Origin of the sequence: Nonlabens ulvanivorans (assembly GCF_032922765.1) — a bacterium.
GTDB classification, from domain to species: domain Bacteria; phylum Bacteroidota; class Bacteroidia; order Flavobacteriales; family Flavobacteriaceae; genus Nonlabens; species Nonlabens ulvanivorans.
The window spans coordinates 57,672-519,044 of sequence record NZ_CP136694.1; the positions used below are offsets into that span (position 1 = coordinate 57,672).

Consider the following 461,373-nt stretch of genomic DNA (forward strand, 5'->3'; position numbering starts at 1 on the left):
CTGTGGCTGAGGCTACAATTACTTCATGGCTTAAAAATGTAGGTGACACGATAGAGGCTGATGAGGCCATTCTTGAAATCGCAACAGATAAGGTAGATAGTGAAGTCCCTAGTGAAGTGGATGGAACGCTTGTAGAGGTACTCTTTCAAGTAGATGATGTAGTTCAAGTAGGCCAGACGATAGCTATTATTGAGACAGATGGCGATAACGCATCTGCACCAGCACCAGCTGCAACAGAAACTACTGCACCAGCAGCGACAACTGTTGAGACAGCGAGTGCACAGGTAGAAAAAGGTATGGAAACTGCTGCACCAGTAGATTATACTGATTCAGATAGTTTTTACTCTCCATTAGTAAAAAACATTGCCAAAGAAGAAAATATTTCTCTGCAAGAACTAGAGTCTATAAAAGGTACGGGTAGTAATGGTCGTGTTACTAAAAATGATATACTTAGTTACGTAGCAGATAAGAAAGCTAGTAAAACAACTACCGCTGCTGCACCACAAGCTAAAACAACTGCACCAGCCAATGCGGCAGTTCAAAAACCAGCGGCGCCGGTTAGTGTAAACGGTGGTGATGAGATAATTGAAATGACGCGTATGGGAAAACTTATTTCTCATCACATGATTGCATCAGTTCAAACTAGTGCTCATGTTCAAAGTTTTATTGAATGTGATGTTACTAATATCTGGAACTGGAGAAAGAAACATAAAGACGCCTTTGCAAAAAGAGAAGGAGAAAACCTGACGTTCACGCCTATTTTTATGGAAGCCGTTGCTAAGGCTCTTAAAGAATTCCCGATGATGAACATTGCGGTAGATGGTGATAACATTATCAAGCGCAAGAATATTAATCTAGGTATGGCAGCTGCTCTACCAGATGGTAATTTAATTGTACCAGTTATTAAAAATGCTGATCAATTAAATCTTATGGGAATGGCAAAGGCTGTAAATGACCTGGCTAGAAGGTCTAGAGATGGTAAGTTAAAGCCAGACGATACTCAAGGTGGAACTTATACAGTTACTAATGTTGGTACTTTTGGATCTGTTTTAGGAACTCCTATTATCAATCAACCGCAAGTTGGTATTCTTGCGCTAGGAGCAATCAGAAAAGTTCCTGCGGTTGTAGAAACACCACAAGGTGATTTTATAGGAATACGTATGAAGATGTTCTTGTCACACAGTTATGATCACAGAGTAGTCAATGGAGCGCTAGGTGGACAGTTTGTTCAACGAGTAGCGCAATTATTAGAAGGATTTGATGATAAACGTGAAATCTAGAATTAAATAATTACTTTATCATATTTTTATAGAAAAACCGCTTCAGTATTCTGAAGCGGTTTTTCAATTTACTTAGGTTTCATAACTCATGATTCATAAACAATTACTTAAAAACACCTTACCTTTGTCACATGGAAAAAGATATCTACTTACAGCAAATCGATTACTTTAAAGGTGCTAGGGTACTGCATTATTTTGAGTTTGTAGAGCCACAAGAAGTGAAGGACGAATATTTCAATATTCATGAAATTCACGCTGTTGTTATCTGTGATTATGAAGGCGAAGAAACTATGTTGTTCTATCTAGATGATGGTCTAGAAGTGGTCTTAGAATTCGAATTTATGATTCCTAAACAGGCAAAAGAACAAGCTGCGACAGATTTCAATGGTATCGATATCCAGTGGAAGAATAGATAATCCACTTATTTTTGGATTTCTTTTTTAAGCAATATATAAAGCCTGATACTTTCTAGCAATGTCAATGGCGTTATGATGTCTCTCTATAAATTCTCTAGCTTCTCTACCTAATTTAAAAATTTCATCAGGATGATCGATGAGGTTAGATAGTTCTTGCACTAGATAATCAACATCTGGTTTTGCATCTATAAGTGGAGCCTTTTCAAGTTCATAAGCCTTTAAAAATGGCGTCCCAGCTCCTGCAAAAACAACTTTACCTTGTGCCATAGCTTCTAGCGCATTATAACCTTGATCATAACTAAGGGCTTGATCTAGTAAGATGTGACTTTTTCGATAGGATTTGATATATTCATCATAAGGCAAATTTTCGGCAATAGTGATGTTTACTTTTTGGCCATATTTAGATTTTAAAATATCAAGAGCTTTTTCAAAATAAGGAATCCCTTTTTTAAAATAGTTACCTCTATTAATTCCCATAAAAATTTCTATAGGTTGCGCGATATGATTTTGATGCAATTCAAGTTGCTCCATAATTATTGCACTGGGAATCATATCAGCACATTTAGACTCGTCACTTAATGCCATTTGAAAATCAGTATGAGATGGTATGATGGCTTTGCACTTGCTTAATAATCTATTATAATTCTCTCGATATCCTTTTTTAAGGTATTTAAAAGTATGGAGATATTGGTTTTTTAGAGAAGTGTCTTCTAGATATGGGGTCAGTATACTGTAGCCTTGATGTTTTTCGGTTAGAAACTGTGCATATGGATAGTCATCTCCACAAGCTACTAAAAAAGCTTTGTTATTATTTTTGAGAAGGTAATCAATCATTTGCCACTCGATCGGTGGTTCACAACCCAACGCGTTTGAATTGATAAATTGAACGATATCATAACCTTTCATAAGATGCTCGCTTTCGCGGAAGCGTGCTAAACGGATATTGTCCTCTAGATTATGACCGGTGAGTTTCCACCAGGCTACTTTAACTTTTTCTCTTAACCAGTCTCTTCTAAAGTAATCGCTGCCTACCTCTATGTCTACGGGAAATTTTTTAAAACCATCACCATCGCCCACAAGGGTTACCTCGTGACCTAATTGTTGAAGTCCATATTTAAGAGAATTGTGAAAACCACTGTACTCGCCTATGAGCAAAATGCGCATAAAAGTTATCTTTGACGTAAAGATACACTGTTGAATTCATACACTAATCAAGATTTACAAATCCTTATCGCAACGATGAATAGGAGCGATCTATCTTTTCTTGAGGCTATGTTTCAATGTAGGGTAAGTGAGATTAAGTATCGTCTTATTATTGTTAATCAGTCTAAAACGACAAACCTTACCTCAGAATACGACAATATTGAGGTTTTTAATGATCAAAATTTTGGTCTTTCTCGCAGTCGCAACCTTGCTATTGAAAAAGCTTCTACTGCTATTTGTTGGATATTAGATGATGATTGTATTATTATGGATAATGCTGTTGACAAAGTTATTGCAGCTCATAACCATTGTGAACAAGAGATAATTACTTTTCAGACAGCGATTGAGAAAGGTTTGCTTTTTAGAAATTATGGTGTTGTTGAAGAAACGCTTTCGCGTAAGCGTGTAAGAGAAGTGCTTTCTCCAGAAATAACCTTTAAAAAAGAATCTATTCATGCCAGTTCAATTCAATTTGACACGAGGTTTGGATTAGGTGCCCAGTTTGGAGATAGTGAGAATTATGTATTCTTGACTGATACTATTGATAAGAATCTAAAAGTTCAATTTGTGCCGGAAACCATTGTTAAACATGATGCTCATACTAGCAGTGATGAGCCAGCAAATAATCGAGTGATTTATGCACGTGGTGCACTAGCGGCTAGAGAAAATCTATGGACAGCACAAATGAAGCAGTTTAAATATGTATTTTTCTTGTGGCGTAAAGGTTATGTAAAAGGCTGGCGCAATTTATATGATAAATACATGGTATTTAATCTCGGCATCAATGATTACCTGACTGGTTTTGAAGGTCATCGTATTGGTCATCCAGACTTATAGTTATATTTACCACATGCACGCAAAAATTATAGATGTTCCTAAAATTACGGACCCAAGAGGAAATCTTGCGGTTATAGAAGGTGATACCATTCCTTTTAAAATGGAACGCGTCTACTATTTATACGATGTTCCTAGCACCTCACAACGTGGTGGTCATGCGCATAAAGAGTTGAGACAGCTTATTATAGCGTTAAGTGGTAGCTTTGATGTGGTCCTAGATGATGGTAAAGAACAAAAAACCATCACACTTAATAAGCCAGATAAAGGTCTGTTAATACCTACCATGGTTTGGCGCGAATTAGAGAATTTCTCTAGTGGCTCTGTATGTATGGTTGTCGCTTCTATGGAGTTTAGTGAAGATGACTACATCAGAGACTATAATGAATTTAAAGACTTAGCCAGTTCTTAAATCTAACCCAATTACTTCAAGAATTTTTTTGGTCTTGTGAAGCGCTTTAAGTTGCAAACGACTCATTTTTAATAACTGTTGCTGTTTACTTGATAGATGGTCTAAGTCAATTTTTCTTTGATAATATACAGCTCTTTCAATAAGGCCGTACATTCTATAATTTACTGCTATTGAGAACCTATTAATGTCTAGATATTTTTTTAATCCTTCAATGTCTTTATATTTTTCTTCATAACAGTCAAAGTTGGTTACCGTTCTTTTAAGAATGTGTACAGCATCAGATCTGTTATCTGCTTGTTTGTCAATAATTACAGTAGCTTTATTATTAAAAGCAACAGTTTTTGTTAACCCGACTTTTATTAAAAAGTCAGTGTCCTCAGTATGCGTCAGTTCTTCGTTATAATAAATAGGGTCGTTTCCTATTAAACGCATGCAGTAGCTAGAAGAGCTTAAAATAGAGTTGAGGTAGTTTGCCTTAAAAAAAGGTTTCACTATTTGAGATTCTTGATCTTTAAGGTTGCTGAATTTAGTTCGGTTCCATCGCGATTCACCTATTTTAAGGTGATAGTTATTTGCAAATACAGAAGCTTCTGGAAATTTTTCAATCAGCTGTTCTATTTGCTCCATGTGATTGTCTAACCAGTAATCGTCAGCGTCTAGAAATGCTACATATTCATAACCTTTTTTAAGAGCAGTTTTAATTCCTCTATTTCTAGTAAAACTCACACCATGATTAGGCTGTGATATATAGGATAGTCTAGGATTATCAACTTTTTCAACAACTGAAGCGCTATAGTCTTTAGAACCGTCATCTATAACTAGTAAATCACAAGAAACAGTTTGTGCTAAAACTGAATTTATAGCACGTTCAATAGTCGCCTGTTTATTGTATACAGGTATAATAACAAGTATGTTAGGGTTACTCATCGAGTTATTCTTGAAAACAATCCTTTCGTTATATTAAAAAGAACTTTCAGTTTACTATTTCTATTTATTGTGTTAAGGTAATAAATTGAAAACAAGTCTTTTCTAAAGTAATGATCTTTTGTTCGAGAGCTGTAATCACCATCTGCATAATGCGCAATAACTCTGTTGAAATACTGATTTATTTTAAAAGGATTAAAGTTAGTGGATTTTATGAGCCTTAAAAATTATAGTTTTCGCATTTATGATGTATCAGAAACAATGCGTCAGAAGCATTTGTTAAATAAATGAATAAGACGCTACGTAATTATATAAATAGTTTCAACATCAAATAAGGACTGTGTGGCTACTGTGGTGTTTGCTTGTTTGCTTGTTTTAATAGGGAATAATGATACAATTTAAGCAAATCTAGACAGATGAGTTTCGGTTTTCTAGATCGTAGATTCTTATCTAACACTGCTTTTGTTTTATCCATTACTTTTATGAATAACTTTATGGCACCTGTTTTTTTGATTTTAAGATAAGCGCGCTGTACAGGTCTAAAATCATCGGGAATCAACCCAACTCGTTCTGAGTGAAACGTAGTATTAATAGCTTCTATCGATTTGTATAAATATACTAATGTAGGTTCAAGGCCTTTGTGAATTATAGGGTTTTCTATATGAGTGATTTGGTAATTTAAAAAATTGATTCGGTAAGAAAACACAATATCATGGCCATAATAATTGCCGCTAATAGCAGTAGATATTTTTAAAAAGGCATCTTTTTTAATCATAAAACCCATAGAAATTAGGTTTTGATAAACGTCTTTTTTGCGTTTTTCTACTGGTCTGGATTCTCGTTTAGAGCCATAAGTCCATCTTAAAAGATAAGCTTGTTCCGGAACGTTTTTACTATACGCCACTCCACCATAGATGATATCGTAACTATTAGAAATACAGCTTTCATAACGTTCTAAGAATTTATTATCTGGTAAATAAACATCGGCATCTAAAAAGATGAGGTTGTCAAATTTTGCTGCAAGTGCTAATTCTTCTCTTGCTTTATTGCGACCTAAATTCTCTGTAGAATTTATTATTGAAACTAGAGTTGACTCGTGTGGTACAAATTCTTTTTTTGAAGCATCATTAAAGACAATGATTTCATAAGGCAAGAACAACTGAGCAGTCTGTTCAATTAATTGCTCCAGTAATGGATTGCAATCATAATTATAAACAGGAATGCATATACTTATCATATCGCTTATAGTGTTTTTTGAACTACTTCAAATACTTCGCCACCATCGCATTTTAAAGTTTTTGACGGATATTTCAATAACAATGCATAATCATGTGTCGCCATAAGAATGGTATTTCCATTTTTATTGATTTGTTGTAACACTTCCATAATCTCGACACTAGTTTGTGGATCCAGGTTTCCTGTAGGCTCGTCTGCAATGATAAGTTCTGGGTCATTTAAAAGCGCTCTTGCAATGGCAATACGTTGTTGTTCTCCACCAGATAGCTCGTGCGGATATTTAAATCCGGTCGTTTTCATGCCTACTTTATCCAGTACTTGATCAATTTTCTCTTCCATCTCTGCCTTTTTCTTCCAGCCAGTGGCCTTTAAAACAAATTTGAGATTGTCCTTAATTGTACGATCAGTTAAGAGTTTAAAATCTTGAAAAACCACACCTAGTTTACGTCTTAAATACGGTATGTCACGCTCTTTTAAGGTCGATAGATTATGTTCTACTATGTTTCCTTCGCCCTTTTTAAGTGGTATATCGCCATAAAGTGTCTTCATTAAAGAACTTTTACCACTACCTGTTTTACCTATAAGATAGACAAATTCCCCTTTCTTAATACTCAAGTTAACGTCCTTAAGTATCAGATTTTCTTGCTGGTAGATGTCTACATGGTTCAATGATAAAACGTGGTCTGACATAAGTATAGGTTTTGCTGTAAAGTTACACAATGCTGTGAATAAGATTATGAATAATTAAACAGACTTTATGACGTTATAGTATCGTAAGATTTTAACTTTACTTTCCTATAAATAACATAACCCGTTATGAAAAAAATCGTGCTTACTCTGTTGCTGGCTGCTACTTCTTTTATAGAGGTTAACGCACAACAGTCCAAAATATTTACAGATGACCTGCGCACTTATAATCAGGCGATTGATTTATATCAAGAGCAGCAATATATTGCAGCGCAACGTTTATTTGAAAAAGTAAAAAATCAGGTAGAAGATGATGCCATTCAAGGTAATGCGGCATATTACATCGCAAATTGTGCCGTGCGTTTGAACCAGCGCAATGCAGACGCGCTTATGGAGTCTTTCGTTGAAGAGTACCCTACTTCTACAAAACGCAATACGGCTTTTATCGATGTGGCAGATTTCTATTTTGACAATGGTAAATACAACCAGGCGGCAAAATGGTATGAAAAGGTTGATGAGAGCACGCTTTCGCGAAAGCAAAAAAGCAGATACAATTTCAATACTGGATATACTCTAGTGCAAAGCAAAAAGTATGAAGAGGCAAAACCTTATCTCAATCGAGTTAGTGATGATCCAGAATATGGCTCACAGGCTAAATATTATCTAGGATACATCGCTTATGAAGGCGACGATTATCAAGAAGCTAGTGATTTATTTGATGAAGCTGGAGAATCACCGGATGAGGATGAAAAGCTTTCTTACTATCAGGCAGACTTAAATTATAAGTTGGGGAATTTTGATAAAGCAATAGCGCTAGCGACTGAGCAATTGCCTAAATCAACTAAAAAAGAACAGTCTGAATTAAATAGAATTATAGGGCAAAGTCTTTTTAATCAAGGTAAATATGATCAGGCACTTCCTTATCTTGAGGAGTATAAAGGTGTACGTGGCAGGTTGAATAATAACGATTACTATCAGCTAGGATATGCTTATTATAAACAAGGCGATTTTGAAAAGGCTGTAGAGACTTTTAATAAAATCGTAGATGGTGAGAACAAAACGGCACAAAATGCATACTACCATCTAGCGCAAAGCTATATTAAACTTAATAAAAGTGAAGATGCATTGAACGCTTTTAAGAAAGCGAGCGAGATGGATTTTGACGCTCAGATCCAGCAAGATGCGAGTTACAACTATGTTAAGATCAGTTATGAATACGGCAATCCATATGATAGTGTGCCTGCTGTAATACTGGCTTATCTAGAAAAATATCCAGACACGGATAAAAATGCAGAGATGAATGAATTCTTAATCGATTCATACTTCTCTTCAAAAAACTATACTGAGGCTTTGCGCCTTATGGAAGATGGACGTATTGCTGGTAATGAAGATGTATATGGTAAAGTGGCGCTTTATGAAGGTTTGAGTCAATTTAAATCAGGAGATTATAAAAAATCTATTGAAAACCTTAATAAAACCATTCAATATGCGCAGTCTGTAGATTTAAAAAAGAAAGCAACTTTTTGGAAGGCAGAAAGTTATTATGAACTCAATGATTTTCCGGCAGCACTTACCGCTTTTAATGCTGTGAAGAATATGAATAATAGTATTGAAGAAGATGAATTATTAAATTATGATCTAGCGTATACACAGTTTAAACTTAAAGATTATGCTAATGCTATCAATACATTCACGTCTTATACAAAGCAATCTGGTATTGATAATGAGCCAGCTAGATTGAATGATGCTTACCTGCGTATAGGTGATGCAAACTTTGTAAGTAAGCAATACTGGCCAGCAATGGAGGCTTATAATAAATCCATTTCAATGAATGGTTTTAATGCAGATTATGCGGCATTTCAAAAAGCTATTTCCTATGGATTTGTAGGTAAGAATGATCGTAAGATTGAAGATCTTAACGGGTTTTTAAATAAATTCAATAAATCTGCTTATCGCGATGACGTGTTGTATGAATTAGGAAATACATACATCAACACAAATAATGTTGATAAAGGTATACAGACCTATGACCGATTAATTAATGAATTTCCACAAAGTAGTTACACCTCGCAAGCGATGATGCGTAAAGGGTTACAGCTTTATAACGATTCAAAACTAGATGATGCATTAGTTGTGTTTAAAGATGTTGTAGCAAAATATCCAGGTACACCACAAGCAAATGAAGCGGTAAGTAGTGCACGATTGATTTATGTGGATCAAAACCGTACTAATGACTATGCCGCATGGGTGCGCACACTGGACTTTGTAGATGTGAGCGATTCTGAGTTGGATGATACGGCTTATGAAAGTGCAGAACAGCCATATCTACAAAATGATATGTCTGGTACAACACGTTCTATGAGAAAATATCTAGAAGAATATCCTAATGGTAAACACGCATTACAAGCACACTTTTATCTAGCACAAGCATTGTTTTCTCAAGATAAAAAACAAGAGTCTATCGCTAGTTATGAATATGTGATTAATAAAGAACGCAGTGAGTTTACAGAACAAGCTTTGGCACGTTTAAGTGAGATTTACTTGGGCGATAAAGCTTATGCAAAAGCGATTCCAGTGCTCACTCAATTAGAACAACTAGCAGATTTTCCTCAAAATGTAATTTATGCACAATCTAACCTGATGAAAGCATATTATGAGCAAGAAAATTATAACCAGTCTGTGAGTTATGCAAATAAGGTGTTGTCAGACCTTACTATAAGTGATAATGTAAGATCAGATGCAAACGTGATTATTGCTCGCTCAAGTTGGAAAACAGGAAATGAAGCTGCTGCAAAATCAGCTTATGAAGCGGTAAGATTGAATGCAAGTGGTACACTAGCGGCAGAGGCTACTTACTTTAAAGCTTATTTTGAACATAAAGCAAGTAATTATGACGCTGCCATCGCTACTGTGCAAAGTCTTACTAAAAACTATGCTGGTTATAAATTATGGACCTCAAAAGGTTTAGTAATTATGGGTAAATGTTATAACGCACAAGGACAAACATTAAATGCAACTACTATACTAGAATATGTCGTTGGTAATTTTGCTCAATACCCAGAAGTAGTCGCTAGCGCTCAAGCAGAATTAGACGCTATAAAAACTAACGCCGCCAAAACAAATTCATCAGTAGTTCCTGCAGGAAATTAATAAGAAGCATTATGAAATTATATCAATCATATATATCAGTTGTCATCGCATTAATAGCTTTTAGCAATGTGCAGGCACAAGTAGAAGAAGAAAGTGAATTGAATGGAGGAACCATTACGGTTGTAAAACCTTATGATCCTACCATTAGTGATGCTTTTAAAGTAAAAAGCACGCCATCAGTAAATGATACTACTAAGGTGAAGAAAAAGCCAGTTACCTATAGCATTTTCTCTGTGCCGGTAGCATCTACTTTTACACCAGACAAAGGAAAATTGTCTAGACGCAAAGCTCCTAAAAGAGCAAAATTCTTTGATAATTATGCACGATTAGGTGTTGGTAATTACGTGAACATCTTAGGAGAGTTTGCAGGTAATTTTGAAATAGATAGAGACTCAGATGTAGGCGTGTTTTTTAATCATAACTCATCGCAAGGTGGTATCGATGACATTGCTTTTGACGATGATTTTTCAGATACGTCTCTAGACATATCTTATGGAAAACGCAACCGCGATTCAAATTGGGGAATTACCGCTGGTGGTAGGTATCAAACCGCAAACTGGTATGGTGTAGCACCAGTAGCGTTATCTAGTGTGCCTATGGGGATTGAGGTAGATGCTGGAACTTCTTATTTAACGATAGGCTTGTCTGGTAAAGCACAGTTCTTTGATTCTGTTTTAGAAAAAGTTGAGGTAGGACTTTCTAATATAAGTTCTGGTAATGATGGTTCAGAAACTCGAGTAAGATTACAACCACAATTAGCATTTGAAGTGCTTGAGGAAGAAATTGCATTAGGAGTTGAGGTAGATTACTTAACCGGTTCTTTTGATACACAAGGATCGCAACCGGCGCCAGACGCATATTCTTATTTAAACATAGGAGCAAATCCTAGTATCAATCTTTATGGCGACAAGTATAAAGTAGAGTTAGGAGCTCGATTAAATTATATCACAGACAGTGAGAATTCTGAAAGTAACTTTTATGTCTATCCAGATATTAATGCCAGCTATATATTGATGGAAGAAAAAGTGATTGCTTATACGGTCATCGGTGGTGGATTAGATATGAATACATTACAAAATTTTGCAGATGAGAACGTATTTATCGCTCCAGCAATAACCGTAGCGCCTACTAATCGTCAAGTAGATGCACAATTAGGGATCAAAGGAAAGCTGTCTTCTAATTTTGGTTACAAGCTTTATGGAGGTTATAGCTTAGAAGAAAACAGATATTTCTATACTAAAGATAATAATGCCATTTTTACAGGAATCGGAGTTGAGCGACCATCCTACAATTATGCAAATACATTTGCGACTCAATATGGTGATTTAAACACATTGACTTTTGGAGGATCTGCAAGTTTAGATTTAAATACTCAATTTAATCTAACTTTAAATACTCAGTTCATGAGTTATGATGTCACTAATGGCGACGATTTTGATAATGTAGCATCGCAGTTACCAACCTTTACGGCAGATATTGTAGGAAACTATGATATCAATGATAAATGGAACATCGGGACAACGCTATACTTCGTCGGAGAACGTGATGTTTTCAGAACCGGTAACACAACGGCAACAGAAACTTTAGATTCTTTTATAGACTTGAACCTAGATATCAATTATAAAATCAATCCTAAGTTGACCGCTTTCTTAAGAGGTCACAATCTTACTGGCGGCAACTACCAGTATTACTTAGATTATCCAGTACAGAATTTACAGATTTTAGGTGGTGCTGTATATAAGTTTGATTTTTAAAATTTCGCTTCGTGAAATAGCAAAGAATAAACCTTTTAAAAAATTAATTTTTTGATTTAATAAAGGTATCAATAGATTTCAATGAGATAAAATCAGTATTCTAAAGTAGGAATAGACAATATATAGAGTCTATATAAAATTAATACTTTATTAAATAGAAATGGCAATTATTGACGCAGGTACAGGGTTTTCAATTGAATTAATTAATTGGCGATTAGAATTAAGAGGAGAATACAAAGGACTTCCTTTATATGAAGCTATAGGAGGACAAGTAACAGCAATTGCTTTGGTAGAGACACCAGCAATTGGACAAAAAGCTAAAGTGGATGAGAAAGATCAAAAACTAGTAGGACCCGTAATGATTCCCGACTTGAAAATGTTTAGAAATCAAGGGGCTAACGGAAAGGAAAATTGCTACTGGTATTTTTCTGCAGAGACGATAGAGAAGCTTCAAAAAAGTTTTGCAGGTAAAATTAAGATTGGACATTAACTAAATAAAACATTTTTTTAGAAAATACAATGTTTTTCGACTCAAGTGGTGTGTCTTATTTAAAACAAATACAATTAAACTTTCACAGCATTTTATATTTCTGTTCGTTTTCTATGGCTTAATTTTCGGTCATGAAAAAAATCTACCTACTCGCACTATCTATTATTTTAATTTCTTGTAATAAGGAGCAGCAAGCAACTGCCGATTTAGTTATTACCAATGCAAAAATTTATACCGTAGATAATGACTTCTCTATGGCAACAGCAATGGCTGTAAAAGATGGTAAAATCCTCGCTACAGGAACTGACGCTGAGATGGAAGTTTATAAAGCTACACAAAACATAGACGCTCAAGGAAAAGCCATTGTTCCTGGATTAATAGACGGGCATTGCCATTTCTATGGATTAGGACAGCAATTACAACGCGTAGATCTAGTAGGAACTAAAAGCTATGATGAGGTGCTAGAAAGAATCTCTAGTTTCCAAAAAGAGAAAAATAAATTTTTTATCATAGGTCGTGGTTGGGATCAAAACGACTGGGAAATTCAAGAATTCCCTTCAAATCAAGAGCTTAATGAAATGTTTCCTGACACACCAGTCGCCATTACTCGTATAGACGGTCACGCCATGATTGCAAATCAGGCCGCACTAGACGCAGCAGGAATAACCACAACTACAGACGCATCTGGCGGAGCTATTGAGATTAAAGATGGCAAACTCACAGGGATTTTAGTCGATAATCCTATGGAATTAGTAGAGGCTGTTTTTCCTAAAGAAACAACTCAAGAATCTATCGCATCGTTAATGGCGGCACAAGACATCAATTTGAGTTATGGATTAACCACGGTAGATGATGCAGGATTATATAGAGAAACTATAGAGTTAATAGACAGTTTACAACAAGCTGGAGATTTAAAAGTTAAGATGTATGTGATGATTAGCAACACGCCAGAGAATCTAGATTATTACCTCAATAAAGGAATCATAAAAACAGATCGTTTAAATGTAAGATCTGTTAAGTTTTATGCAGATGGTGCTCTAGGAAGTCGTGGTGCAGCGATGAAGGAACCTTATTCTGATAGACACGATCATTATGGAGCGCTACTTAGCCCTATAGAAACCATTAAAGAAACAGCGGCTCGTATTGCAGCAACAGAATACCAAATGAACACGCACGCCATAGGTGATAGCGCTAACTACGTGGTTTTAAAAACCTACCAAGAATTATTAAAAGATAAAACAGACAGACGCTGGAGAATTGAACATGCTCAAATCGTTGACTCTGCAGATTTCAATCTTTTTGACGAGCAAAATATTCTGCCATCTGTACAGCCTACACATGCGACCAGTGATATGTACTGGGCACAAGATCGAGTAGGAGCAGACCGAATTAAAGGTGCCTATGCTTATCAAACCTTATTAAAACAATCTAACAGAATAGCTCTTGGAACTGATTATCCTGTAGAACAAGTGAATCCGTTTTTGACATTTTATGCCGCAGTAGCTCGTCAAGACACCAGTGGCTTTCCAGAAGGTGGTTTTTTACCAGAACAAGCCTTGAGTAGAGAAGATGCCTTAAGAGGTATGACTATTTGGGCGGCTTATTTCAATTTTGAAGAAACAGAAAAAGGAAGTCTAGAGCCAGGAAAAGCCGCAGACTTTGTGATATTGAATGATAATATCATGGAGATTCCAGTAACTCAATTACATCAGGCAACTGTAAAGTCAACATTCATAAATGGAGAACTGGTTTATGAGTCTAAGTAGCAAATACCTGACTCATATCCTTGAACGCTTTGAATTCTAATGCATTGCCACTAGGGTCTTTAAAGAACATAGTGGCTTGCTCACCTGGCAATCCTTCAAATCTTATGTATGGTTCTATGATGAACTCGATGCCTTTTTCTTGAACCGCTTTCGCGAAAGCGTGAAAAACATCCCACTCTAGCACCACACCAAAATGAGGAACTGGCACAGCTTTTCCATCTACGGCATTTGTTGCATTTACAGGAGCATTGTCAGAAATATGAATCACTAGTTGATGACCGAAGAAATTAAAATCTACCCAATGGTCTGAACTACGTCCTTCTTCACAACCTAAAGTATCGCGATAAAATGCACGGGTAGTGGTGATTTCCTTAACAGGAATAGCGAGGTGGAAAGGTGTTAATTTCATAATAGCATAAATTTAAAAAGCCACCCTAAATATAAGGTGGCTTTTTAAAATATCTTGAAATGTTTTATTAAACGATGCCATCTACAATACCATATGCAACAGCTTCATCTGCTCCCATCCAGTAATCACGATTAAAGTCTTTCATTACCTTTTCAAATGTTTGGCCACAATTGTCTGCAAGAATGTGAGCGCTTAGTTCTTTAGTTTTAAGAATTTCGGCAGCTGTGATTTCTATATCTGCACTTGTTCCACGTGCTCCACCACTAGGCTGGTGTATCATAACACGACCATGCTTTTGAATAAAACGGCGTCCTTTTTCTCCTCCAGAAAGTAAAAGAGATCCCATAGATGCGGCAAGACCAGAGCATACCGTGCTTACTGGACTTTTAATTTGCTGCATCGTATCATAAATGGAGAAACCTGAAGTCACATAACCACCTGGGCTATTGATGACAAATGTAATTTCTTCATGGCTTACTGAATCTAGATAAAGTAATCTATCTACACAATGCTTTGCAGTTTGATCATTAACCATTCCCCATATAAAAATTTTACGTTGTTCTATATGGACATTATCTATCTTATCTTGAAGTTTAGATGTTTTGCTCATTCAATTTTATTTAAGTGTTAAAAATAAGGAATCTAAAAAAAATAATTACCGATTTAACAAGACTATATGGTCTCACCTTCTTTACCGTATTCGTTTTTATAAATTTTTAGAAGTAGCAAAAATAAGCTAACTAAAAGTGGTCCAAAAATTAAACCTATGAATCCAAATAAAGGCACGCCTACAACGACACCTATTAATGTAACCAAAGGATGTACATCTGCGAGTCTTTTTTGAACAACGAGTCTGAACAGGTTGTCTGTAGAGCCTACCACAATCACGCCGTATATTAATATACCGATTGCCGCTGCAGTTTCTCCTTGAGAAAATAATAAAATAGTCACTGGTAAGATACCCAATGCTGTTCCTACAAAAGGTATCATACTTCCTATAACTGTAATTACAAACCAGAAAAACGGATTTTCAACTCCAAAAATGAAGTAGCCAATCAGTGCGACGATACCTTGTAATAATGCCACTAGCGGTATGCCTATAGCGTTAGATTTTACTAAGTCGATACTTTCTTTTCCAATAATTTTTAAATTCTTTTCTTTTAATGGCATATAAACTAATGCTGCTTCAAGCCATTTTTTACGATCAACCAGCATGAAGTATAATAAGAAAAACATGATCCCTATAGAAATGGAAACGGTAAGACTAGAGTTAGCAAGATTTTGAACATTACTGGATACCCAACTGCTCACTTCTTCAGTATTGATGTTTTCAGACACATTCACTCCTATAAGATTCTCTGTTTCTGCTACTTTTGACTTTATGGTTTCTGTGATTTGAGTACTATTATCAATAGCGGTCTTTACCTTTGAACTCATCATTAAACCTATACCTACTATAGGTAGTAATATGATTACAAAGGAAAATACGATAAGAAGTGAAGAGGCTACAGACGGTTTCCATTTTTTTGCTTCTAACCATTTTTGCACTGGTTCTAATAGCACGTATAAAGTAATCGCACCTAGCAAACCACCTAGGTATGGTGCTAGCTCTTTACCAATAAGGTAAAGGATATACATTATCACAATCAGAATAAATATCTGACGTATTTTAATCGTAGGGATTTGACGAGACATAGGTTAGTTATTACGCAAGGCGTCTATAAGTTCTTGTTTATTCATATTGGACCTACCATCTATGTCTATTTCCTTAGCTTTCTGGTAGAGTTCATCTTTTGTTCTAGACTCATAGTTACTAGCTTTACCGCCTTTTTCACCAGCTTTTTTAGTATTAGCAATGCGAGCCGCTTTTTCTTTAGAGTAACCTTGGTCACGCAAGGCTTCATACTGATCTCTATTCTTAATTGAATCCATTTTTATTTTTAAGATAATTCAATCTCAATAATAACTCTGTTAAAATGACTCTAATTAAGCTTTTGATAAGAAATCAAGAATGTGCTTAGTGTTTTCTTCAGTATGCAAACTATGGCCACCTGTTTGTGTCTCAATATAGGTAGCGTTTTTCATGCGTCCTGCAATAGCTTTACTCGCTGAGCAAGGAACTATTGCGTCTTGTTGAGCATGTAATAATAATGTGTCAGCCTCTATATTTACTGCAAAATCTGCCGCATTAAATTTCTCTATTTCATAACCAAATTTCTCTTTTAGCGTTGCGTTTAACCCATTATAAACACGGTTATTGAAACTGAGTAGCTTTTGATAGTCTTGCATAATTGTCTCTAGTGAGTTAGGGCCACCTAATAAAATTAATTTTTTAAGACTAGGAGAAGGATGGTGGTATTCATTATAAATGGTCGCCATCGCGCCTACACTATGAGAAATGATTATTTCTGGTTCGTACAATTCAATGGTTGATTTGATAACCTTTGAGTACTTAATAGCGGTAAATAATTTACCGCTAGAATTACCATGAGCAGGTCCATCTACAGCAATAATGTTTAAATCTAATTTCTTTAAATCATCAAATAAATATTTCCATCTAAAAGCGTTTGATTCCCATCCATGATTTAATAACACAGTAGGACCATTACCTTTCCAATGATAAAGCATAAAGAGACAATCTTCAGACGTGATGCGCTGTTGACGTGCCGTGTTTAAAAATGTAGCCTGATGTTCTAGAATACGACCTCTACGAGGTGTGCTAAAAACTTTTAGGGCTAGTTGTGCTGCCTTTTTCTTTGAGAATAGGCTTATGAGGTTAAAATAAAAGCCATACAGTTTAGGTATGGCTTTTTGTAATAATTGTTTCATGAAATAATTTTACCAGCTTACAAAAACATATTTAGGCGCGGCTGTATCAGGAATCATTGTTTTTTCAATAGGTGCCGTCATATCAAATCTGATTTCTGGTGGCAACAAGTCTTTACTGATCGTAAAGTAAAAATTTTGATCGTCTATTCTTACGACAGCATCTTTTATCATATTATCAATACTTGATACATTGTATGCAGAACTTATCGTTTTATAATCGCTTTCAATAGTGATGCCTTTTTCTGTAGTATAACGATTATCCCTTATGCGTACATATTCGATTGTAGATGTGCTGTCCTCTTCCACAGGTGTAAGTGTCAACAAATGTTTACCGCCTTTTTCATAAATTTCAATAGCACTTGGTCCATTACTGAATTCATCACCTTTGATGTTTTTTACAATACTATCATTAGAGTATAAGCTGTCTAATTGATAAACCATCATTTCTTTAGTCAGATGTCCTACTCGATCTTTGTTCCATTCAAATGGATTTTGTTTTTTAGTACAGGATGCTACTGCGATGACTAGGATAAGTAATAAGAGAGTCTTTTTCATGCGGTGGGTTTTTTGAAGTTGCAAAACTACTTTTAGTTATGATAACAAACGATTAAAATGATTATAAATTTTACTTGAGAGCTTTTCCTAATATTCCCATGACACCTCTTATGAAACTGGCACTAGTAAGCACTTTAATAATAGGGTTTTGTCTAGTGCTAGTGCGTCTAGAGGAGCTTTTTTTAGCTTTGGCTTTTTCTACTTTAGCCTTTTCTTTTATTTCGTCTTCGTTTGCTTTTTCTATTTTCTCTTGAAGAATTTCTTCAGCGCTTTCACGATTGATTTCTTCATTGTACTTATCAGTCAGTTCAGAGTCTGCGATGAGGTCACTTAACTCTCTGTCGGTTAACACATCCATTCTACTCGCTGGTGCTCTTAAAAGAGTTACCGCAAGTGGACTAGGTCTTCCTTTTTCATCTAGAGCAGATATTAAAGCTTCTCCAATTCCCAAAGAAGTTAATACTTCGGCAGTATCATAAAATTCTGTTTCAGGATAGTTTTGAGCAGTCAGTTTAATAGCTTTACGATCCTTGGCTGTAAATGCACGTAATGCATGTTGAATTTTAAGACCTAACTGACTCAAAACACCTTCAGGTATATCCGTAGGATTTTGAGTTACAAAATAAAGACCTATACCTTTTGACCGTATTAACTTTACAATACTTTCTATTTGATCTAATAATGCACCACTCGCTTGATCAAAAATCAAATGCGCTTCATCAATAAACATGATGAGTTCCGGTTGATCTGCATCACCTTGCTCAGGAAATGTGCTATAAATCTCCGCCAGTAGGCTCAACATAAATGTTGAGAATAATTTAGGTCTATCTTGAATATCTGTCAGACGTATTACATTAACATAACCACGTCCTTCTCTGTCTCTACGTACTAAATCTTTTACTTCAAAACTGCGTTCACCAAAGAATTGATCTGCACCTTGTTGTTCTAGTTCAATAATTTTTCTTAAAATCGCTCCTGTTGAAGAAGTTGATATACGCCCATATTCTGCTTGAAACTCTTCTTTTCCTGTTCCAGTAGCATATTGTAATACTTTTTTAAGATCTTCTAAATCTAATAGTGGTAATTTATTATCGTCACAATATTTAAATACTACTGAAATAATTCCTGCCTGAGTTTCTGTTACGTCTAAAATTCGCGAAAGCAATACTGGCCCAAATTCACTGACCGTTGCTCTCATTCTTATTCCTTCTTGCTCAGAGATGGTCATGATTTCGACAGGAGAGTTGTGTGCGGTATAATCAAGGCCTATTTTTTCATGACGTTCATCAATCTTAGGATGTCCATCACTAGCGGCAGCTATACCCGATAAGTCACCTTTAATATCCATTAATAAAGATGGAATTCCTTTTTGAGAAAGCTGTTCTGCTATGATTTGCAGGGTTTTAGTTTTACCAGTTCCTGTTGCACCAGCGATAAGGCCATGTCTGTTCATGGTCTTAAGTGGGATTTTTACATGTGCACCCGTTAAGGTTTCACCGTTGAGCATGGCTGCACCCATGATGATTGAGTCACCTTTTGGGTTATAACCTTCAGTTATTATTTTATGTAAAGAATCTTTATCTGACATTATAAGTTGATTTAAAATCAAAAATAATCAAATTAAGACGTAACAAAGTTAGCCCGTCTGGGAATTTGTGAATTTATGAGACAATGAACTCTGCAGTTTAATTCAGTTTTACGATACTGATATTACAAAAGTCTAGGTTTTCTGTACTGCCGCTATTTAGCCAAAATTCAACCGTGATGGTCTGATTTGCATTTAATTTAAGTGTTACTGTACCTGATGTACCCCAGTAATCTGAACTAGGTAAAGTTGTATAACCTCTACTTAAATAACCAGATCGAGAGCCGTTTATAAAAGCTGCCAATATATATTTATGAGTTCCAGCGGTCATACTGCGTATAGATATACCGCCAGATATCTGATAGATGCCGTTTTTTAATACGGTAATGCTGCTGTCACCATTTATAGTAAAGTCAGCAGTGTCTGTTTCAGCTATTTCTGATGTTGACGCTCCTATAGGTAAATTGTTGAAGGTGCCATTTGATGGAATTGTTTCAGAGCCAGCAAAGTTTCTGTTAAGTACAACGCTAGAATTATTTTTCTTTGATTCCCAACTTCCATTGTTGAAAATAAAAAGCGCAGATTCTGTCGTGTTGAAAATAATACTGCCCTCGAGTGGTGTAGGTATAGAAAGCATTTGTGAGGTGTTCATTCTGGGAGGTACCAAACCGCCAGTAGTACTTTCTATTTGTAATGCGCTACCATCATCAGGTGTGTCTGTATTAATTCCTACCTGCGCGGCACTCAAAAAACTTATTAATAATAAAATGTGTACCAGTATATTTCTTTTCATTTTGCAAATAAAAGATAAAAGATTTTCAATTAAAATGAAGATCAAAAATTTAACTAGAATATAAATGGTCGCCGATTATATATAAGTCTTATTTTTGCAGTATGTTAGAAAAATCAATTTCTCAAGCAGTTGAAAAGGGTGAAATGCTTCCGCTTATGGAGGAGTTTTATACAATTCAAGGTGAAGGTAGTCATACAGGAAAAGCAGCATACTTCATAAGAGTAGGTGGTTGTGATGTAGGTTGTCACTGGTGTGATGTGAAGGAAAGCTGGGATCCAGAAAAACATCCACCTACAGCGGTTGATGCTATTGTTGCTAATGCGGCAAAATACAGTAAGACTATTGTTGTTACTGGTGGAGAACCTTTAACATGGGATATGGGGCCCTTAACTACAGGGCTTAAAAGTGAAGGAATGCAGGTTCATATTGAGACCAGCGGTGCTTATCCGCTTTCAGGTTCTTGGGATTGGATTTGTCTATCTCCTAAAAAAATGAAAATGCCATTGCCTGAAGTCTATGAGGCAGCTCACGAACTTAAGGTGATAATATTTAATAAGCATGATTTCGCTTTCGCGAAAGCGGAAGCCGAAAAAGTTTCCTCAAACTGTAAGCTTTATTTGCAACCAGAATGGTCTGTACGTGAAAAGATGATTCCTTTAATTACAGAGTTTGTAATGGATAATCCAGAATGGCACGTCTCTTTACAAACACACAAGTATTTAAACATACCTTAAAGTTGGGCAACTTGTATAGGTAAGTTCACTAGCGTGTCATCCCATCCCATAAACAAAATAAGTCCATCTGGATCTTCAACAAAACTGATTGAGAATTCTTCTATGGTTTGCGGTGATGGCATGCTATCCATCGTTACTTTTAAAACATCTTTTTCAGGATCGTGTTTTGTTCCCCATTGATTAGTCTGTGAGTTAAGAATGAATGTCCATTTATCTTCACCAGGGATTGTGTATATAGAGTATGCGCCAGCTTTTACTAAATTTCCGTTTATGGTTACATCATAAAAGAAATCTATTTCTGTAGCTTCATTTGCGCCTGTACGCCATACTTCTCCATATTTTACCAATTCTCCAAAAATAGTGCGATCTCTTTTTGCAGGCCTACTGTAAATCACGCGAGCGATAGCTTGATTGTTGTTATCTCTGTGAATAACCACGTCTAGTGGGCTTTTATCTATTTTAGAAAAAGCTATTTCTTGAGCTTGAGTAGCACTAATTGCCGTGAAAAATGAAAATATAAAAACAAAGTATTTCATGTGGTGATGTTTAAGTGACTGTAAGTTATAAAAATCAACAATTAAAAAGAGATTTGATATTAATAATTTGTTAATAACTTAGGGTCATAAATAAGGCTCAAAAGCCTATAAACCTTGATGGTTCCTTATATTTGTTTGTTACGGAATTTAAGTAAAATTTACACTCAAATTATGAGCGAAGAAAACGATAAAAGTGGATATGGTGCTGATCAGATTCAGGCACTAGAAGGTATGGAGCACGTACGCATGCGTCCATCGATGTATATCGGTGATGTAGGAGTGCGTGGATTGCACCATCTAGTGTATGAGGTGGTAGATAATTCTATTGATGAAGCGCTTGCCGGTCATTGTGATAATATTACAGTGGCAATTAATGAAAATAATAGTATTACCGTTACCGATGATGGTCGTGGTATTCCAGTTGGAATACATAAGAAAGAAGGTGTTTCAGCCCTACAAGTTGTAATGACTAAGATTGGTGCTGGTGGAAAATTTGATAAAGATTCTTATAAAGTTTCTGGTGGATTACACGGTGTAGGTGTTTCTTGTGTGAATGCACTTTCTGATCATTTAAAAGCAACTGTTTACCGTGACGGTAAGATATGGGAGCAAGAGTATGAACGTGGTAAGGCGATGTATCCTGTTAAAGCAATAGGTGATACTGATAAAAGAGGTACCGATGTGACCTTTTTACCAGACAGAAGTATTTTTACACAAACTACTGAATTTAGCTATGAAACTTTAGCAAATCGTTTAAGAGAATTAGCTTTCCTTAATAAAGGTATTAAAATCATTCTTACTGATAAACGTCATAAAGATGAGGAAGGAAACTTTGTTACAGACGTTTTTCAATCTGAAGAAGGATTAAAAGAATTTATACGTTTTCTAGATGACACGCGTCAACCTATCATTGCAGATGTGATCTCTATGGAAGGCGAGAAAAATGGTATCCCTGTAGAAGTAGCTATGATTTATAATGATAGTTATGCAGAGAATCTTCATTCCTATGTAAATAATATTAATACTCATGAAGGTGGAACACATTTAGCAGGTTTTCGTCGTGGATTAACTTCAACACTTAAAAAGTATGCAGATGCGTCTGGTCTTCTTGATAAATTGAAATTTGATATTGCAGGTGATGATTTCCGTGAAGGTTTAACCGCTATTATCTCTGTAAAAGTTCAAGAACCTCAATTTGAAGGTCAAACTAAAACTAAACTAGGTAACCGTGAGGTTACCAGTGCGGTGTCTCAAGCTGTTTCTCAAATGCTTGAAGCATATCTAGAAGAGAATCCTAATGATGCCAAAACGATTGTGCAAAAAGTTATTCTAGCGGCACAGGCACGTCATGCCGCTCGTAAAGCTCGCGAAATGGTGCAGCGCAAGACCGTGATGAGTGGTGGTGGATTGCCAGGAAAGTTATCTGATTGTTCTGAGACTGATCCTACGTTATGTGAGGTGTTCCTTGTTGAGGGAGATTCTGCAGGTGGAACGGCTAAGCAAGGTCGTGACCGTGAATTTCAAGCGATTATGCCGTTGCGTGGTAAGATTCTAAATGTAGAAAAGGCCATGACTCATAAGGTTTTTGAAAATGAAGAAATTAGGAATATTTATACTGCATTAGGTGTAACTATAGGTACAGAAGAGGACTCAAAGGCGCTTAATCTAGAGAAGCTTAGATATCATAAAGTAGTCATCATGTGTGATGCCGATATTGATGGTTCTCACATTGCTACTTTAATATTAACATTCTTCTTCCGCTACATGCGTGAAATGATTGAGAAAGGTTATATATATATTGCTACTCCACCTTTATATTTAGTGAAAAAAGGTGCTAAGAAGCGTTATGCATGGTCTGATAAAGAGCGTGATGAAATCGCAGAGAGTTTTGGTGGTGGAGTGAATATCCAACGCTATAAAGGTCTAGGTGAGATGAATGCTGATCAGTTATGGGATACAACGATGAATCCGGAATTTAGAACTTTAAGACAAGTGACTATAGATAGCCTTCCAGAGGCAGATCGTATATTCTCTATGTTAATGGGTGATGAGGTGCCGCCACGTAGAGAATTTATTGAAAAGAATGCTATCTATGCAAATATTGACGCATAGTAATTGTTAATTCTTATTATTTTAATAAAAAGGGTCCTTTATATTTAAAGGGCCTTTTTCATTAATTGAACCATTAACTCTTTATTTTCGTAATTATTAAACAAAATATGATTGGTGTGAAAAAGTTCTTTTTATTATTAAGTGTTTTATTAGGTTCTATTATTACAACTGCTCAAGACGGATTCTCAGACATACTAGCCGCTGGTGTAGAAGCTGGAGAACGTTATTCAAATTCCTACATGGCACCAGCAGGTGAAGCATTAAGTTTTAACTTAAGTTCTGGATGGTACGATGACGCGCGAGTTTTAAAGCCTGGTAAATTTAAAATTCAGGTTAAAGCCCACGGTACATTTGCGCCTGATAGTAAAAAGAATTTTCTTCTAAATCCTGCTGAATATGAGGCTATTATTCAGGATAGCTATGATAACACTAATAATCCGCCGGCAAATATAGAAGTTAGTTTTGGTGATGGCTCAACAGCGCCACGTTCTATTGCGACTGCTTTAGGAGAAAATGCTATGGAACAACAATTAATAATAAGGAGTAGAGAGGCTACAAGTGGGATTTTATTACAAGAAGATGTTATTAATTTACCAAATGGTTTAGGTAATGAAGGTTTAGATCTTGTTCCTACTGCTTTTTTACAAGCTGGTGTAGGATTAGGTGCTGGACTAGAGTTAAAAGCAAGGTTAGTTCCTAAAATAACCTTTGAGGAGGCAGAAACCAGTTTGTATGGGGTAGGACTACAATGGGAATTTACTAAACTTTTACAACCTAGTGATGATTCAACGCTACCTATAGCGGCATCATTTCTTGCTGGTTATACTCGTTTAGACGCTTCCTATGATTTTGAAGATGGAGTTGTCGTTGATGGAGCAAATCAGTCCATAGAGACACAAATTAGTAGTTTAAACCTATCAGCAATAGTTAGTACTAATTATAAGGTTCTTAATTTTTATGGTGGTTTAAATTATAATAGAGGAACAACTCAAACGGACTTACTAGGTACGTATACATTTGCCTCTAATACAGTTATATTTCCTGTAGCTGCAACTGTTGAAGATCCAATATCAGTAGATACAGATATCAATGGCTTTTTAGGAACCGCAGGTGTAAAGCTTACTCTAGGAGCATTTAACATTAATGCAGGCTATACTTTTGGAGAATATAGTACAGCAACAGCTAGTATATTTTTCAGAATTTAATCTTGTTAATAATTCCTTTTTTCATAAGCTCTAATTCTAATATGTGGTTGCCGTTTTGTATTTTTACAATCTGCTGGAAGTCCAACAGATAGACCATTTAATTTAATAAATTTAAAAAATATAATAATGAAAGTAACCGTAGTAGGAGCAGGCGCAGTAGGCGCAAGTTGTGCAGAGTATATCGCTATTAAAGACTTTGCAAGTGAAGTAGTCATCTTAGATATTAAAGAAGGATTTGCAGAAGGTAAAGCCATGGATTTAATGCAGACGGCTTCTTTGAACGGTTTTGATACTAAAATTACTGGTTCTACTAGTGATTATTCTAAAACTGCAGGTAGTGATATCGCAGTAATTACATCTGGGATTCCTCGCAAGCCAGGTATGACTCGTGAAGAGTTAATAGGTATTAATGCAGGAATTGTTAAGTCGGTAGCGACTAGTTTAGTGGAGAACTCGCCTAATGTAATTCTTATTGTGGTTTCTAACCCTATGGATACCATGACCTATTTAGCTCACAAAGTAACAGGTTTACCTAAACACCGTATCATAGGAATGGGTGGAGCTTTAGATAGCGCTCGTTTTAAGTATCGTCTGGCAGAAGCTCTTGAAGCTCCTATATCAGATGTAGATGGTATGGTAATCGGTGGTCATAGTGATAAAGGTATGGTGCCTTTAACACGTCTAGCTACTCGCAACTCAGTGCCGGCAAGTGAATTTTTAAGTGAAGATAGACTTAATCAAGTTTTAGAAGATACTAAGGTAGGTGGAGCAACATTAACTAAATTATTAGGTACTAGTGCATGGTATGCACCAGGTGCAGCTGTGTCAGGATTAGTGCAAGCAATCGCATGTGACCAGAAAAAAATCTTCCCATGTAGTGTATTGTTGGATGGTGAGTACGGGCTTTCTGACCTTTGTATAGGAGTGCCAGTTGTGTTAGGTCGCAACGGTATTGAAAAAATTGTTGAAATTAACTTGAGTGATGCAGAAAAGGCAAAACTTCAAGAAAGTGCCGAAGGTGTTAAAGTAACTAACGGCCTTATCTAATATTTCCCTTTGGTATAAGCTTAAAACCGCTCTATTTTTAGAGCGGTTTTTTTATGGAAGAAATGTTATTCTTCAGTGGTTACTGGTATTACGCTTTCGCGAAAGCGTGAGTTAAAAGACAGCTTGGTATATCATTATTGTAAGCAGAAGAATTAGCTTTTTGCCCATCATTTCTAGAACTTTCTATTTTGTTATATTTGCCGCATGAGTTTTAAATGGTACATAGGCATATTTATTGGCCTTATTTCAATTTTTGTTGTCCAGCAACAGGAATCTATGGTGCCTAATCAGGAAATTGTATTACACTTTAATAATGATGCGATTTCTACAGAAGACGTTCAGTGTTCTCTCAGTTTATTGAAGAATCAACTTACCGATGTTGGAGTTGTTGATATTAAAACTGAACTACAACCTAGTGGTGGTTACAAAATTAGTTACCATAGCGATCTTAGCGTTACTAGTATTAAAAATCATATCGATGTTGATGCTTTTACTGGCTTTATAAATCAACAATCACCTTTATCTGATGTTCCTGTTCAGGATGATGAAGTGGTGTTGTTAATGGATGTATATGATATCCAGCAAGATGCAGGTGGATTTGCAGATACTGATAATGCACTATTATTTGAAATCAAACAGGATTATTCACGTGGTTCTCAAGTAAGTCACCCATTTTTTTCTGGTGAATTATATCCAAGTTTAGATACTGCATTTATAGATTCTTTGCAGGACACAAATTGTGTTTTAGGTCATGCTATAGCAAATCGTCCATATGCTGTTCCCGCTGTGAGAGCTGGACCCATTTTATCTTAAGAAAGACTATTTCTTTCTGTTTTTTATAACCTTTAACCAAGGTCTATTTCTTTAACTATTTCTTACCGTTAAAGAATACCATTATTTATATCAAAAAAATCACATACAATCCTATGGCTCACTATATATTTGCCGGATTGAAAAATTTTATTAAAAACAATTAATTATGCAAAATAAAGGACTGATCAGAGTTTTTGCGATCGTTTTTGCATTGGTAAGTATTTACCAATTAACCTATACTTTTATTACTAATAAAGTAGAAGGAGATGCAGATACGTATGCAAATACAATTGTAAACGCAGATGATCAAAATGCAGCCACACTAAGAGATGAGGCTACAAAATCTTATCTAGATTCTATTGCGTCTAAAGACGTATGGGGTGGATATACTACCTATGCCGACGCAAAGGAACAGGAGCTTCAAAAAGGACTAGACCTTAAAGGAGGAATTAACGTGATTCTTCAAATTTCTGTAAAGGATCTATTAATAGGTATGGCAGATGGATCTAAAGACCCAGATTTCAGAACAGCTTTAGAGCGAGCAGATGAGCGTATAAAAGATGGTCAGGCAGATTACTTTGACTACTTCTTAGAAGAGTTTAATGCTATCGATGGTGCAAAGCTAGGTTCTCCTGATATTTTCTCTAATCAAGAAATGGATGGAGTAATAGACTTTAATATGTCTAACTCAGAAATTGAGCCTAAATTAAGAGTAAAGCTTAAAGAATATATGGTTAGTGCTTTTGAAGTACTAAGAAAGCGTATTGATAAATTTGGTGTAACTCAACCTAATATTCAACGTTTAGGTGATTCGGGACGTATTTTAATTGAATTGCCAGGTGCAAAAGATATTAAGCGTGTTGAAGATATTTTAACAAGTACGGCTCAATTAGAATTCTGGCATGTGTACAAGGCTTCAGAAGTTTCACAATTTGTGATTGAAGCAGATACTTACTGGGCAGAAAAGTTAGCTGCAAAAAATCAAGAATCTCAAGCAGCTGATTCTACGGAAGCTGACGAGGTGGCTGACGCTGTTGCAGACGCTGTTGCAGATGCTGCAGATGAGGCTGTAGATGCAGTAGGTGATATCTTAGGTAATGATGCTACAGCAGATGTTGAAGGAGATGACGCAGAATTTAATTACGACCAAAATCCAATCTTATCAAGAATGCTTGCGCCAGGTAATGGTACAGGTCCAGTTATCGCAACTTTTAAAGCTTCTGATAAAGATTTAATAGTAGGTTATTTAAATGATGCTCAAGTTCGTTCTAAATTACCAGCAGAATTGCGTAACGTTAAATTTGCGTGGGGTTTACCAGTATTAAATGATGAGTTAGGATATGAAATTACAGACTTATATGCGATACGTTCTAACCGTGAAGGTGAAGCGCCATTAGGTGGAGCTGTAATTACTGATGCACGTCAAGATTTTGAAATGAGTGGTCAGGTAGTAGTAAGTATGTCTATGAACTCAGAAGGAGCAAAAATCTGGGAAGACATGACTACTGAGGCTTATCAAAATGGGTCTCAAATAGCGGTAGTTTTAGATGATACTGTTTATAGTGCACCTGGTATTACTAATGGACCTATTACAGGAGGAAGCAGCCAGATATCTGGAAACTTTACGGTTGCAGATGCTGAAGATTTAGCAAACGTTTTACGAGCTGGTAAATTACCTGCAGGAGCAGAAATTATTCAAAAAGCAGTAGTAGGACCATCTTTAGGTAAAGAGGCTATTAGTAGTGGTTTATGGTCTTTTGGTATTGCATTATTACTAGTATTAGTTTGGATGGTGTTTTATTACGGTAGAGCTGGACTTTATGCAGATATTGCATTAGTAGTGAACATCTTGTTTATTTTTGGTGCACTTGCTTCTCTTAAAGCAGTATTGACCTTACCTGGTATTGCCGGTATCGTATTGACCATAGGTATATCTGTGGATGCAAACGTTCTGATTTTTGAACGTATTAGGGAGGAATTAGCAAAAGGTAAATCTCAAGCAGATAGTATTAAAGATGGTTTTAATAACGCCTTAAGTTCTATTCTTGATGCAAACATTACAACTTTCCTTACTGCATTAATTCTTTTCATTTTTGGTACAGGTCCAATTCAAGGATTTGCAACAACTTTAATGATCGGTATTCTTACTTCATTATTTACGGCAATTTTCATCACTAGATTATTTATTGATGGGTACGGTAAAAATGGTAAGTCACTTGCATTTTCAACACCTATAACTAAGAATTGGTTCAGAAATGTAAATATTGATTTCTTAAAGAAGAGAAAAGTAGCATACATGATATCTCTTGCTTTTGTATTGATTAGTGCTATCTCATTATTTACAAAGAGTTTGAACTTTGGTATTGACTTCTCAGGTGGTCGTACGTATACAGTTCGTTTTGAACAACCAGTTAACGCTACTGAAGTAACTAAAATGTTGTCTGCAGAAGATGTTTTCGGAAGTGCAGAGGCTAAGACTTATGGTTCAGATAATCAATTAAAAATTAGTACAAAGTATGGTATTGATGGAGTAGATGCTGAGGTTACTAAAGAGATTGAAGATAAATTATTTGCAAACTTGAAGCAATATATGCCAGCCGATATGGATATGGCTACGTTTGTTGATGTTAGTAAAGACGATAAGCAATATGGTATTATGTCTAACTTCCAGGTTGGGCCTACAATTGCAGATGATATCTTAACAGGATCGCTATATGCTATTTTTGGTTCTCTAATTGTAGTATTCCTTTATATCTTAATTCGTTTCCGTAAATGGCAGTTCTCTTTAGGAGCGGTTATCGCTGTGTTCCATGATGTATTAATAGTATTAGGTATATTCTCTTTAACTTATGATATTCTACCATTCAATATGGAGATTGATCAAGCTTTTATTGCAGCTATACTAACGGTTATTGGTTACTCACTGAATGATACGGTAGTTGTATTTGATAGAATTCGTGAATTTATTAACGAGAGAACAAACTGGGAATTTGCACGTACGGTAAATGCAGCAATCAGCAGTACTATCTCTAGAACATTGAATACATCGTTAACAACATTAATTGTACTTCTTGCTATTTTTACATTCGGTGGTGAGTCTATTCAAGGATTTATGTTAGCATTAATTATAGGTGTTTTAGTAGGTACGTATTCATCTGTATTTATTGCAACTCCTATCATGTTTGATACTATGGAGAAATCAAATGGTAAATTACTTCCTAAAGAGCCTAAACAGGCTAAGGAAGAATTATAAGAACATTTTCCTCTAAATTTAAAACCGCTGTGATTTTTCACAGCGGTTTTTTTATATCCATTAATAGCTTTTTTTTACTTTTTATCTAACGCAAAAGTTCATTCTTAATAATAAGTTAATAGAATTATTCATGATATAGCTTGGTGTCATACTATTTTATTATTTTGCATGGTGTTTTAGCGAGAGCAAGAACACTCTATTACTAACTGAGATTAAACTCTAACCCATGAAAAAATTATTACTCTTAACTTTAAGCTTGTTGTTTACAGCCACGATAGCAATTGCGCAAGAAATTACTATGAATGATGGTAGAATCTCAACTTGTCAAGCAATATTTACTGATTCAGGAGGTTCCATGGGAGACTATGCTGCAAGTGAAGACTTTACTCTTACTTTTTGTTCTCCTTTTTCTACAGATCAGGTACAAGCAACATTTACTTCATGGAATGTAGGAGCAGGTGCTATATTGCTAGTTTATGATAATGATGCAGCGATTGGTTCTCCTATAGGTGTTTTTAATTCAGCAACTGTTCCAACCGTTATCGCATCTAGTCCAGGGAATACTACAGGATGTTTGACCTTTAGATTTTTGAATCCAGGCGCGAATACTAGTGCAGGGTGGACGGCTGATTTATCATGTGTAGATAACTGTCAATCAATTGTTAATTCAGTGACAATTGTTCCAGCTGTAGATAGTGATGGTATACTCAGAGCATGTCAGGATGAAGTAATTAGTTTTACAGGGACTACTACATTTAGTATTGATGGTGCTGGAGCTATAAACGAGTGGGTTTTTTCTGATGACCCAATGAATCCTGTAGCTGGAACTTCTATCAGTAGGTCTTTTAGTGATCCTGGGATATATACGGTTGATTATATAACTACAGATTCAATGGGTTGTCGTGATCGTATCATAGAAGATCTAGTAATATATATATCTACCACTCCAGATTTTGCCGGAACTCTCGCGATGGATACTTCAATTTGTTTTGGTGAATCTACAATTATTTCTGGTTTAGTTACGACTACTGAATTTGTGTCTGATGTTGCTCCACCTATTTCTGATGTTCAACTTCAGCTAGGTGATGGAAATACGCTCGGTGTTCCGTTTGAGTCTTGTATAAATGTTACCGATTTTCCACCAGGTGCGACTGTGCAAAATGCTAGTGACATTGTTAGTTTTTTCGCTAATATGGAGCACTCTTATCTTGGAGACGTGACTTTAGAGTTGGAGTCACCAAATGGTACTATTATAACTGTGATTCAGTATCCCAACGTAGCAGGTGGAACATATTTAGGCGTTCCTGTTGATGTTGAAGCCACACCTTTAGTTCCTGGAGTAGGTTTTTTATATAACTTTACTGAAGCGCCTAGTGCTACTCAAACATTTAATCAAGCATCTGCTGGACTAGCTACATTGCCAGCAGGAGATTATCGTACTGAGAATCCTTTTTCAGATCTTATCGGTTCTCCACTTAATGGAGACTGGTGTTTAAGGTTTATTGACGACCTAAATTTAGATAATGGTTTTTTGTTCGAATGGGGAATTAATTTTAATCCTGCTATTGTACCTTCTGCTTTAAGATTTAAACCTAATGAAGTGGGGAATTCTTGGACTACAAATTCGGATGTAATAGCTACTAATGGTTCTGATATAACGGTAATGCCTACAATGTCTGGACAAAATTGCTATGATTTTACGCTTACAGACGATTTTGGTTGTACATATACAGAAACAGTTTGTATCGACGTAGCACCAGAAATTACAAGTGTTCAACCAGCAGATATTATTGTTTGTCAAAATACTGGATCTGTTACGGTTGACTTAACGGCCAAAGATGATGAAATCAGAAATGGCTTAGTCGCTACAGATTATGATGTGACCTATTTCAATAGTGATGCAGATGCACAAGCAGACACGAACCCTATTTTAACACCAGATGCTTTTGCGGTTACTACTAGTACTACGGTTTGGGCAAGAGTATTTGATAATGTAAATTCTTGCTTTAAAACAGAACAAGTAAATGTTACTTTCCAAGAAGTGAATTATAATACCGTTGCAGATCTTGAACTTTGTGATGATTTATCTGCAGATCAAGTAGAGACATTTGACTTAACATCTCAAATTGCAGGCATATTAGGTTCACAGTCAGCTGCAGACTTTAATATTGCCTTTTTCAATAGTCAGGCAGATGCAGATGCTAATACAGGAGCGATTACAACTCCTGCAGCATATGATAATGTTTCTAATCCAGAAGCTATATATGTTCGTGTTTCAAACGCTCAAGATCAAGATTGTTATCAGACAGGACAATTTAATATAGAAGTATTAAGTGCTCCATCGATAGGAGCAGTGTCTGACGTGTCTGACTGTGCTACTAATCCTATCACAAATCAATTAGATCTAGTACTTGCAGACTATGACGCCGCAGTATTAAATGGACAGAGCGCAGCAGCCTACACTATTACTTACTACAATAGTGAGGCAAATGCACAAAGTGGAGCAAGTGCATTAAGCTCGCCTTATGCATCAACAGATCAAGAAACAATCTATGCACGTATTACAGACAACGCTACAGGATGTTTTGACTACACCTCATTCAACATTACTGTTGAAGTATGTGAAGTAGTGATACCAGAAGGATTCTCACCTAATAATGACGGAATCAACGACACGTTCTCTATTCCTAATTTACAGCAATATCCTAATTTTGAGCTAACTGTATTCAATAGAAACGGTAGTACTGTTTATGAAACTAAAGCGTCTAATTATGAAGAGTTTGCTGGTGTGCCTAATAAAGGAGCATTAGCAGGCGACGGACTTCTTCCAGTAGGAACCTATTTCTATGTAATTAAGTACAACGATGCCGAAACAGAAGATGTAGCTAGTTGGGTTTATATCAACTATTAATAATGTAGTAATTACGCTTTCGCGAAAGCGTATTACAGACATCTGAATTTTTAAAAAGAGCCTTTCATTTGAGAGGCTCTTTTTATTTCGTATTTTAGATTAAAGAAATTTCATGGGTAAAATGGCGTCTATATTGTTTACTCTCTTAATGCTATTAAGTTGTTCTGAAAAACCTGTGCCATGTGATCGTTTAGATGAAGCTAGTGAGCAGGCAAGAGGTCTAGTTGCTGCTGAAGGTTTAGATGATAATTTAAAATCGCAATTTAATGATAGGCTTAAGTACAGTTTAGAAATTCTGAATGAACAAGAGTCCATAAGTGCTTTTTTGAACGATCAGTTCTGTTTTAAACAACTCGTTTATGTTGTTGAAAGTGGAGAGGTTGTAACTGAGTTTATGTATTACTTTTATGAAAAGGATGAAGAATATCTCGCATTCTTTATTGTGCTGTCGCAGGATTGGGAAGTGAAAGAATTAAGAGCTTTAGAAGAGCCAAAGTTGTTTTTGAAAGCCATTAAAACTCATCGTCAATTAGAATCTATTTGGTCATCTGATTATAGTATGATTATTGATTTGGAAAAAAATAGCGTGGTGGTTTATGAGAATATGTTTTTCTAGTAAGATCTTTTTTCCAAATATTAAACACATACATGTAAGAATTGAAGACCTTGCAGGTTGGGTTTATGGGATGCCACTCTAGTGTCGTTTTCGCGAAATCGTATCACAGACATCTGAATTTAAAAAAAAGAGCTTCTCATTAGAAATGCTCTTTTTGTTTCATACCTCCTAAAAATTATGAAATCGATTACCATAAGAAATGAATTTTTGTAATTAGAAGGTAAACTCAACTTATTAAATTTAGTCCACAAATATATCAAGACACTTATTGGTTAAAAAATAGTTAAACTAGATTTTGCGAGGTAACAAATCATGTCTTTAGTGAACAACTTTCCTTTAAAGTTTGTACTATGATTAAAGCTTATCACCTTATCTACTTAATGTTTTTTCTCTCCTGCTCAGTTAATGCACAAAATTTTCAACAGCCAATTCTTACGTTGGTACCTGAAAAATATGTAGGTGGTTTAGAAAATGGTCTCAGTTTGATTAATTATAATTTGCCCTTGACTATTCAAAATGATTCAATTAAATCAGTGTTTTCGTCAATTCATAACAATAATAACGAAGGGACTTTATTTGTTACTTATCAATACGAAGAAGAAAATAAGGATGTTTCTCTATTCAAATTTTCGCACGGAATGTATGATCTACATGTGAATCCACTGCTAATCACTACAGCAAATGATTTGAACCTTTTTGATGCTCATAAAAGATCAGGTAAAATTATATCTATAATCTACACAGAAAATGGAGTTAATAAGTCTTCTCAATTAGTTATAGATCAGTTGGGGAATAATAATGTTCTGGAATTTCTTTATTATAAAGAAGCGTTAAGTTCTTTTAATCGTAGAAAAGTAGAATCTTATTTATCTATCAAGTCTGGAATTTCATTAGGTAAAGGAGAATCTTATTTAAATAGTAATGGTGACACGATCTGGGACAGTAACATAAATTCTGAGCATAATCATCGTGTTACAGCAATTGGTAAAGATGAAATAGTAGGACTAAATCAAAAGCAATCTAAAAATATTGAAAATGAATTTTTAAGCATTTCATTAGGTAAGCTTAAAAAAAGAAATGATTTAAACTTAGGGGAACAAAAGGATCAATCTTTTCTGTTCTGGTCAGATAATGATGGTGCAATTATATTTAATGAAGATGAAATAGGAAATAATGTCTTGGAAAGAGAATGGTTGATGAGTCCTTACGATTTTGAATCAGATGATGACATAGAAATATTAATCGATCCATCTGCTATGTTTAATACTGACGATTTTAATCCAGATAATCCACAATTATGGATCGCTATCGACCATGTTACGAGAAATGGGTTTAGTTTAGAAAATGCATCTGTAAAAAGATATGATAGATTCGAGAACGGAACTTTTATTTTTAAAATCCCTCAGGAAATTTTTAAAAGTAGATTCTATTTTACTTTAATGAATAATGTATCGCAGACTGAAGATATTATTCAAACTGATGATCTACTGACAAATCAAATTAGTATTTACCCAGTGCCCGTAAATTCTGGTGAAAAATTTAATCTCAGTTTTAATCTTAATAAAAAATCAGACCCATTGGTTGTCATAAGTGATGCAAGTGGTCGCTTAGTAAGTGAGAAGCAATTAAAAGATATTAAAGAAAATGTTTTTTCTTATTCCTTAATGATTCCTGGAGTATATATTATGTCTGTGCATATTAATGGAAATATAACCTCTTTCAAATTATTAGTTCAATAAATAATAGTCACTATCCAACCTGAGAAAAATCAATATGAGTAAGTATATAAAAGCAAAATCATTAGTTCTATTCTTTATAATTTTCCATTATTCTATAGCTGTTCCAGCAACTAAACTAATTAACGACGTTGATAATCTCAATAGCATTATCAATTTCTCCACACTACCATCTAATAATTTAGGCAATAATATTTTATCCATTTTGGAGACTGATTCATTAGAACTTATAAATGAAAACAATTATTCAAAAGGTGCCCATAAATTCTTTGTTCGGGCTGATGTCAGTGAAGGAACAATAGGAGCAAAGTCATTACAAGGGACAGATGATATAAATGATAATATTTTCAAATTTAATTTAAAGAAATTTGATATTGAAAATTATACAGTTGAATTACAGTATGAATTGTTTGGCTTAAAAAGCCTAAGCGGTGTTTCTAGAAGTATCAACGCACAGCCTTCTTATGGAGGATATGAAAGTGCTACAAGTGATTCTTGGTCCTTAATTAAAGAACCCTTGAATAATAATTGGGTTGATAAACGTATCAATACCATTATATTCAATAACTCTAACCAAAACATTTTGAATTTTAAGGTAAAAAATGTAAAACTGGTTTTTACCAAAGCAGAAGTTAAATCAACAACTAATTTGATTATTACTAGTAAAATTATAGATTCTCAAAATCAAATTTATTTTAGAGGATTCTTAATCGATTATACAGAGGAAACTTCCTTAATTTTAAATGATAAGGAGATTAATTTATATGAAGGTGCTTTTGAAACTATCATATCTAACAATATAGAATATCAAGGGTTCATAGACCTTTCGGTTAGAGAAGGGAGCAAATTAAAAAAGAATTATAAAATCTCAATCTCTCAAAGTGATAGGATTGATTCCTCTCTGAAAACAATAGAAAAGTATAGTGTAAAGACTTCTGATGTGCCAATGAAGACTTCTTTTAACATATCAGGTGATGATTATAAATTAATTATAAATGATAGTGCCTTAAGTGAGAACAAAAAAATAGCAGTAAGCAAATTAAGAAAAACAGATTTACCTCCTATGTCACCTGGCCTCATAAATGTAACTAAAGGAGCCACTGCATTCCGATTTTTACCTGATGGAACTAAATTCAATAATCTTATTTCATTGCACCTTGGTTATGATGAGAATTTATTACCAGCAGGTTTTGATGAAAACGATATCACCACTTTTTACTTTGATACAAATGCAAAAAAATGGAAGCCCATAGTCAAGGATTCTGTTATTATAGAGTCAAAAATGATAGTTTCAAGAACAGATCATTTTACAGATTATATAAACGGAGTAATCCAAGCACCAGAAAGTCCAGAAACTGCAGGTTTTACACCTACATCATTGTCTGATATAAAAGCGGTAGATCCATCGGCCCAAATGACTTTGATTAGTCCACCACAAGTGTCTCAGTCAGGAAGTGCCAATGTTTCATTCCCTATAAAAATTCCTTCAGGAAGAAATGGTATGCAACCTCAACTAGCAATTTCTTACAATAGTGATGCAGGAACTGGTTGGTTAGGACAAGGTTGGAGTTTGAGCATGCCTGCGATAACTATAAACTCTTCCTGGGGAACACCCAAGTTTAATTCTGCCAACGAAACTGAAATATATTCAATGAGTGGTGAACAACTCATGTATCCAAAAAGAAATGGTAGCGATTGGATGCCTCATAGGCACGCAGACGTCAATGGAACTACTTATGTGACACCAGATGTGAGCCCTTTACCTAGAACAGCAGATTTAGAATTTACATTGAGAAAACAAGGAAGTTTTACTCAGATAATTAGGAAAGGAAATTCGCCGTCTACCTATTATTGGAAAGTAGTTGCTCCTGATGGAACTATTCATTATTATGGTGGTTCAAACGCTGTTGATCCAGATGCTGTAATTACAGATGTTCAAGGTAACATTGTTCACTGGGCTTTAGTTCAATCTATAGATGTTTATGGGAATACTGTTGCCTATCAATATGATACAGATGAAATCACTGGGTTATCAGGCGATAACCAGAATTTAAATGGTGGTATTTCTCATTTATTAAATAATGTTAAGTATAATGGTTTTAATAATTCAAATTATTCTTATGAGGTAGAACTTGTTAAAAGCACTAGTATTAGAAATGATGCTACTATTGATGCCAGTTTAGGAATTAAAATTGTTGATGTTTATCAATTAAACGAGATTAAAGTCAAAAATTTAAAAGAATCTCAATTAATACGCAGTTATAAAACGGTTTTTGGTCAAGGAAGATTAAGTAAATCGCAACTTAGATCTGTTGCAGAGCATGACGGAAGTGGTAATTTCTTTTATGAGCATACCTTTGATTATTATAATGATTTAGGAGTCGGAAATGAATCTTCATATTTTGATGGTGCTATAACCATTGAAATTTGTGATGAAGTAGATCCATGTATAGATAGCGATGGTGATGGAGTATGTGATGACGACGATCCATGTCCAGACGTTGTGGGGTCAATTTCAAATAATGGTTGTCCAGAAGAAGAGTTAATATGCTATACACTACAATTACCTACAGGAGGAAATTGGGAATCAGAGTGTTATCCTTTAGGTAGTTTTGTTCAATTAGATGGAGTGACATTAAATAACAGTCATGTATACGGACCACAACAAATAACTAACTTATTAGCTAGTAATATAAGTGGAACGGTTTCTCTCAATACAACAACAAATGAAGTAACCATTAACAATACACTTAATGTGTTACAAAATCTGAAATTATATAATGATTTTAGCAATGGGGTTTATTCGACTTGTGTTGAAGATATTCCTTTCGTTCAAGTAAGTTGTGGAGATGGTGCAACTATTCCAGTGGATACTTATACAGTGATCGACGGCGCCATAGATGAAGACTGTCAAGACTTTTTATTTAATTGGGATTTCTTGATTACAGGAAGTACGCCTACATTTAACAGTAATGGTTCTCCATTGGGAAGCAGTAAAACGACAACAAAAGCTGTTGGTTTTTCAATTGGAGCAGGAATTGGTACAGATCCCACTTCAAAAAGTACTTCTATAGCTTTTCAAAAAAATTATTCAGCTAATAAAAGTAAATCGCTCTCTTCATCCATAGATATTGATGGTGACGGCTTAGAAGACTTGGTATACAAGGAACATGATAAAGTTTATTACAAGAAACATGTAGTTGAACGTGTGGTAAATTCACTAGGAATTGTGGTGCCTCAACATAGTTTTGAGCCTAAAAAGCAGGCCATTGGAATTAATGAATTCTATAGAGCCCATGGAACATCAAGAACAGAAAATATACAGGTTACCGCAGGTCAAGGAAATGCAGGTGTTTTTCTTGGAGGTGATCAATCAAGAAGTAAATCAACCAATGATATTTATTTCACTGATGCTAATGGTGATGGATTAATTGATGTTGCAAAAAATGGAGTAATCTACTTCAATCGGCTAAATGCCTCAGGAATTCCAACTTTTGTTCGTGAAAGTGATGGTTCTGAAAATCTAGTGATTACTGCTGCTCCTGCAACAGTAGTTATTCCAGAAGAAATAGACGAGTTTGATTTTCCTAATTTAGATGTGGTAAAAGTATGGGAGGCACCTGAAGATTCAAAAATTAGAATTGATAATGATGCAATATTGTTAGATTTAAATTCAAGCGCTATTTTAACCATCGAAGGAAGGATAGATTTATCAGCAGAAGATCCAAATACAAATGAAGGAGTTATTTGTAATGATAATGTAAGGAATATAGGGTTAATCCATGGAGTAGAGCTCAACTCAAGTCAACCAACTTTTACAGATACTTTAGGAAGTAATTTAAATAATATCTTTGTCAAAAAGGGTGATAAAATCTACTTTAGAATTCATTCTAATGATGGAAGTAATCCTAAAGTTTCTTGGGACCCTAAAGTTACTTTAGCTCCAAACCCTTATTTTAATTATCAAATACAATATGATGCAAATGGAATAACACCTCTAGTTAATCGTTATTCTGAATCATTTGTTTTAAATGATAATAAACCATTAGTTTACCCTAGTTTTCAAGCAGGAACAGCTTCAATAACTTGGGATGCGTATAACGTCACTCCTACGGATGAGATGGTTTTTTCCGTTCATCAAAAGGTGTTAGAAAAAAATTCTAGTAATTCCGATCAATTACCTACAGTAATTAGCGATACAACTTTGTATACCCTAGTTTGTCCTCCTAATGTTACTACGGCTGTTAATGCATTAAATTTAAATAACATTGCAGTAGTTCCTCAATTAATCGGTAATCAGCCTAACCTAGAAAGAGAGACTGTTTTTGAATTCAGAGTAAAAAGCACCTCAAATGTTGATTGGCAAACCTATCAATGGAAGCCTCAGGTAGAGTTTAACTATAACGAGTCTATTAGCACGGATACAGATAGAAACCATGTTGAAGGTGTTCATCAATCAGTTACGACTCATTTCCCTGTTGTTAATCATGATTTGTACCGAATGTTTCCTTGTGGACCTATATTTAGATTTCAAAAGGCTTTAATAAGTAATTATCAAAGTTCCACCTTAGGTTTATCTCCAAATATCAATAATTTATTTTCAAACGGTGACAATGGAATCATTAATTTTATAGTGAAAAGAGGAAATCAATTTGTCGATAAGAGAGTTTTACAAATCACAAATGGAGTGGTTACAAACAGTAATAATAACCCTATTATAATAACAGGTTCTGGTGCGGATGAGTTTGAGGTTATGTTTACAACAAATGATGAGAATAGACCATATACTGATAGTTCTTTACTTCAAAATCTAGCAAACGTTGGAAATACGCAGTCGATTGTAAATATTCAAGAGAATGGAGTGTATAGTGCATTTAGTAATTATTATGTAGCCCTTTATCAGAAAGGTAGTCCTATTCAAGGGGCGTTTTATAGAAGTTGGGGCCAGTTCATGTATGATGCTAGTAAAGTAGTAGACGGAACACCTACCGGATTTGGGGATACTCAGCTCATAGATGAAAAGAAAATAAACATCAATTATATCACTGCAAATATGAGTCAAAGTGATTTGACTGATTTTGAAAATGATCTAGAAAATGTTGATGAAAACACAGACTTAGACGCTTTATATCAATCTTCACTAGCTCTTACTGGAAACTTTGCTTTATATCCAGCAAAGCCACTTAGAAAGGTAATTCCAAGTGGGTTTTTGGAAAAATGGATTGGAGATAGTGAAGAGAATTACAGCAGCGCTCTAGGTGCAAGAGCTTCAAGTGTTGAACAATCTATCGATATACTCGCTGATGAGGATATGTCCATTTATCAAGGTCCTTTATTTACAGGAGCTTATGCGATTGATAGAAAAACGAGATCTAACAGTATTCCTAACATTGCTCTAGGTGGAACTTTTGGAGTTGGTGGTGTAAACGGTACAACTTCCGATAATGGAAGAAGTATAAACCTTTCTGATTACGTGGATCACAATGGAGATCGTTATCCAGATTTAGTGACTATTGATGAGGTGCAGTATACTAATAGTACTGGTGGGTTGATTGCTAAAGTAGATGATTCCAGATCCTTAGGTGATGGGGAAAATAGTGGTGTTGGTTTTAGTGCAAGTGGTTCTTTTGGTAAAAGTGGAGAAAGCGGAGGTGATGCTAATTCAAAAAAATCTACAGCATATATAGACTGGAATAATGGAAGAACAAATAATTCCATGGGGTTCTCTGGTAGTTTTAATACTAGCGAAAATGAAACCAATCACCTATGGTTGGATATAAATGGTGATGGCTTATCTGATGAGATAGAACAAAGTATTAATGGTGCCTCGGTAAGATTAAATTTAGGACCGACAAATCACACCACACAACAAATGCCCACGACTAACTGGGGTACATTGCCACTAATAGATGGTGATGGTAGTTCTGTATCTGGTGGGTTAGGTCTCAATCTAAAGGTTGGAAGTATTGAGATAGGAACTAGTCTATCAACTTCATGGTCAAATTCAGAGAATTTCATGACTGATATAAATGGCGATGGACTCATTGATATCATAGATGCTAAAGATGATCTTGAAGTAAGATTAAATTTAGGTAATAAATTTGAAACAGGAACCTCTACTTGGAGTGATTTTAACATGAAAAAGGAGTCTACCTCTACAAGTAGTTCATTAAATATAGGCGCGACTATCGCTGTTGTAGTTCCTCTAATCTTTATTAACCTTAAAGTACTCGTTTTAAATGCAAATGGTACCCCATATTCCAGTTCCACCAACAAAACTAAAAAAGCTCTAACAGATTATGATGGTGATGGATATTTAGATATTGTTGAGTCGATATCTAACAGCACGGTTAAAGTTCGTCATTCAAGAATAAGAAGAACAGATAAGTTAATGACGGTAAATAATCCACTTGGCGGTAGTTTCACCATTGATTATGAAGTACAACCAGTTACTTATGATAATCCACATGCAAAATGGACGATGAGTGAGGTGATTATTGATGATGGTTATGATACGGTTAACGATGGAGAAGATCAGTATAGCAAGTCATTTACTTATGAAGGTGGAAGATACGACCGTCGTGAGCGTGCATTCTTTGGATTTGCAACGGTAAAGGTTCAAGATTTTAAAGAATTAAGTAATGGAAATAGAGAAATTTACCGCACTACCGTTTCTAATTATCACAACCGAACCTATTTTACAAACGGTTTGTTAGAAAGTAGTTATGTGTTAAAAGGTGATAATTCTAATCAGATTTTTTCTAAGACTTTAAATGAATATACGATTTACGGACTGAATGACACAAATGATCAGTTAATACTTAATGATGTGAAACCATTTGATTTTGATTCTGGTGGATCTGAAGGACGTAGATCTGCAGCGGTATTTTTGACTAAAACAAGAACAGAGCATTATGAATTAAACAATTCACCGCAACTTATTACTGAAAATGTAATGACTTATAATATCAAAGGTGAATTAGCTGTTGTAGATAATAAAGGAGATATTACCACAAATTCAGATAACGTTAAAACTCAAATCTATTATCACAATAATACAAACTTGGCTAGCAGAAACATTCGTAATGTCCCTTATGTCATTCGCGTTAGAAACGCTTCAAATACATTATTAAGAGAACGTAGAGCATTTGTGAACTCAAATACAGGTCATGTAAATAGAATGTGGGCTAAAATCGGTTCTTTATGGGCTTGGACAGATATGAAATATGATCAATTTGGAAACCTCACTAGAATTATTTACCCTGAAAACACCGCAAACCAGCGTATGTCATATACCTATACCTATGATAGCAATTACCATAAATTTATAACAGATATTACAGACTCATTTGGGTACTCTTCTCAATCTGATTATGACGGTAGCTTTGATCACGTAAATGAAGTGACCGATTATGCCGGGAATAAAATGATTTATTCTTATGACACTTTTGGGCGAACCACGTCTGTTCAAGGACCTAAGGAAATAGCTTCTGGACAACCGTACACCATTAAATTTGATTACTATCCATATCAAAGTTTATTGCCACAAAGTGCAAATATGACAGCAGCAGAGTTCGTGCCAGTAGCCATGACCAGTCACTATGACCCAGAATGGCCTAGTAATGATATAGAGACCTATACTTTTATTGATGGAATGTCCAGACCTATCCAGGTGAAAAAAGATATTTCATATAATATAGGTTCTATAAATTCACCTAATATGATTGAAGCACTTTCCATATCAGGTAAATCAACTGCTGATGAGTTTGGTCGTGGAATTGAACAATTCCATCCTACTTGGGAAAGTAAGACTTTTAGCACCAACTTTAAATTGAATGAAACTGCTACCGCTTATAGCTCAACAGTTGAATATGATGAGTTAGATCGTACTGTAAAAACTATAGATCCCGAAGGGAACGAGTCTACTATGTCTTATGACATAGATACAGACGTAGATGGTACTATGGCTTTTAAAACAGTTGCAAACGTAGATCAAAATGGTTCTCAAAATGTAATTACAGAATCCTTTGCAGACGTTTTTGGTCGTACGATCTCTACTAAAAATGTAGATCCAGTTAACGGTGATATTTGGACCAAGTTCTCTTATAATGCGATAAGTGAATTACAATCTTATACTGATGCTGATAACTTGACCACCACTTATAAGTACGATATGTTCGGTCGTAAAACCGAAGTGAACCATCCAGATAATGGAAAAACGACCTATACCTATGATAAAGTGAATTTGACAAAGTTGAGTACAGAAAAACTCTCTGTTGCAAGTCAGTTCATTTCTTATGAGTATGATTATTCTCGATTGTCTAAAGTGATATTCCCAGAGCAATCGCCAGGTGTACCTAATCTTGCAAACGTAGAGTATCAATATGGTGCCACTGGGAATCAAACGGGTAGATTAGTCTATCAAAAAGATGCTACGGGAACTCAAACCATGGAGTACGGTAATTTAGGTGAATTAATATATTCATCACGTACTGTGGTAGGGCCCAATATCCCTACTAGAGTTTATGATACTCACTTTGTGTATGATACCTGGAACAGATTGCAAGAAATGACCTATCCAGATGGTGAGGAAATTGATTTCTACTATGATTTTGGAGGAAACATGAATAAAATGGTCGGTGAACTCAATGGAGCACCATATGAATATGTAGAACGTTTAGAGTATGATCATTTTGAACAACGCACCTATTTAAAATATGGAAATGGTACAGAGACAAACTATGAGTACACACCAGCGTTGCGTAGATTAAACAATCTCAAAGTTCAAGAAGCAAACGGGAACTATATTTTTGATAACGATTATGGTTATGATAAAATAGGAAACGTTACCTCACTAAATAACAGTGCGAGTAGTAGCAGTCATAATAATATGGGAGGTAGTTATACCCATGAGTATGGATATGATGCACTGAATAGATTGATAGAGGCAAACGGTGAGTTCTCTGGTCACTCAAGCCAGTCCTCACAAGGTAACGACTCTAGCGCAGCCTACAGTTTGAGTATGAGTTATAATAAAACACACTCTATAGTCACTAAAAATCAAAACCATAATAAAAATGGCACGGCATTCCAGCCCAATACATTTGAAAACAGTTACGATTTAATCGCAGGAACACATCAGGTAGAAAAAGTGACCGATGGACTTACAGGTGTAGAAACCACGTTAGAATATGACTTAAATGGTAACGTAGTTAATAAGTCTGTGACAGAACTAGATGATACTAACTATTACTGGGATGAGGTAAACCGTTTACGTGTAGTAGCTCAAGGCGAAAACTCAATGCAACACTACATCTATGACGGTACCGGCAACCGTATTCTTAAAGCTGCAACAGACTATGAGGCCGTATATGAAAACGGAACCTTAGTCGATGGCTCTGGTAATATTAATATTATTGGATATAAGAGTTACCCAAGTGCTCATATAGTGGTAGATGAAAATGGTATCTATTCCAAGCATTATTACTTAGGCACACAGCGCATAGTCAGCCGTTTAGGAGATGATAATGCCTCCATATTTGAGGTAGAAGGTGGCGGCGAGAGCGAGTCTTTAAAATCCTTTAAAGGCGATGATGGAGCAGCAACTTTAAATCCCAAAGACTTACAAAACGCTCAAAAGTCAGATTTGGTAAACCTTTTAAAAGAAACCAGCTTCAATAATTTTGTCTATAAAAAATATGAAGGCACAACCATTGAAGAACAAAAGAATCGATACGAGCGATTAGATCAAGGAAAAGATGAAAAAGAAATAGAAAAACGAGCACCAGTAGACGTTCCTATCTACTTTTACCATCCAGACCATTTAGGAACTACAAATGCCTTAACAGACGTAAACGGTAATATGTACCAGTTTTTCCTTAACTTACCCTTTGGAGAAACCATGGCAGAGCAAACATCCATATCATATTACCAGACCGAGTTCAAGTTCAACGGTAAAGAACTGGACAATGAAACAGGTATGTATTATTACGGAGCACGCTATTATGACCCTAGTTTAAGTATATGGATGAGTGTAGATCCACTCGCAGAGCAGTTCCCTAACTTCTCACCTTATAATTATACCATGAACAACCCTATCAATATGATAGATCCGGATGGTAGAGCAGCTGAAGGGCCTGATCGATATGGTCCAGATCCCGATAAGGTAAAGAAAAAGGAAAAACTAATTGCCGCTTTCAAAGCAATAGCCGAGTACATTAAAAAAAGCGACGAAAAGATTGCTGCTCAAAAAGCTGAAGCAGCAAAGGCCGAACAAGAAAGAATGGCTGCTACCCCATGGATGGATACAGCAAGGTCTCAATTAGGAGTGAAAGAGACTAAAAGAAATGGAGGAACCAAAGTAGATAAGTACTTGAAAACAACAGGTCTTCCTACGGATAATCCTTGGTGTGGAGCTTTTGTAAATTGGACTTTGGAACAAAACGATATGGAGACAGTGCCAAATGCTGCGGATCATTCTACACATAAGGCTAGAGCTAAAAGTTATAGAACATTAGGTGTAAGCCTAACTAAACCTGCAATAGGGGCAATTGCTACTAAAAGTAGAAAAGGTGGTGGACATGTAGGTTTTGTGGCAGGTATAACATCGGACGGTAAAATAGTACTTTTAGGAGGTAATCAGAATGATTCAGTAAATTACACTGCATATTCGAAAGACATCTTACAATTTAATTACCCGAATGGATATACTCCAAATTACACATTGCCAGTTTTAACTGTTTCCAAAACTGGAACCATAAAAGAAGATTAATATGATGAAAATATTGTTAGTTTGTACTTTGATTTTTAGTTGTAAAAGTTTGAATCAGGTTGATAATTCCGCTAATCGTGAATATTATAACTGTTTTAATGCAGATGGTTTTCTTGATTTTCAAAATGATATTCTCGAGCCTAGCAAATGGCAAAATTATATAGATTTTGATAATGGAAAGATGCCAGTAGGAGTCTTGCTTTCTTTTAATTCAGAAGAAGAAATAAATTTATATGAATTGAATCTCCAAGATTTTCTAAAGTATCAAAATCTTGTGTTTCCAGAAGATTTCATAAACGGAATCAAATCAATCAATGGAGCTGCTCTTTTTAAAAATGGAGAAACAGAATCTGAGTTGATAAGCAGCGATTTAGATGTGGACAGATTTTACTTTAAAACGACTTATAGTTCTAGTTCTAACGATTTAATTGTAAAGTTGAATTATGAATACATAGAAGATGGCAATAAATATGAATCGACTGTTAATTATTACTTTCATTTTGATAAATGTAAAATGATTCTGGAAAAGGTTTTAGTGGTTAATTAAGCCCTTTATAGTGATAACCCACGTCGCGCGCGTTTGCAACGCGTTCGTTAAAGTCTAGCATTTGTAATGCGATACACAGTCATTATAAAGTAATTATTAAAAAAGGAAAGCTAGAAACAGTTTTCCTTTTTTTATGAATCATAGAAGTTAGTTTAGTGAGTTGTTTAGAATTACTTTTTCGCAATAGCGTACTAAAAAATCTAAAAAAGCTTCTCATTTGAGAAGCTCTTTTTATATACTGTCATTCTGAACTCGTTTCAGAATCTGCTGGTGCTGGAAAACTAAGGGTAATTAAGATGATCATCCATCGTCTCTGTAAAATGAGATGCTGAGATAAACTCAGCATGACAACTTAAAAGAAGATTTTCAGAATCGTTTGAGAGTTTTTAATTGATAAAATCAGAAGCATGTCCGCTCGACCAAGCATCCTTTTTTACCTGTCATTCTGAACTCGTTTCAGAATCTGCTGATCATGAAAAGCTAGAGATTGAGTTGCAAAATAAGTCTTCATCGCTGTAAAATCAGATGCTGAGATAAACTCAGTATGACAGAATATTTCTTAGTAAGACTTGATTATTTCTATTCCCAAACAAAAACATCACCTACATCTAGGCCCCATTTTTCTGCAAGGCCAGCTTTTATTTCTAAGGCATATTGTGCAGGTCCAGCACTAGGTAATAGTGTTTCATCCATAGGTTTTGCGTTCTCGACAAAGCTTACAATAGTACCATCTGCTTTAAGATAGATGATGTCAAGAGCGATTTGCGTATTCTTCATGTAAAAAGAAAGTTCTTGTTCTTCTTTAAAAACAAATAACATCGCTTGATCATTATTCATGCTGGTACGGTACATCAATCCTGTTTGAATATCATAATCTGTATCGGCAATTTCAACCTCTAGAGTTTGTATCGTATCTCGAGTAGCTTTTTTGATCAAGTAACCTGTAGCTTCTTTGGTGAAAGAGATTTCGTTAGTGCTTAGGGAAGCAGATTTTTCATCGCGACAACCTGTAAGTGCTATGGCAGCAATAAGAATAGTAAAGATGGAATTACGCATTGGCTTTAGGTTCTGGGTTTTTGAATAGCCCTTTAGGACTAAACATTAAAAAGAGTCCGATCAGTATAAACGGTATACTTAAGAATTGACCAGTATTTAAACCGTATTCTAAAAGCAGTTCTTGATCTGCGTTTGTTTGCGAAGCTTTGATAAATTCTATAAAGAAACGTACTGTAAATAAGAGAACAAAGAAAAGGCCAAGGATATAACCTAGTTTATGACGTTTCTCTGTTTTCCAATAAACGAGATATAAAATTACAAATACACCGACATAACATATAGCTTCATATAACTGCGCAGGATGTTTAAAAGGTATGGACTCTAGAACCTCAGTAAATTGCGGATTATTTACGACCGTATCTATGGCTTTATCGGTATCAGTATAGCCCGTTTTTTGTAATGCGGCAGCCACATGTGGATCTGACGTATCCCTTACAAATTTAAATCCAGCCCAGAAATCTCCACTTTCCTTTCCGTTAATCTCACTATTGAATAGGTTTCCTAATCGTACAAAAGTTCCTCCTATTGCGGTAGGGATTACAATACGGTCCAATACCCAAAACATATGTTTTTTTAAATGTTTTCTACTATAAAAAAACATGGCTATGATGATTCCTAATGCTGCACCATGACTAGCCATACCAGCAAATCCCGTCCATTCAAATGGGTCTAAAGAAAAAGGTAGTAAAACGTGTAATGGGTCATTAAAAAGTACCTCTGTCTCATAAAAAAGATAATGCCCGATACGCGCACCAGCAAGGCAACCTATAACGGTATACATAAACAAAGGATCTAACTTATCCATTCCTACACCATCGCGCTTAAAAATTGGTTTAATGATATACCAGCCTAGTACAAAGGCAATGACATAAGATAAACTGTAAAAATGAATGGTAAAAAATCCTAGATCAATCCCTTCTAATGGGTTCCAGATAACTTTTAATGAATACATATGCTTTTATTGAGTGGCTAAATTAAGGATTTTAGTTGTGAGGTTTTAGTTTTTGAGTAGCGAGTTTGTCTTGCAATAAGAATGAAAATGTGGGCTAAGATATTTTCGGATTTTAAAGTTGTTATATAATATGATTATTATAAAAGTAAAAGCCGTGTTTGGTTTAGTGACAGTCGATACCTAGATATATTTCTATTTTATGGTATAATAACTTGTAAGTGAGTAAAAGGAAAATCTGTAGCTTTTAAACTTAAACTTAAACTTAAACTTAAACTTAAACTCAAACTCAAATTCAAATTCAAACTTAAATCAGGGAACCGGATCATAACCACTGCCGCCCCATGGATGACAGCTCAGTATTCTTTTAAGGGCTAGCCAGCCACCTTTAAAAGCACCATGTTTTTTTAAGGCACCGACAGCATAATGAGAGCAAGTAGGCGAGTACCGGCAACTCGCTGGTGTGAAAGGAGATATCGCAACTTGATAAAACCTTACAATCCACAATAACGGATATGCCAGTATCGAATACTTCATTTTTATTTTACGGTATAAGTAGTGCCATCTGCACCATCTTTTAATTGAATACCTGCAGCAACTAATTGATCTCTTATCTGGTCACTAGTGGCCCAATCTTTATTAGCTCTTGCTTGCGTTCTTAAATCTATAATTAATTGCATCGCGCCATCCAGGTGTTTAGAGTCTGTAGAGCCCGTTTTTGAACTGGTTTCTAGACCCAACACATCATAGAAAAATGCATTAAATGTTTCCTTAATCAATTCTATGTCAGCAGCTGTAGCCGTTTGTTTACCTTCTTTAACCGCATGAATCATTTTGGTACCTTCAAAAAGCTCGGCGATAAGAATAGGTGAATTAAAGTCGTCATTCATGGCTGCATAACAACGCTCTACCCATGCAGGCACGTCTGTGCTGCTTTCTTTACTTGATGTTAGATCAGCGATAGTTTTAATGGCTTCACTTAATCTATTGAATCCTTTTTCTGCTGCTAGGATCGCATCGTTACTAAAGTCTAAAACACTTCTATAATGCGCTTGCATCATAAAGAAACGTACGACACTAGGTGAAAATGCCTTTTCCATAAAGTCATTATCGCCAGTAAAGAGTTCTTCTGGTAATATAGAATTACCAGTAGATTTAGACATCTTTTTACCGTTAAGCGTTAACATGTTAGCGTGCAGCCAGTAATTTACTGGACTGTGGCCATGCGCTGCCTCACCTTGTGCAATCTCACATTCATGATGTGGGAATTTTAAATCCATACCGCCACCATGTATGTCAAAAGTCTCTCCTAGATATTTTGAACTCATAACAGTACACTCTAGATGCCATCCTGGAAAACCATCGCCCCATGGACTAGGCCATCGCATGATGTGTGCTGGACTTGCTTTTTTCCACAATGCAAAATCCTGTGGATTATCTTTTTCACTCTGCGCATCTAGCGCCCGAGTATTAGCAATCATATCTTCTAACTTACGACCGCTTAGTTTACCATACTCATGGTCCTCATTAAATTTAAGAACATTAAAATAGATAGATCCATTACGTTCGTAAGCATATCCGTTATCAATAATTGTTTTGATAATTTCTATTTGTTCAACGATATGACCAGTTGCTGTAGGTTCAATATTAGGCGGTAGATTGTTGAATTTATTTAGAACGTTATGAAAATCTAGCGTGTATTGCTGTACGATTTCCATAGGTTCTAGTTTTTCTACACGAGCCTTTTTTGATATTTTATCTTCACCTTCATCAGCATCATCAGTTAGGTGACCAGCATCTGTAATATTGCGCACATAACGCACTTTATAACCTAAATGCTGTAAATAACGATAAATCATGTCAAAAGAAATGAACGTACGACAGTTTCCTAAATGTACATTGCTATATACCGTAGGACCGCAGACATACATGCCTACTAGACCTTCGTTTATAGATTTAAAAATTTCTTTTTCTCCCGTAAGAGAGTTGTATAATTGGAGCTTTTGATCTTGATATCGCACCATGATTTATATATTATTTGAAGTAGTTGTAGGTGATTGATTTTTAAAAATACGCTTTCGCGAAAGCATAATATAAAAGCTTTTTACCCAATAAAATTTATGGGGCAAAACTATCTACAAACTTACGATTCTATACTAATTAAAATTTTGTTTCCATTTTAATGTAATCGAGAAATTCTCGACGTACAATAGGATCTTTAAACGCACCGCCAAATTCACCGGTCACCGTACTGCTTTCTATATCACGTATACCGCGACTATTAACGCATAAGTGTTTTGCATCGATAACGCAGGCTACATCTTCTGTATTCATGACCTGTTGCAGTTCACGTACAATCTGTATGTTTAATCGTTCTTGAACCTGTGGACGTTTTGCATAATAATCTACAATACGGTTCATTTTAGAAAGTCCAACGACAGATCCGTTTGAGATATAAGCAACGTGTGCTCTACCTACTATAGGAAGTAAGTGGTGCTCACAGGTAGAATAAAGTACAATGTTCTTTTCTACGAGCATCTCGCCGTATTTATACTTGTTGTCAAAGGTAGATGCACTAGGTTTTGCATCTGGACGTAAACCGCCAAAAATTTCTTTCACAAACATTTTTGCAACACGGTTAGGTGTACCTTTTAAACTATCATCAGTCATGTCCATTCCTAGTGTTTCAAGGATATGGTGGACATCTTTTTTAATGATTTCTATTTTTTCTGCATCACTTTTTTCAAAAGCGTCAGGTCTTAAAGGAGTTTGTTCGTTTGATGATAAATGATCGTGATCATCTACATTATTAATTAAGTCTTCTATTTTCATGTGCACATTTGCTCTAAAAGGAGCCATAAATATTAAAAAGCAAAGGTATGGAATACGGACGTAATACGGGTGTTTTAAGGGATTTAGACTAAAGAAAAGTGTTGTTACGTTAAGATGGTGTTAAGGATTTTCTGCATATTTGTAGAAGCAGATGAAAAAGTGAAAAAAGCAAATTTAAAACGATGAGACATTTATTAACAATTGCGATAATCTTTATAGGGTTATTTGCCACTGGTCAAGGAATTATTAATATGCCCGATAATAACGGTGTTCCTACCAGGTTTGTAACCTGTAGTGGTTCCTTTAATGATGATGGTCAAAATGGAGATTATGGAAATAATATAAATGGTTATGCCGTTTTTTGTCCAGGTATACAGACCGATAGGATGCAGCTTAACTTTATCCAAATGATTATCCAAACCGGAGATGTGTTAACTATCTATGATGGTGATTCTACAGCAGCGCCGCAATTAGGAACTTTTACTAATACGACTACCGCACCAGGAATGTTTCAGGCTAGCGCAGGAAATCCTACGGGTTGTTTAACGGTGACCTTTACTTCTAATGGTAGTGGAACAGGTGCAGGATGGAGAGCTGGGATAAGCTGTTTTGATCCTTGTCAAGCGATAAGCACTACAATTTTAACAACACCAGCACCCGATGCGGATGGGATTGTTCGTATTTGTCAAGGTGATACTGTAAACTTTGATGGGTCTGCAACCTTTAGTGTTGACGGAACTGGAGCTACCTATGAGTGGGATTTAGGTAACGGTGGAGGATTAAATGCTGGAGCAATTCAAAGTGAAACTTATACCACATCTGGTATTTATTTAATAGACTTTGTAGTTACTGATGCAACCGGTTGTTCTGATCGAGAATCTAGAGATGTCGTTGTTCATGTATCTACAGATCCAGATTTTACAGGAACCGCAGCGGTAGATAATACCATCTGTTATGGAGAGTCTACTGATATTAATGGTAATGTAACACCTATAGAATTTGCAATAACGCCATCACCACCTATTACTGGTAGAACATTTTTACCAGATGATAATGGGACAACCAGTTATCAAACTTGTGTGAGTGTTGATTTGTTCCCACCTGGAGCGACTATGACTAACGCATCTGATCTTATAGATATCTTTTTAAATATGGAACATTCCTATTTAGGTGATTTAGATATATCAGTTACTGCACCTAACGGAGCAACTGTTTCTTTACATACCTATGGAAGTGGTGGTGGAGGAACTTTTTTAGGAGTACCTATTGATATTGATACTGATTTAAATCCAGGTACTGGATTTGATTATGTTTTTACAGAAAGTGCAACGCAAACTTGGGCGCAAGCTCAGGCTGGTGTAACTACTTTGCCAGCAGGTGATTATTTGCCAGTTGATCCTTATAGTACCTTTGTAGGTACACCGCTTAATGGACAGTGGTGTATTAACATTACAGATAATTTGTCGTCTGATAATGGTTATATTTTTTACTGGGGACTTAATTTTAATCCAGCAATTATCCCAGCAGACTTATCATTTACACCTAACGCGACCAGTGAGCAATGGCTAGCAGATCCTTCTATAACTAATACGGTAGGTAGTACGATAACAGTAACGCCTACTACTGAAGGTGTGAATTGTTATACTTATGAATTTATTGATAATTTTGGATGTACCTATACTGATACGGTTTGTATTACTGTACTTCCAGAAATAACTAACGGTGTTCCATCTGGATTTGTCATTTGTGATCCTACAGGAACAGCCGCTACAGTAGATTTAACAACTCGTGATGTAGAGATATTAAATGGTCTTGCAGCAACAGATTTTCCTATTACTTATCATTTGACACAGTCAGATGCAGAGAATGGAGTAGGAGCAATAACAACTCCTACGGCATATACAAACACATCAAATCCACAAACTATTTATGCAGCAATCACAGATAGCACAACTATGTGTGTTGTAGTTGAATCATTTGATATCTCTGTGGGTAGTGCAGCTTATAATACAGTTCCAGACATTGACTTATGTGACGATCCTAGTAATGATGGGTTTGAGACTTTTGATTTAACTTCACAAGAGGCTGGTATCTTGGGTAGTCAATCGGCTATGGATTTTACCGTTACTTATCATACTACTCAACTAGATGCTGATGCTGGTATAAATGCTATACCTAATCCTACTAGTTATGTAAATGTGCAGACACCAGCAGAAACAATTTATGCGCGTATAGAAAGTGTTACAGATGCTACATGTAATGATACAGGAAGTTTTGATATCACTGTTTCTCCTACACCAATAGCAAATATTCCTATGGATATAATTGCGTGTGATGATGTGTCTAATGATGGAATAGCTACGTTTATTCTTTCGTCTAGAAATAGTATGGTGTTGGGAGCTCAAAACCCAGCAGATTTTAGTATTTCTTATCACAGTACTCAAGCTGATGCAGATTCAAATACAGCAGCTTTAACTAGTAGTGGTTATATGAATGCAGGTACTGGTCCTGAAACCATTTATGTTCGTATAGAAAGTGTACTTAACGATGCATGCTATAACACAACTTCATTTTTAATTAGAGTTGATCCTCAAGCTGTGTTTAATACGGCTCAAACTATCAATTTGTGCGATGATACTTCTAACGATGGTTTTGAAATTTTTGATATAACAAGCAATGAAACTGATATTTTAGGAACTCAAAATCCAACAAATTTTACGATTACTTATCATAATACTCAGATGGATGCAGATATGAATACGGCGTCCATTCCTAATCCAGGAAGTTATACTAATATTTCAACACCTGTTGAAACCATTTATGTTAGAATTTCTCCTAATGGAAACGTGAATTGTTATGCAACGGGTACCTTTGATATTGAAGTAAGTCCTACAGCTGTTGCAAATCCTGTTACTGATATGACATTGTGTGATGATTCTTCAAATGATGGTACTGAAGTATTTGACTTATCTACACAAACAGCAACGGTATTAGGAACACAATTACCTGCTGATGTTGAGGTGACTTATCATGCGTCACAAGCAGATGCTGATGCGGACACAGGATCTTTAGCCTTAAACTATCCTAATACTTCAAGTCCACAAACAATATATGTTCGTGCAGAAAATGTTAATAATACTGATTGTTATACAACGACAAGTTTTGATTTAATATTAAATCCAGCACCTACTATTGCAGCTGCTGCAGATTTACAATTATGTGATGATCCTAGTGGTGATGGTGTAGAGAATTTTGATTTAACGGTTAATGAAACTGCAATTCTTAATGGTCTAGCACCAGCAGATTTTATGTTTACCTACCATATGAGTCAAGCAAATGCAGATGCTGATGCGCCATCCATTGCAACAGCTTATGATAACACATCCTCGCCAGAAACAATTTATGTAAGAGTAGAAAACATTAATACAGGATGTTATAACACTACTAGTTTTGATTTAATAGTAGATGCTATTCCTGCTATAGCAACCGTTTCTAATCTTGAGGAATGTGATGAAGATGGTGATACGGTTGCGATATTTTCTTTAAGCGATCGAGAGTCCGAAATTATAAACGGCCAGACCGGTGTGACTGTATTATATTATGCTTCTAATGCAGATGCTTTAAATAATACCAATGCATTAGATGAAAACTCTTATTCTAATACCGCAAATCCTCAAACTATAAGTTATAGACTAACTAATGCTTCTGGCTGTTATGCAATAGGGGACTTTATTATTGAAGCAGTTGCGGCACCAATGGTAATTACTCCTATGGATGTAAATAATTGTGACGATGGTACTGGAAATGCTATTGCAGATTTAGCACCAGTTACTACTCAAGTGATCGGTACTCAAACAGGTGTTACTGTGAGTTATCATGAGTCACAAGCCGATGCTGACAATGATTCAAATGTAGTAGCATCCACTTATGCTTACAGTTCAGATACCACTTTATTCATAAGAGTAGAAGATGATAATACAGATTGTGTAAGTTTTACCACTGTTAATTTAATTATCGATTCATTACCACAACCTAGCTTGTTGTCACAATACGTTTTATGTATTGATAATAATGGAGTTTTATTAAATGGTCCAGAGGTTCTGGACACTGGTTTGAACAACATAGATTATACCTTTGAATGGTTTTTAAATGGAGTTGTTATCGCAGGTTCTAACAGTGCTTCACACGATGCAATAGATCCTGGTGACTATGAAGTAATCGTTACTAACATTGCTACTGGATGTGATAATTCAACTACGACCAATGTGAGACAATCAGGTATTCCTACAGCATATAGTGTCGACGTAACAACAGAAACCTATGCAGTAGATCATCAGATAATCGCGACCGCAACAGGACCAGATGAATACTGGTTTAGACTTGATGATGGACCATATGTAAACAATGGAGTGTTTAATAACGTATCACCAGGATTACACAATGTAACGATAGCTGAACGTTCTGGTTGTGGTGAAATAATCGTTGAGGTGTTTGTGTTTGGTTATCCGGACTACTTTACACCTAATAATGATGGTTATCATGATACTTGGAATATCATCGGTGCAGATCGATTACCTATTACAACCCTATACATCTTTGATAGATATGGTAAATTGTTAAAACAACTAGATACCGTAGGACCTGGATGGGACGGGAATTATAATGGACAGCCATTACCTAGCTCAGATTATTGGTTCAAGATAGAGTATGAACAAGATGGAAGAAAAGGTGAGGCAACTGGTCACTTTGCATTGAAACGATAGATTAGTTTGTATTTCGCTTTCGCGAAAGCAAAATCATATTACCAATATGAATCTTTTAATCTTCGTTAACAAAAAAAAGCCTTTGAGAGATTTCTCAAAGGCTTTTTTTGTTATGTCCAATAGTTTCTAGAAATTAAAACCTATGGTAGCGATAATGTTATTTTGAACGTTATTAATTGCAGCGCTAGAAGTTAAGCCAGACTCAAATAGTTGCTGGCTGTAATCTCTTTCTGCACGATCGTAAGAGATGTCTAGCGTAGTTTGTCCCCAAGTGTATCCTAAACCTAAGCTGTATCCAGTTAGATCATCCATGATATCTTTGTTTTTATAAGGAGACTGCTCATTACGGTATCCTGCACGTAATGACCAATTGCTAACTCGGTATTCTCCACCTATACGTAACGTACCAGCATTCGTTAAATCTTGATTGATTTGTCGATTGTTTTCAGCAAAAAGAGGATCGCTGGAAGGCTTAAACTTCAGACTAGAGTAGTTTTTTGAACTGTAATCTATGCTTATTAGACCTTTCTTTCCAAAGATGTAAGCGAGGCTTCCACTGATACTGCCAGGTGTTCTTAAATCGTAAGGTGCAAAGATATTAACTACATTAGGGTCAATAATCTCAGTTATGGTGCCACCACTTCCATCAGCACGTCTTGCAGATACAGATTGTGTGATAGATTCTTCTACATCATACCATGTAGGCGATTCATAAGCAGCACCTATTCTTATGGCGTCTGTTAATTTTGCTATAGCGCCTACTTGAAGAGAGATACCAGAGGCTTGAACATCTATATAATTATTAAATCTTACAGCATCTACTAGTGCTCCATTGTTATTTTGTTCTGAAAATGATGTAGAACGTTGATAGTCTATATAATGAGTGTTTATGTTGAGTCCTAAACTCAATTTGTTTTTAATTTCTAAAGCTCCATTAAAAGATAATTTACTCTGATATCCAGAAGTGTTTTGAGAAAGTTGTTGGTCAAATGTTCCTGTCCCAGTATTAGAAACATAGGCAGTATTAAATTCATCGTTGTTATCAACGGCATCAATGACAAAAGATTGATAACCTAAAAAACCCTGTTGAGCTCCAAATCCTTGATCTTCACCTAAGAATCGATAAAGGCCAGAAACGGTTTCATCAGGCCTTAATTGAAAATTATCGAGTTCGACTCCATTTGCAAAACTTAAAAAATATTCAGAAATAGAGATGTTATTAGTGCCAGCTATAAAAAGATTGTTATCGTAATTACGAGTATCGTCATAATTAAGTCCAAACGAGAACTTTGTTACAGCTGCGTTCTCATTTTGATTTTTATATACTAAAACAGCTCCAGCTTGGTTTAAGGTAAAGTCATTATCGTTATTTTCTGCAAATGAGCTGTTGAAATTACTGTCTGTCTGATTACCGGTATACCCTAGCGAGACACTTGCGTAATGGTTAGCAAATATGACAGATCCTGCAGGGTTGCTTCCTATGGCTGTAAGGTCTCCTCCTAAGGCTCCAAAGGCTCCGCTCATACTACGATAGCGAGCGGTTCCATATGAGCCTTGTTGGCCATATAATAATCCATCAGCTATCGTTTGTCCATAACTGCTTACTGCGCCTAAAAGGCAAGCGCATAATATTATTGATTTTTTCATAATAAAATAATGAGTTTAAAACTATCCTCTACGACCACTAGATCTTGTTCCGCTAGATGATCTTCCAGATGAACTACTAGATGATCTTGTAGAACTTGAAGAGCTTCTGCTACTAGAGCTTGAACGTCCCATAGTGCTGCTTCTAGAAGAGCGACTAGATGAATTGTTTCTTGCTGTTGTATTACTTCTTGACCTCGTAGAACTACGTCTTGATACTCCTGTGCTATTTCTACTAGTACTACGAGAGTTCGTTGCAGTTGTTGAGCGACCTCGACTTACACCGTTAGTACCTCTACCTACGTTACGTCTTGTTGTGTTTCTATTGTTCACCGACGTTGTTCCTCTAGAGTTTCTTGAAGTATTTCCTATGGCATTTCTAGAATAGTAATTTCTATTACCATTTACAAATGCGTAATTGTTTCTATTGTAATAGTTGCCCCAGCGATTACCCCAAGCAAAGCCGTTGTTGTAACCCCAATAATTCCAACCGAATCCGCCGCCCCATCCAAAGCCTTGATTCCAACCCCAATTGTTCCAACCATATCCACCGTGCCATGGGTTTCCCCATCCAAATCCTCGATTCCAACCCCAATTGTTCCAACCGTAACCACCATACCATGAGTTTCCCCAACCGAATCCTCTATTCCAGCCCCAATTATTCCATCCGTTATCGTAATAGTTAATAACTACCGTACTTGGAGTTTCACCAAAACCACTTTCTCCACCGCCATAATTTGAGGTATAGTCTGGATTAGATTGATCATAGCTTTGAGAAGAATAACTGTCTACATCTGTAAACACACTGTCCTGACCAAAGTTTTGTCCATATTGTTCAGCTTTTTCAGCAAATAAATTTTTATAATAGGATCCGCTATTCTCTTCATAGCTCACTTGATCTATTTCTTCGTCATCGTAACTATCGCCGTAAATTCCATCATTATAGGATACCGCATCAAACGAGCCACATGATGTTATAGTTATCATCAGTGCCATTAGGGCATAAATGCTCAATAATTTTGGAAATTTTAAAGTAGATGTTCTCATAGCGTAATAATTTATGATGATAGTATAAAAATAAGTAGTTTTGAGGGCTAAATAAACCTTTTAACAAAACTTAATAATAATCATCAAGTTTTGTGCCAAAATAAAGTACATGGGAAAGAACTTAACCAGTAGAAGTGAAGACTATTCAAAATGGTATAATGAGCTAGTTGTAAAAGCAGATCTAGCAGAAAATAGTGCGGTTAGAGGATGTATGGTCATTAAACCGTATGGCTATGCAATATGGGAAAAGATGCAAGCAGAGTTGGATCGTATGTTTAAGGAAACAGGACATCAAAATGCTTACTTTCCACTTTTTGTTCCTAAAAGCCTTTTTGAAGCTGAAGAGAAAAATGCTGAAGGATTTGCAAAAGAATGTGCTGTTGTAACTCATTATAGGTTACAAAATGATCCTGATAATCCTGGTAAGTTAAGAGTTGATCCTGAGGCAAAACTTGAAGAAGAGTTAGTGGTAAGGCCTACAAGTGAGGCTATAATATGGAATACTTATAAAGGATGGATTCAATCTTATAGAGATTTACCATTACTGATTAATCAATGGGCTAATGTCGTAAGATGGGAAATGCGTACTAGATTATTTTTGCGTACAGCAGAGTTTTTATGGCAAGAAGGGCATACGGCTCATGCAACCAGAGATGAGGCGATTGCTGAAGCAGAGCAGATGAATGATGTTTATGCAGAGTTTGCTCAAAACTTTATGGCGATACCAGTGGTCAAAGGGCTTAAGACTGAGAGTGAGCGTTTTGCTGGGGCAGACGAAACTTATTGTATTGAGGCTTTAATGCAGGATGGTAAAGCATTGCAAGCAGGAACATCACATTTTTTGGGTCAAAATTTTGCTAAGGCTTTTGATGTGAAATTTACTTCGAATGAAGGTAAGCAAGAATATGTGTGGGCAACTTCTTGGGGTGTTTCCACGCGTTTAATGGGTGCGCTTATCATGACTCACAGTGATGATAAAGGATTGGTTTTACCGCCAAACTTAGCGCCTAATCAAGTAGTTATTGTTCCTATTTTTAAAACAGAAGAGCAATTTGATGAGATTACAAATGTGGTAAATGGATTGATAAAATCTTTAAGATCCAAAGGTGTTACTGTGAAGTATGATAAGAGAGACACTTTAAGACCAGGCGCAAAATTTGCTCAGCATGAATTACAAGGTGTTCCGTTAAGAATCGCTATAGGAGCTAGAGATCTTGAGAATGGAACGGTGGAATTAGCGAGGCGAGATACCCTTTCTAAAGAGACAACTGCTATAGATGGTATAGAGGATAAAGTAGTGGGGCTTTTAGAAGAAATACAGTCGTCGTTATATAATCGAGCATTGGAGTATAAAGATACACATACTACCAAAGTGGATACTTTTGAAGAGTTTAAAGATGTGCTTGAGACTAAAGGTGGGTTTATTTCTGCGCATTGGGATGGAACAATTGAAACAGAAGATAAAATAAAAGAAATTACTAAAGCTACAATCAGGTGTGTGCCTTTAGATACTGATAATGAGGAAGGTATTTGTGTTTTTAGCGGTAATAAATCTTTAAAAAGGGTGTTATTTGCAAAGGCTTATTAAAATTTTTTAAAAAAAGTTGCCTTTGATGTTTGCGAGATTGAAAAAAGTACTTATTTTTGCATCCGCTAAACGAGCAAAACATTAATGGCCCGTTCGTCTATCGGCTAGGACGCATGGTTTTCATCCATGTAAGAGGGGTTCGATTCCCCTACGGGCTACAACAAATTAGGTTTTAAAAAACCACATTTAGAAAGTATATGGCAAATCATAAAAGTGCTTTAAAAAGAATTAGAAGAAACGAAGTTGCTAGACTTAGAAATAAGTACCAGCACAAAACAACTCGTAATGCTATTAAAAAATTACGTGAGACTGAAGATAAGTCTGAGGCTCAGAAGCTTTACGTAGAAGTTACTTCTATGGTAGATAAGCTTGCTAAGCGTAATATCATACATGATAACAAGGCTTCTAATATTAAGTCAAAGCTTGCCAAGTTTGTTAATGCGTTATAGTATTTGCTACTTTTAAAATTTAAAGCCTTTCATTTATGAAAGGCTTTTTTGTTTTCTGTTAGTCAGAACGATTTATATGTTTGTTATCAAAGTTGATCCTATTTAAAAAGTAATCCTATTCCTTATATTTTAGAATGTTATTTTTATAAATACTTTTTAATTTTTTATGATAATGGTCTAAATAAAAAAAGGTCATTCTGAACAGAACGACCTTTTTTAAGTTTAAGGAGTGTAAAACTATGTTTAATTATTCCCAGTATTTTTCTTGCGCTCATTCATTAATTGTCTACTTAATTGTTGCTCCTTTTCTAAAGATCTACGTTTATAACTTTCAAGTTCTTCTTCTGCAAGTTTTAAATTGGTCTGTGATACGTTGGTGATTTCATTGCTACTACGATATTTAAATATAAAAATAACGAGTGCTAATAGCAGTATGCCAATTATAGACCATAGTATTAAATTGTAAGTGACTTTGTCAAGCATAATACCGAATAAAGAAATAGAATCTTTTTCTTGGTCTATTTTTTCTAATTCAGCATCTTTTGATGTGATCTGATCTTCTAAAGCTATCGTTTTTTTATCTTTAGTTACTATTTGTTCTTCTAATACCTTTATAGAGTCCTTAAGGCCATCGATGCGCTCTACGGTCTGTTTTTTAAGTTCTTGAAGCTTACTTTGTTTAATTACTTTAAAATCTTGATAGCGATTTGCTTCGTCAATTGTTTGCTCAAATTTCGCTTTGATAGTTGTTGTCTCTTGGATAGGTTCGTTTTCCTGAGCCAAGGCATTTAAACATAATAAAGAACTAAGTATTAATGTGGTGTGTTTCAATTTTTTGATTTTTAGGGTAAAATGCCCTTAAAAATAGTGATTATTTGTTTTTAATATCTAATCTATTAGTACTAATCCATTAGTTTGAAAGTTTACCCTTTTTACAAATCCATAAAAAAAAGAGCTTATTATTTAATAAGCTCTTTTTTAAAAATTTGATTTGTTTATCGTTAGCTATTCATCGTAGCGATAAATTCTTCGTTATTGCGAGTTTGTCTCATTCTTTGAGAAATAAATTCCATGGCTTCAACAGCATTCATGTCAGCAAGATACTTTCTTAGAATCCACATGTGTTTGATAGCTTGTTCATCTAGTAGTAAGTCATCACGTCTTGTAGAAGAGGAAGTTAAGTCTATAGCTGGGAAAATACGTCTGTTTGAGATATTACGATCTAATTGTAATTCCATATTACCTGTTCCTTTGAATTCTTCAAAGATAACCTCGTCCATTTTAGAGCCAGTTTCTGTTAATGCGGTAGCAATAATTGTTAATGATCCGCCGCCTTCAATGTTACGTGCTGCTCCAAAGAATCGTTTTGGCTTGTGTAATGCATTTGCATCTACACCACCAGATAATACTTTACCACTAGCAGGTTGGACAGTGTTATAAGCTCTAGCAAGACGTGTTATCGAGTCTAATAGAATCACAACATCGTGTCCACATTCTACCATACGTTTTGCTTTCTCTAAAACTATGTTTGCCACCTTTACGTGATCATGAGCCTCTTTATCAAATGTGGAAGCAATGACCTCTCCATCAACATTACGTTGCATGTCTGTAACTTCTTCAGGGCGCTCATCAATAAGTAGAACTAGTTGGTAAACCTCTGGATTATTTGCTGCGATTGCATTTGCGATGTCTTTTAGTAACATCGTTTTACCAGTTTTAGGTTGCGCTACAATCATTCCACGTTGACCTTTACCGATAGGTGCAAAAAGATCCATTATTCGTGTTGAAAGGGATGATTGACGTTCTGCAATGTTAAACTTCTCATCAGGAAATAGAGGTGTTAAGTGTTCAAAAGACACGCGATCTCTAACTACACTAGGGTCTAATCCATTAATCTTAATGATTTTGATTAGTGGAAAATATTTTTCTCCTTCTTTAGGAGGACGAACCATTCCTAATACGGTATCACCAGTTTTAAGTCCAAAAAGGCGTACTTGCGATTGTGATACATAAATGTCATCTGGTGAAGCGAGGTAGTTATAGTCACTACTGCGCAAGAATCCATATCCATCAGGCATCATGTCTAAACATCCTTCACTTTCTATAATTCCGTCAAATTCAAAATCAGGATCACGATAGCGATTACGGGTATCTTTATTGCCTTTGGGAACGTTGTTTTGATTATTGTTGCGCTGATTTTTATTACGGCTATTACGATCATTTCTATCGTTGCGGTCGCCGTTTTGATCATTGCGTTTATCGTTTTGAGAATTCTTGGCCTTTTTGTCATTTGAGCGATCAGACTTTTCATTACGATTGTCGTTTTGCTTAGGACGTGGTGTGCGAGCCTCTTTTTTAGGGGAATCTTCCTTTTTATTAGTTTCCTCTTTATTAGAGTTTGTCTTGTTTTCTTTAGGTTCTGTTTTCTTTTCAGCCGTTTTTCTAGGTCTTGGATTGGGCTTGCGCTGTTGCTTAGGAGCTTCTTTTTTCTCAGTAACAGGTGCTTTTTCGACTAGAGCAGGTGTAGCTTCAACATCTAGTTTTTTCACCACATCTGGATTTGCGGCTTGAAGATCTAGTATTTTATATACGAGGTCTAATTTTCTGAGCTGCTTGTATTTAGGTACGTTAAGTCCTTTGGCTATTTCCTGTAATTCAGGTAGCTTTTTTGATTTTAAATCAGCGATTTGAAACATAAATTATAATGTGTGTGATATATCATTCTATAGATGAACCGAAAGAATAAGAAATTATTTTGGGGTTAGTTAACCTAGTAAGAGATGGTTAACCAATCGGTGATACAATAATACATATAAATATTAATATGGGCTATGCTTTTTTAAGGATATATATTATTTTTGGCAATAGTTAAGGAAAGCTAATAGCCTACTTTTATTTTATGATACAACGTATTCAAACCATTTATTTAATACTAGCAGCAGCTGTTTCTGGTGGTCTTATTTTTTTAGTGAGTTTATGGATTGATGGAGAAGGTAATGAAGTTGTGGCCATGGATGAGTCTAGCTATTTTGGTGCCTTTGTTGCTAGTGCGCTGTTATCACTAGTGGCTATATTTATTTACAATAACAGAAAGTTACAAACGGTAATTAACCGTCTTAATATTTTATTGAACCTTATTTTGCTAGGAGTTTTCGTTTATCGATCGCTAACTATGTCTGGAGAAACGGCGGTTTCTGAGAAAGGCATTGGGATGCTTTTACCTATCTTATCTATCGTTTTTTTAGTTCTGGCAAACAGAGCTATTCGTAGGGATGAGCAACTCGTAAAATCTGCAGATCGTTTTCGTTAAACACTGTATCTTAGTTTATTTAGTGAAAAACCTGCGAGGCGCCACCTTGCAGGTTTTTGTTTTTATGCTTTCGCGAAAGCGTCATTATTACCATCTGTACTCTTTCAATTTTAACGATCTTTCTCTATTAATTCTAAATTTGAAATCTTTCCCTCATTAATTTCAAACCGCAACATGGTGCGTTTCTTATGAAATCCATGTATGCCGATAGCTCCGGGATTGATATGTAGACAATTAATTTTTTTATCGTTGATTACTTTAAGAATGTGTGAGTGGCCACAAATAAATAGATCTGGTGGATTATTGTAGATCTCTGGTCTTACTCTCTGGTTGTACCTGCCAGGATAACCACCTATGTGGGTAATCCATACGTCCATACCTTCACATTTAAAGCGATTATGTTCTGGGAACTGCATTCTTGCTTTATCATCATCAATATTTCCCCATACCGCACGTAGCGGTTTGATTGCTGCAATCTGATCAGTGACCTTTAAATCACCGATGTCGCCAGCGTGCCAGACCTCATCTGCTTGTTTTACATACTTAATGATGAAATCATCAATATGACTATGTGTATCTGAAAGAAGTAATATTTTCATAATTCAAAGATAGTGTGAGAATATGTGTTGATAGAGTTTTGTAATGGTTTATACTTCCTGTCATTCTTAGGTCTTTACTAGTTATAAAACTGGTTCATTATTCGGCATATCCACTTATCTTTGTATTGATGCAAGAGAAAAGACGTTATTTTATTGAGCTCGCTTATGATGGAACAGCTTATCATGGATGGCAACGACAACCACAAAGTATTTCTGTGCAAGAAGTCTTAGAAGATGGATTGAATAAAATGCTGAGAGAAAAAATAGCGATTCAAGGTGCTGGTAGGACTGATGCTGGTGTGCACGCGGCATTTATGGTAGCCCATTTTGATTATAAAGGAGAAATAGATCTAGAACATCTAGTTTATAGATTAAATAGGTGGTTGCCTAAAGATATTGCTGTGTACGAAGTGAAACCTGTTGTAGAAAATGCACATGCGCGATTCCATGCTTATAAAAGATCCTATGAATATCATTTTTTATTAAGACCAGATCCTTTTCAGGTAATGCAAGCTTATGTCCTGTTTAGAAAACCTGATTTTAAATTAATGCAGGAAGCTGCAGCCATTTTACCAGAGTATAAAGATTTTGAATGTTTCTCAAGGTCTAATACTGATGTAAAGACTTATATCTGTGATCTGACAGAGGCCTATTTTGAATTTAAAGATCATAAAGTGATTTTTCATATCACCGCAAATAGATTTTTACGTAATATGGTTAGGGCAGTAGTTGGAACTTTATTAGACATTGGGTATGGTAAAAAAACAATTGAAGATTTGCACGAAATAATTGCTTCTAAAAATCGTAGTAATGCTGGCGCAAGTGCTCCTGCAGGAGGATTGTTTCTTACTAAAATTCATTATCCAGAGGAGCTGTTTTTATGAAAGGTAAAATTATATTTCAAGAAAAGCAACGTTTTACGCAGTGGTGGTTGTGGCTGATAATTGCAGGTTTAGTAGTAGTCATAACGTTCCAATTTAATTGGGATGAAGATCTTCTAGGTCAACTCACTATTGATAAAGTTATGCCAAGTGTTATTATAGGTTTTATTTTGGTTTTATTTTTATCACTCACCTTGACAACGACAATAACGGACGATGAAATTACCGTTAGATATATTCCTTTTATTAAAAAGGTGTTTAAATGGTCTGAATTGTCAGAAGCACAAGTGATTGACTATGGTTTTGTAGGTGGATGGGGAATAAGATTATGGACTAATTATGGAACCGTTTACAATGTAACTGGCTCAAAAGGATTGCATATCAAAATGGCTGATCGTCAATATGTAATCGGTACACAAAAAGAAAAAGAATTGCAATCTAGTATTGCACATTTATTATAATAATTATGGCATCTACTACAGGTAATGCATTTAACTTTAAATTGTTTAAGAGGCTGATCTCTTATACAAAACCATATAAGACTACATATTATTTTGTAGCTGTTTCTGCTATTTTACTTTCAGGTCTTGCTATTGCAATGCCATATTTAATTAAAGTTTTAATAGATGACTACATTATCCCACAAGAATTAAGTGGTATTTATATAGTGATTTGTGTAATGATCGCTGCTCTGTTACTTGAGGTGTTATTACAATTTTCATTTATATTTTATGCAAACTGGTTAGGGCAACAGGTGATTAGAGATTTGAGGTTAAAGCTATTTAGTCACATGCTCAGTTTTAAAATGAAGTACTTTGATAAAAGTGCTGTCGGTAAATTGGTAACGAGAGCTGTAAGTGATATAGAGACTATAGCAAGTATTTTTTCACAAGGACTATTTGTGATTATATCTGATTTATTAAAAATGCTTGTAGTTCTTGTTTTTATGGGTATTTCTAGCTGGCAACTAACTTTAGTTTCTCTAATTGTAATGCCTTTTATACTTTATGCAACTCGGGTTTTTCAAAAGGCAATGAAAAAGGCATTTGAAGATGTGCGTAATCAGGTAAGTAATTTAAATTCTTTTGTTCAAGAACGAGTAACTGGAATGAAAATCGTTCAGATTTTCAATCGTGAAAAAGTAGAGTACGACCAGTTTAAAGAAATTAATGATAAGCATCGTAATGCATGGGTTAAAACGGTGTGGTATAATTCTATATTCTTCCCTATTGCCGAAATGGCTTCAAGTATAACGATAGCACTAATTGTGTTTTTAGGTTTTAAGTTGATGGTTTCTAGTGAAACATTAGAAGATGCTAGTTTGCAAATAGGTACGATTGTAATGTTTATACAGCTAGCTCAAATGCTCTTTAGACCACTACGACAGATCGCAGATAAGTTTAACACGCTGCAAATGGGTATGGTGGCAGCAAATAGAGTATTTGGTATATTAGACACAGACTCTACTATTGAAAACACTGGTAATGTGCAGGCTAATCACCTTAAAGGTGAAATTGTTTTTGAAGACGTAAAATTTAGTTATGTTGATGATGAACTTGTACTCAAAGGTATTAGTTTTAAAGTTAATCCTGGAAACACTGTTGCTATTGTTGGGGCTACAGGTGCTGGTAAATCAACAATCATTAATTTGCTATCTAGGTTTTATGAGATAGATGCTGGCGATATTTTAATTGATGGTGTAAATACAAAGGACTATGATTTATACAGCTTACGATCAGAAATTGCTGTGGTCCTTCAAGATGTTTTCCTGTTTGCAGACACGATACTTAATAACATTACACTCAACGATATTAATATAACAGAAGATGACGTTGTAAATGCTGCTAAAGAAATAGGTGTCCATAAATTCATATCGTCATTACCTGGTGGATACCACTATAATGTTAAGGAGCGTGGCGTGATGTTAAGCTCTGGTCAGCGACAGTTAATCGCCTTTTTAAGGGCATATGTGTCTAATCCTAGTATTCTCGTATTAGATGAAGCAACAAGTTCTGTAGATGGTTATAGTGAGCAATTAATACAAGTTGCTACAGAAAAGATTACAAAGAACCGTACTTCAATAGTTATAGCTCATAGGCTGGCTACTATTAAAAAAGCCGATAAGATTATTGTGATGGATTCTGGTCAGATTGTTGAAATAGGATCGCATTTAGAACTTCTTCAAAAGGAAGATGGCTACTACAAGAATCTTTATGAGGTTCAATTTGCTCAAGAAGAGGTCGCATAATTTCAAATACCTTGTTGTGAGTTCGCTTTCGCGAAAGCGTATTTGTAAATCTATTCTTAAGCTGGATTCACATATTTTTTATAAATAACAACAACTATTATAGTAATTATTATACCTGCTAAAAATGAAGTTATTGCAAGAGCAACCGATATCAGAATAGCGATAAGTGCTTTAAGGATAGCTTCTTGCCAGTTTAAATACATGCATTTTTTATAGCAATAAGTATTGTATATGAATAGCATCGGGTATGCCATCATGGACCACACCATTAAAATATCTACATTAATAAAACTTAATAATATTGATATAGGAGTTGTTACAATTACAAAATGACTGTAAGTGTACATATGAAATACCAGATGCTCTGTAAAGTTGTATTTCTTGTTTTTCCAGAACGTAATACGTCCAATAAACGCTAGTATAGGTAAGGTCATGAAAATGATTAAGCCTTGATACTTAGTGACAAAATCAAAAACTTTACCATTCATTACATTGGTTTCGGCTATTCTTTCTTCAGTATAACCTAATGATCTGTAAAATTCATCGTTATTGGCAAGGCCTGCGGTTATGTCGATATTAAAAGTTTTCACAACAAACATATAGATACCACTCATGAAAATAGCGATAAAGACATATCGTATGGCGTCCACATAGTTCATGCGGGCACCTTTTATATATCCATTAATGACGTGGTGTGGTTTAGTGAATAGGTCTATGAAATTACGTCCAAATTTAGTATCTATTCCCAGATACATGTCTGCGACATCAGCACCTACATTGCGCATTGTGATACGTTTTTCAATCCATTTTGCACCACAGTCTGCACAGTATGATTTACCAGCATATACGAGACTTCTACAGTTTTTACAGTTGCGTTCCATTCAATTTGATATTAAGACCTTCTAGTAAATCAGGATAAAAAATAACTATACCTGCAATTATAATCATACCTATGATTAAAGTGATGATGGACTGTACAATAAAGTAGAGGATGGTCATTAAGAAAGTTTTCCAAACCGTTTTCCAAAATGATAATTTAAATATCCTTTTATAGTACCAACCTATTAAAATAAAAGAGAAAATAGATAGAACCGAAGACATCTGAAAATAATTCAGAGATGTAATAATGATTACAGGCGTTAATAATACCGTTATCAGATTTATTAATCCAAAAACATAGCCAAATAGCACAAGATGTTCTACAAAATTATATGATTTTTTATAAAATGTCACCCAGCCAGTTAATGCATAAAAAGGGATGAATAATGAGGTTAATAGCCCCATATAATCATAGAAATAGGAAAGGTATTCCTCTGCGTTTTTTTCATTTGAAGATACTGTGTCAAACCCTAGTAATTCTGGGTAAAAGTTTTTAAGCACAAATATGTGAATTCCGAATAGCGTTAAACTAATAAAGAAGAAATTAATCACATTAACATACTTCTTGCGTTGTCCTGTGATATATCCATTTATAACATCTTCAGGATATCGGAATAGTGTAACACAAGTTTTAATAAAAACATTTTCAGTTCCTAAATAACGTTCAGTAAACTCTGCTGTGATTTTACGAGGTGTAAGTCTGTAGTCCAACCATTGTGCACCGCAATGCGGACAATAATTGAATTTACTAGAGTATCTGGTGGTACAATTTTTACAGGTTTTCACTCGAGATGTTTTTTTATCCTTACAGATAGGTCTTCTAAATTCTCAAAAGTTTCAAATTCAGCATTATTAATTAGAGAAATTTGACCGGTTTCTTCACTTACCGCAATAGCGATGGCATTACTTCTTTCAGTAACGCCTACTGCTGCACGATGACGTAATCCAAAACGTTGAGGGATACTTCTATTATCAGATACCGGTAAAATAACTCGAGTAGCAGTGATACGGTTGCCTTCAATGATCATGGCACCATCATGTAATGGCGAATTTTTAAAAAAGATACTTTTAATAATTGAAGTGTTCACTACGATATCTTGCTCATCACCAGTGTTTTTTACAAAATCTAGTGATCCATCTCTTTTAATTACTATTAATGCACCTGTAAACGTGTTAGACATCTCACCACAGGCCTTTACAATTTGATCTACAGCAGTATGATCTGTATCGATATCATCTTTAAAAAAGTGAAGCTGCTTTAAGAAACCTTTACGAGAAGTAAAATTTGTAGAGCCCAGCATTAATAAAAATTTTCTAATCTCTTGTTGAAATACAACAATCAAAGCAAAAACTCCGGCACCAGTAAAAGCACCTAAAGCACGACTAAGTAATTCCATTTTAAGCGTTTCTGTAATGCTATAAATGATATAGATAATCACTATTCCAATAAAAATGTTTATTGCAGGTGTGCCTTTTACCAGTCTATATAGATAAAAGGTTAGTGCTGCCACTAACAAAATATCTATAACGTCGAGAATTCTTAAATCTGGTAATTCCAATGGTATCGGTTTTTGTAAAAATAGAGTTTAATTTGATTCTAATATATGATATAGTTGAATCACTTCCATGGCTTCTTTAACATCGTGAACGCGTAAGATAGAAGCTTCTTGTTGTAGGCAGATCATATGTAAAGCACTAGTGCCGTTAAGTGCTTGCGATGCTTTAATGTCTAGTGTTTTGTATATCATGGACTTACGGGATATACCTGATAGGATAGGTACATCATGAAATTTTAATAGTCTTTGGTTTTTAAGTAAATGATAATTTTGATCAATTGTTTTTGCAAACCCATAGCCTGGATCAATAATAACATCATTAATACCTGCAGCCCTTGCGGTAGCAATGCGTTGGGAAAAATAAATATTAATATCTTTTATAAGGTTGTCATAATCAGTTAAAGACTTCATAGTTTGTGGTGTGCCACGCATGTGCATCATTATGTAAGGAATTTGATGATGAGCCACCGTTTCTATGACTTTTTCATCTAGCGTTCCAGCACTTATATCATTAACCATATTTGCGCCATGTTGTATTGCTTGGTCCATTACTTTAGCTCTGAAACTATCTATACTTATATTCAGATTATTAAATTCTTTACTCAATACTTCTAGCACTGGAATTACACGGTTCAACTCTTCGTCAACTGATATGTTGACTCCATCGGGTCTAGAACTATAACCACCTATATCTATAAATGTAGCGCCATCAGTTAACATTTTAGTGACCTGATTTAATAGATCTGAGTCTGATTTTAATTTACCGCCATCATAAAAAGAATCTGGTGTCACATTAACAATACCCATCACGCGTGGTGTGGACAGGTCTATTAATCTACCGTTACAGTTGATGGTATGCATTAAATTATGGTTATTTAAAATTTAAAGCCGAAATTTACACAAAATATTATCCGTTTATGTCCCAGACCAGTCAGCAATATGATGCAGTAGTTACAACCTGTAGAGATCTTTTCTCAAAGAAAATGAAAGATTATGGTAGTGCATGGCGCATTTTAAGACTGCCATCGCTTACAGATCAGATTTTTATTAAAGCACAACGCATTAGAGGATTACAAACACTTGCAGAATCTAAAGTTGACGAAGGTCAGGAAAGTGAGTTTATAGGAATTATCAATTATTCTATCATGGCGCTAGTACAGCTAGAAAAAGGTGTGGTAGAGCAGCCTGATTTAACGTTAGAGCAATCTTTAGAATTATACGACCATCATGTAGCAGTTACTAAAAAGTTGATGATGGATAAAAATCATGATTATGGCGAGGCATGGCGAGATATGAGAGTAAGCTCGCTTACAGACTTAATTCTTCAAAAACTTTTAAGAGTAAAACAAATTGAAGATAATAAAGGTAAAACCATTGTCTCTGAAGGACTAGACGCAAATTATCAGGACATGATTAATTACGCCATTTTTGCGATGATTCATTTAGGTCAATAATTCAAAGCCTAAAGTTGCTGTATCAGGTGTCATCAACTTTAAAACGTGCAACCTTAATTAGATCCATTTAATACCACAACCCATACTAGGTTTTTGAACTGTAGGGACTTTTTTATTTCCCATTATGGCATCCATCGCTTCTCTTAAAGAACGTCCCGTTAATGGTATGCCATTTCCAGGTCTAGAATCGTCTAGTTGACCTCTATAAACCAGGAAGTCCTCACTATCAAAAAGATAAAAATCTGGAGTGCACGCCGCATCATATGCTTTTGCAACTTCTTGACTTTGGTCGTATAAATATGGAAAAGTATAATCGTTTTCCATAGCCGTTTTATACATCATATCTGGTGAGTCTTGTGGATATCTTTCAATATCATTACTAGATATCGCTACAAATCCAAAACCAAGGATTCTGTAATCATTTGCCATTCTTACAATTTCCTCATTAACATGAATAACAAATGGACAGTGATTGCATATAAACATGACTACAGTTCCTTTTTTGCCTTTAATTTGATCAAAAGACAACATATCACCACTAATAGTATCCAGTAATTGAAATTGAGGTGCCTTTGTGTTTAAAGGCAGCATGGTAGAAGGAGTTAGAGCCATTTAGTTTTTTATTATTAGTAGTATGAAAATGATTTTTGTTACGCTTTCGCGAAAGCGTAATTATAAAAAATAGCCATAAAAAGATTACTTAAAGTTTTTTTAAACCTGTAAGGATTGGTTTTAATTTTTTTAAATTTAAAATAAAAAGATGAAAAAAGGATACGACACAGTAACAGAAGCAGTAGAGGATTTACAGTCCAAAGGATACACGATAGATTTTGACTTGGTAGAAGATGGCGTGCATTCTAAACATTTAAAAAAAGAATGGAAGGCAGGCGAGATAGAAGTTGTGCAATTTTTTAGATTTGAGGGAATGACTAATCCTGGTGATAATATGATATTGTATGCACTGGAATGTTCAGATGGTGAAAAAGGATTATTGTTAGATGCTTATGGAGCAGATGTTGCTATATCTCGTGAAATGATAGAGAAATTAAGAATGCATTAATGGAGATTTCTTGGAGCGATTTTGAAAAGATAGACATGCGAGTAGGAACTGTGCTTACGGTAAGTGATTTTCCAGAGGCTAGAAATCCTGCTTATCAATTACAAATTGACTTTGGTCCTTTAGGTATTAAAAAAACAAGTGCTCAAATCACAACGCGATATGATAAAAATGAACTGGTAGGAAAACAAGTCGTTGCTGTGATAAATTTCCCCAAAAAACAAATTGCAAATTTCATGAGTGAATGCCTTGTGTTAGGAGTAGTAGGAGATAATAAAGACGTGATACTTTTACAGCCCAGTGCGGCTGCAAACAATGGTGATAGAGTAGGTTAGTGTCGTGAATTAACTAATAGCATTCATAAAAAAAGCAGCTCATTATTAATGAGCTGCTTTTTTATGCTATTTAATGACTTACTAATTCACCGTGTATCGGAAACGTTCTATTTCACCTTTAGAATTTTTCATTTGAATCAATAGCGTTTCATTTGGAACAACATCTCTTAAAACAGCTTGTATATCATCGATATCGGTCACATCAGTATCATTTACTTTTGTAACGATGTAATCACTTAAATTGTAACGTGATAGTTTACCTATCGTTTTTGTGATTTTAACACCATCTTTTACATCAAAAATCTTTTTTTCTTCACCAGTTAAGTTTCGCAATTCCATTTCTATTTGTGGAATAGTTACCGTGTTATTCTTTGAGATAGTAATAGGTATAGTGATCAAGTTATTTTTCCTTATTACTTCGGCATTTACTATATCACCAGGATTTTTTGTTTTTATATAACCAGATAATTCAGAGAACTTACTGATTTTAACACCATCTAGAGAAGTGATTACATCTCCTTTCTGTAAATCACTTTTATCGGCACCGCTATCTTCTACGATTTCTGCTACATATATTCCTTCAGTAGAGTTAAGGCCAAATTCTTTAGAGTTTGTCCCGTTTAGGTCCGTTCCTCTGATACCTAACATACCTTTTTGTACAAAACCAAACTCCATAAAATCCTCGATGATTTTGCGAGCATTATTAGACGGCACTGCAAATGAGTAACCTATATAAGAACCTGTTTGAGATTTAATTGCTGTATTAATTCCTATAAGTTCACCACGTGTATTTACTAGCGCACCACCAGAGTTCCCTGGATTAACTGCTGCGTCTGTTTGAATAAACGATTGGACTTTTGAATCACGAGATTCAAGGTCACGACCTTTTGCGCTTATAATTCCTGCGGTTACTGTACTGGTAAGATTAAAAGGGTTTCCTACTGCTAATACCCATTCTCCAATTTTAGCATTATTAGAATCGCCAAAAGGAACAAACGGTAAATCCTCATCGGTATCAATTTTAATTAATGCGATATCACTTTCTTCATCTGCTCCTATAAGTTCTGCCTTATAAGTTTGATTGTTGTTTAACGTCACTTGTAAATGGTTAGAATTTTTAATCACGTGATTGTTAGTGATTATATAACCATCAGGTGTGATAATAACACCGCTACCTGTTCCTATAGCCTCACGGTATGGAGTGCGTCCTGCCCATACATCTGCCATAGACATAGGTGCTCTAGCGACTGTTTTATTAATTACATGTACCACAGAGTGTACGGTTTTTTCTGCTGCTTCAGTAAAATCTACACCAGCAATAGAGGTGTTGCCTGTGTAAGAAACAGGTGTTACCGGTAAAGGGCTTTCTATGATAGATGATTGAGTGATGGCACCATTAGATTCTTCATTTTGTACCAGTTGGTAACCGCCTAATGCGACTATTCCACCTAGAATAGCCATTCCTAGAGATTTGATAAATGTTTTCATTTGCTTTCTTTTTCTATTATGACTTAATAACTTAAAATTAGTTTAGTGATTGTACAATACAAATTAGTTTAACCTTATTTAACAGTTGAGCATAAGCTTTTTAAGAAATAGATTTCTTTTTTAATTTTATAACAGCTGTATCATCTATTTTCCTCTTTATTATGATCATTAAGAAATTGCGGCCATAAGCGTTAGAAAAAAGTTTTCGCTTTACCTTTGCAATTATGAGCCATATACAATTCTATAAATACCAAGGAACCGGTAACGACTTTGTCATGATTGATAATCGTGATCAATTATTTTCCAAAAACGATACCAAACTCATAGAATTATTATGTGACCGAAAATTTGGCATAGGTGCAGATGGACTTATTTTGTTAGAAAATCATCCTACGGCAGATTTTAAAATGGTTTATTTTAATGCAGATGGCCAGGAAAGTACCATGTGTGGTAATGGAGGAAGATGTCTAGTACGATTTGCTCAATTTCTAGAGATAATAAAAGATACGACAACCTTTGAAGCTATCGATGGTTTGCATCACGCTAGAGTTGTGGATGATATATCTATCAGTTTACAGATGAGTGATGTTACAGATATGCGATTAGAAAACAGCTATGTTTTCACAGATACTGGATCACCACATCATGTTCAACTTACTGAAAATTTGACAGAACTAGATGTTTATAAAGAAGGAAAGTACTTGCGAGATAAGGTATATGGAAAAGCTGGTGCAAATATTAATTTTGTTCAGCTTCAAGATAACAACACCTTTAAAGTACGTACTTATGAGCGTGGAGTAGAGGATGAAACACTAAGTTGCGGTACTGGCGTTACAGCTGTTGCTATTGCTATGCACAAGACTAACCACACAGCGTCTAATGAGGTGACTTTAGAAACACCAGGTGGTGTTTTAAAAGTATCTTTTGAAGCTTGTGATACTGGATATGAAAATATATGGCTCACAGGACCTGCGCTGCAAGTTTTTAAAGGAACCTTTACAGCATGATGCTACAATCTCAATATTGCTTTTTAAGAGCTGTAGATCCTGAAGATATGGAGTTTATCTATAGACTAGAAAATAATTCCGAGTTATGGGAAGTGGGAAATACGTGGACGCCATTTTCAAAATATACGATCAGAGAATATCTAGAAAACGCGCATCGCGATATCTATGAGGTCAAGCAATTGCGACTTGCCATTTGTAATTTAAAAGAAGAAATAATAGGTGTTGTGGATCTTTACGATTTTGATCCTTATCATAAACGTGCTGGTGTAGGAATCGTGATATCTCAACATGCAGATCGTCAAAAGGGTTATGCCTCAGAAGGACTACAATTAATGATTGATTATGCCTTCAAGCATCTTAGGTTACACCAGCTGTATGCTGGTATTACAGAGGATAATAAAGCTAGCAGAAAGTTGTTTGAGAAATTACGCTTTCGCGAAAGCGGAATAAAAAAAGACTGGATTGCCACAGAAACTTCTTATAAAAACGAAATCACCTACCAACTTATTAATGAATAAATATAAAAACGTAATCGTAGGAGTAGCCCTAGTGGGCTTGATCGCAATGTCTTTATTTGCCTATAAAGTTTATAGCACCTTTTTTAGTGCAAATACCAACTTTGAGGCTCAAACTTATGAAGTTTTCATTCCATCGACAGCAGACTATAATGCCGCTTTTATGCTAGTGGCAGACGCTGTTGAAGACCGAGATGCATTTCATGAAACTGCGGTGCGTAAAGGTTACAACTCAAATGTAAAACCTGGACATTATATTCTTAAAAAAGGAATGAGTAATAATGATATTATCAATACCATACGTATTCAGAACCAACCTGTTAAGGTTCGATTTAATAATCAAGAACGATTAGAAAATCTTGCAGGTCGATTAGCACAGCAGGTTGAACCAGATAGTCTCACTCTATTAAAAGTGATGAAAGATTCAGCTTTTTTAAAAAAACATGGGTTTACAGAAGAAACTGCACTGACCATGTATTTGTCCAATTCTTACGATTGTTACTGGAATACTAGTGCCGTAAAACTGAGAGATAAGATGTTAAGTGCTTATAAAAATTTCTGGAATGAAGACAGACTCGCAAAAGCAAAAAAGATAGATCTCACACCTCAAGAAGTTTATACACTTGCCAGTATAGTCCAGAAAGAAACGGCTAAAGCAGAAGAACGTCCTAGAGTTGCAGGTGTTTACATGAATAGATTGAATAGAGGAATTAAACTCGATGCAGACCCAACTGTAATTTATGCTAAAAAGCTAAAGGAAAAAGACTTTAATCAGGTTATCAAACGTGTATTGTATGTTGATTTGACTATCGATTCTCCTTTTAATACTTACAAATATTCTAGTTTACCACCTGGACCTATAGTAACACCAGACCTGAACGCTATCGACGCAGTTCTTAATTATGAGAAGCATGGTTATTATTATTTTGTAGCCAATGTTGAAAATTTTGGGTATCATAAATTTGCTAAGACCTTAAGTCAGCATAATGCAAATGCAGCTGCTTATCGCAGATGGGTGAGTAGGCAAGGAATAAATAGGTAAGTTGTTTCTTCTAGAAAAGTCATTTCATTAACTGGTTTCCATTCAGAATTTATAAAATTATCTTTAGTTAAGTTTTTTAAAATCTATACTAGATACTGTGTATGATTTTGGTTTTCAAATATTTATGAGTCTGTTAGGACTAATTTAACATCTTAAAAATCCACAACCGTTAATTAGTCGTAAATTTGCGCCGCGTTAAAGAAAGGGTGACAGTAACTTTCGAAAACAAAATTTATGAAATCACGTCATGTGTATTTGGTTGTTTTACCATTAGTGTTAATCTTTTGGTCTTTTAGTAATAACCACTTGAAATTAGATTCTGGTGTTTTTAAAACCAGTGTTAATAATATCAATGAAGAGTTCTATGATGCAGATGCTTTTATAGGTCCTGTGACAAGCTCTAATTTATTTGATGTACGCTATTACTCTTTAGCGATTACACCACCAGATTCATTTTTAACCTTTAGAGAAGCTTTAGCTTTTAAAGAATCCCAAGGGAAATTTTGGAAAGTGAATAGTCTAGGTTATATGGGGAAATATCAATTTGGTATGGCCACATTAGAAACTTTAGGTGTTAGAGATTCCTTGCAATTTTTAAGATCTCCTAGATTACAAGAACGCGTGTTTATTAAAAATTTACGTTACAATCATGAAATTTTAGAGCCATATATTAAACAATATGCTGGCAAAAAGATAGGTGGTATTCATGTAACTGAAAGCGGCATTCTTGCTGCAGCACACCTATCAGGTCCTGGTGGTGTAAAACGTTTCTTTAAAACTAAAGGTCGTAAGTCTAATCGTGATGCTTACGGTAGTTCTGTAAAGACGTATATGAAACGTTTTGGAGGTTATGACTTAAGTGAAGTTATTGGTTATTAAGATTTTTTTAAGATTTGATTAAACCTTTACATGAAATTAAAGTCTAACCTGAGAAATAAGACTTTAATCATGAAAAAAACTTTACTACTCTTTTTGCTATTAATTCAAGTAGCAACGGTCTATTCTCAGACTCTTTATGATATGAATACCATCCAAGACATTAGAATTGTCTTTGCGCAAAGTAATTGGGACGCTTTACTAGATGCCGAAAAAGCTGGGGCAGATGGTTATATAGCGGCCACTTCAGTAACTATCAATGGTACCGTATTTAACAATGTAGGTGTGAAATATAAAGGGAACAGTTCTTATAGAGCAAACCAAACTAAAAACCCTTTTCACATCGAGCTAGATACCTATGTTGATCAAGATTATGAAGGCTACACAGATCTTAAACTAGCCAATGTTTATTTTGATCCATCATTTGTTAGAGAAACAGTTTCCTATAATATTGTCAATAAGTACATGGATGCGCCACAAGCAAACTATGCTAATGTATACGTAAATGGAACATTGATTGGGTTGTATACTAATGTAGAGTCAATTTCTAAGAAATTCGTCAATAAGCACTTTAACTCAAATGATAATGCATTCTTTAGTTGTAGTCCACCAGCAGGCGCAGGACCTCAAGGAAATGATTTTCCTAGTTTACAATATCTAGGAACCAATTACACAAGTTATGAAGACGCTTATGAAATAAAGTCAGATGTGACAGGTACTGGATGGGATGATTTAATAGAATTAACTAGAATATTAAATACGGATATAAACAATATTGAAACTGTGCTAGACGTAGATGCTGCGTTATGGATGCTTGCCTTTGATAATGTGATGGTAAATCTAGACAGTTATCTAGGTCAGTTTAAACAAAACTATTATTTATATAAAGATGATAACGGTAGATTTAGACCAGTAGTTTGGGATTTGAACATGTCTTTCGGAACCTTCGGTCAGACTGGATCTGGAGGATCTTTGAATAGTACTACGCAGAAAAGTCAGTTAACTCATTTGTTACATGAAAATGACGCTGCGTGGCCATTGATGAGTAAGTTAATGGCAGTACCACGTTATAAAAAAATGTATCTGGCTCATTTTAAAACGATTTTAACTGAAAATATATCGAACTCTGATTATTTAACTAGCGCAAATGCTTATCAAAATATTATTGACCTTGCCGTACAAGCAGATAATAATAAGTTTTACAGCTACGCACAGTTCAATAGTAATATCAATTCAGATGTAAATGCACAAATGAATACTGCTAGTGGATTAACAAATTTAATGAGTGCGAGAAGTACATATTTATTAGCACAGTCTGACTTTACTGCCATACAGCCTTCTATTACCGCTGTAGCTCCATCTATAGCTACACCAATCATAGGCAATACGATAACTGTTACTGCACAAGTAACTAATACGAATACAGCGGCTGTATATTTAGGATATCGTGAAGGTGATTTTGTACCATTTACTAAGATTTTAATGTATGATGATGGAGCACATAATGATGGGGCTGCTGGTGATAATGTTTATGGTATTGACTTACCGATTACCAATTCATTGACCCAATATTATATTTATGCAGAAAATAACAATATAGGGGCATTTTCACCAGCAAGAGCTGAATATGAGTATCACTCTACAGTAGCAACTTACACAACAATTACTCCTGGAGATTTAGTTATTAATGAAATAATGGCATCTAACAGTACAACTGCTGTAGATGATGATGGTGAGTATGAAGATTGGGTAGAGCTTTATAATAACTCTTCTTCAACTTTGAGTCTAGATAACTTATACCTATCTGATGATACTACCGATCCTTTAATGTGGCAATTTCCTAGTGGAACAACCATAGCGCCAGATAGCTATCTAATTGTATGGTGCGATAAAGATTTAACTCAAACAGGTCTTCATGCCGACTTAAAATTTTCATCAAATGGAGAGGATGCTGTATTGTCATACGATAATGGAACCGTAATAGAGTCCATCACATTTGGTGCACAAACCACTGATATGGGATATGCTCGTGTACCTAATGGTACTGGTAACTTTGTGATTCAAGCACCTACTTTTGGTACTAATAATGAAACATTGAGTAATAGCGACTTTGAACTTAATACAGATTATGCTATTTATCCTAATCCGGTTAACGATGTGATAAACATCAATACTAATAATGGAAGTATTAATCAAATAGCGCTGTATAATTTACAAGGACAACAGTTGATGAGTCTCAAATTTGATGGAGAACAACAAAGTCAATTAGACTTAACAAACTATACTCAAGGAATCTATTTATTGACCATTAATAATCAACAAACGGTTAAGGTGATTAAGCAATAAGTTCATAATTATTTGCAACAAAAAAAACCTGCAAAGCTCGCTTTGCAGGTTTTTTGCGTTTAAATAATTTCTATTTCTTCTCTATACTTTCCAGTTGGATTGATAGTGCTTTAGTAGATAACTGCACCTCTATAAGTGATAGAATAAGTGATATCATTAAAGCCAATAAACTGATTCCAAAAACTAGATTTGCCCAAAAATCCAATTCTATATAAATTAAAAACATCGTGATTACCGCAAGTAAGAAACTTAAAATAGCAACGGCTTGCATATTTTTAATAATGGTCAGTCGCTTTCTTAATTTTTGAACTTGAATACGTACTTTATCTGATGGATTTTCTTCGTACTTAGCATGTAGATTTCTTATTAACGCAGCAATGGCTAGATAACGTGCGTTATAAGCCAGCATGGTTAACGATATGGCTGGGAAGAGTAGGGCTGGTATGCTCAGGGATAATTCCAAAACTTGATTTTTAATTAACTATTGATTTCGTTACAGGGAATTGAAAGTTTTATATCTACAGAAAACGAAGTGTTTAAATAAACACTGTGGTTAAGCTCTACTCCCAAAAATCGCACTACCTATGCGTACCATCGTACTACCTTCTTTCATTGCAATTTCATAATCACCTGTCATTCCCATAGAAAGAGTCTTAAACTCATGAGAATCACTGATTAGGTGATTGTCGTTGATATGGTCTAGTAGTGTTTTGAGACTTTTAAATTCTTTACGTACTTGTTCTTTATTATCTGTAAAAGTGGCCATGCCCATCAGTCCTGTGATGCGCACGTTTTTATAACCTGCAAAGGCATCACTACTCAATAACTCGAGCAGTTCATTTTGATCAAAACCAAATTTTGTTTCTTCTTCAGCAATATGAATTTGTAATAAACAATCGATGACTCTTTCGTTTTTTGCGGCCTGTTTATTAATTTCTTTAAGCAATCTTGGAGAATCGACACTGTGAATCAAATGAACGTAAGGCGCCATGTATTTGACCTTATTCCGCTGTGTGTGACCTATCATGTGCCAGTGAATGTCCTTAGGTAGCGTTTCCCATTTTTCGGTCATTTCCTGAATTTTATTCTCACCAAAGTGTCTTTGTCCAGCATTATAAGCCTCTTGCAGGTCGCTAATAGGTTTGGTTTTGCTTACAGCAACTAGAGTGGCTTTGGGTTCTATGCTTTCGCGAAAGCGTAATAAATGATCTTTTATGCTCATGATTCAAATTCGTAAATGGTAAGTCCGCTAGGTAACTTAGGTCTGATGTAAGTGCTCTTAGGTGGCATGATTAGAGACTCGTCTGCGATGGATTTCATTTGCTCTACTGTGGCAGGGAATAAACCAAAACCAACGGCAAATTCATTTTTATCTACTCGATCTTTAATGCGCAATAAATCTGTCTGTCCATAACTGTAGGCGATACGAGAATCGTTGCGCAAGTCCTCAATGCCCAAGATAGGATTTAAGACCAAATCAAATAACATTTGAGTGTCCAGATCATCGAGTGGCGTTTCAATGTTATAAATGTCTTTACGTAAATACAAACTGTAAAACTCGCCATCTAGATACATAGAGAAATGGTGTTTTTTTGATGGCTTATACATCTCTAGACCACGATTCTGTATACGGAATTTCATATCCAGTTGCATGAGAAAAGCTTCTTTACTCAATCCGTTTAGATCTTTAACGAGTCTGTTAAATTCATAGATGCGCAACTGACTTTGAGCGATGAGGTAACTCATAAAATGATTATAGCTGTCGTGCTTTTCTCCCATCTCACTAGCGAGTAGGGAAGAGCTGGCGCTACGGTGGTGACCATCTGCAATATAGACGTGTGGCATCGCTGCAAATTGCTGTTGCAATGACTGTATATGATGGATGTCTTTTATCACCCATAGTTTATGACAACTGCGATCTGTGGTAACAAAATCATAGACAGGTCTGTGCTTTTTTTCTTGGTCAATTACTTCATCAATGACGTGATCATCTGGATAGGTGAGTAGTACAGGCTCTGCATTAAAGCCTACTGTTTTTAAATAGTCTTTAAATAGTTTTTCTCGTTTTTCTAAGGTGTCTTCATGCTTTTTTATCTTTCCGCTATCATAATCTACAGTGGAAGTTCCGGCAATGATTCCTGTGTAAGAGTGTACCGCATCTGATCTTTCATAGATGTAAAATACAGGCGATTCATCTTGAACAAGGTATTGTTCTTCCTTAAATTCTAGATACCGATTGCGCACTAGATTAAATCGCTCTTCTCCTTTAAGGCTATTACTAAATTTATAACCAGGATTAAGGATGTGCAAAAAGCTAAAGGGATTATATTTTAAAATTGCCTCTAGCTCTGTGTCACTATAATCTTGATATGTGCGCGATATGACGTGTGACGCCATATGCGGTGCTGCTCTTACTCCTTTAAAAGGTTTTATGATGGGCATTTAATCAATTTTAATAGTGAAAAAGCTATTCATAATCTCAGTGTCTTTTTCATTAAAATATTCAAAGTGGATTTCATCAAATTCTTTAATGTTAATTATATCTATTTTAATGATATTATAAAGCTTTTGCGATTCTATCGCTTTGATACTGTCATTGGATATCATTCTATTTCTATAGTCATTAATTGAAATAGTGATAAAATGTATTCTATTTATTTTATCTACCGTATATCCGCAGCTTATTTCTACATCTTCTAAGGATTGTTCTAGAGCTCTACTTAATTTTCTTAAGGTCGATGACTCATCTTTTATATACTTTAAAACCGGTGTGTTATCTTCCTGTTCTGAGTATTCATTCAGTTGAATTGATGAAAAGGTAAATGATAATAACATTAGTAAAGAAATTATCTTCATCATTTCCTATTTAAAACTACCACTCACTTTCTCAGCTTTTCTCGACTCACTATAGTCATAAAAACCTTCTCCAGATTTCACACCTTTTTTACCAGCCATGACCATGTTTACTAATAATGGACATGGAGCATATTTAGGGTTTTTAAATCCATCGTACATGACGTTAAGAATAGAAAGACAAACGTCTAATCCAATAAAGTCTGCTAGTTGTAATGGTCCCATAGGATGTGCCATACCTAACTTCATTACGGTATCAATTTCTTCTACACCAGCAACGCCATTATATAAGGTTTCAATAGCCTCATTAATCATAGGCATCAAGATACGATTTGCTACAAAACCTGGGTAATCATTTACTTCAGTAGGTGTTTTACCTAGTTGTTTTGATAACTCCATGATAGTAGTAGTGACCTCATCACTAGTAGAATAACCTCTTATGATTTCTACCAGTTTCATAATAGGCACCGGATTCATAAAATGCATCCCTATAACTTTTTCTGGACGATTAGTAACCGCAGCGATTTGAGTAATAGAAATAGATGAAGTGTTAGTAGATAGAATACAGTCTGCTGGTGCAAACTCGTCCATTTCACTAAATATTTTTAGTTTAAGATCTACATTTTCTGTAGCTGCTTCTACAACTAAATCTGCTTGAGCCACTCCAGTTTTTAAGTCCAGAAATGTAGTAATGTTTCCTAGAGTAGCTGATTTATCAGCTTCAGTAATACGTTCTTTGGCAATCATGCGGTCTAGATTCTTAGAAATAGTTCCTAAACCTCGATCGATAGCTTCTTGTGTACGTTCTACTAGGGCTACTTTAAATCCTTTTTGAGCAAATGTATGTGCGATACCATTTCCCATGGTTCCTGCTCCTATTACGGTTATATTTTTCATTATTATAGCTGTTTATTTTTTTAATAATTTGTTACCATATTCTTTTAAAATGGAATCGATAGCAATAAAACTATCATAAGCTTCCTGACTATTAAAATCAGTATTTAAAAAGGTGATTTGACCTATACTAGTTTTAGGATTAAAATACATTAAGGTAGAAACGCCTGGATCACCACCAGAGTGACCTATGCCATCTCTTTCATAGGTGATAAACATTCCTTTATTAAAACCTTTCTGAAAGTCGGCTAGCGATTTTTCTGTTTTAAACATTGATTGATTTAGTTGCTTTTTATATAACTGTACATAGGTGGACGTTTTTAATAAAGTTCCCTTACCGTTATAACCATTAATAAGTTCAGTAAGAATTATTCCTAGATCGTTAGGTGTGGTATATAAACCACCATCTGCAAATGTGATTAATCGATACACAGGATAACGCAGTTCTAGTGTGCTGTATAAAGTGCTACGTTGACGCGAGTCTAGGTCTGCAACATTCCAAGAGGTGTTTTTTAAACCTAAAGGATCAATGATATGCTTTTTAGAATATTCTTTAAAAGAAGTTTTAGTGGCTTTTTCAATAATCAATGCTGTAAGTCCAGCACCTATGTTTGAGTATGAATATGCGGTACCAGGTGCAAACTGATGAAAGATATAGGAAGTCTGTGTGGAGTCCACTGTCTGCAAACCTTCTTTTAAATAGGCCTCAAGACATGGAGCCGTTTTCTGAGAATGAAAATAAGCAAGTTCTTCTTGATCAATTTTAGGATTATCTACAGCGTCATCTTCAAGATTGATATAGCTCAAATCATAATAGTCACCGTCTAGAATACTACTTGTATGTGAGGTTAAATGCCTTACTAAAATGGGATCATCTGGAAATTGAGGATTGCGTACGTTAAAATCAAGATAATTGTTAATATCATCATCCAGTTTGATGTGTCCGTCTTCTACTGCTTTAGCAAGAGTTAACCCTAAGATTACTTTTGAGATAGAAGCGATGTTTTGAATAGTGTTTTCTGTATAGTCTGCTCTTATCTTACGATCTAGATATCCAAAACCTTCTTGAAAAACAGGTCCTTTTTCATTAACTATAGAAACACCTATACCATGAAATTGTTTAAGTTGGTGTATGCTATCTAATTTTTTATCCAGTTCTACTTCAACAGCTTTTACAATGATGTTTTCATCAGTAGCGGTAGTATCAGCATTTTTGCAGCTGCTCAAACCACATAAGATTAATAAGCTAACCAGAAGTTTATAATTCATTACAGTGATTTAAATTCCTTAATGATTTTTAAGGCCACATCTAGTGCCGCTGTTCCATCCTCTAGATTTACTACTGGTCTGGTGTCATTTTCTATAGCGTCTGCAAAGGTCTCTAGCTCATCGAGTATGGCATTGTTATCTGCAACATCAGGATTGTCAAAATAGATTTGTTTTTTCTCACCTTCAGCATTTTTAAGAATCATATCAAAATCTCCTGGAACCTCTGGAGCGTCTTTCATACGCACAACTTCTACTGCTTTAGTTAAAAAATCAACAGAAATGTAAGCATCACGCTGGAAAAAACGTGCTTTACGCATTTTCTTAAGACTGATACGACTAGCGGTTAGATTTGCAACACAACCATTTTCAAATTCTATACGAGCGTTAGCAATATCCGGAGTTTTAGAAATTACAGAAACACCACTAGCACTTACAGATTTTACAGGACTTTTTACCACACTTAAAATGGCATCAATGTCGTGTATCATTAAATCCAGCACTACACTTACATCTGTACCACGTGGATTAAACTCTGCCAGGCGATGAGTTTCTATAAACATTGGGTTATCAAATCGATCTACTACAGATCTAAATGCCGGATTGAAACGTTCTACCTGACCTACTTGACCTTTTACATTACGCTTTCGCGAAAGCGCAATTAAATCATTTGCCTCTTCTACAGTAACCGTTATAGGTTTTTCAACAAATAAGTGCTTGCCAGCCTCGAGAACTTTCATTCCACTCTCGTGATGATAAGAAGTAGGAGTGACCACGTCTATCATGTCACAGGCCGCGATAAGTGCGTCGATGTCTGAAAAATATTTGTAACCAAACTCTGCCTCAATGGATGCTGCATACTCGGGATTTGCATCATAAAATCCTATTAATTCATAACGCTCACTTTGTTCAAGAAGTCTTAAGTGAATTTTTCCGAGGTGTCCAGCACCTAGCACGCCAGCTTTAAGCATAGTTTATGGGTTTTCCACAAAAATAAGGATTAGCAAGGAGAAAATTATCTTAAATCTTTTTGATAAAATGTGCTGTGATTTTTAAGTAGTCATTATAAATTAGCGGTATCAAAGATGACTTCATACATAAAGGTAAAAGACGCCAGCTGGTAGAGTTGATGCGTGAGAAAGGAATCAAGGACCAGCGTGTGCTGGATGCCATGAATAAAGTGCCTCGCCATGTATTTTTAGACAGTTCTTTTCTAGAGCATGCTTATCAAAATAAAGCATTTCCTATAGGTGCTGACCAGACCATATCGCATCCTTATACGGTTGCTTTTCAAAGCGAACTTTTACAAGTTAAGCCTAATGATAAGATTTTAGAGATAGGAACTGGTAGTGGTTATCAATGCGCAGTGCTTTTAGAAATGGGCGCACAGGTTTATACTATTGAACGTCAGAATGAATTGTACAAAAAGACCAATCTGATTTTTAGAAAATTAAATTATAGGCCTAAAAGATACTTTTTTGGTGATGGATATAAAGGTATGCCAGAAGATGCACCATTTGATTCTATTATAGTCACATGTGGTGCGCCTCAAATCCCTCAAACTTTATTAAGTCAGCTTAAAATAGGAGGTCGTATGGTCATACCGGTCGGTGATGACCCACAAATCATGACCTTATTGATTAGAGAATCTGCGACACAGTTCTCTAAAGAAACTTTTGGAGAGTTTAGGTTTGTTCCATTTTTAGATGGGAAACAATAAAAAAAGCGATTCAAGTAATTTCTCAAATCGCTTTTAAGTTAATAGACCTATAATTAATCAAATAAATTAGACTCTTTTCTTTTTATAGTGTCTGCCATACCATAATAGAATTCCCGTAATGGGCAAACTAGCGGTAAGGAAACTAATTATAAAGGCAATTATTTTGCCTACAATACCACCTATAGCACCTATATGAATGTCATAATTCATGCGTTGTATCTTATCTGCTACTTTTGCATTTTTATATTTTCCATAAATACTAGGTGTTTCTATTTCTTCTAAAGTATGTTGATCAAAGAATCTAAAGTCAGCATCATAGTAAAGTCCATTGCTATTAGTAACTTCTATATAAATACTTTCTTCTTCAGTTTTAGGATAGTGTAATTCAAATGCTTCTGCCTCTGGATTTTCTTTATGAAGCTTTACTATCAAATAATCCATGGGAATAGTTTTATTATCAAGTGACGTATCACTATTATTTTGCGGTATGATAAATCGAGCTTCTTTATCGCCACCAGTTGATTTATAAACCACATATTTAAGCCAGTTATAAGACATCATAGATCCAGTAAATGCAAGCACTAAGGCAAATGAACATATGTAAAATCCTATCACGGTATGCAAATCAAAATTTTTACGTTTCCATCTTGTGGTTTTTTTCCAATCAAATTGGATGCGTTGTTTTATATTTTTTCTCTTCTTAGGAATCCAAAGTATAAAACCTGAAATGATGATGAACATGAATAGTAATATAGAAACACCGACCACTTGCTCGCCGATATCTTTAGGTAACCACAGGCGCATATGACCTTTTAGAATAAAAGCAAAAAAACCTGATAGATGATCATCTACTTGTATAACCTTACCAGTATAAGGGTTGAGGAATACGCTTTGATAAAATTCTGGTTGTGCGTCATAAAAAATGACCTCAATGGCATCATCTGCTTTTTTAAAAACGGTACCATGTACGGTATTATTAGGGAAAACCGTTTCAGCTATATCTCTGGCTTCAGTAGGCGTTAATATAGGTGCATTGTGTGGTTTAACTTTTTTATAATCATCATATAGACTTTCTATCTCTTCTCTAAATGCCCAGCAACAACCAGTAATGGCTACAATAAAAACAACAATCCCTGTGGCAAGACCCAAGATTTTGTGTAACTGAAATACAAATTTTTTAAATGTCATTTTATTTTATTTTAAAAAGAGCAACTCTACATGGAGCTGCTCTTTTTGACAATTGGCTAATTAAAAACGATAAGAAATGTTAGCTAGTAATGCTCTAGGCATTTGTGGATTAATTGTAGTCCAACCTTTATAATATTCTTTATTAAAGGCGTTATTAAGCTTTAAACCAACTCGATAATGATCTGCTTGATAAAAGACAGATGCGTTTACAATCGTATAACTAGGTAAGATAAAATCACCAGTAGAGGCATAATTTATGGCAAATCGCTCACTGGCTCCATTAAGACCTAGTCCTAGTCCAAAGCCATCTAGATTTCCTTGTTGAAATTCATAATTAGCCCATAGATTATATAAAGTTTCAGGTCCAGCCTCTAGTGGTCTTTTATTTAGTATCTCTGTATTGTCAGACTCAGTTGTCTCACTATCATTTTTACTAAAACCAGCTCTTATATTAAGTCCTTTAATAGGATTTGCATTGATTTCTATTTCAAAACCACTGCTTACAACTTCGCCGCCTTGAATTTTATTGAATGGAGAAGAAGGATCAGTTATTACTCGGTCTTTTACCTTAATGTCATAATAGCTTATGGTGGCATTAAGTCTATTTTTAAAAAGATTTGTTTTGATTCCTACTTCAATCTGATTGGCTTGCTCTGGATCAAAAGTTGCTAAAGTTTGTGCTCCTGCAGATGGATCACCAACCAGTTGAGGTGCTACGTTAGTAAAACCGTTTTGATAATTTGCAAATACTGATAGTTGATCTTTTATAGGTTGATATAATACACCTAACTTAGGTGAAAGTGTCGTCTGATCATAATCATCATCAATCGTTGCAAGGTCGCCTTCATTATTAAAATGATCAATTCGTAAACCAGCCATCACAGACAGGCGATCACTAATATTTAATACATCAGACGCATAGACACTGTAAATTTCATAATTTGATTTTACGTTACTAACACCGATGCCGGCAAGAGCTGCATCAACACCAGAAGTTGATAATGGATATACATCTTCCTCAATAGCAGTCGTAAATGGATTGTCACCGTTTGCACCGCCGTCTGGTGTAATATTGCCATAAAACGCATATCCTGTACTATTATTAGTCTGTGATTCATTAAAATAATCTAGGCCTATCACCATTCTGTTGCGCAGTTTGCCTATTTTAAAGTCACCTATGAAATTTTGTTGAATATCTGTTGTTTGAGTATTTGCATTTTGTTTATTGATGTATCTTGAATAAGTGTCTCCTTCTAGGATTCCAAAATCAAATAGGTAAGAATAATATCCTTTTGTTGATGTGGAACTCTTAGATAACAATGTTTGTGATTGCCAGGTATCAGACAGTTTATAATCCATCTCGATACGGTAGTTTTGTGTTGGGTTTTCTAGAGTTAAATCATTACTTGTAAATGATAATTTGTTGTTGTAGTTCAGTTCTTCTAGATTACGAGCTGCAGTAGGTGCACTTCTATTTAAGAATAAAAAAGTTGGATTGGTTTGTTCTGCTTGAGTTATCTCACCATAAAATGAAAAAGACAATCTGTTATTTACTTTGTAGGATAATGATGGAGCCACAAAAAAAGATTTTCTAAAACCAGCATCTTGAAAACTCTGCTCTGTACTATAAGCTGTATTAATCCTGAAGTATAAATCATCTTCCTTACTTAAAGCTGTATTGTAATCACCTACTATCTGGTTGAGTCCATAGGAACCCGATGTAAAGGATAGCTCACCGCCAGAGCCTGCATATGGTTTTTTGGTCACTACGTTTATTAATCCACCATAAGAGCTTACAGCATTACCAAATAAGGTAGCAGATGGACCTTTTAAAACCTCAATACGTTCTATGTTTGCCGGATTAATCGTTCCGTTAGTTAAACCAGGTAATCCATTTACTAATTGTGGTTGTACAGAAAAACCACGCAAAGAAAAATATCCTGCGCCATCGCCACCACGACCAGTAGAGGTCCATAAGTTTTCTACACCAGTAGCGTTTTTAAGTGCGTCATCAAAATTGGTGACAATCTGTGATTGTAAAAGTTCATTGGTAACCGTGCTGTAAACTTGTGTGTTCTCAATATCCTTAAGTGGTAATTTAGACACATATGCAGTCTTTTTTCTAGAGAATTTATTACGTCTTTCTCCATCAATAACTATTGCACTTAAGATTTCATTTCCCTCATATAGAATGATTGTTTCTACTTTTAAATCTTTTTGATTGATAATAGAAAAAGGGATTTCTCTAGTCTTAAAACCTAATGAAGATAATATAAGTGTGTAATTTCCATCTTTTATTTCCTCAATTTTAAACTGACCATCAACATCTGATTGCACACCTTTCGTGGTGTTTTTTAAAAATATGTTCACTCCTAATAAAGGAGTATTGTTACTGTCTGTTACCTCACCTGTTATCGATGCTTGTTGACATAGCGCTATTTGTACGCTAAAAAATAGTAGTAAAATGGATATTAAAGTTTTCATTATTTTTATTTAGACTTATTATTAATAGATGAATTTTGTGCAAAAGTATATGCCTCTTTTTAAGTAACCAAACTATTTATAATAAATCTAAATAAGAGTTTTATTACCTCTTGATTCTGTGCTGCTTATAACAGTATAAATTTTAATGATGATGTCCGTTTTTATCGTTTCATGCACTTTATGCAGATCGTATTTACGCTTTCGCGAAAGCGAGTTAATAAAAGACCCTACGTTTAAACCTTTTGATTTATTTAAAGTCATAGTGATAAAATTATCTGGACCAATCTTTAATGAAAAGTATCAAATTCTATTACGTGTTTATCATGTTGATTACATTGAGTTGTAAAAATCAAGATTCTGATCGTCAGGTATTTGAATCGAAAGAGTATAGTCACGATACAATCGATATTGTCGATTATAATGGGTTGCAACCTTATCTAGAAACTGAAGATGACCGCATCCATGTAGTTAACTTTTGGGCAATGTGGTGCGCGCCGTGTGTCGCAGAACTACCCTATTTACAACAGGTGGTGCGTCAAAATCCTGATATAGATATGTTACTAGTAAGTATGGATTTTACAAATGATGTTGAGACTAGGTTAAAACCTTTTTTGAAAGATAATAATATCAAGTCACGTGTTATTTTAATGGATGATCCCGATGCTAATTACTGGATTAATCAAATAGATCCCAGTTGGTCTGGTGCTATACCATTTACCATCATTTTTAATAAAAATAAACGCTTATATCTAGAACAGTCCTTTGAAAATGCAGAAGATTTTCAAAATCAAATAAACCAATTTTATAACTAAACAATTTTTGAGATGAAAAAAATATTATTAAGTATTGCAGTAATGTGTTTTACTGCATTAACCATACTTTCTTGTAAGAATGAGGCTAATGAGAATAACAATTTACAAACTGAAAATCATCATAGCGATAAAGATCATTCTCATCACGATGAGGAAAGAAAAGGACCACCACCACATGGTGAGAGAAAAGGACCTCCTAAAGGTGGTAGCCCAGAACAGACCAAAACTCTCGAAGAGATCGGTGGTTATGCCATAGGAGATGTTGCAACAGATTTCAACCTTAAAGATGTAGGTGGTTCTATGGTATCACTTGAGAGTATAGAAAATGCCAAAGGTTATATCGTTACTTTTACTTGTAATGAATGTCCTTTTGCAAAAATGTATGAAGACCGTTTGATAGCGTTGCATAATGCTTATGCACCTAAAGGATATAGCGTAGTTGCCATTAATCCTAACAGTCCAGAAGATGAAAAAGAAGGCTATGCAGCGATGCAGCAAAGAGCAAAAGATAAAAACTTCCCTTTTCCTTATTTAGTTGATGAAGGACAGAAAATTTATCCGCAATATGGAGCAGTGCGCACACCACACGTTTTTCTGCTAGATCAGGACCGTAAAGTGCAATATATAGGTACCATCGATGATAATGCAAAATCTGCCAAGGATGTTAAAGTCAAATATCTAGAAAACGCCATAGATGCGTTAGAAAGAGGTGAAAAGCCAGAACCTAATTTTACAAAGGCAATAGGTTGTCCCGTTAAGGCAAGCAGAGCTTAATTTATTGATATAGCTTGTTAAAGCTGTCTATAAAAAATAGCAAGTTATAGTTTGATTTGAACGCTATTTTTAAGACAGCTTTTTTGTTGTATATACTTGCCAAAAATCGTTTTATAGAGATTATAGCGTTACGCCATTTAGTATTACTTATCAGCAGAAAGACAACCGCTATAGGCTTCTATTATTATGGACTGATTATTAAAATCTATAAGTTTAACATGGCGTGAGTTTAACTTTTCGATTGAGGTATATGGGTTAAAGAAAAGATCCTCAACCTCTTTATTTTCAATAGAATGTTTAAATGTACTTATTTGCCACAATATAAATCCATTAGGGTCAATACCATAAACATTTTCATTAGTACTGGATTGATGATAATCTGTCATTATCACATAAAAGTCGTCATATTCTAGTACTTCCATAACTTGGTCAGGAAATGTAATCATCTGACAATTAACTACAAGGTTTTTATGAAATGTTTTAAAACTCATCTACTGATTAACCATTTATCATTTAAAAAACATTTTTCTAATCCCTATAAAGATCAATACCATCACGGTATAACATAAAAAGAAGGGAAGAATGAAAGCTTTAAATCCTAGAATGAGCATTACTGAAATTATAAGTAATTGAAATCCTAAACCAAAGGTGGATACACTGGTCATAAACCATTTAGGTAATGGTTTGCCATAACCTGCTCTAGGATCTAAAACATATATTGCCTTATCAAAGGCGCCATATAGAAATTTATAAAGCTTAAAGAGCACATCAACATGTTGTTGCTTTTCACCATCTAATGCTATCGGAGTTTTGTTTTCAAACACACGACTGGTTCTATCACCATTAAACTTATTGCGCAGGATGACATAATAGTAATTATATAAGGTACCTTGTAATTGAAGCCCTATAAAAGCGGTGATACATACCCATAAACTAGTGTCTGTGACATACCATATGGTTAAAAAGATGATGGCGTTAAGCAAAATGTCTGCTACAGAATCTAGATAACGACCTGTGTAAGATGGCTTTTGTTTAATTCGAGCCAGCTCACCATCTGCTGCGTCTAATATGGACTTAAGAATAAGAAAGAAACCTGCAATCCAGTAGTAACCTATTAAGATGCAATAAACAGCTATAAGACCAGATATTATAAAACCTATGGTCACATGAACTGGTGTTGCTGCTGTATTTTTTAATGAAGTAGCTATAATTTTTGCTATCGGTCGTCCATAATCGGACAGATCGATAAATTTATGCTCTTGAGGAAGTTTGGACATGTAATGTCATAGAAAGCAGTAATGTGGAATATACCAATTTTAACGGTTGCAAATATACGACCTAAACAGCTTTATAGTACACTACTGTAGGTTACTTCACGTTTCTCTATTTCTACATCTTAATCTCTTACTTGTTGAATAACATCTCATCACTATCTAAATTAACTTACTTTTATATCACGTCATAATTAACTCATGAGGCTTCTTTTTTTCTTTCTACTAGGTTTACTATTTCTTAGCTCTTGTAAAAGTTTACAATATCGATTACCCGATGAGGCTATATATTCCGCTTTCGCGAAAGCAGACATACCAACCAGCATCTCGTATGTTGAGATTGATAGTCTGGATTTAAAGGTCCGTGTGCAAAGTGTCACGCAAGGTTTAGAGGATTACAATCTAGTTTTTTTACATGGATCGCCCAGCTCCTTAACGGCATGGCAGGCTTATTTAAAAGATAGCACGTTGCGTCATACCGTAAAGTTGCACGCTATTGATCGACCTGGTTATGGCTATTCAAATTTTGGAAAACAAATGATCTCTATAGATACACAGACTAAGGTTATAAGTGAGGTTATAAATCAATTGAATCTTAAGAACGTTATAGCCATAGGTACTTCCTATGGTGGTCCAGTAGCTGCTCGATTACCTATAGAAAATGATCATATAAAAGCTGTTGTAATGGTGTCGCCAGCGATTGATCCAGACAATGAAAAAAGAGTCTGGCAATCAGATTTTACACAATGGTGGTTAACACGGTGGCTAGTTCCTACAGGTTATCGAGTGGCTGGAGATGAGAAAACCGTACATGCACAAGAACTGGCTGCTATAGAAAAAGATTGGTCACAGGTTAACGTTCCTGTAATGCATATTCATGGTGATCGTGATGAACTGGTGCCTTTTATTAACGTGGCATATAGCCAATCTGTTTTTTCAAATGTTGAGGTAGTTCCTATCTCAGGTTTGGGACACGAGATTGCCTGGGCAAGACCGGAACTGGTTATACCTTATTTGCTAGAAATGATTAAAAAAATAAAGCAAACCCAGTAGCCGATCGTGGTGTTGCTTTCAACTTAAGGTTTATTTAAGCGAGATTATATTCCCATTTAACACCGCTCAATCGATCGTGGTATTCAATGGCTTCATTGGTGCGTACCTGACCAATTTCTTTTACCAGATGACAACTAGAAGATCGTTGAGATTTCAGTTCATAATCATGAAGCCAATTTGTTAATTCTTGTTGCTGTACGGCTGTCCTGTTTGGGAAAATTACTTTAATCCTTTTTAAATTGATGCGATGCGGTTTAGGTGTTAATCTTGCGCGATAACAATTCTGTTTTCTGCACAACCAGCGGTATAAATGATCTGCGTTAAAATCTCTCATCATGCGCTTTGATTCATAACTCCTAGGATCAAAATCTTTATTAGTTACTAAAACACGATAACCTTTTGCGGTCTCGTATATTCTGAATCCCAGTTGATGATAATCCTTTTTTTGTGCTGTTTTCTCAATCTTGCGCAGCATTAACTGTTTTTGAGAATACGATCTTCTGAAGATAAGGTCACTTACAGAAGATGAGTATTCATCAATATCAATAAACATTAATTTTTTAGAATTTAATACCAGTGCACCATATCTATTTCTGGTAATGATATTATCTTGATTAATTGTTTCTATAATCTCTTCTCTGATGTCTGCTTCATAATCTCTATTTCTGCCTAGCTCGCCATTGATTCTTTTTTGAGCGTTGTTAAGTTTGAGAATAGCATCTTTAATAGCTTCATCTTCAGAGATATTAGAACCTCCATAGGTGGTAGAGAGTTGTTTAATTCCATTTATAGAGAGTTCTCTAGAATATTTCATCCAAAATTTGAAAATTCTCATAACTAAAAATTCAAGTCACCTAATAAATAAGCGAGAAGTAGCGATAACCCAACGATAATTGCTATTCCTACTATTACCGAAACCCAAGACGTGCCACCTTTCTTTATAATAAGTTCTTTTAATGCAGTAGGGTCTTGAAATTGTTCATTCAATTTCTGAATTTCTCTTTCGGCATGTTTGAGGTAAAAGTAATTTGCCGTAAAACCAATGGCTAGTGAATAGAAGATTCTAATTGCTATATCTACCGCACCATTCTCACCAACAAGATTAAAAGTAACCTCGGACTCAACAAGGATGATGGCAAATAAAATACCTGCTTCACGATACATTTTTCTATAAAGTAGCCAAGTGATACCAAATAAAAATGCGTAGAAATTAAAAGATAAAACACTACCGTTTTTTAAGCTTTCCCATTTCTCTAAATAATAAGCTCGATTCTCACCTACAAAGGCGGATAATTCCCAGTTGGTTTCTCTGTCTGTATTTAAAGGGTCGTTCATAATTTTAATCTATTAATTTTATGGATGGTCGTATGATTTGGTTTCAATAATAGTACCTTGCCGATTGTATGTTTTCCAAACACCAGTTTTTTTAAAGTTGGTTTTAGTGCCTTCTTTATATAGGGTGCCGTTTTCATAATACTGTTTGTATACGCCTTCTTCAACACCTATTTTGAATTCTTTCACGCATTGTAGTACGCCAGTGTCATAGTAATGATTCCATAAACCATGGTTCTTACCATTAACCAGTTTTCCGGTACTACTTATTTGACTATTTTTAAAGTATTGTGTTTGCAATCCATGCGCTTGATTGTTGACATGATTTTCAATTAAAGATAATTCACCACTGTCGTAATAACTTTCCCATTTACCAGTACTATTGCCCTTGTTATCAAAATGTTTGAGATACTTAAGCTGTTGACTATCTTTAAAGTAACTTTTCCAAGTGCCAACTTTGACACCTTGCTTAAAATTGCCTTCCATGTAAAGTTCTTGCGAATACAGTATTTTTTGAAAACCATCCAGAACATCATTTTTATAATTTTGAATTGACTTTTCGTCTCCATTTTCAAAATAAGAAATCCATGTACCCGTTTTTTTATCGTGAAGTAATTGCCCTTTTATTTTAATATTTCCTGAAGGATAATAATCAGCAAAAGCTATAGGCGTACTAGTCTCTACTGTTTTTAATTCTTGAGGTTCTTTTAATACTGAATTGGAATCTTTGCACTTTATAAACATTACACATATTAAAACACATTTTAGTATTGATACAAGTCTATTAATAAAGTGCATAGATGAGTGATTGTGGTATTAACTTAATGAATAAATATAAAATTAATTTCTTGCTAATTTACTGTCACTGTTTAAATTAATATTCTTCTTTTAGAGTAAGGTCTTCAAATAATTCAAGATTCAATAATTAAGAAAATTATCTTGCATCTAGTTTTAATAGGTATTCTGTCAATTTAATTTTAGCATCTATTTTTGCTTTAAAATCACCATCACTAGTTCCTCCATAATTGTAAGTATATGTTTTACCGTTAATATTTAATGTCCCTAATCTGTTTTCTGATCTCTGTTCTGGAATATTAGATATTAGATGTCCAGCATTTTTATATTTTACATTTTGCAATTTAAAGTTAAAATGGTGTTTTTTTAATCGCTCCTCAATTCTATGAGCCATTTTAGCAGATGGCCATACCTGATCGTCTAAGCCAGAAAATAGAAGTATAGGTCCATTAATTTGCTCTACTTTAATTGCGGCATTATCTGCTATATCTGATTTTTGTAATCCATCTTCCCAATAGTTTAAAAATGTAATTTGACTAGTGTTATTTCCTTTGATCTTTTTCATAGGAATATAAGGGACGTCAATTCCTTGATAAGTCCAACTAGGTTTAATGGTATCAGAATTATAAGGTAAAACAGTATTGGACCATGATACAGAACTAGGAGCATAAGCAATTACACCGCTAGTAATTTCTGGATATGTAGAGGCAATTAATAAAGCTAATTCTGCATTTCTAGAAGCGCCCATGACTACAATCTTTTCTGGGTTCACAGATTTTTGTTGTGCTAGCCATTGGATTGCTTTTTCAAAATACTCTAATTTAATTTCTTCAGGTAATCGAGGTAAATTCTCTTTACCTGAATAAGGTAATGATAGCCCTACTAGACCTTTTTGAGCAAATTCTTGAGCCCAATAATCTCCCCAAACACCACCACCAATTAGAATTACAGCCGTTTTGTTCTCTATGTTTTCTTTAGTAAAGTAACTTCCTTGAAAACCATTTTCATTTATAGATTTTGATCTTATACCACTGAAAAGTGCATAATCAACTACAAGGTAACACAGTATTAGTGTGATTAAAACTCCAAATAATATAGTAAGTTTTTTCTTCAAAGTGGTTGTATTTTAAATTTATAGAGTTATACCATCTTAAATCGATAGTAAATTTTTCTCTATTAAAATTTAGGTGAAGTTATCATAAAATAATTTGTAAAATAAGGCTCTTAAATTACATCACTGGAAGGTTGGAAACTCAGAATTTGAATAGTTAAAAAACTAGTTTTGTTTGATATGAATCCATCTATCTATTAGATTAATTATATAGTACTAACTAATAATTGTTGATGATAGTTTTCTATTCTACTATGTGCAGTACCATCAATGAGCAATATTACAATCAACATGGCTATAGTCGTAATACTAATGGAGCGCCACATCGTTGAATTAATAAATAATAGTATTAAAGTAGCAGCTATAATTATAAGTGGAATAGCTTTAAAAACTATAGTGTCGTACTCTTTTAATGTTTTTTCAGTTCTATCTAATTCTGATTGAATAAATGCTGTTGCGTTTTCATTATAAGCTTTTTCAAACTGAGTTATTCTAGACTTATTTGTGTAAAATAGACCAATTCCAATAGTTAATAGCATTATACCAGCGACTAGGGTAGGGATGATGTAGGATCTTGCTAAATCGGTTTTTCCTAATTGCCAAAAACCAATACTAGCAATAATAAATAGTAGTCCAAATAATATAAAGAAACGCGTAGAGAAGACTTCAGATTTAGCCCATTCAGTGGCTAGTTTAAGTATATCCATAATTAATTCATTTTATATTTTTCAATGTATTGTGAAGGACTAATCCCTTCTTTCTTTTTAAAGAGTCTGGAGAAGTAGTGCGGATATTCAAACCCTAGTTCATAAGCGACTTCAGCAATTGTCTTATGTGGTTGAAGTAATATGTCCTTAGCCTTGTCTATTAAGTTCAATTGTAAATGTTCTGTCGTGGTTTTACCAGTTTCTTTTTTTAAAGTATCACTTAGATAACGTTGAGAGACGTTCAATTTATCTGCAATTTGTTCTATTGTGGGAATACCGTTTTCTGATAGTTTTCCTGATTCAAAATACATAGCCAATTGAAAATTAAATTTCTCTAATAAATCATTAGACAGTTCTTTTCTGTTTAAAAATTGTCTCTCATAAAAACGGTTAGCATATTTAAGTAAGGTGCTTAATTGAGAAATAATGATTTCCTTGCTGAATTCGTCTTGATTATTTTGATACTCGATTTTGATATTATGAACGATTGACTCAATCTGTTTCTCTTCTTTTGGAGATAGGTGTAGCGATTCATTAACTGAGTAGGAGAAGAAGTTATATTTTTTTATTTGGGTAGCTAATTCTGTACCTTTTAAAAAATCTTCATGAAAATTGATAGAAAATCCTTTCTGTTCAAAAATGACACTACTATCCCATTGTAACACTTGTCTAGGAGCTATAAAAATTAATGCACCATTTGTAAAATCATAGGAGGTTCTTCCATAATTTAAATCACCCTTAACAATTTTCTTTAAGCTAATGGAGTAACAATCATTTGTTATAGGCGGCGAGCTTTCTCTAGGACATGGAAGAAAGGATTCTTCTTGAGCTACGTATATACTAAACATAGGATGCTCTGGAAGTGGTAGTTCCATATATTGTAGAAATGACGAGAGTGTTTTAAAATGTTTCATAATACTAAGTTATAGATTCCATTGAAAATCTGTTGCTTTCTCAGAAATGATCCAAAGTTTTTGCATCACGGCTTTATCTTTTGCATGTGATTCTAAGTCACACTCACCTACAGGTCCGGTCCAGTAGTTGCGACCAGTAGGGCCATAAAAACCGTTTTGATCTAAATTAGGCTCTGTAGCACACATTAGTTCTGGATAAGAACCTTTTTCTGCAGATTGTACAAATGGAGATAATTTCATCATTTGCCAAATGAATCGGGTCATTAAACTTCCGCTGGTTTTAATTAATGAAGTTCTCGACGCACCTGGATGACATGCATAAACCTTAACATTTGATTTTCCGGCATTCTTAAGTCGATCTTGCAACTCATAAACAGACATAATCTGTGCTAGTTTACTTTGACTATAAACAGTATTGGGTTCATAGTTATCGTCCCAATTCATGTCATCAAACTTTATGGTTTTTATTCCCATTTTATATCCTTCACTTCCGACAGTCACGATACGTCCGTTAGATTTATCGATTAAAGGAAAAAGCAATCCTTGTAATAAAAAGTTTCCGTAATGATTAACACCTAACTGACTTTCAAAACCGTCAACAGTAAGTACTTGTTTTGGGACTTGTGCAATAGCAGCATTACAAATCAATGCATCAATATGAGAAATTGTGGAGAGTACCTGTTCAGCAGTTTTTCTTACTGATGCTAATTGTGCTAAATCCATTTGAATATTAGATACTTCAATATGATTACCCAACTCACTTTTGAATTTAGCAATGGTGTCTTGAGCTTTAGCGTCGTTACGATTTAACATAACAACTTTAGCATCCTTAGCAAGTAAAATTTTTGCAGCTTCTAATCCAGTACCACTAGTAGTACCTGTAATTACATATGTTTTACCTTTTAGGGAACCTATAATGTCTGGTGTCCATCCATTTTTGCCAAATTGATTCTTGCTCATAATAGTTTGTTTAATACAATGATATTTACAGTGCAAAATTAGATTAACGATCATCTTTGTGACTTACACACATTTTCGAAATTGATATACTTTTTGGGGCATGATGAGATTGCAATAGGTGACACAGGTCATGTAAAAACATTTGCATTTGTTGATTAAAGCCTATAAAAAAGCTCTAAAATCCTGTGATAGAATTTTAGAGCTTTTTATGCTAAACGAAGTGTAAATAATTAATGATGATTAATCATAAATTCTGATAATTTCGCCATTACCTTTTCCATTAACACTTCTCACGTAACCATTAATTACCTTAGTCATAGGGATCGGATTGTGGCCTGGGAAATAGTCTTTATATTTATCATAAGCATCTTCCACCATTCCAGAGGAAACCACATTTACTCTGATTCCATTTTCTATTTCTAGAGCTACTGCTTTTACGAAACTATGTATACCGCCATTTACCATCGCTGCACTGGTCGTTTTTACTACAGGATCATCTGCAAGAATTCCTGTAGATAAAGTGATAGAGCCATTACTGTTTAAATAATCTTGACCTATACGGACCAGATTGACCTGTCCCATGAGTTTGCTTTTAAGACCTATGTAATAATCATCTTCTGTTAGGTCGTTAAAAGGCGCCCATTTTGCTTCTCCTGCAATACAAATGATGGCATCTAATTTACCCAACTGATCAAACATGGTTTTAATTGATTTTGCATCAGCAATATCGACTGTTATATCACCATTAGTACGACCAGCGATAATGATTTCATTCTCATCTTGAAAATGTGAAACAACTTTTTTTCCTATGGTACCATGACCACCAATAATCAATATTTTCATCTTTTTTTTTAGGTTAGACAATTATTTTTATTGCATTTCTTCTTGTTCTTCTTTTTCATGTTACTAGATCTATAGATCGTTAATGTAGCGATGATACTCCATATTAAATTAGTAGTAAATGGTGGTATTGCACTATAGTAATAGCAATTAGTAGCTATTAAAATTCCACCTACTAAATTTAAATATTTTCCATAATCTAAATACTTCTTATTCTCTATTAAGGTTAGGGCATAAGCCAGAATTATTAATCCTGAACCTGACCAGCCTATAATGTCAATTAAAATTTTCATATTTCGTTATATCTATATATGTCGATGTGTTTGTTTAATTTTTTTTATTTCAGAAATTTGATAAATTTCTCAATAGTGTTTTCATTTCGTTTCAGATAAGACCACTTTCCGTGTCTTGTAGATATAAGTAATCCGCATTTTTCCATATTAGTCAAGTATGTAGAAATAGTGGATTGTGAAAGTCCTGCTTTTTCTTGAATATACGTAACGCAAACACCTTCATTGAAATGTTTAAGTGTCTCATGCGGTGGAAAGTTCTTTTCTGGTTCTTTCAACCATTCCATGATCTGAAATCGAGTCTCATTAGATAAACATTTTCCTATTTCCGTAGCTGTCTTAATATCCATGGCACAAACATATCTATAAATAGCGATATGTCAAAATGTTTTATACTTTATATAACACTTAGTGGCTTTAAGTTCTGATTTTTAATCCTAGTTTTTCAATTCCAGATTTGAATTTTTCTGAAAAGAATATTTTGGTAGAGTCATGATGTTGACCTGTACTTTTTGCTTTGATATTGATATGATGCGTTTTTAAAACCTGTTCTAAACTGTCCGGATTATTGGTGAGTATTGAAAAGTCTCTTGTAGCATGGAATTCTACAACTCCTTTGCCTTGATAATATTCAAATTCATTTCTGAAATTTTGTAATAATGCTTTGTCACTTTCTGCCAGCCATGAAAAAGACAGTGTATTATTTAATCTATTGACTCCTTGTTCCTTCTTGCCGGCTAAAGTTTCTAACATTGCATAATTGATCAATGGATTTAAATCCTGCTGATTAAAAACTACTGGAACTTGGGCCAGGTTCAAGGCTTTTTGATAACTTTCTATTGCTTTTTGACTTTGACCATTGTAGTCATAAAGTCCACCTTCCACATGATAGTAATCTGTTGATTCTCTTTCTTCTTCTGGGATTTGTTTTAAAACTTGAAAGGCTAGGTCTAAAGTATCTTTCTCAATATAAACACCTATTAAATCATATTGTATCGCAGTATTCTTTTGATCAATTTCTAACGCCTTTAGGTAGTTAACTTGTGCTTGATCTAAATGACCATTCATTCTATGGACTTGTGCTTTACGGATCAATTCAGAAACTTGTTTTTTTTCTGTGTCTGATAAGTTACCCTTACAACCGATAACTATTAGAAATAAGAATAATAAGTAAGTAATGTTTTTCATTTCTATAGCAGATCAATGTTTCTGTTAATTCAACTAAAATAGCTTTATATACTTAGTGCTTAAATATTAGATCGTAGAAAATTCTTCTAATCATTGCAAATACTGTTAAATACCAATAAAAAAGACCCATACACAAGTATGAGTCTTTTACTTAGAAGTTAATTATTACCACAAGGTGTTAGCGTCTAACTTTTCGCGCAAGCGGTATGTGTATTATTGTATTATAGGCCAAAGTTAATACCGACCACAAAGGCGCCATAACTGCGACCACTGGTGATACTGTGTACATAGTCCACACGGAACGGTCTGAACTTACCAAATCCAATATTATCAATTCCGGCACTGGCCTCAAAATAAGGTTTGCGGTCTGTAAACAGCGCTTTACCACTTAAAATGAGGTCATAGTTAAGCTTATTTAATCCTGGGATTTTACCTAGTATAAAGCCTTTAAAATCGTGTTGTAAGTGTACTTGTGCATAATCGCTGTTTGTACTGTAGTCATAGTAGTTCAATAGACCAAAACCAAAGGGATTTAAGGCTTGTAACTTATAACGTAACCTATTCCCATTAAAATGCTGGTAGTCTAAAAATGAGATGCCATCTCCATTAATAAAAGTACCACCGTTTACCCAGTAACTACTGCGTCCTACATTACCCATGTCAAATGATTGATAAAGGCTTGCTCTAAACTGGTGATAGTCATAATTGCTGTTGTCTGACGCGAGTGCACCTTCATAGTTAAGTGTAATGGTTGGGTATTTTTCGTTATTAATGTTATACTTCTGATCTGGATAGCTCTGGAATTTCTGTCCTGGTCGTATGGTCAGTCCTAGACCTACTTTTACCATCTCGTGCTCATCGATTAAGGCAAGTCTGCTGTTGTCCAGCTGTAATGGATTATTGCTTGTATAGTCTACGTCTGACTGTGAGAAGAAAACCTGGTCTGTTGTGTTGGTTAACGGCTGGCGTCTTTCATAACCGACATAAGCGTTTGCAAATAGTCCATTGATGAGTTCTTCACTATAGCTAGCTCGGGCATAATCGACTTCATAGAATTTGGCATAATTGCGTTCAAACAGTAAGCTGGATAACGTGTTTTCCATCGTCGATATAGGATTACTGTTATTGATTTGCTGTACAGCGGTACCACCAGACAGTCGCAGGCTACGCCTGTTTGTTCTATTAAATCGATAATAGATGGATGCGTTGTAACGCACGCGATCATCAGAGAATCCGTAGTCTGCATCGACACTGGCATATAGGTATTTGTTATAATCCTCATCATATCCTTTTGAATAAAACAGTCCAGTACCTAGTACATAACCTTGTACTGTATTAAAACCTTTAAAATCTGTGACACCTTTATAACCTATAGAACTGCGGTTATTTGAGTTGCGATAAGTATAACCGGTCAGTATTTCTAGCAGGTCTAATTTATTATTTACGGCATCAACACTGTCCTTATATTTTGGGTCGTTGCGCACGGCAGATATACTGTCCTTCTTAACGTACTCATCAGTCTCGGCAACGGTAAGTGGTGTAGGACGTTTTGCATTCCAATAGGTGCTGTCCTTTTTGTTAGCACCATCTGCAAAGCTCAACACTTCTGGGCCAAAATATTTTTTATCAAATTGTGGTTTAAAGTCATAGTTAGTATAGTTTGCTATAAAACGACCGTAACCTTTAAAGCCAAAAAAGGCAAATTGAAAATCGATAGACTGCGATCTTTTTATCCAGTCACCACTTGCTTCTTCATAGGTGAAAGATTGATTAAAGACCAATTCTTCAATGATAGGAACGTTGATGTTCTCGCCACGAGTGGTTAACTCTACACCATAAATGGTCCAATCATCTTCTACAATATAAATCGTACCGTTAAAGGTGTTGTCCTTAGGTCTGCGAGAGCTCACCTGTATTTTATTGATTAAAAAATTATTATCGTCATAAAAGGTACCTAGCAATTTATATTCATAGTATCCTAGTGCATAGTCTGCGATAGGCGATACGATACGATTGTTTAAATCTATATTATTGTTATAGAAGTCAAAGTTGGCGCTCTCGGCACTGTTAACAGAAAAGCCATTATCATCACCACTGACTTTGCTGGCCACGATACGTTCTTTAAAATTGTCTGGTGCGTCATAAGCGATTTCGCTCACGGTTTCAGATAGATAAACGATACCGCTGCGTGTTAAAGAATCTAGCGATCCGTCTAGATCACCTATCTCTTCACCTAGAAATTTCTCTGGGACATCATCCATATACCAGAAACCACGCGAGTAAAAATCTGCCGTATAGCTCGAGAATTTCTTACGGTTAGCTTCTCTATTGTTAATCGCCTCACGTATGATGCGGTAAGCAGGATCTTCACCATTTGTGATTACCACAGCGTCGAGTGTGGTCAACTCTTCAGTAAGCGTAATATCTTTAGTAACCGCAGCACCGTTAAGCACTATTTCTACTACTTGTGTTTTATAACCTAGCGATTTAAAAACGACATTATAGGTTCCGTTTTCTGGAAATGTAAGTGTGTATTGACCACTATTATTAGTAGTTGTTCCTATGTAAGTACCTTCAACGTATATAGAAGCAAAGGCGATAGGTTCTTTTTGATCATCATATAAAGTACCAGATAATTGCGCTTGCGCGAAAGCAAAACATAAAAGAATTACGGTACATAGAACATTTTTCATAGAAGAGTTAGTTTGGTGGTTCACCTACAAACGAATTTACGGCTCGTTTTGTATATAGACGAAACATTTTTGAAATGGTTGTCTGAAATTTAAAATTGAAGGGTGAGATATATGTGAAATTAGGTCAGTGTATGTTTGTTGAAGATGTTTTTATCAAATAAAAGAATTTACTCATTCCTGTTTTTCTTTTGATAAATTCTTGCTGCAAGTGCGGTTTTCCTTTTTATTCTTTGTCGTAAGTTTCTTGGTTTAAGGACTTCAATCGACTCGCCGAAACCTAGAATTAATCGCTCTAATTCAAAGTTTAAATTTACAAATATTTGAAAAGTCATACTACCATCTTCCTGCAAAGAGATAATTTCTTGAGAATGGTGAAACGGTTTAGTGACAACATAAGGAGCATTTGTCTTATTGACCTTAAAGACTACATGAGCCGTATGATGATGGTCTAAAACGGTAACACCTACTGTATTTTTATAATAATCTTTGGGGTTGATTTGAGCATATTGATAGTCGATTTTTAGATCATAATCTATTTCGATAATTCTGTCTAGAGCTAGCGTTCTAATACCATCCTCATTTTGCACTAGTCCTATGACAAACCATCGGTTATTATATTCTCTTAAGAACTGTGGATGAAAAGTCATATGTTGAGGTTGTCTAGCCTTAAATGATTGATAGGTTAGAATAATGACTACTTCTTTTAAAATCGCCTGGTATAATTCGTCTAGGTAATCCAGACCTTTTAAATTCTCATTTTTTTCTAAATAGATGATGGATGGTTTCTCACTATTCTCAGTGTGAATTTTATCTTGAAGTTTATTTATGATAACTTTTAATTCATCAAAGAATGAAAAATCCTTAAACTGACGCAGCATTTCCATGGTTTCTGTTAATACAGACATGTCAGCTTCTGTAACTGGAATATCTGTAATGGTGTAATTAGGATCACTGTATCTATAATACTTACGGTCATACACCTCAATAGGCGCATTATAACCTAGTTTGTCACTACGCATCATTTGAATATCAAGCTGGACAGTTCTTGTACTTACAGAAACATCTCGCCCTTCATAATCATATAAAGTTTGCGAACAGTATGCTACTAAATCTGCTAGTGTCCATGTGCGATAAGTGTTTTGTAAACATTTATCAATGGTTTTATACCTGAGTAATGCATTTTTATTTACAGCCATGATTTTTTAAAATATTGATTATTAGGCACCTATTAGGTTTTTGAATGTGTCTACATGCAATGATAGATATTTAAATTTTAACTACGCAAAAAGACTGCGCAGTAAGGTGTGCATATTTGTATCATAGTTAAACAAAGGGTATGAACCCGTAATGAGGTGCTGCGTCATACAGAGGATATGGCGCAGCTTATTAAAAGAGAAGATGGAAAAAGAAATTAAAATAACAGGAAAAGAGATAGTTGCATTGGGTTACCCTAGCGCACATTGGTTTAAAGATGCGATAGCTTTTATCAACCAAAATCAATTAAATCAACAAGATATGGAGGCTTATTTAGAGCAATTTAGATTGCCACCAGAGATGGAGTTATTTAAGAAGCCTATTTCTTATAGCTTAAACATTCAAGCCGAAAATGAACAGGAGCAGGATAATGTAGATAAAGTGATAGCAACAATGGATGCTGTAATGAGAACTCCGACAGTAGTTAGTGGTGCCGTCATGCCAGACGCTTGTCCAGCAGGTCCGGTAGGAACGATTCCAGTTGGAGGAATAGTTGCTACTAAAAATGCTATTCACCCAGGTATGCATAGTGCAGATATTTGTTGCTCAGTTATGCTTACGGATTTGGGAGACATAGATCCTAAAATCGTCTTAGATATGGCTCATCAAACTACTCATTTTGGTCCTGGTGGCAGACCTAGAGGAAAACAGTTTGCCTTACCTACAGAATTGAAAGAAGAGTTTAAAAACAATTTCTTTTTACATTCTGAGAGAGGTTTGTCTCTTGCTCAAGAACATCTTGGAACTCAAGGTGATGGTAATCATTTTCTATTTGTTGGTAAAAGTTCATTAACAGGTCATACAATGCTTGTAACTCATCATGGTTCAAGAGCGCCTGGAGCAAGACTTTATTCTCAAGGTATGAAAGTTGCAGAGAAATTCAGGCAACTAATTTCTCCACAAACTTTAAAACAGAACGCGTGGATTCCATTTGAAACTCGTGAAGGCAAAGAATATTGGAAAGCTCTTCAAATAATTAGAAAGTGGACTAAATTAAATCATGAATTAATCCATGATACGATAGCTCAAAAAGCTGGTGCCGTGATTGAGAATAGGTTTTGGAATGAACATAACTTTGTTTTTAAAGATGAAGATATTTTTTATCATGCTAAAGGTGCGACACCGTTGAATCCTAAGTTTATGCCCGATATTACAGGTCCTCGATTGATACCGTTAAATATGTCAGAGCCTATACTAATTGTCGAAGGAGATACTACAGATGATAATTTAGGATTTGCTCCTCATGGTGCAGGTAGAAATATGAGTCGATCACAACATAAAAGAAACTTAGCTCATAAAACGAATGAACAAATTTTTGAAGAGGAGACAGAAGGATTAGACATTAGGTTTTATTCAAATGAAATTGATATTTCTGAATTACCTAGTGCTTATAAAGATGCTGATTCTGTTAGAAGTCAAATGAGTGAATTTGGTTTAGGTAAAGTGATAGAGAAAGTGATGCCGTATGGTTGTATCATGGCAGGCGATGTCGATAAGAATGCCCCATGGAGAGTGAAAAGACGTCGTAAACAAAAAACAAAATAATGTTTGAAAAGAAAGCTCTAACTATGGTTAGAGCTTTTTTAATTCATCTACTTAATACGCATAGTTGATGATTTTAAACTTCTATAAATGGTATTGCCATAGATTCTATAGTTTTTGAAGTATTGTACTTTTATATATTCTTGATTTGAATTTATTGTGAAATTAATTGAAATAGCCTGATAGTCAATTCCCATTATAAGACCGGTGTGAGATAAAGTCGCTATGCATGGTTGATGCTGTTTTGAATTATAACTTATGACATTCAAATCACTGAACCAGTTATCTTCAATAGATATCTTTATGTTACTAGAATTTAGAGGTTTTACATTAAATGATTGTAATTCTTCTTGTTGTTTTTTAGATACTTGGAATATGGTTAGAACTAATATAATAATGCTTAAAGCTTTGTTTCTATGTTCAAACACATTTTTTCTATATTTAATCAATCCACCGATCACATGAATTAAATACCCAAAACAAACCAGATTGAAAATAGCTATTAATACATGTATAATATTGTCTAACATTATTTACTTTTAATTAACCCAGCATCCTAATAGCCCAGCAATCTAAAACTTAAAATAAAACCTACATCTCCTCTGCAAAGAAAATAGCATTCATCAATAGTTTATTTGTTCCATACCAGAAAGCTCTAAACTGTGTGTTGTCAGTAAAACCTATAACATCACCTCGCCCATAATTGTTATGCTGAAAAGGAACCGTGTTTTTCAACGCTTCTAAATTCAGGTCTGAGATATAACCACTCATTAAAGGGTTGTCTGTATAACGTATCGGGTTTCTAAAAGAGTCTGAATGAGGTTCAATAAATAGTCGTGTGTTTCTAAACATAGGTAATTGATCATCTTTAAATCCAAATGCGATAGGATGTGAACGATCTAGTTGAGTTTCAAAAATGGCACCACCTATATTTTGTGCTCCATAAAAATCAGAACGTTGTTCAAAGGTGATGTTGTTTGCTGGATTATCGATACTCTTAAAAGTAAGCGGTAACAATTTAGAACTACTCATCCATCTTAACGCACTGCGATAACCTATTAAAGTTCCACCAGCACGTGTCCATTCTTTAAGTTGATCGACAACCTCATTTTCTGGGCTACCATAGGTTGCTGGAACAATAATGGTGTTGTAGCGCGATAAATCTTTACGATTAATATCATTAACATCTATCTTAGTTACCATCATGTCATAACGCTGGTCTAGTAAGTGCCAAATCTCGCCAGCATCATAAGGATTAACTCCATCGCCTATTAATAAAGCAACTTTAGGTAAGGTTAATGCTCTAAACTGTCGAGAACCTAGATCGATGCCTTTAGTAAGTCCAGATTGAACACCATAAAAGCTTATGCCTTCATGGATGGCAATATCACCTAGACGATCTGCAAACTCAGACGCATCCCATTTTTGATTTTGAACAGGAATTAATATGGTTCCATAGTCATAATCTTTACCTTCAATAGTAAATTCTTTCATTGCCACCTTTGCGCGTATTCCTTCAGAAAGCAAAATATTTAAAATCTTAGGCGTTTTATACTCATTCCACGGCATGAGATAAGCATAGTCAGACGAATTTATTTTACCAATACCGTTCTTATATGCTATTTCATCCATAGCATCATTTAAACTAGCATTCTCATCATAATCCATATCAAAGGCTAGCGGAAAAGTCCACGCACTGATATCATAAAACAAACTGTCTTGAAAAGTGGTGCGTTTTTCAAACATCGCTTTAATCAATCGCGAATTCTTTTGATTTTTTGGAACGATGTAAGCATAGTCCTTTTTATAAGTTTTACCGTTTTTAGTGACATCGTTTTTTAAAGAACGCACTTCTATTTTGTGCCTCATTAAAATATCTGCAAGTGCATCAGTTCTACCAGCATCAGTATAATCTCCGAAAATGATGGCACCACTATTATTTTCTTTACGAGCATCGGCATAAAACTTTTTGTGATAATCTAGGATTTCTTGACGCATACGTACTGCGGCTTTTAGTGTAGAAATGCCTGCCGTAAACTGGTTGCGTATAGTAAATGGAAATGTCAACACTCCATTTTCAGAATTTTGAGCATGTCCACGAGAACTAGCTTGCTCAAAAAGAATTCCTATAGAGCCATTAACGTCTGGGAACGTTGATCCTTTACCATAGTAGAAGTCGTCATAGCTTTCTTCAGTATAATAAAGTGATCCTATTTTATCTAATTCGGCTGCATGAAAATCTCCTATTTTACGAGTCAGCTGTTGATTCATTGCTGGTGTTAAGGGATGTGTGCGTGATGGAATTCCTGGCTGGAAAAAGAAAGTTGCATTAGTTCCCATTTCGTGATGATCTGTTAGAATATTAGGCATCCAATTATGAAAGGTCTCAATTCTTGCTTGAGATTCTGGTAATTGAACAGGTAGCCAGTCACGATTCATATCAAACCAATAGTGATTAGTGCGTCCACCAGGCCATGCCTCGCTATATTCACGGTCATAAGAATCTGGATTTATATTCTCATTTTTATGTTGGTTGACCCAACCAGCAAATCGCTGCAATCCATCTGGATTAAAACTAGGATCAAAAAGTATGACGGTATTATTCAGTAATTCATCCATCTCAGCTCCTTGTCCAGCAGCAAGATGATAGGCGAGAAGAAGAGCAGCATTTGATCCACTGGGCTCATTACCATGTATAGAAAACCCTTGATAAACTACGATAGGCATATTTGCGGTAGATGCATTGCTGCCATCAGTTAATGCTATGTGATCAGCCTGTATCTGTTCAATATTTGCATGGTTTTGAGGCGACGTAATTGTCAGTAGCAACAGTGGTCTGCCTTCATAAGTGTTTCCACGATTTTCTAGTGTAATGCGATCAGATTCTCTAGCTAGTACACGCATGTATTCTGTGAGTTTATCATGCGTTACATGCCATTTTCCCGGTACGTAACCTAGTACTTCTTGTGGTGTAGAAATCTCACTATTATAAGTGGTTGATGGATTTGGTAAATAATAGCTTAATGTAGGATCGACTAGTGTTTGTGCTGTTAACGCTTTCGCGAAAGCGAGACAAGCCACCATCAGTATTGCTTTATACATAGTAGGTTGTTAAAGTTTAAAAATAAAAAAAGCCTTTCAAAATGAAAGGCTTTAAGAAATCTTTGTGATGTAACTTATATGTCATCAAAACTAACGTCTGTGAAGCTTTGTGCTGCTTCAGTAGTTTCTGTTTGTACCGTTTCTGTTGCATGAGCAGCCGGATTATAATCTGCTTGATGTCTTTCTGAAATGACCGTATCACCTTTTTCTTTGATGATGAATTGTGTCATTTCTGCGAGAGTACTTTCAAACTCTGCAAAATCTTCTTTATAAAGATAAATTTTATGTTTTTTAAAGTGAAAACTACCATCGTCATTGGTGAACTTTTTACTTTCAGTGATGGTTAGGTAATAATCATCTGCTTTAGTTGACCTCACGTCAAAGAAATAGGTGCGTCGTCCTGCACGTACTACTTTTGAAAAAATATCTTCTTGATCTTTGTAATCTCTATCGCTCATTATGCTATTTCAAGGTTGTCAATAAGTCCAAAAATATAAAAAAATGTTAAATGGGAAAGAGATTATCGGTTTATTGTGTGAAGTAGTTGATAGTTTGTGGTTTAAAATTCGATTTAAAAAGGTTAAACTATCATGTTTTTTAGAATCGCTAGATTCTAGATTATTTAACGATCGTCTTCCATCATTTGATTTGTATACAGTTCTGCATAATAGCCATTGTTTTTAATTAAAGAGTCATGATTGCCATTTTCGACAACACGACCTTCATCTAACACAATAATTTGATCTGCATTTTTTGCACTACTTACTCGGTGACTAACGATGATAGTGGTAGTGTTTTCAGTCACCTTTTTGAGGTTATTTAGAATTTTTTCTTCAGTTTCTGTGTCTACCGCGCTTAGACAATCGTCAAATAATAAGATTTGTGGTTTTTTGATAATGGCACGAGCGATAGATACACGTTGCTTTTGTCCACCACTTAAGGTTATACCTCGTTCACCTAATACCGTATCATAGTCTTTAGTGAAGTCTATAATGTTTTTGTGAACTACTGCATTTTTTGCAGCTTCAATTATTTCATCCTTACTAGCATCCTTTTTACCGAATGCAATATTATTACCTATTGTATCAGAGAATAGAAACGCATCTTGCGGCACATATCCTATAGCCTGTCGTAATCTATCTAGGTTAAGGTCTTTAATAGGGTAGTCGTCTACTATTATAGTGCCGTCGGTAACATCATATAACCTACCTATTAATTCAAGTACGGTAGATTTACCACTACCGGTTTTACCTAAAATGGCTAATGTTTTACCTGCTTCAATAGTGAAGCTTACATCTTTAAGTGCTTGTATATTAGTATCCTCATAAACAAAATTCACATGGTCAAAAGTGATGTTTCCGGTAACCGGCGTATCTGTTTCAACCAGGTTTTGAATTGCGGGATTGATATCTAGAAATTCGTTGATACGTTTTTGCGATGCGGCGGCTTGTTGTACCATATTAGTCACCCAACCGACAACGGCTACTGGCCAGGTTAACATGTTGACATAAATTAAGAACTCTGGAATGACACCTACTTCAATAATGCCTTCTGCTGCTTGTTTTCCTCCTATATATAAGACAAGAATGTTACTAAGGCCTATAAGTAAGACCATTAAAGGAAAAAACAAGGCTTGAATACGAGCTAGATCTATGTTTTTTTCTTTACTGTCATTTGCAACAACAGTGAACTGCTCATTCATTTGCTGTGATAAATTGTAAGCCTTTATAACAGATATTCCACTAAAAGATTCTTGGGCAATCGTGTTTAAACTAGAGAGTTGTTCTTGAACCAGTTTTGAACGTTTCTGAATCTCGCGGCTAACTAAATATATCGCTACTGATAAAAAGGGAAGTGGTATGATGGTGTAAATCGCTAGAGTAGGAGCCGTGTAAATCATGGCAGGTATCACTACAGCAAATAAGGTAATCATATTAACACTATACATTAAAGCTGGTCCCATGTACATGCGTACTTTTGAGACGTCTTCGCTAATACGATTCATTAGATCACCAGTTCGGTTTTGCTTGTAAAAGCCTAGTGATAATCTTTGATACTGATTATAGATGATGTTTTTGAGATCATATTCTAAATGTCTAGATACCACAATAATTAACTGACGCATTACAAAAGTAAGTCCTGCAGAAAGTAATGTTGTGCCTAGAATAATACCGATGTATAATAACAATTGATCATTGAGAAATGACTCATCTGTGATGTTACCATTACCCCAATCATTAAGTAAGTTGATGATTTTACCTATATATTTAGGTAAGAAGATGGAAAGTACTCGTGCAATTATGGTTACTAGAAATCCTCCTAGCAGTTGCCACTTGTACTTTACAAAAAGTTTATTGAGCTTTTTAAGTTCCTTCATAATAGGTAAAAATCCTTCAAAGAATTTACTTTCTATATTCTAAACGCGAATTTAAGTCAGTGTTATTGTTAAGTTGCTAAAATGACGTTATTTTTGCACGCTTTTTAAGAGTATTTAAAACAGCCATTAAAAAATCATTCATGTCTCAACATACTACATTGGAAAAGATTATTAACCAAGATCCTGTTTTTGGACAGTTGTCTTTTGACGATCACGAACAAGTCGTTTTCTGTAATGACAAAGATACAGGTTTAAAAGCCATCATAGGAATTCACAATACTGTTCTAGGTCCAGCTTTAGGTGGGACACGTATGTGGCAATATGACAATGAATGGGCTGCATTAAATGACGCTTTACGTCTTTCTCGTGGAATGACATTTAAAAGTGCTATTACAGGATTAAATCTAGGTGGAGGAAAGGCCGTTATAATTGGTGATGCCAAAACTCAAAAAACTCCAGAAATGATGCGTCGTTTTGGAGAGTTTGTACATTCTTTAAGTGGAAAGTATATCACTGCCGAGGATGTAGGAATGACTACAGGTGATATGGATACAGTGCGTGAGGTAACGCCATATGTTACCGGTATTTCTCAAGAAAAAGGTGGAGCAGGTAATCCATCTCCTATAACTGCATATGGTGTGTTTATGGGAATGAAAGCGGCTGCAAAATATAAATATGGAAGCGATGTTCTAGAAGATAAAATTGTTTATGTAGAAGGAATAGGTAATGTTGGAGAAACTCTTGTAGAATATCTTACTCAAGAAGGAGCTCAAGTTTATATCGCAGATATTAATCAAGATCGTTTAGAAGAAGTAAGTTCAAAGTACGGAGCAAAAATCTATACAGGCGCTGATCTTCATGCCGAAAAGATGGATATCTATGCACCATGTGCATTAGGTGCCACGGTAAACGATAATACCATCCAGAAATTACAAGCAGATATTGTTGCTGGAGCAGCAAATAATCAACTAGCAGATGAAAGTAAACATGGTATGCTTCTACAGCAACGTGGTATTGTTTACGCACCAGATTTCTTAATCAATGCAGGTGGAATTATTAATGTTTATGCAGAGTTAGAAGGTTATGACCGTTCTGAAATCATGCGTAAAACAGAGAACATATATACTACGACCATCGAGATTTTAAACAAAGCGCAACAAAATGGTGTGACTACTCATACCGCAGCGTTGCAAATTGCACAAGCCCGTATTGATGCTCGTCGTCAGGAAAACCGTGGATAAGTTGCCAGTAAAGTAGTAACTTTGTCCTTTCAATTATGGTCCGTTGGGCCTTATTAATATTTAAATAACGCTTCCGCGAAAGCGTATACTTAAAAAACGTTCTTATGCTTACCCGTCGACAACTACGTATCAAAGTGATGCAAGCCATTTTTGCTTTTCAGAAGCAGGAGAATGCAGAGATTAAAGAATTTGAAACTTTCTTAAATCAAAGCATGACAAAGACCTATTCTTTGTTTTTGTACATGACTCAATTACTTGTAGAAATACACAAATTAGCAGAGGATAAAGTAATTAAAGGACAGCAACGTCATCTGGCAACAGATTCTGATCTTAATCCAACCCGTAATTTTATAGATAATAAAATACTAACGAAACTGCGAGAAAGTCAGGCTCTAGTTGATGCTCTTAAACAGCGTGATCTTAAACCATGGCATCTTAATGTTAGATATGTAGAAAATCTGTATAACCAGATTACAACGAGTAAAACATATGTCATCTATATGAGTGAACCAGATCAGTCGCTTAAAGCAGATCTTAAATTCTTAACTCAAATATATACAGATATAATTGCTCCTAACGATGAAATTCTTGACTTTTTAGAAGATGAGAATATCACATGGACAGACGATTATCCATTAGTAAACTCTGCTATGATAATGTTCTTGCGCAAGATAAAACCTGGAAAGGAAATTAAATTACCAGAGCTTATTAAAGATGAGGATGACGTAAAGTTCACGATGGACCTTTTTAGAAAAACTTTGTTTAATAGAGAAGAGTTTCTAGAACGTATTGAAGGAAAAACACCTAATTGGGAACAAGATCGTATTGCACAAATCGATCTGGTATTAATCATGATGGCGCAATGTGAGTTCCTTAAATTCAATAGCATACCAGTTAAAGTAAGTCTTAATGAATATTTAGAAATATCTAAGGATTATTCTACTCCTAAAAGTAGCTTCTTTATAAACGGTATCTTAGATAACCTGTCTAAAGAATATGAAACAGAAGGTGTTCTTAATAAATCAGGTCGTGGCTTGATGTAAATCGTTCTTTTAGTTACATTTGCAATACTCTAAAAAAGAATTTAAAAATTATATTATGAAAAAATTGGTTTTAATGGTAGCTGCTATAGCTACAATGGCAATTACAGGTTGTAATGAGAAAGCTGCTGCAACGATTGATGAAGCAAACTTAACTGCCGCTGCAGAGCGTGAGTCAGTTGCTGGAGATTTTCCTGCAATGACATTTGAGCAGGTAGAGTATGATTTTGGTACTGTTGATGAAGGTACTGTTGTAGAGCATGAATATAAATTTAAAAATACAGGTAGCGCACCACTTATCGTTGTTAACGCAAAAGGTAGCTGTGGATGTACTGTTCCTACTTGGTCTAAAGAGCCTATCGCTCCAGGTGAAGAAGGATCTATGTTAGTTAAATTTAACACTAACGGAAAACCTAATAACCAGACTAAAACGGTTACAATTAAGGCAAACACTGAATCTGGTACTGAGTCTATTCGTATCAAAGGATTTGTTACTCCTAAGGCTAAGCCTGCTGCTCCTAACGCATAATTGATGAATCAAGATTTGATCATGCAATGGGGACCTATTGCACTTATGGTGGTGATTTTTTATTTCCTCATCTTAAGACCACAGGCCCGACGCAGAAAAGAAGAAAAAGAGTTTGCAGAGACTCTTAAAATAGGTGATAAGGTTATTATGTCCAGTGGGATACACGGAAAAATAAGCCAGATCAATGCAGATAAAGACACTGTTCAAGTTGAAACCGGAGCAGGAAAAATAACTTTTGAGAGATCAGCGATTTCTACTGAGTTATCTAAAAAGCTAACTGCAGCAGCTAAAGAAAATTAAGAAGTTTTACTTCGTAAATAAAAAGCCCTTGAGAAATCAAGGGCTTTTTATATTTAAAATTGTCGCTGGTTATAGGTTGTATTGAAGACTTAAAAGAAAGCTTTGCTAGTTATAAGTGTTTGTCCATACCGGGCAACTCTTTCCATCTACCATCTTCGGCGACCTGTTTGAGTGTCAAATTACGCTGCTCTAATAATTTAGTCATATAGTTTTCTAAGAAAAATTTATCTGCAATTTTACCTAAAAACCACAATGGTGAAGTGTATGAAAATACATCACGCATAAAAGTGTCACCATTTTCCAATTGTTCGAAATGATGCTCGTGTCTGAAACTTTTAAAAGCTCCACTGATCATTTCATCTGCAAAAAAATGATGAGGTTCTACGTCAGTGATATGACTAGTAAGTTTTTGCGTTGTTCCTAGATGTTTAGCTTGCCAGGTTACGGTCTCGTTTTTCTCAACTAGGCCAGTAGTTCTGCCTGCTACCGCTTTTTCATTAGTGTGTTCTAGTGATAGCATGTGTAAATCGATGCTTCTAGCTAGATCAAAAACTATTTCAATAGGTGCTTTTATATAAGTCTTTAAATGTAACTCTGGCATTATGTATTATTTTTTTCTATCGCGATAGCCTCTATAATATATTCTTTAAGTAATTCAATATCTACCATGTCAGATTCACAATAGCGTAATTGTCTTAATAATTGGGTTTTGCCAGGTTGCGCATTTATCAATGCATTTTTATTGTCTTTTAAAAGAGCACCTTTGTGAAACCATACGGCACAATGATTTTTAAAACCTACCATGCCTATTAAGTTTTTACCTTTTAAGGTATAACATGGTGCTCCCCATTTTATGGACTCTTCAAGTTCTGTGTTTTGTAACACATTGTAAATAGTATTGAAATGAGATTTCCATTTTGGAAAAAAGGAGATGTATTCTTGTGTATTCTTTGCCTTAGGATTTGCCATGTTAACTGATATTAAGGGTTGTGGGATAAAAAAAACGAGCCGCTAGGCTCGTTTTAAGTATAAATTTCTAATTAGAATCTCCACCCGAAGTTGACTCCACCACGACCAGTAACGGCTGGTAGTTCATAATCTTGTGGGTCACTCGCAATGCCTAAATTACGACCAACTCCAAAACCTACATCTATTAAAAAACCACTGTCGCTTACCCATTTCCATCCTATACCAACACCGATGGCAGCCTCGGTATAAGACTCAGTCCTGTAGCTTCCAGAACCAAAAATATCATTTTCATAATAACCGTCATCAAAGGTGAAAACTTTTACAAATCCTTCTCCATAAAAGCCTTTAGCACCATAATCTTCTTTTGAAAAAAAGTATTGTCTATAATACGGCGTTAAACTAAATGTTTCTATGTATTCAAAATTATCATCGTTATCAAAAATCCCGATATTAAGATCAACTCCAACACCAGAATACCTTCCTAAAACATACTCATATCTTGGGTTGATGCCTAAACCACCTATAGCTGCGACAACATCAAGACTGACTTCATGTTTTTTAACAGAATTGAAACTTTCCATACGTTCTTGTGAATCTGTTAGTTCTTCTTGTTGCCCCATAGCAATGCTTAATGTACAAAGTGCAATCGCTGTTAAAATTATTTTTTTCATAGTTTAGTTTGTAGTGACTAGATGTAATTATTGAGAAAACGTTGCGTCGATATCTAATTTAAAGTTAACCGTTAGCGTCCATAGCGATTAACTCTGCTATTTTCACAATAACTTCTGTAGCTTTCATCATGCTTTCAACTGGCACGTACTCATAAGGTCCATGAAAGTTATGGCCACCTGCAAATATATTAGGACATGGCAATCCCATATAACTTAATTGAGAGCCGTCTGTTCCGCCGCGAATTGGTTTGATAAGTGGTTCGATACCTAGTTCACGCATAGCTTTCTCTGCCACATCAACAATATGCATTACTGGCTCAACTTTTTCACGCATGTTAAAATACTGATCTTTAATTTCAATGGTTACAGCCTCACGATCATATTGTGCATTTAAATCAGTAACAAGTTTCATCATTACTTCTTTACGGGCTTCAAAATGGCCACGGTCATGATCTCTAATAATATATTGTAGTTCTGTTTTTTCCACTGCACCTTTCATGTTGTGTAAATGAAAAAAGCCTTGATAGTCCTCAGTATGTTCTGGAGTTTCCATTCTAGGAAGTGACTCGATAAACTCTTGGGCGATGTACATTGAGTTAATCATCTTACCTTTTGCATATCCTGGATGTACAATTTTACCATGGAATGTTACCACGGCTCCAGCAGCATTAAAGTTTTCATATTCTAGCTCACCTATCTGACTACCGTCCATTGTATATGCCCAATCTGCTCCAAATTTTTCTACATCAAATTTATGTGCGCCACGTCCTATTTCTTCATCAGGTGTAAAGCCTACTTTAATAGTACCGTGTTTTATAGACGGATTATCAATCATTATCTTCATTGCAGTCATGATTTCTGTGATACCTGCTTTATCATCTGCTGCGAGTAGGGTAGTACCGTCTGTGGTTATTATCGTTTGCCCTTTATATTGAGTTAAAGATTCAAAATAGTCTGGTGTTAAAATAAGGTCACTGCCTTTAAGCGGTATATCTCCACCATCATAATCATGGATGATTTGAGGTTTGATATTTTTTCCTGTAAAGTCTGGCGTGCTGTCAAAATGTGATATGAAACCTATAACCGGAACATCATGATCAACATTAGATGGCAGTGTAGCCATGACATATGCATTCTCATCAATACTCACATCACTCATTCCCATGTCAGTTAGTTCTTGATGAAGCTTACGTGCTAGATCCCATTGCTTTTCGGTACTAGGTGTAGTCTCGCTGTTAGGGTCAGATTCTGTATCAATAGTGATGTAGCTGATAAATCTGTCTGTAATTTCTTGTTTATTGATCATTTAATATCTGTAAATAGGTCTGTATAATTGATTAAAGTAACTCTGTCGTCGCAGTTGTTGAAGCGTGTAGTTTGAATTACTATAGTACGGATTTTGAGCGGTAAGACTCGATGGTCTAGATAAAGTACTTTGTTGTTGTTCCTGCTGTTGCTGTCTTTTACGTTCAAAATGAGCAACTACAAAAGGTATGTATTCTTTCTCTTCTAAATCTTGTTTTTCTCTATAAATAGCCATCATATCTATTCCTTCTCGACCTGGTGTTACAGAGAATGCTCTAGGATCGTTGCGCAGTATTCTACTATCAAAACTTAGTTTGACCTCAATCTGTGCTTGTGGCAATACATATAAATTGAATTGTTCTAGGTTGCTGTCGTTGTCTATTTGTGAGTTAGCGTTCCAACTTATCAAATACAATAGAATAATATATAAAACATTCCTTTTCATAGGTTAAAGATAGCAATTGTGTTCCGCTTTCGCGAAAGCGATACTCTTAAAGTTCTTCTACTTGTGTAAGGCCTAGTTTTATACCTTTTTCAATCATAAAAGCATAGGCTGCATCATGTTCATTAGGGATATCGCCATCGAGGATGGAGTTTTTAATCGCGCTTTTGATCATACCTATCTCTCGACATGGTTGTAAGTTAAAAGCTTTCATGATTTCCTCTCCACTAACTGGTGGCTGAAAATTACGTACATGATCACGTTCTTCAACTTCTATAATTTTATCTCTCACTTTTTGGAAGTTGTTATGGTACTTTTTAAAGCGATATGGATTTTTTGTAGTGATGTCTGCCTCACATAATGTCATTAAGTCTTCAATGTGATCGCCAGCATCATGGACTAGTCTGCGTACAGCACTATCTGTAGCACTTTCATCAATGACTGCTATAGGTCTAGAGGACATGCGCACCATTAATTGCACAAATTTCATTTTATCATTAAGTGGCATCTTTAAACGTTTGAAAAGATGATAGACCATCTTTGCTCCTTTAAATTCGTGACCATGGAAGGTCCAGCCTACTTTTTTACTAAATTTCTTTGTCGGCGCCTTACCTATATCATGTAATAAAGCAGCCCATCGCAACCATAAATTGTCTGTATTGCGAGAGATGTTATCGACTACTTCTAGGGTATGATAAAAGTTGTCTTTATGTTTCTGACCTTCTACTTCTTCTATGCCTTTTAGTGCAGTAAGCTCTGGCAAGAAATAAGATAGCAAACCTGTTTTCTCTAATAAAATAAATCCATGAGATGGCTCATTACACATCATGATTTTATTTAATTCTGTGATAATACGTTCATTTGTGATGATTTTAATGCGACTTGCATTATTCTTTATACTGTGAAATGAATCATCGTTAATCCTAAAGTTTAATTGAGCAGCAAATCTAATGGCTCGCATCATGCGTAATGGGTCATCACTATAAGTAACGTCCGGTGCTAATGGGGTTTTAATAATCTTTTTTTCAAGATCTGCCATTCCATTAAATGGGTCTACTAAAAGTCCGTAGTTTTCTGGGTTTAATGAGAAAGCCATGGCGTTAATGGTAAAGTCTCTACGGTTTTGATCATCTTCTAGAGTACCATCCTCAACGATGGGATTGCGGCTGTCTCTAGTGTAACTTTCTTTGCGAGCACCTACAAATTCAAGTTCAAAATCATCGGTTTTTACCATGGCGGTACCGTAGGTTTTAAAAACAGATACCTTAGTGCTTTGCGGTAACAATTCTGCTACTTTTTGAGCAAGTTCAATACCGCTGCCTACTGCGACGATATCGATATCTTGTTTTGCACCACGTTTGAGAAAATAGTCTCTTACAAATCCACCTATAACATATGCGTCAACTCCTATTGCTGCTGCAGCTTCACTAATGGTTTTGAATACTGGATGTGAGATTGCATCTTTAAATTGCAGTTGCTCCATGATGTTACTTTCTCAATATTTTCATTGTTCCATCATTTGATATTTTAATGATGGATGATGGTGGGACATTAGTTTTGGCAAGTGGTAAATCTAAGATATGATCTATTCTACTTTTCAATTCTTCACTTATATCTATAAATCCTACGGGAGTTTTTTCTCCACTTAAGTTTGCGCTAGTTGAAACGATAGGCTTTCTTAATCCTCTGATCAATGCACGACATACTGGATCGTTAGTCACTCTTATGGCTAGTGTATTATCTGTGGCGATTAGATTCTCTGCAACAGCTTTAGGCCTGTCATAGATTATAGTAAGTGGCTTTTTATTTAATTTTAAAACTTGCCATGCCATCTCTGGCACTTCTTCAATATAACGGTCTAGCATGTCAAAACTATCTACTAAGATAATTAGTGATTTTGCTGGATCTCTTTCTTTAATTTTATAAAGTTCTTCTACAGCATCATAGTTAGTGGCATCACAGCCTATACCATAAATCGTGTCTGTAGGATAAAGAATAATTTTACCTTTCTTTAAAGCAGTAACTGCTTCTCTTACATCTTCCATAGGTAAGTCTACAACTTCTTGCTTTTTCTTGCTTGGAGTACGTCCTCTTACTTGATCTCTTCTGTTTCTATCGCGTTCACTGCGTCGTGGCATAATCTACTGTATTATTAGACTTCTAGGTATTCAAAAGCTCTTTTGGCAAAATTACGATTAAGCTCACGACATTCCTCTAACAATCCGTCCTTTATCGTGGCATTCTTAACTTGTTTAAGAGCGTTGTCAAAATCCGTAAATACAGGATCGTATTTAAAATCGTAAAACTTAGAAGAATTAGGAATAACGGCTACTTTTTTTCCTAATAACATGGACCAATACATAGCATGATAACTATCTGTTATAATGTGTTCACTTCTTCCTATAAAATTTATTAATCCTTCTAGGTCAACAGTATTAGAGGTGCTAGGGTATTCTTTAAATTTTGAAGTTATACTAGGTTGCTGAATCGTTTTTTTATGGAAAATAACACCTATTTCTTGTGTCGTTTTGTATGAATTATCAAATAGTTCATGTAAACAACTCACGCATGGTAACCATTCTCCTGGCCTTTTATAATCTCTTGTTCCGGCCATTCCAAATTTGGTTACATCCACATCATATGAATTGATCTTGCCATAAAGACTGGATTTTTTCTCATTATGACCTATACCCCATAAGACTGTTTTTTTTCCTTGCTGGGCTAGTTTTTCATAAAATTTCATTTGATTAGTAAAACTTCCTCTGTTTAATAAACCACCACCGCCTATAATTAAAGAATTATCAACGATGTCGTTTACTAGCTGATTTCTGTCTTTTTGATCAGTGCGTTTATATAAAAAAATATCAGAGTATTTACCTTCTAGTTCTTTAAAGTATTGATGTGGTGCGCAATAAAGATCACCTACGTTGGACACGTCATAACGATGTATGTTGATAACGCCATCATTTTTTTGATCCATACCTAGAATCTTTTTAAACGTTGCCTTTTTATAATAACTTGATTTTATTTTCTGAATCATCGAGGTCTCTTAGGGTACAAAAATCGGGATTTACTATTTTATGTAGGTATAGATGTAAAGATAAATGAAAACAAAGGATGTGTATTTATCAACTTCTCGTAGTTTTGACACATGAAAAGCGTTTATCAAGATTCATATCAATATTTAAAACCTTCAATAGAAGGAGCGATTACTCGTTTTGACCAGATAGGAAGGTCATTACACGATGGACGTAATGTGGTAAAAGTTATTGATGTAGATGGTGAATCTCTTAATTTTAAGAGATTCAGAAAGCCTAATGCTATTAATAAAATAGTATATAGATTTTTCAGAAAATCAAAAGCACAACGTTCTTTTGAGTATGCTACAATCCTTATGGAAAAAGGAATAGGTACACCAGATCCTATCGCTTATCTAGAACAAAAATCCTTGTTTAATTTTGGTACTAGTTTCTATATTTCAAAGCAATTAAATTGCGATTTTACCTATCGAGAGCTTATTAATGACGACTCGATAGAAGACAAAGAACAAATTTTAAAAGAGTTCACTAGATTTATTTATCATATGCACGAGTCCGGTGTTTATTTTTTAGATAATTCACCAGGAAACACCTTAATCACTAAGGTAGGTGATCATTATGAATTTGCTTTGGTCGATTTGAACCGCATGAAGTTTTATGAGATTCCGTGGGATGACCGTCTTAAAAATTTTGAAAGACTATCACCTCATAAATGGATGTATGAAGTAATGGGAAAGGAATATGCTACGCTTTCGCGAAAGCGTCCTGAGGAAACCATTGCTCAAATGTGGAAGTACACACAGGAATTTCAAGAAGCTTTTCATCGGAAGAAGCGTTTGAAGAAAAAGTTTAAATCTTTAATTAAAGGAAAAAAGTAATTATGAAATTAAACGAAATACCTAATTCTTTAATATCATCTTTAAAGATGAAGTTTAAAAGTCTTAAGGATCTTAGAAAAAGAGAGTCAGACCAAATACCTGTGATAGTAACTCTGACAACTATCCCGAGTAGAATAAGTACATTACATTTAACAATAAGTAGTTTAATTTTACAAGATGCACAACCTGAGAAAATTGTGTTGTGGCTTAATGATGACTTTAAAAATCGAGTCCCTAAAAATTTAAGTAAACTAGTAGGTGATGTATTTGAAATTAGATTCTCTCCTTATCTGTTTTCTCATCGTAAATTGATTCATAGTTTGGATGCCTTTCCGGATAAAATATTAGTCACTTCAGATGATGATTTAATATATCCTAGTGAGACTTTAGGGAATTTATATCAATCACATTTAAAACAACAAGGTCATGTTGTAGCTCATAACTGCCGTGAGATTACTTATGAGAATGGTGAGGCACTACCATACCTGAAATGGCCTTTTACTAGAAAACCTTTAAGGAATGAATTGTTGTTAATGCCAGTAGGTGCATTTCTAGTATTATATCCACCAGGTATTTTAAATAAAGACGCAACAAATATTGATTTATTTACAAAAATATCGCCGCGTAGTGATGATTTATGGTTTAAAACAATGACTATTCTTAACCACAAAAAATCAGTAGCATCGATAATTCCTGCTCCAGAGCCTATTCCTATTTGGGGAACGCAAAAAGTAGCATTAAAGAAGACTAATAATAATTTAGATCAAAAACGTGTTCAATGGGAACAGATAGAGAATCATTATGGCAAAGAGTTATTAGATATTATTAATCCAGACCGCGACGATAAAGCCATAACTTTACATAACGCATAAATATTCCATAGCTTCTCAAGTAAGCGATAGAGAACCCTACAAAACCGTCTAAAAACCCTAGTTGTACAAAGTAATGTTTTGTAAAACCCCACATGGGCTTAATAACGACGTGAAAGGCTGTTATTTTCCCTACTTTTTTATCAAAATCACGAGCTTGTAAACCTGCGTATCGTTGTAACTTATCGACATGATGATCGATGCTTATATACTTGTAGTGTAATAGTTTGTTTTCTAACCAACCTACTTTACCATCGGCCTCAATTTCTGAATGTACATGTTTATCAACATATTTACATTTAGATTTTTTAAAGAGACGTATAACGCGATCATTTTTCCATCCACTATGGCGTATTTGCTTTCCCATGAAGAAGTTGCGACGCTTCATCCAGTAACCTACTTCTTCACGATCATCTATAGTTTCTAGTAGTGTGAGGATTTCTTCTCTTAATGCAGGCGTTACTCGCTCATCTGCATCTACTAATAGAATCCATTCATGTTTTGCTTGCGGGATTGCCCAGTTTTTTTGAGAAGCACTATGTACGTACTCTCTAGTTAATAGTTTTGTTATATGTGGTTGTGCTAGTTCTATAGTATTGTCAGTACTATTACTGTCTACTAAGATAACTTCATCACAAAAATCAACACTCTTTAAAACTTCAACAATATTGTGTGCCTCATTGTATGCAGGTACTATAGCAGATAATGAAACTTTGGACATATGGCAGGTAGGTTCTGGGGTTTACTGAGCAAAAATAAACTTGTAATTCATATAACCGCTTATGAATCACTAAATTTGTCGAAATTTACAGTATTATTCTTTTTTATGATAGAAAATCCGTCTATATCTGTTGTCATTAGTACATATAACTCAGTAGAGTGGTTAGAAAAAACCTTGTGGAGTTATGAGCATCAAATCTTTAGGGAATTTGAAATCGTAATTGCAGATGATGGAAGTGGTCAAGAAACTAAAGATTTTATAGATCATTATAGAACCATTTCTTCAAAACCTATCATTCATGTCTGGCATGAGGATAATGGTTTTCAAAAAAGTGAGATTCTTAACAAAGCATTGATGGCTTGTACTTCTCCATATGTAGTCATGACTGACGGAGACTGTATTGCTAGAGAAGACTTTTTACAGATTCATTACGAGCGCCGTTCGCCAGGATATTTTCTATCTGGTGGTTACTATAAATTACCTCTTGATTTATCTCAATCCATTACTAAGGAAGATATAGCAACGCAAAAGTGTTTTGATTTAAAATGGTTGAAAGAAAATGGGTTGCCATCTTCTTATAAAAACCAAAAGCTTACTTCAGGATTTGTTCAGGCAGGAGTTATGGAACGTTTAACACCTACTAATGCTAGTTGGAATGGTCACAACTCTAGTGGCTGGTTAACCGATTTAAAAGCTGTAAATGGTTTTGACGAGCGTATGCAATATGGCGGACAGGATAGAGAATTAGGAGAACGCTTATTCAATTATGGTATTAAGTCTAAACAGATTAGATATAGTGCTATATGTCTACATTTAGACCATGCGCGTGGTTATAAAAACCAAGAATCAATAGATAAAAATCTAGCCATAAGAAAAGCTACTCGCACTGAAAAGAAGGACTACACGCCTTATGGAATTGTGAAAAAATCTTAATTGAGACGGTAATTTTAATAATTCCCATCCACGAACTTTTTCAAATTTTCAAACATTAACTCAGGCTTAAAATGTTGATATAGTTCTTGCGCTTGTTTTTTAAAAGCACTCGCTTTTTTTGTGCCATAAAGTTCTGGCTTAAAGTCTTTAAGGTGAACAGAAATGTGTTTCTTTCCATCTTCACCAGCGTTCCAAGAACGTTTATTGATCCATGGGCTGAAAATAGCAAAGCTAGGTATATCCAGTGCCTTACCCATATTTATAGCGCCACCTTCATTGCCTATTACAGTAGTACAGTGGTGAAGAACTTTTAGATAGTCACGTAAACTAGGAGTAATCGCGTTTATAAAAATATGTTTTTGTGTTTCAGATAGACAAGCATTGTATATTTCAAAAGCTTGATCTTTTTGCGAAGGCAGGTAATTAAAAAGTACCTGACTACCAGTTTCTTGAACCGTTAGGTCAACAACTTGTGCCATATAAATCAAAGGTAGAGTCTTGTTCATACTAGACCCTAAAGCACTCACCATTGTAATAGGTGAGTTCAAATCAAGCCCGTTTTCTATCAACCAATTCTTACCTTCCTGCTTTTCGGATTCAGAAAGATGAATTTTAGGTAATAAATCCCATTGTACGTTTTGAGTCAATGATGCGGTTAAAAGCAAGCGACTACCTAATGATAATCCTGTTTTATAAATTTCAGGATCAGGACTATTTTTTATAGCGGTTGTGTAAGCCCATGGTGCAAACCACTTTTTATATCCTATTCTTTGAACAGCGCCCACTATTCTAGATAGTAATGCGCTGTTATTTTTTCCATAGGCATCTATGGAAATAGAATAGTTGTTTTTTTTGAGCTTTCGCGCAAGCGTGAACACACCTCTCCAGCTATCAAACTCTTTATTGTCTACACAAATAAATTTATCAATAGCTGTGTTACCTTCTACAACAGCAAGTGCTGTTTTAGAAATCAGATAATGAATTTGAGCGTCTGGATAGATGATTTTTAACTGCTCTGCGATGATAGTACTGGTCAGTACATCACCTATCATTTTATATTGAATGAGCAGTATATTCACTAAACTGCTACATTATACTCACGCAACGCGTCGTTCAAAGAAGTCTTTTTATTAGTACTTTCTTTGCGTTTACCTATGATTAATGCACATGGTACATTATAAGTTCCAGAAGGAAACTCTTTTGAATAACTGCCAGGAATCACTACTGATCTTTCAGGTACACGTCCTTTCATCTCAACTGGCTCATCACCGGTAACATCTATAATCTTTGTACTCATTGTAAGTACAACATTTGCACCTAACACGGCTTCTTTTTCTACATGTACTCCTTCTACAACGATGCATCTAGATCCTATAAAAGCGCCATCTTCTATAATTACTGGTGCGGCTTGTAATGGTTCAAGAACACCACCTATACCTACACCACCACTTAAGTGTACATTTTTTCCAATTTGAGCACAACTACCTACGGTAGCCCAAGTGTCAACCATGGTGCCTTCATCTACATAGGCACCTATGTTGATATAACTAGGCATCATTATGACACCTTTTGAAATATAAGCACCATGTCTAGCAACGGCATGTGGTACAACACGTATTCCTTTATCTGCATATCCAGTTTTAAGTGGAATTTTATCGTGAAATTCTAATGGACCACATTCAATAGTCTCCATTTTCTGTATAGGGAAATAAAGAACTACTGCTTTTTTAACCCATTCATTTACGACCCAACCATCTTCACTAGGTTGTGCCACTCGCAAAGTACCGCGATCTAACATTTCTACAACCTCTCTAATAGCAGTTTGAGTTACTGCATTCTCTAGCTGGGAACGATCATCCCATGCTGCTTCTATAACGTTTTGTAATTGATCCAAAGCTTTTGATTTTTTACAAATATAAATGGAAACATTTATAGGTTTTCATGCCTTGGCTCGATTTTAGCAACTAGTTCACAAATAACCTTATTTTTGCAGTTCTTATGAGTAGAATACTGGCTATAGATTATGGTAAAAAACGAACCGGTATCGCGGTAACAGATCCTATGCAAATTATTGCGTCTGGACTGACTACTGTTGCGACGCATGAATTGTCGGTTTTTATAGAAAAGTATTTAAAGTCTGAAGATGTAGAAACCATTGTCATTGGTGAGCCTAAACAGATGGACTATACAGATAGTGAGTTGGGTAGTGTTATTCACGCTTTCGCGAAAGCGTTACAAGAAAAATATCCTCACATAACTATCGAAAGAGTCGATGAGCGATTTACTTCAAAGATGGCTTTTCAGACTATGATTGATAGTGGATTGAGTAAATCCAAGCGTAGGAATAAGGCGCTAGTAGATGAAATAGCCGCGACTATTATATTGCAAACATTTATGGACAAGAAAAGTCCTTTTTAAATAGAATTATTAAAATTAATCATTCAGAACACATGATTTATCCTATAGTCGCTTATGGCGATCCAGTATTAAGAAAAGTAGCAAAGGATATCACGCCTGATTATCCTAATCTAGATAAAGTTCTAGAAAACATGTGGGAAACCATGTATGGAGCGAGTGGAGTAGGGCTGGCGGCACCACAGGTAGGTATGCCTATTCGTATTTTTTTGGTAGATACATCACCTTTTGGAGATGATCCAGATTTATCACCTGAAGAGCAGAAACAGTTAGGTTCTTTTAAGAAGGCTTTTATAAATGCGCATATCGTAGAAGAGAATGGAGAAGAATGGGCTTTTAATGAAGGTTGTCTAAGTATACCTAATGTAAGAGAAGATGTTTTTAGACCAGAAGAAGTGACTATTAGATACAGTGATGAAAATTTTAATGAAGTAACCGAGACTTATACGGGTTTAATGGCTCGTGTTATTCAACATGAGTATGATCATATTGAAGGAATTCTATTTACTGATAAAATATCTTCCCTAAAAAAGCGATTAATAAAAGGGAAGCTTGCTAATATTTCTAAAGGAAAAGTAAGTATCGATTATCGCATGCGTTTTCCAGAAGTGAAAGGAAGAAAATAATCACCATTTTAAAGATGAGGTTTAATATATTTGCCGTCCTCAGAAAAAGAAGAATATGAGTTTAGAAAACATTTTATCAGTAACAGGTAAGCCAGGTTTATATCAATTAAAGACTAAAACCCGTAATGGTTTTGTAGTCGAATCTTTAATCGATAAGAAAACAGCTATAATAGGAATCAACCATAACGTGAGTGTACTTAAAGATATCTCTATTTATACTTATGAGACTGAAGTACCGCTTAAGGAAGTGTTTCAAAAGATTGCTGAAAAAGAAAATCAAGGTCCTTCAATCAATCACAAAGTAAGTAAGAAAGAACTACAGTCTTATTTTAGTGAGGTGTTACCTAACTATGACGAGGATCGAGTATATGCTAGTGATATTAAAAAGGTAGTGCAATGGTATAACTTACTTCAATCTAATGATTTATTAAATTCTCTTAGTCAAGAAGAAGAATAGAGTTAGATTATGATATAAGAAGATAAAAAAAGCCTTTCTGAATTGAAAGGCTTTTTTTATAAGTGATAGTTTAATGCTTTTATTTCTTAAAAAATGGAATACGGTACATCAGACCATAAGTATAACCTACACCTATTTCACTAGTGTCATAAGTTTTACCAAAGCCTGGTACATACAAGTTGTCAAAATTATCAGGAGTTTTTTCTGTAATCATTCTCTTTAACTGCACGTTTGCCACCATATATAAATTAGGTAGTACTTCAACCTTAATACCTAGTTGTAATTCTAACCATACTGCGGTAAGACCTTTAAACTCTCTGTCTACAACATTAGTGAAAACAGGGAAATAACTATTGTCTTGAGCATAGTCATACCTCAATAAATTCTGTGAAAAATTTGCGGCACCTAGTCGTGCACCAAAATAAATCATGTTATCCATGTCTAGCCAGTTTTGATATAGGTTGTAATCAATACCTGCTTTAAAATATGAACCGCTGGTTTTAAAATCTATTCTGTCAGAATTACGATCTATATTTTCATTACCTAATTCCCCAGCGATGTATAACTTATTTTTTATTCTGTAATCTCCTAAGATTTGAAACCCATTATATTCTGGATCAATACCAGTGCGTATTAAACTGGCTGCATCTATTCCTAACCGCAAACCATAGGTGCGTTTATACTGAACGCTGTCAACTGCAGTTTTCTCTTGCGTTTGTGAAAACGCTACTAAACCTACAAGTAATATTAATATGTTAGTGACGTATCTCAATGTGTATGTCGTTATTTGATGTAACTTCAGGAGTAACTACTTGAATGTTTATAATCCATTCATCACCAGTAGGTTCTGGTAATCTGAATGCGCCTAGTTCATTATAAACAATTTTAAAACCACATGCTCTATTAATGTAAATTTCATCAAGATTATAATTAAAGTCTATGCTATCTATATTAGTGCCGTCATCATCATCTAAGAAAAATTCATAGCTAGTGTTATTGCTATCTGTTCTTAATGGTATTGCAATAGAGTCAACGGCGGTGAGTAAGGTTGAACCTTCACTGTCTAAAGGAGCAAATTCTGTAAAACCTATCTCTCTTATTTGTAATTGTTCTACCTCTTTAGATTCTTCTGGATTACCTATATCAGTGAATTTAATAATTAAACGTGGTGTTACGCTTAATGAAGGGTCGCATAAATCATCTTTTTCACAACTAGATAAACCAGTCATTAAAAGGATAATACTTAGTAATAAAGTGTAGTTATATTTCTTCATTAATTAAGCCTGTAAGAATCTCGGTAGTTTTAGCATAACTAGGTCTGTGAATGTAGTCAGATAAAACGATGTCTCCGTTTTTATTTATAATTGTGTAAGTAGGAAAACCTTCTAAATTTATTTGTTTGAAGATAGGTCTTGATTGATCTTCAGTTAAAAAGTAATGCTTTCCAGCGATTTTGAATTTTGAAATAGAAGGTACATAACCAGCTTCCTTACTTTGGTGACATAAATACACAAATTCAACATCATCCTTAAATTTCTCATGCAATGCTGGTGAGGCATTTTTAAACTCACTTTTACATGGTCCACACCATGTTGCCCAATTATCAATATAGATCACTTTACCATTAGCATTCGTGATAATTTCATCTATGAATTGAGTAGCATCTTCAGATTTAAAAGTTAAAAGCTCTGTATCTACAGGTAATTCTGGGTTATTAAGTAATTTTTTTACTTCGTCATATTTCTGTGACACTGTTGCTAGAATAGGAGTATTATTAAAAACAAGGTCAACTTCATCTTTATGGTTTTCATAAAAAGAAACATTGTTGTCTTCTAACTTATTCATTACCTTACTTTGTAATATTTTCTTTTTTAAATAGTCATTGTTTTCTAACGACATTAAACGGTTCATAAAAGCTTTTTCTCTCGACTCAGTTGTATTTTCTAAAGCATCTACTTCCCATACATAACCTAGATAATTTGCAATCATCGCAGGGTTATTGGTGTTGAGGTCATATTCTTTTTTGTACTCTGGTAAATTATTAAAGCTATTTGTGAATGTACTATCGTTTAACGCAACAGCTCCTTGTGGACTATAAAGAGCATAGGCAAGTTTTTTTGCAGGTATTAAAAATGCCTCTTCAGACATTACATAATCTTGTAAAACTTGCTGGTCATGATTAGCTAGAAAATCCTTATTATAAGATTGAACTTCAATAGATATACTGTCTAGTAATAAAGCATAATCTTGTGGAGATAAGACTTCTTCAGATTCTAATAATTTCTCTGTTGGATTGTTGTCTTTATAGGCAGTAAGTGCTGTGTTGACATCGCCACCTTTCCCATCATACGTTACCTTTTCAAATCTCGCATCTGTAGCAATATGAATAGAATCACCAGGGCTAATCAGTAATTGAACGCCATAATCACCATATATAGATATACTCATAGATCTGTCTACCGGTAGTGTAGATGTAAAAGCACCATCCTTCCCTACTTCAATTTCTATCTGGTCATAATCTGCTTTGGTTTCATTGTATAGATAGGTAACCAATTTTTCTGGAATATCTATTGAGTCAACAGCAGTGATTTTACCTGATATTTGAGCTTCTTTACGTATCGATTCGTTATCTTGTTTATCACCACAGGCTATAAAGCTTGCAATAATTAGAACGATAAAGAGTGATTTTTTCATAATAGAATTATTTTATTATTTCTAAAAGCACAACACTTTCTACATGATGCGTTTGCGGGAACATATCTACTGGTTGATATTTTACCACTTTATATTGTTCTTTTAATAACGCAAGATCTCTAGCTTGTGTTGCACTGTTACAACTTACATAAACGATTCGTGGTGCAGCAAGAGCTAGTAATTGTGCTACAACATCTTTATGCATACCATCACGTGGTGGATCTGTGATAACCACATCTGGTGCGCCATGTTCAGCGATAAAATCTGCAGTAAAAACATCTCTCATATCACCAGCAAAAAATGTGGTATTGTCTATATTATTGTGTGCTGCGTTTGCCTTTGCATCTTCAATCGCTACAGGAACAGATTCGATTCCTACTACATGTTTAGCCTTCTTTGCTACAAATTGTGCAATAGTTCCAGTACCTGTATATAAGTCATAAACTAATTCCTTACCTGTTAATCCTGCAAAATCTCTTGTGATTTTATATAATTCATAGGCTTGCTGTGAGTTAGTCTGATAGAAAGATTTTGCGTTGATTTTAAACTGTAATCCTTCCATTTCTTCAAAGATATGATCACGTCCATCATAACATATAACCTCTTGATCATAAATAGTATCGTTAGCCTTTTCATTTATAATGTACTGCAACGATTTAATTTGAGGAAAAGAAGTTTTCAAGTGCTCCAATAAAGCTATTCTAGCATTTTCATCTTCCTTAAAGAATTGTATCACAACCATCGTTTCTCCTATGGATGACATACGCAGCATTAATGTCCTTAAAACACCAGTTTTTTCTCTAGGATTAAAGTATTCTATATGTTCCGCTTCCGCGAAAGCGTGAACACTCAACCTTATCTGCTCTCCAATGGTAGGATGTAAATGACATTCATCTAGGTGCAATATTTTATCCCACATTCCTGGAATGTGAAAGCCTAACGCTTTTTTATCTTCGATTTGAACATCACTCTGGATTTCTTCTAAGGTCAACCATCTGCTGGCTGAAAAGCTGAATTCCATCTTATTGCGATAGTAATACTGATCTGCAGATCCTGCAATAGGAGTAACCTCTGGTAAGTCTAAATGACCTATTCTGGTAAGGTTTTCAACAACTTCTTTCTGTTTAAAAAACAGCTGGCTATCATAAGCCATATGTTGCCACTTACAACCGCCACAGGTTCCAAAGTGCTTGCAGACCGGCTTTGTACGACGATCTGAAAGGGTATGAAACACAGTCGCTTCTCCTTCATAAAAAGATTTTCTCTTTTTGAAAGTTTTGATGTCTACTACATCACCTGGCACTGCATTTTTTAAAAATATCACGGCGCCATCTTCAGTTTTGGCTACGCTTTTCCCTTTTGCTCCGGCATCTACTACAGGAACATTTTCAAAGGTTTTATTTGCTCGATTTCTTCTTTTTGACATGTGTCCAAATTTAAGAGAATAGACTGAGGTGTAGCTCATAATTTCTATAAAATTTAAGCTATAGCTTCATGTCTTGGACAGCTCTTTTTGTAAATTGCAACTTAGATAAAAAACAACTTATGAGCACAGCGACTAAAAATGGAAGTCAACATTACATAGATCTAGAAGATGAACATGGAGCACATAATTATCATCCACTACCAGTGGTACTTGAGAAAGGTGATGGTGTATATGTATGGGATGTAGAAGGTAAGCGTTACTATGACTTTTTAAGTGCTTACTCTGCAGTAAATCAAGGACATTGTCATCCTGCGATTGTAGATGCTATGAACCAGCAAGCACAAACATTAACCTTAACATCGCGAGCTTTTCATAACGATAAGTTAGGCGTTTATGAAAAATACATGACCGAGTATTTTGGCTTTGATAAAGTACTGCCGATGAATACTGGTGCTGAAGCAGTGGAGACCGCTATCAAAATTGCTCGTAAATGGGCTTATGAGAAAAAAGGTGTTGCAGAGCATGAAGCAAAAATTATAGTTGCCGAGAATAATTTTCACGGTCGTACTACAACCATTATATCATTCTCAAATGATGAAGGTGCACGTAAGAACTTTGGTCCTTATACTCCTGGTTTTATTAAGATTCCTTATGATGATACGGCTGCCCTAGAAGAAGCATTGCAGCAAGATAATGTGGCAGGTTTTCTTGTAGAGCCTATTCAAGGTGAAGCTGGTGTTTATACTCCAGATGATAATTATATGAGAGCATCGCAAGAACTTTGTAAAAAGTACAACGCTCTTTTTATTGCAGATGAAATACAGACAGGTATCGCTAGAACTGGTGCTTTACTTGCGGTATGTGGTAAATGTGATTGTGCTGGACATTGTGAAAAGCAAGCCGCAACTTATGCGCAGCCAGATGTTCTGATATTAGGAAAAGCTTTATCTGGTGGAGCTTATCCCGTAAGTGCAGTACTGTCAAATAATGAAATAATGAATGTCATTAAACCTGGACAGCATGGAAGTACCTTTGGTGGTAATCCAGTAGCAGCGGTAGTAGGTATGGCAGCACTTGATGTTGTAAAGGATGAGAAGTTAGCTCAAAATGCACGTGAATTAGGTAATCACTTTAGATCTCGAATTAATGAATATATAGAGACTACTGATACAGTTACTTTAGTAAGAGGTCGTGGTTTATTAAACGCGATTGTGATTAACGATACTGAAGAAGGTGATACAGCGTGGAACATATGCTTAAAGCTTCGTGATAACGGATTGCTAGCTAAACCTACACATGGTAATATTATTAGATTTGCACCACCATTGGTAATGACTCAAGAGCAACTAGATGAATGTATCGATATCATTATTCATACTCTAAAGAGTTTTGAATAAACCATATTAATTAAAATAAAAAAGGCTCGCAATTGCGAGCCTTTTTTATTTTAAAAGATGTCGTAATATTACCTACATCCTGCTTCTTCCATGGCATCGTATAATGGAGCTAGTTGCTCTTCAGTAACGCCTGGATTATTTAAAGCAAATTCTATATACCATTCATAAAATTCACATTGGTTGAAATAAAACCAAATGATAAACGCTAATCCGATTAGAGAAATAACTAATGATACTATAGCTAGTGTTTTTGCTGTTTTCATTGCTTTTCCATTACTGTAAAGTTCAGGATCTGCATTGTACTTAGCTAGTTCTTTGTTTGCTAGAACTAGTGCTATGATGGCTGCAATAGTACCTATTCCATAGAAACAACAACATAAGAAACCAACAACCGAAAGGATGTATATGGCAGTGGTGTTTAATTTTTGCATGATTTATATTTTGATTAAAACGTAAAAATAATAAAAAAGGGAACGCATTGCGTTCCCTTATAAAATTTATGAAAAGATCGGATTAATATCCAGCGTCTTCCATCATTTCTGGATCCATACCAAATTGTTCTAGCATTTCACGTTGTTGTTGAGCTCTTTCTTCTGGAGTTGTAGAAACAAAGTTGTAAATACTATAAAGAGCCATTAGTCCTGCTATTACAGTAACTACTAATGAAACAGTTTTTGCTGTTTTCATCGCTGGTCCATTAGAGTATGCCTCTGGATTAGCTTCATATTCTTTAACTCCTTTGTTTGCAAGGTAAAAGGCTATTCCGGCTGGTATCACTCCGACACCACTGAAGCAACAGCATATAAAACCTACTACAGATAGTATGTAAACTAGGGTTGTGTTTAATTTTTGCATAATGATTGATTGGTTAAAAGATTAATTTAATGATATAGTTAATTAAAATAGTTCCTATGGTGAGTATAGCGAGTGTAAGCTTGATTTTCTCTCCATGTTTAATTTTAAAGAACCAGTCAAATGTAAGAAAAACAAAAAGAAAAAACATCGGGTAAATTCCCGGATACATAAAGAATGCATCAACAACTTCGCCTTTCATTAAAAAGGAAATGGACCGCTGGATACCACATCCAGGACAGTCCATTCCAGTCATTTTTTTACTCATGCATGGTAGCATCCAGCTATCATCGGCATTTAGTATATTCATATTAATTACTGATACTCACTTTTACAGCAGCTTCTCTTTGGTCCGCAGTAATCACTCTTACGATGTAGATTCCTGTGCTAAAGTTACTTGTTTCAAAAGTATAAGCATTATTAGAAGTTCCTTCCTTACTTGAGATTAGTTCCTTTCCAGCAAGATCAAATAAAGAGATGTTGCTTACCTCGATACCATTAGGATTGAAGATAGTTAATTCTTGACGACTATTGTTTTGTACTATATCAAATTCTTTTTCAGCGTTAACAATTTCATCATTAGAAAGTGTTGTCGGGTCTTGAAAAATAATTTCAAAACGATCATCAATAGTTCCTGCTGATAAAGAAATAGTAGATGTACCATTCTTTAAGTCATAAATCGTATTAGTTTGTTTGTCATGCAACAGAATAAATGGTGTATCAAAGTTTTCTAGTGTTTTGATGCTGAAATCAAATGAACTATTACTAGTAAGATCAAAACTTAATGGCACTTTTTTATCTGTAGAAAAAGGAATAGAATTAATAATTAATCCTTGATTTGCAACTGGCATATATACATCATTTGCTTGTTTGTTTTGTGAAACAGGTGCTTCCCAACCTATATCTCTACCCATCGTAGTTGATGTATGGAATTGAAGTACTAATTCACGAACATATAAATCATTAACCGCGACATTAAATCTTATCTTAGGTAATACATGTGCTGGTGTGCTGTTGATAGGATTGTTATTGTTGCTACCTGGAGCAGCTGCGAAAAATGAAAGGCTACCATCGCTTTCCTTGTAAAATGCGCGTTGTGAATTATTAAATTCTACAGAACCTAAACCGTCTGATACATTAAAACCATCAGGATTTGTTCCACTTACTAGTGATCTTGTAACAACAAAACCTTGACCTATTGGTGCGTATCTTCTACTTAATGTTCCGATAGGTCCTGTAAGACCATCAGTACCACCAGTTGTACTTCCTGATGAAGGTGTTCCATCAGTATTATATCTACTATAGGCAGCTTGAACATAAGTACCGTTGTTGTCATATCCATCTTCTGTTCCTGGATCAAAGCCGTTAGGCACATAAGAACCATAGCCACCTATGTAATCAGTAAGTTGATGACTTGTGCTTTTTGATTCCCAGAAATAAACCACTGCGTCAATCTGTGACATACTAGTGTCAAAATTACCTACCCCATCATAAGCTACATTATCTTCCAAAAAGCTTTTTAAGTCTAATGCAGAAGGGTAAGGATTACCAACTACTGCAACATTATCCACGTTAACATTTACGTTAATCGTTCCGTTATTAGGTCGGCCTCTAAAGTCATAACGCTGCCCAAAGAATGTGCTGTATGTACCTACATTTACTAGGTTAGGACCAGAAGACTGTGCCACACCTTTCATTGTAAAACCGACTCCTGGTTCTACGTCTGTTGAACCTTGAACACTTCTCCATGATCCATAGGAAGCGGTAGCGCCGCTAGTGTCATATTTATACAACCATCTTCCTGAAATTTTTAAAGGATTAGTTACTGGGTCTCCTGGCAATAGACTAGCGTCTTGCGCATCCGTAGTTCCTGTCGCGTCAGATGTGCCAGAAATAGTAGCTATACTAGCATCAATAACTAGATTAGTTCTCAAGTCTGCGTTAGGAGCACTTGAATTAAAAGCTGTTTCCGTAAACCCTTCTTGTAATGTAGGGAAATATAATTGTGAGTTTAAATCAAAATCTTGATTACCGATACTGGTGGCTTGTCCAACAGGCGAACCCCAATAATTATAAGTGTACTCATTTGATGTTCCTTCTTGAAATACAGATAAAACACCAGCTCCTTCATTATCTACATCATCACCTTGAATTAATTGAGCTTCGTTTCTTAAATATAACTTTCCGTTAGTAGAAAGATTTATTTTCCCTTTAGCATATAGATTAGTCCCTTTTGAATAAATAAATCCATCACCTACATATACCTGTGCAGATAATGAACTGATAAATAGAACTGCGAGAATGCTTAAAATAAAATTTTTCATATAAATACTATTAACTAGCGACTACAAAATAAAAGCTTTTCATACCTATACCGTAAAAGTTTTATGTAAATATTAATTATGTACACTTAAATTAGATGTATGGTGTAAATTTGACGATGAATATGATATGTATAAAACAATTTAACGGGATTGCACTCGTCGCAGGGATACTATTTTTCCTGTGCTCTATGTATTTTGAAAAAGGTGTTTTGTTCTTTCAAGTCGCTGGAATAGTTTTACTTATGATTGCTGCTTATCTTTATAGTCGTAATCGAGAAGATGATAATTTTGAAGAAGATGAGTGAATTTCAAATAGGTGATCGAGTATTGGTGTTGGACGATGAGTTTGGTGGAGTGGTCGCTTCCGCGAAAGCGGAACAAATAACGATTATTACTGACGACGATATTGAAATTGAATATAATGAATCAGAGCTTATTTTAGATCAAAGGTTTAAGGTAGACCGTGTTGTTGTTAAGGAAGAAGTACCTATTCAAAAAGGAAAAAAGCGACAGGTTTCTCGTAAAAAATCTAAAGAAATACCTGCCGTTGAGGTGGATTTACACATACATCAATTAGTAAAGAGTGAACGTGGTATGGATGCCTATGATAAGCTTAATACACAAATGGATACTGCTCGATATAAACTAGAATGGGCTCGTAAAGAACGCATTCCTAAGCTCGTTTTTATTCATGGTGTAGGTGAAGGTATACTCAAAAAAGAGCTAGAATTTTTATTTGATCGTTATAGTGATATTACCTACTATGATGCAGATTTTCAGAAATATGGAAGAGGCGCCACAGAAGTATACATCTATCAGAATCCTAAATAAATGTTCTAAGGAACAAAATTAGGTGTAATTGTCTTAGTAATTGTCCTTACAAACGTTCCGAACTCATAAAAAGCTATGATGATTTCCCGACTATCACTAGTTGCTGTTAAATCTTCAATAGTTATTTCTAGACTTGCTGAGCTTGAGTATTCATGTGGTCTAAAAGTGTCGATGGCTGGACTAGCCATTTCTGTAGAATTGATAAGGTAGTAGGGTTGTAAGTCTGTACCGACTAAAAGACGGTCGTTTGCTGGGCTTAGATCACGGTTAAGGTCTTCTTGTATGGTAGGGATACCATCGTCATCGTCGTCATTATCTAGATAATCTGGCGTTCCATCACCATCAGTATCTTGACTTAGCGCAAGGTCGGTAAGGTTAATACCTTCATTAATAGTTAACACATTATCACCATCATCATCTTCATCGATGTAATCTGGTAATCCATCCATATCTGTGTCTTGTAACGTGGCTATTCCTTCGTCCACAGCACTGATTCCATCATTATCTTCTTCTTCAATACTGGTTGTAATATAGACATCGCCATCTTCTCCTATAAAAGTTTGTAATGTAGTAGGGCTCGACGGTGGTATATCATTACAAAAATAATCACTACCTGCTGCGTCACTAAGTTTACGGTATTCTAAATCATTAGTAATTAAAGAATATGGACCATGTGTTGCCTCAGAACTCAAAATATCGTCTATTGTAGATAACTGTAATGATATTGTTTCGGTATCGTTAATCATATAGAATAGATAGTCTGATGTGTCACCATCTTCAGGGATTTCACATGCTTGAACAGTTGCGCCTTCAAAATCTAAATCTTCTAGAATTAAGTCGCCATCATCACAGCCTATTAAAGCTATAGGGATTATTAGGTAAAGCAGTTTTTTCATATCTTCAAAAATAAGGATTACTATTCGAGCTTTAAAGTTAATTTTTAAGGTCATTTCTTTTACTTTTGCCGGCATGAGACAAGTATATTTAGATAGTGCCGCTACCACACAAATGAGAACTGAAGTAATCGACGAGATGACTCGTGTAATGCAGGACGTTTATGGTAACCCTAGCAGCACACATAGTTATGGTCGCAGTGCAAAATCATTAATAGAAAATGCTCGTAAGAACATCGCAGCTCAACTAGGTGTTACAGCAGCAGAAATCATTTTTACATCTGGTGGTACTGAAGCAGATAATCTAGCCATTCACAGTTGTGTTCGTGATCTAGGAGTACAACGTATCATTACCACAAAAATTGAGCACCATGCTGTTCTTTATATTGTAGACTACTGTAAAGAAAAATATGGAACTCATGTTGAATATTTAGATTTACAAGATTGTGGAACGCCTAGTTATGACCACTTACAAGAGTTACTTAAAGATGAGTCTCAAAAAACTCTTGTAAGCTTGATGCATATTAATAATGAGATAGGTAATAAATTAGATATCGATCGAGTAGGGAATATGTGTAAAAAATATAATACACTTTTTCATAGTGATTGTGTGCAATCTATCGGTCATTATGAAATGGATTTCTCTAAACTACCTGTTGATTTTACCGCGGTAAGTGCTCATAAGTTTCATGGTCCTAAAGGTGTTGGATTTGCTTTTATTAGAAAAGGTACCGGTTTAAAACCATTAATTTTAGGTGGTGCACAAGAACGTGGTTACCGCGCTGGTACAGAAAGCGTGCATAATATTGTAGGTATGGATAAGTCTTTATCTATGGCTTATGAAAATCTAGAAAAAGAACGCGAGTATGTTAAAGATCTTAAAGATTATTTTAAAGCTCAGCTTTTAGAAAAAATACCTGGTGTGAAATTTAATGGTAACTGTGGTGATCATGAAAACAGTACGTTTACCTTATTAAACGTCTGTCTTCCTTGTCCTGCAGATAAGGCAGCGATGTTGCTTTTCACAATGGATCTTAAAGGAATTGCTTGTTCTAAAGGTAGTGCTTGCCAGAGTGGTTCTCAAAAAGGCTCTCACGTATTAACTAATGTTTTGGCAGACGAGGATTTAAATAAACCTAGTCTGAGATTTAGCTTCTCTATTTTTAATACCAAAGAAGAGCTGGATTATGTGGTGGATGTTTTAGTAGAGTATTTAGAGTCTATTTAATACGCTTTCGCGAAAGCGTCATTTCAAAGCTATACTTTTACAATCTAGCTACCAATCTTACATTAAATACTCGTGGCGTTAACTCATTAGGTATAGCAAATTGCTGCTGGCTAGAAACGTCTCTTACCCAAATATTAGTGATCGAGTTACTTTCATCAAAGATGTTATAAATCTCTGCACCTATGGTTACTTCTGCAAAATTGCTGAATAATTTACTAGATTTTTTATCGTCTTTCAATACTAAATTAATACCTATATCTGCTCTACGATAATCCTGTAAACGAAACTGAAAATCATATGGGTCTGCATAATTAGGTGATCCACCTGGTAAGCCTGTATTATACACTAAGTTTAAATACATTTTTAAATGCGGCATGTTAGGAACATAGTCTTGAAATAATGCAGCAAATTTTAATCGCTGATCTGTTGGTCTGGCGATGTAGCCTCTATCATTTAAATTCTCTTCTGTCTTTAAATATCCAGCACTGAACCAGCTTTCGGTACCTGGTACAAATTCACCATTAATGCGCAAGTCTACACCATAGGCATATGCAACGGCATCATTATTTGCTCTGTACCTGATGCGTACGTTTTCTAGCGTATAAGTATTTACATCTGTCAGATCTTTGTAATAAACTTCAGTTGTTAATTTAAAAGGTCGTTTTTTACCATCGCTAGATATCCAGTTAAAACTCCAGTCGTTTCCTATTACAGCATGAATGGATTTTTGTGCTTTTACAGCAGGATTTACTGCACCTTGCTGGTCACGTAACTCTCTATAAAATGGTGGTTGGTAATATAGTCCACCAGAAATACGGAAGAGCATATCAGTATTATTCCAGGCTGGTTTTATAGCGAGTTGACCACGTGGCGAGACTACCGTTTGTGTTGTGCTTTCAATTCCATTACCACTTACATTCCAGGTATGAGAACGTATCCCAGCGTTCCAAAAAACTTCTGTGTCTTTGATATAACCACGACTGCTATATTGACCAAATAATTGATAGCGTGTCACCTGTACATCATTATCTGCACTCGTAGATTCAAATGGGATTAGTGGACCTGTAAACGGCTCGTAGGGTTGATCATTACCTAAATCAGGTAATGGTGGTCTTATGTTAAATCCAGCGCTGTCTATTACATTATATTCTCGTACACGATCTCTTATATCTTCTTTAGAGAATTTAATTCCCCAATCGAGGCGATCGTTTTCTTTTTTATCACTTGGGAATTCTAGCGTTCCTCTATGTTCTGCAGTAACAATAAGTGCGTCTAGATCATTACGACCATGCTCTAACTCTGAACCTATAGCTGTGGTAAAATCTACTTGTCCTAAGTCTGCGCCACCTATATCCGTGTTTGGTCTTCCAAGACCATAGTTAGCTAAAATATCATAATGCTCTTGTTCTTGAGTATGATAAACACTAGTAATAAACCTTAGGCTTAAATTTTCGGTAGCGTCATAACTAGCTTTAAGGGCTCCAAAATAGGTTTCATACTGATCATCTTCACGACCTTGATAACGTATCACGATAGCTTGTGGATCTTGTAGTGTTCCAAAATTAGTTTGTCTAAATCGTGGCTCAAATTCATAACTGTTAATCGCAATGTTACCTAAAAAGCCCAGTTCTAACTTTGGATTGATTTTATAAGTCAAGTAGGTCTGTGCGTCAAAGAATCTTGGTATAGCATTAGCTTCGGTTTCTCTAGAATTTACTAATAAACTGTTATCTCTGTAACGCACACCTAGTATTCCTGTAAACGCTTTCGCGAAAGCGTCTCCTTCAACAAACGCATTAACACCTAGTAAACTGGCATCTATTCCTGCACCAAAGGCTGTAGGGCGACGGTAATCAATGTCCAATACAGAACTCAGTTTATCACCATATTTAGATTGAAAACCACCAGCACTAAAGTCTACACTACGCACCATATCTGAATTTACAAAACTCAATCCTTCTTGCTGACCGCTGCGTATTAAGAATGGTCTATAAACTTCAATTTCATTGATGTAGACTAGGTTTTCATCAAAGTTTCCACCGCGAGCACGATATTGTGTGCTTAATTCATTGCTGCCGCTTACACCAGGTAATGATTTTAAAATGTTCTCTACACCAGGCTGTGCTCCAGGGATTTTACGTATCACCTTTGCACTTATGGTTGTAATACCTTCTAGGTCCTCACGTGTGGTAGTGTTTAAAACTACTGTGTCTATAATCTCAATACTTGAAACCATCACAGGATTTAATTCATAAACCTGAAGATTTTTAAGGGTTAATTCCTTTTGTCCACCTTTATAACTTATTGCGGTAAATGTGATGACCACTTTTTGATTTGCAGGCACTTTTAATTGATAGAATCCATTTTCATTAGAGGCTGTTCCAATTGTAGTGCCTTGTATAGATACATTTACATCTTTTACAGGTTCATTAAATTCATCTAGAATAACACCTTGTATAGTGGCTTGTTGAGCCATTGTGATAAGGCTTAAAAGGAATGCAGCGAGGAAAAGGTAGGTCTTCAAATGTCTTAATTAAATCTTGCGGAAAAACGTAGCTTCAAATGTAGTGCTATTTCCAGCATTGTCCGTTACGATTACTTTAAGGTGGTTTTCACTATCTGTAACGACATTATCTGAAAAATCGTGTTTTATGATGCCAGTTTTATAATCGTACTCCATGAGAATGAATTTGCCATTTACTGTTGCTCGATATCCGTCAATGCCACTGTCTTTATCTGCAATAGATAATTTTAATGTTTTATTCTTACTAATCCATTGTTTGTTTTTAAAATTGATGGGTTTAATAGTAGGTTTTTTATCATCCTTAGTAATGGCATAAGTCCCCATTATTTTACTGTAAGCAGTCAGTTTGTTGCCATTGCGTTTTGTGTTAACGTGATAGGCTGCACCCCATGAGGTAATACGTGCAATGTAGTATTGACCCAGATTATCACCAGCTTTTGAGCTTATATCATATTCAAGTATAAAGTTTTTATGCAACGGTACAATGTCTCTATGAATAGTTATGGTGTCTAAGTTTTCTTTGATTTCTAATAGTTGGTCTTCATATAAAGCACCTTTGGGAATTGTGAGGTTAAATTTCCCCATTTTACTATTGAATGTGGTTGAATGACTTACATATTCTAATCCGTCATTATCAGGTGCTAATAATTCCGTAGGCGGTTCATCATTAATGATGTCTACAACAATCTTACTGGTATTGTTTTGGTAATCTTTGATTTCAATATGATAGCTACTATTAGATCCAGGTTCATAAAGGGATAGTTTACCATCATTAATTGAATTGCCGTAAAGGCTTAATGGACTTCCTGGTGGAATAAATAATTTTGAAATACGACTTTTCTTTTCTTTGAAAAACTCATAATCAATCATTTGATTCAAATATCTGGTCTCACTAAATGCATAAGTGTCAAAACAAATTTCAAAATTAGGAGTACCGTTAAAGCTGGTTTTAATTTGATAAACACCATTCTGGTTATTACCACCATTTTGACGGTCACTGGTATTAACGCCTATACCTATCGTACCATATGCATTTAGCTTTTCTGTTTTAAACCCACCAGTTTTTAAAGGTATAAGCCTTAAAAGAGTAGGTTCATTCTTTCCATTTATAGTTGCGTTTTCATCTAGTGGATAGGCCATTACTTGCTTTACTAACGGCTTTTTAGTGTCTGGTACATTAATACCCATCATCATTGGGTTGATAGGTCTTGCAGCACTGTCCCTAATTTCAAAATGTAAGTGAGGACCACCGCTACCGCCACTATTACCACTAAAGGCAACTACCTCACCTTGATCGACTCTCAATTCAAGATCAGTTGGGAAAAGTTGGATTTCATAAGTTTCATTATCGTACTGTCTTTTTTTAAGATACTCTTCTATACGAGGAGATAATTTATCTAGGTGTGCATATACGCTAGTGTATCCGTTAGGATGTGTGATGTAAATAGCTTTACCATAACCATAGCGTTCAATTTTAATACGACTAACATAACCAGGTGCTGTAGCATAAACTTTTAAACCAGTGCGCTGGTTTGTTTTAATATCTAAACCACTATGAAAGTGATTAGAGCGCAATTCTCCAAAAGTTCCAGATAATTTTAATTCAATATCTAGTGGATTCTTGAAATAACCTTCAGGAATATTTTTTTGGTTTTGGCTTGCGCCAAAATTGGACACAACGAGTAAAGAGAAGAAGAAAATTATTTTTTTATGTAACATAGGCTAAATATAATAGGCTTGCGCCAACTTGCAAAGAGATTTCTTACTGGTCTTTCAAACTTTGTTCCAATAATGTTTGATAAGTCTCGCGGTAATCCTAATTTTGTAAGAACAGTATAAAATTTGCTCAAGTGCCAACACTTTCTTCCCAAATTGCAACCATAGAGCTTAAAATCAAAGCTTTAATTGAAGAAAATGTGCGATTAAAAACGCAGAATGAACAGCAAAAGGCTGAAATGTCCTTGCTAGAAGACGATAATAAAGAGCTCGTTGAGGCGTTAAAAGTTAGTGAAGAGAGAATAGTGGCACTTAAAACCGCAAATGCTATGCTGGGTAGTGACGATTATAAAACAAAAACCAAGCTCAAAATAAACGCATTGATTCGTGAACTCGATCAGTGTATAGATCAAATAGCTTCATAGTGGCAGATAAACTAAAAATAAAGATTTCAATTGCAGATCGTGTTTATCCACTAACCATAGATCCTTCTCGTGAAGAAGGTTTGCGTAAAGCAGCAAAAAATATCGAGGCGATGATTAAACAGCTTGAAAGCAGTTATGCCGTAAGAGATAAGCAAGACGTTCTAGCAATGTGTGCTCTTCAATTTGCAGCAAAAGCTGAACAAATAAATATAGATAGTAGTGAAGATGTAGCCCAGGTACAAGAACAGTTAGAAGTCTTGAGCCAGTTATTATCACAACAATTATCTTAGTCGTTCTTTAAACATAAACAGTTACTACCTGCACTTGTTTCATTTTTTGGTGAACTCAACACGTAATTCTTTAAAAAAGGTGAGTCGTGGTTGTAAAAGCAAGCCGAACTTATGAGTCGGATCCTTGATCAACCAGTTAACCTTAAACTTTATTTAAGGAGTTCATTCAAAACCCAACTTGTGCAGGTTTTTTTATATATAATAACCAATGGAAACATCAGCAATGACACCAATCATATATGCTATCGTAGCATTAATAGTAGGTCTAGCAATAGGCTACTTCATAGCAAAATCAATAGTTGAAAAAGGCAAAGCCTCACAACTTATAGCCGATGCACAGAAAGAAGCAAAATCTTTAGTTAAAGAAGCCCAAGTAGAAGGCGAAAAAATTAAAAATGAAAAAACTTTTAAGGCAAAAGAGAAATTTATAGAGCTTAAATCGCAACATGAGAAAGAAATCATGAATCGCGAAAAGAAAATGAGCGATGCTGAAAAGCGTACAAGAGATAAGGAGTCTAAAGTGTCTAGTGAACTTGCAAAAACTAAACAATTAGAGCAAAAATTATCCAATAAAATAAATGACTTAGATTCTAAAAGAGAGTCTATTCTTAAAAAACAAGCCGAAGTTGAAAAAATGCACGTGTCTCAAGTAAAGCAACTTGAGGTAATCAGCGGTATGTCCGGTGAAGATGCTAAAAAACAATTAGTAGAGTCTCTTAAAGATAAGGCAAAGACCGAAGCGATGAGTATAGTGCAAAGTACTATCGAAGAGGCAAAACTTACAGCAACACAAGAAGCACGTAAAGTTATTATTAATACAATACAACGCATAGGTACTGAAGAGGCTGTAGAAAACTGTGTATCTGTATTCAATCTTGAGTCAGATGATGTAAAAGGTCGTATAATAGGACGTGAAGGTCGCAATATTAGAGCTATTGAAGCTGCGACTGGTGTAGAGATTATAGTTGATGACACACCAGACGCAATTATTCTTTCTTGTTTTGACTCAGTACGTAGAGAGGTAGCTCGTTTGTCATTACATAAATTAGTGACAGATGGACGTATTCACCCAGCTAGAATTGAAGAGGTAGTTGCAAAAACTAGAAAACAAATTGATCAAGAAATTGCTGAGGTTGGAAAACGTACTGTGATTGATTTAGGAATACATGGTCTACATCCAGAGTTGATTAAAATGGTAGGTAGAATGAAATATCGTTCTTCTTATGGACAAAACTTGTTACAGCATAGTAGAGAGGTAGCAAAATTATGTGGTACTATGGCAGCAGAGTTAGGGTTGAATCCTAAACTTGCAAAACGCGCTGGATTACTACATGATATAGGTAAGGTGCCAGAAACAGAAGATGAAACTCCTCACGCAATCTTAGGTATGAACCTAGCTGAAAAGCATGGTGAGAAACCAGAAGTTTGTAATGCTATAGGTGCTCACCACGATGAAATTGAAATGACATCATTACTTTCTCCTATCGTACAGGTGTGTGATGCTATAAGCGGTGCACGTCCAGGAGCTAGACGTCAGGTGCTAGACTCGTACATTCAGCGATTAAAAGATCTTGAAGAAATAGCATTTGGTTTCAACGGTGTTGAAAAAGCATATGCCATTCAAGCAGGACGCGAGTTACGTGTGATTGTAGAAAGTGAAAAAGTAAGCGATGATAAGGCAGCACAGTTATCGTTTGAAATTTCACAAAAAATTCAAACAGACATGACTTATCCTGGTCAGGTTAAAGTAACTGTTATAAGAGAAACTAGAGCTGTTAATATAGCAAAGTAATTAAGCTATGTTTTTTTAAACTAAAAAGAGCGCTGCATCATGCAGCGCTCTTTTATTATAAAGTAAAACTCTAGTCGCCCCTACACGTCTAGAGTTTTCTTTTTGATCACCTTTTTACAGGTTTTCATATTCATAATAATTAGTGATGTGATTAAAATAAATCTCTCACAGCTTTTTAATTAATGCGTACTTAAAAAGTTTTGCTTAATTACTACGGTATAAAGTTAAGAAAATCTAGCTCATAAAAAATACCCTTTAAAGGGTATTTTTTATGTAACATGTTTAATTACATTAAATTAAACATTTGTTTATTCGTCATAAATATTCTTATAACCTTTTTCTTCGACTTCAAAAAACTTACCAGTTACATACCTATAATGTTCATCGAGTTGGGCAAGGTTTTTAAGGTCGTCTTTATCTAACTGTAATTGTGCAGACTCAAGATTTTGCTTAATCCTACCTGGATTTGTAGATTTAGGAATCACGGCAGTTCCTCTTTGAGCTGACCAGTTGATTAGAACTTTTGCAGGAGAAACATTATGCTTATTTGCAATATTTTGAACTTCAGTTTTTTCAAACATATTAGGTTCGTTCTCTTGTTTCATTCCTTCAGATCTGTCTCCACTACCTAGTGGTGAATAGCCTGTAAGATGTATTCCTTTATTACTGCAATACTCAAAAAGTTCATTTTGCTGTAATAATGGATGAAGCTCAACTTGATTCATTTCAGGCACTTCATCTGTATTTGCGATAAGTTCTTCTAATTTTTGTTTACTGAAATTAGAAACTCCTATATGTTTTGCCAGACCTTTTCGTTTTAATTCTCCCATGGCGTTCCATGTATCAGTGATAGGCGCCTCCTGTGGTGTTAAATAATCTTCAGGACCTTCTGGCGACTGTACATCGGGTTTAAATGCGACTGGCCAGTGTATTAAATATAAATCTAGATAATCCAGTTGTAAATCCTTGAGCGTTTGTTTCATCGCTGGCTCTACATCTTTAGGTAAGTGAGCATTGTTCCATAGTTTTGATGTAATCCATACATCTTCTCTTTTTATTTCTCCTTTAGAGAATACCTCATTAAATGCTTCTCCTATTTCTTTCTCATTACCATATATAGCGGCGCAGTCTATGTGTTTATAACCGGATTCTAAAGCGCTGATTACAGCATTTTTAACCTCGCCTGGTTTTGATTTCCATGTTCCTAATCCTATAGGGAATAGCTCATCACCATTTTTAAATTTTAAAGATTTCATAAGTTTTAGTTTTTTTATAAAGTTAGCTTTCGCGTAAGCGAGATAAAAGCAATTCTACTACTTTGACATAACTTTAATAGAAAATAACTAAGCCCTAGGATGGTGTTTTTCCATAATTTTAGTGAGGTGAGCACGATCGACGTGCATATATATTTCTGTGGTGGTGATGCTTTCATGTCCCAGCATCATTTGAATAGATCTAAGGTCAGCACCATTTTCTAAGAGGTGCGTGGCAAATGAGTGTCTGAAAGTGTGTGGACTAATTTTTTTTGTAATACCTGCCTTAATTTTAAGCTCTTTTATAATGTGAAAAATCATTGCTCTAGTCAGTCCTGCACCACGTCTATTAAGGAAAAGAGTGTCTGTATGTTGTGGTTTAATAGGTATGTGGCAACGTATCTCATCTCTATAAAGATTGATAACGTTTATAGTAAATTCTCCTATAGGTATAAATCGTTGTTTATCTCCTTTACCAGTTACCTTTATAAAGCCTTCTTCAAAAAATAGGTCACTTATCTTCAGTGTAATGAGTTCACTCACGCGTAGTCCACAACCGTACAATGTTTCTAGTATAGCACGATTGCGCTCGCCTTGTGGTGTAGATCGATCTATGGAATTAATAAGTGTGTCAATCTCACTTGTGCTTAAAGTGTCTGGAAGTTTGCGACCTATTTTAGGCGATTCTATTAATTCTAGTGGGTTGTCTTTTCTATAATCTTCAAGAATTAGGTAATTGAAAAATGCTTTTAAACTGCTTAAAGCTCTTGCTTGGGATCTGGCAGATACGTTTTTTGCGAGTTCATAAATATAATCTCTGATTGTATTTGTGGTAATGTGTGTCGGTGATTGAGATATCTTGTGATCTGTTAACCAAGTCGTAAACTTCTCTAGGTCGCGTTTATAAGCTTTTATGGTATTATCTGCTAGACTGCGTTCCAATCTAGAGTATGTCAAAAAGTCCTTAATGCTGTTTTCCCATTTCATAATTGTAAAGGTAGAAGTATTACCATTTATAAATTAGGATAATGAGGTTGTGTTAATTAAAAATTAATACATCGGTTTAAAATGCTGACAGTTAATAATTGGTATTTTTCAATTAACATCCTTTAAGACTCCTTATATTTTTTTTAATACATACCGGTTTAGGACGCAATTATATTTGCACCGAACTAATAAAAAATCAAAATATTATGAAAAAAATTGCATTAAGTTTAATTTTAGGGGTGTTTGCTTTTGGATTATCATCAGCTCAAGAAATTGATTTTGGAGTTAAAGGTGGTGTTAACTTTGCAAAATTAACAGGCGATAGTGTTGAAGACGCAGATGGTAGAACTGGTTTTCATGTAGGTCTTACAGGTGAATATATGTTCAACGACACTTTTGGATTACAAGGTGAGGTAGTATACTCTACGCAAGGATTACAATCAGAAGATGAGATTTTAGGGCAAAATGTTGAACAAGTATTAAAATTAGACTACATCAATGTACCAGTGTTAGCTAAATTTTATATCGCTGATTCTGGATTCTCTATTGATGCAGGACCACAAATAGGTTTCTTAGTAAGTGATAAGTATGAAGTTAACGGTGAAAATGTTGATGAAGAACTTAATGCAGAAACTATTGATCTAAGTGTAGGTGGTGGACTAGCATATAAATTTAAAGAAGGTACTTCTCTAGAAGGATTTAACGTTAGCGCACGTTATATGATTGGGCTAAGTAATGTGTATAAAGATAATAACACTTTCGGTGATGATATCACTAATTCAAATTTACAGATTTCATTAGGATATAAATTCTAAGGAGATTATAAACGATGATTTAAAAAGCAGCCGCAGGGCTGCTTTTTTTATTTCACGCTTTCGCGAAAGCGTAATTACCAATATCTTTAAACCATGAAAATACACATCATTAATGGTCCTAATTTAAATCTATTAGGGAAGAGAGAGCCAGAAACATATGGTTCTAAAAGTTTTGAAGAATATTTTAGAGAGCTACAATTCGCTTTTAAAGAAATTGAGCTTTCATATTATCAGTCCAATATTGAAGGAGAACTAATTAATGAATTACATGCTGCTCAAGAAAATGGAGTAGATGGTGTAATTTTTAACGCTGGTGGTTACACGCATACCTCTGTAGCGATAGGAGATGCCGTTGCTGGTATAAGCGTTCCTGTAATTGAGGTCCATATCTCTAATGTGATGGATCGGGAAGAATTTAGACATGTCTCCTATATCTCAAAAAATGCTGCTGGGATCATTAGTGGTTTTGGTCTTAAAGGCTATGAACTAGCCATTAAAAGTTTTAAGTTATAAAAAAAGGCCACTAGAAATAGTGGCCTTTTTAATAATGTCGAGAACTGATTTCTACCAGTTGTCAGAAAGTATTTGAATACCATCAACTAGCCACCATATACCTATACCACCTAAAGTGATAATGAAAAGTACATTCCAGTACCATGGGCTACCTAAGTACCATCTGTGAGCAGCAAATCCTCCTAAGAAGAACCATAAAGCAGCTGCAATCCACATTTCTTCATCAAGTGCCGCAGCAGCTGGAGAAGAAAGAGTAACAATTGTAGTAGATTCTTCAACAGTTGTTGCCGTGTCAACTGTAGTAACAACGTTGCGTTCTACTGGGAAAGAAGCAAAACTTAATGTGCTTACCAGCATGAAAATGCTCATAAGAGCTAGAGTCAATTTAGTTTTCATATTAGAAAATTTAGTTAGTTATATTTACCAAATATATAATTTATAATGAATAAGCACCTTCTTTTTGTAGTAATCTTCTTCTCAATATTCTCTAATGCACAAGAACATGAGTACCTAGGTTTTTTGAAATTACCAGACAGTACATTTATATCTTATAAAGTTAATTTTACTGAGAAAGAAGGTTTTATTAAAGGATATTCTTATACAGATATGAATGGAGATCACGAGACTAAATCGTCAATTGTTGGACGATTTAATGATCGTAAGAATACTTTAGAATTTAGAGAGGTTTCAACTATTTATACCAAGTCTGATATTACCGAACTTGATTTTTGTTACGTGTACTTTACTGGTAAAACTAGAAAACTTAACGGTAAGGCTGCAGTAGAAGGAACTTTTAAAAGCTACTATGATGACTTAACGAGTTGCATTGATGGTGAGTTGAGTCTTAACGCTGCTGATAAAATTGAAAAGCGAACTGAACGATTTGAGAGATTAGTCGCAAAGTCTAATAAAATTGCAGATAGTACCAAGCAAAAAATAGACATGAATCAATTCATGAGTCGTTTTGAAGATAATAGGTTGAAAGGTGGCGAAAAGGTAAATATTATATGGAATCAGGATTATTTAAAATTGATGATTTGGGATCCTGGTACTGTAGATGGTGATATCATAAAAATCACTTTAAATGGTAAAGACATTTTGTCTTCCTATAGTACGGTAAAGAAGCAAAAAGAAATAGAACTGCAACTTACAGAAGATGTCAATACAATTATTGTCACAGCTTTAAATGAAGGTAAAGAGGCGCCTAATACCGCAAAAATCAAATTATCTGATGGAAAAGGAGAGACCATCGATTTATTATCAAGTCTTGTTGTAGGTGAAGAAGTTACTCTAGTCTTTTATAAAGAAAAACCACAGATCAATAAAAAATAAAAAAAGCTCTAAAATATTATTTTAGAGCTTTTTTTATTTTTTAAAATGTTTTTAAAGACTAAACACAATTCCTGCATTTATACTACTGCGGCCATTTCTAGCTGCTTCACCGTTATTTTCCTTAAACACATCGTTTAATCCGGATTGTGCATCGTATTCAAAGAATATTTTTGCTTGATCTGAAATAGGAATGCGAACACCTATACCTGTATTAAATCCAAAATCGGTACTACTAAATGCTTCAGAAACATCCGAGTCATTTGCAAGAGCTGTTGCATCATTTAGAAAACCTACATAACCTCCAAAGTGTAAATACCAATTATCACTTCTTCCAAAATGTAAAACACCAGTTACAGGAATTGTCGTGTAGCTGAGTCTGAAGTCTGTTATTAAAGTACCGAATTCATCAGAGATAAAACCATCTGCCCAGCCTTTTTGATCTAGTATAATTTTAGCTTTAATTCCCCATCGATCACTAAAATAATACTCTGCACCTACAGCTGCGTTAAAGTTGAAATCAGATTTAGTATTGTCAAATGCATTAGAGACGTTAGAGATGTTTAATCCTGCACTTCCCATCACTTCAATAAGCCCTTTTTCTTGTGCTTGTCCAGTTAAGCTTAATGATACACAGGTGATTAAAGTTAATATTAGTTTTTTCATGTTATAAATTAGGTTAGTTAAGGCCCTAAAGTATCTAATTTATTAAATAAAAGTTCAATTTATAGGAAAATACTTTGGTTAAGATATTCATTTGTTAATTGGGAGTATTTAACAGTTTGATTAACAAATAATTATATTTTATATGCCGTTATCTTCTGAACTAAAAAACTAAATGATGAAAGACAAACTTTTTGCAGCCATGCTGCTCGCATTTTCTTGTGTCTTACTTACAAACGCGCAAAAAGAGAGATCGACAGATTTATCCTATTTATTCCCAGAACCCAAGTCATGGGATTTTGGATTGCAAGTGAATCAAGGATTAGAGCGAAGTTCTTATTCTAATTTTCAGGGCACAGGTGGTTTTTCTCAAACTGATGGAATTACCAGACTAGCATTTTTTGCACAGTATCAAATCAATAAGAATTCCAATCTTAAAATGGAATTAAGTGCTGGTTTATACTACAGATTAGCTCCTACCATATCTATACAATACGGTTATCAATTTGCGCCTCGTTGGACTGCTTACGGTGGTCTGGCAGTTGAGTATGCTGGCAGTTATAATTTCTATGACGGTAGAGAAAATAATCCTCAATACAGATCCGTAATGCCTAGATTTCAACTAGGTGTCCGGTATCAGGCAAGTAAAAGTATTTTTATAGATTTAAGGTATGAAGGAGATATTCTTAAAAGAACTCAGCTTCAAAATTTATCTACATCTAGAGGTAGGATACATACAGTTACATTAGGTATGGGAATTAAGTTTTAAAAGTTTAATTTCTAAAACAAATTAAAAAAGCCTCAATTTCTTATTGAAATTGAGGCTTTTGATTTATTATCAATCTAAACTTTATAAGTGAATCACTTCTCCATAAGCGTCTGCTACAGCTTCCATTACCGCTTCACTCATTGTAGGGTGTGGATGTATCGCTTTTAATACTTCGTGACCAGTAGTTTCTAGTTTACGACCTAGAACTGCCTCGGCAATCATATCAGTAACACCAGCTCCTATCATGTGACATCCTAACCACTCGCCATATTTAGCATCAAAAATCACTTTTACAAAGCCATCCTTTGCACCAGATGCGCTTGCTTTTCCAGATGCGCTGAATGGGAATTTACCAACCTTTAATTCATAACCAGCTTCTTTAGCTTGTGCTTCTGTCATTCCTACACTTGCAATCTCTGGAGTAGAGTATGTACAGCCAGGTATGTTTCCATAATCAAGTGGTTCCACATGCATATCTGCAATTTTCTCTACACACAAAATACCTTCGGCACTTGCCACGTGAGCTAGAGCTGGACCAGCTGTAATATCACCAATTGCATAATATCCAGGTATGTTAGTTTGATACCAGTCATTAACTAATACCTTACCACGATCTGTAGAGATTCCTACTTCTTCTAGACCTATGTTAGATAAGTTAGTCTCAATTCCTACCGCACTTAATACGATATCAGCTTCAAGAACTTCTTCTCCCTTTTTAGTTTTAACCGTTGCTTTAACTCCATTACCAGATGTATCTACACCAGTAACCTCGCTAGACGTCATAATTTTAATACCTGCTTTTTTAAAGCTGCGTTCCATTTGCTTTGAAACATCAATATCTTCAACAGGTACAATACGATCTACATACTCTACTATAGTAACCTCAGTTCCCATAGAGTTATAGAAATAAGCAAACTCAACACCTATCGCTCCAGATCCTACTACGATCATCTTCTTAGGCTGCTTTTCTAAAGTCATAGCTTCACGGTAACCTATTACTTTTTTACCATCCTGTGGTAAATTAGGAAGTACACGAGACTTTGCACCAGTAGCGATAATGATATGGTTTCCTTCAACAGTTGAAGTAGATCCATCTTCGGCCTTTACTTCGATTTTCTTACCTTTTTTCACGGTACCATAACCCATGATGACATCTATCTTATTCTTTTTTAATAAGAATTGTACACCTTTACTCATTCCGTTAGCAACATCACGAGAACGTTTCACAACCGCGTTAAAATCTTTATCTACACCAGTAACTTTAAGACCATAATCTTCGGCATGGTTGAGGTAATTGAAAACATCAGCACTTTTAATTAGTGCTTTTGTAGGGATACAACCCCAATTCAAACATACTCCACCTAGAGATTCCTTCTCTACAATAGCAGTTTTCAAACCTAATTGAGACGCGCGTATTGCAGTTACATATCCACCAGGTCCACTACCTAAAACGATTACATCATATTTACTCATATCTGTCAATTTTTAAGAGTCACAAAAATATGGAATAAAGTCCAACGGATTGTAAATTTGCACAACCTTATTCTTATGTATAAATCTATAGTACGACCGTTACTTTTCTCCTTTGATCCAGAGGCAGTTCATCATTTTTCTTTTAAAAGCATCAAATTATTGAGCAAAGTGCCTGGTTTTAGTGCGCTTTCGCGAAAGCGTTACAAACAAAATCATCCATCTTTAAAAAGAGAACTCTTTGGTTTACAGTTTGAGAATCCAGTAGGAATGGCAGCAGGATTTGATAAGGATGCTAAAGCATTTAAAGAATTTTCAAATCTTGGTTTTGGATTTATAGAAATAGGAACGCTGACACCAAAGCCGCAAGATGGAAATCCTAAGCAACGATTGTTCAGATTAAAGAAAGACCAAGCGATTGTAAACAGAATGGGATTCAATAACGGTGGAGTAGATGCTGCTGTAGAACGATTGAAAAAAAATCCAAAGCTAGGCCAACCTAATCACGTCTTAATAGGCGGAAATATTGGGAAGAACAAACTCACGCCTAATGAGGATGCGGTAAACGATTATATCATCTGTTTTGAAAAATTATTTGATCACGTTGACTATTTTACTGTAAATGTTAGTTCTCCTAACACACCAGGATTGCGCGAACTTCAAGATAGAAAGCCTTTAACGCACATACTTCAAACACTTCAAGACTTAAATAATAAAAAGGTTAACAGAAAACCTATACTTCTTAAAATTGCTCCAGATTTGACTGATGATCAGTTACTAGATATCATAGGAATAGTAGAAGATACTCAAATTGATGGAGTCATATCTAGTAATACAACCATTTCTAGAGAAGGATTGCAATCAGAAGAAAGTCTAGTAAAACAAGCTGGCGGATTGAGTGGTGCGCCACTTACTCAAAGAGCCACAGAAGTAATTGCCTTTTTACATCAAAAAAGCAATGGCGCGTTTCCTATCATAGGTGTAGGTGGCATCATGACGGCTCAAGACGCCATTGACAAAATGAATGCTGGTGCCAGTCTCGTACAATTGTATACAGGATTTGTATATGAAGGGCCTAAGTTGATTAAAGATATTAATAATGCTATAGTTGCTCAAGGATTGTGATAGAGTCACTGGTATCTTTTGCATTTGCAACCTTACTGCTTGCCATTTCTCCAGGACCAGATAATATTTTTGTCCTTACACAATCGGTAGCTCGTGGTTCTAAATATGGAATTGCCATTGCTAGTGGATTGATTACAGGTTGCATAGTTCATACTTCTGTAGTTGCATTTGGTTTTGCCATTGTCATAAGAGATAACGAGTGGTTGTTATATGCTATAAAAATAGCTGGAGCCATTTACTTACTTTACTTAGCTTACAAAATTGTTAAGTCTGATGCTTCTATAGAATTTGGAGCTGAAAAAGCATCTAATAAAAGTCTATGGAAACTCTACAAAGTCGGCATCACCATGAATTTGCTAAATCCTAAAGTAACCTTATTCTTTCTAGCTTTATTACCACAGTTTGTAATCGCAAACTCTTATCCCGATTGGATTCAAATCTATTTGCTAGGTGGCATTTTTATGCTCGTTTCTTTACTGACTTTTTACACGATTGCTTTGCTTGCCGGTAAAGCAGCAAGTTTCATAAAATCTTCTCGATGGTTTGCCCCAGCTATGAAATGGGTGCAGATCGTAGTTTTTATAGGGATTGCGGTCGCGATATTGATTCCTTAAAAAAGCGATGATAAACAATTTCCACTTTTTAAATTTCTTAATTAGCTATCCTTTAAGGTTTTTGAAAAATTGATGGCAGTTTCTATAAGCGCAAGATGTGAATAGGCCTGTGGAAAGTTTCCTAGTAGCCTTTTGGTTTCAAAATCTATATCCTCACTAAATAATCCCAAGTGATTACTGTACGATAACAACTGGTCAAAATACTTACGAGCTTTCTTGGTTTCTCCTATTTTGTTAAGACTATCTATAAACCAGAATGAGCAAATCGTAAAACTAGAAGACGGCTCACCAAAGTCGTCTTGATTCTTATATCTATACATTAATCCATCACGGCATAATTCTTTTTCTGTTGCTTGTACGGTGCTTATAAAACGAGAATCAGTGGCTTTAATAAATCCATACTGTTCCATTAATAACGTCGAGGCGTCTAAATCTTTTGAACCATAAGATTGGGTGTATGCTTGTACTTCTTCGCTCCAAGAATTTTGGTAAATATCCTCATAAATTTCTGCTCGTAATGTTTTCCAATCTTTCAAAGGTTCATTACGTCCTAATATTTCACCTACTTTAATAGCTCGATCGATGGCGACCCAACAAAGTAATTTTGAAAACGTGAAATGTCTATCTTCTGTACGCAACTCCCATATACCTTTATCTGGTTCTTGCCAGTGCTGTTCTACTATTTTAGTAATTCCTTTAATAATGGTCCACAGTTCTTCGCGGTTTTCTAGAGTGGTTTCAAATTCTACAAACTGGCGATATATAACCTCCATTAGAATCCCATAGATATCATTTTGCTTCTGTATGTAAGCAGCGTTGCCTATGCGCACAGGCTGCGAATTCTGATACCCATCTAGATGGTCTAGAAAACTCTCTGTAAGGTCACGCTCACCATTAATTCCATACATGATTTGAATTTTTTCATCTTTATCAGGTATGGTATTTATAACAAATTGTAAAAATTTACGTGCACTTAATGGATGCCCTAAATCTGCAATGACTTTAATTACCATAGAAGCATCTCGTATCCAACAAAAACGATAATCCCAGTTTCTTACCTCACCGATGGTTTCTGGTAAACTTGTGGTAGCAGCAGCTAGTACAGCTCCAGATTTTTCATAAGAAAGTACTTTGAGAGTAAGAGCACTACGTACAATTTCATTTTGATAAATCGGATAGCGAGTCGTTTTTTCACTCCAGTCCATCCAGTAGGTTTTAGTACGCTGGAATTTAAGATAGCATCTGTCTAGACTTTGCGGACTCAATTTCTCATGATAACTCACTAATAAATAGGCGTTACCAGTCAATGTTATAGTTTGCTGGTTGACAATGTCGCTATAATTGAGATCGCTGTATAAAAACAAAGAATCATATTTACCATCTTTAGTCTGGCTATGGATATACTCTTCTTCAATCGTAGTAAATACTTTACTAGAAGCATATTCTAGACGTGGATCATACTGTACGGAAAATTGGGGTTTTCCTTTTAACAGTCTTATAAACCTTATGATATCTGGCGGCGTATAATAACTACCATCTTCTTGCTGGTAACGTGGCATAAAATCAATTACCTGAAATGCATCGATTCCATTATCGTAAGTGGTGCTTAGGATATTAGTTTGCCATAGATATTCCTGAGATATAGAATAATCATCAGTGATTATAAAACTGAGAGAACCACCTTTTTTGTCATCTAGTAATTTTGCAAACACAGATGCAGAATCAAATATGGGAAGACAGCACCAGTCAATTGAACCTTTTTCAGAAATAAGGGCTGCGCTTTGGCAGTTACCTATAATTCCATAATTTAAATTATTCATAATAATCGTATAATTTTCTTTAGGGCAAACAGATTTTTCCGAAATTTAAGGATTAATCAATAATTCAAACCAAAGGATTTATCTTTATGTTAAAAACATTAATAGTTTCTAATAGATTACCCTTACAATTAAACATTGAAAACGGTAAAGTTTCCTCTTCTCCTAGTGTTGGTGGGCTGGCTACAGGACTTAAATCTGTACATAAAGAGAGTAATGGAATATGGATAGGGTGGAATGGACTTATACAGGAAGATGTTGATTCACAGTTAGAAAGTGCTGTGGAAAAAGCGGTTCAAGAGCAACAATGTGCCTCTGTAGCATTTTCTCAAGAAGACTTAGACGGCTTTTACTATGGATTTAGCAATCATACCATATGGCCCATGTTTCATTATTTTATGGAATATGCAAAATTTAGTAACAAATATTGGGAATCCTATAAAAGGGTAAATGAAAAATTTGCGCAAGTAGTATTAGAAAACTTAGAAGAAGGTGATACCGTCTGGGTGCATGATTATCAACTTATGTTGTTGCCACAACTTATAAAAGAACAACGTCCAGATGTATCTGTTGGTTTCTTTTTACATATTCCATTTCCTTCGTTTGAAGTTTTCAGAACAATTCCATGGCGTGAGCAGATTTTAAATGGACTTTTAGGTGCTGATCTTATTGGGTTTCATACTTATGATTATGAGCGACATTTTTTAAGCTCGGTAAGTAGGATTTTAGGCTATGCGACTAGTTTTAATAGTATCACTCTGGCAGATCGTGTCGTGACAGTAGATTCCTTTCCTATGGGTATTGATTATGAAAAGTTTTCTTCTTTTTCAAAAGCGAACCAACAACAAACAGATATAACGCAGAGTGAACTACAACGCAGATTATATCATCATCAAGAAGAAACTCCTGAGGCTAAAATGATTCTGTCTATTGATAGACTAGATTATACAAAAGGTATCGCAAACCGTATCAAGGCTTATGAGCGGTTCCTAGAGAAATATCCAGATTATATTGAAAAGGTGCGACTAGTCATGTTAGCGGTTCCCAGTCGTTCAAACGTTAAACAATATAAACGATTGAAAAAAGAAATTGACGAGCTAGTAGGACGTATCAATGGAAAATTTGCCACCGTAAGTTGGACGCCTATCTGGTACTTCTATAGGTCTATGCCATTTACCAACTTAATAGATCTTTATACTTCATGTGAGGTGGCTCTTATAACACCTATACGCGACGGAATGAATTTAGTTGCTAAAGAATATATCGCCTGTCGTACTGATCGCACAGGTGTATTGATTTTAAGTGAGATGGCAGGTGCAGCAAAGGAAATGAATGAGGCATTACTCATTAATCCTAATGATCTCGAATTGATTGCAGACACCATAAAGAAAGCTATAGAGATGCCTGTGATTGAGCAAAAAAAACGTAATAAATATATGCAAAGTCGCCTGAAACGCTACAATGTAGAGAAATGGGCAGAAGATTTTATGAACAAGCTTAAATCCGTTAAAAGAAATGAAGAGTTGGTAAAGACTAAATTAATAAACTCTAATTGTAAAGAGGAATTGTTACAACGATATAAAGAATCTCAGAATAGAATCTTCTTTTTAGATTATGATGGGACTTTAAGAGGTTTTGTTAACGACCCTAGCGAAGCACATCCAGATGAAGAAATTTTAAATTTAGTACGCGGTTTAAATGAATTGCCACGTACTGAAGTTGTGATTATCAGTGGCCGCGATGCAGATACTTTGGGAGAATGGTTTAAGGATATTCCAGTGGTTCTTATTGCGGAACATGGAGTGCTTAAAAAGAACCTAAGTGATGAAAAATGGCGTCTAACTGAGACCATGAATACAGACTGGTTTCCGACTATAGAGCCTATTCTTCAAAAATATGTTGATCGTACTCCTGGTACATTCATAGAGAAAAAGAAATATTCCTTAGTATGGCACTATCGTAAGGCAGATCCTGATTTAGGTGAGCAACGAGCTACAGAGCTCTCTAACGTTATTAAAGAGCTAAGCATCAACCGTGGTTTAAGCGTTCTTTATGGTAACAAAGTCATTGAAATAAAAAGTATGAATGTTCACAAAGGTAAAGCGGCAACTAATCATATATTAAGTTCAGAAAAAGATTTTGTTTTTGCTATTGGAGACGACTGGACTGATGAATTTATGTTCCAAGATCTACCAGAAGATGCCGTTACTGTAAAAGTAGGACGTGTAAATACTGCCGCACGATATTATATAGAAAGACAAGAAGATGTTGCAGGTTTGTTGAGTTTGTTTATATCTTAAAAAAGAGTGGTTGTAATCAATTAAGTGGCGTTGTGATAATTATGTGATTCTTATCATTCATATTTGAACTCAGATTTGATAGAAAAGAAATTACAATTGAAAATTAAACTTCCCCTTAATTTTTGCTTGAACCTTAAGGCCTCTTAGTTTTTAAGAGGCTTTTTGCGTTAAAAATAAGAAGTTGAAATCGTTTTCGTAAACCTTAAAACCACATTATCTTTACACTCTGATGGAAAAGGTGAAAATCATAGAATGTCCGCGTGACGCAATGCAAGGAATTAAAGAAATGATTCCTACAGATTTGAAGGTGCAATACCTTCAATCCTTATTGCGATGCGGATTTGATACCATAGATTTTGGGAGTTTTGTATCTCCTAAGGCAATACCACAACTAGTGGATACGGCTGAGGTTCTTTCAAAACTTGACCTTTCTAAAACAGAATCTAAACTGCTTGCCATTATTGCAAATCTACGTGGTGCAAAAGCGGCATGTGAGCATCCAGAGATTCAATATTTGGGTTATCCATTCTCGATTTCAGAGAATTTCCAGATGCGTAATACCCATAAAACTATTGCACAAAGTGTGGAGTTGTTGCAAGAAGTAATTGATCTCGCACAAAAGCATGATAAAGAGTTAGTAGTTTATATCTCGATGGGATTTGGTAATCCTTATGGAGATCCATGGAATGTGGAGATAGTAGGAGAGTGGACAGAGAAATTATACAAGATGGGCGTTAAGATTTTATCGCTTTCTGATACCATAGGTAGTTCAGATCCTGAGACGATTACCTATTTGTTCTCTAACTTGATTCCTAAATATCCTGAAATAGAATTTGGCGCACATTTACATACCACACCTACCACGTGGCATGAAAAAGTAGACGCTGCTTATAAAGCTGGTTGCCGTCGTTTTGATGGTGCGATTCAAGGTTTTGGCGGTTGCCCTATGGCAAAGGATGAACTTACAGGTAATATGCCTACAGAGAAAATGGTAAGTTATTTTAACGCCGTAAAAGCAGATTCAAACGTAAACGCGATGTCCTTTGAAAGCAGTTACAATGAAGCGACAAAAATCTTTACTAAGTATCATTAGGCTATATTTAAACAGTGACATTTCTAGAGTCATTGGGATCGCAATTTAATTTTATTCATATTTAAAATCTTATCAGAATCTTAACCTAGCACAGGTGTTTAAAGGTCTATTTTTGGAATAAACCACTATTTCATGGCACTTTTAGGTCCTATTATTAAGACAGCATTAAATCTTCACGAGACGATTACCGCGACGTCAGACCATGTGGTTGCGCAACGCAAAGTATTGGAGCATTTATTAAAAACGGCAAAGAGCACTTCTTTCGGCTTGTATTATGACTTTAATAGTGTTTTAGAAGGAGATGATATGGAGCACGCTTTCGCGAAAGCGGTACCGTTTTACGACTATCACAAAATGGACGAGCAATGGTGGTCTCGCATGAAAGAAGGAAAGCCTGACATCGCATGGCCAGGCGTACCAAATTTTCTTGCTAGATCTAGTGGTACTACAGGTAAAAAATCTAAAACAATTCCAGTCACAGATGAGATGATTGCGGCGATAAAAGCTGCAGGAACCAGACAGGTAAGCGCATTGACTAATTTCAATTTGCCCACAGATGTATTTGAGAGTGAAGTCCTAGCACTAGGTAGTTCTACAGATTTGAGTGAAGAAAATGGTTTTACGATAGGAGAAATTAGTGGAATATCTGCGAGTAATATTCCAGAGTTTTTAGACTCTTTTTACAGACCAGGAAAAGAAATATCTTCCATAGACGATTGGGATGAGCGCGTTCAAAGAATAGCAGAAGAAGCTAAAAATTGGGATATAGGTATGTTAAGCGGTATTCCATCATGGTTAGAAATGATGCTTAGAAAAGTAATGGATTATCACAAGGTAGATTCTATTCATGAAATATGGCCTAATCTTTCGGTTTATACTTCTGGTGGTGTAGCATTTGAACCTTATCGCTCGAGTTTTGAGAAGTTGTTTTCAAAGCCTGTACAGATAGTAGATACCTATCTAGCTAGTGAAGGTTTTATAGCCTGTCAACAACGTCCAGAATCTAGTTCTATGCAGTTGATTACCGATGGTGGTATTTATTTTGAATTTGTGCCTTTTCAACCAGACTATGTTGAACAAGATGGTAGCATTTCTCATGATGCGCCAGTTCTAACCATGGCTGAGGTAGAACCAGAGGTTGATTACGCTTTAATCATATCGACAGTATCTGGTGCATGGCGTTACTTAATAGGTGATACAATAAAATTTACAGACGTAGAAAAAGCCGAAATTAAAATAACTGGTAGAACTAAGTTTTTCTTAAATGTAGTAGGTAGTCAGTTATCAGTTCTTAAAATGGAAACCGCGATTACAGAATTGCAAGAAAAATTTAATACCAGTATCAAAGAGTTTACAGTAAGTGCCAAAAAGATAGACGGAGAATTTCAGCATGTATGGTATCTAGGTACAGAAACAGAAACTTCAGAAAAAGAACTTGCTGAGGCTCTTGATCAATCGCTACAAGAAGCTAATAAAAACTATAAAGTAGCAAGAACCAAGGCACTAAAAGGTGTGCAAATTCATAAAGTACAACCAGAAACGTTTGCACAATGGAACGATCACAATAAGAAAAAAGGCGGTCAGGTAAAAATGGAAAAAGTAATGGACGAAGTGAAGTTTAAAGCCTGGGAAGAGTTTGTGAGTAGTCTTTGAGTCCTTGAGAAAATAAAGCTGTTGACAATTCACCAATTCACCAATCCAAGACTAATTAGGCGCTAGTTCATCTTGACTAGGCTTTTCTCCAGTTTCCCCATAGCGATTGATCAATTCTAAAATCTCTTCAGGAGATAGGTAGAATTTACGCATGTGTTTTTTATATTTTTCAGATAGACTCGTGTGATTTAAAATAAATTCTTTAGTCTTTAAAATATATTCACCCATACCGTGACGCACGGCATAGTCGTCTGCGGCACGTTCTACTTCTTGAATGTGTGCATGTGAGTATAAGTATTTTAACCCAAAGAAAATCATATCTACAGTAGATCGAGAACGATAATCCATGACATGGCCTAGTTCATGACCCAACCATCCTGTAAGGACATCGCTTGGTATTTCGTTTATAGTAAAGATTTCATTTTCTACTTTAAATTCTTTGCTTATTAAAATAATATAACCGCGATTTTCTTTACTTCTAAAAATACTTTTATAAGTAGGTTGTGCTTGCATGAAATTCTTGCGCACCATATCATTGAACTTAAATTCTATTTCAGTATCCTTTAAAGCAGGATAAAAAGACATCGCTTTTTCGGCTTCTTTTAAAATGGAATCTGGAGCTGTAATATTAGGGTATTGCATATATAGCAATATACGAGAGGTAATGATTTGATGTCGTGAAAATAGCGTTAAAGGTTAATTAACGATACCATAAAATGCATCCTTAAAAAAGGCGCTTGCTTTCCAAACTAACAAGTGTTAGTTTTGTGTGAACTTAACGACCTAATATCTGTGAGCAACTTTCATAACATAACATTATCTCAAGTCTATAAAGAGACAGATGATACTACGGTAATCGCCTTTGACGTTCCACAAGAACTTAAAGAAGAATTTAACTATCGTCCAGGTCAGTTTTTGACCTTGCGCGCTATGATAAATGGTGAAGATGTGCGACGCAGTTATTCATTATGCAGCAGTCCGCTGGATAATGAGTGGAAAGTTGCGGTTAAAGAAATCTTTGAAGGTAAATTTTCAACTTATGTAAATCGCGAGTTAAAGACCGGTGATGTGTTACAGGTATCAGCACCTAGTGGTGATTTTGGAATCGAAGTATCAGAAGAGAATGATGCCAAAAACTATATCGCATTTGCCGCAGGTAGTGGAATTACACCTATGTTGAGTATTATTAAGACACATCTTGCTAGCGAGCCTAATGCAAAATTCAAGTTATTCTACCTCAATAGAACCGTAAAATCAATTATATTTAAGGAAGAGATAGAAGCACTCAAAAACAAGTATTTAAGTCGTTTTGAAGTCTTTTATTTCTTAAGTCGTGAGCATAGAGATATTCCATTGTTTAATGGACGTTTTGATCAAGAAAAATTACAAACGCTTACTAAAACTTTAATAAATGCACCGCATACAGACCATGCTTTTATCTGTGGTCCAGAAGAGATGATTTTCTTAATAAGAGATGAATTAGTCGCTGCAGGAATGAAGAAAGAAAATGTTCATTTTGAACTCTTTGTAAGCGGATTAAGCGATGCAGATAAAGCTCGTGCCGCTGCTGCACTAGAGAAAAAGGTCGATGGTGTAGATGTGACCATTATAGACGGTAGTAAAGAATTCCATTTTGTACTAGGTGATGATTATGATAACGTCCTAGATGGTGCCATAGGAGCTGGAGCAGATTTGCCATATGCCTGTAAAGGTGGTGTGTGCAGTACATGTAAATGTAAAGTGGTAGAAGGAAGTGTGGCCATGAAAGTGAACTATGCACTGACTGATGAAGAAGTTGAGAAAGGATTTGTGCTTAGTTGTGTAAGTGTACCAACGAGTAAGAAACTTGTTGTAGACTACGATGTCTAGAGTATAAAAAAAGTATGTTGTTATATCGCTTTCGCGAAAGCGGAACCGCAACAAGTATATAGAAAGAAAAGTAAGTTCGCATCGCATGCGAACATGAACAAAGTATCATAGACGCATGCGATGCGTCAATAACATATAAACCATGAGTGAAGCAGAAATCAAAAATTTAGAAGCGCAATTTGATGCTAAAATTGCGAGAGATGAAAAGATTGAGCCTAAGGACTGGATGCCTGAGAAGTATCGCAAGACGCACATCAGACAGATATCCCAGCATGCTCATTCTGAAATAGTAGGGATGTTACCAGAAGGGAACTGGATTACTCGTGCGCCGTCATTGCGACGCAAAGTAGCGCTACTGGCAAAGGTGCAGGATGAGGCTGGACATGGACTCTATTTATACAGCGCTTGTGAAACTTTAGGTATCACTCGTGAGCAACTCTATGAAGATTTGCATTCTGGTAAAGCAAAATATTCTTCGATTTTCAATTACCCTACGATGACTTGGGCAGACATGGGAGCGATAGGCTGGCTAGTGGATGGTGCTGCGATTATCAATCAAGTACCGTTGTGTAGTACATCTTTTGGACCTTATGCTCGTGCGATGGTGCGTGTATGTAAAGAAGAAAGTTTTCACCAGCGCCAAGGATATGAAATTATGTTATCCCTATGTAACGGTAGTGAAGAGCAAAAAGAAATGGCACAAGATGCATTGAATCGCTGGTGGTGGCCGTCATTAATGATGTTAGGTCCTACAGATGCGGCAAGTACGCATACCGAGCAATCCATGAAATGGAAGTTGAAGCGTAAGACCAACGATGAGTTACGTCAGCAATTTATAGATCAAACAGTACCACAAGCAGAACTTTTAGGACTTACTATTCCAGATCCAGATTTAAAATGGAATGATGAAAAGGGAAGTTATGATTTTGGCGCAATTGACTGGGACGAATTCTGGCAAGTAGTAAAAGGCCACGGACCGATGAATAAAAAACGCCTAGATGATAGACGTAACGCTTGGAACGATGGCGCTTGGGTGCGTGAAGCAGCTACTGCTTATGCAGCAAAACAAAAAGCACAAACTGCTCAGGCTATTTAATCAGCGTACGGGCAAATTTTTAAACTTAAACTTAAGTTTAAACTTAAATTTAAATATATATGAGTCAAGAAATTCCACTTTGGGAAGTTTTTATAAGATCTAAAAACGGATTAGAACACAGACATTGCGGTAGTTTACATGCTGAAGATGCTGAAATGGCAATGAATAACGCTCGCGACGTTTACACACGCAGGAATGAAGGTGTGAGCATATGGGTAGTAGAATCTAAAAATATAACAGCCAGTAGTCCAGAAGCAAGTGGCGAGTTATTTGAACCGGCAACAGATAAAGTTTACAGACATCCTACTTTTTATGAGTTACCAGAAGAATTAAAACATATGTAAAAAGCAAAGCTTTTTACATATGTTTTAATTCTTAAATCCAAACTTAAGTTGAAATTTAAATTTAAAGGCAATGAGTAAGGCTTATGATTTAGAAGAAAGATTAATCAGCTTTGCTGCTGATGTGGTTTTAGTTTTTGATAAACCAGCAAAGACCTATGCTTCTAAATATTATGCTGAACAATTGATAAGATCCTCAGGTTCTGTATCTCTAAATTTTAGTGAGTTTGCTGGAGCTGGTACTGAAAAGGATAAAATTAATAAATTAAGAATTGCTCTTAAAGAAATAAAAGAGTGTAACAATAATTTGAGAATTCAACTAAGAGCTGGTTTGGGAGATGTTAAGCATTTGAAAAAACTTCAAGATGAAGCTGAACAGATTGTTAGAATTCTAGTTGCTATTATAAATAAACGATAAACCCTTTTAAATTTAAATTTCAGTTTAGATTTAAATTTAATACCACAATATCCATTATGGAAACCATTTCAAATTCAAAAACAAAAGTGATTTCAAATTCTGCAGTGCCTATTAAGGAATTAAACCCACAATTCCTTGAATCAACAGAAAATAAGAAACACCTGATCGACTATCTTTTAGGTGTGGCAGATAACTATTTGATTCTTGGTCAGCGTCTAGGAGAGCTTTGTGGTCACGGACCTAATTTAGAGCCAGATATCGCGCTTACTAATATCTCACTAGATATGCTCGGTCAGGTGCGTAGTTTTTACCAGTATATAGCGCAATTAAGAGGTGATAAGTCTACTGAAGATGATATCGCATTTTTAAGAAAAGAACGTGAGTATAAGAATGTATTACTGGTAGAGCAGCCTAACACAGATTTTGGTTATGTAATTGTACGTCAGTTTTTCTTTGATGTATATAACAGAATGTTTTTAGGAGCATTACAACAAAGTGCAGACGAGACCTTAAGAGCTTTGGCCTTTAAAGGTATCAAAGAAGCGAGCTATCATGAGCGTTTTTCTGGAGATTGGTTAAAACGTTTAGGTGATGGAACTGAGGAAAGTAAAACACGTGTGCAACAAGCTGTAAACGATCTGTGGATTTATACAGATGAGTTGTTTCACACCACCAAGGCAGATGATGCTATGATTGAAGCTGGTGTAGCACCAGATATGTTACAGTTAAAAGAATACTACTATGATAAAGTAGGTGAGTTGCTTTCTACAGCAACACTAGAATTTCCGGAAGTAGAATATTTCCAAAAAGGTGGAAAAGAAGGTTTACACAGTGAACACATGGGTTACATTCTTGCCGATATGCAGTATATGCAGAGAACGTATCCGGATTCGAAATGGTAAACTTTTGAACTCGAATTCGAATTCGAACTCGAATTTTAAATAAAGATTATTAAGAAATGGCTTATCAAGACCTCGCTGACAGATTGGAGAATTTTGCAGCTGAAATTATAAAGCTGTATGAAAAAATGCCTCATTCTTATGCGGCTCAATATCTTGCACAGCAATTGATTCGATCAGCTTGCTCATCAGCTTTGAATTATGGAGAAGCTTTAGGTGCAGGGACTACAAAAGATCGAGTTAATAAGCTACGAATTACATTAAAAGAACTTCGAGAAAGCTTGAGAAACTTAAGAATTCAAAATAAGGCAAATTTGTTAACTTTAGAAAAATCTAAAACTTTACAGTCTGAAAACGATGAACTTATTAGAATAGTAGTAACCTTAATTAAAAACTCAAATGACTAATAATTCAAGTTCAAGTTCGAGTTCAGATTCAAATTCTTCAAGAATGGCAAACGAAATATTTGGTTCTTTACCTAAACCTATAGTAGCCATTCTGGAATCTGTAAAAGATCCTGAAATACCTGTATTAAACGTGGTAGACCTTGGGGTAATCCGAGAAGTTATAGTTGAAGGAAAAGAGATTACTATAAAATTGACACCTACCTATAGTGGCTGTCCAGCGATGGATGTTATAGGTGATGATTTAGAACGAGCATTTGCAGTTCACGGTTATACAACTCACATACAGTTAATTATGAGTCCGCCGTGGACTACAGACTGGATTACCGAGCGTGGTCGTAAAGCACTGGAAGAGTATGGAATCGCCGCACCACTAGAAGAAACCGCCGATAAAGATGTATTGCTCAACGATAAGAAATTAGTAAAATGTACAAATTGTGGTTCACAAAATACGAAGCTGGTCAGCCAGTTTGGATCTACGGCTTGTAAGGCCATGTTCCAGTGTGAGGATTGCTTAGAGCCGTTTGATTATTTTAAGTGTTTGAAATAACCTCGCTTTCGCGAAAGCGTAACAGAAATCAAAAAACTATTTCTTTAGCAACTTCAAACTGATAGTCTGATCATTATTATTCACTTTTAGAATATATAATCCAGCATGGAGATCATTAAATTCTATCCGTCCATTCTCAACATTTCCGTTCCAAATTTCTTTTCCGTCTAGTGAATAAAGCTGTGCTTTACCAGTATTAACCTTATTTAGAAAAAGCGTATTGCCTACAAGTGGAATAGGGTAGACAGCGATTTCATAACTATCATCAATAGAAGCTGGAGCATCAAAGGTAGTGGTCCATGTTTCGGTAACAACTGGTGGATTATAGTCGAAGAATATACTTGCATTTGCCTCTATAACATCGCCCACTGTAAATCCAGGCAACGGCTTGACTCTATACTTTATAAAACCATTACTACCAGCTTCATCCATCGACTCTGGTGGTAATTGGATATTATCAAAGAAAAAATCTAAAGAGTTCTCATCTTTTTGATAAATAAAATTATGACTGGTAGTTATTATCTCAAAAGTCGAATCATCAAGTCTTGAATCAAGATTAGATAATACCCTTACAAACTGCGCACTAGCGGTTCCTAAGTTTTGAAAACGAATCGTATATTCTAAGTAATCAGTATTTGAAAATGTATTTATAGGTATAATTTCGCCTCTAACTTCAGTTACGTCATTAGGGTCATAAGAAGCAACTATATCTACATTCAAAGTAGAGCTGTTATTGGTAGAATTGTTATCTAATGAAGATGGGTTTATAGATCCAGTATGAGTAAACGTATCTCCTATTTGAATTCCTGTTACTGGCGTGGACATGGTAACTGTAAGTCTTTGTTGTCCAAAACTATTTATAGAATAAGGAATCGTAAAACCTCCTGAATTTAAAATAGCGGTTCCATTATTTAACAAGTCTGTACTGTTTGAATCAGTTATTGAGAGAATAGTAGCTCTAGAATCGTTGTTAAACTGTAACGTCCCACTTGCGGCTCCATTTAATGTGTTATCGATAATAATACTTGTCACACTATTAAATCCAGGATTCGGCGGTATATTACTAATCATATTTAATGCAGTATCCCTGTTTGCAGTAGAGTTTTCGGTAACTGCAAATTTTAATTCTGTCGTTGTACCGCTAGAGGTCAAAATGTCATCAAAATTGGAGGTTGTAATCGTATAATAATTATCAAATCTGCCTAGTGAAGCATTGATATCATTTAATTGATTTCCAGGATCGGTATCAGATTTTAAAACTGATATACCGATTCCGTTATTCAAAACAATTCTAGTAGTTAGGTCATTATTTGCAATAAATTCAAAGTTAGTATGAGGAACGTCTATCTCAGCAGCATCCCTTGTTCCATTATTGTTTTCGTCTAGAAAAGCGGTTGCTCTCATCAACCCATAATTAATAGTTCCATCCGTATAACCATGAGAGTAATCAAATGTCATAGCGAGAGGATAAGCAAGAGGAAAAGGCGAGTCTCCATCAACTATTTGATAACCTATTGAAGCTGTGGGAAAAGAATTAAGATCTATAACTCCTACAAAATCTCCAACGGTATTAACCATACTTTGAGGTATATCTGCAAACCACCATCCAGTTTCATTAGTTGATACAGAAAAATTATTCCCATTCTGATCTCCAAAATTGATTACCGCACCTGCAATAGTATTATCTATGCCTAGATCATAGCTGTTATTTAAATCTACATCTATATAGATAACTCCGTAGCGATGCGGTACAGAAGCCTGATAAAAAGAAGCTCCATCTTCAACTCTAAAACCATTAGGCCCTTTACCATCTGATAGTTCTGAAATTGAATTTGTACCACTTAAACCAGTAACCGTTGCTTGAGTAGACCCAAAAATAACTCCTAGAGGTGGAGCACCACCAGCTACAGCAATCCGACCAGTGGTAGTAATGGTGGCCCCAGGTGCTAGTGTTGAAGGGCTCAGTGATAAGCTAGGGATTACAGCTTGTGGATTTGTTATAACAAGATTCGTAATATCGCTAGAAGAAATATTGGTAATAGTGTAGGAGAGTTCCGTATAGCCACCTATTTCACCTCCAGAAGTTACATCCATATCAAAATCAAGTTCGTTTTGGCCGGAGGCAAAAAGAGAAAATAAAGTAAATAGCAGAAAGTGAGATAGTTTCATGGTGGTTATTTCTTATAAAAATACTAATTCGTTTTCGAAAAGCAATTTTTTGCTTGTTAATTGTAATTTTAAATATGATTAATTGTTTTTGTCTCGCTTTCGCGAAAGCGTAACAACCACTATCTTTATAATCAACTTTAAAAGACCAACCTTTTAATCAGATTAAGTCCGTGATTAGGGTTGAAACTATAATAAAATAATATGTCAGATTCTATCCTAATGCAAGTCGATAACGGCGTTGCAACTATAACTTTAAAGAGACCTCAAGTATTCAATTCTTTTAATCGTGAGATGGCGTTTTCGATGCAAGATGCATTAGATAATTGTGCTTCAAATGATGAGGTTAGAGCCGTACTGATTATAGGAGAAGGAAAAGCATTTTGTGCAGGGCAAGACATTCAAGAAATTACCGATCCAGAATTGAACCCAGGTTTTAAAGCCATTCTAGACGATCATTATAATCCGATTGTACTCAAAATCAGAAATCTTGAAAAACCAGTTGTAGCTGCCGTAAATGGTGTTGCCGCTGGTGCAGGAGCAAATATAGCCTTGTGTTGTGATGTAGTAATTGCAACAGAAAGTGCTGCTTTCATTCAAGCGTTCTCTAAGATCGGACTAATTCCAGATAGTGCTGGGACGTTCTTTTTGCCTAGATTAATTGGTTTTGGAAAAGCAAGTGCTGCCATGATGCTGGCAGATAAAATTACAGCACAAGAAGCTGACCAAATGGGAATGATTTATAAAGCTGTTCCTGACGCAGAATTTTTAAATACCGCCCAAAAAACAGCACAAAAGTTAGCCGCATTACCTACAGTAGCTTTAGCCAATACAAAAAAAGCACTGAATCAATCATTTTACAATACGGTAGAAGAGCAACTAACGCTTGAGTCTAAACTACAAATTGAAAGCGCATCTACAGAAGATTATGCTGAAGGTGTGGCTAGTTTTATGGAGAAACGTAAGCCTGTTTTTAAGGGAAAATAGAACCGTTTTTATAATTTAAAATGATTTTTTAAGTATTCAAAGGCCTCTTCTATAGTTTCAAAAGTCTCAGATTCACTTACCAGATCTGGTATGATATCAATCGATTCTAATTTATCTTTAGGTTGTTCTTGTAAACCGGTAAGAACTACCCTTACATCACGTTTTTCTAAATCTAGAACCGCATTTTCTAAAGCATACAAACCAGATTGATCTATGTAAGGAACTCGATCCAGACGAATTATCAACGCTTTTACTTCTGGAGAAAGAGCTTTAATAGTTTCTTGAAAGTGTGAGGTGAAACCGAAGAACAGCGGTCCATAGAGGTGCTTTATATAAATTTGATCCTTAAAAGTATTATATAACTCTTGCTCGTCTTTCCAAGGTTGTTCACCGTCAAATCCTGCAAGAGTTCCTACTTCTAGTCCTTTTTCTCCTAGATCGCTTGCGCGTTTCATAAATAGTAAGGATGCCAGTATAACTCCTATACCTACCGCTTGTATTAGACTACCAAATGTAGTCATCAACAGTACGATAATTAATACTACGGCATCTGCACGTGGTACCGCAAGTAAATGCTTAAGTCCTTTTGTATCTATAATTTTAAAACCGATAGGAATCAAGATTCCGGCAAGAACCGCTAGAGGAATATGCGCTGCAAGACCACTTAAACCTAGCAAAACTGCTGCAAGAAATAATCCATGTAACACACCTGATAAGCGCGTTTTTCCACCAGAATTTATATTTACTACTGTTCCTTTTGTAGCTCCAGCACCTGGAATACCACCAAATATCGCAGCAACCATGTTCCCTATTCCTTGACCTATTAATTCTCTATTGCTATTATGTTTTGTTTTGGTCATATTATCTGCAATGACTGATGTAAGCAAAGAGTCTATAGACCCTAAAACAGCTAGTACTAAGGCATATTCGGCCACAAGTGCATAGGCACTCGAGTCAATATCTAAAATTCCATTCAATTTTAAAGAAGGTAATCCAGATGGGATATCGCCTATGATAGGCACTTGCCACGGTAAGAAATAAGCAACAACAGAAACAACAATCAACGCCACAAGTGCACTAGGTATTGCTTTAGTAATTTTAGGAAATGTATAATAAATGAATACAGTTAACGATCCTAATACTAGTGCTTGCCAATTAAAGCCTTCTATTAATAACGGCATGTCACCTAGAACTTTCAATGTGTTTTTAGGCGATACCATTCCAAAAAGCGGGAATATTTGAAGTAAAATAATGATTAAACCTACACCGCTCATAAAACCAGAAACCACAGGATAAGGGAAGTATTTAATGTATCCAGCTATGTTGATAAAGCCAAAAAGCATTTGAATAATCCCACCAGTTAAAAACGTAAGTATGATTATAGGCATCGCGGCTTCTACGCTGCCGGTAAGTTCAATAGCTTTTACCACTAAAGCAGCAGATACTACCGTCATAGGTCCAGTAGGTCCACTGGCTTGAGTTGCAGTACCACCAAAGATAGCTGCAAAAATCCCAACTGCGATAGCACCATATAGTCCAGCAATAGCTCCTAAACCAGATTGAACACCAAATGCTAGTGCTAGCGGTAGTGCAACAACACCAGCGACTAGACCACCAGTGAGATCACCTTTTAAATTTTTAGTATCATAAAAAGAAGAAAGCATAGTACAATGTTTTTTAGTTGGCAAGTTATAAAAGTAACTTAACGTCTTGAGCTTATAAACAAATCTAGGTCCTATTGCCCAATAGTTCAAAACAATTTATTTGTAAGGGCAAATAATCAACGTGTTTATATTCTGTGTCCGGTCAAGACTTATGAGTTTATTAGATAACTTCACTAACTAACTTATTATATTTGGTGAGCAAAAGAAACTAATAATAGCGAAAAATTAAAGGTGAATTATTAAATCTATGGATATAAATAAAGTAGGAGTCATAGGAGCAGGAACAATGGGAAGTGGTATTGCTCAAGTAGCTGCCACAGCTGGCTGTCAAGTGAAATTGTTTGATGTAAATCAGGCGCAACTGGATAAAGCGCAAGCTGCTCTTGAAAAGATAATGAACCGACTTATTGAGAAAAGTAGAATAGATGTTGCTGAGAAAACTCGCATACAATCTAATATCTCTTATGTCAATACGGTAAAGGATCTAGCGGACTCGGATCTTACTATCGAGGCGATTATTGAAAACCTAGATATTAAGAAAAAGGTATTTCAAGAATTGGAATCTCACGTGTCTGACGACTGCATTATTGCTTCTAATACATCTAGTTTAAGTATAGCGAGTATTGCAGCATCACTCGATAAACCAGAGCGCTGTATAGGAATTCATTTCTTTAATCCAGCGCCATTAATGAAACTCGTTGAGGTAATTCCTGCCGTACAAACTGCTCAAAACGTTACAGATACTTGTGTGGCTACTATCGAGAATTGGAAAAAAGTAGTTGCCGTAGCAAAAGATACTCCTGGCTTTATAGTCAATCGTGTGGCGCGTCCATTTTACAGTGAATCCTTGCGTATTTATGAAGAAGGAATGGCGAGTTTTGCCACTATAGATTATGCCTTGAAAGGACTTGGTTTTAAAATGGGACCTTTTGAATTGATGGATTATATAGGTCACGATGTGAATTATGTGGTGACAGAAACTGTTTTTGCAGCTTTCTACTTTGATCCACGTTACAAGCCGTCGTTAACTCAGAAACGATTGGTTGAGGCTGGCTGGTTAGGCCGTAAGTCTGGAAGAGGTTTTTATGATTATGTGAATGTGGATAGTGAGCACGCTTTCGCGAAAGCGGACCCAATAAAATCTCCTGAACTCATAAAAGAAATTCAAGATCGAGTACTCATAATGCTTATCAATGAGGCGGCAGATGCTTTGTTTTTAAACATCGCAACGGCACAAGGAATAGATAGCGCCATGACCAAAGGTGTGAATTATCCAAAAGGATTGCTCGCCTGGGCAAATGAAAAAGGAATAGAATGGTGTGTAAACGGACTGGACGCGATGTATGATTTATACAGAGAAGATCGATATAGATGCTCACCAATATTACGTAAAATGAAGGCTGCTGGAACTAAATTCTCACTATAATGAGATATGTAGCGCTATTGCGCGGCATTAACGTAGGTGGTAAAAATAAGCTACCTATGGCGTTACTGCGTGATGCTTTAGGAAAGGCCTCTTTTTATGGTGTGACTACTTATATACAGTCTGGAAATATCGTTTTTAATAGTGATTTAAAATCGGCGCAATGTGCTGATATTATTAGCGAACTATTGAAGTCAGAATTTGATTTAGCTATTCCTGTTATGGTAAAGAAACAAGAAGAAGTTTCTGAAATCTTAAAAGCAAGCCCTTTTAAAACGAGAACTATAGAGAATTCAAAGTTCATGAGTTTTGGCTTTTTAAATGAAAGTCCTGTTCAAGAGAAAGTAAACGCTACTGAAGAATTTTCAACTGAATTAGAAACTTTTAAAATAGTAGATGATGTTATTTATTTCTATTGTGGAGTAGGTTTTGGCAAGACTAAAATGACTAACGCTTGGTTTGAAAAGAAACTTGGTGTGACATCAACAATGAGAAACTATAATACGACACTTAAATTGACAGAACTTTAAAAAGATGATAGACGGAAAAAAGATTCCAGCAAAAATGCTTTCACTTGATCCTTATTCTACTTGGTTAGGAATTGAAATCCTGTCGGTTGAAATAGGTTGTGTAAAGTTAGGAATGACCATAAGACCAGAAATGCTCAATAGTATGGGAAAAGCACATGGTGGGATTACATACTCGCTGGCAGATACTGCTTTTGGTTTCTCATCAAACACGCATGGTAAATTTGCCGTATCTATAGAAACAAGTATCAACCACATAGAAGCACTAGAAGAAGGCGACTACATCACAGCAGAATGCACTCTAGATAAAACCAAAACCAAAGTAGGTTTTAACATCGTTGAGGTTAAAAAAGGCGATGAGCTGGTAGCGCTTTTTAAAGGAGTTGTATATCGAACAGGTAAAGACTGGACATAATGGCGAAAAAAATCACTTATTTATTTGGAGCAGGAGCAAGTTATAATGCTGTTCCTATTTTAAATTCTTTGTCCGAGTCTATGAGATCAGTTGCTCATGATCTGGCAATAGAATCATTAAATTACGACAATGTCAAAATTTTTCAAAGGAAATTAATTGAACTGGCTAACATTTCCGAGGAATACGGAACAGTTGATACTTATGCGAAAAAATTATTTCTTAATAGAGAAGCCAAAGAGTTGAAAGAAATGAAATTTCTTTTAAGTATCTTTTTTGCTATCTGGCAAGGATATTATTACAAAATAGAATTTCCTTTGTCTGCTGGAGATTTACTAGCTAATGTTGAAAAGAAAAAATCATATGATCATTTAGATTATAGATATAAAACGTTGTTAAGTAATTACTTAGAGTTTGATAATAGAAGTTCTTCGATTAAACTTGATGATAACATCAATTTTTTGACCTGGAATTACGATTCTCAAATAGAATTAGCCTTCCAATTATTTAATAATGATAAGTGTGAATTAATTGATATAAATAAATATTTTAAATTTTTACCAACTACTAATGATAACTCAAAAAATAGAATTATTCATTTAAATGGTATTTCAAATATTATTAATAATTCAGGAATTTTAAATAATCTTTTTGAATCTTCAGATTTTATTAGTAAAACCATGATGATATTGAAAATTAATAAGGTTTTTGAAGCAAGTTTTATGAGCGTGAATAAAGCTCTTATAGACTATTCTTGGGATGACAATGATGAAATAGTTGATGCTGCGATACAAATAATTAAACAGACCGATATACTTATTGTTATAGGTTATTCGTTCCCGACATTTAATAGAGCTATAGATTCACAGTTGCTAAGTGGTTCTGGAAATTCTTTTGATAAAATTATTTACCAAGATCCAAATGCTTCTGAAGAATTGCTGGAGCTTTTTCATATTAATCTTAGAAATAAGAGTAAAGATGTGAATGGAAATTATGTCAATTATAAAATTTTAAAAGAAAAAGGTCAATTTTATATTCCACCTGAATATTTTCCTCAAGGTGAGGAACAACCGAAATATCACGTATAATAAATATACAAAATGAAAAACACATATATAATAGATGGTGTTCGTACACCGATAGGAAATTATAAAGGAACATTATCCACCATTAGACCAGATGATCTTGCAGCTCATGTAATCAAAACCGTAGTAGAAAGAAACCCTAATATTCCAACAGATGCTTATGCAGACGTGATAATGGGTTGTGCAAATCAGGCTGGAGAAGATAATCGTAATGTCGCTCGTATGGCAGGATTGCTTGCTGGGTTACCAGTTACAGTTCCAGGAGAAACGGTAAACAGATTATGTAGTTCTGGTTTAAGTGCCATAGTTCATGCGCACAGAGCAATACAAACCGGTGATGGAGATGTGTTTATATCTGGAGGAGTAGAGAACATGACTCGTGGACCACTAGTTATTGCAAAACCTAGTAGTGCTTTTGGAACTGATTCAAAGATGTATGATTCTAGTTTTGGATGGCGTTTTGTCAACCATAAAATGGCCGAAATGTATGGTGTAGATGGTATGGGAAACACGGCTGAAAATCTTGTAGAGAAATTTACAATCTCTCGTGAAGATCAAGATGCATTTGCAGCATGGTCACAGCAAAAAGCAACGGCAGCACAGCAATCAGGAAGACTTGCTAAGGAAATTGTAGCTGTAGAAATACTACAACGTAAAAAAGACCCTATCATCTTTAAAGATGATGAGTTCATTAAGCCGACTACTACAAAGGAGGTTCTAGCAAAACTGCGTCCAGCCTTTAAAAAAGAAGGTGGATCTGTAACTGCAGGGAATTCTAGTGGTTTAAATGATGGGGCGGCTGCAACAATTATTGCTAGTGAAGATGCTGTAAAGAAATACAACTTAAAGCCTATGGCTAGAGTGGTAAGTAGTGCTGTGGTAGGAGTAGAGCCTCGTATTATGGGTATAGGTCCTGTTACAGCTAGTAATAAAGCACTTGAAAAAGCAGGTCTAACTCTAGCTGATATGGACGTGATAGAACTTAATGAGGCATTTGCATCGCAAGCACTAGCCTGCACAAGAGCATGGGGACTTGCCGACGATGATGCACGTGTAAATCCTAACGGTGGATCTATCGCGATAGGTCATCCACTAGGTGTTACTGGAACGCGACTTGCTTATAGTGCTGCATTAGAATTACATATGACAGGAAAGAAATACGCGTTGATCACCATGTGTGTAGGTGTAGGACAAGGATATGCTATGGTGATTGAGAATGTTAGCTAAGATGATTTTTTAACTGTTTGATGTTAAGAAAAAAGCCCTCTAAATCTTAATAGATTTAGAGGGCTTTTTAAAAATAGATTAAGATTTTATTAATCTAGTCTTTCAATGAATACAGAAGATGTATTTGAACTTCTCAAATAAACATTGCCTATTTCTTGGGTTCTATTTACGTTAACTGTTATGACGTCATTAGTATTTAAATTTACTATTTCTGTTAACTCAATGCTACCATAATCTGGAGAAGAACTATTTGGTGAGATCATTTCACTACTTCTATAAATACCACCTGTAGCGGTACCGTTAATATTCAGTACAGCTTCTACAGCTAGTAATCGTTCGCTGGAATTATTAGAATATCCTACTAAAGATAGGTTTATAATTATCTTATATCTGCCAGCAGCTCCTATTCTAATAGAATTTGCAGAAATAGACGGATTAATTATTTGATAAATTACGGCATTATCATTAAAATAATTAGCTCCGAAAAGCTGAGCGGTTGTAGATCCATTGTTCAAATTATTTGATGAAGCACCACTAACTGCATTAGTGAATTTGGCCATACCACCTACCGTACCAAAAATAGGTTCCCATCTATTATTTTTAAAGAAGTAATAACCAACTCCAGTTGTAGTATTTGTATTATAAACTATTGTTCCATCTTCTGTTCCTATAGGTAAGGGAGTTACTGTAGATAAGTCATCGATGCTAACCTTTGGAAAAAGAACACCAGATGTTCCTGTAGAATCTTCAATAGTTAAGGCAGCACCTATAGCTGGAGTATCAGTGCCTATTGCCACTTGCGCATTTAAATTACTGTAGACTCCAATTAAAATTATAAAGAGTAGAAAAATATTTTTCATAGTATTTTTAAAAGTTAGTTTTGAATTTATCTTAATTTTTCAATAATAAATGCAGAGTTTCGTTCTGGATGCTCATTTACAGAAACAAGATCTATTCCTTCTAATCCACGGCAAGCAACCGAAATTTTTTCATTTGCATAAATTTCGATTACTTCTGTAAAATACAAAGTCCCATCGTCATCTCTATTACCTCCATTTCGATCCATCTCGGTACTTCTATGTAAACTACCGTCATATCTTATAGTAGGTATTGTAGTTGAATCATCGGTAATCTTCAATCTTCCTTGAATTGCACTCGACCCTGTGTTTTCCTGCTGCTCTAAACTAATAAAAACAGTAATTCGATAACGTCCGTTTTGTTGAATTCTAAGACTATTTACACTTCCAGAAGGATCAGGAATAGGGGTGAATAAGGTCGCGTTATCATTAAAGACGACACCATTCATCAATTCAATGTCAATTTCAGTTGTTGTGTTCAAATCTAAAGTGGAATCTCCATCTACTGATTCATCAAAATCAAACTTGGCTGATATGTTATCGAATAATTGAATAGGTGCCCACACAAAACCATTCCAGTAAAAATATCCTTGACCAGTAAATGTATTTGTATTATAAACCATCATGCCTTCTTCTGTTCCTGAAGGAAGTGGTGCTATAGTGTTTAAATCCACTATATCTGCATCAGGAAGTTTTACACCTTCTGTTCCACTACCATCGTCTACGTGGAGAACAGTTCCTGGAGCTGGATCTGTAGTTCCTATAGCTACCTGAGCATTAGAATTTAATAGAGTAAAGAGTGTGATTATGAGTGTTATATAAGGTTTCAATATAGTGGCTATAAAATTTTGCAACTGCTAAATTAGTTAATAATACTCCTTCAAAAACCTGGATATTAGAAAAGCTCAAATGTTTTCTACCACTAGTTGTTTTTTAAGGACGAAGTGCGGCAAAGTTTCTAGTTTCACTATTTTTCTTTTTTAATTTTTATAGGCTTAATCTACTTTAACTAACAAGTGTTAGTCTATTCGGTTGCTTTTCGTATTTTCGTAGACATATATAAGTGTTACGCTTTCGCGAAAGCGAGATCACAACCATCTATTAAAAAGAATATGATCTTAGAAAGTTACATCAATGGCCAGTGGCAAGCTGGTGAAGAGAAATCTACACGTAATATGTATGACGCCATTACTGGTGACATCATAGGTCTTACAAGTACTGAAGGTTTAGATATTGCTAGTGCGTTACAATATGGTCGCGATCATGGTAAGGTGTTGAGAGATATGACCTTTCAGCAACGTGGTAATATGATTAAGAAATTAGCACTTTATCTCAATAAAAGAAAAAAAGCGTTTTACGACATTAGTTACAAAACTGGTGCTACACGTGCAGATAGTTGGGTAGATATAGAAGGTGGTTTTGGAAATCTATTTGCAAATGCTAGTTTGAGAAAACTCTTTCCAGATCAGAGTTATGCCGTAGAAGGTGATCCTATTGATTTATCGCGTGGTGGTCGTTTTATGGCACATCACATTCTAGTACCTCGCAAAGGTGTCGCCGTGCATATCAATGCATTTAATTTTCCAGTTTGGGGAATGTTAGAAAAATGTGCTGTAAACTGGATGGCTGGTATGCCAGCAGTAGTTTTGCCAGCGCCGCAAACAGCGTTTTTAACGGAAGCTGTAGTGCGCGAAATCATAAATTCAGGAATCCTTCCAGAAGGTTCTTTACAACTCTTAAGTGGTCTTACTACAAGTATTCTAGATACGGTAAACTCGCAAGACGTTGTAACCTTTACAGGTAGTGCGCATACAGGTAGAAAATTAAAAGCACATCCACGATTATTAGAAGAATCAGTTCCATTCACGATGGAGGCAGATTCATTAAATTCATCTGTCTTAGGACCAGATGCTGTTCCTGGAACTCCAGAATTTGACATATTTGTAAAAGAAGTACGTAAAGAGATGACCTCTAAAGCTGGACAAAAATGTACAGCGATTAGAAGAATTCTTGTCCCAGAAAACCTGATGGAAGACGTGCAAATCGCATTAGGAAAACAGCTTTCTAAAACCGTTATAGGAGATCCATTATTGAGAGAAACTCGCATGGGTGCTCTTATTAATAACGATCAAAGAGAGACTACTAAATCACAAATTTCAAAAATTGCTCAGACCGCACAAATGGTTTATGGTAACCTAGATGAGGTAGAAATTTTAGGAGATCGCGCCCAAAAAGGAGCTTTTATGTCACCTATTTTAATGCGAGAAGATCAACCGTTTAAAAATACCGCAGCTCATGAAGTAGAATGTTTTGGTCCTGTGAGTACGTTGATGCCATATAAAAATCTAGATGAGGCGATTGAACTGGCTCATATGGGTAAAGGCTCGTTAGTAAGCAGTGTCGTTACTGGTGATGACGCTTTCGCGAAAGCGTACACCATAAACGCAGCATCTTCACATGGTAGAATATTGACTTTAAATAGAGATAGTGCACCACAATCCACAGGGCATGGCTCTCCATTACCACTGTTAGTACATGGTGGACCAGGACGTGCTGGTGGTGGCGAGGAAATGGGTGGACTGCGAGGTATTAAACACTATATGCAGCGTTGTGCCGTTCAAGGAAGTCCAACTTCGTTAACTGAAATCACTGGAATATATCAGCCTAATGGAGCTTATAAAAAAGCAGAGAATCATCCATTCTCATACCATTATGAAGATATTAAACCAGGAATGAGCCTAGAGACTCATAAAAGAACACTGACTGATAATGATATCCAGAATTTTGCAAACTTAACTTGGGATCATTTCTATGCGCATACAGATATTACCAGTTTAGATGGTAGTATTTTTAAGAAACGTACCGCACACGGTTATTTTATAATCAGTGCAGCAGCAGGATTGTTTGTTTATCCTAATAAAGGACCAGTGAGTGCAAATTATGGTCTAGAAGACATCCGTTTCTTAAGACCGCTGTATCATAATGACACGATTTATGTACGATTGACTTGTAAGGAAAAACGAGAAAGAGACGTTACTGGTCGTGAGCATCCTTCTGGAATTGTAAAATGGTATGTAGAAGTTTTTGATGCAGAGCCAGTAGATTATGAAAATGGTAAGACTGATGAAGAAGCAACAGCACTTGTAGCGGTAGCGACTATTCTTACTATGGTAGAGAAAAAACAAACCGTTTTTCCAGAAATTACGGAAGGTTACATAAAGTCTGCTTTATCAAAACTTAGCGAAGATTCAAAACCACAATGGGGTACAATGACACCACAGCACATGGTAGAACATCTAGAGATGAGTTATAGAATTGCTAGCGGAGAGATCCAAGATTTTGAAGTCGCTACACCAGATGAATATCTAGAAAAAGTAGCAGCGACTTTGTGGAATTATGATAAAATGCCACAAAATCACAAAATGCCATTAATGAAAGATGGCGAGCTAGAAGACTTAAAGCATGAAGACTTAGAAACTGCAAAGCAACAACTTCTAGAAGCTAGAAATGAATATCTAGATTTCTATAAAAAGAATCCAAAAGCAACTACTATGAATGCTGTTTTTGGACCGTTGAGTAAGTATGAGTGGACTTTGTTGGAGAGAAAGCATTTGAGTCACCATTTTGAACAGTTTAATATTTCCGCGCAGGCGGAAATCTTTTAGTACCATCGTAATGAATATTAAATTGTACAATCCATAACAGTGAAAACCTACTATGTTTACATAATGTCTAGTAAAAATAATAGAATACTTTATGTAGGTGCAACTGATGATATCAAAAGAAGAACCTTTGAGCATAGACTAAGAAATATAAAACATCTTTCTCCTCAAAATACAATGTAGATTGGTTAGTTTATTACGAAGTAGTAAAAGGAACTTGGGAAGAAGCGCATAAAAGAGAAAAACAACTAAAAAAATGGAATCGAGCTTGGAAAATAAGAATTATAGAAGAAAAAAATCCAGAGTGGATAGATTTGAGTTCAGATTGGGATTTGAGTTTTGAGATGATGAGAATAAAAATATAAGTTTAACAAGAGTAACTTCTTGGTTTGTGAATTTCATAAACGGTAGTTGCTCAAATAAAGAGACATCCGCCTGCGCGGATGCAGCCTACGGCTATGACTAAGGAATACGTAAAAACAACAACAGAAAATCAAATACAAACCATAGAATTCTTTCACCCAGCGCACAACTCGTTGCCAGGTGATATTCTAGCACAACTTGCGCAAGCTATTACAGATGCTGGTAACGATGACGCTACTAAGGTGATCATCCTAAAATCTGGTGGAGAACGCACTTTTTGTGCAGGAGCTAGCTTTAAAGAATTAATAGCTGTAAACGATGCAAAAACAGGAGAGATATTCTTCTCTGGTTTTGCAAATGTGATTAATGCCATGCGCAAGTGTCCTAAATTTATACTAGGTCGTGTACAAGGTAAAACCGTTGGTGGTGGAGTAGGTATAGCAAGTGCAACGGACTATTGCTTTGCTACTAAATTTGCCAGTATTAAATTAAGCGAACTCAACATAGGAATCGGGCCATTTGTGGTAGGTCCAGCGGTGGAACGTAAATTAGGTTTAACAGGAATGAGTCAGATTGCTATCAACGCAAACGAATTCTACACACCGAAATGGGCAAAAGAAAACGGCCTTTTTGCTGAGGTTTATGATTCTTCAGAAGAAATGGATGCAGGAATAAAAGCATTTGCCGAAAACCTTTGTACTTATAATCCAGATGCCATGGCAGAAATGAAAAAAATGTTCTGGTCTGGTTGTGAAAACTGGGATCAATTACTTTTTGAAAGAGCAAAAATTTCAGGGAGACTTGTTTTGAGTGAGTTTACAAAGGAAACGTTGAAGCGCTTCGCTTAGGTTATAGGTATGTGTGATGAGTTTCAGTTAAAACATTATGAATAGTCAATATCATTTTAAATTTGAAGATTTGTTGGTCTATCAAAAAGCTATGAGTTTTGGTGAGGAAGTAGATCAATTGGTAATTAATTTTCCGCAAAGAGAATTATATGCCTTAAGTTCTCAATTTAGAAGAGCAGCTGACTCTATTGCACTTAATATTGCTGAAGGTTATCCAGGAAGTGATGCACAATTTGTGAAACATATTAATCATGCACTGCATAGTTCAAACGAATGTGTGTCAGCAAATGAGAAAGCTTTAATGCGTGAGTATATCTCCTATGAACAAAGGGAAGAAATTCGTAAACAAATCACTACAATACAGAAAATGTTGACAAGTTTGCGATCTAAAATTCGTCAGCGATTGAGTGAATCATAATTTACCACATACCACATACCACATACCACATACCACATACCACATACCACATACCACATACCACATACCACATACCACATGATCTACTCTTTCAAATCCCAGATTCCAGTAATTCACGAGTCCAGTTTTGTTCATCCACAAGCTACAATTATTGGTAATGTAATCATAGGTAAGAACTGTTACGTAGGTCCTAGTGCTGTGATACGTGGCGATTGGGGCGAGATTATATTAGAAGATGGTGTTAATGTTCAGGAGAACTGTACCGTACATATGTTTCCTGGTAAAAGCATTACACTTAAAGAAAGCGCTCATGTAGGTCACGGCGCTATTATTCATGGTGCAAACCTAGGAAGCAATTGTATGATAGGTATGAATAGTGTGATAATGGATGACGCAACTATAGGAGATGAATGTATAGTTGGAGCTATGGCATTTGTAAAAGCCGAAGCTGTTTTTGAACCACGCAGTCTTATCGTAGGGAATCCAGCCAAAAAAATCAAAGAAGTCTCAGACCAAATGATTGCCTGGAAAACCGCTGGCACAAAATTATATAAGCAATTACCAGCAGATTGTCACGAGACGATGAGAGAAGTAAAGCCGCTGCGTGAAATCCCAGAAAACAGACCGATTCAAGAAGATTTTTATAAGACGCTACAAGAGATAAAAAAGGAGTAGTATCTCGTCTGTTTTTTGTGTTATTTGTAGAGATTACATCATTTGCGTATTGCTTTTTTTGATAAATGAAAATTGTGTAATAAATTAGGTGATTGATAATGAGTAGTTTACTTATTTTTAACCAACTTAAATTTATTTTTATGAAAAAACTATTAGCAGAATTTATTGGAACTTTTTGGCTTGTACTAGGTGGATGTGGAAGTGCAGTACTCGCAGCTGGCATTCCAGATATAGGAATAGGACTCGTAGGTGTTTCTTTAGCTTTTGGACTTACCGTATTAACAGGAGCATATGCATTAGGACATATATCTGGTGGACATTTTAATCCAGCTGTATCCATAGGTTTGTTTATGGGCGGTAGATTTGAAGGCAAAGATCTTCTAGGATATATTGTTTCACAGGTATTAGGTGGCGCTGTAGGTGCTGCGGTACTTTATCTTATTGTAAGTAGCTCTGCAGATTTTACAGGACTAGGGTCTAATCCAGGTGCGTTTGCTACTAATTTTTATGATGCAAATGTTTACGGTGTAAACTTTGGATTAGTGGGAGCATTAGTTATCGAGGTTGTTATGACTTTTATGTTTTTAATAGTGATTTTAGGAGCGACACATAAAAATGCTTCACCAGGATTTGGAGGTATGGCAATTGGTCTTGCTTTAACTTTAATTCATTTAATAAGCATACCAGTAACTAACACATCAGTTAATCCAGCTCGTAGTACAGCCGTGGCTATTTTTGCAGGCGCAGACGCTATGGGGCAATTATGGTTATTCTGGGTAGCACCTATTGTAGGAGCAGCTCTAGCAGGAGTCGTCTATAAATTTATGGCTCCTAATAATAATTAATATTTAACAAGTCATAAGTTATTTAAAAACCAGAGTCAATCGCTCTGGTTTTTTTATACTTGATGATTTACAAAAAAGGTTGTTTATTCTGGTTGACGTAATTCTTCTAATTCTTTTTGAAGCTGTATTCGTTCATTTTTAATCGATCTATTTTTCTATTATCCTGATAATTCCAGACAAAATAAGCGATAGTCATACATGCAGCGTACCATATTGCGATGCATAGTACAGTTCCGAAATATCCAAAATCGCTAAGATCTAACGCCGTAACACTCTTTTTTCTATAAACACCGTCAGCAACACTTGTATAAGTAGGTCCTACAAAGCTGATAAAAACACCAAACAATAAAACATTAATCCAGTTGCGTCCTATCCAATTTTTGGAGCGTTCTGCTTTTTCAATTTTATATTGATTTGCTAGCAGCGCTTTTTCCTTATAATGAATTTGCATTCTTTCTTCTTTAACAACGTGAAAATAAGTAATGATTTTTTGATTTTGAGAATTCCGCTTTCGCGAAAGCGGAATTACAACAAAATTTATGCGACTAACAAGCGTTAGTTTTCTTATTTTTATACCATGGCAAAGACTATGGATTTTTTGCTCCCAAAAATGGGAGAATCAATAACAGAAGGAACAATACTTAACTGGCTAGTTCAAGAAGGAGAAGCTTTTGAAGAAGGTGATATTCTTGTTGAAGTAGGTACAGATAAGGTAGATAATGAAGTGCCAGCACCAGCGGCAGGGATAATGTCTAAGCATTTATGCGCTAACGGTGATGTGGTAGAAATAGGTAGCGTGATTGCTCAATTTGAAGAGTCAGATGGGTCTGTAAAGACGGTTGCCGCTCCAAAATCTGCTGATTCTAATACGGTAGTTAAGAGTGAATCTTCTGTGAGTAAGCAGCCTAAACCAGTAAAGACAACTTCAAAAACTACTTCGGTTTCTAATTCTTATGTGAATCAAGATCTTTTTGTGAGTCCGCTTATTGATAGTATGGCGCGCAAACATCATATGTCTTATGAAGAACTAGCTCGCATACCAGCAACTGGTCATGAAGGTAGATTGAGGAAAAGCGATGTGGTGAACTATCTCAACGAAGGAAGATCTTTTCAATTTGCACAAGCAGTAAATAATGAACCAGATCCTACGGCATATCGTATACCACAATTAAAACTGGATAAAGGAACTGGAACTATTATAAAAATGGACCGCATGCGCTCTATGATTGCAGATCATATGGTGTATTCTAAACATACAAGTCCACATGTGACTGCTTATGTGGAGGCAGATCTTACAGATTTAGTGAACTGGCGTAATAAAAATAAAGCACCTTTTCAAGAAAAATACGGTGAGCGATTAACGTTTACACCGCTTTTTGTAGATGCGGTAGCGAGAGCAATTAAGGAATATCCTAATATCAACGCTAGTGTAGATGGTTCCAATATCATCGTTAAAGAAAATATCAACGTAGGTATGGCGACGGCATTACCATCAGGTAATTTAATAGTACCTGTGGTAAAAAATGCAGACCAAAAATCTCTACAAGACATTGCAGCCGATGTGAATCGCATGGCAAACCTAGCACGTGAGAATAAATTAGGTGGAGACGATATTAAAGGAGGAACATTTACGATATCAAATGTGGGAACTTTTGGTTCATTAATGGGAACACCTATTATTAATCAACCAGAGGTAGCTATTCTAGCAACAGGAATCATTAAAAAACGTGCTGAGGTAATGACACGCGATGGAGTAGATTCTATAGAAATACGTAGTATGATGATGTTATCATTATCATTTGACCATAGAGTAGTAGATGGATTTTTAGGAGGTAGTTTTTTAAAGCAAGTGGCTTTGAATCTAGAGGCAGCGCCTGATAAAGATTATTAATGAAATTGATTTTCCGCGCTCGATGCGGAAACTGCTAGTTTTATCTAATGGCCAGTTACGAGCACAAATATTATGTCTATTTACTTTCTAACAAGAAAGATGGTGTTTTATATGTAGGAATGACCGATGATATAAAACATAGAATAAATCAGCACAAGGAAGAAAAATATAAAAAAGCATTCTCTAAAAGATACCAGACTAAAAAACTGGTCTATTTTGAAGAATTTCAATGGGTTCAAGAGGCACAAGCAAGAGAGAAAAAGCTGAAGAAGTGGAAACGGCAATGGAAAATAGACCTTATTGAAAAGGATAATCCAGAATGGCTAGATCTTGCAGAGGCTTGGTGGGATGATGAGAATTATTAATTAGTATGGAGTAAGTATAATCAGATTCCGCATCAAGTGCGGAAATTCAAGATATTATGAAAATAAGTAAAGAAATTTTAGAATTCGGATATAAAAACCTAACCACTGCCAAAGCTATGGCGGAACTCTACGAAGAGAACTTTAAAACAGTTTCTAAGTATGTGCATGCCACCAGTCGTGGTCATGAGGTGATTCAGACTGCGCTAGGAATGCAGTTGTTACCACAAGATTATGCTTTTCCATATTACCGCGATGACGCGATGTTACTTTCTATAGGGATGAAACCTTATGATCTAATGTTGCAATTGCTGGCTAAAAAAGATGATCCTTTCTCTGGTGGACGTACCTACTACTCACATCCATCGTTGAATGATATCGATAAACCTAAAATACCACATCAATCTAGTGCTACAGGAATGCAGGCTATTCCTGCTACTGGTGTAGCGTTAGGATTTCACTATCGAGAGAGTTTAACTGACGAGCAACGAGCAGCTATTGATTCAAGTTCGAGTTCAAGTTCAAGTTCTGATTCCATTGTAGTTTGTTCTCTAGGTGACGCATCAGTAACAGAAGGAGAGATTGCTGAGGCTTTTCAAATGGCGGCTTTGAAACAGTTGCCTATTCTTTATTTAGTACAAGATAACGGTTGGGATATCAGTGCAAACGCTGCTGAAACTCGTGCACAAAATGCTGCCGAATATGCTGCGGGATTCCACGGTATAGAAGCTATTTCTATCGATGGGACTGATTTTCGAGAAAGTTACAACACCTTAAACGAGGTGATTGAAAAAATAAGAACAGAACGTAGACCGTTTCTGGTTCACGCTACAGTGCCGTTATTAAATCACCACACGAGTGGTGTAAGAATGGAATTTTATCGCGATGATTTGGAAGAGGCGAGAAGCCGTGATCCATATCCGCGTATGAGACAGTTACTTCTCGATAATGGATTTAGTGAGCAGGATTTAGATGGTTATGACGCTTTCGCGAAAGCGGAATCTGAAAAATCTCTTGATCAAGCAATGAAAATGCCCGATCCTGAGCCAGCAGATTTATTCACACATGACTTTGCACCAACGCCAATAACGGAAGAAAAAGGAGAGCGCTCTCCATTAGGTGCGGAGAAAGTCGTGATGGTAGATTGTGCTCTATTTGCCATTGAAGAATTGATGAAAAAACATCCAGAATGCTTGTTATATGGGCAAGATGTAGGTGGTAGATTAGGTGGTGTTTTTAGAGAAGCAGCAACGCTAGCGCAAAAATTTGGCGATAATAGAGTTTTCAACACGCCTATTCAAGAAGCATTTATAGTAGGTAGTACCGTAGGAATGAGTGCCGCAGGTTTAAAACCGATTGTAGAAGTGCAATTTGCAGATTATATCTGGCCTGGATTGAACCAGTTATTTACAGAGGTTTCTCGATCTAATTACTTAAGTAATGGTAAATGGCCAGTGTCAATGATATTGAGAGTACCTATAGGTGCTTACGGTTCTGGTGGTCCTTACCATTCTAGTTCTATGGAAAGTGTGGTTTCTAACATAAGAGGTCTTAAAATCGCCTATCCATCAAATGGTGCCGATTTAAAAGGATTGATGAAAGCTGCTTATTATGATCCTAATCCGGTGGTGATTTTTGAGCATAAAGGATTGTATTGGTCTAAAGTAAAAGGAACTAAAGGCGCTACAAGTGTAGAACCTAGTGAGGACTATGTGTTGCCGTTTGGAAAAGCATGGGTACTACAAGAAATCTGGAAAAAAGAAGAAGAAGAAACCTTGAGTATTATTACTTATGGAATGGGTGTGCACTGGGCAATGAATGCTACAGAAGAACTTGGTTTACAGGATAGAGTAGAAGTAGTGGATTTAAGAACGCTGCATCCACTAGATTATGAAACGGTTTTTGCGAGTGTAAAGAAATGTGGTAAATGCCTGGTAGTTACTGAAGAACCTAGTGAGAATAGTTTCTCACGTGCCTTACAAGGTCGCATTCAAGAAGAATGTTTCAAATACATCGACGCTCCGGTAATGGTCATAGGATCTGAAAATATGCCAGCGATTCCATTAAATTCTGTTCTTGAGGAAACGATGATTCCTAGTACAGAGAAAGTAAAAACTAAGATTGAGGAAATTCTTAATTATTAAAGAGCGAAAATGAAAGTACAAATAGAAAGAAAAAACACAGAATATCTACTAGAGGCAAAAGGTGTTTCTGGAAACACCGTGATGATAGACCATAGCGGTATGGAAACAGTTCAAGGAGTAAGTCCTATGGAGTTACTTCTTATGGGTGTAGGCTCTTGTAGTGCGATAGATATTATCGCGATTTTAAAAAAACAACGCCAGAATATTACTAGTTATAAGGTTGAGGTCACTGGAGAGCGTTATGAGTTAGATGATTCTAAGCCATTTAAATCTATGCATGTTCTTGTGAAATTAGAAGGAGACATCAATCCAGATAAAGCTCAAAAAGCAGCCGATTTAAGTTTTGATAAATACTGCTCTGTTTCAAAGAGTTTTGATAAGTGTGTGGAGATCACATATGAGGTTAAAGTGAATTAATAGATTTAATATTTATAACAATTTAATTTCAAATACATAAAAAGGAATTGTCATAAATATAAAATGAGAATTAACCTTACTGCGGTGGATATTGCATTAAAATTTCTTGAACAATCTTATTGATTCGTTCTGTTTTTTTAACTGGATCATTACTACGTATTGGTGCAGTTCCTACACCTTGCCATATCAATTCTTTTTTCTGTGCATCTATAAAGTCAATATGTAATACACCTTCATTTACTGTATTAACATTATTACCGCCAAAACCGTTATTCCAACCTAATCCGCCCCAGCCCCAACCAAAGCCAGCATTCCAGCCCCAATTATTGTACACATCTACACGCTGTTGAGTTTTAGTAAAGATATTAATCATGACGTCTGGAGTTTGTGATTTTGCCCAGCCGCTTGCTAGCATTTGTTCATCAATTGCTTTTAAAATACGTTTTTTATCTAAGTCGTTAATGTCGGCCTCATCGATACCTTGTTTAAAATATCCGTAGGTCTTAAATTGATTAAAATCAGTTCCTACTGCATAGTCTTGAGAAACTCTCACGGTTTGACATCCTACTAGCAATACGATTGCTGCGATTAGTAAAGTAGCTTTTTTTATCATGGCTTTATAGATTGCGCTTTCGCGAAAGCGTGATTACTAATCAACTTTCTCAAAAGCAATTAAACTTTATTCAATAAATCATCACTCACGCTATGCGGTAAGGTAACTTGCAGCTGTGGATTTAATTCCATAGCTCTTTTAATGGCAAAAACAGCATTGTCATTTCTAGCCCAGTTACGTCTAGCAATACCATTATTAACATCCCAAAAAAGCATAGACTCAAGTCTCGTTTCTGCTTCAATAGTACCATCAATAAACATGCCGAAACCACCGTTAATGACTTCGCCCCAGCCAACGCCACCGCCATTATGTATAGAAACCCAAGTTGCACCTCTAAAACTGTCTCCTATTACATTCTGTATCGCCATATCTGCTGTGAAACGAGAGCCATCATATATATTAGAGGTTTCTCGATAAGGAGAATCTGTTCCAGAGACATCGTGATGATCACGACCCAGAATAACTGGCCCTATGTAACCATCGGCAATGGCTTTGTTAAATGCTCTTGCTATTTCTATACGTCCTTGCGCATCTGCATAAAGGATGCGTGCTTGAGAACCTACTACAAGTTTATTCTCTTGAGCGCCTTTTATCCATTTTATATTATCCTGCATTTGCTGTTGGATACGTTCAGGTGCATCTTGTGATAATTGCTCTAATACATCTGTCGCAATTTGATCTGTTTTCTTAAGATCTTCGGGATCATTAGATGCGCAAACCCATCTAAATGGACCAAAGCCGTAATCAAAACACATCGGTCCCATAATGTCTTGTACATAAGATGGATATCTGAACTCTGTGTCTTCACCAGCGATATCAGCATCTGCACGGCTAGATTCTAGTAAAAATGCGTTACCATAGTCGAAGAAATAGGTGCCTTTTGCAGTATGATTATTTATGGCTTTAACATGCCTGCGCAAAGATCGTTGTACTTCTTTTTTAAATTCATCTGGACGATTACTCATCATCTCATTAGATTCTTCAAATGATAAGTCGACGGGATAATAGCCACCAGCCCACGGATTGTGTAAACTAGTCTGATCGCTTCCTATCGAGACATGAATATTTGTTTCAAAAAGAGTTTCCCATACATGCACTACGTTACCTTCATATGCAATAGAAACAGTTTCTTGATTTACTTGCGCTTTTTGAACTCTGGAAATTAAGTCTGTAGGATTATTAATTACAACATCAACCCAGCCTTGTGAATGTCTTGTGTGAACCGCTTTAGGATTCATCTCTGCACAAATTGTGATACATCCAGCAATATTACCGGCTTTAGGTTGTGCACCACTCATACCACCAAGACCTGAGGTAACAAAAATATTACCAGTAGGTTTTTGTTTAATTTTTCTAAAAGCATTCAATACAGTTATAGTAGTACCGTGCACAATTCCCTGAGGTCCTATGTACATGTATGAACCAGCAGTCATTTGTCCATATTGAGTAACACCTAGTGCATTAAATTTTTCCCAGTCATCAGGTTGAGAATAGTTAGGAATCATCATACCATTAGTTACTACGCAACGTGGTGCGCCTTTATGAGAAGGGAACAGTCCCATGGGATGACCACTGTACATAGCCAGTGTTTGCTCATCTGTCATCTCACTTAGATACTTCATGGTCAGTAGGTACTGTGCCCAATTAGAAAAAACACCACCATTACCACCATAAGTAATCAACTCATGTGGATGTTGTGCTACAGCGTGATCTAAGTTGTTTTGAATCATTAACATTATTGCCGCAGCCTGTTTTGAGCGATGTGGATAATCCTCAATATTACGAGCCTTGATTTCATACTCTGGCATGAAACGATACATATAGATACGCCCATAATCATCAAGTTCTTTCTTAAACTCTGGAAGTAAAATAGCATGATGATGTGGTTCAAAATAGCGTAAGGCATTACGTAGGGCTAGTTCTTCCTCTTCTGTAGAAAGAATCTTTTTACGTTTAGGTGCGTGATTTACATTTTTGTTATAAACATGAGGTGCTGGTAATGTATCAGGAATTCCTTGTTTTATGCTTTCGCGGAAGCGAACTAAGGAATTATCTACGGCTGTTTGCATTATTGTTTTTTTTTAATATTGTCTGATGATTTATCATATCCGTAAGGGCAGTGGCGACAACCACTTTTACAACAATAGCCTCTTTTAAGGTGGTACTGCTCAGTAAAGCATCTGTAACCTTGAGGTGTCAGGTAGTAATCTCCTTCTTCTACGGGAATGATTTTTTTCATTGTATAAAAATACGATTCTGTTGGCGGTCTATAAAGTATTGTAGTAGCAGAATCCTAGAAGTGGTATTTTTGTTCCATGTTTATAAGACGCGTTACATTATTTAAATGGGTAAATGGAATGGTGATATGGCCATTTTTATTAGTTCAAGATAAAAAGTCCATAAAAGATCCAGTTTTTATGAATCATGAGCGCATCCATGCTAGACAACAATTAGAGTTGATATTAATACTTTTTTTTATTTGGTATTTAATAGAGTATTGTGTCTTAAGACTAAAGTATAGTCATGGTAGAGCTTATCGCAATATTGTTTTTGAAAGAGAAGCTTATGCTATGGAATGTGATCTGGATTACTTAAAATTCCGTAATACATGGAGTTTTATAAAGTTTTACTCTCAAAAATATAGGGTATGAAGCTTTTTAATGTAAAAAATGCAGTGAATCAGCGATATCGTGAATTTAATGATGGAGCGATTATAGTGGATATAAAACGCGAAGATTTATTACATACTCAAGTATCTGGAAATAAACTGCGCAAATTGAAATACAATATTCTAGCAGCGCAACGACTAGGTTTAGACACGTTACTCACATATGGTGGTGCTTTTTCCAATCATATAGCAGCAACAGCCGCGGCTGGGAATATTTGTGGATTTAAGACGATAGGTGTTATTAGAGGTGAAGAATTGGGACATGACCTAGAGAAAACACTTGCCGGAAACAAGACTTTAAATGCCGCACAAGCATTAGGCATGCAATTTAAATTTGTCTCTCGTTCTGCTTACAGAGGTAAGTATGAAGATTTTTTTCAATTTGCCTTGAAAAAGGAATTTGATTCATTTTTCAATATTCCTGAAGGTGGAACTAATGATCTCGCAGTTAAAGGAACTGAAGAAATCTTAACAATTAAAGATAAAGATTACTATGATTATATATGTGTTGCCGCAGGAACTGGCGGTACTGCTGCTGGAATTATAAATAGTACTGCACCACACCAGAAAGTGTTGGTGTTTTCTGCATTGAAAGGTGATTTTATGTTTGATGAAATTGCACAGTATACAGATAGAGCGAATTTTATGGTTTTTGATGAGAATAGATTTGGTGGATATGCAAAGTCTAGTGACGGATTGATTAAGTTTATGAATGGACGCTTTCGCGAAAGCGTAACTGAGCAAAATCCTAAGGGAATACCACTTGAACCTATTTATACCGGAAAAATGATGTATCGATTAGAACATCTTGTTAAGACTGGCGTTATATCTGGAGAAACTCGTATTTTAGCCATTCATACTGGTGGTTTACAAAGTGTCGCAGGATACAACGCCATGCTTGAAAAGAAAGGCAAAATTACCTTAGATTATATCAATGAAATTTAAGTCCATACTCTACATCGCACTTATTAGTTTATTTATAGCTTCTTGTGGCTCTAATAAAAAGGTAGTTACTACCAAAAAGCGTGACAAAACATCCAAAACACGTAATGACAACCAAGCTGATGAACCGCAAAAAACGGTTGTTACAAAAGATGAAGAAAAGGTAACAGAAACCATTAAGCCACGTAGTGGTGATAAGGTGGCTAACTATGTCAACGAATTTAAGGGTGTTGCTATGAAAGAAATGCATCTCTATAAAATTCCAGCAAGTATAACTCTAGCCCAAGGGATTTTAGAAAGTGGATCTGGATTTGGTAGATTGTCGGTAGAGGCAAATAACCATTTTGGAATTAAGTGTCACACTGCATGGACAGGTGAGCGTATCTATCACGATGATGATGAAGATCAAGAATGTTTTAGAAAATACGTTTCGCCAGATTATTCATACCGTGATCATTCCTTATTCTTAACACAGCGTAAAAGGTACGCAAGCTTATTTAAGCTAGAAAAAGATGATTATAAGGGTTGGGCCTATGGTTTGCGCAAAGCAGGATATGCCACAGATAAAAAATATCCACAAAAATTAATAAGCCTTATTGAGAGGTATGAGTTATATCAATATGATGCCATTGTTTTAGGGAATCCTGTGAAAACCTATACAGAAACGACCACATCAACAGATAAAACTGAAAATCATATCGTTAAGTCTGGAGATACACTTTATGGTATCGCTAAAAAATATAATATTACTGTAGCACAATTAAAAACTTATAATAGTTTGAAGTCTACAACCTTAAGTATAGGACAAGTCCTAATTGTTAAACCAATTTCTAAAGATTTTTAATGTCATTTAGTTACCAACGTAGTAGTGCGCTTTTTAAAGAAGCGCAAAAAGTAATTCCTGGTGGAGTCAATTCTCCTGTTCGTGCATTTAATGCTGTAGGTGGTTCTCCTGTTTTTGTAGATCATGCTAAAGGCGCATATTTATATGATGTCGATGGCAATAAAATTATTGATTATATCGCCTCATGGGGACCTATGATTTTAGGTCATGCCTTTGATCCTGTTGTAGATGCAGTAAAAGCAGCCGCAGATAAAGGTACCTCGTACGGAATGCCTACAGAATTAGAAACAAAAATTGCAGAGCTTGCCGTTTCTATGGCGCCTAATGTGGATCAAATACGTATGGTTAATTCTGGTACTGAGGCCTGTATGAGTGCAGTAAGACTAGCTCGAGGATTTACAAGGCGAGATAAAATCATCAAATTTGCAGGATGTTATCACGGGCATAGTGATTCATTCTTAATTCAAGCAGGTAGTGGTGCGGTTACCTTTGGTAGTCCTAACAGTCCTGGTGTAACTCAAGGTACTGCAAAGGATACTCTGCTAGCACAGTACAATAATCTCGAACAAGTTGCTGAGATTTTCAAGCAAAATGAAGGGGAAATAGCTTGCGTAATCATAGAGCCTATCGCTGGTAATATGGGATGTATTGTACCGCAAGAAGGTTTTCTAGAAGGTATAAGGTCTTTGTGTGATGAGAACGATTCCTTGTTCATTTTTGATGAGGTAATGACAGGTTTCAGACTTGCTGCAGGTGGCGCGCAAGAAACAACTGGCGTTAAAGCAGATATTGTTACTTATGGAAAAGTGATAGGTGGTGGATTGCCAGTAGGAGCATTTGGTGCGAGACAAGAAATCATGAATCATCTAGCACCTCTAGGTCCAGTATATCAAGCAGGAACCTTGAGTGGAAATCCGCTGGCGATGAGTGCTGGTATAACAATGCTATCTCATTTAAATAACAACCCAGATATTTTTTCAAGTCTAGCCCAAAAAACAGAACGACTTCATAAAGGAATTGATACTGTTTTAAAAGAGAAAGGAATGCCTTATCAAATCAATAGATATGGTTCAATGATGTCCGTGCATTTTACAGATCAGCCTGTAATCGACTTTGCTAGTGCAGCCACTGGAAATAATGAATGGTTTAAGAAATTTTTCCACGGACTTTTAAAGCGTGGTGTTTATTTACCACCGAGTGCATTTGAAAGTTATTTCTTAAACAATGCCTTGAGTAATGAGGATATAGACAATACTATTGAAGCGACTAGAGAAGTAGTAGCAGATTGGTAGTTTGAAGAATTTAAGTATAAAAAAAAGCCGTTTCATTTGAAACGGCTTTTTTTTAAATATGAATTAAAGTTTTACTTAGGACTGATCGCATTTTTTACCATTGCGTATTTTTCTTCTCCTAAGAATGCTTTTAATTTTGTTTCAAATGAATCGCGTATGTCATTAATTTTTGACTGCTTTGCGATATCAGAAAGATTCTCCCTTTTAACACTTAATGTTTGAGTCTCTTTTTCGTGAACTAGCTCAAGTAATTCACCTCTTCTTTTAGCATCTACATTCCCTAATGTCATGATTTGATCTACTTTTTGATCTACAATTGCATTAAGCTTATTGTTCTTTTCTGAGATTACACGACTGTTTTCTAATTGAGCGTCAGTTATTTGAGGTGTTTGTGCATAGCCTAGACCTGCAACTGATACTGCTATAATAAAAAGTAATTTTTTCATGATTGTTGTTTTTCAAGATTTTAAAAATAAGAAATAAAATAGTTAAACAAAATAAAAGCCCTTAACATTCTCATGATAAGGACTTTTAAACCAAACTAAACTAAATCAAACTAATCTCTATTTCTTCTTTTTTTATCGCCTTTACCGCGTTTTTTTGCTCTTTGTTGCATCATTTTCTCCCATTCTGCATACTGGTCGTTGTTAAGAATCTTTTTCATGTTTCTTTTGACGGCTATTTTTTCATCTAGCATTTTTAATCGAGCTTCTTTCTTTTGATCATCAGATAATTTCTCACGATCTTCACGTGAAATTTTATTAGCCTCTCTTTTCTCTGCTTGTTTAAAAAGTACTTGATATACTTCTTTTTCTTGTTGATCAGAAAGGTCTAATGCTAGTGTTAATTTTTTAGATTGAACTGTTGCCATTTCTTGAGGAGTAACATCTTTCTTTTTTTCTCCTTGATCTCCTTTTCTACCTTGTTGTGCTTGAGCAACTGTCATTGCCATTAAGGCAATTAAAACGATTATCTTTTTCATGTTATTTATATTATTTGTTACACTTCTATGACTAGTGTATAGATAAAAAGGTTTAATCACAACTCAAAAAAAAAGTCAAGCACATGGCTTGACTTTTTAATTTTAATAAAGATAAAATATTTGTAATGTCTTATTCTTCAGTTGCTTCTTCGGTTTCTGAAGACGTGTCAGTTGAACTGTTTTTACTTTCGTAAGAAGTGTTTATTTCTTTAATAACAGTTTCAGTTATATTACTAGATTCATTCCCGTAGATTAACCCACCAGATTTATTTTTACCTAAAACGAATGCATAATTGTTCTTTTTTGCATGAGCTGCAATAAATTCCTCTACATGAGTATCGAGTTCTTTCAAATCATTTTCAAGTTGCTCTTGCATGCTTTGTTCTTGAGTTTTGATTTGCGATTCTATCATCTGCCATTTTTTACCAAAAGCTACAATTTCTGGATTTGTTTGCTGTTGTTGTTGACTCAGGTTATTAAATTTGGCTTGAAGAGGTGCGGCTTCCATTTGGTAAGCCATCGCTAGGCTATCTGTTCTCTTTTTAAAGTCCTCTTGTCTTTTAGTTATAGACGCTTCTAAATCTATTTTTTCTTGATATTCTTCATAAACTTTAGCATTATCAATGAAAACAACTTTTTGAGTTTCTTGACAAGATGCCGCAATTATTAAAATGGCAACTAAGGATATAATATTTTTCATGTATATTTTTTTTATATTTTTAAAAACGACTCATTATGTATTAAATAGTCTTGATAATTAAAGATTCATCAGTCTTTTCAACTTTAGTGATCTTTTTTGCGTTCAATCCTTTTACGGCTTTGTCCCATTTTTTATTACTTAAACCAACTTGTCCTTTAAGTTCATTTAAATCCATTTCTGTTTGTTTTTTAAGAATATCAAAAACGGTTTTTTCATCTTCAGTAAGGTCTAGTGCTTTCTTCTCAGGTTTCATTTGAGGGAAGAATAATACTTCTTGTATAGACGGGTTATTGGTTAAGAACATGATTAAACGATCCATTCCTATTCCTAGTCCACTGGTAGGTGGCATACCGTACTCTAGTGCTCTTAAAAAGTCTTGGTCGATGAACATCGCCTCATCATCACCACGGTCTGCTAGTGCAACTTGAGCTTCAAAACGCTCGCGTTGATCAATAGGGTCATTCAACTCAGAGTAAGCGTTTGCAATCTCTTTACCACATACCATAAGTTCAAAACGTTCTGTAAGTTCTGGGTTATCTCTATGTGCTTTACATAACGGTGACATCTCTTTAGGGTAATCTGTGATGAAGGTAGGTTGGATATAGTTTCCTTCACACTTCTCTCCAAAGATTTCATCGATAAGCTTTCCTTTACCCATTGTGGCATCTACGTCTATTCCTTCCGCTTTCGCGAAAGCGTATAACTCAGCCTCACTTTTTCCATCAATATCAAATCCTGTAAAATCAATGATCGATTGACGCATGGTGATTCTAGGATAAGGAGCTTTCCACTCTATTGTTTGATCTCCAAATTGACTATTTGTTTTTCCATTAACAGAAACAGCACAATGTTCTAAAAGACGCTCTGTAAAATCCATCATCCAGTTGTAGTCCTTATATGCTACATAGATCTCCATTGCGGTAAACTCTGGATTATGAGTACGATCCATACCTTCATTACGGAAGTTTTTACTGAACTCATACACACCATCAAAACCACCTACGATTAATCTTTTCAAATACAACTCATTTGCAATACGCATATAAAGCGGTATGTCTAATGAATTGTGATGTGTAATAAAAGGACGTGCAGCAGCTCCACCTGGGATAGGTTGTAGGATAGGAGTTTCTACTTCAAAGTACTCTCGCTCATTAAAGAAGTTGCGCATTGCGTTGAAGAGTTTAGTACGTTTTACAAAAACTTCTTTCACCTGTGGATTCACCACTAGGTCTGCATAACGCTGGCGATAACGCATTTCTGGATCTACAAATCCGTCATGTACTTTACCTTCTGCATCAACTTTAGGTAGTGGTAATGGTTTTAATGCTTTAGTAAGAAGTGTGAATTTTTTAACCATGATGGTCATTTCGCCCACCTGTGTTTTAAATAATTCTCCTTCTATGCCTATAATATCTCCTATATCTAGAAGCTTTTTATAAACATCATTGTATTGTGATTTATCGTCACCAGGACAGATTTCATCACGGTTGAAATAAACTTGAATGCGACCATCACTATCTTGAAGCTCTGCAAATGAGGCTGCTCCAGCGATACGTCTAGACATTAAACGTCCTGCGACGTTTACCTGTTTACCTTCTTTGAAATCTGCTTTTATGGATGTAGATGTGTTATCTACTGGATATAAAGCTGCAGGATAAGGATCAATTCCCATCTCACGCAATTTGCCTAGTTTCTCGCGGCGTATGATTTCTTGTTCAGAAAGTGGATTCATGTCTTAATTTATTAAGCTTGCAAAGATAACTTGCTTACATGGTGTAACAAAATTGTTTTTATAGAGTCCTATTTTTAGTTATGGGACATTTTGTTCCTTAAATCATTTACTATTTAAGTATAGTTTTAATTTTTTTTCCAACTGATTACTGAATAAATATATGAGTTTCTGGCGTGTATTACTTGCAATTATTTTTCCTCCATTATCTGTGATAGGAAAAGGATGTGGTTCTATTTTAATTGTTTTTATACTGACCTGTCTAGGTTGGGTTCCTGGAGTGATTGCTGCACTGATTATTTTAAATAAAAACAACTAGCCTTTTTAAGCAACCTATAAGTTAAACACGCATCTATGATATTGTAAAAGCATTACCTTTTATATAATTGTCCAATTTTATGAAACGTCTTATTGTTTTATTTATCGCTGTAGTTACTATTATTTCTTGTTCGATTGAAGAAGATTATAACACGTTTAATGTAACTAACAACTCTAGTGAAGAGATTTATATCGCCTTTGATTTTGATAATTCTATAATTTCTTCGTTTGAAGATTCTAGTCTTGAATCTTCAAGAATAATTCAATCTATGAGCAGCAATCTGTTTTGTGGATGAAAGTGTCTTTTCCGGGAATAAAGAATTAACGCTTATTATTATCACCAAAGATGTCTATGATACAAATTCATGGCTAGATATTGTGAATGATAATCTATTTGATGAGCGATATGATTTAACCTTGAGTGAATTAAGAGAAATAAATAATGAGATTGTATATAATTAGATAGGTCTTATTACTTTTTTAAGATACTAGTCCGATAGTTTTAAGACTGCAAGTTTTACCTTTGCTATATGAATAAACAAGTGCAGTTTAAAGATTTGGGTCGCAAGGATTATAAAGAAACTTGGGATCATCAAGAACAACTTTTCAAAGATATTATTGATGTAAAAATTAAGAATAGGAGAGAAGATGCAGGTCTAGAAACTGATAATCATTTACTATTTGTAGAGCATGATCACGTATATACATTAGGTAAAAGTGGTGATTTTGAAAATTTACTCGCTAACGAAAGTTTGCTTAAAAACATAGGCGCTACTTTTTATAAAATCAATCGTGGTGGTGATATTACCTACCATGGGCCAGGACAGATTGTAGGTTATCCTATACTAGACCTAGAAAACTTCTTTACAGACATTCATAAATACTTACGTTTCCTAGAAGAAATCTTTATTAAAATCCTTGCTGATTATGGTCTTAAAGGAGAGCGTAGCGATGGAGAAACAGGTGTGTGGCTGGATGTAGGAACACCATTTGCTCGCAAGATTTGTGCAATGGGCGTGCGTGCTAGTCGCTGGGTGACCATGCATGGATTTGCATTTAATGTAAATACAAACTTAGGCTACTTTGATCATATTATCCCATGTGGTATAGAAGACAAAGCAGTCACTTCACTTGCTGCAGAGTTAAAGCGACCAGTGAATGAAGATGAAGTAAAAGAGAAAATCAAACTTTATTTTTCAGAATTATTTGAAGCAGAACTCGTTTAAAAACCTGAGTTTACTACGCTAATTGTTTCAGAATTAGCCTTTTTTTATGTTTTGAAAGTAGGTTTCTGGTCTGTTTTTAAGTCATGACTTTATCACCTGATCAAATAAAAGAATGCCTTACTCAACCAGAAGCAGCGGCTCAACTAGCAAATCTAGTGTATATACATAACGATCATTTAAATATTTACCGCAAAAAGTATGGTAGAGGATTCACTTACTTAATTCATAATAAAGAGCGTCTAGTTGATAAAAAACAGCTTAAAAGAATTAAATCTTTGGTGATTCCACCGGCATGGAGTGAGGTTAGGATTAGTGAACTGCCTAATGGGCATTTACAAGTAGTAGGTCGCGATGATAAAGGTAGAAAAGTCTATTTATATCATGACATGTGGTCGCTATTACGCAATCAAACTAAGTTTTTTAAAATGTCTGCTTTTGCAAAGGTGTTACCTAAAATAAGAAAGAGATTGGAAAATGATCTTGATCAAGATGGAATGCCACAATCTAAGTGTCTCGCCCTAGTTTTAAGCATCATGGATCAAACTTACATAAGAGTAGGTAATCAACACTATGCAGATAAGAATGATACTTATGGCTTATCAACCATGCGCACCAGACATGTTAAGGATACTGATCAAGGTGTACTGTTTTCATTTGTTGGGAAAAAAGGTGTGTCGCAAGAAACCAGTATCGAGGATCCAGATCTGGTAGATCATATCCATCAATGTGAGGAAATACCAGGATGGGAATTATTTCAATACTATGATGAGCATGGACAACATCAATCTATAGATAGTGGAATGATTAATGACTATATTCATGACGTTGCAGGTGATATTTTTAGTGCAAAAGATTTCAGAACTTGGGGCGCGACACGTGAGTTTTTTAAAAGTCTTATAGAATTAGATCTTTATGATGATGAAAAGGGCTGTGAGAAAAATATTCTTAAATCATTGGACGCAGCTGCAGATGCTCTAGGAAACACGAGAACGGTATGTGAAAAGTATTATGTGCATCCGCAATTACCAGAATCTTATAGGAATGGTTCTTTTGAAAAGTATAGGGCTAGGTATCATGCTTCAAAAGATAGTGAGTACTTTGAATCAAGTGAGAAATGCGTTCAAGAAATTATAGCAGATTTTGAAATTGAGTTTGATGTCTAAATCACAATTTACCACTTATAAATAATAATGTCATCACCATCTAGAGTCGTTAGGAGATTACTCTTAGATCTTGCGATAGCAGTATTTTCTTTACCATATACTGGAAACGAGTTCAAAATTGCACCCTTTTTATCAAGTAAGTAAACTTGATTTTCGCCAGAATCTATTAGGTGTATATACTCTTCTCTTAACAGCTTATCAACTTTTATATTGTTGTATGTGCCGTAAGGTAGCTCTATCGACTTTCCATTAATTAATAACTTATTATTGTTTTGAATGATTTCAATACCATCAAGAGCGATATAATACTCGGTTGCAGAAACTGTTTTACCAGAATTTGTAATTTTACCAGTAACTGGATTTAGATAAATCAGTTGATTACCATCTAGCATCTTTATAAGGTTTTTTTGAAAACTCATCGCTCCAGTTAATGATACTTTTTCTTTAACCTTAGTTCTTACCTTACCTGTTCTGTTGAGTAGTGAGATGGTGTTGTCAGCTTTCGCGAAAGCGATGTAATCACGACTTCCTACTCTATAATGCTGTGGCTGGCTTATGATTTCATCTTGCTTCTTATACTTAAATCCTTTTACTACTTTACCATTAATATCATACATGGTAAGTGTTTTACCGTGTGTCACTAGAAAGCGATAATTGCGACTATTATCATAGTCAAATACACTGAGTGGTTGGGTGATGCCACCTTTAATTTGAATAGGATATTTATTGACATCTTTACCATTGCGGTCTAGATAGTAAACGGATTTACTGGTAGAAAAAGCAAGTTGTTTACGACCATTTTTATAACCGTCGACAGCATTTATTTGACCTATTATGATGGCGTCTAACTGCTTACTCCAGTGTTTTTTACCGGTATCTGTTAATAGATGTAATTTAAAATCTTCATCTTGGAAAGCGACATCATGTTTTCCTGTGAGGTGATTGGGAAATAAAAATGGACCTGCAATAATCTTGCGTGGTGATTTATAAGAACCAGTTTGAACGATTCCTGTATTCTGTATGCTGGCATCTATTTGAGGTATGCTGGTGTGGTAATGTGCATAGCCCTTTTCATGAACGTACTGACTGACCATGAAAGGGAAATCTTTACTTGATATTTTATTTATAATTTTAGAATCACCTTTATCTGTTACAGACTCTTGTATAATATTTAAGCTCGTAAAATACATGAGCGTGCTAGAATCGCTTATGTTGTTAGATAAATCTTCCCACCAAGCTTGCTGAGATAGTGCAGATTTATTTTGGTAACTGACGATAAATTCTTCTGGCGCAGTAGCTGTGGTCGATAGAATTAAGTAGTCTTCTATTACTGTTAAGAACTTATAGTTATTGACAGGCAGCAGTGGTTGCATACCTTGAGTTTTAACAGGTTCTCTTAATTCATAAATGGTGAAATTGCGATAATCAAATTTTGCACTGGTGGCGCTGTCCATATCCATGAACAAGGCTTCAAATGGTTTAAGTGAAAATACGAGTGCGTCTGTTTTAGGTAAAGCAACTTGTGCTAGCTCAGTACTGTTGTCCAGTATTAACTGAAGGGTTTTATTGAGTTTTGAGGTAGTGCCATTGTAATGATTGACCTGTCTGTGTAATTTATGTGCATCTTTATAGGTTACAATTACTGCTTGATCCACATTACTAGGAATGATGGCAGGAACCCTATTTTGTTGTGCTTTCAAATCATTAAAAATAGCGTGGAACTGCTGTGAAGAATCTGCATAAGTGAAGATCCCATCAATATTAAATACATGATCTGTTTTACGTGGTTCTAATTGAAACCAGTGGCCTCTAACTTTAGAAGTACGAGAGTTTTGTTTCAGTAAAAAATGCTGTAACCAGTCCTTTTGAGAACCATGGATATATATACTCAAGTCTGATCCTGAGGTACGATCATAAATAGACGCAAATTGAGAATCAAAGATATAATCTTCTACATTGCGACGTATTAAACTTTCAATGACTAAACGTGAGGTACTCGCAATATGAAAGCCATTATGATTAAGATAATAATAAGGAATTTCATGTGTAGTATCTTCGGCATAAGTGATCTGGTCATAGGTATGAACAGACATGCTATCTGCTTTAATGATTTTGCTTTCTAAAATGTCTGTAATTAATGTAATGGCAATATCGTCCTTGCCTTCTGGACTAATTGCGATGATACTTTCCCCTTTTAAATCATAATCAAGTAAAAAAGCGCTCGCTGTTTTTAATTCCTGAATGCGTTCCAATTCTTTAACCTCTTCCATTAATGCGCTAGAGGAAAGAACATCGTTAAGGTTCTTTACATCATTAGTAGCAATGATTATTTTTGAATCTGTAGGGATGCGATTTAAAATCTGTTGATTAACGGTCACATTATCATTACAACCTATTAAAAAAAGACTGATAAAAAGGACGGCAATAAGGCCACGCATAGTTTAAGTATTTGCACAAAAATAGAAAGATAATTTACGATAACATCACAGTTTGCAATAAGTTATAATGTAGATTTTAATTCTTCAGGTAAAAGTTTAAAGGTCATTCTATGGTAATGAGTAGTTCCAAATTCTCTAATTGCTTCTCGATGTTTTTTAGTAGGATATCCTTGATTTTGATTCCAACCATATTCGGGAAATTCTTTAGAAATCTTTTCCATATAATCATCACGATATGTTTTAGCAAGTATAGATGCTGCAGCAATATGTAAATATTTACCATCTCCTTTAATTACTGTAGTGGCATCAATATCAGCATATGGTTTAAATCGGTTTCCATCCACAGCAATATGTTCTGGTCTTGTTTGTAAACCGTCAATGGCTTGATGCATGGCTAGAATACTAGCATTAAGAATATTGATTTTATCAATAGTTTCCATCATAACATGGGATACATGATAAGCGATAGCATGCTCTTCGATTAGACCGCGTAGTTGATATCTACGCTTTCGCGAAAGCTTCTTACTGTCATTCAATAAATCACTTTTAAAATTTGGCGGTAATATTACAGCGGCAGCAGTTACAGGTCCACAAAGACAGCCTCGTCCAGCCTCGTCAGTACCGCATTCAACAATGTTAGGATGTATTTGATTTAAAAGCATATGCTAAAATATGAATTATAGTTATAATCTTTTTAGGAGTACTGTTATGATGGTGCTTTAAAACCGCATCATATGTTTAGTGACAAATTCTATGAATATGAAGTACTGTTAATTTTAAGCCTTACCAGATTGATACAATTACACGGGTTAATCGTTTTTCATAATACGACCACTTTAAAAGCGTTATAATGTTTACTTTTGATGCCTTGAGCAGCTATGCACATGAATAAGAATATTTTACTCTTTTTACTACTACCGCTTTGGGCTTGGGCTCAACTGCCTACCCAAACTACAACAAGTGGTCTCGGTAACAATCGCCCACAATTCGGTAATGAAAAAGATTTAACGGTTGAAGGTGAAAAACCGCCCATTACGGATTATTTAATCATATCGCAAGATCGGGATACGACCTTTGTAGACACAACTCTTACTATGGCCAAGGATTATAAATATAATTACTTGCGTCGTGATGATTTTGAATTAATGCCTTTTCATAACATAGGTAGACCTTATAATAGTTTAGGAAGAAACTTTGATTTTGATTTACTGTCACCACGTATGGGTGCACGGGCAAGACATTTTAATTATATCGATATTGACGATGTTTTAGATTACCACGTCCCGACACCGTTAACTGAATTATACTTCAAAACCGTTGTAAATCAAGGTCAACAACTAGATGCCCTTTTTACAACAAATGTGTCGCCAGGATTGAACTTCTCGCTATCATATAAGGGTTTAAGAAGTGCAGGTAATTATGTAAATACATTGACTAGCACAGGTAACTTTAAGTTTACTACAAATTATGTGTCAAAAAATCAACGTTATAGATTAAGGCTGCATAGTGTTTTTCAAGACAACTCAAATCAAGAAAACGGTGGTCTAGATCTCGAATCATTAGAAGGTTTTGTGACAGGTAATGAAGATTTACAAGATCGCGGTAGGTTAGAACCTAATTTAACAGACGCTACTAGTTTTTTAGAAGGGAAACGTTATTACCTCAATCATGATTATGAGATTATAGGAGATAAAGACTCTACATCTTACTATAGTGCACGCATTTATAATACTGCGTTTTATGAAGATAAACTTTATCGTTTTGAAGAGAGCACCGCTAGTAATAGCTTTTTAGGTGATTCTTATGTGAGTAGCAGTTTAAGAGATCAGACTGATCTGGAGCAAGGCGCTATTGAAGCAGGAATAACTTATGATCATTATATACTAGGTTATTTTAAAGCTGGTATTGTTAGGCAAGAGTATAATTATGGTTACAATAGAACATTAGATTTAGGCTCTGGTAACTTTATTACAAACCGACTAAAAGGTGAGCTGTATCAGTTTAAAGGCGCCTTTGAAAAGCGTATAGGTAAATTTGATATAAATGTAGCTACTGGAATTAATGTTGCAGGTGATCTGGATGGTCAGTACCTCAATGGAAGTGCTAGTTATAAATTTAAAGATGTTGAGGTCAATGCAGGAATAGCAATTAGTTCTAGAGCGCCAGATTTTAATTATCAATTATTTCAGAGTGACTATGTCAATTATAACTGGCAAAATAGTTTTAGTAATATTGAAAAACAACAACTATCATTTAACGTTCAGTCAGAAAAATATCTTGATTTAGATATAAGCTTCACTACTTTACAAGACTATGTATATTTTGAAGAAAATCAAGTGCTAGATACAGATAATGAGGTGACTGGTTATAATGCTAGTCCAGTTCAGGCTTTAGATGATATTACTTATTTAAAAATAAAAGCACATAAGGATATTAGGTTTTTCAGGCATTTTGGGATTGATAACACCGTCATGTTTCAAAGTGTTTCACAAGGATCAGATATTATTAATGTTCCAGAATTTACAACTAGAAACTCGCTGTATTATAAAGATCGTCTTTTTAAAAATGCTCTTTTATTACAAACAGGTATTACGTTGAAATACTTTAGCAGCTATTATATGGACTCTTATGATCCTGTATTAGGTGAATTTACTGTACAGACAGACCAAGAATTGGGAGCATTCCCTATGGTAGATGTTTTTGTAAATGCTAAGGTAAGACAGACTCGAATCTTTTTTAAACTTGAACATCTTAATCAGCTATTTGCTAGTGGTGACGATTACTTCAGTGCACCACGTACACCATATCGAGATTTTACTGTTCGTTTTGGTGTCGTTTGGAATTTCTTCTTATAAAATCACCTTCCTCAGGTTCTAAATGTTTTCTTAAACACTGTTAATTTTTGAATTTTACTTGAGCTATGAATGCAGTAAATTCGTTTAAAGTGTTAAAACCTATTTAAAACCGACAATTAGATAAAACCATAAGAACTGTTCTAGCGTACATATTGTAACTAACATTAAATAGTACAACTATGAAAAAGCAAATTATTGCCATCGCAGTATTAAGTCTTACCATTTTCTCATGTTCTAATGACGATGATAATGGAGGCAACAACACAAAAAGAGCTGAACTTTATGCAACAAGTACAGCAAACGGAGATATTACCGTTTATGATTTTGCTAGTGGTGCAAGCCCTACTACAAGTACACTGACAACGGCATCTACTTCTAATGAAGGTATACAATACAGTGCATCTCAAGACGAGCTTTATGTAGCCTCTAGAAGTTCTTTTAATTTAAATGCCTATTCAAATATTGAGGCTCAACTTATAGTGACTACACCTGCAATTGTAGGTGTGAATGGATCAATCGATTTCACAAGTCCTAGAGCTCTAGCGGTAAATGGAAATTCAGTAGTAGTAGCAGATAATGGAAACAATCAGCTATTTGTATACAAAAGAACTTCTAGTGGTTTATCATTAGCAAATACCTTTGATATTTCATTTCCAGTTTGGGGTGTTGAATTTGTAGGTAATGATCTTTATGTAGTAGTAGATACCACAGGTGATCTTGCTGTATTTAATAATTTTCTTAGCAACTCTACAGATGGAGCGCTTGCAGCATCTAAAAGAATTACAATAGAAGGAATAGTTAGAACACATGGTATCGCTTACGATGCGTCAGATGATTTATTAATCATGACTGATATAGGTGATGCAGGAAGTGACTCAGATGGTGGTTATCATCTTATACAAAATGCAAGTTCACAAATTTCTGGTGTTACTAATGGTGGTACACTAGCAGTAGCTTCTCAAACTAGAATTGCAGGATCTAATACTTTATTAGGTAATCCAGTAGATGTAACATATGATACAGATGCAAATGTGGTTTATATCGCAGAGATTGCTAACGGTGGCGGTAGAATCTTAGGTTTTCCAGTAACAGCATCAGGTGATGCGACACCTAGTGTAAATAATATGTTGACTTCTGCAAGTTCTGTTGACTTTTATAATGAATAGTTGATTGGGTAACACTAATATTATTGAAAAGCTGCTATTTTAATAGTAGCTTTTTTTTTATGCCTTTATTTAGAATTAATTAAGAATTAGTAGTCTATATTTGGGGTTGATGAAATTTAGATTATTCATATCGCGTCTTTTGCTAACCATTTTTGTAATGGTTCAGTTATCGGTATTGCATGAATTGCAGCACGATGATGCATCGCACAATTGCGATATTTGTATGATTTCTCATGATTTTCAATCAGAATCATTTCAATTAGCAACAACAACGACTGTTTCTACAGTTACTCAAATACCTGTTGTTCAAAGAAAAATAGATGTTTATTTCGCTTTCGCGAAAGCGTCTTACACACCTTCACATCTTTCCATTAGGCCACCGCCAGCTGTTTAATCTTATTATTACTCTTACGATTAACAGTTAAATTATTACAATGAAATTACAAACATTGTGGTTGTTTGTGATGCTTATTTCAGCATCATGGGCAACAGCACAAGACTGTACCTATATATTAGAAGGTACTGTTAAAGATTATCACGACAATAGTTCTCTTGAACTAGCTACTATTTATGTTGAGAGCTTACAAAAAACAGTAAGTACTGATGCAAATGGCTATTTCATTTTAAAGGGATTATGTACTGGTACTTATAATTTATCAATAGCTCATATCGATTGTGAGCCTAAGAAAATTACAGTTGACCTGACAGGCTCGCAAAAAATTGAAATATTGCTAGAACATCATGTCGAGGACCTGCAGACCATTCAAGTTATTGCAGATGTACATGATGATCACTCAAATACACAAGCAACAACACGCATTAAGAAAGAGATATTGCAAAACTTTAGTGGAGCAACTTTAGGCGATGCTCTAACTAGTGTTGCTGGAGTCAGTTCATTAAAAACAGGTAATAGTGTCGTTAAGCCTGTGGTGCATGGTCTTTACGGAAGTAGAGTTGCAATTGTGCATGATGGAATCCGTCAACAAGATCAAGAATGGGGAATCGAGCACGCGCCTAATATAGACGTTAATACGGCAAACAGTATACAAGTTATTAAAGGAGCAAGTGCTTTAAGATATGGTGGTGATGCGATAGGTGGAACAATAGTTATAGAACCAGCAAGAATTATTTCAAAAGATACCTTATCAGGATCTATTATTAGTCAATTACAAACAAATGGACGAGGTGGCTCTATTACAGGATCCATCAATAATTATCGTAAATCTGGTTGGTATCAACAAGCTACTGTGACATATAAACGATTAGGCGATTATGATGCGCCAGATTATGTTCTAAGTAATACCGGTAGTGAAACAGCAGCATTTAATTTGGGATTGGGATTCAAGACATTTGAATTTGGAGCAGATTTAAAATATTCTTATTACGAATCGTCTTTAGGAATTTTAAGAGCTTCACATATAGGTAATGCTGCCGATTTAGTGCGCAGCATCAATTCAGGAACTCCTACAGTGATTAATGATTTTACCTATGACATAGATGTGCCTAGACAAGAGGTAGCACATCACAGTTTAAGATTTAGTGCTTTTAAAAGGTTTGCAGGTTTAGGAAAGCTAGAAGCAGATTATTCTTTACAGTTCAATAACCGAAAGGAATATGATATAAGGCGAGGAAGTAATGCTGGTAGAGCATCGCTAGATATGGATTTGATGACACATATCGCCGCAATAAACATGTTGTTTGACTCAAATAAAACTACCACTATTAATGTAGGTCTTGATGGTATGTATCAAGTTAATACTCCAGATTCTAATACTGGTGTGCGACGCTTAATTCCAGATTATGATGCTACTAAAGTAGGAGCTTACATTAGTATTAATCATCAGCTTAAGGATAATTGGATTATTGATGCTGGTTTGAGACTCGATTCCTATAAAATTGATGCTGATAAATTTTATTTTCAAACTCGTTGGGAAAGTTTGGGCTATGATGAGCAATTTCCACAATTTGAAAGAAGGACAGAAGGAAATCAGCTGCTTACAAATCCTGTTTTAGACTACGGTCTGTATGCATTTACAGTTGGGACTAAATATTTCTTTAATGACCATTATGATATCGCGGTTAATTTAAGTTCGGCAAATCGTGCGCCTAATCCTAGTGAGTTATTTAGTGATGGATTGCATCATGCGCTAGCAACGATTGAACTAGGAAGATTGGACCTGGCGAAAGAACAGTCTTATAAACTCAATACTACATTTCATGTCAATCACAAAAATCTAGATCTAGAATTAAATCCTTACTTGAACTTAGTAAATGATTTTATTCAATTAGTACCTACATCTATTGAGACAACAACACGAGGAGCATTTCCTGTTTATCAGTATGAACAGTTGGATGCACGTTTATTAGGAATAGATGTAAGTGCTGGCTACGATGTGTATACTAAAAAAGAAGCTGATGTGACCGAAGAAGGTGGACTAAACCGTAATCAACAAAGGCTTTTAAATTTTAACTCGCAATTTTCATATATACATGGTACAGATGTGGATGCAAATGAGGCACTTATAGATATGCCGCCAGCGCAGTTTAGTAACACAATAACTTGGTTTAATGCTATAAATACTGGATTAGACTTTCATTTGACTAATCAAACCACTCTTGAACAAACACGTTTTCCAGATAATGATTATGAGGTAAATGTTCCGTTAGAAACAGGTGGTTTTGAAATGCGTGAAGTTAATATTTCTCAACCACCATCAGCCTATAGTTTATGGAATGCAGGCGTGAGTTATAGTTTTTTCTCAAAGAAAAATCCCAAGGTTAAAAGGTCCTTATTAAAGTTAAGTGTGTTTAACATATTTAATACTAATTATCGCAACTATCTCAATAGACAACGATTTTATGCCGATGATATAGGTCGTGATATTCAGCTTCAATTCATCTATAATATTTAATAGTCAACCATAATAACAATTAATTAAGCAAGTAAACAATGAAAACAATTAACACAAGTACAATGAGATCAAATGCAATTAAAGTGCTAGGATTACTAGCAGCAACAGCAGTATTTACATCATGTGATAACGACGATGATATTAGCGCTGAAAATGAAGAAGAAGTGATAACCACTGTAGAATACACATTAACTAGTACTACAGATGCTACTAACGTAGTGGTATTTACATCTGTAGACGCAGATGGTGAAGGACCATTAGCTCCTGTAGAAACAGTAACAGGAACTTTAATGGCTAGCACTGTTTATGACGGAAGTATAAAATTCTTAAATGAATTAGAGTCACCTGCAGAAGATATTACTGTGGAAGTAGCAGAAGAAGCTGATGAACACGAAGTTTTTTACATCGATTCTATAACAGATCTTACTGTCGCAAAAGTTGACACAGATGCAAATGGTAATTCACTAGGATTAGATACTACTTTCACAACTGGAGCAGCTGGTACAGGAACTTTAACTATCGTCTTAAGACACGAGCCTTTAAAGCCTAACGATGGTACATTATTAAATGCCGGTGGGGAAACTGATGTGCAAGTTGAATTTGATTTAGATGTTCAATAAGAACCTTTGAATATAGCCTAAGAAAAAAGCCATTCTGTAAAGAATGGCTTTTTGTTTATGATATACAGTACAACTAGTCTACTGCATCTTCTACGTCATCTGCAACGCTTTCAACTGCGTCTTCAACTTTATCTCCAGTGCTTTCTTCACGACAACTAGATATTGATATGGTAAATAAAGCAACTGCTACTAATACGATTGATTTTTTAATCATGATTCTGTTTTTTTAATTAGTGATTAATTATAGTGGTTTCTTACCTGATATAATATTGTAAAGAATTACGATTACCGCGATTACTAGTAAAACGTGAATAAGGTTACCCATTCCCATTCCACCACCTATGCCGGCTAATCCTAAAACCCAAATGATTATACAAATTACTGCTACAAGCCATAAAATACTTCTCATAATTTAAATGTTTAATTGGTTACAAGACTAATTTATAACTATTCTTCTATGAATTTATTAATATAATCAGAATTCACATTAAATTATGTTAATAATTGTAAGGATTTTTAATAACGTCATTTGCTCTTGATTTATGCGCTTCTAATTTCTCAGTATCCATTTTTTTCAACAAATTCATCATCATGGCCATGCGGTGATTTCCTTTAAAGTATTCCTTTTTTTCATCTAGGAAATTCCAGTACAAAGAATTGAATGGACAGGCATTATCCTCAGCATTCTTCTTAGATACTTTGTAATGACATCCTTTACAGTAGTTGCTCATTTTATTAATATAACTACCACTAGAAACATAAGGTTTAGTAGCGACTATTCCGCCATCTGCCCATTGAGACATGCCGCGTGTATTAGTAATTTCTACCCATTCTATAGCGTCTATATAGACGCCTAGATACCATTCGTCTACATAACTAGGCTCAGTCATGGTGAGTAACGCATAATTGCCGGTCACCATTAATCGTTGAATATGATGAGCATATGCATTATCTAGTGAGTTATTAATAGAGTGACTTAAACAGTTCATCTTAGTCTCTCCAGTCCAGTAAAAATCTGGTAGCTTATTATGATTTTCTAGTTGGTTTTGACTTTGATAGCTAGGCATTTCCTTCCAGTATATTCCTCGCATATACTCTCGCCATCCTAGTATTTGTCTTATAAAACCTTCTACTTGTGAAATGTCAATTTTTGGTTTCCCGCTTTCGCGAAAGCGAGACAAAACAGCATCTATGACTTCTCGTGGGCTTAATAGTTTGCAATTCATGGCAAAGCTTAACCTAGAGTGATATAAGTAGTGCTGATCAGTGTGCATCGCATCTTGATAAGTACCAAATTCTATTAAAAGATTCTCACAGAAATAATTTAATACATCAAGTCCATCTTGTCTAGTGGTAGGCCAGTTAAAGTTGTGTTCATCGATGCGTCCCATGGTTTTGACATCTGCTTTATGGAGCAGTTTTACTATAGCAGTAACGTCTTTTCTAAAACCGCGCTCATGTGGTATATCAGTCTCGCCTTTCCACTGGTTGCGATTGCTATGGTCATAATTCCATTTCCCACCTTCAGGTTCTAGATCATCATCAATCATGATTTGATGTTTCTTACGCATGTCTCGATAGAAGTACTCCATTGTCATACGCTTTTTACCTTCAAAAAATTTCTCAACGTCTTTTCTTTTAGTAAAAAAATGTTCGGTATCATAACCTTGCCATTCGATTTCTAGTGATTTACAGAATTCTTTGAGCTGTTGATCAAGTCTGTATTCATCTGGAGCTAAGTATTCAAACTTTTCAATCTTTTGTTCCTTGATGATTTGGTTGAGGTTCTCTACTAGATCTTGGGTATTCTTATCATCATCGAGATGGTAGTAAATACTGTTCCAGCCGCGATCATTAAACCATTCATTAAAACCGCGCATCGCCATAAAAAAGGCAACTACCTTCTGTATATGATGTGTGACATAATCTGTTTCTTGACGCATTTCGGCCATGAAATAAATGATTTTTTCTTGATCATCATCAAACCACGAGTGCTTGTGGTTAAGTTGATCGCCTAGTATGAGTCTTAATGTTTTCATTTTTTAAAATTTCAGATTGGGTCTGTAATGGTTTTTTACCTAAGGATTTGAACTATTATAAGTGAGATTTAAAACAATTCCTCTTGTAACCACATTCTTTGATATGTACCATCACTATCATATCTACTTGCTTGTAATTCTATATTAAAGGTTCTATTTCTAGGGTCATTACCTACACCGCTATTATACATCCAGTTGCCATAATTAGAATGCACGTCATAGTCGATTAAAATATGTTCAAAATATGCAGCGCCTATGCGCCAGTCTTGTTCTTTATGCATCGACCAGTAACTGGCAACGTTCTGTCTACCGCGATTACTCATCCATCCAGTGGTAGCTAGTTCTTTCATGTTTGCATTTACAAAGCGTTCATGTGTTTCACCATTGATCCATTTTGATAATTCACGTTCACTGCTTTTCCACTCATATTCTTTTTGTAGGATACCACCTAATTTGAAGATGTCGTTCCCATTTTTTAGTGAAACATATTTAAAGAAGTCACGCCATATAAGCTCAAAAATTAGCCAATAGGTATCTTGATTTTTTTTCACTTCTTTTTCAAATCGTTGGACTTCCCAATAGATTTCTCGAGCGCTTATGCATCCTATGGACAACCATGTGCTTAACTTGCTACTGTAGTCTATACCTACTAAACCGTTTCTAGTTTTTTTATAATATTGAAGTTTGCCCGTATCCCAGAAATAATGGTTGAGTCTTTCCCATGCTGCAGTTGCGCCACCTTTCCATGGGAAAGCGCTACGATGGTCCTTTTCAAAACTTTCTAAGCCTAAATCTTCAAGTTGTGGAATAGTAGTCACCACAATGCTGGGCGATTCTTGCTGATAATCTTTTATATCAACTAATGTTCTTACGTGAGATTCTTTCTCACATTTTTTACGGAATTGCGTAAAAACGGTTGGGATTTCTTGAAAGTTGGAGTAGGGAACGTCATCTGGATGATAAAGGAACTGATCATAAGTCCGATGTCCTTTAGGTTTTACTTCTAGCAGCTTGAGTGCGTTGCCCAATAGCTTTTCTTGCTCAACTTCATCGCGTGTCCATTCTTTTTGTAGATAGATATTTGTGATGTCGTATTCCTTAATGATGTCTGGAAATACATTTACTGGGGAATCATGATAGACTAATAAAGGAATGCCGTGTTTATCTAATTGTTTGCGTAAATCTTCTATAGCTTCTATAATAAATTGTGCTCTAAATTTTCCCGTTTTACCGAAAGGTAATTCTAGATCGATATCAAGACCAAAATTACTATTCTGATAAAAAATAGGGTCAAAACAGTATACACCTATTACTTTACCGTCATTATCGCATGCTTTTTTAAGGCTATGATTATCAGTTACTCTTAAATCATTTCTAAACCAGACGAGATTATTCATATATCAATTAATGCTATTTATTTGCGCTACACTTTTTACTACAATACTTTACAGTTTCCCAATTCTTTTCCCATTTCTTACGCCAGGTAAATTCTCTATTGCATACCGGACATATTTTAGTAGGTAAGTTGTGTTGATTACGCATCATTGTCAATTGAAAGTTCTTCTAACTCTTTATCAACTTGCGCATAAGACAATCGCTTCTTTGTTTTGGCGATGGCATAACCGTCTAAACCGTTTATAGCAACGCTACCTGCTTTACTTATGTCTAGCCATCCGTCTTTGTGTAAAATATCTGGTTTTATAAAAATGTCAGTGATTTTACAAATGACTAGAATACAGTTATTCTCCTTAATTGGATATTCGTTTACATATTCTGCCGCGACTTGTATGGTCGCTTCATTTACAAATGGTACTTTGAAATTATCGCGACGAAGTAATTCTATATCTAACTCATCAAATTCTGAAATATGTTCAGCATATTTTGCGCTTGATTGATGTGCTCTATCTACTAAGTTCATATTCACATGGTTTAATGTGATTTTACCAGTAGCTTTTAAGTTCTCATAGGTATGCCCGACTCCATGTCCTAGTGGTCGTTGTACAAAACTAAACATGGCTGGATTACTTCCTAAATGGGTGACACTACTAAACATGGCTACGTTGTCTATTTCATCTATGGAACGAGTGGCAAGTAAGTTTGCGCTCTTAAATCCGGTAACACTATTAATAAGGTTGCCGCGATAAAAACGGTCCATAGATTTTATAGCAATGGCATCAATATGCTTCATTTGTTTAATATTTTATCTCAAAGTTAAAACAAATTATTCATGAGCGTCATTTTCAAATGTTTAAACTTTGCTAAATTGCGATATGGATTTACAGGAAGCATTTGAAATAAATAAGAACACTTGGAATCAAAAAACAGCTATACATTTTGAGAGTGAGTTCTATGATAAGGACGCTTTCGCGAAAGCGAAAAATTCACTTAACTCCTACGAGTTAAACGCACTAGGCAATGTAAAAGACAAAAAGTTACTGCATTTACAATGTCATTTTGGTCAAGACTCCTTAAGTTGGGCACATAAAGGTGCTGTGGTTACTGGAGTAGATATAAGTGATGAGGCTATAAAACTTGCCAGAAAATTAAGTGTTGATCTAGGTATACCTGCGCAATTTGTTTGCTGTAATGTGCTAGAAACTTCAAATTATATTAAAGAAAAGTTTGATATCATTTTTACTAGTTATGGTACGATAGGCTGGTTGCCAGATTTAAAGCCATGGGCACAGATGATCAGTGAGCGATTAAATGATAACGGTGTTTTTTATATTGTTGATTTTCATCCTATCGCATGGATGTATGATTATAATGTGACACCACCAGTTATGAAATACCACTATGCTAGAGAAGAAGCTATATATGATGAGTATGAAGGCACCTATGCAAATAATAAATCTAAAATGGTTAGTAAAGAGTATGGTTGGAACCACAGTCTTAGTGAAGTCGTACAGTCACTTATTGATGCTGGTCTCTCTGTAAACTTACTGGCAGAGCATGATGGTAGCCCATACGATGTGTTTCCTAATATGAAATTGAGGGATGATGGGTTGTATTATTTAGACGGTGGATTATATCCGATGCTATTTGAAATTAGTGCTGTAAAGGCATAAAAAAATGCCCTACTTATGAATTAGGGCATTTTAGGGGAAAGCATTTTGAATTAACTTTACAAAACGTTAGCAATTTAGTAAAATAGTTTTCTAGATACAATAGAATAAAATGAAAATATCCTAATTATTAGTAAGAATATTCTAATATATGTAATTTGGGATAGCAGGTATTAAGAATATAATAATATTAAAGATTGTTTTCTCAAATCTTAATCTCTAGAGTTATGTAATAATTACGATTAGGAGAGGTGATAATTCCAGGTCCTGGATAACCAGTTGCTCTTCTTGTAAAATAGGAGTTGTCTAGCACGTTATTAATTCCAGCTTCTAATTTAAACCTGTTGTATTTATATGAGGCCGAAAAGTCTAAAACATCATAAGCTGGTATAGCGCCTATTACACCACTAAGATTCCCATCAGTAGCGTTTGTAGCATCTGTGAATTGTTGCGATAGATATGAGTATTGGATACTAGACATGAAGTTTTTATATCCTAATTGAAAACCTGTTTTAAAATTTAATTCTGGTATAAACTCTACTTTATTTCCTTCAATACCGTTGGCATCAGAATTTGTGTATTCAGAACTTACTAAAGAAGTGTTGAAAAATAGATTGAATTTATAAGCTCGGTTTTTAATGAGTAGCTTTTGTAGATTAAGATCTACTAGACTTTCTAGTCCATAGATAACAGCGTCTCCTACATTACCTCGTTGACTTTTTACACGACCATCATCTGCAACGACTTGTGTAAAACCTATTCGGTCATTATAAAATAATGCAAATGCACTAGCGTCATAAGATATGAAATCGTTAAAATTACCACGAGCACCTATGTCTGCAGTAAAACCTTTCTCGTCGTCAATGTTGGGATCAATTTCAAAAGCAGGATTAATAGTGCTTATATCGGTAAATGTTACAGACCTATAATTTTGTGAGATATTACCGTATAATTCTATCGCATCATTTGCTTTATAACTAGTTCCTAAACCTAGTAAGGCAAAGGTTCTTTCATTAGATCTACTTTCATCAATTAATTCGTTAAAAATAACATTACCAGCAGCGTCAGTTCTTATTTCTCTAGTAAAACCTTCACTTTCTGTTTTGATATACTCTAGTCTAAAACCAGGAGTAAATGAAAGCTTATCGTTTACATAAAAGATGTTCTCACCGAATAGCGAGATATTTAAATTAGGATATACAAAGTCGTTTTGATTTGAGTAATTAGGATATTCATCAAATCGAAAGTCAAAGTCTGCATCGCTACCATCACTTCCAGGACCTTGAGTACTTGTGTTGTTTGCTTTATAAAACTTAGAACCGATTAAGAAAATATTTTTCTTATTTGCAATGTTATAGGTGCTTAAGAATCTCGCCTCGGCACCATAATTATTAAAATCTCCTTTTATTAAATCTCTTTCTGTACCAGGATCAATTTGATCGACACGATTAGTTCTAAAGCCTAGTGCATTACGCTGTGCTTGTAATCCAAAGGCGTTAAAAGTGAATTTTGTGTCTTCAGTAAAATCATGAGAGAAATTAAGATTGTATAAAAACCAATCTACTTCAAACCAGTTACGTTCTCGATTACTTTGAAAAGGATTTTCCTCAAATTGTCGATCATTTAGTCCACCAGCTTGTTGGGCTAGGTAGTTTAGGTAAGTGATTTCTCCTGTGACCTTAGTCTGATCATTAAATTGATATCCTACATGAGCATAAATATTCTTAGATTCAAATTGAGAATTAGGTCTAAAGCCATCACCTTTTTTATAATTAAAAAAAGTATAATAACTCCATTTACCACTAGTACCACTTAGACTTGTGAAATTAGTGTACAATCCATTAGAACCTATAGTGTTTCTGGTAATAAGCTCTAGAGGTTTAGATTGATGAGGTTCTTTCATAACAAAATTCACTAAACCACCGAATTGAGTACCATATTGTAATGATGCTGCACCACGTATTACTTGAATACTCTGTAGACCTTCTGCCGGTGGAGCATAGTAACTTTCGGGATAACCCAACACATCTGCGCTTATATCATACCCATTTTGTCTAGTGTTAAAATTTGCAGTTCTATTTGGGTCTAGTCCACGTCCACCGATGTTTAATTGCAATCCAGCATCATCATTTTGATAGATATTAAGACCAGCAACTTGATTAAAAATTTGACGCGCATTATTTGCAGCTAGATTTGCGGTAGAGTTTTCAATAAGAACCACTTCAGTTTTCTTACCGGCATAAATAGAAGTGCCTTCAACATCTTTTAAACGCTCTAGTTGAAATAGTTTTTCTTTGCGCACTGTTAATTCAATGGCTGTTAACTCTTCACCTAATTGTTGTAATTGTACATTTTTAATAAGGTCATTGTTGATAGTAAGAGATTCTTCTAGAACAACATATTCATAACTGAACCATATTAGGGTTAATTCTTTTTGAGTAGTTTCAAATCGATATTTCCCATTTATATCTGTAATGGCTAGTTGTCCAGCATTTTTATCATAAATAGCAACGTTTTCAATGGCAGTACCAGTAATATTATCAGAAACGGTGCCTGATATTTGATATGACTGCGCATATGATATAGACCATGTCAATATCAATAGTATTAAAATACTATAATCCTTTAATTTCATCTTCTAATGGTAATAGCCAGTCTTTATGCTGGAATGAATCTTTAATTTGATATAAGTTTGCTTTGGGGTCTACTAGTCTGCGACTGGTTCTACCATTCAACGCGGCATAACAGTCTACATAAACTTTTACATCCTTATATCCTTGCGAGCTATAATGGTCTCCTAAAAAGTGTGCGTATTCTAAAATAAAGTCAGGTTGAAAGCTCATTTGCTTCTCTTGAAACGACGTTAGAAAATCATCATTTTGAACATAAAATGACTGTCCAGATCCGTCAACAATTTTAAACTGTGTGTTTCCCATTTTTTCCATCAACATCACACGCCACGAGAATCTATAGCCTTCCTCAGTCCAGAACAATTCTCCAGGATACGCGAGGTATCGCCATGGTAATACTAATTGAATTGTGAAAAATATCACTAGTACTGGTATTATAACTTTCTGATATTTAATTACAAATGGTTTGTTGTTGGTACGCTTTCGCGAAAGCGGACCTAATAAAGTGCTTAAAGGACTTAAAAATCTTCTTAAATAAGCAATAATTTTTTCATGTAGTGAACTGTCAAAAAACACCAATGCACTTACAATCATTATAAAAGGAAACATTCCTATCGGGAATAATACACGAGTTAATACATGGAATATAACCACAGCTATAAATGCCCAAAGCCGCGTTTTTTTATAAAGTAATAAAAAAGGAATGAGCAAATCATAGAGCATACCAGTCCAACTGAATGCATAATGTACCCATTCTTGTTGCATAAGGTTGCCTAGAAAAGGTAAATCATATTTAGAAGGCAACCATATTTTTAAAGGCATGGCTTTTAAAAGCCAGTCGCTATTAATTTTTGCTAATCCAGCATAGAAGTACACGATACTTAATAGCAATTTAATGCTGTCGATACTCCATTGCGGGATTGTTGGTGTCTTTAAGATGAGATCAGTTGCTTTAGGATGATCTATTGAGAAATGCCTATTTGCAGGTAAAAAGATCATTAAAAAACTAAGTAGGCTGATGAAGTAATAATGATTAAGATAGGTGGTTTTATCCATGAATTCTATATAAGTAAAGCTTAAGAAAAATAGAATAATGGACAACCTATACTTAAATCCTATGGCAATGAAAAATGCGGCTATACCGCATATAGTGAATAATAAATAAGTGAAGGACCCTAATGGTTTTACCCAATCAAATCCATAATAAGAGAAATGAAATTGAGGTGTTATATAAAGACTATTGATCCAACCATGTGCAGCAAATCTAATGATGCTATAAAGCATCATCAACCCAAAGCCAATGCGGAAAACCGCTAATGGCGCAGCAGATGCGCTTTTATCTAGATATGATTGTATCGTTTTATTCATAACCTAAAAAAAGGTTGCCTCATACTTTAATGTGAGGACAACCTTTTTTAAAATTTATTGATATGGTTTAATCACCGTCAGCATCAACATAATCTACGCTTATATTAAGTGTTTGCAACATGTCTACTTTTAATAAAACAGTGACGCGCTGTAACTCATCATAAGTCATTAACATAGCTACATTATTATTGTTCACCTGATTATATAGATTATTATCTAATTGATCAAGCTCAGTTCTAGCGGCTTCTATCTGACTGTTTATAGAGGCTGTAAGGTCAGAAGATCCACTATTATCCCTTAAAAGAGTTACATAACTTGCATAACTTATACCAATTGTTGAGTTATTATAAGCTTTACCGTTAAAAAAGTCTTGAACTGCTTGTAGAGCAGTTAGGGCAAGTTCTTTAGAGTAAACTTTACTGTTTAATCCTTCCACTTTATCTGCAAGTGGTGTTGTAGAAAAAACTCCTGCAGGTATGCCTACTTTGTTAGCACGCAATCCCTTTTCATAATAAAAAATGAAATCGTTCACTAGCATATTTACAGAGCTAGATGCTGTGTTTGCCGTACTGCTAACAAAAATATCTCTGTAAGAACTGGTCCAGTCTGTTAATACTGTAGTAGTTAGATTTTCCATCTGGTCTATCACATCGCTGAGGTAATTTTTGTAACCTAGCGCGTTACTGTCAGTGGTATAAAAGTCTATTATGGCACTGTCGTCATTACCTAGACCATATAGTAAGTAATCTAAAGCAGGGAAACCTACGGCATCATTATTATTAGGACTAGTAAGGTCATAAGACCCAGACGCGATATTGTTTTGGATATCTGTCGTGTTAGTCGGATAGATGTTCATCTGAAAACTATATAAAATTTCTTCAGCCTTACCAATGTTAAACATCTCAACGTACTGCCATGTTTTATAAGCTGCTAACCAGTCAGTTCTTAGGTTATCAAGATTTGTTGGATTAGGTGTTGTTATAAAAGTCTCTTTTGAAGCTTTTAAAGCTGTTAAGTCAGAATTCAAATCTTGTAATGCAGGAATGATGATGTTATCTGCTGCATTTTCTAAAAGAGCCTTTCTATCAAAGTTATCAGATGATCCGCTAGTAGAATCATCGTTAGATTCTGTACACGCGGTGATCAGTATGATAGAAAACAGTGCTAATGCTAATTGCTTGATTTTCATTATTAATTTTTTAAAAGTTTGCAAATGTACCGTTGTAGTCGAGAGTATGTCCTATTAACTACATTAAATAAATGATAATTTAATTGCTAGCTTGTGCTGTTGTGAAATTAAATCTAGCCGCAATGTCATCTGATATTTGATCTAAAGTGGTAGGTGTAACATCCCAGAATCCATTACCAGTCATTAATTGACTTAAATAGGTGTCTACTTCAGTTTTGCTAAAATATGGTGCGTCAGTATCAGGATTACGTGTAAATTGAAGGCTATAGATAAATCCATAAGCTTCAGATAATCCATGAAATGCTCTTGCTGGATCTGCTGTTAAATTGTCTTTACCATTTTGTAAATAAAACACCGCTCTTACAGCTGGAATTAAAGAGACGTTCTCTCTTATAATTGCTGCTTGTTCATCTCTAACACTGTAGTTTCTTTCAACTATCGCTGCACGTCCTAATTTGAATGCATCATAAATTGTAGCTGCGATTCCAGCAAAATCTGTATCACCTTCTACACGATCAATGTATTCACTTAAAAAACTATCTTGATCTAGAATAGGCATTGTAGCATCTGGTTCTGCACCGTATAAATAGCCAAAAGCCTCATCCCATTTATGCTCCATGTTGGTATAACTTTTACCTGATACTAATACTTCGTTATCATTATCTGCTCTATTAGTACTTTCATCAAGAACAGACGTGCTTAAATAATTGTTCAAAATTTGATCGGTCATTAAAGCCCCTAAAAGCCCTTTAGCAAACGCTTGGTCATACTCCAGACCTTTTGCGTTTACATATCTAATAGTTCCACCACCAGCTTGTTGAATCTGTCCTGGTACACCAGCGCTAGCTGTATTGTTCCATGCTGGGAAAATATCATTTACTTGAGATGATATATAATTATCAAAATCTGCTCTAATCGCAGCAGCATCTGTTGCGTTGCTAGAAAAATAGTCTGCACTAGCAGCTACTTTACTACGTACACTTTTGTCAGAAGAATTTAAAGCTGCATCACTAAAATCATTTGCTCCTGCTACATGCGCAAACATGTTAGTCAATTGTGTTTCGGTAGTAGATGTTTCTTTAAAAGCGGTCTTGATTTCTTCAGCCATTGCTATACGAGTAGTCTGGCCAGAATAGCTAACGGTGCTTTCTGTTCCTCTATTAAAAGAATATGTTGCTGGTGCTATAACGTTATTAACGGTTAGATCATCATCATTATCACATGAGGTGGTAAAGAAAGTTGCTATAGCGGCAGTGGCGATTAAAGATATTTTTTTTAGAGTCATTTTGGTTTTATTTAGACTTGATATAAATAGTTGAATTGATTTCGGCTGCAAATTTAAGTCCTTATTTAGATTTAATAAAGATAAGGTTGGAAATTCGTTATTGATATTTCTGATACTATATAATATTCGGATTGATTTTCATTATTCATATTGATTCTAAATTGGTAAGTGTTTGAATAGTTAAGTATTGTATTAATCCATATGAATACTCACCAATTAAATAATGTATATTTGCATGCAATAAAATTCTATTGCATGATTTCCCACGATTCCAAATTTCTAGGTGAAGGTTTAACCTATGATGACGTACTACTTGTACCTGCTTACAGTGAGGTGCTGCCTCGAGAAGTAAGTATAAAGACTAAATTTTCAAGAAATATTACTCTTAACGCACCTGTAATCAGTGCTGCTATGGATACCGTTACAGAAAGCCGCATGGCTATTGCTATGGCTCAAGAAGGTGGAATAGGAATCTTGCATAAAAATATGTCTATTGAAGCTCAAGCTCAGAAGGTGAGACGTGTAAAACGAGCTGAAAGTGGTATGATCATCGATCCAGTTACTCTTACTATTGAGGCTACCATAGGTGATGCAAAAGCTAGTATGCGTGAGCACAGTATAGGTGGGATTCCTATAGTGGATGATGCTGGTTATATAAAAGGTATCGTAACTAATAGAGATTTACGATTTGAAAAAGATAATAGTCGCTCAGTTACTGATGTGATGACTTCAGAGAATCTAATCACAGCAAAAGCAGGGACATCTTTACATGATGCAGAAGCGATTTTGCAAGAATATAAAATAGAGAAATTACTAGTTGTTGATGATCAAGATAAATTAGTAGGACTCATAACCTTTAGAGATATCACTAAGCTAACTTTAAAACCTAACGCTAATAAGGATCAGTATGGTCGTTTGCGAGTAGCGGCTGCAATAGGTGTTACAGGTGATGCTGTTGATAGAGCTGGTGCATTAGTGGAAGCTGGTGTAGACGCTGTAGTAATCGATACGGCACATGGTCATACTAAAGGTGTTGTTGATGTTCTTAAAAAAGTGAAGGCCGCTTATCCAGATCTGGACGTTGTGGTTGGAAATGTTGCCACTGCCGAAGCTGCAAAATATCTAGCAGATGCTGGTGCAGACGCTGTAAAAGTAGGAATTGGTCCTGGTTCAATATGTACAACTCGTGTTGTAGCTGGTGTTGGTTTTCCTCAATTAAGTGCTGTAATGGAAGCGTCTCATGCATTAAAAGGTACTGGAGTGCCTGTCATCGCAGATGGAGGAATACGTTACACGGGTGATATACCTAAGGCAATAGCGGCAGGAGCAGACTGTGTAATGCTAGGTTCTATGCTTGCTGGTACTACAGAGTCACCAGGAGAAACCATTATATATGATGGTCGTAAATTTAAATCTTATCGTGGAATGGGATCTGTTGAGGCGATGCAACACGGTTCTAAAGATCGTTATTTTCAAGATGTAGAAGATGATATTAAAAAACTAGTTCCTGAGGGAATTGTAGGTCGTGTACCTTATAAAGGAGATCTAGTAGAAAGCATGACTCAGTTTATAGGTGGATTACGCGCCGGAATGGGTTATTGTGGTGCTGGTGATATTGAATCCCTCAAGAATAATGGCCGTTTTGTAAAAATTACAGCAGCTGGTGTAAATGAAAGTCACCCACATGATGTGACCATTACTAAAGAAGCGCCTAATTATAGCCGTAAATAATTATGAAAATTATTTGCATCGGTCGCAATTATACAGAACATATTGCAGAGCTTCAAAACGAGCGACCTACTGAGCCAGTCGTTTTTTTAAAGCCTGACACTTCTATTTTATTACATAAACAGCCGTTTTTTATACCTGCATTCTCAAATGATGTCCATCACGAGGTAGAAGTTGTAGTGCGTATTAATCGTATCGGTAAGCATATCGATAAAAAATTTGCACACAAGTATTATAATGAAATAGGCCTAGGAATTGATTTTACAGCAAGAGATGTGCAACAACGTTGTAAAGAAAAAGGATTGCCATGGGAGAAAGCAAAATCTTTTGATGGAGCAAGTGTAGTTTCTAGAGAGTTTATCAATAAGGAAGAATTAGGTGATTTAAATAACTTGTCATTTGAATTGTTTAAAAATGATAACTTGCAGCAAAGTGGTGATACCAGTCATATGCTTTGGAAAATAGATGAAATCATAGAGCACGTCTCTCAATTCTTTACACTTAAAATAGGGGATCTTATATTTACGGGAACTCCAGCAGGTGTATCAAGAGTAGAAGAGAATGATGTTTTAAAAGGAACTCTTGCTGGTAAAGAAATGTTCCAGATCAAAGTAAAATGAAGCAAAACCTATACGATCTACAAAAATTAATAGAGCTCTCAGATAATGATGCAGACTTTATTAAGGATATGGTAGAGATGTTTATTACAGAAATACCTAAAGATCTTGAGCATCTTGCGGTCGCCATAATCGATGACGATAGAGCACGTGTTCACGAGTACGCTCATAAAATGAAACCCAGTGTTGATATGTTTGGGTTAGAGTGCTTGTCCGACATATTGATAATTGAGGCATGGGGAAAATCAGATGATGAAATGGAGATTAAAGAACATTTCATGCGTGTTAACCAAGAATTGGATATGGCCTTAATTCAACTTAAAAGAGATTTCTAAATGCAAGCAACTATAATTACTATAGGAGATGAAATCCTTATAGGTCAAATTGTAGATACCAATTCTGCATGGATGGCAAGCGAACTCAATAAGATAGGCGTTAACGTTTATGAGATTATCTCTATTAGTGATGGTCGGGAACATATCCTTTCCGCTTTCGCGAAAGCGAAACAAGAATCAGATATTGTGCTTGTTACAGGTGGTTTAGGTCCAACTAAAGATGATATTACAAAGAAAACGATTTGTGAATTCTTTGATGATCAACTCGTACTGGATCAAGAAGTCTTAGACCACGTGATTATGCTTTTTGAAAAATTTGTAAAAGCACCAATGGTCGATATGAATAAAGACCAAGCGTTAGTCCCTTCTAAAGCACAGGTAATCTCTAATCAGTATGGGACAGCACCTGGATTGTGGATTGAGAGTGAAGGAACTATTTTTGTGTCTATGCCAGGTGTACCATTTGAAATGAAGGCCTTAATGTCTGATGGTGTCATACCTAAAATTCTTAATATAGGTGAATTACCATTTATACATCATCGTACAATTCTTACAGCAGGTCAAGGAGAAAGTACAATAGCTACTCGATTAGAGCAATGGGAAAATGATTTGCCTTCTCATATTAAACTGGCTTATTTACCTAGTTTAGGAACTGTACGTTTAAGATTGTCTTCTCGTGGAATGGATAAAGATCTTATTCTTGAAACGGTAGATGATCAGATTCAGAAATTGTATGCGATTATCGAAGATGTCATTGTAGGTGAAAGTAATGATGAAAGTATAGTGCATGCTGTGGTTCAATTATTGAAAGAGAATAACAAAACGGTCGCCACTGCAGAGAGTTGTACAGGAGGAAAAATAGCTAGCCTTATTACAGAAATTCCAGGAGCGTCTAAAGTTTTTATGGGTAGCACCGTTACTTATGCTACCCAGTCTAAAGTTGACATGCTAGGTGTGGATCCAGCAATTATTGAAAAATATAGTGTAGTAAGTGAGCAGGTAGCTCATGAGATGGCTTATAAGGCACGATTAAAGTTTAAATCAGATTATGCCGTTGCAACTACAGGTAATGCAGGACCTACTCAAGGAGATAGTGATGCTCCTGTAGGAACTGTTTTTATAGGGATATCGACACCAGAAAAGACATATGCGCTACAGTTTATGATGGGTAATCATAGAGATAGAGTGGTTCAAAAAACAATTAATAAATCACTAGAATTATTGCAAAAAGAGTTGATAGCTCAGTAATAATTACTGTTATAATAGAATATTACACGCTGATTTTAATGCTTGAATAGTAGGAAAATAGGCGTTTGAGAAAAAATTATAAAAAAGGGTGCAATTTAGGCTTGTGAGAACGAATAAATAATCGTTATTTTGCAGTCCGATTTTAAACACAGATAATCATGTCACGAGTTTGTGAACTTACAGGTAAGAGAGCGATGTCAGGAAACAATGTTTCCCACGCAATGAATAAGACTAAACGTAGATTCAACGTGAATCTTTTTACTAAGCGTTTCTACCTTCCTGAAGAGGATAAGTGGATTTCACTTAAAGTATCTGCTAAGGCGATAAAAAACATCAATAAATTAGGTATTACTGAGGTAATGAAGCAAGCTCGCGCTAAAGGGCTTCTTACCAAGTAATCTATTAATATACTAGAAGATGGCAAAGAAAGGTAATAGAATTCAAGTGATACTTGAATGTACAGAGCACAAGGAGTCAGGTAAAGCTGGAACTTCTCGTTACATCACGACTAAGAATAAAAAAAATACGCCAGATCGTTTGGAGATTAAAAAATTCAACCCGATCCTTAAGCGTATGACTGTTCATAAAGAAATTAAATAATACGACATGGCAAAGAAATCAGTAGCAACCCTACAAACTGGGTCAAAGAGATTAACGAAAGCCATCAAGATGGTTAAATCACCTAAGTCAGGTGCATATACTTTCGTAAGTGCTATTATGGCACCTGAATTAGTAAACGATTTCTTGAAAAAGAAATAAGTTGGTTAGTTAAGATGATAAAAGACCGCTCTGCTTGCAGAGCGGTCTTTTTTTATGGACCATTTGTCAGTCATATTTCTGTGGCTCGCAAATTGACTACACAATATGATGCTTCTATAGTATCACATATATGATTAACTTTGCAACGACCAGAAACAGCCAAAAATGAGTTTTTTTAAAAAGATATTTTCAAAAGAGAAAAAGGAAACCCTAGATAAAGGACTAGAAAAAACCAAAACAACGTTCTTAGATAAATTAGGTAAAGCCGTTGCCGGTAAATCTAAAGTCGATGCAGATGTGCTTGATGATCTTGAAGACGTTTTAATATCTAGTGATGTAGGTGTGGCTACCACAATTAAAGTCATTGATCGTATTGAAGAACGTGTAGCAAAAGATAAATATTTAGGCACAACAGAGCTCAACGGTATTTTACGTGATGAAATCGCAGGTTTATTAAGCGAGGTTAATAATGGTGACGCTACTGATTTCACCATTCCTCAGCAAGATGGACCTTATGTAGTTATGGTGGTAGGAGTTAATGGAGTAGGTAAAACAACTACCATAGGTAAGCTCGCTCACCAATTTAAGCAAAAAGGTCTTAAGGTCGTGCTAGGTGCTGGAGATACATTTAGAGCAGCAGCTGTAGACCAATTACAAATTTGGGCAGATCGTGTAGGTGTAGAAATTGTTAAACAAGATATGGGTAGTGATCCAGCTAGTGTTGCATTTGATACTTTACAAAGTGCCGTCGCTCAAAATGCAGATGTGGTTCTTCTGGATACTGCAGGTCGTTTACATAATAAGGTCAATTTAATGAATGAACTTACTAAGGTAAAACGTGTGATGCAAAAAATAATTCCTAATGCTCCACATGATGTAATGTTAGTTCTTGATGGCTCTACCGGTCAAAATGCTTTTGAACAAGCAAAACAGTTTACTGCGGCGACAGAAGTGAGTTCGCTAGCAGTTACAAAACTGGATGGTACTGCAAAAGGTGGTGTAGTTATAGGGATTTCTGATCAATTTCAAATACCTGTTCGATATATAGGAGTAGGAGAAGGAGTGGATGATTTACAAGTTTTTAATAAATCAGAATTTGTAGACAGTTTCTTTAATTAGAGTGCTCATTAAACAGTTTATAACTCTTATACCTAGCCTCGGTTAGGTTTAAGAGTTTTTCTATTTTTAAGAAAAATATTTTATGCGTTTTATATTACTTTTTTTAGCGTTCACAGTATGGAGTTGTAACTCTCCTAAAGCTGTAAATGAAGTCTCCCAAACTATTAATCAGGATGATGAGCAATTTAAAGTCTTGGATTCTAGATTTTTGAAAAAAGAAGATGTTATTGCTCCTTTTAAAGATGATTTATCCAGCTTTCGCGAAAGCGAGGAACTAAAATCTTTAATACTAGAAAAAAGCATCCCTGAAATTCAACAAGCTGTATATGATGGTAAGCTTTCTTACCAACAATTAACCTTATTCTATATCAATAGAATTGCAAAGTATGATAGAGAGAACAGGAAATCATTAAATTCTGTAATAGCTCTAAATCCACAGGCAATGGAAGATGCATATGCTTATGATTTGAGAATTGATGAATTCAGACGTGGAGAAGGTAAGTTTAACCCTTATAGTTTAATGGGTATGCCTATTTTGTTAAAAGATAATATCAATGCCGAAGGTATGAAAACAACTGGTGGCGCTGCTGTTTTAAAAGATCTGGAACCTCAAAATGCGCGTATCGTACAGCGATTAATTGAAGCAGATGCTATTATTTTAGGAAAAGCAAATCTAAGTGAATGGGCTTACTTCTTTTGTGGTGATTGTCCTAGTGGTTATAGCGCTATGGGTGGACAGACTTTAAACCCATATGGTCGTAAGGAAATAGATACTGGCGGATCTAGTAGTGGTAGTGGTGTTGCAATAGCAGCTAATTTTGCGGTAGCTGCTGTAGGTTCTGAAACCGCAGGTTCGATATTATCGCCAGCGTCACAAAATAGTGTAGTAGGTTTAAAACCATCAGTAGGTACTTTAAGTGGGATAGGTATTATTCCTATATCAACTTATCTCGATACAGCAGGTCCTATGTCTAAAAATGTTGTGGATAATGTCATTTTAATGCGTGGGATGTTAAGTGATAAACGCATGTTTAGTGATTTATTTATAGCAAATTTGGGGACCTCTACGGTTCAAGGTCGTGTTTTTGGAGTTTTTCCTGGTTATAAGAAGAATCCATTATATGCCAGTGCTGTAGAACAAATTATAGCTTTAGGTGCAACTGTGGTAGAATTAGAAGAAAAACAACCGCAACTAGATGGATTTGTTTCTTTACTTAATGTCGATATGAAAAAGGATTTGCCTGCATATTTCATGGGATTAGGATTGCCTGAGTATCAAGGATGGGATGTGGCTAAGGTGATGGAATTAAATAAAGCAGATTCATTAAATTATATGCCTTATGGTCAACGATTGTTTAAAGGTATATCAGATGAAAAGGATTATTCTCCAGCAGAATCTGCGGCTCTTAAAACTAGATTAACAACTCAAGCACAAGAGTATTTTGATTATTACATTCAGTCTCATAATCTGGATGGTTTCTTATCAGTTAATAATTATAATGCGGCAGAGGCTGCTGTGGCTTTTTATCCTGCTATCACTGTACCTATGGGATATGATGAGAATGGTCAGCCTTTTGGATTAACTTTTATTGCACCTACCGAAGAAGAGAAGATGCTTTATCAATGGGCAGCTGCTTATGAAAAAGCAACCCAACACCGTAAGATGCCTAAAGGTTATAATTAAAATCATCAGTCATTGAAAGATTCAACTCAAAAGCCGTCGTTGCTTAGCTCTAAAAGCCTCGTTATTCTAACGAAGTTTATGGCAATCTATGCAGCCTTTCATATTATAACCGTGTTAGGAAAAACTTATGTAGATTCCCTATCTGAAGAATCAACAATTGTGGATACCTACCAGTTGCCTATATATATAGTCGCTGGTATACATTTTATCATGTTGCTAATTTGTGGTGCGATGCTAATGACTAAAAAGTATTATTGGTTAGTTACCGTGGCCTGCATAGTGATCTCACTGTATACACGATTCTTTTTTGAGGATATTGTAACTTGGGTGAATTAGATTAATGATAACTGATTTACCAAGTTCCTAAACTATAAGATATACCTAGGCTTACTTCTTCATAATTCTTGATATGGTGATATCTCAAATTGATAATCCAATTGTATCTTATTTTGTATTCTCCATTCAATTCAACTTCGTTAATTCCATTCCAGTACGTATATGCCGAGTTAAGGTATAAGCCACTAATTAATCTTTTTCTTAATTCAATTCCTGCTCCTAAATCATGTTCATTTAACTCATTGTTTTGAATTTTAAGCTGGCCTAGTTTAATCTTTAAATACTGAAAAGGATCCCGATTTCTTCCTATGTTTTTTTTTAAAAAACAGTTCATTTTTCTTAAAATTATTAAAGTTAAAATCTGCTTGTTCATGATTTAAACCTACTTTAAAATAAAAAGACTTTACGCTTAATGATCTAGACAAAGAGAATTCAAATTTCTTATTGATATTAAAATCACTGCTTATTGAAGCATTTAAATCTATATATAAAGGGTGCCATATACTTTTATAGATTCCAAGTCCAACTGTGTTGTAATTGAATCCATAGCTTGTAGAAACTTCAAATGTTTTTTGATAATAGTGAACAATCGCATGTACTGTAGTCAAATCTTCTTCAAGAACTACGTGTATAGTATTTTGAGAACCAACTAAAATCTCTTGAGGTTCAAACCCGGCATAAGAAAACACCAGAACATCTTCAATACTTGCAACAATAGAATAATTCCCGTCAAAATCTGATACTGCACCTATAGCAGAGTCCTTAATAGCAATAGTAACTCCTAAAATTGCTTCACCATCTGTATCACTCACAGTCCCAGTAATCGTCCTTTGAGCGATGCAGGTGATACAATAGAGTGATAGAAAAAGAACTAGACTTATTTTCATTAAAATTAGAAGTATTGAGGACGTTTTACAATCGATCAAAATTAGCACGCACTTCTTTCTCTGACGTTAGGTTCTGTTTAGCAGTAGATGGTCCAGTGATAGGAGCAATTTGTGGTTGAGGCATTTTTTCTGCCATTTTAATCATTCCTTCTATCGAGTAATGTAAGGTACTTAATGCATGCATCGGGTGACTGTATTGTTTCCAGTCCATAGCGTTAGTGACAGCCTGCTGTAATTCAATATATTTACGTTGCTGTTTTTGATTAAAACCTACATATCGATCACCTATTATGGGGAGTAATTCTTTATAATGGTTAAGCCAGTCGTTACCGTTATAAATTCCGTAATACATGGCTTTCCAATAAAAATGAACGGTAAAAAATGTATACTGTGGTACAATCGCTGCAGTTTGAATTAATTTCCAATATTCTAATTGTGTAGTGTCAGTACCTGATTTTAGTAAGGAAAGAGCCTCGTGAGCTTCAGACCATGCAGTCTTCATAAAGCTACGTTTCAAACGGAAAAAGGCCAACGGAATAGCAAAAGATACCATCATAAATATATAGCGAGACCAATGCGCTTCTGGGCTCAAACATAAAATGATGCACAAAGCTGTGAATAAAATCCACGTAGGAATAAAAAACAATCTTCCGTTAACACCAAAAGTTGCTGTGAGCATGCAAATCCATGCACATAAATGTGCTTGAAATATAACTGCCATAGGTCGCGCATTCCCTATCTCACAGATGCTGTCATCTATGTTAAATAAGTATAATATAAAATAAATGACACCAAAAAATAAGGCCAATAATAGTCCTTGAAAAAAAGCTGCTCCGTTGAATATTACCATTTGATTTACTTGAGATTGTTGAAAATACTAATTTTTATGAATACGCTTTCGCGAAAGCGTGATCAAAAACAACATTTACATCTAGTTAAGTCGTAAATTTGCAGCCGCTTATGAGAACAAAATCAAGAAAAAAGAATAAGATTAATGTCATCACTCTAGGATGTTCAAAGAACGTCTATGATAGTGAAGTGTTGATGGGACAGTTGAAGGCCAGTGGCAAAGATGTGGTTCATGAAGAAGAAGGGAATATCGTTGTGATAAATACCTGTGGTTTTATCGATAATGCTAAGGAAGAATCTGTAAATACAATCCTAGATTTTGTAGAGCGCAAAAATAACGGAGAAGTAGATCAGGTATTTGTGTCAGGTTGTTTATCAGAGCGTTATAAGCCAGATTTGCAAAAGGAAATTCCAGATGTGGATCAGTATTTTGGTACCACAGAGTTGCCATCATTATTAAAAGCGCTAGGAGCTGACTATAAGCACGAGTTGATAGGTGAACGTGTAACTACGACTCCTAAAAATTATGCGTATTTTAAAATCGCCGAAGGTTGTGATAGACCATGTTCTTTTTGTGCAATACCATTAATGCGTGGTGGTCATAAAAGCACACCTATAGAACACCTGGTCATTGAAGCTGAAAAACTGGCTGCAAATGGTGTTAAAGAGCTTATTCTTATCGCTCAAGATTTAACTTATTATGGACTAGATTTATATAAAAAGAGACGTCTTGCAGATCTTTTAAAAGAACTGGTGAAAGTAGAAGGAATAGAGTGGATACGCATGCACTATGCATTCCCAACTGGTTTCCCTATGGATGTTCTTGAGGTAATGAAATCAGAGCCTAAAGTGTGTAATTACTTAGATATACCATTACAACATATTTCAACACCTGTTTTAAAATCGATGCGTCGCGGTACTACATTTGAGAAGACTAATGCGCTTCTAGAAGATTTTAGAGCGACGGTTCCAGAAATGGCTATACGTACTACTTTAATTGTAGGATATCCTGGAGAAACAGAAGAGGATTATCAGATTTTAAAACAATGGGTAAAAGATCAACGTTTTGAGCGTATGGGATGTTTTACATACTCTCATGAGGAGAATACACATGCATATAAGTTAGAAGATGATGTACCAGAAGAAGTAAAACAAGAGCGTGCAAACGAGATCATGGAAATTCAATCACAGATTTCTTGGGAATTGAATCAGCATAAAATAGGTCAGACTTTTAAAGTTATTATAGATCGCAAAAGAGGTAATTATTTTGTAGGACGTACAGAGTTTGATAGTCCTGATGTGGATAATGAAGTATTGATTGATGCAGAGAAGCATTACCTGTCTGTAGGATCATTTGTAAATGTTACTATAACTGAGGCAGAGGATTTTGATCTTTATGGTACGCCAGTAGAGTAGTGTTTGTATTTTAATACACTATTAAATTTATAAAAAATAATGCTTCTTTGGGTGAGAACTAAAGAAGCATTTTTTATTTGTTGTTGAAATAGTTTATTTCAATATTGTCGATGTATAAAAGTTATTCAATCAGAACTTGGCATCTTCTTTGAATACTGTAATACGTTCTACAAATCCGTATTTTTGACTTATGAAAAAGGTGTTTTTTATTATTTTATTGATCAGTGCAGCTGCATTGTCTCAAGCGCAAATTACTTACTATCAGATAGAGGATGGAACTGTGATGGATTTTTTTGAGTTTGAAAAATATAAAAAAACATTATCCACAGGTTTAGTAATACATAATTCAGTTAGTACGCGAACGGCTCAGGATTCTGTAATTCAAACGGTTAAAGTTACTGTGGTAGACAGTAATCCAGATTCCAATTATTATGATCCTTTTTTAGTGCATCGCAAAAAGATAGGTGATCTCTTTCCTATGGAGGAGTTTATAGCTAGTGATAGTTCTGGAATTGATGATGTGGATTATACAGGTAAGCCTACGGTTGTTAATTTTTGGTTTACGCGATGTGGACCTTGTATTATAGAAATCCCATATTTAAATCAATTAGAACAAGAGTTTAATGGAGAAGTTAATTTTGTAGCTATCACTTTTGATAAAGACTATGTGGTCAATCATTTTCTAGATAGAAAAGCATTCAATTTTGAACATATTACAGATGTGCGACCTGCAATTGATGCTTATGGCGTTCAAGCTTTTCCTATGAACTTACTGTTAGATAAAGATGGTAGAATTGTTCAGGTTTATGGAGATATTATTGCAGAGCATTTGAACCTATCTGCAACATTAAGAGAAATGGTAAATGAGTAATACTATTTCTGTTGTTCTTTTTTACGATCTTCTAGTCGGGCTTTAAAGCTGCGTCTATTTTTTGTTCTAGAGCGGCCATGTGTTTTTCGATTCCATAATAGGAATACAAAAAAGGCAATGATAACAGCACCTATATACAGCCAGTCTTGGTAGTCGCTTAATCCTTCCATTCTTTATTTCTAATGTCTGTTTCAATAACGCCATCACGTAGTCTGATGACTCTATGAGCATGCTCTGCAATTTCCTCTTCATGCGTTACTAGAATCACTGTATTTCCATCGGCATGAATCTTGTCAAAAAGAGCCATTATTTCAACACCTGTTTTAGAATCTAGATTTCCTGTAGGTTCATCTGCTAGAATAATCGATGGATTATTAACTAAAGCTCTACCTACGGCAACACGCTGTCGCTGTCCACCAGATAATTGATTAGGCTGGTGATCCATACGATCGCCTAATCCTACACTTTCAAGTACTTCAGTGGCGCGTGTATTACGTTCTTTCTTAGACTTACCGGCATAAACCATGGGTAATGCGACATTATCTAATGCTGTTGTACGAGGTAAAAGATTGAAAGTTTGAAATACAAAACCTATTTCTGTATTTCTAATATCTGCCAGTTGATCATCACTTAAGCTAGAAACGTCTGTGCCATTTAATTTATAAGAACCAGCTGTAGGCGTGTCTAGACAGCCTAGTAAATTCATTAAAGTTGATTTTCCAGAACCTGATGGTCCCATAAGTGCGACATAATCACCACGTTTAATCTCGAGATCTATTCCTTTAAGCACCTTGACAACTTCTTGTCCCAGTTTAAAATTACGCACGATACCACGCACATCTATTACATTATCACTCATAGGTTAAAAGTATGGAATTATTAGCCTTTCTCATAGGACGTTCAAATTCTGATAACGTTACAACTTGATGTCAAAACGTTCTTGTAATTGTTCTTTTCTTAAAAATAAGAGTCCTACATCATATAGGTCTATACTAGCGGTGACGTTTACATGTTGACATAGTTGACTCCATGCATCTGTCATATCTCGCGACCAGTATATATCGTCCAGGATAAAAATAGTGTCTTTGTGAGATAGTTTTAGACAAGCATTAAAATAGTCTATGGTTGCCATTCCATCGTGATGCCCATCAATGTAAATCAGGTCATATGTTGTACCTAATTGATTTATAAGAAATTCATCAAACTTACTGCAAACACTTTTTACCTTATCAAGGCTAAATTTTTCAAATTGCGATTGTGCAAATTTTTGAACTTCAGGACTACCTTCAATTGTGGTTATATGAGCACCTGATAAAGCCATAGCATGTGTTGCTATACCTATGGAAGTGCCAAGTTCTAGAACATTGTTTACTTTAAAATAGTTACACAACCGGAATAACATTTCGGCAGATTTTCTATCACTGGAATTGTATTTCAGAATATCGCTCACACGACGTTCATCAGTTTTAAAGATTTTGCTTCCAGCTCCATAGTCTTCTATGTGTAAAATGGTGTTGTTATTTTTCACGCTTTCGCGGAAGCGTCTCATAACATCATATTGCTCATAAACGGCTTTATCTCTTAAGCACTTTTTCTCGAGTGTAAACACAAACGGCGAGTGAATCCCATGTAAATGAAAGGATTTAATGCTGTGTTTTATATAGTTCTTGAGTTGGTGTAGCAAGAGGAAACTATTTCTGCGTTACTATTTTCTGTTTATTTAAAAGTAGTATTTGAATCCAATTTTAATTTTATAAAAATACTATCCAATCGACTCCGTAAGTTCTAACCATTCCATTTCTCTTTCTTCTAAGTCTGCTTTTACCTGATCTAGTTTTATAGAATTAGCTGCTAGTTCTTCTGGTGTAAGAGAAGTGTCTAGAAACGACTCCTGAAGTTTCACACGTTGTTCTTCTAGTTTTTTAATGCTGTTTTCTAATCGGGAAAGTTCTTTTTGCTGTTCACGAGTAGGGCCTGTGCTCGTGGTAGCGGCTTTAACTGCAGGTTTTTTAGCAACTGTTTTTTCGCCTTGAGCACTATCATCCTTGTCTAGTGCGAGATCAGTGTTTCCTACATAAGCACGGAAATCACTATAGTTACCAGGGAAATCTGTGATGGTTCCGGACTGATTGAAAACAAATAGATGATCTACAATCTTATCCATAAAATAACGGTCGTGACTTACCACCATTAGACAACCAGGGAAATCCATTAAAAAGTTTTCTAAGATATTTAAAGTAGGGATATCTAGATCATTAGTAGGTTCATCAAGAATTAGAAAATTAGGGTTTTGAATGAGTACTGTACATAAGTAAAGTCGTTTGCGTTCACCACCACTTAGTTTTTCTACAAAGTCATGTTTCTTTTTACTGTCAAACATAAATCGTTCTAACAGCTGACTTGCACTAATGATTTTTCCTTTATTAAGAGGAATGTATTCACCGTACTCTTTAATCACATCAATGACCTTTTGACCAGGCTTGATGTCTATTCCACCTTGAGTATAGTAGCCTATTTTTACTGTTTCACCTTTCACTACTTTACCAGAGTCTGGTAATAGATTCCCAGTGATCATATTCAGAAATGTCGATTTACCAGTTCCATTTTTCCCTATAATTCCTACTCGTTCTCCTTTAATAAAGTTGTACGAGAAATTATCGATAAGCTTTTTACCAGGGAATGATTTAGATATTTTATGAAGTTCAACCACTTTTGTGCCTAAACGCTCCATGTTAATTTCTAATTCTACTTTATGGTCTTTACGACGGTTGTGAGCAGCTTCTTTTATTTGGTAAAAATCATCAATACGAGATTTAGATTTTGTTGTACGTGCTTTAGGCTGGCGGCGCATCCACTGTAACTCTTTTTTATAAAGTTGCTGCGCTTTTTCTTGTGTAGTTTGTTCAATTTCTAAACGTTCTTCTTTTTTCTCTACATAATAAGAATAGTTCCCTTTATAGGTATAAAGTTTCCCATTATCCAGTTCTATAATTTCGTTGCAAACACGATCTAAGAAATAACGATCGTGTGTCACCATAAGAATGGTGTAGTTTTCTTGCTTGAAATACTCTTCTAGCCATTCGATCATTTCAAGATCTAGGTGGTTAGTAGGTTCGTCCATGATTAATAGCTGTGGATCTGATAGTAAAGCTATAGCCATAGCGATTCGCTTTTTTTGTCCACCACTTAGATTTTCTACTTTTTGAGAAAGATCATCTAGTTTTAATTTAGAAAGTATTTGTTTGTATTTAGTTTCAAAATCCCAAGCATTTGAAGAGTCCATGGCGTCAAAGGCTGCTTGATACTTATCTGCATCTTCCATATTTTGCAGTGCCTTTTCATAATTTGCTATGATCTTTATAATAGGAATGTCAGAATCTAAGATGATTTCTTCTATCGTGGCATTGGGATCTAAATCTGGTTCTTGTAGTAAGAATGCCATACGTAAATCATTACGACGGTTTACAGATCCAGTATTAGGCATTTCTTTCCCTATAATGATATCAAGTAGCGACGTTTTACCGAAACCGTTTTTTGCTACAAAACCTATTTTCTGACCTTCATTAATCCCAAGTGAGATATTGTCAAACAACACGCGTTCTCCAAAGCTACGAGAGACATTTTCAACAGATATATAGTTCATGAAATCCTATGTTTTAATGGATTGCAATAATACGTGTTTTTTTGAGGGGTTTGATATTTAAGATTACTGGTTTTCTATGGGTTATTGTATCAATTTTATGTAAAAATTGAAGAGTCTTTTTTATTTACGGATCAAATAAAAGTAATTAATGAATGTTGTTCATAGAACTGTAATGATAATAGCATGGTGTTTATAGGCATTTTAAATAGATAATTTTATATTTACAGCTTATTCCGAGAAGATTTATGCGTACCGTATTAGGTTTATTAATTATAGGTTTGGTTTTAATGGTAAGTTCTTGCGTCCCTACACGTAATATGACCTATTTACAAGAGTCTCCAACTGTAAAAAATGACTCTCTTATTACCATTCAAAAAGTACAGCCACCTTATAGATTACAAATTAATGATGTTTTAAGCATTCAAATAAAGGCACCTTATGATCCAGAGTTAGTTTCTATGTTTAATGTTGGAACATCAAATAATGCGACTACTTCAAATTCGGTTGGAGGGCTTTATTTTTCTGGTTACACCATAAATCAACATGGTGATATACGTGTCCCAAAATTAGATAAGATTAAAGCTATAGGGTTAACGCTGGAAGAGTTGAGAGAATTAATTGAAAAACGTTTACTAACTGAATATTTCAAACCAAATGCAGACTTATTTGTCACGGTACGTCTAGGAGGTTTACGTTATGTAATGGCTGGTGAGGTAAGTGGTAAAGGAGAACAAACCATTTATAGAGATCAAGTTACCATAGTCGAGGCCATAGCAAACAGTGGAGGAGTTCCAATAACGGGTGATTTGACCAACGTTCGTATCGTAAGGCAGTATCCTGATGGTGTAAAAGTGCACCATTTAGACTTAACGCAATTAGATGTTATCTATTCACCTTATTATTATATACAGCCCAATGATATGATTGTAGTAGATCCATTACCGCAAAAATCTTTAGGTACAGGAACTACAGGTCTTGCATCCTTTACTACAATAGTATCAGTGTTGACTACACTTGTTACTACAGTACTATTCTTTACGCGTTTATAATATGGAAGATGAAAAAGAAATTAATTCCTTATCTGGAATATTCGATATACGTCAGTTCTTTAGTAAGCTAATCAAGTTATGGTGGTTGTTTATTTTATGTATTGGGATAGGTCTTGGATATGCTCATTATAAAAATCAGTTCATTCAGACTGTTTATAGCGCAAGCTCTTTAATCAGTATTAAGGATAATTCAAATCCATTGTTTACAAGTAATCAGAGTCTTACGTTTAATTGGGGTGGGACAACAGATAAGGTGACAACTGCTATAGTACAATTTAAGTCTCGTACTCATGCAGAACAAGTTGTTGACGAGTTGCAGTTTTATATTAATTACACAAAAGAAGGAGATTACTATAACTACGATGCATACAAAAAAACACCATTTTATATTTATGCAGATAGCAGTAAAGCGCAATTATCAGGAAAAAATATAAGAATTAAAGTATTAGATCAAGAACGATTTGAGCTTTCTACTAGTTTTTCTAATACTACAGCCTCAGGTTATCATTATGGATTGAAAAAAGGTCAATCTGTAACTGTACCTGAAGGAGATTGGAAGCAACAATTCAAATTTGGCGACTCTATTCAATTGTCTTTTCTAAATGTGGTCATTGATAAACGTACCGAGTCCATTAAAACAGGAGAATGGTTGTTCAATTTTGGTAATTATTGGGGTACAGTAAATAGATATAAAGGTATATCTATTAGACAGCAGCCTGACGGATCGTCTATTTTGTTATTGAGTATGTCTGGTCGCAATAAGCAAAGATTAATCGACTATATTAATACGAGTTCTGTTATTTTAGAACGTGGCGAGTTGCAGCGTAAAAATAAATTTGCTGTTAGTACGATTAAATACATAGATAGTTCACTTGTAGTTCAAGTGGCGGCTCTTAAAAAGTCCGAGCAAGACTTAGAAGATTTTAGAGACAAGTCCCAAATACTGGACGCTACTGCTCAGAATACTGACTTCAATCAAAAATTAACAGAATTTGAAATTCAAAAACGTGGTATTCAAAACAAATTGAATTACTACGATAATCTAAATCAATATTTACAAAACAGGACAGACTATACTATTATACAAGCTCCATCAGTAGTAGGTATAGAAGAGGGAAACATATCTGCTGCAGTAGGTCGATTAATATCTTTATCAGAAGAACGTAAAAGAAGAGAGTTTGCGATGAGAGCAGATGCTCCAGTTTTTCAGCAAATCGATCGAGATATTAATGCTGTTAAGGATGTGATTTTTGAGAACATCATCAGTTCAAAATCATTATTAAATAAGGAGCTTAATACGCTTTATGGTCAAATAGGAAAAGTGGAGTCTCAAATTAAAAAACTGCCTAAAGAACAACAAGAGTTTTTAAAGATTCAAAGGCAGTTTGATGTGAATCAAAATACATACAATCTGTTTATGGCTAAAAAAGCGGAAGCAGAACTAGTTAAGGCCGCAAACGTGTCTGATGTATACGTTATCGATGACGCAAAAGATACAGGTGGTGGCGGAACTCGTCGCGATTCAAACATTAATTATTTAATGGCTCTACTAGTAGCTTTTTCAATACCTTTCAGTATGGCTTTTGTTTTAACCCTACTTGATTTTTATATTCATTCTCCTAAGGATATTGAAAAATTATCTAAAATACCATTAATAGGTGTGGTAGGTAAAATGGAACATCCTACTAATTTAATTGTAAAGGATAAGCCTAAGTCCACTATTGCAGAGTCTTTTAGAGGAATACGCTCCAGTTTGCATTTTATATATGATCAAGAATCACTACACGGTTCACGTACGATTATGGTAACCAGTAGCGTGAGTGGAGAAGGAAAAACTTTTACAAGTATCAATCTTGCAACAGTTTTTGCATTAAGCGGTAAACGTACTTTATTAGTTGGTATGGATTTAAGAAAGCCTAAAATCTTCGATGATTTTGGTATCGTGAATGACTTAGGAGTTTCTAATTATTTGGTGAACGATTGTTCCTTAAATGAAATCATAAAATCTGCTGGTATGGAAAACCTTGATATCGCCCTTTCTGGACCGGTACCACCTAATCCAAGCGAATTAATTATGTCCAAGCGTGCTGGAGAAATGATAGAGCAGTTCAAAATGGATTATGATTATGTGATTCTCGATACACCACCATTAGGTCTAGTGGCAGACGCAATGGAAATAGCAAAACATGCAGATGCTTCCCTATATATGGTCCGTCAAGGATATACTAAAAAAGGAATGCTGGATGTAGTTAATGAAAAATACGACCGTAAGGAAATTAAAAACCTAAGTTTCGTCTTTAACTATTTCAATGAACGCGGTAAATATGGCTATGGCTATGGCTACGGTTATGGCTATGGTTATGGAGCTTATGGGAATGGATATCATGAAAATGATCTGAAAGATGGTTTTATTGCAAGAATCAAAAAAATAATCAAGGGCATTTTTAAACCTGGATAATTTAAAGGTATCGCTTTCGCGAAAGCGGAATTACAACAAACTATGAGTAATCAACAAGAATGGCTGTATGAAATCAAGCCTAAGGGCAAGTTAATCGACCTTAATCTCAAAGAGATCTGGCGTTATAGAGATTTGCTTGTGCTATTTATTAAACGCGATATTATTACGGTTTATAAACAAACCATCCTAGGACCATTATGGTTTTTAATACAACCGCTTTTTACTAGTGTTGTTTTTACACTCGTATTTAATGAAGTGGCAGGAATAGATAATGGAATCATTCCTAATTTTTTATTCAACTTAACCGGTTTAACGCTATGGAGTTATTTTAAAGAAGCACTTAATGCGACGAGTAATACCTTTAAATCAAATGCAGGGCTCTTTGGTAAGGTATATTTTCCACGCTTTATAGCGCCGGCGTCTAAGGTGCTATCGGGACTTTTTAAATTTGGAATACAGATTTTAATCCTAGTTATTTTTTATTGTTATTATGTGTTTTACAAAGATGTCGCGATACAGCCATCGGTGTTTTTACCTTTGATCATACTAGTCATATTTATTGTCATACTTATGGCGATGGGAATAGGTATGATTCTATCTGCCTTTACTACTAAGTATAGAGATCTAACCATCCTTATAGGATTTGGCTTAAATCTATTAATGTATTTAAGTGCCGTGATGTATTCTATGGAAGCTGCTCGAGATAAATTAGGAGAATATTATTGGGCAGTAGAGTGGAATCCACTAGCGCATATTATTGAGAGTTACCGCAGTTTATGGTTTGATAATCTAGAGATTCACTGGACTGGAATTTATGTAGGTTTGGGATTAGGACTGGTACTGTTTTTTATAGGATTGATTGTTTTTAATAAAACAGAAAAAACCTTTATAGATACTGTATAATGAGTAAATCGATACGTTTATACTGGTGGAGTGAGGTTTTAATCCAGAAAAAGGATTATGAAAACTACGGTGACCTGTTAGGGAAATACCTTGTGGAAAAAATATCTCACAAAAAAGTAATCTGGCAACGAGCTCACAAGTTTTACCTTCAAAACTTCTGGAAACCATTATACGTGACCATAGGTAGTATTTTAGAGCATATAGGTACGCATTGTACCGTTTGGGGTAGTGGTATTATTTCTAGAGACGCTCAAATAGCTGGCGCAACATTTTTGGCGGTTAGAGGTCCGCTTTCGCGAAAGCGTATACAAGAACTGGGCTACGATTGTCCAGCCGTTTATGGTGATCCTGCATTGCTATTACCGCTGCATTATAACCCTATAGTAGAAAAAGAATACCAATTAGGAATTGTACCACATATTAATGATTATGAACTGGTTCAGGAGTGGTTTAAGGATAATGATGCGGTAAAAATCATTAACTTTAAGACCAATGATGTAGAGCAAACGACTAGCGAGATTATTTCTTGTGAGCGTATTTTATCTTCTTCACTACACGGTATTATAGTAGCGCATGCATATCAAATTCCTGCTGTGCAAGTACAGTTTTCTGACCGCATTTATGGTGATGGAGTCAAGTACTATGATTATTTAATGTCTGTAGGTCTAGAACCATATGATCCAGAATTTATAAGTGAATTGCATAGCGTAGAAATGGGAATAGAAAAGGTGAAGCAACACGAGCAACGATTACCACAAGCTGAAATGATTCAAGAAATTCAAAATAACTTAATGAAAGTATGTCCTTTTAAACCTACTGACTTATGATCGATGATGATATCATTTTAAAAGCAGAGAATATTTCTAAGCAGTACCGTCTAGGTCTGGTAGGAACAGGTACGTTAGGACATGATTTAAACCGTTTCTGGCATAAAGTACGAGGGAAAGAAGATCCTTATTTAAAAATAGGGGCTGTTAACGACCGCAGCGCAACAGCTAGTTCTGACTATGTATGGGCATTAAGAGATATCAATTTTGAGGTAAAACGTGGTGAGATATTAGGAATCATAGGTAAAAATGGTGCTGGTAAATCGACCTTACTCAAAATTTTATCGCGAGTCACGAGTCCTACCACAGGATCTATAAAAACTCGAGGACGCATCGCAAGTTTATTAGAAGTAGGAACTGGTATGCATCCAGAACTTACCGGTAGAGAAAACATTTTTCTCAATGGTGCTATCCTGGGAATGACTAAAAGCGAAATAGCAAGTAAGATTGATGAAATCGTTGAGTTCTCTGGTTGTCAAATGTATATAGACACGCCTGTAAAAAGATACTCCAGTGGAATGCGCGTGCGATTAGGATTTGCCGTAGCCGCATTTTTAGAGCCCGATATTCTTGTAGTAGATGAAGTACTCGCAGTAGGTGATGCCGAGTTTCAAAAAAAGGCCATAGGGAAAATGCAAGATATTTCTAGTTCTGGTGGTCGTACAGTGCTTTTTGTGAGTCATAACATGACATCGATAAGACAATTATGTACTAAGGCTATTTTACTTAAAAATGGTTCTGTTTCTTTTGAAGGTAAAACTGAAAAAGCTGTGAATTTATATATGGCCGACAATAAAAAAGAGAAGACTAAAGGGATTAAAAGTGATATTATTAATAGCTTAAAATTTTTTAAGGATAATGTCGAGAGTGATACATTTTATATTGGCGATGATATTAATGTTGAGGTGGATTTTCATGATTTTAAATTAAATATAGATTTGAATTATTGCTTTCTTGCTTTTTCTGATAGTAATGAAAGACGAGTTCTATCGGTAGGTACTCATCAAGACGGTTCATTTAATAAACTTATAGAGCCTAATTCAACATTGAAAAGCACTATCTTAAATGTAAACATTAAGCAAGGAGATTATGATGTTCTATTAGCCGTAGGAACTAAAACTCCTCGACAAAACTTTGAAATAATTGAGTTTGCTGGAAAGCTCACCATATTGAACAACGATTACTTTAAAACAGGTGAAGATCTTTTACATGGTCAAGGAGATGTTATTTTAAAGTCTAGTTGGAGTTGAATTAAGTAGAATAAAATTTGTTTCAATGAATAAAACTATAGTGGTTGTACCAACAGATCCCGTAAAAGCTTATGATAGAAAGGGTACTTCTGGAGTAGTTAAAAGAATCTATAACCCTAACAATTACTTTGATGAAGTAATTATTCTGTCACCATTTGAGGATGAAGAATTTGTTTGGGAAGGCTTAAAAGTAATTCCAACAAAAACTTATGTAGAGTTTCAAAAGCATTTAAAAAGAATTAATCCTCTATTTGTAAGAGTATATGGTTCATATCATAGTTGCACATTCGCTATTCACGCAAGACTTCTTAAATATCCTATTGTTGTAAGTATACATGATGATAGAGATAGTTTTATTCACGATAGTATTAAATATGCTGATAGGATTCTAGCTGTTAGTGATGTCTTAAAGGATATTTTGATTGTAAAAGGAGTTAAGAAGAATAAAATTACCGTGATAGGCAATAGAATTGATTATTCTACTTTCAAGCCTTTAGAAGGTAATTCTCATAACTCAATTGTTTTACCAAAAGGTAGAAATATTTTACATATTGGTAAAAAGACAAATCAAAAAAATTTAGACAATGTTATAAAGGCGCTGACTTTCCTGCCAAAAGACGTTAATTTGATTGCAATAGGAAGAGGTGATGACAGTGTTTACCAAGAAATCGCAGAAGAATATGGTGTTGAAAAACGCTTAGTTCTAAAACAGTTTATACCAAATCATGAACTTAATAATTTGTATAATTCATGTGAAGTATTCTGTGTTCCAAGTAGAAATGAGGGTTTTGGTGTTGTTTTTATTGAAGCCGCTGCAGCAGGTTCTAAAATCGTCACTAGTAATAAAAAACCTATGAGTGATATTTTACCTCGTGAGTTTAAAAATGTTTTTTTAGTTGATAATTTTGAGTCGCCAGAAGATTTAGCTAAGTCAATAAATCAAGCTCTTGCAGTTAGAAAAAGTGACGTTAAATCAGATGCCATAAGACTAAGAGGAATTCATAAAGAGAAATATAGTTTTGAAGCAGTTGCAACAAAAGAGGTTAGTATATATCAAAATTATCAGGCCCAAACTACTGGCCTATCTTTGTTTATTAAATCAAAAGTTTTCACAACTATTTCAAAATTGAGGCAAAAATTTAATCACTAATCTATCCTAGGCTTTATGAGTTATTTTAAATTATTTAAGAATGATTAAGAAAAAGGTTAAAAATATATTGAAATCTCTTGGGTTAGAGATAAGAAGGATTGGCAATGATAAATTTGAAAATGTAAAATCTTCAAAGGTTCCTATGTATCATAGGAATTTGAAAAAAAAGCACATTGATTTTGTGATAGATAAAAAAGTTGCTGGGGTTGATTTAGTAAGGTTGGATGGATTTGAATTTAATATTAAAACAGATGAAGAATATTATATTCTCAACGAAGTCTTTTATGAAGATTGTTATAATTTAACCTTACCTAGTAATTCTGTGTTTTTTGATATTGGATTAAATGTGGGAATTACGTCAATTTATTTTGCCCGAAAAGTTGAAGTCAATGCAATATATTCTTTTGAGCCAGTCCTAGAAACATTTGACGATGCAAAGATAAATATAGGTCTAAATAATGATGCTAAAAGTAAAACAACTATTTTTAATTTTGGTTTAGGTCGTGATACTAAAAAGGTCAATTTTAATTATAATCCAGAGTTTAAAGGAAGTGTCGGAGTTATTAAATCTCACAATATTGAATCAAGTGGGGATAAAAATCAAGTGGTAGAAGTTGATATTGTCAACGCAACTGAATGTTTAGAGCCTCTTATTCAGAAGCATAAAGATGAAACAAAGATTCTTAAAATTGATTGTGAAGGCGGCGAATTTGAAATTATTCAAAATTTATTTGAAAGTCAGTTGATTAATCAATTTCAAATAATATTAGTGGAATGGCATCAGCGTAGTCCTAAGAGCATAATAAATCAATTAAAAAAATCCAATTTTGCCATACATGAAAAGAGTGTCTCTAGTGCTTTAGGTATGATTTATGCTTTCAAAATTAATGGTTAGTAACAACGATTTAATATCAATAATACTTCCGGTGTACAACGGTGAGAATTACATAGCTCATACGTTAGCTAGTTGTATGAAGCAAACATATGAAAACTGGGAATTGATAGTAGTTAACGATTGTTCTACAGATTCTACACTTGAATTAATTGAAGAGTACTCTAAAAAAGATCCACGAATACTTATTGTAAATAATAAAACAAACCAAAAACTACCAAAGAGTTTGAATGTAGGCCATCAGATGGCAAAAGGTGAATTGATGACATGGATATCTCATGATAATATTTTTGACATTAATTTTCTCGAAAGAATGCGCTATCATTTAAGCTCTACACGTTCTGATATTGTTTATTCTGACTTTCAAATTATTGATAAGGAAGAAGTAATTACTGGAACCAGAAAATTATCCAGCTTAGATAATCTTTTATTAGGAAATCCTATACAGGCCTCATTCCTTTATAAACGAGAAGTTTTCAAATCTCTAAACGGTTATGATGAGAATTTGTTTCTGGTAGAAGATTATGACTTTTGGCTCAGAGCAAGTTTAAACTTTAAATTTTCACATTGTAATGAACAACTTTATTTTTTTAGAAAACACGAATCAAGTTTAACTGAAAATATTAACAGAAACACGACAAAGTTTCAACAGTATTCCAAAGCTTTGACAATGTCTTATGGTAATTTAAATAATAATATGTTTTCAGAAACCACGGTGGATTTATTGGTTAATTTACATTTGACTGATCGTAAATCATCAAAACTGAGTGGTTATAAAGTAATTAAATTTTTGAATTTAACCATTGAAGAAATTAGTGAGTTTGAAAAAGTAATAGGGTTAACAAAAACTAGTTGCAGCAAAGTTTTGATTGAAAAAATCAAAAAAAACATCTTCAATGGTCGTATTGAAATTAGTCTATGTGCACTGTTATACTGCTCTTTTTACTGGCCTGAGACTTTGTTGTTAAAGAATAATTATAATTTTAAGAGACTTGTTAGGAGTTATTTAAATAACCCACTTCGAATATGCTAGCCATTGCCATCTGTACCTATAACCGTGTGAAGCTTTTAAAAAAGTGCCTGGATGCTTTATTACCGCAAGTAAATCGAGATGATGTTGAGGTGATTGTAATTGATAATAATTCAAAAGACACTACTAAAGGTTTAGTTGAAGGTTTACAAAAGGAATATTCTTTTCTCAAATATGTTTTTGAAGAAAAGCAAGGATTGTCAGTTGCGCGTAACACAGCATGGCAACAGTCCAGTGCCACATGGATCGCTTATCTCGATGATGATGGAATACCGCATGATAATTATCTAAAGCGATTGATTTATGTAATAGAGAACTATGATTTTGATTGCTTTGGAGGAATGTATTATGGGTATTACGAAGATGAAAAGCCACGGTGGATCTCTAATGATTTTGGAACTAAAAAATTGATACGAGATGATATAGGTGTTATTGAAAAGAATACGCTTTCTGGTGGTATTTTTAATGTAAAACGTGATCTCCTCGAGCTTTTAGATGGGTTTAAATTGGACTATGGAATGACAGGAACTGTCATGAGATATGGTGAAGAAAGTGAATTGCAGTATCGCATAAGAGAAAAAGGTTTTGTCATAGGTTTTGATCCAGAATTGAAAATGGATCATATTGTTCATTCTTCTAAGCTGGCTTTAGGATGGCATTTAAAAAGAATTTATACAGAGTATCGAGATAGCGCCGTATTAAAGACAAATGATAAGAATATATTTGATTTGATAAAAGTGTTTGTAATATCAATCTTTAAAGAGTTGCCTCGTTGTTTTAAGAAATGGTTTTTTAAAAAGGATTATTACTTTCAAAATTTCATCATTGACTTTTTGAGGCCTTCAATAATCTCACTGGGAACATTAAATAATTCTATTCTAAGAAAATAAATAATGATCAGTATAATCATACCTGTTTTTAATAGAGTGGATCTAGTGAAAGATACATTGGGTTCTATTACTCAACAGTCTTATCAAAACTGGGAATGTGTCATAGTTGATGATGGTAGTACTGATGGTAGTCAAAATGCCATTCAAAATTTTATAGCAATAGATAAGAGGTTTCAATTCATTCAAAGGCCTCAAGAGGTGCAAAAGGGAGCGCCATCTTGTAGAAATATGGGTTTAAGTCATGCCACTGGCGACTACATACAGTTTTTTGATAGTGATGATATTATGATTCCTTCTATGTTAGAAGATAAGTTGGCATTACTGGAGAGTGGAGATTACGACTATGTAATATCTAAAACTCATGGCTTTCAACACCCAAATGTTTCAGATATTATCGTGAGTTATGACAAGTATTATCGATTTGATTCTTTTGGAATAACAAACTATAATTATGTGAGTCAACATATCAACTGGCTTACTCCCGATTTTTTAGGGAAGTCTTTTCTCTTTGAAAACTTAAGGTTTAATGAGAATCTTAAATCAGGCCAAGAGTTTAATTTGTTTTCAAAATTAACGTTGAAGACCTGCAAAGCGGTAGTTTTAGATAAAATCACAACACTGAGAAGGATGCATGATTCATCTATACGTTCTAAATTAAATAAAGATTCAAAGAAATTAGTAAAACAGAAATCTGAACTGTTCAAAGAAACTTATGTAGAGTTAAGTGAAAGTGAAGTGAATCAGGAATCTTTAGATAGTATTATTCTCCAAATGGCAGAAAATTACCTTGTCAACTCTCATGTTACCAATGAGTTTAGTTTTATGATTGCTAAGTTAATAAGCATAAAAGGGTTTTTATTTGCAATACAATATTGTGCATACCTCTTTATTTTTAGCAAGTTGAATAAGGGATTTTCATTAAAAAAGAATCTTTTAAACGGCCTTGTAAGGGATGAGCTATGAGAAATCAGAACACCACATATTTAGTGAGTATTATCATCCCTGTTTTTAATAGGGAAGCGCTTATCGTTGAGACCTTACATAGTATTAAGAATCAAACCTACCTAAATTGGGAATGTATTCTTGTAGATGATGGTAGTACAGATCAAACAATAGAAGTGATAAAATCTTTTATAGAAAAAGATCAAAGGTTTGTTTTATTAAAACGTCCAGAGCTTGAAGAGAAAGGGGCAAACGTTTGTAGAAATATTGGGATGGCTAAATCTAGTGGTGATTACCTTGTCTTTTTTGATAGTGACGATTTGATGGTTTCTACTTATCTAGAAAAACAATTACATAATATAGTAAATAATAACGCTGATTTTAGTGTTTGTAAAATGGATTTTTTTGAGAAAAATGACCACTATTTTACTCGGGAAAAACCTTGCTATCATAAAGAATTATGGGAAAACTACGTCACTAGACAATTAACCATCTTAACCGGTTCTGTGATGTGGAGTAAAGCCTTCTTGAGTTTACATGGTATGAGTTTTAATATAAAGCTTCAAGCGGCTCAAGAATGGGATTTTATATCTAGAGCACTATTACATAGTCCTGTTCATGCATTTGCAGATTCTTTGCTTTATCATTCTAGAATGCATGAAGATTCTATTTCTTATGCAGACCATAAGTTGAGAATAAGAGAATCTAGTTATGTGCTAGCAAGAAAATTATATTACAGTGAATTTCATGAAATTTTTACGGATCGACTTAAATTGTACTTTCAGAAATATTTCAAGGACGAGTTTAAGAAGAAGCAAAGATTTGGATGGATAAGTGAAGCTCTAGATTTATATTTTTATAATCTGAAGTATTTTTATTCCTCTAGGTTTTTGATAGTAGGAATATTAAGTATATTCAGTTTTTTCTTTTTTAAGAAAGGTGAAAATTTATTAAAGTTGTTAGATTTTAAGAAATTACAATCATGATGAAGGTATTGAGTGTCTTAGTAAATTTTGGTGAAGAGCAGTTGTCTTACTTAAAAGAGGTTGTTGAGGAACTAAAAAGCTTTAAGAAGTATGAAGTATATATCGTGGTACAATCTAACATACCGCTCGATATAGAAGGAATAGATGAGGTGAATGTTGTAAAATTAGAAGATTATCAGCTATTACCATTAACCTGTAGATCTGTCATTTGGAAATATAGAAATGATTATGAATTGTTTCTTTATGGAGAAAATGATCACTTATTTAAAGAGCATCACTTAGATAATCATATCAAGTATTCTAATATCTTGCCTAAAAATCGCATCGCTGGATTGATTCAGTATGAATTTAATGATTTAGGGCGCTATTATCCTGCGTATCATTTAGATTTTGACTGGGATTTTAATTCTGTCGAAGAACATGGAGGCAAACTCTTTGCTCATTTTTCAAATTTGCATCAGGCTACTTTTATAATTACGAAGGATCAACTTGAAAAATTGGGTCAGGCTATTGACTTTACAACTTTAGTGGATGAGAAACCGTCATTGGTTTCTAAGGTCGTCATCAAGTTCAAAAAACTCACAGGAATTCAAGTAACTAGAGCGAGTAGTTATAGTGTGAAATGTAAAGTGAATACAGATTTATATCGCTATGGCGGAATGAAGAAAGTAATTTGTATTACTGATTTTGAAGAAAATCTTATTCACCATTTACCTAATCTTTATATAGATGGAGATAAAGGAAGGCTCAAACTAAGATCTGACGAAATGAGAATGACCGATGCCTTAAAGCGTCTCTTAAATTAAGTATCCATGCAGTTATCGGTTGTGATTTTATCAAATATTACAGATTCAGCTTCTGCTGAGCTACTCGTGGATGCGGTAAGTTCTTTATCCAGTAGTATTTCACATAATGATTATGAAGTCATTGTAGTTGAAAGTGGAGATCTTTTTCAATCAGAAAATATCATTGGTAAACGAGGTATTGTTATAGCTTATGACTTTAAAGATTTTAACTTTCACAAAGCATTGAATCAAGGGTTTATAAAAGCAAGAGGTGAATATGTTTGTTTCAGCAATAACGATGTGATTTTTCATGAAAACTGGTTTGAAAATATTAAAAACGTTTTAGAAAAAAACGGTTTAAATGCTGGTTCACCAGTAGATCCTAAGGATGATAAACTATGGATGTTTGATAAAAGTAATTTGAGTTTTATAGAAGGTTATGAAATTCAAAAATTTTTTAAAGGATGGTGTTTTGTAATTGAAAATCAATCGATGAAACGCTTGAAGAAATTTGATGAAAGATTTCAGTTTTATTTTGCAGATAATGACTTTGTTCTAGAACTACTTAAGTTTAATATAAGACATGCTGTGGTACTGAATTCCTTTGTGGAGCATAGGGAAAAGCATCAGGTTAAAATGATCGAAAACCTAGAAGAACTAAAAGAAATAAATGGTCGCTTATTTGATACTATTCCACCCGAAATCATCGAAAATAAGCATTTTTGGAAAATCCAAAATACTAAAATGACTGCTGGGCTTATAGAATTTCATAAAAAATGGGGTACTATGTCCATGTTACACAGAAAATTTAAAATTGCCCTTTTGCTAACTAAATATAGGCTTGGATTCTTGAACAGATTGGTTCTATTCTCCAGTCATCAAAGTTGATTTATAATGAGGTTAAAACCATATTAAAGTATATTTGTAAATATGAATAAAACATTAATCACCGGAGTAGCTGGAAATGTAGGAAGTGCTCTTGCTCATTACCTTTTAAAAAAAGGACATCAAGTAGTAGGTGTAGATAATTTGAGTACTGGGAGTATTTCAAAATTACCTGAGGACAAGAACTTTACTTTTATAAAATTAGATGTTAATATATATGAGGAACTTGCAGAGGTAATGTTATCTCATAAATTTGATTATGTCTTTCATTATGCTGCTATGGTAGGAGTTCAACGCACTCTTGATAATCCTATTAAAGTTTTAGAAGATATCGATGGGATTAAAAATATATTACGATTAAGTAAAAATACAGGAGTACAAAAAGTAGCATACTCGTCGAGTAGTGAGGTTTATGGAGAGCCAGTGAGCTTACCCCAAATTGAAGATGAGACACCTTTAAATTCTAAGTTGCCCTACGCGGTAGTCAAGAATCTAGGTGAAGCATATTTTAGGTCCTATTATCAGGAATATGGATTAGACTATACTATTTTTAGATTTTTCAACACCTATGGTCCACAACAAAGTCAAGATTTTGTGATTCCTAAATTACTTCATCAAGCGCTTCATAATGAAGATATCACGATCTATGGAGATGGATTGCAATCTAGAACTTTTTGTTACATAGATGATAATATTGAGGCTAGTTATCGCATCTTCAGTGATGATTCCTTAAAGAACGACGTGTTCAATATAGGAAGTGATTTGGTTTATAATATTAAAGAACTCGTAGATGTTATTCTGAAAGTCACAGGTAGCAACTCGCAAATCATACACTTACCTGCACTAGAAGAAGGTGATATGACGCGCAGACAGCCTGATAATTCAAAAATGAAAGCTATTTTAAATAGAAAATTAATAACACTAGAAAATGGAATCGTTAAATTAATGGAGCATCTTAAAAAATAAGCTCTTATGCGCATAGGACGTAGTAATACCCATGATAAAAAGTATGAAGGAAATAAAGCGCAACATAGAGTTATCGTTCCTTTATACATTCCGCATGAAGAAGATTATTATAAAGATTCTTTTAAGATATTTAAAGCCTGTGTTTTAAGTTTAAGAAAAACTACTAGCGCTGGTACACCTATAAGTGTTATTGCAAATGGCTGCTCACCATCCATTCATGAGAAGTTACTCGGTCTGCAAAATGAAGGACTTATTGATGAATTACTTCTTGAAACAGAACAATTAGGAAAAGTAAATAGTTTACGTCGAGTGATAGGTGCTAGCGATGAACCCTACGTTACCATAACAGATGGTGATGTGATGTTTTTAAAAAATTGGGATCTAGAAGTAGCTGCCGTTTTTAAAAATTTTCCTCGAGCAACGGCAGTTTCTCCAGTGCCTGTTTTTAAAACTTTCAATCAATTTACGAGTAATATTTGGTTGGAAAATTTATGGTCTGGTAGAGTTAAATTTAAGACGCCAGGTGATCCTGAAGGATTAGAGAAGTTTGCTAATAGTATAGGATGGTCTTATCTTAATGATGAGCAAAAAAACACCATACTTACTATATCTGACGGAACTTCCCAAGCTATTGTAGGTTGCAGTCACTTCTGTACTACTTATAAAAGAGAGGCTTTGTTATTTGCACCACAAGTGCCGTCAGAATTTTTATTGAGTGGAAATTCTGAAGGGGTTTATTTAGACATACCTACTATTAAAAACGATGGATACAGACTTTCCTGTTTTAAAAACCATGCCTATCACTTGGGTAATACTTGGGAATCATGGATGGATACGGAATTGGAGGCTTTAGAAAGCAGCACGCCATCTTTAGTTGAATGGTCTGTTTATAAAAAATTATCTCAAAAGAAATTTAGCTATTGGTTAAAATTTGAATTTTTTAAAAAAATTCTTTTCAGAAAAAGGTTTTACAATTATGCAATGAATAGATTCAAGGTTCCTGTAATCTATAAAGAACATTATTTAAAATAGAATGGAAAAACTCACTATCGTTATTCCTAATAATAAGGATTTGAAGATCATTAACTAAAGTAGCATGAAAAAGATACTAATTGTTATTGGAACCAGACCTGAGGCTATTAAAATGGCACCTGTCGTTAAGACATTTTTAAATTTACCTAATGAGTTTGATACACATTTATGTGTAACTGGACAACACAGGCAAATGTTAGATCAGGTTTTAGATTTCTTTAATTTGATTCCAGACACTGATTTAAATGTTATGCAACCTAATCAAAGTCTAAGTACTTTGTCTAGTCGTTTAATGGATGGTATCACATCTGTGATTAATAGTTTTAATCCAGATTTTGTTTTTGTTCATGGAGATACAAGTACGGCGATGATTGCGGCATTGTGTTCGTTTTATCTTCAAAAAAAGATTGTTCATATTGAGGCTGGATTACGAACTTACAATATTAATTCACCATTTCCAGAGGAAGCAAATCGACAAATTATATCTAGACTCGCATCTTTACACATTGCACCAACTTTAAATTGTAAGATGGCGCTGATAGAAGAGAAAATCCCTAAAAAAAATATTATTGTTACAGGTAATACCGTAATAGATGCCTTGTTTTTAGGATTGAAAATTGTGGAGAATTCTCCTTCTAGAAAATTATTAGAATTTAAAAGAGAAATTAAGAATTCAAAAGTTATTTTAGTAACGAGCCATAGAAGAGAGAATCAAGGTTTAGGTATTCTTGAAATATGCAAAGCTTTGAAAATCATCGCTAATGATTTCCCCGAATTTCAAATTATTTTTCCTGTCCATCTAAACCCTAAAATACTGACTCCTGTTTATGAAGAACTAAGTGGTCTAGATAATATTACATTATTAGAACCTTTAGATTATGAGCTTTTTATTTGGATGATGAAACGTAGTTTTTTAATTATTACAGATAGTGGTGGTATTCAAGAGGAAGCACCTTCACTAAATAAACCTGTTATAGTAATGCGAGACATTACCGAACGTCAGGAAGCTGTAGAAAGCGGAGCAGTAGTTCTAGTTGGAAATAAGAAAGAGCGTATTGTTAATGAGGTACGTAAATTAATTAATAATAAAGATTATTATGATAAAATGGCTAGTGCTTTAAATCCTTATGGGAATGGAAATGCAGTCAGTGAAATCATTGATTTAATTAGAGAATTGGATGGATAATATACTCACTATCGTTATTCCTAATCGCAATCGGGATTTAAAAATCGTAAAACAATCGTTAAAATCTATTCATCCTCAACTAATAGATCATGTAACGGTTACTCTCGTGGATTATGGTAGTGCTCTTTCATACCAGGGCCAGCTCAAGGAACTTATTGATGGTTTTAAAGGAATAAAATTGATTACTTGCCCAGTTCAAGGTCAGCTATGGAATAAATCGCGCTGCATTAATTTGATATTAAAAAACACGACAGCAACACATTTAATGGTGTCAGACATGGACTTAATATGGCATCCGGATTTTTTAGAAACAATGGTGCCGCAGCTCGATAATAAGAGTACATCTTATTTCCCAGTTGGTTTTATGTCTCAAGAAGAGTCTGTGAAGGATGTGAGTTTTGATCAAAGAACCATCAAGTTTATGTCTAATAAAGAAGCTACTGGAATCTCTGTTTTTCCAGTTCATCAGCTGTTAGAAATTAATGGTTTTGATGAGTTTTATCACGGTTGGGGCAGTGAGGACACAGATGTTCATTTGCGATTGAGAAATGCTGGTTATGAAGTCCGCTTCCGCGAAAGCGAGATTTACTTTAAACATCAATGGCATGAAAAGGCTTATAGAAGTTTAAATCTAGGATCTATATTTCACACACAACTTGAAAAAATCAATCATCAACGTACCGAAATCGTTAAAAAACACAAACTTGTCCAGTCAAACCTACATCATAGTTTTGGACTCATGCCTGTTGAGCAAGATTATGGTAGACTAGAGACTACTGAAGAATTAATATCTGTAAACTTTGAGAAGAACAATGTGATTGCCACGCTAGCTAGTTTGCCTAATATAGGTCTTAACAAAGTGATTGAGATTCATTTTATAAAAGAGGAAGTTTCATGGACTGCTAAAATCAAGAATTATTTAAAGCCCAAACAATATTTTCTAGATGCCACAGCCGTAAACGATATGATACTTCTAGAAATAGTCAATCGTTATAGAAACTTACCTTATTTTTATAGTTATTCAAAAGAGTCTATATCTCTTAAAATTATGCTTTGTGAGTAGTTCAGATAAAAAACCAATCTATGTTACTAAATCATTTATTCCACCTATAGAGGAGTATCAAAAAAATGTAGATCGAGCATTTAAAAAAGAGTGGTTGACTAATCGAGGTGAACTAGTTCTAGAGCTTGAACATAAATTACAGGATTATCTAGGTGTGAATCAAATCACGTTGCATACTAATGGGACTTTACCTATTCAAATAGCCCTAAAAGCACTCGGTATTCATAAAGAAGTAATTACAACTCCATTTAGTTACGTCGCTACAACGAGTGCCATAATTTGGGAAGGAGCAAAGCCCGTTTTTGCAGACATAGACCAGGAACACTGGACTATCGATCCTAAAAGAATAGAAGAGAAAATAACTGAAAACACTCAGGCTATTCTTGCGACTCATGTTTTTGGTAATCCATGTGATATTGAAGCTATTGAAGAAATTGCACTAAAACATGGGTTAATCGTAATTTATGACGCTGCACATAGTTTTGGTGTGAATTATAAAGGTGAAAGCTTGTTTAATTATGGACATGTAAGTACTTGTAGTTTTCATGCCACCAAATTATTTCACACGGCCGAAGGTGGAGCTTCCTTCTGTAACGATGAAAAATTAAAACATCAACTTTTTTACCATCATAATTTTGGACATAACGGTGCTGAGGAGTTCCATGGATTAGGTATTAACTCTAAGATGAGTGAGTTGCAGGCAGCCATGGGTTTAACCGTATTGCCTCACATGGAAATGATTTTATCAAAAAGAGAAGCTGTAAGTAAACGATATGAAGAACTTCTTTCAAATGTGGAAATTACTTTCATAGAATGGAGAAAAGGAGCTACTAGAAATTATTCTTATTTCCCGGTCTTGTTTCCCAGTCATCAAATCATGACTCAAGTAAAAGAAGCTCTCGAAAAAAATAAAATTTTTCCTAGACGTTATTTTTATCCTAGTTTAAATAAATTACCATATTTAGATCATCTAGTTACTATGCCAGTAGCTGAGGATATCGCTGATAGAATTCTATGTTTGCCATTATCTCATAATATTTTAGGATCTGATGTGGATAGAATTATTGAAATAATAATAAAAGAGATGCTATGATAGTTATAGGTTCTAAAGGGTTTGCAAAAGAAATACTGGAAGTCATACTGGAGGGAAAATTTTCTTCATCTAGTTTGTCATTCTTTGATAACATTAATAATTACGACAACAATGTTCTATTTGATAAATTTAAAATCTTAGTTTCTTTTCAAGAAGTGCAAGAATATTTTAAACTTCATGCAGATTCAAGGTTTACATTAGGAATAGGAAATCCACATAATAGAAAAAAACTTACTGCTGTTTTTGAGGATTTAGGTGGTTTAAATACAACTTTTATTTCTAAATACTCAAGAATAGGGAGTTTTGACACAACTATTGGTAATGGTGTTCAAGTGATGCAAGGCACAGTTATTACGAACAGTGTAATGATAGGTAATGGTTGTTTAATCAATCTTAATTGTACCATAGGACATGATACAAAAGTAGGATCCTTTAGTGAGCTTTCTCCAGCTGTAAATGTTTCTGGTAGATGTACCATTGGTGACCTAGTAAGCTTAGGGACTGGAGCGATTGTTTTACCAGACATTACTATAGGAGATAACGCCACTATAGGTGCTGGTGCTGTAGTGACAGAAAATATTCCTGCAAATGCAGTTGCAGTAGGTGTTCCTGCTCGAGTTATTAAATACAAATAAGAATTATGAAGGTTTCTGTATGTATGATTACTTATGGTCATGCTTCATATATAGGCCAGGCAATTGAAGGAGTGCTTTCCCAAGAAACGAATCACGAGATAGAATTAATCATAGCAGATGATACATCACCTGATGCTACTGAAAGTATTGTGAATCAATTTATGGTAAATAACACTTCTCAAATCCATATCAAATATTATAGGCATGCTACTAATGTAGGTGCGATGGAAAATTTATTATTTGCCATTAAAAAGTGTACTGGAGATTTTATCGCTATGTGTGAAGGTGATGACTACTGGATGGACAACTCCAAAATAGAGCAACAAGTCGATTTTTTAGCTCAAAACCCGCAGTACAGCTTATCATATACTCATTCTTTATTTTTAAATAATTCCAGTGGTACGCTATCAGATCATCCACTTCGCAAACCTTTAACAAGCAAAAAAGCAAACGCTAGACGAATGCTTGATTCAAAATTTGTAGAATTTGCTACCTCAGTGTATCCTTCACAGGTACTATTTAATATTATTGATTGTATCAAACATGAATTAAAAAATGCCATCATAGCAGATACTAGAATTTTTCTTGAAGCAACTTTATTAGGTGATTTTCATTACATTGATCAACCTATGTCTGTATACAGGATATTGGAAGATAGTGCAAGCCATTCTAATAAGGCTGAGAAGTTTATTAAAATCAAAAAAGATTCTTTACTATGTAGAGAGCAATTTGCAGAAAGAAATAAACTACCTGAATCATGGTTGCAACATTATTTAAAGGGGCATAACACTTCATTTATTAATCGCGCTTATTTTGTTAAAAACAATAGGGATCGTGTTGAATTAATGAAAGAGATTAAGTTAGGGAGTTTAAAAAATCTATTTCAATTGAAACCTAGGGTTATTCTTAAGTATGTTTTAGTTATTATTGGAATACATAACTTAATTAAAAAGAAGTAGCGCAATGATATGTTCTAAAGATGAGCTTCTTACCGTCGTTGTTCTTACTTATAATCAAGAGCAGTTTATTCAACAAACCTTGGACGGTATTTTGAATCAAGAAACTGATTTTAGTTTTAGGATTTTAGTTTGTGATGACGGTTCACAAGATGATACACATTATATCTTAAAAAAATATCAGGAAAAATATCCAGCTATTGATCTTATTTTAAGGGATAAGAACATAGGAATATTACCCAATTTCATAGATGCCATAAGTAAATGCGATAAAGAGTTTATTGCATTTTGCGATGGAGATGACTACTGGATAGATAGAGAGAAATTAGCTACTCAAATAGATTACCTCAAAACACATAGAACAACAGACATTTTAGGAACTCAAGCCTCAATTTTGTTTCCTGATAACAAGTGGAAAGAACCACCACAAGTAGAACAAGTTAAAAGTTATAACTATGAAGACTTAATCGCTTCAAATATGCTTCTTGCATCTACAGTAGTTATGAGAAATAAACACGTTAATTTACCTCAATGGTTAATGAAGAGTTCTTATGGTGACTGGCCTTTATATTTATTATCTGTAGAAAATGGTCAAGATATAAGAGTGCTAAATAAAGTCACAACGGTTTATAGAAAGTCTATAGGAGTCACAAAAAAAACAGCAACAAGTGATATTAAATTTTTAAAAGCAGACTTGTATATTTATGAAAACCTGATGAAGAATCATTTGAAACACGATTGGGATGCAGTCTTAATAAATCAGATTTTTGAGAGAAACTATCTTTTAATGGGGAATTATAATCAACATTATTATTTTTTAAATTCTTTTAAGTTATTCATTCTCTTATTTTTTAATAATCTAAATCAGTCTGGTAGAATTTTTAAAAGATATTTTAAAACATTAATAAAAAGATGAAGATTCTCCTCGTTTCAATGAACTCTATTCACTTCCGTCGTTGGTCTGACCAGTTGCGAGATAGTGAATTTGACGTTTACTGGTTTGATGTGTTGGATCAAGGTTATGCACCATCTATGAGCTGGCTGACTCAAATCACGGGATGGAAAAAAGGATTTCTCAAAAAACGTGGTCGTACTTTTCTAAAAAGTAAGCTCCCTAAATTATTCAATGCGCTCGTTCATAAATTCGATAATCATGTGGAAGACGCTTTCGCGAAAGCGTTACAAGAAATCAAACCAGATATGGTGCATAGTTTTGCATTGTATATAAGTGCATCACCTATACTTTCTGTTATGCTTAAGAACAAGATTCCTTGGGCGTACTCATCATGGGGAAGTGATTTGTTTTACTATAAAAACAAACCAGATTACCTAAAAAGCATTCAAGCCGTGTTGCCACGAGTAAATTATATGTTTGCAGACTGTAAGCGCGATCAACAAATAGGAAATGAACTAGGTTTTAATGGAACTCATTTAGGAGTCTTTCCTGGTGGCGGTGGTTTTGATTTGGAATTAATTGAGAACTATAAAATCCCTTTTGAAAATCGTGAAATCATTGCTGTTAAAGGAAATCATAATCGCTCGGGAAGAGCCCTACAGGTATTAAAAGCATTAGAGCAACTTGGGGAACATATCGACCATTTAGAAGTTATTGTTTTTGGAGCTACTAATTCTCTAATTTTAAACTTTGAGACAGATCAGATTAAAAACCTAACTATAAAAGGGATTTTAAATCACGACCAAATACTGGAGCTTTTTGGGGAATCCTTAATTTATATTGGGAATTCAAACAGCGATGGAATGCCTAATACGCTACTAGAAGCTATTTGTTCTGGGGCTTTCCCTATTCAATCTAATCCTGGTGGAGCTACAGCTGAGCTTATAGAAAATGGCGCAAATGGATTGCTTATAGAAGAATGTGAAGATGTAGAACATATTCAAGCAATTATTCATAAAGCAATTTCTAATAAAACTCTTTTAGAAGTTGGAGTAGCTCATAATACAACTCATGTTTTACCTATGCTTAGTCATTATAAAATTACACAACAAGTCTTAAAAGCCTATACTTCGATTAACTGTTGATTATATTAAATTATATTAAGGTTATCGTCTTGATTCCTTAAATTTGCTCACAACCCTATATCTATGAAATCCATAGGATTTATCCCATTACGCGCAGGCTCAAAAGGCATACCAGGTAAAAACAAAAAGAAGCTTTTAGGAAGACCTCTTTTTTGCTGGACACTTGGTGAAGCCATTGCCTCAAATCTCGACGAGATTTACGTTTATACAGATGATCAAGACATACTATCTTTTATAGATAAAGAGTACCATTGGACTACTAAGGTAAAAGCGATAAAACGCAGCGATGCCAGCGCTACAGATACCGCAAGTACAGAACTAGCAATGATGGAATTTGTAAACAGCATTGATTCCACATTTGATTTATTCTGTTTACTTCAAGCGACTTCACCTTTTACCACTGCTGTTGATGTCAACAACTGTCTAGATGCCGTTGTAAATGGTAAGAATTATGACAGTGCCTTAACCGTCGTAAATTCACATCGATTCACCTGGCATGCAGACGGTACTCCTAAAAACTATGATATTTTTAATAGACCTCGTAGACAGGATTTCGAAGGACTATTAATTGAAAACGGTGCTTGTTATGTGACTACTGATTCCGCTTTACGCGAAAGCAAGAATAGAATAAGCGGTAATATAGCAACTGTCCCTATGCCTGAGGACAGTCTTACAGAGATTGATTCTTTAACCGACTGGAAAATAGTTGAAGAATTATTAGCAGCTCGATTAAAATCAAAGAAACAAAGCAACCGCATCACTCATTTAATTCTGGATGTAGATGGCGTCTTTACAGATGGTTGTATTTATTACGGTGCAGATGGTGAGCTGATGAAAAAATTTGACATGCGTGACGGAATGGGCCTAGAAATTCTACGTCAGTATGGAGTAGAGGTAATGGTCATGACTTCTGAGGATTCTCAAATAGTCGCAAGCCGAATGAAGAAATTAAAAATTAAAGACGTTTATCTAGGTGTAAAAGATAAATACAGTTTGCTCTCCAGGATAGTAACTGACAGGAACTTATCATTCTCTAACATTGCCTACATCGGTGATGACGTTAACGATATGGCAAATATTTGTGCCGCTGGCTGGTCATTTACTCCAGCAAATGCAACACAACCTATAAAAAATCACGCAGATGTCATTCTGCAAAACAATAGCGCCGAAGGAGCCATCCGTGAGGCTACAGAATTTATTATAAAATATAACAACCGATATGAGTCATTATAAAGCACCATATACCATTGCAGAGATAGGTGGAAACCATAAAGGCGATATGGAAATCGCAAAAGAGTTGATCAAAGTAGCTGCCATTTTTTGTAAAGTAGATGCGGTAAAGTTTCAAAAACGTCATAACATAGAATTGTTAACTAAAGAACAATACGAGGCACCGCATCCTAATCCAGTAAACTCATATGGAGATACTTATGGAGCGCATCGAGAATTTTTAGAATTTGATGTCAATCAGCATGCAGAATTGAAAGCCTATTGTGAAGAGGTTGGTATTACTTATTCCACAAGTGTATGGGATGTTACCAGTGCTAAAGAAATAGCAGGTCTAAATCCTGATTTTATTAAAATTCCTAGTGCTTGTAACAATCACTACGAAATGCTAGGCTGGTTGTGTGAAAACTATAAAGGAGAAATTCACTGTTCTACAGGAATGACTACTAAGGATGAGGTGGAAGAACTCGTAGCGTTTTTTGAAAAGCATCATCGTGCAAAAGATCTTGTGCTTTACAATTGTACTTCAGGTTATCCAGTACCATTTCCCGATGTGTGTTTACTAGATATCACCACCATGATTCAAAAATATGGTGATCGCGTTAAAACAATTGGGTTTTCTGGTCATCATTTAGGAATTGCTGTAGATGTTGCCGCATATACTCTAGGAGCAAATGTGGTAGAACGTCACTACACACTTGATAGAACGTGGAAAGGAACCGATCATAGCGCATCTCTAGAACCAGCAGGAATGAGAAAATTAGCTCGTGATTTAAAAGCCGTTTATCAAGCATTAGATTATAAAGCGACAGACATTTTACCTATTGAGCAAGTGCAACGTGATAAGTTGAAATTCCGTAAAGCTTAAATCGAACTCGAATTTAAATTCGAACTTGAAAAATACAACCGCACTGTGTCAATTTATAATTCTAAAAAGTCAAAAATATTCATTCTTTTCCCAGATGGAGTAGGACTACGCAATTTTGCGTTTACTCAATTCAAAGAAATCGGTGAGCAACAAGGCTTTGATATTACATATTGGAATAATACTGTTTTTTCTCTTGAAAAAGAGTTGGGCTATCCAGAATTAAAGATAGAAAGTACTAGAATACATCCTAAAACACCGGTAATCAATCATGCTCGTAAAAGAGTGGAGTTATCGCTTTCGCGAAAGCGGACTAAGGATAAGGTGTATCCTACCTACAGATTTCCACTAAGATGGAATGGTATTAAGAATATAGCTAAAAGTTCTTTTGTAAAGTTTCATGAAACCTTTAGCGCTACACCTAAAGGCTGGAAACGCTTAATGGATGACATGAATGCTGCCGAACGTTCTACACAACGGTATCAAGAAGTTAAGGCACAACTGGAAGAACACCGACCAAATCTGGTTTTTTGCACCACTCAACGAGCAACACAAGCTATAGCACCTATACTTGCTGCAAAAGATCTTGGGATTAAAACTGCGTGCTGGATTTACAGTTGGGATAATCTACCTAAAGGAATGACTACCATTGAAACTGATTATTATTTTGTTTGGTCAGATTTGATGAAATCGCAACTGCTAGAATATTACCCTAAAACCAGAGAAAAACAAATATTTGTTACAGGAACACCTCAATTTGAGCCTCATTATGATGCTTCTATATTGCTTTCGCGAAAGCGTTTTTGTGAAGGTCATGGTTTAAATGAAGACACTAAATACATCTGTTTTTCAGGAGATGATCAGACGACATCTCCGCTAGACCAATATTATTTAGAAGATACAGCTATCGCCATACGTAAGCTGCGTGAAGAAGGTCGAGATGTGGCGATTATTTATCGTAAAGTACCTATAGACTTTTCGGGTCGTTATGATAAGGTACTTGAAGAATATAAAGATGTCATTACACCTATAGATCCTTTATGGAAACCTATGGGAAGCCAGTGGAATCAAATAATGCCTACCAAAGATGATTTTACATTATTAGTGAATACTTGTCACCACAGTGAACTTGTGGTTAACATTTGCTCTAGTATGGTGTTTGATTTTGTGGCGCACGGTAAGCCCACTATTTATCCTAACTATGAGCAACCGCAACTCAAAAAAGGAATACGTGATATAGGACAAAATTATAAGTATGTCCACTTCCGTTCTATGCCAGATTATGATACATCGGTCATTTGGGCGATGAATAAGTCAGAAATATATGATGGAATTAAAGGACTGCTGGATGGTGATTTAGATCCAGTACCTATTACTAAAAAGTGGTATGGAATAGTTAATAAACCTGAATCTCCAGAAAAAGCGAGTGAACGTATATGGGATGGGATTAATAAAATAGTTACTTGAAGAAATTTTTTAATCATATATCAATTTTTTTTCTTGTCCTTATAATTGTGGGTTATGGTTTAGAACCTGTTATAGATTACGGGCTTCATAGTCTAGAAGGAAGTGTTTACGCAGAATGGCAAGATCTTGTAAATGGTAAAATTAATACAGATTTAATTGTAATGGGTAGTTCTAGAGGTGTGGTTAGCTATGACGCAATGATGATAGAAAAAGAGTTAGGTATTTCTAGTTTCAACCTAAGTTTTAATGCTGGCTCATATAATTTACAGCAGGCTAAAATGAACGCTTACTTGATAAGCAACAAGGTGCCAACAGTTATTTTTCAAAATATAGATTTAGCTCATTTGTCAAAAAGTGAAGTCATTCCGTTTGAGCAACAATTTATTACTTCCATTAATTCTTCTAACTATTTAGAAATCGATAAAAGATTATCAGGAAGTCTTAAAGACTTTAGATTCAAAGGAATTTCAAAATATTCAATTGATAGTAGAAGGTTGAAACTAAGTATTTTAAATTTATTATGTTTAGAACCTAATTATTTACGCAAAACGAAAGGTTATCATTCTGTAGATAAGAGTTATAAACCAGATACTTATAATCTAGCTCGATTAAATAATTCTGCCTCTGTTGATATGATATATGGGTTGGAAGAAACTATAAAATATTACCAACAAGAACGATTCAATAATACTGTTGTTTACATTATTTGGGCGCCAGAATATGAGGTAAGAAGAAAATTAAATGAAGAGCTTGCCCAGTCGGTTAAAGAAATTATTAAGTCTAAAATTATAGGTATTGAGAATATAAAATTTATCGATTTAAGAAATGATGAAATCGGTGACGATTTAAAGAACTATTACGATTCTTTTCATTTGAATGCGACGGGCTCTAAAATCTTCACTAAAAAGTTGATATCACAATTTAAGCAGTTTTAAAACATGTTTTTTAATTCCGTAGAATTTCTAATTTTTTTACCGCTATGTTTTTTAATCTACTGGTTCGTGGTAAACCGTAGTTTAAAACTACAGAACGCCTTTATTCTGCTAGCTAGTTATCTTTTTTATGGCTGGTGGGATTATCGATTTCTAGCTTTAATTGCTTTTAGTACAGTTGTAGATTATTTTATAGGACTCACCATTGATGAGTCGAACTCAAAGTCAAGAAAAAAGGCGCTGCTCTTCATATCATTAGTAGTGAATTTAGGGCTGTTAGGTTTCTTTAAATACTATAACTTCTTTGTAGACTCCTGGGTAGATGCTTTTGAATCCTTAGGTGTAGAAATACACCGTAGTACCTTGAATATAATACTACCGGTAGGAATTTCTTTTTATACGTTTCAAACGCTTAGTTACACTATAGATGTTTATAGAGAGAAATTGAAGCCGTCAAGAAACTTTATCAATTTTGCAGCTTACGTTGCTTTTTTTCCACAATTAGTAGCTGGACCTATTGAACGAGCTACAAATTTATTACCTCAATTTTCTAAAGGACGGGTGTTTAATGAAGAGCAAGGAATCTCTGGAGTTAACTTAATTCTTTGGGGACTTTTTCAAAAAATTGTGATAGCAGATAGTTGTGCACCTTATGTAAATAGCATTTTTGATAATTATGAAAGCATGAACAGTTTAAGTCTTATTTTAGGAGCTGTATACTTTGCATTTCAGATTTATGGAGATTTTGCAGGTTACTCAAACATAGCAATAGGGACTGCTAGATTGTTGGGGTTTGACTTAATGCGTAATTTTAATTATCCATATTTTTCAAGAGACATGGCAGAGTTCTGGAGGCGCTGGCATATCTCATTATCTACTTGGTTTAGGGACTATGTCTACATACCATTAGGTGGTTCTAGAGGATCTAAATGGGCGCAACTACGCAATGTGCTCATTATATTTATGGTAAGTGGCTTTTGGCATGGAGCTAATTGGACATTTGTGTTTTGGGGATTTTTACATGCTATATTTTTTATTCCAATTCTATTACTTGATAGAAACAGAAAAAATGTAAACCAAGTAAGCGAAAATAGAATTTTGCCTAGTTTAAAAGAATTTACCCAGATGTTGACTACTTTTAGTTTAGCTTGTTTAGCTTGGGTATTTTTCCGTGCTAATAGTATTACAGAAGCTTTTAATTATCTCAACAAAATAGTAGCGGATTTTAATTTTAACATCCAGTATTTAAATATAGAACGCTACAACGTGGAAATGTTATTGATTCTATTAATATTTATATTAATAGAATGGTTTCATAGAAATCAAGAACATCCTTTTACGGGTAGGTGGAAGTGGTTTAAAATCGCAGGAATACTTATTATGTTACTTACTCTAGGTGTTTATTCAAAACATCAAGATTTTATATATTTTCAATTCTAATGAGCCGTTTTTCTAAATATATCTTATGGATGTTGTTGATTCTAGGAATTATCTTCTTAGCTGCTGATTACATTTATGATTATATATTCCTCAACACTAGTCCAAGAGATAAAGTGCAACTGGCTATAAAGCAAAAACAAGGTCACGTAGATTACTTATTTCTAGGTAATTCAAGAGTTGAAAACTATATAGATTGCTCTATCATTGAAAAAAGAACGGGTAAAACTTGTGAGAATTTTGGGGTGAGTGGTAGCTCCTATCAAGATTCCTATGTGTTGCTTAGTTTACTAAAAGAAAACGGACTAACCTATAGTCATCTATTTATTCAACTTGATGCATCGGTGAAAAATGAAACTATGACTAAAAGCTTTAAGGCCTCATTAGTTCCATTTATAGATTCCAGTATTCAAATGAAAGATGTAGAATTAAAACTATCCTGGTCCGAAAAGAATATTCCATTCTATCAATATGCTAAGTATGATTATTTATATGGTATGAGAGCATGTTTTGCGCAACTGTATAAAAATAAGCGTGACGATGTTAGTCTAGGGTTTATTCCGCAATATGGTGTAGGGGATAATTATGCTAATCAAATTGTGCTGTCTGGATTAAAAAACAAATATGTGAAATACCTAAAAGAAGATGCTATTCAAGATCAGGCAAGTATTCATTTTTATACATCACCTTATTGTGCTAAAATGAAGAATACATTTGCCTTCAATAAATTTAAGGATGACTATAAAGATTATATCAATTACGCCTCTTTTTATAAAAATGAAGATTACTTTGCAAATTGTACGCATATGAATTTCCAGGGTGCACAAATTTTTACTAGACAACTCATTAAAGATTTTAATTTATAATGCATATTGCTTTTCTTACACCAGAATATCCACATCGAAAAACCAGTCACTCTGGCGGTATGGGGACGAGTATTAAGAATTTAGTAACTCGATTAATTCAAAAGGAACATGAGGTAAGTGTGATTGTATATGGTCAAGAGCGTGATGAGGTGTTTAATGAGCTTGGCATTCATTATCATCTTGTCTCTCAAAAAAACTATAAAATCGGTGGCTTTTATTTTTACCGTAAACACATTGAGAAATATATTAATAAACATCTTAAGGACGTAGACCTTTTAGAGGCACCAGACTGGACAGGAATTACTGCCTTCATGAATTTAAAAACGCCATTAGTAATACGTTTTCATGGTAGCGATACATACTTCTGTCATATTGAGAAAAGAGCTCAAAAGAAAAAGAATAAATTCTTTGAGTTTAATGCTATTTCAAAGGCTCAAGCTTTTATAGCACCTACTAATTATGCAGGAGTGACTTCTATTAAACTGTTTAATCAATCAATGGAATTACTTAAGGTAATCCCATACGGACTAGATTTAAGCCAGTTTGTAAATAATGATATTTCAATTTATGAGCCTTTTACTATTCTTAATGTAGGAACCATAATTCGTAAAAAAGGAGTTTTCCAACTTGTTCAGGTATTTGAGAAAGTGTTAGAACAATTTCCACAGGCTAGGCTTACTTTTATCGGTGGTGATAGTAATGATGTGAAAACAGGCGCCACTTCAACTTGGAAATTAATACAAGGTCAAACTCAGGCACATGTACTTGAAAAAATAAACTATTTAGGTAAAGTACCCTATGCTCATGTGCAAAACAGTATTAAAAACGCACATGTATGCGTATTTCCATCCCTAGCCGAAACGCTGGGTATGGTAACGATTGAATCTATGGCTATGGGGAAAGCAGTAGTAAATACAAATATAGGTTGGGCAAAAGACCTCATAAAAGATGGAGAAGATGGTTATATGCACCATCCAGATGATATAGATAGTTATGTGAGTATTATTTGTAAACTCTTAGGAGATAAAAATGAAGTTACCCGTATAGGTCGAAATGCCATTAAAAGTGTTACGGCGAAATTTAATATAGATGATCTAGTAGATGAAAATGTGAAGTTCTATCAATCAATTTTAGAATCATGATCATTATTGTGACGCATAGTAATCCTAAACTAGATAAAGGGTATTTCAATGGAGATGAAATTGAATTATCAACTGGATCTACGTTTGAACATTTACAAGAACTTGCTCGCAAATTTCCTAACGAGCATATAGGGTGGACTGTTAGAAAGCGTCCTGAATCAGACTGGGATGAATTAGTCCAAAAGGCAACGGTTCCATATAAAGTATTGAGTAGAGGAGCAGTACCTGCCTTTTTATCTAACTCCATAGATTATGTAGAGGATACACCTTTTATAAACTTTGTAGATGATCAATGGTATCCTACCTGGTTGATGAGTGAAGATATGGGATTAATTCATGCCAGCGTTTTACAACAAGAGTTGACCTTTAAATCTTCAGGAAAATGGATTTATGATTTGAATCTTTTTACAAAATCAGTACAATCTCAAGGATTATTTTGCTATTCTCAACTTACAGCATCAACAACACAAAAGAAATATTCAGACGTTTATTCTTTTATAGCCCAAACTAAAAAGAAATCATGGATTTTCTTCTTGCTACTTTGTCACGTTTGGTATGAACAGCGCTTTCCTTTCTATGCTTTAATGAAAGCAATCTTGAAAAAGCAATTAAGCCTAACACTGGATTTTGAATCAATTCATAATAATTTATATTGTGATCATATAAAAAAACAGTACGACGTTGTTATTCCCACAATGGGTCGAGTAACTTATCTTAAAGATGTTTTACTGGACCTAAGTAAACAGGTTATTAGACCACAAAAGGTAATTATTTTTGAACAAAATGGAGATACAAATTCTAGTTCAGATCTAGATTATTTAAAAACAGAAGAATGGCCTTTTGAAATTGTACATGAGTTTATTCATCAAACTGGTGCCTGTAATGCTAGGAATAAAGCGATTATGCGCACTAAGGCTCCATGGGTATTATTCTTTGATGATGATGTGCGTGTTACAACTGACTTTACAACTCAAATAATAGAAGAATTAAATAGAACTGATACAAAGGTCCTGACATTTTCATGTCTTCAAAAAGGAGAGCAAGAGAATAGAAAAGTAGTTAGTCAGTGGAGCGCATTTGGTTCAGGTTGCTCCATTGTTCATAGAGAAGTTGTAGAAAAGTGTTCTTTTGATGCTGCGCTTGAGCATGGTTATGGAGAAGATACGGATTATGGAATGCAAATACGTAATGCAGGTTATGACGTTATTTATGCACCTCAAATTCAAATGTTACATTTAAAGGCGCCTGTAGGAGGATTTAGAAAACCACATGTTTTTCCGTGGGAAGGAGATGTCGTTTTACCTAAACCATCTCCACAAATTATGTATCATCGTACTAAGAATTCTACTCTGCAACAACTGAGAGGATTTAAAGTCACCTTGTTTATTAAGTTCTATAGAGATTATTCCATTAAAAATCCTATCGCTTATTATAAATACTTTAAAAAAGCGTGGAGTAAAAGTCTCTATTGGTCACAAAAATTAGTGGAAGATGCAACAGTATAAATTAAGTCTCATCATATGCACCTATATGCGGCCAGAACCTCTAAATAGGTTATTGGAGTCTGTCATGTCGCAAACTCAAGTGCCTGATGAGATTTTAATTATCGATGGTTCTACAGATGATGATACGGGATCTCGCTTTCGCGAAAGCGGAAACAATATTATAAAATATCACAAAGTGCCGCCAGATCATCGTGGTCTTACCAAACAACGTAATTATGGTATTGAACGAGTGCAAGGTGATATGGATATTGTCGCTTTCTTAGATGACGACACGATTCTGAATGATGATTATTTTGAAAGACTTTTGGGAACCTACTCTCGATTTCCAAAAGCAGTAGGAGTAGGTGGTTACATTACAAACGAAGTTTCTTGGGAAGAATCATCAAAAGAAAATCCAGCAGATTTAAACTACTATTATTACGATGGTTATAGGAGAGTTGAGAGTAGTCGTTACAAACTAAGAAGAAAATTAGGACTGGCTCAAACGACACAACCTGCTGTTTATCCAGAGTTTGGCCATGGTAGATCTATAAGTTTCTTGCCTCCATCTGGTAAAATTTATGAAGTAGAACAGTTAATGGGTGGTGTTTCTAGTTTTCCTCTTGCTGTTTTAAAAGAGCATAAGTTTTCAGAATATTTTGAAGGTTACGGCCTTTATGAAGATGCAGATTTTACATTGCGATTATCTCATATAGGAGATTTGTATGTAAATACAGCAGCCCAATTAGAACACCACCACGACGCAGCGGGAAGACCTAATAAGTATAGATATGGGAAAATGGTAGTGCGCAATGGCTGGTATGTGTGGCGTGTTAAGCATCCCAATCCATCGTTTAAAAACAAAGTGAAATGGTATCAAATCACCATTTTGCTTACTGCTATTAGATTTCTCAATATCTTTACTACTAGTGAACGTAAAGAAGCTTTTACAGAGGCGATGGGTAGAACCGTTGGGATCCTAAGTTTGCTATTCAATAAACCTAATTAATGAAGTTTTCAAAAGACATTAAACGATATACAGATTACAGTGGTAAGTCTGCATTAATCATGTTGTTGACTCAGCAAGGATTATGGGCGTTACTACAGTATCGTTTCTTCAATTGGATTTATACTTCTAGATGGCCTAAAGTAGTAAAATGGCCTTTATTAGGGATAGGAGTCCTTAAATTGAAAGGTATTGAAGTGTTGACAGGGATAACCATTCCATATAGCGCAACCATTGGAGAAGGTTTTTACATAGGTCATCATTCAGGGATTATTATTAATGCCAATGCTGTAATCGGTGTGAACTGTAATATCTCTCAAGGAGTAACGATAGGAGTGAGCGGTCGTGGAGAAAATCGAGGTGTGCCAGTCATAGGCGATCACGTATATATAGGAGCCAATGCTACTATTGCTGGCAATATCATTGTAGGCAATAAAGCGGTTATAGGTGCTAACAGTTTAGTTATTAAAGATGTGGCAGAAGGCACAACTGTTTTAGGGGTTCCAGCCATAAAAGTTAGTGATAAAGACTCAGCCGACTATATTTTATGAAACTGCTCATTATATCAGACGCTCCTATTTTGCGTCTCTCAGATAAAAAAGAAGCATATGCACCATATGTTCGTGAGATGGATTTATGGATGCAGCATGCTAGCGATATTTCATTTGTATGTCCTACGCGATATCAACGCAAACTATTAACACAGCCTTTTCAAGAACAAGATTTTAAAATAACTTCCCTCAGGCGATTAGAGTTTCATAACATTATTTCGGCATTAATTTCGTTAATCACAATTCCTTATCAGACTATTATTTTATGGAATGCCATGCGCAAAGCAGATCATATCCATGTAAGATGTCCAGGGAATTTGGCTTTACTTGCCAGCATTGTTCAAATTACGCTTCCGCGAAAGCGTAAAACTATAAAGTACGCAGGTAATTTTAGTCCTAATGCATCTCAACCTCTTTCTTACAGATGGCAGAAGCGAATATTGTCAAATACTAGTCTGTCTAAAAATATCGATGTATTAGTTTATGGAAAATGGAGTGGTCAGTCTAGAAATATCAAATCGTTTTTTACAGCAACCTATTCAGAAAGGGATAAGAAATACTTTAAAAAAGAGTTTAAAGAACCACTACAATTTATTTTTGTAGGGACACTTTCTCCTAATAAGAATCCGCAATTATTAGTCGAACTTATTAAGCTATTGAATCATAAAGGAATAGTATCTCAAGCTCATTTTTATGGAGATGGTATTTTAATGGATAAGCTTAAAAATGAAAGTTCATTAATTGAAGTAAATAGTTTAAACGGCTCAGAAAAAACTTTTTATTTCTATGGTAATCAACCTAAGGAAGTAGTTCAGAATGGTTATAAAAAAGCGCATTTTTCATTTCTTGCCTCACAAAGTGAAGGCTGGCCCAAGGCTGTTGCAGAATCTATGTGGTATGGTTGCATTCCTATTGCGACAGCAGTAAGTTGTGTCCCATGGATGTTAGGTGTAAGTGATAATAAAAGTTTAGGTTCTAGAGGTATTATTTTCACAGATATAGACAACACCATTGAAATTATAAGACAATTTTTAAATCAACAAGAAGACATCAATTTATTATCTCAAAACGCACAAGAGTGGTCACAAGATTATACATTAGAGAGGTTTGAAGATGAAATAGTTAAATTGCTTCGTTCATGAGAATCATTCAAATCATAGATAGTCTCGATGCTGGTGGAGCTGAGCGTATGGCGGTGCAAATTGCAAACGAATTGCAAATCGCAGGACATGAATCGCACATATGTGTTACAAGAAGAGAAGGATTACTTATAAAAACAATTAATGATGAGGTAGGTTATCTATTTATAGAAAAAAAAGGTAAGCTAGGTATTAAGGCGATGACCAAGTTGAAAACCTATATTGTTAAAAATAATATTGATACAGTTCATGCGCATAGCACATCATTTTTTACAGCAACAATTATAAAATGGTGGATACCTTCTGTTAAGTTTATATGGCATGACCATTATGGTAATGCTGAAGATCTAGATAATCGTAAAGTTGGTTTCTTAAGGAAATCCTCACGTTTTTTTGATGGGATTATAAGTGTGAATCAAATTTTGAAAGATTGGTCTATCCGTAATTTGAAACCTTCAAAAGTTATTTATTTAAGAAATTTTGTTTCTAATTCCCTAGAACAGCAACTATTAAAACCGTTACCTGGTTCATCAGGTAAACGAATAGTACATTTGGCAAATCTGAGGCCTCAAAAAGATCATACAACTTTAATTAAAGCATTTCAAGAAGTAACTAAAAATACTACCGGATGGAATCTATTACTAGTCGGAATGGATTTTCAAGATGACTATGCTCGAAACATTAAATCTACAATAGAGGACTTAAAATTAGATGAACACATACACTTGTTAGGTTCTCGAGAAGATACGATTGCAATTCTAAAAGCATGTGATTTAGGAGTGTTGTCCTCAAAGTCTGAAGGTTTGCCGGTGGCAATACTAGAATATGGACTTGCAGGTTTACCTGTTGTGACAACAGATGTAGGAGCTTGTAAAGAAGTGGTGTTGAGTTATGGTAAGGTAGTACCGTCTCAAGATATCAATTCGTTATCTCAAGCCATTCAAGAATTTATAGATAATCCTGAAGAAGCAAAATCAATGGCTCACTCTTACCAACAACATGTAATGACTACCTTTGGAGCTGCTTCTTACATCGAGAAGTTAGAGACTTTTTATAGTTCCTTATAATGATTCAATTTGAGAAATTACCATATCCGTTATTGATTGCTGGTCATATCATTTTGACCATATTCATGATTACAGTACCATTTTTGATTCCGTTGTTTTTTTATGCCTCCATTATTTATTTTGGACTTAGGGTTTTATTACAAAAAGATTCAGGTCAAGAAGCACTTTTAGCCTGCGCTTACTTAGTGACTTTAGAGGTTTTCTTAAGGATGAATCAAGCCTTAATCTTTTATGAATTTATGAAATACCTAGTCATCGTTTTTATGATTATGGGGATTATCATGAGAGGTTTTTCATTAAAGTCCATTCCCTATGTTTTTTATCTTTTGTTATTAATACCTAGTATAATTGTTGCTGCTGGAAATATTCCTTTAGGTGAAAGCTTGCGTAAAGCTGTAGCATTTAATTTAAGTGGCCCAGTAACTTTAGGGATAACTGCGATTTACTGTTATCAAAGGTCAATTACAAATACGAGATTAGATCAAATATTAAAACTTTGTGTGGGACCTGTAGTTATGATAACCACGTATTTATTCTTAGTAACGCCAGATATTAGAGATGTGGTAACTAATACGGCTTCAAACTTTGCGACATCTGGAGGATATGGTCCTAATCAAGTAGCTACAGTGTTAGGGATAGGTATGTTTATCACCTTTGTTCGTTTCTTACGTATTAAGAATTTAATGATTAATATTTTAGATATTGTTCTCTTTCTAGCCATGACTTATCGGGCTTGGGTGACTTTTTCCAGAGGTGGCGTTTACACCTCATTCTTAATGATTATAGCGGTGATTGGAACTTTGTTTCTTTTAAAAAGAAGCGAATTCAGAGCTTCTTTTATTCCAAAGCTTGCGGTTGTTGGATTAGGTTTAATAATGGCTTGGGGTTTTACCTCACTAGTAACAAATGGGCTGATTGATAAGCGCTATGCAAATGAAGATGCTGCTGGTCGTGCTAAAGATGATTTGTCAACTGGACGTACTGAGCTTATATCAATTGAATTAGAAGCTTTTTTTGAAAATCCTATTGCAGGTATAGGTGCTGGACAGGTAAAGTATTATAGAGCAAAAAAAGATGGAATTATAGCTGCATCACATAATGAAACCAGTAGATTACTTTCAGAACATGGAGCTATTGGGATTTTCTCTTTGTTAGTTTTAATATTTACACCATTGTTTTTTAGGCTTTTTCATCGAGGTAATATTTACTTCTATGCTTTTTTAATTTTTTGGATAGCAACTATAAATCATAGTGCGATGCGTATTGCAGCACCAGCATTTTTCTATGGAATGGCTTTATTATATGTTAGACCTATGAAAATTAAAAAGAAAATATCAACTGTAAATATTACAGATAATGCCCTTCTCGTCTAATGAAAAACATTCTGTATATAGGGAATAAGTTAGCTGGTAAAGGACGCACTGCCACAACGATCGATATACTTGGACCTTTGCTTCAAAAAGAAGGTTTTAATTTGAGATACGCATCTTCCGTAAAAAATACCAATGCTAGATTATTACATATGATGCGTCTAACTTTTTTAAGTAGAAACTGGGCACATTATGTCTTAATTGACACTTATAGTACTCGTAATTTTTGGTATGCTATAACAATCGGGCGGTTATGTAAATCTTTAAAAATCAAATATATTCCTATACTTCATGGTGGTAACTTACCAGATCGATTAAGTAAAAATCCTAAAGCTATTCAAGCTTTTATTAATAATGCTCATACTGTGGTGAGTCCTAGTGATTATTTGATAGACGCTTTCGCGAAAGCGGATTTTAAACAACTTGTTAAAATACCTAATCATATCGATTTAAATAAATATTCATTTAAGTTGAGATCTGAGATACAACCTAGATTATTATGGGTTAGGTCTTTTGCTGATATTTATAATCCTGAAATGGCTTTAGAAGTTCTCGATTTGATATCTGAAAATTATCCCGATGCCAAATTATGTATGGTCGGACCGGATAAGGATGGGTCGATGAAGAATTGTATTTCAATAGCAGCTCAAAAGAATTTATCGGTAGAATTTACTGGTTTGCTTGATAAAGAAGATTGGATATCATTGAGTAAAAACTATGATCTATTTATAAACACCTCTAATTTTGATAATCTACCAGTAAGTGTCATTGAAGCCATGGCATTAGGATTGCCAGTAATATCTACAAATGTAGGCGGTATTCCATTCTTAATAAAACATGGTGAAAATGGATTTCTAACGCCACCTTTTAAGGCTGTTGAAATGGCTAACCATATTAATGACTTGTTAGAGAATAATCATTTAGTTACGAGTATCGCTCAAAATGCCATGGCAACTGCTGAAAATTTCAACTGGGATAAAGTTAAAGGATTATGGCTTCAATTATTTGAAGGGTAATCTTATCTTTAGAGCCCTAATTTGAACGATGTCCCAACCAGGTTCTATACATTTTGAAATCTCTGAACGCAAGGTTTTATTGCGTATCATAGATGTAGCCGTCGTTTTAGGTGCGCTTCATCTAGTAGGTACTGTGTTTAATTTTGATTATTTTAAAATTAATGAAGAACATTGGTCTTGGATTATTTTGTTAGGTGCATATTTATTGTTCTTTGCGACTGTTTTTGAATTGTATCATTTACAACGCGCTAGTCGAATTACTTCTACTTTGAGAGGTGTGGTTTTTACCAGTTCTATTACTTCGTTAATTTACCTGTTGACACCTTTCTTAACACCATCTTTACCAGAGAATAGATTACAGATTTTATATTTTTATCTAGCCATCACTTTATCACTTTTAATCTGGCGAGCCTTTTACATTAAGTTATTTTCTAGTTCTAGATTTTATAAGAACATACTAATTATTGCAGATGCCACAGACGCTGCTCAAGTAGCAGAAACACTACAGGAAGCTGATCCTAATTATAAAATTGCAGGTTATGTTAATACAGATCGAGAACTTGAAATAGGTTATGATGATCGTATTAGTATATTAACGATACCAGAAGCAAAAAACAGATTAGAAGGTCAAGAGGTGAGTGAAATTGTTATAGCTTCTTCAAATGTTGAAGGGATCACGCCAGAGCTGTATGAGTGGCTTATCGAGTTAGTAGAAAACGGTTTTTCTGTAAGAGAATATACTCAGATTTATGAGGAGATTACAGATCGAGTGCCTGTTCAATATGTAGGTAAAGATTTTTATAAATACTTCCCATTTGCACGTAGCAATCAGAATAAACTCTATATGGTATATCATAGATTGTTTGACATCGTTTGCTCCATATTAGGTTTGATTTTTGGACTAGTTTTATTGCCTTTGATTTTTATCGGTAATATAATGGGTAATAGAGGTCCGTTGTTTTATAAACAAGAGCGTGTTGGTAAAAATCGTAAGTCTTTCCAGATTTATAAATTTAGAACAATGGTCAAAAATGCTGAGGTTGATGGAGCTCAATTTGCCACTAAAAATGATAGTAGAATTACTGTTTTTGGAAAGTTTTTAAGAAAGTCTCGTCTTGATGAATTTCCCCAGTTTTATAATATTTTAAAAGGTGAAATGAGTATTATTGGACCTAGACCAGAAAGGCCTGTATTTGTAAAACAACTTTCTGAAAAGATTCCTTTCTATGAAACCAGACATGTCGTAAAACCAGGATTAACTGGTTGGGCACAGGTCAAAACTAAATATGGAGAGTCAGAGCTAGACAGCCTAAGAAAGTTACAATATGATCTTTATTATATTAAACATCGCAGTTTATTCCTAGACTTAAGAATCATCGTTAAAACTTTAAGTACTATCATTTTTTTTAAAGGACAATAGGTAACATTAAAACTTTCACTTTACTCAATAGACATTGAAGTCATTTTATAATTATTCTATTTAGGAACGTTTTTTTCGGCGTCTAGTAAAGCCAAATAATAGAGTAAATACACCCATAAATATCGCAATACGAGCTATGTAATCACCATGTTGTACATAAAAAGTGATGTCATCACGTTTTCTTATCGTACCGTTTATGGCGCCTTGTTTACCGTATCCCAATGATTGTATAATTTTTCCACGGTGATCGATGATAGCGCTTATGCCCGTATTAGCGCTTCTTGTAATCCATCTTCTAGATTCTATAGCACGCAGCCTAGCTAAACTTAAATGTTGTTGATGTCCTTGAGTATTTCCCCACCACGCATCGTTAGTGATAATGGCAAGAAATTGCGCTCCATTATTTATATATCCAGTGACGTATTCTCCATATACAGATTCGTAACAAATTATGGATGCTACTTTAGATTCATTTAATGAAGTAAAGACACTACGTTCTTTTTGGGTGGTTTTAGTAGCTACAGTTCCGCCTAGATCTATCATGGCATCACCTAGTATCGGTTTAAGAATACTTTTATATGGAAAGTTCTCTATACCTACAACCAACTTAGATTTATGATATAACTCAACAGGTCCCAGCTGGTTAAAAAACATCGCGCTGTTATAATCGTCATAATAGGTCACTCCATCACTAGCCAGATTTGTTTGATTGGTAGCTTGATCAGGATTTTTAAATACATCAACTAATGATATACCACCTAAGTAGCTCAGGTTGGGATAGGAGGCAAAATTACCTCTCAGACTTTGTAGTGTAGGATGATAATTAACTTGACTTATCCTTATGTTATCAGCGATCACAGTTTCTGGAGCAATTACAAACTCAGTATTTTGTGTTATTTCAGGTAAAGCAAGGTTTGTGATGAGTTGAGTGACCTTATCATTTGTAAAGGTGTATTTCTCTTCATAAGGATCTATATTAGGTTGCACAATTACTACATCAGTGCCGCTATCTTTATTTACTTCAAAATAACTGAATAAAATAATATGAGATATTCCTATGGGAATTAAAATCACCAACGCTGGTAATACTGATTTTTTAAGAGCTTGAATCACAGTAAAGCTATAATTCTTCAATTTGAAAATGGTATAAAATAGGATTACATTTAATAACCAGATCCACAAGGTACCACCAAAAGTACCAGTATATTCATACCATTGAATCCAGCTTACATATTCACTGAAACCATTACCCAAATTGAGCCATGGCCATGAAAAGTCCCATTGCAAGTGCATGTACTCAAAGCTAATCCATAAACAGCTTAAGAATGTAAACGCAGCACCTTGCGATACTTTTTTAGCAAATTTATGATAACATAAAAATACTAGAGCCATCAATAAACTGTTTACTAAAACAGCAAACCACATTCCAAATCCAGTTGCAAGATAGAGCCACCAAGTGGTTGAAATGTTCCAAATAAAAAAACTGAGATACGAAAGTCCTAAAACACGCCATCCTTTGAATCTTAATTCAGATTTTCTGATATGAAGTTCTGCAAATAGTAAAGGGACAAAGGCGCCAAATAATAGTAAAGGAAAACCATAAGTAGGCCATCCTAACCATAATAATATACCTGATAAAAGAGCGAGAAGAATACTAGAGTACTTCATATATAAACTAAGATGCTAAGGTATCAAACTTATCTAGAAAATGTAGAAAGATCTACCTTAAGAGAGAAAATATTTGAATAAAGCGCCTCGCTAGAATCGCCTATATCTGTCAGTGCATAATCTACCGCAATACCTTTGTACTTAAAGCCTATTCCTATATTAGGTTGAAAGTTCACGTTATCACTTCCATCGAGTTGTTGCACGTTTTGAAAATTACCGACTCCAGCTCTCACAAAAACTAAATCTGTAAATCCATACTGTAAGCCTAATGCTGGTGTTGCACTTACTGCACTACTAGATATAATATCATTAGTTTGTATAAAGCGCATATTTAAATCAACTTCGGCAGTTAGAATATGGTCGTAGTGAAATGTGAAAGTACGAGCAACACCTATCTGTAATTTAGGTAATGTTATTTCTGTTGTTTCTGGTAAATCTTGATTTTGATTTTCCACGGCTCCTTGTACTTCGGCATATTTTTCTTCATCGATGGTCCAGGTATTGTAGGTTGTTGTAATGTCTCTAGCCATAAAACCTAGTTCCCAGTCACCACGTTTAAACTGTGCGCCTACATCAAAGCCAAAACCCCATGCATTTGCAAATTCTCCTATAACTCGTCGTATGACTTTCACATTACCTCCATAACTAAAACCATCTAATTGTGATTCTCTTGCATAAGAAAATGTGAAAGCCCAATCTGCAGTTGAGAATGTAGAAATACGGTCATAATTAATATTTCCTTGTTGATCAATTAATTGAGTTGTATTTAATATGTCATCTACAGAAAATCGTATGACAGAAAACCCAAAGGCACTAAAGTCGTCTATAGGCATGGCAAATGCACCATAATTGTACTGTGCAATATTTGCAAAATAGTTAGCATGCATTACACTAATCTCTTGTTCTTGAACACGCATTAATCCTGCTGGATTCCAGTAACCAGCATTGACATCATTAGTGCTAGCAACCACTGCGTTGCTCATACCTAGTGCTGCTGCATCGACTCCTATGTTTAAGAATTCGTTAGAGTATGCTCTAGAGGTTTGTGAATACGCTTTCGCGAAAGCGAGAACGCAACACAATACAATAATAAAATTAGCTTTTCTGGTCATATATAATCTAGCTGCAAATATCTAGGTTTCTCACTAAATAACTAGCAAAACCCTAGGATATTGCATATCAAGTTGAAACAAGTATCGTAGAAAACTGCATATTTGTAGAATGAAGAAATGGACTCCTAATTTAATAACGATGTTAAACCTATTGTCTGGTTGCATCGCTGCGGTATATGCTTTCAAAGATGAGTTGATACTTGCTGGTGTTTTTGTGGCGCTAGGTATATTTTTTGATTTCTTTGACGGTCTGGCAGCTAGATTATTAAAGGTTTCTAGTGAGTTAGGTACGCAGTTAGATTCACTTGCAGATATGGTTACTAGTGGTGTTGTGCCTGGTATTGTCATGTGTCAATTACTTGCAGATGCTACAGGTCACTCTTCTACATTATTTGCTGTGAATGGCGATCTAGGATGGAGTAGTGCAACCAGTTTATTTAAGGAAATTACTTTTTTAGGATTTTTAATTACTGCGGCCAGTGGTTATCGACTGGCTAAATTTAACATAGATACCAGACAGACAGATTCTTTTATAGGTGTACCTACACCAGCAAATGCTATTTTAATCATCTCACTAGGGATTATTGCTCAAATGACAACTAGCGATTTTATTTTTGGATTATTAAGTAATCCATATGTTTTAATACTAATCACGATTATAAGCTGTTACTTACTTAATGCAGAATTACCGTTGTTTGCGTTAAAATTTAAAACCTTCGGCTGGAAAAGCAACGAGATAAGATGGATTTTTATAGCGATATGCATTGCAATGATTGTGATACTTAAAATCTATGCGGTTCCTTGTATTATCGTTCTTTACGTGTTGATGAGCGTTTTTAATAATTTCAGCGCTGTAAAATCGTAAGGTTAATCCTTAATCAGCAAACAACTTCTTCTTGCGCAGCTCAAAATTCTGACCTAGGTATACTCGACGTACTACTTCATCTTCAGCAAGTTCTTCTGGACTACCATGTTTAAGAATATTACCTTCAAACATCAGGTAGGTACGGTCCGTAATAGCCAGCGTTTCTTGAACGTTATGATCAGTGATAAGAATACCTATGTTCTTTTTAGTTAGTTGAGCGACAATACGTTGTATGTCTTCTACAGCTACTGGATCTACTCCAGCAAATGGCTCATCTAGTAGTATAAATGTTGGGTTAGTCGCAAGTGCGCGAGCAATCTCTGTACGGCGTCTTTCTCCACCACTTAATAAGTCACCATTACGGTTGCGTCTATCTTCTAGACTAAATTCTTCTAATAACATCTCGCAACGTTCTCGTTGTTCTTTTTTAGTCAGGTCAGTTAATTGCAGTACGCCCAGTATGTTCTCTTCTACCGTTAATTTTCTAAATATAGAAGCTTCTTGTGCCAGATAGCCTATACCATTTTGTGCACGTTTGTACATCGGGTATTGAGTAATCTTTTTATCATCTAGCCACACATCACCACCAGTAGGTTTAACCAGTCCTACAGTCATGTAGAAAGATGTTGTTTTACCAGCACCGTTAGGCCCTAGTAGACCTACGATTTCGCCTTGGTTCACTTCAAAAGAAACACCTTTAACTACTGGTCTGCCTTTATAGGACTTCTGTAAATTATCTGCTCTTAGTTGTTGCATAAAACAAAGATACTTTTTATAATTCTGAATTTCTTAGATTGCACTATTATTAAAAACTAAGTTAAGGTAACCTAGAGTTTTAGTAAAACTGCTGCGACAGCAACATTTTACAATTCTCAACGATAACATATAATTCATAACTAGTAACATGGCTTTCCCTAGATTTCTTATGGGCGATAACGCTCACCATCCCGAAGATATTTTTGTAGTACACCTCGATTATCCTCGATTTGTGATAAATTTAAAAGATGATACTCTAGAATTTCTAGAAGATATTGAAAAGAAAGATAAAGAAGAACTTGAGGAAGAAACCAAGAACCTAATCGAAGAAGCTAGTCGATTCTACGACGAGCAGTGTGCTATCTATGATAAAGAATAATGGAAGATATTAAACAGCTAGACTGGGATTTAATGCTTTTGTTGAATGATTGGGGAAACGATACCGTTGATTTAATTTTCAATATCATTACTTATAAATTCTATGCAATCCCACTTTATCTGTACTTGTTTTATGTACTTTTTAAAAAGTTAAATAAAAAAGAATTGATTATAGCGTTAATCACTATTGCATTATTAGTTGCGATAAGTGATCAAGTTGCGATGCTATTTAAGAATACATGGGTACAGCGATTAAGACCGTTTAGAGAACCAGCTTTAGAAGGGTTGATCTCTAAAGTAGGTAAAAGTGGTGGTACTTATGGTTTTTATAGTGGACATGCTAGTAATGCCATGGCACTTGCTGTATTTATGTGGCATATGCTCAAGCAGTCTCATAAAACTACTGGAATATTGCTTTTTATATGGGCTGTGTTAGTGGCTTATAGTCGCGTTTATTTAGGAGTACATTATCCAGGTGATGTGTTGATGGGGATGTTTATGGGAACTGTAATAGGTTGGTTATGTTATCGATTATTCGCTTTCGCGAAAGCGAAATATGCACCAGCTTCTTCATCATCCACGGCACTTTAGAATGAAAAAAGAATTCTTTTTCGAGGTACAAACTCAGTGGAAAAAAGGACAATTTAAAAACCATAAAACTCATACCTCTATTATAGAAGGGAAAAAAGATATCATCGTATCTGCAGCCCGAGAATTTAAAGGAGATAAGAATAAACACAACCCAGAAGACCTTTTGTTAAGCGCATTGTCTTCTTGCCATATGATGTCTTATTTCTACGTGTGCCAGCAGCATGGTATAGATGTCTTAGAATATACAGATAAGGTTTCAGGTACTTTATTATTAAACGAAGACGCTAGTGGTGCTTTTCAAAAAGTTATTCTTAATCCCGAAGTCTTAATTCTGGATGCTCAACAAATAGATATAGCTACAAAATTACATGAAGAGGCACACCAACTTTGTTTCATAGCAAATTCTGTCAATTTTGCGATTGAGATAAAACCTATAGTTAAAGGTGTTTAATACTTTTTTAAGTATTGATTAAACCTTTAGAGTTTTTATTAGTCTAAGTATTATATCAATTAACAGCGCTTGAATCGAAAGCGCATAACACTTAAGTTTATGAATCAATCAAAAAATAAATCTTTCCTTATGTATATAGGGATTTCGATAATGGCTATCGCAGGAGCCTATTCTTGTACTTCAAGCGATGACGATAATGGAAGTGCAACTGATGATGGAAGTGGAAATGGTACAACAGAATTACATGCCGCTTTTGCTGAATTTGACACAGATAATGTCACGATCATGATGAGTGGTACTTCATCTGTAAATATTGAGACTAACGGTTTGCCTAATCACACTTCACCTTACTGGTCCAGCACAAATGTACGTACCATAACTGGTCCGAATGGTAATGCGGTTGTGACAGGTCCTGCCGCTACTGACCATCCTTTATATGTGGATCCTATTGTTACTAGTGGAGATCAAATGGCACCTGGTAACATAGACGACTTTAACGGTTCCTTTTCTTTAACAGTTCCATCAAGTCCAACGTTGGCTAGTAGTTCCTCAACGACTGGTTTAGGAGCCATAGGTATTGCTGTTAGCGGTTCAGTAATTTATAATGATGAAGAAGGACCTAATGTACCACTAGATAGCGCGGTAGGCTCGTTAGATTATACCGCAGCGCATACAGGACCACAAAGTTACCACTACCACTTAGAACCTAAAGCTTTTTCTGATGATGATGATGCACTAGTTGGTATCATAAGCGATGGTTTCTTTATTTATGGTAGAAAATGTACATCTACAGGAACATATCCTACTGATCTAGATGCTTCTGGTGGGCATACCTCTACTACACAACATACAACAACTGCAGAGTATCATTACCATATTCAGAATACAGTATACTTAAATCAATACTATATCATATTCCCTGGCGATTATCAAGGCACACCTAATAACATACAGTAGTATATTGATCTTATTGCTTTTATCAAGCTGTAAAACAGATTCAAATCATGTTGTAAAAACAACTGAAAAGTTAGAGATTGATAAAGCAACTTTAGAATTAAGACCTAATGAAGGGCTCATGTATTATAACAACGAGCCCTTTACAGGATTCTCTGTAATTAGTTACTCTAATGGATTAACTGCAGAAAAGATTGAGTATCTCAATGGATTACGCCATGGATTATATGAGAAGTGGTTTAGGGATGGAACTTTGAGTTTTCAATCTCGATATGAGAATGGACTACAGCATGGTAAAACAATATCCTGGTGGAATAATGGTCATAAACGTTCTCAAAGTAATTTTGAGAATGGTGTAGCTCAAGGTGCCCAGTTTCAATGGTATACTAACGGTTCTATTTTTAAAGAAATACATCTAGTCGATGGACGTGAGCAAGGCATGCAAAAATCTTACCGTCAGAATGGTAAACTTTATAATAATTATGAAGCAAAAAATGGTAGAATCTTTGGACTCAAAAAAGCAACACTTTGTTTCTCTCTCGAGAATCAAGAAGTCGTTACTGATACTTTGTAATGTTGCCTTAATAGTTAGTTGTGGCTCTAAAGAACAGAATAATAAACCCATTGAAGAAGAGGTAGTAAGTAGAGTAGAGGCGTTGCCTTATTACCAAGAGGCCACTTTTACACCATACTGGCTTTCAAAAGATAGTGACTCGCTTATAGATTTTCATAGAATTCCTGATTTTACTTTTATCAATCAAAATGGTGATACCATCACTCAAGACTTCTATAAAGGCAAAATTTATATTACAGATTTCTTTTTTACCGTTTGTCCTGGAATTTGTCCTGCAATGACTAAAAATATGAATCGTCTTCAAAACGAATTTTTAGAAGACGAAGAAGTGTTATTACTTTCTCATTCTGTCACGCCAGATTATGATACGCCCGCTGTTTTATTGGAATATGCACAACGTAAAGATGTGAATGTTAAAAAGTGGAATCTCGTTACTGGCGATAAGGATTTAATTTATGATCTAGGTAGAAATCATTATTTTGTAGAAGAAGACCTAGGTACCACTAAAGATATCAATGATTTTTTACACACTGAAAACTTTATTTTAGTAGATAAAAACAAACATATTCGTGGTGTTTATAACGGTCTTAATAAAGCATCAATAACTCAACTTATTGCAGATGTAAAGACTTTACAAGCAGAGTAAGTATAATAATTAATTCACCGATACTATATTAGTTCAACACATCAAATGATAATTTCAAACCTGAAATAATCATACTAGTACCTATTATCGCAATAATTAATCCCATCAATTTTCCGATTACAGAAATGACATTATCACCTATTTTCTTAGCGATGACATCACTTAGTGAAAATGCGATGTAATTCAATAAACACATCAAAGCAAAAACAATAAGAACTACAGCAATATCAGCATACGATGAGGTGTTTGCCACAAAGTTAGTTGCGGTTACTATAGTACCAGGACCTGCAAGTATAGGAATAGCAAGTGGTGATATAGCGATATTCTCATCATAATTTACCGTTTTGAGTCTTTTGATGTTTGACTTCTTAGACTGCAGCATTTCAAAACCTACAAAGAATATTAAAATTCCGCCTGTAATTTTAAAAGCTGGAATAGTAATTCCAAATAGCTCAAAAATGTAATTTCCTAAAAGCACAAAGGTGCTAACAATGATAAAGGCTACAATTATCGCTTTTAGATTAATTCTTTGCTTCGTTTCTTTATCTGCTCCTTCAGTAATCGTTAAAAAGATAGGCATATTAGAAATAGGATTCATAATAGCAAAAAAACCTGTAAAAACAGTAAACGCAAAGGTTAGTAAATCTTCCATTAATTTGTTTTAATATCTCTGTGCAGAAAAATTGATGATACCGCTCAATTTTGAAAATATCCTGTACTTATCCTGCAATAATAAGCAAAATGAAGGTCTAAGCTCAATTATAAATCCAGCATTAATGATTACAATAAACTAATGGTGCTAATAAAATTTTAAAGCGGTTGCAGTCATGTGTGCTGGAATATCAAAAGCATCCACTAAATGCTGACTTTCTTCTTTTAATTCTTTACACAGTTTTGAAACTAGCTTATTAATAGCAAGAGATTTTGAACCTGATATGTAATCGTGTTCTAGATACCAGCCTTTATGTTCCTCTATGCGATGCAGGGCATATAAATTTTTAAGTGAAGTAAGAACTTCTTTTACGCTATTCTGTTCTTGTTTTTTAATGGTTTCTATAAAATGTTCTAAAACGATGCGATCTATATAAGCACTAGCCATATCTATTAAATGTACTTGAACATCTAGAAAAGCTTCATAGCTATCCATACCACTTTTAATCTTTTTGTTTAGTCTCATCGCTAGAGTACGCAAGGAATATTCTTCTCTATAAGTGAACGCTGCTAGTTGAAATTCATTACCTAATAAATGTTCTTGAGAAGTATCTCTTGTTACAAGAGCATTAAGTTCAGTTAGATTTGTAGACGCGATGTTGGAAATATATTTAAGGGTATCCCACCAATCCATTCGGCCAAATTGCTTTTTGAAATAGGTCAGACGACTTTTTGCCGTGAGTTGTAACAATACTGTATTATCACCTTCAAAGGTCATGAATATATCTGTGTCAGCTTTCAAACGGTCAAAATACATCTCGCTTAAATAACCTTTTCCACCACAGGCTTCACGACAGGTTTGAATCGTATCTGTAGCATTCCATGTACTTAGTGCTTTTAATCCAGCAGCAAGCGCTTCTATTTCTTGAGCATCATGATCTGAATGGCTGGTATATTCTCTTAGCAAGTGTTCATGTGCAAAATCATATGCATAAGCATTTGCAATTAACGGCATTAACTTTTTTTGATGCGTTGGATAGTCCATAATGGACTGTTCTGGTTTACCTGGTGGACCAAATTGCTTGCGATCCAGTGCAAAATAGATAGCCATATTTAGAGCTTTTTTGGCAGCAGTGTTTCCGGCAATAGGAACACAAAGTCTTCCACCTACTAGTGTTCCTAGCATAGTAAAGAAACGTCTAGATGAGCTACTTATAGGACTTGTGTATTGTCCTTCTTCATCTACATCACCAAATTTATTGAGCAGATTTTCTTTTGGGATTTTAACCGTATTAAAATGTAATGTCCCGTTGTCTACACCATTGAGTCCCATTTTATGACCATTATCGCCTATCGTAATTCCAGGCATGGTTGCACCTTGTTTGTTTCTAATGGGAACTAAAAAAGCATGTATTCCATGTTCCTCGTCATCGACTATTAGTTGTGCAAACACTGTAGCCATTTGGGCATGCATCGCGGCGTTCCCTATATAAGTTTTTCTATCATTATGTGTTGGTGTATTAATAATAAAAGATTGATCATCTGGTTGGTAAATAGCAGTAGTTTGTAATGCTTTTACATTGCTGCCATGGTGCATTTCTGTCATTGCAAAACAGCCTGGTAAAGCCATCGTGCCTATATCTTTTAAATATTTATCATGATGATAATTAGTTCCTAAAGATTCTACACTGCCACCAAATAATCCAAAATGAACACCAAATTTTATAGTCAGACTCAAATCATATTTGGCCATTTCTTCAAATACGGCTGCATATTGTACCATGGAATCAGATCCTCCATAAGCAGATGGATAAGCAAGTTTACCTAGTCCAGCATCAGCAAGTTCTTGAGTCCATTGCAATACTTTTTCACGTCTAGAATACAGATCGTCACTATGGCTTTCTATCTCTTCTTTATGTGGATCTAGAATGCTTTGTACTTTATTCTTTAAATCAGTATTTCCATGTTGTAGCAAAGTCTTTAAAGCCTTGGAGTATGGCGCTTCAGACCTTTTTAAATTAGAATCTACCTTAAATAATGTAGGATTAAAATCATCTATAAATCGTATAGCTTCATGACTTGAAACACCTAGGTAATTTTCAATTTGCTGTAACGACTGTTTTGTCTTTTCGTTTGCCCATTCTTCTAGGTTCGGTTTTTTAGCCAGTACCGTTCCTAGGGAATATAAATCTTGTTTTTCACTTAAGTCCAGCACATCAGCATGCTGTTTTATATACTTTTTCCAATAAACTAATTCTCTTGCAGATGGTGGATGACTAGGGTCTAACCACTTTGAAATCAGTTGTTTTGTTGCGTCAGTGATGGTGTTGTTGTCATCAATCTGATTTTTAATATAATCGATTTCATGCTTTTCTAATACGCCATCAGCCCATGCGATATATAATAAAGGTAAAAATGGTAATAGAGAATCTTGAATGCTGATAGAAGTTTTCATAATGCTTTATATCTTAATCGCTGGTTTAACAGGTAGTAAGATACTTTGCAATTCTATATTATCAGCATTAAAAAATCTTAAAAGAATGAGTAGTTTTAAATAATACCGCTATGATCCTTTCCGACCAAAACTTGCTCTCGCTCGTTTTGTCCACCTATGCATTCCTCTCGTTCCGTAAACTACACTCGTCGAATGCAGGTGCCAAGGAAAGGAGTTGTGATATTTAGAATGTGCAAAACTCCTCGCCTTAGATCTTGTATCCGACGAGCTTTTTCAGCTAGAGGAATGCGCAAGACAGGTTTAGCAGCTTTGATGCAAACCAAGAGTGGTTGAAAGATGCTCGAAATAGCACACATCTTATACTATCTCACAATACTTTTTAATATCCTCTAACACATGCTCCAATTCACTAAAAACATATTGATTTTCATATCTTAAAACAGTAAACCCCATATTTCTTAAATCCTTATCTCGCAATTCATCTTTTTCTAATTGATTGGGCTCATCATGATAATCTCCATCCAATTCAATGATCAGATTATATCGAGCGCAGTAAAAATCTACAATGTAATTTTTAATAGAATGCTGCCTGCGGAATTTTAATCCATGAAACTTTTTAGTTTTTAATTCATTCCACAAAAAAGCTTCAGCAGGAGTTAAGTTTTTACGTAGTGATTTGCGATGATCTCTTAGATATGGCAAATTGTGAATAGGTTTCCTACGTTTCATCGCATGAATTTATTAAAATAAATTTAGATAATAAACAGCATTACATCGATCCTATCCGTCTTTGACTCTATCGAGTCCAATCCACCTTTCCTTTTCCAAGGAAAGGAGTTTTTTAATATTGAGAATGTGAAAAACTCCTCGCCTGAGAACAGGCGAGGTGGGATTTCGCAGAAATCTCGGAGTGGTTGAAGGATGCTAGTTTTGAGAGAAATCTCTATTCTATTCCCAACATCTCATCCACTGTATTTGCGGTAACACTATGGTAGTTACCTCTTGCAGTTTTGTAAATTTCTTTGGCTTCTTCTATTCGTTCCGCTTTCGCGAAAGCGTTAAAAAGAGTCGTCACATACCAGCGACGTCCTACAGTATTTAAGAACTCAGCGATTTTTGTATCTACGTTATTATCATGATAATTGTTCAAAATAGATTGCTCATACCAAACCATGGTGATGTAGGAGTTCGTAGAATCGGTCAAGTTGAAAGTGTCATCCAATGTTTGCATTTGTGTTACCGTAATATCTTCTGGGAAATTGCGCACAAAATGAACCCATTCTTGCGGTGTCCAGTTTTCAGTTTTAGTAACGTCTATTTTGTTTGTTTTTAAGAACTCTTCCAGCGTTTTCTCGACATTTGAAAATGCATCAGAAGTTATGACAGCAGCGTTTTCTGGCACACTAGGCTGGTAAATCCATTCCTCAGTATTGAAGGTGATGTTGTTTTTATCTAGCAAATTCTCGTTGAGGTAAGTAATGAAATCCTCTGTGTTTGTAGTGGAGAAAGCATTCTTTTTAAAGTAGGATTTTAAGAATGCATCCATGTTGTCACGTCCCACTTTTTCTTCTAGCGTGCGTAAAAACAGATAACCTTTATCATAAGCAATACTGTTCATTCCATCATCTGGATTGCGACCTTTTAAGTCTAGTTTTAACTTTGTGTCGTTAGGTGACTCTTTTAGAGCTTCCAGTTCATCTTCAAGATCTTGTCTGCCTATTAAGGCAAGCATATTAGCACGGTCTTTTCCATACAATGCTTCCATGATTCTAATCTCAAAATAAACGGTAAAACCTTCATTAAGCCAGAAATCATTCCAAGTGGCGTTGGTTACTAAATTCCCAGACCATGAATGCGCCAACTCATGCGCCACCAGCGATGTTAAACTTTTATCGCCTGCAATAACCGTAGGAGTCGCAAAGGTCAACCGCGGATTCTCCATACCACCAAAAGGAAAACTAGGTGGCAATACAATCACATCAAATTGATCCCAATCGTAATCGCCGTATAGATTCTCTGCCGCAACAACCATTTTCTCCATATCTGAAAACTCTTCATGGACTTTATGGAGCATTGATTTCTCCGCATAAACACCAGTGCGTTCACTGATGGCTTTATACTCGATATCACCTATAGCAAGTGCAATTAAGTATGCCGGAATAGGCTGTTTCATTTTAAAATGATAAACGCCATTTCCGTTCTTTTCCTTAGGATTCTCAGCACTCATCACTGCCATAAGCTGTGAAGGAACTTTTACAGTCGCCTCATAAGTAATACGTATTTGTGGACTATCCTGAATAGGAATCCAAGTGCGCGTTAAAATCGCTTGACCTTGTGTGAATAGAAAAGGATTTGTTTTGTCTGCTGTTTGTTGAGCAGTAAGCCATTGTAAAGCTTCTGTTTTTGCCGTGGTAGAGTAGGTGACAGCAATTTGTTTAGTGTCTTCTTTAATGGCAACGGTTAACGGTTGCCCTAAAGATTCATCAAAATCACCTAAATCAAACTCTGTTTGTTCACCATTTTGAGTAACGCTTTCAATTTCTAAGAATTTACTATCTAGAATGATTTGCTCACTGCCATTATTCTCAATATCATAAGTCGCTGTTCCACTAATAACTTGTGTGTCAAAATCTACATTAATGTCTAAATCTAGATGAGTAATCACTGCATCATTAGGTTGTGCATAGGAATGGGATTCTTCTAGGTAGTTAGGTAGTTTTTGGAATGATTCTTTGTTTTTTTGGCAGCTGTAAAGCGTTAATATCAATGCAAGACTTAGGACACTTGTGTTTTTCATGAGTTGTTTTTAGGTGGATGTAGGATAAGATTAAAATTAATGGGATTACTATTCAATTCTAATAAGTGAATTACTAACTTAAGTAGCAGTTTACATTAAATATTTATCAATACTAACTATTTCGGTCGCACGAGTAGCTTCCTTTTTGTTAAGCTCTTTATACTTTATAGCTAATTTATCATCCATCTGAATATAACCCCAACCGTTCCAACCAGATTCAAAAGAATCTACATTTAAGTAGAATTCATTACTTGAATCTTTCGCAAATAAATAAGAAGGCATACCATAATAATTTTGAGGTATTCTGTAAACTTGAACTATCGTATATCCTTCAGATAAAAGTTCATCAATATGTTCTTTATCAAAAGCTGTTTCGGAATCAGATTTATACCAAGAAACTTGCCTAAGAGGGTTTTGCTTATTTTCAAAATCGAAATTAAATAAAGTTTTTAGAAAATCTTGATTATCAGTTGAATCAATGTTCTCATCTTTAACTATTGAAATCATCTCAAAATAGTTCTTTGAAACAAATAGAATAAATCTATAAACAAACTCCTTATTGTACTGTGATATAAATGAGAAAATTGATCCCATTTCTCTAATTATTTTTACTCCTTCTACACACGCGATAGCTGAGTAGTTTTTAGATTCGAAAATTTCATCAAAAATGTCTAGTATCTTATTGTATGCAATTTCTCTTTCACCATCACGATTATTTTTTCCTTCAACAATTCTTCTGTAAGCAGAAGCTCTATATGTACCAAGCATTATATCCCATGAATGAGTTTTCCAATTAGAGGTGAATTCGATAATTTGTTGATATTTACCTTGAAATAAATAGGACAGCAGATACAATTTTAAAAGAGAATAGCTAAATTTTCTTGATGATTTTTCTATTTGATCCAGTTCTCTTTCTATGAGTCTTTGAAAAATATCATTGGCTTCATCGTAAGCGCCGGAGTTGAAAAGATTTAATCCTTGGGCTTTTAAAGACCTTGGATTACGATCGTCATAGGCAAGGGACCTTGTAATTAAATCCATTTCACTAGCAGAATCTTTAAGATGGTTGTAGATTCTAGAATAGTGATATAATAATTCATGGTTTTTAGAATTATGATTTAATAAGTCACTAAATCTATTTTTTAAATTAGAAATTTCTGTTGTATTTCTTGCTTTACGATTTAAGTATTTATTTAAATCAGCTATGGCAGCTTGGATCGATGGATCAGCATTTGAATCAACGAAATCTTCATCGAAAGAGGTTATACCTAGTTTTAGGTTTCTACTAATCTGTTCTTGAATTTTTAAATTTCGAGTTTTTAAACTAAAAGCAATCTTATTTCTAATTTCAATATTTCTTGGATTTGTCAATAATAAATCTCTTATTGAATTACTCAAATCAAATCTATCATTACCAGATTCACTGGAACTACGAATTATCAAACTAGTTTTAGATAGTTCATTTATTGATTCTGATACATCGTCTTGAGATGTTTCTAAAAGTTCTACCAAATGGTTTTTACTAGAAATTCCTGATACGTAGATAGCTTCTAGAATAGAAATTGAGGTTTCAGTCATCGATTCTATCAAATTTGAATAGGAGAATGCAGCTATTTCCTTCTGTGAAGTCGATATAGATTTGGTAATGTCATTTCCTTTTATGTAAAGATCAATGGTAAGTCTAATAGCTAATGGATTATTGTTAGCTTTCTTTGCAATCGTTTCTAAATCATCCTGCTTAAAATCACTGAATCCTCTTTTTCTAAGGTAACTTCTACTTAAATGAATAGCATGTCTTTTTCCTAATGCTTGTAGTGGTACCGTCGTGGCTGAGTCAATAGAGATTCTGCTAGTGACAATCACTCTCCATAGTAATGGAAGTTGCTCATTAAATTTTTTAAACTCCTCTTGATTGTCGATAAGTAATGTCTCCAAATTATCAATACATATTAAAATTTTCTCATTCTCTAATTTTATACATGCTTGTTCGAAACTTAAGGTATCGTCAATACCATAAATTCCTTGAAGGTCAGTTAATATACTTAATTCTATTTGTTCAATTCCATCAATTGCTTCTATGCTTTCAATCCCATCAGCTGTTAGTTTCTCATTTTTTAAAGAACAAAATAGAATGGAATTAATTTTTTCTGCCCATTTTGGGCTTAAACTAATATCTCTTAAAAACTGAAGAATTAACGCCGTTTTTCCAACTCCACCAGGTGCGACTACAGCAATTAAATTATTTCTATTCTTCGATAATGTTAATTCTAAATCTTTGAACTCTTTATCTCGTCCAAGGAGACCTGTTATTTCGTGATCAAAAGCATTAGGAAGAGTGTTTAAAATAGCCCATGAAACATTATTAATCCATTCTTCCGGTGGTGCAGAAATTTTATCTTCTAAAGCAGAATTAAGGGATTGCCTCACTTCATTAAGTCCGAGTTGTATTATTAATGGGTCACTTGCTATTGCTGCTGAACGAAACCAATAAACATCTGGAAAAGGTCTGTTTGGGTGACTAATTGCGTTCCTGATATCAAAAATGTTAAGTAATGAGCAGTATTTTTTTAACTGTTTCATTTTACTTTCCATTGAAGTACTAATAGTCGCCTTTATCGCTAAAGTAAAGATGTCATCTAAATAGCTTGATTCTACTAGCATTTTAATTCCAGAATCTTCTGTCAACAAAATGTTTGATATGGAATTTACACTATCTTCATTTTTCTCAAACGATGTCAATCCTAATTCTGAATTTAAAACATAGTTTCCTAATGTCTTTTCCAAGGCATAAATTACCATTGCACTCTTGATTCTTAAAATGTGTTGATCTAACATATGGAATAGTTTCAATTTTTAGAAATTAATTATTTTATATTAATTCCTGATTTATTTTCAATTTACCTAAAAGTACTTTATTCAATTTATGGAAATCCGTAATTCATTTAAATTAATTCTCAACCCCAACAATTCTCCAGCCGCATTAAAAGGACTTTTTACCTTACTCAAAATTTCTTGTTCTAGAACTGTCAGTTTTGCAATCACTTCTGGGCGGTTATAGAAGTTGGTTTTAATGGCGTCTTCTATCGGTTGATGGAACCAGTAAGGATTACTTTAAAATATGTTCAGCAATACTTTCTGGCCAAACCACAAATTTCCCATATTGACCGCTTTTTTCAATCCCGCCAACTTCTTTTCCTCGTTTGGTAGTAATCCAATCGTCTTCTTTCTTGTACATCAATTTTTTATCGGTAAACCAGCTGTTTACTTTACGGCTGCTTAAACCTGTTATTTGGGATAGTTCTTTTGTAGTCAATAGCTTAGAGCTAGAGCTGTTTTTAGTTTGTACAATTTCTGATATTGTTTTTTCAGCCTGTTTCTCAATATTTTTATCAACTTTCGTTACAGACACTCTGATTTCTTCACTGATGGTTAATAGTCTTTGAACTTCGTCAGAAATGTCATTATATAAATCAGGATCTTTATCTTTAGTAACATGAATTCCCATTTCATCGTTATTTTGCTGTGAAAAGGAATATAGGTTCATAGAAGTTACAATAGCTTCGTTTTCATTGATGTAACATTTTGCGTGAAGGGAACTGCAAAGGCTAGTTCTAATGCCTATTTGACTTTCTAGCCAATTGCTTTCTGCTACTTGAAGTTTATTCTCTCTGTAGATAATTCTTATATCTCTTTTCTGAATATTTAAATTTTCTAGATGATCCTTTACTCTTTGATGGAACTGTAGATATGGACTTATTAAAATTAATCTATCCTTTGTAGTTTTAATAAGTTCTTCTAAATGATATGATACACCTGTGGTATTTAAAAATTTAGCCATTTTGAGTTTGATTTATAATATTTAAAGATTTTCTAAACTCAAACCTAACTCTTTTCCTACATTATCACAACCCCAACAATTCCCCAGCCGCATCAAAAGGACTTTTTACTTTACTCAACACTTCCTTTTCTAAAACAGCTAGTTTTGAGATTACTTCTGGTCTGTTATAGAAGTTGGTTTTAATAGCGTCTTCTATCGTTTGATGGAACCAGTACAATTCTTGTGCGTTGCGTTTGATGTTAAAGCTTTGGTTATTGGTAGCGTGTGTTTTATAGTTGTCAATTTCTTCTATGACTTCTGTGATACCTACACCATTTAAACCACTGCAAGTCAATACCTGTGTAGGCCAGCCGTGGTCTTTTTGTGGCATGAGGTGAACGGCGTTTTTGAACTCGCGTCGGGCATGTTTTGCGGCGGTTTGATTCTCGCCATCGGCTTTATTGATGATGATGGCGTCTGCCATTTCCATAATACCTCGTTTGATACCTTGTAAATCATCGCCTGCACCTGCGAGTTTTAAGAGTAAGAAAAAGTCGGTCATGGAATGTACTGCGGTCTCGCTTTGTCCTACGCCTACGGTTTCTACAATGATAAAGTCGTATCCTGCGGCTTCACACAAGATGATCGCCTCGCGTGTTTTACGTGCCACGCCGCCCAATGTTGTTCCTGCAGGACTTGGTCTTATAAAGGCTTGGTCGCTTTTAACCAATTCTTCCATTCTGGTTTTGTCTCCTAGAATGCTTCCTCGTGAGATGTTGCTGGATGGATCTATAGCGAGTACGGCGACTTTTTTACCTCGCTGAATGAGTTCTTTTCCTATCGCTTCGATAAAAGTGGACTTTCCCACACCTGGCACGCCAGTTATTCCTAGTCTAAATGATTTCCCTGACTTTGGTAAGGCTTGTTTTATAATCGCTTTCGCGAAAGCGGAATCACCACTAGCGGTACTTTCTACCAAAGTGATCGCACGACTTAACGCACTTACCTGACCAGCATGTAAGTCCTTAAAAAGTGAATCGACATCAACAGTTCCTTTCTTACGTCGTGCTCGAGGATTAATATGTGAATTAGTGACCAATTATGCTTTTTGTGTGTGTTTTATTGCTAGAGTACCGCCTATGTAGGCCATTGGAATATATGCCAGTGCGATATCCATAATGGTAAACCATGCAGGACCTGGCAGCTTCATATTTACAGCGATACCACCGATGAGAAAAAAGACACCTATTCCCATCGCAAATTTCATTTTGTGAGTAGCAGCAAGACGTGCTGCTATGTAAGCACCTACCAAGGTACCTAAAGCATGGGCTAAAAATGGAAAGATAAAATTTTCAATACCAAAATTGGGCATGGCTTTTTTTAAAGCTTCCATATCACTTACATCTACACCTTCAATAGGGACCACAAAATTACCCAATTCTATAAATCCCATGTTAACAACGTTACCTATGACTACTCCAGCAAGTACGGCTAGAATGTTTTTTACAATTGGATTCATAATGGTTGGCTTTTAAGATTTAAAAATAGGGATTTTTAAGTTGTTTGAGTTTCTAAAGAGTGTCGGTTTTTCAACCTTTCCGACCAAAACTCGCTTTCGCTCGTTTTGCCCACCTTTCCTCATCTGAGGAAAGGTGCTTTTCTTAGTATAATTACAAACAAAAAAATGCCTTACTAAACAGAAAGGCATTTTTGAAATTATCTTTTCGCAATAGCGAGATTATAGAATTATCGTTCTAGAACCCATTCTCCTTTATTAATCAAAGGGATAGCGGCTTTATACTTCACTTCTTTAGTCTCGCCGTTCATTACATTCTTAATAGTCACTTTATCATTACGGCCAATTTTAGGCTGGTCACGAGTAATGGTTTCAGTTACTGGTGGACGTTGTCCTGCGTTACTAGCTCCAGCACCTACGGCACGGTTTTGTGCAGCACGTTCATCACTGTTTAAGATTTCTTCTTTTTGAGTAGTGGTTTTTTCTACCTTGCGTTGTTCTGCCTCTTGAATAGCTGCAGTGTCTCGTGTAGGTAAATCGCCTTTAAACATAAAGCTGATCACTTCTTTATTTACCTTATCAACCATTTTCTTGAAAAGCTCAAAAGCTTCAAACTTATAGATTAATAATGGGTCTTTTTGCTCGTGAACGGCTAGTTGAACACTTTGCTTTAATTCATCCATCTTGCGCAAGTGCGTTTTCCAAGAATCATCGATAATGGCCAGTGTAATGTTCTTTTCAAAATCAAGGACTAATGATTTTCCTTGAGATTCATAAGCCTCATCTAAATCTGTAGCAACGTTTAAAGTTTTTATTCCATCTGTAAATGGTACAGCGATGCGCTTGTACTGGCGCTCATCATTTTCATATACATTTTTGATGACTGGATACACCTCTGTAGCGGTGCGTTCCATTTTTTCTTTATAATGCTGGTAAGCTGCTTTATAAACTATACCGGTAATGGTTTGCTCATTTTTAGAACCGAACTCTGCTTCAGAAACTGGGCTACTCATTGAGAAGTAACGCATGATTTCAAATTCAAAGTTTTTGTAATCTTGAGCTTGTTTATTAGTCTCGGTAACAACCTCGGCAATATCATAGACCATGTTTGCAATATCTACTGCAAGACGATCGCCAAACAAAGCATTATAACGGCGCTTGTAAATCACTTCACGTTGCGCGTTCATCACATCATCATATTCTAGTAAACGCTTACGTACACCGAATGCGTTTTCTTCTACTTTCTTTTGAGCACGTTCAATAGACTTAGAAATCATAGAGTGCTGAATTACTTCGCCTTCTTTCATTCCTAATCTGTCCATGGTTTTTGCCATACGCTCAGAACCGAAGAGTCTCATTAAGTTATCCTCTAGAGAAACATAGAATTGAGAGCTTCCCGGATCACCTTGACGACCAGCACGACCACGTAATTGTCTATCTACACGACGTGAATCATGACGTTCTGTACCTATAATGGCAAGACCACCAGCGGCTTTTACCTCATCAGACAATTTAATATCTGTACCACGACCAGCCATGTTAGTAGCAATGGTAATCTGTCCAGGATCACCAGCTTGTGCTACAATCTCTGCCTCACGTTTATGCTGTTTTGCATTCAGTACGTTATGATCGATTCCTGCACGTTGTAAGGTGCGACTTAAAATCTCAGAGATCTCAACTGAAGTTGTACCTATTAATACTGGACGACCAGCTTGTTTTAATCGTGTTACTTCTTCTATTACAGCGTTATACTTTTCACGTTTTGTTTTATAAACTAAATCCTGACGGTCATCACGTGCGATAGGTCTGTTAGTAGGTATTTCTACTACATCGAGTTTGTAGATTTCCCAGAATTCTCCTGCTTCTGTTACCGCTGTACCTGTCATACCAGATAGTTTGCGATACATACGGAAGTAGTTTTGTAATGTAATGGTAGCAAAGGTTTGCGTTGCATCTTGAATTTTTACATTCTCTTTTGCTTCAATCGCTTGGTGTAGTCCATCGCTATAACGACGACCATCCATGATACGACCGGTTTGCTCATCTACAATCATTACTTGCATTTCTTGCACTATACCATTAGGTGTGCGTTTCTCATGCGGTTGTACTACATACTCCGTATCTTTTTCAAATAAGGTATAAGCTTTAAGTAACTGGTTTAAGGTATGTACACGTTCTGATTTTATGGAGAATTCACGGAAAAGATCTTCTTTTGCTTCTGCTTGTTCTTCTATACTTAAACCAGAGTTTTCAATTTTTCCTATCTCCATTCCCATTTCTGGCATGACAAAGAAGTTAGGATCATCCTGACCAGATAGGTAATCGATACCTTTATCAGTAAGTTCTACTTGATTATTCTTTTCATCAATAACAAAGTAAAGAGCCTCATCTACTTTTGGCATTTCACGATTGTTATCTTGCATATAGAAATTCTCCGTTTTTTGAAGAAGAGTTTTAATACCTTCTTCACTTAAGAATTTTATAAGCGCTTTATTTTTAGGCAGTCCTCTATATACACGCAATAATTGCATTCCGCCTTCTTTAAGGTCGCCATCAGTAATTAATTTTTTTGCTTGTGCAAGGGTTTTGATTAACTCAGTGCGCTGCACTTGTACAATACTTTCTACAGGAGCTTTGAGGACATCAAACTCTTGACGGTCACCTTCTGGAACTGGTCCAGAGATAATTAATGGAGTACGTGCATCATCAATAAGAACAGAATCGGTTTCATCAATAATAGCATAATTATGACGTCTTTGAACTAGATCTTTAGGACTGTGCGCCATGTTATCGCGCAGGTAATCAAATCCAAACTCGTTATTAGTTCCATAAGTGATATCTGCGTTGTAAGCATTTCTACGTTCTTCAGAATTAGGTTTGTGATAATCGATACAGTCTATCGTTAAACCATGAAATTCAAATAATGGACCTATCCATGCGCCATCACGTTTTGCTAGATAATCATTTACAGTTACAACATGAACACCATTACCTGAAAGAGCATTAAGGTAAACAGGTAAAGTAGCTACAAGAGTTTTACCTTCACCAGTTTGCATTTCGGCAATTTTACCTTGATGCAATGCGGCACCACCTATAAGTTGTACGTCATAATGAATCATGTCCCATACGATAGGTTTACCAGCGGCATCCCACGAGTTTTGCCAGACAGCATCATCACCTTCTAGACTTACATAATCTTTATTTGCAGATAGGATACGGTCTTGTTCTGTTGCTTTTACTTTTATCGTACTGTTGTGGAAAAAGCGTTTTGCAGTTTCTTTTACAACGGCAAAGGCTTCAGGTAATAATTCATTTAAAGTGACTTCACCTTGTTGATAAGCAACATCTTCTAATTTATCAATTTCATTATAGATATCTTCTCGCTTATCGATGTCACTTTCATTGTCAGCATCGGCTTTTAGAGCTGTGATTTTAGCAACAGTATCAGCTTTTGCAAGAGCGATTTTTTCTTTGAATTCTACCGTTTTATGCCTTAATTCATCTATTGAAAGTTTTTCCATAGACGGCTCGATAGCTAGGATTTTATCAACTAAAGGTTGAATATCTTTAACATCCTTTTTGGCTTTATCGCCTACAAATACTTTAAGTACGGAATCTAATAGTCCCATTATGTGGTTATTTAATTGGTTTATAGTGGTTTATAAAAACACACGTTCCAGTTGCAATATCTAAAAATTAAGGCAAAAAAAAAGCCTCTTTACGAGACTTTTTAAGCAGCGATTACCGCTATTAATATTCGTCCTCATTCCAGAGGTAGTCATCGTCTGTAGGGTAGTCGGGCCAGATCTCTTCAATAGAGTCGTACATTTCACCTTCATCTTCAATTGCTTGAAGGTTTTCTACCACTTCCAGAGGAGCACCTGTGCGAATAGCGTAATCAATAAGTTCGTCTTTCTCAGCAGGCCAAGGTGCGTCACTTAAATAAGATGCTAGTTCTAATGTCCAGTACATAGTTTTACCGTTTTAATTTTTGCAAAAATAAACTTCTTGTGAATTTATGCAAGTTATTTTTGAATTAATGATATCAAGATTTACAAGAGCGTGTAAGCTTTTGAGAATCAAAATGTTTTTGCTGAAAAATACTCTTCAGTTGCCCCACGTTTTTAATACTTCTTTGGGATCCATTTGATTTCTTCTGCTTGTAGGTCTTGTGACAATTTACGTGCCAAGACAAAAAGATAGTCAGATAGTCTATTTAAGTACTTTAATACTTGAGTATCTATAGGTGATTGTGCATGTAATTCGGTCGCGAGTCGCTCTGCACGACGACACACCGTACGTGTGATATGACAAAATGACACCGATTGATTGCCGCCAGGTAAGATAAAGTGAGTCATAGGTGGTAACTCTTGGTCCATGGCATCCATTTCCTTTTCAAGTACTTCTATTTTCTCATTGTTTATTTTAGGGATGTTTAATCGCTCTTTACCATTTTTAAGTATAAGTTTTTCAGGATCAGTTGCCAGTATGGCACCTGCGGTAAACAAATCGTCCTGTATTTGAATCAAAATACTTTTAGTGTGGTCATCTACAGGTTGATCTCTTATAAGTCCTATCCATGAGTTTAATTCATCAACGGTACCATAACTATCGATACGTAAATTATGTTTAGGTACTCTAGTGCCGCCAAATAATGCTGTGGTTCCTTCGTCACCTGTTTTAGTATATATTTTCATTTTTGGTAGGTTATGCATTGAAATTTAAGAATCATCTTTACTTCATCTCTCTGCCTTCTCTGTTATCTTTAAATCTAGCTTTTAAATTATTGCGATAACTTTTTCTTTTTTGTAGTCGCAACTTACGATTCTTATTACTTAACCAAATAAAAAAGAAGATTCCGCCAAAACCAAAAAGTCCCCAATAAAACATAAATGCTAATTTCTCAAATATAAAATAGAGCAACTAGAGTAGCCAATTTCTATTGATGTTGATTATAAAAAAAACTTCTATCCTGCATAGGATAGAAGTTTTGTAAATTTCAATAGATCATAAATGATTATGATTGTTTCTCTACGGCGTCCCAGTACTCATATGCACGTCGTAAATGCGGTATCACGATGGTTCCACCTACTAATGTTGCAATGGATAGAGCTTCAATAACCTCTTCTTTAGTCAGGCCAGCTTTGTGGCTTGCTTCTAGATGGTATTTCACACAGTCGTCACAACGCAGTACGGTACTGGCAACAAGGCCTAATAACTCTTTAGTTTTTTTATCCAATGCACCTTCTGTAAATGCATTAGTGTCTAAATTAAAGATACGTTTGATGATCTTATTGTTGTCCTCAAGAATGGCATCGTTCATTTTCTCACGATACTCATTAAATTCTTCTACGATTTTACTCATTGTTTAAAGCAGCTAATTTCTGTTTGCGTTTATTTCTGAGTACAAACATCGATATAAAAATGCTTAGCTCATATAAAATTAACACAGGTATAGCAACTATGACCTGACTTTGTATATCTGGTGGTGTAATAACGGCTGCTACAATAAGGATAAGTACTAGCGCATATTTGCGATACTTTCTCATTCCTTGTGGAGTACAAAGACCTATTTTAGTTAAAAAATAAACAATAACCGGTAGCTCAAACATGAGTCCGCTAGCAAGTACACTAGCCCTTATTAACGCGATATAACTCTGTAAGTCTGGTTCAAATTTAATTCCATCACTCAAATCATAAGTAGCAAGAAAATGAACAGATAGTGGTGCAATGAGGTAATATCCAAAAACAACACCCATAAAGAATAGAATCGAGCTTATAATGATAAAACCACTGGAGTACTTGCGCTCATTTGCTTTAAGGCCAGGAGATATAAATTTCCAGAATTGCCATAGGATCCATGGGAATGCCGCAACAAAACCTACTGTTATAGAGGTCCATACATGTGCGCTAAAAAGATCAGACATCTTACGTGATTGAGGCATGAAGTCTAGTTGAGGATCACAAAATTCACTTTCTACACCTATAAATCGCCCAACATCACACAAAGCGCCATAAGTAACAAAATCTTTACTCTTAGGGCCAAAAATAATAGTGTCAAATATAAATTCAGTAAAAATAAATGCAACGATAGCTGCGATAAGAATACCTAATATAGAGCGTATGAGAGACCAGCGCAGCTCTTCTACGTGGTCTAGAAATGACATATTGTTAGGGTCTGCCTTTTTACGTGCCATGTTATAAAATTCCTTCTCTGATTAAATCGTGGATATGAACCACTCCAGCATATCCATCATCATCAACCGCGACTAGTTGAGAAACATTATACTCTTCCATCACTTCACGAGCTTGCACAGCCATATCGTCTGCAGCGACGGTTTTAGGTGATGTGGTCATAATATCTGCGGCGGTAAGACTATCTATGTCTTTTCCGGTAGATAACATACGTCTTAAGTCTCCATCAGTTATGATACCTGTTAACTTAGAGTCATCTACAACGACGGTCATTCCTAAGCGATTCTCTGATATGTTAACAATTACATCTCTAAGAGAACTCTTTGAATTTACTTGCGGTTTTGTGTTTTGATCTATAAGTTCTTGAACTCTTAAATATAACTTTTTTCCTAGCGCACCACCTGGATGATAACGAGCAAAATCTTTATCTGTAAAGCCTTTTAATTCTAACAAGCAAATCGCAAGCGCATCACCTACCACTAGTTGAGCAGTTGTGCTGGTTGTAGGGGCAAGACCGTTAGGGCATGCCTCTTCTTCAATAGGTGCATGAAGAATAAAATCTGCCTCTTTACCTAAAAAAGAATCTCTATGACTAGTGATCGCTATTAATTTATTTTCAAAGTTTTTAATTAAAGGAACCAGAACTTTAATCTCTGGTGTGTTACCACTTTTTGAAATACAGATAACGACATCGTTCCTTTGTATAATCCCTAGATCACCGTGAATAGCATCAGCAGCATGCATGAAAATAGCAGGTGTGCCTGTTGAATTCATTGTTGCTACTATCTTCATCGCTATTATGGCGCTTTTACCTATACCGGTAATTATAACTCTTCCTTGAGCAGTATGGATGTGTTGTACCGCTTTCGCGAAAGCGGAATCTAAACTATTTTCAAGGTTTTTAACCGCCGCAGACTCTATGCGAATCGTGCGTTTTGCTACTTCTAAAATATTATTCTCAGTGTCCAAAAAAGTTAATTGTTTTTTATGGTTTGTAGAAAAAGATAAAAATCGTAAATTTCAAGTTACAAAGATAAGTAAAACGTATCAGCCCCATGCCAGAATCGTCTACAGGACTAGAGGAACAATTAAAGAAGTATTTCGGATTTGACCAATTCAGAGGATTACAGAAGAAAGTAATTACATCACTACTTAATAAGGAAGATGTATTTGTAATAATGCCTACCGGTGGTGGGAAATCTCTTTGTTATCAATTGCCAGCATTAATGCAAGAAGGAACCGCTATTGTGGTTTCTCCTTTAATAGCATTAATGAAAAATCAAGTAGATGCCATACGTGGTATCAGTGATTATGATGGAGTAGCTCATGTATTGAACTCTTCATTATCAAAAACAGACATTCAACAAGTAAAGGATGATATCTCCAATGGTATTACAAAATTACTTTATGTCGCTCCAGAGTCACTTACTAAAGAAGAATATGTAGACTTTTTAAAAGGTGAGAAGATTTCTTTTCTTGCTGTAGATGAAGCGCACTGTATAAGTGAATGGGGACACGATTTTAGACCTGAGTATCGCAATCTGCGCAAAATTATCGACCGTATTGATGAAGGTATCCCTATTATAGGGTTGACTGCAACGGCAACGCCTAAAGTGCAAGAAGATATTCTTAAAAATTTACAGATATCAAATGCGACTACTTATCAAGCATCTTTTAACAGACCTAATCTTTATTATGAAGTACGACCTAAAACATCGCAGGTAGATGCAGATATTACTAGGTTTATAAAACAACATGAAGGTAAAAGTGGTATTGTTTATTGTCTGTCACGTAAACGTGTAGAAGAACTAGCTCAAGTATTACAGGTAAATGGTATTGATGCCGTTCCTTATCATGCTGGACTAGATGCAAAAACTAGAGTATTACATCAGGATAAGTTCTTAATGGAAAACTGTGATGTCGTTGTAGCTACCATCGCTTTTGGGATGGGAATTGATAAACCCGATGTACGATTTGTTATACATCATGATATACCTAAAAGTATTGAGTCCTATTATCAAGAAACTGGGCGTGCTGGACGAGATGGTGGAGAAGGACATTGTCTAGCGTATTATTCTTATAAGGATATTGAAAAGCTTGAAAAGTTTATGGCTGGAAAGCCTATTGCTGAGCAAGAAATAGGTCACGCTTTACTACAAGAAATGGTTGGGTATGCTGAGACGAGTATGAGCCGTAGGCAGTTTATTCTTCATTACTTTGGTGAAGAGTTTGATCCAGCTACTGGCGATGGTGGTGACATGGATGATAACATGCGTAATCCAAAACCACAAAAAGAAGCTGTTGAAGAAGTTAAAAAATTAATACATGTAATTAAGTCTGCCGGGCAACGTTATAAGGCCAAAGACATCGTGAATATAATAATAGGTAAGTCCAATGCGATGATTAGCTCTCATAAGCTAGATCAACAAGACTTTTTTGGTAGTGGTAAAGACAAAGAACCTACTTACTGGATGGCATTGATAAGACAGATACTAGTCGCGCGATACATAAAAAAGGACATTGAATCTTATGGAACTTTAAGGCTATTAAAAGAAGGTGAAGAGTTTTTAAAGAATGGGAAGTCATTTATGATGACTGAAGATCATACCTATCCTGAAAACGCTAGTACCACAGTGATTGCTGCTGGTCAAGGTGGTGCAGTAGATGCAGCACTAGTTAAAATGTTGAAGGAACTACGCAAGAAAGTAGGCGCCCAAAAAAATGTTCCACCATACGTTGTTTTTCAAGATCCTTCCTTAGATGATATGGCTACTAAGTATCCTATTAACATGGAAGAACTAGCAAACATTCATGGCGTAGGAGAAGGAAAGGCTAAAAAGTATGGAGCAAAATTTATTGAGCTCATACAGCGCTATGTCGAGGATAATGACATTACAAGGCCAGACGATTTAATTATTAAATCAACTGGATCTAAATCTGGAAACAAACTTTATTTTATTACTAGTATAGATCGTAAATTGAGTTTTGATGATATAGCTAGTGCAAAAGGAATGGAAATCGATCAGTTGATTGAGGAATTAGAAAGTATAGTCTATAGTGGTACTCGCCTTAATGTAGGTTACTGGATTGATGAAGTACTCGATGAAGATCAACAAGAGGAGTTACACGAGTATTTTATTGAGTCAGAATCAGACAAAATAGAAGATGCCATGGAGGAATTTGACGGTGACTATGAAGAAGAAGAAATACGATTATATCGCTTAAAATTTATTAGTGAAGTGGCAAATTAAATAATTGCTTTTAGTACAAATAATCAAAAACGCTCTTAAAATTTAAGAGCGTTTTTTTATTCAGTATATTATTTATAATAAAGTTAATTATCACGATTTCAATCAGTTATTGAAGAGTGGTTTATGTTTTACGCAAACGTTTGCGTAAATGGCACGAGATTTGAAACCTACCTAATAAGCGAACGCCGAAAAGCTTATAGAGTAGGCAAAACCCTAAATATTAAAGTCATGAAAAAAATGATACTTTTAATGGCAGCTGGTCTGATGATGATGACTACTGCACAGGCAAACGAAGTTCTTGTAAACCAAGATAATTTACAGGGTGAATTAACACGTTACCGCAATGCGCAACCAGTTCTTTTTGCTCTTAATAATGTAGACTATGCTGTTTTTCCAGATGGTCGTGTTGAGTTTGAATTACCTAATACAAGACAGGTTTATGGTAATAACAGTAACTATCGCAGATATGATACGAATAGACGATCTTCAAATCGTTCTAACAATCGCATAAATGTAAAATACAACCGTAAAGGTCAAGTAACTAAAATAGGCAATACTCGCATCTCATATTTTGCAAGTGGTCAAGTGGCTCGTATAGGTCATCTTAATATGGATTATACTCGTAGAGGTGGAGTTTTAAATCAAGTTGGTGGATTAGAGGTGAGATATAACCGTAATGGTAAATTAATAGCAGCTCGTGGTCAAATTAACTTAAGAGAACGTTTAACTCATAATCAAGATTTTGGTCATTTTCCAGATGATAATCACGATGATTGGGATGATGGAGTTTTCTTTAAGCGAGGAACTACAGAATAATTATTACCAATATATATTAGTAAGCCACCACAACAAAATTGTTGTGGTGGCTTTTTTTATAAGAATTTGTGAATAAGCTATGAGTTAGACATTACGTTGATTGCGTATCTTTGCAGCCTTAAAAAAAGAAGACATGCAAGAAGGTATTTATGCAAAATTTAATACGACTAAAGGTTCAATTCTGATTCAACTTCACTACGATAAAACTCCTGGTACAGTTGGAAACTTTGTAGCCTTAGCCGAAGGTAATCTAGAAAACAATGCTAAACCACAAGGAACACCATATTATGACGGGTTAACTTTTCATAGAGTAATTCCTGATTTTATGGTACAAGGTGGGGATCCACAAGGATCTGGTGCAGGTGGACCTGGTTATAAATTTGATGATGAATTTCACCCAGAACTACGTCACGATGGTCCTGGAGTATTAAGTATGGCAAATGCTGGTCCTGGAACAAATGGTTCTCAATTTTTTATTACCCATGTAGAAACGGCTTGGTTAGATGATAAGCACACCGTTTTTGGTAAAGTTGTAGAAGGTCAGGATGTTGTAGATGCTATCGCACAAGGAGATTCTATTGAAACTGTAGAAATTATTAGAGAAGGTGAAGCAGCGCAATCTTTTAATGCTGTAGAAGAGTTCCGTCAGTTTGAAGGAGCTGCTAAACTACGTGAAGAGCAGGCACGCAAGCAAGCTGAGCAAGATCTAGATGAAATTGCTGCAGGATTTGATAAAACAGAAAGTGGATTGCGTTATAAAATTATTCAAGAAGGTAATGGTGCGCAGGCAGAGAATGGTAAAACAGTTTCTGTACACTATAAAGGAATGTTGCCTAACGGTAAAGTGTTTGATTCAAGTTTTGAGCGCAAGCAGCCTATTGATTTCCAATTAGGAGCAGGACAAGTTATTTCTGGATGGGATGAAGGTATTGCATTACTTAAAGTAGGAGATAAGGCTAGATTAGTCATTCCTTCTCATATAGGTTATGGTAGTGCAGGAGCTGGTGGTGTTATCCCACCTAATGCTACACTAGTATTTGACGTTGAATTAGTAGGGATTAAATAATCCTTAGTTACTATACTTTTAAAAGCATCGGTTTTAAAAAGCCGATGCTTTTTTTATTGCTCACCTTTTAGAACACCACTAAAAATCTCATAAACTAAACCAGCAAAAGCCGACAACTCAGCCCTAATTCCTATATTTGAATAACTAAAAAAATATAATGAAAGCACTGGTTCAATTTTGCAGATGGTTTGTAGGTATCCTGTTTATTTTTAGCGGATTAATTAAATTAAATGATCCACTAGGTTTTTCTTATAAACTAGATGAATATTTTAGTGCTGCGGTTTTGGGATTAGAATTTTTACAGCCGTTAGCCTTACCTCTTGCTATATTTTTAGTCATTTTTGAAGTGGTTTTGGGTGTGATGTTGCTCATAGGTTTTCAAAAGAAATTTACGATTTGGTCCTTATTATTAATGATTGTATTCTTTACGTTTCTTACCTTTTATTCTTGGGCATTTGATAAAGTGACAGACTGTGGTTGTTTTGGGGATGCCATACCTTTAGTGCCGTTTGAGTCTTTCCTTAAAGATGTATTGCTTACTATTTTAATTGTGATCATGTTTTTTAATATGAAGTATATTCAACCGCTTTTCGCGAAAGCGTCTTTGAAATACATCATTTTAGTAGTCACTATATTTTGTTTTGCAATAGCTTATTATGTGTTAATGCATTTACCAATCCTAGATTTTAGAGCATATAAAGTAGGTGTGAATATTGAAGAAGGAATGGCAGAAGATCCTAATAATCCAGATGTATATGCATATGATTGGTATTATACTATAGATGGAAAAGAGGAAATCGTCTCAACTGAAGGAGCGCCGCCTAGCGGTTATCCAAAGTATGATAAAGTGGAGCCACGACTAGTTGAAAAAGGATATGTGCCACCTATTCATGATTTTTCTATTGAAAGAAATGGAGAGGATTTTACTGCAGATATACTTTCTAAAGAGAAAATTGCTGTAGTAATTACCTATAACTTAAGTAAGTCTGAGAGTGAAGGTTTATATAAATTAAATGCCTTTATTGACCGTGCAGAAAGTGCTGGATATGAAGTCCTAGCATTAAGTGCGTCTAGCGATAGTCAAGCACAAGAGATCATGAAAAAGTATGGATTTGAAACTACTTTCTATGTTACTGATGAAACGGCACTTAAAACTATTATACGATCTAATCCAGGAATCATGCTCTTAGATAAGGGAACCATAATAGCAAAATCACACTGGAACGATATCGATAGCCTAGAGTTATGATATCATATGCGCTGCGCAAAATAGGCTATGCTTTACTTACTCTTTATGGAGTTGTAACAGTAGTTTTTTTACTCTTTTACCTATTGCCAGGTGATCCTGCACAAATGATGATGGGACAAAATGAAAGTGCAGACCAACTAGCCATTGTAAAACATAAGTATGGTTTTGATCAGTCTATTGGTACACAGTATCTATATTTTTTAAATGATTTATCACCGTTATCCTTTCATAGTACAAAGACATCTGATTTTACTTATGATGACGGCTTAAAATATACGAGTGTGGCATTGCTTACAATTGGAAATATTAGGACTGTTTTAAAATTTCCTTATCTACGTCAGTCTTTTCAGAAAACAGGGAAAAATGTAAGCACTGTCATAGGTGAAACCTTGCCTAATACAATGATCCTTGCTGTAGCAGCGATAAGTGTAGCACTAGTTTTAGGCTTATTCTTGGGTGTGATATCTGCATTATATCGTGATGGCTGGTTAGATAAATTCATACAGGTAGTAAGTACCATGGGGATGAGTGTACCATCCTTTTTTAGTGCCATTTTATTTGCATTTTTATTTGGCTATGTCTTGCATGAATTTACTGGATTAAAAATGAGTGGAAGTCTGTATGAAATGGATGATTATGGAGAGGCAATGCACCTTCAATGGCGCAACTTGATATTACCGGCTATTGTTTTAGGGATAAGACCGCTTGCTGTTATTGCTCAATTAATGCGCAATAGTTTATTAGAGGTGATGAGTCAAGAGTATATAACCACCGCATATGCAAAAGGTCTAACAACCTTACAAGTTATAAAAAGGCATGCTTTTAAAAATGCTTTAAATCCAGTAGTTACTGCGGTTAGTGGTTGGTTTGCTAGCATGCTTGCTGGCGCAGTATTTGTTGAATATATCTTTAATTGGAACGGACTAGGAAAAGAGATTGTGGAGGCACTTAACACATTAGACTTGCCCATAATAACAGGAGCAGTTTTAGTTATTGCTACGCTCTTTATAATTATCAATATCTTTGTAGATGTAATTTATGTATGGCTCGATCCTAGAGTTAAATTAGATTAATATCATTTTAAAAATAATACGATGAGAAAAAATATAGTTGCAGGTAATTGGAAAATGAATTGTGATTTATCCATGACGCAAACCTTAATAGGTGACCTGAAAAAAGGACTTAAGGCAGATTATAACTGTGAGTTGATGATAGCACCTTCTCATCCATGTCTATATCCAGCATTCAATAGTACATTAGATACACCTATAGAAGTAGTGGCTCAAAATGTATGTGAACAAGAAAAAGGAGCTTTTACAGGAGAAGTTTCTATTGATATGCTACAAAGTGTAGGTGTTAAAACTGTTATTGTTGGACATTCAGAGCGACGTGATATCTATGCAGAATCTGATGAGCTGCTTGCTGCAAAAACTCTTGCTGCAGTAGAGAAAGGTATGCGTGTTATTTTTTGTTGTGGAGAGCATCTAGAACAGCGTAAAGCTGGTAATCATGTAAGTACAGTAACGGCACAAATTGAAAAAGGTCTTTTTCAATTAAATGCTTCTCAAATGGAACAAATTGTAATAGCATATGAGCCAGTATGGGCAATAGGTACTGGAGAAACAGCTAGTCCAGAACAGGCGCAAGATATGCATGCAGATATTAGATCGTTTATTCAGGCAAAATATGGGGACATGACGGCCAGACATACAAGCATACTTTATGGTGGTAGTGTGAAACCTAGCAACGCTGCAGAGATTTTTGCAAAGCCAGATGTTGATGGCGGATTAGTAGGTGGAGCATCACTAGACGCAAAATCCTTCCTTGCTATTGCAGATGCATTTTAAAACATTACTGTTAACCGCGTTTCTTTTAATCCCATTTGCCGGAATTTGTCAAACTACTTTTGGGTGGCAACTTGCGCATGCTGCAGATGAACTTACTAAGGATGATGTGGTCTATAATGGCGCATATTTCTCAATAGATTATCCTGGCGGCGATGTGCCATCTGGTTATGGAGTTTGTACAGATGTCATCATAAGAGTATATAGATCAGTAGACATTGATCTTCAAAAAGAAGTACATGAGGATATGAAGAAAGACTTCAGTGCTTATCCACAAAACTGGGGTTTAACTCGTACAGATAGTAATATAGACCACAGGCGCGTGCCTAATTTGAGACGCTTTTTTGAACGACATAACAGCTCTATAGCAGTTACTTCATTAGAGTCAGATTATTTACCAGGAGATATAGTAAGTTGGGTACTATCTAATGGATTAACTCATATAGGCATCGTGAGTAGCAATAAAATTAAAGGGACTAATAGATATTATATAGTCCACAATATAGGAGCAGGACAGGTATATGAAGACTGTCTGTTTCAATTTAAAATAACAGGACATTACAGATATGAGCCATAGCGTCACAGATCAAATTTACATTGAATATCAATTTACAATAACACCGCTTCAGCCGTGGAACGATGTTTTAATAGCTCAACTAGGTGAGGCAGGATTTGAAAGCTTTGTTGAAACAGAAACAGGTGTAACAGCTTATGTATTGAAATCACTCGATAATGATTCTATACTAACTGATGTAGAGGTTTTGAGCAATGAGTTAGTTGATATCGCTTTCGCGAAAGCAGAAATAGAACCTACCAACTGGAATGCTGAGTGGGAAAAGAATTTTAACCCAATCACTGTAGACAACCGCTGCGAGGTAAGAGCGCCTTTTCATGAAGCGACTGGTGTAGAATACGATATCGTTATTGAACCAAAAATGAGTTTCGGTACAGGTCATCATCAGACCACTCATATGATGATCCAACATTTGTTAAATGAAAATTTAACCGGATTAAGAGTCTTAGATATGGGTAGTGGTACAGGAGTGCTAGGTATTCTTGCCCAAATGCGTGGTGCAATTGACGTCGATGCAATAGATATCGATACCTGGTGTTATGAAAATGCTATCGAAAATGTTGAACGTAATAAAGCCGATAAAGTAAAAGTGATCCTAGGTGGTGCAGAACAGTTAGAAGGCAAAATGTATGACTTTATTATAGCAAATATTAATAGAAATATCTTACTTCAAGATATACCAGTGTACGGTGAAAGTTTAAAATCTGGTGGAACCATACTTTTTTCTGGATTTTACACCGAAGACCTAGAATTAATTAAAGAAGCCTGTAATAAAGTAGGTATTCAATACGACTCACATATGGTTAGAGATAACTGGGTAGGGTTAAAAATGATAAAGAATTAAAATTTAAGACGCTTTTAAAATTTAGATTAATATCTTTTTTAACTTTGTAATATGATGATTATGAGTACAAAAGAAAAAGTGTCTCCAGAGTTAGACTTAGAGATACTAGAACAAGCAGAAAATAAGATCGTTCTTTACAATGATGAGGTAAACACCTTTGATCATGTAATAGATATGTTAGTAGCGGCATGTGACCATACTCCATTGCAAGCAGAGCAATGTTCTATGATCGTCCATTATAAAGGGAAATGCAGCGTTAAAACAGGTGCGTATAAAGATTTAGAACCACGCTGTACAAAACTGCTTGAGGCAGGATTAACGGCAGAGATTGAATAGAATAATCTCGATTTCATTTTAGAACCTGTGAGAATCACAGGTTTTTTTATATCTCAAAATTAAATGAAAGTCTTGGTATTGTTAAATAATACTAAAACTATTTATCATTAATAGTAATACTATTATGTTTGTATGGTAATACAATCACTATGGACCAATTACTACAAAACCTGAAGGTGCAGATCAATGATAAAATCTTTGTCAAAGATCCTGAATCGTCTGAATTAGGCCAGCGTATCATTAGCAACAGTATAACTATGATTCATGAAATGGGCTTTGAACAATTTACCTTTAAAAAACTAGGTAAGTCAATAGGCTCTAATGAGAGTTCTATTTATAGATATTTTGAAAATAAACATAAGCTATTGTTATATCTAACTTCATGGTATTGGGGCTGGTTAGAGTATCAATTAGTGATTGAAACTTTAAAGATTACAGTGCCCACAGGTCGCTTGAGTAGAGCGGTTGAGATTATTACACAACCTATAGAGCAAGACTCAAAGTTTGAACATATTGATGAGGTTGTTTTAAATAAAATCGTCATTGCAGAATATTCTAAATCATATCTTACAAAAGAGGTCGATGAAGAAAATAGAAGCGGCTACTTTACTATTTATAAGAGATTAGTAGAAAGAGTAAAGGATATGATTTTAATGGTGAATTCAGATTACCCATATCCTTCTTCATTAAGTAGTACGATATTAGAAGGTGCTTTACATCAACATTTTTTAAAAGATCATTTTAAAAACTTAACAGATTGTAACGATCAAGTATCTCCTACAGACTATTTTAAACATTTAGTATTTCAAACTTTAAAATAAATCATGGCAAAAAGTAAGAATATTTTAACCGCATGGCAGCGCTTAGTAAGAATGCTTAAGTTGGATAAAAAAGATGTGCGTCAGATTTTTTATTATGCCATATTTGCTGGATTAGTTGGTTTATCCTTACCATTAGGTATACAGGCAATTATTAATTTAATACAAGGTGCACAAATCAGTACCTCGTGGATTATACTGGTTATTTTAGTAACCTTAGGAGTTGCTTTTGGTGGTGTATTACAATTAATGCAAATTAGAATTACAGAGAACATACAGCAAAAGATTTTTACACGTTCTTCTTTTGAATTTGCATATCGTTTTCCTAAAATGAAAATGAGTGAACTGCATGGTATATATCCGCCAGAACTAGCAAATCGTTTTTTTGATACACTTACGATACAAAAAAGCCTTTCTAAGATTTTAGTAGATTATCCTACAGCTTTATTGCAAATTATCTTTGGTTTACTATTACTCTCGTTTTACCATCCATTCTTTATAATTTATGGATTTCTACTAGTATTGCTGGTCTATATCCTGTTTAAATTTACAGCACAAAAGGGTCTCGATAGTAGCCTTATGGAGTCTCAAAGTAAATATAAAGTAGCACATTGGTTACAAGAGGTAGCTCGATCAATTGTAAGTTTTAAACTATCTGGGAAGACAACACTTGCAGTAGATAAAAACGATCAACTTACGTCTGAATATTTAAAGCATAGAGAAAAGCATTTTAATGTTTTAATCAGCCAGTTTACACAGATGATAGGTTTTAAAGTTCTAGTTACTGCAGGATTGCTGTTAATAGGTGGTATTCTAGTATTGAGTCAGGAAATGAACATAGGTCAGTTTGTAGCTGCAGAGTTGATAATCCTTATTATTATCGGTGCTGTTGAAAAATTAATCACAGGCCTAGAATCGGTTTATGACGTTTTAACATCATTAGAAAAATTAGGTAACGTGGTGGATAAAGAATTAGAGCCTATGGATGGTGAAAAGCCATTTAAAGATGACGATAATTTTTCTGTTGACTTAGAGCATGTTACCTATGAAGTAGAGGACAGAAGTTTGCCTATCATAAATGATGTTTCACTTAAAATTACTCAATCCTGTAATATCGCTTTAAGAGGTAGTAATGGTAGTGGTAAAGCAACTTTATTGAGACTCATAACCGGTATCATTGAACCTACACATGGTAATATATATGTCAATAATACAGATTTACGAGGTGTCAATTTAAATTATTACAGGTCTCACATAGGTCAGTCACTAACTGAAGAGTCACCATTTGAAGGTACCTTAAGGGAGAACATCACCTTTGGTGATCCTGAAATTACAGATGATCAAGTATACTGGGCTTTAAGTAAAGTAGGTTTAAACAGTTTTTTGAAAAAATTACCTCAAGGTTTAAAGACAATGTTATTCCCAGAAGGAAAACAACTATCCTACACCGTATCTAAAAAAATCGTTTTGGCTCGCAGTATAGTGCGCAAGCCTAAGATGTTAATACTCAAAGATCCATTAGATCAATTTGATGATGCCGAGGCAGATAGAATTATGGAGTTCTTAACAGATAAAAGTAATGGATGGTCCTTAGTAGTAGTGAGTCAAAATCCAGCGTGGATTACTAAATGTAGTCGAGTAGTGACACTTGATCAAGGAAAATTAATAGAAGATAAATAAAGAACGATGCTCAATATTTCTCAAACAGAATTAGTTAAAAGGCTAGATCTTATTAATTATAAGTCGGGTCAGCGTGTTCTAGAACGTAGACACTATAAATATTTCAATAGATTTTTAACGGGTGCGGCTATTGCTTGTGTAGTGATCCTATTTTTACCATGGACTCAAAATGTCACTGGTAATGGGTATGTAACTACACTTACTCCAGATCAACGACCTCAAACTATTCAATCACCTATTCCTGGTAGGATAGAGCAGTGGCATGTAAGAGAAGGCGATTATGTTGCAAAGGGTGATACCATCCTACGCATTAGCGAGATTAAAAATGAATACTTTGATCCTAATCTGGTAAAACGTACCGGACAGCAAATTGATGCTAAAACGATGAGTGTTTCATCTTATGGTGAGAAGGTAAAAGCATTAGATAATCAGATTGCTGCTCTAGCACAAGAAAGAGAGTTGAAATTTGAACAAGGACGTAATAAGTTGATGCAGTCACGATTAAAGGTGACCACCGATAGTATTGATTATATCGCTGCACAAACTAATTTAAAAATAGCCGAAACTCAATTACAACGTGCTCAAATTTTAAATGATGAAGGCTTAAAACCCATGACTGAGGTTGAAGAAAAACGGTTGAAAACTCAGGAGACCCAAGCCAAATTAATATCGCAAGAAAACAAATTATTAACCAGTCGTAACGATATCATCAATGCACAAATTGATTTAAACCGCATACAGCAAGAATATGCCGAGAAGATTGCCAAAGCACGTAGTGATCAATTTACAGCACAATCAAGCCAGTTTGATGCAGAGGCGCAAGTATCTAAATTAGAGACGGACCGTACAAACTATCAAATGCGTAATGATCTTTACTTCATTACCGCACCTCAAAATGGTTATATAAATAAGGCGATATTTGGTGGAATAGGAGAAACTTTTAAAGAAGGAGAACCATTAGTAAATGTGATGCCAGCAGACTATGACCTAGCTGTAGAGACCTTTGTAGAGCCACTAGATTTACCTTTAATTCATCTAGGTGAAGAAGTACGAGTTCAGTTTGATGGCTGGCCAGCTATTGTTTTTTCAGGTTGGCCTAATGTTTCCTATGGTACCTATGGCGCAAAAGTGGTTGCTGTTGAAACTTTTATCAGTGATAATGGAAAGTATCGTGTTCTATTAGCACCAGATGAGAACGATCATCCATGGCCTACCGCATTGCGCGCTGGTTCGGGTGCATATACCATTGCATTGTTAGAAGATGTACCTATATGGTATGAACTATGGCGACGTTTAAACGGTTTCCCGCCTAATTATTATCAGCCTAAAACTACAAAAGATGCCGATAAGAAAAAGAAGTAAATACCTAATCATTTTAGGGACGTTTATAAGCTTTATGATCAATGCTACGGTGTTAGAGAGTCCGCTTTCGCGAAAGCGTATTCAACACACTACCCAACAATCAACTGTTGCTCTGGATTCTACTGAAATGAGTTTTAGAGAGTACATGGGATTTGTAAAAGCACATCATCCTATAGCAAAACAGGCGCAACTATTAATCGATGGTGGACAGGCTAATTTGCTGCGTTCTCGTGGTGGGTTTGATCCAAAAATTGAGGTAGACTATGACCGTAAAGAGTTTAAAGGAACAGAGTATTATGATCAACTTAATGCAATGTTTAAAATACCTACTTGGTATGGTGTAGAGTTTAAAGCTGGTGTAGAACGCAATGAAGGTACTTTTTTAGACCCGTCAAATACAGTTCCAGAAAATGGGTTGTATAACGCTGGTGTGAGTGTTAATCTAGGACAAGGGTTTTTGATTAATGAACGTATGGCAACATTGCGCAAAGCCAAAATTTATAGAGAGCAAAGTGTAGTGGATCGCGACTTGTTAGTAAATGCGGTGTTATATGAAGCTGCACTAGCATATTTTAAGTGGTGGCAAATCCATGAAGAATATAAAGTTTATGATCAGTTTTATGAAAATGCTCAAATCAGATTTCAAGCAGTGAAAAGTAGTTTTGTGGCTGGTGATAAAGCAGCTATCGATACGGTAGAGGCTGGCATTGCGGCACAAAACAGAGCGCTTAATAAAGAGCAGGCACGCATACAGCTAGTTAAACAGCGCCTCGAACTTTCTAATTTTCTATGGCTTAATGAAGTACCTGTAGAATTACAACCTAATATAGTGCCCCAAGAAGATTTAAATAACGAGATAGATGCAACGCTAGAGATTTATGGTTTTACTTTAAATGAGTTTACCATCGAGAATCATCCTAAGTTGCGCTCCATGAATTTTAAGATTGATCAATTAGATATCGATAGACGATTAAAGGCAAATAAACTACTGCCTAAGTTAACACTCGATTATAATTTTCTTTCACCAGAGTGGAATGAGTTTAATAGTTTTCAAGCAGCAAATTATAAAGGTGGTATTACTTTTTCTATGCCCTTATTTTTAAGAAAAGAACGTGGAGATTTAAGACTAGCAAAAATTAAAATTGCAGATGCACAATACGATCTAGCATCTTCACAACTAGAAATTAAGAATAAGGTGACAAGTATTTTTAATGAGTTAGATTCTTATAATGTTCAAGTAAATATGATTACTAATATTGTAGAGTCATCGCAAATTATGTTAACGGGAGAAGAACGTAAATTTGACTTAGGTGATAGTTCCTTATTCCTCATCAACAGTAGAGAGGTTAAATTAATCGATTCAAAACTTAAAGAAATTAATACATATAAAAAACTCTTTATATCAAAAGCAAATTTATTTAAGAGTCTAGCAGTAATGCCAGAGAATCTATAAAAGTAGGAAACTTTTTCACGCAACCATCTGGTTATTAGTTCATCTATGGAATAAGTCAGTAGTCTAATAAAGGTCGTTCAATACCTGAAATGACCATGATTTCAACTAACTTATAACCATAAAACTACCGCCATGAAAAGAATTTTACTCTTAACAGTACTACTGTTGACTACCATTGCTACAGCACAAGTAACTGCTGGTCCAGTTCCAGATTATATTTTATGTGATGATGTTTCTAATGACGGAACAGAAGTTTTTGATTTAACATTTTGGGACGCTACAGCATTAGCAAACCAAAGTTCAGCGACACATAGCGTCACTTATTTTTCTTCTCAATTAGATGCTGTTAATAATGTAAATCCATTACCAGCAGGGAATTATTTAAATACTTCTAATCCTGAAACAATTTTTATTAAAGTAACAGATACTGTCACCGGCACTTCTGATTTTACAACAGGTAATATAATCGTTGAGTCATTACCTGTTGTTAATAATTTACAGACTTTTACGTATTGTGGTTCAATTACTGCCACTGGTGAAGTTCAAGTAGACCTTTTTGATATAGAACCTTTTCTTTCAAACGGACAGAATAATTTACTTTTTACTTACTTTTTGAGTTATCAAGATGCAGATACTAATTCAAATCCGCTGTCGACTACTTTTATTAATCAAGCAAACATTCCCACAGATTTATTTATAAGAGTACAGACTACATTAAACTGTCATGTAGTCATTAATGTAGTCGCAATTCTAACAGACTGTAATCAGAATTCTCAAGTAATCGATTTAGAAGAGTGCGAAGATCAAAATAATTCAGCATGTTTTGATTTAAACGTGAATGATTTTCCAGCTCTCGGAACGCTTTCACCAAACCAGTATAGTGTCACTTATCATATTTCTCAAGCAGATGCTGATAACAACGTAAACCCATTAACTTCTCCTTATTGTACATCTACAACGCAACCTATCTTTGTTAGAGTTCATGATCTTACTACAGGAAGTGGAGATACTTCTCAATCTTTTAATTTAGTCGTTAATCAGGTACCACCACCTTACAACTTCACACCATTAACTGGTTGTGACGATGATGGTGATGGATTTATAGAATGGGATTCCAATTCAGTAATTGTTGAGACCACTAGTATTCCTAATAATGTGCACTCATGGTTTACTGAATATTACCTGACGGAGCAAGACGCTTGGAATCAATTGAATTCATTAGGTTTTTTAACAAATTTTGTAACTGATGTAAATACACTATTGATTTATGTGCGCACAGAATTCTCTCCTACAGGTTGTGTGGGTGTTTCACCTTTACAGTTACAAATTGATCCTAACTGTTTCGCGATTGGTAATCCGTCACATTTACTACTATGTGCCGATCCTGGTGTTCCAGTATGTTTTGACTTGACTCAACATGCTGCTCAAATCATGGCAAACAATAATCCATCAGACTATACTATTTCTTACCACACTAGTAATGCCGATTCAAATGCAGACATAGCAGCTATAGTAACACCTAGCAATCACTGTATTAATACAAATCAAACCATTTATTTTAGGTTAGAAGAAAATGCTACAGGTGCTTACCAAGTTGGTACTTTTGACCTGTTTATTAATACATATCAGTATGATAATAGTATTACTCTAACTCTTGATGAATGTGACGCAGACCTTGATGGAACTGTAGATTTTGATCTTACTGTAGTGGCAACTCAACTTAATACCGGTAATGTATTGACTTACTACGAGGATATTGTAGATGCTCAAAATGAGACCCAATCAATTACTAACCCTTTGCTTTATAGTTTCCCAGTTAATAGTCCATTCAATACAATATTTGTGAGAGAAACCGTGGCTGGTGATTGTGATGTGATTTATTCCATACAGTTAAATGCTCAAGGGAATTGCAATAACTCTTATTTATGTGATAATGCACTTTCATTATGTGATCGTATTGGTCAACCATTCATTAATATTTTTGACGGTTCAACTGCCGAAGCCGGGAACTATTATCCGTTTTCTTCAGCTACAGGACCTCGCAATCCGTCATGGTTCTATATTCCCATCGCAACAAGTGGTGACTTAACTATTGAGGTGTGGCAAAACACACAACCTGACTTTTTAGGGCAAGACTTAGATGTTGATTATGCCTTATATGGTCCTTTTACAACCGCTACTGGTGGTTGTGCAAATGGAATTACACAGGCTAATTATGTTGATCATAGTTTTTCTGTAAACATGCCAGAAATCGGACAAATAAATAATGCACAAGCTGGTGAATACTATTTATTGTTGACTTCAAACTTCTCAAATACTCCAGGTTTCTTAAAAGTAGAAATAGGCACAGGTAGTACGGCTACCGTTAATTGTGATGGGATCAGAATGCAATCTATCCTAGATGTTAACTTAAATGGAGTAGTGGACGCAACAGATGTACCTTTTCCATTGGGGATTTTTGATTGGGAAAAGAACATGAATGGTAGTGTCATGCAAGTAGCAACACCACTAGCAGCATATAGTATCTATGATTCAGACCCAACAAATAGTTATGATTTAGGTTATACTGTTTTACCAGCTTATGCATCAAACTACTCCGTATCACCAGCAACATATACAGCACAAAGTATTCCTGCAGGATCAGGAGTCACTACAAGAGATTTTCTAGTAACACCTCTTGCTGCTTATGAAGATGTAGTGGTTTACATTATACCGCAACAACAACCTCGACCAGGTTTCACTTATAAAGAAACCGTCGTTTATGCAAATCTAGGAACTACACCTGTGGCAATGGGACAATTACAATATACTTATGACACACAGCTCTCTATAGTTGCGGTAGATGATCCAGCGGCAGTCATTAACCCATTGACTGTGGACTTAAATTACACTAATCTATTACCATTTGAATACCGCACGATGGAAATAGAGATGCAAATTCCTGTAATACCTAATATTAACCTAGGAGATGTTTTGACAAATACCGCAAGTATAACACCTGTTGCAAATGACATCACGCCTAATAACAATTCAAGTATAAGTTCACAAATCGTCATAGGTAGTTATGACCCTAATGATAAAATGGAATCTCGTGGAGCGTTTATTAACCCAGCAGAATTTGGTCCTAATGACTATTTCTACTACACCATCAGATTTGAAAATACTGGAACAGCCAGTGCGATTAACGTGCGCATTGAAGATACACTAGACGCACAACTGGACTGGAACTCTATTGAAATGATAGACGCAAGTCATGCATATGTTATGGAACGTATGGAAGATCAAGTAGTTTGGAGATTTGATAATATTTTATTGCCAGACGCTGCCACAGATCCAGTAGGCGCAAATGGTTATGTATACTTTAAAATCAAACCTATAACATCAATAGAAGGAACGGTAATACCTAATACGGCCGAAATTTATTTCGATTTCAATCCGCCTATTATTACTAATACGTTTACATCAACTTTCCAAACGCCATTAAGTATTGATACACTACAAACAGTAAACTTCAGTCTAGTACCTAATCCTACTTCTGGAAGCGTACAGGTAAACTTGCAAAATGGTATGTTAGAAAACGCACAGGTTGTTTTATATGATGTGAGAGGTAGAATTACGCTTTCGCGAAAGCTAACAAACAACCATCCTCAAATAGATCTTACTGAACTACCTGCAGGAATTTACATTGCTGAGTTGCGTAACGGAGATGAAACTTATACCACTAAAGTGGTGAAACAATAATTGAAGACGTAATTATATTTAATAAAAAAGCCTCGATAATTATCGAGGCTTTTTTATCTATTATGGATAGGTTAATCTACTTCGTCAGAAATATTATTTTCTTCTTGATATATTTTTGTGCTCTCTGCAGTAAGTCTGTAGATTTCATCTAGTTCTTCTTTAGTTAAATCACGATAAGTACCTTTAGGAATATCTAGCTCTACATTCATAATGCGTATACGTTTCAATTTAGTTACACGATAATCTAGATACTCACACATACGACGTATCTGTCTGTTTAATCCTTGCGTTAATACAATTCTAAAGGTCTTACGTCCTATTTGCTCTACTTCACACTTTTTAGTTACCGTGTCTAGAATAGGTATTCCTGATGCCATTCTTCTAATAAATCGGTCATCAATACTATGGTCTACAGTAACAATGTATTCTTTACCATGATTATTACGAGAGCGTAATATTTTATTAACGATGTCACCGTCGTTAGTTAGAAAAATTAAGCCTTCGCTCATTTTATCTAATCGTCCTATGGGAAAAATACGAGTAGGATAATTAATGTACTCAATAATATTATCAGGTTCAACACGTGTGTCTGTTGTACATACAATCCCAGTAGGTTTGTGAAATGCGATGTAAACAGGTTTTTCTTTCTTTTTTGAAATAGGTTCACCATCTACAGCAACTTTATCATCAGGTTGAACTTTAGTTCCCATTTCAGGAACAGAACCATTGATGGTGACGCGCTGTTGCTCGATTAATCGATCTGCGGCACGACGTGAGCAAAAACCTTGTTCACTCAAGTATTTATTAATGCGGATTCCTTTGTTTTCAGACATGTGGCAAAGGTAGGATTTTGAGTTTATATTTTCTTCTTTAAAGATGTTATTGACACTATAGTTCAACCTACCTTTGTGCTTTAATTTATTTCCATGACTCCACAAGAACAATTCTTAACGCAAACCCTTTTCAGCGACCTTAATTATGAGGTGAAAAAGGAATCTATTTATGTGTTTAATGCAGACCATTTTAAAGAACTTATCAAACGATGTGCAAGTAATGGAGTAGGAGCATATCGATTGCTAGTATGGAAAGATAATGAAGTGGTTAAAATAGCAACGCATGATGAGTACAACAAGAAAGCAACTGACGTAAGATGGTTGAAGACTGCTTATTATAAATACTTTTATGAAGATAAAACGTATAATTTCAGTACAGAATTTAAGGTGTCTGATAAGCTTCTAGAACGCACAGAAATGTTTGTTCCTAAAGTTGAAGACGAAGAGGAATAATTATAAGATGATTATTTAAAAATGTCTCTGATAATTTTTAAATGATGCTCTGTATGAATGGCAAGGAATTTTTGAGATTCTTTTAAATCTAAATGCCCAAATAAGGGATGTTTAAAATGGCATTGTACATCTAGCTGTTCAATATCATTAAGGCCATTTTCTGCTAGCTGTATTTGTTGAAGCAAATCAGTTTTTGTGATATGATCTTCTGGTAACACATGTTTAGGAGCACGACCTTTTCCTCTAGGGATTTTCTTAAATGTCATGATCGTCCATTTAAGAAAAGACCATTTAGGTTCAAAATTTTGAGGATTTGAGTTTTTTAAAGCTTGTGGTATACCATTAAAAACACGTAAGGTATGATCAATGTGCCAGTAGCTACCTACTTTAGATATTGTTTTATTTTGCTTATCTCCTAATTCAATAAACTTTTGAAGTTCTGTGAGTTGTTGTTGTAGCTTTTTCATGACTAGTAGATTTCTTGAATCGTAAATTTTTGATCATTAAAGCTTATGATATCATTATTCTTTTTATGTTTTAAAGCTACTCCTATAGGTGATTGTAGAGAGATACAGAATATGGCTTCTCCATCTACCATAACTTTTCCCATTCCAGCACTTACATAAAACCAGCCGGCAGGCAACTTTAAAAGTGCACCAGGTTCTACCATATCACATTTTTTTACAGCATCTATTTTTTTAAAATGCTCTATTATTTTAGAGGTGTCTGCAAGTTGCCTTTTGAATAAATCTTCCTCATTTTGAATCATGGCCATACCTGTTTCATACTTATCACCAGCACTACTTTTGGTCTCATTTTGTTTTGAGTCCATCAGGCGATCTAGATTTTTAGTAATGGTTGCCATTCGGTCTTCTAAAATATGATGACAGTGATCATAAATTTCTTTTTTAAAGGCAGTAGATTTCATAAAGGATATTAAACTGTAAAAGTAAACAATATCAACGCGAGATTTTATAAAACAAAAAAGCCTCACGCACGAGGCAATGAGGCTTTTTCTCTACTAACCTAAAAGTTTATGGTAGCAACACGTTATCTATTGCGTGTACTACACCATTAATTGCTGTAACGTTAGTTACAATAATGTTTGTATCTCTTGTTTGTGCATCTGTAATTACTGTTCCTGTAATAGAAAAAGTTCCAGGTCCTATAGGATCTACATTTGCGCCGTCTACAATATTTTCGGCTCTTACCGCTGCACCACTCACTACGTGGTAAGTAAGTACATCTGTTAAATTAGATAAAGCTAGAACGTCTGATATATTATTTAATCCGTCTGTTGTGCTTTCGTCTATTAATGCTTGAAAAGCATCATTAGTAGGAGCAAATACAGTAAAAGTTGCTGTGTCATCGCTTAATGTAGGTACTAATCCTTCCTGGTCTACTGCAGTAACTAGATTTGAAAAACTAGGGTTAGCAGCTGCTAGTGTTACAACTGTAGGTAAAGCAATTACCTCATCCACTACATGAACGACTCCATTATCCACACTTACATCTGCCATAGTAACCTCTGCACCACCATTAAGTACTACACCAGCTGTAAGGTCTACGTATAAATCTAATGCGTCACCATCACCGTTTGTTGCACTGGTCTTTACATACCCATCAGTAAGGTCTGTTGATCGTGCCACAGTTCCTAGTACGTGGTTGCGCAATGTGTTTCTTAAAATTAAAACTGGCACATCATCTATAGTAGCAAATCCATTTGCTGATAAAAATGTTTGGAAAGCTGTGTCTGTCGGTGCAAAAACGGTAAATGTTCCACCTGCTTGATCTAGTGTAGCGTCTAATCCTGTTCTTAATAATGCCGCATTAAGAATAGTAAAATCAGCATTGTCTACTGTTAAGTCATAAGCAGAATTGTTATTATCTAATACTCCGCCGTTGTCATCATCATCTGTACAAGATGCTACACCTATGGTAAGTGCCACAAGCATCAATACCTTGAAATTGGTTATTAACTTTTTCATGAGTTTGGGTTTAGTTTTTTTATTTGTTCAAAGATAGTCTCAAACACTTTCAATTATGTTTAATGATTTGTTAAAAATATTAAACAATAAATTAGGACTGTTCATTATCAATTTTTATCATGCTCACTATAAGAAAAATCAACCTGCCTACAAGGTTAACTGTAATACATATGAATTATTTTTGCAGCATGGCAAAAGTAGTAGTAGGACTTTCAGGTGGAGTAGATTCTAGCGTCGCGGCATATCTTTTAAAAGAGCAAGGCCACGAAGTTATAGGTCTATTTATGAAAAATTGGCATGATGATACCGTTACCATAAGTGATGAGTGTCCATGGTTAGAAGATTCAAATGACGCGATGTTAGTCGCAGATAAGCTAGGGATACCGTTTCAGACTGTAGATTTAAGTGAACAATATAAAGAGCGTATCGTCGATTATATGTTTGATGAGTATGCACGTGGTCGCACGCCTAATCCAGACGTTTTATGTAATCGTGAGATTAAATTTGATGTCTTTATGGATATCGCTTTAGAATTAGGAGCAGATTATGTTGCTACAGGACACTACTGTCAGAAGACAACCACCACGATAGATGGTAAAGAAATTCATCATCTTATGGGTGGTGCAGATCTTAATAAAGATCAAAGCTATTTTCTATGTCAGGTGTCACAAGAGCAGTTAGCTCGTACGTTATTCCCTATAGGGCATCTTCAAAAACCTCAAGTTCGAGAAATTGCAGCTTCACAAGATTTAATTACTGCAGGTAAGAAAGACTCGCAAGGATTGTGTTTTATAGGTAAAGTACGTTTACCAGACTTTTTGCAGCAACAATTGAAACCTAAAACAGGTGATATTATAGAAATTCCGGCACAGGTAAGTATGGATAAAGCTGAAGTTGTGGAAGATGAGGATACTATGGTGACGCTTTCGCGCAAGCGACACTATCAACCACATGAAGGTAAAAAACTGGGCACACATCAAGGAGCTCATTACTTTACACGTGGACAGCGCAAAGGCCTCGCTGTAGGAGGAACACCTCTACCATTATTTGTGATAGAGACAGACGTAAAGAGTAATACTATTTATGTAGGACAGGGAAAACAGCATCCAGGACTTTACCGTCGTGGACTTTTTATAGATAAAAGTGAGTTGCACTGGATACGTGAAGATCTGGCACTTCAACCAGGACAGACCATGGATGTGATGGCTAGAATTCGTTATAGACAGACCTTAGAAAAGGCAGTTTTAAATGTAGTAAGTGATGGCGCTTATTTGATTTTTGACACACCACAAAGTGCTATTTCACCTGGACAGTTTGCAGCATGGTATCGGGATAATGAATGTTTAGGTTCGGGTGTTATTTCTTAACTTGCTCACATGAGAGTTATTCTGTGTATTGTTTTTTATCTCGCTTTCGCGAAAGCGTATGCACAAGAACTTCATGCATGGATTTACTTTACGGATAAGCCTAATGTCACTGCTAGCATAGCGTCGCCACAAAGTATACTTACTCAAAAGGCAATACAACGCAAGGCAAGGCATGGAATTGCTATAGATGATCGAGACGTGCCTGTCAATCAAAGTTATGTCGCACAAATCCAATCGCAGCCTGGTATCACTTATAAAACTCAGTCTAAATGGTTTAATTGTGTACATGTTACGGGTTTAGAAACAGATATTAATGCATTAACAACATTTTCTTTTGTGTCGAGCGTGGATTTTGCAGATCCGACTAAAATGGCTCAAATCAACAACCATAATAAATTTGTCCAGACTACGATGCCGCCGCTCACGTATGGTAATGCATTGAACCAAATTAACATGATAGGGCTTAATGATTTACATGATTTGGGTCATACAGGAACAGGTGTTACTATCGCTGTAACTGATAGCGGTTTCCCTAACGTAGATACTAATCCTGCATTTAATCAATTGCGTAATAATAATGGAATCGCTGGTGGTTATGATTTTGTAGCAGGCGATAACAGTTATTATGGAGATCATTTTCACGGTGCACGAGTGTTGAGTATTATGGCAGCACAAGAGGCTGGTAATTATGAAGGAAGCGCGCCTGATGCGCAATATTATCTATTCAGAACTGAAGATGTTGCAACAGAAACACCAGTAGAATTAAGTTATTGGGTTGCCGCAGCAGAACGCGCAGATTCGCTAGGTGTTGATGTTATCAATGTGTCGCTAGGTTATTTAGGATTTGATAACCCTGCAGAAAGTTTGAGTTATACAGATCTGGACGGACAAACGGCTTTTATATCACGTGGTGCAAATGTGGCTTTTGAGAAAGGATTGTTTGTCGTGGTAAGTGCCGGTAATTCTGGAACGTCGACTTCGCATCCCTATATAAGTGCACCTGCAGATGCTGATGGAGCCTTTAGCATAGGATCTGTAACAGCAACGGAACAGTTGTCTAATTTCTCTAGTATAGGTCCAACGTTTGATAATCGTTTAAAACCTAACGTAGTAGCTCAAGGAAGCAGTACGGCACTAATTACTGAAAATGGAGCTTTAGTTTCTGGTAGTGGTACCTCTTATAGCGCTCCTTTAGTTAGCGGTGCTATTGCCTGTCTGATACAAGCATATCCTAATGTAACACCTTTACAAATTAAAAATGCTGTAGAACAAAGTGCAGATAATTTTATGACTCCAAATAATCAATTTGGATATGGTATTCCTGATTTTGGCGCGGTATTTCAAATTTTGAGTACAATACAGTTAGAAGGTCTAGAATTGAACCACTACATCAATGGTAGTAAACAGTTCGTGATTGATTTACCACAAAAGCATCCAGCGGTAAAAGCTAGACTGTATAACCTTATGGGCCAGTGCGTGTGGAATGGCATGCTTGAGAATGAAAAGCCATTAGATTTGAACTCTTTTAATTCTGGTATTTATATATTCCATATCGAAGATATGAATAGATCAATAAAAGTAGTTTTTTAAGTATTTATTGCATCCATTCTCTAAATTTTAAGCTCCACACCTCTCAATTTCTTTTAAATTTGCAGGAGTAAACACAAGCTATGGAAAATAGAATTACTTCGTTATTTGGTATAAAATATCCCATAATTCAAGGTGGTATGATATGGGCTAGTGGTTATAAACTGGCCAGCGCCGTATCCAATGCTGGTGGATTAGGTCTTATAGGTGCAGGATCCATGTATCCTGATGTATTGAGAGAACATATTCAAAAAGTAAAAAAAGCAACAGATCAACCTTATGGTGTTAACGTTCCATTGCTGTATACTGATCTAGAAGAAATACTTCAAATAATCATAGAAGAAAAAGTTCCTATCGTATTTACCAGTGCTGGAAATCCTAAAACTTATACCCAACGATTAAAAGATGCAGGAATCACTGTAGTACATGTGGTAAGCTCTGTGAAGTTTGCTTTAAAATGTCAAGATGCAGGTGTAGATGCTGTTGTTGCAGAAGGATTTGAAGCTGGTGGACACAACGGTAGAGAGGAGACCACAACACTTACTTTAATTCCAATGGTAAAAGCAGCTTTAAAAATCCCATTAATTGCTGCTGGTGGTATTGCAACAGGTAGAGGTATGCTGGCCGCGATGACATTAGGAGCCGAAGCTGTTCAAGTAGGAAGCCGTTTTGTAGCCACTCATGAAGCAAGTAGCCACCTAGCATTTAAGCAAGCTGTAGTGGATGCTAAAGAAGGTGATACGCACTTAACACTTAAGGAATTAGCGCCAGTACGTTTATTGCGCAATAAATTCTGGGGTGATGTACAAGAATTGTATAAAACAGGGCCAACAACTGAAGAATTAAAAACCTTACTTGGTCGAGCAAGAGCTAAGAAAGGAATGTTTGAAGGAGATCTAAATGAAGGTGAACTAGAAATAGGTCAAATATCTGGATTGATTGATGATATTATTCCGGCAGCACAAGTCGTTGAAAATATGGTGTCTGAATATGAGGAAGCTAGAAAAGAAATGATGAATAGGTCACTACATGGCTAGAGCACAGTCACCACTAGAAGAAAAGTGGAATGTCATCACACATGGCTTTGGTTTTTTACTAGCCTTAATAGGTGCTGTATTATTATTTTTAAAGATAGAAGATAGTAATCAGGCATATGTATATCCTGCTATAATGGTATATGCATTTTCACAGATTTTTCTCTATTTCTCGTCTACTTATTACCATTGGGTTGCGGTAGGGTCAAGAAAAGACGTACTGCGCAAGATGGATCATATAGCGATATATGGATCTATTGCAGGGACTTATACGCCTATGTGTTTATTAATGTTACAAGATAGTAATGGCTGGATGATTTTGTATGCCGTATGGGGAATCGCATTATTTGGTCTTGTTTGGAAACTGTTTTTTACAGGTAAATATGAGGCGTTTTCGAGCATCCTTTATTTGGTGATGGGCTGGTTGATTGTTCTAGATTTAGAAAGTGTGCAGATCTTATTTACAGACTCGATGATTTTTTGGTTAATCGCAGGTGGCGTTTTCTTTACCGTAGGAATCATTTTTTATGCTTGGAATAAACTCTATTTCAACCATGTAATTTGGCACCTATTTGTTTTAGGTGGTAGTATTAGTCATTTTTTAATGGTGCTTGAGGTGGTTTCAACTTAAACCAAAAATCCCAGCACAGCACCAATTAACATCACTAAAATCTTAGCAAGATTAAATTTGTGCGCCTCACTCGACTCTAAGATAAGAGTGGTTGAAACATGCAATACTACACCAGCAACAATAGCTTTGATAGGTGTCATATAAGCATCAAAAAAGCTCAGCTCACTAGCGAGTAAACTACCTAGCGGTGACATAACCGCAAATAATAATAATATAACAATAGCCTTCCATCGTGACATGGCGCTGTTCAATAAAAAACTAGTAAAAATAAAGGCTATAGGTATTTTATGAATTGAAATTCCATATACCATACCACCATGATCTTGTAATGGCATACCTTCTAGAAATGCATGCAAACACAAACTACCGAAAAGTAGATAAGGAAACTGTTGAATCTCTTTATGCACGTGTAAATGTCCATGTTCAGCTCCTTTTGAAAAGAACTCTAATATGATTTGTATAAAAACTCCAGCAATAAGATAAATACCCATATTGCTATCGCCATCTTCATAAATTTCTGGTAAAAACTCTGAAGCGACACTACTTAATAAAAACGCACCAGAAAAAGCCAATAGCAATTTCATTCTATTTGCAGCTGGTGATTTAAAAAACATGGCTGCTCCAGCTCCTAATAAAACTGCGATAAATGGAAGTAAAAAATTCAAGTCAGGTTATGTATTAAAGCGTAAAAGTAATGTTAATGAATTATCTGTGAGGTGATTTATAGTCTGAATAAAGAATTGGTTTAGTTTGGATTTACTTTCTGACTATCATAATTAGCCGCTCACTAGTTGCAGCATCATAACTGTTCAAATGATAATCACCATAAACCTCTATTAATTCTAATCCAGCTAATTTAAAATAGTTCGTAAAATCTGCTAATTCTAGGGCGCTCACACGTTCTGTGAAATGGTAATCACGTTCTTGATCAGTAAATTTAATATCTTTATAGATATGACCTTTTTCATAACGACGCCATTGTTTAAAGGTAATACCATCCTCAATTTTCTCATTATAGGCAACTAGATTTTTAATGACAAAAGGAGCATTCATAAAATCGATAACTCCATATCCACCAGGCTTTAAATTTGAATGTATAGCTTTAATGGTATTTACATTATCTGCCACATCATCAAAATAACCAAAACTAGTAAAGAGATTAAATACCGCGTCAAATTGACCATCATAGGGTACTGTCATATTATGTACCTCAAAATTAATACGGCTTGCATCGATTGGTAAAAGCGATTTATCATTTTCTATATCTGAGGTAGAAGTCGTGTTGTCTCTCAATTGTGCTTTTGCAAATGCAATACTAGATGGACTTAAATCAACACCAGTTACACGATATCCTAAACGATTTAAATACATACTGTGTCTACCACGACCACATGCTAAGTCCATGATATGAGAAGACTTAGATAAGTGAAGGCTGTCTGTAAGTCGACGCATAAATGCGCCAGCCTCTAGATAATCTCTATCTCGATAAAGAATGTGATAATATGGAGTGTCAAACCAACTCGCGTACCATTGATCTGTTTGGGATGCAGTGCTCATAGGCAACAAAAATAGCTTAATTTTGCGGCTCAAATCTGTGAAGAATGTCCCAAAGTTTTAAGATGATTGCCAAAACACTTTTTGGCCTAGAAGAAGTCCTTGAGAAAGAACTGCGCCAGTTAGGTGCAACACGTATTGAGAAAGGTGTGCGCATGGTGAGTTTTGAAGGCGATCTAGGCTTTATGTACAAGGCAAATATGATGTTGCGCACCGCGATACGTATTCTAGTACCTATACATTCTTTTAGAGCCCGTAATGAGGTAGATTTATATGATGGTATTTATCAGATGGATTGGTCTAAGTATCTAACGGCACACGATACACTTGCCGTACATGGTACGGTAGCGTCACAATACTTTAATCATAGTCAGTATGTTGCTTTAAAAACTAAAGATGCTATTGTAGATCAAATACGTAATAATACTGGTAGACGTCCAGATGTAGACACAAAACATCCAGACTTAAGAGTATCGGTGCATATTAATGATCAAAAAGTAGATGTTTCTATAGATTCTAGTGGTGAGCCGCTCTTTAAACGTGGTTATCGTCAAGAAACTAATATTGCACCTATTAATGAAGTGCTTGCAGCAGGTTTGATATTACTTAGTGATTGGGATCAACGATCACAATTTATAGATCCCATGTGCGGTAGTGGAACTATAGCGATTGAGGCCGCTATGATTGCAGCAAACATTGCTCCTAATTTAAACCGACCAGAATTTGGCTTTGAAAAATGGCCCAATTATGATAATGCTCTTTTTGAAATGATTCAAGAAAGCTGTCTAAAGAAAATGCGTGAGTTTGAAGGACCTATCATCGCACGCGATGCAGATGGGTACACGTTAGAAAAAGCAAAAGAAAATGTAAAAAATGCTAATCTTCAAGATTTTATAAAACTAGAAAAAGGTGATTTCTTTAGAGATCATCAAAGTGCACAAGCCTTTATAATGTTCAATCCACCGTATGATGAACGTATAGAGATCGATACCGATGCATTTTATAAATCAATAGGCGATACATTAAAACAACGTTATACTGGTTCTACGGCATGGTTGATAACCGGTAATCTCGAGGCATTAAAATCTGTAGGATTGCGTCCATCGCGCAAGATTAAAGTATATAATGGTAAACTAGAAGCACGGTTTGTAAAATATGAAATGTATCGCGGTACAAAGAAACTCCATAAATTAGTTGATGGAGACTCTAAGTAATGCAATCATTAGAGAATTTTAAATAGTTAATTAAAAGAATACAACATAGAGATTTAAAGGAAGTCATGTTTGTAATAATATCAATTTAATTACTTGTTCTTTCCTTCTTATCTTTGAAATTGAAAAGAAGAATATATGGCGATGAATAAAAATGGCGTTTTAGGCTGGGCAACTTTAATCATGATTATCATAGGACTAGGGCTTATAGCACTGGGCGCATTTAGATACAATCAGGTAGCTGGCTATGGATTTGCTGCAGTAGGTGTAGGTTTCTTTGCTATCGCTTGGGTTTTTAATGCATTAAAAGGTCGAGTTTAGTGAAGGAAAAAATTCAATTTGAAGATCTTACAGCTCTTAAAGTAGTTGTTCCTACTATTATAGCTGTAGTTTCTTGTTTTGTTTTTGGAACCTTAATTATAATAGACGGTGCTCACCTTTATTACATTATACCTGCATTTATAGGGATTATCCTCATCGGTATTCCACAAATCAAAAATATAAGACAGCGCAACACGATTAAATTTACAAACACAGGTCTAACGGCAAAATTATTAGGTCATAAAACCTTTGGTTTTCAATTTAAAGAAATAGAGCATTATGACCTTACAGAAAAGGGCATGACTCTTAAAGTGAATAAGATGGATGAGGTGACGCTTTCGCGAAAGCGTTTTCAAGAAGATTCTCTCACACAATTACATACATTAATACAACAAAAAACAGCGCAATTATGAGCGATGATAAACAAGTAATATTTTCCATGTCAGGTCTTTCAAAGACCTATCAAAGTACAGGGAAACAAGTTTTAAAGAATATTCACCTTAGTTTTTTCTATGGTGCAAAAATCGGTATTTTAGGTCTTAACGGTTCTGGTAAGTCTACATTGATGAAAATCATTGCAGGTATTGAAAAGAACTATCAAGGTGATATTCATTTCTTACCAGGTTATAACGTAGGTTATCTTGAACAAGAACCAGAACTCGATGAGACCAAGACGGTGATGGAAATCGTGCGAGAAGGAGTTGCAGAAACGGTAGCTATACTGGACGAGTATAATAAAATCAATGACGATTTTGGTCTAGAAGAAGTGTACTCTGATGCAGATAAGATGGAGAAGTTAATGAACCGTCAGGCAGAACTACAAGATAAAATAGACGCAACCAATGCTTGGGAACTAGATACTAAACTAGAAATTGCCATGGATGCCTTGCGCACGCCACCTGGAGACGCAAGTATCAAAAACCTATCTGGTGGAGAGAAAAGACGCGTAGCTTTATGTCGTTTACTATTACAACAACCAGAGATTTTACTGCTGGATGAACCTACTAACCACCTCGATGCAGAGTCTGTATTATGGTTAGAACAACACCTTGCTCAATATAAAGGAACGGTAATCGCTGTAACGCACGATAGATATTTCTTAGATAACGTTGCTGGATGGATTCTTGAACTGGATCGTGGAGAAGGAATTCCATGGAAAGGTAATTACTCGAGCTGGTTAGAGCAAAAAGGTGACCGATTAAGAAAAGAAGAAAAAACAGAGTCTAAACGTCAGAAAACGCTTAAGCGTGAACTTGATTGGGTACGTCAAGGTGCAAAAGGTCGACAGTCTAAACAAAAGGCACGTTTAAATAACTATGATAAGTTATTGAATGAAGATCAAAAGCAAAAAGAAGAAAAGCTGGAAATATACATCCCTAATGGACCACGTTTAGGAACCAATGTTATTGAGGCAAAAGGAGTAAGTAAAGCCTTTGGCGATAAATTACTTTATGAAGACTTAAATTTTGTGTTACCACAAAATGGTATTGTAGGGATTATAGGTCCCAACGGTGCTGGTAAAACAACCATTTTCAAAATGATCATGGGACAAGAGCAACCAGATAAAGGATCATTTACAGTAGGAGAAACGGTAAAACTAGCTTATGTAGATCAATCGCATAGTGATATCGACCCAGATAAATCGATTTGGGAAAACTTTGCCGATGGGCAAGATATGGTGATGATGGCAGGTAAGATGGTCAACTCTAGAGCTTACTTAAGTCGTTTTAATTTCTCAGGTTCTGAACAAAATAAGAAAGTATCTACACTTTCAGGTGGTGAACGCAACCGTTTACACCTAGCGATGACGCTTAAAGAGGAAGGAAACGTTTTATTACTTGATGAGCCTACTAACGATCTAGATGTAAATACATTACGTGCACTAGAAGAAGGGCTAGATAACTTTGCAGGTTGTGCCGTTATCATATCGCATGATAGATGGTTTTTAGATAGAGTTTGTACGCACATCATCGCATTTGAAGGAGATTCTCAAATCTATTCTTTTGAAGGTAGTTTTACAGAATATGAAGAGAATAAACGTAAACGATTAGGTGATGTAACGCCTAAGAGAATCCGTTATAAGAAATTAATTAGAGACTAGGATTGAGATCTTAAGGTTTTAAGCATAAAGTCCGTAGTTCAAATTTGAACTACGGACTTTTTTTATTTAATTTGAAAAAATATAATATATGATTCCCCATACGGCAGACTTAAGAGCTCAAATAGAATATTATGCACAAGAAGTAAGCAGTGGTAAGATGGATTTAAGTGCTGTACGTAACAAGCTTAAAAATCAAATGATGGACCTAGAGGACGTGAAGTATACGGTTCATAGAGTTGATAAAAGAGCTGCTAGATTAACAGAATTAAAAGGGATTCATCAAAGTGGAAAAACGAAGCTATGGATAGGTATTGCTTTGGTATTTTTTGGTTGTGTTTTCCCGTTCATTTATAATGTGGTCACCTTAAATAAATTTGTGGTTGCTGTTTATACATTTCCATTTGTGCTGGGACTTTATTTAATATGGAATGGTCGCAATGATATGGCGCGGTATTAATTTTCAAAAATCCATTCGTCCTTATAAAGTAAGGCAGTTTTTAAATAATTGAACAATACTGGGAAACCAGATTTAAAGTCGGCTGGCGATTCAAAGAAGTATTCTGTAAGTACAGATAGAAATTCATATTCATTTGTAAATGCATATTCTCTGAAGTATTTAGTGTTATCTAGTCGTTCTCTTACTTCAGGTTGCATGATATGATGTAATATCTTTTGCTCGTATTTATGGAATCTAGCAGAATCTACATCTGTACTATGCTTACTTTCAAAATGCATAACGTGCATAAATTCATGTAGTCCTAAATGAAGATTATCGTTATCAATAGCCATACCTGTTAAAAAGTCTTCCCAGGATAGAGCAAGTACTTTAGCTCGTGGATTGTATTCACCTTTATGCATTGCCTCATTGGTAGGGCTTTGAAATGCCTGTGGGAAAAACAATACCGTATTCATCATACTATACAAATAGTTTGCTCTACCAAAACTTAATTGTATCGCCACAGCAGCGCTAAAAGTAACTTGTGCATCAGATACTTCATTTTCATAACGATGTCTGAAGTCTTTATCTTTTATAAAAGCCACCATACGATGTTCAAACTGTCGCTGGTATTTTTTAGAGAGCTGTTGGTAGAAAGGATATGTTTCTAGAATACGCTTTCGCGAAAGCGTTAACTTGCGATACGTTACGGGTTGTCTATTCCATACAAAATCGTTCTTGTGCTGTAATTTGCGCAAAATGAGGTGTCCAAAGAAAAATAAAAATCCGATGGCTACAGCCGCAAATGCATATGGCGCCATCCATTCAGTCTCTGGATTAAGAACAAGTATGTGAGAGAGAAATCTAATCTCTTGAGAATATACTCAGTAAATACCAGAATAATAACATCAATGATGCAAATAGACCTAGTGAAGCTCCTACATGTTGATCTGTACTATATTTGTGTACTAAGTTAGAGGTTTGATAAAGTATAGAACCTGCAGCAAGAACTACCATACCTGCACTAAAAGCAAGCCCTAGATTAAAACCAAATATCATACCTGCGATAATTAAACCTATAGCTATAAAAAAGCCTACCATCAGTATGTTGCGCAGGAAACTAAAATCCTTTTTAGTAAATAATACAATCGCACTCAAGCCTGTAAATAAAGCTAGAGTCATTACAGCTGCTTGATTAATGATGGAATTGTCAAAGATATTCATGCTTCCGCCAGAATAAGCAATGGCAATCCATATCATGGGAAGAAAAATAAATGCCTCTGCAATCACATAAAGTAATAATGCGAGATATTGTTTGGTTTTATCGTGTGATTTATGCGCAATATTTTCTGCATAGTTTGTTGCTAGCATAAATCCACCCAACATTAATAACCATCTCCATCCTTGTGTCATGGATAACGCAAACTCTACCAATGGCTCAATGCGTAAAAATATAGACTCTACTATTATAAATAATAAAACGGCTAGTGCAACGTGCGCATAGGTGCGTTTATAAAATGCTACTCTAGTATCATCGCTAGCGGCAATAAGTGGTTGATAAGAAGAAATATTATTATGATCCATGGTTAGTTTATATTACAATTAGTGAAGATAATTAAACTACTTTTTTACAACGCTAAAACATTAATAAAATTTTCTGCAATTGAATTAAACCTTATCTTTCTTTTTGAGTCATAAGGTAGACTATGATAGCAGATAAAGAATACGAGATTCTGGAACTTTTAAAAGTGCCTCATTCCACAGAGGCTGGCTACCGCATGCTTTTAAAGGAGTTTCAAGAGCAATTATACTGGCAAATTAGAAAGTTAGTTATAGATCATGATGATGCACATGATGTGTTGCAAAATGTATTTGTAAAAGTTTTTAAAGGAATTAAAAATTTTAAAGGCGATAGTAAACTTTCATCATGGTTATATCGTATCGCATATAATGAAAGCATGACCTTTCTTACTAAAAAAAAGAAACAGCTTCAAATAAGTGACGCAGAGCTACAAGCTCATTTAGTAGAACAAATTGAAGCAGATGTATATTTTACTGGTGACGAAATCCAATTAGCACTACAGAAAGCACTCGCTCAATTGCCTAAAAGACAAAGCGAAATCTTTAAGATGCGTTATTATGATGAGGTTAAATTTAAGGATATTGCAAATTTGTTAGAGTTAAGTGAAGGAGCTGTTAAGTCTAGTTACCATATTGCTGCAAAAAAAATTGAACAATTTATTAAAGAAGATTAAACTATTTGAGAACTTAAGAGTCTTAAAATCAGAACATGGAAAAAGAAAATAAACATAATAAGGATTTAGGTTTTCAAGTGCCTCAAGACTTCTTCAAAAATTTTGAAGAGGACATGATGACACAATGGAATCTTGAAGATAAGCTAGGTAAAGAAACTGGTTTTGAAGTGCCTGATGGTTATTTTGAAACTCTAGAAGAACAATTATTACCGGTAGTTGATGATAAGGTAAGACAATTACCTAAGAAGTCTAATGTCACTACTTTCTTGTATCCAGTCCTTGCAATAGCGGCAATGCTGGCTATTGTTCTAACTTTAAATAGTGGAAATGAGTCAGTAGATATAGCAAGTGTAGATACTTCAGTACTAGAAGATTATCTTATTGAAGAATCTTTTTTATATGATGACGCTACAGTAGATATATTATTTGCAGATAACGATATATTAGACAATATTAGTCTTACTGAAAGTGTTGACACAGATGTGTTGTATGACTATCTAGAAGATGAAATGGATTTAAACGAAATTATTACAGAATGAAAAAGTATATATTAATAATAGCTGTTCTTATAAGTACTATAGGTATGGCTCAAGGACCAGAAGGTGATCGAGATGATCATCGTCGTATGAATAAAGAGAAAATTGAAGCACTAGCTGTAGCTTATATCACTGAGCAACTAGAACTGACACCTGATGAAGCTAGTAAATTTTGGCCTGTTTTCAATAAATTGAGAGAAAAGCGTCATGATTTAGAACGTAAAAAGAAAGCTTTGATTCGCGAAATGGAAGCTAAAATTGACACCATGTCAAATAGTGAAGCGACAAATTATGTAAGTAAAATTACAGATTTAGATAATCAAATACACGCTTCTAGTTATGAGCAAAACAATGCTGAGATCGTAAAAATTATAGGAGCAAAAAGGTTCTTGAAATTAATGAAAGCCGAAATGGATTTCAGAAAAAAGATGTTGAAAGAATATAAAGAACGTAGAGGTAGAGACAGACCTTAAACAACTGTTGGTTTATTTGATTTATTAATGGATTAAAGCCTTTTCAAAAAGCAATTGAAAAGGCTTTTTTAGTTTTTAAAATTTAATATCAAAGCTTAAATTTGAATAAAAATTAATAATCATGAAAAAGTTCTTTTTAATCTTTTTAGTAATAGGATTAGCATCGTGCAATCAACAGGATTCTACAGCTACTATCGAGGCGACAGACGGCATTAAAAGCAGTCAGGCATATCAAGATTATGTGGTAGCCTTTAATGAATACCAAGCTTGCAAAGAAGAGCGTCCAGGAATAACCAATGCCTACATGAATAAAGAGCTTACAGCACCAGAGTTTGAAAAAGCGCTAGAGAAGAATGCTAAAATGTGTGCTCTTAAAAAACAAATCTTTAATACAAGATGGCAAATGTTACAAACAGAATATGATAAACTGTCTGAAGAATATCAAATCAAAGCAGACTAATCTTTAAATTCGGATATTTCAGTCGCGTTTTCTACAGATTTACCATCATAAACAACGGTCCATCCCATAGAATAACTTAAAACAAAAATACTTGTTAATTCTGATAATAGTCGATCATCTGCGTTTTTGAGGATATCACTATTTCTAATTTGACGCTCAATATCTTTCGATATTTTTTGCTTCATGCTATTGAAATCCTTAGCCTCAAAAGTATTGAGTATTCCGTTATCTAATTGATAGAAGTTTAGATTAGGGTTGATGTTTATGGTAGCATCAGGTAATTTTGAAAAAATAATTTCTTTGCGCTCGCTATCAATAGAATACTCTAGGTTTTTTAAATCATAGATCACTTGTGCTTTTGCATTTGAAATCACAAGGGCTGTTTTCTGGCTAGAGAAATAATCCCAGCCATAGGACTTTGTGTTTTCATAAGTGTAGACCTTACCATAGCTAGCCTCAGTTACGATTAATTTACTGACACTGCGCACTTCTTTTTCAATAAGTTCTGTTTGCGCAATAAGGTTTGCTTGCTCTGTGCGATAACCTTTTATATAGTCATAAATCAAAACGATGGCAAGCATCATCAAAGCACCTAGAACTAGTGTTTTTAAATTTTTCATAATTCAACTTGAGGATGTTTTTGTTGCAGGCTTATCAGAGATTTTTCAATCTGTTCCAGATGTAAATCAGTATTTGAAGGTCGATGCGCCACAAGCTTACGATGTTTATCTACGGCTTTCATTATAGGTAAGCAAGTTGTAGAAATCACGCTTTCGCGGAAGCGTTCCCAGACCAACTCAATGCCAATTTCATTTAAATGAACCATATCACGACCATAGAATCTATAGTCACGCAGCTCATCCATAGTAATCTCATAGGCTGGAAAATAACAAGCTTTATCTAGATCTACTATAGTTTGAATGGCTTCAAAAAGTCTTGCTTTACTGCGTTGATTTTCTGTAAATCCATCTTTAATATGACGTACTGGTGATAATGTGAATGTTACAGTCGCATCTGGTTTTACCTTTTTAATGATGGAGATGATGTTACTTAATCTAGTTATAATTTCTGCTATAGATAATAGTTTCTTTACAAATAATCCTTGCGGTTTTTTATGACAATTTGCGACAATCGATTGTTGCTCAATATGCTCATATACCCAAGCCGTACCTAGCGTGATAAACACATGTGAGGCTTTTTTAATCTGTTGAGTAAGTAATGTTCCAGCAGTATTCAGATTATTTAAAACCGCATCTCTAGTAGAACCATTTAAATCAGAATGCGCGAGGTAAGAAAAATGAGTTTCTACATCCTCTAGAGTAAACAAGTCGCCACTCAAAGAACGCTCGAGCAATACCAGTAAACTATGAGGATTAAATATAATCCCAAATGGATTTACGCAAGTCTTAAAGCCGTGATAAGCCATTTTGCTACCTATATTTTCTGTAAAACAACTACCTAAAAATACCAGAGAACTGTCATAGTTAATGGCAGGTTGTAATGGAGTAATAGGAACTGGTGTGGTAAGTTGCATTGTTATCTTCACATTTAATAACATCAAAGGTAAAGCAATGCTGTAGTTATAAAAATAACCACCAATAAATTAAGAGTAATAAAACGATGGTGAGTATTAATTTGAGGTACCAGAAGCGTTTGTTGTCACGCTGGTCTTTAAGCGCCTTTGCTATTACTTTTCTTTTAGTACTTGCGACTTGTTCTGGTGTAAACTGCAGACTCATTTTTGAACTCGTCTGCTCATTGTAAACTGAATCACGTGCATCATTTATTCTGTTGGTTCTACGTTGCGCCGCTTTATTTTGAATAGCCTGTATTTTTTTATAGAGATGATTGTTATAATACATACGGCTTAAGAATTAGACTGAAACTTCATTATTTCATATAGCAAGGTGCCAATTCCATAAAAAATGATAGGTGCCGCGATAACCGTTATGATGATGATAAGAAGTGATTTTCTCTTATCCTTATCTGCCTGCTTGCGTATCTTGCGTTTTGCTGCTTCTACTTCTTGAAGAGTGTAATTTTTTTGAGAAACTCCTGCAGTATAGGCGGCTTTTAATTTACTATAATTTTTAAGACGTGTTTTTTTATTAGATAACAACTTTTTGTTGTTTCTAATCGCCGTAACCATCGCTTGTGCAGATCCTCCAAAACTCATAACACTTTATAAGTCGATGAATTAGAGAAAAAGTTACAGGTTGTTATTTATTGAATTTTGATTCAATAGTACTTTTAATGATTCAATGTGTTGTGTTTCGAAATATTGAATTGGTATCATAAGTGACTGTTTTTTACCCACGTAAAACTTAATCATTTGATATTCCTTAGACACTTTTACAATTCCTGACCAATCAATAGTTGATGAAGCTACAGGATTAGTTGACTCAATTCCATTGTGGTTGAGTATAAGTTTAGATTTAAGACCTGAACCAGCATGATTACTATATATTTTACGATTTCTACCTTTAATAATAAAAGGTTCAAAAAGTGTATAGCCAAAATATAAAATTAAAATACCTAATATGTATAGACTTGAAAGTTTGTCACGCAACACGACTAGCGCAATTAAGCAAATTATAAAACTCAATATCCTGACTCCAACCACCATTTTTTTCCAGGGTTTATCAAAATAAACCTTGAAATAGTGATTAGCAAATTCATCCTTCGTAAGGATATAATCAATCTCAATACTTTCGGCCTGGAGATCCATTTAAACCATCTTCTTAGCGGCATCAAGCGCTGCACTAATTCCAGCAGGATTCTTTCCTCCAGCAGTTGCAAAATGTGCTTGTCCGCCGCCGCCGCCTTGAATGTGCTTTCCTAGTTCGCGCACCATAGTTCCAGCATTCAGATCTTTTTCTTCTACTAGATTTTTAGAAATCATAACGGTTAAAGTCGCTTTCTCTCCATCGCTTGCTCCTATAATAAGGAAAAGGTTTTCCATCTCGCGTTCAATTTCAAAAGCTAGTTCTTTTACAGATTTAGCATCAAGATCTGTTTGTGTCGCGATAAAGTTGACACCATTGATATCTTGTGCACTTGCCATTAAATCACCTTTTAAGTTACCGGCTTTGGCTTTTAAAAGTTGTTCTATTTCCTTTTTAAGTGCTGCGTTCTCATCTTGTAGTTGAGCAATTGCATCTGCAGGGTTTTTAGTATTAGATTTTAAGATGGTTTTAATCTCATCAAAATGTCTAGATTGTTCTGCAAAGAAATCTTTAACGGCATCACTAGATATAGCCTCAATACGACGTATACCTGCCGCAACAGCTCCTTCACTCATGATTTTAAAATGCCACACATCGGCAGTGTTAGCAACATGCGTTCCACCACAAAGTTCATAACTCTTACCAAACTTTATAGTACGTACCACGTCCCCATATTTTTCACCAAATAAAGCCATTGCACCATCCTCGACAGCGGCGTCATAGGTATTGGTTCTATTTTCTTCAAGTGGTAATTGCTCTCGGATACGGGCATTTACAAAGTTTTCTACTTCTTGTAATTGTTCTGGTGTCACCTTTGCAAAATGAGAAAAGTCAAATCGCAAACTCGCACTACGTACCATAGAACCTTTTTGTTCTACATGATCTCCTAATACCTTGCGCAATGCTTGATGTAATAGGTGAGTAGCTGTATGGTTAGAGCTTGTTCTATGACGTTGATTTGAGTCCACGGCAGCTTTATGAGAGCCTTCTAAATCTTTAGGTAGATTCTTAGTAAGATGTACGGTCTGTCCGTTTTCTTTCTTAGTATCTATGATATAAACGGTATCACCACTGGTGCTTTCTAGATATCCTTTATCACCAGTCTGTCCACCACTTTCTCCATAAAATGGTGTCATGTTAAAGACCAGTTGATATAAATCACCATCTTTTTTAGTAGTTACTTTACGGTAACGAGAGATGCGTACATCTGCCTCAAGTTTATCATATCCTATAAACTCTTGAGTGTCATCGCTGCGCAATTCTGTCCAGTCTGTAGTTGTGGTTTCACTAGCAGCACGTGATCGTTGTTTTTGAGCAGCCATTGCTTTCTCAAATCCAGCTTCATCGAGTTCCATCCCTTTTTCACGCAGGATTAATGCCGTTAGATCGATAGGGAAACCATAGGTGTCATAAAGCTCAAATGCTTTATTTCCGTCAATGATATTTTGTGAGTTACTTTTTGCCGCAGTAATCATGGAGTCTAGAAGAACTAGCCCTTGATCCAGTGCACGCAAAAATGATTGTTCTTCTTCTTTAATCACGTTAAGAATCAAATTCTTTTGTGATTTAAGCTCAGGAAAAGCATCGCCCATTTGTTTAGACAACGTATTTACGAGCATGTATATAAACGGTTCTTTTTTATTTAAATAGGTAAATCCGTAACGTATCGCACGTCTCAAGATTCTACGTATCACATATCCAGCACCATTATTAGACGGTAGTTGCCCATCTGCAATAGAGAAGGCTACAGCGCGTACATGATCTGCAATTACACGTATGGCGATATCTTCTTGTTCTGTCTTACCATAAGCATGACCAGTGATCGTTTCTATTTCACGTATTAATGGTGTAAATACATCTGTGTCATAATTAGATTGCACACCTTGCATTACCATAGCAAGACGTTCAAATCCCATTCCTGTATCGACATGTTGTGCCGGTAGATTTTTAAGAGAACCGTCTGCCATGCGGTTGAATTGCATGAAAACGAGATTCCATATTTCTACTACCTGTGGATGGTCAGCATTTACAAGACTAGCGCCATCAACAGCAGCTTTTTCTTCAGCCGTTCTTATGTCTACGTGTATTTCAGAACATGGACCACAAGGACCTTGATCACCCATTTCCCAGAAGTTATCTTTCTTATTACCGTTTAGGATTCGATCCTCTGCGATAAATTCTTTCCAATAATCGTAGGCTTCAGTGTCACGTTCTAAGTTTTCACTGGTGTCACCTTCAAAAATGGTGACGTATAAACAGTCTTTATCAATTTTATATACCTCAGTAAGCAGTTCCCAAGCCCAAGCAATCGCTTCTTTTTTAAAGTAATCGCCAAAACTCCAGTTCCCTAACATCTCAAACATTGTGTGATGATAGGTGTCAACACCTACTTCTTCAAGATCATTATGCTTACCGCTTACACGTAGACATTTTTGAGAATCTGAAATACGGCTAAATTTAGATTCATTTATGCCTAAAAAGTATTCTTTAAAAGGGTTCATTCCAGCGTTTACAAACATTAAAGTTGGATCATTTTTAATCACCATAGGCGCGCTGGCCACAATCTCATGTTGCTTGGATTTATAAAAGTCTAGGAACGTTTGTCGTATCTGTTGTGATTTCATGTGCAGCTTTAAAAGCGGTTAATGGTAATTTGTTATTTTTGTTGAAATGGAGTAGTTGGGTTGTTGAGAACTCGCTTTCGCGAAAGCGTAACAATCATCACTTTTATGCGTTATTAAAACAATCCATTTAACGACACAAAAATAGCACTTTATACCATATGTCAAAGGTCAAGTATTACTATGATGCAGAAACGCTTTCTTACCGCAAAGTAGAGAAGCGCAAACGCAATACTTTTAGAAAAATAGCTCTGTTTACAGTGGCCAGTGCATTGTTTGGTTTTTTGTTTTTTAATCTGGCATCACAGTTTTATGAATCGCCACAGGCGCGTAAATTAAAACGTGAGAATGAGTTTCTTAAATTAAGTCTTAAAGAGTCGCAAGAAGATGTCAATGATCTTGCAAAGGTGATTAAAAATGTAGAAGAGCGAGATAATTCAATATATCGTATCTATTTTGATGCGGCACCTATATCTGATGAGCAGCGACAGTCGGGTTTTGGTGGTGTGAATCGCTATAAGGATTTTGAAGGTTATGATAGTTCTAAAAAGGTCGTAGGTCTTAAAGAGTCTATTGATAAATTGAAAAAGCGTGTTGCTATACAGTCTAAATCACTGGATGAGATTGAAGAATTAGCAAAGAGTAAGGAAGAACTTTTAGTTTCTATTCCTGCAATACAACCAGTGCGTAATGAAGACTTAACGCGCATGGCGAGTGGTTATGGTTATCGTACAGATCCATTTAATAAGACCCGTAAATTCCATTATGGTATGGACTTTACAGCACCGCGTGGTACACCTGTGTTTGCGACTGGTGATGGAGTAGTGGATAGAGCAGATGCAAACAGTGCTGGATATGGTAATCACATACGTATTGACCATGGTTTTGGCTATGTGTCGTTATATGCTCACTTAAGACAGAATAAACCCTATAATGTTAGAGTAGGACAACGTGTAAAGCGTGGTGATATCATAGGTTATGTAGGTAGTACAGGTCGTTCTCAGGCACCACATTTACATTATGAAGTGTTTAAGGATAAGGAGCGTATCAACCCTATTAACTTCTACTATGGTAATTTAACTCCAGAAGAGTTTAACTTACTATTGAAAGCTTCTCAACAAGAAAATATCTCGTTAGACTAATGTATATAGACCTGCCCGATAAGTTGTATTATTCTATGGGAGAGCTTACTAAAGCTTTTCAGGTAAATGCATCATTAATTAGATTCTGGGAAAAGGAGTTTGATATTCTACAGCCTAAAAAGAACTCTAGAGGTAATCGCAAGTTTACTAAAGAAGACGTAAAGAATTTACAGACCATCTATCATCTGGTAAAAGAGCGTGGTTTTACTCTAGAAGGTGCAAGAGAATATATGAAGTCTCATAAAAACGAATTGTCTAATCTAGAGATCATCAAGAAACTAGAGCATGTCAAGGCAGAACTGTTAAAAATAAAGGATCAATTATAAGGTCCGATATTGAAGTTTTTTAGGGAATACCGTTTTAGCTTAAGTCGTAATTAAGCAATAAACTTTATGTTGATTGGATATTTGTAAAAATTACCTTCAGCAGCTTTAACCGCTCCTATGATAGGGAAAACGATGGTTAATATTGCTAATCCTATCAATAATGGTACGCCTATAATGGCACAAGTTAAAATCAAACCTAGAATACCATATATAAAAGAACTAATCATCCAGTTAACAATCTGTTTACCATGTTGATCAACTATATAGGATTGATCTTTATTAGTTAACCACATCACGATAGGCAATACAATGCCTATTAAGGGAACGATATATCCTGCAAATTGTGAAAGATGCATCAACATACAAAATTGGTTGAGTTCCATTCCCCAAGGCCTGAATTCTGGGTAATTCTGATTCATTGATCTCTTTTTAAAATATCAATATTAATAAGATAGTAATCGCAGCAGGAATGGTTTGAACAAAAAGTATTTTACGTTCCACTGTTAAAGCACCATAAATACCAGCGATGGCGACACATGCTAGAAAAAATAGGGCAACATATGATTGCCATATATCATCAGTGATCAATAAACTCCATATTAATCCTGCGGCTAGAAAACCATTGTATAAGCCTTGATTTGCAGCCATGGATTTAGTAGGAGCAAATAATTCTTTGGGGAAGCTTTTAAATACTTTTCTTCCTTTAGTTTCCCAAGCAAACATTTCAAACCATAAAATATAGACGTGAATTAAAGTAATAAAACCTATTAAAATGGAAATGAGAATCTGCATATAAGGATTTTGAAAAATGAGTAAGGTATAAACAAGGCTAAATATAAGAATTAATACATGTTTTAACTTTTACATTTATCTGCCTTCTCTCAAATAATAAGAACTGTCAACATCGTAAATCACTGAAATTAAAAAAAGTTTAATGGTATGCTACTAATAAATCTGCCACTTTCAGTAAATCTGGAGCATTGATTTCCGTTTGTGGAGCTAGTGGAAAAAGTTGTTGTCCTGGTCTATTTACAAATGCGGCACGCCATCCAGCCCATAAAGCACCAGCAACATCCCATCCATGAGCAGCTATTAACATACAGTCTTTTGGCTGTACGTGAAGTTGATTTGCAGCCCAATCATAAGTATCGGTAAAAGGCTTAAATTTTTTTACGGGTTCAATACTTAGTCTGCGATCAAAATAGCTATTCAATCCAGCGTTTTCAAATTGATGTTGTACACCTTCATCAGATGAGTTAGTAAGAGAAACTAATGTGTATCCAGCTTCTTTTAATTTTGATAAGGCTTCTTTAACTTCGGGATGTGGTGGTAAGTTGCGCAATCCATTAATGACAAGATTTCTAGCATCTTCTTCGGTCATCTTAATATCGTGGTTTGCAGCGACCATTTGTAAAGCTGCCGCACCTATATGACCGAAAGGTTCATATCGACCACTCGCAGACATTACTAATGAATATTGTAACATGGTTGTAAACCACAGCGGTAATAAATGATCATTACCTCCTAAGGCATCTGCAACCTGTTTTTTCATTTGTGTAAGGTCTAACAAAGTCTCATTGACATCAAAGAATAATACTTTAGGCTTGGTTTTAGGTTCCATGTTCAAATGATTTATCTATGCTTTCAAATGTTTTAATGTAGATAGTATATCTGTTCCTTCTGCTCTTTCTTTATAATCTGCATCTAAAAAAGCATATTGAATAATTCCTTTTTGATCGATGACATAAGTTGCAGCAAGTGGTAATTCATTACTATGATCACCATTTTTCTCACTTAATTTAAACCCAGCTTCATATATCGCAGCAACATCTTCAGTTAATTGATAAACTATTCCATATGCTTTACCTACGGTATTTCCTATATCGCTTAAGACGTTGAATTTCAAATTATTCTTCTCAGCTGTGTTCAATGAATTGTCAGGTAGTTCTGGTGTTAGAGCAATTAATTGGGCATTAAACTTTTCAAACTCAGGTAATATTTCTTGTAAATAGTGCAAGGTAATATTACAATATGGACACCATCCACCTCTATACCAGGTTAAAACAATAGGACCTTTTTCTAGCTCATTATACAGAGAAATGGACTGATTTATAGCATTTTTAAGTTCAAAATTTGGGGCTTTATCACCTATGTTTAATGCTTTTTCTAAAACACCTGAATTTGCAACACTTTCAATACCATCATTATAGATTTTATTCTTTTCGGCTGTAAATTTTGCAATTCCTGCCTTGCGCTGTGGCTCTAGTAAACGGTCTAATGCTCCATTTTTGGTTTCCATTTTTCTTTTTTTATAGTTGAGTTTGGATATTATTCTGCAATGATTTCAGATAGTACTTGTTTAAAAATATCTACAGGTTGAGCACCAGAAACAGCGCTTTTTCTATTAAATACTATTGTAGGAACTGAACTTACTCCTAAGTTTTGCCAGAATTGTTCCTTTTTTCTAACTTCTTGTTGTGCTTCAGGTTGATCGATTAGTGCTAAAGCTTCTGTAGCATTAAGACCTACTGAAATCAATGCTTCTTTTAAAACATCGCGTTGAGAAACATCTTTACGATCACTAAAAAAGGCTTTGGTAAGCTGCATTTTTAACTCGGTTTGCTTTCCAAAATCTTTTGCATACTCAAGTAAGATATGAGCATCAAAGGTATTGACCATGCGCATCTCATCAAAGTAATCAAAGGTGAAACCTAGTTCTGCTCCAGCCTCTATCATATGTTGTTTAGATGCTTGCTGCTGTTCTATAGTGGAACCATACTTTTCAGTGATATGTTCATTAAGGTTTTGACCTTCAACGGGCATATTAGGATTCAATTCAAATGGTTGCCATTCTATTTCGACTTGATCTTGAATGCCTAGTTCATTAATAGCCTTTTCTAATCTCTTAAAGCCTATCGTACACCAAGGGCAAACAACATCAGATACAATATCTATTTTTAGTTTATCAGCCATTAGGATAGAGTTATAAGTTCGCTAATTTGTAATTCGCCATCGACATTGCTATAGTTTTTTACATCTGCCGCAAATGTTGCAGCATGCGGAGCAAAAGAAGATTTAAAACTAGCGACATCGTCAAACAGTAAATGCGCGATTGCAACATAAGGAGCTAGTTCATCAGGCTGTCTTCCTGCAATTCCTACTTCAAATTCTAGTCCTTTTAAATCTTTACCTAATGATTTAGAAATCATCGGTAAATGACTGTTTTTGTAATAATCTGTATCAAACTGAACGTCTTTGCCATTAGGATACATTACAGATACTTTAATCATAATAATGATATTTATTTTAGTAAGTTAATAAACCTTCCGCACTTAAACGGAAGGCTTATTGTTATAAATTGAGATTTAGGGAATCAACAATTTATTTTTTCCAAGCAAATTTTTCAAATGCAGCATCTACTGGAGTATGAGCGATGTGATTTGTATAATTACTGATTACTTTTTGTGACATTCCTAGAATGATGTCCAATACTTGTCTCTCTCCATAACCTGCAGCATAAAATGCGTCTAAGTCTTCTTGAGATACATTACCGCGATTGCGTACTACAGATAAAGTCATGTTGCGTAGGGCTTCTAATTTTGAGTCTTCTAATGGAGTCTCATTACGTAAAGCATCTGTGATGCCATCGTCTACTTTCATCATTTTTGCAATACCAGTGTGTGCTGGTACACAGTAATGACAGGCATGCTCTACATTAATAGTTTGCCATACAACAGTTAATTCATCTTCATTAAATGATGAGTTTACAAACAGTTCATGTAATTGCTGGTATGCCGTTAATAATTGTGGAGAAGCTGCTAGTACACCGTGTAAACCTGGAATCATTCCATATGCTTTTTGAGAATTCTCTAGTAAAGCTTTGCTTTCTTCTGGTGCGCTCTCAATGTTGTGAACTTTTAAAGTGGTCATAATTTCAATTTTTAATTTATGTTAATTTTAACTAAACAATCGTTTAGTTATAGGGTAAAAAATATATTACAATCTATCGAATGTCATCTCGATGTAATCTTCAATTTCTTTGGTGCTGTTTACTCTAGAAGCAGCGGCTAGACCATGCTTTGCTAACAATAAAAAATTAGCTTGTTTTTGAATGGTTTCTTCATCCTTAGATGAATCCATTCTCAATTTTTCTATAAATACTTCTTTAAGGTCATTCATAAAAGCATTCATCTGTTCTTTAATTAATTCATCAGGACTTTGTGAAAATTCATTATAGGTGTTTGTGATTAAACAACCCTTTGCTGACTTTTCATCACCGCGACCTAACTGAACAGAATCATAGAAGAATTGTTTGATATCCTCAACACCATTTGAAGCATTTTTCAGTTTATCAAATACATCTTTGACCTTATTTTTGTAGCTTTTTAGGCTTTCTATAAAGACGCCATGTTTGCTGCCAAAACTTGAATAAATAGAGAATTTGTTAATGCCCATTTCTTTCTCTAGCATTTGCATAGAGGTGTTCTCATAGCCATTACGCCAAAAAAGAGTCATCGCTTTTTCAATGACTTCACTCTCGATATATTCCTTTTTTCTAGCCATTATTTCTAATACGGTACAAAACTAACCAACCGTTTAGTATTAAAAAAGCTTTTAACTAATAATTATCAATAACCTTATTTCAGTTTAAGTAAAACATTAATATTAATGGATTTTGGCTGGTACAATTATCTACGTTTTAGACAACGACCTCTAGGTTCATCACCTTCATGAAGTACAACATCAGAATGTAGAAATTGTGCTGCGGCAGCCGAATCTTTCACTTTAGTAGCGGTACGTTGAAGCATTTCAGTTTCAAAGTCTTTTAAGACACTTTTCTTTAATCCTACTTCTCGCCAGTTGGATTGTGGTCTGCAACCCATAGTGATACAGCGAGCTAAGGATAAAGCATCCAGTAAAGCTTGATTTGCGCCTTGTCCTTTAAATGGACTCATAGGATGCGCCGCATCACCTATTAAGGTCACCATTTTACTATGACTTAATAAGTCTGGATTTAAGAATTCACGATCATAAACAGGATAACCGGTAATGTCTGATTCTTTAGTAGCTTCGAGAATGTGCGGAATAGGATCATGCCATGGAGTTCTTAATTGGGCTTCAGTCTTTAGGGCTTGAGCACCTTTTAAACTTAAATCTTTAGCTTCTTGTTTTGACATCGGGAAACTGAGTTGCCACATTACAGAATGAGCATCATATGGCATCATATAGATTCTCTCATTTCCATTGGCAGTTTGAAAAACCGTTGCCGAATCTAATAAAGAACTTTCCACATTCTTAAGTTGGTCCAAAGGGCAAATACCTAAAATCACAATGCAGCCTAAGTATCTTAAAGGTGTGTGTTCTTCTCCTATAAGTTGTTTGCGCACCGTACTGCGTATTCCATCTGCACCTACAATTAAATCTGCTTGAACGGTTTTCTTTTCTCCGTCGACATTAAAAGTCAATGTTCCACCGTTTTCTGGGTCAGTTTGGACATCGATTAATTGATGATTCCATTGAATATGTTGAGGTCCACCTAATTGGTTGATTAATTCTAATCTAAGGGATTGTCTCGCAATATGAATATTGGTTCGTTTTGGATATGGTTTGTTTTCTGATGGTAACCATTTTCTAATTCCCCATTCACCTACAACATGACCTTCAGGTGTATGTACTACATGTTTTGTGGATATCACTCCATCTTTAAGCGTTTCGATTCCTAAGCCTTCAATAGCTTTGCTAGCTTGTTGTAAGGTTAATCCATATCCTTGTGATCTTGCATCAAAACTACTGTCGCGTTCATATAAAGTAAACGGTATACCACGATGTAAACAAGCTACTGCAAGTGCCACACCACCGATTCCGCCGCCGATAATAGCCACGTGCGGATAGTTCTCTGCGTCAGGTGTTGGGAAATTTGTAGAAGGGATAATACCTTTTCCATGACATATTTTACAAATGTGTAAATGCGCTTTAGGTCGAGTAGGAGCGATGCCTTTCTGATCACTGTTTTCAAATTGCTCTAAAGCTTTTTGATAAGCCAACTTATCTTTTTTGCGCAAGCGGCCACTTTTCTTGCCTCGACCTTGACAATCTGGACAGCTGGTCCAGCAAGAATGATGTTGCTGCTCGTTACTCAATGGTATTAGAAATCTAAAAATTATGGAATGGTAAAGATAAAGAAGCTTGAAGTATCGTTCATAGTTCTTTTTATTCAGCTCTCAATTCAATTAAGTGCTTTATAAGTGGATGATTTTCTGATTTTTTTAATTCTCTTAAAGTTCTTTTTCCAATTCGCTTATCAACTACTGCAAGTGCTTTTATTATTGGATTATAACTTTTAATCGCTTCTTGTACATTAAAGCTCAAAAAGTAGAAAGCATTGTCTGCAAAATCATATTTTGAAAACTCGCCTTTCTCCACTATATTCCCTTCTATTCTATCAGTTGATTTTATTCTTTCGTGAGAAATGTAATGAGTTTCGGCTAATTCATTTGAGTAGCTCTAAAATTCATTCCATGTGTCTTGATTAGAAAAATTTAAAATCTCTTTTCCATCCCAAGTAATCCATGCTCTTCCTAAATGACCTGTCGATTTTTGATATGTAGTCAAATGATAATCAAGTCTGTCTTTTAAATTATCTGCTAGTCTATTTTTTAACTCTTTTCTTAATTTACTCCATTTCATCAGGTCACATTATGAAAAATGATTTTGTGTATTGTTTTATAATTCTAGAATAATAGTATCTCAAATTATTGAAGAGAACCAATAAGAATAGTTTTACTCAATTTTTAGATGTACTCTTATCTGTCCATCATCATCTTCAAATTCTTGATTATATACTTTCTTACCTATTATTTCTTGACCATTTTTAATGTCTGTTAATTCTCCGGCCAGTTCAAGCTTAAATTTATTAGGTCCTGTATGGTTTTCAGTTTCTAAAAAGTCAGAAACATATAGATAATACTTATCTAATATATCTTCTAGCGGATATTGGTTGTTGGTTTCATTATCAGGTTCTAATTCATAACAAATAGTCATTCGGTATTTTGTATCATCATTATCTTTTAAATCTTGATAAATACCATTTTCAATTGGTTTGAATTGTTCAGAATTCTCATATTTAAGACTTTTACCTATTGAGATATTTTTCATGACATTATACTCTAATCTCATGTCTTGATTTGTTGAGTTTTCAGAAGACTTCTCTTTTTTGCTTCCAAAAACTTTGTCAAATATTCCCATTTAACTCCTTTTAGTTTGATTTAATAAATTCATTCCATAAGTTTTCAGCATCTTTTTTAGTCAATATTTTCTCAATTCCATTTTTATGATCAATTTTTATTAATGGAAATTCAGGTTGGTTTTGACCACAAAGAGTTACCTGTTTACCCAATCTTAGACTAATCGATTTCATAAAATTAATAAGATTGTTTAGTTCTTTTACGCTTTTGATATCTGTTGGGGTTATATCAAATTCGATTTGGTTTTCAATAAAAAAGTAACATTTAATAACAATCCCATTTAGATCAATCGTAGCAGTTTTAGTTTCTAATTCGCCAGTTTCATCTTTAAACATCGTTCTGACGAAATCAATGTCAATCTTGTTTTTTAGATCATCTTGATAAACTCCGAATGTGATTTGGTATTTAGAGTTTAGCAAGTCTATTACTTTTTCCCAATCAGAAACTGTTGTGTTTTGGACATAAATATCTCTTAATGCTCCGTCATTTTCAAAAATCCATTTATTGTTTTTCCAGTTTCTCATCTTAATTAAATGATATACAACTTGTTCTAAAACCAATTTTACAACTTTATCAATTAGTTTTTATTAAAATCTCATCTTAATTATTAAAATGCTATTACATAGTGTTTTAATGACTTAAAAGCGATTTAAACCATTACAAACGTAAATAAACGTAAACAAACGTTTAAAATACTTATACAGCTTTTAACTCGTCACATATTTGCACCGTCATCAACAAACAAACTGTGATGTCACGATATATAAACTAATTTAATCCATACAAAAACAATTTAATTATGAGCACATTAAGAAACAAAGTACAGTTAATCGGTAACCTAGGTCAGACTCCAGAAATCAAAGTTTTAGACTCTGGTAATAAACTGGCAAAATTCTCTATCGCAACAACAGATCGTTATAAAAATAAGCAAGGCGAGCTAGTAAACGATACCCAATGGCACAACATTATCGCCTGGGGAAAAACCGCAGACATTGTAGAGCAGTACGTTCAAAAAGGGAACCAAATAGGTGTTGAGGGAAAACTGACCTCTAGATCTTATGAAGATAAAGATGGTATCAAAAGATACGTTACAGAGATTGTATGCAGCGAGCTACTTCTTATGGGAAATAAAGCTTAAACCACTTTCCATTTTATATTTAAAAAGACCTGAGCAATCAGGTCTTTTTTTATGAATGCATAGGAAAGCTATCTGCTGTTTCAACAAGAATATAGTATTCTTTAAAATAATAAATCTACAGCATTAAGATCGCAAAAAAGCGTTTAACAGATACAAAACTCACCTTAGTCGGATAGCATGCAACATCCCGATTCCTTTTAACAGTCCACCATTCTTTTTTGTAACTTTAGACCTTAATTAGATACCAATCAATTACATTAAATAAAAGATTATGAGTAAAGCAAAATTTGCGGGCTTAGGCTGCGCAGGATTAGGATTAATAGGTGTAGTGGTTATCGCCATTATTATCGCGATTAACGCATACAGCTGGTATAACAACGCGATAGGACTTAAAGAAAATGTACAAGCGCAATGGGCAAACGTAGAAAGTAGTTATCAACGTCGTGCAGATCTTATCCCTAATATAGTCGCAACGGCCAAAAAATATGCAGAGTTTGAACAAGAAACACTGACGCAAGTGATAGAGGCTCGTGCCAAAGCAACTTCTATTAACGTCGATGCATCAAACTTAACCAGTGAGCAAATTCAAGAATTCTCTCAAGCACAAGGTGCGGTAAGTTCTGGACTAGGACGTTTACTCGCTACCTATGAGAACTATCCAGACCTTAAAGCCAACGAGAATTTCCTAGAACTCATCAACGAACTAGAACGTACAGAAAATCGTATCAATACAGAGCGCAACCGTTACAATGGTGACGTTAAAGCATATAACGCACACATAGGTATGATACCAGGTAGACTTTATGCATCATGGTTTGGCTTTACTGGTTCGCCATATTTCCAGGCAGAGGCTGGATCAGAAACCGCACCTGTTGTAGAAGACTTATTTGACTAATACCATGGGTTCTAAAGTAGAAGATTTTCTCACTGCCGCACAAGAGCAGCAAATCATTGCCGCCATTAGAAAGGCAGAACGTACCACAAGTGGTGAGATAAGAGTACATCTCGAATCTCACTGCGCTGGTGACGCTTATGTACGTGCGCAAGAGATTTTTCATCTACTTAAAATGGATAATACAAAGGATGAAAACGGTATCCTCTTTTATATAGCCGTTACAGATCGCAAATTTGCCATTATCGGTGATCATGGGATACACCAGCATGTAGGAGACGATTTTTGGGTAAGTATTAAAGAGTTGTTGGTATCACGCTTTCGCGAAAGCGTATTTCACAAAGGCCTTATAGATGCCATACACCTTACCGGTGAACAGTTAGCGTGCTATTTCCCATGGGATGTAGATGATGTCAATGAACTACCAGATGAGATAACGACCAGTTAATGAAGAAGCTCCATTTTATTATAGGATTGTTGTTGCTGGTTACTTTACAGGCATATGGGCAATTTATCATTCCGCCAAAACCGGTAGATAATTTACAGACATCACTGTATGATTATGCCAGTTTGTTGGACCAGTCACAACGTGTATCGTTGGAAAATAAATTACTGCGCTATGCAGACTCTACATCTACACAAATTGTGGTCTTTATCGTTACATCTACTAAAGGCGATGATATCTCTATGGTGTCCACACAATGGGGACAAAAATGGGGCGTAGGTCAGGAAAAAGAAGATAATGGAATCGTTATTTTACTGGCTGTAGAAGATCGTAAAGTCGATATATCAACTGGTTATGGTATAGAATACCGCATGACAGACTTATTGTCTGAGCGCATTATTAATGGCGTTATGATACCACGTTTTAAGACAGGCGATTATTACGCTGGTCTTAACGATGGTGTAGATGCTATTTTTAAAGTATTAATTGGAGAATTTACAGAATCACGAGATTTTACTAAAGAAGATTTTCCATGGAGCTCTTTGATCATTTTTGGGGTTTTTCTCTTTTTCGTCATTTTAAGCGCTAGTAAAAATAACCGCAATAATGGTGGTCGTGGTGGTGGTAATCCATCTTTACTTGATATTATCATCCTGAGCAATATGGGGCGTGGTAGTATGGGCGGCGGCTTTGGCGGTGGTGGTTTTGGTGGTGGATCGTCTGGCGGCGGCTTCGGTGGTGGCTTTGGCGGCGGCGGCTTTGGTGGTGGTGGTGCTAGCGGTGGCTGGTAGTGGATGGACTACAATTTATAAAGACTCTATTGCAAGCATAGAAACGGTCACAATCACGATAGGTTATCGTTGCAATCTTTGAATTTAGATTTGTGATGTTCCAATTAACAATTAACAATTACCAATAACCTATTTATTCCAACTGTAACAAATCTGCTTTATCCCATACTAACTTTTAAAATAAATTAGATGGTTCAAGATATTCTCGATTACTTTAAAAATCCCGATTGCCTTAAAGGTGATAATGTTTTCAATACTCAAAAGGTAAAATTATTCTGGACATCGTTCTGGATGATCATGGTTGGTAACATCGCTTTTTCCATTCTTATTTATGGTATTGAAGCTCTAGGTCTTATTGATACCGATAATCATGCGGTCATGGACATGGTAAAGAACGAGTCTGTCTATTTTATTTTGATGGCTGCTGTTGTGCTAGCGCCATTGCTAGAAGAATTAATTTTTAGAGCACCTATAACACTTTTCCGTACGGTAGACCGCAGTGATTTTAGATGGATATTTTATTTGTTTGCGTTAGCCTTTGGTGCTGTACATATCTCAAACTATGGAGTTAGTTTAACGACCATACTACTATTGCCTATCATCACTGGACCACAAATCGTGACTGGTTTATTTCTAGGATTGATACGTGTAAAGGTAGGCTTACTTTATTCTATGCTGTTTCATGCTTTGTATAATGGCGTATTAATGATACCATCTATTTTGTTTGTGAAGTATTTTGAGATGTAAATAGAGTAGTAGTGTGCGGTTGTATAAAAGGGCTCAAATAATAGTACATTTGTGTTGTAATTACTTTTTCGCATAAGCGAAACCTTTAACCAACCTTTTACCTCATTTCATGAAAATTCTATTAAAAGCATCCTTCATTTTTATATTATTAACAACTTTATCTAGCTGTCTAGGTGGATCTAATGCACCTGAAAAACTAGATGTAGAAAAAGACTTTAAGCTTTTTGAAAGTAAAAAATTCAGCATTAAAGTGCCTGATTACTTAACAGAAACAGCAGACTTAAATGAAGATGCAGAAATGCAAATGCAAAACATGTTCCGTGAGACCTACATGATCGTCATGGCAGAGTCGAAGACTGATTTTGATTTTGCTAGTGAAATCTTAGGTATGGGAAATGATAGTCTTTCTTATGCAGAGAATTATATGGACATGCAATTAGAGTCCATGACTGAGGCTTTTACTTATGATATAGTAAAAGAAAAAACTACAACGGTTATTAATGATATGCCTGCTATGATAGTAGAGGCAAACGCTTCTATTGATGGTCTTAATGTATCCTACATAATCACAACTATTGAAAGTGATCACGATATATTTTATATTACTTGCTGGACTTTAACAGATAGAAGAGATCGTTATTTTCCAGCTTTTTATCAATCGGTTGAAACGATCCAGCAGTTAGAATATGACGTAGAGAGTGATGATAGTGGTTTACAAATCGATTATGATGAGTTGCTTAAAGAGTTAGAGCAAAGCGCTGGTGAGTAAGTAAATCCTGAGGTGAGTAAAATCATTCTGGCAAAGGTTTTGATATAGCTAATTAAAGCCAGGATTATGAAAAATTTTACGAGACTTATTTTATTGATACTTACGACTACGGTAATGATGAGCTGTGATCCTGTCACAGACTGTATTGTTAATACACGTCCACACTTACCTCATACGGACTTTGTAGATGGTAGAGAAGGCGTTTACTATGAAGACTTTATTAGAGCCGAAATTAGAAACGAACCTAGAGACCGCGATTACTGGTATTATTTTACAGTAACTGGTTTGCCCGCTGGAATGGATTATGAATTTGTAGGACAGGACTTGTATATTTTTGGTACACCACAGTCACCTGGTAGATACAGTATAGAAGTTTTTCTAGAAGTAGAACCACAATATCTAGTGTTTGATGATGATGACGGTCCATTAGAAGATGGAGATTCCCTATGCTCTTATACCGATGAGCGTTTTTACTCATTGCAAATACAATAATAAGCTGGGCACGTTTGCCCAGCTTAATTAGTTTACCTTTGTAGCTTAATACAATTCATGACATTTAAAGAACTAGGGCTCGTAGAGCCTATCTTGCGTGCGCTGCAAGACCAAGGATATGAAAATCCTACACCTATTCAAGCGCAATCCATTCCTGTTTTATTAAAAGGGAAAGATTTATTAGGAGTTGCACAGACAGGTACCGGTAAAACAGCCGCGTTTTCAATTCCAATTTTACAACATTTATATAACGGTGCACCGCCTAAAGGGCGCAGACCTATTAAAGCACTAGTAGTAACACCTACACGAGAACTTGCTATACAAATTGATGAGAATTTCAAGGCCTATGCAAAGTATACTGATATTAGAAATACGGTTATTTACGGTGGTGTTAAACAAGCACAACAAGTCAATAGACTTAAAAGTGGTATCGATGTTCTAGTCGCAACACCTGGTAGATTACTAGATTTAATTAATCAAGGTTTTATTACCTTAAAGCATATTGAATACTTTGTCCTAGATGAAGCAGATCAAATGCTGGATATGGGTTTTATCCATGATATTAAAAAACTACTGAAATTATTGCCTCATGAGAGACAGTCGCTTTTCTTTAGTGCTACCATGCCTAAAACTATTGTAGAGTTATCTAGACAAATCTTAGGTGATTTTGAGCGTGTGACTATCGCACCTGAAAAAACAACTGCAGAGAAAGTAGAGCAACAAATCTATCATGTTAATAAAAAGCACAAGACAGCATTATTAATCGAGCTTTTAGAAACTAAGTTATTAGATTCTACACTCGTGTTCTCACGTACAAAACATGGTGCTAATAAGATAGTAAAAGATCTAGAAAAAGCAGGAATCGGTAGTGCAGCCATTCACGGTAATAAATCTCAAGCAGCTCGACAAAGAGCTCTTGGTGATTTTAAAGACGGGAAAATTCAAACATTAGTAGCTACAGATATTGCGGCACGTGGTATCGATATTGATGAGTTGAGCTATGTAGTGAATTATGACTTGCCTAACGTTGCAGAATCTTATGTACACCGTATAGGTCGTACCGGTAGAGCAGGTGCTAGTGGTCTAGCAGTCTCTTTCTGTATGCTTGAAGAGCGACCATTCCTAAAAGATATTGAGAAATTGATACAACAACAAATTCCTGTAATAGAGAATCATGAGTACCCTTTTAAAATGGAAGACGCTGCAGAGCCTAGTTTGAAAAAACAAGGTCAACGTGGTCGTAGACCACAACGTAAAACGGGATCAGGTAGTGGGAAGCCTAAATCTGGCGGATCAAAAAATACTGGTGGCAATAAGCCGAGAAGAAGATATTAATTACGATTTTCTAATTCCATCTATAAAAGCCACGATTTAAACCATTGAATCGTGGCTTTCACTATTTAAGGGAATAATCAATCATTGATAGGGAACAACACATCTTCTCAAAACCTTGAAGTCTTTTCATCTTTGTATCATCATTAATCATAAAACGATACATCATGAAAAATCCCGTAAAATCATTATTCAATCTTATTGAAATATTTAGAAAAGGCGCTTATAAAAATCAATCACCTCTTATTGCAGAGAAACATTGCGAAAACTTAAGCTTACACGATTACTACTGTGATCAAGATCACTTGGGTATTTAACATTAAGCCTTTACGGTATGGCAAGTGTTGATGGATATACCTTATCAATTATTGATTACGCTTTCGCGAAAGCGTAATTCACATTATTCTTTTTAAAGACGTATTTTTGCACGCTTAAAAATCAAGCAGCATGCGCAAGATCTTCAATAATTTTACAAAGAACCCTAAAGACGATATTCTTTCAGGTATCACTGTTTCTCTCGCGATGATTCCAGAGGTAGTAGCATTTGCTTTTGTCATCGGGATTGATCCTTTAGTAGCGCTCTCTGGAGCCTTTATGATCGGTTTGATTACAGCTCTTTTTGGCGGTAGACCAGGATTGATATCTGGTGCGGCTGGTGCTGTTGCTGTAATTTTTGCAGATCTAATTATAGAAGGTCATGAAAAAGGTCTTGCCATGGAAGTGCCTGTGGATAACATGCAGTACATCTACCTGTTTGCTGCAGTTATTTTAATGGGTATTATTCAAGTATTAGCTGGTGTTTTTAAGGTAGGGAAGTTTGTGCGATTGATTCCACATCCTGTGATGATGGGATTTGTGAATGGTCTAGCTATAGTCATCTTCTGGGCACAAGTAAAAATGTTTAGAAACAGAACGGCTGTTGTTGATGAGAATGGTGTCACGGATTATGTTGCGAGCTATATGGAAGGATCCCAGCTCTATATCATGATAGGGTTAGTGGCGCTTACAATGGCGATAGTCTTCTTTCTACCGAAACTTACAAAAAAAATCCCTGCTGCGTTGACCGCTATTATTGTTGTTACTGCAATTGTTATATTGGGTGACATGGAAGGAGTAAGCACAGTAGGTTCTTACATAAGAGATGGTGGTGGTACTGGTTTAAAAGGTGAATTACCAACTTTTAATACAGAGTTATGGGAAAAACTACCAATAGGTCTAGAGACTTTTAAATTCATACTGCCTTATGCATTTCTCGCAGCAGCCGTAGGATTAATTGAATCCTTAATGACCATGAATCTAGTTGATGAACTGACAGAAACACGAGGTAGTGGTAATCGTGAGTGTGTCGCTCAAGGTGCTGGTAATATCGTTAGTGGACTCTTTGGTGGAACAGGTGGTTGTGGTATGATAGGTCAGACCGTTATTAATATTAATGCTGGTGGACGAGGACGCTTAAGTGGTGTTATGATGTCCCTAACATTGCTAGTTTTCTTACTTTTTACAGATCAATATATTGAGCAAGTGCCTATTGCAGCTCTAGTAGGTGTTATGTTTATGATGGTAATAGAAACCTTTGCATGGTCTAGTTTTAGAATACTGGGTAAAATACCTAAGTCTGATGCTGTAGTTTTAATTATTGTGTCTGTAGTAACAGTAATATTTGATCTTGCTATCGCTGTATTTGTAGGTGTAATTATTTCAGCCTTAGTGTTTGCATGGGAAAGTGCAAAACGCATTAGAGCTCGTAAAAGTATTAAAGATGACGGGACTAAAGTTTATGAAATATGGGGACCATTATTTTTTGGTTCTGTAACAGATTTCAATATGAAATTTGATCCTAAAAATGATCCAGATAAAATAGAAATCGATTTTATAGAGGCTCGTGTACAAGATCATTCTGGTATAGAAGCATTAAGAGGTGTAGCTAATAAATACTTAGACTTAGGTAAAGAAATTAAGTTAACACACCTGAGCCCAGAATGTAAGCAGTTATTAATTAAGAATAGTCCAGAGTTTGATACTATCATAGAAAGTAGTATCGAAGACCCGAGATATCACATCGCAACAGATTTACTAGATGCTGAGGTTTAATATCACAATCATAATACACAAAAAAAGGTGGACTGATTAAGTCCACCTTTTTTATTTCATTCTATTAAGTTATTACTTTAAATCAAAACGATCTAAGTTCATCACTTTATGCCACGCAGCGATAAAGTCTGCTATAAACTTATTCTTACTGTCATTGCTGGCATAAACTTCTGCTATAGCTCTCAACTCTGTGTTAGAACCGAATATTAAATCAACACGTGTACCTGTCCATTTCAAATCACCAGTCTTACGATCACGTCCTTCAAATAATAAATCTGCAGACGATTTAGATTGCCATTTTGTGCTTAGATCTAATACGTTAACAAAGTAGTCATTAGTTAACTGACCTGGTCGATCTGTGAAAACACCATAGTTAGACTGATCATAGTTAGTATTCATTGCTCTTAATCCACCTACTAGGACAGTCATTTCTGGTACTGATAAGCTCAGTAAGTTAGCTCTATCAATCAATAAGTCTTCACCAGCCGCTTTTTGTTCACTACCTAAGAAGTTTCTAAATCCGTCTGCACGCGGCTCAAGATAAGTAAAAGATTCAATGTCCGTTTGCTCTTGAGTAGCATCTGCTCTTCCTGCGTTAAAAGGCACAGCAACGTCATGTCCAGCAGCTTTTGCAGCTTTTTCAATCGCAGCATTACCACCTAAAACGATTAGGTCTGCCATAGAAACTTGTTTGCCTCCAGTTTGTGCATTATTGAAGTCGCTTTGGATTTTATCTAATGCATCAAGAACCTTATGCAATTGTTTTGGGTTATTTGCTTCCCATTGGTTTTGCGGCGCTAGCCTTATACGTGAACCATTTGCGCCTCCACGTTTATCGCTATCTCTATAAGTTGAAGCACTTGCCCATGCTACAGATACTAATTCTTGAACCGTTAAACCACTATCTAAAATTTGAGATTTCAGATTGCTAATATCTTCATCATTGATTAATTCATGAGTAACTTCTGGAATTGGGTCTTGCCATAATTCTTCTTTTTCTGGGATGTCATTACCTAAGTATCTTGTGGTAGGTCCCATATCTCTATGTGTTAATTTAAACCACGCTTTTGCGAAAGCGTCTTCAAACTCATCTGGATTTGCTCTAAAGTGTTGAGATATTTTAAGATATTCTGGATCTGTTTTTAAGGCTATATCTGCTGTTGACATCATTAAATCCTGACGTTTTGAAGAGTCACCAGCCATAGGAGCTCGATCTGCATTAGATGCGTCAGTAGGTCTCCATTGATGAGCGCCTGCTGGACTTTTAGTGAGTTCCCATTCATAATCTAGTAACACTCTAAAGTAATCATGATCCCATTGATCTGGATTAGGAGTCCATGCACCTTCTAGACCACTGGTGGTAGTGTCATCACCGTGTCCAGTACCATAGCTGCTATTCCATCCTGTACTCATTTCTTCGATACGAGCACCTGCTGGTTCTGGTCCCATATACTTCTCTGGGTCTGAAGCACCATGAGCTTTACCAAAGGTATGACCACCAGCTACCAATGCAACCGTTTCATAATCATTCATAGCCATACGACCAAAGGTTTCTCTAATGTCGTGTGCGCTACCCATTGGATCTGGTTTTCCATTAGGTCCTTCTGGATTTACATAAATCAATCCCATATGCGCAGCACCTAGAGTTCCTTCTAATTCACCATTTTCATATCGAGCATCGTTTCCTAACCATTCTGTCTCACTACCCCAGTAAATATCTTGTTCTGGTTCCCAAATATCTTCACGACCACCAGCAAAACCTAATTTTTTAAGCCCCATAGATTCCATCGCAACATTACCTGTAAGTATCATAAGATCTGCCCATGAGATACTTTTTCCATATTTCTGCTTAATAGGCCATAATAACAATCTAGCCTTATCTAGGTTACCATTATCAGGCCAGCTATTTAAAGGAGCAAATCGTTGACTACCAGAACATGATCCACCACGTCCATCACCGACACGGTAGGTACCAGCACTATGCCAAGCCATTCTCACGAAGAATCCACCATAATGCCCATAATCTGCTGGCCACCAATCTTGTGAATCAGTCATTAATGTCGTCAAGTCTTTTCTTAACGCCTCCATATCTAAATTATTAAACGCTTCCACATAATTAAAATCTGGATCCATTGGGTCTGATTTAGGTGCGTTTTGGCGCAAAACATTTAATCTTAATTGATTAGGCCACCAGTCTTTATTGCGTGTACCACGACCAGCTGTATTAGGTGTAGCGCTGCCCATAAAAGGACATTTTGCAGCGGCATCAGAATTATTAATGTCCCATACTTTTGTATTATTAGAGGAATCCATATGTTGAATTTTTTAAATTAGATTATGGTTAAAATTAGGTATAAGATAGGTTTCGTTTTAAGAATGTTAATTTCTTATAGTTACATTGATATAAGTAAAAACTATCATGTAATAAAAGTCAATATATTTTGATTATAATTTATAAATATTGAATTAAGAAAATTCAGCTCTTACGGATTTCACAAACTCCACATAATAATCTAGATCCTTTTGTGTGGTAGCAATGCCTACAGAAACACGAGTTGCACCACGCATATTTTTTAATTTACGTACTAAATCTTTGCGATTACTATTATCAGAGGTATAAAATTCATTCTCGATACCGTCATTTGTAATGCGATTATTAAGTTCATCAATTCCAGGATTACAGAAACATCCAGACCTTAAAGAGATATTCATAAGGTTTGCTTTTTCTTCAACATCATAAACAGATATTAATGCTCCATCAGGATTAAAAAAGTTCATAATAATTGTCCCACCAGTAGTCTCACGACATGATGGACCAAATAAATGTATAAACCTAGAGCCATCGTTATAACATATGTCCTTAAGAGATTGATATAAGTACTTAGTCATAGAGGTGATGCGTTCATTAATGCGTTGCATACCTATTTTACTGATGTAATTAAGGCCTATGGTGACCGCAGGAATATCTAGATAACTTATGGTGCCATTTTCAAAACGTTCATAGTCATCTGCCAGAAAATAAAAAGGATTGCTTACACTCGCGTACTGAACTGTGCCGCCAGCAAACCATTTTTTTTCTAATTTATGAAAAGCAGATTTTTTTATTAATAAACAACCTAGACCTGTAGGATATCCAAATATTTTATAAAATGAAACAGCAACAAATTCTGGTTGATATTTTTTTAAATCTAAAGGGCTGCTGGGTACATAAGCTGCGGCATCTAGACACACATCCCATCCATTACTTTGTGCTTTGTTAATCCATTCTAGATCATGTTTTACTCCAGATACATTAGATTGTGCCGGATAAGTAAATAATTTATTCTTTTTATATGCGTGTTGTTGAAGACTTTCCTCCAGATCTTGATCGCTTATCATTAGATCTTCATAGTTAAGTGGTGCATAACTATAGCTGCCATCTTGCTTGCTGCAATACTCTCGCATGCCATGCACGCTATTATGATTATCTGCAAGCATGAGTAAGTAACTATCCTTATTATGAGGATAACATTCTCCTACAATCTTTAAGGCTCCACTGGCATTTTGTGTAAAAACGCATTGATAGTCTTCACTAGCATTAAAAAAAGTAAGAACCTTATCTCGGGCTTCTTGAACTAATTGTGTAGCTAATAAACTAGAAGGGTTTCCAGAATGTGGATTACCTAATACATTATTGCGCAATAAAGATTGATGCTCATCAAGTTGTGATTGAGCATATAAGTTACCACCAGTAAAGTCTAGATACGTATGTTGCTGTTGACATAGACGCGAGTACTCTTTGCGTCTTAAATCGTTAAAATATGTATCATGTAGTAAAGTGGGTTTTTGGGCTGTTTGTTTTTTATATAGGCTGCTTAACATGACTTATGTTAATGGTTAGTTTTCAATGTCTTGCCTAAGTTAAGAAAATATAATGGAGGAATTAATGTATAGCTATTTTATTCTATGAGTTTTACCCGTTTTAAGGTGGTGTTGTACTCTTTACCATCACGTAAATAGATGATATCTATCGTTTCTAATTTTTCTAAATCAAAATCGTTATAAATGTCACAGGACGTTTGATCATTAAGTTCTCTTAAATTATAGTCGTTGATACTTAATAGTTGATCGCCTATTTGTAAATCTAAATCTACCTCTTTAATCACAGCTACTACAATAGCTTTGTTTTCTTTAAATCTTGTTTGGAATCCAAAAACACTTTTCTCTCCTTTTTCATATTCGTTTATTTTTTTGAGATAAATAAGGTTAGAAGACCAATCCATAATCATGTCATGTTTATTCATAAAGTCATTACCTATTAAACTACCATGATCCAGTTCTACAATTTGTTGTCCCATATCTATATCGCCTATTCTTAAACTATCTATCTTTATTGTTCTAGTAGAAATAGAATCTTTTACATCGTACAGCCCGACACTAGAACTGCCGTATTTTACAAAACCTATGGCATCATCAAAATCTGCGATATCACTATCAACATCTAGATGCCCAGCAAATCCTGTATCAAAAGTGTATGTCGTAGAAACACCATTTACAAATCCGACTACATATGGAGTTTTTTGATTGCTAGTAAAGAAGTTAAGACGATCCTCATAACTGGTAATATCAAAATTAGCAAGCTGGTCTGTTATTGTTATTTCATGATTTTGATAATCAAATTTCCAAAAAGATTTTGCCATCTGATTAGCGCCTATAATTCCATCGATTCCCATACAGTTGAATTCAAAAACATCGCGCAGGTCTGCAACTATAGCTCCTATATCATTGTAAATTAGATTTCCTATCCTTACTTCTGGTATAATAACGACCTCTTGATTATTGGACTGTCCTTGGGAATCTGTTACGCTCGTACTATTTGCCGGTTTAATATTAAGGTCCTTATAAATCTGGTTAGAAATAACGGTAGGAGCACCGGTATCTACTAAAAAAGTATAGGTTTTTTGATTGATCACTACATCTATTAATGCAAAATTATAATCATAATTAAATTTTATAGTTTCCATATAATCATCCTTTGCCACCTTGCCACCATTGAGTGTTTTAGAAAGACTATTACAACCTATAATAGTTAGGATTAATATTAAGTAGACCAGTTTTTTCATAATCAATAATTTAACTTTTAAAGATAGAGGTTAAGATGGGTACGCTTTCGCGAAAGCGTAATAATTCACATTTTTCTAACATCTAAAATCGCTATTTTTGAGCAAACATTCTATACATGGACATCAACTTCAATAAAAACGAAGATCATAATAAGTTACTACTTTCAGATTTAAAGCGTAGGCTAGGTGAAGTTCATCTAGGTGGCGGAAAGAAACGCATTGAAAAATTGCATTCTAAAGGCAAGATGACGGCGAGAGAACGTATTGATTATCTGGTTGATAATCCAGAAGATTGTATTGAGATAGCGGCATTTGCAGGTGATGGAATGTATAAAGAACACGGTGGTTGCCCTAGTGGTGGCGTGGTTATTAAAATAGGTTATGTAAAAGGCAGACAAGTAATGGTGGTGGCAAATGATGCTACTGTAAAAGCTGGAGCCTGGTTTCCTATTACTGGTAAAAAGAACCTGAGAGCACAAGAAATTGCTATGGAAAATAGATTGCCTATTATCTATCTAGTAGATAGCGCTGGTGTTTATTTACCAATGCAGGATGAGATTTTTCCAGATAAAGAACACTTTGGACGCATATTTAGAAATAATGCCGTGATGAGCAGTATGGGAATTACTCAAATTGCTGCGGTTATGGGTAGCTGTGTCGCTGGTGGTGCTTACTTACCTATAATGAGTGATGAGGCACTTATCGTTGATAAAACAGGAAGTATTTTTCTTGCTGGTTCTTATTTAGTAAAAGCTGCAATAGGGGAAAGTATTGATAATGAAACCCTAGGTGGAGCAACTACACATTGCGAGATTAGCGGTGTGACTGATTATAAAGCTGCAGACGATAAAGATGCACTTGATAAAATCAAAAACATCATCGATAAAATAGGTGATTATGATCGTGCAGGATTTAGTAGAGTAGAGGCTGTGAAACCAGCTCTAGATCCTGAAGAATTATTTGGAGTACTTCCTAGAGAACGATCTGCACAATATGATATGATGGAAATCATCAATAGAGTGGTAGATGCAGATACTTTTGAACCTTATAAGGATGGCTATGGACAGACTATTATTACAGGTTATGCTCGTATTGATGGTTGGGCGGTAGGAATTGTAGCAAATCAACGTAAAATTGTAAAGACCAAGAAAGGTGAGATGCAATTTGGTGGTGTGATTTATAGCGATAGTGCAGATAAGTCTACACGCTTTATAGCTAACTGTAATCAGAAGAAAATACCACTTGTGTTTTTACAAGATGTTACCGGTTTTATGGTAGGTTCTAAGTCAGAACATGGTGGAATCATAAAAGATGGTGCTAAGATGGTAAATGCTGTTTCCAATTCTGTTGTTCCTAAATTTACTATCGTGATTGGAAATAGTTATGGAGCTGGAAACTATGCAATGTGTGGAAAAGCTTATGATCCTATATTAATAGCAGCATGGCCTAGTGCAGAGCTTGCTGTGATGAGCGGTAATAGTGCCGCAAAAGTACTGATGCAAATTGAAAAAGCATCGCTAGAAAAGTCAGGTAAAAAGCTGACTGAAGAGGAAGAGAAAGCACTATTTGCAAAAACAAAAGATCGTTATGATGAGCAAGTATCTCCATACTATGCTGCGTCACGCATATGGACTGATGGTGTTATCGATCCACGAGATACACGTAAGTGGATCTCTATGGGAATTGAAGCAGCAGATCATGCGCCTATAACAAAAGATTTTAATTTAGGGATTATACAGACGTAGGAATGAGATTTTTATATTTTCTTATTATTTTTCTCTTAGCTTATCAAACAAGTTCTCAGAGTTTGTTAATGAGTAAAGCACGTAATTCTTTACAAATAGAATTAGATGTGCCATTTGATGTTATGGAATCATTTGATAGTATTGAATCTAATAAAGAAGATTTTGAAGTTTTAATTTCAAAGGATTCAATAAAAGGAATTGAAATTTATATTAAAAACATTAGTAATGATTCCATAGAATTGCAAACTCAAAGAGGTTCCTTGTTTCTAATTCAGGAAGCTAAAAACGAATTAGGAGATTGGAAACCAATAGAATACTGGCTTTATTCTGATTCTGGAAGTGCCTACTCACATATTATTCTTGAAAAAGGTGAAATAGTTAAGTCAATTTCTAATTCTTATGAGGGAGAATTTGAAACTGAAATAAGAATTAAACTTTATACAAGTGATAAAGTATATTATTCTAATTCTATTAACTCATTCATAAAACCTGGTCAATTTCTGTTGCCAGATCAGATAATGAAATACAGAATGAGTAATATTTTATATGATTTAGGTGGTGAAGATTTATTACATAAATACCTTTTTCTAAAAGCGAATCATCGAAAACATTATATCAAACTCGAAGAAGAAGAAAATAAAAATTAATTAATATAAAATAATCTGAATCTTCTTTATAAAAATAATATTCTATGAAATTCATTAAAAGACTGCTAGTACTTGTTGTAGTAGGCTATATTTTAATTTGTGGATGGTTTTATTTTTGTCAAGAGAACTTACTTTTCTTTCCTGAAAAATTAGGTCAAGATCATCAATTTCAATTTGCAAACGAATTTACAGAGAAAGATTTAATCACTCCTAAAGGAGATACCATAAATACACTTTTATTTAAAAGAGAAAATTCTAAAGGAGTTATTTTCTACCTGCATCGTAATGATGGTAGTTTAAAGTCTGTAGGTAATGTATCAGAACATTTTTTACCTTTAGGTTATGATGTTTTTATGATGGATTATCAAGGTTATGGGAAAAGCTCAAATGTACTCGAGAGCGAGCTAGAACTCTATGATGATATACAATTCGTTTATGACTATTTGAAAAAATCATATTATGAAGATAATATTGTAGTCATAGGATATTCTATAGGAACTGGACCAGCGGCTTACCTAACTTCTCAAAATAATCCTAAAGCACTTGTACTCCACGCACCATATTATAGTATGACAGATATTATGCAACGCAACTATCCAGTGATTCCAACTTTTATACTAAGATATGACCTTGTGATTAATGAATATTTAAAAAATGTGAAAGTACCGGCCTATATCTTCCATGGAGTAGATGATACTGTAATTCCTGTAGAATCCTCAGAGATGTTAAGCGAGGAATTTGATATCCCTTTTTATAGATTAGAAAATCAAGGACATGGTGGAATCTCTAGTAATGTGCAAGCGCTTGAACAATTATCACTTATTTTAAATGCATAGAAAAAAACTCATTTGGTTCACTATCATCGCCTTACTAGCTTTCTTAGGCTATCAAGCGATAAGCTTTTTTGCGATAGAAGAAGATAAAATTAACTCGGTATATTTAATACCAAGTGACGCTATCTTCATCATGGAGTTTGATGAGCCGCTAGAGAATATTGAAACGCTCTCAAAGAGTGCTCTATGGGATCATTTACAGACTAATGATCAAATTCATGAGATGTCTACCAAAGTTAATGCACTAGACTCTTTGTTTCAGCAAAAAAGTGATCTCTTTAATATGATAGGAGAACGCGATGTCCTACTATCTGCCCATATGATTAAGCGTGATGATTATGCTTTTCTCTATGTAGTGGATATGGATAAGTTATCGCGATTAGGCGTTATTAAAAATAATATTAATCAATTACTCAATAAAGATTTTAAAGTAACCAAAAGAAATTTTAAAGAAGTTGAAATTACAGAAATCACTGATCTAGAGTCCTTTGAAACTCTATCCATTGCATTTGTAAAAAACCAAATGATTGCCTCATACACACATTCTCTAGTGGAGAAGTCCATAGATGAATATGAAAATCCACAAATCGGTAGAGATTTACAATTCTTAGAGATCCAAAAAGAGCTCAAAAAGAAAGGTTTATTTCGTTTATATCTTAATCATAAGCAACTCACCAGCTACTATAAAGTATTCTCAAATGAACCTAGTGCAATTATTGAAACACTAGAAACCAATTTTAATTTCTCTGGATTTAATATAGATGAAGATGATGATCGTTTGTTAACCGCCACAGGTTATTCTAGCGGTAATGAGGTAATGGATGCGCTGGTAAAAGCGCTTGATGATTCGGGCACTGGTTCTATAGATGCTATAGGTGTTTTGCCTCAAGAAACAGCGCTGTACATGAGTTTTGGCTTTGAAGACTTTATCACACTACACGAGTCTTTTTACAATTTATTGGGTGAAAAACAGCCTGATATGGTCAAGCAGTATGAAGATGGAAAAACTAGAGTAGAAGAGTTCATAGACATCGATTTAGAAAATGATTTTTATAGCTGGATTGACGATGAGATCGCTTTCGCGAAAGCGGACTTCCCACAACTCAACGATAAGGACGGACTTGCCATTGCCTTTAAAACTAAAGACGTAGATGATAGTAACAAGCATTTACAGCACATAGAAAATCAGATTAGAAAAACAACTCCGGTAAAGTTCCAAACGGTAGAGTACAAAGGATATGATATTCACTATTTAAATATCAAAGGCTTTTTTAAATTAATATTGGGTTCGTTATTTGAAAACATAGAAAAACCATATTACACCACGATTAATGAGTACGTAGTTTTTAGTAATTCACCTATAACCTTGAAACTATATATAGATGCTTATGAGTCTCAAAAAACCTTGTTTACAGACGAGTATTATCGTGATTTTATAGATGAATTTAGTAATTCTAGCAATGTGTTTTTATATGTAGACACCAACAAGCTAGCGCACGCTTCACAATCATATTTAAATGCTGATTCTAAGAAGGAGCTTCAAGATAATGAGAATTTCTTCTCGCAATTCACACAGTTAGGACTAGAGCTTAAAGCAGATGGGAACCATTTTAAGACTAAAGCCGTAATTCATTTTGATACAGATTATGATGTAGAGGCACAACGTCTTGAAGAAAAATCTGAAGGCATACCGTTTTCGGTTTTAGAAATTGAAAAGGAGGAAATTAGCAAGGAAACGATTTTTGATATTCCTGAGATTTTCCCTAACGACTTTACAGCAAATAGTTATGTAACTAAATTTAATACCGGTAAAACAGAAATGAAAGTATACCTAAAAGATGGTATACCACATGGACGCTATAAACTCTACTACTTTAATGGTCAATTAAAGATTTCTGGTCGTTTTAATAAAGGAGAAAAAACAGGAACCTGGCGAGCTTATACTAGAGATGGTAAATTATATCATAAAAAGAAGTTTTAGTAAAGCTAAATCTGTCACGCTGAATTTATTTCAACATCTCACTTTACAACGACGCTAGTGAATTGCTGCCACCAACCATAGAATTTCATTAACGGCAGATTTTAAATCAAGTTCAGAATGACAGATTACAATAATCCAGCCATTTGCTGCTGTAATTCTATCGCTTTAGCACGTGCAGCTTGAGCAAAGTCTTTTTCTTGAGATGCATAAATAATACCTCTAGAGGAATTCACTAATAAACCTACCTGATCATTCTTACCGTATTTTACAACCTCACTTAAAGAACCACCTTGAGCTCCTACACCAGGAACTAATAAAAAAGCATCTGGTACAATAGCTCTAATGTCACTTAAATACTCAGCTTTTGTAGCACCTACTACATACATCAAGCGATCACTATTTTTATATTGTGAAGCTGTTTTAAGAACCTCTTGATATAGAGGTTTTCCGTCAACTGATTTAGTTTGGAAATCTGTGCTGCCTCCATTTGAAGTAAGTGCCAGAAGAATCGCAAACTTATCCTCAAAATCTAGAAAGGGCTCTACAGAATCCTTACCCATATATGGAGCAATCGTTACACTATCAAAGCTTAGGTCTTCATAAAAAGCCTTTGCATATCTAGTAGAGGTATTGCCTATATCACCACGTTTAGCATCGGCTATGGTAAAGTGGTCCGGATAATTCTCGTTAAGGTAATTAATAGTTTTTTCCAGTGCTTGCCAGCCTTTCACACCATAAGCTTCAAAGAAAGCCGTATTAGGTTTATAAGCCACACACAAATCATGAGTAGCGTCTATAATCGCCTTTGCAAATGCAAAAATAGGATCTTTTTCCTGCAACAAATGAGCTGGTATTTTTTCAAGATCTACATCTAAGCCTACGCATAGGAAGGATTTCTTATCGTGAATTTGCTGGGTGAGTTGGGATAAAGTCATCGTGGTTGCATTGTCTCGGCGGATGCAATCCGCCCTTACTGGTTAGGCTACTTCGTTTCTAGTTTCCGCTCATTGCATGCGAGGTTACAAACCTTCATCTGTCATTTTTAACTTCTCGGTATTATCCACCAGTTGAAGTTCATCTATAATCTTTTGAATATCACCATTAATGATATTGTCTAGGTCATATAAAGTCAGGTTGATACGGTGATCTGTAACACGACCTTGTGAGTAGTTATAAGTTCTAATTTTGGCACTACGGTCACCAGAACTTACCATGCTCTTACGCTTCTCAGAATCGGCTTCCATTTTCTTTGCAAGTTCCATTTCATATAAACGAGAACGTAAAACCTTTAAAGCTTTCTCCAGGTTTTTATGAGATGATTTTTGATCTTGACAACTCACGATCATTCCAGTAGGCTCGTGGTGTAATTTAATCGCACTATAAGTTGTGTTTACAGACTGTCCACCTGGACCAGTAGAAGTTGTACGTTCTATACGTACTTCAGTCATATCTAGTTCTACGTCAAATTCTTCTGCCTCTGGAAGAACCATAACTGTTGCTGCACTCGTGTGTACACGACCTTGAGTTTCAGTTTGTGGTACACGTTGTACACGGTGCACTCCAGCTTCAAACTTAAGTGTTCCATAAACATCTTCTCCATTTACTTCTAGAATGATCTCTTTATAACCACCACTAGTACCATGACTGGTATCAACTACACTCGTGCTCCATCCTTTACTAGAGCAGTATTTTTCATACATTCTAAAAAGATCTCCAGCAAAAATACTCGCCTCATCACCACCAGCACCAGCACGTATTTCCATTACAGCATTCTTAGCATCTTCTGGGTCTTTAGGCACCAGCATCATGCGTATTTTTTCTTCTAATTCAGGTATAGCATCTTTAGCCTCATCATACTGCATCTGCGCCATTTCAACCATGTCTGCATCGCTACCATCTGCTATGATTTCTTTTGCTTCATCAAGATTTGCCGTAAGAGTCATGTACTCTTCACGTACTTCCATTAAAGCTTTAAGGTCTTTATATTCTTTAGTAAGTTGAACATATCGCTTTTGATCAGAAATAATATCAGGTTGGATGATTAAATCATTAACCTCGTCAAAACGATTTTTTACTATATTTAATTTATCTATCATGGTCTATATCAAGTCCTGCGAAAATACAAAATTCGGCCCAATTTTTTACTATATTAATCTCTATGAAAACAATTCTCAAAATAGGATTAGGTGGCGGCTGTCACTGGTGTACTGAGGCTGTTTTTCAAGCAGTGACTGGTGTGGTAAAAGTAGAGCAAGGATACATTTCTAGTGAGACACCTTATGATTCTATGAGTGAAGCTGTTATCGTTCATTTCTCTACTCTAGTTGATCTAGAGCAACTCATTGACGTTCATTTAGAAACGCATGCTTCAACACAACAACATAGTAGGAGAGAAGACTATCGTAGTGCGGTATATTTCTTTGATGTAGAGACTGAAAAAAAGGTGAAGTCTATTATAAACACGCTTTCGCGTAAGCGTAATAAACAATACATCACTGCAGTGTTACCTTTTGTAGCATTTGAACTATCTCGCGAGTCCATCCAGAGTTAATATAAAACCAGACCAGACGCGCCATTTTGTAAAAGATATATCGAACCGAAGTTAGAAATTGTTAAGTACGTAATAACAGGCTGATGATAATATGCCTTAGTCTGTTATAATGAAATTATGTCAATAACAGAAAAGTGAAATTGTGATTATTATTGATTAAAACCCGATTGATTTAAAGTCTTCTTTGCCACTTTTTAATTTCTTCTTTAAATTTTGATATTCATCTTCTGATATGATATCTCGCTCTCTAAGATAATTGTAAGCATTAAATTGTTGTTCTTTAGGTAAATCAATATCTACTTTAGCATATTTTTCTTTTAGAAAATGATTAATTGATTCTTTTAAAATAGTTAAGAAATTGTCTACCGTTTTTTCGTCAGGAATGTTTTTATACAACACTATTACACCGCTGGTAGATGGGATAATTATGTTATTTCGGTAATATAGAAACGTTATAAAACTACTGCAAAGGAAGCCAGATAATAGAAAAATAAGGACAGGTATGAGTGTAGTGCTGTCACCTTCATAATTGCTTGGGTTGAAAAGATTTATAAAAAAGAACAGCCCAAAAAATAAACTGATACTTAAAAATATTATTTCAAACTTTTTTTCATTTCTAATTTTAGTAATGTCAATTTCTTCAAACAACATGTAAAATGTTTGAGAGCTATTTAAATCCTTAATTGAAATTTTCAGCTTGTCCTTTTCAATCGTTAACACTTGAGATTTAAATATTCTCTTTTGAGATAAAGTATAGTCCATGGTTAATATTCAAAAACTCCAAATTCACTATCAATAGTCAACTTTTTAGAGCTTGCAGCTTCTACACGGCCTATGATTTGAGCATCGACATTAAAGGATTTTGAGATATCAATGATTTGTTGAGCAATAGATTCATTTACATAAAGTTCCATGCGGTGTCCCATGTTGAAAACTTGGTACATTTCTTTCCAATCTGTACCAGATTCCTCTTGAATCATTTTGAAAAGTGGTGGTAATTCAAACATGTTATCCTTGATGATATGCAAGTCATTTACAAAGTGTAAAATTTTAGTCTGTGCGCCACCAGAACAGTGTACCATACCGTGTAGATCTGCACGATTTACATCGCTCAAAATCTTTTTAATAATAGGAGCATAAGTTCGAGTAGGAGAAAGGACTAGTTTACCTGCATCTAGAGGACTACCTTCAACTGGATCGGTCAAATTTTGAGATCCAGAATACACTAAGTCTTCTGGTACGGCTGCGTCAAAACTCTCTGGGAATTTTTGAGCTAGTGTTTTATTAAATACATCATGTCTAGCGCTAGTGAGACCATTTGATCCCATACCACCATTGTATTCCGTTTCATAAGTAGCTTGACCAGAACTAGAAAGCCCTACGATAACATCACCAGCTTTAATATTTGCATTATCGACTACATCGCTACGTTTCATACGTGCGGTAACGGTAGAGTCTACGATAATGGTTCTTACTAGATCACCAACATCTGCTGTTTCTCCACCTGTAGATATGATTTCTACACCATGTTTTTTAAGATCTGCAATAAGCTCTTCAGTACCATTAATAATCGCACTGATCACCTCGCCAGGAATTAAGTTTTTATTTCTACCTATAGTGCTAGAAAGTAAAATATTATCTGTCGCGCCTACACAAAGCAAGTCGTCTACATTCATGATAAGTGCATCTTGAGCAATACCTTTCCAAACTGAAATGTTACCTGTTTCTTTCCAGTACATGTATGCTAGACTGCTTTTAGTACCGGCGCCGTCTGCATGCATGATAAGACAATGATCTTGCGAACCGGTCAACGAATCAGGAACGATTTTACAAAAGGCTTGTGGAAACAATCCTTTGTCTACATTTTTTATCGCGTTATGTACGTCTTCTTTGCCAGCGCTTACACCACGCTGCGCATATCTTTTGGAAATGTCTTGGCTCATATGGCAAATTTACTATTTACATATAATTATGAGGTATGAAGTTCTAAGTATTAAGTAAAAAGTATGAATAGGTTGTTAAGAAATGAATTTAAATAAAACCATTCTGTTTTTTAAAATGTGGTTTCTGTTTCTTGAAACCACGCTTTCGCGAAAGCGTATATTTAAAAAAGCCTCTAATAATTAAATTAGAGGCTTTTATATCATTTATAATCTAGCTAGATTAACGTGTAAATAATAATTCACGGTACTTAGTAAGTGGCCATAATTCATCGTCTACTAATAATTCTAGTTTATCACAGCTATAACGGATCACGTCAAAGTAAGGTTTTACTTTATCACAGTATTGAGCTGCAGTATCTTCAGCACTCTTTGCGTTATTTGCTTTTTTACGAGCATCAGTCATTTCTGTAATTCCTTTATTGATCTTCTCAATATGCTCTGAGATTTCTTCAATAAGAATCATTTGCTCTTTTGCTACTTTCTTGAATTCTTTACCGTAGATTTCTTTTAATCCTACTACGTTTTCTATCAATCTGTTTTGATATTTAACTGCCGTAGGAATCACATGATTACGTGCGATGTCACCTAGGATACGTCCTTCAATCTGGATGCGCATTGCATATTCCTCAACTTCAATTTCATAACGAGATTCTGTCTCGATCTTACTCATGATGTTTAGGTCTTCATAAAGCTTTATAGTTTTCTTAGAGACTTTTGCTTTAAGCGCAGTAGGAGTCGTCTTGTTATTGCTTAGTCCGCGTTTTTTAGCTTCTTTTTCCCATGCTTCTCCATAACCATCACCTTCAAAACGTATCTTCTTAGATTGCTTGATGTACTCACGCAGTACATTAAAGATAGCCTCGTCTTTCTTAAGTTTCTTGTCCTTAATAAGTGCGTCTACTTCTTCTTTAAACTCTATTAATTGTTTTGCAACTATCGCGTTAAGAACGGTCATAGGATTTGCACAGTTTGCTGTAGAACCTACGGCACGCAATTCAAACTTATTACCTGTAAATGCAAATGGTGACGTACGGTTACGGTCTGTGTTATCAAGAATTACTTCTGGAATTTTACCTACTACATTAAGTTTAAGGTCTGTTTTTTCTTCTGGAGAAAGTTTTCCGTCAGTTACTTTTTCTAATTCGTCAAGAACCTTAGTTAATTGAGAACCTATGAATACAGAAATAATTGCTGGAGGCGCTTCATTTGCTCCCAAACGATGGTCGTTTGATGCACTAGCGATAGTTGCTCTAACTAACTCTTCGTTATCGTGCACAGCTTTAATAGTGTTTACAAAGAAGGTTAAGAACTGTAAGTTCTTCATAGGTGTACTACCTGGAGAAAGTAAATTCACACCAGTGTTAGTCGCAAGTGACCAGTTATTGTGTTTTCCAGAACCATTTACTCCTGCAAATGGCTTTTCATGGAATAATACTTTAAAATTGTGACGTGAAGCTACTTTGCGCATCACATCCATTAATAAAGAGTTATGATCTACCGCTAGATTTGCTTCTTCAAAAATAGGAGCAAGCTCAAACTGATTAGGAGCCACCTCATTATGACGTGTTTTAACAGGTATACCTAATAGCATACATTCTGTTTCCATGTCACGCATGTAGTTCAGTACTCTAGATGGTATAGAACCGAAGTAATGATCGTCTAATTGTTGTCCTTTAGCAGATGAGTGACCTAATAATGTACGACCAGCTAGTTGTAAATCTGGACGTGAGTCAGCAAGTGCAGCGTCTATTAAAAAGTATTCTTGTTCCCATCCTAAGGTGGCGATTACTTTAGAAACGTTTTTGTCAAAATATTTACAAACATCAGTTGCTGCTTGATCTACGACTTGTAATGATCTTAAAAGTGGAGTTTTATTATCTAGGGCTTCTCCTGTGTAAGCGATAAATACAGTAGGAATACATAGGGTGGTTCCCATTATAAAAGCTGGAGATGTAGGATCCCAAGCAGTGTATCCACGAGCTTCAAATGTGTTTCTTATTCCGCCATTAGGGAAAGAAGAGGCATCTGGCTCTTGTTGAACTAATTGTCCGCCACCAAATTTCTCAATCACTTCACCATCCATTTCTAGTTCAAAGAAAGCATCATGTTTCTCTGCAGTTCCACCGGTAAGAGGTTGAAACCAGTGAGTATAGTGTGTAGCGCCATTCTGAATAGACCATTCTTTCATACCTGTAGAAATATGATCTGCTACTTCACGGCTTATTTTAGTGCCGTTTTCCATAGCGTCTATGACACTTTTGTAAGCTTGCTTAGTTAAGTGCTGGCGCATCGCATATTTGTTGAATACATTCTTTCCGAATATATCGCTACGACGTTTTGGTTCATTCACTTCAATAGGCTGGCGATTGAGTGTTTCTTTTAAGGCATTAAATCTTAATGTAGACATGATGTGGTGTTATTTTAATAATAATACACCGCAAAAGTAATACTTTTTATAAATCAACCCTTGTTTTTTTAGGGATGTAATATCAACAAAACATTAAAATATGTGAATAACCCCTTATTTATGATAGGGTAGCGAAGGCGAGGTAAATGAATAGCAGGTAAGCTGCTAGATATAGTATACCTTTATATCTTGAAATATTATAAGCTTTAGGTAAAAAGGCTAGTGGTAATAAAGCAAACGAGATGCCTAGCATCCAGTAGATATCATTATTTAATAATCCCATTCCTTCTGGGTTGATTTGTATAGGTTGGATTAAAGCGGTGATACCGAGAACTGATCCTATATTAAATATGTTTGACCCTATAAGGTTACCTAATGAAATTGCCTTCTCTTTTTTTAATGCGGCAATTATAGAAGCTGCTAGTTCTGGAACAGATGTTCCTAAGGCTACCATAGAAACCGCAATTATACTTTCGGGAATTCCTAGACTAGCTGCAATATCAACAGCTCCTTTAACTAGTAACTCACTTCCTTGCCATAATGCGAGTCCTCCTAAGATTAAAAACATGAAAATCTTCCACCATTTAGTTTCTTGTAATTCTTCTTCTACATTAACAGCTTCTGGATTCTTGCGAGCTCGTCTTATAAGTAAAACTAAGAAAATGACTATTCCACCTAATAAAACGCCACCTTCCCATCGTACTAAGTTGTTGTCAGATAATAAAAGAATATATAATACGATACTAAAAGCCATCATCCATGGCCAGTTAAATTTAAAGAAATCTTTGTCAATGGCTAGTGGTGCGATGAGTGCTGTTGCTCCTAATACCAAAGCGATATTTGCAATGTTAGAACCTATAACATTACCTAAAGCTAATCCTGAAAGTCCATCTAATGCAGATTGAATACTGACAATTAATTCTGGAGCACTAGTAGCAAATGATACTACTGTGAGCCCAATGATCATTCTAGATAGTTTTAACTTTAAAGATAATCCCACAGATGATCTTACTAGAAATTCACCACCTATGACTAAAAGAACTAAACCTATTAATAAATAAAATAAACTCATAAAAGAAGAAGGTATAGAATGATTTATAGAATAACTAGGATGGTTTAATTATGGGGTAACCTCACATATACAACGGAAACCTGTATTTAGTTCTTTAGCCTCATAATAAGATAGTGACTTATGTAAAGGTAAATAAGGTCCATTTTTAGACAATTCTTTCATTTCAAAAACAGCCATGTGATAGTCGTCTTGAATTCTTCTGAATTTGTAAAAATCTCCAGCATAGCTATAGATCTCATCTTGATAGGTAAGTAGTTTTAATTGCTTGTCTATTAAGTTTTGAGCAGCAATCATCTCTTTCTCACTAGGTAGTCGATAAGAAACTTTTGTTGGATATTGTGATCTTTGATTCTCATTCTTACTGCGTATACCATAAACTGCGTTTACCATATCTGTGCGCCATTTACAGAATAGCTCAGCTTTTTCTTGTGATACGTGAACTACAGGATGCCATTGATAATATGGGTGGCTGGTATAGTTTCCTAGTGTGAGTTTAGGTGTTACCATTAATCTAGGGTCTAATGTAGCTCCTATCATTAGTCTAGTGCTACCATTATAAGGTTGAAAAACAGAGTCTGCTTCTAATCCATAGGATGGGTAAAATTTCATTTTCTCATGTTTCTTCTCAGACCAGTAGTTGCCTAAATGATCTAAAAATTCAGAATACATAAGGTTAGTAACAGGTACTCTATCAATGTACAAGTTGTCGGTAAGTTTAATGGTCCCAGGTGGGATTGATGTATCTTCTATCTCAATCGCAACTTCAGTATTGCTAGGTTTAGGTCCACAGCTGATGGTTAAAATAATAAGGATAAATAATGGTAATGGTAATTTTTTTAATAAACTCATTTAAGTAAAACTTAGCTGTTAAAAACATTTAATATCTTAAGACTACAAGGTTACAAATTTAGACATTACATTGACGACTTTTGCAACTACTTAACATCAACTTTTATAATAACACATCACAACTATGAAATTTTTTATTGACACCGCAAACCTAGATCAAATTGCCGAAGCCCAATCGATGGGTGTCCTAGATGGAGTAACCACTAATCCTTCTCTTATGGCAAAAGAAGGTATAACAGGTAGCGAGAATATTTTAAATCACTACAAGAAGATATGTGATATTGTTGATGGACACGTAAGTGCCGAGGTGATTTCAACAGATTTTGAAGGGATGGTTAAAGAAGGAGAAGCACTAGCTGCAATGAATGACCAGATCGTTGTAAAGTTACCTATGATTAAGGATGGTGTAAGAGCTTGTAAGTATTTTAGTGATAAAGGTATTAAGACTAATGTCACTTTAGTTTTCAGTCCAGGACAGGCATTACTTGCAGCAAAAGCAGGTGCCACTTATGTATCTCCATTCATAGGTAGATTAGACGATATATCTACAGATGGTTTAAACCTAATTGCTGAAATCAGAATGATTTATGATAACTATGGTTTTGATACAGAAATTCTGGCTGCATCTGTAAGACATACCATGCATGTAATTGATTGTGCAAAACTAGGGGCTGATGTAATGACTGGACCATTAAGTTCTATTGAAGGTTTATTAAAACATCCATTAACAGATATAGGTCTTGCAAAATTTCTTGCAGATTATAAGAAAGGGAATTAAGAGATAGCTCAGTTATTAAATAAAAAAGGCTCGCATTGCGAGCCTTTTTATTTAATCTTTATCTGTTAATATAACCCAACAGCGTTGTTTCTATCTGATAATGAAATAGATTAATACTAGGGTCTATTATCGTGAGATTTTTATCAATTACCATGCTGCGATTATCATTGCGCAATGCTAATTGTGCGGTCACCGGTGAGGTGTTTAGGATTTGATACTCCATGTTAGAGTTAAAACTATAACGCTCATAAGCTTCTTCCCATTGATTACCTTCAGAATCATCTAGATTAATACCTATAAAATCAATCTTAGGATACTTAAGTCTTAAATCTTTAATTTTATCGTGTACTCTTATTGCATATTCACGCTCATCATCAGACCAGAAGAATAAGACCGTCAGTTTCTTTACACGCTCAGATAATTCCATTTTATCCCTATTAGTGTTTTGGATCTTAATGTTAGGCATTTCATTACCAGGATCCAGTTTAATGTAGGTAGATGCTGTAGTAGTAATTCTGTTTTTTAACTCAGCATCGTCAGTCATGCTTGTGAATAAGTCAACTAATTCATTAATCTCATTAGCATTTTTACGATTCATTATGAAATGTTGCGTAATGTTAGAAGCAAAAATATCTTTAACTATTCCACGTGAAAATAAACTATCAATTACAGCTAGTCTCTTCTTTTGATATTTTAAACTAGATCGATCTACCAGCACACCTGATCCTAATTCTTTTGCCAGGCTAGTAAAAGCAAGGTTAGAAATCAGGGAATTTACATAAGGTCTGAAGGCAATATTATTAAGTAGTGATTTGTCATCTATGTCAAAATCTTTTCTGTAAGAATAGAATGAAGGCGGCAATTCTTTACTTTCTAAAAAATCATTTTTACCATAGTGTACAAAAGGAAAGCGCTCTATTTTTGACCACATTGAAAATTTAAAAACCTTATCTGCATGGCACAAAAAATCTGGATCTAGTGAATGTTCTTCAGCAATAGATTCTAGATTTAATATTCTAGCCTCGGTAATGCTATCTAACACTTTTTTAAATTCTGTATGTGATAACTTATAATTATTAAGAAATTCACGATCATCTTTTTCAATTTGCACAAAAAGATTAATAAGATAATTATTTTCTTTTGAATGTGTTCCAGAGAAAGCTAGAGTCTCATCAAAGGCCTTAGTATTAAGCCTTAAAACAGTGCTGTCTCCAGGTGAAAGATATACAGACTGATATTCTCCAGGATGTGCAAATGTGTATAGACCAGGTTTAAGTGAGTTATACGATTTTGAAAAAGAACCATCTGCTGCTAAAGGAATTGTATCTGTTAAGCCATTAAAATCTTTTAAGGTTACAAATTCTTTATGAGCATTGATAATTTTACCTGAAATATGAGTGACAGCATTAGAATTATCTTCCTTACATGAGGTAAATAGTAATAGTACTCCAGTAATTAAGGAGCTAATAAGAAGATAATTACGCTTTCGCGAAAGCAGACTATAAAAAATCATTAACGGTACTCATTTGGGCTAATAGCAAAAGAAACATTTATATGTGCGATAACTAGTTAATGAGCTGTTAAAAACAACAAAATCAATGTGGTAAATACCTAATAATATCAGTACTTTTGCACGCTCAAAGACAAAAATATGTTATCAGTTTCTAATTTATCTGTTCAATTTGGTAAACGCGTCCTTTTTGATGATGTTCACGCAAAGTTTGGTGGTAGTAATTGTTATGGAATTATAGGTGCAAATGGAGCCGGTAAATCTACATTTTTAAAGATTTTAACTGGACAAATGGAACCTACAAGCGGTCATGTCTCGTTAGAGGCTGGTAAACGCATGTCTGTTCTTGAGCAAAATCACAATGCTTATGATGAGGTTACGGTTCTAGAAACGGTGCTGCAAGGTAATAAGCCTTTGTATAAATTAAAGACTGAAATTGATGCTCTTTACGCAGATTATACTGATGAGAATGCAGAGAAGATAGGAGAGCTGCAAGTACAGTTTGAAGAAATGGATGGATGGAATGCAGATAGTGCTGCGGCATCTTTACTTTCTAACTTAGGTATAGGTGAAGAGTACCATTACACCTTAATGGGTGATATGGATAATAAACTTAAAGTACGTGTGTTACTTACTCAGGCATTATTTGGTAATCCAGATGTTCTTATAATGGATGAGCCTACTAATGATCTGGACTATGAAACAATCTCGTGGTTAGAGCACTTTCTAGCAAATTATGAGAACACAGTCATTGTCGTATCGCATGACCGTCACTTTCTAGATGCTGTATGTACACATATTGCAGACATCGATTTTGGTAAAGTAAATCAATACAGTGGTAACTACACGTTCTGGTATGAATCTTCACAACTTGCGGCTAGACAAAAAGCACAAGCTAATAAGAAAGCCGAAGAGAAGAAAAAAGAGCTTCAGGAATTTGTCGCACGTTTTAGTGCAAACATGGCAAAATCTAAACAAGCAACTTCTCGTAAGAAGATGATTGATAAATTAAATATTGAAGAAATCAAACCTTCATCACGTCGTTATCCTGCAATTATTTTTGAAAGAGAAAGAGAAGCTGGAGACCAAATCTTAAATGTAGAAAAACTTGCTGCATCAATTGATGGAGAAGTGCTGTTTAAAGATGTCGATATCAACCTGGCAAAAGGTGATAAAGTAGTTGTGTTTTCTAGAGATAGCCGTGCAACGACCGCTTTTTATCAAATAATAAATGATAAAATGAAAGCAGACGCAGGTACTTTTATGTGGGGAATTACTACAAATCAAAGCTATTTACCAGTTGATAATGCTGAGTTTTTTGATGTTGATTTAAACTTAGTGGACTGGTTAAGACAATATGCTCAAACTGAAGAAGAGCGTGAAGAAGTTCACTTACGTGGATTTTTAGGTAAGATGATTTTCTCTGGTGAGGAGGCACTGAAAAGTGCTAGAGTACTTTCTGGAGGAGAAAAAGTGAGATGTATGCTATCTCGTATGATGATGAAGAGAGCAAATGTTCTTATCGTCGATGAGCCTACTAACCACCTTGACCTGGAATCTATACAAGCTTTAAATAATAGTTTAAAGAATTTTAAAGGTACGGTACTGCTTACGACACATGATCATGAGTTTGCACAAACGGTAGGTAATAGAGTGATTGAATTAACACCTAATGGAGTTATCGACCGTTACACAACATTTGAAGAGTATATGGATGATAAAGCAATTAGAGAGCTAAGAAATAAGATGTATAATTCTTAAACTTCCAATATTATAAAATTAAAAAACCCATTTCTATTTTTAGAAATGGGTTTTTTAGTAGGGTATATTTTAAGTCTATTCAGACTTAGTTTTTTTATTTTTAAAATACTCAAATCCTCGGTATAACCCTAAACCTACCAAGAAAATGGAACCTACTAGTTGAAAATTAGAGACGTCTTTATTTAACATAAATCGCTCATAAATTTTCCAAGCTCCTAATCCTAAAAAAGCGAGTCCTAGAAAAAATTTGATGGACTCTTTATTCTGCATTTTTATTAATCAAAGCATTATAGGCTACGACAAGCCCGTAAACTACTATTGCTACTGATAAGACTACTCGCCATGTGGGCATTTCTTGTCCTAGAATAAAATGATTGTATAGTCTCCAAGAACCAAATCCAATCATTACTGCGGCAATGATACTTCCTAAAAATGGGTTTCTAGTTTTCATATTTAAATATATGAAAGCAAGATAATAAAAAAACGCTCCTATTAAAAAATAGGAGCGTTTCATTGCCTTGTTTTTGAATAAGCAATTAGGCGTTAAAATATTTTGAATTCCATATGGCGGTATTAAAGTTTTTACCTTTTGCAAAAGAATAGTAGAGAACTATTGCCGCAACTGATTTGAACATAAAAAAGAAAATTAATACAAATTGAATCCCGCTAGTTTCTGGTGAGAAAACGCCACCAGGTACAAGTGCACTTATCAATAAACTCACTAATAAAGTAGAGACTATTAAATTTTCAAAACATTTAAAGGACCAAGCCCATATTTTTCTCATCGGACTTAAATCATTTCCCCATTTATGAATCAAATAAAAGTATCCATTTCCTATAGGAGCAAAAAGTAATGGGTCATCAGCATTTTCTAATTTAAACATTTTTGAAGGAGCGACTATCTTAAAACCTTTCATAGTGATATGATGTCTCTTTTCCATTTGCTTAATAATGCTCACGGCTTCTTGAGGAATCTCGTTTTTAAAATACTTAGTATCTAGAAACCTCAATCTATAATCCACACATATGTCCCTTATTTGATCAATATGATATATGCGATTGGTCTCTAGTAAATCAAGGTTAAATTGATTGCGAGGAGTTGGTTTTTGAGGGCTTTTCATGCGAGCCATAATAGCATCCTCTTTCAACTGATCGTCTTTGAGAATTTGAGATACTTGTTCTAGAATATCAACCTCTTGATACTTTTTATCTCTAGCTTTCTGCAGTTGTTGTTCAATATCTGTGCGCTCAAACATAAATTCCTATAATTAGATATTTAAAAATATGAGGATTTTTTTAAATTTAAAAACTCCTTCACAAACTATGTCGTAAAGGAGTTTAAAAGCTATCAGTTAAAGATATATTTTAGCGTAGTTCTACTCCAGCTTGTTTTTCTAGTTGCTGTTGTATTTTTTGCATCGCTTTATCGATTTGTTTATCAGTAAGTGTTTTTACTTCATCTTGTAATAAAAAACTTAATGCATAGGATTTTTTACCTTTTGCAAGATTTTTCCCTTCATAAACATCGAATAGTTGAACCTCTTTGAGGAGTTTTTTCTCAGTTTGTAAGGCAATATCATGTAATTCCTTAAAGCTAGTCTCATCGTTAACTAATAAAGCTAGATCTCTTTTAACAGCAGGAAATTTAGGGATTGCGGTTACCGATTTGCGATCTTCTTTTACTAATTTCAATACTTCATCCCAATAGATATTTGCATAATGCACAGTTACATCTATATCAAATGATTTACATACCTTCTTTTTGACAACTCCAAGATCTGCGATTTTAGCACCGCTATTCAATGATATTCCTTCACTTAAGAAATCCATCTTAGTAGGTTTCTCATTTATTTTAGTAATACCTAATCTTTTAAGAGCACTTATTACGGCACCTTTTAAGTAAAAGAAGTCAGCCGTGCGAGATGTATTATTCCAACTTTGTTCATGTATAGCACCGGTAGTTACTAAACTTAAATGCTTTTGCTCTGTAAATTGTCTTTCTTGATATTGATGATACGTATTACCGAATTCAAACAATCTTAAATTCTCTTGTCTACGGTTAATATTATGAGAAACAGCCTCTAGAGCCCCATAGATCATGCTTTGACGCATAACAGATAAATCACTACTTAAAGGATTTAACATGCGCACTTCATTCTTTGGAGATATTTGCTCTGTAAGTGTATGGTATTTATCAGAGGTAAGGCTATTTGCCATCATTTCATAAAAGCCTTGACCAGCAAGTTGCTGTGCTACTAGGTTTTGTAGTTTATGATTGTCTAACCTCGAACTTTTTGCAATACTAGCATTTAGTTTATCGTTAGTTTCTATGCGATCATATCCATAAACACGTAAAATCTCTTCAATGACATCTGCTGGTCTAGTAACATCATTGCGATATGCAGGAATTGTCAGACCTAATCCTGTTTCTGTTACATTATTAACGTGAATATCTAATGTTCTAAGAATACTCTTGATTTCTTCTTTAGGTATTTCCTTTCCTATTAAAGAATTGACTTTAGAAAAGGGAAGAAAAACCTGTTGGTCCTCAATTTTATGAGAATAAACATCAGTGATATCACTACTTATTTCTCCACCAGCGGTTTCTATTATTAATAAGGCAGCACGCTTAAGCGCATATTCTGTAATATTAGGGTCTATGCCACGTTCAAATCTAAAAGAAGCATCTGTGTTAAAACCATGACGTTTTGCCGTTTTACGTATGCTTACTGGATTGAAATATGCAGATTCTAAAAAGATAGAATTAGTCCCTTTTTTAACACCACTATTTAATCCACCATAAACACCTGCAATACATAATGGTTTTACACCATCACAAATCATTAAGTCCTCTTCATGTAAGTCATGTTCTACCTCATCTAGAGTAGTGAACTTAGTTCCAGCCGGTAATGTTTTTACAACAATCTTATTTCCTTCAATGGCGCTTAAATCAAAAGCATGCAGTGGTTGACCTAACTCATGCATCACATAGTTAGTTATATCAACGACATTATTTTTAGGAGCAATACCTATGGCTTTTAATCTATTTTGAATCCAATCTGGAGAATCTTTTATAGTTAAACCCGTAAGTGTAACACCACAATATCTAGGTGCAAGTTCTGGTTGATCAATTGCTATATCAACTCTGTGTGAACGGTTGTCTACATGAAAACTACTTACAGATGGCGTGATAAACTCTAACAAATCTCCTTCAATCGCAAGTCCTGCTCTTAAATCACGTGCTACACCTAGGTGTGACATCGCATCAGATCTATTAGGCGTCAGTCCAATCTCTATAGTGTAGTCATTTTCTATATTTATTACTTCACTAAATAATGTTCCTGGTTCTAATGATGCGTCTAGAACCATGATACCATCATGTGATGTACCTATGTTCAGTTCATCTTCGGCACAGATCATACCATGGCTTTCTTCACCACGTATTTTTCCTTTTTTGATTTTCCATGCCTCACCAGTTTCTGTGTATAGTGTAGTGCCTATGGTGGCTACCGGTACTTTTTGCCCAGCAGCTACGTTAGGTGCGCCACATACAATCTGCACTGTTTCAGTGCCTATATTTACTTTGGTAAGTTTAAGTTTATCAGCATTGGGATGTTTCACACATTCCAGTACGTGACCTACTACAATACCTTGCAATCCTCCTTTTACGCTTTCAAATTTCTCAATACCTTCTACTTCTAAACCTAGAGAAGTGAGCAAAGCTGCGTGCTCTTCAATTGATTCAGGAACAGTTATAAATTGACGTATCCAGTTGTAAGAAACCTTCATATAATTGTAGTTTTTTAAGGCAGTAAAGATAGTATTAATGGCGCTTTCGCGAAAGCGTATCCAGTATAATCACACTAGGATTATATCATCCAGTGACCATGATGTACTATTTCTAAAACAGCGATGGCAAGTAGCCATTTTTCCTCTTCTGGAGATGGCGTGTTAAGTAAAGACATTATGGGTTGCCCTATGGCGTTTTCATTAAAATTATTTTTGAAAAGACCTTCATGAAAATCTGCATAGTTAGGTGCGACATAAACGGTCGCTAATCTCTTTTCATTGATGATAACCTCATAACTTGAATCGCCAAAACGATATCTAAAATTACCTGAACTTAGAGAAACCTTTGTAGGGTGAACAGCGTTACCTATGTATTTTTTTTGTGCGTCAAAGAGGCCACCAGAATTTGTAATACTACCTAAATATTGATTATTAAGAGTGATGTAAATGGTGTCTTCCTTTACTTCATAGCCCAAGTTAAAGATAGATGATCCTACATAGAACTGACCATCTGATCTAAAACCTCGCTCTACACGACTGAAGGCCATTATAGGTTTTTGATCTGTGGCATAGACGGTTCCTATCAAGCGTCTCGTCATTCCTTTAGAGAATTGATAGGTCATCCATGAAGAGATATCTGTAAAACTGCGGTCTCCCCATGGGGCGAGAGATTTTTTCATGTAATCTACTCGTGCTAGCAGCTGCTGTTTTTCATTTTGAGTCTGCTGTGGAGTTTTTTCTTTATTTGCTTTTCTTACTAACCACCTTATTAAGAAAAACATTCCTACTACAAATCCTATCATGGCTAGGGCAGTTAGTAAAAATGTAAGATAAATGAAGGTTTCCAATCTGAAAATTATTTAATGCAATATTCCTAGTATTCCCATTTACGTTTTTGATTCAACTCTTCCATCTCTTCTAGTGTTTCTTGAGGAATTACTTTTAAAAATGATGGGTGCTGTTCAATAGCATATTCAATTTTTTCTACGATGGATTCTACGCTTTCATTTTCATAATCGATATCTAGTGGTTCTTTAATGACCATAGATTGTAGAATATTACGTTTTTTAATACGTAGTCCTTTTTTATCAAAACTTCTACGGAAACCATCAATTACGATAGGGACAACAATAGGTTTATATTGTTTAATAATATGGGCAGTACCTTTTCTAATAGGTTTAAATGGTTTTGTAGTTCCCTGAGGAAATGTAATAACCCAGCCATCATTTAAGGCGATACCTATATTCTTAGTGTCATCTGGATTAACAGATCTATTTACTTCTTCTCCTTTTGCACGCCAGGTACGTTCTACGGTAATCGCGCCTACGTAAGCAAACACTTTCGGTAAAAATCCACTGGTCATGGTTTCCTTTGCGGCTACATAATAGATATTAAGTTTTGGGTTCCACAGATAACCTACGTTTTTAATAGAATCTTGTCTGCCAGATAAGGCAGCATTAAATACATGAAACATGCTTACCACGTCTGCAAAATAGGTCTGATGATTTGAAATGAAAAGAACACCTTGTTCTGGTAGGTTTCTCAAAATCTCACTTCCTTCAATCTGTAATTCATTAAAACCTCTAAAACGTCTGTGAGATAACACACCTAAAAAGCGTATTAAAAAACGTTTAATCCATAGTATATGTCCGAAAGGATTTTTTTTGAATAATCCCATAGAGTCATTTAAGTTTAAGGGACGGCTAAGATAGGGATTGTAAGGATACTAGCTGTTAATCACATTTAAAATCGTTTAATTTTTTAACACTTTTCTATAGTAAATTTTATCATTTATGTAGATATGAGCAACATAATAACCTGATTGTAAATCTTGTAAGTTAATCATGTTTACAGTATGGTGATTTTCTAATACTAATTGACCTAGTTGATTATAAATTTTTACTGTTGAAATAGGACTCGTAGATTCTAAGAATAGTAAATGTTTAACCGGATTAGGGTATAAGGCTAGCTCAATCTGTTGTTCATCAGGTATAGATAGTGCTGCGTCCACCTGTGTTTTAACAGTGCCGTGTATGTCTTTTAATAGTAGTCTTTCATAAAATATTTGATGAGCCTCGTTTGTAGCGTGCACACCATCACCACTATTATATGCTGGTAATATTTGATTTCCAGCAGTGTTACCTATACCTGTCCAAAAATCTACAGCAAAAGTTCCAAAAGTATTATATGTTTCTGTGACCATTTGTGTTTGTATGGCGACTTGACTTCCGTTTGCTGGAAAGTTGCGTGGTTGTGGTGTTGCCACCCATAATGGTATTTGATTTTGAGAAGCCGTTTGAGAGATTAAACTATAATTATGCAATTGATCTGTTACAGGATAGTTTCCAGCTGCATCATTAGATGGTAGATTGATGATAATTCCATGTGCATTAAGGTTGACAGCCTTAGTTATATTCTTATCTACATTAATGGTTTTATTAACACCTGCAGGTATTGTGGTTCCAGTAGGTAAAATATTATAGGTAACAAATCCACCTTGTGCCAGATTTATAACCTCATAACGTGTGTCTAATTGTTCTAAGTAACGACGGTATTTCCATACCCAAGCGTTATACTGGTTTGAAGGACCACTTCCAGCAGCTGTAGAAGAGCCTAGCACAATTATACGATAAACCGTATTGTTATCTGGTATAATTGTAACAGGTACACTGTCTATTACTTGGCTTCCATCACTTAATCTTATAATCACATTACTAGAAATGGAATTGGGAACGGTAAAATCATAGCTCCGATCTGTGGAAGGAACTGTTGCTATATTGTTGAAGGTATTTCCACCATCGATAGAGTATTCTAAGGTAACCTGATCGATACCTTCACTAATCCACGATAATGGAACCGTTTTACCTACTTCCCAAGTTGATTGTTGGATGGGATAGGTGAGTAGCAAATTTTGTTGTGTAATGAATTGAGAGATAGGTGTGTTATCGATTTGTATTTCAAGAGCGTTGAGATAATAAAATCCATAACTGTTTGTATTGTTTGCACCAGCTGTTGCAGTAATCTCTATCTCGCCATTACTGTCTGGTTGCATATTATAAACCTCAATCTTTTGAGTTGTGTTATTTGATGCGTTTAGGCTTACGATTTGAGTTGTGTTACCATTAACTGTATACGAAGTTTCACGATTATCAGTTACATTCATTCTAGAAGCAAAAAATGAAAAGCTGTAAAACTTATTAGGATCTAATTGTCTTAATTTAAATCCACCTGTCACCTGAGTGCCGCCATTAAATGAACTTGTGGCACCAAAAAAACTATCTCTACTTGCAGATTGAGCAACGTTCACCTGAAATGAAGGGTCTAATGAACCTGATAGGTTAATATTTAACCAAGCGTCATGCACTTTGAGGTTAATTCCTGACGAAACACCTAAATGATTATATAATAATACACCGTTTGAATAGCCAGCTTGATAACTCGTTGAAATATTGTTGATGTATTCCCGACTTGCTAGATCTTCATTAGTAGAGCCAAAGTCTATAAATACACGTTCTTGAGCCAGTGCCACAATTGAAAGTAGTCCCAGTAGCACTGTTATAAAAAAAGCCTTTTTAGTCATGCCTTAAAGATAAACTTTCTTGTAACATAGTTTTAAATTCTGAAAGCATCATTGCAGTAGCACCCCAAACGACTTGGTTTTGTAGGTAATAACATGGTACTGTTATATCTGTTGCATAGCTAGTAGAGAGTGTATGTTGGCTCACGTTTATAGGGTCCATTAACTCATGTAATGGTACCTCTATGATAGATTTAACCTCGCTAGGCTGTCTTGTGAATTTTAATTCCGCTTTCGCGAAAGCGAGAAAAGGAGCTACCATATAATTACTAGGAGGAATATAGATAGGAGTGCCTGCAGTGATAATTTCCTGATGTTCTGGCATTATGCCTACTTCTTCATGAGTCTCTCTTATAGCGGTAACAGCGTCATCTTGATCTTCTTCTTCCTTACGGCCGCCAGGAAATGCTATCTGACCACTATGAGCACCTTTAGAAATCATGCGTTCGATGAGAACAAAATGAGCGATATCTTTTACGGGATATACTAGCATCATAACAGCAGCCTTGCGAGGTGTTTTTTTACGTAGCGACTCGTGTTGCAATTCTTCTAGTCGTTCTACTGCAGCCATTTTAAGTTGCGCTTCAAAACCTGGTAAAGGCATTTTCTTTATTTTTGAAACCGAATCCTTAAATGCGTTAAATGAAATCAAATGGTCTGTTTTTTATATTAGTGATACTCTTTACTTTAAGTTGTAAAGATAGTTCACAAAAAGAAACACCGGTACATGTTATAATAGAAGAGACACGTACTAAAGAACAGGTCTTAAAAGAACGTAAGGAAAAAGAAATTGCTAGGTTCTATAAGCGCAGTGTTAATAGAAAAGGAGATAGTTTATTACCATATATTCCTCAAGATTCTGTAGAGGTTTTTTTTACTAGATATGCTCAAGAACATCCCGAGACTATGGTGCGTATGACAACGACGTATGGTGATATAGAAATGGAATTGTTTGAAGAAACACCTTTATATCGAGCTAGTTTTCTGTTTTTGATTAATAATAGATATTTTGATGAGACCGTAGTACATCGAGCAGTTAAGGGATTTATAGTTCAAGCTGGGAATAGTGATAATATGATTACTGCACAGAAAAAGGGTAGTGCAGGAAATTATCAATTACCTATGCATATTTTACCCGACGTAAAGCATTCTTATGGTACTTTGAGTAGTGCAAAGTATTGGGAGAATAACCCAGAAAACTGGCATAATCCTTTTGACTTTTTTATTTCACTACGTGCTACAAAACATCTGGATGGTGAGCACACTATTTTTGGTCGTGTTACTAAAGGCATGAATGTCGCCGAAGCGATTTCAAAAGTTGAAACCGATTCAAGAGACTGGCCTAAAACGGATATTTATATTGAGATGAGTGTGATGGAGTAAATGTTTTTAATCCTTTGATTTTGAATGCGATAAAAGTTATATTATAGGATGGTAGTTTTAAAAATAGAACATAAAAAAACACCTTTTCAATAGTTGATAAGGTGTTTTTTAAATTATTATTAAAGGTCGTTTTTAGTAACGATATACAATGGCGTTAATATTCATACCAGCACCAACACTTGCAAACATGACTACATCACCTTTTTCTACTTTGTGTTGAGGCATTTTACCTCGTACTACTAGATCCATTACCGTAGGAACTGTAGCTACAGAGCTGTTTCCTAGTTTATGTATAATCATAGGCATGATATCACGAGGTACTTCCATATCGTACAACTTGTAGAAACGTTCTACGATAGCCTCATCCATTTTCTCATTTGCCTGATGAATAAAGATTTTTTTCAAGTCTTTAATATCAACACCAGCTTGATCCATAGCGGCCTTCATACCTTCAGGTACTTTAGAGAGTGCAAAGTTATAAATACGACGTCCATACATTTTAATGTATTTAGTCTTGTCTTGTAAGTCTTTATTATAAGAGGTTTCATTAAAAATAAAGAATGCCTCTTCTTCAGTATAAGTTGCTGTTGTCTGACCTAGTATACCGTGTTCGTCAGTGCTAGGTTCTACTACCACCGCACCAGCACCATCAGAATAAATCATCGAATCACGATCATGAGGATCTACTACTCTAGATAGGGCTTCAGAACCTATTACGAGGACTTTTTTTGCAAGGCCTGATTTTATAAAAGAGTCTGCTTGAGTCAAACCTAAAACCCATCCTGGACACCCAAAAAGGACATCATATGCTACACAAGCTGGGTTTTTAATACCCAGTTTGTTTTTAACTCGGCTTGCGAGACTAGGAACCATATCACTAGAACTACCGTCTGCTTTTACGTCTCCATAGTTATGAGCAACTATAATAAAATCTAATGTTTCAGGATCACACTTTGCATCGTCAATGGCTTTTTGTGCTGCAAAAGTTGCAATATCACTAGTAACGAGTTTGTCGTCCATATAACGACGTTCTTCAATACCAGTAATTGCTACAAATTTTTCAATTATAGTAGCATTGTCACTACCGAAGGAACTACCATCATTATTAAGGAACTCATGATTCATGAATTCTTCATTTTTTCTCACTACATCAGGTATATGACTACCTACTCCTGTAATTTTTGCTCTCATGTTCATCAACTTGTAAAGACAAAAAAAGTGATAAATGCGATGTTTTCCTAATAATTGAAAGCTTAATATATAGAACTTTTCTGTTGTTTAAGAATTTTCTACGTTTACAACGATTTCGTTGCGAATAATATAATGCACTGCATAGTAAATACCTGTTAAATTGCTGTATTATTAAAAAAGGCCAAATTAACTGCTGGTCAATTTGGCCTTTTTTTATTAAAATGTATAAACATTAAATGCTACATATACTCTTCCATAGGCTCACAAGTACACATTAAATTACGGTCTCCATAAGCATCGTCTGCACGACGCACGGTAGGCCAGAATTTATTATCTGCAATGTATTCTAATGGATATGCTGCATGTTGTCTAGTATATGGTAGTTCCCAGTCGTCACTCGTTATCATTTGTAAAGTATGAGGACTGTTTTTAAGAACATTATTAGGATTATCACTAGAGCATTCTGCAATTTCTTTTCTAATAGAAATCATAGCGTCACAGAAACGATCCATTTCTTCTTTAGACTCAGATTCAGTAGGCTCAATCATCATCGTTCCATTTACCGGGAAGGACACTGTTGGTGCGTGAAAACCATAATCCATTAAACGTTTTGCGATATCAACTACCTCAATACCATGTTCTTTAAAAGGACGACAGTCTATAATCATCTCGTGTGCCGCACGACCTTTCTCGCCAGTATATAAACATTCATAGCTGCCTTTTAGTCGCTCTTTAATATAGTTTGCATTGATGATTGCATACTCTGTAGATCGTTTTAAGCCTTCTGCACCTAACATACAGATGTAACCATAAGAAATTAAGCATACAGATGCGCTACCGTATGGCGCAGCACTGATAGGTGTAATAGCTTGATAGCCACCTGTAGGTATGATAGGATTACTAGGTAAGAATGGAACCAGTTGTGGCGCCACACATATAGGTCCTACACCAGGTCCACCACCACCATGTGGGATAGCAAATGTTTTGTGTAAGTTAAGGTGACATACATCTGCACCGATGTTACCAGGATTAGTTAACCCAACTTGCGCATTCATATTTGCACCGTCCATATAAACCTGTCCACCGTTCTCATGGATGATACCTGTTATTTCTTTAATGGCACTTTCATAAACACCATGTGTAGAAGGATAAGTTACCATTAAAGCACTTAAGTTATCTTTATGTTTAAGGGCTTTTTCACGTAAATCATCTACATCGATATTTCCGTTTTCTAGTGCTTTAGTTACAACAACTTTCATACCTGCCATTACTGCACTAGCAGGGTTAGTACCGTGTGCACTAGATGGAATAAGGCATATATTTCTATGTTGATCTCCACGACTGTGGTGATAAGCACGTATAGCCATTAAACCTGCAAATTCTCCTTGAGCACCAGAGTTAGGCTGTAAAGAAGTACCTGCAAAACCAGTTGCTTCATTTAATTGAAGCTCTAATTTCTTCAACATTTCTTGATAACCTTGAGCTTGGTCTATTGGTACAAATGGGTGAATATTTCCCCATTGCGGATTTGAAAGTGGTAGCATTTCTGCAGCTGCGTTCAATTTCATCGTACAAGAACCTAGCGCGATCATAGAGTGATTTAATGCTAGATCTTTACGCTCTAATTTTTTAATATAACGCATTAATTCTGTCTCAGAGTGATAAGAATTAAATACCTCATAGGTCATGAAATCTGTTTGACGTCCTGTTCCTAAGTGAGTGCTTTCTAATAAATTTGTAATAGGAGTAAAGTCTTTATTTACCGCTTTCGCGAAAGCAGAAACAATGTCATTCAAGTCTGCCAAAGAAGTAGTTTCATTTAAAGAAACTTGAACTGTTTCAGCATCTGGATAATAGAAATTGATTTCTAAAGCCAAAGCCTCTTTTTTAACAGCCTCAGCATCTACTTTAAAACTTAAAGTATCAAAGAAGTTTTCGTTAGTTTGATAAATTCCTAATTTCTCAATTGCATCTGCAAGTGTTGCTGTTTGAGAATGTAATTTATTTGCGATAAATTTCAAACCACGTGGACCGTGGTAAACACCATACATACCAGCCATAACTGCTAGCAGTACTTGTGCGGTACAAATGTTTGAAGTTGCTTTATCTCTTTTAATGTGCTGCTCACGCGTTTGTAACGCCATACGCAGTGCACGTTTTCCATCTGTGTCTTTTGTAACACCTATAATACGACCTGGAATTTGTCTTTTAAATTCTTCGCGTGTTGCAAAATATGCTGCGTGTGGTCCACCATAACCTAGTGGTATCCCAAAGCGTTGTGTTGTTCCCACAACCACATCTGCACCCCAATGTCCAGGAGCTTCTAGTAGTACTAAGGAAAGTATGTCTGCAGATACTGCTATACGTATATTGTTCTCTTGGCATTTTTTTGCAAAAGCGGTATAATCTACTACATTACCACTAGCACCAGGATATTGTAATAGAATACCGTAATATCCTGCATTTACGTCTATTTCTTGTGGATTACCTTCTACTAACTCTATACCTAGAGGAATAGCGCGAGTTTTTAAAAGCTCTTTAGTTTGTGGTAAGGCATCTTGATCTACAAAGAACTTTACAACCTTGTCTTTTTTCTGAGCTCTTTCTCTTACAGAAAAAAGTAATGTCATTGCTTCGGCAGCAGCAGTAGACTCATCTAGTAAAGATGCGTTTGCTAGCTCCATACCAGTAAGATCAGTGATCATGGTCTGGAAGTTAAGTAAAGCTTCTAGACGGCCTTGAGCAATCTCTGCCTGATAAGGTGTATAGGCAGTATACCATCCTGGATTTTCCAATATATTTCTTTGGATTACCGCAGGTGTTATAGGAGCGTTATAACCTAGACCTATATAAGATCTAAATTGCTTATTCTTATCACCTAATTTTTTAATATGAGATAAAAACTCATATTCACTCATAGCAGTATCTAGCTGTAAATCTTGTTTAAGGCGTATGTTTTCTGGAACGGTTTCATAAACTAGTTGGTCAATAGATTCTACACCTATTGTTTCTAGCATGGGCGCAAGGTCTGCCTTGCGAGGTCCGATATGTCTTAGGGCAAAACGATCTGTATTCATAGTACTTATATGGTCTATTTGAGATAGTGCAAAAGTAGTCGTTTAAGACTTTTAAACTAACAAGCGTTCGCAAGAAATGGATGTATTTTTCAACCTTTTTAACCTAGTTATTAACTATGCGCTGTAAATTTGAATGATGAGGTTATTAAAATTAATTCTAGACTTTTATATACGCAGTAGTTTACACGTGGCAATTTGCTTTGTGGCTTTGGCTATTGTTTATAATAACGTCTATGAATTATATGTTCCTTTTGGGTATTATATTTTTTTATTTTGCTCTGCCATTGCAGGATATAACTTAATTAAATACGGCTTTTTATGGCTTAAAAAGCCACTAGGGTTTAACATCACTTATAAGTTGTTATCACTTATGGCAACAGTAACTGCTTTAGCAGTTTTAATAAAACTAGAAATAAGTGGTTATGCGTTGATTTTATTAATGATGATAACAGCGATCAACTTGTTATATGTTTTACCCATTTGGAAAGGTCATGGATTAAGGTACAGCCCATTTTTTAAATTGTTTTCTGTTTCTATTGTTTGGGCTATTTTAATTATCGCTATACCTCAATTCTTATATTATGAAACAATACCTGCTGCACACCTGATTAATGACTATAAATTGAGTTTTTTGCCTAGCCATTATATCGAGCTTCATACTTTAAAAATTTTCATTTTAGTAATAGCGCTTTGTATACCCTTTGAAATTAGAGATTTAAAATATGATGAGGAAGAACTACAGACATTACCACAAGTACTAGGAGTTCAAGTATCTAAATATATCGGATTGTGTTTATGTGCACTTTATCTCTTATTGCTGTTTTTTCAAAATTTTGAAATTGAAGATATTCAATACAGCGAGATCATTATGGTTACTATAACTGGAGCAGCTATATGGTTTTCAGGTAAATTTAAGTCAGATTATTATGCTAGCTTTTTTGTTGAGGCTATACCATTATTATGGTTAATAATATTTTGGGCGATATAAGCTTACTTTTTCATGGCAGCTTTCAGTTTGCTTTTAATAGAATTCTTTTGAGATTTAGACAGTTTAACCCATCCTAAACTGTTGATTGTTCTAGAAAATAAACGTGATTTTTTATCAAAATTTCTGCATCTCAAGCAGTGTCCATGATGTAGACTTTGCCTAAATTTTTCTTTGGAAGAAAGATCATTATACTGATCTCTTGTGCTTAAAATACTCGCCTCATCACACGAGATAAAAATTCTACTCATTTTCTTAATCCTTCTTGTACCATTTGCTATTTAAGCAATCCATTAACTGTACGCGTGCACGGTGAATGATTACCCATAGGTTGGACGCTGTGATATCATGTTCCTTACAGATAGTTTCTGTATCCAATTTGTCAATGGTCTTTTGGACAAATATAGTAGCATATCTCTCAGGTAAAGCAGCAATACAATCATTTAATGCTACACCCAATTCTTTTTGTTCAATTTTATCCTCAACATTTGGGTTGCGCAGGTCTCTAACCTGTTCTTCCATCCAGTCACCATTCTGATCTCCATTATCTAGGTAACTCATGCGCACTTCGGCCTGACCCTTTTTTGAATTAGATTTACGATAGTGATCTATTATTTTGCGCTTGAGAATCGAGATTAACCAAGTTCGTTCTGTAGATTGTCCCTTAAATCTATGAGCACTTTTTAAACCTGCCAGAAACGTTTCAGACACCAAGTCTTGAGCCATAATAGAGTCATTTACTCTAGAAATGGTAAAATTAAAAAGGTAGTCACCATATCGGTCTACCCATTTTTCAGGTATCAGTTTTACTTCTGGCATCGTTTATTTATGTAACGAGTCCTGCTCTTTTAAGCAGGGCATCTATTTTAGGTTCGCTTCCGCGGAAGCGTTTATATAATATCATAGGGTTTTCTGTTCCTCCTTTTGATAAGATATGATCTTTAAAGCTGGTTGCTGTCGATCTATCAAAAATCCCTTTCTCTTTAAAAACTTCAAAGGCGTCTGCATCGAGTACTTCTGCCCATTTATAACTATAATATCCCGCACTGTAACCACCTTGAAAAATATGTCCAAATGCCGTACTCATACAACTGGAAGAAACATCTGGATATAAATCTGTTTTCTCAAAGACTGTCCTTTCGTGAGCTTTTACATCTGTAATATCTGATGGATTAATACCATGCCAGCTCATGTCTAACATACCAAAAGATAACTGTCTTAAGGTCTGCAAGCCTTCTTGAAAATTTGCCGCTTTTTTAATTTTTTCAATGTACTCTAGCGGGATCACCTCATCGGTTTCATAATGTCTCGCAAAAATCTCTAAGGCTTCTTTTTCATAACACCAATTCTCTAAAATCTGGCTAGGTAATTCTACAAAATCCCAGTAAACTGATGTTCCTGATAAACTACGATAACGTGTATTTGCTAACATGCCGTGTAATGCATGACCGAATTCATGAAACAAAGTAGTTACTTCATTAAACGTGAGTAATGACGGTTTTGTATTTGTAGGTTTAGTAAAATTACAAACGATAGAAACGTGTGGACGTTCATTTTTGTTGTTTTCTACATATTGACTTTTAAAAGAGGTCATCCAGGCACCATTGCGTTTCCCTTTACGTGGGAAGAAGTCTGCATAAAATATAGAATTTAAACTTCCATCTTCATTTTTAACCTCATAAGTCATAACATCATCATGATATTTATTTACCTGTGTTGTCTTTTCAAAGCTTAGTCCAAAAAGACGATTTGCCACCTCAAAGGCACCATCGATTACATTTTCTAGTTTAAAATAAGGTTTTAATAATTCATCATCTAGTTCAAATAATTGTTTTTTCAACTTCTCAGCATAGTATGCGGCATCCCATTTTTGAAATTTTGTAATAGGTTCACTCACATCAGATTTTGAAGCTGCGGCCATAGCAAAATTTTGTAATTCTAAAAAGTCACGTTCTGCTGCTGGTTTTGCTTTTTCTAGAATATCGTTAGAAAATTCCATGACCTTTTCTGGTGTCATGGCCATACGTTCTTCTAGCACAAAATGAGCATGCGTCTCATAACCTAAAAGTTGTGCTCTTTCATATCTTAAAGCAGCTATTTGAAGTACATTATCTTGATTATCAAATTGGTCTTTAAAAGCTCTAGACCCAAAAGCCATTGATAGTTCCTTACGTAATTCACGATCATCAACATATGTCATGAAAGGGATATAGCTAGGGTAGTCTAATGTGAAAATATATCCTTCCTTTTCTTTGGCTTTAGCAAGCTCTGCTGCAGCTTCCTTAGCACTCTCTGGTAAACCAGCTAATCTTGAATCATCCTTAAGATGTAACTCAAATGCATTAGTGGCTGCTAGTACATTCTCACCAAATTTTAAGGTCAACTGGGATAGTTGACTATCAATCTCGCGCAAGCGTGATTTTTTATCTTCACTTAAATTTGCACCATTACGTGAGAAACTTTTGTACTTTTTATCTAATAAAGTAGCTTGTTCTACATTTAAATCTAGATCTTCTTTAGATTCATAGACCTCTTTAACACGCTTAAATAATGACTCGTTTAAAGTGATATCATTACCAAATTGTGAGAGTTTAGGACTTACTTCTCTAGCAATACGTTGAATCTCATCATTAGTCTCGGCACTATTAAGATTAAAAAATATACTTGATATGCGACTTAATAAATCTCTAGATGCATCAAGGGCTTCAATCGTGTTTTCAAAAGTAGGAGCTACAGTATTATTAGTTATAGCATCTATTTCTTTACGAGCCATTTCAATGGCAACATCAAAAGCCTCTTCAAAATGCTCTTCTTTAATTAATGAAAAAGGAGCGGTATTTTGAAAAGTATCAAATTTTTCTAATAAAGGGTTTTTAGTAACACTCATGATATGGTAAAATTAATCTTCAAAAGTCGATATGTTCCATGTAGAACTGTTAAACTTTTGTGCAAAAAGGTTAAACAAAATAATTTAAACAAAGAAGTAGCCATAGCCACCTAGCGTAATCATTAATATACTGTGTATGATACCTAGGTAATTATAACGTGCTTTTACAAATTGTCTATTAATAATGATAGACATTAAGAAATGAATACCACCAGCGGTTAGAAATTGCCATTGTGGTGTGTATTTATCCATTCCCATAATCATAAACCAAACAATGGTAAGGCTTATGATTATAATAGATGCTATTTGAAAAGATCTAGACATTGTTGCGCATCTCTTGTGCGGCCTTAGTTACTTTCTCCTTAAGACTTTCTTTATAAGCAACAATACGTTCACGTACGTCTTCTTGTGTGGCACCTATGATTTGTGCAGCAAGAATTCCTGCGTTTTTTGCACCATTAAGTGCAACCGTTGCGACAGGTACGCCACCAGGCATTTGTAAAATTGAAAGAACACTATCCCATCCATCAATAGAGTTTGATGATTTTACAGGAACACCTACCACAGGTAAAGGAGATAAACTTGCTACCATACCTGGTAAATGAGCAGCGCCACCAGCACCAGCTATGATAACAGCAATCCCATTCTTATGGGCGTTTTTACCAAAATCATACATTTTCTCTGGTGTACGATGTGCACTTACAACATCTACATCGGTCTCTATTCCTAATTCTTTTAAAACGTCTATAGCGTCCTGCATCACTGGCAAGTCACTAGTAGAGCCCATTATTATTGCTACTTTTTTATTCATGCCCTAAAATTAGCAATTATGCCGTAAAGGCAGTCGCTATTTAAGAGCATTTTTTATTTTCTTTTGTTTCTGCAATCATTCCTACTTACTGTTTACTTATCTGCAATGTTTTTGTGATATAAACGACATAATACTTAACAAATCTTAAAGAACCGAAAACTCTTTAATCACGTAACTTTACTTAAAAATAAGACATGAAATATTTAATAATAGCTTTAACGATTATTGCAGCTATAGGTTGTAAAACATCAACAACAGATTTAGCACAGAATGATACTCAAGAAAAAGTATATGAAGTACAAAAATCTGATACACAATGGAAAGCAGAGTTAACACCAGCGCAATATGATGTATTGCGTCGTGCAGGTACAGAGCGACCTCACACGAGCCCTTTAAATAAACAATACGCCGCAGGAACCTTAATCTGCGCAGCTTGTAATGCTCCTGTTTATGATAATGCAAACAAATTTGATTCTGGTACGGGATGGCCTAGTTATGACCAAGCGATTGAAGGTCAAGTGGAACGCGATGTGGACTATAAAATAGGCTACGCACGTACAGAATTAAAATGTAATACATGCGGTAGTCACCTAGGACATGAGTTTAATGATGGACCTAGCGATACAACGGGTAAACGCCATTGCATAAATGGAGTAGCTCTACAATTTATACCTGAAGGTGAGGCAATTCCTGCTTTAAATAAATAATCCCATGAGCTAGTATTGATTACGCTTTCGCGAAAGCGTATTTACAAATCAAACCGAACAAACAATAGTATTATGTTAGAAAAAACAGAAGCTGAATGGAAAAAGGAACTGACTGCAGAGCAATATAGAGTTCTAAGAGAAAAAGGAACAGAGCGACCATTTACAGGTGAGTATAATACGCATTATGAAGATGGAACTTATAGCTGTGCCGCTTGTGGAAATGACTTATATAAGTCTGAAACTAAATTTGACAGCGGTTGTGGATGGCCATCTTTTGATGATGAAATAGAAGGAGCTATTATGCGCAAACGTGATGTATCTCATGGTATGATACGTACCGAGATTATGTGTGCTAACTGCGGTAGCCATCTAGGCCATGTTTTTAACGATGGACCTACAGCGACAGGAATTAGACACTGTGTAAACAGTGTGAGTGTGGATTTTAAGAAAGATTCTTAATTTTTTAATTCTTGTCTTTCCGGAATTCTAGGTTTAGGATAATTCCAGTATTCTAGAACTAAAATTCTTTCTTTTTTAAGTTCGTCAAGTTCTTTTAGGTTTAGTTTTTCAAGGTTTTTGTAGAAACGGTTTAATGCGATGCTATCCATGTATTTATTATAAGACGCTACAAATGATTGAAGGACAAGTTTACTTTGACTTAAATCTGCTTTTTTATCTCTTATAATGATAAGTCCAGTTCTGTTTTTATAAGCATATTCATTTTTATTCTTAATAACTCTGTCAATTTTTAAAAGTAAATCTGAAGTGTCATTTACAAATTCTTGTTCAACTAGTATTTGATTATCTCTATTAATAAGCACCTCTACATTCAATTTTAGGCCACAGAACATAGGCATATCACATGGCTGTTGAAATCTTGCTGCAATAGTTAAACTATCAATTTTGAGATTAAAATCTTTAGAGGTTTCACAGCCATCTGGCATTAATTCCTCGTTTAATTGAACGAAGAATAACGAATCGGGTTTATCAAATTCTATTTCTAAAGTGGGAACATTTTCCTTGTGACTTAGTAAATAACTCGTGTAATCAAGATGAGAATCAATATCTATTATAGGTTTTTTTTCTTGTTTGCAGGAATAAAGAAATAATAATGATAAAAATAGGATAATCAATTTAAGCTGTTTCAAAATCGAGGGAAGTATAATGCTAGGTGATATTCATTTTTAATGGCTTTTAGTTCATCTATTCTCAATCTACTAAGCGGTTTGTTATGTTTCCTAAAGCTAAATTCTTCCAAGGTCTGTAGATAAGCTTTCTCTACTTTATTTAAGATGAGAGCAATTAATTCTTGATTAGCTTTTTTATCATGAACTATTGAGATTCTATTTCCCTTAGTTTCTTCTAAATTTGTTTTGAAATCTTTATATAATAATTCGTTTAATTCTTCAATAGAGTAAAGACTTGAGTCATATAATATTTCATTTTTTGAATTTATAATTATTTGAGTGGTTCTTAAGCGTACTAGCGGAATTTTATCATGTTTATAATCCCATAACTCTGAAGCGATTGTAAATTCAAATACTTGTGTATTAAAATCATAAATAGGTAGGTTCATATTTTGATAAGCTTTTTTAACTATCGGGAAAGCTTGATCATATTCTAAGTTTTCCATTTTAATAGTCGGTACATCATCATCATCATCATTCCTCAACAAATAAGCTTTGTAATCAAAAGTAGGCTCTTCAGTAATAGCTGTTTTCACTTCTTTTTTACAAGAACACAAGACAATGAGCGATAGAAATAGAAGAAATTTTTTCATGAGATGATAGCATCAAGTTTTGTGCCTTTAAGTATTTTAAACTTAAACTTAAACTTAAACTTAAACTTACACTTGATACTGCGCTGCGAGTAAAAACTTAAAAAAGACTCAAGACCTACTTAGAATTCCACTCCGGCAAATCCTCAGTCCATACTTTAATCTTCATCTTCTTCTGAATCACTCGCCAGTGGTGAGACTCTTCTGAGCTTATGAACGTAATAGCTTCTCCTGAATTTTCAGCTCGACCGGTTCTTCCTATACGGTGAACAAAGTCTTTAGGAGATCGAGGTAATTCATAATTTACTACAAAAGGTAAAAACTCGATGTCTATTCCGCGAGCGAGAAGATCTGTAGAGACTAGTGCTGTTAACTCGCCAGTTTTGAATTCGGTGAGCGCAGAGTTTCTGGCACCTTGACTTTTCTTACTATGAATGGCTTTTGAGGCGATACCATTCTTTTTGAGCTTGTCGTTTACATGATCTACTTGGTAGGTAGAAGAACAAAAAATGAGTACTTGGGTCATCTCTTTTTCTTTCATTAAATGTCTCAATAGAGCACCTTTTTTATTCTCAGTTACTCGATAACCTATTTGCTTAATTAAAGAAATATCTTCATCCTTTTCTTCTACAGATGCTGTTACTGGATCATTCAGCAAAACTCTTTGTAATTCATCAACATCTTCACTCAACGTGGCAGAGAATAACAAGTTTTGTCTTTTGTTAGGTAATAGTTTTAGTATCTGGTCTAGTTCCTTTTTAAAACCTTTAGTTAGCATTTTATCGGCTTCATCGAGGACTAAAGCTTTCATATTTTTTAATTGCACTGCGTTTGCTTCAATAAGTTCTAACAATCTACCAGGTGTCGCTACTAGAATATCGACGTTATTCATCTTACGCATTTGTGGATTAATGGAAGCACCGCCATAAACAGCCATAGTAATCAACGGCTTTGTTAAAGCTTTAGAGTATGGAATAAAAACCTCACTTACCTGCGCTGCTAGTTCTCTGGTAGGTACCAGTATCAATGCGGTAATATGTCTGTTTTCAGATTCAATTCCTTCTAATCGCTGTAAAAGCGGTAGGGCATAGGCCATGGTTTTACCAGATCCAGTTTTTGCAATTCCTAGCACATCTTTGCCAGCCAGAATATCAGGTATGGCTAGCTTTTGAATAGGTGTAGGGTGAGAGAATTGATTTTCTCTTAAGGCAAAAAGTAATTGGTTAGATAATCCTAAGGATTCAAAAGACATATGTTGATTTTATACCATGCAAAGATAGCTCGTTTTTGCAGTAAAATGCATCTGTCTTAGTATGTGTAACTGATATGATATTTAGTATTAAAATTTCAAGTTTAGGCTATGAAATCCTCAAGTTGACTATTTTTAATCATCTTCACGTATTCCGGTGATGTGAATCTCAACTCTACGGTCATAAAAATCACCTTTTCCGGTTTTAAAATTAGCCTGTTTCCCTACGGTCGTTAGACGATCAGCAGCGACTCCATATTTGACGAGAAAACGTTTTACTTGTTCTGCTCTAGCTTGTGATAGATTCCATTGGCCTGTGTCCATGTCTCGTCCATAAACACCAGCAGATAGACAACATATATGGCCTTGTATCTCGATTTCATATTTTTTATGAAGTAATAAAGAGTTGATAATAGAGTCCATTACTGGAAAAGAAGATTCTCTTAAAACATGCCTGCCGGGATAGAAAATGACATTGTTAAATACTAGTTTATCACCTATTTGAAGACTGTCTTTTAAAATATCATAAGAACGGTATTTTTCAATACTATCTGAAGCAACGGCTATAGGTTCTACTCTAGGCTCAGGTTCTTCTTCATAAGTTATTGTTATATCTACTCGTCTATTTTGAGTGCGTTGTTGTTTAATGTTTGAACTGGACTGTAATGCAACTTCTCCTATAGATTGCTCGCTAAATGCACCGTATGCATAATTAGGTTTCAAATAATCAATAATAGACCAAACTCGTTCCCATGCTAATTGCTCGTTATAAACAACGCTACCACGGTCGTCACAATATCCTGATAGGGAGATATTTGTGATTCTAGAACTTTCAGAATTGATAACATAGGCGTTAATTATATCCAGTGATTGAGTATTTAAAACAGCACTATCGGTATCAAAATAAACCGAAAACTGTTCGGTCTTTTGTTGAGCGGTAACCACGACAGAAAAAATTAAGAAAAAGTATTTTATCATCTTCATAACAATAGAAAAACGTTGCAAGCATTAATTTAGTGTTTTCAATCCAAAACGATGTCTGAGAAGTTAACTATATCATATTATCAACATCACGATGTCGTGGAATTATCTCGAGATTTAATAGGTAAAAAGATTGTGAGTAACATTAATGGAGAACTAACAAGCGGCATAATTACTGAAACTGAGGCTTATCGTGGTTATGATGATAAGGCTTGTCACGCACATTTAGGTCGTTTTACAGATCGTACTAAGGTGATGTATGAACCAGGTGGCGTTGCTTATGTTTACTTGTGTTATGGCATCCATCATTTATTTAATATCATCACAAATACTGATGGTAATGCAGACGCTATTTTAATACGTGCAGTAGAGCCTGTAGAAGGTATAGACATCATGCTAAAACGCAGAGGTAAAAAGAAACTAGATAAGACCTTAACCTCAGGACCTGGTAATTTTAGTAAAGCCTTTGCACTCGATAAATCGTTCTATGGAGCAGATTTAACCGGTGATGAAGTATGGATAGAGAAGAGTGATTTATTCCGCTTTCGCGAAAGCGATATTATATCAACCACTAGAATAGGAATCGACTATGCTGGTGAAGATAAGAATTTGCCATGGCGTTTCTACCTAAATACTAGCGATTATATAAGTAGGCGATAACTCTTACGCACTGCGGAATTTTTCTAAAAACTCTGCACGTTTTGCTCTTGCGACAGGTATGGTCACATCACCTGTTAACGTTACATATCCATCGTTTAAATACTTAATAATATGATTAGTGTTTGCTACATAAGATTTGTGCACATGGTAAAAATCTGGATGAGATAATAGCTTTTTGAAATGTCCAATGCTGCTGGAGCTAAGAATGGGTTTACGGTTTGTGAAGTGAATTTTAGTATATCCATCAACGCCTTCACAATGCGTGATACTTTTAACTTTTACAAACTCTAATCCATCAGTTGATGGAATGACAATTTTCTTTTTTTGAAAGTTTTCTTGATTGATGTTTTCCAGTAGTTGCGTGTTTTTAACTAGTGCATTTTTTTGCTCGATATTTGTTGATGCATTAGTGACTGCTTCTACAAGGTCTTCATTATCAATAGGTTTAACTAGGTAGCCTATAGCGCACTGTTTAATAGCGTCTAAGGCATATTGATCAAAAGCTGTGGCAAATATAATTTCGAATTGCGGTTTTTTAAACTGTTCCAATACATCAAAACCGCTCATGCCAGGCATGGCGATATCTATAAATACTAGTTGTGGTTGTAACTCGTTTATGATATCAAATGCGAGCGCTGGTTTTTCTATCGTTGCCACGATTTCCAGATCTGGGCATAAGCGTTCAATTTTATTTTTAAGTATCGCGATAGCCTTAGGCTCATCATCTATTAAAATAGTTTTTATGCTCATAACTCACTTAAATTTTGAATGGTTAATTGAACGATGGTACCTGTACCGTCATCAATATCAGATCGGTCATTGATAGAGAAGGAGATGTTCCAGTCGCCACTATCGTTTAAAATATCTAATCGTTCTGCAATAACAGCACTAGAGTGTGCCTTTGCCGTACCAGTGGTGTTTTTATTGTGTTTTTTAGTCTTATTAATACCAATACCATCATCTTTAATAACTATTTGATATTGATTATCCTCTTTAGTTGTTTTAAAATCGACTTCTATAGTACCCGTTGAGGTTTTATGAAAGATTCCATGATTTACCGCGTTCTCTAGTATAGGCTGTATCATCATGGTAGGTATGTTGAGGTCAGTAGTATCTAGCGATTTATCTATATTAATATAATATTCAATTTTATCTTCAAACCTTAGTTTTTCAATATCTAGATATTTTTTAATGAAGGCTATTTCTTCTTTAAGTGTAATAGTTTTGGTACGAGAATAATCAAAAAAGAGACGCATTAATTTTGAAAACTTGGTAAGATAATCTTCGCTTATCTCGACCTCATTGCGCTGGATATAATACTGGATAGCATTTAAACTATTATGTACAAAATGCGGATTGAGCTGACTGCGCAAGGCATTAAGCTCACTCTCGTATTGTTTCTTTTGTGCGGCCAGTTGATCTTCTAGTTGTTGTTGAAGAAGCTGGTTTTTACGATTGTTGAAGGTTATAAATAAAAACACCATTCCTAGCACAACAACCAGTACTAAAATGAAAAGTAAAGTATAAGTTAATACTAGATTATCCATAATCTTTAGATAGCTTTATTCCATAAATGATACCACTATAAAGTAATACGCTTACCGTTGTAATAATCGTGAAATAAATGTTAGTAGTAAGTTTAAGTTTCTCTTGTATAAGAAAGAATACAATAACTAGATTTATTTGATAGATAACTATACCTATTGATATCCAGAAAGCCGGCGTTTTGTTATAGCGCACTACATTATCTGAAAGCAAGAGCTTGTATAAATAGAAAAATACATTAATTAATAAAATGATAGAGATTATAAAATTTGCATAATAAAATATCTCTCTTAAAAAATTTTGTTGAAAGGCGCTGATGAAAAATGATAAAAAAATGGTAGAAATACTGATAAAGAGCAAGACTTTATTTTTAATATGTTTATAAAACCAATAGGACAATATAAGATTGGAAATTAATATAATAAGATTGCTGAAAACCTGTAGTTTAGAACCATGATAAAGTCTAAAATATACACCAGACAAGTCAAGAATGGTAGTTACCAATAAAAAAATAAGTATCCATAATTCTGGTTTATTTTTAATGTGATTCCAGTTAATTACTGCATATAATAATGCAGTAATCATACTAGAATACAGAATATAACTCGTTACTTCTACTAATGTCATTGTTTAAGGATTAGATAATCCAGTACCTACCGGAGGCATTCCTGCATTACCATGATTTAATAAGTCAGCACCAGGAATATTAGGTGCTTGTGGGAAGATTGCAGAGCCAGTAGTTACCACTGGATATCCTGTAGGAGCAAAAATAATGGTCGTTTTATAGTTATTAGTTGTAGGGTCATTTTGAGCAGCTAGATATGCTCTTATTCCTAAGTTTTCATATTCTCCTTCAAAACTCTCCACGTATTCAATAAAACATTTCATATCATCTAAGTTAAAGTGAACTTCAGGTGTATGAGAAACATTAATGGAATCACCGTTTGTATTTATATAAGGTAAATTTTCATTCATAATCGTTTGATTGATTTGATTAAAATCATTGACCATTTGAACTCCTTGAGGTCTTTGAATAATTCCATGTCCATCACCTGAACAATCTAGAGCTGTTTCTGGTGTGTCAGTTGGCCAGTTACAAGCGGTTACTAATAGAACAATACAAGCCAGTAATAGATAGTTAATTTTTTTAGTTTTCATAAGGTTGGGTTTTAAGTAAGTTTTAAAGGTATATGTTTTTTTATTATCGTTTGATTCGCTTTCGCGAAAGCGAAATAGTATAAAAGAACCAGCGCAGTGAGATTGCTCTGCACTACGCTGTCCCCTTGAAATTACATTCTACAAGAATAGAATTCTGTGATTACGGCGGTATTACCGATAACAGTTCTAGTTTCGGTTGTGACCGTTTGTGACCATCCTGATTGGTTTGTTATCCTTACGGTGTAGGTTCCATCGGCTAGGCCAGAAAAGAATATATTTCCATTAATGTCAGTAGTTGCAGTTCTAATCACTGTATTTGAATTATCTAATAATTCAAAGACCCAATTGTCACCTATACTGTCTGTAATAGCGTTGAACATTCTATCGCAGTTTACCTCTTCAAGAACATTTTGTACTGTTATAGTATTGTTCTCACAACATTCTTCACTGTTATTTGAAATGACAACCTCGCCATTACTAGTTACCATATCTCCTAAAAACGAGAAGCCTAAAATTACTGCACCGGTATTGATTAAACTTCCTCTTATACTATAACTACCAGCAGGTAAATTAAAATTAGTTTGCGACCATGCAGGTATTGCAGTTCCTGTCCATATATAGGTAGCACTTGTGTCTAAAACTGCACCTGTATTATTATCTACTAATTCAAAATACATACGATCGTCTGCCTTGAATACAAAGTTGTAATCTACTTGAGTGTCCTCAAGCACGCAGAAGGAACGTTCAAACACAAAAGGTACTTGAATACCAGCATTATTTACGGCATTATTACAACCAAAAGATCCGTTAGGTCCTAAATCAAATGGAGCTAGAGTTCCAGTACCAGGTTGATTTACCCAAGCGCTGCTTCCCATGGCGCCAAAATTCATGGAATAAGCATCATTTGAAAATGTTCCTACAGCTGCATTAGTACAAGGGTTACTTGCGTTTCCTTGAAATAATGGTGGTTGATTAATTACTTTCCAGAATGGATCTATTGCTCCAAACGCAGCGGCTATAGGATCTCCATTTGCATCGATTCCACTAGATAAGTTTAAACTTCCTTTTAGATCACAGCCTTCTGGAAGAATGGGCTCGTTTGTTATACACTCACAAAACTCGTTTACCGTTCCGTCTAGTAAGGTGTCACCATTACTGTCACAATCATCTCCTATGTTTGCTTCTAGGTTAGGGCAATCGGGATCATTATCTCCAGTGTAGCCGCAAACTTCATCGCCGTCGCAGGAAAGAATCATAATAGCTAAGAAGCTTAATCCTATTGTTTTAAAATTACTTACAATATTTTTCATGTTTTCTATTTTTAATCTCTGCCACATCCGTGACAGAGATATTGTGTTATAAATGAATTATTCTGGACAGATTACTTTCATCTCTGTTCTACGATTGATTTGATGTTCAGCAGCGCTGCATTCAATACCGTCTGCACAGCGGTTTAAAAGTCTGGTTTCTCCATAACCTATTCCCACTACACGATTAGCATCTATTCCTTGAGAAGCGATATAATCTCTAGCGGCACTAGCACGGTTTTGAGAAAGTGTTTTATTATAAGCGTTTGAACCTCTAGAATCTGTGTGAGATGATATTTCTATGTGAATACCTGGATTGTCCTTCATAAATTGTACAAGTCTGTTCAATTCAGGTTCAGCATCGGCTCGTATATAGTACTTATCTAAATCATATAGGATGTTTTTAAGAGCGATTGCTTTACCACAGTCTGCCTCTTCTAGACATACTTCTAATTTTACAAATAGAGTAGTGCTACGGTCATAATTTTCTGTAGAAATCGTTTCTGTTTGTGAGAAGTAGTTTGCTTTTTTACCACGTAGAGAATAGGTAGCTTTTTGCTTTACATTGAAAACAAATTCTCCTTGAATATTTGTGATGGTGTTTTTTTGCTCTGCATCGGTAAGATTATTTAAAATTACAGAGACTCCATCTAGCGCTGTTGTTGTATTGCATACTACTGCATTTCCTTTAAGAATAAAGTTTAGATCGCTGTATACAATTTCTTTTTGGAGAGTTTCATTTGCCTTGAACTCATTTTTTACTGCTGTAGTTCCCTCTAGATTTACATCATATAATTTTCCTTCTATAGTATAGTCATCTTTTTTAATATCGTTAAAAACAACTGCACCATAGGAGTTTGAAGTTCCTGTTTGAACTATATTTCCTTCTGTATCTTTAAGAACGACCTCAGTATCGGCTAATAGTTCTTTGGTGAATTTATCTCGTGCAATTACAGTTAAATTGTACTTATCACAAACTTGACATTCTTCTTTATCATGTTTATTGAGCTTAAAAGTAACACCAGCAAAAGCTCCTACTGAAGAAATGTCACAATCACATGGCTCTTCTCGCTGTCTATAAGAACGCTGTGTTAAAAAAAGAGCTCCTTGATCGTCATTAAATTCATGATATCCAGTAGAAATGCCACTTTCTACAGATTCTGTTACATTGAGATGTCTCATGTAATAAGCACCAGCATGGATTCCCCACGACGAGTTGAAAAAGTAAGTTAATCTAGTTTGTAACTTAAAGGTCAAGGCACTACCTACGTCATATCCAGCATGAAAGTTTAATGGAACATTTGTGCTATTAGCAGTAGAACCTTCATGAGAGACACGTCCGCCTTTTATGGACGCAAGTCCTACACGAGAATTGAACTCGGCACTGAAGTTTCTATTTGCGTTGCGATATTGAAAATTAGGTCCTATCCCATAGAAAAGTCGGGTGATTCCATCTTCTGTCACATTAAATGAATTAAAGACAGAACCGTCAAAATCGATGAGGCCATCTGTAGGATAAGTAGTTTCGGGACTGTTCTTGATGTAATCTACATCTATACCTACACCTATCCAATTCCAATAATAATCAACACTTATTCCACCTTCAAGACCACCATTGTAATCTATGTATGGTGTGTTATTGCGATAAGTTGGAAAATCATAACCGATACGAGGTGATATTTGAAGATAATTGTCGGTCGCATGGTTCACTTGCGACCATGAAATGATACCTTGTAATAGGATTAATAAAATAAGTAATGGTTTATAAAATTTCATAATTCAGAGTTTTAAGAGTTTTATTTATAAAGTGAAAGAGCGATGATTTATTTTTTTGGCTAATCCTTAAACCACAGCTCTGTCACTGTTATTTTTGGCTTTCCACGGTTCAAATATGAAATCTAATACAAGAGTTAACTAGAGGTAATTGATGAACGGTAGCATTCAATACAGCAATGGTTTTTTTGAAAAGCTGATAGATTTTCAGTTTTGCTGCCACCTTGTCATTTTGTTTGAAATGGTACTGCCTTTGAGTAGTAGAAGGAAGATGAATAATCCCGCTTTCGCGAAAGCGTAATTACAATAACTTAAAGAATAACACATATTATGTCACAAAAAGGAACCATTAACGTGGCGGTGGAAAACATTTTTCCGCTTATTAAGAAGTTTTTATACAGTGATCACGAGATTTTTCTACGTGAGCTTATTTCAAATGCTACCGACGCAACGCTCAAACTGCAACATCTTGCTCGTATAGGAGAAGCAAAAGTAGAATTGGGCGAGCAGCAAATAGAGGTGAAGATTGATAAGGAGGCAAAAACATTGCATATTATTGATCAAGGTTTAGGGATGACAGAAGATGAAGTGCAGAAGTACATCAACGAAGTTGCCTTTTCTGGAGCTGAAGAGTTTCTTGAAAAATATAAGGACACCGCAAAGGATAGTGGTATTATAGGACATTTCGGTCTGGGATTTTATAGTGCTTTTATGGTGGCCGATAAGGTGGATATCATTACTAAATCATTTAAAGATGAACCAGCAGTACACTGGTCATGTGATGGCTCACCTAATTATACAATTGAACCAGCAGATAAGACCGATTTTGGGACAGAGATTGTATTGCATATTTCTGATGATGAATTAGAGTTCCTAGAGGAATCTCGTATCACAGAGTTATTAAATAAATACAATAAATTTATGCCTGTTCCAATTAAATTTGGAATGAAAACAGAAACTCTACCAAAGCCAGATGATGCTAAGGAAGAAGATCCAGCGCCTACTCAAGAAGTAGATAACATCATTAATAACCCTAATCCAGCATGGACTAAACAACCAGCTGATTTAGAGGACCAAGATTATAAAAATTTCTACAGAGAATTGTACCCGATGCAATTTGAGGAGCCTCTTTTTAATATTCATTTAAATGTAGATTATCCTTTTAATCTTACAGGTATATTATATTTCCCAAAAATGACTCAAGACTTGAATGTACAAAAGGATCGTATCCAGTTGTATCAAAATCAAGTTTACGTTACTGACAATGTGGAAGGCATCGTGCCTGAATTTTTAACCATGTTACGTGGTGTGATAGATTCTCCAGACATTCCTTTAAATGTGTCCAGATCATATTTACAAGCAGATGGCGCGGTTAAAAAAATATCTAGTTACATTACCCGTAAAGTTGCAGATAAGCTTAAATCCCTATTTAATGAAGATCGCGCTGCTTTTGAAGAAAAGTGGAACGATATAAAGATAGTCATTGAGTATGGTATGTTGAGTGAGGAGAAGTTTTTTGAAAAAGCAGATAAGTTTGCACTTTATCCTACTGTAAATGGATCTTATTATACTTGGGATGAATTAATAGAGAAAATTAAGCCTACTCAAACGGATAAAGATGACAAGACAGTTGTATTGTATACTTCAAATAGAGAAGCTCAACATAGTTATGTAAATGCAGCATCAGATAAAGGGTATGAGGTATTGTTGTTAGATTCTCCTATAGTATCTCACTTAATGCAAAAACTTGAAAGTTCTAAAGAGAATGTTTCTTTTGTGAGAGTAGATGCAGATCATATAGATAATTTGATTAAGAAAGATGAAGATCAAATTTCAAAATTATCAGATGAAGAAAAAGAATCCTTACAAAAAACCATAACTGACACGATTAGCGACGCGAGCTACACTGTTCAAGTAGAAGCAATGAGTAGTGACTCAGCGCCTTTTATTATTACACAGCCAGAGTTTATGCGACGTATGAAAGAAATGCAAGCCACTGGTGGCGGCGGTGGTATGATGGGCTTCGGTAATATGCCAGATATGTACAATTTAGTTGTTAATGCAAATCACGATCTTATTCAAGAGATTTTTAACTCAAAATCTGATGAAAAGAAAGCGAGTTTAATTAAACAATCAGTCGATCTAGCTAAACTTTCTCAAGGTCTTCTAAAAGGAGAAGCTCTTACAGATTTTGTTAAGAGAAGTTATGATTTAATAAAATAAAGTAGCTTAAGTTTAAGCTAACTAACAAAACACTCACTCAAAAGGTGAGTGTTTTTTTGTTGATATTTTTGAGGTTAAAAACTGATAGTTTACCAGCTTAATGCAATAGACATTTTTGTATTAGTAATTAGAAATCATTAATTAATGTAGGATAAAGATGTGAATTCTTTATTCTTTGTTTAATTTTATTAAGTTAATTGTTAAACGAAATCCTTTTCGAAACCTACTTATTTTCGGAATTCACCTACAAAATATAGGTTAACATAAAATTAACACAATCTGTTAAGTGTTGTTTTTGCTGCAAAAATTTAGTTTTTATTAATAAGTGAAAGAACTTTTCTTTAAGCGCATTTGCATATCTTTAGAATTCGCTGTTATCTTTGATGCGTAATTAAGAAACAGCTCAAGTTTTTTAAAAACAATTGGCAGATATCCCTATCTCCTGTCATAATTAACCCCTTAGATTAATGAACCTTGGTTCGCAAATGAATTATAGCATGTAAGGCTATTTTCATCGCTCGCAAATGTGTTTATATTAATTCTAAATATTTAATTATGAAAAGAGTAATCATGAGTGCCGCGGCACTTGCAATAGGAGGATTTGTCTTTGCACAGACTCCGCAGACAATCGCACCAATAGTACAGCAGTCATCTCCGACAGCATCAGCTACAGTAGGTGGTAACTATTCTGACATCGACCAAAAAGGAACGGGAAGTGATGCAAAAGTTCAACAACAAGGAACAGCAAACGCTTCATTTATCGAGCAAACTGGTACTGATGTAGCAAATCGCAACTCAGTAGATGTACTACAATGGGGTAATGTACAACCTAGTATAAGTGGACACCTTAACTATTCTGATATCAAGCAAGATGGTGCAGGTAATGATTTCATGGCAACACAACAAGGTGATGAAAATGAAATTTCAGGTTTACAAATCGGACTAGATAACGCTGCACTTGTACAACAAGGAGCAAATACTCCACAGCAAGCCGAAAACAATTTAGCTAAAGTTGATCAAGATGGTAAAGATAACTATGCTGAAGTTCAACAACGTTATGATGATAATGAAGCAAGCATTCTTCAAAGAAATGATGCTGCAGTTGGTGTAGGTAACCGTTCTTATCAAGACCAAGTTTCAAATCCTAACCAATCTGCAGGTCAAGTTGCGATAGGTGAGCAATGGGGTGATAATAACGAGGCTGTACAAATTCAAGATAGTGGTTCTCCTGCATTAGGTGGTGGAAATCATGCTGAAATCCAGCAAGGTGATGCAACGAAAGACGCAACTGATGCATTTGCACAACAAGTTCAGTCTGGTGCAACTAACGAAGCTTATGCTACACAATTCTTATCTGGGGACACTTCTTTCCAAGAGCAATTAGGTACAGACAACAAAGCGGTTGTAAATCAAAATACTGCTGGATCTTTAAATGGTGGTGATAACCTGGTTGAGCAATTCCAAGATGGTGACCGTAACGAAGCACGTTCTACTCAAAACGGTAACAATAACATGGTTAACCAGGAGCAGTATGGAATGGATAACTATTCTCGTGTAAGTCAAGGAAATGGACAAGCAGTTGGTAACATGGCTACTTCTATTCAAGATGGTGCTGATAACAATTCTGTGATTAACCAACGTGCAAATGGTAATATGTCTATGGTAGATCAAACGGGTAATGGACAAACAAGTTTAATCAACCAAAATGCGCCATTAGCAGGACAACCAGCATTAACTTCTGGTCAAAACACTGCAACAGTTATTCAAAGAAATGCAAATGTTGCTTTAACTCCTCAAGCTAGAAGAGCGGCAGCAACAAAAAGACACACATTTTAATATTATTTAATAAACCAGTAGGGACGGTTTAATGTGATTTTAAAGGAGGCTAAGGTATTTGAGAGCCTTAGCCGACTTTTAAAATATGAGTTCTAATATCTCAAACCAATTTAAATCTAAATATCAATAATTATGAAAAGAGTAATTTTAAGTGCTGCGGCACTAGCAATCGGTGGATTTGCATTTGCGCAAACTCCTCAAACAATCACACCAATCGTGCAGCAAACGTCTCCGACAGCAGCAGCTACAGTAGGTGGAAACTATTCTGATATCGACCAAAAAGGTATTGGTAGTGATGCAAAAGTTCAACAACAAGGAACTGCAAACGCTTCATTTATCGAGCAAACAGGAACTGATGTTGCAAATCGCAATTCAGTAGATGTGCTACAATGGGGTAATGTACAACCTAGTATAAGTGGACACCTTAACTATTCTGACATCAAGCAAGATGGTGCAGGTAATGATTTCATGGCAACACAACAAGGTGATGAAAATGAAATCTTAGGTTTACAAAATGGATTAGACAATGCTGCACTTGTACAACAAGGAGCAACTTCTCCACAACAAGCTCAAAACAATTTAGCTAAAGTAGACCAAGATGGTAAAGATAACTATGCTGAAGTTCAACAACGTTATGATGATAACGAAGCTAGCATTCTTCAGAGAAATGATGCTGTAGCTGGTGTAGGTAACCGTTCTTATCAAGATCAAAGATCAAACCCAAATCAATCTGCAGGACAAGTTGCGATAGGTGAGCAATGGGGTGATAACAATGAGGCTGTACAAATTCAAGATAGTGGTTCTCCTGCATTAGGTGGTGGAAATCATGCTGAAATTCAGCAAGGTGATGCAACTACTGAAGCTACTGGTGCATTTGCACAACAAGTTCAGTCTGGTGCAACTAACGAAGCATATGCTACACAATATCTTTCTAGTGATGAGTCTTACCAAGAGCAATTAGGAACAGACAACAAAGCTGTTGTTGACCAAAACACTGGTGGAATTTCTTCTGGAGGAAACAACTTAGTTGAGCAATTCCAAGATGGAGATCGTAACGAGGCTCGTTCTGATCAAAATGGTAACGGTAACACTGTTAACCAAGAGCAATATGGTCAAGATAACTTTTCTAGCGTGAAGCAACGTTATGGTCAGGATGCTGGTAACATGGCAACATCTATCCAAGATGGTTCTTTAAACAACTCTGTAATCAACCAACAATCTCATGGAAACATGTCTATGGTAGATCAAACAGGTGATGGTCAAACTAGTTTAATTAACCAAAATAACCCAACGACTGGAGCAGCTGCTGCAGCAGGTGGTTATAACACAGCAACTGTTATTCAGAGAAATGCTAATGTAGCTTTAACTCCACAAACTAGAAGAATCGCTGCGTCTAAAAGACACACATTTTAATTATTAAACCAGTAGGGACGGTTTAATTTAAATAAGTACTTAAGGATGGTAATCGTATCATACCATTACCATCCTTTTATTAATATTTCTAAATATTTTATATGAAAAGCTCAATAATATACGGATTATCACTTCTAGTTAGTGGTATCGCAATCGCTCAAACATCACAGACACCACAAACAATTGTGGCGCCTGCTCAACAAGTTTCTCCGACAGCTGGTGCGACAGTAGGAGGTAACTATTCTAACATCGATCAAAAAGGAATCGGTAGTGATGCATTAGTTCAACAACAAGGTACAGCAAATGCTTCCTTTATAGAACAAACTGGTACAGATGCCGGTAACCGTAATTCAGTTGATGTCCTTCAATGGGGAAATGTATCAGCCTTAAGCGGTGAAGAAAACTATTCTGAAATCAAACAAAATGGTGCGGGAAATAACTTCACGGTAACTCAACAAGGAGACATGAATGAAGTTTTTGGTACTCAAAATGGGTTAGATAACACAGCAATTGTTCAACAAGGTGCTGATCTTGCTCAACAAGGTCAAGATAATCTTGCTTTAGTTAATCAAGATGGTAAAGACAACTTTGCTGAGGTTCAACAAAGGTATGACAACAATGAATCTACTATTACTCAAAATAATGATGTTGTAAATGGAGTAGGGAATAGATCTTATCAAAGTCAAATCTCTGATGGAAACCAAACACCAGGTCATAAAGCAATAGGTACTCAATATGGAGATGATAATGAGATAGTTCAAAGTCAAGACAGTGAATACCAGCCATTTGGCGGTAATAATTATGCGGAAGCTAATCAAGGAGATGCAGCGATAACAGCAGAGAGAGCATTCTCGCAACAAGTACAATCTGGTGGTTATAATAATGCATTCTCTACACAATATGGATCAGATAATACTTCTTTCCAAGAACAAAATGGCTTAGTGAATACGGCAGAAGTACATCAAAACATATCTTCTACAGGCGGAGATAATTATGCCGAACAGCATCAACTAGGCGGCTTAAATGAAGCATATATAAATCAAAACGGTCAGAATCATTCTGCATCACAAGAACAATATGGGGTTTTAAACGAAACTATTGTTATACAAAATGGTGGGCAAATGGTAGGAAATCAAGCCTTGACTATCCAGAATGGATTGAATAACGATTCTTACGTGAATCAGATGGCAAATGGAAATATCGCAGATGTTGATCAACTAGGAATGAATCATGTATCTGTTATTAATCAAAATAGCCTAGGAACTGCACCAGGAACAGGAGGTAGTAATACAGCTACAGTAACTCAAAGAAATGCAAATGTTTCTTTAACTCGTCAAACTCAACGTGCTGCTGCTACTAAGGCTCACACATTTTAATATTGCTTAATTACTTAAACTGAGAAGCCCAATCGGGCTTCTCAGTTTCATTAAAACTATCATTATGAAAAAACTATTTTTCTTACTCGTTTTCACCACATTTACAGCTTTTGGACAGACTTATGTAGATGATAGTCAGGTAATCAATACAGCAAATTTACAAACTACAAATGCGCAGCTCAATCTAGCTTCTGATCAAAATTCATCAGCAACGACAACGACTCAATTTGTTAATCAAAATAGTGTGTTTATTGAACAGGTAGGTACAAGTAATAATGCTACCGTAAGCGTTTCATCAGATGACAGTCAGATTACCATATATCAAAATGGTACTCTTAATAGCACTGTTTTAAATCACTCTGCAGATCGCATTAGGCAAAACATCGTACAAATTGGGAATTCTAATGTAGTATACGACTATAGTACTATTAGTGCTGCAAACCATTCATTAGACATTATTCAGAATGGAAATTTTAATACATCGATTACTGCGGGTTCCAATGCCATATCTGAAAATATGAGAATTAATCAAACTGGGAACGGAAGATCTGTTTTTGTAATCAACTTTTAAGTCACTATGAAGATTGCTCTGAATTTATTGGTCCTACTTATTTTTTGCTCCTTGCACGCTCAATCGCAAGAGCAAAAATCCTATTATAATCAGGAGATAAGTGGAGAATTATTTTTAGAACAAAAAGGAGATTATGTTTCTATTCAAGGTGTTGCTTTAAACCTTACAGATGTATCGGCAAGTATTAGGTATGAACTTACCGTTTTCAAAAAAGATAGTCTTAATAATACCTCAAAGAATAAACAAGAAGGACGTGGGGTTTTAAATGCAAAGACTAAAGCGATTCTATCCACAACTACTGTAAATATTAACAGCCCCTCAAAAATAACTATCATGTTGCTCATCTATGATTTAGATAACAAACTGGTAGGTAAAGCAGTCCAAGTATTAAAAGAGAACTCTCTGCAACTAGAAAAAGAAGAAATAATTTCTAATGATGGAGTTGAGATTAGAGGTATTGTTATAGAGAAAACAAGAACAAAACCAGCTAGAGATTTTTACGATTATTTCTATGGAGAATATCATAAATATAAAATTAATGGTAACCGCATTGTTACTGTAGAGGAAGAATTTGGTCAGGGAAGAAATTCGTTAATTAAAGTTACCGTAGGTAGAGAAGTGGTTTATGAATTTTTTGTAACCCCTAAAAAGAAGTACATGAAACAGATGGCGGATAACGCCATACGCTCTGTTTTTCAAAAATTTTTACAACTTCAAAAAGAAGAAACTAATTAAATAAATATATTATGCTCACAAAATCTACAACATTGCTCTCGTTGTTATTTTTAGTTCTCGCTTATACAGCGTGTAACGCACAACAATTTACTTACAAACCTATTAACCCTGCATTTGGTGGTGATACATTTAACTATCAATGGTTAATACAAAGTGCTGAAGCACAAAATAGGTTCACAGATCCAGCAGAATCTGCTATAGATGATACATCTGAATTGGACGCCTTTACTGATGGTTTAAATAGACAACTACTTAGTGGTTTTTCACGTCAGATTTTAAATCTTCAATTAGGAGAAGAAGAATTAAGACCAGGAGTTTTTACGATAGGATCTTATGAAGTTGAAGTCTTGGAATCTTTAGAAGGATTAGTAGTTAACTTATTGGACACTAACACTGGAGATCAAACCCAAATTATTATTCCTAATAATTAGGACCAAAGAACTCTACTATGAAATCTTATAAAAACATCATGATTCTCATGATGCTTACCATGCTATTATCTGCTTGTGGAGCATACATGAATCAACCCATGGGAACTCAACCAGCCCGTATAGGAGAAGCGACTGAAGTCTCTAAGAGATTAATCGCTCTACCAGAACCTAGTGCACCTGCCGTTGTCGGTGTCTATGAATTTGAAGACCAAACTGGTCAATTCAAACAGTCAGAAAATGGAAGTACCTTCAGTAACGCTGTTACCCAAGGTGGAACAACCATATTAGTAAAAGCGCTAGAGGATTCAAAATGGTTCACACCTATTGAAAGAGAAAATTTAGGAAATTTACTTCAAGAACGTAATATTATTCTCAATACTAGAAAAGATTATGCAGCACGCAGTAATACGCAGGTTAAGGAACTAGATCCATTATTATATGCAGGCGTGCTTATAGAAGGAGGAATTGTTTCTTATGATACTAACGTATTAACGGGTGGAGCAGGAGCGAGATATTTTGGCGCTGGTGGTTCTACAAAATATAGACAGGATCGAGTGACCGTTTATTTAAGAGCCGTTTCTACAAAAACGGGTAAAATAATGAAGACCGTTTATGTGTCAAAAACAATCTACTCTCAAGCGGTAGATGCGAGTTTGTTTAGATACGTAAGTTTCAAAAGACTATTAGAAGCAGAAACTGGTTTTACAAGAAATGAACCAGGACAATTAGCAGTTAAAGAAGCAATTGAAAAAGCTGTTGAAGCATTAATTATTGAAGGGATCGATGCGCAATTATGGTATCCTAAAGGAGGAAAACCTGTGGCCGATCAGATGGTCGCCGCTTATAAGGAAGAAAAATCGGTAGCAGAAAACACAGACGTCTATCAACGTAATATGGTTAACAGACGTAGTAAATGGCGAGTTGATGTTGGTGCCGGTGGTACTTTAATTAATGGTGATTACCCTAACGCTTACTATGAGTATGCACTAACTTTAGGAGCACAATATAATTTTTCACCTTATGTAGGAATTCATGGATCGGTACATAAATTTAGACTGAAGAATACAGATTTATTTAATCGAGAATTTGCTGCATCAGAACTTAATGTGCATTTAACCATGCTACCTTATGATAAATTCACTCCTTATGTATATGGTGGTGGTGGTTTAAATCATGCAAACTGGTTTGAACAGAATGACTTAAAGGTCCAAGCAGGATTAGGTCTTGAGTATACCTTATCACCATCTATAGGTGTTAAATTATATGCTGATTATAATGCAGTTTTATCTGATGATCTAGATTATATAGTCGCTGGTCAGCGTGATGATCATTATCTCAAATTTGGTCTAGGTGTCAATATCTATCTAGGTGGTAATGAAGCAAAGGATAATGATGAGAAACGTAAAATGAGAAAATACCGTCGTACACAAAGACGTATTGAAAAAATGAAATTAAGAGTTCAAGCAGAGCAAGAAGTTGCTGGTGACACGCTCTCGCGAAAGCGTAATAATTCAAACTTCCCTAATCCATAATTAAAAGATAGAAAAAATGAAATTACTGCAATATATAGCTGGAATTACCATCCTACTTTTAGTAATAGGATGTAGCGAAGATAAATTACAAATTAATGGTAAAGGAACCTTGAAAGGTCGGGTCGTAGCTGCCGAGACCTTTTTACCACAAGAGAATGTGAAAATATCAACTAATCCTAATACGAATACAGTGTTTACTGATGCTGATGGATTATTTGAATTTGAATTAGAAAATGGTCAGTATTCTGTACAAGCTGAGAAAGATGGTTTCTTAACAGACTTTGAGAGTGCTACAGTTGAGGTGGATGAAACAGTTGAAATCGTATTTGAGTTACAAGTTGAAACAGCAAATAATAGAGCGCCAGATACTCCTGTACTAGTATCACCGGCAGATAATGAGGTCGACGTATCGTCTAATGTAACGCTGGAATGGCTAGCAACTGATCCTGAAGATGATGATTTAACCTTTACAGTTGAATTGAGAAACACTTCAGATAATACGGTAGAAGTTTTTGAAGATATCACAGAACCTATGCTGGACGTGACTCTGGATTTTGGTACTACATATTTATGGCAAGTAAGAGCAGATGATGGAATCAACCAGACTATTAATAGTGCTTTATTTTCTTTTAGTACTTCTGATTTTCCGACCAATAGATTTCTATATGTACGTAAGGTTAACGGTAATAATATTATTTACAGTAGTGATGAGAATGGTACAGAAGTAGCCCTTACCACAACGACTACTAATAGCTGGCGACCTAGAGTAAATAGACAGGCTAATAAAATAGCATTTCTTAGAAGTGTCGGAGCACAGGTACATGTGTTTACCATGGAATTAGATGGGTCACAAGTACAGCAAGTGACTTCTACAGTCGCTGTTGCTGGTTTTAATCTAGATGAGCTCGATATCTCATGGGCTTCTAATGGTTCTATAATTTATTACCCTTCACTAGATAAATTATATACCATACAGCCTAGTGGTGCTGGTCTAACACAACTTTATCAAACATCTAATGGTAATATTATTACCGATGTAGATGTTAATGAGCCTAGAATAGCCGTGAAAACTAATGATTTTGCAGGTTACAATGTTGAAATTTTGATACTAGATATGCAGGCTACTGTGGTGCAAACCGTTTTAAGTGGTATGCCTGGTGCTGCTGGTAGTATAGATTTAAGTGCAGACAACTCTACCATATTATATTCTAGAGATATTTCTGGATTTGAAAACATAGCATACAGACTGCTAGACTCTAGACTTTTTGTTTATAATTTGAACACTTTGCAAGAGTTAGAAGTGTCATTTAATAAGCCTGCTGGAACCAATGATCTAGATGCTCGATTTTCTCCTACAGAAGGTTTAGTAATATGTAAAAATCAAGATAATGATGGAAACTCTGCTCCGATAATACAAACTCTAGAATTAACTATAGCAGATACTAGAGAAGATTTATTTACAAATGCTATAATGCCAGATTGGGAATAGGCGCTTTTTATCCTTATGTAGTAAATGCGTTATCTACATAGTGGACTTGAGTCCCTGAGCAAGATTCAAATATGTCTAGGGTAACTAACTATGATACTTACGCAATTATCAATAGTTCTGTGCCTATTCCGTTTTGGTATTAATATTAAAAGGTAATGCCCAGTAAGAATGTAGGGATTCTTTACTGGGCATTTATCATTTCTAAATATCTTGAAAAGAAATATATTCTTGTTTAAGATGAGACAAACATATACTTTAATCTGTTGTCTCGCAACTTTTTTAAGAGATTTTGACGTTCAAAGGTCGTATTTAACAGATTTTTGGTAGTATAAGTCCTTTTTATCGATGTTTTAGTCGACGGTTTATCCAGCGCTTAGATCGGTCGATTCATAAGCACCTGCGTCAGGAGCAGAGCTTCTAGAATTACCTAAGATATCATTAGCCGTCGTATTAGCGGGATTTGCAATTCCATTTGCTCCGCCTGTACTATCGATCTGTAACTGACTATTATCCTCATCTTTAAAAATAGGGTCGATATTAAAGAAACTTTGATTGTATAAACTAGCATTATTAAAATCATAATTTGCAAACCCTACAAAATCATCAAAGCGATCATTAAATTTAATTAACGAATTCTCAAAGCTGAAATTGAATTGTGACACGCCATCATCTGCCAGTATAAGTTCTATATCTCGATCACCATAAATAATACAATTAGTAAATCGAGCTTGTACTAAATCCTCTGTTAAATCCGTGTTAGGGATAATGTTAGAAATAAATAGAGTAGGATCTTGTCTAAAACTATTATTCCAATAATTTGCTATTGTACAATTGTTAAAGGTGTATTCACCACCTAAACGTAATACCAAAGAAGATTGACCAGAATTATTAATGACAAGATTTTCTGCTTCTATATTTGCACCAGTTGCTATTAAACCAGAGTTTGAACTATTATAAATTTGTGTATTACTAAGTTTTAATGTTGCACCTGTAGAAGTTGTATTAACACTATCCATGATAATACCTACACTCGCATTTTTAATAGTAGCGTTATTGATAATATTATTTTTACTGCCAGCGGTAAGCCATATAGCGCCCCATTGACCAGCTATGTCTGCATAAGTAGGCTCTAATCTGTCGCCTTCAAAGATTACTTCATTTTCAAGAGCGTCTGTAGTAGACGGTAATCCATTTACTTGAAGGCTTCCTTCGTTTGCCACAATAATACCACTACCAGCGTGAAAATATAGTCTTGCGCCAGCTTCTATAGTAAGCGTTTTATTTGCTGGTACGGCTGCAAATCCATAAATCACATAGGGTTTTGCTGCGGTAAGCGTGAGTTCAGTATCATCTAGTACAAAACCACTTATACTTATTCCATCTGCAGGATCTCCTATGGGTAGCGTTTCTTCTATACCTTGTGCATCTCTTTCTGGGAATAGAAATATGGCATCTTGTACCAGTGTTACTAGCTCAACTACTTGCTGGTTAGGTCCATTATCAAACTCTATAGTATCGGTATATAAAAATTCATCTCCAGAAGAGAAGTCATTGATATCAATTGTGGTCTCTACAAATACAAAAAGAGAATCTTTGGCAAGTAATTCTACATTTTCAAATATGCGGCCTGGTACACCATCTACAGCCAGTCTGTATTTTGAGTTTTCGCCTTGAGCGAGAGCAACACGAGGAATAACAATATCATTACTACTGTTATTATAAACTTTAAATGTACGAGTACTCGATCCTATATTAGTAAATACAGTATCTAAGAAAACGGTGTCTTGAGAAAAGCCTAAATCTCCCGTACTGTTTGAAAAAGCAAAATCATCTCTACAAGAAGCAAAGATGATACATAGGATAAGAGACGGAATGATTATAAAGTATTTCTTCATGTAAGTGTTTCAAAAAGGTCTCTTAACTCTTGAGATATTTTTACAGGTTTCCCTTTTTTATTAATAGCACACCAGACAGATTTAGTCTTGACTAATAGCTGTTCTGTTGTGGCGTTATATATTTCTATAAAACGCTCGTATTTAACATTTGTTGCCTGACCTACTTGAGTCTTAATCAATATAGTATCACCTAAAAATGCAGCAGCTTTATATTCTAGATTATGCTTAATCATTACCCAGTCAAATTGCTTTTTTAAAGCCTCTGTACCTACGTTTAACCAGTGTTCTATTGCAATTTCATTTGCCCACTGATTATAAACCACGTTGTTAACATGGTTAAGATCATCAATTTCTGCATCTGTAACTTTTCTAGTTACTGTATATGTTGGTAAATCTGCACTAATCACTATTTCTTAATTTTAATTTCAAACATTTTATCCCATCTCTTACCAGTTACAAAAATAGTACCGCTCTTAGGGTTAAAAGCTATACCATTAAGTACGTTATCATCCTTATTTGCATTTGGAATTTGAGCGGTTAATGATTTTAAATCGACGATACCTTCTACGACACCAGTTTGTGGGTTAATAATGGTAATACCATTAGTTTGATAAACATTGGCATAGATTTTACCATCAATCCATTCTAGCTCATTAATCTTTGTGATACTATTTTTAGTAGAAACCACTTGTACATAACTTATTTCTTCAAAAGTTATTGGATCAATCTTCCAAATTTTATCAGTTCCATCGCTTTTGTAAAGGAATTGTCCGTCATTGCAAAGTCCCCAACCTTCTTTGCTACGCCCATATTTAAACTCGTCTATGCGATTGAGAGATAAGTCATAAACATAGCCATAACCAGCTTGCCACGATAATTGATAAACCTTATTGTCTAGAATAGTCATTCCTTCTGCAAATATGTGGTCTGGTAATTCAAATTTCTTTAAAGCCTCTCCGGTATTTACATCTGTAATTCTTAGGTCACTTTCTTTAAACTGTCCGGTACTCTCATAAAGTGAGTCGCCATAAAACTCAAGCCCTTGCGTGTAAGATTCTGTTTTATGAGGATAAGTAGCAATTTCTTCTATTTGATAAACTTTTACATTATTAGGAGCTAATCTTGTAATATGTGCAGACTTAGTCACCACTTTATCGTCTTTATATATCGACGCTTCAAAAGTTAGTTTTCCATAGGGTTGAGTATCCAGCTTTCGCGAAAGCGTATTACTATTCTCTCCCATAACTTTACCAGCATTTATATGCCAAATGATGCTGTCATTTCCTATTTCTGACGCATCTATAACTGATAAATTGATCGAATCTGAGTTTGTATACGAATTTTTAGGGTTAGTTATCTCTAAACTATAATTGTCTTTAAAGGTATCGATATCATTCTTACAGGCTGTTAACGAGATGGTTGCTAGTAAGATTATAGCGGCATTTTTCCAGTTCATATATGGTTTTTAAGAGGTCGAAATATAACGATAAAATTGCTTGCTTAAAATCTTTGCAGAGTATAAACTAGGTATTATATTTGCACCTGGCAAGTCCTACACAACTAGCTCCTGTTGAACTCCTCCAGGGCGGGAACGCAGCAAAGGTAAGCGGTCGTAGCAGTGTGATGTAGGTAGCTTGCCTTTTTTTGTGTCCAATACTCAAATCTAATCATCTCAATAATAGGTTGTTATGAATAAAGTTGTTCTTGTAACCGGCGGTTCTAGCGGTATAGGAAAGTCTATTTCTATTTATCTTAAAAGTAAAGGTTATACCGTTTATGGAACGAGTAGAAATCCTGGTAGCTATCCAGACAGTCCTATTGACCTTGTTGCTATGGATGTCAAAGACCCAATATCTATCGAAAAAGCTGTTGCGGAAATTATCAATAAAGAAGGTAAAATTGATGTTCTTATAAATAACGCTGGAGTAGGAATTACTGGTCCTGTTGAAGAAACGCCTATTGAAGAAATACATGGCGCGATGGATACAAATTTCTATGGTCCATTACGAGTGCTGCAAGCCGTGTTACCATATATGAGAAAACAACAATCTGGTAGAGTTATTAATATAACCAGCATTGCTGGGTATATGGGATTACCTTATCGAGGTATTTATAGTGCTAGTAAAGGAGCTTTAGAAATCGTTACCGAGGCGTATCGTATGGAATGTGCTCATTTAAATATACATTTTAGCAATGTAGCGCCGGGAGATTTTGCTACTAATATTGCAGCAGGTCGTTTTCATGCTCCGGTTGTAGAAGGTAGTGATTATGCTACTGGATATTCTCAAACTTTAAAGCTTATTGATGAGCATGTAGATGATGGTAGTGACCCTATGGAAGTCGCCTATAAGATTTATGATGTCCTACAAGAAAAAAATCCTGGAATACATTATAAGGTTGGTAGTTTTTTACAGAAATTTTCGATTGTCCTCAAAAAAATCTTGCCTGAAAAGCGTTATGAAAAAATGCTCAAGAAACATTACAAGCTTTAAAAGTCTTTAGTCAACTCTTCTAGAGCATCAAGTTGTAAAATTTTGATGTTTTTTCCTTGTGTTGTAATGTAGCCTTTCTTTTTGAAGTCAGATAATAGCCTAATGCATGATTCTGTTGCAGTGCCTATAGCTGCTGCGAGATCTTCTCTAGAAAGAACTAAGGTTAAATCACCCGTTAAAGGATCTTCGCCAAATTGTTTTTTTAGATATAATAACGCTTGCGCTAGACGCTGTTTCACGGTCTTCTCAGATAAGTTGACAATCATGTCATCAGCAATTCTTAATTCTGTAGCCATATTTACCAATAACTCTTTTACAAAAAGAGGATTGTGAGCGATTCTATTTTTAATAGCAGACTTAGGTATAAAACACACTTCCATATCGTTAAGTGCGGTAGCGCTTAAATTTGCATTTTCATCACAGACTATAGATCGTTGCCCTAAAATCTCACCTTTAGAAGCGATTTTTACAATTTGGTCGCGACCTGAGGCTGTTATTTTAGATAATTTTGTAGCTCCATTGCGCACGCAGTAAATACCGCTTAAACGTTGCCCTTCTTTAAAGATCATATCTCCTTTTGATACAGATTGTAGCTTTTTAGTGGCATTAATTTCAGCAAGGTCTTCTGTATTCAATACTCTTAATGCATTGTATTGTCTAATGACGCAGTTTTCGCATTTTGTACTCATGGTATTATCAGATTAGGCAGTTACAAAATTAAAGAATGTTGATGAGTGAAGTCTATTTCCTAATGTGATAATTATCATGTTTTAAATCTGTTTTTAAAATGACATTTGCAATAGGTATAATGAGCAAATAAATAAATTATGGATAATTGTTTCCATTGTGGAGATCCATGCACAGAACAAACTATCATACATGATGATAAGAAGTTTTGTTGTAATGGTTGCAAACTGGTTTATGAAATACTAAGTGATAATGATCTAGGCAATTATTATGATATCGAGAATAATCCAGGTACATCTCCTTCTTTTTCAAAGGATAAATTTAACTTTCTTGAAAATGAAGAAATAGTTCAAAAATTACTAGAGTTCAATGAGCAAGAGGTTCAAGTGGTGCAACTATCCATACCATCGATACATTGTAGTTCTTGTATTTGGGTATTAGAAAATTTACAACGTATTCATCATGGCGTTAAGTCTTCTCAAGTAGATTTTCCTAAAAAAACAGTAAGAGTTACCTTTAATTCAAATGAGTTAGATCTTAAAGCACTGGCAATATTGTTAGCCTCAATAGGTTATGAGCCTTATATATCGCTTGATGATTATGAAGAAAAAGATAAAAAAGTTGATCGTTCTTTAATCTATAAATTAGGTGTAGCGGGATTTGCTTTTGGGAATGTTATGTTTTTATCGTTTCCAGAGTATTTTGAGGTACAAGAATTTTGGTTAGATCAGTTTAAAGGGCTTTTTCGTTGGATGATGTTTGCGTTTTCATTACCAGTCGTATTCTATGCAGGTATCGATTATCTTAAATCTGCTTATAAAGGAGTTACATCAGGTGTCTTAAATATTGATATCCCTATAGCCTTAGGGATTATCGTGTTATTTGTCCGCAGCACGATTGAAATTGTGTTTGACTTAGGAACTGGGTTTTTAGATAGTCTTACGGGTTTAGTATTCTTTCTATTACTAGGTCGATTTTTCCAACAACGTACCTATGCATACCTCTCTTTTGATAGAGATTTCAAATCTTATTTTCCAATAGCCGTAACTAGATTGCTTAAAAAATATGGTCAAGTAGAAGAAGATCAAGTACCTATTTATAAAATCGAAAAAGGAGATAGGTTGTTAATTAGGTCTGGCGAGATTTTACCGGTGGATGCTGTCTTGTTAAGTGATAAAGCATCGATGGATTATAGTTTTGTAACGGGTGAGTCTGATCATATTACTAAATATTTAGGCGAGGTACTATATGCTGGTGGTAGACAACAATCAGGACTTATCGAGGTGGAAGCTATCAAAAATGTAGAGCAAAGTTATTTGACCAGTCTGTGGAGTAATGATGTTTTCAAAAAGAAACGACACTCTAGTTTTCAAACACTAGTTGATCGTATCTCAAAAAAATTCACAGTTACCATTATCACCGTTGCGGTAATAGGAGCTTTAATATGGTTATTTATTAATCCACTTACAGCTATTAATGTATTTACTGCAGTCTTAATTGTTGCTTGTCCTTGTGCTATTGCTTTATCTACTCCATTTACGATGGGTAATATGTTGCGCATCTATGGCAATATGGGATTATATCTTAAAGAATCTGTCATAATAGAGCGCATGGCTCAAATAGATACTATCGTATTTGATAAAACAGGAACGATAACAACCAGTTCTACCTCACAAATAGAATATCAAGGTGAACCACTTAATGAGGTTCAAGAAAAAAACCTAGCCAGTACTTTGCGCGGTTCAAATCATCCATTAAGTAGAGCATTGTATAATGAACTTAAAAAAAATGATATCCTACCAGCTCTCGATGATTTTAAAGAGGTGGCAGGTAAAGGTCTTATTTCTAGAATTGATAAAGAGGTCATTAAAGTAGGGTCTCCATCATTTACATCATCCTTATCGGCTCAAGAAGAACATGTGGAGACAGCTGTACATATAAACTATAATCAACAGTACAAAGGGAAATATACTTTTAAGAATAAGTATAGAACAGGTGTGGATACTTTATTTGAACGTTTGTCAAAGGACTATAAATTGCATGTGGTATCTGGTGATAATGCCGGAGAAAAAGAGCATTTAGAAAACCTTTTACCATCTCGTGTAGTTCTTAAGTTTAACCAGCAACCAGAAGAAAAACTTAACTATATTAAAGAGTTACAATCTCAGGGAGCTAGAGTAATGATGGTAGGTGATGGTTTAAATGATGCAGGTGCATTAGCACAGTCTGATGTAGGCATTTCAATAGCCGAAAATGTGAACGTGTTCACACCAGCCTGTGATGGCATCATGGACGCAAGTATTTTAGATCGCATGGATGAGGTGATTACGCTTTCGCGTAAAGCGGTAAGCATTATCAACTGGTGTTTTACCTTATCATTATTTTATAATTTAATTGGTATATCCATAGCACTAAGCGGGAACTTAACACCTGTGATGGCAGCTATTTTAATGCCATTAAGTTCATTGAGTGTTGTGGCATTTACAACGATTATGACTAATTACATGGGAAGAAAATTTTCTAATAAAACTTCTCAAAACTGATAATTGTCATGTTTTAAGGAAGGCTATAGAAATATTTTTGTAACGATAATTCAAAGAGGTATGAGTATCATATATATGTTATTAGCTGTGAGCGTTGTGGTAGCGCTACTATTTTTTGTTCTATTTATAGTTTCTGTAAAAGACGGGCAATATGATGATACGTACACGCCTAGTGTGCGCATGCTATTTGATGACGAAGTCGTTAAAACTAAAGAAGAAAACAACCAAATTAATTCAAAATAATTATGCAATTAGAACAATTCCATTACGATAATAAGATCGTTAAGAATTTCCTTTATGCTACCATACTTTGGGGTGTAGTAGGGATGACAGTCGGTTTATTACTGGCGTTTATGTTTCTTTTTCCTAACCTGACAGATGGCATCTCATGGCTTAGTTTTGGTAGATTAAGACCTCTCCATACTAATGCGGTAATATTTGCCTTTGTAGGTAATGCTATTTTTGCAGGTGTTTATTACTCTACACAACGTTTGCTTAAAGCACGTATGTGGAGTGACTTTTTATCAAAAGTTAACTTTTGGGGATGGCAATTAATTATAGTTGCTGCCGCGATTACCTTACCATTAGGTATGACCTCTTCAAAAGAATATGCAGAGCTTGAATGGCCTATCGATATTGCGATAGCATTAATTTGGGTAGCGTTTGGAGTTAATTTAATTGGGACATTAATAAAGAGAAGACAACGCCATTTATATGTAGCTATCTGGTTTTATATAGCAACCTTTGTTACAGTTGCTGTTCTACATATTTTTAATAGTATGGCCTTACCAGTTAATATGTTTAAGAGTTACTCTGCATACGCTGGTGTACAGGATGCGCTGGTACAATGGTGGTATGGTCACAATGCGGTAGCATTTTTCTTAACGACACCTTTCTTAGGATTGATGTATTATTTTGTTCCTAAAGCAGCAAATAGACCTGTTTATTCTTATAGGTTATCTATTATTCACTTCTGGTCATTAATATTTATATATATCTGGGCTGGTCCTCACCACTTGTTATACAGTGCTTTACCAGATTGGGCTCAAAATTTAGGTGTCGCATTTTCAATTATGTTATTAGCGCCTTCTTGGGGTGGAATGATCAATGGATTATTGACACTACGTGGTGCATGGGATAAAGTACGTACAAGTCCAGTTTTAAAGTTTATGGTAGTAGCTATAACTGGTTATGGTATGGCGACTTTTGAAGGTCCATTATTATCACTTAAAAATGTAAATGCAATTGCTCACTTTTCTGACTGGATTATTGCGCACGTTCACGTTGGTGCACTAGCATGGAATGGTTTTATGACATTTGGTATCATATATTATTTAGTTCCTATACTTTTCAAAACAAAGTTAGCTTCTACTAAATTGGCAAATTTCCACTTCTGGATAGGGACGTTAGGTATTATTCTATATGCACTACCTATGTATGTAGCAGGATTTGTTCAAGCATTTATGTGGAAACAGTTTAATCCAGATGGGACATTGGCTTATGGTAACTTCTTAGAAACTGTGAATGAAATTATGCCTATGTACTGGATGCGTGCTATAGGTGGAACTCTATATATCACTGGTATGCTTGTACTAGTGTATAATGTAATAATCACTATAAGACAAGGTAGCGCAGTGACTGATGAGCTTGTAGAGGCTGCTCCATTAACTCGAGTGTCTAAAAAGAGAACAGCAAGTGAAGGATGGCATACTTGGTTAGAAAGAAAACCATTAAAAATGACCTTGTATGCAACGGTAGCTATATTAATAGGTGGATTAGTGCAAATTGTACCATCGTTGATGGTAGATGATTACATCCCTGTAATTTCTAGTGTGAAACCTTATTCTCCATTAGAATTAGAAGGTAGAGATATCTATATACGAGAAGGTTGTGTTGGATGTCACTCGCAAATGATAAGACCTTTCCGTAGTGAGGTAGAACGATATGGAGAATATTCTAAAGCTGGAGAATATGTTTATGATCACCCATTCTTATTTGGTTCTAAAAGAACTGGACCGGATTTAATGAGGATTGGTGGTAAGTATAATGATAACTGGCATTTGAATCACTTCTATGATCCTCAAACAACCAGTTCAGGTTCTATAATGCCATCTTATAAATGGTTAATTGAAAACGAACATGATCGTAGCGAGACTCAAGATAAGATGGAAGTAATGGTAAGTCTAGGAGTTCCTTACTCACCAGCAGATATAGAAAACGCACCAGAAACCATGGCAGCTCAAGCTTTAAAAATTGAATTGAGCTTGATGAATGATCCTGATTTTGCAAAAATCTATAATGCTGATAAGAAGTATGCTCAAGAAAATGGAGAAGAATTCGTAGAAATGAGAGATAGAGAAGTGGTGTCTATTATCGCATATCTACAACGACTAGGGACTGATATAAAGGTTAAAAATGCAGATGATTTAAGTATTAACCTAAACGACTAAAACATGCTCAAATTTATTAAAGGAAACCTAGAAGCAATAGATGGCGTGTCCATTTATCCAATTATATCACTCATTATCTTTTTTACATTCTTCACTTTGCTATTTGTTTATGTGTTTACTGCAAAAAAAGATCATATCAACTCACTAAGCGAGATGCCGTTTAACGAACCAACTAAAAAACAAGAAGATGAATAAATCAGCACTTTTTAGAATAATCATTTTTATGATTCTAGCTTTAGTTCTATTTGAACTAGTAGCTGGTAAGGAAGGAACTTGGGCTGTACAAGAATATCCACTAATATGGTTAATCCTTGGAGTATTATTTCTTTGCGCTTACTTATTAGAGACTAGTGTGAAAACTCTTGAAAGAGTTCTTTACAACACCTTAAGTGATGAAGCGAAAGAGCGTTATGATGCAGCTACAATAGCACGCAAAGAACAAGAGTTTTCAGGTATTAAAAGTACTTATGCAAAAATGTTAGGTAGTAAGCCTATTGAAGATGAAGGTGAGATAGAATTAGATCATAATTATGATGGAATACGTGAGTTAGATAACAACTTACCGCCATGGTGGGTTTATTTATTCTATGCATCAATAGTTTTTGGGGTTGTATACCTTGCTAAATATCATGTATTTGATATCGCACCAGATCAAGCCGAAGAATACCTACAAGAGGTAGCTATAGCCGAAAAGGAAATAGAAGAATACAAAAAAACTGCAAAAAATTTAATAGACGTCAATACAGTAACCTTACTTACTGACGCATCAGATCTTAAAGCTGGTCAAGGTATTTTTCAAGACAATTGTATAGCATGTCACAAAGCCGATGGTGGTGGTGGTATAGGACCTAATCTTACAGACAGACACTGGATTCTAGGTGGTGGAATTAAAAATGTTTTTAATACCATAAGTGAAGGTGGACGTGATGGTAAAGGAATGGTGTCCTGGAAAGCAGATTTATCACCTAGCGAAATGGCGCAAGTAGCAAGTTATGTAATGTCATTTCAAGGAACCACACCTGCAGAGCCTAAAGAGGCAGAAGGTGAAATTTGGGAAGATCCAGATGCACCTAAAGACGTTGCACCAGCAGCACCAGAAACTCAAGTAGATTCTACAGCAGTAACTTTTAACGATTAAGTTTAAAGAACGATAAAATGGAGACACCAGAAAATGAAGTTTTTAGAGACAGTATCGGTACCATTAATGAAGATGGTAAGCGTAACTGGTTGTATCCTAAAAAACCAACAGGTAAATTTTATGACTACCGTAAATGGGTGAGTTATGGATTACTTGCATTTTTACTGGCCGCTCCGTTTATTAAAATAAATGGCAACCAGTTCATTATGATGAATGTACTGGAAAGGAGATTTAATATTTTCGGATTTCCATTCTGGCCACAAGACTTTCATCTATTTGTTATAATGATGATTATCGGCGTTGTGTTTGTCATTTTTTTTACAGTTGCATTTGGTAGAATATTTTGTGGCTGGATGTGTCCACAGACTATTTTTATGGAAATGGTCTTCCGTAGAATTGAGTATTGGATAGAAGGTGATCGAGGAAAACAAATCAGATTAGATAAACAAAAATGGGATGCCGAAAAAATACGTAAAAAAGGAACTAAATGGTTCATATTTGCAGTCATCTCTTTTATCATCGCAAACGTATTTCTTGCCTATTTGATAGGTAGCGACCAGCTGTTTAAATATATTAAAGATGGGCCACTGGCTCACTTAAGTACATTGTTATCATTAATCATTTTTACTGCAGTATTTTACTTTGTGTTTGCATGGTTTAGAGAACAAGTTTGTATAATCGCCTGTCCCTATGGTAGGTTGCAAGGTGTATTATTAGATGATAAATCTATTATTGTTGCATACGATCATAAAAGAGGTGAAAAAGAGGAAGGTCGTGCCTTATTTAAAAAGAATGAAGATCGTGCAGCAACAGGAAAAGGTGACTGTATAGATTGTGGGCAGTGCGTTCAGGTATGTCCTACAGGAATAGATATTAGAAATGGAACACAACTAGAGTGTGTTAACTGTACGGCATGTATTGACGCCTGTGATCAGATTATGCAAAAGGTAGACCTTCCTAAAGGTCTGATACGTTATGCAAGTGAAGATAATATTACTAAAGGTAATAAATTTGAATGGACACCTAGACTTAAAGGTTATGTCGCAGTTCTAGCTATTTTATTAGGTATATTTTCTGGTATGATGCTACTGCGTAATGATGTAGAAGCGCGAGTTTTAAGATTGCCTGGTTCATTATATGAGCATAAAGGAGAAGACGTGATTAGTAACGTGTACACCTATAAATTGGTGAATAAGACGATCGTTTCTATCGATGATATTCATTTTAAATTATTGTCCCATAAAGGAGATATTAATCTAGTTAAAAATCAAGGTTTTAGTATAGCAAAAGAAGGCCTTGCAGAAGGGACTTTATTTATAGAACTAAAAACAGGTGCTATTAAAGGTGATAAAGAACGTGTGGAGATAGGGATCTATAGTGGTGATGACTTGATAGAAACAACGACTACATCATTTTTAGGGCCTAGAAGTTATAAATAGAAAATTATTGAATTAGTAAACGCTTTCGCGAAAGCGTAATAACGATAAACATTACCATCATGAAATTAAATTGGGGAACCGGTATAGCGATTGCGATAACACTTTTTATAGGTTTTATAATGGTGATGGTTGTAACGATGCTTGCAGATAAAGGTTTTGACCACGATATGGTCACAACTGAATATTATAAAAAGGAATTACTATTTCAACAAGAAATTGATGCAGAACAAAACGCAAAGAATCTGGGTGAAATAAATGGTATGAAAACTACCACTGGATGGGCTATTGAGTTTCCAGAAAGCATTAAAGAAACTGAATTTAAAGGAACAGTGTCCCTATATAGACCGTCAGATAAGCAACTAGATTTTGACTTGCCTATTGTCTTATCTGGTAATTATTTGCTCATACCTGACAATCGCTTAATCGACGGTCGATGGGACATTCTTATAACGGGTACCTTAGATGGTAAACCGTTTAAATATAAAGAATCTATAATCTATTAATATGTTGTGGTCTGGTTTCATATTAGGTTTATTGGGCAGTTTCCATTGTATGGGAATGTGTGGTCCTATAGCCTTTCTGTTACCGGTAAATCATAAAAACCCAACTCAAAAAGCATTTCAAGTTAGTGTTTATCACGCTGGAAGATTATTTGCTTATGGCTTGATAGGTTTTTTATTAGGCTTGCTAGGTAAAAGTTTTGACCTTTTTGGGTGGCAACAGCAATTGAGCATTGCAGTGGGAATAGCGATGATAGTAATGGTAATAACTACCTATTTCATAGGTATGAATTTTACAGTTACTAAACCGTTATATAGACTGGTAGGTAAATTAAAAAGTGCGATGGGTAAGGAGCTGAAAAAGAAAACTTATGATGCTTTTTTTACTATGGGCTTTTTAAATGGTTTATTACCATGTGGATTGGTATATATGGCAGTGATAGGAGCAGTGGGATCTGGAAATGCAATGGAAGGTGCTGCTTATATGATGTTTTTTGGATTAGGTACGGTGCCATTAATGACGGCAGCCGTTTATTTAGGTAATGTGATATCTGTAAAAGTAAAGACATTTATGAGAAAAGCAGTTCCTGGGTTTGTTATCCTAATTGGATTACTTTTTATCGTGAGAGGTCTAGGTCTAGGTATCCCATATCTATCGCCTAAAAATATGAAGAATCAACAGTCTGCGCAGCAGTCTTGTCACACACCTATAGTTTTAAATACAAATCAAAAATAAAAGTTATGAATATGTTACCTCTAGTAGATTGGACCATGGGAGCAGTTTTAATAGGTGTGTTTGCACTGGTATGCGTCGCACTGGTCGCGATAGTTATGAATATGATGAAAACAGATAAAACAAAGGATGAAAGTACTAGGGCTGAATAAGTCCGTAGTGAGAATGTTTCAGGACGAGCTGTAAGGCCCGTCATGATTTATTTTGGTTAATTGGTTGAAAGAGGTATTCTGTATAGAGTACCTCTTTCTTTGTAATGAGCTTAAATATTTTAACAAGAAACTATCGACTTTAAAGCAAAAAAAAATCTCCTAGTTAAAGGAGATTTTTTGAGATCATTGAATTTATTTACCATATTAAATCGTCATAGAAAATAATTGTGTGTTCGGTTTTTTACGTTTTAACCTAAGATCAAAAGCCATACAAATATTGCGTACAAATGGTCTACCTTTTTCAGTAACGCTTATACTATTAGATTCTAGAATAAGTAATCCGTCTTCTTCCATCTCTTTAAGACTAATTAATATATCTGGAATCTCTTCAAAATATAATTCTCCATTCTTTTCCCATTGGGTTTCAAAATGACACATTAAATTCAGGATGTGTTTTCTGATGATTAAATCTTCATTGTTTAATAAATGTCCTCTATAAACTGGAATTTGATCTTGATCCAGTAACTTTTTATATTCTGTAATACTTTTTACATTTTGAGAAAATCCGTACCAGCTATCACTGATAGAAGAAACTCCTAGACCTATCATAGCTTGTGTACTACTAGAACTATATCCCATAAAATTGCGATGTAAGTTTTTTGTCTCCATAGCTATGTTCAACTCATCACTAGCCAGCGCAAAATGATCCATGCCTATCTCAATATATCCAGCGTCTTCCAGCATTTTTTTTCCGATCTCATATTGAGCTCTTTTTTCATCTGGACTAGGTAAGTTATCCTGACTAAAACCACGTTGCCCGTTACCTTTTATCCATGGCACAAATGCATAACTATAAAAGGCTATACGATCTGGTTTGAGTGCTATCGTTTGTTTAATAGTATGTATAACATGTTCTTTTTTTTGAAAAGGAAGGCCGTAAATTAAATCATGTCCGACAGAGGTGTAACCTATTTCTCTTGCGTTAAGTGTAGCGTTTAGAACATTCTCAAATGGTTGCACTCTGTGAATAGCCTTTTGGACCTCTAGGTTATAATCCTGAACTCCATAGCTTACGCGATTAAAACCTAATTCAAATAAAGTCTTTAAGTGTTCTTTTGTTGTGTTATTAGGGTGTCCTTCAAAACTAAGAGCCGCATTTTTTGCTTTATGAGCATTTTTAAAAATTCCATCAATGAGAATTTGTAAATTTTCTGGAGAGAAAAATGTCGGAGTTCCTCCACCTAGATGTAATTCACTGATGATAGGAGTTTCATCTAATAGTGCCAAGTATAATGACCACTCTTTAAGCACATTTGATATGTAAGGTAGCTCTACATTATGATTTACGGTTATTCTTTTATTACAGCCACAAAATGTACACATCGCTTCACAGAATGGTAAATGAATGTATAAGCTGATTCCTTCTTTTTGATTAGATTCTTTAATGCTTTTTATAACAGAACTTTCCCAATCTGATTTAGTAAAAGAATTCTCTTCCCAGTAAGGTACTGTAGGATAACTAGTGTAACGTGGTCCAGCCACATTGTATTTTTGAACGAGTGAAGACATACCTGATTTTTAATATACACACCTCTTAAATGAGTCCTATGTGTGCATCGTTTAAGGATTCAAAACTAGCGGTATACCTATTTTAAAAAAATGATAATTGTCAGCTCTTAAGTTGTTACAAAAGATTTTTGATGTTTTGAGATATACTGCTATTGATTTAATATTTTTACAACTATTCTTAAAACAGAATCATTGGAAGAGTACTATCTATATTTCAAGTCTTTACACCTTATTTTTATTGTAACATGGTTTGCAGGTCTCTTTTATATTCCTAGATTATTCGTTTATCAAATTGAGGCTCATCAAGAACAAGAACCAGCAAAATCAATCTTGTTAAAACAACTTCAATTAATGACTCGTAGATTATGGTATATCATATCATGGCCTAGTGCTGTTCTAGCCACTTTATTTGCAATTTGCTTGATTTATATCAACCCATCGATAATTGAAGCTCAATGGATGCAGGTTAAATTGGGATTTGTGATGTTACTTTTTATATATCACATAAAAACCCATTTTATCTTTAAAGAATTAGAGAACAATATAGTAAAATGGACATCAAACGGAATGAGATTGTATAATGAAGGTGCGACCCTTATCTTATTTGCAGTAATATTTTTAGTGATACTTAAAAGTGCTATTAATTGGATTTATGGAGTAGTTGGGATTTTCTTGCTAGCGGCTATTTTAATGATTCTATTTAAGATCTACAAAAGGTATAGAGAACTCTATGAATAAATATTGTTTTTTGAGTCGATTTTAAAACTTGATAAATACTTATATTAATTAAAAATGATTTGAGTTAAAGAGTTTTTAAAATGACCAATTTACTTCTTAAAAGGCTCAACCAACTGCTCGCCAAAACTATCCGGATAGTGTTCATCGCCATGAAATCCTAATTCTAGATGAGCATCGTGATAAGGAACATGAGCAGTGCCAAAAAGGTAATCCCAAATACTTAAGGATAATCCATAATTTACACCGTACTTATGGTCAGCAGGTAAATCTCTTGCATGATGCCATAAATGCATTTTAGGATTATTGATAATGTATTTTAAAGGACCATAATCCCAATTCAAATTTGCATGGTTTAAATGTCCGATAAAGACACTGAGCATATGGACTATAAAGAATTGTTCAATACCAAAGCCTAACATAGCTAATGGTATGTATTGAAGACTTTTATAAATAATAGTTTCCATAAAATGAAATCTAAATTGCGCCGCAAATCCCATCTCTTTAATACTATGGTGTACCTTGTGAAACTCCCATAACCTAGGCACGCGATGTAATAAACGATGGATGTTCCATTGTATAAAATCTGCAATAATAAACATGATAAGCAACTGGCTCCATACGGGAAGGCTACCCAATTCGATGGCAACTAGATTTTCAATTCCTATACTTTTAAGACCATCATTAAATGCTGCAACGGCAACATTTGAAATAGAGTTATAACCGACTAAAGAAAATAAAAAGAAATTGAAAAACAAATAAAATAGATCTAACCAAAAATCACGACGTAATACTTTCTGATCCTTGCGCCACGGCTTTATAATTTCTAAGGTAAATACTAATAATGAAAGTCCCACTAGCCAATAAAAATAGTTGGTCCATGATGGCGTGGTGATTTCTTTAACGAGATAATTCCAATAATCAGAAAAGGAATTAATAAATAGATCGATATAATCTTGCATGTATGTAATGTCGTTTTATAATGTATAAAATTACTACTTGTTGCACTTACTACAACGTTATCTCAATATTAGAAATCTATTCTAGTATAAAGTACTGTCTATCCTTTATTTTTGAGCAAGTAAAATTAAATTCATGAAAAACTCCATTCTCTTTCTATTTTTAATATTAGTAATTTATTCCTGTAAGACTGAGGTTGAAAGTAAAACCATACCACTAGAAAAAGAGCAGGCTCATTATGACTGGAGTGCAGCAAATGTCTATTTTCTACTGACAGATCGTTTTAAAAACGGTGATGTTTCAAACGATACCATTATAAACAGAAATAAAGAGACAGGTAAATTACGTGGATTTAAAGGTGGAGATTTTACCGGAATCATTGAAAAAATAGACGATGATTACTTTACAGATTTAGGAGTTAATGCCATTTGGTTAACACCTATCTGGGAACAAATTCACGATGGTGTTGATGAAGGAACTGGATATTCTTATGCCTTTCACGGCTATTGGGCAAAAGACTGGACTGCAGTAGAACCTAGTTATGGCACACAGGCAGAATTTGAATCATTAGTTCAAAAGGCGCATGATAAAAATATAAGGATTTTACTAGATGTCGTTATAAATCATACCGGACCTGAAACAGATATGGATTCTGTATGGCCAGCAGATTGGGTGCGTACAGGTCCTTCTTGTACCTATCAGGATCAAGAAACTGCTGTAAGTTGTACATTAACTGATAACCTACCAGATATAAGAACGGATAGTAAAGAAGAAGTAGAATTACCAGAACATTTGGTTCAAAAATGGAGACAAGAAGGCCGCCTTGAAGCAGAACTTAAAGAGTTAGATGACTTCTTTAATCGCACAGGGTTACCACGCACACCGGTTAACTATATTATTAAATGGGTTACTGATTATGCTCGTGAAACTGGTGTCGATGGATTTAGAATTGATACGGTGAAGCATGTAGAAGAAGAGGTTTGGAAAGTCTTTAATGAACAAGCCACTATAGCTTATGAAGATTGGAAGAAAGCCAATCCTGAAAAGAAAATACACGACGATGCATTCTTCATTCTAGGAGAGTTATACGGTTATGAGGCGAGTGGTGGTAGAAAATATTTTTTCAATGATAACCCAGTAGACTATTTTGATTATGGCTATGACGCGATGATTAATTTTGGTTTCAAGAGACATGCCATAGCGCCATATAAAGAGCTATTTAAAAGATATGATGGCTTTAGAGATAGCTTACTTCTAGAAAACCCTAAAGATCCTGCTTATTTTATGAATTATATCAGCAGTCATGATGATGGTCAACCATTTGATGCAGCTAGAGAACGTACATTTGAGAGCGCTACTAAGCTATTACTCTCACCAGGAATGACTCAAATCTATTATGGTGATGAGATAGCAAGACCTCTTATCATAGAAGGAACTCAAGGCGATGCCACATTAAGATCCGTTATGGACTGGGATTCTATCGATAAAGATCTATTGAGCCACTGGCAAAAATTAGGTAAGTACCGTAACAATCATTCTGCGGTAGGTGCAGGCAGCCATCATTCCCTAGAACATGATGGACCGGGAACCATTTTTGCTAGATGGTATAATAAAAACGGTTTTAAAGATCAAATAATCGCTGGAGCAGGATTAAAAGACGGTAGTTTAACTATAGATGTTACTCGTGTTTTTAAAGATCTTACTCAATTACGTAATGCTTATACGGGAACAATTTTAGATGTGATAGATGGAAAAGTTACCGTTCAAGTTAGTCATGGTATTTTTCTTTTAGAGAATGTTTAATTAGTAATTTATAATTACACTTTCGCGTAAGCGTAATTATTATAATCCATTAAGGATGCTTTATCTTTAGAATCTTAACTAAGATTTAAAGATGAAGTATTTTTTTTATTCGCTTATAGTATTGGGTTTAATCGCATGTAAAAATGAAGTTGAAGAGCAAAAGGTGGATATCGTTGATGAAATTGCAACTCCTCAACTACATTTAGATCAGGCCAATAATCTTGCGGCATTACCTTTACATTGTATTGAGACAGAGTATCCTAATAAAATGGGGCATGTTACCGCAGCACCAGAAGATCAAAAAAGACCAACAGACCAGCATCCGGTATTTTATGGTTGTTTTGACTGGCATAGTGCAGTACACGGCTATTGGAGCGCTGTGACTTTAATTAAGCAGTTTCCAAAACTTGAAGCTAGAGAAGAATTACTAGCAAAAATAAAACGCAATCTTACCACAGAGAATATCGCGGTTGAAATAGCGTACTTAAATACGGAGAATAATAAAACATTTGAACGCACATACGGATGGGCATGGTTGCTTAAATTACAACAAGAACTGGACACCTGGGAAGATCCTCAAGGACAAGAACTAGCTCAAATTCTAAAACCTTTAAGTGATGTCGTTATAGAGCGATATACAGACTACTTACCTAAACTTAATTATGCCATAAGAGTAGGTGAGCATTCTAACACAGCATTTGGGATGGTATTTGCCTGGGATTATGCCACACATGCTGGTGAACAAGATTTAAAAAATGTAATTGAATCTAAAGCCAAAGAATTTTATACTGGTGATACAGACTGCCCATTATCTTGGGAACCTAGTGGTTATGACTTCCTATCACCATGTCTAGAAGAAATTGATATCATGAGGCGCATTTTACCAGCTGCAGATTTTCATCAATGGGTTGCTGCGTTTATACCTAATATTCAACATGGAGATTTAGAGATTGAAATAGGACGTGTATCAGATCGTAGTGATGGTAAACTAGTGCATATCGATGGATTGAACTTAAGTCGTGCATGGGTGCTTTATGGCTTGATCAGTCAGTATCCACAGCAATATGCTGCATTACAAGAAACTGCAGATGCACATTTGACCAATACGTTACCTAATCTCGTGGCAGACGATTATGCCGGTGGACACTGGTTGGGTAGTTTTGCTATTTATGCTTTACAAAATGCATCGCATGTTCCAGAAGATCTTTAAGAATATAGGTCCTGGTACTTTAGTAGCTGCGGCTTTTATAGGTCCTGGAACTGTTACCGTATGTACTCTTGCTGGTGCAAACTATGGTTATAGTCTGCTCTGGGCGATGTTGCTTTCTGTTTTTGCGACGATTGTATTACAAGAGATGGCCGCTCGATTAGGATTGATTACTGGTAAAGGATTACCAGAAATATTGCACAGTACAATTAGCAATAAAATCATAAGAATGGCTATAATTATTCTTGTACTAGCTGCCATTGCGGTAGGTAATGCGGCTTATGAAGCTGGTAATATTTCTGGTGGTGTGCTAGGATTAAATATCATTTTCGGTACACAATGGTATTTTCCGTTACTACTAGGATTAATCGCTTTTTGTTTACTCATTTATGGTAATTATAAGGTATTAGAACGTGTGTTAATCACGCTAGTCGTTATCATGGGAATATCGTTTATAGCAACCGCAATAGCGATAGAACCAGACTTTAGTTTGATTTTAAAAGGTTTATTTACTCCTTCTATTAATGAAGGTAATTTGTTAACCATTGTCGGTTTAATAGGTACTACCGTAGTGCCTTATAATCTTTTCTTACATGCATCATTAGTAAGTGAGAAGTGGAATGAAAGTACAGATTTAAGTGCCGTTAGAAAAGATACTGTTATAAGTGTCATTTTAGGAGGATTAGTCTCTATGTCTATCATTGTTGCGGCAACAGCCTTACAATCCACTAAAGTTTCTACAGGAGCAGATCTAGCCAAAGCTCTTGAACCGATTTTCGGTTTGGCGTCAACTTATGTGTTTTCTATAGGTATTCTAGCAGCCGGAATTACCAGTGCGATTACTGCGCCTCTTGCTGCTGCATATGTAGTAAAAGGTTGTTTAGGCTGGCATGGTAATATGAAAAGTTGGTCTTTTAGAGCGGTATGGATGATTATACTAGCACTAGGAGTGCTATTTTCTAGTATAGGTTTAAAGCCACTAGATATCATCACTTTTGCTCAAATAGCAAATGGATTGTTATTACCTATTATGGCTATTCTATTACTTTGGCTGGTGAATCAGAAGTTTTTAGGACCATTCCAAAACAAGATCTGGCAAAATGCTATGGCCATAATTGTTATCGCGATAGCCATTTTATTGGGTGCTAAAACACTTTTAAAGGTATTTGAAATTATCTGATATGGTTACGATTGATGTTAATATGGATTTAGGTGAAGGAATGACTATTGAAAAACAGGTCATGCCGTTTATAAGTTCCTGTAATGTTGCATGTGGTGGCCATTATGGTAATTACAATTCTATTAAAGAGACCTTGCTTTTAGCTCAAAAACATGGTGTTAAAACAGGTGCGCATCCTTCTTTTGAAGATCGAGAGAATTTTGGTCGAATTCATTTAGATTGGAATGAAGCACGCTTTCGCGAAAGCGTATCTAAACAAATCCAACAGTTCCATGATGTAGCTTTAGAGCTAGGAATAACCATGAATCATATTAAGATGCATGGTGCCTTATATCATGCCACAGCACACCTTACCGATTATGTAAAATGGACTGTTCAATTAGTTAAAGATAAATATCCTGAGGTTAAATTATATGTACCACCTGGTAGTCTATTAGAACTAGAATTAAAGAATCATGGATTATCCTATGATCGAGAAGCATTTGCAGATAGGCGATATGTTTGTGAAGGGAAATTAGTTTCTCGCAATGATGCTAATGCTGTTATTGAAGATGTATCAAAGCTTGTTAATCAACTATCAATGATGGTTCATGAACATAAGGTGATTTGTATAGATGAGCAGGAAATCCCCTTAAATGCACAAACCTATTGTGTGCATGGAGATAATCTATCGATAGTTCACAATTTTAATGAGGTAATTACTGCATTGAATTTAAATCGAATTAAAATTGGATAGCTTCATTTTATATCATCAATATAATGAGAATAGTCTACTGGTTACTATCGATGTAGATACTAATGTACAGGAATATCGTTCATACATTACGAGATTAATTAATGATCAATATAGGCATAGGGTTGTATTGAATCAAGGATTTAATTCTGTTCTCATATTATGGCGTGAAGAGTCTGTAACTCGTACTTTAATCGATGAGGTAAAATTGCTATTAAAAGGCATTACTCCATCACCAGTGCGTGTTATTAATAAATGGAAATTACCGGTTTATTATGATCGTCTTTCCGCAGATATACGAGCGGTATCAAAGTATACAGATTTGGAAATTGGTGAAATAATTCGTCTACATCAACAAGCAGTTTATACTGTTCATTTTATGGGGTTTTTGCCTGGGTTTCCGTATCTAAATGGATTGCCTGAGATATTATCCATTCCTCGTAAGGTGACACCATCATTACAGGTCAAAACAGGATCTGTAGCTATTGCGGCAGGAATTTGTGGAATCTATCCACAAAGTAGTCCTGGTGGCTGGTATGTATTAGGGAATTGTCCTGTACCACTATTTAATAGAGAACGAGAACAACCTTTTTTACTATCGATCAATGATCAAGTTGAATTTTATGAAGTCGATCAATCGTTTTTTGAAGATTTAGAACAAAATTTAAATCCTTTAGATATTAATCAATTTAAAAATGGCTAGACTTACAATTCTTAGTTCAGGATTTAATTCTACTATTCAAGATATGGGTAGACTAGATTATAGAGAATATGGTGTGCCACATAGTGGTGCTATTGATCAAGATAGCTCGCGTCTCGCAAATCGATTATTAAATAATAGGGATGATGATGCGGTAATTGAAATGACATTATTAGGTGCAGAAATTATCTTTTCAGAACCTACACAAATTGCAATCACTGGTGCGTATTGTAAGATAGTAGTTCAATGCATGGGATATGAAAGTCCATGTGTTATAGCAGTAAAAACAGGAGATGTAGTTAAAATAGGCCCAGCGATAAGAGGTAATTTCATTTATATGAGTATTAAAGAAGGTTTTCAATCTGAAGAATCTCTAGGTAGTCAATCTTACTATCCACATATTTTAGACAACGCATTACTTAAAAAAGGTGATCACCTTTCTTATCATCGAGCAGAAAAAAGTATAGACCAATTTGATGAAATACCATCAAATTTAAACGCTAGTTTAAAAGCATATGCAGGTCCAGAATTTCATTTGCTCAATAGAAAACAACAAGAACAATTACTAGGTACCTCTTTTACAATTTCAAAATTATGGAATCGTATGGCGTTTCAATTAGAAGAGACTTTGGTTCATACTCTATCAGCTATTAAAAGTAGTCCTGTATTACCAGGAACGATTCAGTTAACACCAGACGGTAAATTAATTGTTTTAATGAGAGATGCACAAACTACAGGTGGTTATCCTAGAGTTCTACAACTTACTGAAGAAGCTGTGAATATCATTAGTCAAAAAAGAGTAGGAGAAGCCTTAGATTTTATAATCAAGAATTAATAGAATTTTAAGTTAAACTATATCTAATGCTATTGGAATACTTAAGATTACTTCTTTAATTCGTAGTAACATGCTTAAAAGAAACAATGTCTCAGCAAAAATTTAAATGGCTTCATTTGCCGTCCATTTTATGGGAAAGTGCAAAAAAATGGAACGATGATGATGTGTGGCAATTAAGTGCTAGTGTTGCTTATTATACAATACTAGCACTACCAGGATTGCTAGTCATTATGATTAACATCGTGGGAGCGGTATGGGATACTGAAATTGCCACAGGTAGATTGACCTCTAGCCTTACATCATTAATAGGGTATGATAGTGCCGAAAGTATCAATGGGATTTTACAAGCGGCAAGCCGAGATTCAGACAGTTGGTTTGCAAAAATTGTTGGGATATCAACATTAGTTTTTGCTGCAACAGGTGTCTTTTATCAGCTACAACTTTCTTTAAATAAAATATGGAAGCTCAAAATTAATCCTAAAACACCGTGGTGGAAAATCATTACGGATCGCGTAAAGAGTTTTGGGTTTATTCTCGTTCTTGGGTTTTTAATTTTAATAAGTTTCATCTTATCTGCGGTCATCGGTGTATTACAGGACTGGATTCAAGTCCATATTGCAGATTATTTAGGACAACTAGCCTTACTGGTCAACTATATCGTTTCTTTGGGGATTATTTCATTTCTATTTGGGTTGATGTTTAGATATTTACCAGATGCAAGACTACAATGGAAAATGGTATGGCCTGGTGCCTTGCTAACGGGAGTTTTATTTGAAACCGGTAAGTTCTTAATGGAAATATATTTCACACAATCCTCGCCAGCTAGTGCTTATGGCGCAGCAGGTCTTATTGTATTATTACTTTTATGGGTGTCTTATTCTTCACTGATTCTTTTCTATGGGGCTGAATTTATTAAAATTTATGCTTCTCGTTATGGTAATGGAATCTCACCGAGTTCAAAATCCTTAAAGTATAGAGAAGAGCTTATCATCACGGATAAAGGAGCAGATGTTACCGAGAAAGAAATTGAAGAATTGATAAACTCAGATGATAATCCTATTGTGGATCGCTAGTACGCTTCCGCGAAAGCGTAATGAACCTAACTGAATAACTCGAGAAAAGCCTGTTTGTATGTCTTAGTTATTGGTACACGGTATTCATCGCCGATCACAACATAACCTTCGTTTTCAAAGGCTCTTACAGCTTTTATATTTACTATGTGAGACTTATGACACTTAAAAAAATAGTCGTCTAGGTAGTCGTTAAATCTACCTAAGCTATAGGAACTGGTAAGAGTTTTACCATCTGCTAGATGTATTTTTGTATAACCTTCATAACCTTCTAGATGTATAATTTCTTCTTGCGGAATGAATGAGATACCTTTTTGGGTAGGAACTTTTAGTTTATGATCACGATCGATTATCTTATTGAGCAACTCTACAAGATTTGAATTTTGATCTGCGTTCTCTTTTTCTATATTAAAAATTGCTTTTTCTAATGCCTCTTTGAGCTCTGTGTTATCAACAGGCTTAAGTATATAATCAACAGCACTTTTTTTGATAGCCTCTAAAGCATATTCTCCATAAGCGGTCGAGAAAATGACTTGAGATTTTAATTCATTAATACTATTTAATAATTCAAACCCATTAAGGCCAGGCATTTGAATGTCTAAAAACAAAATGTCTGTAGCATGTGAATTGATGTAATCTAATGCCATTTTGGGATCCTGAAATGTTGCGATCACGTAAACGTTAGGGCATACTTTTTCAATCTTCTTTTTAAGATTTTGTAAAGCAGAGTGCTCGTCATCTACCAGTATAGCTTTATAGGTTTTCATCATTTAATTTTTTTAGATTAAAAATCACTTCATGTCCAGGATATTCAATATCGCTTGATGCTGGTCCTCTTTTTAATTCTATTTCCCATAAACCAGAAGCTTTTAAGTATCTCAAACGATCTTCTAAAACAGATGATGATTTATACCTAACATCATCCTTTTTAAATTTAAACCCTACACCATCATCAATGATATGAATTTGTATTTGTTTTTCATCCAGCTTTATAAATTTAACAGTAATCAATCCAGCAACCGATTTATTAAAAATACCATGATTGACAGCATTTTCAACAATAGGCTGTAAGAGCATGCTAGGGATAATGTCTTTTAAGTTTAAGTCAGGATCTACCTCGATGTTGTAATTGAGCTTTTTATTAAAACGTAAAGATTCTAAATCTAGATAGTTTTTTAAAAGTTCAATTTCTCGTTCTATAGTAATGTGTTGTTCTTTACTGAGTTCAAAAAATTCTCTAATTAATCTAGAAAACTTAACTAAATATCGATCTGATGTTTCAAAGTCGTTTTCATTGATATAATACTGTATCGCCGTAAGAGAATTGAAAACAAAATGCGGATTCATTTGAGAGCGTAACGCCTTAAGTTGTAATTCTGATAGTTTTTGAGCCTGTAATAAATCTCTGTTCTTCTTTTCTTCAGATCTTTTAGTTAATGCCTTTGTTACTAATATGATAAGTGTCACTACGGTCAATAGAGTCATTAAATAGAACCACCAGCTTTGATACCAGCGCGGTTCTAGTTGAAAATTAAAACTCTTATTAATTCCTTCACTGCGCAGTTCCAAATTATACTCGCCTGGACTTAAATCTGAAAAGGTCAGATTAGAAGAATTTGCAACGGTCCATTTTTTTTGAGTAGGTAATAACCTGAATTCATAGTACATTTTCTTATTTACTCTATAATCTATATTATTAATGACGAGTTGAAGATCACTATCTGGAATATAACTGGTGTGGTTGTTAAGTTTTAAATCGTGACTTGCATATAGAGCCTGATCTACATATATATCTATTAAATTTTGAGAAGAAACATAATCAATAGGGTAGTGGATGATACCTTGATTAGTAGCAACTAATAATTCATTATTGACCTTTTCAATTCCATTAATCTTATCAGTAGGTAACCCATTAGTATTATTCCATGAATGCTTAAATTGATATTTGCCATCAATGAATTCATAGTAATAAATACCTTTGTTTGTAGATAAGTACAGTTGATTTTCTGAGATACAGGGATTATTAGATTTTAAAAACTCACTTCCTTCTAGTAGTGTAATAGTTTTTAAATCAGTTTGATATACACCATATCCACTAGTAGAGACGATTAAAGTTTTATCATTAACGCTAGCGATATCAATTACAGGCTTTTTAAAATTAGTTAAAGATTCAATTCCAGTAATTTTATCATTTACTAACTCGTACAGTCCATTAGATCCTCCAAAAATTAATCGGTCTTCCATGGTTGTTGAGCATCTCACACCGCTTAAACTATAGGGTTTTATTTTTTCTAAGCTATATGGTGCTATTTTATTTATACCTACTGTATAGTGACCATAAATGAAGCCTTTATAAAAAGTCATTGATCGTGCTCTCTCATTAACCAGGTCAAATTTCAGATTGAGAGAATCGTTTTTTGTGATTGAAAATATGTTCTTTTTTGTTATAAAATGAGAAGTGTTCGTTTTCTTTATATATTCGGCATCATATAAAAAGTCATTACTATCCATATAGGGTTGAAAAGTATTGGTTTTCTCATTTAATTGATAAAAACCTTTTTCATTTACTAGCGCAATAATTTTGTTATTAATACGCTTTATATCAACAATTTTAAAATGTTTTAATTCTTCTTTGATTCTATTTTCATTTATGGAATGTTTATAAATACCATTTGAAAATGTGGCAATCCATACAGTATTTTCTTTATCAATGAAGGAGTAATGCGATTTCAATTCAATAGGAATTTGAACAACCTCTTTGACTTTTAATAAATCATCAAGTATTGCAACAACGTGCTCACCAGTAAGCTGTATATTGTTGTTTGCTAGATGTAATCGAGAGTATTTTAAGAATGGTACGTTTAATTCACTTTCATAGGTATATCTCCTTGTTTCTAAATTATTAAAATCTATAAAGCCATAAGAATTTTTGGAGTTACCTACATAAAGTGAGTCTGTTAGTTGACCTCTAGAATGGCTGTCAAATGTAAATAATGAATCCTGTAACGGTTGTAAATTATTATCTCTGGTCACTAAATTAAGTCTATCATTATCTAACACACTTCGTACGATACCTTTATATTTTTTATGGGATAAATAAGATACATTTGAATAATCCTTATGAATATTATAATTGATTTCTTCCCATTTGAAATCTGAATTAAGGTTATGAGATCTAAAGGTTCCCGATAGTATTAAAGAATCACCGGTGAATCCGCTATAGATTGGATCAATACTTACATCCGCCTCTTTGTTTACGAAATTATGGACCACGTTATCGAGAATGTATCCCATGCTAGTACTTTTTGCGATGTACCAAAGTTTACCATCCTCAGCAGGAAAAATATTCCATATATCATTAGTAGGTAGGCCTTCTTGAGTAGTGAAAACTTTGAAGTCAGTGCCATTATATTTTACGAGACCTTCATCTGTAGCAATCCATATAAAGCCATTTGAATCTTGTGTGATTTTGTAAACATGATTACTAGGTAAACCATCTTTTTCAGAATAATTGGTATAAGATTGTGCAGCGCTCCAATTAAAGGCGATAAAAAAAGTAACTAGAATCCACGACTTTATCATTCTGTCTAAAAATACTATTAAATACTTACTTCTTTACTTAATTTAGATTGCCCACCGTCAGTTGTAAATACTTTAACAGCATAGATGCTTTTATTTTTCTCGCTTTCGCTGAAGCGTAATTTTAACGACCTACCGTGTCTCACAAACTGACCATCTTTATTTTTCTTATAAATCACAAAATAGGTTTCTTCATTTAAGTCTTTATAACTCCAAACTAGAGTAACCTCACCATTTTTAGTAGTAATTCTTAAATCTTCTACAGTTGGTCTAACACCAGTCTTATAGGTTTTACCTTGTACCGGAACTGCATATTCTGATGCATTTTCACTTTCATCGATTGCTCTCATACTATAATAATAAATCGTTCCTTTTTTTACATTTTTATCTATGAAGGTAAGTTGGTCATTTTTTAAAATTTGATATTTTTCCCATGGTGCTTTAAGGTCTGTTTTACGATAGAGGATTTGTTCTTTTACGTCTATACTTTTACTCAAGGCAAACTGTAATTCGATAACATCTTCAGTAGATTTTATTTTTTTAAATACTGGAGTGGTAGGAGCAATTTTATCTGGTCTTTTGACTTTCAAAATTTCTGAAAATTCGGATGTGTTGTGATTAAAATCAAGAGCTTCAACTCTATAATATATATAAGGAGTTAAAGACTTTAAAGTAACGGTATCTTTATATACGGTTTTTACATCTCTTCCCATACTATCAATAGATAGAAATCCTTCTTTAATTGCAGAAAATTCATGCTCTGCAGCGTTAGATCTATATAATCTATACCCCATTAAATCCGCCTCTGGGTTTTTCTTAATATCAACAGTAACGACACCAATGGAATCTATTTTACCTTTAATAAATATAGGTTTACTAGGTGGAATGCTATCAATTAGTGTTACCGCTACAGGAAAAGATGAACTTACATTATTTGCGGTATCGACTGCCTGTACGAGATAGTAATTAGTTTTATCCATCAAGAATGATTTGTCTATAAATTTACGAGCTGTTTGCGGTAATAATTTATCGTGCAGTAAGGTAAATGTACCGTTGTTTTCTTCAGATCTTGATATGGCAAAACCTTTAAAATCTCCAGCAATAGGTGCTTGCATTTCCCACTCGATGTGTACCTCATCAGGTTGAGCATGCTGTGGTTGCTTTAAAAAAGGTTGCTGTGGTGGCTTTCTATCGCGAGGCATTCCTGTTACTTCTGCAAACTGTACTCGTTCTCCAAAAAGAGTTTGAGCATAGAAACGATACGTATATTTTTGATAGTTAACTAAACTGTCTTCATCAAATCCAGTACGTTTAGGGCCGTCATAGTCGCTACCTCTTATGGCATAAATAGGAGCCTTGTTAAGTTTAACGTTTTTACCATTAATAGTACGTTCTACATCCACACCGCTCAAGTCAGGATGTTCATTCCAGACAAACCCTAGTTCTGTATCACCTGTTTTTATGTAAACTTTATTTTTAAGGGCATCTGAATTATTAATTGCTTTTATACTGAATGGAATAGATTCTATTTTATAAATTGTTGATGGTGCAACTAGTTTAACTCTATAAGTGTAATCAATTCCATTCTCTACAGTCTGGTCCACATAAGAAAACCCTAATCCTTTTGCAGCTTCGGCATTTTTTATAGCGGTAAGTAAAGAGATCATTAGTTGAAAATCTTCAGCTGCTTTTTGATTCTTAAGTTCGCCTATACCGTCATTAAAACTCATCGTACCACCATTATCCTCAAGTACATCTAGATAAAAATCCATAGCAAGTTCTATTTCGTTCATTTTATCTTCATTTGGAGCAGCGTTCATTACTTCTAGCCACTGCGCTTCACTATATGGTGTAGTACGACCTATTTCTACAAAATTTCCTGCGCTACCGTTTGCTCGCTCAATTATAAAACCAGATTTAAATGCAAGTTTCATGGTACTTTTTCTGTCAGGAAAAAATCTTAACTCAACGGTATTATTAATATACCGTCCTTTGGTTTTTATTACGGTAGTCGGTTCTTGTTGCGCTTTCGCGAAAGCGGAAAACAAAAATAAAAAGCTGATAAATATGATTGATAGATATTTTTTCATGTCCTTTATTTAAAATGTTGAAGTACTAGCTGCTACTGCGACCACCGGTCCCGTACTGAATGTTTTAGTGATTGTTTGAGTTACAGGAGTTCCATCGTTTTTAACTGCGGTAACCCAACTGTTTCCTACGTACTCTTTTAATGTTGCTGTTACCGTAAATTTATATCTGCGATTGTACAGTAAATCATTAATTACAGGATCTGGATCTGGTGGTAAGTCGTCATAATCACTGCTAGGTGTTACCGGAAATGAGGTAAGAGAACTAGGTCCAGTAACTGCGGTTGTAGTAGATAAGCCAGATATTCCCATTGCAGGTGAAGAAGTATATACTGAAGCTGCTGGGGCAATTCCTAAAAGCCCAAAACTAGGTGCAGGTGGCATAGCTACTGCAGCTATAGTAGCTGTCATTGTACTAGCTTGTTTAATATATAAGTATTCACCGAGGTTATTTTGTTTTTGTGCTAAGTTTACAAATTCCCAAGCTCCTGTCGTTTCATTTTCAATTTTAAATGATTGAGTT

General features: G+C 35.2%; 442 protein-coding genes, 1 tRNA gene, 2 other RNA genes and 1 pseudogene (2 of these 446 running past the window's edge). 240 read left to right on the top strand and 206 right to left on the bottom strand.

Going from position 1 to position 461,373, the window contains the following annotated elements:
• Positions 1-1,280, top strand: the 3' portion of a protein-coding gene (locus R1T42_RS00125) for a dihydrolipoamide acetyltransferase family protein (RefSeq protein WP_317290824.1). 40 nt of this gene lie to the left of the window's left edge; only the last 1,280 of its 1,320 coding nucleotides appear in the window; the start codon falls outside the window, past its left edge; the stop codon is at positions 1,278-1,280.
• A gap of 131 nt (positions 1,281-1,411) precedes the next feature.
• The gene (locus R1T42_RS00130; protein ID WP_317290825.1) at positions 1,412-1,696 is read left to right on the top strand and encodes a hypothetical protein; all 285 of its coding nucleotides are present in this window, start codon (positions 1,412-1,414) and stop codon (positions 1,694-1,696) included.
• A 24-nt stretch (positions 1,697-1,720) separates the two neighbouring features.
• Here R1T42_RS00130 and R1T42_RS00135 read toward each other — a convergent pair whose 3' ends face one another.
• Positions 1,721-2,860 (bottom strand): glycosyltransferase, encoded by a 1,140-nt coding sequence (locus R1T42_RS00135; RefSeq protein ID WP_317290826.1) that lies wholly within the window; start codon positions 2,858-2,860, stop codon positions 1,721-1,723.
• Positions 2,861-2,890: 30 nt separating this feature from the next.
• On the opposite strand from R1T42_RS00135, the gene R1T42_RS00140 reads away from it, so the two are divergent.
• Both R1T42_RS00140 and R1T42_RS00145 read left to right on the top strand, forming a co-directional pair.
• Positions 2,891-3,736: a glycosyltransferase family 2 protein gene (locus R1T42_RS00140; protein WP_317290827.1), complete on the top strand. Its 846-nt coding sequence runs from the start codon at positions 2,891-2,893 to the stop codon at positions 3,734-3,736.
• Positions 3,737-3,749: 13 nt separating this feature from the next.
• Positions 3,750-4,145: a sugar 3,4-ketoisomerase gene (locus R1T42_RS00145; RefSeq protein WP_317290828.1), complete on the top strand. Its 396-nt coding sequence runs from the start codon at positions 3,750-3,752 to the stop codon at positions 4,143-4,145.
• Here the strand turns inward: R1T42_RS00145 and R1T42_RS00150 are convergent.
• The 3 genes from R1T42_RS00150 to R1T42_RS00160 all read right to left on the bottom strand — a co-directional run bounded on the left by R1T42_RS00150 (position 4,131) and on the right by R1T42_RS00160 (position 6,995).
• Entirely contained in the window at positions 4,131-5,072 is a 942-nt protein-coding gene (locus R1T42_RS00150; protein WP_317290829.1) for a glycosyltransferase family 2 protein, read from the bottom strand. The genes R1T42_RS00145 and R1T42_RS00150 overlap by 15 nt on opposite strands.
• Before the next feature lie 343 nt (positions 5,073-5,415).
• Positions 5,416-6,306, bottom strand: coding sequence for a glycosyltransferase family 2 protein (locus R1T42_RS00155; RefSeq protein ID WP_317290830.1), 891 nt, complete (start codon positions 6,304-6,306; stop codon positions 5,416-5,418).
• A gap of 5 nt (positions 6,307-6,311) precedes the next feature.
• Positions 6,312-6,995, bottom strand: a complete 684-nt coding sequence (locus R1T42_RS00160; RefSeq protein WP_317290831.1) for a cell division ATP-binding protein FtsE — start codon at positions 6,993-6,995, stop codon at positions 6,312-6,314.
• A gap of 126 nt (positions 6,996-7,121) precedes the next feature.
• Here R1T42_RS00160 and R1T42_RS00165 point away from each other — a divergent pair, with 126 nt between their 5' ends.
• The 4 genes from R1T42_RS00165 (at position 7,122) to R1T42_RS00180 (ending at position 14,152) form a co-directional block, all read left to right on the top strand.
• Positions 7,122-10,142, top strand: a complete 3,021-nt coding sequence (locus tag R1T42_RS00165) for a tetratricopeptide repeat protein (RefSeq protein ID WP_317290832.1) — start codon at positions 7,122-7,124, stop codon at positions 10,140-10,142.
• An 11-nt stretch (positions 10,143-10,153) separates the two neighbouring features.
• Positions 10,154-11,896, top strand: a complete 1,743-nt coding sequence (locus R1T42_RS00170) for a TonB-dependent receptor (protein ID WP_317290833.1) — start codon at positions 10,154-10,156, stop codon at positions 11,894-11,896.
• Positions 11,897-12,056: 160 nt separating this feature from the next.
• Positions 12,057-12,386, top strand: a complete 330-nt coding sequence (locus R1T42_RS00175; RefSeq protein WP_317290834.1) for a hypothetical protein — start codon at positions 12,057-12,059, stop codon at positions 12,384-12,386.
• A gap of 131 nt (positions 12,387-12,517) precedes the next feature.
• On the top strand, positions 12,518-14,152 hold the full coding sequence (locus R1T42_RS00180; RefSeq protein ID WP_317290835.1) for an amidohydrolase: 1,635 nt from the start codon (positions 12,518-12,520) through the stop codon (positions 14,150-14,152).
• On the opposite strand, the gene R1T42_RS00185 is transcribed toward R1T42_RS00180, so the two are convergent.
• The 8 genes from R1T42_RS00185 to R1T42_RS00220 all read right to left on the bottom strand — a co-directional run bounded on the left by R1T42_RS00185 (position 14,145) and on the right by R1T42_RS00220 (position 20,323).
• Positions 14,145-14,561 (bottom strand): VOC family protein, encoded by a 417-nt coding sequence (locus tag R1T42_RS00185; protein ID WP_036581921.1) that lies wholly within the window; start codon positions 14,559-14,561, stop codon positions 14,145-14,147. The two genes, R1T42_RS00180 and R1T42_RS00185, sit on opposite strands and share 8 nt — an antisense overlap.
• 67 nt (positions 14,562-14,628) lie before the next feature.
• Positions 14,629-15,171, bottom strand: a complete 543-nt coding sequence (locus R1T42_RS00190; protein ID WP_036581920.1) for a ClpP family protease — start codon at positions 15,169-15,171, stop codon at positions 14,629-14,631.
• Between the two features lie 62 nt (positions 15,172-15,233).
• Entirely contained in the window at positions 15,234-16,256 is a 1,023-nt protein-coding gene (locus tag R1T42_RS00195) for an AI-2E family transporter (RefSeq protein WP_042297080.1), read from the bottom strand.
• 3 nt (positions 16,257-16,259) lie between these two features.
• Positions 16,260-16,493 (bottom strand): DUF7218 family protein, encoded by a 234-nt coding sequence (locus R1T42_RS00200; RefSeq protein WP_036581916.1) that lies wholly within the window; start codon positions 16,491-16,493, stop codon positions 16,260-16,262.
• Positions 16,494-16,547: 54 nt separating this feature from the next.
• Complete coding sequence (locus R1T42_RS00205) at positions 16,548-17,390, bottom strand: alpha/beta fold hydrolase (RefSeq protein ID WP_317290836.1); 843 nt, start codon at positions 17,388-17,390, stop codon at positions 16,548-16,550.
• Positions 17,391-17,399: 9 nt separating this feature from the next.
• Positions 17,400-17,945 (bottom strand): hypothetical protein, encoded by a 546-nt coding sequence (locus tag R1T42_RS00210; protein WP_042248164.1) that lies wholly within the window; start codon positions 17,943-17,945, stop codon positions 17,400-17,402.
• Between the two features lie 70 nt (positions 17,946-18,015).
• Complete coding sequence (locus R1T42_RS00215; protein WP_317290837.1) at positions 18,016-19,533, bottom strand: helicase HerA-like domain-containing protein; 1,518 nt, start codon at positions 19,531-19,533, stop codon at positions 18,016-18,018.
• A gap of 97 nt (positions 19,534-19,630) precedes the next feature.
• Entirely contained in the window at positions 19,631-20,323 is a 693-nt protein-coding gene (locus tag R1T42_RS00220) for a hypothetical protein (protein ID WP_317290838.1), read from the bottom strand.
• Between the two features lie 101 nt (positions 20,324-20,424).
• On the opposite strand from R1T42_RS00220, the gene R1T42_RS00225 reads away from it, so the two are divergent.
• Complete coding sequence (locus R1T42_RS00225) at positions 20,425-21,057, top strand: 7-carboxy-7-deazaguanine synthase QueE (RefSeq protein WP_042248174.1); 633 nt, start codon at positions 20,425-20,427, stop codon at positions 21,055-21,057.
• On the opposite strand, the gene R1T42_RS00230 is transcribed toward R1T42_RS00225, so the two are convergent.
• Positions 21,054-21,593 (bottom strand): DUF2911 domain-containing protein, encoded by a 540-nt coding sequence (locus tag R1T42_RS00230; RefSeq protein WP_036581903.1) that lies wholly within the window; start codon positions 21,591-21,593, stop codon positions 21,054-21,056. The genes R1T42_RS00225 and R1T42_RS00230 overlap by 4 nt on opposite strands.
• A 171-nt stretch (positions 21,594-21,764) precedes the next feature.
• Between R1T42_RS00230 and gyrB the strand changes: the two genes are divergently transcribed.
• The 10 genes from gyrB (at position 21,765) to R1T42_RS00280 (ending at position 46,604) form a co-directional block, all read left to right on the top strand.
• A complete protein-coding gene (gene gyrB / locus R1T42_RS00235; RefSeq protein WP_036581900.1) occupies positions 21,765-23,705 on the top strand; it encodes a DNA topoisomerase (ATP-hydrolyzing) subunit B in 1,941 nt (646 codons plus the stop codon).
• A gap of 116 nt (positions 23,706-23,821) precedes the next feature.
• A complete protein-coding gene (locus R1T42_RS00240; protein ID WP_317290839.1) occupies positions 23,822-24,910 on the top strand; it encodes a DUF6588 family protein in 1,089 nt (362 codons plus the stop codon).
• A gap of 126 nt (positions 24,911-25,036) precedes the next feature.
• On the top strand, positions 25,037-25,957 hold the full coding sequence (gene mdh, locus R1T42_RS00245; RefSeq protein WP_317290840.1) for a malate dehydrogenase: 921 nt from the start codon (positions 25,037-25,039) through the stop codon (positions 25,955-25,957).
• A gap of 204 nt (positions 25,958-26,161) precedes the next feature.
• Positions 26,162-26,770 carry a hypothetical protein gene (locus R1T42_RS00250; RefSeq protein ID WP_317290841.1) on the top strand — a complete coding sequence of 203 codons (609 nt, stop codon included), beginning with the start codon at positions 26,162-26,164 and terminating at the stop codon, positions 26,768-26,770.
• Between the two features lie 166 nt (positions 26,771-26,936).
• Positions 26,937-30,023, top strand: a complete 3,087-nt coding sequence (secDF, locus tag R1T42_RS00255) for a protein translocase subunit SecDF (RefSeq protein ID WP_317290842.1) — start codon at positions 26,937-26,939, stop codon at positions 30,021-30,023.
• A 226-nt stretch (positions 30,024-30,249) separates the two neighbouring features.
• On the top strand, positions 30,250-32,934 hold the full coding sequence (locus tag R1T42_RS00260; RefSeq protein WP_317290843.1) for a T9SS type B sorting domain-containing protein: 2,685 nt from the start codon (positions 30,250-30,252) through the stop codon (positions 32,932-32,934).
• Between the two features lie 133 nt (positions 32,935-33,067).
• Positions 33,068-33,550 (top strand): hypothetical protein, encoded by a 483-nt coding sequence (locus tag R1T42_RS00265; protein WP_317290844.1) that lies wholly within the window; start codon positions 33,068-33,070, stop codon positions 33,548-33,550.
• A 350-nt stretch (positions 33,551-33,900) separates the two neighbouring features.
• Positions 33,901-35,289 (top strand): T9SS type A sorting domain-containing protein, encoded by a 1,389-nt coding sequence (locus R1T42_RS00270; RefSeq protein WP_317290845.1) that lies wholly within the window; start codon positions 33,901-33,903, stop codon positions 35,287-35,289.
• 34 nt (positions 35,290-35,323) lie between these two features.
• Entirely contained in the window at positions 35,324-46,057 is a 10,734-nt protein-coding gene (locus R1T42_RS00275; protein ID WP_317290846.1) for a TIGR02594 family protein, read from the top strand.
• Between the two features lies 1 nt (position 46,058).
• The gene (locus R1T42_RS00280; RefSeq protein WP_317290847.1) at positions 46,059-46,604 is read left to right on the top strand and encodes a hypothetical protein; all 546 of its coding nucleotides are present in this window, start codon (positions 46,059-46,061) and stop codon (positions 46,602-46,604) included.
• Between the two features lie 579 nt (positions 46,605-47,183).
• On the opposite strand, the gene R1T42_RS00285 is transcribed toward R1T42_RS00280, so the two are convergent.
• From R1T42_RS00285 to folE, 5 genes are all read right to left on the bottom strand, one after another.
• Positions 47,184-47,660 (bottom strand): DUF192 domain-containing protein, encoded by a 477-nt coding sequence (locus tag R1T42_RS00285; protein WP_317290848.1) that lies wholly within the window; start codon positions 47,658-47,660, stop codon positions 47,184-47,186.
• Positions 47,653-48,612: a prolipoprotein diacylglyceryl transferase gene (gene lgt, locus R1T42_RS00290; RefSeq protein ID WP_317290849.1), complete on the bottom strand. Its 960-nt coding sequence runs from the start codon at positions 48,610-48,612 to the stop codon at positions 47,653-47,655. The genes R1T42_RS00285 and lgt overlap by 8 nt, the downstream gene beginning before the upstream one ends.
• A 309-nt stretch (positions 48,613-48,921) precedes the next feature.
• Positions 48,922-49,146 (bottom strand): membrane protein insertion efficiency factor YidD, encoded by a 225-nt coding sequence (yidD, locus tag R1T42_RS00295; protein WP_036581885.1) that lies wholly within the window; start codon positions 49,144-49,146, stop codon positions 48,922-48,924.
• A 2-nt stretch (positions 49,147-49,148) separates the two neighbouring features.
• Positions 49,149-50,633, bottom strand: a complete 1,485-nt coding sequence (gene cysS / locus R1T42_RS00300) for a cysteine--tRNA ligase (protein WP_317290850.1) — start codon at positions 50,631-50,633, stop codon at positions 49,149-49,151.
• A 136-nt stretch (positions 50,634-50,769) separates the two neighbouring features.
• Positions 50,770-51,441, bottom strand: coding sequence for a GTP cyclohydrolase I FolE (gene folE / locus R1T42_RS00305; protein WP_042248377.1), 672 nt, complete (start codon positions 51,439-51,441; stop codon positions 50,770-50,772).
• 182 nt (positions 51,442-51,623) lie between these two features.
• Between folE and R1T42_RS00310 the strand changes: the two genes are divergently transcribed.
• Positions 51,624-56,204 carry a T9SS type B sorting domain-containing protein gene (locus tag R1T42_RS00310; RefSeq protein WP_317290851.1) on the top strand — a complete coding sequence of 1,527 codons (4,581 nt, stop codon included), beginning with the start codon at positions 51,624-51,626 and terminating at the stop codon, positions 56,202-56,204.
• 126 nt (positions 56,205-56,330) lie between these two features.
• Here R1T42_RS00310 and R1T42_RS00315 read toward each other — a convergent pair whose 3' ends face one another.
• The gene (locus tag R1T42_RS00315) at positions 56,331-57,851 is read right to left on the bottom strand and encodes an OmpP1/FadL family transporter (RefSeq protein WP_317290852.1); all 1,521 of its coding nucleotides are present in this window, start codon (positions 57,849-57,851) and stop codon (positions 56,331-56,333) included.
• Positions 57,852-57,872: 21 nt separating this feature from the next.
• Entirely contained in the window at positions 57,873-58,895 is a 1,023-nt protein-coding gene (locus R1T42_RS00320; RefSeq protein ID WP_317290853.1) for a hypothetical protein, read from the bottom strand.
• A gap of 109 nt (positions 58,896-59,004) precedes the next feature.
• On the opposite strand from R1T42_RS00320, the gene proS reads away from it, so the two are divergent.
• The 3 genes from proS (at position 59,005) to rpsT (ending at position 60,932) form a co-directional block, all read left to right on the top strand.
• On the top strand, positions 59,005-60,483 hold the full coding sequence (proS, locus tag R1T42_RS00325) for a proline--tRNA ligase (RefSeq protein WP_317290854.1): 1,479 nt from the start codon (positions 59,005-59,007) through the stop codon (positions 60,481-60,483).
• Between the two features lie 86 nt (positions 60,484-60,569).
• Positions 60,570-60,641: transfer RNA gene (locus R1T42_RS00330), tRNA-Glu, on the top strand.
• A gap of 39 nt (positions 60,642-60,680) precedes the next feature.
• Positions 60,681-60,932 (top strand): 30S ribosomal protein S20, encoded by a 252-nt coding sequence (rpsT, locus tag R1T42_RS00335; RefSeq protein WP_036581872.1) that lies wholly within the window; start codon positions 60,681-60,683, stop codon positions 60,930-60,932.
• Between the two features lie 243 nt (positions 60,933-61,175).
• On the opposite strand, the gene R1T42_RS00340 is transcribed toward rpsT, so the two are convergent.
• Both R1T42_RS00340 and rho read right to left on the bottom strand, forming a co-directional pair.
• Positions 61,176-61,763, bottom strand: coding sequence for a hypothetical protein (locus R1T42_RS00340; protein WP_317290855.1), 588 nt, complete (start codon positions 61,761-61,763; stop codon positions 61,176-61,178).
• Between the two features lie 170 nt (positions 61,764-61,933).
• Positions 61,934-63,628, bottom strand: coding sequence for a transcription termination factor Rho (gene rho, locus R1T42_RS00345; RefSeq protein ID WP_317290856.1), 1,695 nt, complete (start codon positions 63,626-63,628; stop codon positions 61,934-61,936).
• Positions 63,629-63,831: 203 nt separating this feature from the next.
• Between rho and R1T42_RS00350 the strand changes: the two genes are divergently transcribed.
• On the top strand, positions 63,832-64,242 hold the full coding sequence (locus R1T42_RS00350) for a DUF4293 domain-containing protein (RefSeq protein ID WP_042297354.1): 411 nt from the start codon (positions 63,832-63,834) through the stop codon (positions 64,240-64,242).
• Between the two features lie 110 nt (positions 64,243-64,352).
• Here the strand turns inward: R1T42_RS00350 and R1T42_RS00355 are convergent, their stop codons facing one another.
• On the bottom strand, positions 64,353-64,844 hold the full coding sequence (locus R1T42_RS00355) for a metallophosphoesterase family protein (RefSeq protein ID WP_036581865.1): 492 nt from the start codon (positions 64,842-64,844) through the stop codon (positions 64,353-64,355).
• Between the two features lie 125 nt (positions 64,845-64,969).
• On the opposite strand from R1T42_RS00355, the gene truA reads away from it, so the two are divergent.
• From truA to R1T42_RS00370, 3 genes are read left to right on the top strand one after another with little or no spacing between them, the layout of a single operon-like run.
• Entirely contained in the window at positions 64,970-65,725 is a 756-nt protein-coding gene (truA, locus tag R1T42_RS00360) for a tRNA pseudouridine(38-40) synthase TruA (RefSeq protein WP_042297353.1), read from the top strand.
• On the top strand, positions 65,722-66,183 hold the full coding sequence (locus tag R1T42_RS00365) for a hypothetical protein (RefSeq protein ID WP_036581860.1): 462 nt from the start codon (positions 65,722-65,724) through the stop codon (positions 66,181-66,183). The genes truA and R1T42_RS00365 overlap by 4 nt, the downstream gene beginning before the upstream one ends.
• Positions 66,184-66,188: 5 nt before the next feature.
• Positions 66,189-67,970: an ABC transporter ATP-binding protein gene (locus R1T42_RS00370; RefSeq protein WP_036581858.1), complete on the top strand. Its 1,782-nt coding sequence runs from the start codon at positions 66,189-66,191 to the stop codon at positions 67,968-67,970.
• 56 nt (positions 67,971-68,026) lie between these two features.
• Here R1T42_RS00370 and R1T42_RS00375 read toward each other — a convergent pair whose 3' ends face one another.
• From R1T42_RS00375 to folP, 4 genes are read right to left on the bottom strand one after another with little or no spacing between them, the layout of a single operon-like run.
• Positions 68,027-68,851 carry a DUF3667 domain-containing protein gene (locus R1T42_RS00375; RefSeq protein WP_317290857.1) on the bottom strand — a complete coding sequence of 275 codons (825 nt, stop codon included), beginning with the start codon at positions 68,849-68,851 and terminating at the stop codon, positions 68,027-68,029.
• A complete protein-coding gene (locus tag R1T42_RS00380) occupies positions 68,835-69,635 on the bottom strand; it encodes a DUF3667 domain-containing protein (protein WP_317290858.1) in 801 nt (266 codons plus the stop codon). Before R1T42_RS00380 ends, R1T42_RS00375 begins: the two co-directional genes overlap by 17 nt.
• On the bottom strand, positions 69,632-70,408 hold the full coding sequence (locus tag R1T42_RS00385) for a diadenylate cyclase (RefSeq protein ID WP_036581850.1): 777 nt from the start codon (positions 70,406-70,408) through the stop codon (positions 69,632-69,634). Before R1T42_RS00385 ends, R1T42_RS00380 begins: the two co-directional genes overlap by 4 nt.
• A 27-nt stretch (positions 70,409-70,435) precedes the next feature.
• Positions 70,436-71,266, bottom strand: coding sequence for a dihydropteroate synthase (gene folP / locus R1T42_RS00390; protein WP_317290859.1), 831 nt, complete (start codon positions 71,264-71,266; stop codon positions 70,436-70,438).
• A gap of 56 nt (positions 71,267-71,322) precedes the next feature.
• Between folP and R1T42_RS00395 the strand changes: the two genes are divergently transcribed.
• Entirely contained in the window at positions 71,323-71,859 is a 537-nt protein-coding gene (locus tag R1T42_RS00395) for a DUF1599 domain-containing protein (protein WP_042248215.1), read from the top strand.
• Between the two features lie 57 nt (positions 71,860-71,916).
• On the opposite strand, the gene R1T42_RS00400 is transcribed toward R1T42_RS00395, so the two are convergent.
• Positions 71,917-72,471, bottom strand: coding sequence for a thioredoxin family protein (locus R1T42_RS00400; RefSeq protein WP_036581842.1), 555 nt, complete (start codon positions 72,469-72,471; stop codon positions 71,917-71,919).
• Between the two features lie 148 nt (positions 72,472-72,619).
• Between R1T42_RS00400 and R1T42_RS00405 the strand changes: the two genes are divergently transcribed.
• Positions 72,620-72,919: a hypothetical protein gene (locus R1T42_RS00405; RefSeq protein ID WP_036581839.1), complete on the top strand. Its 300-nt coding sequence runs from the start codon at positions 72,620-72,622 to the stop codon at positions 72,917-72,919.
• Positions 72,919-73,251 carry a tRNA-binding protein gene (locus R1T42_RS00410; protein WP_317290860.1) on the top strand — a complete coding sequence of 111 codons (333 nt, stop codon included), beginning with the start codon at positions 72,919-72,921 and terminating at the stop codon, positions 73,249-73,251. Before R1T42_RS00405 ends, R1T42_RS00410 begins: the two co-directional genes overlap by 1 nt.
• Before the next feature lie 81 nt (positions 73,252-73,332).
• Here R1T42_RS00410 and R1T42_RS00415 read toward each other — a convergent pair whose 3' ends face one another.
• Positions 73,333-74,739, bottom strand: a complete 1,407-nt coding sequence (locus tag R1T42_RS00415; protein ID WP_317290861.1) for a S1C family serine protease — start codon at positions 74,737-74,739, stop codon at positions 73,333-73,335.
• Between the two features lie 224 nt (positions 74,740-74,963).
• Between R1T42_RS00415 and dapF the strand changes: the two genes are divergently transcribed.
• The 5 genes from dapF to R1T42_RS00440 all read left to right on the top strand — a co-directional run bounded on the left by dapF (position 74,964) and on the right by R1T42_RS00440 (position 80,525).
• Positions 74,964-75,746 (top strand): diaminopimelate epimerase, encoded by a 783-nt coding sequence (gene dapF / locus R1T42_RS00420; RefSeq protein WP_317290862.1) that lies wholly within the window; start codon positions 74,964-74,966, stop codon positions 75,744-75,746.
• Positions 75,743-76,264: a GNAT family N-acetyltransferase gene (locus R1T42_RS00425; protein WP_317290863.1), complete on the top strand. Its 522-nt coding sequence runs from the start codon at positions 75,743-75,745 to the stop codon at positions 76,262-76,264. The genes dapF and R1T42_RS00425 overlap by 4 nt, the downstream gene beginning before the upstream one ends.
• The gene (gene mltG, locus R1T42_RS00430; RefSeq protein ID WP_317290864.1) at positions 76,257-77,303 is read left to right on the top strand and encodes an endolytic transglycosylase MltG; all 1,047 of its coding nucleotides are present in this window, start codon (positions 76,257-76,259) and stop codon (positions 77,301-77,303) included. The genes R1T42_RS00425 and mltG overlap by 8 nt, the downstream gene beginning before the upstream one ends.
• Before the next feature lie 234 nt (positions 77,304-77,537).
• Positions 77,538-78,182 carry a peptidoglycan-binding protein LysM gene (locus tag R1T42_RS00435; protein ID WP_317290865.1) on the top strand — a complete coding sequence of 215 codons (645 nt, stop codon included), beginning with the start codon at positions 77,538-77,540 and terminating at the stop codon, positions 78,180-78,182.
• 69 nt (positions 78,183-78,251) lie between these two features.
• Positions 78,252-80,525, top strand: a complete 2,274-nt coding sequence (locus R1T42_RS00440) for a CotH kinase family protein (protein WP_317290866.1) — start codon at positions 78,252-78,254, stop codon at positions 80,523-80,525.
• A 70-nt stretch (positions 80,526-80,595) separates the two neighbouring features.
• On the opposite strand, the gene R1T42_RS00445 is transcribed toward R1T42_RS00440, so the two are convergent.
• The 7 genes from R1T42_RS00445 to R1T42_RS00475 form a co-directional block, all read right to left on the bottom strand.
• A complete protein-coding gene (locus R1T42_RS00445; RefSeq protein ID WP_317290867.1) occupies positions 80,596-80,988 on the bottom strand; it encodes a DUF2721 domain-containing protein in 393 nt (130 codons plus the stop codon).
• A gap of 90 nt (positions 80,989-81,078) precedes the next feature.
• Positions 81,079-81,747 (bottom strand): YggS family pyridoxal phosphate-dependent enzyme, encoded by a 669-nt coding sequence (locus tag R1T42_RS00450; protein WP_317290868.1) that lies wholly within the window; start codon positions 81,745-81,747, stop codon positions 81,079-81,081.
• Positions 81,744-82,967, bottom strand: coding sequence for a DUF1015 domain-containing protein (locus R1T42_RS00455; RefSeq protein ID WP_317290869.1), 1,224 nt, complete (start codon positions 82,965-82,967; stop codon positions 81,744-81,746). Before R1T42_RS00455 ends, R1T42_RS00450 begins: the two co-directional genes overlap by 4 nt.
• On the bottom strand, positions 82,968-83,381 hold the full coding sequence (locus R1T42_RS00460; RefSeq protein WP_317290870.1) for a hypothetical protein: 414 nt from the start codon (positions 83,379-83,381) through the stop codon (positions 82,968-82,970).
• A 6-nt stretch (positions 83,382-83,387) separates the two neighbouring features.
• Positions 83,388-84,275 (bottom strand): 3-hydroxyacyl-CoA dehydrogenase family protein, encoded by an 888-nt coding sequence (locus R1T42_RS00465; RefSeq protein WP_317290871.1) that lies wholly within the window; start codon positions 84,273-84,275, stop codon positions 83,388-83,390.
• A gap of 12 nt (positions 84,276-84,287) precedes the next feature.
• Positions 84,288-85,541: a serine hydrolase domain-containing protein gene (locus R1T42_RS00470; protein ID WP_317290872.1), complete on the bottom strand. Its 1,254-nt coding sequence runs from the start codon at positions 85,539-85,541 to the stop codon at positions 84,288-84,290.
• Positions 85,541-86,509, bottom strand: a complete 969-nt coding sequence (locus R1T42_RS00475) for a Gfo/Idh/MocA family protein (RefSeq protein WP_042248598.1) — start codon at positions 86,507-86,509, stop codon at positions 85,541-85,543. The genes R1T42_RS00470 and R1T42_RS00475 overlap by 1 nt, the downstream gene beginning before the upstream one ends.
• A gap of 107 nt (positions 86,510-86,616) precedes the next feature.
• On the opposite strand from R1T42_RS00475, the gene R1T42_RS00480 reads away from it, so the two are divergent.
• Positions 86,617-87,258: a protein-L-isoaspartate(D-aspartate) O-methyltransferase gene (locus tag R1T42_RS00480; RefSeq protein WP_042290073.1), complete on the top strand. Its 642-nt coding sequence runs from the start codon at positions 86,617-86,619 to the stop codon at positions 87,256-87,258.
• Between the two features lie 66 nt (positions 87,259-87,324).
• Here R1T42_RS00480 and R1T42_RS00485 read toward each other — a convergent pair whose 3' ends face one another.
• The 3 genes from R1T42_RS00485 to R1T42_RS00495 all read right to left on the bottom strand — a co-directional run bounded on the left by R1T42_RS00485 (position 87,325) and on the right by R1T42_RS00495 (position 91,191).
• On the bottom strand, positions 87,325-88,446 hold the full coding sequence (locus R1T42_RS00485; RefSeq protein WP_317290873.1) for a PepSY-associated TM helix domain-containing protein: 1,122 nt from the start codon (positions 88,444-88,446) through the stop codon (positions 87,325-87,327).
• A gap of 60 nt (positions 88,447-88,506) precedes the next feature.
• Positions 88,507-90,930: a TonB-dependent receptor gene (locus R1T42_RS00490; protein WP_317290874.1), complete on the bottom strand. Its 2,424-nt coding sequence runs from the start codon at positions 90,928-90,930 to the stop codon at positions 88,507-88,509.
• Positions 90,931-91,017: 87 nt separating this feature from the next.
• Positions 91,018-91,191: a hypothetical protein gene (locus R1T42_RS00495; protein WP_317290875.1), complete on the bottom strand. Its 174-nt coding sequence runs from the start codon at positions 91,189-91,191 to the stop codon at positions 91,018-91,020.
• A gap of 29 nt (positions 91,192-91,220) precedes the next feature.
• Here R1T42_RS00495 and R1T42_RS00500 point away from each other — a divergent pair, with 29 nt between their 5' ends.
• Both R1T42_RS00500 and R1T42_RS00505 read left to right on the top strand, forming a co-directional pair.
• Entirely contained in the window at positions 91,221-91,742 is a 522-nt protein-coding gene (locus R1T42_RS00500; protein WP_317290876.1) for a TlpA family protein disulfide reductase, read from the top strand.
• 12 nt (positions 91,743-91,754) lie between these two features.
• Positions 91,755-92,516 (top strand): thioredoxin family protein, encoded by a 762-nt coding sequence (locus R1T42_RS00505; RefSeq protein WP_317290877.1) that lies wholly within the window; start codon positions 91,755-91,757, stop codon positions 92,514-92,516.
• A 143-nt stretch (positions 92,517-92,659) separates the two neighbouring features.
• Here the strand turns inward: R1T42_RS00505 and R1T42_RS00510 are convergent, their stop codons facing one another.
• The gene (locus R1T42_RS00510) at positions 92,660-93,007 is read right to left on the bottom strand and encodes a hypothetical protein (RefSeq protein ID WP_317290878.1); all 348 of its coding nucleotides are present in this window, start codon (positions 93,005-93,007) and stop codon (positions 92,660-92,662) included.
• An 18-nt stretch (positions 93,008-93,025) separates the two neighbouring features.
• Positions 93,026-93,793 carry a CDP-alcohol phosphatidyltransferase family protein gene (locus R1T42_RS00515; protein WP_317290879.1) on the bottom strand — a complete coding sequence of 256 codons (768 nt, stop codon included), beginning with the start codon at positions 93,791-93,793 and terminating at the stop codon, positions 93,026-93,028.
• 195 nt (positions 93,794-93,988) lie between these two features.
• Here R1T42_RS00515 and R1T42_RS00520 point away from each other — a divergent pair, with 195 nt between their 5' ends.
• The gene (locus R1T42_RS00520) at positions 93,989-94,840 is read left to right on the top strand and encodes an alpha/beta fold hydrolase (protein WP_317290880.1); all 852 of its coding nucleotides are present in this window, start codon (positions 93,989-93,991) and stop codon (positions 94,838-94,840) included.
• A gap of 34 nt (positions 94,841-94,874) precedes the next feature.
• Here the strand turns inward: R1T42_RS00520 and R1T42_RS00525 are convergent, their stop codons facing one another.
• From R1T42_RS00525 to R1T42_RS00585, 13 genes are all read right to left on the bottom strand, one after another.
• Positions 94,875-95,654: a hypothetical protein gene (locus R1T42_RS00525; RefSeq protein WP_152556266.1), complete on the bottom strand. Its 780-nt coding sequence runs from the start codon at positions 95,652-95,654 to the stop codon at positions 94,875-94,877.
• 23 nt (positions 95,655-95,677) lie between these two features.
• On the bottom strand, positions 95,678-96,175 hold the full coding sequence (locus R1T42_RS00530; RefSeq protein WP_317290881.1) for a DUF2628 domain-containing protein: 498 nt from the start codon (positions 96,173-96,175) through the stop codon (positions 95,678-95,680).
• An 18-nt stretch (positions 96,176-96,193) separates the two neighbouring features.
• The gene (locus tag R1T42_RS00535; RefSeq protein ID WP_317290882.1) at positions 96,194-96,916 is read right to left on the bottom strand and encodes a toxin-antitoxin system YwqK family antitoxin; all 723 of its coding nucleotides are present in this window, start codon (positions 96,914-96,916) and stop codon (positions 96,194-96,196) included.
• A gap of 190 nt (positions 96,917-97,106) precedes the next feature.
• The gene (locus R1T42_RS00540; RefSeq protein ID WP_317290883.1) at positions 97,107-98,081 is read right to left on the bottom strand and encodes an acyl-CoA thioester hydrolase/BAAT C-terminal domain-containing protein; all 975 of its coding nucleotides are present in this window, start codon (positions 98,079-98,081) and stop codon (positions 97,107-97,109) included.
• Positions 98,082-98,284: 203 nt separating this feature from the next.
• Positions 98,285-98,785: a hypothetical protein gene (locus R1T42_RS00545; RefSeq protein WP_317290884.1), complete on the bottom strand. Its 501-nt coding sequence runs from the start codon at positions 98,783-98,785 to the stop codon at positions 98,285-98,287.
• A 2-nt stretch (positions 98,786-98,787) separates the two neighbouring features.
• A complete protein-coding gene (locus R1T42_RS00550) occupies positions 98,788-99,699 on the bottom strand; it encodes a helix-turn-helix domain-containing protein (protein WP_317290885.1) in 912 nt (303 codons plus the stop codon).
• A gap of 9 nt (positions 99,700-99,708) precedes the next feature.
• Positions 99,709-100,659 (bottom strand): SDR family oxidoreductase, encoded by a 951-nt coding sequence (locus tag R1T42_RS00555; RefSeq protein ID WP_042248624.1) that lies wholly within the window; start codon positions 100,657-100,659, stop codon positions 99,709-99,711.
• A 240-nt stretch (positions 100,660-100,899) separates the two neighbouring features.
• Positions 100,900-101,502, bottom strand: coding sequence for a short chain dehydrogenase (locus tag R1T42_RS00560; protein ID WP_317290886.1), 603 nt, complete (start codon positions 101,500-101,502; stop codon positions 100,900-100,902).
• Positions 101,503-101,510: 8 nt separating this feature from the next.
• Positions 101,511-101,792, bottom strand: coding sequence for a CBU_0592 family membrane protein (locus tag R1T42_RS00565; protein WP_317290887.1), 282 nt, complete (start codon positions 101,790-101,792; stop codon positions 101,511-101,513).
• A gap of 44 nt (positions 101,793-101,836) precedes the next feature.
• A complete protein-coding gene (locus R1T42_RS00570; RefSeq protein ID WP_317290888.1) occupies positions 101,837-102,139 on the bottom strand; it encodes an ArsR/SmtB family transcription factor in 303 nt (100 codons plus the stop codon).
• A 67-nt stretch (positions 102,140-102,206) separates the two neighbouring features.
• On the bottom strand, positions 102,207-102,977 hold the full coding sequence (locus R1T42_RS00575; protein WP_317290889.1) for a tetratricopeptide repeat protein: 771 nt from the start codon (positions 102,975-102,977) through the stop codon (positions 102,207-102,209).
• A gap of 221 nt (positions 102,978-103,198) precedes the next feature.
• Complete coding sequence (locus R1T42_RS00580; RefSeq protein ID WP_317290890.1) at positions 103,199-105,670, bottom strand: DUF5686 and carboxypeptidase regulatory-like domain-containing protein; 2,472 nt, start codon at positions 105,668-105,670, stop codon at positions 103,199-103,201.
• A gap of 167 nt (positions 105,671-105,837) precedes the next feature.
• A complete protein-coding gene (locus R1T42_RS00585; RefSeq protein WP_036581773.1) occupies positions 105,838-106,866 on the bottom strand; it encodes a helix-turn-helix transcriptional regulator in 1,029 nt (342 codons plus the stop codon).
• A gap of 202 nt (positions 106,867-107,068) precedes the next feature.
• Here R1T42_RS00585 and R1T42_RS00590 point away from each other — a divergent pair, with 202 nt between their 5' ends.
• Complete coding sequence (locus tag R1T42_RS00590) at positions 107,069-108,469, top strand: RtcB family protein (RefSeq protein WP_317290891.1); 1,401 nt, start codon at positions 107,069-107,071, stop codon at positions 108,467-108,469.
• A 47-nt stretch (positions 108,470-108,516) separates the two neighbouring features.
• Here the strand turns inward: R1T42_RS00590 and R1T42_RS00595 are convergent, their stop codons facing one another.
• The 4 genes from R1T42_RS00595 to R1T42_RS00610 form a co-directional block, all read right to left on the bottom strand.
• Complete coding sequence (locus R1T42_RS00595) at positions 108,517-108,996, bottom strand: hypothetical protein (protein WP_317290892.1); 480 nt, start codon at positions 108,994-108,996, stop codon at positions 108,517-108,519.
• Positions 108,997-109,057: 61 nt separating this feature from the next.
• Positions 109,058-111,568 carry a M14 family metallopeptidase gene (locus R1T42_RS00600; protein ID WP_317290893.1) on the bottom strand — a complete coding sequence of 837 codons (2,511 nt, stop codon included), beginning with the start codon at positions 111,566-111,568 and terminating at the stop codon, positions 109,058-109,060.
• A 74-nt stretch (positions 111,569-111,642) separates the two neighbouring features.
• Positions 111,643-112,026: a PUR family DNA/RNA-binding protein gene (locus R1T42_RS00605; protein ID WP_036581765.1), complete on the bottom strand. Its 384-nt coding sequence runs from the start codon at positions 112,024-112,026 to the stop codon at positions 111,643-111,645.
• Positions 112,027-112,190: 164 nt separating this feature from the next.
• Positions 112,191-113,945, bottom strand: a complete 1,755-nt coding sequence (locus R1T42_RS00610) for an ABC transporter ATP-binding protein (RefSeq protein ID WP_317290894.1) — start codon at positions 113,943-113,945, stop codon at positions 112,191-112,193.
• 140 nt (positions 113,946-114,085) lie between these two features.
• Here R1T42_RS00610 and R1T42_RS00615 point away from each other — a divergent pair, with 140 nt between their 5' ends.
• From R1T42_RS00615 to yajC, 4 genes are all read left to right on the top strand, one after another.
• Positions 114,086-115,186 carry a Glu/Leu/Phe/Val family dehydrogenase gene (locus R1T42_RS00615; protein ID WP_042295716.1) on the top strand — a complete coding sequence of 367 codons (1,101 nt, stop codon included), beginning with the start codon at positions 114,086-114,088 and terminating at the stop codon, positions 115,184-115,186.
• Positions 115,187-115,290: 104 nt separating this feature from the next.
• The gene (locus tag R1T42_RS00620; RefSeq protein WP_317290895.1) at positions 115,291-116,229 is read left to right on the top strand and encodes a transcription antitermination protein NusB; all 939 of its coding nucleotides are present in this window, start codon (positions 115,291-115,293) and stop codon (positions 116,227-116,229) included.
• 55 nt (positions 116,230-116,284) lie between these two features.
• Positions 116,285-116,755, top strand: a complete 471-nt coding sequence (locus R1T42_RS00625; protein WP_036581755.1) for a DUF1573 domain-containing protein — start codon at positions 116,285-116,287, stop codon at positions 116,753-116,755.
• A 3-nt stretch (positions 116,756-116,758) separates the two neighbouring features.
• Positions 116,759-117,055, top strand: a complete 297-nt coding sequence (yajC, locus tag R1T42_RS00630; protein ID WP_317290896.1) for a preprotein translocase subunit YajC — start codon at positions 116,759-116,761, stop codon at positions 117,053-117,055.
• A gap of 109 nt (positions 117,056-117,164) precedes the next feature.
• Here the strand turns inward: yajC and R1T42_RS00635 are convergent, their stop codons facing one another.
• From R1T42_RS00635 to R1T42_RS00670, 8 genes are all read right to left on the bottom strand, one after another.
• The gene (locus R1T42_RS00635) at positions 117,165-117,656 is read right to left on the bottom strand and encodes an SRPBCC family protein (protein WP_317290897.1); all 492 of its coding nucleotides are present in this window, start codon (positions 117,654-117,656) and stop codon (positions 117,165-117,167) included.
• Positions 117,656-118,024, bottom strand: a complete 369-nt coding sequence (locus R1T42_RS00640; RefSeq protein WP_317290898.1) for a DUF1801 domain-containing protein — start codon at positions 118,022-118,024, stop codon at positions 117,656-117,658. Before R1T42_RS00640 ends, R1T42_RS00635 begins: the two co-directional genes overlap by 1 nt.
• A gap of 71 nt (positions 118,025-118,095) precedes the next feature.
• Positions 118,096-118,695 (bottom strand): hypothetical protein, encoded by a 600-nt coding sequence (locus tag R1T42_RS00645; RefSeq protein WP_317290899.1) that lies wholly within the window; start codon positions 118,693-118,695, stop codon positions 118,096-118,098.
• A gap of 64 nt (positions 118,696-118,759) precedes the next feature.
• Positions 118,760-120,001, bottom strand: coding sequence for a peptidase T (gene pepT, locus R1T42_RS00650; protein ID WP_317290900.1), 1,242 nt, complete (start codon positions 119,999-120,001; stop codon positions 118,760-118,762).
• Positions 120,002-120,445 carry a hypothetical protein gene (locus R1T42_RS00655; RefSeq protein ID WP_317290901.1) on the bottom strand — a complete coding sequence of 148 codons (444 nt, stop codon included), beginning with the start codon at positions 120,443-120,445 and terminating at the stop codon, positions 120,002-120,004. It abuts the gene before it with no gap.
• Positions 120,446-120,491: 46 nt separating this feature from the next.
• Positions 120,492-121,925, bottom strand: coding sequence for a CCA tRNA nucleotidyltransferase (locus R1T42_RS00660; protein ID WP_394805715.1), 1,434 nt, complete (start codon positions 121,923-121,925; stop codon positions 120,492-120,494).
• Positions 121,926-121,929: 4 nt separating this feature from the next.
• On the bottom strand, positions 121,930-122,580 hold the full coding sequence (locus R1T42_RS00665) for an L-threonylcarbamoyladenylate synthase (protein WP_081908537.1): 651 nt from the start codon (positions 122,578-122,580) through the stop codon (positions 121,930-121,932).
• A 14-nt stretch (positions 122,581-122,594) separates the two neighbouring features.
• Positions 122,595-123,482 (bottom strand): glycosyltransferase family protein, encoded by an 888-nt coding sequence (locus R1T42_RS00670; RefSeq protein WP_317290902.1) that lies wholly within the window; start codon positions 123,480-123,482, stop codon positions 122,595-122,597.
• 111 nt (positions 123,483-123,593) lie between these two features.
• Here R1T42_RS00670 and R1T42_RS00675 point away from each other — a divergent pair, with 111 nt between their 5' ends.
• Positions 123,594-124,358, top strand: coding sequence for a lipopolysaccharide kinase InaA family protein (locus R1T42_RS00675; protein ID WP_317290903.1), 765 nt, complete (start codon positions 123,594-123,596; stop codon positions 124,356-124,358).
• Positions 124,359-124,360: 2 nt separating this feature from the next.
• The gene (locus tag R1T42_RS00680; RefSeq protein WP_317290904.1) at positions 124,361-125,230 is read left to right on the top strand and encodes a glycosyl transferase; all 870 of its coding nucleotides are present in this window, start codon (positions 124,361-124,363) and stop codon (positions 125,228-125,230) included.
• Here the strand turns inward: R1T42_RS00680 and R1T42_RS00685 are convergent.
• Complete coding sequence (locus R1T42_RS00685) at positions 125,184-125,948, bottom strand: glycosyltransferase family 2 protein (protein WP_317290905.1); 765 nt, start codon at positions 125,946-125,948, stop codon at positions 125,184-125,186. The two genes, R1T42_RS00680 and R1T42_RS00685, sit on opposite strands and share 47 nt — an antisense overlap.
• 105 nt (positions 125,949-126,053) lie before the next feature.
• On the opposite strand from R1T42_RS00685, the gene R1T42_RS00690 reads away from it, so the two are divergent.
• On the top strand, positions 126,054-126,881 hold the full coding sequence (locus R1T42_RS00690; protein ID WP_036582118.1) for a glycosyltransferase family 2 protein: 828 nt from the start codon (positions 126,054-126,056) through the stop codon (positions 126,879-126,881).
• A 14-nt stretch (positions 126,882-126,895) separates the two neighbouring features.
• Here R1T42_RS00690 and R1T42_RS00695 read toward each other — a convergent pair whose 3' ends face one another.
• Positions 126,896-127,960, bottom strand: coding sequence for a glycosyltransferase family 9 protein (locus R1T42_RS00695; protein ID WP_317290906.1), 1,065 nt, complete (start codon positions 127,958-127,960; stop codon positions 126,896-126,898).
• Complete coding sequence (locus tag R1T42_RS00700; RefSeq protein ID WP_036581723.1) at positions 127,960-128,775, bottom strand: 2,3,4,5-tetrahydropyridine-2,6-dicarboxylate N-succinyltransferase; 816 nt, start codon at positions 128,773-128,775, stop codon at positions 127,960-127,962. Before R1T42_RS00700 ends, R1T42_RS00695 begins: the two co-directional genes overlap by 1 nt.
• 104 nt (positions 128,776-128,879) lie before the next feature.
• On the opposite strand from R1T42_RS00700, the gene ruvX reads away from it, so the two are divergent.
• The 3 genes from ruvX to R1T42_RS00715 are packed head-to-tail and all read left to right on the top strand — an operon-like array spanning position 128,880 to position 130,379.
• Positions 128,880-129,299 (top strand): Holliday junction resolvase RuvX, encoded by a 420-nt coding sequence (gene ruvX, locus R1T42_RS00705; protein WP_036581722.1) that lies wholly within the window; start codon positions 128,880-128,882, stop codon positions 129,297-129,299.
• 32 nt (positions 129,300-129,331) lie between these two features.
• A complete protein-coding gene (def, locus tag R1T42_RS00710; RefSeq protein ID WP_036581721.1) occupies positions 129,332-129,922 on the top strand; it encodes a peptide deformylase in 591 nt (196 codons plus the stop codon).
• Between the two features lie 55 nt (positions 129,923-129,977).
• The gene (locus R1T42_RS00715) at positions 129,978-130,379 is read left to right on the top strand and encodes a DUF5606 family protein (protein WP_036581717.1); all 402 of its coding nucleotides are present in this window, start codon (positions 129,978-129,980) and stop codon (positions 130,377-130,379) included.
• A 79-nt stretch (positions 130,380-130,458) separates the two neighbouring features.
• On the opposite strand, the gene R1T42_RS00720 is transcribed toward R1T42_RS00715, so the two are convergent.
• Genes R1T42_RS00720 through rlmD form a run of 4 tightly spaced genes read right to left on the bottom strand, consistent with a single transcriptional unit; the run spans position 130,459 to position 134,499 of the window.
• Complete coding sequence (locus R1T42_RS00720) at positions 130,459-131,151, bottom strand: DUF6048 family protein (RefSeq protein ID WP_317290907.1); 693 nt, start codon at positions 131,149-131,151, stop codon at positions 130,459-130,461.
• The gene (locus R1T42_RS00725; protein ID WP_036581711.1) at positions 131,135-131,653 is read right to left on the bottom strand and encodes a DUF6452 family protein; all 519 of its coding nucleotides are present in this window, start codon (positions 131,651-131,653) and stop codon (positions 131,135-131,137) included. Before R1T42_RS00725 ends, R1T42_RS00720 begins: the two co-directional genes overlap by 17 nt.
• Complete coding sequence (locus R1T42_RS00730; RefSeq protein WP_317290908.1) at positions 131,640-133,073, bottom strand: TlpA family protein disulfide reductase; 1,434 nt, start codon at positions 133,071-133,073, stop codon at positions 131,640-131,642. The genes R1T42_RS00725 and R1T42_RS00730 overlap by 14 nt, the downstream gene beginning before the upstream one ends.
• Positions 133,074-133,080: 7 nt before the next feature.
• Positions 133,081-134,499, bottom strand: a complete 1,419-nt coding sequence (gene rlmD, locus R1T42_RS00735; protein WP_042248267.1) for a 23S rRNA (uracil(1939)-C(5))-methyltransferase RlmD — start codon at positions 134,497-134,499, stop codon at positions 133,081-133,083.
• 119 nt (positions 134,500-134,618) lie between these two features.
• Between rlmD and rocD the strand changes: the two genes are divergently transcribed.
• Positions 134,619-135,896: an ornithine--oxo-acid transaminase gene (rocD, locus tag R1T42_RS00740; protein WP_036582116.1), complete on the top strand. Its 1,278-nt coding sequence runs from the start codon at positions 134,619-134,621 to the stop codon at positions 135,894-135,896.
• 68 nt (positions 135,897-135,964) lie between these two features.
• On the opposite strand, the gene R1T42_RS00745 is transcribed toward rocD, so the two are convergent.
• The 4 genes from R1T42_RS00745 to R1T42_RS00760 all read right to left on the bottom strand — a co-directional run bounded on the left by R1T42_RS00745 (position 135,965) and on the right by R1T42_RS00760 (position 139,072).
• Positions 135,965-136,327 (bottom strand): CCC motif membrane protein, encoded by a 363-nt coding sequence (locus R1T42_RS00745; protein ID WP_036581707.1) that lies wholly within the window; start codon positions 136,325-136,327, stop codon positions 135,965-135,967.
• Positions 136,328-136,409: 82 nt separating this feature from the next.
• Positions 136,410-136,751, bottom strand: coding sequence for a CCC motif membrane protein (locus tag R1T42_RS00750; protein WP_036581704.1), 342 nt, complete (start codon positions 136,749-136,751; stop codon positions 136,410-136,412).
• Positions 136,752-136,764: 13 nt separating this feature from the next.
• The gene (locus R1T42_RS00755) at positions 136,765-137,058 is read right to left on the bottom strand and encodes a DUF2752 domain-containing protein (protein WP_036581701.1); all 294 of its coding nucleotides are present in this window, start codon (positions 137,056-137,058) and stop codon (positions 136,765-136,767) included.
• Between the two features lies 1 nt (position 137,059).
• The gene (locus R1T42_RS00760) at positions 137,060-139,072 is read right to left on the bottom strand and encodes a T9SS type A sorting domain-containing protein (RefSeq protein ID WP_317290909.1); all 2,013 of its coding nucleotides are present in this window, start codon (positions 139,070-139,072) and stop codon (positions 137,060-137,062) included.
• Positions 139,073-139,194: 122 nt separating this feature from the next.
• On the opposite strand from R1T42_RS00760, the gene R1T42_RS00765 reads away from it, so the two are divergent.
• A complete protein-coding gene (locus R1T42_RS00765) occupies positions 139,195-139,377 on the top strand; it encodes a hypothetical protein (protein WP_317290910.1) in 183 nt (60 codons plus the stop codon).
• On the top strand, positions 139,370-139,903 hold the full coding sequence (locus R1T42_RS00770) for a DNA mismatch repair protein MutS (protein ID WP_317290911.1): 534 nt from the start codon (positions 139,370-139,372) through the stop codon (positions 139,901-139,903). The genes R1T42_RS00765 and R1T42_RS00770 overlap by 8 nt, the downstream gene beginning before the upstream one ends.
• Positions 139,904-139,908: 5 nt before the next feature.
• Here R1T42_RS00770 and R1T42_RS00775 read toward each other — a convergent pair whose 3' ends face one another.
• Positions 139,909-140,874: a hypothetical protein gene (locus R1T42_RS00775; RefSeq protein ID WP_317290912.1), complete on the bottom strand. Its 966-nt coding sequence runs from the start codon at positions 140,872-140,874 to the stop codon at positions 139,909-139,911.
• Here R1T42_RS00775 and R1T42_RS00780 point away from each other — a divergent pair.
• On the top strand, positions 140,873-142,024 hold the full coding sequence (locus tag R1T42_RS00780; RefSeq protein WP_042271224.1) for a cysteine desulfurase family protein: 1,152 nt from the start codon (positions 140,873-140,875) through the stop codon (positions 142,022-142,024). The genes R1T42_RS00775 and R1T42_RS00780 overlap by 2 nt on opposite strands.
• 37 nt (positions 142,025-142,061) lie before the next feature.
• Here the strand turns inward: R1T42_RS00780 and R1T42_RS00785 are convergent, their stop codons facing one another.
• A complete protein-coding gene (locus R1T42_RS00785; RefSeq protein ID WP_317290913.1) occupies positions 142,062-144,500 on the bottom strand; it encodes a TonB-dependent receptor in 2,439 nt (812 codons plus the stop codon).
• 57 nt (positions 144,501-144,557) lie between these two features.
• On the bottom strand, positions 144,558-146,267 hold the full coding sequence (locus R1T42_RS00790) for a M23 family metallopeptidase (protein ID WP_317290914.1): 1,710 nt from the start codon (positions 146,265-146,267) through the stop codon (positions 144,558-144,560).
• 131 nt (positions 146,268-146,398) lie between these two features.
• Here R1T42_RS00790 and R1T42_RS00795 point away from each other — a divergent pair, with 131 nt between their 5' ends.
• The 4 genes from R1T42_RS00795 to rny all read left to right on the top strand — a co-directional run bounded on the left by R1T42_RS00795 (position 146,399) and on the right by rny (position 148,771).
• Positions 146,399-146,689, top strand: a complete 291-nt coding sequence (locus R1T42_RS00795) for a hypothetical protein (RefSeq protein ID WP_036581687.1) — start codon at positions 146,399-146,401, stop codon at positions 146,687-146,689.
• Complete coding sequence (locus R1T42_RS00800) at positions 146,689-146,979, top strand: cell division protein ZapA (RefSeq protein WP_317290915.1); 291 nt, start codon at positions 146,689-146,691, stop codon at positions 146,977-146,979. The genes R1T42_RS00795 and R1T42_RS00800 overlap by 1 nt, the downstream gene beginning before the upstream one ends.
• A gap of 53 nt (positions 146,980-147,032) precedes the next feature.
• Positions 147,033-147,143: non-coding RNA, 6S RNA (gene ssrS / locus R1T42_RS00805), on the top strand.
• Positions 147,144-147,187: 44 nt separating this feature from the next.
• The gene (rny, locus tag R1T42_RS00810) at positions 147,188-148,771 is read left to right on the top strand and encodes a ribonuclease Y (RefSeq protein WP_394805716.1); all 1,584 of its coding nucleotides are present in this window, start codon (positions 147,188-147,190) and stop codon (positions 148,769-148,771) included.
• Between the two features lie 308 nt (positions 148,772-149,079).
• On the opposite strand, the gene R1T42_RS00815 is transcribed toward rny, so the two are convergent.
• On the bottom strand, positions 149,080-150,027 hold the full coding sequence (locus tag R1T42_RS00815) for an aldo/keto reductase (RefSeq protein WP_317290916.1): 948 nt from the start codon (positions 150,025-150,027) through the stop codon (positions 149,080-149,082).
• 87 nt (positions 150,028-150,114) lie between these two features.
• Positions 150,115-151,011: a site-specific tyrosine recombinase XerD gene (gene xerD, locus R1T42_RS00820; protein WP_317290917.1), complete on the bottom strand. Its 897-nt coding sequence runs from the start codon at positions 151,009-151,011 to the stop codon at positions 150,115-150,117.
• A 206-nt stretch (positions 151,012-151,217) separates the two neighbouring features.
• Here xerD and R1T42_RS00825 point away from each other — a divergent pair, with 206 nt between their 5' ends.
• Positions 151,218-151,826 (top strand): porin family protein, encoded by a 609-nt coding sequence (locus tag R1T42_RS00825; protein WP_317290918.1) that lies wholly within the window; start codon positions 151,218-151,220, stop codon positions 151,824-151,826.
• A 93-nt stretch (positions 151,827-151,919) separates the two neighbouring features.
• The gene (aroQ, locus tag R1T42_RS00830; protein WP_317290919.1) at positions 151,920-152,339 is read left to right on the top strand and encodes a type II 3-dehydroquinate dehydratase; all 420 of its coding nucleotides are present in this window, start codon (positions 151,920-151,922) and stop codon (positions 152,337-152,339) included.
• A gap of 51 nt (positions 152,340-152,390) precedes the next feature.
• Here the strand turns inward: aroQ and R1T42_RS00835 are convergent, their stop codons facing one another.
• Positions 152,391-152,735: a TM2 domain-containing protein gene (locus R1T42_RS00835; protein WP_317290920.1), complete on the bottom strand. Its 345-nt coding sequence runs from the start codon at positions 152,733-152,735 to the stop codon at positions 152,391-152,393.
• Positions 152,736-152,780: 45 nt separating this feature from the next.
• Here R1T42_RS00835 and R1T42_RS00840 point away from each other — a divergent pair, with 45 nt between their 5' ends.
• Entirely contained in the window at positions 152,781-153,671 is an 891-nt protein-coding gene (locus R1T42_RS00840) for a hypothetical protein (RefSeq protein ID WP_317290921.1), read from the top strand.
• Positions 153,672-153,722: 51 nt separating this feature from the next.
• Here the strand turns inward: R1T42_RS00840 and R1T42_RS00845 are convergent, their stop codons facing one another.
• Positions 153,723-154,334 (bottom strand): porin family protein, encoded by a 612-nt coding sequence (locus R1T42_RS00845; protein WP_317290922.1) that lies wholly within the window; start codon positions 154,332-154,334, stop codon positions 153,723-153,725.
• Between the two features lie 175 nt (positions 154,335-154,509).
• Here R1T42_RS00845 and R1T42_RS00850 point away from each other — a divergent pair, with 175 nt between their 5' ends.
• Positions 154,510-155,100, top strand: a complete 591-nt coding sequence (locus R1T42_RS00850) for a hypothetical protein (RefSeq protein WP_317290923.1) — start codon at positions 154,510-154,512, stop codon at positions 155,098-155,100.
• An 81-nt stretch (positions 155,101-155,181) separates the two neighbouring features.
• On the opposite strand, the gene lpdA is transcribed toward R1T42_RS00850, so the two are convergent.
• Positions 155,182-156,573 carry a dihydrolipoyl dehydrogenase gene (lpdA, locus tag R1T42_RS00855; RefSeq protein WP_317290924.1) on the bottom strand — a complete coding sequence of 464 codons (1,392 nt, stop codon included), beginning with the start codon at positions 156,571-156,573 and terminating at the stop codon, positions 155,182-155,184.
• A 75-nt stretch (positions 156,574-156,648) separates the two neighbouring features.
• Between lpdA and R1T42_RS00860 the strand changes: the two genes are divergently transcribed.
• Both R1T42_RS00860 and R1T42_RS00865 read left to right on the top strand, forming a co-directional pair.
• Complete coding sequence (locus R1T42_RS00860) at positions 156,649-157,695, top strand: quinone-dependent dihydroorotate dehydrogenase (protein ID WP_317290925.1); 1,047 nt, start codon at positions 156,649-156,651, stop codon at positions 157,693-157,695.
• Positions 157,692-158,309 (top strand): LysE family translocator, encoded by a 618-nt coding sequence (locus R1T42_RS00865; protein WP_317290926.1) that lies wholly within the window; start codon positions 157,692-157,694, stop codon positions 158,307-158,309. Before R1T42_RS00860 ends, R1T42_RS00865 begins: the two co-directional genes overlap by 4 nt.
• 41 nt (positions 158,310-158,350) lie before the next feature.
• On the opposite strand, the gene R1T42_RS00870 is transcribed toward R1T42_RS00865, so the two are convergent.
• On the bottom strand, positions 158,351-160,129 hold the full coding sequence (locus tag R1T42_RS00870) for a glycoside hydrolase family 15 protein (RefSeq protein ID WP_317290927.1): 1,779 nt from the start codon (positions 160,127-160,129) through the stop codon (positions 158,351-158,353).
• Positions 160,130-160,215: 86 nt separating this feature from the next.
• On the opposite strand from R1T42_RS00870, the gene R1T42_RS00875 reads away from it, so the two are divergent.
• The 3 genes from R1T42_RS00875 (at position 160,216) to R1T42_RS00885 (ending at position 165,172) form a co-directional block, all read left to right on the top strand.
• Positions 160,216-162,426: a bifunctional alpha,alpha-trehalose-phosphate synthase (UDP-forming)/trehalose-phosphatase gene (locus tag R1T42_RS00875; RefSeq protein ID WP_317290928.1), complete on the top strand. Its 2,211-nt coding sequence runs from the start codon at positions 160,216-160,218 to the stop codon at positions 162,424-162,426.
• A gap of 229 nt (positions 162,427-162,655) precedes the next feature.
• Positions 162,656-163,519 (top strand): hydroxymethylglutaryl-CoA lyase, encoded by an 864-nt coding sequence (locus R1T42_RS00880; RefSeq protein ID WP_042248310.1) that lies wholly within the window; start codon positions 162,656-162,658, stop codon positions 163,517-163,519.
• Positions 163,520-163,651: 132 nt separating this feature from the next.
• Entirely contained in the window at positions 163,652-165,172 is a 1,521-nt protein-coding gene (locus R1T42_RS00885) for a GH3 family domain-containing protein (protein ID WP_317290929.1), read from the top strand.
• A gap of 51 nt (positions 165,173-165,223) precedes the next feature.
• Here the strand turns inward: R1T42_RS00885 and R1T42_RS00890 are convergent, their stop codons facing one another.
• Positions 165,224-165,814: a hypothetical protein gene (locus tag R1T42_RS00890; RefSeq protein ID WP_042248313.1), complete on the bottom strand. Its 591-nt coding sequence runs from the start codon at positions 165,812-165,814 to the stop codon at positions 165,224-165,226.
• A 150-nt stretch (positions 165,815-165,964) separates the two neighbouring features.
• Between R1T42_RS00890 and paaE the strand changes: the two genes are divergently transcribed.
• The 7 genes from paaE (at position 165,965) to paaD (ending at position 170,749) form a co-directional block, all read left to right on the top strand.
• Positions 165,965-167,041 (top strand): 1,2-phenylacetyl-CoA epoxidase subunit PaaE, encoded by a 1,077-nt coding sequence (gene paaE / locus R1T42_RS00895; RefSeq protein ID WP_042248316.1) that lies wholly within the window; start codon positions 165,965-165,967, stop codon positions 167,039-167,041.
• A 142-nt stretch (positions 167,042-167,183) separates the two neighbouring features.
• A complete protein-coding gene (gene paaA, locus R1T42_RS00900; RefSeq protein WP_042295755.1) occupies positions 167,184-168,137 on the top strand; it encodes a 1,2-phenylacetyl-CoA epoxidase subunit PaaA in 954 nt (317 codons plus the stop codon).
• Between the two features lie 59 nt (positions 168,138-168,196).
• On the top strand, positions 168,197-168,481 hold the full coding sequence (paaB, locus tag R1T42_RS00905; protein ID WP_036581638.1) for a 1,2-phenylacetyl-CoA epoxidase subunit PaaB: 285 nt from the start codon (positions 168,197-168,199) through the stop codon (positions 168,479-168,481).
• Between the two features lie 70 nt (positions 168,482-168,551).
• The gene (locus R1T42_RS00910; protein ID WP_317290930.1) at positions 168,552-168,896 is read left to right on the top strand and encodes a four helix bundle protein; all 345 of its coding nucleotides are present in this window, start codon (positions 168,552-168,554) and stop codon (positions 168,894-168,896) included.
• Positions 168,897-168,952: 56 nt separating this feature from the next.
• Positions 168,953-169,798, top strand: coding sequence for a 1,2-phenylacetyl-CoA epoxidase subunit PaaC (gene paaC, locus R1T42_RS00915; RefSeq protein ID WP_317290931.1), 846 nt, complete (start codon positions 168,953-168,955; stop codon positions 169,796-169,798).
• 56 nt (positions 169,799-169,854) lie between these two features.
• Positions 169,855-170,202: a four helix bundle protein gene (locus R1T42_RS00920; RefSeq protein ID WP_317290932.1), complete on the top strand. Its 348-nt coding sequence runs from the start codon at positions 169,855-169,857 to the stop codon at positions 170,200-170,202.
• Positions 170,203-170,245: 43 nt separating this feature from the next.
• Positions 170,246-170,749 carry a 1,2-phenylacetyl-CoA epoxidase subunit PaaD gene (gene paaD / locus R1T42_RS00925; protein WP_317290933.1) on the top strand — a complete coding sequence of 168 codons (504 nt, stop codon included), beginning with the start codon at positions 170,246-170,248 and terminating at the stop codon, positions 170,747-170,749.
• Positions 170,750-170,785: 36 nt separating this feature from the next.
• On the opposite strand, the gene R1T42_RS00930 is transcribed toward paaD, so the two are convergent.
• The gene (locus tag R1T42_RS00930) at positions 170,786-172,918 is read right to left on the bottom strand and encodes a DUF7619 domain-containing protein (RefSeq protein ID WP_317290934.1); all 2,133 of its coding nucleotides are present in this window, start codon (positions 172,916-172,918) and stop codon (positions 170,786-170,788) included.
• A 201-nt stretch (positions 172,919-173,119) separates the two neighbouring features.
• On the opposite strand from R1T42_RS00930, the gene R1T42_RS00935 reads away from it, so the two are divergent.
• Positions 173,120-173,902, top strand: coding sequence for an enoyl-CoA hydratase-related protein (locus tag R1T42_RS00935; protein ID WP_317290935.1), 783 nt, complete (start codon positions 173,120-173,122; stop codon positions 173,900-173,902).
• Between the two features lie 8 nt (positions 173,903-173,910).
• Here the strand turns inward: R1T42_RS00935 and R1T42_RS00940 are convergent, their stop codons facing one another.
• Positions 173,911-175,566, bottom strand: a complete 1,656-nt coding sequence (locus tag R1T42_RS00940; RefSeq protein WP_317290936.1) for a SulP family inorganic anion transporter — start codon at positions 175,564-175,566, stop codon at positions 173,911-173,913.
• A gap of 247 nt (positions 175,567-175,813) precedes the next feature.
• Between R1T42_RS00940 and R1T42_RS00945 the strand changes: the two genes are divergently transcribed.
• Genes R1T42_RS00945 through R1T42_RS00965 form a run of 5 tightly spaced genes read left to right on the top strand, consistent with a single transcriptional unit; the run spans position 175,814 to position 180,240 of the window.
• The gene (locus R1T42_RS00945) at positions 175,814-176,992 is read left to right on the top strand and encodes a 3-hydroxyacyl-CoA dehydrogenase NAD-binding domain-containing protein (RefSeq protein WP_317290937.1); all 1,179 of its coding nucleotides are present in this window, start codon (positions 175,814-175,816) and stop codon (positions 176,990-176,992) included.
• Positions 176,992-177,519: a DUF1697 domain-containing protein gene (locus tag R1T42_RS00950; protein WP_317290938.1), complete on the top strand. Its 528-nt coding sequence runs from the start codon at positions 176,992-176,994 to the stop codon at positions 177,517-177,519. Before R1T42_RS00945 ends, R1T42_RS00950 begins: the two co-directional genes overlap by 1 nt.
• 4 nt (positions 177,520-177,523) lie before the next feature.
• A complete protein-coding gene (locus R1T42_RS00955; RefSeq protein WP_317290939.1) occupies positions 177,524-177,931 on the top strand; it encodes a PaaI family thioesterase in 408 nt (135 codons plus the stop codon).
• Positions 177,931-179,016 (top strand): hypothetical protein, encoded by a 1,086-nt coding sequence (locus tag R1T42_RS00960; RefSeq protein ID WP_317290940.1) that lies wholly within the window; start codon positions 177,931-177,933, stop codon positions 179,014-179,016. Before R1T42_RS00955 ends, R1T42_RS00960 begins: the two co-directional genes overlap by 1 nt.
• A 12-nt stretch (positions 179,017-179,028) precedes the next feature.
• Positions 179,029-180,240 carry an acetyl-CoA C-acyltransferase gene (locus R1T42_RS00965; RefSeq protein ID WP_317290941.1) on the top strand — a complete coding sequence of 404 codons (1,212 nt, stop codon included), beginning with the start codon at positions 179,029-179,031 and terminating at the stop codon, positions 180,238-180,240.
• 89 nt (positions 180,241-180,329) lie between these two features.
• Here the strand turns inward: R1T42_RS00965 and R1T42_RS00970 are convergent, their stop codons facing one another.
• The gene (locus tag R1T42_RS00970) at positions 180,330-181,100 is read right to left on the bottom strand and encodes a hypothetical protein (RefSeq protein WP_317290942.1); all 771 of its coding nucleotides are present in this window, start codon (positions 181,098-181,100) and stop codon (positions 180,330-180,332) included.
• Positions 181,101-181,126: 26 nt separating this feature from the next.
• The gene (locus R1T42_RS00975; protein ID WP_317290943.1) at positions 181,127-181,927 is read right to left on the bottom strand and encodes a hypothetical protein; all 801 of its coding nucleotides are present in this window, start codon (positions 181,925-181,927) and stop codon (positions 181,127-181,129) included.
• Between the two features lie 282 nt (positions 181,928-182,209).
• Between R1T42_RS00975 and paaZ the strand changes: the two genes are divergently transcribed.
• From paaZ to aqpZ, 6 genes are all read left to right on the top strand, one after another.
• Positions 182,210-184,762, top strand: coding sequence for a phenylacetic acid degradation bifunctional protein PaaZ (paaZ, locus tag R1T42_RS00980; RefSeq protein ID WP_317290944.1), 2,553 nt, complete (start codon positions 182,210-182,212; stop codon positions 184,760-184,762).
• A gap of 63 nt (positions 184,763-184,825) precedes the next feature.
• Positions 184,826-184,942, top strand: a complete 117-nt coding sequence (locus tag R1T42_RS00985; RefSeq protein WP_317291850.1) for a GIY-YIG nuclease family protein — start codon at positions 184,826-184,828, stop codon at positions 184,940-184,942.
• A gap of 275 nt (positions 184,943-185,217) precedes the next feature.
• Complete coding sequence (locus R1T42_RS00990) at positions 185,218-185,970, top strand: enoyl-CoA hydratase/isomerase family protein (protein WP_317290945.1); 753 nt, start codon at positions 185,218-185,220, stop codon at positions 185,968-185,970.
• Positions 185,971-186,007: 37 nt separating this feature from the next.
• Positions 186,008-186,388: a four helix bundle protein gene (locus tag R1T42_RS00995; RefSeq protein WP_317290946.1), complete on the top strand. Its 381-nt coding sequence runs from the start codon at positions 186,008-186,010 to the stop codon at positions 186,386-186,388.
• A gap of 78 nt (positions 186,389-186,466) precedes the next feature.
• Positions 186,467-187,063 carry an acyltransferase gene (locus R1T42_RS01000; protein ID WP_317290947.1) on the top strand — a complete coding sequence of 199 codons (597 nt, stop codon included), beginning with the start codon at positions 186,467-186,469 and terminating at the stop codon, positions 187,061-187,063.
• Positions 187,064-187,203: 140 nt separating this feature from the next.
• Entirely contained in the window at positions 187,204-187,908 is a 705-nt protein-coding gene (aqpZ, locus tag R1T42_RS01005; RefSeq protein ID WP_317290948.1) for an aquaporin Z, read from the top strand.
• A 106-nt stretch (positions 187,909-188,014) separates the two neighbouring features.
• Here the strand turns inward: aqpZ and R1T42_RS01010 are convergent, their stop codons facing one another.
• Positions 188,015-188,359, bottom strand: coding sequence for a hypothetical protein (locus R1T42_RS01010; RefSeq protein ID WP_317290949.1), 345 nt, complete (start codon positions 188,357-188,359; stop codon positions 188,015-188,017).
• Positions 188,360-188,518: 159 nt separating this feature from the next.
• Here R1T42_RS01010 and R1T42_RS01015 point away from each other — a divergent pair, with 159 nt between their 5' ends.
• Genes R1T42_RS01015 through R1T42_RS01030 form a run of 4 tightly spaced genes read left to right on the top strand, consistent with a single transcriptional unit; the run spans position 188,519 to position 192,722 of the window.
• On the top strand, positions 188,519-189,799 hold the full coding sequence (locus R1T42_RS01015; protein WP_394805717.1) for a dihydrolipoamide acetyltransferase family protein: 1,281 nt from the start codon (positions 188,519-188,521) through the stop codon (positions 189,797-189,799).
• Between the two features lie 47 nt (positions 189,800-189,846).
• Positions 189,847-190,164 carry a GIY-YIG nuclease family protein gene (locus R1T42_RS01020; RefSeq protein WP_317290950.1) on the top strand — a complete coding sequence of 106 codons (318 nt, stop codon included), beginning with the start codon at positions 189,847-189,849 and terminating at the stop codon, positions 190,162-190,164.
• 56 nt (positions 190,165-190,220) lie between these two features.
• Entirely contained in the window at positions 190,221-192,305 is a 2,085-nt protein-coding gene (locus R1T42_RS01025) for an alpha-ketoacid dehydrogenase subunit alpha/beta (RefSeq protein ID WP_317290951.1), read from the top strand.
• A gap of 9 nt (positions 192,306-192,314) precedes the next feature.
• Positions 192,315-192,722, top strand: a complete 408-nt coding sequence (locus tag R1T42_RS01030; RefSeq protein ID WP_317290952.1) for an OsmC family protein — start codon at positions 192,315-192,317, stop codon at positions 192,720-192,722.
• A gap of 76 nt (positions 192,723-192,798) precedes the next feature.
• On the opposite strand, the gene R1T42_RS01035 is transcribed toward R1T42_RS01030, so the two are convergent.
• Genes R1T42_RS01035 through R1T42_RS01045 form a run of 3 tightly spaced genes read right to left on the bottom strand, consistent with a single transcriptional unit; the run spans position 192,799 to position 195,574 of the window.
• On the bottom strand, positions 192,799-193,335 hold the full coding sequence (locus R1T42_RS01035) for a DUF4136 domain-containing protein (protein WP_317290953.1): 537 nt from the start codon (positions 193,333-193,335) through the stop codon (positions 192,799-192,801).
• A 59-nt stretch (positions 193,336-193,394) separates the two neighbouring features.
• Positions 193,395-195,404: a urocanate hydratase gene (locus R1T42_RS01040; protein ID WP_317290954.1), complete on the bottom strand. Its 2,010-nt coding sequence runs from the start codon at positions 195,402-195,404 to the stop codon at positions 193,395-193,397.
• The gene (locus tag R1T42_RS01045) at positions 195,404-195,574 is read right to left on the bottom strand and encodes a DUF5522 domain-containing protein (RefSeq protein WP_317290955.1); all 171 of its coding nucleotides are present in this window, start codon (positions 195,572-195,574) and stop codon (positions 195,404-195,406) included. Before R1T42_RS01045 ends, R1T42_RS01040 begins: the two co-directional genes overlap by 1 nt.
• Before the next feature lie 76 nt (positions 195,575-195,650).
• Here R1T42_RS01045 and R1T42_RS01050 point away from each other — a divergent pair, with 76 nt between their 5' ends.
• From R1T42_RS01050 to hemL, 4 genes are read left to right on the top strand one after another with little or no spacing between them, the layout of a single operon-like run.
• Positions 195,651-195,986 carry a hypothetical protein gene (locus R1T42_RS01050; RefSeq protein WP_317290956.1) on the top strand — a complete coding sequence of 112 codons (336 nt, stop codon included), beginning with the start codon at positions 195,651-195,653 and terminating at the stop codon, positions 195,984-195,986.
• Positions 195,983-196,948 (top strand): 1-aminocyclopropane-1-carboxylate deaminase/D-cysteine desulfhydrase, encoded by a 966-nt coding sequence (locus R1T42_RS01055; RefSeq protein WP_317290957.1) that lies wholly within the window; start codon positions 195,983-195,985, stop codon positions 196,946-196,948. The genes R1T42_RS01050 and R1T42_RS01055 overlap by 4 nt, the downstream gene beginning before the upstream one ends.
• Positions 196,938-197,789, top strand: coding sequence for a glucosaminidase domain-containing protein (locus R1T42_RS01060; protein WP_042271804.1), 852 nt, complete (start codon positions 196,938-196,940; stop codon positions 197,787-197,789). The genes R1T42_RS01055 and R1T42_RS01060 overlap by 11 nt, the downstream gene beginning before the upstream one ends.
• On the top strand, positions 197,789-199,081 hold the full coding sequence (gene hemL, locus R1T42_RS01065; protein ID WP_317290958.1) for a glutamate-1-semialdehyde 2,1-aminomutase: 1,293 nt from the start codon (positions 197,789-197,791) through the stop codon (positions 199,079-199,081). Before R1T42_RS01060 ends, hemL begins: the two co-directional genes overlap by 1 nt.
• A 71-nt stretch (positions 199,082-199,152) precedes the next feature.
• On the opposite strand, the gene R1T42_RS01070 is transcribed toward hemL, so the two are convergent.
• From R1T42_RS01070 to lysS, 4 genes are all read right to left on the bottom strand, one after another.
• On the bottom strand, positions 199,153-199,527 hold the full coding sequence (locus R1T42_RS01070; RefSeq protein WP_317290959.1) for a hypothetical protein: 375 nt from the start codon (positions 199,525-199,527) through the stop codon (positions 199,153-199,155).
• A 110-nt stretch (positions 199,528-199,637) separates the two neighbouring features.
• Complete coding sequence (locus R1T42_RS01075) at positions 199,638-200,063, bottom strand: hypothetical protein (protein ID WP_317290960.1); 426 nt, start codon at positions 200,061-200,063, stop codon at positions 199,638-199,640.
• A 130-nt stretch (positions 200,064-200,193) separates the two neighbouring features.
• Entirely contained in the window at positions 200,194-200,763 is a 570-nt protein-coding gene (locus R1T42_RS01080) for an OmpH family outer membrane protein (protein ID WP_317290961.1), read from the bottom strand.
• A gap of 40 nt (positions 200,764-200,803) precedes the next feature.
• Positions 200,804-202,495: a lysine--tRNA ligase gene (lysS, locus tag R1T42_RS01085; RefSeq protein ID WP_317290962.1), complete on the bottom strand. Its 1,692-nt coding sequence runs from the start codon at positions 202,493-202,495 to the stop codon at positions 200,804-200,806.
• A gap of 160 nt (positions 202,496-202,655) precedes the next feature.
• Here lysS and R1T42_RS01090 point away from each other — a divergent pair, with 160 nt between their 5' ends.
• The 4 genes from R1T42_RS01090 to R1T42_RS01105 all read left to right on the top strand — a co-directional run bounded on the left by R1T42_RS01090 (position 202,656) and on the right by R1T42_RS01105 (position 205,199).
• Entirely contained in the window at positions 202,656-202,811 is a 156-nt protein-coding gene (locus R1T42_RS01090) for a YqaE/Pmp3 family membrane protein (RefSeq protein ID WP_081923490.1), read from the top strand.
• Positions 202,812-202,890: 79 nt separating this feature from the next.
• Positions 202,891-203,106 carry a hypothetical protein gene (locus tag R1T42_RS01095; RefSeq protein ID WP_317290963.1) on the top strand — a complete coding sequence of 72 codons (216 nt, stop codon included), beginning with the start codon at positions 202,891-202,893 and terminating at the stop codon, positions 203,104-203,106.
• A 234-nt stretch (positions 203,107-203,340) separates the two neighbouring features.
• Positions 203,341-204,036 (top strand): lipoyl(octanoyl) transferase LipB, encoded by a 696-nt coding sequence (gene lipB, locus R1T42_RS01100; protein ID WP_317290964.1) that lies wholly within the window; start codon positions 203,341-203,343, stop codon positions 204,034-204,036.
• 83 nt (positions 204,037-204,119) lie between these two features.
• Positions 204,120-205,199, top strand: a complete 1,080-nt coding sequence (locus tag R1T42_RS01105; protein WP_317290965.1) for a DNA topoisomerase IB — start codon at positions 204,120-204,122, stop codon at positions 205,197-205,199.
• Positions 205,200-205,207: 8 nt separating this feature from the next.
• Here R1T42_RS01105 and R1T42_RS01110 read toward each other — a convergent pair whose 3' ends face one another.
• On the bottom strand, positions 205,208-207,637 hold the full coding sequence (locus R1T42_RS01110; RefSeq protein WP_317290966.1) for a hypothetical protein: 2,430 nt from the start codon (positions 207,635-207,637) through the stop codon (positions 205,208-205,210).
• Between the two features lie 62 nt (positions 207,638-207,699).
• Positions 207,700-208,299, bottom strand: a complete 600-nt coding sequence (locus R1T42_RS01115) for a ribonuclease HII (RefSeq protein WP_317290967.1) — start codon at positions 208,297-208,299, stop codon at positions 207,700-207,702.
• A 222-nt stretch (positions 208,300-208,521) separates the two neighbouring features.
• On the opposite strand from R1T42_RS01115, the gene R1T42_RS01120 reads away from it, so the two are divergent.
• The 5 genes from R1T42_RS01120 to R1T42_RS01140 all read left to right on the top strand — a co-directional run bounded on the left by R1T42_RS01120 (position 208,522) and on the right by R1T42_RS01140 (position 215,190).
• The gene (locus R1T42_RS01120; protein WP_317290968.1) at positions 208,522-210,492 is read left to right on the top strand and encodes a putative porin; all 1,971 of its coding nucleotides are present in this window, start codon (positions 208,522-208,524) and stop codon (positions 210,490-210,492) included.
• Between the two features lie 179 nt (positions 210,493-210,671).
• Entirely contained in the window at positions 210,672-211,658 is a 987-nt protein-coding gene (locus R1T42_RS01125; protein ID WP_317290969.1) for an NHL repeat-containing protein, read from the top strand.
• Between the two features lie 157 nt (positions 211,659-211,815).
• Complete coding sequence (locus R1T42_RS01130) at positions 211,816-212,052, top strand: hypothetical protein (RefSeq protein ID WP_036581541.1); 237 nt, start codon at positions 211,816-211,818, stop codon at positions 212,050-212,052.
• A gap of 40 nt (positions 212,053-212,092) precedes the next feature.
• The gene (locus R1T42_RS01135) at positions 212,093-214,570 is read left to right on the top strand and encodes a TonB-dependent receptor (protein WP_317290970.1); all 2,478 of its coding nucleotides are present in this window, start codon (positions 212,093-212,095) and stop codon (positions 214,568-214,570) included.
• Positions 214,571-214,632: 62 nt separating this feature from the next.
• Positions 214,633-215,190, top strand: coding sequence for a hypothetical protein (locus tag R1T42_RS01140; protein WP_052403473.1), 558 nt, complete (start codon positions 214,633-214,635; stop codon positions 215,188-215,190).
• A gap of 73 nt (positions 215,191-215,263) precedes the next feature.
• Here R1T42_RS01140 and R1T42_RS01145 read toward each other — a convergent pair whose 3' ends face one another.
• The 6 genes from R1T42_RS01145 to R1T42_RS01170 all read right to left on the bottom strand — a co-directional run bounded on the left by R1T42_RS01145 (position 215,264) and on the right by R1T42_RS01170 (position 219,417).
• Positions 215,264-215,404 carry a hypothetical protein gene (locus R1T42_RS01145; protein WP_170062957.1) on the bottom strand — a complete coding sequence of 47 codons (141 nt, stop codon included), beginning with the start codon at positions 215,402-215,404 and terminating at the stop codon, positions 215,264-215,266.
• 27 nt (positions 215,405-215,431) lie between these two features.
• The gene (locus tag R1T42_RS01150) at positions 215,432-215,599 is read right to left on the bottom strand and encodes a lmo0937 family membrane protein (protein WP_036581536.1); all 168 of its coding nucleotides are present in this window, start codon (positions 215,597-215,599) and stop codon (positions 215,432-215,434) included.
• An 88-nt stretch (positions 215,600-215,687) separates the two neighbouring features.
• On the bottom strand, positions 215,688-217,229 hold the full coding sequence (locus R1T42_RS01155) for a cryptochrome/photolyase family protein (protein WP_317290971.1): 1,542 nt from the start codon (positions 217,227-217,229) through the stop codon (positions 215,688-215,690).
• Positions 217,230-217,297: 68 nt separating this feature from the next.
• Entirely contained in the window at positions 217,298-218,626 is a 1,329-nt protein-coding gene (locus R1T42_RS01160) for a DASH family cryptochrome (RefSeq protein ID WP_317290972.1), read from the bottom strand.
• A gap of 13 nt (positions 218,627-218,639) precedes the next feature.
• A complete protein-coding gene (locus tag R1T42_RS01165) occupies positions 218,640-218,771 on the bottom strand; it encodes a DUF2256 domain-containing protein (RefSeq protein WP_081866560.1) in 132 nt (43 codons plus the stop codon).
• Positions 218,764-219,417 carry a flavin reductase family protein gene (locus R1T42_RS01170; protein WP_317290973.1) on the bottom strand — a complete coding sequence of 218 codons (654 nt, stop codon included), beginning with the start codon at positions 219,415-219,417 and terminating at the stop codon, positions 218,764-218,766. Before R1T42_RS01170 ends, R1T42_RS01165 begins: the two co-directional genes overlap by 8 nt.
• A gap of 82 nt (positions 219,418-219,499) precedes the next feature.
• Here R1T42_RS01170 and R1T42_RS01175 point away from each other — a divergent pair, with 82 nt between their 5' ends.
• Complete coding sequence (locus R1T42_RS01175) at positions 219,500-220,297, top strand: class I SAM-dependent methyltransferase (protein WP_317290974.1); 798 nt, start codon at positions 219,500-219,502, stop codon at positions 220,295-220,297.
• Positions 220,298-220,499: 202 nt separating this feature from the next.
• On the opposite strand, the gene R1T42_RS01180 is transcribed toward R1T42_RS01175, so the two are convergent.
• The 4 genes from R1T42_RS01180 to R1T42_RS01195 form a co-directional block, all read right to left on the bottom strand.
• The gene (locus R1T42_RS01180; protein WP_317290975.1) at positions 220,500-222,929 is read right to left on the bottom strand and encodes a TonB-dependent receptor domain-containing protein; all 2,430 of its coding nucleotides are present in this window, start codon (positions 222,927-222,929) and stop codon (positions 220,500-220,502) included.
• Positions 222,910-224,292 (bottom strand): HTTM domain-containing protein, encoded by a 1,383-nt coding sequence (locus R1T42_RS01185; RefSeq protein ID WP_317290976.1) that lies wholly within the window; start codon positions 224,290-224,292, stop codon positions 222,910-222,912. The genes R1T42_RS01180 and R1T42_RS01185 overlap by 20 nt, the downstream gene beginning before the upstream one ends.
• A 67-nt stretch (positions 224,293-224,359) precedes the next feature.
• Positions 224,360-225,481 (bottom strand): imelysin family protein, encoded by a 1,122-nt coding sequence (locus R1T42_RS01190; protein WP_317290977.1) that lies wholly within the window; start codon positions 225,479-225,481, stop codon positions 224,360-224,362.
• Between the two features lie 79 nt (positions 225,482-225,560).
• Entirely contained in the window at positions 225,561-226,766 is a 1,206-nt protein-coding gene (locus R1T42_RS01195; RefSeq protein ID WP_317290978.1) for a DUF4856 domain-containing protein, read from the bottom strand.
• Between the two features lie 255 nt (positions 226,767-227,021).
• Between R1T42_RS01195 and guaB the strand changes: the two genes are divergently transcribed.
• The 10 genes from guaB (at position 227,022) to R1T42_RS01245 (ending at position 234,592) form a co-directional block, all read left to right on the top strand.
• On the top strand, positions 227,022-228,497 hold the full coding sequence (guaB, locus tag R1T42_RS01200; protein WP_036581514.1) for an IMP dehydrogenase: 1,476 nt from the start codon (positions 227,022-227,024) through the stop codon (positions 228,495-228,497).
• A 2-nt stretch (positions 228,498-228,499) separates the two neighbouring features.
• Positions 228,500-229,114 carry a fumarylacetoacetate hydrolase family protein gene (locus tag R1T42_RS01205; protein ID WP_036581511.1) on the top strand — a complete coding sequence of 205 codons (615 nt, stop codon included), beginning with the start codon at positions 228,500-228,502 and terminating at the stop codon, positions 229,112-229,114.
• Positions 229,111-229,446, top strand: coding sequence for an Hpt domain-containing protein (locus tag R1T42_RS01210; RefSeq protein ID WP_036581508.1), 336 nt, complete (start codon positions 229,111-229,113; stop codon positions 229,444-229,446). The genes R1T42_RS01205 and R1T42_RS01210 overlap by 4 nt, the downstream gene beginning before the upstream one ends.
• Positions 229,447-230,694 (top strand): CinA family nicotinamide mononucleotide deamidase-related protein, encoded by a 1,248-nt coding sequence (locus R1T42_RS01215; protein WP_317290979.1) that lies wholly within the window; start codon positions 229,447-229,449, stop codon positions 230,692-230,694.
• A 158-nt stretch (positions 230,695-230,852) separates the two neighbouring features.
• Positions 230,853-231,092: a 50S ribosomal protein L28 gene (gene rpmB / locus R1T42_RS01220; RefSeq protein WP_036581503.1), complete on the top strand. Its 240-nt coding sequence runs from the start codon at positions 230,853-230,855 to the stop codon at positions 231,090-231,092.
• A 19-nt stretch (positions 231,093-231,111) separates the two neighbouring features.
• Positions 231,112-231,294: a 50S ribosomal protein L33 gene (rpmG, locus tag R1T42_RS01225; RefSeq protein WP_036581501.1), complete on the top strand. Its 183-nt coding sequence runs from the start codon at positions 231,112-231,114 to the stop codon at positions 231,292-231,294.
• A gap of 6 nt (positions 231,295-231,300) precedes the next feature.
• Positions 231,301-231,453, top strand: a complete 153-nt coding sequence (locus R1T42_RS01230; RefSeq protein WP_081866548.1) for a DUF4295 domain-containing protein — start codon at positions 231,301-231,303, stop codon at positions 231,451-231,453.
• A gap of 165 nt (positions 231,454-231,618) precedes the next feature.
• The gene (gene ftsY, locus R1T42_RS01235; RefSeq protein WP_036581498.1) at positions 231,619-232,572 is read left to right on the top strand and encodes a signal recognition particle-docking protein FtsY; all 954 of its coding nucleotides are present in this window, start codon (positions 231,619-231,621) and stop codon (positions 232,570-232,572) included.
• Between the two features lie 82 nt (positions 232,573-232,654).
• Positions 232,655-234,256, top strand: coding sequence for an amidase family protein (locus tag R1T42_RS01240; RefSeq protein WP_317290980.1), 1,602 nt, complete (start codon positions 232,655-232,657; stop codon positions 234,254-234,256).
• 78 nt (positions 234,257-234,334) lie between these two features.
• A complete protein-coding gene (locus tag R1T42_RS01245; RefSeq protein ID WP_036581493.1) occupies positions 234,335-234,592 on the top strand; it encodes a hypothetical protein in 258 nt (85 codons plus the stop codon).
• Positions 234,593-234,608: 16 nt separating this feature from the next.
• On the opposite strand, the gene R1T42_RS01250 is transcribed toward R1T42_RS01245, so the two are convergent.
• From R1T42_RS01250 to R1T42_RS01260, 3 genes are read right to left on the bottom strand one after another with little or no spacing between them, the layout of a single operon-like run.
• Positions 234,609-234,926, bottom strand: a complete 318-nt coding sequence (locus R1T42_RS01250; protein WP_317290981.1) for a hypothetical protein — start codon at positions 234,924-234,926, stop codon at positions 234,609-234,611.
• Positions 234,862-235,479 (bottom strand): carboxypeptidase-like regulatory domain-containing protein, encoded by a 618-nt coding sequence (locus R1T42_RS01255; protein WP_317290982.1) that lies wholly within the window; start codon positions 235,477-235,479, stop codon positions 234,862-234,864. Before R1T42_RS01255 ends, R1T42_RS01250 begins: the two co-directional genes overlap by 65 nt.
• A 25-nt stretch (positions 235,480-235,504) precedes the next feature.
• Positions 235,505-236,329, bottom strand: a complete 825-nt coding sequence (locus R1T42_RS01260; protein ID WP_317290983.1) for a hypothetical protein — start codon at positions 236,327-236,329, stop codon at positions 235,505-235,507.
• A 110-nt stretch (positions 236,330-236,439) separates the two neighbouring features.
• On the opposite strand from R1T42_RS01260, the gene rimO reads away from it, so the two are divergent.
• Both rimO and R1T42_RS01270 read left to right on the top strand, forming a co-directional pair.
• Positions 236,440-237,744, top strand: coding sequence for a 30S ribosomal protein S12 methylthiotransferase RimO (gene rimO / locus R1T42_RS01265; protein WP_036581485.1), 1,305 nt, complete (start codon positions 236,440-236,442; stop codon positions 237,742-237,744).
• A 190-nt stretch (positions 237,745-237,934) separates the two neighbouring features.
• Positions 237,935-238,615, top strand: a complete 681-nt coding sequence (locus R1T42_RS01270; protein WP_317290984.1) for a TlpA family protein disulfide reductase — start codon at positions 237,935-237,937, stop codon at positions 238,613-238,615.
• A gap of 2 nt (positions 238,616-238,617) precedes the next feature.
• Here the strand turns inward: R1T42_RS01270 and R1T42_RS01275 are convergent, their stop codons facing one another.
• From R1T42_RS01275 to R1T42_RS01290, 4 genes are all read right to left on the bottom strand, one after another.
• The gene (locus tag R1T42_RS01275; protein WP_160165392.1) at positions 238,618-238,785 is read right to left on the bottom strand and encodes a hypothetical protein; all 168 of its coding nucleotides are present in this window, start codon (positions 238,783-238,785) and stop codon (positions 238,618-238,620) included.
• The gene (locus R1T42_RS01280; protein ID WP_042295827.1) at positions 238,773-239,474 is read right to left on the bottom strand and encodes an ABC transporter ATP-binding protein; all 702 of its coding nucleotides are present in this window, start codon (positions 239,472-239,474) and stop codon (positions 238,773-238,775) included. Before R1T42_RS01280 ends, R1T42_RS01275 begins: the two co-directional genes overlap by 13 nt.
• Before the next feature lie 57 nt (positions 239,475-239,531).
• Positions 239,532-240,224, bottom strand: a complete 693-nt coding sequence (locus tag R1T42_RS01285; RefSeq protein WP_317290985.1) for an O-methyltransferase — start codon at positions 240,222-240,224, stop codon at positions 239,532-239,534.
• A gap of 153 nt (positions 240,225-240,377) precedes the next feature.
• Positions 240,378-242,258, bottom strand: a complete 1,881-nt coding sequence (locus tag R1T42_RS01290) for an ABC-F family ATP-binding cassette domain-containing protein (RefSeq protein ID WP_317290986.1) — start codon at positions 242,256-242,258, stop codon at positions 240,378-240,380.
• Between the two features lie 245 nt (positions 242,259-242,503).
• On the opposite strand from R1T42_RS01290, the gene R1T42_RS01295 reads away from it, so the two are divergent.
• From R1T42_RS01295 to R1T42_RS01475, 37 genes are all read left to right on the top strand, one after another.
• Positions 242,504-243,307 (top strand): polysaccharide biosynthesis/export family protein, encoded by an 804-nt coding sequence (locus R1T42_RS01295; RefSeq protein ID WP_317290987.1) that lies wholly within the window; start codon positions 242,504-242,506, stop codon positions 243,305-243,307.
• A 1-nt stretch (position 243,308) separates the two neighbouring features.
• Positions 243,309-245,765, top strand: coding sequence for an exopolysaccharide transport family protein (locus R1T42_RS01300; protein WP_317290988.1), 2,457 nt, complete (start codon positions 243,309-243,311; stop codon positions 245,763-245,765).
• A 42-nt stretch (positions 245,766-245,807) separates the two neighbouring features.
• Entirely contained in the window at positions 245,808-246,668 is an 861-nt protein-coding gene (locus R1T42_RS01305) for an ABC transporter permease (RefSeq protein ID WP_036582100.1), read from the top strand.
• On the top strand, positions 246,668-247,495 hold the full coding sequence (locus tag R1T42_RS01310; RefSeq protein ID WP_317290989.1) for a polysaccharide pyruvyl transferase family protein: 828 nt from the start codon (positions 246,668-246,670) through the stop codon (positions 247,493-247,495). The genes R1T42_RS01305 and R1T42_RS01310 overlap by 1 nt, the downstream gene beginning before the upstream one ends.
• The gene (locus tag R1T42_RS01315; RefSeq protein WP_042271741.1) at positions 247,492-248,745 is read left to right on the top strand and encodes an ABC transporter ATP-binding protein; all 1,254 of its coding nucleotides are present in this window, start codon (positions 247,492-247,494) and stop codon (positions 248,743-248,745) included. Before R1T42_RS01310 ends, R1T42_RS01315 begins: the two co-directional genes overlap by 4 nt.
• A gap of 25 nt (positions 248,746-248,770) precedes the next feature.
• Positions 248,771-249,895 carry a glycosyltransferase family 4 protein gene (locus R1T42_RS01320; protein WP_317290990.1) on the top strand — a complete coding sequence of 375 codons (1,125 nt, stop codon included), beginning with the start codon at positions 248,771-248,773 and terminating at the stop codon, positions 249,893-249,895.
• Positions 249,896-249,935: 40 nt separating this feature from the next.
• Entirely contained in the window at positions 249,936-250,790 is an 855-nt protein-coding gene (locus R1T42_RS01325) for an FkbM family methyltransferase (RefSeq protein ID WP_317290991.1), read from the top strand.
• On the top strand, positions 250,783-251,820 hold the full coding sequence (locus R1T42_RS01330; protein ID WP_317291852.1) for a glycosyltransferase family 2 protein: 1,038 nt from the start codon (positions 250,783-250,785) through the stop codon (positions 251,818-251,820). Before R1T42_RS01325 ends, R1T42_RS01330 begins: the two co-directional genes overlap by 8 nt.
• Positions 251,814-252,707: a glycosyltransferase family 2 protein gene (locus tag R1T42_RS01335; RefSeq protein ID WP_317290992.1), complete on the top strand. Its 894-nt coding sequence runs from the start codon at positions 251,814-251,816 to the stop codon at positions 252,705-252,707. Before R1T42_RS01330 ends, R1T42_RS01335 begins: the two co-directional genes overlap by 7 nt.
• A gap of 3 nt (positions 252,708-252,710) precedes the next feature.
• Entirely contained in the window at positions 252,711-253,670 is a 960-nt protein-coding gene (locus tag R1T42_RS01340; protein ID WP_317290993.1) for a glycosyltransferase family 2 protein, read from the top strand.
• Complete coding sequence (locus R1T42_RS01345; protein ID WP_317290994.1) at positions 253,667-254,635, top strand: glycosyltransferase family 2 protein; 969 nt, start codon at positions 253,667-253,669, stop codon at positions 254,633-254,635. The genes R1T42_RS01340 and R1T42_RS01345 overlap by 4 nt, the downstream gene beginning before the upstream one ends.
• Positions 254,632-255,441 (top strand): hypothetical protein, encoded by an 810-nt coding sequence (locus tag R1T42_RS01350; protein ID WP_146128664.1) that lies wholly within the window; start codon positions 254,632-254,634, stop codon positions 255,439-255,441. The genes R1T42_RS01345 and R1T42_RS01350 overlap by 4 nt, the downstream gene beginning before the upstream one ends.
• 6 nt (positions 255,442-255,447) lie before the next feature.
• Complete coding sequence (locus R1T42_RS01355) at positions 255,448-256,308, top strand: glycosyltransferase family 2 protein (protein WP_317290995.1); 861 nt, start codon at positions 255,448-255,450, stop codon at positions 256,306-256,308.
• Between the two features lie 42 nt (positions 256,309-256,350).
• Complete coding sequence (locus R1T42_RS01360; RefSeq protein WP_042292417.1) at positions 256,351-257,271, top strand: NAD-dependent epimerase/dehydratase family protein; 921 nt, start codon at positions 256,351-256,353, stop codon at positions 257,269-257,271.
• Positions 257,272-257,277: 6 nt separating this feature from the next.
• A complete protein-coding gene (locus R1T42_RS01365; protein ID WP_317290996.1) occupies positions 257,278-258,303 on the top strand; it encodes a hypothetical protein in 1,026 nt (341 codons plus the stop codon).
• A gap of 64 nt (positions 258,304-258,367) precedes the next feature.
• Positions 258,368-259,489 (top strand): non-hydrolyzing UDP-N-acetylglucosamine 2-epimerase, encoded by a 1,122-nt coding sequence (gene wecB / locus R1T42_RS01370; protein WP_317290997.1) that lies wholly within the window; start codon positions 258,368-258,370, stop codon positions 259,487-259,489.
• On the top strand, positions 259,482-260,552 hold the full coding sequence (locus R1T42_RS01375; RefSeq protein WP_317290998.1) for a glycosyltransferase family 2 protein: 1,071 nt from the start codon (positions 259,482-259,484) through the stop codon (positions 260,550-260,552). The genes wecB and R1T42_RS01375 overlap by 8 nt, the downstream gene beginning before the upstream one ends.
• Positions 260,545-261,645, top strand: coding sequence for a DegT/DnrJ/EryC1/StrS family aminotransferase (locus tag R1T42_RS01380; RefSeq protein ID WP_317290999.1), 1,101 nt, complete (start codon positions 260,545-260,547; stop codon positions 261,643-261,645). Before R1T42_RS01375 ends, R1T42_RS01380 begins: the two co-directional genes overlap by 8 nt.
• Positions 261,642-262,280 (top strand): acetyltransferase, encoded by a 639-nt coding sequence (locus tag R1T42_RS01385; RefSeq protein ID WP_317291000.1) that lies wholly within the window; start codon positions 261,642-261,644, stop codon positions 262,278-262,280. The genes R1T42_RS01380 and R1T42_RS01385 overlap by 4 nt, the downstream gene beginning before the upstream one ends.
• A gap of 5 nt (positions 262,281-262,285) precedes the next feature.
• Positions 262,286-263,239, top strand: a complete 954-nt coding sequence (locus R1T42_RS01390; protein ID WP_317291001.1) for a glycosyltransferase family 2 protein — start codon at positions 262,286-262,288, stop codon at positions 263,237-263,239.
• 4 nt (positions 263,240-263,243) lie between these two features.
• Positions 263,244-264,152, top strand: coding sequence for a glycosyltransferase (locus R1T42_RS01395; protein ID WP_317291002.1), 909 nt, complete (start codon positions 263,244-263,246; stop codon positions 264,150-264,152).
• Positions 264,149-265,276: a glycosyltransferase gene (locus tag R1T42_RS01400; RefSeq protein ID WP_317291003.1), complete on the top strand. Its 1,128-nt coding sequence runs from the start codon at positions 264,149-264,151 to the stop codon at positions 265,274-265,276. Before R1T42_RS01395 ends, R1T42_RS01400 begins: the two co-directional genes overlap by 4 nt.
• 63 nt (positions 265,277-265,339) lie before the next feature.
• Positions 265,340-266,509: a cytidylyltransferase domain-containing protein gene (locus tag R1T42_RS01405; RefSeq protein WP_317291004.1), complete on the top strand. Its 1,170-nt coding sequence runs from the start codon at positions 265,340-265,342 to the stop codon at positions 266,507-266,509.
• A complete protein-coding gene (locus R1T42_RS01410; RefSeq protein ID WP_317291005.1) occupies positions 266,496-267,371 on the top strand; it encodes an N-acetylneuraminate synthase family protein in 876 nt (291 codons plus the stop codon). The genes R1T42_RS01405 and R1T42_RS01410 overlap by 14 nt, the downstream gene beginning before the upstream one ends.
• A gap of 45 nt (positions 267,372-267,416) precedes the next feature.
• The gene (locus tag R1T42_RS01415) at positions 267,417-268,835 is read left to right on the top strand and encodes a glycosyltransferase family protein (RefSeq protein WP_317291006.1); all 1,419 of its coding nucleotides are present in this window, start codon (positions 267,417-267,419) and stop codon (positions 268,833-268,835) included.
• Complete coding sequence (locus R1T42_RS01420; RefSeq protein ID WP_317291007.1) at positions 268,832-269,770, top strand: hypothetical protein; 939 nt, start codon at positions 268,832-268,834, stop codon at positions 269,768-269,770. Before R1T42_RS01415 ends, R1T42_RS01420 begins: the two co-directional genes overlap by 4 nt.
• 3 nt (positions 269,771-269,773) lie before the next feature.
• A complete protein-coding gene (locus R1T42_RS01425) occupies positions 269,774-271,207 on the top strand; it encodes an MBOAT family O-acyltransferase (RefSeq protein WP_317291008.1) in 1,434 nt (477 codons plus the stop codon).
• Positions 271,207-272,070: a hypothetical protein gene (locus R1T42_RS01430; protein WP_317291009.1), complete on the top strand. Its 864-nt coding sequence runs from the start codon at positions 271,207-271,209 to the stop codon at positions 272,068-272,070. Before R1T42_RS01425 ends, R1T42_RS01430 begins: the two co-directional genes overlap by 1 nt.
• Entirely contained in the window at positions 272,070-273,212 is a 1,143-nt protein-coding gene (locus R1T42_RS01435; protein WP_317291010.1) for a glycosyltransferase family 4 protein, read from the top strand. The genes R1T42_RS01430 and R1T42_RS01435 overlap by 1 nt, the downstream gene beginning before the upstream one ends.
• The gene (locus tag R1T42_RS01440) at positions 273,209-274,717 is read left to right on the top strand and encodes a glycosyltransferase family 2 protein (RefSeq protein ID WP_317291011.1); all 1,509 of its coding nucleotides are present in this window, start codon (positions 273,209-273,211) and stop codon (positions 274,715-274,717) included. Before R1T42_RS01435 ends, R1T42_RS01440 begins: the two co-directional genes overlap by 4 nt.
• Positions 274,704-275,705, top strand: a complete 1,002-nt coding sequence (locus R1T42_RS01445) for a glycosyltransferase family 2 protein (protein ID WP_317291012.1) — start codon at positions 274,704-274,706, stop codon at positions 275,703-275,705. Before R1T42_RS01440 ends, R1T42_RS01445 begins: the two co-directional genes overlap by 14 nt.
• Positions 275,705-276,253: a serine O-acetyltransferase gene (locus tag R1T42_RS01450; RefSeq protein ID WP_317291013.1), complete on the top strand. Its 549-nt coding sequence runs from the start codon at positions 275,705-275,707 to the stop codon at positions 276,251-276,253. The genes R1T42_RS01445 and R1T42_RS01450 overlap by 1 nt, the downstream gene beginning before the upstream one ends.
• The gene (locus R1T42_RS01455) at positions 276,250-277,395 is read left to right on the top strand and encodes a glycosyltransferase (RefSeq protein WP_317291014.1); all 1,146 of its coding nucleotides are present in this window, start codon (positions 276,250-276,252) and stop codon (positions 277,393-277,395) included. The genes R1T42_RS01450 and R1T42_RS01455 overlap by 4 nt, the downstream gene beginning before the upstream one ends.
• Entirely contained in the window at positions 277,392-278,459 is a 1,068-nt protein-coding gene (locus R1T42_RS01460; RefSeq protein WP_317291015.1) for a glycosyltransferase, read from the top strand. The genes R1T42_RS01455 and R1T42_RS01460 overlap by 4 nt, the downstream gene beginning before the upstream one ends.
• A complete protein-coding gene (locus tag R1T42_RS01465) occupies positions 278,459-279,832 on the top strand; it encodes an O-antigen ligase family protein (RefSeq protein WP_317291016.1) in 1,374 nt (457 codons plus the stop codon). Before R1T42_RS01460 ends, R1T42_RS01465 begins: the two co-directional genes overlap by 1 nt.
• Complete coding sequence (locus tag R1T42_RS01470; RefSeq protein WP_317291017.1) at positions 279,832-280,845, top strand: glycosyltransferase family 4 protein; 1,014 nt, start codon at positions 279,832-279,834, stop codon at positions 280,843-280,845. The genes R1T42_RS01465 and R1T42_RS01470 overlap by 1 nt, the downstream gene beginning before the upstream one ends.
• A 28-nt stretch (positions 280,846-280,873) precedes the next feature.
• Complete coding sequence (locus R1T42_RS01475; protein ID WP_317291018.1) at positions 280,874-282,265, top strand: sugar transferase; 1,392 nt, start codon at positions 280,874-280,876, stop codon at positions 282,263-282,265.
• Between the two features lie 60 nt (positions 282,266-282,325).
• Here R1T42_RS01475 and lnt read toward each other — a convergent pair whose 3' ends face one another.
• Together lnt and R1T42_RS01485 are read right to left on the bottom strand one after the other, a co-directional pair.
• Positions 282,326-283,933, bottom strand: a complete 1,608-nt coding sequence (gene lnt, locus R1T42_RS01480) for an apolipoprotein N-acyltransferase (protein WP_317291019.1) — start codon at positions 283,931-283,933, stop codon at positions 282,326-282,328.
• Positions 283,934-283,962: 29 nt separating this feature from the next.
• A complete protein-coding gene (locus R1T42_RS01485) occupies positions 283,963-285,045 on the bottom strand; it encodes a putative type IX sorting system protein PorV2 (RefSeq protein ID WP_317291020.1) in 1,083 nt (360 codons plus the stop codon).
• Positions 285,046-285,154: 109 nt separating this feature from the next.
• Here R1T42_RS01485 and R1T42_RS01490 point away from each other — a divergent pair, with 109 nt between their 5' ends.
• Positions 285,155-285,910, top strand: a complete 756-nt coding sequence (locus tag R1T42_RS01490) for a CDP-alcohol phosphatidyltransferase family protein (protein WP_317291021.1) — start codon at positions 285,155-285,157, stop codon at positions 285,908-285,910.
• A gap of 9 nt (positions 285,911-285,919) precedes the next feature.
• Here the strand turns inward: R1T42_RS01490 and lptB are convergent, their stop codons facing one another.
• Positions 285,920-286,666 carry an LPS export ABC transporter ATP-binding protein gene (gene lptB / locus R1T42_RS01495; RefSeq protein ID WP_036581414.1) on the bottom strand — a complete coding sequence of 249 codons (747 nt, stop codon included), beginning with the start codon at positions 286,664-286,666 and terminating at the stop codon, positions 285,920-285,922.
• Positions 286,667-286,814: 148 nt separating this feature from the next.
• Here lptB and R1T42_RS01500 point away from each other — a divergent pair, with 148 nt between their 5' ends.
• From R1T42_RS01500 to R1T42_RS01525, 6 genes are all read left to right on the top strand, one after another.
• Positions 286,815-287,045 carry a hypothetical protein gene (locus tag R1T42_RS01500; RefSeq protein ID WP_042246202.1) on the top strand — a complete coding sequence of 77 codons (231 nt, stop codon included), beginning with the start codon at positions 286,815-286,817 and terminating at the stop codon, positions 287,043-287,045.
• Positions 287,045-287,635 carry a phosphatase PAP2 family protein gene (locus R1T42_RS01505; RefSeq protein ID WP_317291022.1) on the top strand — a complete coding sequence of 197 codons (591 nt, stop codon included), beginning with the start codon at positions 287,045-287,047 and terminating at the stop codon, positions 287,633-287,635. Before R1T42_RS01500 ends, R1T42_RS01505 begins: the two co-directional genes overlap by 1 nt.
• A 1-nt stretch (position 287,636) precedes the next feature.
• On the top strand, positions 287,637-288,086 hold the full coding sequence (locus R1T42_RS01510; protein WP_317291023.1) for an OsmC family protein: 450 nt from the start codon (positions 287,637-287,639) through the stop codon (positions 288,084-288,086).
• 99 nt (positions 288,087-288,185) lie between these two features.
• Positions 288,186-289,043 (top strand): YHYH protein, encoded by an 858-nt coding sequence (locus R1T42_RS01515; RefSeq protein WP_317291024.1) that lies wholly within the window; start codon positions 288,186-288,188, stop codon positions 289,041-289,043.
• A gap of 13 nt (positions 289,044-289,056) precedes the next feature.
• Positions 289,057-289,614, top strand: coding sequence for a toxin-antitoxin system YwqK family antitoxin (locus R1T42_RS01520; RefSeq protein WP_317291025.1), 558 nt, complete (start codon positions 289,057-289,059; stop codon positions 289,612-289,614).
• A complete protein-coding gene (locus R1T42_RS01525) occupies positions 289,523-290,260 on the top strand; it encodes an SCO family protein (protein WP_317291026.1) in 738 nt (245 codons plus the stop codon). Before R1T42_RS01520 ends, R1T42_RS01525 begins: the two co-directional genes overlap by 92 nt.
• A 28-nt stretch (positions 290,261-290,288) precedes the next feature.
• Here the strand turns inward: R1T42_RS01525 and R1T42_RS01530 are convergent, their stop codons facing one another.
• The 14 genes from R1T42_RS01530 to R1T42_RS01595 form a co-directional block, all read right to left on the bottom strand.
• Complete coding sequence (locus R1T42_RS01530; protein WP_317291027.1) at positions 290,289-290,912, bottom strand: MarC family protein; 624 nt, start codon at positions 290,910-290,912, stop codon at positions 290,289-290,291.
• Positions 290,913-291,059: 147 nt separating this feature from the next.
• The gene (locus tag R1T42_RS01535) at positions 291,060-293,366 is read right to left on the bottom strand and encodes an acyl-CoA dehydrogenase family protein (protein WP_317291028.1); all 2,307 of its coding nucleotides are present in this window, start codon (positions 293,364-293,366) and stop codon (positions 291,060-291,062) included.
• A 357-nt stretch (positions 293,367-293,723) separates the two neighbouring features.
• On the bottom strand, positions 293,724-294,095 hold the full coding sequence (locus R1T42_RS01540) for an endonuclease domain-containing protein (protein ID WP_317291029.1): 372 nt from the start codon (positions 294,093-294,095) through the stop codon (positions 293,724-293,726).
• A gap of 214 nt (positions 294,096-294,309) precedes the next feature.
• A complete protein-coding gene (locus R1T42_RS01545) occupies positions 294,310-296,163 on the bottom strand; it encodes a M1 family metallopeptidase (protein ID WP_317291030.1) in 1,854 nt (617 codons plus the stop codon).
• A gap of 90 nt (positions 296,164-296,253) precedes the next feature.
• Complete coding sequence (locus R1T42_RS01550) at positions 296,254-298,998, bottom strand: tetratricopeptide repeat protein (protein ID WP_317291031.1); 2,745 nt, start codon at positions 298,996-298,998, stop codon at positions 296,254-296,256.
• Between the two features lie 271 nt (positions 298,999-299,269).
• Positions 299,270-300,001, bottom strand: coding sequence for a phospholipase D family protein (locus tag R1T42_RS01555; RefSeq protein WP_317291032.1), 732 nt, complete (start codon positions 299,999-300,001; stop codon positions 299,270-299,272).
• Between the two features lie 64 nt (positions 300,002-300,065).
• The gene (gene meaB / locus R1T42_RS01560; RefSeq protein WP_317291033.1) at positions 300,066-301,079 is read right to left on the bottom strand and encodes a methylmalonyl Co-A mutase-associated GTPase MeaB; all 1,014 of its coding nucleotides are present in this window, start codon (positions 301,077-301,079) and stop codon (positions 300,066-300,068) included.
• Positions 301,080-301,499, bottom strand: a complete 420-nt coding sequence (locus tag R1T42_RS01565) for a hypothetical protein (protein ID WP_317291034.1) — start codon at positions 301,497-301,499, stop codon at positions 301,080-301,082. It abuts the gene before it with no gap.
• A gap of 227 nt (positions 301,500-301,726) precedes the next feature.
• The gene (gene secA, locus R1T42_RS01570; RefSeq protein WP_317291035.1) at positions 301,727-305,125 is read right to left on the bottom strand and encodes a preprotein translocase subunit SecA; all 3,399 of its coding nucleotides are present in this window, start codon (positions 305,123-305,125) and stop codon (positions 301,727-301,729) included.
• Positions 305,126-305,246: 121 nt separating this feature from the next.
• Positions 305,247-305,468, bottom strand: coding sequence for a DUF2795 domain-containing protein (locus tag R1T42_RS01575; RefSeq protein WP_036581376.1), 222 nt, complete (start codon positions 305,466-305,468; stop codon positions 305,247-305,249).
• 152 nt (positions 305,469-305,620) lie between these two features.
• Positions 305,621-306,193 (bottom strand): cob(I)yrinic acid a,c-diamide adenosyltransferase, encoded by a 573-nt coding sequence (locus R1T42_RS01580; protein WP_036581373.1) that lies wholly within the window; start codon positions 306,191-306,193, stop codon positions 305,621-305,623.
• 320 nt (positions 306,194-306,513) lie between these two features.
• Positions 306,514-306,861, bottom strand: coding sequence for a carboxymuconolactone decarboxylase family protein (locus tag R1T42_RS01585; RefSeq protein WP_317291036.1), 348 nt, complete (start codon positions 306,859-306,861; stop codon positions 306,514-306,516).
• Positions 306,854-307,693 carry a twin-arginine translocase subunit TatC gene (tatC, locus tag R1T42_RS01590; RefSeq protein ID WP_036581364.1) on the bottom strand — a complete coding sequence of 280 codons (840 nt, stop codon included), beginning with the start codon at positions 307,691-307,693 and terminating at the stop codon, positions 306,854-306,856. The genes R1T42_RS01585 and tatC overlap by 8 nt, the downstream gene beginning before the upstream one ends.
• Position 307,694: 1 nt before the next feature.
• Entirely contained in the window at positions 307,695-308,660 is a 966-nt protein-coding gene (locus tag R1T42_RS01595; RefSeq protein ID WP_317291037.1) for a KpsF/GutQ family sugar-phosphate isomerase, read from the bottom strand.
• An 86-nt stretch (positions 308,661-308,746) separates the two neighbouring features.
• Between R1T42_RS01595 and recQ the strand changes: the two genes are divergently transcribed.
• The 14 genes from recQ (at position 308,747) to R1T42_RS01665 (ending at position 326,725) form a co-directional block, all read left to right on the top strand.
• Entirely contained in the window at positions 308,747-310,942 is a 2,196-nt protein-coding gene (recQ, locus tag R1T42_RS01600) for a DNA helicase RecQ (protein WP_317291038.1), read from the top strand.
• 228 nt (positions 310,943-311,170) lie between these two features.
• Positions 311,171-311,758, top strand: coding sequence for a hypothetical protein (locus R1T42_RS01605; protein ID WP_317291039.1), 588 nt, complete (start codon positions 311,171-311,173; stop codon positions 311,756-311,758).
• Between the two features lie 133 nt (positions 311,759-311,891).
• Entirely contained in the window at positions 311,892-312,824 is a 933-nt protein-coding gene (locus R1T42_RS01610) for a peptidylprolyl isomerase (RefSeq protein ID WP_317291040.1), read from the top strand.
• Positions 312,825-312,981: 157 nt separating this feature from the next.
• On the top strand, positions 312,982-314,073 hold the full coding sequence (locus tag R1T42_RS01615; RefSeq protein WP_036581353.1) for a BT_3928 family protein: 1,092 nt from the start codon (positions 312,982-312,984) through the stop codon (positions 314,071-314,073).
• A complete protein-coding gene (locus R1T42_RS01620) occupies positions 314,070-315,146 on the top strand; it encodes an ABC transporter permease (RefSeq protein ID WP_317291041.1) in 1,077 nt (358 codons plus the stop codon). Before R1T42_RS01615 ends, R1T42_RS01620 begins: the two co-directional genes overlap by 4 nt.
• A gap of 21 nt (positions 315,147-315,167) precedes the next feature.
• Positions 315,168-315,920 carry a triose-phosphate isomerase gene (gene tpiA, locus R1T42_RS01625; protein ID WP_042270275.1) on the top strand — a complete coding sequence of 251 codons (753 nt, stop codon included), beginning with the start codon at positions 315,168-315,170 and terminating at the stop codon, positions 315,918-315,920.
• A complete protein-coding gene (locus R1T42_RS01630; protein ID WP_317291042.1) occupies positions 315,910-316,494 on the top strand; it encodes a DUF1287 domain-containing protein in 585 nt (194 codons plus the stop codon). Before tpiA ends, R1T42_RS01630 begins: the two co-directional genes overlap by 11 nt.
• Positions 316,484-317,335, top strand: a complete 852-nt coding sequence (gene prmA, locus R1T42_RS01635; RefSeq protein ID WP_317291043.1) for a 50S ribosomal protein L11 methyltransferase — start codon at positions 316,484-316,486, stop codon at positions 317,333-317,335. Before R1T42_RS01630 ends, prmA begins: the two co-directional genes overlap by 11 nt.
• Before the next feature lie 60 nt (positions 317,336-317,395).
• On the top strand, positions 317,396-317,671 hold the full coding sequence (locus tag R1T42_RS01640) for an ATP-dependent Clp protease adaptor ClpS (RefSeq protein ID WP_042246653.1): 276 nt from the start codon (positions 317,396-317,398) through the stop codon (positions 317,669-317,671).
• A gap of 149 nt (positions 317,672-317,820) precedes the next feature.
• On the top strand, positions 317,821-318,492 hold the full coding sequence (locus R1T42_RS01645; RefSeq protein WP_317291044.1) for a TetR/AcrR family transcriptional regulator: 672 nt from the start codon (positions 317,821-317,823) through the stop codon (positions 318,490-318,492).
• A gap of 3 nt (positions 318,493-318,495) precedes the next feature.
• On the top strand, positions 318,496-320,169 hold the full coding sequence (locus tag R1T42_RS01650; protein WP_317291045.1) for a peptidase domain-containing ABC transporter: 1,674 nt from the start codon (positions 318,496-318,498) through the stop codon (positions 320,167-320,169).
• A gap of 6 nt (positions 320,170-320,175) precedes the next feature.
• Positions 320,176-321,531, top strand: a complete 1,356-nt coding sequence (locus R1T42_RS01655; RefSeq protein ID WP_317291046.1) for an HlyD family secretion protein — start codon at positions 320,176-320,178, stop codon at positions 321,529-321,531.
• A complete protein-coding gene (locus R1T42_RS01660; RefSeq protein ID WP_317291047.1) occupies positions 321,509-322,984 on the top strand; it encodes a TolC family protein in 1,476 nt (491 codons plus the stop codon). Before R1T42_RS01655 ends, R1T42_RS01660 begins: the two co-directional genes overlap by 23 nt.
• A 132-nt stretch (positions 322,985-323,116) precedes the next feature.
• Complete coding sequence (locus R1T42_RS01665) at positions 323,117-326,725, top strand: T9SS type A sorting domain-containing protein (RefSeq protein ID WP_317291048.1); 3,609 nt, start codon at positions 323,117-323,119, stop codon at positions 326,723-326,725.
• 71 nt (positions 326,726-326,796) lie between these two features.
• Here R1T42_RS01665 and rluF read toward each other — a convergent pair whose 3' ends face one another.
• Positions 326,797-327,558 (bottom strand): 23S rRNA pseudouridine(2604) synthase RluF, encoded by a 762-nt coding sequence (gene rluF / locus R1T42_RS01670; protein WP_317291049.1) that lies wholly within the window; start codon positions 327,556-327,558, stop codon positions 326,797-326,799.
• A 93-nt stretch (positions 327,559-327,651) separates the two neighbouring features.
• Between rluF and R1T42_RS01675 the strand changes: the two genes are divergently transcribed.
• Positions 327,652-328,011 carry a hypothetical protein gene (locus tag R1T42_RS01675; RefSeq protein WP_042270282.1) on the top strand — a complete coding sequence of 120 codons (360 nt, stop codon included), beginning with the start codon at positions 327,652-327,654 and terminating at the stop codon, positions 328,009-328,011.
• Positions 328,012-328,022: 11 nt separating this feature from the next.
• On the opposite strand, the gene R1T42_RS01680 is transcribed toward R1T42_RS01675, so the two are convergent.
• The 3 genes from R1T42_RS01680 to R1T42_RS01690 all read right to left on the bottom strand — a co-directional run bounded on the left by R1T42_RS01680 (position 328,023) and on the right by R1T42_RS01690 (position 329,999).
• On the bottom strand, positions 328,023-328,478 hold the full coding sequence (locus R1T42_RS01680; protein ID WP_317291050.1) for a hypothetical protein: 456 nt from the start codon (positions 328,476-328,478) through the stop codon (positions 328,023-328,025).
• A gap of 2 nt (positions 328,479-328,480) precedes the next feature.
• Positions 328,481-328,939 (bottom strand): transcription elongation factor, encoded by a 459-nt coding sequence (locus tag R1T42_RS01685; protein ID WP_317291051.1) that lies wholly within the window; start codon positions 328,937-328,939, stop codon positions 328,481-328,483.
• A 106-nt stretch (positions 328,940-329,045) separates the two neighbouring features.
• Positions 329,046-329,999, bottom strand: coding sequence for a fasciclin domain-containing protein (locus R1T42_RS01690; RefSeq protein ID WP_317291052.1), 954 nt, complete (start codon positions 329,997-329,999; stop codon positions 329,046-329,048).
• 188 nt (positions 330,000-330,187) lie between these two features.
• Here R1T42_RS01690 and mnmA point away from each other — a divergent pair, with 188 nt between their 5' ends.
• The 4 genes from mnmA (at position 330,188) to trhA (ending at position 334,618) form a co-directional block, all read left to right on the top strand.
• The gene (gene mnmA / locus R1T42_RS01695; protein ID WP_042270286.1) at positions 330,188-331,366 is read left to right on the top strand and encodes a tRNA 2-thiouridine(34) synthase MnmA; all 1,179 of its coding nucleotides are present in this window, start codon (positions 330,188-330,190) and stop codon (positions 331,364-331,366) included.
• 9 nt (positions 331,367-331,375) lie between these two features.
• Entirely contained in the window at positions 331,376-332,956 is a 1,581-nt protein-coding gene (locus tag R1T42_RS01700; protein WP_317291053.1) for a S8 family serine peptidase, read from the top strand.
• Between the two features lie 80 nt (positions 332,957-333,036).
• Positions 333,037-333,990 carry an NAD(P)H-dependent flavin oxidoreductase gene (locus R1T42_RS01705; RefSeq protein WP_036581318.1) on the top strand — a complete coding sequence of 318 codons (954 nt, stop codon included), beginning with the start codon at positions 333,037-333,039 and terminating at the stop codon, positions 333,988-333,990.
• On the top strand, positions 333,983-334,618 hold the full coding sequence (gene trhA, locus R1T42_RS01710) for a PAQR family membrane homeostasis protein TrhA (protein ID WP_317291054.1): 636 nt from the start codon (positions 333,983-333,985) through the stop codon (positions 334,616-334,618). The genes R1T42_RS01705 and trhA overlap by 8 nt, the downstream gene beginning before the upstream one ends.
• Here trhA and R1T42_RS01715 read toward each other — a convergent pair.
• Positions 334,615-335,283: a ZIP family metal transporter gene (locus R1T42_RS01715; protein ID WP_317291055.1), complete on the bottom strand. Its 669-nt coding sequence runs from the start codon at positions 335,281-335,283 to the stop codon at positions 334,615-334,617. The two genes, trhA and R1T42_RS01715, sit on opposite strands and share 4 nt — an antisense overlap.
• 91 nt (positions 335,284-335,374) lie before the next feature.
• Positions 335,375-336,175, bottom strand: a complete 801-nt coding sequence (locus R1T42_RS01720; RefSeq protein ID WP_317291056.1) for an SAM-dependent methyltransferase — start codon at positions 336,173-336,175, stop codon at positions 335,375-335,377.
• A gap of 44 nt (positions 336,176-336,219) precedes the next feature.
• On the opposite strand from R1T42_RS01720, the gene R1T42_RS01725 reads away from it, so the two are divergent.
• The 5 genes from R1T42_RS01725 (at position 336,220) to R1T42_RS01745 (ending at position 340,262) form a co-directional block, all read left to right on the top strand.
• Positions 336,220-337,386 (top strand): THUMP domain-containing class I SAM-dependent RNA methyltransferase, encoded by a 1,167-nt coding sequence (locus R1T42_RS01725; RefSeq protein WP_317291057.1) that lies wholly within the window; start codon positions 336,220-336,222, stop codon positions 337,384-337,386.
• A 141-nt stretch (positions 337,387-337,527) separates the two neighbouring features.
• Positions 337,528-337,704 carry a CAL67264 family membrane protein gene (locus R1T42_RS01730; protein WP_235183329.1) on the top strand — a complete coding sequence of 59 codons (177 nt, stop codon included), beginning with the start codon at positions 337,528-337,530 and terminating at the stop codon, positions 337,702-337,704.
• Positions 337,704-338,117 (top strand): hypothetical protein, encoded by a 414-nt coding sequence (locus R1T42_RS01735; protein ID WP_036581303.1) that lies wholly within the window; start codon positions 337,704-337,706, stop codon positions 338,115-338,117. Before R1T42_RS01730 ends, R1T42_RS01735 begins: the two co-directional genes overlap by 1 nt.
• Positions 338,114-339,805: an energy-dependent translational throttle protein EttA gene (gene ettA / locus R1T42_RS01740; RefSeq protein ID WP_317291058.1), complete on the top strand. Its 1,692-nt coding sequence runs from the start codon at positions 338,114-338,116 to the stop codon at positions 339,803-339,805. Before R1T42_RS01735 ends, ettA begins: the two co-directional genes overlap by 4 nt.
• 88 nt (positions 339,806-339,893) lie before the next feature.
• On the top strand, positions 339,894-340,262 hold the full coding sequence (locus tag R1T42_RS01745; protein ID WP_036581299.1) for a hypothetical protein: 369 nt from the start codon (positions 339,894-339,896) through the stop codon (positions 340,260-340,262).
• Here R1T42_RS01745 and R1T42_RS01750 read toward each other — a convergent pair.
• Together R1T42_RS01750 and R1T42_RS01755 are read right to left on the bottom strand one after the other, a co-directional pair.
• Positions 340,259-341,062, bottom strand: a complete 804-nt coding sequence (locus R1T42_RS01750; protein WP_317291059.1) for a zinc-dependent peptidase — start codon at positions 341,060-341,062, stop codon at positions 340,259-340,261. The two genes, R1T42_RS01745 and R1T42_RS01750, sit on opposite strands and share 4 nt — an antisense overlap.
• Positions 341,063-341,105: 43 nt before the next feature.
• Entirely contained in the window at positions 341,106-341,825 is a 720-nt protein-coding gene (locus tag R1T42_RS01755) for a Bax inhibitor-1/YccA family protein (protein ID WP_042295896.1), read from the bottom strand.
• Between the two features lie 122 nt (positions 341,826-341,947).
• On the opposite strand from R1T42_RS01755, the gene R1T42_RS01760 reads away from it, so the two are divergent.
• The 4 genes from R1T42_RS01760 to R1T42_RS01775 all read left to right on the top strand — a co-directional run bounded on the left by R1T42_RS01760 (position 341,948) and on the right by R1T42_RS01775 (position 343,965).
• Positions 341,948-342,496, top strand: a complete 549-nt coding sequence (locus tag R1T42_RS01760; RefSeq protein ID WP_036581294.1) for an RNA polymerase sigma factor — start codon at positions 341,948-341,950, stop codon at positions 342,494-342,496.
• 35 nt (positions 342,497-342,531) lie between these two features.
• The gene (locus tag R1T42_RS01765) at positions 342,532-343,035 is read left to right on the top strand and encodes a hypothetical protein (protein ID WP_042295897.1); all 504 of its coding nucleotides are present in this window, start codon (positions 342,532-342,534) and stop codon (positions 343,033-343,035) included.
• Positions 343,032-343,505, top strand: a complete 474-nt coding sequence (locus R1T42_RS01770; protein ID WP_317291060.1) for a hypothetical protein — start codon at positions 343,032-343,034, stop codon at positions 343,503-343,505. The genes R1T42_RS01765 and R1T42_RS01770 overlap by 4 nt, the downstream gene beginning before the upstream one ends.
• A 121-nt stretch (positions 343,506-343,626) precedes the next feature.
• Positions 343,627-343,965, top strand: coding sequence for a hypothetical protein (locus tag R1T42_RS01775; protein WP_036581284.1), 339 nt, complete (start codon positions 343,627-343,629; stop codon positions 343,963-343,965).
• Here the strand turns inward: R1T42_RS01775 and R1T42_RS01780 are convergent.
• Genes R1T42_RS01780 through alaS form a run of 6 tightly spaced genes read right to left on the bottom strand, consistent with a single transcriptional unit; the run spans position 343,962 to position 349,315 of the window.
• On the bottom strand, positions 343,962-344,585 hold the full coding sequence (locus R1T42_RS01780; RefSeq protein ID WP_317291061.1) for a DUF4230 domain-containing protein: 624 nt from the start codon (positions 344,583-344,585) through the stop codon (positions 343,962-343,964). The genes R1T42_RS01775 and R1T42_RS01780 overlap by 4 nt on opposite strands.
• Positions 344,582-345,511 (bottom strand): GSCFA domain-containing protein, encoded by a 930-nt coding sequence (locus R1T42_RS01785; RefSeq protein WP_317291062.1) that lies wholly within the window; start codon positions 345,509-345,511, stop codon positions 344,582-344,584. The genes R1T42_RS01780 and R1T42_RS01785 overlap by 4 nt, the downstream gene beginning before the upstream one ends.
• A 34-nt stretch (positions 345,512-345,545) precedes the next feature.
• Positions 345,546-345,827, bottom strand: coding sequence for a hypothetical protein (locus R1T42_RS01790; protein ID WP_042287835.1), 282 nt, complete (start codon positions 345,825-345,827; stop codon positions 345,546-345,548).
• Between the two features lie 5 nt (positions 345,828-345,832).
• Positions 345,833-346,141 (bottom strand): hypothetical protein, encoded by a 309-nt coding sequence (locus tag R1T42_RS01795; protein ID WP_317291063.1) that lies wholly within the window; start codon positions 346,139-346,141, stop codon positions 345,833-345,835.
• Between the two features lie 33 nt (positions 346,142-346,174).
• A complete protein-coding gene (locus R1T42_RS01800; RefSeq protein WP_317291064.1) occupies positions 346,175-346,693 on the bottom strand; it encodes a hypothetical protein in 519 nt (172 codons plus the stop codon).
• The gene (alaS, locus tag R1T42_RS01805; RefSeq protein WP_317291065.1) at positions 346,694-349,315 is read right to left on the bottom strand and encodes an alanine--tRNA ligase; all 2,622 of its coding nucleotides are present in this window, start codon (positions 349,313-349,315) and stop codon (positions 346,694-346,696) included.
• A 158-nt stretch (positions 349,316-349,473) separates the two neighbouring features.
• Between alaS and R1T42_RS01810 the strand changes: the two genes are divergently transcribed.
• Positions 349,474-350,454 (top strand): M23 family metallopeptidase, encoded by a 981-nt coding sequence (locus tag R1T42_RS01810; protein ID WP_317291066.1) that lies wholly within the window; start codon positions 349,474-349,476, stop codon positions 350,452-350,454.
• On the top strand, positions 350,454-350,780 hold the full coding sequence (locus R1T42_RS01815; protein WP_036581266.1) for a MerR family transcriptional regulator: 327 nt from the start codon (positions 350,454-350,456) through the stop codon (positions 350,778-350,780). The genes R1T42_RS01810 and R1T42_RS01815 overlap by 1 nt, the downstream gene beginning before the upstream one ends.
• Before the next feature lie 50 nt (positions 350,781-350,830).
• Here R1T42_RS01815 and R1T42_RS01820 read toward each other — a convergent pair whose 3' ends face one another.
• From R1T42_RS01820 to R1T42_RS01880, 12 genes and pseudogenes are all read right to left on the bottom strand, one after another.
• Complete coding sequence (locus R1T42_RS01820; protein ID WP_317291067.1) at positions 350,831-351,199, bottom strand: DUF4870 domain-containing protein; 369 nt, start codon at positions 351,197-351,199, stop codon at positions 350,831-350,833.
• A 10-nt stretch (positions 351,200-351,209) separates the two neighbouring features.
• Positions 351,210-351,572 (bottom strand): DUF1304 domain-containing protein, encoded by a 363-nt coding sequence (locus tag R1T42_RS01825; RefSeq protein WP_317291068.1) that lies wholly within the window; start codon positions 351,570-351,572, stop codon positions 351,210-351,212.
• Positions 351,573-351,711: 139 nt separating this feature from the next.
• Positions 351,712-352,401 (bottom strand): haloacid dehalogenase type II, encoded by a 690-nt coding sequence (locus R1T42_RS01830; protein ID WP_317291069.1) that lies wholly within the window; start codon positions 352,399-352,401, stop codon positions 351,712-351,714.
• A 15-nt stretch (positions 352,402-352,416) separates the two neighbouring features.
• Positions 352,417-353,079: a peroxiredoxin-like family protein gene (locus tag R1T42_RS01835; protein WP_317291070.1), complete on the bottom strand. Its 663-nt coding sequence runs from the start codon at positions 353,077-353,079 to the stop codon at positions 352,417-352,419.
• A 29-nt stretch (positions 353,080-353,108) separates the two neighbouring features.
• Positions 353,109-353,753, bottom strand: coding sequence for a DsbA family oxidoreductase (locus R1T42_RS01840; RefSeq protein ID WP_317291071.1), 645 nt, complete (start codon positions 353,751-353,753; stop codon positions 353,109-353,111).
• A complete protein-coding gene (locus tag R1T42_RS01845) occupies positions 353,753-354,070 on the bottom strand; it encodes an EthD family reductase (RefSeq protein ID WP_042287847.1) in 318 nt (105 codons plus the stop codon). Before R1T42_RS01845 ends, R1T42_RS01840 begins: the two co-directional genes overlap by 1 nt.
• A 91-nt stretch (positions 354,071-354,161) precedes the next feature.
• Positions 354,162-354,710, bottom strand: coding sequence for a carboxymuconolactone decarboxylase family protein (locus tag R1T42_RS01850; RefSeq protein ID WP_006797169.1), 549 nt, complete (start codon positions 354,708-354,710; stop codon positions 354,162-354,164).
• Positions 354,711-354,776: 66 nt separating this feature from the next.
• Complete coding sequence (locus R1T42_RS01855) at positions 354,777-355,343, bottom strand: TetR/AcrR family transcriptional regulator (protein ID WP_317291072.1); 567 nt, start codon at positions 355,341-355,343, stop codon at positions 354,777-354,779.
• Positions 355,344-355,468: 125 nt separating this feature from the next.
• On the bottom strand, positions 355,469-356,920 hold the full coding sequence (locus tag R1T42_RS01860) for an FAD-dependent oxidoreductase (protein ID WP_317291073.1): 1,452 nt from the start codon (positions 356,918-356,920) through the stop codon (positions 355,469-355,471).
• Positions 356,921-356,990: 70 nt separating this feature from the next.
• Positions 356,991-357,467: pseudogene (locus R1T42_RS14375) on the bottom strand (SF0329 family protein).
• A 93-nt stretch (positions 357,468-357,560) separates the two neighbouring features.
• Positions 357,561-358,025 (bottom strand): hypothetical protein, encoded by a 465-nt coding sequence (locus R1T42_RS01875; RefSeq protein ID WP_317291076.1) that lies wholly within the window; start codon positions 358,023-358,025, stop codon positions 357,561-357,563.
• Between the two features lie 10 nt (positions 358,026-358,035).
• On the bottom strand, positions 358,036-358,548 hold the full coding sequence (locus R1T42_RS01880) for a hypothetical protein (protein ID WP_317291077.1): 513 nt from the start codon (positions 358,546-358,548) through the stop codon (positions 358,036-358,038).
• 275 nt (positions 358,549-358,823) lie between these two features.
• Between R1T42_RS01880 and R1T42_RS01885 the strand changes: the two genes are divergently transcribed.
• The 10 genes from R1T42_RS01885 (at position 358,824) to R1T42_RS01930 (ending at position 366,721) form a co-directional block, all read left to right on the top strand.
• Positions 358,824-359,162 (top strand): single-stranded DNA-binding protein, encoded by a 339-nt coding sequence (locus tag R1T42_RS01885; protein ID WP_006797161.1) that lies wholly within the window; start codon positions 358,824-358,826, stop codon positions 359,160-359,162.
• Between the two features lie 271 nt (positions 359,163-359,433).
• Entirely contained in the window at positions 359,434-360,057 is a 624-nt protein-coding gene (locus R1T42_RS01890) for a LemA family protein (protein WP_042270330.1), read from the top strand.
• Between the two features lie 4 nt (positions 360,058-360,061).
• Positions 360,062-360,502, top strand: coding sequence for a TPM domain-containing protein (locus tag R1T42_RS01895; protein WP_042246332.1), 441 nt, complete (start codon positions 360,062-360,064; stop codon positions 360,500-360,502).
• A complete protein-coding gene (locus R1T42_RS01900; protein WP_317291078.1) occupies positions 360,502-361,290 on the top strand; it encodes a TPM domain-containing protein in 789 nt (262 codons plus the stop codon). Before R1T42_RS01895 ends, R1T42_RS01900 begins: the two co-directional genes overlap by 1 nt.
• A 189-nt stretch (positions 361,291-361,479) precedes the next feature.
• Positions 361,480-362,037 (top strand): CPBP family intramembrane glutamic endopeptidase, encoded by a 558-nt coding sequence (locus R1T42_RS01905; RefSeq protein WP_042246337.1) that lies wholly within the window; start codon positions 361,480-361,482, stop codon positions 362,035-362,037.
• 109 nt (positions 362,038-362,146) lie between these two features.
• On the top strand, positions 362,147-362,806 hold the full coding sequence (locus tag R1T42_RS01910) for a hypothetical protein (RefSeq protein ID WP_317291079.1): 660 nt from the start codon (positions 362,147-362,149) through the stop codon (positions 362,804-362,806).
• 66 nt (positions 362,807-362,872) lie between these two features.
• Entirely contained in the window at positions 362,873-363,298 is a 426-nt protein-coding gene (locus tag R1T42_RS01915) for a hypothetical protein (protein ID WP_042246343.1), read from the top strand.
• A gap of 57 nt (positions 363,299-363,355) precedes the next feature.
• Positions 363,356-364,633: a DEAD/DEAH box helicase gene (locus R1T42_RS01920; RefSeq protein WP_317291080.1), complete on the top strand. Its 1,278-nt coding sequence runs from the start codon at positions 363,356-363,358 to the stop codon at positions 364,631-364,633.
• A 164-nt stretch (positions 364,634-364,797) separates the two neighbouring features.
• Positions 364,798-364,947, top strand: a complete 150-nt coding sequence (locus R1T42_RS01925) for a hypothetical protein (protein WP_160165390.1) — start codon at positions 364,798-364,800, stop codon at positions 364,945-364,947.
• Positions 364,948-365,077: 130 nt separating this feature from the next.
• A complete protein-coding gene (locus R1T42_RS01930) occupies positions 365,078-366,721 on the top strand; it encodes a SulP family inorganic anion transporter (RefSeq protein WP_317291081.1) in 1,644 nt (547 codons plus the stop codon).
• Between the two features lie 72 nt (positions 366,722-366,793).
• Here the strand turns inward: R1T42_RS01930 and katG are convergent, their stop codons facing one another.
• The 3 genes from katG to R1T42_RS01945 all read right to left on the bottom strand — a co-directional run bounded on the left by katG (position 366,794) and on the right by R1T42_RS01945 (position 371,823).
• Complete coding sequence (gene katG / locus R1T42_RS01935; RefSeq protein WP_317291082.1) at positions 366,794-369,034, bottom strand: catalase/peroxidase HPI; 2,241 nt, start codon at positions 369,032-369,034, stop codon at positions 366,794-366,796.
• A 153-nt stretch (positions 369,035-369,187) separates the two neighbouring features.
• Positions 369,188-370,582 carry an aminotransferase class V-fold PLP-dependent enzyme gene (locus tag R1T42_RS01940; protein WP_317291083.1) on the bottom strand — a complete coding sequence of 465 codons (1,395 nt, stop codon included), beginning with the start codon at positions 370,580-370,582 and terminating at the stop codon, positions 369,188-369,190.
• Positions 370,583-370,659: 77 nt separating this feature from the next.
• Positions 370,660-371,823 carry an aspartyl protease family protein gene (locus R1T42_RS01945; protein WP_317291084.1) on the bottom strand — a complete coding sequence of 388 codons (1,164 nt, stop codon included), beginning with the start codon at positions 371,821-371,823 and terminating at the stop codon, positions 370,660-370,662.
• A gap of 116 nt (positions 371,824-371,939) precedes the next feature.
• Here R1T42_RS01945 and R1T42_RS01950 point away from each other — a divergent pair, with 116 nt between their 5' ends.
• The 4 genes from R1T42_RS01950 to R1T42_RS01965 all read left to right on the top strand — a co-directional run bounded on the left by R1T42_RS01950 (position 371,940) and on the right by R1T42_RS01965 (position 377,029).
• Positions 371,940-373,568, top strand: coding sequence for an acyl-CoA carboxylase subunit beta (locus R1T42_RS01950; protein WP_317291085.1), 1,629 nt, complete (start codon positions 371,940-371,942; stop codon positions 373,566-373,568).
• A gap of 68 nt (positions 373,569-373,636) precedes the next feature.
• Positions 373,637-374,215: a hypothetical protein gene (locus R1T42_RS01955; protein WP_317291086.1), complete on the top strand. Its 579-nt coding sequence runs from the start codon at positions 373,637-373,639 to the stop codon at positions 374,213-374,215.
• 44 nt (positions 374,216-374,259) lie between these two features.
• Positions 374,260-375,051, top strand: coding sequence for an alpha/beta hydrolase (locus tag R1T42_RS01960; RefSeq protein ID WP_317291087.1), 792 nt, complete (start codon positions 374,260-374,262; stop codon positions 375,049-375,051).
• The gene (locus R1T42_RS01965; protein WP_317291088.1) at positions 375,044-377,029 is read left to right on the top strand and encodes a DUF3352 domain-containing protein; all 1,986 of its coding nucleotides are present in this window, start codon (positions 375,044-375,046) and stop codon (positions 377,027-377,029) included. Before R1T42_RS01960 ends, R1T42_RS01965 begins: the two co-directional genes overlap by 8 nt.
• A gap of 125 nt (positions 377,030-377,154) precedes the next feature.
• Here R1T42_RS01965 and pyrF read toward each other — a convergent pair whose 3' ends face one another.
• Positions 377,155-377,964, bottom strand: a complete 810-nt coding sequence (pyrF, locus tag R1T42_RS01970) for an orotidine-5'-phosphate decarboxylase (protein ID WP_317291089.1) — start codon at positions 377,962-377,964, stop codon at positions 377,155-377,157.
• A gap of 84 nt (positions 377,965-378,048) precedes the next feature.
• The gene (prfA, locus tag R1T42_RS01975; RefSeq protein WP_042246372.1) at positions 378,049-379,125 is read right to left on the bottom strand and encodes a peptide chain release factor 1; all 1,077 of its coding nucleotides are present in this window, start codon (positions 379,123-379,125) and stop codon (positions 378,049-378,051) included.
• A gap of 62 nt (positions 379,126-379,187) precedes the next feature.
• On the opposite strand from prfA, the gene R1T42_RS01980 reads away from it, so the two are divergent.
• Positions 379,188-379,580: a peptide-methionine (S)-S-oxide reductase gene (locus R1T42_RS01980; RefSeq protein WP_317291090.1), complete on the top strand. Its 393-nt coding sequence runs from the start codon at positions 379,188-379,190 to the stop codon at positions 379,578-379,580.
• Positions 379,581-379,736: 156 nt separating this feature from the next.
• On the opposite strand, the gene R1T42_RS01985 is transcribed toward R1T42_RS01980, so the two are convergent.
• The 5 genes from R1T42_RS01985 to R1T42_RS02005 all read right to left on the bottom strand — a co-directional run bounded on the left by R1T42_RS01985 (position 379,737) and on the right by R1T42_RS02005 (position 385,851).
• The gene (locus R1T42_RS01985) at positions 379,737-380,342 is read right to left on the bottom strand and encodes a hypothetical protein (RefSeq protein WP_317291091.1); all 606 of its coding nucleotides are present in this window, start codon (positions 380,340-380,342) and stop codon (positions 379,737-379,739) included.
• Positions 380,343-380,344: 2 nt separating this feature from the next.
• Complete coding sequence (locus R1T42_RS01990) at positions 380,345-381,523, bottom strand: AIR synthase related protein (RefSeq protein ID WP_317291092.1); 1,179 nt, start codon at positions 381,521-381,523, stop codon at positions 380,345-380,347.
• Positions 381,524-381,743: 220 nt separating this feature from the next.
• Positions 381,744-383,930 carry a glutamine synthetase III family protein gene (locus R1T42_RS01995; RefSeq protein WP_317291093.1) on the bottom strand — a complete coding sequence of 729 codons (2,187 nt, stop codon included), beginning with the start codon at positions 383,928-383,930 and terminating at the stop codon, positions 381,744-381,746.
• Between the two features lie 118 nt (positions 383,931-384,048).
• Entirely contained in the window at positions 384,049-385,002 is a 954-nt protein-coding gene (locus tag R1T42_RS02000; RefSeq protein WP_317291094.1) for a calcium/sodium antiporter, read from the bottom strand.
• Between the two features lie 48 nt (positions 385,003-385,050).
• Positions 385,051-385,851, bottom strand: coding sequence for an SUMF1/EgtB/PvdO family nonheme iron enzyme (locus tag R1T42_RS02005; RefSeq protein ID WP_317291095.1), 801 nt, complete (start codon positions 385,849-385,851; stop codon positions 385,051-385,053).
• 124 nt (positions 385,852-385,975) lie between these two features.
• On the opposite strand from R1T42_RS02005, the gene fsa reads away from it, so the two are divergent.
• Positions 385,976-386,629, top strand: coding sequence for a fructose-6-phosphate aldolase (fsa, locus tag R1T42_RS02010; protein ID WP_036581181.1), 654 nt, complete (start codon positions 385,976-385,978; stop codon positions 386,627-386,629).
• A gap of 58 nt (positions 386,630-386,687) precedes the next feature.
• Here the strand turns inward: fsa and R1T42_RS02015 are convergent, their stop codons facing one another.
• Entirely contained in the window at positions 386,688-388,142 is a 1,455-nt protein-coding gene (locus tag R1T42_RS02015; protein ID WP_317291096.1) for a TlpA family protein disulfide reductase, read from the bottom strand.
• A gap of 138 nt (positions 388,143-388,280) precedes the next feature.
• Between R1T42_RS02015 and R1T42_RS02020 the strand changes: the two genes are divergently transcribed.
• Positions 388,281-389,900: an ABC-F family ATP-binding cassette domain-containing protein gene (locus R1T42_RS02020; protein WP_036581176.1), complete on the top strand. Its 1,620-nt coding sequence runs from the start codon at positions 388,281-388,283 to the stop codon at positions 389,898-389,900.
• 75 nt (positions 389,901-389,975) lie between these two features.
• On the opposite strand, the gene R1T42_RS02025 is transcribed toward R1T42_RS02020, so the two are convergent.
• The 8 genes from R1T42_RS02025 to R1T42_RS02060 form a co-directional block, all read right to left on the bottom strand.
• Positions 389,976-390,170, bottom strand: a complete 195-nt coding sequence (locus R1T42_RS02025; RefSeq protein ID WP_036581174.1) for a hypothetical protein — start codon at positions 390,168-390,170, stop codon at positions 389,976-389,978.
• Entirely contained in the window at positions 390,160-390,351 is a 192-nt protein-coding gene (locus tag R1T42_RS02030; protein WP_317291097.1) for a hypothetical protein, read from the bottom strand. Before R1T42_RS02030 ends, R1T42_RS02025 begins: the two co-directional genes overlap by 11 nt.
• Before the next feature lie 85 nt (positions 390,352-390,436).
• Positions 390,437-391,156, bottom strand: a complete 720-nt coding sequence (locus tag R1T42_RS02035; RefSeq protein WP_036581169.1) for a hypothetical protein — start codon at positions 391,154-391,156, stop codon at positions 390,437-390,439.
• 109 nt (positions 391,157-391,265) lie between these two features.
• On the bottom strand, positions 391,266-393,689 hold the full coding sequence (gene pheT, locus R1T42_RS02040; RefSeq protein WP_317291098.1) for a phenylalanine--tRNA ligase subunit beta: 2,424 nt from the start codon (positions 393,687-393,689) through the stop codon (positions 391,266-391,268).
• A gap of 80 nt (positions 393,690-393,769) precedes the next feature.
• The gene (locus tag R1T42_RS02045) at positions 393,770-394,537 is read right to left on the bottom strand and encodes a hypothetical protein (protein WP_317291099.1); all 768 of its coding nucleotides are present in this window, start codon (positions 394,535-394,537) and stop codon (positions 393,770-393,772) included.
• 26 nt (positions 394,538-394,563) lie between these two features.
• Positions 394,564-395,367, bottom strand: a complete 804-nt coding sequence (locus R1T42_RS02050) for a lysophospholipid acyltransferase family protein (protein ID WP_317291100.1) — start codon at positions 395,365-395,367, stop codon at positions 394,564-394,566.
• Positions 395,368-395,442: 75 nt separating this feature from the next.
• A complete protein-coding gene (locus R1T42_RS02055; RefSeq protein ID WP_317291101.1) occupies positions 395,443-397,269 on the bottom strand; it encodes a T9SS type A sorting domain-containing protein in 1,827 nt (608 codons plus the stop codon).
• Complete coding sequence (locus R1T42_RS02060) at positions 397,262-397,918, bottom strand: NUDIX hydrolase (protein WP_317291102.1); 657 nt, start codon at positions 397,916-397,918, stop codon at positions 397,262-397,264. The genes R1T42_RS02055 and R1T42_RS02060 overlap by 8 nt, the downstream gene beginning before the upstream one ends.
• Between R1T42_RS02060 and R1T42_RS02065 the strand changes: the two genes are divergently transcribed.
• On the top strand, positions 397,909-398,649 hold the full coding sequence (locus R1T42_RS02065; RefSeq protein WP_317291103.1) for a peptidylprolyl isomerase: 741 nt from the start codon (positions 397,909-397,911) through the stop codon (positions 398,647-398,649). The genes R1T42_RS02060 and R1T42_RS02065 overlap by 10 nt on opposite strands.
• 132 nt (positions 398,650-398,781) lie before the next feature.
• On the opposite strand, the gene R1T42_RS02070 is transcribed toward R1T42_RS02065, so the two are convergent.
• Positions 398,782-399,840 carry a 3-oxoacyl-ACP synthase III family protein gene (locus R1T42_RS02070; protein ID WP_317291104.1) on the bottom strand — a complete coding sequence of 353 codons (1,059 nt, stop codon included), beginning with the start codon at positions 399,838-399,840 and terminating at the stop codon, positions 398,782-398,784.
• A gap of 239 nt (positions 399,841-400,079) precedes the next feature.
• Positions 400,080-402,917 carry an aminomethyl-transferring glycine dehydrogenase gene (gene gcvP, locus R1T42_RS02075; protein WP_317291105.1) on the bottom strand — a complete coding sequence of 946 codons (2,838 nt, stop codon included), beginning with the start codon at positions 402,915-402,917 and terminating at the stop codon, positions 400,080-400,082.
• 136 nt (positions 402,918-403,053) lie between these two features.
• Between gcvP and R1T42_RS02080 the strand changes: the two genes are divergently transcribed.
• Positions 403,054-403,905, top strand: a complete 852-nt coding sequence (locus R1T42_RS02080) for a hypothetical protein (protein ID WP_317291106.1) — start codon at positions 403,054-403,056, stop codon at positions 403,903-403,905.
• Positions 403,906-404,157: 252 nt separating this feature from the next.
• On the opposite strand, the gene R1T42_RS02085 is transcribed toward R1T42_RS02080, so the two are convergent.
• The 4 genes from R1T42_RS02085 to purE all read right to left on the bottom strand — a co-directional run bounded on the left by R1T42_RS02085 (position 404,158) and on the right by purE (position 407,600).
• Positions 404,158-404,721, bottom strand: coding sequence for a sigma-70 family RNA polymerase sigma factor (locus tag R1T42_RS02085; RefSeq protein ID WP_317291107.1), 564 nt, complete (start codon positions 404,719-404,721; stop codon positions 404,158-404,160).
• 7 nt (positions 404,722-404,728) lie between these two features.
• A complete protein-coding gene (locus R1T42_RS02090; RefSeq protein WP_317291108.1) occupies positions 404,729-406,789 on the bottom strand; it encodes a M3 family metallopeptidase in 2,061 nt (686 codons plus the stop codon).
• 84 nt (positions 406,790-406,873) lie between these two features.
• Entirely contained in the window at positions 406,874-407,113 is a 240-nt protein-coding gene (locus tag R1T42_RS02095) for a hypothetical protein (RefSeq protein ID WP_146128659.1), read from the bottom strand.
• Complete coding sequence (purE, locus tag R1T42_RS02100; RefSeq protein WP_317291109.1) at positions 407,106-407,600, bottom strand: 5-(carboxyamino)imidazole ribonucleotide mutase; 495 nt, start codon at positions 407,598-407,600, stop codon at positions 407,106-407,108. Before purE ends, R1T42_RS02095 begins: the two co-directional genes overlap by 8 nt.
• 194 nt (positions 407,601-407,794) lie before the next feature.
• Here purE and msrB (R1T42_RS02105) point away from each other — a divergent pair, with 194 nt between their 5' ends.
• Positions 407,795-408,307 (top strand): peptide-methionine (R)-S-oxide reductase MsrB, encoded by a 513-nt coding sequence (gene msrB, locus R1T42_RS02105; protein ID WP_317291110.1) that lies wholly within the window; start codon positions 407,795-407,797, stop codon positions 408,305-408,307.
• 72 nt (positions 408,308-408,379) lie between these two features.
• Entirely contained in the window at positions 408,380-408,766 is a 387-nt protein-coding gene (gene msrB, locus R1T42_RS02110) for a peptide-methionine (R)-S-oxide reductase MsrB (protein ID WP_317291111.1), read from the top strand.
• Here msrB (R1T42_RS02110) and R1T42_RS02115 read toward each other — a convergent pair.
• The 4 genes from R1T42_RS02115 to R1T42_RS02130 all read right to left on the bottom strand — a co-directional run bounded on the left by R1T42_RS02115 (position 408,763) and on the right by R1T42_RS02130 (position 412,317).
• A complete protein-coding gene (locus tag R1T42_RS02115; RefSeq protein ID WP_317291112.1) occupies positions 408,763-409,440 on the bottom strand; it encodes a hypothetical protein in 678 nt (225 codons plus the stop codon). The two genes, msrB (R1T42_RS02110) and R1T42_RS02115, sit on opposite strands and share 4 nt — an antisense overlap.
• Positions 409,441-409,451: 11 nt before the next feature.
• Positions 409,452-410,087 carry a hypothetical protein gene (locus R1T42_RS02120; protein ID WP_317291113.1) on the bottom strand — a complete coding sequence of 212 codons (636 nt, stop codon included), beginning with the start codon at positions 410,085-410,087 and terminating at the stop codon, positions 409,452-409,454.
• Positions 410,088-410,202: 115 nt separating this feature from the next.
• Positions 410,203-411,336, bottom strand: coding sequence for a DEAD/DEAH box helicase (locus R1T42_RS02125; RefSeq protein ID WP_317291114.1), 1,134 nt, complete (start codon positions 411,334-411,336; stop codon positions 410,203-410,205).
• Positions 411,337-411,468: 132 nt separating this feature from the next.
• A complete protein-coding gene (locus R1T42_RS02130) occupies positions 411,469-412,317 on the bottom strand; it encodes an OmpA family protein (RefSeq protein ID WP_317291115.1) in 849 nt (282 codons plus the stop codon).
• 51 nt (positions 412,318-412,368) lie between these two features.
• Here R1T42_RS02130 and R1T42_RS02135 point away from each other — a divergent pair, with 51 nt between their 5' ends.
• A complete protein-coding gene (locus R1T42_RS02135; protein WP_317291116.1) occupies positions 412,369-412,974 on the top strand; it encodes a DNA-3-methyladenine glycosylase in 606 nt (201 codons plus the stop codon).
• Positions 412,975-412,977: 3 nt separating this feature from the next.
• Here the strand turns inward: R1T42_RS02135 and R1T42_RS02140 are convergent, their stop codons facing one another.
• The 6 genes from R1T42_RS02140 to R1T42_RS02165 form a co-directional block, all read right to left on the bottom strand.
• The gene (locus tag R1T42_RS02140; RefSeq protein WP_317291117.1) at positions 412,978-413,724 is read right to left on the bottom strand and encodes a LytR/AlgR family response regulator transcription factor; all 747 of its coding nucleotides are present in this window, start codon (positions 413,722-413,724) and stop codon (positions 412,978-412,980) included.
• Positions 413,721-414,521 (bottom strand): sensor histidine kinase, encoded by an 801-nt coding sequence (locus tag R1T42_RS02145; protein ID WP_317291118.1) that lies wholly within the window; start codon positions 414,519-414,521, stop codon positions 413,721-413,723. The genes R1T42_RS02140 and R1T42_RS02145 overlap by 4 nt, the downstream gene beginning before the upstream one ends.
• Entirely contained in the window at positions 414,514-415,146 is a 633-nt protein-coding gene (locus R1T42_RS02150) for a hypothetical protein (RefSeq protein WP_317291119.1), read from the bottom strand. The genes R1T42_RS02145 and R1T42_RS02150 overlap by 8 nt, the downstream gene beginning before the upstream one ends.
• Before the next feature lie 3 nt (positions 415,147-415,149).
• The gene (locus R1T42_RS02155; protein WP_317291120.1) at positions 415,150-415,677 is read right to left on the bottom strand and encodes a hypothetical protein; all 528 of its coding nucleotides are present in this window, start codon (positions 415,675-415,677) and stop codon (positions 415,150-415,152) included.
• Positions 415,678-415,808: 131 nt separating this feature from the next.
• Positions 415,809-416,987 carry an SdrD B-like domain-containing protein gene (locus R1T42_RS02160; protein WP_317291121.1) on the bottom strand — a complete coding sequence of 393 codons (1,179 nt, stop codon included), beginning with the start codon at positions 416,985-416,987 and terminating at the stop codon, positions 415,809-415,811.
• 57 nt (positions 416,988-417,044) lie between these two features.
• Entirely contained in the window at positions 417,045-418,760 is a 1,716-nt protein-coding gene (locus R1T42_RS02165) for an OmpA family protein (protein ID WP_317291122.1), read from the bottom strand.
• 327 nt (positions 418,761-419,087) lie between these two features.
• Here R1T42_RS02165 and htpG point away from each other — a divergent pair, with 327 nt between their 5' ends.
• The 9 genes from htpG (at position 419,088) to R1T42_RS02210 (ending at position 430,363) form a co-directional block, all read left to right on the top strand.
• Positions 419,088-420,980, top strand: a complete 1,893-nt coding sequence (gene htpG / locus R1T42_RS02170) for a molecular chaperone HtpG (RefSeq protein ID WP_036581110.1) — start codon at positions 419,088-419,090, stop codon at positions 420,978-420,980.
• A 555-nt stretch (positions 420,981-421,535) separates the two neighbouring features.
• Positions 421,536-422,816: a hypothetical protein gene (locus tag R1T42_RS02175; RefSeq protein ID WP_317291123.1), complete on the top strand. Its 1,281-nt coding sequence runs from the start codon at positions 421,536-421,538 to the stop codon at positions 422,814-422,816.
• A gap of 132 nt (positions 422,817-422,948) precedes the next feature.
• Complete coding sequence (locus R1T42_RS02180) at positions 422,949-424,229, top strand: hypothetical protein (RefSeq protein WP_317291124.1); 1,281 nt, start codon at positions 422,949-422,951, stop codon at positions 424,227-424,229.
• Between the two features lie 101 nt (positions 424,230-424,330).
• Entirely contained in the window at positions 424,331-425,605 is a 1,275-nt protein-coding gene (locus R1T42_RS02185) for a hypothetical protein (protein WP_317291125.1), read from the top strand.
• 64 nt (positions 425,606-425,669) lie between these two features.
• Complete coding sequence (locus R1T42_RS02190; RefSeq protein ID WP_317291126.1) at positions 425,670-426,176, top strand: hypothetical protein; 507 nt, start codon at positions 425,670-425,672, stop codon at positions 426,174-426,176.
• A gap of 6 nt (positions 426,177-426,182) precedes the next feature.
• Positions 426,183-426,911, top strand: a complete 729-nt coding sequence (locus R1T42_RS02195) for a CsgE family curli-type amyloid fiber assembly protein (protein ID WP_081866538.1) — start codon at positions 426,183-426,185, stop codon at positions 426,909-426,911.
• An 11-nt stretch (positions 426,912-426,922) separates the two neighbouring features.
• Complete coding sequence (locus R1T42_RS02200; RefSeq protein ID WP_036581098.1) at positions 426,923-427,342, top strand: curli production assembly/transport component CsgF; 420 nt, start codon at positions 426,923-426,925, stop codon at positions 427,340-427,342.
• A gap of 17 nt (positions 427,343-427,359) precedes the next feature.
• Positions 427,360-428,874 carry a CsgG/HfaB family protein gene (locus R1T42_RS02205; RefSeq protein WP_036581094.1) on the top strand — a complete coding sequence of 505 codons (1,515 nt, stop codon included), beginning with the start codon at positions 427,360-427,362 and terminating at the stop codon, positions 428,872-428,874.
• A gap of 16 nt (positions 428,875-428,890) precedes the next feature.
• Positions 428,891-430,363 carry a carboxypeptidase regulatory-like domain-containing protein gene (locus tag R1T42_RS02210; protein WP_317291127.1) on the top strand — a complete coding sequence of 491 codons (1,473 nt, stop codon included), beginning with the start codon at positions 428,891-428,893 and terminating at the stop codon, positions 430,361-430,363.
• A 362-nt stretch (positions 430,364-430,725) separates the two neighbouring features.
• On the opposite strand, the gene R1T42_RS02215 is transcribed toward R1T42_RS02210, so the two are convergent.
• The 3 genes from R1T42_RS02215 to R1T42_RS02225 are packed head-to-tail and all read right to left on the bottom strand — an operon-like array spanning position 430,726 to position 433,714.
• Positions 430,726-432,258, bottom strand: coding sequence for a hypothetical protein (locus R1T42_RS02215; RefSeq protein ID WP_317291128.1), 1,533 nt, complete (start codon positions 432,256-432,258; stop codon positions 430,726-430,728).
• Positions 432,255-432,665 carry an acyl-CoA thioesterase gene (locus tag R1T42_RS02220; protein WP_006797096.1) on the bottom strand — a complete coding sequence of 137 codons (411 nt, stop codon included), beginning with the start codon at positions 432,663-432,665 and terminating at the stop codon, positions 432,255-432,257. Before R1T42_RS02220 ends, R1T42_RS02215 begins: the two co-directional genes overlap by 4 nt.
• Positions 432,665-433,714, bottom strand: coding sequence for a glutaminyl-peptide cyclotransferase (locus R1T42_RS02225; RefSeq protein ID WP_317291129.1), 1,050 nt, complete (start codon positions 433,712-433,714; stop codon positions 432,665-432,667). The genes R1T42_RS02220 and R1T42_RS02225 overlap by 1 nt, the downstream gene beginning before the upstream one ends.
• 87 nt (positions 433,715-433,801) lie before the next feature.
• Between R1T42_RS02225 and ffs the strand changes: the two genes are divergently transcribed.
• Both ffs and R1T42_RS02235 read left to right on the top strand, forming a co-directional pair.
• An RNA gene (gene ffs / locus R1T42_RS02230) (signal recognition particle sRNA small type) lies at positions 433,802-433,901 on the top strand.
• A gap of 45 nt (positions 433,902-433,946) precedes the next feature.
• A complete protein-coding gene (locus R1T42_RS02235; protein ID WP_317291130.1) occupies positions 433,947-434,750 on the top strand; it encodes an SDR family oxidoreductase in 804 nt (267 codons plus the stop codon).
• On the opposite strand, the gene R1T42_RS02240 is transcribed toward R1T42_RS02235, so the two are convergent.
• Entirely contained in the window at positions 434,747-435,439 is a 693-nt protein-coding gene (locus tag R1T42_RS02240; RefSeq protein ID WP_036581084.1) for a Crp/Fnr family transcriptional regulator, read from the bottom strand. The genes R1T42_RS02235 and R1T42_RS02240 overlap by 4 nt on opposite strands.
• A gap of 138 nt (positions 435,440-435,577) precedes the next feature.
• Here R1T42_RS02240 and R1T42_RS02245 point away from each other — a divergent pair, with 138 nt between their 5' ends.
• Genes R1T42_RS02245 through R1T42_RS02285 form a run of 9 tightly spaced genes read left to right on the top strand, consistent with a single transcriptional unit; the run spans position 435,578 to position 444,392 of the window.
• Positions 435,578-437,980, top strand: a complete 2,403-nt coding sequence (locus tag R1T42_RS02245) for a heavy metal translocating P-type ATPase (protein ID WP_317291131.1) — start codon at positions 435,578-435,580, stop codon at positions 437,978-437,980.
• Between the two features lie 60 nt (positions 437,981-438,040).
• Positions 438,041-438,223: a cbb3-type cytochrome oxidase assembly protein CcoS gene (gene ccoS, locus R1T42_RS02250; RefSeq protein WP_036581079.1), complete on the top strand. Its 183-nt coding sequence runs from the start codon at positions 438,041-438,043 to the stop codon at positions 438,221-438,223.
• Positions 438,224-438,225: 2 nt separating this feature from the next.
• Positions 438,226-440,430, top strand: coding sequence for a cytochrome-c oxidase, cbb3-type subunit I (gene ccoN / locus R1T42_RS02255; RefSeq protein ID WP_317291132.1), 2,205 nt, complete (start codon positions 438,226-438,228; stop codon positions 440,428-440,430).
• 3 nt (positions 440,431-440,433) lie between these two features.
• Positions 440,434-440,625: a hypothetical protein gene (locus R1T42_RS02260; RefSeq protein ID WP_042287959.1), complete on the top strand. Its 192-nt coding sequence runs from the start codon at positions 440,434-440,436 to the stop codon at positions 440,623-440,625.
• Positions 440,618-441,568, top strand: coding sequence for a cbb3-type cytochrome c oxidase N-terminal domain-containing protein (locus tag R1T42_RS02265; RefSeq protein WP_042291884.1), 951 nt, complete (start codon positions 440,618-440,620; stop codon positions 441,566-441,568). Before R1T42_RS02260 ends, R1T42_RS02265 begins: the two co-directional genes overlap by 8 nt.
• A gap of 17 nt (positions 441,569-441,585) precedes the next feature.
• The gene (gene ccoG, locus R1T42_RS02270; RefSeq protein WP_317291133.1) at positions 441,586-443,007 is read left to right on the top strand and encodes a cytochrome c oxidase accessory protein CcoG; all 1,422 of its coding nucleotides are present in this window, start codon (positions 441,586-441,588) and stop codon (positions 443,005-443,007) included.
• Positions 443,008-443,066: 59 nt separating this feature from the next.
• On the top strand, positions 443,067-443,510 hold the full coding sequence (locus tag R1T42_RS02275) for a FixH family protein (protein ID WP_317291134.1): 444 nt from the start codon (positions 443,067-443,069) through the stop codon (positions 443,508-443,510).
• Position 443,511: 1 nt separating this feature from the next.
• Positions 443,512-444,243: a sulfite exporter TauE/SafE family protein gene (locus R1T42_RS02280; RefSeq protein ID WP_317291135.1), complete on the top strand. Its 732-nt coding sequence runs from the start codon at positions 443,512-443,514 to the stop codon at positions 444,241-444,243.
• A gap of 5 nt (positions 444,244-444,248) precedes the next feature.
• A complete protein-coding gene (locus tag R1T42_RS02285; protein ID WP_170062954.1) occupies positions 444,249-444,392 on the top strand; it encodes a hypothetical protein in 144 nt (47 codons plus the stop codon).
• A 204-nt stretch (positions 444,393-444,596) separates the two neighbouring features.
• Here the strand turns inward: R1T42_RS02285 and hemN are convergent, their stop codons facing one another.
• Complete coding sequence (hemN, locus tag R1T42_RS02290) at positions 444,597-445,961, bottom strand: oxygen-independent coproporphyrinogen III oxidase (protein WP_317291136.1); 1,365 nt, start codon at positions 445,959-445,961, stop codon at positions 444,597-444,599.
• Between the two features lie 192 nt (positions 445,962-446,153).
• On the opposite strand from hemN, the gene R1T42_RS02295 reads away from it, so the two are divergent.
• On the top strand, positions 446,154-446,699 hold the full coding sequence (locus tag R1T42_RS02295) for a CopD family protein (protein ID WP_317291137.1): 546 nt from the start codon (positions 446,154-446,156) through the stop codon (positions 446,697-446,699).
• Between the two features lie 89 nt (positions 446,700-446,788).
• Here the strand turns inward: R1T42_RS02295 and R1T42_RS02300 are convergent, their stop codons facing one another.
• On the bottom strand, positions 446,789-447,658 hold the full coding sequence (locus R1T42_RS02300) for a sterol desaturase family protein (protein WP_317291138.1): 870 nt from the start codon (positions 447,656-447,658) through the stop codon (positions 446,789-446,791).
• 133 nt (positions 447,659-447,791) lie between these two features.
• Here R1T42_RS02300 and R1T42_RS02305 point away from each other — a divergent pair, with 133 nt between their 5' ends.
• The 7 genes from R1T42_RS02305 to R1T42_RS02335 all read left to right on the top strand — a co-directional run bounded on the left by R1T42_RS02305 (position 447,792) and on the right by R1T42_RS02335 (position 455,187).
• Positions 447,792-449,459 (top strand): alpha-amylase family glycosyl hydrolase, encoded by a 1,668-nt coding sequence (locus tag R1T42_RS02305; protein WP_317291139.1) that lies wholly within the window; start codon positions 447,792-447,794, stop codon positions 449,457-449,459.
• Between the two features lie 91 nt (positions 449,460-449,550).
• On the top strand, positions 449,551-450,669 hold the full coding sequence (locus tag R1T42_RS02310) for a DUF2891 domain-containing protein (RefSeq protein ID WP_317291140.1): 1,119 nt from the start codon (positions 449,551-449,553) through the stop codon (positions 450,667-450,669).
• Positions 450,650-451,846 (top strand): Nramp family divalent metal transporter, encoded by a 1,197-nt coding sequence (locus tag R1T42_RS02315; RefSeq protein WP_317291141.1) that lies wholly within the window; start codon positions 450,650-450,652, stop codon positions 451,844-451,846. The genes R1T42_RS02310 and R1T42_RS02315 overlap by 20 nt, the downstream gene beginning before the upstream one ends.
• Positions 451,833-452,582, top strand: coding sequence for a LamB/YcsF family protein (locus R1T42_RS02320; RefSeq protein WP_317291142.1), 750 nt, complete (start codon positions 451,833-451,835; stop codon positions 452,580-452,582). Before R1T42_RS02315 ends, R1T42_RS02320 begins: the two co-directional genes overlap by 14 nt.
• Positions 452,575-453,282, top strand: coding sequence for a 5-oxoprolinase subunit B family protein (locus R1T42_RS02325; protein ID WP_317291143.1), 708 nt, complete (start codon positions 452,575-452,577; stop codon positions 453,280-453,282). The genes R1T42_RS02320 and R1T42_RS02325 overlap by 8 nt, the downstream gene beginning before the upstream one ends.
• Positions 453,275-454,114, top strand: coding sequence for a 5-oxoprolinase subunit C family protein (locus R1T42_RS02330; RefSeq protein ID WP_317291144.1), 840 nt, complete (start codon positions 453,275-453,277; stop codon positions 454,112-454,114). The genes R1T42_RS02325 and R1T42_RS02330 overlap by 8 nt, the downstream gene beginning before the upstream one ends.
• A gap of 86 nt (positions 454,115-454,200) precedes the next feature.
• Positions 454,201-455,187 (top strand): YihY/virulence factor BrkB family protein, encoded by a 987-nt coding sequence (locus R1T42_RS02335; RefSeq protein ID WP_317291145.1) that lies wholly within the window; start codon positions 454,201-454,203, stop codon positions 455,185-455,187.
• A gap of 26 nt (positions 455,188-455,213) precedes the next feature.
• Here R1T42_RS02335 and R1T42_RS02340 read toward each other — a convergent pair whose 3' ends face one another.
• The 4 genes in view from R1T42_RS02340 to R1T42_RS02355 are tightly spaced (at most 17 nt apart) and all read right to left on the bottom strand, a layout consistent with a single transcriptional unit that may run on beyond the window.
• A complete protein-coding gene (locus R1T42_RS02340; RefSeq protein ID WP_317291146.1) occupies positions 455,214-455,951 on the bottom strand; it encodes a LytR/AlgR family response regulator transcription factor in 738 nt (245 codons plus the stop codon).
• A complete protein-coding gene (locus R1T42_RS02345) occupies positions 455,938-458,766 on the bottom strand; it encodes a sensor histidine kinase (protein ID WP_317291147.1) in 2,829 nt (942 codons plus the stop codon). Before R1T42_RS02345 ends, R1T42_RS02340 begins: the two co-directional genes overlap by 14 nt.
• A gap of 17 nt (positions 458,767-458,783) precedes the next feature.
• Positions 458,784-460,853 carry a fibronectin type III domain-containing protein gene (locus R1T42_RS02350; RefSeq protein ID WP_317291148.1) on the bottom strand — a complete coding sequence of 690 codons (2,070 nt, stop codon included), beginning with the start codon at positions 460,851-460,853 and terminating at the stop codon, positions 458,784-458,786.
• A 9-nt stretch (positions 460,854-460,862) separates the two neighbouring features.
• Positions 460,863-461,373: the end of a hypothetical protein gene (locus tag R1T42_RS02355; protein ID WP_317291149.1), read on the bottom strand. The gene runs 6,026 nt beyond the window's last position; only the last 511 of its 6,537 coding nucleotides appear in the window; its start codon lies beyond the right edge, outside the window; it ends in the stop codon at positions 460,863-460,865.

Bases quoted from the DNA above. Each gene is read 5' to 3' on its own strand.
- R1T42_RS00130 (WP_317290825.1), top strand. From the start codon at position 1,412: ATGGAAAAAGATATCTACTTACAGCAAATCGATTACTTTAAAGGTGCT.
- R1T42_RS00135 (WP_317290826.1), bottom strand. From the start codon at position 2,860: ATGCGCATTTTGCTCATAGGCGAGTACAGTGGTTTTCACAATTCTCTT.
- R1T42_RS00145 (WP_317290828.1), top strand. From the start codon at position 3,750: ATGCACGCAAAAATTATAGATGTTCCTAAAATTACGGACCCAAGAGGA.
- R1T42_RS00150 (WP_317290829.1), bottom strand. From the start codon at position 5,072: ATGAGTAACCCTAACATACTTGTTATTATACCTGTATACAATAAACAG.
- R1T42_RS00155 (WP_317290830.1), bottom strand. From the start codon at position 6,306: ATGATAAGTATATGCATTCCTGTTTATAATTATGATTGCAATCCATTA.
- R1T42_RS00160 (WP_317290831.1), bottom strand. From the start codon at position 6,995: ATGTCAGACCACGTTTTATCATTGAACCATGTAGACATCTACCAGCAA.
- R1T42_RS00165 (WP_317290832.1), top strand. From the start codon at position 7,122: ATGAAAAAAATCGTGCTTACTCTGTTGCTGGCTGCTACTTCTTTTATA.
- R1T42_RS00170 (WP_317290833.1), top strand. From the start codon at position 10,154: ATGAAATTATATCAATCATATATATCAGTTGTCATCGCATTAATAGCT.
- R1T42_RS00175 (WP_317290834.1), top strand. From the start codon at position 12,057: ATGGCAATTATTGACGCAGGTACAGGGTTTTCAATTGAATTAATTAAT.
- R1T42_RS00180 (WP_317290835.1), top strand. From the start codon at position 12,518: ATGAAAAAAATCTACCTACTCGCACTATCTATTATTTTAATTTCTTGT.
- R1T42_RS00185 (WP_036581921.1), bottom strand. From the start codon at position 14,561: ATGAAATTAACACCTTTCCACCTCGCTATTCCTGTTAAGGAAATCACC.
- R1T42_RS00190 (WP_036581920.1), bottom strand. From the start codon at position 15,171: ATGAGCAAAACATCTAAACTTCAAGATAAGATAGATAATGTCCATATA.
- R1T42_RS00195 (WP_042297080.1), bottom strand. From the start codon at position 16,256: ATGTCTCGTCAAATCCCTACGATTAAAATACGTCAGATATTTATTCTG.
- R1T42_RS00200 (WP_036581916.1), bottom strand. From the start codon at position 16,493: ATGGATTCAATTAAGAATAGAGATCAGTATGAAGCCTTGCGTGACCAA.
- R1T42_RS00205 (WP_317290836.1), bottom strand. From the start codon at position 17,390: ATGAAACAATTATTACAAAAAGCCATACCTAAACTGTATGGCTTTTAT.
- R1T42_RS00210 (WP_042248164.1), bottom strand. From the start codon at position 17,945: ATGAAAAAGACTCTCTTATTACTTATCCTAGTCATCGCAGTAGCATCC.
- R1T42_RS00215 (WP_317290837.1), bottom strand. From the start codon at position 19,533: ATGTCAGATAAAGATTCTTTACATAAAATAATAACTGAAGGTTATAAC.
- R1T42_RS00220 (WP_317290838.1), bottom strand. From the start codon at position 20,323: ATGAAAAGAAATATACTGGTACACATTTTATTATTAATAAGTTTTTTG.
- R1T42_RS00225 (WP_042248174.1), top strand. From the start codon at position 20,425: ATGTTAGAAAAATCAATTTCTCAAGCAGTTGAAAAGGGTGAAATGCTT.
- R1T42_RS00230 (WP_036581903.1), bottom strand. From the start codon at position 21,593: ATGAAATACTTTGTTTTTATATTTTCATTTTTCACGGCAATTAGTGCT.
- gyrB (WP_036581900.1), top strand. From the start codon at position 21,765: ATGAGCGAAGAAAACGATAAAAGTGGATATGGTGCTGATCAGATTCAG.
- mdh (WP_317290840.1), top strand. From the start codon at position 25,037: ATGAAAGTAACCGTAGTAGGAGCAGGCGCAGTAGGCGCAAGTTGTGCA.
- R1T42_RS00250 (WP_317290841.1), top strand. From the start codon at position 26,162: ATGAGTTTTAAATGGTACATAGGCATATTTATTGGCCTTATTTCAATT.
- secDF (WP_317290842.1), top strand. From the start codon at position 26,937: ATGCAAAATAAAGGACTGATCAGAGTTTTTGCGATCGTTTTTGCATTG.
- R1T42_RS00260 (WP_317290843.1), top strand. From the start codon at position 30,250: ATGAAAAAATTATTACTCTTAACTTTAAGCTTGTTGTTTACAGCCACG.
- R1T42_RS00270 (WP_317290845.1), top strand. From the start codon at position 33,901: ATGATTAAAGCTTATCACCTTATCTACTTAATGTTTTTTCTCTCCTGC.
- R1T42_RS00275 (WP_317290846.1), top strand. From the start codon at position 35,324: ATGAGTAAGTATATAAAAGCAAAATCATTAGTTCTATTCTTTATAATT.
- R1T42_RS00280 (WP_317290847.1), top strand. From the start codon at position 46,059: ATGATGAAAATATTGTTAGTTTGTACTTTGATTTTTAGTTGTAAAAGT.
- R1T42_RS00285 (WP_317290848.1), bottom strand. From the start codon at position 47,660: ATGCGTAATTCCATCTTTACTATTCTTATTGCTGCCATAGCACTTACA.
- lgt (WP_317290849.1), bottom strand. From the start codon at position 48,612: ATGTATTCATTAAAAGTTATCTGGAACCCATTAGAAGGGATTGATCTA.
- yidD (WP_036581885.1), bottom strand. From the start codon at position 49,146: ATGAAGTATTCGATACTGGCATATCCGTTATTGTGGATTGTAAGGTTT.
- cysS (WP_317290850.1), bottom strand. From the start codon at position 50,633: ATGGTGCGATATCAAGATCAAAAGCTCCAATTATACAACTCTCTTACG.
- folE (WP_042248377.1), bottom strand. From the start codon at position 51,441: ATGAAAATAGAAGACTTAATTAATAATGTAGATGATCACGATCATTTA.
- R1T42_RS00310 (WP_317290851.1), top strand. From the start codon at position 51,624: ATGAGACATTTATTAACAATTGCGATAATCTTTATAGGGTTATTTGCC.
- R1T42_RS00315 (WP_317290852.1), bottom strand. From the start codon at position 57,851: ATGAAAAAATCAATAATATTATGCGCTTGCCTTTTAGGCGCAGTAAGC.
- R1T42_RS00320 (WP_317290853.1), bottom strand. From the start codon at position 58,895: ATGAGAACATCTACTTTAAAATTTCCAAAATTATTGAGCATTTATGCC.
- proS (WP_317290854.1), top strand. From the start codon at position 59,005: ATGGGAAAGAACTTAACCAGTAGAAGTGAAGACTATTCAAAATGGTAT.
- rpsT (WP_036581872.1), top strand. From the start codon at position 60,681: ATGGCAAATCATAAAAGTGCTTTAAAAAGAATTAGAAGAAACGAAGTT.
- rho (WP_317290856.1), bottom strand. From the start codon at position 63,628: ATGTTTCAAATCGCTGATTTAAAATCAAAAAAGCTACCTGAATTACAG.
- R1T42_RS00350 (WP_042297354.1), top strand. From the start codon at position 63,832: ATGATACAACGTATTCAAACCATTTATTTAATACTAGCAGCAGCTGTT.
- truA (WP_042297353.1), top strand. From the start codon at position 64,970: ATGCAAGAGAAAAGACGTTATTTTATTGAGCTCGCTTATGATGGAACA.
- R1T42_RS00365 (WP_036581860.1), top strand. From the start codon at position 65,722: ATGAAAGGTAAAATTATATTTCAAGAAAAGCAACGTTTTACGCAGTGG.
- R1T42_RS00370 (WP_036581858.1), top strand. From the start codon at position 66,189: ATGGCATCTACTACAGGTAATGCATTTAACTTTAAATTGTTTAAGAGG.
- R1T42_RS00375 (WP_317290857.1), bottom strand. From the start codon at position 68,851: ATGGAACGCAACTGTAAAAACTGTAGAAGTCTCGTATATGCTGGTAAA.
- folP (WP_317290859.1), bottom strand. From the start codon at position 71,266: ATGCATACCATCAACTGTAACGGTAGATTAATAGACCTGTCCACACCA.
- R1T42_RS00395 (WP_042248215.1), top strand. From the start codon at position 71,323: ATGTCCCAGACCAGTCAGCAATATGATGCAGTAGTTACAACCTGTAGA.
- R1T42_RS00400 (WP_036581842.1), bottom strand. From the start codon at position 72,471: ATGGCTCTAACTCCTTCTACCATGCTGCCTTTAAACACAAAGGCACCT.
- R1T42_RS00405 (WP_036581839.1), top strand. From the start codon at position 72,620: ATGAAAAAAGGATACGACACAGTAACAGAAGCAGTAGAGGATTTACAG.
- R1T42_RS00410 (WP_317290860.1), top strand. From the start codon at position 72,919: ATGGAGATTTCTTGGAGCGATTTTGAAAAGATAGACATGCGAGTAGGA.
- R1T42_RS00415 (WP_317290861.1), bottom strand. From the start codon at position 74,739: ATGAAAACATTTATCAAATCTCTAGGAATGGCTATTCTAGGTGGAATA.
- dapF (WP_317290862.1), top strand. From the start codon at position 74,964: ATGAGCCATATACAATTCTATAAATACCAAGGAACCGGTAACGACTTT.
- R1T42_RS00425 (WP_317290863.1), top strand. From the start codon at position 75,743: ATGATGCTACAATCTCAATATTGCTTTTTAAGAGCTGTAGATCCTGAA.
- mltG (WP_317290864.1), top strand. From the start codon at position 76,257: ATGAATAAATATAAAAACGTAATCGTAGGAGTAGCCCTAGTGGGCTTG.
- R1T42_RS00435 (WP_317290865.1), top strand. From the start codon at position 77,538: ATGAAATCACGTCATGTGTATTTGGTTGTTTTACCATTAGTGTTAATC.
- R1T42_RS00440 (WP_317290866.1), top strand. From the start codon at position 78,252: ATGAAAAAAACTTTACTACTCTTTTTGCTATTAATTCAAGTAGCAACG.
- R1T42_RS00450 (WP_317290868.1), bottom strand. From the start codon at position 81,747: ATGAGCATAAAAGATCATTTATTACGCTTTCGCGAAAGCATAGAACCC.
- R1T42_RS00455 (WP_317290869.1), bottom strand. From the start codon at position 82,967: ATGCCCATCATAAAACCTTTTAAAGGAGTAAGAGCAGCACCGCATATG.
- R1T42_RS00460 (WP_317290870.1), bottom strand. From the start codon at position 83,381: ATGAAGATAATTTCTTTACTAATGTTATTATCATTTACCTTTTCATCA.
- R1T42_RS00465 (WP_317290871.1), bottom strand. From the start codon at position 84,275: ATGAAAAATATAACCGTAATAGGAGCAGGAACCATGGGAAATGGTATC.
- R1T42_RS00470 (WP_317290872.1), bottom strand. From the start codon at position 85,541: ATGAATTATAAACTTCTGGTTAGCTTATTAATCTTATGTGGTTTGAGC.
- R1T42_RS00475 (WP_042248598.1), bottom strand. From the start codon at position 86,509: ATGCTTAAAGCTGGCGTGCTAGGTGCTGGACACCTCGGAAAAATTCAC.
- R1T42_RS00485 (WP_317290873.1), bottom strand. From the start codon at position 88,446: ATGACATTTAAAAAATTTGTATTTCAGTTACACAAAATCTTGGGTCTT.
- R1T42_RS00490 (WP_317290874.1), bottom strand. From the start codon at position 90,930: ATGAAAACTTTAATATCCATTTTACTACTATTTTTTAGCGTACAAATA.
- R1T42_RS00495 (WP_317290875.1), bottom strand. From the start codon at position 91,191: ATGACTTTAAATAAATCAAAAGGTTTAAACGTAGGGTCTTTTATTAAC.
- R1T42_RS00500 (WP_317290876.1), top strand. From the start codon at position 91,221: ATGAAAAGTATCAAATTCTATTACGTGTTTATCATGTTGATTACATTG.
- R1T42_RS00505 (WP_317290877.1), top strand. From the start codon at position 91,755: ATGAAAAAAATATTATTAAGTATTGCAGTAATGTGTTTTACTGCATTA.
- R1T42_RS00510 (WP_317290878.1), bottom strand. From the start codon at position 93,007: ATGAGTTTTAAAACATTTCATAAAAACCTTGTAGTTAATTGTCAGATG.
- R1T42_RS00515 (WP_317290879.1), bottom strand. From the start codon at position 93,793: ATGTCCAAACTTCCTCAAGAGCATAAATTTATCGATCTGTCCGATTAT.
- R1T42_RS00520 (WP_317290880.1), top strand. From the start codon at position 93,989: ATGAGGCTTCTTTTTTTCTTTCTACTAGGTTTACTATTTCTTAGCTCT.
- R1T42_RS00525 (WP_152556266.1), bottom strand. From the start codon at position 95,654: ATGAAATATTCTAGAGAACTCTCTATAAATGGAATTAAACAACTCTCT.
- R1T42_RS00530 (WP_317290881.1), bottom strand. From the start codon at position 96,175: ATGAACGACCCTTTAAATACAGACAGAGAAACCAACTGGGAATTATCC.
- R1T42_RS00535 (WP_317290882.1), bottom strand. From the start codon at position 96,916: ATGTTTATAAAGTGCAAAGATTCCAATTCAGTATTAAAAGAACCTCAA.
- R1T42_RS00545 (WP_317290884.1), bottom strand. From the start codon at position 98,785: ATGGATATACTTAAACTAGCCACTGAATGGGCTAAATCTGAAGTCTTC.
- R1T42_RS00550 (WP_317290885.1), bottom strand. From the start codon at position 99,699: ATGAAACATTTTAAAACACTCTCGTCATTTCTACAATATATGGAACTA.
- R1T42_RS00555 (WP_042248624.1), bottom strand. From the start codon at position 100,659: ATGAGCAAGAATCAATTTGGCAAAAATGGATGGACACCAGACATTATA.
- R1T42_RS00560 (WP_317290886.1), bottom strand. From the start codon at position 101,502: ATGAAAATATTGATTATTGGTGGTCATGGTACCATAGGAAAAAAAGTT.
- R1T42_RS00565 (WP_317290887.1), bottom strand. From the start codon at position 101,792: ATGAAAATTTTAATTGACATTATAGGCTGGTCAGGTTCAGGATTAATA.
- R1T42_RS00570 (WP_317290888.1), bottom strand. From the start codon at position 102,139: ATGGATATTAAGACAGCTACGGAAATAGGAAAATGTTTATCTAATGAG.
- R1T42_RS00575 (WP_317290889.1), bottom strand. From the start codon at position 102,977: ATGAAAAACATTACTTACTTATTATTCTTATTTCTAATAGTTATCGGT.
- R1T42_RS00580 (WP_317290890.1), bottom strand. From the start codon at position 105,670: ATGAAAAATGTTCTATGTACCGTAATTCTTTTATGTTTTGCTTTCGCG.
- R1T42_RS00585 (WP_036581773.1), bottom strand. From the start codon at position 106,866: ATGGCTGTAAATAAAAATGCATTACTCAGGTATAAAACCATTGATAAA.
- R1T42_RS00590 (WP_317290891.1), top strand. From the start codon at position 107,069: ATGGAAAAAGAAATTAAAATAACAGGAAAAGAGATAGTTGCATTGGGT.
- R1T42_RS00595 (WP_317290892.1), bottom strand. From the start codon at position 108,996: ATGTTAGACAATATTATACATGTATTAATAGCTATTTTCAATCTGGTT.
- R1T42_RS00600 (WP_317290893.1), bottom strand. From the start codon at position 111,568: ATGTATAAAGCAATACTGATGGTGGCTTGTCTCGCTTTCGCGAAAGCG.
- R1T42_RS00605 (WP_036581765.1), bottom strand. From the start codon at position 112,026: ATGAGCGATAGAGATTACAAAGATCAAGAAGATATTTTTTCAAAAGTA.
- R1T42_RS00610 (WP_317290894.1), bottom strand. From the start codon at position 113,945: ATGAAGGAACTTAAAAAGCTCAATAAACTTTTTGTAAAGTACAAGTGG.
- R1T42_RS00615 (WP_042295716.1), top strand. From the start codon at position 114,086: ATGTCTCAACATACTACATTGGAAAAGATTATTAACCAAGATCCTGTT.
- R1T42_RS00620 (WP_317290895.1), top strand. From the start codon at position 115,291: ATGCTTACCCGTCGACAACTACGTATCAAAGTGATGCAAGCCATTTTT.
- R1T42_RS00625 (WP_036581755.1), top strand. From the start codon at position 116,285: ATGAAAAAATTGGTTTTAATGGTAGCTGCTATAGCTACAATGGCAATT.
- yajC (WP_317290896.1), top strand. From the start codon at position 116,759: ATGAATCAAGATTTGATCATGCAATGGGGACCTATTGCACTTATGGTG.
- R1T42_RS00635 (WP_317290897.1), bottom strand. From the start codon at position 117,656: ATGCCAGAGTTACATTTAAAGACTTATATAAAAGCACCTATTGAAATA.
- R1T42_RS00640 (WP_317290898.1), bottom strand. From the start codon at position 118,024: ATGGCAAATCCTAAGGCAAAGAATACACAAGAATACATCTCCTTTTTT.
- R1T42_RS00645 (WP_317290899.1), bottom strand. From the start codon at position 118,695: ATGAAAAAAATAATTTTAACAGCGATTGCACTTTGTACATTAAGCATT.
- pepT (WP_317290900.1), bottom strand. From the start codon at position 120,001: ATGATCAATAAACAAGAAATTACAGACAGATTTATCAGCTACATCACT.
- R1T42_RS00655 (WP_317290901.1), bottom strand. From the start codon at position 120,445: ATGAAAAGGAATGTTTTATATATTATTCTATTGTATTTGATAAGTTGG.
- R1T42_RS00660 (WP_394805715.1), bottom strand. From the start codon at position 121,925: ATGGAGCAACTGCAATTTAAAGATGCAATCTCACATCCAGTATTCAAA.
- R1T42_RS00665 (WP_081908537.1), bottom strand. From the start codon at position 122,580: ATGCCACGACGCAGTGAACGCGATAGAAACAGAAGAGATCAAGTAAGA.
- R1T42_RS00670 (WP_317290902.1), bottom strand. From the start codon at position 123,482: ATGATTCAGAAAATAAAATCAAGTTATTATAAAAAGGCAACGTTTAAA.
- R1T42_RS00675 (WP_317290903.1), top strand. From the start codon at position 123,594: ATGAAAAGCGTTTATCAAGATTCATATCAATATTTAAAACCTTCAATA.
- R1T42_RS00680 (WP_317290904.1), top strand. From the start codon at position 124,361: ATGAAATTAAACGAAATACCTAATTCTTTAATATCATCTTTAAAGATG.
- R1T42_RS00685 (WP_317290905.1), bottom strand. From the start codon at position 125,948: ATGTCCAAAGTTTCATTATCTGCTATAGTACCTGCATACAATGAGGCA.
- R1T42_RS00690 (WP_036582118.1), top strand. From the start codon at position 126,054: ATGATAGAAAATCCGTCTATATCTGTTGTCATTAGTACATATAACTCA.
- ruvX (WP_036581722.1), top strand. From the start codon at position 128,880: ATGAGTAGAATACTGGCTATAGATTATGGTAAAAAACGAACCGGTATC.
- def (WP_036581721.1), top strand. From the start codon at position 129,332: ATGATTTATCCTATAGTCGCTTATGGCGATCCAGTATTAAGAAAAGTA.
- R1T42_RS00715 (WP_036581717.1), top strand. From the start codon at position 129,978: ATGAGTTTAGAAAACATTTTATCAGTAACAGGTAAGCCAGGTTTATAT.
- R1T42_RS00725 (WP_036581711.1), bottom strand. From the start codon at position 131,653: ATGAAGAAATATAACTACACTTTATTACTAAGTATTATCCTTTTAATG.
- R1T42_RS00730 (WP_317290908.1), bottom strand. From the start codon at position 133,073: ATGAAAAAATCACTCTTTATCGTTCTAATTATTGCAAGCTTTATAGCC.
- rlmD (WP_042248267.1), bottom strand. From the start codon at position 134,499: ATGTCAAAAAGAAGAAATCGAGCAAATAAAACCTTTGAAAATGTTCCT.
- rocD (WP_036582116.1), top strand. From the start codon at position 134,619: ATGAGCACAGCGACTAAAAATGGAAGTCAACATTACATAGATCTAGAA.
- R1T42_RS00745 (WP_036581707.1), bottom strand. From the start codon at position 136,327: ATGCAAAAATTAAACACCACTGCCATATACATCCTTTCGGTTGTTGGT.
- R1T42_RS00750 (WP_036581704.1), bottom strand. From the start codon at position 136,751: ATGCAAAAATTAAACACAACCCTAGTTTACATACTATCTGTAGTAGGT.
- R1T42_RS00755 (WP_036581701.1), bottom strand. From the start codon at position 137,058: ATGAATATACTAAATGCCGATGATAGCTGGATGCTACCATGCATGAGT.
- R1T42_RS00760 (WP_317290909.1), bottom strand. From the start codon at position 139,072: ATGAAAAATTTTATTTTAAGCATTCTCGCAGTTCTATTTATCAGTTCA.
- R1T42_RS00765 (WP_317290910.1), top strand. From the start codon at position 139,195: ATGATATGTATAAAACAATTTAACGGGATTGCACTCGTCGCAGGGATA.
- R1T42_RS00770 (WP_317290911.1), top strand. From the start codon at position 139,370: ATGAGTGAATTTCAAATAGGTGATCGAGTATTGGTGTTGGACGATGAG.
- R1T42_RS00780 (WP_042271224.1), top strand. From the start codon at position 140,873: ATGAGACAAGTATATTTAGATAGTGCCGCTACCACACAAATGAGAACT.
- R1T42_RS00775 (WP_317290912.1), bottom strand. From the start codon at position 140,874: ATGCCGGCAAAAGTAAAAGAAATGACCTTAAAAATTAACTTTAAAGCT.
- R1T42_RS00785 (WP_317290913.1), bottom strand. From the start codon at position 144,500: ATGGCTCAACAAGCCACTATACAAGGTGTTATTCTAGATGAATTTAAT.
- R1T42_RS00790 (WP_317290914.1), bottom strand. From the start codon at position 146,267: ATGTTACATAAAAAAATAATTTTCTTCTTCTCTTTACTCGTTGTGTCC.
- rny (WP_394805716.1), top strand. From the start codon at position 147,188: ATGGAAACATCAGCAATGACACCAATCATATATGCTATCGTAGCATTA.
- R1T42_RS00815 (WP_317290916.1), bottom strand. From the start codon at position 150,027: ATGAAATCTTTAAAATTTAAAAATGGTGATGAGCTATTCCCTATAGGA.
- xerD (WP_317290917.1), bottom strand. From the start codon at position 151,011: ATGAAATGGGAAAACAGCATTAAGGACTTTTTGACATACTCTAGATTG.
- R1T42_RS00825 (WP_317290918.1), top strand. From the start codon at position 151,218: ATGAAAAAAATTGCATTAAGTTTAATTTTAGGGGTGTTTGCTTTTGGA.
- aroQ (WP_317290919.1), top strand. From the start codon at position 151,920: ATGAAAATACACATCATTAATGGTCCTAATTTAAATCTATTAGGGAAG.
- R1T42_RS00835 (WP_317290920.1), bottom strand. From the start codon at position 152,735: ATGAAAACTAAATTGACTCTAGCTCTTATGAGCATTTTCATGCTGGTA.
- R1T42_RS00840 (WP_317290921.1), top strand. From the start codon at position 152,781: ATGAATAAGCACCTTCTTTTTGTAGTAATCTTCTTCTCAATATTCTCT.
- R1T42_RS00845 (WP_317290922.1), bottom strand. From the start codon at position 154,334: ATGAAAAAACTAATATTAACTTTAATCACCTGTGTATCATTAAGCTTA.
- R1T42_RS00850 (WP_317290923.1), top strand. From the start codon at position 154,510: ATGAAAGACAAACTTTTTGCAGCCATGCTGCTCGCATTTTCTTGTGTC.
- lpdA (WP_317290924.1), bottom strand. From the start codon at position 156,573: ATGAGTAAATATGATGTAATCGTTTTAGGTAGTGGACCTGGTGGATAT.
- R1T42_RS00860 (WP_317290925.1), top strand. From the start codon at position 156,649: ATGTATAAATCTATAGTACGACCGTTACTTTTCTCCTTTGATCCAGAG.
- R1T42_RS00870 (WP_317290927.1), bottom strand. From the start codon at position 160,129: ATGAATAATTTAAATTATGGAATTATAGGTAACTGCCAAAGCGCAGCC.
- R1T42_RS00875 (WP_317290928.1), top strand. From the start codon at position 160,216: ATGTTAAAAACATTAATAGTTTCTAATAGATTACCCTTACAATTAAAC.
- R1T42_RS00880 (WP_042248310.1), top strand. From the start codon at position 162,656: ATGGAAAAGGTGAAAATCATAGAATGTCCGCGTGACGCAATGCAAGGA.
- R1T42_RS00885 (WP_317290929.1), top strand. From the start codon at position 163,652: ATGGCACTTTTAGGTCCTATTATTAAGACAGCATTAAATCTTCACGAG.
- R1T42_RS00890 (WP_042248313.1), bottom strand. From the start codon at position 165,814: ATGCAATACCCTAATATTACAGCTCCAGATTCCATTTTAAAAGAAGCC.
- paaA (WP_042295755.1), top strand. From the start codon at position 167,184: ATGAGTGAAGCAGAAATCAAAAATTTAGAAGCGCAATTTGATGCTAAA.
- paaB (WP_036581638.1), top strand. From the start codon at position 168,197: ATGAGTCAAGAAATTCCACTTTGGGAAGTTTTTATAAGATCTAAAAAC.
- R1T42_RS00910 (WP_317290930.1), top strand. From the start codon at position 168,552: ATGAGTAAGGCTTATGATTTAGAAGAAAGATTAATCAGCTTTGCTGCT.
- paaC (WP_317290931.1), top strand. From the start codon at position 168,953: ATGGAAACCATTTCAAATTCAAAAACAAAAGTGATTTCAAATTCTGCA.
- R1T42_RS00920 (WP_317290932.1), top strand. From the start codon at position 169,855: ATGGCTTATCAAGACCTCGCTGACAGATTGGAGAATTTTGCAGCTGAA.
- paaD (WP_317290933.1), top strand. From the start codon at position 170,246: ATGGCAAACGAAATATTTGGTTCTTTACCTAAACCTATAGTAGCCATT.
- R1T42_RS00930 (WP_317290934.1), bottom strand. From the start codon at position 172,918: ATGAAACTATCTCACTTTCTGCTATTTACTTTATTTTCTCTTTTTGCC.
- R1T42_RS00935 (WP_317290935.1), top strand. From the start codon at position 173,120: ATGTCAGATTCTATCCTAATGCAAGTCGATAACGGCGTTGCAACTATA.
- R1T42_RS00940 (WP_317290936.1), bottom strand. From the start codon at position 175,566: ATGCTTTCTTCTTTTTATGATACTAAAAATTTAAAAGGTGATCTCACT.
- R1T42_RS00945 (WP_317290937.1), top strand. From the start codon at position 175,814: ATGGATATAAATAAAGTAGGAGTCATAGGAGCAGGAACAATGGGAAGT.
- R1T42_RS00950 (WP_317290938.1), top strand. From the start codon at position 176,992: ATGAGATATGTAGCGCTATTGCGCGGCATTAACGTAGGTGGTAAAAAT.
- R1T42_RS00955 (WP_317290939.1), top strand. From the start codon at position 177,524: ATGATAGACGGAAAAAAGATTCCAGCAAAAATGCTTTCACTTGATCCT.
- R1T42_RS00960 (WP_317290940.1), top strand. From the start codon at position 177,931: ATGGCGAAAAAAATCACTTATTTATTTGGAGCAGGAGCAAGTTATAAT.
- R1T42_RS00965 (WP_317290941.1), top strand. From the start codon at position 179,029: ATGAAAAACACATATATAATAGATGGTGTTCGTACACCGATAGGAAAT.
- R1T42_RS00970 (WP_317290942.1), bottom strand. From the start codon at position 181,100: ATGAAAAATATTTTTCTACTCTTTATAATTTTAATTGGAGTCTACAGT.
- paaZ (WP_317290944.1), top strand. From the start codon at position 182,210: ATGATCTTAGAAAGTTACATCAATGGCCAGTGGCAAGCTGGTGAAGAG.
- R1T42_RS00985 (WP_317291850.1), top strand. From the start codon at position 184,826: ATGTCTAGTAAAAATAATAGAATACTTTATGTAGGTGCAACTGATGAT.
- R1T42_RS00990 (WP_317290945.1), top strand. From the start codon at position 185,218: ATGACTAAGGAATACGTAAAAACAACAACAGAAAATCAAATACAAACC.
- R1T42_RS00995 (WP_317290946.1), top strand. From the start codon at position 186,008: ATGAATAGTCAATATCATTTTAAATTTGAAGATTTGTTGGTCTATCAA.
- R1T42_RS01000 (WP_317290947.1), top strand. From the start codon at position 186,467: ATGATCTACTCTTTCAAATCCCAGATTCCAGTAATTCACGAGTCCAGT.
- aqpZ (WP_317290948.1), top strand. From the start codon at position 187,204: ATGAAAAAACTATTAGCAGAATTTATTGGAACTTTTTGGCTTGTACTA.
- R1T42_RS01010 (WP_317290949.1), bottom strand. From the start codon at position 188,359: ATGCAAATTCATTATAAGGAAAAAGCGCTGCTAGCAAATCAATATAAA.
- R1T42_RS01015 (WP_394805717.1), top strand. From the start codon at position 188,519: ATGGGAGAATCAATAACAGAAGGAACAATACTTAACTGGCTAGTTCAA.
- R1T42_RS01020 (WP_317290950.1), top strand. From the start codon at position 189,847: ATGGCCAGTTACGAGCACAAATATTATGTCTATTTACTTTCTAACAAG.
- R1T42_RS01025 (WP_317290951.1), top strand. From the start codon at position 190,221: ATGAAAATAAGTAAAGAAATTTTAGAATTCGGATATAAAAACCTAACC.
- R1T42_RS01030 (WP_317290952.1), top strand. From the start codon at position 192,315: ATGAAAGTACAAATAGAAAGAAAAAACACAGAATATCTACTAGAGGCA.
- R1T42_RS01035 (WP_317290953.1), bottom strand. From the start codon at position 193,335: ATGATAAAAAAAGCTACTTTACTAATCGCAGCAATCGTATTGCTAGTA.
- R1T42_RS01040 (WP_317290954.1), bottom strand. From the start codon at position 195,404: ATGCAAACAGCCGTAGATAATTCCTTAGTTCGCTTCCGCGAAAGCATA.
- R1T42_RS01045 (WP_317290955.1), bottom strand. From the start codon at position 195,574: ATGAAAAAAATCATTCCCGTAGAAGAAGGAGATTACTACCTGACACCT.
- R1T42_RS01050 (WP_317290956.1), top strand. From the start codon at position 195,651: ATGTTTATAAGACGCGTTACATTATTTAAATGGGTAAATGGAATGGTG.
- R1T42_RS01055 (WP_317290957.1), top strand. From the start codon at position 195,983: ATGAAGCTTTTTAATGTAAAAAATGCAGTGAATCAGCGATATCGTGAA.
- R1T42_RS01060 (WP_042271804.1), top strand. From the start codon at position 196,938: ATGAAATTTAAGTCCATACTCTACATCGCACTTATTAGTTTATTTATA.
- hemL (WP_317290958.1), top strand. From the start codon at position 197,789: ATGTCATTTAGTTACCAACGTAGTAGTGCGCTTTTTAAAGAAGCGCAA.
- R1T42_RS01070 (WP_317290959.1), bottom strand. From the start codon at position 199,527: ATGAAAAAATTACTTTTTATTATAGCAGTATCAGTTGCAGGTCTAGGC.
- R1T42_RS01075 (WP_317290960.1), bottom strand. From the start codon at position 200,063: ATGAAAAAGATAATCGTTTTAATTGCCTTAATGGCAATGACAGTTGCT.
- R1T42_RS01080 (WP_317290961.1), bottom strand. From the start codon at position 200,763: ATGAAAAATATTATATCCTTAGTTGCCATTTTAATAATTGCGGCATCT.
- lysS (WP_317290962.1), bottom strand. From the start codon at position 202,495: ATGAATCCACTTTCTGAACAAGAAATCATACGCCGCGAGAAACTAGGC.
- R1T42_RS01090 (WP_081923490.1), top strand. From the start codon at position 202,656: ATGAGTTTCTGGCGTGTATTACTTGCAATTATTTTTCCTCCATTATCT.
- R1T42_RS01095 (WP_317290963.1), top strand. From the start codon at position 202,891: ATGAAACGTCTTATTGTTTTATTTATCGCTGTAGTTACTATTATTTCT.
- lipB (WP_317290964.1), top strand. From the start codon at position 203,341: ATGAATAAACAAGTGCAGTTTAAAGATTTGGGTCGCAAGGATTATAAA.
- R1T42_RS01105 (WP_317290965.1), top strand. From the start codon at position 204,120: ATGACTTTATCACCTGATCAAATAAAAGAATGCCTTACTCAACCAGAA.
- R1T42_RS01110 (WP_317290966.1), bottom strand. From the start codon at position 207,637: ATGCGTGGCCTTATTGCCGTCCTTTTTATCAGTCTTTTTTTAATAGGT.
- R1T42_RS01115 (WP_317290967.1), bottom strand. From the start codon at position 208,299: ATGCTTTTAAATCAAATACATCCTAACATTGTTGAATGCGGTACTGAC.
- R1T42_RS01120 (WP_317290968.1), top strand. From the start codon at position 208,522: ATGAATAAGAATATTTTACTCTTTTTACTACTACCGCTTTGGGCTTGG.
- R1T42_RS01125 (WP_317290969.1), top strand. From the start codon at position 210,672: ATGAAAAAGCAAATTATTGCCATCGCAGTATTAAGTCTTACCATTTTC.
- R1T42_RS01130 (WP_036581541.1), top strand. From the start codon at position 211,816: ATGGTTCAGTTATCGGTATTGCATGAATTGCAGCACGATGATGCATCG.
- R1T42_RS01135 (WP_317290970.1), top strand. From the start codon at position 212,093: ATGAAATTACAAACATTGTGGTTGTTTGTGATGCTTATTTCAGCATCA.
- R1T42_RS01140 (WP_052403473.1), top strand. From the start codon at position 214,633: ATGAGATCAAATGCAATTAAAGTGCTAGGATTACTAGCAGCAACAGCA.
- R1T42_RS01145 (WP_170062957.1), bottom strand. From the start codon at position 215,404: ATGATTAAAAAATCAATCGTATTAGTAGCAGTTGCTTTATTTACCATA.
- R1T42_RS01150 (WP_036581536.1), bottom strand. From the start codon at position 215,599: ATGAGAAGTATTTTATGGCTTGTAGCAGTAATTTGTATAATCATTTGG.
- R1T42_RS01155 (WP_317290971.1), bottom strand. From the start codon at position 217,229: ATGAAAACATTAAGACTCATACTAGGCGATCAACTTAACCACAAGCAC.
- R1T42_RS01160 (WP_317290972.1), bottom strand. From the start codon at position 218,626: ATGAATAATCTCGTCTGGTTTAGAAATGATTTAAGAGTAACTGATAAT.
- R1T42_RS01165 (WP_081866560.1), bottom strand. From the start codon at position 218,771: ATGCGTAATCAACACAACTTACCTACTAAAATATGTCCGGTATGCAAT.
- R1T42_RS01170 (WP_317290973.1), bottom strand. From the start codon at position 219,417: ATGAAGCATATTGATGCCATTGCTATAAAATCTATGGACCGTTTTTAT.
- R1T42_RS01175 (WP_317290974.1), top strand. From the start codon at position 219,500: ATGGATTTACAGGAAGCATTTGAAATAAATAAGAACACTTGGAATCAA.
- R1T42_RS01180 (WP_317290975.1), bottom strand. From the start codon at position 222,929: ATGAAATTAAAGGATTATAGTATTTTAATACTATTGATATTGACATGG.
- R1T42_RS01185 (WP_317290976.1), bottom strand. From the start codon at position 224,292: ATGAATAAAACGATACAATCATATCTAGATAAAAGCGCATCTGCTGCG.
- R1T42_RS01190 (WP_317290977.1), bottom strand. From the start codon at position 225,481: ATGAAAATCAAGCAATTAGCATTAGCACTGTTTTCTATCATACTGATC.
- R1T42_RS01195 (WP_317290978.1), bottom strand. From the start codon at position 226,766: ATGACTCTAAAAAAAATATCTTTAATCGCCACTGCCGCTATAGCAACT.
- guaB (WP_036581514.1), top strand. From the start codon at position 227,022: ATGATTTCCCACGATTCCAAATTTCTAGGTGAAGGTTTAACCTATGAT.
- R1T42_RS01205 (WP_036581511.1), top strand. From the start codon at position 228,500: ATGAAAATTATTTGCATCGGTCGCAATTATACAGAACATATTGCAGAG.
- R1T42_RS01210 (WP_036581508.1), top strand. From the start codon at position 229,111: ATGAAGCAAAACCTATACGATCTACAAAAATTAATAGAGCTCTCAGAT.
- R1T42_RS01215 (WP_317290979.1), top strand. From the start codon at position 229,447: ATGCAAGCAACTATAATTACTATAGGAGATGAAATCCTTATAGGTCAA.
- rpmB (WP_036581503.1), top strand. From the start codon at position 230,853: ATGTCACGAGTTTGTGAACTTACAGGTAAGAGAGCGATGTCAGGAAAC.
- rpmG (WP_036581501.1), top strand. From the start codon at position 231,112: ATGGCAAAGAAAGGTAATAGAATTCAAGTGATACTTGAATGTACAGAG.
- R1T42_RS01230 (WP_081866548.1), top strand. From the start codon at position 231,301: ATGGCAAAGAAATCAGTAGCAACCCTACAAACTGGGTCAAAGAGATTA.
- ftsY (WP_036581498.1), top strand. From the start codon at position 231,619: ATGAGTTTTTTTAAAAAGATATTTTCAAAAGAGAAAAAGGAAACCCTA.
- R1T42_RS01240 (WP_317290980.1), top strand. From the start codon at position 232,655: ATGCGTTTTATATTACTTTTTTTAGCGTTCACAGTATGGAGTTGTAAC.
- R1T42_RS01245 (WP_036581493.1), top strand. From the start codon at position 234,335: ATGGCAATCTATGCAGCCTTTCATATTATAACCGTGTTAGGAAAAACT.
- R1T42_RS01250 (WP_317290981.1), bottom strand. From the start codon at position 234,926: ATGAACTGTTTTTTAAAAAAAAACATAGGAAGAAATCGGGATCCTTTT.
- R1T42_RS01255 (WP_317290982.1), bottom strand. From the start codon at position 235,479: ATGAAAATAAGTCTAGTTCTTTTTCTATCACTCTATTGTATCACCTGC.
- R1T42_RS01260 (WP_317290983.1), bottom strand. From the start codon at position 236,329: ATGGTAATATTCAACGGAGCAGCTTTTTTTCAAGGACTATTATTGGCC.
- rimO (WP_036581485.1), top strand. From the start codon at position 236,440: ATGAGAACAAAATCAAGAAAAAAGAATAAGATTAATGTCATCACTCTA.
- R1T42_RS01270 (WP_317290984.1), top strand. From the start codon at position 237,935: ATGAAAAAGGTGTTTTTTATTATTTTATTGATCAGTGCAGCTGCATTG.
- R1T42_RS01275 (WP_160165392.1), bottom strand. From the start codon at position 238,785: ATGGAAGGATTAAGCGACTACCAAGACTGGCTGTATATAGGTGCTGTT.
- R1T42_RS01280 (WP_042295827.1), bottom strand. From the start codon at position 239,474: ATGAGTGATAATGTAATAGATGTGCGTGGTATCGTGCGTAATTTTAAA.
- R1T42_RS01290 (WP_317290986.1), bottom strand. From the start codon at position 242,258: ATGAACTATATATCTGTTGAAAATGTCTCTCGTAGCTTTGGAGAACGC.
- R1T42_RS01295 (WP_317290987.1), top strand. From the start codon at position 242,504: ATGCGTACCGTATTAGGTTTATTAATTATAGGTTTGGTTTTAATGGTA.
- R1T42_RS01300 (WP_317290988.1), top strand. From the start codon at position 243,309: ATGGAAGATGAAAAAGAAATTAATTCCTTATCTGGAATATTCGATATA.
- R1T42_RS01305 (WP_036582100.1), top strand. From the start codon at position 245,808: ATGAGTAATCAACAAGAATGGCTGTATGAAATCAAGCCTAAGGGCAAG.
- R1T42_RS01310 (WP_317290989.1), top strand. From the start codon at position 246,668: ATGAGTAAATCGATACGTTTATACTGGTGGAGTGAGGTTTTAATCCAG.
- R1T42_RS01315 (WP_042271741.1), top strand. From the start codon at position 247,492: ATGATCGATGATGATATCATTTTAAAAGCAGAGAATATTTCTAAGCAG.
- R1T42_RS01320 (WP_317290990.1), top strand. From the start codon at position 248,771: ATGAATAAAACTATAGTGGTTGTACCAACAGATCCCGTAAAAGCTTAT.
- R1T42_RS01325 (WP_317290991.1), top strand. From the start codon at position 249,936: ATGATTAAGAAAAAGGTTAAAAATATATTGAAATCTCTTGGGTTAGAG.
- R1T42_RS01330 (WP_317291852.1), top strand. From the start codon at position 250,783: ATGGTTAGTAACAACGATTTAATATCAATAATACTTCCGGTGTACAAC.
- R1T42_RS01335 (WP_317290992.1), top strand. From the start codon at position 251,814: ATGCTAGCCATTGCCATCTGTACCTATAACCGTGTGAAGCTTTTAAAA.
- R1T42_RS01340 (WP_317290993.1), top strand. From the start codon at position 252,711: ATGATCAGTATAATCATACCTGTTTTTAATAGAGTGGATCTAGTGAAA.
- R1T42_RS01345 (WP_317290994.1), top strand. From the start codon at position 253,667: ATGAGAAATCAGAACACCACATATTTAGTGAGTATTATCATCCCTGTT.
- R1T42_RS01350 (WP_146128664.1), top strand. From the start codon at position 254,632: ATGATGAAGGTATTGAGTGTCTTAGTAAATTTTGGTGAAGAGCAGTTG.
- R1T42_RS01355 (WP_317290995.1), top strand. From the start codon at position 255,448: ATGCAGTTATCGGTTGTGATTTTATCAAATATTACAGATTCAGCTTCT.
- R1T42_RS01360 (WP_042292417.1), top strand. From the start codon at position 256,351: ATGAATAAAACATTAATCACCGGAGTAGCTGGAAATGTAGGAAGTGCT.
- R1T42_RS01365 (WP_317290996.1), top strand. From the start codon at position 257,278: ATGCGCATAGGACGTAGTAATACCCATGATAAAAAGTATGAAGGAAAT.
- wecB (WP_317290997.1), top strand. From the start codon at position 258,368: ATGAAAAAGATACTAATTGTTATTGGAACCAGACCTGAGGCTATTAAA.
- R1T42_RS01375 (WP_317290998.1), top strand. From the start codon at position 259,482: ATGGATAATATACTCACTATCGTTATTCCTAATCGCAATCGGGATTTA.
- R1T42_RS01385 (WP_317291000.1), top strand. From the start codon at position 261,642: ATGATAGTTATAGGTTCTAAAGGGTTTGCAAAAGAAATACTGGAAGTC.
- R1T42_RS01390 (WP_317291001.1), top strand. From the start codon at position 262,286: ATGAAGGTTTCTGTATGTATGATTACTTATGGTCATGCTTCATATATA.
- R1T42_RS01395 (WP_317291002.1), top strand. From the start codon at position 263,244: ATGATATGTTCTAAAGATGAGCTTCTTACCGTCGTTGTTCTTACTTAT.
- R1T42_RS01400 (WP_317291003.1), top strand. From the start codon at position 264,149: ATGAAGATTCTCCTCGTTTCAATGAACTCTATTCACTTCCGTCGTTGG.
- R1T42_RS01405 (WP_317291004.1), top strand. From the start codon at position 265,340: ATGAAATCCATAGGATTTATCCCATTACGCGCAGGCTCAAAAGGCATA.
- R1T42_RS01410 (WP_317291005.1), top strand. From the start codon at position 266,496: ATGAGTCATTATAAAGCACCATATACCATTGCAGAGATAGGTGGAAAC.
- R1T42_RS01425 (WP_317291008.1), top strand. From the start codon at position 269,774: ATGTTTTTTAATTCCGTAGAATTTCTAATTTTTTTACCGCTATGTTTT.
- R1T42_RS01430 (WP_317291009.1), top strand. From the start codon at position 271,207: ATGAGCCGTTTTTCTAAATATATCTTATGGATGTTGTTGATTCTAGGA.
- R1T42_RS01435 (WP_317291010.1), top strand. From the start codon at position 272,070: ATGCATATTGCTTTTCTTACACCAGAATATCCACATCGAAAAACCAGT.
- R1T42_RS01440 (WP_317291011.1), top strand. From the start codon at position 273,209: ATGATCATTATTGTGACGCATAGTAATCCTAAACTAGATAAAGGGTAT.
- R1T42_RS01445 (WP_317291012.1), top strand. From the start codon at position 274,704: ATGCAACAGTATAAATTAAGTCTCATCATATGCACCTATATGCGGCCA.
- R1T42_RS01450 (WP_317291013.1), top strand. From the start codon at position 275,705: ATGAAGTTTTCAAAAGACATTAAACGATATACAGATTACAGTGGTAAG.
- R1T42_RS01455 (WP_317291014.1), top strand. From the start codon at position 276,250: ATGAAACTGCTCATTATATCAGACGCTCCTATTTTGCGTCTCTCAGAT.
- R1T42_RS01460 (WP_317291015.1), top strand. From the start codon at position 277,392: ATGAGAATCATTCAAATCATAGATAGTCTCGATGCTGGTGGAGCTGAG.
- R1T42_RS01465 (WP_317291016.1), top strand. From the start codon at position 278,459: ATGATTCAATTTGAGAAATTACCATATCCGTTATTGATTGCTGGTCAT.
- R1T42_RS01470 (WP_317291017.1), top strand. From the start codon at position 279,832: ATGAAAAACATTCTGTATATAGGGAATAAGTTAGCTGGTAAAGGACGC.
- R1T42_RS01475 (WP_317291018.1), top strand. From the start codon at position 280,874: ATGTCCCAACCAGGTTCTATACATTTTGAAATCTCTGAACGCAAGGTT.
- lnt (WP_317291019.1), bottom strand. From the start codon at position 283,933: ATGAAGTACTCTAGTATTCTTCTCGCTCTTTTATCAGGTATATTATTA.
- R1T42_RS01485 (WP_317291020.1), bottom strand. From the start codon at position 285,045: ATGACCAGAAAAGCTAATTTTATTATTGTATTGTGTTGCGTTCTCGCT.
- R1T42_RS01490 (WP_317291021.1), top strand. From the start codon at position 285,155: ATGAAGAAATGGACTCCTAATTTAATAACGATGTTAAACCTATTGTCT.
- lptB (WP_036581414.1), bottom strand. From the start codon at position 286,666: ATGCAACAACTAAGAGCAGATAATTTACAGAAGTCCTATAAAGGCAGA.
- R1T42_RS01500 (WP_042246202.1), top strand. From the start codon at position 286,815: ATGGCTTTCCCTAGATTTCTTATGGGCGATAACGCTCACCATCCCGAA.
- R1T42_RS01505 (WP_317291022.1), top strand. From the start codon at position 287,045: ATGGAAGATATTAAACAGCTAGACTGGGATTTAATGCTTTTGTTGAAT.
- R1T42_RS01510 (WP_317291023.1), top strand. From the start codon at position 287,637: ATGAAAAAAGAATTCTTTTTCGAGGTACAAACTCAGTGGAAAAAAGGA.
- R1T42_RS01515 (WP_317291024.1), top strand. From the start codon at position 288,186: ATGAATCAATCAAAAAATAAATCTTTCCTTATGTATATAGGGATTTCG.
- R1T42_RS01525 (WP_317291026.1), top strand. From the start codon at position 289,523: ATGAAGCAAAAAATGGTAGAATCTTTGGACTCAAAAAAGCAACACTTT.
- R1T42_RS01530 (WP_317291027.1), bottom strand. From the start codon at position 290,912: ATGGAAGATTTACTAACCTTTGCGTTTACTGTTTTTACAGGTTTTTTT.
- R1T42_RS01535 (WP_317291028.1), bottom strand. From the start codon at position 293,366: ATGAAAACTTCTATCAGCATTCAAGATTCTCTATTACCATTTTTACCT.
- R1T42_RS01540 (WP_317291029.1), bottom strand. From the start codon at position 294,095: ATGAAACGTAGGAAACCTATTCACAATTTGCCATATCTAAGAGATCAT.
- R1T42_RS01545 (WP_317291030.1), bottom strand. From the start codon at position 296,163: ATGAAAAACACAAGTGTCCTAAGTCTTGCATTGATATTAACGCTTTAC.
- R1T42_RS01550 (WP_317291031.1), bottom strand. From the start codon at position 298,998: ATGTTAGATCAACACATTTTAAGAATCAAGAGTGCAATGGTAATTTAT.
- R1T42_RS01555 (WP_317291032.1), bottom strand. From the start codon at position 300,001: ATGGCTAAATTTTTAAATACCACAGGTGTATCATATCATTTAGAAGAA.
- R1T42_RS01565 (WP_317291034.1), bottom strand. From the start codon at position 301,499: ATGAATCCAATTGTAAAAAACATTCTAGCCGTACTTGCTGGAGTAGTC.
- secA (WP_317291035.1), bottom strand. From the start codon at position 305,125: ATGGGACTATTAGATTCCGTACTTAAAGTATTTGTAGGCGATAAAGCC.
- R1T42_RS01575 (WP_036581376.1), bottom strand. From the start codon at position 305,468: ATGTACTGGACATTAGAACTAGCATCTTATTTAAGTGACGCACCTTGG.
- R1T42_RS01580 (WP_036581373.1), bottom strand. From the start codon at position 306,193: ATGAAAATATATACTAAAACAGGTGACGAAGGAACCACAGCATTATTT.
- R1T42_RS01585 (WP_317291036.1), bottom strand. From the start codon at position 306,861: ATGAGTAAAATCGTAGAAGAATTTAATGAGTATCGTGAGAAAATGAAC.
- tatC (WP_036581364.1), bottom strand. From the start codon at position 307,693: ATGGCACGTAAAAAGGCAGACCCTAACAATATGTCATTTCTAGACCAC.
- recQ (WP_317291038.1), top strand. From the start codon at position 308,747: ATGCCAGAATCGTCTACAGGACTAGAGGAACAATTAAAGAAGTATTTC.
- R1T42_RS01605 (WP_317291039.1), top strand. From the start codon at position 311,171: ATGAAAAAAATGATACTTTTAATGGCAGCTGGTCTGATGATGATGACT.
- R1T42_RS01610 (WP_317291040.1), top strand. From the start codon at position 311,892: ATGCAAGAAGGTATTTATGCAAAATTTAATACGACTAAAGGTTCAATT.
- R1T42_RS01615 (WP_036581353.1), top strand. From the start codon at position 312,982: ATGAAAGCACTGGTTCAATTTTGCAGATGGTTTGTAGGTATCCTGTTT.
- R1T42_RS01620 (WP_317291041.1), top strand. From the start codon at position 314,070: ATGATATCATATGCGCTGCGCAAAATAGGCTATGCTTTACTTACTCTT.
- tpiA (WP_042270275.1), top strand. From the start codon at position 315,168: ATGAGAAAAAATATAGTTGCAGGTAATTGGAAAATGAATTGTGATTTA.
- R1T42_RS01630 (WP_317291042.1), top strand. From the start codon at position 315,910: ATGCATTTTAAAACATTACTGTTAACCGCGTTTCTTTTAATCCCATTT.
- prmA (WP_317291043.1), top strand. From the start codon at position 316,484: ATGAGCCATAGCGTCACAGATCAAATTTACATTGAATATCAATTTACA.
- R1T42_RS01640 (WP_042246653.1), top strand. From the start codon at position 317,396: ATGAGTACAAAAGAAAAAGTGTCTCCAGAGTTAGACTTAGAGATACTA.
- R1T42_RS01645 (WP_317291044.1), top strand. From the start codon at position 317,821: ATGGACCAATTACTACAAAACCTGAAGGTGCAGATCAATGATAAAATC.
- R1T42_RS01650 (WP_317291045.1), top strand. From the start codon at position 318,496: ATGGCAAAAAGTAAGAATATTTTAACCGCATGGCAGCGCTTAGTAAGA.
- R1T42_RS01655 (WP_317291046.1), top strand. From the start codon at position 320,176: ATGCTCAATATTTCTCAAACAGAATTAGTTAAAAGGCTAGATCTTATT.
- R1T42_RS01660 (WP_317291047.1), top strand. From the start codon at position 321,509: ATGCCGATAAGAAAAAGAAGTAAATACCTAATCATTTTAGGGACGTTT.
- R1T42_RS01665 (WP_317291048.1), top strand. From the start codon at position 323,117: ATGAAAAGAATTTTACTCTTAACAGTACTACTGTTGACTACCATTGCT.
- rluF (WP_317291049.1), bottom strand. From the start codon at position 327,558: ATGTCTGAAAACAAAGGAATCCGCATTAATAAATACTTGAGTGAACAA.
- R1T42_RS01675 (WP_042270282.1), top strand. From the start codon at position 327,652: ATGACTCCACAAGAACAATTCTTAACGCAAACCCTTTTCAGCGACCTT.
- R1T42_RS01680 (WP_317291050.1), bottom strand. From the start codon at position 328,478: ATGAAAAAGCTACAACAACAACTCACAGAACTTCAAAAGTTTATTGAA.
- R1T42_RS01685 (WP_317291051.1), bottom strand. From the start codon at position 328,939: ATGAAATCTACTGCCTTTAAAAAAGAAATTTATGATCACTGTCATCAT.
- R1T42_RS01690 (WP_317291052.1), bottom strand. From the start codon at position 329,999: ATGAAAAAGTTAATAACCAATTTCAAGGTATTGATGCTTGTGGCACTT.
- mnmA (WP_042270286.1), top strand. From the start codon at position 330,188: ATGGCAAAAGTAGTAGTAGGACTTTCAGGTGGAGTAGATTCTAGCGTC.
- R1T42_RS01700 (WP_317291053.1), top strand. From the start codon at position 331,376: ATGAGAGTTATTCTGTGTATTGTTTTTTATCTCGCTTTCGCGAAAGCG.
- R1T42_RS01705 (WP_036581318.1), top strand. From the start codon at position 333,037: ATGGAAAATAGAATTACTTCGTTATTTGGTATAAAATATCCCATAATT.
- trhA (WP_317291054.1), top strand. From the start codon at position 333,983: ATGGCTAGAGCACAGTCACCACTAGAAGAAAAGTGGAATGTCATCACA.
- R1T42_RS01720 (WP_317291056.1), bottom strand. From the start codon at position 336,175: ATGAGCACTGCATCCCAAACAGATCAATGGTACGCGAGTTGGTTTGAC.
- R1T42_RS01725 (WP_317291057.1), top strand. From the start codon at position 336,220: ATGTCCCAAAGTTTTAAGATGATTGCCAAAACACTTTTTGGCCTAGAA.
- R1T42_RS01730 (WP_235183329.1), top strand. From the start codon at position 337,528: ATGAATAAAAATGGCGTTTTAGGCTGGGCAACTTTAATCATGATTATC.
- ettA (WP_317291058.1), top strand. From the start codon at position 338,114: ATGAGCGATGATAAACAAGTAATATTTTCCATGTCAGGTCTTTCAAAG.
- R1T42_RS01745 (WP_036581299.1), top strand. From the start codon at position 339,894: ATGATTCCCCATACGGCAGACTTAAGAGCTCAAATAGAATATTATGCA.
- R1T42_RS01750 (WP_317291059.1), bottom strand. From the start codon at position 341,062: ATGGCGCCATATGCATTTGCGGCTGTAGCCATCGGATTTTTATTTTTC.
- R1T42_RS01755 (WP_042295896.1), bottom strand. From the start codon at position 341,825: ATGGATCATAATAATATTTCTTCTTATCAACCACTTATTGCCGCTAGC.
- R1T42_RS01760 (WP_036581294.1), top strand. From the start codon at position 341,948: ATGATAGCAGATAAAGAATACGAGATTCTGGAACTTTTAAAAGTGCCT.
- R1T42_RS01765 (WP_042295897.1), top strand. From the start codon at position 342,532: ATGGAAAAAGAAAATAAACATAATAAGGATTTAGGTTTTCAAGTGCCT.
- R1T42_RS01770 (WP_317291060.1), top strand. From the start codon at position 343,032: ATGAAAAAGTATATATTAATAATAGCTGTTCTTATAAGTACTATAGGT.
- R1T42_RS01775 (WP_036581284.1), top strand. From the start codon at position 343,627: ATGAAAAAGTTCTTTTTAATCTTTTTAGTAATAGGATTAGCATCGTGC.
- R1T42_RS01780 (WP_317291061.1), bottom strand. From the start codon at position 344,585: ATGAAAAATTTAAAAACACTAGTTCTAGGTGCTTTGATGATGCTTGCC.
- R1T42_RS01790 (WP_042287835.1), bottom strand. From the start codon at position 345,827: ATGTATTATAACAATCATCTCTATAAAAAAATACAGGCTATTCAAAAT.
- R1T42_RS01795 (WP_317291063.1), bottom strand. From the start codon at position 346,141: ATGAGTTTTGGAGGATCTGCACAAGCGATGGTTACGGCGATTAGAAAC.
- R1T42_RS01800 (WP_317291064.1), bottom strand. From the start codon at position 346,693: ATGGATCTCCAGGCCGAAAGTATTGAGATTGATTATATCCTTACGAAG.
- alaS (WP_317291065.1), bottom strand. From the start codon at position 349,315: ATGAAATCACAACAGATACGACAAACGTTCCTAGACTTTTATAAATCC.
- R1T42_RS01810 (WP_317291066.1), top strand. From the start codon at position 349,474: ATGTCAAAGGTCAAGTATTACTATGATGCAGAAACGCTTTCTTACCGC.
- R1T42_RS01815 (WP_036581266.1), top strand. From the start codon at position 350,454: ATGTATATAGACCTGCCCGATAAGTTGTATTATTCTATGGGAGAGCTT.
- R1T42_RS01820 (WP_317291067.1), bottom strand. From the start codon at position 351,199: ATGAATCAGAATTACCCAGAATTCAGGCCTTGGGGAATGGAACTCAAC.
- R1T42_RS01825 (WP_317291068.1), bottom strand. From the start codon at position 351,572: ATGCAGATTCTCATTTCCATTTTAATAGGTTTTATTACTTTAATTCAC.
- R1T42_RS01830 (WP_317291069.1), bottom strand. From the start codon at position 352,401: ATGGAACCTAAAACCAAGCCTAAAGTATTATTCTTTGATGTCAATGAG.
- R1T42_RS01835 (WP_317291070.1), bottom strand. From the start codon at position 353,079: ATGGAAACCAAAAATGGAGCATTAGACCGTTTACTAGAGCCACAGCGC.
- R1T42_RS01840 (WP_317291071.1), bottom strand. From the start codon at position 353,753: ATGGCTGATAAACTAAAAATAGATATTGTATCTGATGTTGTTTGCCCT.
- R1T42_RS01845 (WP_042287847.1), bottom strand. From the start codon at position 354,070: ATGATTAAAGTATCTGTAATGTATCCTAATGGCAAAGACGTTCAGTTT.
- R1T42_RS01850 (WP_006797169.1), bottom strand. From the start codon at position 354,710: ATGACCACTTTAAAAGTTCACAACATTGAGAGCGCACCAGAAGAAAGC.
- R1T42_RS01855 (WP_317291072.1), bottom strand. From the start codon at position 355,343: ATGGCTAGAAAAAAGGAATATATCGAGAGTGAAGTCATTGAAAAAGCG.
- R1T42_RS01875 (WP_317291076.1), bottom strand. From the start codon at position 358,025: ATGGGAATATTTGACAAAGTTTTTGGAAGCAAAAAAGAGAAGTCTTCT.
- R1T42_RS01880 (WP_317291077.1), bottom strand. From the start codon at position 358,548: ATGAGAAACTGGAAAAACAATAAATGGATTTTTGAAAATGACGGAGCA.
- R1T42_RS01885 (WP_006797161.1), top strand. From the start codon at position 358,824: ATGAGCACATTAAGAAACAAAGTACAGTTAATCGGTAACCTAGGTCAG.
- R1T42_RS01890 (WP_042270330.1), top strand. From the start codon at position 359,434: ATGAGTAAAGCAAAATTTGCGGGCTTAGGCTGCGCAGGATTAGGATTA.
- R1T42_RS01895 (WP_042246332.1), top strand. From the start codon at position 360,062: ATGGGTTCTAAAGTAGAAGATTTTCTCACTGCCGCACAAGAGCAGCAA.
- R1T42_RS01900 (WP_317291078.1), top strand. From the start codon at position 360,502: ATGAAGAAGCTCCATTTTATTATAGGATTGTTGTTGCTGGTTACTTTA.
- R1T42_RS01905 (WP_042246337.1), top strand. From the start codon at position 361,480: ATGGTTCAAGATATTCTCGATTACTTTAAAAATCCCGATTGCCTTAAA.
- R1T42_RS01910 (WP_317291079.1), top strand. From the start codon at position 362,147: ATGAAAATTCTATTAAAAGCATCCTTCATTTTTATATTATTAACAACT.
- R1T42_RS01915 (WP_042246343.1), top strand. From the start codon at position 362,873: ATGAAAAATTTTACGAGACTTATTTTATTGATACTTACGACTACGGTA.
- R1T42_RS01920 (WP_317291080.1), top strand. From the start codon at position 363,356: ATGACATTTAAAGAACTAGGGCTCGTAGAGCCTATCTTGCGTGCGCTG.
- R1T42_RS01925 (WP_160165390.1), top strand. From the start codon at position 364,798: ATGAAAAATCCCGTAAAATCATTATTCAATCTTATTGAAATATTTAGA.
- R1T42_RS01930 (WP_317291081.1), top strand. From the start codon at position 365,078: ATGCGCAAGATCTTCAATAATTTTACAAAGAACCCTAAAGACGATATT.
- katG (WP_317291082.1), bottom strand. From the start codon at position 369,034: ATGGATTCCTCTAATAATACAAAAGTATGGGACATTAATAATTCTGAT.
- R1T42_RS01940 (WP_317291083.1), bottom strand. From the start codon at position 370,582: ATGTTAAGCAGCCTATATAAAAAACAAACAGCCCAAAAACCCACTTTA.
- R1T42_RS01945 (WP_317291084.1), bottom strand. From the start codon at position 371,823: ATGAAAAAACTGGTCTACTTAATATTAATCCTAACTATTATAGGTTGT.
- R1T42_RS01950 (WP_317291085.1), top strand. From the start codon at position 371,940: ATGGACATCAACTTCAATAAAAACGAAGATCATAATAAGTTACTACTT.
- R1T42_RS01955 (WP_317291086.1), top strand. From the start codon at position 373,637: ATGAGTAAAGCACGTAATTCTTTACAAATAGAATTAGATGTGCCATTT.
- R1T42_RS01960 (WP_317291087.1), top strand. From the start codon at position 374,260: ATGAAATTCATTAAAAGACTGCTAGTACTTGTTGTAGTAGGCTATATT.
- R1T42_RS01965 (WP_317291088.1), top strand. From the start codon at position 375,044: ATGCATAGAAAAAAACTCATTTGGTTCACTATCATCGCCTTACTAGCT.
- pyrF (WP_317291089.1), bottom strand. From the start codon at position 377,964: ATGACTTTATCCCAACTCACCCAGCAAATTCACGATAAGAAATCCTTC.
- prfA (WP_042246372.1), bottom strand. From the start codon at position 379,125: ATGATAGATAAATTAAATATAGTAAAAAATCGTTTTGACGAGGTTAAT.
- R1T42_RS01980 (WP_317291090.1), top strand. From the start codon at position 379,188: ATGAAAACAATTCTCAAAATAGGATTAGGTGGCGGCTGTCACTGGTGT.
- R1T42_RS01985 (WP_317291091.1), bottom strand. From the start codon at position 380,342: ATGGACTATACTTTATCTCAAAAGAGAATATTTAAATCTCAAGTGTTA.
- R1T42_RS01990 (WP_317291092.1), bottom strand. From the start codon at position 381,523: ATGAGCCAAGACATTTCCAAAAGATATGCGCAGCGTGGTGTAAGCGCT.
- R1T42_RS01995 (WP_317291093.1), bottom strand. From the start codon at position 383,930: ATGTCTACATTAAGATTTAATGCCTTAAAAGAAACACTCAATCGCCAG.
- R1T42_RS02000 (WP_317291094.1), bottom strand. From the start codon at position 385,002: ATGAGTTTATTTTATTTATTAATAGGTTTAGTTCTTTTAGTCATAGGT.
- R1T42_RS02005 (WP_317291095.1), bottom strand. From the start codon at position 385,851: ATGAGTTTATTAAAAAAATTACCATTACCATTATTTATCCTTATTATT.
- fsa (WP_036581181.1), top strand. From the start codon at position 385,976: ATGAAATTTTTTATTGACACCGCAAACCTAGATCAAATTGCCGAAGCC.
- R1T42_RS02015 (WP_317291096.1), bottom strand. From the start codon at position 388,142: ATGATTTTTTATAGTCTGCTTTCGCGAAAGCGTAATTATCTTCTTATT.
- R1T42_RS02020 (WP_036581176.1), top strand. From the start codon at position 388,281: ATGTTATCAGTTTCTAATTTATCTGTTCAATTTGGTAAACGCGTCCTT.
- R1T42_RS02025 (WP_036581174.1), bottom strand. From the start codon at position 390,170: ATGCAGAATAAAGAGTCCATCAAATTTTTTCTAGGACTCGCTTTTTTA.
- R1T42_RS02030 (WP_317291097.1), bottom strand. From the start codon at position 390,351: ATGAAAACTAGAAACCCATTTTTAGGAAGTATCATTGCCGCAGTAATG.
- R1T42_RS02035 (WP_036581169.1), bottom strand. From the start codon at position 391,156: ATGTTTGAGCGCACAGATATTGAACAACAACTGCAGAAAGCTAGAGAT.
- pheT (WP_317291098.1), bottom strand. From the start codon at position 393,689: ATGAAGGTTTCTTACAACTGGATACGTCAATTTATAACTGTTCCTGAA.
- R1T42_RS02050 (WP_317291100.1), bottom strand. From the start codon at position 395,367: ATGGGATTATTCAAAAAAAATCCTTTCGGACATATACTATGGATTAAA.
- R1T42_RS02055 (WP_317291101.1), bottom strand. From the start codon at position 397,269: ATGACTAAAAAGGCTTTTTTTATAACAGTGCTACTGGGACTACTTTCA.
- R1T42_RS02065 (WP_317291103.1), top strand. From the start codon at position 397,909: ATGAAATCAAATGGTCTGTTTTTTATATTAGTGATACTCTTTACTTTA.
- R1T42_RS02070 (WP_317291104.1), bottom strand. From the start codon at position 399,840: ATGAGAGCAAAAATTACAGGAGTAGGTAGTCATATACCTGATGTAGTG.
- gcvP (WP_317291105.1), bottom strand. From the start codon at position 402,917: ATGAATACAGATCGTTTTGCCCTAAGACATATCGGACCTCGCAAGGCA.
- R1T42_RS02080 (WP_317291106.1), top strand. From the start codon at position 403,054: ATGAGGTTATTAAAATTAATTCTAGACTTTTATATACGCAGTAGTTTA.
- R1T42_RS02085 (WP_317291107.1), bottom strand. From the start codon at position 404,721: ATGCCAGAAGTAAAACTGATACCTGAAAAATGGGTAGACCGATATGGT.
- R1T42_RS02090 (WP_317291108.1), bottom strand. From the start codon at position 406,789: ATGAGTGTTACTAAAAACCCTTTATTAGAAAAATTTGATACTTTTCAA.
- R1T42_RS02095 (WP_146128659.1), bottom strand. From the start codon at position 407,113: ATGTCTAGATCTTTTCAAATAGCATCTATTATAATCATAAGCCTTACC.
- purE (WP_317291109.1), bottom strand. From the start codon at position 407,600: ATGAATAAAAAAGTAGCAATAATAATGGGCTCTACTAGTGACTTGCCA.
- msrB (WP_317291110.1), top strand. From the start codon at position 407,795: ATGAAATATTTAATAATAGCTTTAACGATTATTGCAGCTATAGGTTGT.
- msrB (WP_317291111.1), top strand. From the start codon at position 408,380: ATGTTAGAAAAAACAGAAGCTGAATGGAAAAAGGAACTGACTGCAGAG.
- R1T42_RS02120 (WP_317291113.1), bottom strand. From the start codon at position 410,087: ATGAAAAAATTTCTTCTATTTCTATCGCTCATTGTCTTGTGTTCTTGT.
- R1T42_RS02125 (WP_317291114.1), bottom strand. From the start codon at position 411,336: ATGTCTTTTGAATCCTTAGGATTATCTAACCAATTACTTTTTGCCTTA.
- R1T42_RS02130 (WP_317291115.1), bottom strand. From the start codon at position 412,317: ATGAAGATGATAAAATACTTTTTCTTAATTTTTTCTGTCGTGGTTACC.
- R1T42_RS02135 (WP_317291116.1), top strand. From the start codon at position 412,369: ATGTCTGAGAAGTTAACTATATCATATTATCAACATCACGATGTCGTG.
- R1T42_RS02140 (WP_317291117.1), bottom strand. From the start codon at position 413,724: ATGAGCATAAAAACTATTTTAATAGATGATGAGCCTAAGGCTATCGCG.
- R1T42_RS02145 (WP_317291118.1), bottom strand. From the start codon at position 414,521: ATGGATAATCTAGTATTAACTTATACTTTACTTTTCATTTTAGTACTG.
- R1T42_RS02150 (WP_317291119.1), bottom strand. From the start codon at position 415,146: ATGACATTAGTAGAAGTAACGAGTTATATTCTGTATTCTAGTATGATT.
- R1T42_RS02155 (WP_317291120.1), bottom strand. From the start codon at position 415,677: ATGAAAACTAAAAAAATTAACTATCTATTACTGGCTTGTATTGTTCTA.
- R1T42_RS02160 (WP_317291121.1), bottom strand. From the start codon at position 416,987: ATGAAAAATATTGTAAGTAATTTTAAAACAATAGGATTAAGCTTCTTA.
- R1T42_RS02165 (WP_317291122.1), bottom strand. From the start codon at position 418,760: ATGAAATTTTATAAACCATTACTTATTTTATTAATCCTATTACAAGGT.
- htpG (WP_036581110.1), top strand. From the start codon at position 419,088: ATGTCACAAAAAGGAACCATTAACGTGGCGGTGGAAAACATTTTTCCG.
- R1T42_RS02175 (WP_317291123.1), top strand. From the start codon at position 421,536: ATGAAAAGAGTAATCATGAGTGCCGCGGCACTTGCAATAGGAGGATTT.
- R1T42_RS02180 (WP_317291124.1), top strand. From the start codon at position 422,949: ATGAAAAGAGTAATTTTAAGTGCTGCGGCACTAGCAATCGGTGGATTT.
- R1T42_RS02185 (WP_317291125.1), top strand. From the start codon at position 424,331: ATGAAAAGCTCAATAATATACGGATTATCACTTCTAGTTAGTGGTATC.
- R1T42_RS02190 (WP_317291126.1), top strand. From the start codon at position 425,670: ATGAAAAAACTATTTTTCTTACTCGTTTTCACCACATTTACAGCTTTT.
- R1T42_RS02195 (WP_081866538.1), top strand. From the start codon at position 426,183: ATGAAGATTGCTCTGAATTTATTGGTCCTACTTATTTTTTGCTCCTTG.
- R1T42_RS02200 (WP_036581098.1), top strand. From the start codon at position 426,923: ATGCTCACAAAATCTACAACATTGCTCTCGTTGTTATTTTTAGTTCTC.
- R1T42_RS02205 (WP_036581094.1), top strand. From the start codon at position 427,360: ATGAAATCTTATAAAAACATCATGATTCTCATGATGCTTACCATGCTA.
- R1T42_RS02210 (WP_317291127.1), top strand. From the start codon at position 428,891: ATGAAATTACTGCAATATATAGCTGGAATTACCATCCTACTTTTAGTA.
- R1T42_RS02215 (WP_317291128.1), bottom strand. From the start codon at position 432,258: ATGAAGAAATACTTTATAATCATTCCGTCTCTTATCCTATGTATCATC.
- R1T42_RS02225 (WP_317291129.1), bottom strand. From the start codon at position 433,714: ATGAACTGGAAAAATGCCGCTATAATCTTACTAGCAACCATCTCGTTA.
- R1T42_RS02235 (WP_317291130.1), top strand. From the start codon at position 433,947: ATGAATAAAGTTGTTCTTGTAACCGGCGGTTCTAGCGGTATAGGAAAG.
- R1T42_RS02240 (WP_036581084.1), bottom strand. From the start codon at position 435,439: ATGAGTACAAAATGCGAAAACTGCGTCATTAGACAATACAATGCATTA.
- R1T42_RS02245 (WP_317291131.1), top strand. From the start codon at position 435,578: ATGGATAATTGTTTCCATTGTGGAGATCCATGCACAGAACAAACTATC.
- ccoS (WP_036581079.1), top strand. From the start codon at position 438,041: ATGAGTATCATATATATGTTATTAGCTGTGAGCGTTGTGGTAGCGCTA.
- ccoN (WP_317291132.1), top strand. From the start codon at position 438,226: ATGCAATTAGAACAATTCCATTACGATAATAAGATCGTTAAGAATTTC.
- R1T42_RS02260 (WP_042287959.1), top strand. From the start codon at position 440,434: ATGCTCAAATTTATTAAAGGAAACCTAGAAGCAATAGATGGCGTGTCC.
- R1T42_RS02265 (WP_042291884.1), top strand. From the start codon at position 440,618: ATGAATAAATCAGCACTTTTTAGAATAATCATTTTTATGATTCTAGCT.
- ccoG (WP_317291133.1), top strand. From the start codon at position 441,586: ATGGAGACACCAGAAAATGAAGTTTTTAGAGACAGTATCGGTACCATT.
- R1T42_RS02275 (WP_317291134.1), top strand. From the start codon at position 443,067: ATGAAATTAAATTGGGGAACCGGTATAGCGATTGCGATAACACTTTTT.
- R1T42_RS02280 (WP_317291135.1), top strand. From the start codon at position 443,512: ATGTTGTGGTCTGGTTTCATATTAGGTTTATTGGGCAGTTTCCATTGT.
- R1T42_RS02285 (WP_170062954.1), top strand. From the start codon at position 444,249: ATGAATATGTTACCTCTAGTAGATTGGACCATGGGAGCAGTTTTAATA.
- hemN (WP_317291136.1), bottom strand. From the start codon at position 445,961: ATGTCTTCACTCGTTCAAAAATACAATGTGGCTGGACCACGTTACACT.
- R1T42_RS02300 (WP_317291138.1), bottom strand. From the start codon at position 447,658: ATGCAAGATTATATCGATCTATTTATTAATTCCTTTTCTGATTATTGG.
- R1T42_RS02305 (WP_317291139.1), top strand. From the start codon at position 447,792: ATGAAAAACTCCATTCTCTTTCTATTTTTAATATTAGTAATTTATTCC.
- R1T42_RS02310 (WP_317291140.1), top strand. From the start codon at position 449,551: ATGAAGTATTTTTTTTATTCGCTTATAGTATTGGGTTTAATCGCATGT.
- R1T42_RS02315 (WP_317291141.1), top strand. From the start codon at position 450,650: ATGTTCCAGAAGATCTTTAAGAATATAGGTCCTGGTACTTTAGTAGCT.
- R1T42_RS02330 (WP_317291144.1), top strand. From the start codon at position 453,275: ATGGCTAGACTTACAATTCTTAGTTCAGGATTTAATTCTACTATTCAA.
- R1T42_RS02335 (WP_317291145.1), top strand. From the start codon at position 454,201: ATGTCTCAGCAAAAATTTAAATGGCTTCATTTGCCGTCCATTTTATGG.
- R1T42_RS02340 (WP_317291146.1), bottom strand. From the start codon at position 455,951: ATGAAAACCTATAAAGCTATACTGGTAGATGACGAGCACTCTGCTTTA.
- R1T42_RS02345 (WP_317291147.1), bottom strand. From the start codon at position 458,766: ATGATAAAGTCGTGGATTCTAGTTACTTTTTTTATCGCCTTTAATTGG.
- R1T42_RS02350 (WP_317291148.1), bottom strand. From the start codon at position 460,853: ATGAAAAAATATCTATCAATCATATTTATCAGCTTTTTATTTTTGTTT.